Source organism: Pseudomonas sp. D4-21 (assembly GCF_051132125.1).
Lineage (GTDB): Bacteria > Pseudomonadota > Gammaproteobacteria > Pseudomonadales > Pseudomonadaceae > Aquipseudomonas.
Genome location: NZ_CP071664.1, coordinates 4,575,792 through 5,030,024 on the forward strand (window position 1 = coordinate 4,575,792; position 454,233 = coordinate 5,030,024).

Below are 454,233 nucleotides of genomic sequence, written 5' to 3' on the forward strand. Positions count from 1 at the left end.
GGGGATATCATCGATCAGCAGGATATGCGGCACGGGCTCGGACACCGCCGTGCCCTCCGCCGTCGCTGCCTGCCTTGCGTATCGTCCGTTGTCCATTCGCCAGGTCTCTTGTTGTGTTTAGCCAGCTCTCTGTCGCGAAACTGCCGGCGGAAGATCACCTATCGGGCCGGCAATAAATGGATATAACGGCAGGGCGGGCGAGAACTGAAGCTATCAAATTTTCAACAGACGATAAACGGTCATGCCGTTCGGGGCGGGATGTAGTTGGGGGCATAGACATGTGGCGAGGGGATAAATCCCCTCGCCACAAACGAGATATGGTCGACTAACTGTGCCGAACTGCAGGGCCTGCTGCGCAGCCCAGCGGGAGCAAGCTCCCTCGCCACGGGTTTGTTGACTACCTTGAATGAGCGGCGTTTGGTTAGAACTGGTAACCAATCTGGGCCAGCAGTTGTGGGTTTTCCTGACGCGTGTCGCTTTGCGCTTCACCGCCGGAGTGACGCCAGGCGACCGTTGCGTCGAACGAGAGCGGGCCGTACTGAGCGCGCAAACCCACACCGCCGCCGGAGATGCTGCGGGTGTTTTCCTCATCAGCCCACTCGTCGTGGTTGATGCGCACTTTGCCGGCGTCCCAGAACAGGTAAGGCGTCAGCTTGTCGATGGGGTAGCGAAGCTCGATCTGGGTCAGCATGCCTTCGTCGCCCGAGGCTTCGCTTTGTGGATAAGCCCGCACCCCATCGATGCCGCCGAGGCTGAAATCTTCGGACGAATCGAGGTTGTCCTGGCTCCATTGGCCAAGGAACCGGGCGAACAGCGTGAAGTTGGCGGGCAGCGCTTGCAGGCGGGCAAGGTCGACGTTCACCTTGCTGAATTGACCTTCGGTCTGGGCGGTCTGACGGTCGCCCTCGCGCAGGGCGGAATCGAGTTTCAAGTCACCGTAGGTCAGCGTCGCGCCGCCGTAGGTGATGCCGCCGCCGAGCAAGGTGTCCCTTACATCGAACTGCAGGCTGATGGGCAGCGAGTCGCTGCTTTTTTCAAAGCTCAGGCCCAGTACTTCGTACTTATCTTCTAGATCCTTGTGCTGGTACTGCCCGGCCAACATGAGGTTCGCCTGATTGCTGCGTACGAGCGGATAACTCAAGCCGACGCTGCTGACTTCGGCGGTACCGGTCGCACCCAGGTCGGCGAATTCAGCGCCCAAGTCATACGAGCTCTTGGCGTAGCCCACGTTGCCGCGCAGGCCAGAGGTTCCCAATGGCATCGAGTAGCCGAGGCTGCCGAAATACAGCTCCTCATCGGTGGCCATCACGGCGGCGCTCAGCCGGTCGCCCAGCATCATCGGGCTGTTCCAGTCACCTTGTACCGTCAGGCGATTGCGCCCCGAATACCGGTTGCCGTGGTTGTCCAGCGTGGCCTTGCCTTCGAAGGCCTTGGTTTTGCTCACCTGGGCATCGAGGTCGCCCGTACCGAGCTCGTCACCCGGGCGGATGACCGGACGAACCGCCACGCCCGGCAGGTCGGACAGAACCAGAATGCTGCGCTCCAGGCGGTCACGCTCGATCACGTCGCCCGGCTGCAAGTCGTCCAAGAAGGGCTGCGCCTGCGCGGCCAGTTTTGCATCGTCGTTGACGGCAGTGACTTTGCCATAACGCCCTTCGATCACCGCGATGGTCAGCTCGCCGTTGGCCATGCGCTGAGCCGGCAGGTAGGCGCGTGCAAACGGGTAACCGTGCCCACGGTAGTAAAGCGTGACCTGCCGGGCGATTTCCCGCAGCTCGTCCAGATCAAGGGACTTGCCAATGGCCGGCGCGACGACGCGTTGCAGGCTGGCCTCGTCGATACGGGTATTGTCGGTGAAACGCACGGCATTAAGCTGGACCTTGGCGCCGCCGACTTTTTCCTGCGCCGGTTGCGGCGCCTCGACGTCCAGGCGAATGCTTTGCGGCAGTTCCTGTTGAGGAATCGGCAGTTCTTGCAGGATGCGCCCCGCGTCGGGGATCGGGCGTGCCGGTAGGGTCGCCGCCCAGGCCGGGGAAGTGGACAACAGCGCCAGACCAGCGGCGCAATACATCAATTTGTTATGCATTGAATATGTCTCGAATAAAGCGGGTTGCCTGAGCCCATAACCGCGTCCGGGGACGCGGCCAAGGGGCTCCTTCAAAGGGAAAAGTGAGTGTCAGGGGTCAGGGACGCATGGCCAGGCTCGGCAAGCGCACACCGCCGCGCACGACGAAAACAGTCTGTGGCGGGTAGGCCGCACAGGCGGCCCCACCCGATACACCGCCGTCGGCGCAGACAGTCCCGGCCAGTTCCCGCTCGCTGTCGGCGTCCTGGGCCTGGGCAGCCGAATCGCCGTCGCCTTGGGCCAGGGCGTCGCCCGCAGCGTTGCCGCCATTGGCGTTTGCCGGCGCGCCGCTCTGATCCACCAGCAGCAGGCCGCCGTCCTCGACCCCGACGTCGGACCAATCAGTCGGTTTCGGCTGGACCGGATTGAGCTCCGGCGCATGGGGCGAAGTCACTTGCACGACGATGCGCGTTGCATCGGCGACGCTCTGCTGGATGGCGCTGATATCGATGGACTGCGTCACCGTGAGGTTGCCATTGGCCGGGTCGCTGACGATCAGGTAACCGAGGTCAGCCAGCCCACCGATATTGATCTGGTGGGTGCCGGGGTCTGGGTTTCCTATCGAATACTCCGGCTGGCCGAGCATCTGTTTGGTGTCACCGTTCTGCAGGCCGTTGACGTCGAAACCGGCTGCACCGCCACCGTTGAACGTGGTTTGGCCGTCGAATGGTTTGGTCTGGGTGGTCGTACCGTTCGTGGACACCACCAGCGTCGGTTGCTCGCGGTATACGGCATGAACCCCGGTGTTGCCCAGCGCCCGACCGAAATTGCTCTGCTGCTCGTCGCTGTTGTAGCGGAAGTTGCCGCTGCCACTGCCCACCACATCCACTACGCCGGTGCTGCCGGCGAGGCTGCCGGTGTAGATCACCGCCCGGCCACCCGCGCCGGTGGACACCGTCACGCCCGCGTTGGCTTTCACGTCACCGCCCGAGGCCACGCCCGCCGAAGCGGATTGACCGGCGTTGAGCACGATCGCATCAGCGGCATTGCTGGTGGTGCTGACGTTCTCGGTCAGGGTGATATTACCGGTGGTCGTTACAACCTGGACTTTGCCGGTGTTGCCGATGCCCACGATCTGATCCAGCTGGGTGCCGTCCAGCGCCGTCTCGGTCAGCCTGCCGACGGTGACGTCCGTGCGGTTGACGAAGTTGACGTCCTTCGCCCGGCTGGCGATATCGCCGACCCAGTTGCTGGCATTGCGCAGGTCAAAATCGCCGCCCTTGAGCGCCAGGCCATCGGCGGTGATGGTGCCGTTGGCATCTTGGGTGGTCTTGCCATCGACGTTGAGGAACACGTTGCCGTTGGTGGCCAGCGCTTCGTTGATCGCCAGATCGCCGTCGGTGCCGATGCTGACGTCGCCGGTGTTGTTCACGCCGGTGGTGGACTTGACCACGTTGCCGTTGCCGTCGGTTTCAGTCAGCGTGCCGACCTTCAGGTTGCCAGTGTTGTTGAACGCGACCTTGCCCGCCTCGCTGGCGATGTCGCCCACCACGTTGCCGTTGTTGCGCAACTCGAAGTCGCCGCCGTTGAGCGCCAGGCCGTCCGCGGTGATGTTGCCGTTGGCATCTTGGGTGGTCTTGCCATCGACGTTCAGGAACACGTTGCCGCTGGTGACCAGTTCTTCGTTGATCGCCAGATCGCCGTCGGTGCCGATGCTGACGTCGCCGGTGTTGTTCACCCCGGTGGTCGTCTTGACCACGTTGCCGTTGCCGTCGGTTTCAGTCAGCGTGCCGACCTTCAGGTTGCCAGTGTTGTTGAACGCGACCTTGCCCGCCTCGCTGGCGATATCGCCCACCACGTTGCCGTTGTTGCGCAACTCGAAGTCGCCGCCGTTGAGCGCCAGGCCGTCAGCGGTGATGTTGCCGTTGGCATCCTGGGTGGTCTTGCCATCGACGTTGAGGAACACGTTGCCGCTGGTGGCCAGCGCTTCGTTGATCGCCAGATCACCGTCGGTGGCGATGCTGACGTCGCCAGTGTTGTTCACACCGGTGACGGTCGTTTGCGTGCCATCGGCATGGGTCGCGGTAAGCGAGCCCACTTTGAGGTTCCCGTTGTTGTTGAACTGGACCTTGCCCGCATCGCTGGCGATATCGCCGATCACGTTACCGCTGTTGCCCAGGCCGTAGTTGCCGCCCAGCAGCACCAGGCCGCTGGCATCGAGCTTGGCCCCGGCGTCACCGGCCTGAGTGGTGTTGCCCGCCACTTCCAGGGTGATGATGTCGTCGGCGCGGGTTTGACCCTGGCCGGCGTCATCCCGTGGGCCGTTTTCGATGGTGATGCCTTTTACCAGCGACAGGTCGTGGTCGGTTTTCAGGGTGACCGCTTCGTCGGAGGTAATCCCAACGGTGCCGTCCACGACGCCAACCGTCAGGTTGCCGTTGCCGGCGAATTTCAAGCTGCCGACATCGGCGGCGATCACGCCCACGTCATTCCCCTTGCCCAGGTCGAAATCGCCTTCGCCGCGCAGGGCCAATTCGTCTGCGGTAATGGTCGCCCCCGTTGCCTGGGTCGCCCCTTTGCCGGCGTCGACGGTGAGGGTCAGGCCTTTGCCGGTCGTGCCGTCTTCGTCGGTGCCTTCGGGATCCTGGAGGGTCAGATCGCCCAGCAGGTTCAGGACACCGTTGGCGACCAACGCCAGGTCGTCCATGAGCGTCGCGCCTTCATCGTCGACGGTGATGTTGCGGGTCTTGTCATTGCCGATGACGACCTTGTCGAAACCGTCCTGGATGTTGGCCAGGTCAGCGTCGGACAGCACCAGCGGATCGTTTGGCCCGGTCACCTCTGGGTCATCACTGCCGCCCACGTGGATATCCAGGCCTGGGGTTTTCTGCTGCAAGGTGAGACTGCCGCCACCGGCAACGCTCGCGGCGAGATCGATTTCGTCGGCGGTCAGGCTCGTATTGCCCTGGGTCGCCAATGCCTGGCCGACCGTGAGCGTGTCGGCGATAAGGTTCAGGTCGCCGGTCTGAGTCATGCCGGCCACCGGCACACCTTGCGGGTTCGCCGGGGTCTGGCTGTCAGGAACGGTGACGACGCCGACGGTCAGGTCATCGACATCGGCAAAGCTGACGGTGCCGGTGTCGCTGGCAATCGTGTCGACGTCGTTGGCGGCGTTGTCCAGGTCATGGACGGCGCCGTCACCCAGCAACACCAGGCCATCGGCGACAATGGCGCCGCCAGCGGTCTGGTCGATCTTGCCGCCATTGCTTTGCAATGCCAGGACCGGAGCCGGTTTGTTGTCGTCGTTGCCGGTGCCCGGTGCGTCCGCCACGGTCAACTGGTCATTGATGTGGATATCGCCGGTGCCGGCATCGAGGATAAGGTTGTCGTTGATGCGGGTGGCTTCGATGATGCTGATGTCACCGGTCATGTCCGCGCCACCGATCTTGACGGAAGTGAACCCGTCGCCCAGGGCGCTGATGTCGGTGCCGGTCAGTTCCAACGAACCGGCGGCGTCGCCGGTGCTGCCGCCCACGGCAATGTTTTTGCTCGGGGTGTTGGTTTCAAGGGCAATGGAGCCATTGCCGGTAACGCTGCCGGCGCCGCCGTTGAAGTTGATATCGTCGGCCTTGATGGCCAGGTTGTTGTCGGTGCCGTTGAGGCTGCCGTTGAACGTAATCGAACTGCCTTGCAGGCCCTTGCTGCCCGAGGTGTTGGTCTTGATGTTGTCGACGTACAGCGAGCCGCCAACCTGCTTGCCGGCGGTCTGGTCGAAACTGCCCGAAACGAACACGAATTTGTACGTGCCGGCCTTGTCAGCGGTCGCCGTATGGCTTTTCCAATCCACCGCGCCCGTGCCGTTCCCCGTTTCGTTCAGGATGATCTGGTATTCACCGGTGTTGACGTTCAACAGATAGCCGAAGACGTCATAGGTATCGCCGCCCGCGACCGGTTTGTAATCGAAACTGACCGCTTCCCCCGCCGCCAGGGAGACCGTGCCCTCGCTCACCACCGACGGACCGCGCATGATGCAACCGGCGGGTGCGTTCTGGCAGTTGGAGTTGTTCTCGGTGCCCAGCAGCAGCGCAGCGCCACCGTCCTGGCCCTGGCCAGCCGCGACGACCGGTGTGAGGGGCTTGTAGTTCATGTCGCCCTGGTCGCCAGGCGAAACGCTCGGCGGGTTGCCATTGGTCGGCGATGTGGTTGGCAGCGTCGGGTCATCGGGAGATACCACGCCCTCCACCACGGTCACACCAGTGAAGAACTGGTCGATGGAGGTCTTCCAGCCGACCAGGCCGTTTTCGAAGTCGGCGTTCAGGAACTGCGAGGTGCCCATCTCAACCGCACCGTTGTAGACCTGCTCGCCGCTGGTAAAGACTTTTGCACCGTTGATATACGTCTTGCCGGCGCCACTGGTGGTCGCGTACAGGGCGCCCAGGGCGCTGTTACCGCCGACCATGTCGCTGAAGATGATCGAGCCTGAACCTGCGTCCACGCGCAGCTCGCGCTTGTTGGCCACCGCATCGGAATCCACCACGCCGGCAAACACGATGTTGCCGCCGTTGCTCTTCAGGCTGACGTCGGTGTTGAGCGCCATCTTGCCATTGAAGATCAACGCCAAACTGTTGCCATTGCCCGCGCCGCTGGCGTCGATGTCACCGTTGAGGAAGATATTGCCGAAGACGTAGCGGCCCGTGCCGACGTCGTTGTGCCCGGACTGCAAGGTCAGCGTCCGATCGCCGCTGATGTTCGTCGGGGTGTAGTCGCCGTTCCAGTGGATGCTGTTGTCGGCTTTGATCGCCACATCGGTGCCGCCGGCCAGGGCCGTATCGATCGCGTTGAAACCGACCGTGGCCTCTGTCCCGTTGGCGCCGCCCGTCAACCCGCCGTTGCCCGGTCCCACCGTGACGCTGTCCGGATCGAGCAACCACAAGCCGCCCTTGCCGTTTTTGGCCGAGGCATCGGCGGCTTTGCTCACCGCCAGCTTGGCGCCGCTGGTTTCGATCTTGCCGCCGTCACCGCCCTTGGCGCCGCCGGTGGCTTTCAAGGTGCCGTCCACGCGCGTCACGCTGCCAGGCTTCTTCACATCCGACCAAGCCACCACGGTGCCGCCTTTGCCGTTATCGGTGGCCGATGCATCGAGCACGGCGCCAGCGGCGATAGTGGTCTGGCTGGCCTGCTTGATCGAAGCGTCCTTGCCTTGCCAGCTTCCGCCCACGTAAATCTCGCCGCCGCCCTTGGCGCCGGTGGCGTCGAGCGCAGCGCCGCCGTTGATGGCCACGCGATCCCCGGTCACGACGATCTTGCCGCCCTTGGCGGTGTCGGAAGACACATCGATGCGCCCGGCGACTTGTACGTCGCCCCGGTCGCCCATCAACGTGACCACGCCGTTTTCACCGACATCCAGGGAGCGGGCTTCGATCAGGCCGGTGTTGTTGATGACGGTGCTCGCCAGGGTTTCCGCCGCACGGGCGGTCAGCAGGATTTTCCCGGCATCGGCACGAATGGCACCGCCGTTTTCAATCAACGCCTGCAACGCGCCTTCCTGGACTTCCAACTGCACCGGCCCACCCAAGTCGAGCGTCACGACGCTGCCGGCGCCCAGCAGCACGTTGCCCTTGTGCGCGGTGATGTTGCCTTCGTTGACGATTTTCGCAGCGATCAGGGCAACAGTGCCGCCTTGCGCTGCGTTGATGTTGCCCTGGTTGACCACCGACGCGGCGCTGTCGCCACTGAAACGGTAATTGCCGGCAAGGAAATCTTCGGTGGATAGATTAAGCGTGGAGGCCACCAGACCGCCCACATCCACTTGCGCGCCGGGGGTGAACAATACGCCGTTGGGGTTGACCAGGAACACCTGGCCGTTGGCTTTCAGCGCGCCCTGGATCACCGACACATCCGAGCCTAATACCCGGTTCAATGCGACAGAATTCGCGCCAGGCTGGACGAACTGGACGGTGTTGCCCTTGCCGATGGAGAAGCTCTGCCAGTCAATCGCAAGCTTGTCGCTGCCCTGATGAATGACCATGCCCGTGCCGCCCTGGTGGATGCTACCGTTACCCGCCACGATATTGCCGCCGGACGGCAAAGGCCCCGCCGTGGCAAACGAGGCGAATACACTGCCGCCCACGCCCATGACGAGGCTCAGCCTGAGGTTGAGGGATTGACGGTTTTTGTCCTTGCCCTGGCTTTTGACCAACTCGGATGCCACCTGCCATGCGCCCATCACGGCATTCCAGACGACTCGGTAACTTCTATTCATTGTGTTCACTCATTCCTGATACAGCGGGTCACGCCAAGACGACCCGACGGTTCCTGTCGACAAATCAAACGGAGAAACCGAATCCGGGGCGGATTGCGGCTCGAAAAATCCCACAGTGCTGCGCCCATCATGTCCGCCGCGCTGGGGGCAGTGCCTTTGCTTGAGCGCCCATGGCTTTTGAATGAGGGGATGGAATTCCAATTTTCCGATGGGTGGCTCGCTGGTCACCTCCTCGTCGGCGACCTATGCTCAGTCGGTCCAGTTTCCACAGGCGGGCCCTGATGATCCGATGCAAACGCGCCTACGAAACCGCCACCGCCGAGGATGGCGTGCGGGTGCTGGTGGACCGCTTGTGGCCGCGTAACCGCCCCAAGGATGCCTTGGCGATCACCGAGTGGCTGCCGCAGGTCGGGCCTTCCCATCCATTGCGCAAGGCGTTCAAGGCGGGCGCGGTTTCGTTCGAGCAGTTCCGCGAGGCGTATCGCAAGGAATTGGCGGCGCGGCCGGAGCATTGGTGGAAGCTGGTGGACCTTGCGCGGGATGGAACGCTTACCCTGGTGTATGCGGCCAAATCGACGGATGAAAATAACGCGGTGGTGCTGGCGCAATGGTTGGAGGATGAGGTGGAGAAACGCACGGAGTCGAGCTCACCGGTGTGTTATCTGGATGAGTTTCCAGAGCTTTGAAAGGGGCTTGCTGTAACACCGTGGCGAGGGACCTTGCGCCCTCGCCACGGGTTGTCGATTTGCCTAAGATCGGCGCAGAGAATACACCGGGAGGACAGCCGTGACGCCATCGCCCTTTGATCCGTTGGTTCATATCGATTGGAAAACACCCGGCAGCGACTTGCTTGGGCTGCTGCAGCATTACTACCCCGACATCGGGGTGTTTGCCGGCCCGGGGTTCGAGACGTTATTGGATGAGCTGTCCAACGAGATGCCCGAGGTCTGCTTCGAGGCGCTGGCGGCGCTGTTGTCGCACCAGGGTTACGACCTGTGGAACCTGGACGCCGGCGGCGATGATTATCGGCCGGTTATTTTCCCCTCCGACCAACGCGAGGCGTTTGCCCAGCATTGGCAAAGCCCACGTGGCGAACCCAGATTCACGCCGAGATTGATCGAGCCGCCCAAGACCATGGTGACCGAACACAAACCGGCCAAGACCAAGCGCGGCAAGGTGAACTGGCTGCAGGAAGTCCATGACTACCCCGGCCCCACTCACGTGCATGAATACAACTACCGCAATGGCTGGGCTGCCATCACCGAGCAGGACGAAGACCGGTGGTTGTGCTTTTTGATCGACTACAACCAGTGGCCGCCTGTCGAGCTGGACATGCTCGAACAACGCACCGATGAGGTGGATGGCGGGGACCTGCGGCTGATCGACGCCAACGCCCAGCGCAGCCTGTGGCGACGCCAGGTCAAACGCGGCGATTACAGCGCGGATGATCGGTTCAAATATGAGATTCGCCGGGGCGATACCATCGAGGACTTCGGACCTGCCGGCCAGGAGTGGCAGGCATTTGAAGAACCCTGCGTTGTGGCAGACGACACGATATTCGAGCGCCAGCGCATTTACGAGCCCAAGCACCTGACGAGGATCTGGCGGACCACGGCGGACAGCAGCGAGGTGATTTTCGAGGACTCGGATGAGCTGACCATCCTGCCCGTCGGCCCGCGCCGATTGCTGTTCATGCAACACAACGGCAAGGGCTGCTGGGTCTGGAACCAGGACCCGCCGCACCAGGCCGTCGCCGCCAAGCCAATGCCCGCCGAGGCTTATAAGCTGCGCGCATCGACCGCGTACCTGGGCGGTGACGAGATTTTGCTGTTCAGCGAAGGCGCGCGGCCGAACGTCGAGCACTCGGGTTATCAAGAGACGGTGCTGTTGGCGTGGCGCTTCAATTTCATCACCGGCACCAAGGCGAAGGCGACGTTGGACGGCTTCGGCAGCGAGCTGCGCCAGGACACCCGCCTGCTGGTCACCCAGCCCAAGCAGGTGATCACGCTGCGCACGTTCCATGGACAGCTTCATGTGTCCCGTGGGCATGGTGATTGGTGGGTGTGGCGTTATCGCGCCAACACCTTCGGCACCCAGACCCTGGCATGGTTTTGGAATCAACGCAGCAATGAGGTAGTGAAGCTTTCGACCAAGGATATCCCGCGCGTCAAGCCTGAGATTCGTTACGTGCCGGCGCAGGATCGGTATCTGGCGTTCGAGACGGATTTTGTGGCGCGGTTGCCGGGCTTCGCGCAGATCCTTGAGGCCAAGGGATGTGAGGTTCTGACTTTTCAGTGAGGCGATTTCGCGGCGGCGACCTCCGTGGCGAGGGAGCTTGCTCCCGCTCGACTGCGCAGCAGTCGCAAAACCTGCCAACCGTTTTCCCCTGCCATGCCGCCGGGGGCTGCTGCGCAACCCAGCGCGAGCAAGCTCCCTCGCCATGGGTTTGTCTTAAACCTGCAGCACCCCACGAAACCCACGCGCCGCGTAATACGACTGCACCCCATTGTGGTAAACGAACACCCGGCCATAACGAAAATCGCCAAACAACGCCCCACCCAGCGCCCGGATTTCCGAAGGTGTTGCCAACCAACTGGACGTCTTGGCATCAAACTCACCCAGCGCTTGTAATGCCCGGTATTGCACTTCGGTCAACAGGCTCACGCCCATCGCTTCGGCCAATTCCAGGGCACTGCCTTTGGGTTTGTTCTCCTTACGCGCATCCAGGGCCGCACGGTCGTAGCAGAGGCTGCGGCGGCCGGTCGGGCTTTCCTTTACGCAATCGCAAAAGGTGATAGAGCCTGTCTTCGCGTCCAGGCCAATCACGTCGGGCTCGCCGCCGGTGGCTTCCATGGCTTGGAGCGTTTCAAGGGCGCTGGGGTTGTTGTCGAGCCGCGTCTGGACGTCGGCCCATGGGATGTTTGGATGGCGGTCGGGGTTCTGTTCAAAACGGGCCCGCAGGTTTTGCAGCAAGGTTTGTTGTTGTTCTTTCATGGCGCGAGGTCCTTGGGTGCCGATGGGTTGTGCATGGAGCGCTTAATAGCGACATGCAGCAGGGTCGCAGCTTGGATATTTCTATTTGATATTGGCTACTGTCGACTCTGACAGTAGTTGCGCGGCGGCGTTGGCTCTTAACCTGCTACAGGTTCGCGAGCAGGAGCCTAGGGTGAATACAACGATAAGCTGCATCAGAGCGCTGCCACTTATCCTGCCTATTACATTGGCCGGCACCTGTTTCCCGGCGCTGGCGACCGAGGACTGCAATATTCAGAAAGTCGGGCTGGCGATGATTCTGGAACCTGGAGGTATAGCTCAAAAAGCCTTGTCCAAAGCCCAGTACAGGGAAAAACTGGATGTGAAGCGCGTGCGGATCACCCACTCGGAACGGGCCAAGCACCCGGATAAATCTCGCCTCACTGTGGTGATCGACAAAAAAAGAAAAGTGAAGCACATCTATTGCGAATGAACACCCGCTGCTGGTGAGCCCGTGGAAAGGACACCCGGTCAGCGCCTCACCTGGGCGCTACGCGGCGCGGGCGGTCCGGCCAGCGTCTTCGTCCTTGAGAAGATAACGGGCGAGGCATTGATTGAGTGAGACCGCCGCATCCTCAAAGGACGCGCCGGCTCACTGTAATACCGCATCGTCAAGGTTCGCGCTAACTCACGCGCTTCACCTCAAGACGCCCGCAAGGCGGCCCACTTAATTGCTCGCCCGTTTCCAGGCTGAACACCGAAAAGTGCAACGGGCAGGTGATGCTTTTCCGCTGCTCATTGATCACTCCATGTTCCAGCCATCCAGCGCGATGCGGGCACGTGTGCGGCACTTCAAAGTGCTGGTCGTCAACGACGATGGCGAACGTGCCTGGGCGATAGAATTCAGATGGCTCGCTCACACATGCGCTCCTTGTCGAAGTACTTCTGCCGCCTCGCCTGTTCGACAGCGGCATCGAAGGCGGCGTTGGTGATGTCCCGTCCCATGCAGATGCCTTCCCACGCTTTGACAGGATCCAGGTCCCTCGCCACGTCCATTGCCTTGAGCAGGCGCTGGCCTTCAATCGCATGGAAGACATCGATGTGAACATGCTCGGAATAGTAGGTATGGGCCTTGATCTGCAAACGCGAGCAGATGGACGTGTAGCATTCAAAAAAGAACGGTACGACGGTTTCGAAGTAAGTAATCACCCCCGCGAAATACGACGGATCATCCGCCCTCATCGTCAACCAACAGAACATGTTGGGAAACGAGAAACCAGCCGGGGCGTTAACGTCGATGTAGAAGTCCAGGTCGGTAGGCATTCCCAACTCATTAAGCAGATCAATGTACAGCGTCGTATGGGAGCGCTTCAGGTTACCGGACCCGAACTCGTCGATCATCATGCGCAACATCGGCATCTGCGCCGCCAGGCTGAGCCGGGGCATAAGGTGATAAAACACTTGTGCCTCGGTCAAACCATCCAACGCGAACTCCTGCACCAGGATCCTGAACTCGTCAAGGCTCATATGCTCGCTTACATAGGCTGCGCTGGGCGGGATCACGCTGCGCTCCATTTCGACCAGTTCAGCCAGTTGCTTGCGCAATGCAGCGAGGTTGGTCGGTGGGTTGGCGGTTCGCGTCTTCTGGATAGTCGACTCGATCCACTCACGCTCGAAAGCCAGGATATGGTTTTCCAACGGTTTGAGCTGTTTGATGCATGACCGATTCGCCAGGAATAGTTCTTTCTGCAAGTCGCTCATGCCATGGCCTCCTGCTCTGCGAACACACGGTCAGTGCTGATGATGCCGCGGGTCTTGAGTTCTTTCTTGACCTGGGCGTACCAATCGTCGGCGCCTAGTTCAAAGCGCTCATTGAGCTCTTCCACTAGTTCACCGACTGAAGTTTGCCGGGCGCCAATTGCCAGTCGACAGACTCCGGGTTCCAGATTGGCCAAGGACACCACATTACCGTCGGACTCGAGCTCCCGCGCAAGCAGCATTTCCCAGCCAATGAGGTAATCGAGCCCCTCGTTGCGCAGGCGCTCGATCTCGCTTTGCACACGCGGCTGGGAGGGTGAGTCCTTGATACCGATGACTCTCGGTAGTTGGGCGATCGAGAACAAGGTCTCGAAGCTTTTCTCGTTACCGGATAACGCTGACTCGTTATAAATGAAGATATCCAGCGACGTCGCATCATGGACCGCCCGGTAATGCTCGATCATGTCTTGTTGGCTTGTGCCTGAAGCAAAAGGCGATGTGAACATGACCGCCTGGGCCCCAAGCTTTTGCGCCAACAATGCGTACTCGACGACTTCAGCCGTCGTCGCGCGTTCTATACCGGCTATCACCGCCTTGTCCTGTGCGTGGGCCAGCGTCAGCTCCAGCATGCGCTGCCACTCCCGCCGACCCAGCCGCCAGCCCTCGCCGGAAGTCAGGCAAGGAATGTATCCATCGACAAACGGCCGTGAACAATGAAGCAAGCGACGCACGCTCGCTTCGCAGACGCGCGACTGATCATCAAGAGGCGTGATCAACGGTACGTAGATGTGCTTAGTCGACATGCTGGAAGTCCTCTTGTCCGATGGTCATCTGCAACGACTGCTCGTACAGGCCCTGTAGCTTTTCAGGAAACACGGACTGCGAGGACGCCATGGGAAACGTCTTCAGGTAGGGCTTGAGCAACGTCAGATCGCGAAGCGAATCGTCATGGGTGTAGAACGGTTGTTGATGCTCGACCACATGGGCGACCAGCATCTTCTTTTCCACACTCAAGTGCGCCCAGTCGGGCTCCAGGCAGGCGCGCTTCAAGACTTTATTGCTATAGCCCTGGCGCTGGATGTTCATGTCTGTATGAAGTACGTCCATGAACGGGTAATAGACGTCCTGCAGGTGTCGGCTCTTCTTCCAGATAATGGCATCGCATATGCCAATCTGGCCAAAACTCATCAGCACCTGACGTGAATAAAAAGCGCTGAAAAACCCCAGCGATTGCGCCCTTACCTCAGGGTCGCGATGGTGCATACCCATGAACACGGTGGCGTCCATAACCGCAATGGAGGCTTCAGCCATGATAGTTCTCCAGTGCCAGGGCGATGGTCCTGACCGCCTGTTCGAACTCCTCAGGCTTGCGCGCCAATGCCAGGCGAATGTATTTCTGCCCTGCCTGCGGTTGGCTCCAATAGAAATATTTGCCCGGCAGGACGTACACCTCATAGGCCATCAGGTACGCCTGCAAGTCATCGGCGGACACGCCATCACGCAGGATTTCGAACCAGGCAACACTGGTCTCAACCGCCGGCGTCAAATAACTCAGGAAACTGCCGTGCAAATGTTCTCGGGCGGCCGCGCGGTTTACATCGAGTACCGAACGTACCGACTCGAAATCGTCAGCGTTGCTGTCTCGAATATATTGAGTCACGACATTCAGAATAAAGGGCGACACGTTCAGCAATACGCTGGTGACGATGCTGTAGATGTCAGCGTTGATGGCCCGGCTGGACATGATCGTCGCGCACTTGGTGTCTTGCAGCGGCCAGGTTTTTCCTGTGTCTTCCATGATGATGTACTCGGTACCGATGTCATCCAAAATGGCATAGGCATCGAGGCGGCTACCCCCTGAAGCTTTGAAAAACGCGGCGAAGCAAAAATCCAGAATCAACAACTTGCGGTGATCCTTGCAGTAACGCGCCACTTCGACAAAGGTGTCGGCGCCGTCGGCAAACATGCTGGTACCGGTCGGGTTGTTGGGATCCACCAGGAAAATCGCATCGACGTTTGCCGCCGCGGCTTGAAGCTTTGCATAGACACTCGTAGACGACTGCAAAAGGGCTTCGTCCAGTGGAGTCAACGGCACTTCCATGTGCTTGAGCAGGTCATGCAAGTTGTCGAAACAAGGTTCGATCAAACCCACGCTCATGTTGCGTTTGCGCAGATAGGTCGCGGTGATGTGCATCGCAATGGAGGCCGCGTAGACCAGATAGATTTCATCATGTCGCTTGAGCGCATGCTCTTGACCATGGAACGTGAAGAACGCCTGGATAAATTCCTGCTCGCTCTGATATTGGCTCTGGCCTTGGGCGCGATACCAGAGTTCGGGCAGACGGCTGACAATCTCTCGCTGGGTGACGCTTTGGTCCTGATGCGTATGGGCGTCGGCGAGATTGAAGCGTGTTTTCAAGGCAGAAATTTCATGTTGGGTGATATCTTCTTTATCATCCAGGCGGGTCAAGACGCTCATATTATTATTCCTATAGGTACTGAGTATGTTCATCTCGCTGGCCGGCTCACGGCGCCGTAGATAAACCCTGATCTATAGTTAGCATTGTTTCATTGTCGAACAACTGTACTTGGGTGCAGCTTGGCATTTGCATTCCTGTATCTAGGTACAGTTGCTTTTCCTGGTTCATGCCGCCATGCTCGGCGCGCACGATAATTCAGCATAAATACCCAAGGACATTGCAGGACATGGACAACGTCAGCTTTCATGCCATCAATTATTCCGATGCCTCAGAAGAGCTATTGAGTGACCTGTACGGTTTGAGAAAAGAAGTTTTTGCGGACCGGCTTGACTGGCGCGTCACGATTCAGCACGGAAGGGAAATTGACGAATATGACAATGCCAATGCAACCTATCTCGTCGGTCTGTGTGCGGGGCAAGCGCTGGCTAGTTTGCGCCTGATCAATACGCTGAACCCTTACATGGTCGAAGGTCCATTCCGAAACTTCTTCAAGTGCGAAGTTCCAAAACACAATTCGATGGCCGAATCCAGTCGTTTCTTTGTGGATAAAACCCGTTCTCGCGCCATGGGTTTGAACCAACTACCGCTTACCGAAATGTTGCTGTTGGCCATGCACGAACATGCCGCCCGGCAGGGCCTGGGTTCGATCATAACGGTGGTCAGCCAAGCCATGTCTCGCATCGTTCTGCGGGCGGGTTGGCACTACGAAGTTCTGGATACTGGCGAAGCTTCACCCGGCGAAAAGGTGTTGCTGCTCAACATGCCAGTGCGCCCCGAAAACGACCGGAGCCTCAGGCAAACCATCGAGTCGAAGCAGCGCCGCGGCGTGGCGCAGGCTTGCAAACAAGGGTTGCCCTGCTAGGGCACCTGCGGTTCAGACCAGCCCCATGCTGACAGCCTTGTAGACCGCTTGCTTGGCGTTGCAGACGCAGAGCTTGTCCACGATGTTCGCCATATGGAATTTAACGGTGCGCACGGAGATGGCATGGATAGCGGCGATTTCGCTGTAAGCCTTACCCATGACGACCCATTTCAGGACCCCAAGCTCCCTGTCCGACAGCCCGGCTTCGGTCAACTCCGGGAATAATTCGCTCAACGAAAAACAATCAGTCAACCTGCTTTGAAACTGAACGAGCGTCATCTGGATTTCTGCCGCCCTGCGCGTCATGGTCTGCTCGAAATCCTGACGACGCTCGGTATTGCTGATACTCAGTGCAGCAAACAAGCCATTGGCATCGTGCAGGTTGAAAGTGAAGCCGTCCGATATCCGGTATTTTTCCGACGATGCAAAAACCGCCTGCCCTTGACCTGACGTCTTGGATTCAAGCGCTTCATGCCAAAAGAACGGCGCTATGCATTTCATGCCATGTTTAATGACCGGATCGATAAGGTGGAAATTCTCAGCCCTATACACGTCGAGCCAGCGTTTCGGATAATTTGAGAAAATCCTCGGTTTTACTTCACGCCCCTTGTACATGACAAAGTAAGCATAATGACAACCTTCCAACGGCCGCAGGCACTTCTCGAATGTATTCTTGAGTCTTTCATCCAATTCAGACCCGGTATTGATGAAGCGCCGCCCTCTCAAAGCTTGATTGCTCATAAAAACTCCCTTTTTTATGGTTTCGTTGCTTGAGTAGATCCTTGCTGCAGAATGATGAAAAAAGCATTCAATCCAAGTCTCAATTCGTAGTAAAGCCAAATGACCACTACATACTCGACGACCGAATTGAAGCAAGACTCGCCTCCGTTGGGGTAAGCCGTCCTTCTCTTGCGGATCAGGCGGCTCGCTCCAGTTTAGAGTCTGTATGGAACGTGTATCAACTTACCGGCATATCCCGGGATTCGGCGAGCCCGGCTTGCACGGCAGGACGGGACTCAATCGTTTTCAACCAGCGCAGCACATGGGGGAACGCCGTGATATTCAGGTCCAACTCTTCGTAGGTGCGCAACCAGGGAAACGCCGCGATATCGGCAATGGAATATTGCTCGCACGCCAGGTAACTGCGCTCGGCCAACTGCTTATCCACCACCCCATAAAGGCGCAGGGCCTCTCTGCGATAACGTGTTATAGCTTCCTCGTTGCGTGTAGTGCTGCCATGCAGGAACCACCACAGTTGGCCCAACATTGGACCAATGGCCCCGACCTGGAAGAACAGCCATTGTTGGACCGCGAGCCGTTCGGTAGACGCATCGGGTTGCAAAAAACCATGCTTGTGCGACAGGTAATCCAGGATGGCGGCGGATTCAAAAACCGAAACGCCCGCTTGGTGATCAACGATGGCGGGGATTTTCCCGTTCGGATTGATGGCCAGGAATTCCGGCGAGTGTTGTCGGCCTTCCGAGAGGTTGAGTTTCACAATTTCGCAAGCAATCCCTGCCTCCTTCAGGAAAATACTGATTTTTTGTCCGTTAGGCGTATCGGTCGTATACAGCGTGATCGGAACAGCAGCGCTCATGAGGAACTCCATTTCGTATCAATTTAATTGCATTTGCAATCATATTAATCCGTGCAGTAAGGTGCAAGCACGACGGAACGCACGGAGATTGTGGAATGATCGGCTTTTCCAGCTTCAGTAAAACGCCTGAGACCCGCCTCGCCGCACAGGCCTGTATCGATAAGATTCGAACGCTTGCCGATCAGCACGCAGGTGGGTTTTGCTCGCCGCTCTACACCATGATCGATATTGCCAACCGCCTCGAAAGAGATCCGGGAACAGCTCGGAACATCTGGGTGATTCGAGCCAACAAACAGCCTCAAGCCGAAAGCCATCACACCCGCATCAGTGCTTGGCCGTTGCGCATGAGCCCTGCCGCCCGCGCGAGCGAGAAACCGCTGTTGTACCTGACCAGTTCAGCGACATCGGCCGAACTTTGCGCGCTGTCAAACGAATCGGCAAACCGCGGAATACTGTGCAACGACATAGAAACCCTGCCCTCGCGCTGGCCCAAGGGGGCTCATCCCTGGGTGCCGCTCTGGCTGGTGGCCAATCCGCAATGCCTGCCATTCGACCCAGCCAGCGGCGCCGAAGCGCATGCCATTGCCCTGGCCGCTCTGGAGAGCCTTTACGTGGAGGGCAACGATGGTTTTTATTACATGGCGCTTCACGATGAGCCCAATGATTTCCTGGCCCCAATCGGCAATGCCAGCGCGAGCCAGGCGCTCAAGGGAATGTACAAGCTGACCGAAATCGAGACCAATGTTGGCGCCCCTCGGGTTCGCTTGTTGGGCGCGGGGTTGGCGTTGCAATCGGTGGTGAGCGCGGGGCAAATGTTGAGCGACCACTGGGGCATCGCGAGCGAATTGTGGAGCTGCCCCAGCTATACCCGCTTGGCCCGTGACGCGGACAAGGCACAGCGTTGGAATCGCATGCACCCCGGGATGCCAAGACGATCGTCGCATCTGCTCGACTGCCTGGGCTCCTCGGACAGTCCGGTCGTCGCGGTGACGGGTTACGCGCAGCACGTCGCCGAGCAGATCGGCAGCCACATCGGCTCACGGTTCGTGGCCCTCGGCGCCGACTCTATCGGTGCCGCTTGCGCAGCGGTGGATAAACACTGGATCGTGGTGTCGTCGTTGCAGGCCCTGGCTCAGGATGGGCTTATCGACCGAGCGTTGGTCGAGCAGGCGATGAGCCAATACCTGTTGCAATGACCACACATCGCTCATCCCGCTCGCCCACTGGAGCGCGCCGCTTTGGCCGCACGTTCCAATGCTTCGCTGAAGACTCGTTGCTGGTCGTCATCGAACTGCGACAGGAACAATTCGTCCACCGCGCCTTCATAGACCTTCCACATCTTCTTGCGCAGCGCTTTCCCGCTCTCGGTGATGGCCGCGTACGCGCCTCGACCGTCGTCGCTGGCGCGGCTGCGGATGACCAGGCCCTCAGCCTCCAGGCGGTCGACCAGGCGCGTGAGATTGTAGCGTTCGATGGCCATGACATCGGCCAATTCGCTCATCCGCCGCGCGCCGTCAGGGCCACTTTCCAAGCCCCATAACGCGTCGTACCAAGCATAGGCAGGCAGCCCCTCAGCCGCCAGGCGACGCTCTATTTCGCGGATCAGGCAGCGGTGGGCCCGGACGAATCTGAACCAGGTGTCCGGCTCGTTTGAAGACATGCAGCACCTTTTTGATGAGATCGATTTAGTTGCAATTGTAGCGCGTGGCAGGATAAATTCTCGCTCGTAGTTGCAAATGCAACTACAAAATTCCAGAAGGTTGGCGTCCACCCACGCCCCTTAGTCAGGCACCAAACGACTCGGTGCTGCAGCACTGTCCAGGAGACGACAACGATGGCACAACAATCCATGTTTCTCGACGAGGATCCACAAGAGACTCGCGAATGGCTCGAATCCATTGAGTCAGTGGCAAGCGTCGAAGGGCGCCCTCGCGCTCACTACCTGATCGACCAGATGCTTGATTTCGACGCCAACCGCCACGGCGATTTCTACGGCCGAGTGACGACCCCCTACGTCAATACGATCCCGGTCGACCGCCAGCAGCCCTATCCTGGCGACCTGGCCGTCGAACGCCGGATCAACGCCTATATCCGTTGGAACGCACTGGCCATGGTGCTGCGCGCCGGCAAACATTCAAACGTGGGCGGGCACATCGCGTCCTATGCATCGGCGGCCGTTTTGTACGACGTCGGCTTCGAGCATTTTTTCCGTGGCCGCACCGAGCAATTCGCTGGCGACATGGTGTACATCCAAGGCCATTCTTCCCCCGGCATCTATGGACGCGCCTATCTGGAAGGTCGCCTGAGCGAAGAGCAGCTGGACAACTTCCGCCGCGAGACCGACCGCGACGGTGTTTCGTCCTATCCGCATCCACGGCTGATGCCAGACTTCTGGCAGTTTCCAACGGTCTCCATGGGGCTCGGACCGATCACCGCCGCGTATCAGGCCCGGTTCATGCGCTACCTTGAAGATCGTGGCCTGAAAGAACACCAAGGCCGTAAAGTCTGGGCGTTTCTCGGTGACGGTGAAATGGATCAGCCGGAATCGCTGGCGGCCATTTCCCTGGCGGGCCGGGAGAAGCTCGACAACATCATTTTTGTCGTCAACTGCAACCTGCAACGCCTGGACGGTCCGGTGCGTGGCAACAGCAAGGTGATCCAGGAGTTCGAAAGCCTGTACCGGGCGGCCGGCTGGAATGTCATCAAGGTGATCTGGGGCAGCGGCTGGGATGCCCTGCTGGAAAAGGACAAGAGCGGCCTGCTGCGCCAACGGATGATGGAATGCGTTGACGGCGACTACCAGAACTACAAATCCCAGAACGGCGCCTATGTGCGTGAACACTTCTTCGGCAAGTATCCCCAGTTGCTGGAGCTGGTCAGCGACCTGAGCGACGACGACATCTGGAAGTTGTCTCGCGGTGGCCACGATCCGGAAAAAGTCTACAACGCCTATGCCGCTGCCATGCGCCACACTGGCGGGCCGACAGTCATTCTGGCCAAGACCGTGAAAGGCTTCGGCATGGGCGAAGCGGGTGAAGGCCAGAACATCAATCATCAACTCAAGAAAATGGGCGACGAGGCGGTCAAGGCGTTCCGTGACCGGTTCGCACTGGCGCTCACCGACGACCAGTTGGGTGACATGCCTTATCTCAAACCCGCCGCGGACAGCGTCGAAGCCCTCTACCTGCAAGCCAGGCGGACCCAGTTGGGCGGCTATATCCCGGCGCGTTTCAACGCCGTGGCGCCATTGCAGGTGCCACCCTTATCAGCGCTGGATACACAGCTCAAAGGCACGGGCGAACGGGCGATTTCCACCACCATGGCGTTCGTGCGCATCCTCGGCACGCTGCTCAAGGACCCGAACATCGGCAAGCTGATCGTGCCCATTGTGCCGGACGAATCTCGCACCTTTGGCATGGAAAGCCTGTTCCGCCAGATCGGCATTCACTCCCATGTCGGCCAGTTGTATACCCCACAAGACGCCGGCCAGTTGAGCTACTACAAAGAAGCCCGGGACGGCCAGATCATGCAGGAGGGGCTGAACGAGTCCGGCGGGATATCTTCGTGGATCGCCGCAAGCACGTCCTACAGCACCCATGGCGTGATGACGGTGCCGTTCTACATCTTTTACTCGATGTTCGGCTTCCAGCGCGTTGGCGACCTGGCCTGGGCGGCGGGCGACGCACGCGCTCGCGGCTTCCTGCTCGGGGCGACTTCCGGCAGGACGACGCTCATGGGTGAAGGCCTGCAACACGACGACGGCCATAGCCACGTGCTGTCCTCGACCATCCCGTGTTGCGTATCCTACGACCCGACCTACGCCTACGAACTGGCGGTGATCATCCAGGACGGTATGCGGCGGATGTACGCTGAAAACGAAGACATCTTCTATTACATCACCGTACTGAACGAAAACTACGCCCACCCACCGATGCCCGAAGGTGTCGAGGAAGGCATTCTCAAGGGCATGTACCGCCTCTCGGCGCCGGAAAAACCTGTCGAAGGCAAGCATGTGCAGCTGATGGGTTGCGGTTCGATCCTTCAGGAAGTCGTTGCGGCGGCCCAATTGCTGGAACAGGATTTTGCTGTCAGCAGCGAAGTCTGGAGCGTGACCAGCCTGACCGAACTGCGCCGTGACGGCCAGGAAGCCGAACGCTGGAACCTGCTGCATCCCGAGCACGCGCCGCGCGTCGGTTATGTGGAAAGTTGCCTGCACGACAAACAGGGCCCGGTGGTGGTCGCGACGGACTACATGAAGATTTTCGCCGACCAGATCCGCCCGTTCGTACCCAAGCGCCGCTTCGTGGCCTTGGGCACGGATGGTTTCGGTCAATCGGACACTCGCGAGTCGCTGCGCAGATTCTTTGAGGTGGACCGTCACTTCATCGCCCTCGCGGCGTTGAAGGCCCTGGCCGACGACGGGCAAATCCCAAGGAAAAAAGTCGCTGAGGCGATCACACTTTATGGGATCGATCCGCAAAAGCAGAACCCTGCGAAAGTTTGACCCCCGATCAACCTGTGGGAGCGAGCTCGCTCCCACAGTGGATGGTGATGCAGGTCATTGCGCCTTCAGTTGACCACACCCCGGACTCGCTCCAACATATTGATCAAATGCAACCGCATCGAAGCCCGTGCTGCTTGCGCATCGTGCCGCGCCAACGCCGCGTAGATCTGCTCCCGCTCGCGCACCACCAGTGCCCGGTTCTGGCCTGTCACCGACGGCCCGGCCTGTTGCACTACCTCGATCAACGTGTTGCCCACATGGGCCATGGCATCAATGAAAAAGCTGTTGCCGGTGCACTGGGCGACCTGCCGATGAAACTCGAAATCGACCCGGGCGCTTTCCTCATCCGTTGGATCAAGCGCATTCGCCGAATCGAGCGCCTCACGCATCGTTAGCAACTGATCCGGCGTGGCGCGTTGCGCAGCGATACCCGCAGCTTCCACTTCCAGGCTCAGGCGCAGTTCGATCACGGCCAGCGCGTCATAAGCGCCACCCTTGACATGTTTGCCGCCCTGGAAATCTCCCGGGCGCGCGGTGTCCACCACGAACGTGCCGATGCCATGTCGGGTTTCCACCAAGCCTTCAGCCTGGAGCCGGGACATGGCTTCACGGACAACGGTCCGACTGACGCCACGCTCCTTGATGATCACCTGTTCCGTTGGCAACTTGCTGCCCGCAGGCAGGTCGCCCGCGAGTATCTGCTGCGTCAGGTCGACCACCAGTTGCTGAGTCATGCTCAGGCGTCGATCGGTTGTGACACGCTCCATTGCACCTATCCATCAAGCCAGACGATCGCGGCATTATAGCCGCGACCTTGCCTCAAAACTCACTATAATGCCCGCTGATCTCACTAGAGCACGCCGATGACGGACCAAGCGTTATCTCCATTGAACAAGCCGCGCCGCCTGGCCGAAACGCTGGTCGACCGTTTTGCCCAGCGCATGCGCGACGGCATCCTGAAATGTGGCGAAAAACTGCCCACCGAAGTGCACATCATGGAAGCCGAAGGCGTCAGCCGTTCGGTGGTGCGCGAGGCATTGTCGCGTTTGCAGGCGGCGGGGTTGGTGGAGACGCGCCATGGCGTCGGCACGTTTGTTCTGGATATGCCGGCACCGGAAGGGTTTACCCTCGGGCCAGCGACGATTGCCACATTGTCCGACGTGCTCAACTTGCTGGAGTTTCGCCTGAGCCTCGAAGTGCAGGCCGCCGGCATGGCCGCCGAACGCGCCACGCCCGAAGCCCTGGCCGAACTGGCCCAGGCGTTGGATGCGTTGTTGCAAGGGCCGGAAAAATCCGGCACCACCATCAACGCCGACTTTCAGTTCCACTTGAAAATCGCCAAGGCGGCCGGCAATTACTACCTGATCGACATCATGAAGCACCTGGGTACGAAGCTGATCCCGCGCACCCGGATGAACTCCGCCTACTCAGGGCAAAGTGATCGCAGCGCCTACCTGCAGGGGATCAATGCCGAGCACCAGCAAATCTTCGATGCCATCGCCAGTCGCAATGTCGATGCGGCGCGGGCGGCCATGTACCTGCATTTGAGCAACAGCCGCATGCGCCTGTGTGAAACCCAACAACGCCAGGCGTTCTACAACGACTAAATGCTTGTAGGCCCCTGTGGCAAGGAAGCTTGCTCCCGCTTGGGCGCGAAGTGCCCACAAAGAAGGACTGCTGCGCAGCCCAGCGGGAGCAAGCTCCCTCGCCACGCAATTCAACTATTGCTCGAATGAGCAGTGCCGCCTCACTACTTAGAAGAAGCTGTATTTAACGCCGACCCGCAACCGCAGTTGTCGATCACTGTCCACCGAGTTGACTTTGATATCACCCACTTCAAAGAACGGCGCCCAGCGTTTATCCCACTGGTATTTAACCACGGCATTCTGCTCATAGTCGTCAGTACCGCCGTTATAGCGAATGTAGTCGGCATCGAAGTAAGTCAATTGATATTCATAGGCCCACGGTCCTTGAGGACCGTAGTTGACATAAACATCGTAACGGTTGACCTTCTGGTCGTCTTGCCCATTGTGCGGAACGTCACGGTCAATCTTGTCGCGGTCCAGCTTGGCTGAATCATAGCGATAGCGACCGGCGATACTCAGCTCTTTGGTTACTCGGTAACCCAGGCGCAGGCCCAACTTGTAGGTGGTGGACTCCTCATCGCTGTCCAGGGCCAACGAAGGCGTCAGCGTCCAGCGATCATTGATCTTATGCTGGTAGTTGACGGTAAATTCATGGCCGCTGCCGACGGTATTGTCGAAGGCGACGTCTTTCCGGTCACCGGCCGTCTTGTATTTGAGTTCACCTTCCAGGCCCACGCCGTTATCCAGCCTGATGCCGAACTTGGCGCGGTCGGCATGCATTCGAGTCTTTTCAGCATATTGATGCCGGACATTGATATAACCGGTATCCGCCTGAGCGACAACCGAGGTGAACAACGAAGCGATCGACAAAACTACGAGGGTCTTTTTCATATTTTTTATTCTTGTAAGTTGAAATCATTAGTTGGGTTGAACGCCAAATCGCAGGCGAGCGCGTACGCGCATTGAAACGTGCGGTTCAACGTGTTCTGCGGTTTAAAACAGGTACAGCGGGTCAGTTACTTCAAACGGCAATAGGTACGCGTTGAATATCGCGACTGGCTTGCACCAACAGGCGCGTGTATTCATGGTCGGCGCCATTGTTCGCGAGCAAGTGACTGTCGAGTGTCTCCACTACCCTGCCCTGCTGCATCACCGCCAGCCGATCGCACAAATGCGCAACGACCGCCAAGTCGTGGGTGACCATCAAATAGGTCAGCCCTTCCTGACGACGCAGATCGGCCAACAGATTGAGGATTTCCGCCTGCACCGAGACATCCAGCGCCGAGGTCGGCTCGTCCAACAGCAATACCCGAGGGCGCAGGATCAGCGCACGGGCAATCGCCACGCGTTGGCGCTGGCCGCCGGATAATTGATGCGGGTAACGAAAGCGAAAGCTGTCGTTCAAACCAACCTTGCGCAGGATCTCGCTGACCTTCGGCCCACGCCCGTCGATACCGTGGATACGCAGTGGCTCCTGCAGCGCGGCGTCGATGGTGTAGCGCGGATGCAGCGAGGCGTACGGGTCCTGGAAAACCATCTGCACGGTACGGTAGTGGTCCAGCGGCAGCTTGCGCGTCACTGCCCTGCCGGCGATTTGCAGTTGACCAGTCCAGTGCTGGTATTGTCCGGCCAGGCAACGCAGCACGGTGGTCTTGCCCGAACCGGACTCCCCCACCAGGCCAAACGCCTCACCTTCGCCAACGCTCAGGCCCACGTCGTGCAGTACCGCGTTCAGTGCCGCGCCGGTGCCGAAACTGAGGTTCAGGCCGGTGATTTCGATCATGCTCATGACAGGCTCCTCAAGGATTCAACCAGTGTGGGTCGCGCTGCAACACCGGCAGCGTGGCGCGCGGATGGTCCAGGCTGGGCAATGCGGCCAACAGGCCTTGGGTGTAGGGATGGGTGGCGTTATCCAGGTCGGCGGCGGCAATCGACTCGACCACACGGCCGGCGTACATCACCAGCACGCGGTCGCAGAAATGCCGTACCAGGTTCAAATCGTGGCTGATGAAAATGAGTCCAAGGTCACGCTCGCTGACCAGCTCTTCCAGCACGTTGAGCACCTGCCGGCGCACCGATACGTCCAAGGCCGAGGTGGGTTCGTCGGCGATGATCACCTGGGGATCGGTGATGACCATCATGGCGATCATGATCCGCTGGCCCATGCCGCCAGAGACTTCGTGGGGGTGCAGGTCATAGACCCGACGAGGGTCACGAATGTGCACCTTTGCGAGCATGTCCAAGGCCCGTTCCCGCGCTTGGCGATGGGGCACTTTGTGATGGGCAAGATAGGCTTCGGCGATTTGCTCGCCAACGCGCACCACCGGGTTCAGTGAATATTTCGGGTCTTGCATGATCATCGACATGCGCGCGCCGCGAATCGCCTGGATCTGCTTTTCGCTCGCGCTCAGCAAGTCGATATCGGCGAAGCGCAGGGTCTTGGCGGTGACCCGCGCCGTCGGCGGATGCAGACGCAAAAGGCTGCGGCCGACGGTGGATTTGCCCGAGCCGGATTCGCCGACAATGGCGAGTTTTTCCCGGCCCAGGTTGAACGACACATCACGCACCGCCAGCGAGGTTTTGCCCGCGTTGCGAAACTCCACGCACAAATCCTGTACCGCAAGTTTTATCTCAGTCATGACTTGTTCCTCAGGATTGGCTGCGGGGATCAAGGACGTCGCGCAAGCCGTCGCCCAACAGGTTGAAGGCCAGGCTGACCAGCATGATCGCCGCACCGGGCGCCGCCACCAGCCACCAGCTTTCGAGCATGTAGCGCCGCCCGGTGGAGATCATCGCCCCCCACTCCGGCAAGGGTGCCTGAGCGCCGAGGCCGAGAAAGCCCAGGGCGGCGGCGGTGAGGATGATGCTCGCCATGTTCATGGTCAGGCGGATGATCACTGACGACAGGCACATCGGAATGATGTGGCGCAGGATGATCCGGGGACTCGACGCGCCCTGGAGCTGGACCGCCACGACAAAGTCAGCGTTGCGCAGCGGCAGGGTTTCAGCGCGTGCCAATCGGGCTATCGGCGGCCACGCCGTCAGCGCGATGGCGATCACCGCGTGCTCCAGGCCCGGGCCGAGGGCAGCGATGAAAGCCAGCGCCAACACCAGGCTGGGGAACGAGATGAAGATGTCAGTGATGCGCATGAACAGGCTGTCGACCCAACCGCCGAAGTAACCGGAAACCGTGCCGACCAACAGGCCGATAGGGCCGACGATCACCGTCACCAGCAAGACGATGTACAGCGTGATGCGCGAGCCATACACCAGCCGGGCGAACACATCGCGACCGTACTCGTCAGTGCCGAACCAGTGCTCGCTGCTGGGCGCATGCAACGCGCCAGCAAGGTTCTGCGCCAAGGGATCGTGACCGGCGATCCAGGGCGCGAAGGCCGCGACCAGGATCAGGGTCGAGACGACGACCAGGCCGGCGAACGTCATCGGGTTGCGCAGCAGAAATCGCAGCAGCCGGGTGGCGCTGGCGACCAGCGCAGCCGTACTCGAAGCAGGCAGCGCGGCACTGCCGGCTGCGCTGGAAGCAAGGGGCAGGTTCATTAGCGAGTCCTCGGGTCGAAGATCTTGTAGAGCGCATCGCTGATCAGGTTCAGCGTCACGAAGATGAGGCCGATCAACAGAACGCAAGCCATCACCGCGTTCATGTCACCGAGCAACAGACTGCTCGTCAGGTACTGCCCGAAGCCCGGCCAGGCAAACACGGTTTCGATCAGCACCGCGCCTTCGAGCAACCCGCCGTAGGCCAGCGCAACAATGGTCAACAGCTGCACGCGAATGTTGCCGAAGGCATGGCCCCAGACGATCTTGCGTTGGGACAGACCCTTGACCCGGGCCGTGATGATGTACTCCTGGGACAGCTGTTCGAGCATGAAGCTGCGGGTCATGCGACTGATGTAGGCGACCGAGTTGAAGCTGAGGATCACCGCCGGCAGCAGGATGTGCCGCAGTGCGCTGCGAAAGGCCTCCCAATCGCCGGACCAAGCCGTGTCGATCAACAACAATCCGGTGTGACTGGGGATCAGCCCGTCATAGGCCAGGCCGATCCGCCCAACGCCGCCGGCCCAACCCAGCCAGGCGTAGAACACCAAAAAAGCCATCATGCCGATCCAGAAAATCGGCGTGGAATAACCGAACAGTGTGATCAGCCGTGCGATATGGTCACCGGCACGGCCCTGATGGGTCGCCGCGTAGACACCCAGCGGCAGGCCCGCCAGCACGCCGAACAGAATGGCCAGGGTCGCCAGTTCCAATGTCGCCGGGAATACTCGGGCGATGTCAGTGATGACTGGGTTGCCCGTCAGCAACGCCATGCCGAAATCACCGTGAACCAGATCGCCGAGATAGATAGCGAACTGGGTCCACAATGGCTTGTCCAGGCCGAGCTCTTTATATACCTGGGCATACGCCGAAGCGTCGGCGTCCGGGCCGACGATGGCCAGCACCGGGTCCAGGGGCATCACGCGCCCGATAAAGAAAGTCAGCAGCAGCAACCCCAGCAGCGTCACCGCCACCGAGCCGCCGCGCCGGGTCGCCGAAACGGCCCGGGTGGTCCAGATTGAAAAGGATGCAGTCGACATATTCATTCCTGCCTTGGCCTGCGGCCGTCGATTTCAGCGCTGCTTGTAGACGTCCCGAAGGCGCGTGGTAGCGGCGGTGTGTCCGATGTAGTTGCGCACGTCAGCGTGGATCACCACCTCATCGACCATCTGCGAGACCGGCATGATTGCCCCGGCCTGTTGGTCATAGAGGGTCTGGACCTGGGCGTACATTTGCCGCTGGCGCTCGGGGTCGCGCTCGCTCTCGGCCTGTTCGATCAACTGGTTGAGCTGCGGGTTGAAGAACGAGGTGCGCCAGCCCTGGAAGTTGCTCAACTTGGCTTCGGTGCGGTTGTCCGGGTTGTACACCAGAGCGCGCAGGCTCGAATGCGGATGGCGCTCAGCCCCGCCACCACCACGCCCCACGAGGATGTCGAACTGTCGGTCGCGCATCGCCCCGTAAATCTGGTTGCCGGTGCCGGTGATGATCGTCGCCTGGATGCCCGCCTGGGCCAGCGTCGCTTGCAGGCTGGTGGCGATGTTGATGAACGGCGGGTCGGTCAGCGAGCGAATGCTCACCTTGAAGCCTTCGGCATGTCCGGCCTCCGCCAGCAGCCGCTTGGCCTTGGCCACGTCCAGGCGATAACCCGGATCGTCCAGGCGCGCCGGCAAGCCCAACTGCATCGGCCGCTGGTTGATCACGCCGTAATGCGGCATCACCACATCGTTGATGCCCTGGTAGTCGATCAACAGACGGATCGCCTGGCGCACGCGGATGTCCTGGAACAGCGGTTGCTGCATGCTCATCGCCACGTAGTACAGCGTTCCGCGGGCGATGCTCTGAATGCGCACCTCGTCGACCTTGCCCAGCGCCTTGATGTCGGTGGCGGCCATGCCGCGCGCTACGTCCAGGTCACCCCGCTCGACCATCAGGCGCAACGCCTGTGACTCGGTCATGTTGCGCATGATCACCCGGCGCAACTTCGGCGCGCCGCGCCAATAGTCGTCATTGCGACTCATCAGGATCACATCGTTGGCCCGCCATATGTCGAGCTTGAATGCGCCTGACCCGGCCGTATGCGTAGCCAGCCAGGCCGCGCCCTGATCGTCACCGACCTGATGCTGCAAGGCCACCGAGCGGTCGACGATGAAGGCACTGGGCGAAGTTGCCAAGGTATTGAGCACCAGCAGCGGATCGGTGCTGCGCGCCAGCTCCATGACAAAGGTGTGCGGCCCTTCTGCCCGCATCAGTTTGACGACATTTTCGGCTGTGAAACCGTAAGCTTTCCAAGTCGAAGCCAAGGCGCGGTTGAGGATGACAACGCGCTGCAAGGACCAGGCGACATCCTGCGCAGTGAGCGGAGCGCCGGAGTGAAAGCGTACGTCGTCGCGCAATTGAAACGTCAGGCGCATCCGGTCCGGGCTGATTTCCCAGCTTTTGGCCAAGGCCGGAACCAGCGTGTCCGGCTGCGCCGCGTCTTGCTCCAGGAGCATGTCGTAGACGTTGGCGTTGACCTCGGCAACCTCCAGGCCCGTCGCGGCGGCCGGGTCCAGGGACAGCAGGTTGATCATGCTCATGCCCACCACCAATTGGTCGGCGGGCGTTTCGCCTTTGGCCAGGCTGACGGGCACCTGCACTGTGCACAGCGCCACGATGACACACAGCAGCCTGGACAGGCGCTTGGGCCAGAGTTTCATGGTTCAGTCCTTTTTTATATTTATATAGACTTGCCGTCCGGGCCATTCAGCCCCGGACGCAGTGCGCCATCAATGTCGGGATAATGTGTTGGCTTCGATATAGGCGAAGTTGATGTCCTCGCCCAACCCCGGCCGATCAGACAGGTGCACATAACCGTCGGCGTCCATCGGATCGACGATGCTGTTGAGATGCGCCGGCACTTGCTCGTAATCGAGGAACGGGTGCAGCAGGCCACGCTCGTACCAACGACAATTGCTGATCGCCCCCACCACGGCGAGGTTCGCCGCGCCGTTGCCGTGGACTTCGCAATCCATGCCGAACGACTCGGCCAGGTGCGCCACTTTCAGGCAGGGCCCGATGCCGCCGACGCCGGCCACGCCGGCGCGCAGGATGTCACAGGATTTGTGCGTGACCCAACTGGCGCGGCTGTGGAATTTGCCGGCGATGCTTTCGGGGCCCAGCACCGGAATATCCAGGTTGGCCGCCAGCCAGGCGTAGGACTCGGCGGAGTCTTCCATCATCGGCTCTTCGAACCAGGCGAAATTCAACTTTTCCAGGGCCTTGCCGATGGTCAGCGCGTCCATGCGGCTGTACCAGTGGTAGCCGTCGAGCATCAGCGCGATGTCCGGGCCAACCGCTTCGCGCACGGCGGCGCAGGCCTGGATATCCATTTGCGGATTTGGCGCGAAGGAAATCGGCGGCATCCAGGTGTGCAGCTTGATTGCCTTGTAGCCGCGCTCGACGAGCTTTTCGGCAAACTGGCCGTACTCATCCGGCGTCGATAGACCGCCCGGCAGATCATCGCCGCACATCGTCGAGCCGTAGGCCAGGACTTTGTCGCGGTAACCGCCGATGAGCTTGTGCACCGGCAGCTTCAGCTTGCGCCCGGCCAGATCCCACAAGGCTTGTTCCACCAGGGCCAGCGCCCGGTCGGTGAACTGCCCTGCGCTACCGCGCTGCCAATGCGCCAGGTCCTGCCAGATGCGCTCACGGTCCATCGGGTCGCGACCGATCAGCACCTTGCGCACGTAGGATTCGATGATGTGCGGTCGAATCAATTCAGGCGTACCGAACGCATAACCCTCCGATCCATCGTCACAGCTGATCCGCAGCAGGGCCATCTTGATCATGACTTCGTCGCCGGGATGAGCGTGGCCGGCGCTGTCCTGGGCGCGACGCGACGGAGTGGAAAATATTTCGACGTGAACGCCTGTGATTCTCATAGGGAGGGCACCGTGTTGTTATTTATATTTGTATGTCGTCATACAACGTGTCCGATTATTTGGGCACCTTAGCCGGCATGTCAACCCATCAAATCAACGAAAGAAGAGATTTATCTTGTCCGGACAGCTTTTTACAACCATGACAATCTTAAGAAGTCGTCATACCACAAACCACTTCCTCGCCACGAATCAGCCCGTGCCCGTTGCGGGAATCATTGGCTACAGTGACTGGACTCATTGGCGCCAGAACTCATGCGGAGGCCGACATGAAGAACTTCAGCATCGAGCGCATCGACCACATCGTCTTGCGCGTGAAAGACATCGAACGCAGCCTCGCCTTCTACACATCGGTATTGGGTTGCGAGCTCAGGAAACGTCGGGACGAGCTGGGACTGATCCACCTCGGCGCCGGTGCATCGATGATCGATCTGGTGGACGTCGACGGGCCACTTGGCCGTCAGGGTGGCGAAGCAGCCGGCGAACACGGCCATAACGTCGACCATTTCTGCCTGCGCATCGAACCGTTCGACGAACCAGCGCTGCTCGCTCATCTACACGCAGCCGGCCTGGAGGTCGAGAAAGCGCAAATGCGCTTCGGGGCGGAGGGTAAGGGCTTATCGATCTACTGCTGCGATCCGGATGGCAACCAGATCGAGTTGAAGGGGCCGTCGCTGGAGCCCTGAGCTCCAGCCGGCCTGCCGGGATCAGGCCAAGAGGTGCCTGGAGATGACCTTGGAGATTTCAACGATACCGGTCTTGCCGGTGAATTCGAACTTCACCTTGCCCAGGGACGAAAAGTAAATCTCCAGTTCAGAATCCAGGTCGAAGGTGCCGGAGGTTTCCACCGAGTACGCGACGATGTTTTTATAGGGCAGCGAAGTGAAGTCCTTTTTGCTGCCGGTGATGCCCTGCACGTTCACGGCAATGATGCGTTTGTTGGTAAAGACCACCCCATCGCGCATGGACTTGTAGGCGTCGATGACTTGTTCGCCGTCCAGCAAGAGGGCTGTGACGCGTTCGGCGTACTCATCGTTTTGCTTGAGCTTGAAGAAACCTTTGTTGTTGAAATCGATCATGGAGCGAAGTCCTTGCTGGTATTTGAGAACATCCTGCTTGCTTGATTCTGAAGGCCAGTCCCGGCAGGTGCCAAGCGATTTTACCCACCACGCCAAAACAGCCCGGCGGCCCGCATTTTATCTCCTAGACTTGCCATTGTTTGCTGTTCGCAGGGGCATCGAAGGTGTCCGTACGATAAACATAATTCCAAGAGATCCGCCATGCTCAAATCCTTGTGGAAAGCGCTCGCCTGTACATTGGTCATTACCGCATCGAGCGCCGCCATGGCAGCCGATCCCATCGTCATCAGGTTCTCCCACGTAGTCGCCGAGCAGACGCCGAAGGGCCAAGGCGCGCTGATGTTCAAGAAACTGGCGGAAGAACGCTTGGCGGGCAAGGTGAAGGTCGAGGTTTACCCCAACTCCACGCTGTTGGGCGATGACAAGGAGATGGAAGGCTTGCTGCTGGGAGACGTGCAGATCATTGCCAGGTCCCTGGCGAAGTTCGAGCAGTACACCCGCAAAGTCCAACTGTTCGACCTGCCGTTCCTGTTCGATGACATCGCGGCGGTAGATCGCTTCCAACAAAGCCCCCAGGGCCAGCAATTGCTCAAGTCCATGGAGAGCAAGAACATCACTGGCCTGGCCTATTGGCACAACGGCATGAAACAGCTCTCGGCGAACAAACCGCTGCGCATGCCCAGCGATGCGCAGGGCCTGGTGTTTCGTGTGCAGACTTCCGCCGTGCTGGAGGAGCAGTTCAAGGCGGTAGGCGCCAAAGGGCAACCGATGATTTTTTCGGTGGTGTATCAGGCCCTGCGCGCGGGTGTGGTCAATGGCGCGGAGAACCCCTATTCGAACTTTTACAACCAGAAACTGAACGAGGTGCAGAAGTACGTCACCGAGACGGACCACGGCATTCTCGACTACATGCTCATTACCACGTCCGATTTCTGGAACGGTTTGCCAGCGGACATTCGAGTCGAACTGGACAAGATCGTGGTCGAGGCAACCGCCCATGCCAACAAAGAGGCGCAGCGACTGAACCAGCACGACAAGGAACGGGTTCTGGCCGCCAAGACCACCGAAATCACCACCCTCACGGCGGACGAGCGCAACGCGTGGCGCGACAAGATGAAGCCCGTTTGGGCGAAGTTTGAAGCAGATATCGGCCCGGACCTGATCAAGGCTGCCGAAGCGTCCAACAAGACGCAGTAAAGCCGCGCACTTGATGTCACAATGCCCCGGCAAGCTAATTTCTGCCTAGACTTGCAACTGTCCCACCGTGCGTTGTGTTTTGAATGAGCCCGCACGGGCGAAACTAAAAATAAAAGGAAACCGCAATGTTTAAACCTATGTGGAAAGCACTCGTCTGCACGCTGGCTCTCAGCGCGCTGAGCACCGCCATGGCGGCTGATCCGGTGGTCATCAAGTTCTCGCACGTGGTGGCTGAACAAACGCCAAAGGGCCAGGGCGCGCTGCTGTTCAAGAAGTTGGTGGAAGAACGCCTGCCGGGCAAAGTCAAAGTCGAGGTGTACCCTAACTCCTCGCTGTTCGGCGACGGCAAGGAAATGGAAGCCCTGCTGTTGGGCGACGTGCAGATGATCGCCCCGTCCCTGGCCAAGTTCGAGCAGTACACCAAGACGGTGCAGTTGTTTGACCTGCCCTTTCTGTTCGATGACATCTCCGCCGTGGACCGCTTCCAGCTGAGCCCAGAGGGCCAGAAACTGCTCAAGTCCATGGAAAGCAAGAACATCACCGGCCTGGCCTATTGGCACAACGGCATGAAGCAACTGTCCGCCAACAAGCCACTGCGCGAACCCAAGGACGCCCGTGGCCTGAAGTTCCGCGTTCAGGCGTCGGCCGTACTGGAAGAACAGTTCAAGGCGGTGAACGCCAACCCGCGCAAGATGAGCTTCGCCGAGGTGTACCAAGGCCTGCAGACTGGCGTGGTCAACGGTGCGGAAAACCCGTACTCGAACATCTACAGCCAGAAGATGCATGAAGTTCAGAAGTACATCACCGAGTCCAACCACGGCTTGCTCGACTACATGCTGATCACCAATACCAAGTTCTGGAACGGCCTGGACCCAGACGTTCGTACCGAACTGGACAAGATCGTGGTGGAAGTTACCAAGCACGTGAACAAAGAAGCCGAGCAACTGAACCAGAAAGACAAGCAGAACATTATCAACGCCAAGACCACCGAGATCATTACGCTCACCCCTGAACAGCGCAACGAATGGCGCGAGAAGATGAAACCGGTGTGGAAGAAGTTCGAAGGTGACATCGGTGCCGACCTGATCAAGGCCGCCGAAGCCTCCAACAAGGCTCAGTAATGGGTTGGCCGGCGCTGCCGTCATGGCAGCGCCGACCTGTCGTCCTCCCTGCAGGAGATGCCATCCATGAACGCCCTTCGGCGCACTTGGGAACATTTCGAGGAAGCTTTCATTGCCTTCCTTTTGGCCGCCATGACGTTGGTCACCTTCGTCTACGTGGTCCTCAACAACCTTTATGCGGTGTTCTACAGCCTTGGCGACAACTGGCCGGCCGCCAGCGAGCCCATGTTCGCCATCGGCGACGGCATCATGGGCATGGCCCAGGCCATGACCTGGAGCAGCTCCTTGACCAAGGCGCTGTTCGGCTGGTTGATTTTCTTCGGCTTGTCCTACGGCGTGCGCACCGCCGGGCACATCGGTGTCGATGCGCTGGTGAAACTGGCGAGCAAACCGGTGCAACGCTACATCGGCGTGATCGCCTGCCTGTGCTGCCTGGGTTATGCCGGGTTGCTCGCGGTGGCGAGTTTCGAGTGGATCAACACCTTGATGATTGCCGAGATCGGCGCCGAAGACCTCGGCCACTTCGGCATCATGCAATGGCATATCGGGCTGATCGTGCCCGTAGGATTCGCGTTGGTATTCATCCGCTTTGCGGAAATTCTCGTACGCATCCTGATGAATCGTCAGACCGGCCTGGGCCTGGCTGATGAAGCGGCGGAAGCGATCAAACTGACCGATATCGAGGAAGACAAGCCATGACCATTGCCTTCCTGTTCCTCGCGCTGTTCGTGCTGATGTTTATCGGCGTGCCGATCGCGATTTCCCTGGGCCTGGCCGGATCGCTGACGATCATTTTCTTCAGCCCCGACTCGGTACGTTCCCTGGCGATCAAGCTGTTCGAAACCAGCGAACACTACACCCTGCTGGCGATTCCGTTCTTCCTGCTGGCCGGTGCGTTCATGACCACGGGCGGCGTGGCGCGACGGCTGATCGACTTTGCCAACGCCTGCGTCGGCCACATCCGTGGCGGCCTGGCGATTGCGGCGGTGCTGGCGTGCATGCTGTTTGCCGCCTTGTCCGGCTCCAGCCCCGCGACGGTGGCGGCGGTGGGCTCCATTGCCATCGCCGGCATGGTGCGTTCGGGTTATCCGCAGGCATTTGGCGCGGGTATTGTCTGTAACGCGGGCACCCTGGGCATCTTGATCCCGCCGTCGATCGTCATGGTGGTGTACGCCGCCGCGACCGAAACCTCGGTGGGCAAGTTGTTCATGGCCGGTGTGATACCGGGCCTGCTGCTTGGGACCGCCTTGATGGTGGTGATCTACATTGTCGCGGTGAAGAAAAACCTGCCGGCCATGCCCAGGGCAACCTTGCGTGAATGGCTGACGGCAGCGCGCAAGGCAGGCTGGGGCCTGCTGCTCATGGTGATCATCCTCGGGGGGATTTATTCGGGGATGTTCACACCCACCGAAGCAGCAGCCGTGGCGGCGGTCTACTCGGCGTTTATCGCACTGTTCGTCTACAAGGACCTGACGTTCCGCGAAACGCCCAAGGTGCTGTTGGAGTCGGCCAAGTTGAGCATCATGCTGATGTTCATCATCGCCAACGCCATGCTCTTCGCCCACGTGCTGACCACCGAGCAACTGCCGCAGCAGATCACTGCGTGGGTGATCGAAGCCGGGCTGACGCCGGTGACCTTCCTGCTGGTGGTGAACATCGTGCTGCTGATTGCCGGTGCGTTCATGGAGCCGTCGGCGATCATCCTGATCCTGGCGCCGATCCTGTTCCCCATCGCCATGAAACTGGGCATCGACCCGATCCACCTGGGCATCATCATGGTGGTGAACCTGGAGATCGGCCTGATCACACCGCCGGTGGGGCTGAACCTGTTCGTCACCTCGGCGGTGACAGGCATGTCGTTGACAGCGACCATCCGCGCGGCCATGCCGTGGCTGATGATCCTGCTGGCGTTCCTGGTGCTGATTACTTATGTGCCATGGATCTCGTTGGCATTGCCGAACTGGCTGGGCATGAGCTAAGTCTTGTGGCGAGGGAGCTTGCTCCCTCGCCACACCAGTGCAGCCTCCACAGCCCTCGGGCACATTGCGTTATGATCCTCGCTTTCTTTTGAAAGCAGAGCTTTTCCACGCATGTTGCCGTCCTCTTCCGACACCTCTTGCACCCTGCCCTCCGTCCTTGTAGGCCCGCTGCTTCGGCGGCTGGAGCCCCGGCGGCTGGTGATGTGGCTGGTGGGCTCGCGGCCGTTGGCGTTGACCTTGCGGCTGGACGGCGCAGCCGATCTGCAACTCGACGCCCTGCATTGCACGGTGGTGCCGGTGGGCCGCCACGCGTTTGTGCATTTGATCGATGTGCAACTCGATACCGCCCTGCCGCTGGACGCGGCGATTGACTATGACCTGCTGGTGGACGGTGCCGGCATCGCCGAATGGGCGCCGCATCTGGTGTATGACGATGCACGGTGTCCAAGTTTCATGGTGCATTCGCGCATCGACCAACTGGTCCACGGCTCCTGCCGCAAACCCCATTTCCCCGCCAACGACGGATTGCTCTGCGTCGACCGGTTGTTGGCGCAATCCCCCGAACAACGGCCGGCGCTGCTGATGATGAGCGGCGACCAGGTGTATGCCGATGATGTGGCGGGCCCGATGCTGCGGGCGATCCATGCCTTGATCGAGCGCCTTGGGCTGTTTGAAGAGTGCCTTGAAGGCGCGGTGGTGCAAGACAGCGCCAAGCTTTACCAACACCCGGCCAGTTACTACCACCGCGCCGATCTGCTGCCGGCACTGGAAAGCAACGAAACCCTGCGGGAACGATTTTTCGGCGGGGCGCGCAAGCCGATCTTTACCAGCAGCAGCGCCGATAATCACTTGGTGACCTTCGCTGAAGTCATGGCGATGTATTTGCTGGTGTGGTCACCCGTGCCGTGGACGCTGATCGATCCGCAACCGCCGGAACTGACCGTCGAACGGCGCCAGCGCTACGAGCTGGAACACCAACGGATCGAGGCCTTCAAGACCGGGCTGGACGGCGTGGCGCGGGTATTTGCTCACCTGTCCTGCCTGATGATCTTCGATGATCACGACATCACGGACGACTGGAACCTGTCCGCCCAATGGGAAGAAACCGCCTACGGTCATCCCTTCTCCAAGCGCATCATCGGCAATGCATTGATCGCCTACATGCTCTGCCAGGGCTGGGGCAACAACCCGGATGCCTTTGGTGAGGTCATCCAGCAAACCGTGGCCTTGAGCGGAACCGCCCAGGACCGCTACATCGACAGCGCCCCCCAGGATGCGTTGATCGATAGATTGCTCAGTTTCCAACAATGGCATTACGTGTTGCCGACGACCCCGGCGCTGGTGGTCCTCGACACCCGTACTCGCCGTTGGCGCAGCGAGAACAGTCTCAAGCAGCCGTCGGGCCTGCTGGATTGGGAGGCCCTGAGCGAACTGCAACAAGAATTGCTCGACCACCCTTCGGCGATCATCGTCTCGCCGGCGCCGATTTTTGGCGTCAAGCTGATCGAGACCGTACAACGGGTGTTCAGCTGGTGCGGCTACCCGCTGCTGGTGGACGCGGAAAACTGGATGGCCCACCGTGGCGCGGCCCAGGTGATTCTGAATATCTTCCGACACTCGCGCACACCGGGCAGCTATGTGGTGCTGTCCGGCGACGTGCATTATTCGTTCGTCTACGAGGTATTGATCCCACATCGCAAGGGTGGCCCGCGCGTCTGGCAGATCACCAGCAGCGGCATCAAGAATGAATTTCCGCCGGCGTTGCTGGAGTGGTTCGACCGCCTGAACCGCTGGCTCTATTCACCCCGTTCGCCGTTGAACTGGTTCACCAAGCGCCGCAGCATGCGCATCGTTCCCCATGTCCCGGAGCACGCCGAGGCCGGGGAACGGTTATGGAACTCGGCCGGGATCGGCCAGGTATTTTTCAACGAACAGGGGCAACCGGCGCGAATCTATCAACACAATGCCGATGGCAAGCCGCCAACGCGCATGCTGTCGCCAAAAAAACCCATGAGCTGATCACTTGCTGTCAGAGGTCATCAACGCCTATGCAACTGAACGACCGCTTTCGCGAGCAAGCTCGCTCCCATAGGGGGGTTGGGCCAGGTCAGAATGCCAGTTGCAGGCTCTGCTGGCCTTCAAGGCTGAGCAAATACTGTTTGGCGGCGAGGCCGCCGGCGAAACCGGTGAGGCTGCCGGATGTACCGATGACCCGATGACACGGGGCGATGATCGAGATCGGATTGCGGCCGTTGGCCGCCCCTACCGCCCGGGTCGCGGTCGGTTGGCCGATCTGGATGGCGATGTCGCGATAACTGCGGGTTTCGCCGAACGGGATGGTCAGCAACGCCTGCCAGACCCGCACCTGGAAGTCAGTGCCGGCGAAGTCCAGTGCCAGCTCGAACTGGCGGCGCTGACCGGCGAAATATTCAAGCAACTGGCGCTCGGCCTCCTTGAGGGTCGGGTGATTGCTGTCGAGCTCCAGCGGTCCGAGGCGCACCCGGTTGAGCCGTTCGTTTTCCCACAGGATGGCTGCCAGCTTGGCGTCGCGAGCAACGAGGATCAGCTCGCCGACCGGGGATGGGATGGTTTTGTACAACGGCAACATTCGAGTGATTCCTTGGCTCAAACCCAATAGGTGCTTGTGGCGAGGGAGCTTGCTCCCGCTGGCATGAAGCAGCCCCATGCAAAGCCTGATACACCGCGGCGCTTGATGTTGGGGTCCGCTTCGCAACCCAGCGGGAGCAAGCTCCCTCGCCACAGGTTTCTCACAGCATCGTCATCCCAACAATCCCAACGCTTTGGCCCGAGCCACGGCCTGGGTGCGGCGCTCGACGCCGAGCTTGCTGTTGATATGGCTGGCGTGGGTCTTCACCGTGTGCAGCGAGATGAACAGTTGCTCGCTGATCTCCTGATTGGAACATCCCTGGGCAATCAGTTGCAGCACCGCTCGCTCCCGGCTGCTGAGGGTCTCCACCGATGGCGCGGCCTCGACAGGCAGTACCGTCGACGGTAAACGATCGAGCAACTGTTGACGCACCTCGCTGTGCGGCGCTTGCAGCAGTTGCTCACGCAACCATTCGGGACGCTCCTTGAACAACCATTCAAATGGCTGCAGCGCCCCCCCGATGGCGGCTTCGAAAGCCTCGGCCAATGTGCCGCGCGCATCGGGTTCGCGGCCCACGCTCAGCAGCAAGGCGACTTTCTGGTTGAGCACCATCACGGCGAGCATCTGCCGTCCGGTTTGCTGGGCGTGCTGGAGCAATGCATCGAGCCGCCCTTCAGCCTGCATCGGCTGGCCGCGGATGGACTCCAGCAGGGCTTGTTGCAGCTCGACATGCAGCGGCAGTTGCGGATGGAATTCCGGTGGCGCGGCGGCCCGTTCGCCGGTGTAGGTCTGCCCCAGCCGCGCCAGCCAGGCTTCGGCCAGTTCAGTGCGACCCTGGGCCAACCAGAGCTCGCATTTCACAAGGGTGATCATCGCCAGGTAGTACACCGGCGGAACATCCCAGATATGCATCAGGCGCTCGGCTTCGGCCAGTTCGGCAAAGGCTCGGGCAAATTCGCCCGCGTGGCCTTCGACGCGGGCGATCACGCAATGGCCGATCAACACGCTGATATCCCGGCAGGCACGGGCTTCAGTGAGGCCTGCCTGCAACCGCGCCAACCCGGCCGTGGATTGCATGCGCAGCGTCAACAGGAAACCTTCGTACAGGACCAGTCGCGCGCGCACCGCATACAACCGTTGAGGCGAGAGCGCGTGCAAGCGCTGCAAGCCCTGTTTCACCTCATCGAGCGCCCTCAGGATTTCCCCTCGGGCCTGCAACACCCGGGCGCGATCGTAATGGGCCAAAGCCTCGAAGAGTGGGTTGCCGACCCGCTGCGCCAGTTCCAGGGAATCGCGGTTCAGCGCCCGGGCGCGCCACAGGTCGCCGTCGGCAATCGCCAGGTTCGACAAGGTGGACAAGCACATCAGGCGTTGGCCGTAACGTTTTTGCGGCAGGCTTTCCAGGGCTTCGGTGCAATAGCGAAGGGTGGCCTGGCGATCGCCACGGCCACGGGCGACGATGCCGCTCAGGGCCAGCCACTGGGCGAGCATGGATTTATGCGCGGTGGCCGACGGGGCCGGCAGGAAGCGGCTCAAATGAGCGGCCAGCTCCTGCGCGGCATCGAGTTGGCAGGCCAGGCCCAAGGCCCAGCTGTAGAGCACGATCAAGCGCGGCGTGCTGATGAGCAGGCTGTCGGGCAGGTCCATTTTCCAGCGCAGCAACATACCGACATTCTGTTCGGCCAGCAGTTGTTCCTCCGAAAGGTTTTGCACCAGGTTTGCCGCCACGTCCAGATGCCCGGCGCGCAGCGCCTGCTCCACGGCTTCATCGATCAGGCCTTGGGCGTTGAACCAGCGACAGGCGCGCAGGTGCAACGTTGCGCCCGGCACCATGGCTTGCGCGCTGGGCCGACTGCGCAACAGATCGGAAAACAGGTGATGGAAGCGATACCAGCGCCCGTGCTCGTCCAACGGCACGAGGAAAACCTGATGGGCCGCCAGGTATTGGAGAATTTCCTGGCTGTCGTGGGCGTCGCGCACCGCATCGCACAGCTCGCTGCAAAAACGTTCCTGCGGGGCGATGTCGTAGAGAAACGCTTGCACCTCGGCGGGCAGGCAATCGATGACTTCTTCCAGCAGATAGTCACGGATCAGCCCTTCCCCGCCGTGCAGGGCTTGGGGCAATCGCCCCTCGCTGCCGGCCTCGGAAGCAGCCAGCAGCCAGAAACGCAGCCCGGCGACCCAGCCTTCGCTGCGCTGGATCAGGTTTTCCAAGGCTTCCCCACGCAGTGAACTGCTGTGGTGCTGAAGCAGCGTCAGCGCTTCGTCGTGGGTCAGGCGCAGGTCCTGCTCGTTGAGTTCCAGCAACTGGCGCGACAGGCGCAAACGCGCCAGATGCCAGTCCGGCCGCTGGCGACTGGTCACCAGCACCAGCAACCCATCGGGCAAGTGGTTGAGGAAAAACTGCAAGCAGCGATCCAGCACCGGACTCTGGGCGAGATGGTAGTCATCGAGCACCAGCAGCAAGGGCGCCCGTGGCGATAGATGCCCGGACAGCTCGTCCAGCAGGCCGTCCAGCCATTCCTCGAAAGCAAAGGGCTGGTGGCGCTGGCGCATCTTCAACAGGCCCAACGCCTGGCCGCCCAACTGGGGGAAAAACGCCTGGAGCCCTTCAAGCAACCGCTCCAGGAAACGCCCCGGATCGTTGTCCCTGGCACTGAGCCCCAACCAGAGGCTGTGCCAATGCGTCGGCAAACCCTGGCAAAACTCCACCACCAACGAGCTCTTGCCGAACCCCGCCGGGGCGCTCACCAACAACAACCGGCCACCGAGCCCCGCGCTCAGGCGCTCGCACAACCGCGGCCGCACGACGTGGCCATCGGGCAAAGGGGGGCGATAAAAGCGCCCTTCCTGTACCGCGAAGGCTGCGCGGGAAGAATCCGGGAGTGAAGACAGATCAGTCATGGCCGGCTCTTGTTGGAATGCGGGTGGCGGCGTTGCAGATGTCCGCAGACTAGCCGTAAACGAGGACGTATTGAAGGGAGTGCTACAAATGGCTACAAAAAGACTACACATTGTTTATCGCCGTCGAGGCGAGGGAGCTTGCTCCCGCTGGGTTGCGAAGCGCCCCCCAAAGCGGACCGCCCTGGCTTATCGGATACCGTGGGAGGGTTTGATCTGGGACTGCTTCGCAGTCCAGCGGGAGCAAGCTCCCTCGCCACAAAAGATATGCGTTGGCAAAAAAAAAGCCCCGAACCAGTCGGGGCGTTTTTTCGAGGATGCGGCCTCGGGCAAAGCGGTTAGCGAACGCCTTCCTGGCGCAGCGCCGCTGGGGTGAAGTCGCTGGTGGACGCGGTGAAGCCGAAGTCGTAGGCCGATTTCTCTTCGTTCTTCATGCCCAGGGCCAGGTAACGACCGGACTGCAGGTCGTAGAGGGTTTCCAGGGCGTACCACGGCACTTGCTTGTCGTAGTAGTTCTCGGCATGGGCCTCGGCCACGCGCCACAGTTGGCCACGACCGTCGTAGTGGTCGATGACCGCCGCTTGCCAGGTGTCTTCGTCGATATAGAAGTCACGCTTGGCGTAGATATGGCGCTGGCCTTCCTTCAGGGTCGCGGTCACGTGCCAGACACGACGCAGTTCATAGCGCGCCAGGTCCTGGTTGATGTGGCCGGCCTTGAGGATGTCGGCGTACTTGAGTTGCGGCGAATCGATCTTGTGGCTGTTGGAGGCGATGTACAGCTCTTTCTTGCCTTCAAGCTTCCAGTCGTAACGATCCGGCGCGCCGTTGTACATGTCCAGGTTGTCGGAGGTGCGCAGGCCGTCGGCGGCGGTACCCGGGCCGTCATAGGCGACTTGCGGGGCCTGGCGCACACGGCGTTGGCCGGCGTTGTAGATCCAGGCCTTGCGTGGTTCCTTCACCTGGTCGAGGGTTTCGTGAACCAGCAGCACGGTACCCGCCAGGCGTGCCGGCGCGGTCACTTGCTGCTTGAAGTAGAACAGCACGTTGCCCGGGTTGGCCGGATCGAAGCCCTTGATCTTGTCGCGGAAGACGAACTGATCCTGGAAGTACACCAGGTTGTACGAACCGTTTGGCTGCGGCGTGGCCTGGGTCACCAGGCGGGTCACGCTGCCGCCGCGATAACGGGTGATGTGGTTCCAGATCACTTCGAGTCCGCTCTGGGGAATCGGGAACGGCACGGCCGTCTCGAAATTCTCCAGGCCGTTGCCGCCGCCCACCAGTTTGGTGTTCACGGCGTTTTTCTTGATGGAGGCCAACACGTCATCGGGCACGGTTGCGCCGCGATGGGTCGTGTAGACCGGCATCTTGAAGGTTTCCGGGTAGCGCTTGAACATCGCGTACTGGCCGGGGGCGAGTTTGTCCTTGTACTGGTCGACGTTTTGCGCGGTGATCGTGAACAACGGTTTTTCACTGGCGTACGGATCGGCGAGGAAACCCTTGCCGTCCACGCTACCGGCGTTCTTGGCCATGGGTTTCCAGGCCGAAATCGAACCATCGGCGTTACCCGCCATCTCGGCGCCCATCGGCGTCAGGCTCTTGCCCAGCTTATCGGCCTCGGCCGCAGGCACGGCGGCCATGACGCTGGCCGCCAGCAGGGACAACCCCAGCGCTCCGACTTGCAACAGATTCTTTGTTATTTTCATAGTGTGTCGTCCTGAAATACGGTGCTTAGAAGTTCACGCCGACGCTGAGCGCCACGAAATCCCGGTCGTCCACGGTACTGAAGTCGCCACCAAAGAAGTTGGTGTAGGCCAGGCTCGCGTTATAGGTGTTCTGGTACTCGGCATCCAGCCCGAGGCTGACGGCCTTGCGGCCTTCCTCGAAGTTGGCGCCAGGGCCTGGCGAGTAGCCTTTCACGTCATGGGACCAGGCCACGTTGGGCTTGAGGTTCACACCGGCGAAAACGTCCGGGTAGTCCCAGATGGCACGAGCGCGGTAGCCCCAGGAAGTGGCGGTGGTAAAGCCGTCGTTGTTGCAGTTGGTATTCAAGCCGGTGCTGCCAGGCAAGCCCGCGCCGTTTCCGGTGGAGGTATTGAGCAGGTCGCATGCGCCGCCAGGAAGCTGTCCTGGGCCGAACACTGGATCACGGCCGTAACGAAGGTCGGACTTGCTTTCCAGGCCGCCCACGTGGGTCACGCCAACTTCACCCACCAGGGTGAGACGGCTGGCGCCCATGACTTGGTCAAGGAAGTGAGTGAACGTGGTCTGGAATTGAGTGATTTCCTTACGGCGATAACCGTGCAGATCCTGGCCCGGTACCCCGGTGAGCAGCGAAGCGTTGCCCAGCACGGGACCGCCCAGCGGACGAACCCCGGCAAACAGGATATCTGTGGTGCTCAGTTGAACTGGTGCATTCGGCCGATAACTCAGTTCACCGCTCCATGCCGTGCCGGTGGGCAGAGTAGTGGAGAAGCTCAAGCCGTAAAGGCGTATGTCTTCCGGGTACTCGACAAAGTATTGAGAGTTGCCGGCAATGACCAGCGGAGCCAGAGGGCCGAGAAATGGCGCACCGTTGTAGACGGACTGTGGCGCACCGGTCGCACTAAAGATAGGTGCGCGGCTGTGGTAGTTCATGAAGTAGGCACCGAACTCAGTGTCCAGCGGCTCGAACATGTACTTCAGGGAAGCGCCCCATTGGCCAGTGTCCCTGGCATCACGGTCGGGTCCACGGCGCACCAACACACCTTCTTCGTTGATGTCTACGCCGTTTGCGGACAGCAACGGCAAGAACGCACCAGGAATGGTGGATCGTTTGTTCAACACCCGCAGATTGTCAGAGCACCCATCGGCAATCACATCCGGCTGGGAGAAGAACGTCCCGCAGTTATCTACGACGGTCTGATCCCACTCAATTTGGTAGAAGGCTTCAGCCGACAGGTTATCGGTCAAGCTCTGGGACACATAGAACATGTTGACCGGGATCAGGCCTTCCTTGACCTCGGCGCCTGGACGACGGAACGCGGACACGTCGACCGGGTTGATGGCGTTGATACCGCCCTGGATGAAGGTGCTCTCACCCCAGCTGACGACCTGCTTGCCCAGGCGGACCGACCCCGGTTGATCGGCAATCGCGTAATTGTGGTAGACGAATGCATCAAGGATCTGACCGCCGGAAGACTTGGCGCCTTCCTTGCGGTTGCTGTCGCTGATGTCTTTGAAAAGACGATTTTCGTCCTTGAGCTCAAAGTCGTACCAGTATTTGCCACGCACAAACACACCGGTGTCGCCGTACTTCAGTTCAAGATCGTGGATGCCCTTGAAGATCTTCGAAAACGTTTCCCCACGTTTAAAGTTCAGGTGTCCGTCATCGGACGTCTGGGACAGGCCCTTGCCGCCGTTGTTAGCACCAATCAGGTCGCGGTTGGCCTTGGCCGTGGACCAGCTCGCGCCGACCGACAGGGACGAATCGAACTGGCCTTCGATTTCACCAATGTTGAAGCTGACGCCGAATGCCGGGCCGGCGAGCGAGGAGGCAAGACTGACGGCCAGAGGCAGTTTTGCCCGGCGCCAGAAAGTGTTTGCTGAGGTCATCGACGCAACTCCATGTGTTTTATTGTTATGGCAGTGGACGTTTCCGGAAACCCTTCGCCGTGCTGGCACGCGCGTCCCATTCCGAAAAGCCTTGAGCGGACTATAGCCAGCAGGTAGTACGGCTTGATCCCTCTAAAGTGTGATTTGCAGCCCCCGACCACTCTGGAACAGTCCTTCGCCAGGCCGACGTTTGTCGGCACGGCAAGGATGGCTGAAATTTCCGATTTAACAAGACAAGCGCTTGCTTGGTGGGGCTGCCGTGCCCTTTTCGGGCACGGCGAGGACGCTCAAAGCGTCGAAAGGAAGGTGCTGTTGTTGCTCTGCCATTCGGTGATGTCAACGCGGATACGTTTCTTGTCGAGCTTGCCGACGCTGGTCTTGGGAATTTCCGTAACAAGGGCAATCTGGCTAGGGATCGCCCATTTGCTCAGGTGCCCCAGCTCGACAAACGGCTTGAGGTGCTCCTTGAGCTCGCGAGCCCCGATCTGGTGCCCCTCACGAACGACCAGCAAGGCAAACGGCCGCTCGCCCCACTGCGGGTCGGGAATGCCGACCACTGCTACTTCGCGTACCGCCACATGCCGACTGATAAGGTCTTCCAGGTCCAGGGACGAGATCCATTCGCCGCCGGTCTTGATCACATCCTTGATGCGGTCGCGAATGTCGATGAAGCCCATGCCGTCGAGCGTGGCGACGTCGCCAGTGTGCAACCAGCCGCCACTCCAGAGTTCGGCGCCCTTCTGCGGTTCGTTGAAATAACCTTCGGTGAGCCATGGCGCGCGCAATACCAATTCGCCCTGGGTTTCGCCATCGGCGGGAAGGAAGCGGCCCTCGCCGTCGACGATCGCTGCCTCCACCAGTGGCCCTGGCACGCCGGCCTTGATCCGATAAGTGATGCGCTCGTCTTCGCCGCCGGCCATCAACTCATCGTTGAGGTGGGCGCAGGACACCAACGGGCCGGTTTCGGACATGCCGTAGGCGGCGGTGAGCTGGATGCCCTTGGCCTTCGCCGCCTCGTACAGGCTGCGGTTCAGGGCGCTGCCGCCGATGACGATTTTCCAGCCGCCGAAATCGGTGTCCTGGGCGCCCTTGGCGTTGAGGACCATTTGCAGGATGGTCGGCACGCAGTGGGAAAAAGTGACCTTTTCCTTGCGCCACAGCTCCACCAGGAACTCCGGGTCGTAGCGACCGGGGTAGACCTGCTTGAGGCCGAGCATGGTTGCCACGTACGGCAAGCCCCAGGCGTGAACGTGGAACATGGGGGTGATGGGCATGTACACGTCGTTGGTGCCCAGCAGGCGCACGCTGTCGATGGCGCCCATGATGGTCGACACACCCAGGGTGTGCAGCACCAGCTGCCGATGGGTGAAATACACGCCCTTGGGGTTGCCCGTGGTGCCGGTGGTATAGAACGTGGTGGCGACGGAGTTTTCGTCGAAATCCTGGAAATCGTAGGTCGGACTGGCGCCGGCCAGCAGTTGCTCGTACTCGCCCACGAGGTCGGGCAGGTCGGAGGTTTTGTCCGGCTGGTCGGTCAGCAGTAGCGTCTTTTTCACCGTTGTCAGCTGGCCGGCGATCGCCTGGTACAAGCCGACGAACTCGCTGTTGACCAGCACGAAGCGATCCTCGGCGTGGTTCATGGTGTAGAGGATCTGTTCCGGCGACAGTCGCACGTTGATGGTATGAATCACCGCGCCGATCATCGGGATAGCGAACATGCATTCCAGGTACCGATGGCTGTCCCAGTCCATGACCGCCACGGTATCCCCGGCTTTCACCCCGGCCTCGGTCAGCACGTTGGCCAGCCGTGCGACGCGCTCGATCAGGGTGGGGTAGCTGTAGCGCAACTGGTCCCGGTAAATGATCTCGCGGGTTTTCTCATAGCGTGCGCCGGACATCAGCAGCCGCTTGATCAGCAACGGGTATTGGTAAACGCCCTCGGCTGGAGGAATAACGCGAGTCTGCAACATAGGAATCCTTTTTCTGACTGCACGGTCTTGGCTGGAAAAGTAAGCACTTTAAAGCGCTTGTCCGCGGATCAAATCAGCCGAAGGAATGATTTGATCCGCCCGCAAACACTAGCCTTGAGCCATCATCAGGATTCGCTCAACTCGCTCAATGGGCCTCGGTAAACGCCAGTTTCACGCCGATGGCGATCAGCACGGCGCCCATGGTCCGGTCGAACCAATGGCCCATGCGGGCAAAACCGGCACGCACCCGCGCCTGGCTGAACAACATTGCAACCATGCAGAACCAGGCCGCCGTGGCAACCGCCAGGTACACACCGTAGCCGGCCTGGATCGCCAGGGGCGTATGGGGATTGATGACCACGGTAAACAGGGAGAGGAAGAACAGCGTCGCCTTGGGGTTCAGGCCATTGGTAACGAAGCCGGCGGTAAACGCGCCCCGAGCGGTGCGCTCACCTGCCTCCTTGGGCAGGTTTTCCTGGCTCGCCTTGGCCGGCTGGGCGCGCAGGGCCTTGAAGCCGATGTACAGCAGGTAAGCGGCGGCGGCCCACTTCAAGGCGTTGAACAGCACGATCGACTGGGACACGATCAGGCCGATGCCCAGCAACGAATACCCCACGTGCAGGAAAATCGCCGTGCCGACCCCCAACGCCGTCCAGGTCCCGGCGCGGCGGCCGTGGGTCACGCTTTCGCGGACCACCACGGCGAAGTCCGGACCAGGGCTGGCCACGGCCAACAGGTGGATCAGGGCGACAGTGAGAAATTCGGCGAGGTACATGGTGGTGCTCCTGGCGACAATCTTTGTTGAATGAAATCCGTGGCGAGGAGCTTGCTCCCGCTCGGCTACGCAGCAGTCGCTCGTCGCGTATCGGGGCCTTGCCTTGCAGGCCAGCGGGAGCAAGCTCCCTCGCCACGGCAACTCTTCTGATAGGCTCGCCACATTACGCCTTCAGTCTTCTACATGACAGGTACAGCTGATGACCAATACCGCACGCGCAGTTTTCCTCGATCACGCTTCACTGGACCTCGGCGACCTGGAGCTGGCTCCATTGCGCGATTGCTTCACCGAACTGCAGCTGTTCCCCGGCACCCGCCCGGATGAGGTGGCAGGCCGGCTCGAGGGCGCCACGGTGGCGATCACCAACAAGGTCGTGATCGACGCAGCCGCGATGGCCGCCAACCCTGAACTGAAGCTGATCCTGATCAGCGCCACCGGCACCAATAACGTCGACCTCGCCGCTGCCCGCAGCCATGGCATCGTCGTCAGCAACTGCCAGGGCTATGGCACACCGTCGGTGGCCCAGCACACGATCATGCTGCTACTGAACCTGGCGACGCGCCTGGGCGACTATCAAAAAGCCGTGGGCGAAGGTCGCTGGCAACAGGCTTCGCAGTTCTGCCTGCTGGACTACCCGATCGTCGAACTGCAGGGCAAGACCCTCGGGCTGCTCGGCCATGGCGAACTGGGTGGCGCCGTCGCACGGCTGGCCGAAGCCTTCGGCATGCGCGTGCTGCTGGGGCAGATTCCAGGAAGGCCCGCCCGTGCGGACCGCGTGGCCCTGGACCAACTGCTACCCGCGGTGGATGCCTTGACCTTGCATTGCCCGCTCAACGAGCACACCCGCCACTTCATTGGCGCGCGTGAACTGGCGTCGCTCAAACCCGGCGCGTTCGTAGTCAACACCGCACGCGGTGGCCTCATCGACGAACAGGCACTGGCCGATGCGCTGCGCAGCGGTCACCTGGGCGGGGCGGCCACCGACGTGTTGAGCGTGGAGCCGCCGACCCAGGGCAATCCGCTGCTGGCAGGTGATATCCCCCGGCTGATCGTCACGCCGCACAACGCCTGGGGCAGCCGCGAGGCCAGGCAACGGATCGTCGGCCAACTGGCGGAAAACGCCCGGGGCTTTTTCAGCGGTACAGCGCAACGAGTCGTCAATTGATAGACTGCCGCACTTTTTAACAAGGAGCAGACCATGGATCCGCGCAGTGAAGTACTGCTTCGTCAGGCCGAGTTATTCCAGGGTCCGGTCCTGCTGGCCGGGCTCCCAGCCGACGACCTGCTTGGCCGCTTGCCCGAGGCCCATGGCTGGTGCTGGCATGCCGGCGACCAGGCGGCCCTGGATGCCCGCTTCCCAGGGCGCAGCCATTTTGGCGTGAATGTACCCGAACTTTCGTTCGACGCTGCCGTGGTCTTCCTGCCCAAGGCCAAGGACCTGACCGACTACATCCTCAACGCCGTTGCCGCGCGCCTGGCTGGGCGCGAGGTGTATCTGGTGGGGGAAAAGCGCAGCGGCATCGAAGGCGCTTCCAAGCAGCTCAACCCCTTTGGCAAGCCGCGCAAGCTCGACAGCGCACGGCATTGCCAACTGTGGCAGGTCACCGTCGCCAACGTCCCTGAAGCCAAGCCGCTGGAAAGCCTCGCGCAAACCTATGAACTGCCACTGGTCGAGGGCCCGCTCAAGGTCATCAGTTTGCCGGGAGTCTTCAGTCACGGCCGCCTTGATCGCGGCAGCGCGCTGTTGCTGGAGCATCTTGACAAGCTGCCCAGCGGCCACCTGCTGGACTTCGGCTGCGGCGCCGGCGTGCTGGGGGCGGCGGTCAAGCGGCGCTATCCCCATAACACCGTGACGCTACTGGACGTGGATGCCTTCGCCGCCGCCAGCAGTCGATTGACGCTGGCCGCCAATGGCCTGGAAGCCGAAGTGCTGACGGGTGACGGGATCGACGCCGCGCCCATGGGCCTGAACGCGATTCTGAGCAACCCGCCGTTCCACGTCGGCGTACACACCGACTACCACGCGACCGAAAACCTGTTGCGAAAAGCGGCCAAACATCTGAAAAACGGCGGCGAACTGCGCCTGGTTGCGAACAGTTTCCTCAAGTATCAGCCGCTGATCGAAGAGCACCTGGGCCCCTGCGCGATCAAGGCCGAGGGCCAAGGCTTTCGCATCTACCGGGCCAAGCGCGGCTGAAGCGTTTTGAGAAACAGCGCTTGCCCAATCGGATTTGCCTAGGCAGAATCCGCACCGTCCTAGGGGAGTAGTCTCCCGCGAGCGCCCTGCTCGCCCGGCATACGTCAACATACTTGGTCAGCAGACCATGGCGTATGCGGCCCAAGCGTCCACGCAGATGGTCGCTGGGTTTGACAAGACCTATGACACGCACACCTTACCCGGGGCGGGAAGGCTGTACGTGTCATAGCCGTGTCGACCCGCCCCTCTTAGGAATTACCTGATGCTGGACTCTTTCCTTGTTCCCACCGCCATCGTTGCACTGGCCGAAATCGGCGACAAGACGCAACTGCTTGCGCTTATCCTCGCTGCTCGCTTTCGCAAGCCGTGGCCGATCATCGCTGGCATCGTCGCCGCGACCCTGGCCAACCATGCGGCCGCGGGCGCGGTAGGAGCCTGGGTCAGCGGGTTCTTTTCCGATGCGGTGTTGCACTGGATATTGGCGGCAAGCTTCGCGGCCACGGCCCTTTGGACCCTGGTGCCGGACAAGCTCGACGATGAAGAGGCGAATACGGCCCGCAAGTTCGGCCCCTTCCTGACCACGCTGATCGCGTTTTTCCTGGCGGAAATCGGTGACAAGACCCAGATCGCGACGGTGATGCTCGCCGCGCAATACCCGGAACTGTGGCTGGTGATCATTGGCACCACCGTGGGCATGTTGATTGCCAACGTGCCGGTGGTACTGGCTGGCAACTTTGCCGCCGAGAAACTGCCCCTGGCCCTCATCCGCCGCCTGGCCGCCTCGGCGTTTTTCATCCTGGCGATCGTTGCGGTGTACAAGGCGATGCAGAGCAGTGGGTGGGTTTGAGGCTGTTGTGGCGAGGGAGCTTGCTCCCTCGCCACAAAAAAAACTTCACCACATGACGGTGGTTACTTCTTGGCTTGCTGATAAAGCGGCATCACCTTCGGAATCGCCGCCTGCAACGAGGCGATCCGGCTGCTCGAGGACGGGTGGGTGCTCATGAATTCCGGTGGTGCCCCTTCCGAAGCCTTGGCCATCTTGTTCCACAAGGTGATCGCGGCGTTCGGGTCGTAGCCTGCGCGGGCGGCCAGCTCCAGGCCGATCAGGTCGGCTTCGTTCTCGTTGCCACGGCTGTTAGGCAGGGTCATGCCATAGTTGGCAACCGTGTCGGCCAACGCCAGGCTATCCTGGCCCAGGCCGAATATCGCACCGGCACCCTGCTTGGCCATTTCGATGCCATAAGCCTTGGACATGGCTTCACGGCCGTGCTCGCGCAAAGCGTGAGCGATTTCATGGCCCATGATCGCGGCGATTTCAGCGTCGGTCAGCTTCAGTTTGTCGATCAGGCCGGTGTAGAACATGATCTTGCCGCCGGGACCACAGTTGGCGTTGAGTTCATCGCTCTTGATCAGGTTCACTTCCCAGTTCCACTGCGCCGAATCCGGACGGAACACAGGCGCCTGGGCGATCAAACGATCAGCAATGACCTGAAGGCGCTTGGCGTCGCTACTGGTCTTGTCCAGGGCACCTTGCGCACTCGCCTCACCCAACGTCTTCTGATAGGACTGGGCATACATCTGGTTGACCTCGGCGGTCGACAGCATGCTGAACATGTACTGCTTGCGCTCCACGCCCACGGCTCCGCCGCTGGTGGTGTTGACTGACTGGCAACCGGCGAGCAGCAGAGCCGCGCCCAGAGCGCTCACCATCAAAGTCTTGTTCATACAAAAGAAGCTCCATGGAATCGTGGGCGTATCCTAGGCTTTGATTTGTATCGGCGCCAGATACACAGCGAGCGATTACAGTTTTTTCGGACAGGTCCCACTCATCCTTTTACGACTCCCACCTAACCAATACAGTCACCCGACGAACAGCGCCTCATGCCCGCCCGCGGAAATGCCGATACAGATACCAGACGTCATTTCCGGGTCCGGAGCCATTATGAAATTCAAATCGATCCAGTTTTCCGTTGCCGCCCTGGCCGGTGCCATCGTCCTCAGCGTTGTTGGTGCCCTGGTGCTGTACGCATTGTTCGCCGGCGCCCGTACCCAGGAAATGGTGCAACAACGGACCAAGGCGCAATTCGAGCAACTCATCGAACAACGCCTCAGTGCGCTCGCCCGCACCCAGGCCAGCCTGATCCAACGCGAGCTTGAAGCACCGCTGTTGCTTGCCCGAGGACTGGCGACGACTAACGCCCTGATGGGCATGAACGGCACGGACGGCAACCCGTTATTGAAGATGCCCCGTGAGCAGATGATCAGCCTGTTGCGCGAGTCCGTGGTGCGCAACCCGAAGGTCCTGGGTGCCTACATCGCCTGGGAACCGAACGCTATCGACCACGACGACGTCAACTATGTGAACAGCCAGGTGCTCGGCATGGAAACCAATGGGCGCTTCCTGCCGTGGTGGTTTCGCAACCAGGACGGCACCTTGGGCCTGGAAAAGCTCGCCGACGTGACTGACCAGAAACTGCTGTCCACCGGCATTCGTGCCAGCGAGTACTACCTGTGCTCCCAGGACAGCAGGAAAGCCTGCGTGATCGACCCGGCGCCCTACCGCGTCGGCAGCACCATGACCATGCTGGCCTCCTTCATCGAACCGATCCTCATCGATGGTAAATTCCAGGGCATCGTCGGCGCCGACCTGTCGGTGAACTTCATCCAGGACATGCTCGTTGCCGCTGACGCCAAGCTGTACGACGGCGCCGGGGAAATGGCCTTGCTCGCCAGCAACAATCGCCTGGTGGCCTTCACCAAGGACCCAAGCAAGCTCGGGGAAAAAGCCAGCGACCTGCTGGACGCCAACGAGCTGGACAACCTGGCCAAGCTTGGCGCTGGCGAAGTGCGTTACGACGTCGACGAAGCCCACGGTCACATCGAGGTGTACATGCCGTTCGGCATCGGCGAGACCAGCGCTCGCTGGACGCTGATGATGCAACTGCCGTTGAACGCAGTGATGGCAGATCTGCAAGCCTTGCAGAAGGACCTCGACGATCAGCGCGAGACCGACATTTTCGGCATGGCCATGGTCGGCCTGGCGATTGCCGCCATCGGCCTGCTGGTGATCTGGCTGGTGGGCCACGGCATCGCCCGGCCGCTCAAGCAAATGGTGGCGATGCTCGATGACATCGCCCAGGGCGAGGGCGACCTGACTCGCCGATTGACCAGCGACCGCGCCGATGAACTGGGCGCCATCGCCAAGGGCTTCAACACGTTCCTCGGCAAATTGCAGGGGATGATTACCCAAGTGGTGACCTCGGTGCAGAGTGTCAGCGATTCGTCGGAGCACACCGCCGACATCGCGATCCGCACCAACCAGGGCGTGCACAAGCAGATGTCGGAGATCGATCAGGTCGCCACCGCCGTGCATGAAATGACTGCCACCGCCCAGGACGTGGCCCGCAATGCGACCCAGGCCGCCCAAGCCGCCAGTCACGCCGACCAGGCCGCCAGCCAGGGCATGCAGATCGTACGCGACACCTCCACCTCCATTGGCGCGCTGGCCGTGGAAATCGGCAAGGCCGTGGGCGTGGTGCAAACCCTGGCCAAGGACAGCGAGAACATCAACGCGATCCTCACGGCCATCCGCGGGATCGCCGAGCAGACCAACCTGCTGGCCCTCAACGCGGCCATCGAAGCGGCTCGGGCCGGTGAACAAGGTCGAGGTTTTGCGGTGGTCGCCGATGAGGTGCGCAACCTCGCGCAGAAGACGCAGCAGGCCACGGAAGAAATTCAGCCGATGATCCAGCAGTTGCAACAGGGCACCCGCGATGTGGTGCGCGTCATGGAAGACAGCCAGCACCGCACCGATGAAAGCGTGCAGCACGCAGCCAAGGCAGCCCAGGCGCTGGAGACGATTACCCAGGCGGTGTCGGTCATCAACGACATGAACACCCAGATCGCCAGCGCCGCCGAGGAGCAAAGCGCTGTAGCTGATGACATCAACCGCAACGTGATCAACATCGGCCAAGTGGCGAACGAAGTGGCCAGCGGCGCCGACGAGTCGAGCGCGGCCAGTGCCGGGCTGACCAAGTTGGCGGAGCAGCAGCGGCGGTTGATCAATCAGTTCAGGGTCTGACCCAAGCACCTCATTGCGAGCAAGCTCGCAATGAGGCCTGCACAGCCATCACAAACCTCAAGCCGGCGTCAGGCACTCCGGCCCATTGAGTTTCGGGTCGTTGACCATGTTGGCCAGCACCCGCTCGCGCAGTTGCGCAGGCTCGCTCGCCAGCAGCCCTTGCAAGGCATGCAAGGGTGTCTCGGGGTCGAGCCACAACCGTTGGCCTTCTTCATCCAGAATCAACGGACGCCGCTGACCGGCCGCCGGCTGGGTGATGACGGCGGTGCTCAACCACACCTGTTCCTGCACCGGATACGCTTCCCAGATCGCCGCAAAAAACAGCGACGAACCTTCCCCCGGCGTCAGCCAATAGGGGCGTTTACGCGAACCACCGCGCCATTCGTAGAACCCGTTGGCCGGCAGCAGACACCGACGCAACCGCAGGGCCTCGCGGAACATCGGTTGCTCGGCGACGGTTTCGGCCCGAGCATGGGCCGGGGTCCGGGACAGGTCCGTCAGCCACGGCGGCGTAAGCCCCCAACGGGCGCGGGCCAATTCGCGCTGGCCATCGGCGCCAGCCCGCAGCATCAGAACCGAATCATTGGGCGATATGTTCCATTGGGCCTTCTGGTCGGCAGGGAAGCCAGGCAAGGCCGCAAAGGCGGGGTTCCAGCGAAACAGGGCATAACGTCCACACATGGGGTAACACGACTCTCCTATCAAACGGCGGCCAGCCTAGGGTCTGTACGAAATGTGTTCGCGCGAAGGCCAGACAAGGCGAAACGGGGCGAGGAAGCGCAGTGTACTGGAGTACATGAGCATTCCGAGCCCCGTTTCAACGCAGTATGGGTGAGTGCGGATACATTTCGTACAGAGCCTAACAGACCAGCGTTCCGGGGTAACTGTCCGGCTCATCGCCGGGCACCGGCAGCGCGGCATTGTAGGCGGCGATCAGTTCCTGGGCGTATTGCGCCTGTTCATCGTCCACCGCCAGCCCCAGCAAGCCATGCATCGGCAATTCCCCTGCGCCCCCCACCAGGTCACGTCCCACCAGATGCGCGGTGATGCCTTCGCTGGCGAGCATGCCTTGCAGCAATTCGCCTTCCATCAGGTTTTCCAGTTCGTAGATTCGCTGCATGGCCGCCCCTCATTCGTTTTCGCTGAAGACCTCGAGGTGCCATTCTTCATCGTGTACCTGTAGTACGAAAGTGATCGGCCGGCAACAGACCTGGCAATCCTCGATATAGGTCTGGTCGCCACCGGAAAGATCCAATGAAGTCTCGACCTCTTCTCCACAATATGGACATTCATATTCAGCAGCTTCCAGCATCGCGGTCTCCCGAGTGACTTGTGCGTATAATCGCCGGTCTATTTGCAGGGCTATTGTTGCCTGGACTGTCTTCCTGGCCGTGCCCTGGCGCTATTTATCGAACCTTTACTTACCCTAGCCGTTTCCAACAAGAGAGCATGATGGGCGAATTCGATGCCATCCGACCTTACGACGACAGTGAAGTCCCAGCGGTGCTGGCACGGCTGCTCAGCGATAAGGCGTTTCTAGATATCCTCACCCACTTCCGCTTCCCGCGCCTGGCCGGTGCTTTCGGCTGGATGCTCAAACCCCTTATAGCGCAGAAGCTGCGTCGAGAGTTCGCCGGTGTGACATCGGTCGCCACGTTGCAGGACAAAGTGGAGTTCTATGTCGACCACACCATCGAACGCGCCACCGATGGCGTGACCTACACGGGGGTGGAGCAGTTCAAGTCCGGCAACGCGTACCTGTTCATCGCCAACCACCGCGATATCGTGATGGACCCGGCATTCGTCAATTACGCCGTCTACCACGCGGGCCTGCCGACCCCGCGCATCGCCATCGGCGACAACCTGCTGCAAAAGCCGTTTGTCAGCGACCTGATGCGCTTGAACAAGAGTTTTATCGTGCACCGTTCCATCAGCGGTCGCCGGGAAAAAATGGCGGCGTACCAGTTGCTGTCGGCGTACATCAATCACTCGATCCGCAACGATTGCGCCTCGATCTGGATCGCCCAGGCCGAGGGCCGAGCCAAGGACGGCGATGACCGGACCGAATCGGCGATCCTCAAGATGTTCCACATGAGCCGCAAGGACGAGCCGTTCGGCGAGGTCATCCGCTCGCTGAACCTCACGCCGGTGTCGATCAGCTACGAATATGATCCGTGCGACCAGGCCAAGGCCCGGGAGCTTTACATTCGCGCCACCACCGGGACCTACACCAAGGCACCAGGCGAGGACGACGTCAGCATCGCCAAGGGCATCACCGGCTACAAAGGCCGGGTCCACGTGAACTTCTCCGCGCCGATTACAGAGCTGTTCGAGGACACCAAGCAGTTGGCAGCGGAGATGGACCGGCAGATTCTCGGCGGTTATCGCCTGTTCCCCGTGCACTACCTGGCCTACGCCCAATGGACCGATGCCGACCCGCAGCTGCAGGTGCCGACGGCGGCTGAAGTGTTCGGTGCCGAAGAACTGGCGAAGGCTCAGGAAGAATGGCAGCGTCGGTTGGATGCGTGCCCGGCGGAACAGCGGCCATTCCTGGTGCTGCAATATGCAACGCCGGTGCGTAATCAGTATCGGGTCAAGGCGGGGTTGCCGCTTTAAAGCAGTGATTGCTTAGCGGCTTTAATGGCGAGGGGGCTTGCTCCCTCGACACTGAAGCTGCTGCGCTCAGAGCTGCGTGCTGATCCAGGACATCAGCAGCGCGACGCCCAGGCAGGCAAAGCCGAACCGGTAGAAAAACCGGTTCATGCGCTGGGTGGCCAGGTCCAGCAGGGCTTCGAATCGTTCATTGCTTTCGCCACTGCGCGCTTGGAGGCAGGCGCGTGCTCGCTGTTCGCGGCGGCGCGTTGCATGCAATACCCAGCCACCCGGGCAGGCAAACAGCAGCGCGAGCAGGTTGATCAGTTTGGCCGGGTGGGCAGCGAACAGCGAAAACAATTGCAACGACATCACAGACCTCAAGCGAATAACGGACGCCTTGCGCCCGGGACCTACGAACAGGGCGCGGATTCTACCGAAAGCCTGGCGTGCTGCGTCGGTTTTTCCGACCGGTAACGATGCCTCGCAAGGTTGGGTGCTTTTGGGCGAGCGTGTTTGCGGATTAATTTCATCGGTAACGGTTTCGTCATATGGATAGGCCACCCTGTCGCCCTCCAAACCCGCACGGAACCCGTCATGCTGCACGCCGAAAACCAGGATCGCCTCTATCTCATCAGCCCGAGCGACGAACAACAGAACCTCGTCGACAGCCTGTCCTTCAACGTGCAGGACCGGCACTGGCTGGTGTATTGCGCCCTCGGCGGCCATTCACATGCCGATCTGCCGGAGACGGACCTGCTGACCGGGATCAGCGTGCTGGAGCTCTATTCCCAGGCGGCGTGAATTTATCGCCCATAAAAAACCCCTGTGGGAGCGAGGTTGCTCGCGATGACGATGGATCAGCCAACATCGAAGTGGCTGAACCATCGCTATCGCGAGCAAGCTCGCTCCCACAGGGGATACGGGTCTTCAGTCGTTACTCTGCCAACACCTGACCGATGGTCGGGTCCTTGAACAGACGGGTCAGGGCATCACTCAATACATCGCTGACCAGCTTGGTATTGGTGTCCTGGTTGGGCGCCATGCCGAAGCGTTGGTCCAGCGAAGCGCCATAACGACCGCTGTAGCGACGATTGGCGTTCTGCACGTCAGAGCGGAAGGTCGCGCCAATCGTCGCCTCGGTCACGTACATGCCTTCCTTGGGCGACTGGTATTTCAGTTCCGCCAGGGTCACGGTCAGTTGCGGGGCATTCATTGCATTGGCGGTGGGGGTGAAGCCCAGCAAACGCACGGCCGCCTCGGCCTGGGCCTGCAATTTAGGCAGGATTTGCGCACCCTGCACCGTGATCACGCTGGTTTCCGGGTACAAGCCACCCCGGGTGCCGAGGGTCGGCGACGGACGACCGTCCACGACACGGACCACCACCGGCTGGCCGCGACCCACCGGCGCCAGTTGGGCGTTGAGCTTGGGCTCCGGGTTAAGTTGTTGCGGGCTGTGGGCACAGCCGACGAGGGTCAGACTGGTCACTGCGATCAAACCGAACAACAGGCGTTGCAACATGCTCTTCTCTCCAGAATCGGGCACAGACAGGCCGGCAGTATAGCGGTGCGCCATCGCGGCGAACCAGCGCCTTCGATGAATACTGAAATGTCTGACACGGGCCCGGATAGGCGGTTCCTGTCACCCCGTTGTCACGGTCCTTACACCAGGGTGTCATGGCCGGCTGTCAGGCTGTCCCCAAGCTCCCCGGACACGGTACCTGACCATGCGTTTTCTCATCTCCCTGTTTACCCCGCGCCCGCATCATCGTTGCTTCGCCCTGCTGGACCGTACCGGCCGCTGCCAGACATTCAAGCAGTGCAGCCTGCAGCCCATGGGCGATGGCTGGGTGGAAATCGAAGAGATCCGCCTCAACTGGCTGCACCAGCCCTTGCCTGCCAGTGCCCTGGTACAACCGCCTCGCACTCGCGTACGTAACCGCCAGCTATTGGCCTTCTGACCGCAAGGCTAATAAAAGTCATAAAACACGACCATTTCCGAGCGTTTCTTCGTTACAATCTCCCCCCGATTATAAGGACGTCTCCTGATCGGGCCTCGCAACGCCGCTAATGCGCTTGTATTGGCACCCCGCACCGCCCACAGAGAGCCGCCCACACAGATCGAGTGAAGCTGGCGCGCTTGCTGTTTCCCTGGCAAATCACCGCTTTTCGCGAATCTGCAGAGCTGTCATTACGCTCGGTCACTGAGCTGTCTGCCCGTTTTGCCTGTCATGTATTGCATGGGGGCAACCAAACCGGGCCCGGTGCCAGGCTGGGACAGCCCTTTTTTGAGGTTCACGTCTTCAAAAGAGCGTGAAAAAACGGGTTTTCACAACTTCACAAGAGTGTGGCGAGCAAATGAAGAGTTTTGCGTCTGAACAAGCACCATCAGCGTCTGGAACAGCCCAACGACACAGGACCGGATATCGCTCAAGAACCGCCGCCTGAAGCCTGTCCGCTACGGATTTGGTTGCACGAACGGATGTCTCGGCCATAAGTCGAATTGCTTGCCCTGCGCTTAAATGAGTTCATGGGACTCTAGAGGCCAGGCTGCATGCATCCGCAAGAGTGCGAAAAATTGCGAAGATTCGGACATGGCGATTCCTGGCCATGGATACCTGGGGCGCAACTGACCTGCCCCGCTTCCTGGCCGCTATGCCGACAATTTGGTGCTGCAGATTTTGGAGACGCGTTAAATGGCGCATAACGAAGCAGTTGATGTAGTTCTGGTAGGGGCCGGCATCATGAGTGCCACCCTGGCCGTACTGCTCAAGGAGCTCGACCCGGCGATTTCCCTGGAAGTCGTCGAGCTGATGGACTCGGGTGCCGCGGAGAGTTCCAACCCCTGGAACAACGCCGGTACCGGTCATGCCGGGCTGTGTGAGCTGAACTACACGCCCCAGGCCGCCGATGGCACTGTCGACATCAAGAAAGCCGTGCACATCAACACCCAGTTCGAGGTGTCGAAGCAGTTCTGGACGTACCTGACTAAAAAGGGCACGTTCGGCTCGTCGAAATCCTTCATTGCCCCGGTGCCGCACCTGAGTTTCGTACAGGGTGAGAAAGGCGTGGAGTTCTTGAAGAAGCGCTTCGAACTGATGAGCCAGCATCACGCCTTCGCCGACATGGAATACACCGAAGATCGCGACCAGATGGCCGAGTGGATGCCCCTGATGATGCCAGGCCGGCCGGCCGATGAAGTCATCGCCGCCACCCGCGTCATGAACGGGACCGACGTCAACTTCGGCGCCTTGACCAACCAGTTGCTCAAGCACCTGGGCAGCGCGCCGGACACTCAGATCAAATACTGCAAGCGCGTCACCGGCCTCAAGCGCAAAGGTGACGGCTGGACCGTGAGCATCAAGGACGTCAATTCCGGCAGCACCCGCGAAGTCGACGCCAAGTTCGTCTTCCTCGGTGCCGGTGGCGCCGCGTTGCCGCTGTTGCAAGCGTCGGGTATCGAAGAAAGCAAGGGCTTCGGTGGTTTCCCGGTCAGCGGCCAGTGGCTGCGTTGCGACAACCCGGAAGTGGTCAAGCACCACCAGGCCAAGGTCTACAGCCAGGCCGCCGTGGGCTCGCCACCGATGTCGGTGCCGCACCTGGACACCCGCGTGGTCGACGGCAAGAAATCCCTGCTGTTCGGGCCTTACGCCGGTTTCACCACCAAGTTCCTCAAGCACGGCTCGCTGATGGATCTGCCGATGTCGGTACGCGCCGGCAACATCGGCCCGATGCTGGCCGTGGCCCGGGACAACATGGACCTGACCAAGTACCTGATCAGCGAAGTGATGCAGTCCATGGAGCAGCGCCTGGAATCGCTGCGCCGCTTCTACCCCGAGGCGAAAGCCGAGGACTGGCGCCTGGAAGTGGCCGGCCAGCGGGTGCAGATCATCAAGAAAGACCCGAAGAAAGGCGGCGTACTGCAATTCGGCACCGAACTGGTGGCGGCCAAGGACGGAACCCTCGCCGCCCTGCTCGGCGCTTCGCCAGGCGCCTCGGTCACCGTTTCGATCATGCTGGAACTGATCGAGCGTTGCTTCCCGGAAAAAGCCAAGGGCGAGTGGGCCACCAAGCTCGCGGAAATCTTCCCAGCCCGGGAAAAAGTACTGGAAACCGATGCCGCGCTGTATCGCAAGATCAATGCGCAAAACAACATTGCGTTGGAACTGGTTGAAGAAAGCAGCGAGACCCAAAGCTACGCTTGATTCGGTCGGCTAAAAAAAGCCCCGCTCTCAATGAGGGCGGGGCTTTTTTTTTGAAGCTTTTCGTGGCGAGGGAGCTTGCTCCCGCTGACCTGCCAGGCAGGCCCTCGGCCTATCAGCCACGCGCCTTGTTGATCAACTCGATGTATTCCTCGGCGTTGCGCTGGTCCTTGTTCAGCGCAACGAAATCATTGCCATGTTCGTCCTTGCCATCGAGGTCGTAGCCCGCCTCGACGAAAAACACCAGGAAACGCTCGAAGTCGTCGACACGCAGCCCACGGTAGGCCTTGATCAGTTTGTGCAGCGACGGCGACGTAGCATCGACCGGTTCAAAATTGAGGAACAGCTTGATCTGTTCGTCGCCAATCTCGTCACCAATCACTTGTTTCTTGTCTTTACGCATTGCCGGCTCCAACTCGCACAATTCACGGGGCGGGCAGTTTACCCCCGGCGGGCGTTGCGGCTCAACGCGGGCGTGCGGTGCCGGTGTGCAGATCGGCCCAGATATGGCCGTTGGCGTAGCTGAGGAATTGCACGTACACCGTGTCATTGCGCAACAGGTCAATGACCACCCGGTACTGGGCCTGTGGATAAGACAAGGTCAAGGTCTTGCTCGCCTCGTCGTACGCCGGTTTCTTCAGGCTTTTGCTTTCCCCGTCGAAATTGAGAATCACCTGGCTGATGGTCGCGCCCTTGTTCAACGGTTTGCCTTTGAGGCGCACCATCAATGGTGAGGTGACCGGGATCGGCTGCTGGTTGGAAGGGCGCTGGTTGCCCAGTACCACCGAGTATTCGGTGACTTGCAGCAACTGCTGCTGTTCAGGCTGCTCCTGGCGCGCCACGAGGTCATCCGGCGGCAAGAACTGACTGTGCATCGGCGCGGCCACGGCCATCAAGGGCAAGCTAGTTAGCAACAGCAAAGTGGCGCAGCGGCGGATCGATACACTCATGACAGGCTCCGGAGGCTTGGCCGGGCACGCTAGCATTCATCGAAAAAATAAGCGACCCGGACAATTCATTCGCGGCACAGGCTATCAGCGCGGGCCTCATAAAAGCGCGATCGCCATCGATATTAGTCGAATTGAGCGCGCATCCAGGCCTGGTATTGCGCAACGCCGGGCTCGCCTTCGCGGGGCGCCCAAGGGGCCAGTTCGCCGTCGCCCACCGGCCGGTAGGGGCCGGCTTTGCATTCGAACATCAGGCTGTCAGCCTCCAGTACCACCAGGCCATGGTAGACACCGGCCGGCAGATCGACACCGAGGCAATCGCCACCGGCCTGCAGGATGCGCTTGCCGGTCACGGTTCCGGTTTCATCGAAGATCAACACACCGAGGCGGCCTTTGAGCACCAGTAAGGTTTCAGCCTTGTCGGCGCTCAGGTGGCGATGCGGCGGGATGTAGGTCGAGGGCTGCAAACCCACCGCCATGCGGTGGCAAGGCTCATCCATCTGGTGGAAATTGTGGTGTTGGCGCCCACGCGCACTGGCCCCGGCCTTCTCGGCCAGCTCATCGAACAAGGCTTGATCCAGGAAGGCAGGGCCAGTCATCCGATTACATCCCCTTGACGGCGAAAATGCCATTGGCGTTGCGCCAGTAGCCTTTATAGTCCATGCCGTAGCCGAAGATGTAGCGGTCGATGCACGGCAGGCCGACAAAATCGGCCTTCAGGTCAGGACGGGCCTTGCGGTCGTGGTCCTTGTCGATCAGCACGGCGGTGTGCACCGCGCGGGCGCCAGCGTGTTTGCAGAAATCGATGATCGCGCCCAGGGTATGCCCTTCATCCAGGATGTCATCGATGATCAGCACGTCACGGTCGATGAACGAGACTTCCGGCTTGGCTTTCCAGAACAGGTCGCCGCCGCTGGTCTCGTTGCGATAACGGGTGGCGTGCAGGTAGGAAGCTTCCAGCGGGAAGTTCAGATAGGTCAGCAGCTTGCCGGAGAAAATCAGCCCGCCGTTCATCACGCAGAACACGACCGGATTGCTTTCAGCCAATTGATCGTTGATTTGCGCACCGACACGGGCGATGGCCGCTTCGACTTCAGCTTCGGTGTACAGGCAGTCAGCCTCTCGCATGACTTGACGGATATGCTCGAGATCAGCGGACATGTGCGCTCTCCAGGGGTGGCAGTTCGGAAAAGCGGGCAAAGGTACGCATCCCGCCCGGCCAGATCAAGCATTTGTGGACTAACGTTCTGTATTGTCTATAGGACAACACCCTCGGATAGATTAATCTAGGCCGGTTTTTTTGCCCGCCGCCGGAGCCTTCCCCATGCCCATCCTCGAGATCCGCCATCCGCTGATCAGACATAAACTCGGCCTGATGCGCCGCGCAGACATCAGCACCAAGAACTTCCGCGAACTCGCCCAGGAAGTCGGCGCCCTGCTCACCTACGAAGCCACCAAAGACCTGCCGCTCGAATCCTACGAGATCGCCGGCTGGGCCGGTGCGGTGCAAGTGGAGAAAATCGCCGGCAAGAAGATTACCGTTGTGCCGATCCTGCGCGCCGGTATCGGCATGCTCGAAGGCGTGCTCAGCTTGATCCCGGGCGCCAAGGTCAGTGCCGTGGGCGTGGCTCGCAACGAGCAGACCCTGCAAGCCCACACCTACCTGGAAAAACTGGTGCCGGAAATCGACGAACGCCTGGCAATGATCATCGACCCGATGCTCGCCACCGGCAGCTCGATGGTCGCCACCATCGATCTGTTGAAAAAGGCCGGTTGCCGCGATATCCGCGCCATGGTGCTGGTCGCCGCGCCCGAAGGCATCAAGGCCGTGGAAGATGCCCACCCCGACGTGACCATCTACACCGCCTCCATCGACCAGAAACTCAACGAACACGGCTACATCATTCCGGGCCTGGGCGATGCCGGCGACAAGATCTTCGGCACCAAGCAGAAGGACGCCTGAGCATGCAGGACGAATTCAACGATCCGCTCTGGCGTCAGGTGCTGTCCGGCGCGCAGATGCTGTTCGTCGCCTTCGGCGCGCTGGTGCTGATGCCGCTGATCACGGGCCTGGACCCGAACGTGGCACTGTTCACGGCGGGCCTGGGGACGATCCTGTTCCAGATCGTCACTGGGCGCCAGGTGCCGGTGTTCCTGGCGTCGAGCTTTGCCTTTATCACACCGATCATCCTCGCCAAGGGCCAGTTCGGCCTGGCGGCGACCATGGGCGGCGTGATGGCGGCCGGTTTCGTCTACACGTTTCTGGGCTTGGCGGTGAAGATCAAGGGCACCGGGTTCATTGACCGCCTGCTGCCGCCGGTGGTGATCGGTCCGGTGATCATTTCCATCGGCCTGGCGATGGCGCCGATTGCCGCGAACATGGCCATGGGCAAGGCCGGCGACGGCACCGAGCTGATTCATTATCAGACCGCGATGATGATTTCGATGCCGGCGTTGCTCACCACGTTGATTGTCGCCGTGTTCGGCAAGGGCATTTTCCGCCTGGTGCCGATCATCTCCGGCGTGCTGGTGGGCTTCGCCATGGCGTTTTTCTTTGGCGTCGTCGACACCGCGAAGATCGCCGCGGCCCCCTGGTTCGCCCTGCCCGCCTTCACCGCACCGGAGTTCAACTGGCAGGCGATCCTGTTCATCGTGCCCGTCGCGCTGGCACCGGCCATCGAGCACATCGGCGGCGTCATTGCCGTGGGCAGCGTGACCGGTCGCGATTACCTGAAGAAGCCGGGCCTGCATCGCACGTTGTTCGGCGACGGCGTCGCCACCACCGCAGCCGGCCTCTTCGGCGGCCCGCCCAACACCACTTACGCCGAAGTCACCGGCGCGGTGATGCTGACCAAGAACTACAACCCGAAGATCATGACCTGGGCCTCGATCTTTGCCATCAGCCTGGCGTTCATCGGCAAGTTCGGCGCGCTGCTGCAAAGCATTCCGGTGCCTGTGATGGGTGGGATCCTGTGCCTGTTGTTCGGCTCGATTGCCGCAGTGGGCATGAACACGCTGATTCGTCACAAGATCGATCTGGGCGAGGCGCGCAATTTGGTGATCGTTTCGGTGACGCTGGTGTTCGGCATCGGCGGCGTGCTGGTCGGCACCGGCACGGGCCCGGACGACTTCGGCCTCAAGGGCATCGCGCTGTGCGCCGTGGTGGCGATCGCGTTGAACCTGATCTTGCCGGGCAATGACGGATGGAAGCAGAAGAAGGCGGATGAGCCTCTGGTCTGACTCAGCTTGAGGTTATTGTTGTCAGTCAGATTGCTTTGGCGAGCAGGCTCGCTTCCACAGGAGATCTGTTGTGAACACAAATTTTGTGACCACTCGAGATCTACTGTGGGAGCGAGCCAGCTCGCGAAGGGGCCGCAGAATTTTTATAGCGCTAGAGGCGCCCGTTCGCAGAGGGTACTCAAGGCCTGCGCCCAGCGCGAATCGTCATTGAGACATGGCACCAGTACCAACTCCTCGCCTCCCGCCTCGCGGAACTGCTCTCGGCCGCGATCACCGATTTCCTCGAGCGTCTCGATGCAATCGGCCACGAACGCCGGGCACATCACCAGGACTTTTTTCACGCCGCTCTTGGCCAGTTCCTCCAGACGCGCTTCGGTGTAGGGTTCGATCCACTTGGCACGGCCCAATCGCGACTGGAACGACACCGACCATTTACCCTGCGTCAGGCCCATGCGCTGGGCGAACAATTCGGCGGTACGAATGCACTGGGCGCGGTAACAGGTCGCCATGACTTCAGGCGGCGCGTTCTTGCAGCAGTCGGCATCCCTGAAGCAGTGGTAACCCGTGGGGTCGAGCTTGGTCAGGTGCCGCTCGGGCAAGCCATGGAAACTCAACAACAGATGATCATGGTCCTGCATCAGGTACGGCTTGGCGGTGGCAACCAGCGCATCGAGGTATTCCGGTTGATCGTAGAAAGGCTGGAGAATCGAGAGTTTCACGTCGAGCTTCTTCTCGCGCACAACCCGCTTGGCTTCTTCGATGACTGTGGTGACAGTGCTGTCGGCAAATTGCGGATACAACGGGGCGAGGGTGATGCTCTTGTGGCCCTGGCTCGCCAGGCGCACCAAGGTGGACTCCAGCGACGGCTCGCCGTAACGCATCGCCAACTCTACGGGCCCCTGCGTCCATTGGGCGGTCATCGCCTGTTGCAAGCGGCGGCTGAGCACTACCAGAGGTGAGCCCTCTTCCCACCAGATCGACGCGTAGGCGTGGGCAGACTGTTCGGGGCGCTTGATCAGGATCAGCGACACCAGCAACCGCCGGACCGGCCATGGCAGGTCGATCACGTACGGGTCCATCAGGAATTGATTGAGGTAGCGGCGCACATCGGCCACCGAGGTGGAGGCAGGCGAACCCAGATTCACCAGAAGCAACGCGTGATCGGTCATGCAACGTCCTATTTCAAAGGCGACCCGATAAATCTTCCAGGGCCGCGGGCAAATCAGTGAACTGGAATGAAAAACCCGCCGCCTGCAATCGGGCCGGCGTGGCGCGCTGGCCGCCCAGCAACAGCAATGACAATTCCCCCAACGCGACTTTCAGCGCAAGCTCCGGCATCGGCACCACGGCCGGGCGATGCAACACGTGCCCCAGGGCCTTGGCAAAATCGCGGTTGCGCACCGGGTTCGGCGCGCAGGCATTATAAGGACCGCTGGCATCACTGCGGTGCAGAAGAAAATCAATCAGAGCGATTTGATCGTCGATATGTATCCATGGCATCCACTGTCTCCCGTTGCCGATACGCCCGCCCAGCGCCAGTTTGAAGGGCAGCAGCAACCGCGACAAAAAGCCGCCCTCGGCGGACAGGACCAGGCCGGTTCGAACCAGGACCACGCGCAGGCCCAAGGCCTCGGCCCGCTGCGCCGTTTCCTCCCAAGCGATGCACAGCTGGCTGGCGAAGTCCTCGCTGACCGGCCCTGATTCCTCGGTCAGCTCCCGCTCGCCACCGTCGCCATACCAGCCCACGGCGGATCCGGAAATCAGCACCTGCGGTTTCTGCTCGCACCGTTCCAGCCATGCAAGCAAAGCCTCGGTCAACGTGATGCGGCTGCTCCACAGCAAGATCTTGCGCTTGTGGCTCCAGGGCCGATCAGCGATGGGCGCGCCGGCGAGGTTGACCACCGCGTCCACCGGCTCGCCAATTTCATCGAGCGCGGCGATGCCGCGCACCTGCGCCCCACAGATTTTCGCCACCTGCTCGGGTCGACGACTCCATACCGTCAAGCGATGGCCTTGCTCCAACCAGTGCTGGCAGAGCTGACGTCCGATCAAACCAGTACCGCCGGTCAGCAATATGTGCATGAGGTGTTCCTCGCATCGCGTTTTACCCGGCCCATTAGTCTATTTTTATAGGTAGAGATTTTTCACATCGGCCAAGGTCTGTTTCTAACAATAGGACAACCTGCCAAAACGCGAACGGTAAAACTTATACCAAAAACCAAAATTGTACAGGATTAAACGACGGCGTAGTCTGTACAGAAAGTAAACGAGGCCCTCATGACTGTACCTATCGCAATCATCGGCACCGGCATCGCCGGACTCTCCGCCGCCCAGGCCCTGACGGAGGCCGGGCATGTCATCCAACTTTTCGATAAAAGCCACGGTAGCGGCGGACGCATGTCGAGCAAGCGCAGCGACGCTGGCGCGCTGGACATGGGCGCCCAGTATTTCACTGCCCGGGACCGGCGCTTCGTCACGGAGGTGCAGCGCTGGCAAGCCAACGGCTGGGCAGCGGAATGGAACCCGCAGCTCTATCACTTCCAGGACGGGCAGATGAGCCCTTCACCGGACGAACAGACCCGTTGGGTCGGCACCCCGCGCATGAGCGCGATTACCCGAGCCCTGCTCGGCGACCTGCCCGTGCAGTTCTCCTGCCGCATCACCGAAGTGTTTCGCGGCCAGGAGCACTGGCATCTGCAGGACGCTGAAGGGTTCACCCATGGCCCGTTCGGCCAGGTGGTCATCGCCACGCCCGCGCCCCAGGCGACCGCATTACTGGCCGCGGTGCCGAAACTGGCTGGCGTGGCCGCCGGGGTAAAAATGGACCCGACCTGGGCGGTGGCGCTGGCCTTCGAACAGCCTTTGGATACGCCCATGGAAGGCTGCTTCGTACAGGATAGCCCTCTCGACTGGCTGGCACGCAACCGCAGCAAGCCAGGCCGCGATAGCAAGCTCGACACCTGGGTGCTGCACGCCACCAGCGACTGGAGCCGCCAGCACATCGACATGTCCAAGGAAGCGGTCATCGAACACCTGCACGGTGCCTTCGCCGAACTGCTGCACAGCGCCATGCCCGCTCCGAGCTTCAGCGTGGCCCACCGCTGGCTGTACGCCCGCCCCGCCAGCAGTCACGAATGGGGCGCGCTGGCCGATGCCGACCTGGGGTTGTACGTATGCGGAGATTGGTGCCTGTCCGGCCGGGTCGAAGGGGCTTGGCTCAGCGGCCAGGACGCCGCGCGCCGGTTGCACGCCAGCCTCCAATAAATCGCCCTTGCCTCCCTCGCTGCTGTCGCAACAGACAGCAGCCCATCTGCGCCATCCGTGGCATCGCCCGTTCATTCCATTGCCGGTTGACTTGTGTCCATTCAGACCTATGATTAAAAATATTGTACAGCGAAGTAAATATGTACAAGATTTTATCCCAGAGGTAGCTCATGCCCAGCGAAGCGAACGCCAAACCCAAGATTGCTATCAGCGCATGCCTGATGGGCGCCGAAGTTCGCTTCAATGGCGGGCACAAGCAATCACAGCTATGCAGCCGCACGCTTAATGACTTTTTCGATTTCGTCCCGGTTTGCCCTGAGGTCGCCATAGGCTTGGGCATTCCCCGGGAACCGATTCGGCTGGTGGGCAAACCCGAGCAACCCCACGCGGTCGGCACCGTGAACCGCGATCTCGACGTCACCCAATCACTGGACGATTACGGTCGGCAAATGGCTGAGGAACTAAACGACGTTTGCGGCTACATCTTCATGCAGAAGTCGCCGTCGTGCGGGCTGGAACGGGTCAAGGTCTACGATCACAACAGCGTGCCCCAGGACGGCGGCGGGCGTGGTATCTACGCGCAGGCCTTTTGTGCACGCCATCCGGACCTGCCGGTGGAAGAAGACGGTCGCCTCAACGACCCGGTATTGCGTGAGAACTTCCTCACTCGTGTGTTCGTCTACGCCGCTTGGCAATCGCTGCGCCGTCGCGACCTGACCCGGCGCGATCTCATTGAATTCCACTCGCGCTACAAATACTTGCTGATGGCTCACGATCCGGTGCAATACAAGGCCCTCGGCAACCTGTTGGGCAACATGGGCACGTCGGATCCCAATGAGTTGGGCCCGCGTTATTTCAGTGCCCTGATGACGGCCTTGAAGAAATGCGCCACCCGTCGAACCCACGCCAACGTACTTCAACATTTGAGCGGCTATCTCAAACGCGCCATCGGCGCCGATGACAAGCGGGAAGTGCAGCACCTCATCCAGCAATATCGCCTCGGCATCGTGCCCTTGGTGGTGCCGCTGACGTTACTCAAGCATCACCTGCGCCAGCATCCCGATCCATATCTCGCGCAACAGGCGTACCTGCAACCCCACCCGGAAAATCTCAGCCTGCGAAACGCCATCTGATGAACGACGAACCCGACTCCAGCGCCAGCGAAGACCTCGGCGCTGATTTTGCCACAGCGCTGGCGCAGGGCTGGCTGCCCATACGCGAAGTGTCCCGGCGGACCGGCGTCAACGCCGTCACGCTGCGTGCCTGGGAGCGCCGCTATGGCTTGATCGTGCCGCACCGCACCCCCAAGGGCCATCGCTTGTTCAGCGCTGAACATGTGCAACGGATCCAGAGCATCCTCACTTGGATCAATCGCGGCGTGGCCGTGAGCAAGGTCAAGCCGTTGCTCGACACTCCGCAGCCGCCCGACGAGCCATTGGAAGATGATTGGCAGTGCCAGCGCCACGCCCTTGCCCTGGCGGTGATGCAACTGGCCGAGCGGCAAGTCGATCATCTGGTCAACCAGGCGATGGCGCTTTATCCGCCCAGTACTGTTTGCGAACAGTTGCTGCTGCCCTTGCTCGACGAATTGCAGACACGTTGGCAAGGGCAGTTCGGCGCGCAGTTGGAGCAGGTGTTCTTTTATTCCTGGCTGCGCAGCAAGTTCGGCAGCCGGGTCTACCACAACAACCGCCAGGTGCATGGCGCGCCGTTGCTGATGGTCAATCATTCTCTGTCGTCCCAGGAACCGCACCTGTGGTTGACGGCCTGGCTCGCCAGCAGCTCCGATTGCCCCGTGGAGGTCTTCGATGCGCCTTTGCCGGCGGGAGAGTTGGCGCTGGCGGTCGAACGGCTCAAGGCCCGCGCCGTGTTGCTGTATTCAAGCAATGCCTTGAACCTTTCCCAATTGCCTAGGCAACTGAATGCCGTCGACTGCCCGATCATCATCGCCGGCCCGGCCGTGTCCATTCATCTCGCCAGGCTATCCACCGACGTCTCGATGCCCCACGTCAGTTGGGCCGAAAACCCGCTCTGCGCTCACGCCGAACTGAATCGTCGGGCGCTTCTTTAAAGAGTATGTCCATGCAATTGATCTGGCTGCGCAGCGATTTGCGCGTGCACGACAACACCGCGCTTGCCACCGCTGCCGCCCGAGGCCCCTGCGTGGCGGTATATCTGCCAAGCCCGGGGCAATGGCGCGCCCACGATGATGCGCCTTGCAAAGTCGATTTCTGGTTGCGCAACCTGGCGTCGCTGAGCACGGCGTTGGAACGACTGAACATCCCGCTGCTGATCCGCCAAGCGCCCCAATGGGACCAGGCGCCAGAAGTATTGGCGACACTGTGCCGGGAGCTGAACATCGACGCCGTGCACGTCAACGAAGAATACGGCCTGAACGAAACCCGACGCGACACCGAAGTCGCTCGTGCGCTGGCTGGAGAGGGTGTCGAGTTTCATAGCCACCTCGACCAGCTCTTGTTCAAGCCCGGCAGCGTGCTGACCAAGACCGGCAACTATTTCCAGGTATTCAGCCAGTTTCGCAAGGTGTGCTACCAACGCTTGCATTTCTCACTACCGAGCGTGGTGCCCACGCCTGCCCGGCAAGCGTCCACCGCCATAGCCAGTGATCCCGTGCCGACGTGCGTCGAAGGTTTCGAGCCACCCAGCGAAACGCTGCGAACCCTGTGGCCGGCCGGTGAGAGCGAAGCCCGGCGGCGGCTGGATGGGTTTGTCGAGCAGCACATCGACGACTACCTGACTGAGCGGGACTTCCCGGCCAGGCCTGGCACCAGCCAGCTTTCGGCCTACCTGGTGGCCGGCGTGGTATCGCCGCGCCAATGCCTGCACGCGGCACTGCACGCCAACCAGGGTGAATTCGAAAGTGGAAATGCAGGAACAGTGACCTGGATCAATGAATTGCTCTGGCGGGAGTTTTACAAACACATATTGGTGGGCTATCCACGCGTGTCCCGACACCGCGCGTTTCGCCCGGAGACCGAGGCCTTGGCCTGGCGCCAAGCGCCGGATGAACTGGCGGCGTGGCAACAGGCGCGCACCGGCCTGCCGATCATCGATGCGGCCATGCGCCAGCTGCTGGAGACGGGCTGGATGCACAACCGGTTGCGGATGGTGGTGGCCATGTTCCTGACCAAGAATCTGCTGATCGACTGGCGCGAAGGCGAACGTTTTTTCATGCGCCATCTGATCGACGGCGACCTGGCGGCCAACAATGGCGGCTGGCAATGGAGCGCTTCCACCGGGACGGACTCGGCGCCCTGGTTCCGCATCTTCAATCCACTGAGCCAATCGGAGAAATTTGATCGCGAGGGACTATTTATCAAGCGTTGGCTGCCTGAATTGAACAATTTGGATAACCAACGTGTCCACCGTCCTGATGCCCAGCGCGAACTGTTTGACGCAACGGATTATCCGTCGCCGATCGTTGATCTGGCGCAATCAAGAATGCGGGCTTTGGCGGCCTTCAAGCGGTTGCCGTCTCGCCAGGACATGAAATCAAACTGAAGCGCGATTATCAGACATGAAATTGGCCAGATCGGGAATTCACATCGCGCTGGACCTTATATAGTCTTACTAACTTAGGGCTTCTGCATAGGAGAACAGGATTGGGACGGAGGTATTGGCTAACCGGTGCGGCTGATGGCGTGGGTGCCTCGCTGGCTGAAGCATTGCTTCAGACCGGGGCGCAGTTGGCTATCGGCTCGTCTAAAATGTCCAACCTCCTTTCCCAGCGCTTTCCCGACCAAGTCTTGGCGGTCCCGGCCAAATTGACCAACAGCCAGATCGCTCGAGAGGTCGGCCAATTGATTTCCCAGCAATGGGGCGCGTTGGACACGGTGATCATCAATGCCGGAACGGCCGAATACGTTGAAGGCCAACCGGCTGACCATACGCTGGTCGAACGCATCATCCGCAGCAATCTGTTGGTTGCAAGTTTTTGCATTGACGTGGCGCTGCCGTTATTGCGCCAGGGGGGCACGCCTCACCTGGTAGGCATTACCAGCCCCGTCACGTACCTGGCGCCCTCCCACGCGCCAGGCGACGGCACTACGCTGCGCCAGGTGTTTGAATCGGTTCGTGGCGCCCCGTCCGGCAAAGGCATCGACGTAACGCTGGTTATCCCAGGATTCGACGACCCGGCGATGGGTCTCGACGGTAGCCTTCCCATCCCGACCCGATGGTCGGCCCCAGCGACGGCGAACTACATCTTGGCGCAGTTGAACGAACGCCCCCACGAAACGCCCCTACCCGCCGCCTCCATGAAGACCCTCTGGCCGTTACCCTCCCCGGCCAACAATTTTCCCGCGGACACCCAGCCCGCTGGCGAATCCCCGATCAAGGGACAACCCTGATCGACCCGGTTGCCTTACACTGCGCGCCATGAAAACCATCCCCCTCGTTGAACTGCCTGCGCCGGTCGTCACATGCTCGACATGCGCGGCGTGCTGCTGCCAGCTGGAAGTGATGTTGATCACCGATACTGGCGTTCCGGAACGTTTCATCGACACAGACGATTGGGGTGGGGAGGTCATGCTGAGGCTCGATGACGGCTGGTGCGCGGCGCTGGATCGCGACAGCATGATGTGCACGATCTACGAAAAGCGCCCGCTGATCTGCAGAGAATTCGAGATGGGCGCGCCGGAGTGCCTGGAAGAACGCCAGGGCATTGCGACGGCGTATCGATAAAGAATGGTCTGACGCACTGGATCCCTGTGGAGCGAGCTTGCTCGCGATAGCGGTGGACCAGGCGAGTGCAGGCGCTGGTCACCGCTATCGCGAGCAAGCTCGCTGACACGGTTTTTGCTGTTACAGCGGCATCGTGTAGTGCAGCGCGTAACTTTCTACCCCGTCGTTGTCCGACGAGATGCCGGCGTTGGAATAGTGAGTGGCACGAATGCCCACTTCGTGTCCGCCATTGAAGCGCAGGCCGAAACCGACACGGTCTTCGAACTGGAACGACGTACCGAGCTTGTTGGTTTCGATCTCGGTATTGTCAAAAAACGCGACGCCGATCCCCGCCTCGATGTAGGGCTTCACGTTCTGACCCGCAAATTCGTACACAAACACCGGCGAGAACGACAGGCTATGGTTACTGGAGGTCTTGTCCCCTTCCCAGTAAGTGTAGGCACCGCTCCAATAACCGGTCAGCCGACCCACGTCACTCTGCAGCCAGCTCTTGTCCCAATCGAACTGCATGCCCAGGCGATAGGTCATGGTCGAGTCGCCGGTCTGGCCGACCCCGAACTCCACGCCTGCCGCCTGTGCGGTGTAAGTGTGCCCCAGCAACGCAGCCGCAAGCGCGGCAAAGCAGAATAAACGCTTCATTAGAAACATCCTTTTCCGACAGCTTTAGTTAGTTTTTTCTTACAAACAGACAGAGCTATAGAAATCCGCGCCAAAACAGAAGTTCAGCACGATTTACATAATTTTCACGTTTTTTTTACAGGACGAAGCTTCGCACAATGCCGGAAGAATTCCATAGCATCGGTAGGATTTTTCTTAAATGTGACGGATCGGCACTGCTCCAGAATTGCGTTTCGCCAGCAGGCCCCTCGGCAGCTATTGCCCGCTCGCTCAGTAAGCGCTGGAGTTGGCGAGCCACGGCAGCGCCAGTGTCGATCAGGCTGACATCCTCCGGAACCATCTCTTTGAGCAGTGACTTGAGGAATGGATAGTGCGTGCAACCCAGGATCACCGTGTCGCAACCAGCCGCCAGCAACGGGGCAACGTAGCCCTGCAGCAACTGGCGCAAGGCCGGGCTGTGCAAGTCGCCAGCCTCGATCAGTTCGACCAATCCGGGACAGGGCTGCGTGACCACTCGCACGTCCGTGGCGAAGCGGTCGAGCAATGCGGCAAATTTGGCGCTCTGCAACGTGCCTGTGGTGGCGAGCACACCGACGATGCCGCTTCGAGTCGCCGCAGCGGCCGGCTTGACCGCCGGTTCCATGCCGACAATGGGCCAGTCCGGATAATCACGACGCAGGTCAGCCACTCCGGCGACGGTTGCCGTATTGCAGGCCACCACCAGCGCCTTGGCTCCCTGGCGTTGAAAAAAATCGGCAATGATCGCGCACCGCCGACGGATGAATTCCGGGCTTTTTTCTCCGTAGGGAATATGCCCGCAATCGGCTACGTACAGCAGCGACTCATGGGGCAGCAATCGGCGAATTTCCCCCAGCACCGACAGCCCGCCGACCCCTGAATCGAACACCCCGACCGGCGCCTCACTCATGTCGGGTACCGCAAACGCCGCACCCCGGATCCCGCTTGACCCGCAATTCGCGAAATCGCGTGCCCAGCGCATCGATCAACAGCAGGCGCCCCACCAGCGGCTCACCAAAGCCGGCCAACAGTTTCAGGGCCTCAAGCGCCTGGAGACTGCCCACCAACCCCACGAGCGGCCCAAGAACGCCGGCCTCGCTGCAGGTCAGCTCGGCTTCGCTGCCGTGCCCGTAGAGGCAGTGGTAACAAGGGCTTTCGGGGCGGCGCGGGTCGAATACCGACAGTTGGCCCTCCAGGCGGATGGCCGCGCCGCTGATCAAGGGCTTGCCCGCGGCGACGCAGGCTGCGTTCACCGCTTCGCGGGTGGAAAAGTTGTCGGAGCAGTCCAGCACGACGTCGACCGCCGCCACCGCGTCAGCCAGGCTGTCGTCGTCCATGGCCGCTGGATGGGGGACCAGTCGGACTTCAGGGTTGATGGCGGTGAGGCGGCGCATCGCCGAATCGACCTTGGTCAACCCGACGCTATCAGTGTCGTGGATGATCTGTCGCTGCAGGTTGGTCAGGTCGACCGTGTCGAAGTCGGCCAGGTGCAACTCGCCGACACCGGCTGCGGCCAGGTACAACGCCACTGGCGCGCCCAGGCCACCGAGACCGACAATCAATGCGCGGCTCTGCTTGAGGCGCAGTTGCCCATCGATGTCGAGGTGTTGCAACAGGATCTGTCGACTGTAGCGCAGCAGCTCTTGATCGTTCAGCACGGCAGGCGTCCCAGACTGATGCGTTCGTGATCACCGAGGTCCTTGCGGCTATGGACCTGGGCAAAACCTTGTTCTTGCAGCAGCCCCCGCACCGCGTCGGCCTGGTCATAACCATGCTCGAGCATCAGCCAGCCGCCTGCCTCGAGGTGATCGGGGGCCTGCTGGACAATCGCGCGCAAATCGTCGAGCCCGTCCGGCCCCGCCACCAGCGCACTGGCCGGCTCGAAACGCACGTCGCCCTCGGCCAGATGCGGATCGCTGGCGGCTATATAGGGCGGGTTACTGATGATCAGCCCGAAACGTTCGCCTTCCAGCGCACTGAACCAGTGGCTGCTCAGGATTGCGACGTTACGCAGGCCCAGGCGCTGGCGATTGCGTTCGGCCAACGCCACAGCCTCCAGCACACGATCGACCGCCGTCACGCTCCAGGCCGGACGCTCGCTGGCCAATGCCAAGGCAATCGCGCCGCTGCCGGTGCCCAGGTCGAGGACCCGGGCCGGCGTGGCTGTCAGCAGCTCCAACGCAGCTTCAACCAGCAACTCGGTGTCGGGACGCGGGATCAATGTGTGGGGCGCGACTTCCAGGTCCAGTTTCCAGAAACCCTGCTGCCCGAGGATATAGGCCACCGGCTCGCCGGAGCGACGACGGCGTAGATATTCGGAAAACACCAGCGCGGCCTCGCTCGGCACGATCCGCTCGGGCCAGGTGTGCAGGAAGCTGCGGGACTTGCCCAGGGCAGCGGCCAGCAACAACTCCGCATCCAAGCGTGACGTGGGGGAATCCGGCAATTCGGCGGCGCGAAGCAAACTGGCGATGATGGTCATTGGGTCACCCGTGCTTACTCGCCAATCGCGGCCAGTTGGTCGGCCTGGTATTCGGCGAGCAAAGGCTCGATGACGGCGTCCACACCACCGGCCAGAATCTCGTCGAGGGAGTACAAGGTCAGGTTCACCCGGTGATCGGTCACCCGGCCCTGGGCAAAGTTGTAGGTACGGATGCGCTCGGAACGGTCGCCCGACCCCACCAGCAGTTTGCGCTCGCTGGCGATGGCGTTGGCGGCGGCGCTGGTCTGCTGGTCGTTGAGCTTGGCCGAAAGCCAGGCCATTGCCCGTGCCCGGTTCTTGTGCTGGGAGCGTTCTTCCTGGCACTCGACGACGATGCCCGAGGGCAAGTGAGTGATGCGGATCGCCGAGTCGGTCTTGTTGACGTGCTGGCCACCAGCCCCCGAAGAACGGTAGGTGTCGATCCGCAGGTCCGCCGGGTTGATCTCGATGGCTTCCTGCTCGTCCGGCTCGGGCAACACCGCGACGGTGCAGGCCGATGTATGGATGCGGCCCTGGGATTCGGTGGCCGGCACCCGTTGTACGCGGTGGGCGCCGGATTCGAACTTCAACTTCCCGTAGACGTTGTCGCCCTCGACCCGGGCGATGACTTCTTTATAGCCACCGTGTTCGCCTTCGTTCTCCGATAGGATCTCCACCCGCCAGCCGCGACGCTCGGCATAACGCGAATACATGCGAAACAGGTCGCCGGAAAAGATCGCGGCTTCGTCGCCGCCCGTGCCGGCGCGGATTTCGAGAAAGACGTTTCGTCCGTCATTCGGGTCCTTTGGCAGCAACATGCGTTGCAGATTGCTTTCCAGCTCGACCAATTGCTCCTTGGCTTCGCGCACTTCCTCCACGGCCATTTCGCGCATGTCCGGGTCGCTGTCCTTGAGCAGCGCCTGGGCGCCCTCGAGGTCGCCCTGCACTTTGAGCAGTTGCTTATAGGTGGCGACAATCGGCTCGACTTCCGCGTACTCCTTGGAATAGGTGCGGAATTTGTTCTGGTCGGAAATGACTTCGCCGTCGCCCAGCAAGGCGGTCAGTTCCTCGAAACGGTCCTGGAGAATGTCCAGCTTATTGAGCAGTGACGCTTTCATTGCGATTTTTTATCCGAAAAGCTATCCGGTGAAGCCTCACCGAGGGCGAAAAGTTCCTGGGCCATGGCCAGCGCATCGAGGCGGCCCTCGGCCGTCAGCTTTTTGAGCTGGACGCTTGGGGCATGGAGCAATTTGTTGGTCAGGCCGCGCGCCAGTTGCACCAACACCTCTTCGGCGCTGCCGCCGTTGGCCAGCAGGCGCTGGGCCTTTTGCAACTCTTCGTCGCGCAGGCGCTCGCTTTGCTGACGATACGCCTTGAGCACGTCCACCGCCGCCAGCTCGCGCAGGCGCACCATGAAATCCTCGGCGCCAACGGTGATCATTTCCTCGGCGGCCTGCGCCGCGCCTTGCCGGCTCTTCAGGTTCTCGGCTACGACTTCGTGCAGGTCATCGACACTGTAGAGGTATACGTCGTCCAGTTCGCCGACTTCGGGCTCGATGTCGCGGGGCACGGCAATGTCGACCATGAAGATCGGTTTGTGCTTGCGCAGTTTCAAGGCGCTTTCCACCGCGCCCTTGCCCAGGATGGGCAACTGGCTGGCGGTGGAACTGATGACAATGTCGCTGTGCACCAGTTCGGCGGGAATATCCGACAGCAGCACCGCATGCGCACCGAATTGCTCGGCCAGGGTACTGGCGCGCTCAAGGGTGCGGTTGGCGACCACGATGCGCTTCACCCCCAGGTCATGCAGATGGCGGGCGACCAGGGTGATGGTCTCGCCAGCACCGATCAGCAGCGCCTGGCTGCGTTGCAAATCGCTGAATATCTGCTTCGCCAGGCTGACAGCGGCAAACGCCACGGACACAGGGTTTTCGCCAATGGCGGTGTCGGTGCGCACTTGCTTGGCGGCGTTGAAAGTGGCCTGAAACAGACGCCCCAGCAGCGGCCCGACAGTGCCGGCCTCGCGCGCCACGGCATAGGCCGATTTCATCTGGCCGAGAATCTGCGGTTCGCCGAGCACCAGCGAATCGAGCCCCGAAGCGACACGCATCATGTGACGAACGGCCGCATCGTCCTCATGTACATAGGCACTGGCGCGCAGCTCTTCCAGACTCAGGTCATGGTATTCGGCCAGCCAGCGCAGCACCGAATCGGCCGAGACGTGATCCTGTTCTATATAAAGCTCACTGCGATTACAGGTGGAGAGGATCGCAGCTTCGCGGCTGTCGGTGAGTCGGCAGAGCTGCTGCAGGGCCTCAACCAGCTGCTCAGGCGTAAAGGCCACGCGCTCGCGGACATCTACTGAAGCAGTCTTGTGGTTAATACCAAGTGCAAGGAAGGCCATTCAAGGTCGCTGATGGTGACGTGAAGCCGGCAATTGTCCTACTTCGCCAGATTGAGAACAACCACCACCGACTATTGTCACAATTACCTGTGCCTATAAGGCATCCGCCGAGACTCGGTTATGTTTGACCGATGGCTTGTGTCATGATGATCCGACCGCAGGTAAGTCGTCCTCTTCCTATATGAATAGATCTTTTGCGTTGCTCCTCGCTTTTGCCTTTCTCGGCGGCTGCCAGTCCATGGCCCCCGTTTCGACGGACGGTACGCCACCGGTCGAAGGCAGCACTCCGGCTCCCGAAAAGCCCAAGGTGTACGGCTCGTTCAGCGAAGAAACTGTCTTCAGCCTGCTGAGTGCCGAGCTGGCAGGCCAGCGCAATCGTTTCGACATTGCCCTGGATAACTACGTCACCCAGGCCATCAACACTCAGGATCCGGGCATTTCCGAGCGGGCGTTCCGCATTGCCGAATACCTGGGGGCCGACCAGGCCGCGCTGGATACGGCGCTGATCTGGGCCAAAAACGCCCCGGACGACCTCGAAGCGCAACGCGCCGCCGCCGTGCAACTGGCGCGCGCCGGGCGTTACGACGATTCCATGGTGTACATGGAAAAAGTCTTGCTGGGCAAGGGCGATACCCATTTCGATTTCCTTGCGCTGTCCGCCGCCGATACCGACCAAGAGACCCGCGACGGCTTGAAGAAGAGTTTCGATCGCCTGCTGGAACGTCACCCGAACAACGGCCAGTTGATTTTCGGCAAGGCCTTGCTGCTGCAGCAGGACGGCGACTCCCAAGGCGCCCTCACCTTGTTGGAAGACAACCCGCCGGAAGCGGGCGAAGTGGCGCCTATCCTGTTGCGTGCACGCTTGCTGCAAGGCATGAATCGCGGCGACGAAGCGCTGCCGCTGATGGAAAAAAGCATCAAGAAGTACCCGGACGACAAACGCCTTCGCCTCACCTACGCCCGCATGCTGGTGGAAAACAACCGCATGGACGACGCCAAGGTCGAGTTTTCCAGCCTGGTGCAGCAATACCCCGAAGACGACGATTTGCGTTATTCCCTGGCGCTGGTCTGCCTGGAGGCCAAGGCGTGGGAAGAAGCCAAGGGTTACCTGGAAGACCTGATAGCCCGGGAAAGCCACGTCGACTCGGCCCACCTGAACCTGGGCCGCATCGCCGAGGAGCGCAACGATCCCGAGAGCGCGCTGATCGAGTACGCCCAGGTCGGCCCGGGCAATGACTACCTCCCAGCGCAGCTGCGCCAGGCTGACATCCTGATCGGCAACGGCCGGACGGCCGAGGCCCAGAGTCGCCTGGCCGTTCAGCGCGACACCCAGCCGGACTATGGCATCCAGCTCTACCTGATCGAGGCCGAAACCCTGTCGGCCAACAAGCAGGGCGATAAAGCCTGGACTGTCCTGCAACAAGCGTTGAAGCAATACCCGGACGATCTGAACCTGCTGTACACCCGCGCCATGCTCGCGGAAAAACGCAACGATCTGGCCCAGATGGAAAAAGACCTGCGGCTGATCATCCAGCGCGACCCCGACAACGCGATGGCCCTCAACGCCCTCGGCTACACGCTATCGGATCGGACCACCCGCTACGATGAAGCCAAGGTGCTGATCGAGCAGGCCCACCGGATCAATCCGGAAGACCCGGCCGTACTCGACAGCCTCGGTTGGGTGAATTTCCGCCTGGGCAACCTCGACGAAGCCGAACGCCTGTTGCGCCAGGCCCTGGAGCGCTTCCCCGACCAGGAAGTCGCCGCGCACCTGGGTGAAGTACTGTGGGCCAACGGCAAACAACGCGAAGCCAGGCAGATCTGGGACAAGTTCCTCAAGGAACAACCGGACAGCCCGATTCTGCGCGGCACCATCAAACGCCTGACCGGATCAGAGACCCTCTAAGATTATGTTTGTGCGCCACTTCATTATTTTCAGTTTCATCGCCCTGCTCGCCGGTTGCGCGGGCTTCGGCGCCCGAGAATCCGTCCAGGGCCATGGCGACCCGGCCCAGTGGCGCGAGCATAAAGAACAGCTCAGCGGCCTCGATGGCTGGCAGATCGACGGCAAGATCGGCATTCGCGCGCCCAAGGACTCTGGCAGCGGTACCTTGTTCTGGTTGCAGCGCCAGGATTACTATGACATTCGACTTTCGGGCCCACTGGGGCGCGGTGCGGCGCGGCTGACCGGCCGGCCAGGGCAGGTTTCGCTGGAAGTCGCCAACCAGGGACGCTACGAGGCTCCGAGCCCCGAAGCACTGCTGGAAGAACAGCTGGGCTGGAAACTGCCGGTTTCCCACCTCACCTGGTGGGTTCGCGGCCTCCCGGCACCGGACAGCAAGAGCCGTCTGACCCTGGACGCCGACAGCCGCCTGTCGAACCTGGAGCAGGATGACTGGCAGATCGAATACCTGAGCTATGCCGAGCAGAACGGCTACTGGTTGCCGGAGCGCATCAAGCTGCACGGCAGCAACCTGGACGTCACGCTGGTCATCAAGCAATGGCAGCCGCGCAAGCTGGGACAATGACATGACCGCTGCACGCCTGACGCTGCCCTCCCCGGCCAAGCTCAACCTGATGCTGCACATCCTCGGTCGTCGCCCGGATGGCTATCACGAGCTGCAAACGATTTTCCAGTTCCTGGATTATGGCGACGAGATCACTTTTGCCGTGCGCGATGACGGCGTGATCCGTTTGCACACCGAATTCAACGGTGTTCCCCACGACAGCAACCTGATCGTCAAGGCGGCGAAGAAGCTTCAGGAGCAATCCGGCTGTTCGCTGGGCATCGACATCTGGATCGAAAAAATCCTGCCCATGGGCGGAGGAATCGGTGGCGGCAGTTCGAATGCGGCCACGACGCTGCTAGGCCTCAATCATCTCTGGCAGTTGGGCTGGGACATGGATCGCCTCGCGGCGCTGGGCCTTTCGCTGGGTGCCGACGTACCGGTTTTCGTGCGTGGCCACGCGGCTTTCGCCGAGGGCGTCGGGGAAAAACTCACACCGGTAGAGCCCGAGGAACCTTGGTACTTGGTGCTGGTGCCGCAAGTCTCTGTAAGTACAGCAGAAATTTTTTCAGATCCACTGTTGACACGTAACTCTCCTCCCATTAAAGTGCGCCCCGTTCCCAAGGGAAACAGTCGAAATGACTGCTTACCGGTGGTAGCAAGGCGTTATCCAGATATTCGTAACGCATTGAATTTGTTAGGTAAATTTACCGAAGCAAAACTCACCGGAACTGGAAGTTGTGTGTTTGGGGGCTTCCCAAGCAAAGCTGAAGCTGATAAAGTCTCGGCCCTTCTTACAGAGACCCTTACAGGGTTTGTAGCAAAAGGAAGCAACGTTTCGATGTTGCATCGCAAGCTGCAAAGTCTGCTCTAAAAGGAATCGAGTGCTGGGCACTCGCAGCAACAGATACAGGGGCGTCGCCAAGCGGTAAGGCAGCAGGTTTTGATCCTGCCATGCGTTGGTTCGAATCCAGCCGCCCCTGCCATTTTCCTATACTCATCCAGGTATACCCTCAGCCTTCAGGTACTGCGCGTGTCCAAGATGATGGTCTTTACGGGGAACGCTAACCCCGATCTGGCTCGGCGTGTCGTACGTCAGCTGCATATCCCTCTCGGTGACATCTCTGTCGGTAAGTTCTCCGACGGCGAAATCACTGCCGAGATCAATGAAAACGTTCGCGGTAAAGACGTCTTCATTATTCAGCCGACTTGCGCTCCGACCAACGATAACCTGATGGAACTCGTCGTGATGGCTGATGCCTTCCGCCGTTCCTCGGCTACTCGTATTACTGCTGTTATTCCTTACTTTGGTTATGCCCGCCAGGATCGCCGTCCGCGTTCCGCACGCGTGGCCATCAGCGCGAAAGTCGTTGCCGATATGCTGACCGTGGTCGGCATCGATCGTGTACTGACGGTCGATCTGCATGCTGACCAGATCCAGGGCTTCTTCGATATTCCCGTGGACAACATCTACGGCTCCCCCGTCCTGGTGGATGACATCGAGGATCAGCGCTTCGAAAACCTCATGATCGTGTCCCCGGACATTGGCGGCGTCGTGCGTGCACGGGCCGTAGCCAAATCCTTGGGCGTTGATCTGGGTATCATCGACAAACGCCGCGAGAAGGCCAATCACTCCGAAGTGATGCACATCATCGGCGATGTCGAAGGGCGCACCTGTATCCTGGTCGACGACATGGTCGATACCGCCGGCACCCTGTGCCACGCGGCCAAGGCCTTGAAGGAGCATGGCGCTGCCAAGGTCTTCGCCTACTGCACGCACCCTGTGCTGTCGGGTCGGGCGATCGAAAACATTGAAAATTCCGTGCTGGACGAGTTGGTGGTGACAAACACCATCCCGCTGTCCGCTGCAGCACAAGCCTGTGCGCGTATCCGTCAGTTGGATATCGCACCGGTGGTTGCCGAGGCGGTTCGCCGCATCAGCAATGAAGAATCGATCAGTGCGATGTTCCGCTAAGGGCCCTGCCCTTTCCCGGATATCTCGTTGACGAAAAGCGCCCCGCCCCAACACTCATGTTGGGGCGGGGCTTTTTTGCCCATACCGCTTTGGCGTCGGTCGCAGACGTCATTCGGATATGGCTATTTTGGAGAAACAACATGACCGATTTCATTCTGAACGCCCAAGCGCGTACCGACCTGGGGAAAGGTGCGAGCCGCCGCCTGCGTCGTCTCGCCAGCCAGGTTCCTGCCGTTGTATACGGTGGTGACAAGGCCCCTGAATCCATCACCATGCTGGCCAAAGAAGTGGCCAAGCTGTTCGAAGACGAGGCTGCTTTCAGCCACGTGATCGAACTGAACGTTGATGGCAAGAAGCAAAACGTCATCGTTAAAGCGATGCAGCGTCACCCGGCCAAGCAGTTCATCATGCACGCTGACTTCATCCGCGTCGTGGCTGGCCAGAAACTGACCGCTACCGTTCCAGTGCACTTCATCAACGAAGCTGCTCCGATCAAGAAAGGCGGCGAAATCTCGCACGTGACTTCCGAGCTGGAAGTTTCCTGCCTGCCGAAGGACCTGCCTGAATTCATCGAAGTCGACCTGGCTGACGCCGAGATTGGCACGATCGTTCACCTGTCCGACCTCAAGGCTCCTAAAGGCGTTGAGTTTGTTGCCCTGGCACACGGTGATGACAAGGCTGTTGCCAACGTCCACGCTCCACGTGTTGCTCCAGAAGCGACTGAAGAAGGCGCAGCAGAGTAATTACACTCTGTCGCCGGAGTGACCGGAAACATCGCGGACTGGAACGTAGCGAGACAACGGGCAAGAACGCGAAGTTTACTTAACGGTAGATCCGCAATTTTCGTTCGTTGTCGCCACACCGTCTGACCGCGACATGTTAACCACCACTCCAGGAAGGGCCCCTATCGTGACTGCCATCAAACTGATCGTTGGCCTGGGAAATCCAGGCGCCGAATACGAACAGACCCGGCATAACGCAGGGGCCCTTTTTGTTGAGCGCATCGCGCACGCCCAAGGCGTCAGCCTGGCCGCCGATCGCAAATATTTTGGCCTGACCGGGCGTTTTTCACACCAGGGTCAGGATGTTCGCCTGTTGATTCCCACCACCTATATGAACCGCAGCGGCCAGGCCGTGGCGGCGTTGGCCGGTTTCTTTCGCATCAAGCCTGAAGAAATCCTGGTGGCCCACGACGAACTCGACCTGCCTCCGGGCGTTGCCAAGCTCAAGCAGGGCGGCGGCCATGGCGGTCACAACGGGTTGCGCGACATCATTGCGCAACTGGGCAATCAAAATACCTTTCACCGCCTGCGGCTCGGCATCGGCCACCCGGGCGTTGCCAGTATGGTTTCAAATTTTGTCCTGGGTCGCGCGCCTCGCGCCGAACAGGAAAAACTCGATGCCAGCATCGACTTTGCCCTCGGCGTGCTGCCGGATATCCTCGCCGGTGAATGGAACCGCGCGATGAAAAACCTGCACAGCCAGAAGGCCTGACACTTATCCGAGGGGAAACACCATGGGATTCAATTGCGGCATCGTCGGCCTGCCTAACGTCGGCAAGTCCACCCTGTTCAACGCCCTGACCAAATCCGGTATCGCGGCCGAGAACTTCCCCTTCTGCACCATCGAGCCGAACAGCGGCATCGTGCCGATGCCCGATCCGCGCCTGGACGCACTGGCGGCCATCGTCAATCCCAAGCGCATCCTGCCGACCACCATGGAGTTCGTCGACATCGCAGGCCTGGTGGCCGGTGCTTCGAAGGGTGAAGGCCTGGGCAACAAGTTCCTGGCCAACATCCGCGAAACCGATGCCATCGCCCACGTGGTGCGCTGCTTCGAAGACGAGAACGTGATCCACGTTTCCAACAGCGTCGACCCGAAACGCGACATCGAGATCATCGACCTGGAACTGATCTTCGCCGACCTCGACAGTTGCGAGAAACAACTGCAGAAGGTTGCCCGCAATGCCAAGGGTGGCGACAAGGATGCAGTCGTCCAGAAAGGCCTGTTGGAGCGATTGATCGCTCACTTCACCGAGGGCAAGCCCGCGCGTAGCCTGATGAAGGACATGAGCACCGACGAGAAGCTGGTGATCAAGGGCTTCCACCTGCTGACCACCAAGCCGGTCATGTATATCGCCAACGTCGCCGAAGACGGTTTCGAGAACAACCCGCATCTGGACGTGGTCCGTGCCATCGCCGAGGAAGAAGGTGCCATGGTCGTTCCGGTCTGCAACAAGATCGAAGCGGAAATCGCCGAACTGGACGATGGCGAAGAGAAGGACATGTTCCTCGAGGCCCTGGGCCTGGAAGAGCCTGGCCTGAACCGGGTGATCCGCGCTGGCTACGAAATGCTCAACCTGCAGACCTACTTCACCGCCGGTGTCGAAGAAGTCCGCGCCTGGACCGTTCGCGTGGGCGCCACCGCCCCGCAAGCCGCTGGCGTCATCCATACCGACTTCGAAAAGGGCTTCATCCGCGCCGAAGTCATCGCCTACGCCGACTTCATCCAGTACAAGGGCGAAGCTGGCGCGAAGGAAGCCGGTAAGTGGCGTCTGGAAGGCAAGGAATACATCGTCAAGGACGGCGACGTGATGCACTTCCGCTTCAACGTCTGAAATGAAAAAAACACCGCGTGGCAGTGACTGTCACGCGGTGTTTTTTTATGGGCGTCAACTTAACAAATGCCATTGATCGACGTCTGGCGCCACCCCGATCAGGCCTAGTTGGGCGTCGGGAGCCGCTGTGGGAGCAAAGACCATGTTGTCTTCGCCGAGGCTTTCCCTCCAGTCCCCGGCCAGCGCAACCTGGAACGAATGGCCTTGCGCGTCCGCTTGCGCATCCTTCAGGTAAGTGCGGTCCAATGCCTCGTTGTAGACCAACTTCAGCGTAGTGCCCGTACCCTCTCCGAAGCCGGTATAGCCCAGTGCCGACACATCGATCTTGTCGTCAACCGTAAAGCCTTCGATAAGGTCGGCAAAGCTTTGGTTGTCGGTACGGTAGCTGTCCTCGATGGAGAGATAGCGGAACACGTCGGCGTTTTCCCGATTGTCCGTCCACAACGAAATGTCGGCTCTGTCCCCACCGTTGAGACGATCGGCGCCCGCGCCGCCGATGATGACATCCGCTCCGGCGCCGCCGTTGATACGGTCATTGCCGTCCAGGCCATGGATGATTTCCGACAAGGCAGAACCGGTAATCGTATCGTTGGTAGATTCCCCTTCAAGCGTGGGCGCTGTGAACACAAGATTCGTGTTGTTCAATTGCCCAACCAGATTGCCATCCAAGGTCAGTTCAAAACGTTGCCCGGTAGCATCGGCGTCGAAGCTCTTGAGGTAGGTGCGGGTGCCGTCCGCGCTGGCCTGGATGGCCAAGGTACCGTCATGGCCATCCCCAATACCGGTGAAGCCCAGGCCGATCAGGTCAATGCGGTCCTCGGAGACATCGAAGTCCTGGATTCGGCCGCTGCTGTTCAGCGTGGCGGTGCGGAAGCTGTCGCCCAGTTCGGTAAAACGGAAGATGTCCGAGCCTGAGCCACCTTGCAACACATCACGCCCGCCGTCGCCGTGGAGCACATCATCGCCCGCCAGGCCGTGGATGATTTCGGCGGCATCGGTGCCCCGCAAGATTTCCTCGCCGGCGTACCCCTCCATATGGAGCTTGCCGTCCTGGCTGCCAAAGCTTGAGTCCAGGCTACCGTCGGCGTTCAAGCGGATGACATTGAAATCTCCGTTGTTCGTGCCGGCAGCCACGATCCTGCCATCGGCTTGCACCGTCAAAGCCACCGGCGTGTCGGCCTCGAAGGTCACCGAGCCATTGCTGCCGAAACTACTGTCGAATGACCCGTCAGCGTTGAGCCGCGCCACGGTAGCCAGGCGATCGCCCTCGCCATGCCCCATCACGATGATCTTTCCGTCAGCCTGCACGGTGACCACCGAGTCTTCGCCAAACCCCATGGCAGCGCTCAAATGCAGGACGCCGTCGTCACCGAAACGGGTATCCAACTGACCGTCGGCGTTGAAACGCTGCAAGGCGAACGTCGGATCGCCCATGCCGGCGGCATTGTAGGCAGCCCCGACCACGACACTTCCATCTGCCAACACCGCAGTGGAGATCCCTCCGTTGAAAAACGGGTCTTCGTAAATGTCGACGGTGAGCACGCCATTGTGACCAAAGCCGTCGAACAAGCTGCCGTCATTGCCAGCCTTGGTCACGGTAGCCTGGTCAAACCCGCGGGCACTGACCTGAAAGGTGCCGTCCATATTGGCCGTCAGGTCGATATCCTTGAAATCATGGTTGATGTCGACCGTCATGACACCGTTCTGACCAAAGCCGACATCACGCGTCCCGTCACTGTTGTAGCGCTCCACTTGTATGCCGGTGTTCAGCGCCACAGCGACGAGCACCTTGCCATCGGCCTGCACCGCCGTCAGCTCATAGCGGGACGCTGGGGCTGTCGTGGTCGGTATCGTATCGACGCCACCTTCATGAAAGCGGGTGTCCAGGCTGCCATCCGCATTCAGGCGGATAACGGAATGGTTCTGCTCGTAGCCGTAGCTTTCCTCACCTGGCGCCCCGGGGTAGCCCCATGCCAGGTACTCGGTATAGCCGCCAATCAGTATCTTGCCGTCCGGCTGGATAATGATGCTCTGGGCATCATCTAGCTGGCCGGTGAGGTCGACCTGGACAGTGCCGGGGCCGGTTCTCACGGTATGGGAATTCAGGTTCGGGTTATCGACGGTTGCCATGGTTTAGTCCCTTAAAAGAAATGCCAGTTTCGTCACCTGGTAGAGCGACAACGCTTTGCACGCTGCCTCGGTCATAACCATGACCGGTGGCTTCTTGTTGGAGCCAATTGACTGGAACAGGCTCTTTGCGTCGGAAACACCAAAGAGCGGCAAGTTCATTCATGGCTCAGGGACTACGATAAACGGTACATCGACCCCATCCGGGGTCGAGAGCAAAAATGCCTGATGGATTGACCGAAGCTCTGTACGAAAGGTATCCGCACTGGCCCATACTGCGTTGAAACGGGGCTCGGAATGTTCGATTCAGGCCCTTTTGGTCCTTGGCAGGAAAATTGCCAACACGCCGAACAACGGCAGGAACGAGCACAGCCAATACACGTATTCGATACCCCGGATGTCCGCCAGATGCCCCAGCAGCGCGGCGCCGATCCCACCGAAGCCGAACATCAACCCGAAGAACACGCCGGCGATCATCCCAACGTTGCCCGGCACCAGCTCCTGGGCATACACCACGATGGCGGAGAAAGCCGAAGCCAAGATGAAGCCGATCACTACGCTGAGGATGCTGGTCCACAGCAGGTCCACGTGAGGCAAGATCAGCGTAAATGGCGCCACACCCAGAATCGAGAACCAGATCACCGCCTTGCGTCCGATCTTGTCGCCGATCGGGCCGCCAAAGAAGGTCCCCGCCGCCACTGCGCCAAGGAACAGGAACAGGTGCAGTTGGGAAGATGCCACCGACAGGTCGAACTTTTCGATCAGGTAGAAGGTGAAATAGCTGGTGAAACTGGCCATGTAGAAATACTTCGAGAACACCAACAGGCCAAGCACCACCAACGCACTCAGGACCCGCCCCTTGGATAAGCCATGCGTCGCCGCCTGGCCTTGCTTGAGCTTGAACAGGTTCAGGTGATTGGCGTACCAACGGCTGATGCGGTACAGCACGAACAAGGCAAACAGCGCGAACAAGCCGAACCAGGCCACATTGCCTTGACCGTAGGGAATGATGATCGCTGCGGCCAGCAGCGGGCCGAATGCGGAGCCGGCGTTTCCGCCCACCTGGAAAGTCGATTGCGCCAGGCCGTAACGACCGCCGGAAGCCAGTCGCGCCACTCGCGATGCCTCGGGGTGAAAAGTCGACGAGCCGATACCGATCAAGGCCGCCGCCAGCAGGATCATGGCAAAGCTGCCGACCATGGACATCATCACGATGCCGATCAGCGTGCACACCGTTCCGGCCGGCAACAGCCAGGGCTTCGGGTGCCGATCGGTGTGATAGCCGACCCAAGGCTGCAACAAAGATGCGGTCAACTGGAACGTAAGGGTGATCAGGCCGACCTGGGTAAACGTCAGGCCATAGCTGTCCTTGAGCATCGGATAGATGGACGGCAGCACAGCCTGGATCAGATCGTTGATCAGATGAGCCAACGCCACCGCACCAATGATGCGCATGACCAAAGGACTGCTTTGGGGCGTGGCGCCAATGGGCGTCGCGTCAGCCGGGGTATTGCTGATAGCCATGGGAAGTTTCCAGACGGCAGGTGGGAGCACATGGGCAAGGTTCGCCAATGTGCCATTTTTCAGTGCGACAAGGCTATCCCATTAGCTTGCTATCGACCGATAAAAAATAGTCGGCAAACAAGGTGATAGCGCAACGCCATGGTCTGAATCTTGCCTTGTAAAAGTCTTACGACGCGGCCCCTTACAAAGGGGACCGAGAATGGGAAGTTTCGCTACAGAGCAGGCCTACAGAGCCGGCCTGGACAAGCTTTCGAGGCCTTTTGAAAGAGCACCCGTTTCGGCACTTGTGTAAAAACGCACAAAAAAAGTGCAAGGGTGTTCAGGGGAGTATGGGCATGCAGGCTTTTCTATCACCGGGCATCCGGTTGCTGGGGCATTTTGGTTTCGCCCGTAAATTCCAGTTGTTGTTCCTTTTGTTCATCCTGCCGCTCATGGGCAGCCTGTGGCTCATCGGCCAGGACTACCGGGACAAACTCAACCTGATTTCCGGAGAGCGCGCCGGCGTACGCCAGTTGCTCGCCCTGGATAACCTGGACAACCTGCTCGCCGCCCAGCGTAATCGCGCGGCGCGCTGGCGGGCCACGGAGACCAATCGACAACCCACCCCTGCGACGATCGCCGCCATGGCCGCGTTCGATGCGGTGCAACCGGAGCTCAACCAGGTCGCCAACGATCTTGGCGCGACCTTGCAGGCCGAGGGCGTCGAAGCCGACACCCTCGCCCGCTACCAGGCCTTGCAGACCAGCCTCAACGGCCTGGATTCCAAGAGCCTGGGCGCCGTGGGTTGGTGGCCGGATGGCTATGATCGTTTCACCGCTGCCCTCAGCGCATTGCAAGCGTTGCGCGAACAGATGGTCATGGACAATCGCCTGACGCTCGCCTCCTGGCTGGAAACCTACCTGCTCACCCAGATTTCGACCCAGCAGACACCCGAGCTGATCGAACGTGTCGGCCGCCTGGCCAGCGTTGGCCAGGCCTCGGTGGTGTCAGGCCAATTCACTTTGCAGAGCCGCCTGCAACTGCGTGACTTGCGCAGCCGCATCGGCGACGCCCGGGATCAGTTGGTCAAGACCGGTGCGTTGCTGGAGACACGCTTGCCCAGCGAATTGCAATCCTGGGCCGGACAGTTCCAGGGCAGCCTCAAGCACTTGGACGCCGGCTTGAAAGTCTTGGATGACGGCGTGTTCGGTGGCTCCATCAATCTCAAGCCGGAAGCGTTCGAGAAACACATGGACGCCCTTCTTCGGGACCTGGCGACCCTGCGACAACAATCGCTGGTCGCACTGGACACGCGGCTGGACCATTACCACGGCTCTGCGATCCGCCAGTTCACCTTGGTCGCCACGGTGCTTGGCTGCCTATTGCTGGCGGCGCTGTACCTGTTCGTCTGCTTGCAAGCCTCTATCCGCCGCAGCGCCAGTGGCATAACCCTACTGGCCGAAGCCCTGCGTGACGGCAACCTGAGCCTCCAGGTACCCGTGCAAGGACGCGACGAGCTGGCAGCTATCAGCACCGCGCTCAATGTCGCCGTGGTGCAGTTGCGCACCAGCCTGCTGGGCGTGGATCACGAAACGCTGCAACTGAGCGACGCCGTGCGCACCCTCAATACACACTCCAGCGGCGCCTTGGGCGAAGTCGAGGCTCAGCAGATGCAAATCAGCCAGATCGCCGCCGCCGCGACGCAACTGGCCGCAACTTCCCAAGGCGTCGCGAAAAGTTGCGAACAGGCGTCAGACAGCGCGCAACAGACCCGTCGCATCGCCGCCGACAGCAGCCGCGACAGCCAGCGCACCACGGCGAGCATTCAGCAGCTCAACCAGCGGCTCAACGAAACCGCCGCCGCCTTGGGCCGGGTCAGCGAGCAGGGCCAACAGATCCAGCTGGTGGTCGATACCATTCGCGGCGTGGCCGAGCAGACCAATCTCCTGGCGCTCAACGCCGCCATCGAAGCCGCCCGCGCCGGTGAACAAGGCCGGGGCTTTGCGGTGGTGGCCGATGAAGTGCGCAGCCTGTCGCAACGTACCCAGTCCTCCACCCAACAGATCGCCGGCACCGTCGACAGCCTGCGCGCCACGGTCAACGAAGCCGTCAGCCTGATGGAAGCGGCCTGCGGCCAGGCCCAGACCGACGCGCAAGCCGTGACCGGCCTTGGCGAGCGTCTGGGGGAAATTGCCAGCGCCGTACAGAGCGTCACCGATACCCTGGCGCAAATCGCCACCGCGGTGGATGAGCAGGCCAGCACAGCCGACGAGGTCAGCGGCAATATCCAGCAGGTCGATCAAGCGGCCATGCGCCTGCTGGAAGGCGCCCGCGCGGTGAACGTGGCGGCGGACACCTTGAGCCAAGGCAGCCAGGCCTTGAGCGCGAACACAGGGAGATTTCAGCTCAGTTGACGCACATTGGCGACGAGGATGGTTAAGCGGTTGAAAGTGCAGAGAAATATTTTGGATTTACGCTTGACACATCTTCGTTACCAGCGAATAATGCGCGCCACTTGGCTACATAGCTCAGTTGGTTAGAGCATAGCATTCATAATGCTGGGGTCCGGGGTTCAAGTCCCTGTGTAGCCACCAAGTCCTGTTCAAAGATGTTCCTGAATGTCTTTGAACAACAAGAAGCCCGCCTAGTGCGGGCTTTCTTGTTTCTGGGTATATCTCCCTGAATGCCCCCGCAAGATTCAGCTATTCCCACGGGGCGTAGTGATTTATGTGGCTTCCTGGAAATCCATCTCCGGTGGCTGGCGACGAAAACCTCCCGTCAGCACCGCCAGATACACCAAGCCAATCGCCAGCCAGCTCAGGCCAAGGTAGATCGCCAAGTGATCGAGGCTGACCATCAGCCATACATCAGCCGCCAGACCAACGAACGGGAACAGCAGGAACAACACGAATTCACGCAGCCCTTTCTTCTGCGCGCCGATCCAGTAGTGAAAAATCACCGACAGGTTCACCAGGCTGAATGCCAGGAACGCGCCGAAGTTGATGAACGAGGTTGAGGTGGTGACGTCCAGTTTCAGCGCCAGCAACGCGACCACGGCGCACAAGAGAATGCTGTTGACCGGCGTACCGAAGCGTTCATGCAAGGCGCCAAAGAACGATTTCGGCAGTACGCCATCTCGGCCCATGGCGAACAACAGCCGGGAGCCGCTGGCCTGGGCCGACAGCCCCGACGCGAATTGGCCAACGATCAGGCCGATCAGGAAGATCGATACGAACAGGTCGCCACCGATATTGCGGGCAATTTCATAGGCCGCCGCGTCGACACTGTCGAACTGGGACGACGGATGGGCGATCTGCACGAAGTACGACACGCTGACGAAGATCAATCCGCCGACCAGGGTAATCAGCATGATCGCTCGTGGAATGGTACGGCGCGGATCGCGGGTTTCTTCGGTCAGGGTACTGACCGCGTCGAACCCCAGGAATGAATAACAGGCGATGGCTGCGCCGCTCATGATCAATGGCATCTGCATGTCACCGTTAAAAAAGGGCTCGACCGACCATAACGGTGTGCTCGCATCCCCGCCGACATAATGAACGCACAACGCAACGAAGGCGATCAGCACCAGGAATTGCACCAGCATCAACAGCGCGTTGATGCCGTTGGCCAGTTTCAGACCGACGATGTTGATCGCACTTGTGATGCCAATGAAGACCAGCACCCAGAGCCACTGCGGCACGGTCGGGAATGCGGAATGAAGGTAGGCCGCGCCGATCAGCCAGATGGCCATGGGCAAGAAAAGGTAATCGAGCAATACCGCCCAACCGGCGATGAAACCGAGTTTCGGGCTGATCGCCTTGCGGACATAGCTGTAGGCCGAACCGGCGACAGGGAACGCCGCGGCCATTCGGCCGTAGCTCATCGCGGTGAAGAACATCGCCACCAGTGCTGCCAGGTAAGCGGCGGGGACCATGCCGGAGGTGGATTGAGCGAGAATACCGAAAGTGCCAAGGACAATGATCGGTGTCATATAGGCGATGCCGAACAGCACCACCGACCCCAATGACAGGGTGCGTTGCAAATGAGCCATGAGTGACTACTCCGAATTATTAGATTTATGGCAGAGCCGAGTTCGGCGCAATTTCGGGTGTTAGGTTCTTGTTCTGTTTTTTTCAACGCAAACGTGTTGCTTGTCAGGGCCTCTTCGCGGGCAAGCCCTGACGACACAGATTCAGGATCAACGCGAAGGAATCAACAGCTCTCGCAGTCCATAGGGATGCTCGACAATCTCTCCCGGCATCTTCAGCCGCTGATCATCGAGGTAGCGATAATCACGCCGCGCCGCCGTCAGTTGGTTCAGGTCCAATTCCACCGCAAACTGCCCTTCTTCGCGCCCGGCCTCGAACAACAGCGTGCCCAGCGGGTCCACCAACGCACTGCCGCCTGCGAACACCAACCCGCCATCCCCTTCTTCCACCCGATTGACCATCAGCGCATACGCTTGGTTTTCCTGGGCGCGAGCCATGATCGCGGTGCGGTGAGTCGGCCCGTAGGGGTCCATGTTGCCGTTGGTGACGATCAGCAGTTCGGCCCCCAGTTGCGCCAGGGCTCGGGCGGTTTCCGGGAACTCGATGTCGTAGCAGATCAGCAGACCGACGCGCACACCGTTCCACTCACACGTGGCGTAACGGTCGCCGGCCTCGAACACACCGCGGTCCGACGCCCAGAGGTGGGTCTTGCGATACTTCAGCGCGATGCCCTGCGGGGTGATCAGCAGCGTGGTGTTGTAGAAGCGGCCACGGTCGTTTTCGGCCACGCCTATGACCACGGCAATGTTGTGCTCCCGGGCCGCAGCAAGCACCGCGCTGACAGTCGGGCCATCCAATGGCTCAGCGGTTTCTGCCACTGTCTCAAGCGATGGGAAGCCCATCAGGTGCGTTTCGGGAAATACAATCAACTGCGTATCGGCCGCACAGGCGGCAATCGCCTGAAGGGCGCGTTCGAGGTTATAGGCCGTATCGTTATCACGGCCCGCCAACTGGGCGAGTTCGACTTTCATGGGTATTCCTTGTTCTAACCAGGCGGGCTGAAAGATTGCCCGGTCGGTGTCTGTGAGCCAGTATGCGCAGCAGGCCCACGGCGGGAAATCACGCCGCTGGGGTAACCCGATAGGGGTAGAGGCATGACACTTTCGTTAGACGACATCGCGTGGCACCGCTCGGTTGGGCAACTGATCGACGCCTTGGACAAGCCTAATTTCTGGACGCAGCTGGTCCGTTTGCTCGATCAATACGTACCTTTCGACAGTTGGGTGGCACTGCTTTTCAGCGCCGACCAGCGCCCGCAGGTATTCGCAGAGTGCCCGGGTGCGGACGGCAGTCCGGATCAATTGTTCCAGGATTATCTGCGCGGCCTGTATCTGCTCGATCCGTTCTACATCGCCTGTCGCGAGCAGTCGCGCACCGGGCTGTATCGCCTGTCGGAAGTCGCACCGGAACATTTCGAGTTGACCGAGTACTACCAGCGTTACTTCCGCCTGAATGTGGTGTCCGATGAGGTCCAATTCAATTGCCAGCTCGAAGGCGACCGCACGCTTTGCCTGTCGCTGGGCAGCAAGCAGCGGTTCAGTGGCGAGCAGACTGCCTTGCTGTCACTCATCCAGCCCTGGGTGCTCGGCCTGTTGCGCCAGCGCCTGCCTTACGAAATCAACGAAGTGGTGGCCCTTGCACCAGCACCGCCGCAAGCCGATTGGCGCGTGCAGCTGGAAGCGTCAGTCCAGCAGCTCAAAGGCGCGCAATTGACCGCACGGGAGCTGGATGTCGGGCGCTTGATGCTCAGCGGTTGCTCCAGCAAGGAAATCGCCCGCAAGCTGGAAATTTCCGCCGAAACCGTAAAAGTCCATAAAAAACATATGTACAGCAAACTGGGGATCAAGTCCCAGTCCGAGCTGTTTTCTATTTTTCTCCAGGCGCAGAACGCCTGACGTCTTGTGGGGGCGAAGCCGAATCGCCGCCCCCCGTCGATTTGCGCCCCACGCCTCGTATCGCTACAGTCGATCTCAATATCCTTGGCCCATGGACGGAGCGACACGTGCTTTCAGATCTCAAATCGAATCTTCATCGCCTGTCAGCCGTTTCCCTGCTGGCTGTCGCCTTGGCACTTGTCGCCTGCAAGGCTCCGCCCTCCTCCACGTCCGCTTCTGCCTTGCCCACGGCTCCGGAAATCGCTTCCGGCTACCGCACCGATCTACAGACACGTCATGCCGACAAACACATGGCCGCCGCGGCAAACCCGCTTGCCGCGCAAGCCGGACGGGAAATGCTCCGGCGCGGCGGGTCGGCCATCGACGCGGCAATTGCCATGCAGGCAGTGCTGACGTTGGTGGAGCCGCAGTCTTCCGGCATCGGCGGAGGTGCGTTCATTGTGCTATGGGACGGCAAGGCGGTGCGCACCTACGACGGCCGCGAAACGGCGCCGGCCGGTGCTACCGAAAAACTCTTCATCCAGGCCGACGGCAAACCGATGCCGTTTACCGCCGCGCAGATCGGCGGCCGCTCCGTGGGTACACCGGGCGTGTTGCGTGCCCTGGAGCTGGCCCATCGCAAACATGGCCGCCTGAAGTGGGCGACACTGTTCGAGCCGGCAATTGTATTGGCGGAACAGGGGTTCAGGATTTCGCCTCGACTTCACTCGATGATTGCCGCCGATGCCTCTTTACCTGGCTCGCCCGACATGGCCGCCTATTTCCTGAATGCCGACGGCAGCCCCAAGGCAGTGGGCACCCTGCTTAAAAATCCGGCACTGGCGGGCGTCCTCAAGCGTATTGCCAACGAAGGCCCCAATGCTTTGTACGAAGGGCCCGTTGCTGAAGAAATTGTCGCCAAGGTCCAAAGCCACGCCAATCCGGGCAGTCTGTCGTTGAGCGACCTCAAAGGTTACGCCGCCCGCGAGCGCGCGCCGTTGTGCACCGACTACAAACGCTGGCAAGTCTGTGGCATGGCGCCGCCCTCCTCCGGCGGGATTGCCGTGGCGCAGATCCTCGGAACATTGGAGAACCTGGAACAGCGCGACGGCCTAACCGCCCTCGCGGCATTGAAACCGATCAAATCCACGAACCCCGCTGGTATCGAGCCTTTGCCCGAAGCCGTGCACATGATTTCCGAGGCTGAGCGCCTGGCCTACGCTGACCGCGCCCTTTACGTTGCCGATCAGGATTTTGTCCCCGTGCCAGTCAAAGGCTTGGTCGACCCCACGTATCTGGCGAGCCGCGCAAGCCTCATCGGCCCTCGCAGCATGGGCGTTGCCAAGCCGGGAACACCACCGGGCATCCAGATGGCCTTCGCGCCGGATCGCTCGCCCCTGCGAATTTCCACCTCGCAAGTAGTGGCCGTGGATGACCAGGGCGGCGCCGTGTCGATGACGACCACGGTGGAGTCAGCGTTTGGTTCGCACTTGATGGTGCAGGGATTCATGCTCAACAACCAGATGACTGACTTTTCCTTCATACCCGAAGAGAACGGGCGCAAAGTCGCCAACCGCGTCGAGCCCGGCAAACGCCCGCGATCGTCCATGGCTCCGACCCTGATCTTTGATCGCCAGAGCGGCGAATGGCTGGCCGCGGTTGGTTCCCCAGGTGGATCACAGATCATTGAATACGTCGCCAAGTCCGTCATCGGCCTGCTGGATTGGGACCTGGACCCGCAAGCCGCCATCAATCTTCCCAACTTCGGCAGCCGCAATGGCCCCACCGAACTGGAACAGGGGCAATTCAGCCCGGCGTTGGTCCAGGCGTTGAAAGACAAAGGCCACACAGTGGGCGAAATCGACATGACCAGCGGCACCCAGGCGATCATCCGGGTGCGTGATGGCCAAGGGAAATCCTCGCTGGCTGGCGGGGCGGATCCAAGGCGCGAAGGTCAAGCGCTGGGCGACTGATCGGATTCGCTTCGCGGCTGGTAAACCAGCAGGTCGGCCGGCTGACAGTGCAGATAGTCACAGATAGCTTCCAGGGTCGCCAAACGTATGCCCTTGACCTTTCCCTGCTTCAACAGGGAAAGGTTGGCCTCGGTGATGCCAATGGCGGCGGCAAGATCCTTGGACTTGACCTTGCGCATCGCCAGCATCACATCAAGTTGAATCACGATAGGCATGGGTATCTCAAACGAAAGTTCGGTTTTCTGAATCGACTTCAGCGGCTTGGGACAATATCCGGGCAATGATCGCAATGCACGCCGCCAGAAACAAAGCGACGAAGGACGGCGCGGTGATGCTCAAGCTCAGCAATCGCTGGCCAACGGGCGCATTGATGGTGAGCAGCAGGCTCAACAAAGGTTCGCACAGGAAATCCAGCAGCACCCACAATGCCACCGCGCGGCCGGCCTTGCCCAGTGCAATGGCGGCTTCGCCGGAGAAATACTGCCCCTGCGCATAGCGCTTGAAGAGCTGTCGCAGATTGACCAGCCCGACTGTCAGCGCCAGCAGAGGGATACTCGATAAGAAGATCGCGCCGAGGCTCTGCCAACCAGTTAACAAGGTCGCCTCCCCTGACAGGCTGGACAACTGACGCTGAGTCAACGCAAAGCCCAGGCCGTACTGCGACTCGATATCAGGAAACACCCAGACCAGGGCATTGATGGCCATCATGGCCGCAATGAATATCAGCGTGATGGCAGCCATGCGTTGACTATAAACAGCTAGGCGATTCGAACCCATGTGAGGCTCCAACAGAACGAAAGGAGCCCAGAACATAGCCTTAAAATTATCGAAATACGATAATTAATTTGTAAAAAACAACAATAAACCGCCCTTATGTTGATAACTGATTGGCAAACTGGCTCACCGCGTCCACGACTTTCTTCGCGCCGTCCTGGATCTCGACGATTACCGTTCCCGCCTCGGCCGCCAAGGCCAGGCCCTGTTCAGCCTGGTGTTGGCCGTCGGTCATCAGCGCCACGGCATTGCGAGCCATGTCCTGGTTCTGGCGAACGACGCCGACGATCTCATCGGTTGCCTGGCTGGTACGCGACGCCAGTTGCCGGACCTCATCGGCCACCACCGCAAATCCGCGCCCTTGTTCACCGGCCCGGGCAGCCTCGATTGCGGCGTTGAGCGCCAGCAGGTTGGTCTGTTCGGCGATGCCGCTGATGGTCTTGACGATGGTTCCGATGACCAGCGACTGTTCGTTCAGTGCCTCGATACCCTGGCCAGCGGTCTGCATATGCCGGGCCAGGTCGCGCATCACGTCCACGGCCTGGGTCACGACGGTGGTGCCGCGCTGGGCGCTGTTATCGGTTTGCAGGGAAGTGCTGTAGGCGATGTTGGCGGCCGCGGCAACGGCTTTTTCCTGCTTGACCTGGTCGGTGATGTTGGTGGCGAACTTGACGATCTTGTACAGGCGATCGTTGGCATCGACCACCGGATTATAGGAAGCTTCCAGCCACACCTCGCGACCGCTGCTGTCGATACGCTTGAAGCGCCCGGCAACGAACTCGCCGCTGTTCAAACGCTTCCAGAAATGCTGGTAGGTCGCGCTGTTGTATTGCTCAGGCTCGCAAAACGTACGGTGATGCTTGCCCTTGATCTGCGCGAGGCTGTAACCCATCGCATTGAGGAAACGGTCATTGGCCGTCAGTACATGGCCACCCAGGTCGAACTCGATTACCGCCGTCGAATGCACCAGGGCACTTATCAGGTTCTCATGCTCGCGGGAGTTTTCGATGGTGCGAGTGAGGTCGTTGGAGTACATCGAAAAAGAACGAATTCGCCCCTCGGCATTGCGTATGGGCTGGAGGATCGAGCGCAGCCAGGCCTCTTTGCCGTCGCCCCGCATCAGGCGCACGGCGCCGGAAAAATGCTCGCCACGGGTCAGCGCGGTCTTGAAGCGCGCCTGGAATTCATTGGACTTCAGGTAAGCCGGTACCAGTTCCTCGACAGAACGGCCAATCAGGTCTTGGCTCTTGTAACGCATGTCATCGAGAAAGTTCTGGTTGACCGACTGTATCCTCCCCTCAGCATCGAGGGTCAAACCGAGCATTTCGCGATCAAGGCTCTCTTTTATCTGCATGAGACTGGAGAGTTCTTGGCGAAGAGCGAGCAGCTCCTGCTTCAAGCGATTGTTGAACATGGCAAGCTCCGGCAGGCAGGAGAATTACTGCTGTTCCTTGCCATCGGCCCAAGGATTTTTTTCTGAAGAGCGCCGGTGTTCGGTCTGAAAAAAATCACGTCGTACTCCGAACGCCGGTCCGTCTCCCACGGTCATTGGAATGTTCCAATATTGGCGCCCGACCGCCGATGCTTCGTCGCTCCAGATACCGATAATCATAAAAACCCGAGGTGATTGCCGTGACCACTGACATTGAAGACAGCCGTTCCGCCCGCTTCGCGCTGCGCTGTTCCAGTTTTGCCGAGCGCTGGTTCCCCGACTCCTGGGTCTTTGCCGCGCTGGCGGTGCTGGTGGTCGCGCTGGCGACGCAGCTCATTGGCGCCACGCCCACTGCCGCAGCCATGGCTTTCGGCGATGGGTTCTGGAGCCTGATTCCCTTCACCATGCAAATGGCGTTCGTGGTGATTGGCGGTTATGTAGTGGCCAGCTCGCCTCCAGCCGTCAAGCTGATCGACCGCCTGGCGCGCATTCCCAGCAATGGCCGCTCCGCGGTGGCGTGGGTGGCCGTGATCTCCATGGTCGCATCGCTGCTCAACTGGGGGCTGTCGCTGGTGTTCGGCGGCCTGCTGGTGCGTGCCCTCGCCCGGCGCGCGGACTTGAAGATGGATTATCGCGCCGCTGGCGCTGCCGCTTACCTGGGCCTGGGCGCGGTGTGGGCGCTGGGGTTGTCTTCTTCGGCCGCGCAATTGCAAGCCAACCCGGCCAGCCTGCCGCCATCGATCCTGTCGATTACCGGCGTCATCCCTTTTACCCAGACGATTTTCCTCTGGCAGTCCGGTGTGATGCTGCTGGCGCTGATCGTGATCTCGGTGATCATCGCGTATGCCACCGCGCCGGGCCCCAACAGCGCCCGTGACGCCGCCGCCTGCGGGATCGACCCCAGTTTCAGCATGCCGGCGCTGCAACCGCGCACCCGCCCCGGGGAATGGCTGGAACACAGCCCGCTGTTGACCATTGCATTGGTGCTGCTCGCCGCTGGTTGGCTGTTCCATGAGTTTTCGACCAAGCCGGCCATCAGCGCCATTTCCGGGCTCAACACCTATAACTTTCTGTTCATTATGTTGGGCGCCTTGCTCCACTGGCGGCCACGCAGTTTTCTCGATGCCGTGGCCCGCGCCGTGCCAACCACCACCGGCGTGCTGATCCAGTTCCCGTTGTACGGATCGATTGCCGCACTGTTGACCACCGTCAAGGGCAGCGATGCGCAGACGCTGGCACACCATATCTCGACCTTTTTCGTACAGATCGCTTCCCATGACACCTACGCCCTGTTGATGGGCGTCTACTCGGCGGTGCTGGGCTTTTTCATTCCTTCCGGCGGCGGTAAGTGGATCATCGAAGCGCCCTATGTCATGCAGGTGGCCAACGACCTGAACTACCACTTGGGCTGGGCCGTGCAGATCTATAACGCCGCCGAAGCACTGCCGAACCTGATCAACCCGTTCTACATGCTGCCGTTGCTGGGCGTTCTCGGGTTGAAAGCGCGGGACTTGATCGGATTCTCTTTCGTGCAGTTGCTGGTTCACACGCCGCTGGTATTGGTGCTGCTGTGGGCCCTGGGGACCACGCTGACCTACCTGCCGCCAGTAATGCCATAAAGCCATAAAAAAGGGCCGATTTTTCCATCGGCCCACTTCTTCTTCGGCTCCGTCTGTTTCAGTATGGATACACCCTGTTTCCAAGGGCCCACGCTGAAAAGGATCTGAGCATGTTCAAACTCGCCGTACTTCCTCTCGCCGCCTTGGCCTTGAGCGCCACCGCCCAAGCCGCCGACATCGGTGTCAACCTTGGCAGCACCGAACGCGTCACCCGCCTCTTCGCTTACCCCAACAACTGCAATGTCATCTGTTTTCGCAACTGGACACTCGAGCAGACCGTCGAGCATTATTTGACGCAAAGCGTCCAGCGCGACGGCTACGACGCGGCCAAAGTCGAGGTCAAAAGCGACAACGGCACCGTCTACGCCAACATCAGTGGCGTGCCGAAGAGTTATGGCCAACCGTTGGCCGCCTTGCTCAACGCCGGCGACCTCGCCTATAACGGCGCCACGAAACTCAACAACGATAAAAAATGGGCCTACAACTGGTACCTGTTCCTGCCCCTGGGCATGGCGCTGGAGAACCGCAAGAGCGTCGAGCTGCTGCACTTCCCGCCGGATTATTCGCTGACCCAGGCCCAGGATTACCTGGAGTCGGCCACCACCGACCGCTGGGCCACGCTGCTGACCGCCAACGGCATTGCCGCCGGGGACACGCCTGCTTACCAGACCATCATCGACATCGCGCCCATTGCGGCGCCGTCCAATGCGGGCAGTACACTCGCCGGCCTGTATAGCTATTTCAACGATTACCAGACCACCATGGTCAAGGAAGTCACTCGGAACGCCAGCGGGGCGTCGCTGCCGATGGTGGCTTTCGGAGCGCCCGTCCGGGACTGGATCAAGACCCAATACGGCCAGACCGTGGCGGTACTCGGCCTGGCGACCATCGAGCCTGCGCCGGGGGCCAAGGTTCCGGTGCTGGGCTCCAACCACCCCAGCTACATCTGGTACGCAGCCGATCCGGACAGTTATGACGGCGACCAGGCCAAGGCCGATGCCGCGGGCTTGAAAGTCATGGGCCAGGACCTGAGCGCTGCATGCTGGCAGGCCGGAATGGGCAGCAAGCCAGGTACCGACCCGAGCGCATTGCTGAGCCAATGCACCCAGACGTGGCAGGTCACGCAAAAAGAGCAGACTTGCGAGCTGTTCTATACCTCGGTTCGCAAGCTGAGCGAGGTGGACGCAGACAAGAAGTGCGAAACACCACCGGTCAAATCGCAACTGCAGCAGTTGAAAGTGCCCATGCCATTACCCGCCGAAGCCGTATAAACCCTGACGAGCCTTTCCTGTGTAAGCCTGCGCTCGCACGGGAAAGCGCTTATGGCACCTGTCAGAGTCGACAGTAGATACGCATCACGGCTTGGAGGAAGCTATTGGAGTTTTTAACCGCCGCCGGCTGGAGGCCAGCGCTGAAAAGTCGAGTGTCCAGCACCGACAAGGACGGTCATGATCGAATTCATCGACAATTGCGTCGATTCAAAGACCCGGGACTGCATCTATCCGGGAAAACAATTCAGCCCTCGCCAGGGCTATCCCTCGGTGCGCGATTTTGAAGTGCGCCAGACCAACGCCGGTCGCGGCAATGGGATCATCGCCCGCAAGCCATTCGCCCCCATGACGCGGATGTGCAGGGTATCGGGGCTGCTGATCAGCCGCCGACGCCTGCACACATTGCAGCTTCTGCCGGATGTCCACATGTACGACCCACACTTCGCCGGATTGCTGCTGCACTCCTGCAATCCCAATGTCTTCCTGGACATGAGCGAATTGTGGCTGTGGTCCCTGACGGATATCCGTGAAGGCGACCGCCTGGCGATGGACTACGCCAGTACTGAACGCAAGCTGTATCGGCAATTCGCCTGCCGGTGCGGTTCATCCAACTGCCACGGCTGGATTACTGGCTATGACGAATCGCCGAATGAGCGAGGGATGGAATTTTTGCGGCACTGGCGGCGCCGTTGTCATCGCGACTAGAGGTTGCCCTCAGGGCGCGTCGACCGGACGTAGCCGATACTGCGGCGGCAGTTGCTCGAAGCCGCTGATCGTGGTGTCCAGGCTTTTCCAGCGGCCGTCCTTGATGCCGTAGATGCAGCCATGAATCGACAACTTCTGCCCACGGTGCCAGGCGTTCTGCACGATGCTGGTGTGGCCCACGTTCGCCACTTGCTGGATCACGTTGAGCTCGCACAAACGGTCCACGCGTTCTTCTTCGGTGGGGAGCTTGGCCAAGGCATCGCGATGCTCGTAATACAGATCGCGAATCGAGCGCAGCCAGCCGTCGATCAGGCCCAGTTGGCGGTCCTGCATCGAAGCACGCACGCCGCCGCAGCCGTAGTGACCCGTCACCAGGATGTGCTTGACCTTAAGCACGTCGACTGCGTATTGGATGACCGAAAGGCAATTCAGGTCAGTGTGCAGTACGACGTTGGCGACATTGCGGTGCACGAACAGATCACCCGGCAACATGCCAACGATTTCGTTGGCCGGTACCCGCGCATCGGAGCAGCCGATCCACAGGTATTCAGGGGTCTGCTGACGAGCCAGCTTGGCGAAGAAGTCAGGATCCTCCTGCTTGATCGCATCGGCCCAGCGCGCGTTGTTATCAATCAGATCTTGTAATTCATTCATGCTGTCCAGCCTCGATAGAGAGTGCCCAACTGTGACAGACGACCGCCGGTCGAGGTCACGTCGGCGATGCATTGGAATTCCTGGCCCCACAGTCGGTCGACTCTTAGTAAGGCCCACAGTATGAGGAATTGCCATGAATGATTCACGACGTCCCTACGATGCGGTGCAACCGGAACCCATCGACGACAACGAAGACCGCATGGGCTCGATGCGTGAGCTGGAATTCGATGACGATGAATACGACGCCAGGATCGGCGATGAATTGCCGGAGGAAGAACGCGAGCAACTGATGCCGGATGAACGCGTGCGTGAAGCGGGCATGACAGGGGCCTCGATGGAAGACCGCCAGCCGACCGATGATGACATGAGCCCCGAAACCTTGATCCACGAAGACGGTGCCCGGGACGCCCGCGAGGCCGGCGAGGATGAGCAGGCCGATTGGGACCTGAGCATCGTTGGAGAAAACGATATAGGTGGAGGCGACGGGTTGGACGAAGCGGAAATGGCCGATATCGATCCGCTCGACGGCAAGCGCTGACCGGTAACGCCACCGCTCCCACAGTGGTTTTGTGCTCTCAGGTTCTGGGAACGCCATTGGCCCTGTGGGAGCGGGCCTGCTCGCGATGACCGCAGACCAGTCGATTCAATCCACCAGCGTACACGCCATGACCACCGCATCCTCGCGCCCACCCACGGCAGGGTAATAGTCGCGGCGCCGCCCAACCTCGTTGAAGCCATAGCGCTCATACAGTCGGAACGCCGTGCGATTGCTGTCGCGCACTTCCAGGAAGCACTCACGCGCCTCGGCCTTGTAGGCAATCGACATGAGGTGTTCCAACAGCCGCAGGCCTAAGCCCCGCCCTTGGTTTTCCGGTTTGACGGTGATGTTAAGCAGGTGCGCCTCATCCAGGATGATCTGCACCACCCCATGGCCGACTTGCTGCTGGCCTTCGAACATCAGCCAGATCTGGTATTTGCCCAGCCCATCAAGAAATATCCCGCGGGTCCACGGGTGGCTATAGGCCGCGTATTCAATCTTCAGCACAGCGTCGAGGTCCGCCTCGGTCATCGGGCGGAACGATACAGCGTCACTCATTCGATTCTTTCCAGCGCGCCATCAGCCGGCGCATGGCTTGCCAGACTTCAGCCTTGCGCTGTGGCGTTTCCATTAACGATTCAAGCCCCGGCAACGCCCAGGCAGAGCCCAGGCCTTCGACCTGCAATTCACGGTAGAACGCGTCGAAGTCCGCCTCGCCAGCGAATTTCACCGCGGGCAGGCCAACCAGCCACAAGCACACACACGGTTCGTCTTCGAGCCGCGCCGAGACGAATCCCTGGACGAAATCCCGAGCCGCCTCGGGCCCCTGGTCCATCGTGCCCCGCGACAACAACGGCCAGCGCACCGGTTCGCCAATGATCTGCGGGCTGTCCGGCAGGCCAGCGGCGCGCAGCATGTCCTTGAGCAACAGGTAAGCGGGATCGCGGCTTTGGAACGGCTCGCCTGTGGGTAACTCCACCAGCAACAGGCAACGGCCGGCCCGCAGCAATTGCAGGGCGAAGCGCGGCGGCGGCACATGGGCGACCTTGATCGGGGCCGGCGCTACGTCGGCCTCTTCTACCGGTTTGGCATTCGTACGGGTCGAGGCCAAGCTCGGACGCGGGACTTCGATTTTCGGCCGTTCAGCGGCAGGCGCAACCGGTTCGGCGGCAGCCTTGGCTACGGGCGCTGCGTGAGGCGGCGCGATTTCCACCGGCTCCGGCGTTTCCAACAGCTCAGGCCGCGATGGCGCGGCAAAGGGCAATTCGGTACGCGGCAGCCAATTGACCACCTGCATGGCGGTCAGATAAGCGCGGCGACGGGACTCGATAAGCAAAGGTCGGCCACTTGGGGATAACTGAAAGTGGCAGCGATTCTACCGCCCTTCGGCGCGGACCGCTTCCCTGTCGGTGGATTAGTTGATCAATACGCGACGACAGTCCGTCTCGGGGGTGAATCGCAACCGGCCCGATGCAGTACAATCGCCGCTTTTAATTGCCAACCCGACGGCCATTGCGATGATCGAACCCAAGCGCGTCTTGCGCGCCCTCGCTGAACACTGGGCATTGCTGGAACCTTTGTGTGAGCATTTCGACCAGGGCACCCTGAGCCTCAACGAATTGCGTTCACAGCTGGCCGCCCAACAATTGGACAGCACGCCCCAGGACATCACCCATCTGCTGGACGTGTGGATCCGCCTGGACATCCTCGTACCGGTCGCGAAAAGCCCGAACCGCTTCGAGCTCAACGCCCAGATCCACGATTTCCTCGCCTACCTGCGCCGCGAACACCGCTTGGGCCTGTGCCTGGAAATCGAAGCCTACCTGCGCCACCTCGAGCGTCTGGCCGGCTATATCCAGGACGCCTTCGATGTGCGCGACGGCAACGACCTCGCCCGCCAGTTGCGCCTACTGGACATGCGCGTGCGCGACGTTCTCAAGAAGCTCGCCAACGACGAACAGGCGCTGGTCGCCGTCGCCGAACGGGCCAAGACCAGCGACCGGCAGATCCCGCTGCGCCAGCGCTACGCCGAAGTGCTGGCGACCTGGGACGAATACGTCGAGCCGATGATCCAGTTGGTGAACGCCGACGGCGCGTTCGAGCAAGGTGTGCGCAAGGTCGAGAATGTATTGCTGCGCATGCTCACCGAACAGCAGCGCCTCGGTCACCTGGTGGACGACGACATGCTGCTGCGCACTCACGCGCGAATCCTGGAGATGCAGACCAGCGCCCAGCTGACCCTGCGCCATGCGCGTGAGCTGCTGCTGCCGCTGCGCGAAGAGGCCCGCCGCCACAACGCCGTGACTCGTGGCGCAGCCCTGGCCCTGGCCGCCATTCGCCGTAAAGGTCTCGATGCCGTGCCGCAAGCGGCGATGCCGCTGTTCACCCGACCGCAAAGCACCTTCCTGGGCAGCGCCAGCCAGGTCGAAGCCTACGTGTATGCACTGGCCCGCTTCGAACCAAAACCGGCGCGGTTCCCCAAGTCTCACAAGGCCCACAAGGGCGGCGATGCGCCGCGTGCGCCACGCACCGTGCGCGAGATGGTCGAGCGTTGCGAAGATGCCCTGCCGATGCCGGACCTGATGACGTGGCTGCTGGAGCAGGAACCGGACGGCGCCACCGACGAATTGCTGTACTGGTTCTCGCGCCTGTCGCGGGAAAAACGCTTCAAGCGCGAGCGTCTGGAACGCCGCGACTACCATACTCACGAGCATCAGGTCAGCCTGCGCTCCTTCGCCCTGCTCTCGGCCGGCGACACCGCCGCCGAGGATTCTGCGAGCATCCCCCATGCATCTTGATCTATCCGAACTGTCCCAGCTGGCGCCGATCTTCCGCGAGCTGTTCAAGGGTAATCACGTCAGCCGCCGCGACCCGGAGCTGTACGCCCAATTATCGAACTTCCAGGATCAATACCGCACGCTGTTCAAGGCCCTGGGCTTCGAGCTGGTGTGCGATACCCGCGGGTTCTATTACTTCGTGCCAGACCTGGCCGCCGCGGCAGTGAACAAGACCGCCCAGCGCCTGGCCCTGTTTACCTTCATCCTCGTCGAGCACCTGGCCGACCAGGGCCGCGACCCGATCGCCGTGCTCGACGGTGGCAGCCTGGGCCGTGATGAGCTGCCTTCGCTGCTGGAGAAATACCGCGACCTGTTCATCCAGGCCGAAGTGCAGACCCAGGAAGAGTTGGAAGAAAAAATCATGCGCCGCATGACCCAACTGGGTTTCGCCAGCGAAGAGAACGGCGTGTACCGCTTCCTGCCGCCAATGCATCGCTTCCTCGACGTCTGCCTGTCGGTCCAGCAGGACCGCGACCTGGCCGCCAGCCTGCACAGCGTGTTGCCGCTGCCAGCGCCGGTGCTGATCGACGAAGACAGCGACGAAAAACTGCTTCAGACCGATGACCCGCTGGACCTCAGTGAATTCGACGGTGAAGAAGAAAGCGAAGAAGACGCACTGGCCCGCGCCATTGCCGAAGAACAGGAGACCGACGCATGAGCAAGGAACGCTACGGCATCCGCCGCTTTGCCCTTTTGAACACCGCCGGCTACAGCCTCGGCCTGTTCCCCCTGGAGGAACCGCTGTCGGTGTACGGCGCGAACAACCTGGGTAAATCCGCCTCGATCAACGCCCTTCAGTTTCCGATCCTGGCGCGCATGTCGGACATGAGTTTCGGCAAGTACAGCCTGGAACAATCCCGGCGCTTCTACTTTGCCTCCGACACCAGCTACATTCTGGTGGAAGTCGCCCTGCCCCACGGCCCACACGTGATTGGCGTGGTAGGTCGCGGCCCTGGCGGCGGTTTCGGCCACCAGTTCTTTGCCTATGCCGGCAAACTGGACCTGGCTCATTACCAGAAAAACGACACCTGCCTGCGGCAGAAAGAACTGTTCACCAACCTGGAGCGCGAGGGCCTGAAAGCCTACGAACTCAAGCCGGATGAACTGCGTCGCCTGCTGGTGGGCGGCCACACTTCGATTCCGCTGGACCTGACGCTGATTCCGCTTCGCTCCACCAGCGAGCAAAGCCTCAAGACCTTCCGCGCGTTGTTCATCAACCTGCTGCACATGCGTGAAATCACCGCGGCCAAGCTCAAACAACTTTTCCTCGATGCGTTCGAGCACAGCCTGCGCTCCGGCAGCGTGGACTACATCGCGGCGTGCGAAGAAGCCTTCCGCGACGTACGACGCATGGAGCAGGACTACAACTCACTCGTGGCGGCCGGTCCGCTGGTGGAAGCCTTGGCCAATGGCGTGAAGCAGCGCGATGTCCTGCGGGGCAAACTGCATCGGCTCTCGCCGCTGCTCGACTCGCTGCTGGGCACCTGGTCGGATTACGCCAGTGCACGCAAGGAAGAGCTGACCATCCAAGCCGAGCATTACCGCAACGAGCAGGATTCGCTGCAGAACGACCAACGCGGCGGCACTCAGGAGCTGATGCGCCTGGAGCGGGAAATCAGCGGCATCCAGCGTTGGCTAGGCGAGCTGTCGGTGCTCAAGCATCGCTTTGCCCTGGTGGATGACGCCAAGGTCCTGGAGCAGCAACTGCTCGCCGCCAAGGACGCTCACGACGAACTGGCCGGCGCCCTGGCCCAGTCCCGTCAATTCAGCGCCGAAGACCTGGAAGAGCGCCTGCGGGACCTGGAAAAACGCCTCAAGTCGGTCAAGCAGCAACTCGACCACGCCGACAACAACAGCTACGCCCGCCTGCGCGAAGAGTTCTCCCAGCAGGACGTGGAACGCCTGATGCGCTTGTTCAACAGCGCCCTGTTCAGCCTGCCGTTGGGCGAACATGGCATCGCGCTGGATGAGAACGGCGAGTGGGTCAAGTCCATGGAGCTGATCCTCGACGGGTTCAAGGGCGAGCGGTTCGAAGTGCCGGGCCTGTCCATCGACCTGTCCCACATCGAGCCGCCGGCCCTGCAAGCCCTGGCCGACCGTGCCGCGCTGCGGGATCAGAAAGAGCGTCTGGAAAAAGAACTCAAGCAGCTCAAGACCCAGCAAGCCGTGGCCGCCGACCGCGCCGCAAGCAAGACCCAGACCGAGGCGCTGTACCAACAAGTGCTGGATGCACAGAAAGCCCTGGAAGACTTCCGTCGCACCCAGACCTTGAGTGCCGAAGAGGGCGAGAAGCTCGAGCAACTGGCGCAGATGGAAGCCGCCCAGGATGAGCTCAAGCGCTCCAGCGATGCCTTCACCGAGCGCGTCCAGCAGTTGTCCGCCAAGTTGCAACTGGTGGGCCGGCAGATCGCCGACATGGAAGCCAAGCAGCGCACCCTCGACGACGCCCTGCGCCGTCGCCAGTTGCTGCCGGCGGACCTGCCGTTCGGTACGCCATTCATGGACCCGGTCGACGATTCCATGGACAACCTGCTGCCACTGCTCAACGACTACCAGGACAGCTGGCAAGGGCTGCTGCGGGTTGACGGTCAGATCGAGGCCTTGTATGCCCAGGTACGCCTCAAGGGCGTAGCCAAGTTCGACAGCGAAGACGACATGGAGCGGCGCCTGCAACTGCTGATCAACGCCTATGCCCACCGCACCGACGAGGCCCTGACCCTGGGCAAGGCGCGCCGCGCGGCCGTCACAGACATTGCCCGAACCCTGCGCAACATCCGCAGCGACTATGACAGCCTCGAGCATCAACTGGCGCTGTTCAACCGCGAGATCAACAAGCGTCAGGTGTCCAACCTGCAGAGCTTCCGTATCGTCCTGGCGCCGAACAAGGAAGCACTCAAGCACATCGACCAGATCATCCACAGCGCCGGCCAGTACGAGGAAGGCGAGACGCTGTCGGTGTTCGACCTCAGCCAGAGCGCCGAGCAGGACAACAAGAACGAAGAAGCCAAGGAGTACCTGGCACGACTGGTGGCGGCGAACCACAACCAGCTCGGCCTCAAGGACCTGTTCGAACTGGCATTCGAGATCACCAAGGTCAATGGCCAGCCGGTGATCCACACCGACATCGACGGCGCGGCGTCCAACGGCACTACCATGACCATCAAGGCGCTGACCAACATGTACTTGTTGCTGCACCTGATGGACCGTGAACAGGCCGGCCGCGTGCGCCTGCCGTACTACCTGGACGAAGCGGCGGACATCGACGAGAAGAACCAGGCCGCACTGCTGGAAACCAGTCTGCAATTGGGCTTCGTGCCGATCCTGGCGAGCGTGAAGCCACAGGTCTGCGCCAGTGTCGCCATCGACCTGGAGGGCGGCAGCGGCCCGAACGGCATCTACATCGATGAGGCGGACTGGAAATACATTCGTCGCCATGATGCCGTGAAGGCCACGATAAACGTCCAGGCCGATGAACCGGAGCTGGATTCGGTTTGAGGTGATCATCTGGATGTGAAAAGGCCGCGATCCAATGGATCGCGGCCTTTTTTGTTATCGCATACTCAGTGGCGAGGGAGTTTGCTCCCTCGCCACGGGTGTTGCATCCGATAAGCTTACTTGGCGAGACTGATCTTCGGCGCCCAGGTCAGCCATTCATCTTCAAACTTGTCGAACAGCGGGAAGGTTTGCTCCGGGCGTGCCGGGTTGCCCATCCGCTCGCCGTCTGGCGTTGCGAATGCGATACCGCCCTGGATCAAGGTTTCAAGCGACTCGGTTCGCACCGTCGCGCCCTTGAACAGGCCGAAGTCCAGGCCGAAGCCGCTGCTGTTCCAGAAACGTGTACCGCTGCGCACCAGTGGCGCGTATTTAGGCTCGATCAGGATGTGAATCAGCACCCGGTCCGCCGTCTGGCCCAACTCGTAGCCCGTGACTTTACCCACGGTCACTTCGCGGTAGGTCACCGGCACGCCAATCTTCAACGAACCACGTCGGGCGGCACTCAACACCAGGCTCAAGCCAGCTTCGGGAACAACACTTTCGGGTGGTTCGGCCAAGGCCACGAAGTTTTTCTGCGGCCCCAGGTTCTTCGTCGCGGGCTGCACTTCGATGTACTGGCCGGTCACCAGGGTTTCCAGATTCGATGTCTTCATCAGTCCCAATTCAGGCTTGACCACCCAGAACTGAGTCCCTGTGCGGGCGATACGCTCGGGCACTTCGGTGATACGTGCGGTAACCAGCACCGACTGCATATCGGCGCTCAGGTCGACGTCCTCGATCTTGCCCACATCCAACCCCTTGAACCGGATCGGCGTGCCGCTGCGCAAACCGTCGGCACGATCGACCTTGATCGTCACGACAGTGCCTCGTTGCTGCGCGGTTTCACGATCTTCGTGCAAACGGAACCGGGGGATGCGCCGTTTCAGCGGCACGTTCGGCTCAGGAGTTTCGAAAGCGATCCCCCCGGCCATCAAGCTTTGCAGGGACTCGCTCTTGACCTGTATCCCGCCGGTCAAGCCGCCCGTGAGGGTAACGCCACTGGCATTCCAGAACCGCGTGGAGCCGTTGACGAGCCCTTCGTATTCCTTCTCGATATGCACTCCGATGATCAGTTGCTTCTTCTTGCGGGAAAACTGGTAGCTCTGCACCGATCCGACCTTGACCTGCTTGTAGAGGATCGGGCTACCGACCTCCAGCGACCCGAGATTTTCGGTCAGCAAGACCAGATGCAGCCCGGGTGAACGAAGGTCCAACGGCGGCGCCTTCGCCCTGGCCTCGAACTCGCGCTGCGGCGCTCCGCCTTTGTCGCCAGGGCGCACGGCGATGTAGTTACCCTTCACCAACGCCTCCAGGCCCGTGATGCCCGCCAGGGAAATCGATGGTTTGACGACCCAGAACTGAGCGCCGGCGACCAGGTAATCTTCCGCCAACGGATCGAGCGTCAACTCGGCGCTGGCGCTGGACAGGTCCGGATCGACTTTCAACGTCTTCAGGCTGCCGACCTGGATGCCCTTGTACATCACTGGCGTACGGCCAGCCTGCAATCCCTCGAAATCACTGAGCTTGACCTTGACGCGAATCCCGGCGGCGGCTGCCTCGAAATCTTCATACAGGCGAAATGGCAGGCTTGGATCCGTCGGAGGGCTGTCCTTGCGGTTTTCCGGAGTAGCAAACGCGATGCCGCCTGCCACGATACTGGCCAGCGACTCGCTGCGTACTTTGACGCCTGACAAATTGGCATCGATGCTAATGCCGCTGGCATTCCAGAAGCGCGTGTGCTTGCGGACCAGGCTGGCATAAGTCGGCTCGATAAAGACCTTGATCTCTACTGCGCGTTGATCTTCGGACAGTGAGTAACTTTTCACCTGGCCAACTTGGATCTGTTTGTAGAAAACCGGACTGCCACGGTCCAGAGACCCCAGTCGATCGGCCTTGATCGTCAAGTGCAGGCCAGGCTTGGCGTCAGACAGCGGGGGCTCTTCGGCCAAGGCCTTGAACTTGCGAGTCGACTCGCCTTCCCCCGGGCTGATGGCGACGTAATTACCGGAAACCAACGTCTCCAACCCGGTAATCCCTGCCAGGCTCACACTTGGTTTGACCAGCCAGAAACGTGTGCCGGTCTTGAGATATTGCTCGACTTCCTTGTTCATCTCGATGGTCGCAATGACCCCCTTCGAATTTCCTTCATCATCAAGCGTGAGGTCCTTCACCTTACCGACCGTCATGCCTTTGTAGACGACCTCTGTCTTGTTGACCTGGATGCCCTCACCGCTTTCAAAACGCACGTTGATCTCAATACCGGTCTCGTTATAAGCACGCCAGCCAAGCCAGCCGCCAATAATCAAGGCAATCAACGGCAGGACCCAGATGGCCGACCAATTTGAAGCCGGTCGGGTTTTAGCAGTAGGCAAATCAGTCATGGTCGTCATCCGACTCCGTGTTATCCCAAATCAGTCGGGGATCGAAGGTTACTGCGGCAATCATTGTAAGGATCACCACGCTGGCAAACGCGATGGCGCCAAGACCGGCTTCGACACTGGCAAGCCGGCCGAAATTCACCACCGCCACCAGAATGGCGATTACAAAAATATCCAGCATCGACCAGCGGCCGATAAACTCAATGAAGCGATACATCAGGATGCGCTGGCGCGCCGACATGGGTTGGTGACGTTGCACGGAAAACAGCAGCAATGCGATACCGACCAACTTGAAGGTGGGGACTACGATACTGGCAATGAATACCACCGCTGCAATGGGAATCATGCCGTGTTGAACCAGCTCGATAACACCCGCCATGATGGTGCTGGGCGCGCCCTGGCCGAGCGAGTTGATGGTCATGATTGGCAGTACGTTGGCAGGGATATAGATAATCGCTGCCGTGATCAGCAGTGCCCAGGTCCGCATCAAGCTGTTGGGACGCCGAGGGTGAATACGAGCGCCACAACGAGTGCAGACTTGCTTCTGGGCGGCGTCGTCCTGCCGATTCAATTCATGACATTCAGTGCAAACCAAAATGCCCGCATCAATTGCTCGCATGGACGTCTTCCCCTGACAACGCGTGCCAGATCTGGTGCGGTGACATCACCACTTCCAGCCAGACCTGAACCAGTAACAAGCTGATAAAGCACACCAGGCCCAACCCCACGGTAATCGCCGCCATGTCCGCAAGTTTGACGATGGCAACCAGTACGCCCATGAGATAAACCTCGAGCATCCCCCAATCCCTTAGATGATGATAAATGCGATACCACAACAAGCCGTAACTTCTTCCAACGTTCCAGCGGATGGTCAGCAGTACAGCCAATTGGCAAAGCAACTTGAGCAACGGAATGCCCATGCTGCATAGAAATACCACCACCGATACACCTTGCATTCCGGTGCCGAACAGACCGACCACGCCACTCCAGACGGTGTCTTGGGCGGATTGTCCGAGCAGATTGAGCTGCATGATGGGTAAAAAGTTCGCGGGTACATACAACAGCAGAGCGGCGACAACCAGGGCAAGGCTGCGATCAATCACATTGTGCCGGTGGGCGTAGAGCTCGTATCCACAGCGCGGGCATTCGGCTTTCTCGCCATCGGCCAACTGAGGCTTGCGCATCAACAGGTCACACTCATGACACGCTACCAGATCGTCCAGGGGTAGATCTGACAACCTATCAATGTCTGACGGATCGGGCATAAACAGCTCTGGGCTCAACTAAGGTGCGGCTATTCTAGTGCTGCGGCTCAAAAATAACTGTGCAAATTTAACATGAGCCGTCGCGGATTTTTATGACGAGCAAAAACAAAACCCCTACCTGCATCAGCAGATAGGGGTTTCGGAATTTAATCTTGACGATGACCTACTCTCACATGGGGAAACCCCACACTACCATCGGCGATGCATCGTTTCACTTCTGAGTTCGGGATGGGATCAGGTGGTTCCAATGCTCTATGGTCGTCAAGAAATTCGGTAGCCAGCGCGTGCCTTGCGGTCACGTTCCAGCGAATGGGTATGTGATAGCGTGTTGCTTGTGAGCATCTCGAACTTTCGGTTCGTTTCGTCTTCACAACACCGCAATCTGGCCTCTTTCGAGTCTACAAATTGCTTGGGTGTTATATGGTCAAGCCTCACGGGCAATTAGTACAGGTTAGCTCAACGCCTCACAGCGCTTACACACCCTGCCTATCAACGTCGTAGTCTTCGACGGCCCTTCAGGGAGCTCAAGGCTCCAGTGAGATCTCATCTTGAGGCAAGTTTCCCGCTTAGATGCTTTCAGCGGTTATCTTTTCCGAACATAGCTACCCGGCAATGCCACTGGCGTGACAACCGGAACACCAGAGGTTCGTCCACTCCGGTCCTCTCGTACTAGGAGCAGCCCCTCTCAAATCTCAAACGTCCACGGCAGATAGGGACCGAACTGTCTCACGACGTTCTAAACCCAGCTCGCGTACCACTTTAAATGGCGAACAGCCATACCCTTGGGACCGGCTTCAGCCCCAGGATGTGATGAGCCGACATCGAGGTGCCAAACACCGCCGTCGATATGAACTCTTGGGCGGTATCAGCCTGTTATCCCCGGAGTACCTTTTATCCGTTGAGCGATGGCCCTTCCATACAGAACCACCGGATCACTAAGACCTACTTTCGTACCTGCTCGACGTGTCTGTCTCGCAGTCAAGCGCGCTTTTGCCTTTATACTCTACGACCGATTTCCGACCGGTCTGAGCGCACCTTCGTACTCCTCCGTTACTCTTTAGGAGGAGACCGCCCCAGTCAAACTACCCACCATACACTGTCCTCGATCCGGATAACGGACCTGAGTTAGAACCTCAAAGTTGCCAGGGTGGTATTTCAAGGATGGCTCCACGCAGACTGGCGTCCACGCTTCAAAGCCTCCCACCTATCCTACACAAGCAAATTCAAAGTCCAGTGCAAAGCTATAGTAAAGGTTCACGGGGTCTTTCCGTCTAGCCGCGGATACACTGCATCTTCACAGCGATTTCAATTTCACTGAGTCTCGGGTGGAGACAGCGCCGCCATCGTTACGCCATTCGTGCAGGTCGGAACTTACCCGACAAGGAATTTCGCTACCTTAGGACCGTTATAGTTACGGCCGCCGTTTACCGGGGCTTCGATCAAGAGCTTCGCGTTAGCTAACCCCATCAATTAACCTTCCGGCACCGGGCAGGCGTCACACCCTATACGTCCACTTTCGTGTTTGCAGAGTGCTGTGTTTTTAATAAACAGTCGCAGCGGCCTGGTATCTTCGACCGGCGTGGGCTTACGCAGCAAGTGCTTCACCCTCACCGGCGCACCTTCTCCCGAAGTTACGGTGCCATTTTGCCTAGTTCCTTCACCCGAGTTCTCTCAAGCGCCTTGGTATTCTCTACCCAACCACCTGTGTCGGTTTGGGGTACGGTTCCTGGTTACCTGAAGCTTAGAAGCTTTTCTTGGAAGCATGGCATCAACCACTTCGTCACCCAAAGGGTAACTCGTCATCAGCTCTCGGCCTTAAGATCCCGGATTTACCTAAGATCTCAGCCTACCACCTTAAACTTGGACAACCAACGCCAAGCTGGCCTAGCCTTCTCCGTCCCTCCATCGCAATAACCAGAAGTACAGGAATATTAACCTGTTTTCCATCGACTACGCTTTTCAGCCTCGCCTTAGGGACCGACTAACCCTGCGTCGATTAACGTTGCGCAGGAAACCTTGGTCTTTCGGCGTGGGTGTTTTTCACACCCATTGTCGTTACTCATGTCAGCATTCGCACTTCTGATACCTCCAGCAAGCTTCTCAACTCACCTTCACAGGCTTACAGAACGCTCCTCTACCGCATCACTTACGTGATACCCGTAGCTTCGGTGTATGGTTTGAGCCCCGTTACATCTTCCGCGCAGGCCGACTCGACTAGTGAGCTATTACGCTTTCTTTAAAGGGTGGCTGCTTCTAAGCCAACCTCCTAGCTGTCTAAGCCTTCCCACATCGTTTCCCACTTAACCATAACTTTGGGACCTTAGCTGACGGTCTGGGTTGTTTCCCTTTTCACGACGGACGTTAGCACCCGCCGTGTGTCTCCCATGCTCGGCACTTGTAGGTATTCGGAGTTTGCATCGGTTTGGTAAGTCGGGATGACCCCCTAGCCGAAACAGTGCTCTACCCCCTACAGTGATACATGAGGCGCTACCTAAATAGCTTTCGAGGAGAACCAGCTATCTCCGAGCTTGATTAGCCTTTCACTCCGATCCACAGGTCATCCGCTAACTTTTCAACGGTAGTCGGTTCGGTCCTCCAGTCAGTGTTACCTAACCTTCAACCTGCCCATGGATAGATCGCCCGGTTTCGGGTCTATTCCCAGCGACTAGACGCCCTATTAAGACTCGCTTTCGCTACGCCTCCCCTATTCGGTTAAGCTCGCCACTGAAAATAAGTCGCTGACCCATTATACAAAAGGTACGCAGTCACCCAACAAAGTGGGCTCCCACTGCTTGTACGCATACGGTTTCAGGATCTATTTCACTCCCCTCTCCGGGGTTCTTTTCGCCTTTCCCTCACGGTACTAGTTCACTATCGGTCAGTCAGTAGTATTTAGCCTTGGAGGATGGTCCCCCCATATTCAGACAGAGTTTCTCGTGCTCCGTCCTACTCGATTTCACTTCTAAGATCCTTTCGCGTACAGGGCTATCACCCACTATGGCCGCACTTTCCAGAGCGTTCCGCTAAAATCAAAGAAGCTTAAGGGCTAGTCCCCGTTCGCTCGCCACTACTAAGGGAATCTCGGTTGATTTCTTTTCCTCAGGGTACTTAGATGTTTCAGTTCCCCTGGTTCGCTTCTTGCACCTATGTATTCAGTACAAGATAACCATCTTATGATGGCTGGGTTCCCCCATTCAGACATCTCCGGATCACAGTCTGTTTGCCGACTCCCCGAAGCTTTTCGCAGGCTACCACGTCTTTCATCGCCTCTGACTGCCAAGGCATCCACCGTATGCGCTTCTTCACTTGACCATATAACCCCAAGCAATCTGGTTATACTGTGAAGACGACATTCGCCGAAAATTCGATCTGGCTCTAAGAGCCACTCACAAATTTTACCTTAGCCTGATCCGTTACCAGTGAAAGCAACGTTCAGTCTATCTTTCTATCACATACCCAAATTTTTAAAGAACGATCTAATCAAAAGACTAGAAATCAACATTCATCATCCCGCGGATGGAATGCTCATTTCTAAGCTTTAAACGTTGGAACCAATCTGTAATGGTGGAGCCAAGCGGGATCGAACCGCTGACCTCCTGCGTGCAAGGCAGGCGCTCTCCCAGCTGAGCTATGGCCCCGTATCGCTACAGGGTACACCATGAAATTGGTGGGTCTGGGCAGATTCGAACTGCCGACCTCACCCTTATCAGGGGTGCGCTCTAACCAACTGAGCTACAGACCCAATCGTCTTCTTCAATGAATCAAGCAATTCGTGTGGGAGCTCATGGAGCCGCTGCTGTCGTCGATTAAGGAGGTGATCCAGCCGCAGGTTCCCCTACGGCTACCTTGTTACGACTTCACCCCAGTCATGAATCACACCGTGGTAACCGTCCTCCCGAAGGTTAGACTAGCTACTTCTGGTGCAACCCACTCCCATGGTGTGACGGGCGGTGTGTACAAGGCCCGGGAACGTATTCACCGCGACATTCTGATTCGCGATTACTAGCGATTCCGACTTCACGCAGTCGAGTTGCAGACTGCGATCCGGACTACGATCGGTTTTGTGGGATTAGCTCCACCTCGCGGCTTGGCAACCCTCTGTACCGACCATTGTAGCACGTGTGTAGCCCAGGCCGTAAGGGCCATGATGACTTGACGTCATCCCCACCTTCCTCCGGTTTGTCACCGGCAGTCTCCTTAGAGTGCCCACCATAACGTGCTGGTAACTAAGGACAAGGGTTGCGCTCGTTACGGGACTTAACCCAACATCTCACGACACGAGCTGACGACAGCCATGCAGCACCTGTCTCAATGCTCCCGAAGGCACCAATCCATCTCTGGAAAGTTCATTGGATGTCAAGGCCTGGTAAGGTTCTTCGCGTTGCTTCGAATTAAACCACATGCTCCACCGCTTGTGCGGGCCCCCGTCAATTCATTTGAGTTTTAACCTTGCGGCCGTACTCCCCAGGCGGTCAACTTAATGCGTTAGCTGCGCCACTAAGAGCTCAAGGCTCCCAACGGCTAGTTGACATCGTTTACGGCGTGGACTACCAGGGTATCTAATCCTGTTTGCTCCCCACGCTTTCGCACCTCAGTGTCAGTATCAGTCCAGGTGGTCGCCTTCGCCACTGGTGTTCCTTCCTATATCTACGCATTTCACCGCTACACAGGAAATTCCACCACCCTCTACCATACTCTAGCTCGACAGTTTTGAATGCAGTTCCCAGGTTGAGCCCGGGGATTTCACATCCAACTTAACGAACCACCTACGCGCGCTTTACGCCCAGTAATTCCGATTAACGCTTGCACCCTCTGTATTACCGCGGCTGCTGGCACAGAGTTAGCCGGTGCTTATTCTGTCGGTAACGTCAAAACACTAACGTATTAGGTTAATGCCCTTCCTCCCAACTTAAAGTGCTTTACAATCCGAAGACCTTCTTCACACACGCGGCATGGCTGGATCAGGCTTTCGCCCATTGTCCAATATTCCCCACTGCTGCCTCCCGTAGGAGTCTGGACCGTGTCTCAGTTCCAGTGTGACTGATCATCCTCTCAGACCAGTTACGGATCGTCGCCTTGGTGAGCCATTACCTCACCAACTAGCTAATCCGACCTAGGCTCATCTGATAGCGCAAGGCCCGAAGGTCCCCTGCTTTCTCCCGTAGGACGTATGCGGTATTAGCGTCCGTTTCCGAGCGTTATCCCCCACTACCAGGCAGATTCCTAGGCATTACTCACCCGTCCGCCGCTCGCCACCAGGTACAAGTACCCGTGCTGCCGCTCGACTTGCATGTGTTAGGCCTGCCGCCAGCGTTCAATCTGAGCCATGATCAAACTCTTCAGTTCAAACATCTTTGGGTTTTGAGAAAACCCTAAACTTGGCTCAGCAATCGTTGGTTACATCTTTGATTTCTCGCGGAGTAACTTGTGATGCTGATAATCTGTTGACTAGCAGTCTGACTCCACAAGCACCCACACGAATTGCTTGATTCAGTTGTTAAAGAGCGGTGGGTTGAGCCTTTCGTCTCAACCGAGGCGCGCATTCTACAGCGCCCCGTGTATCTGTCAAGCGGTTATTTTAAGAAGTTTTCAAAGTTTCGCTTGGAAATCCTTAACAACTTCAACCACTTGCGCTTTCGATCTCTCGTTAGCGGGAGGCGAATTCTACAGCGTTACTCGCTGCTGTCAACACCTCTTTTTTACCGCTTTCGACCGAGAAGATCGAACCGTCGATAGCGCCCAACAAACCGGCCTACCCACTCCTTCCGCGCCTCGATGAACTGAAGCGAAGCACTTACCGAAACCTGGTTAACTCGTTGAAACTCAAGGAGTTTTCCGTTTCGACTGCGCCGGAAGTGGGGCGAATTATAGACATCCAGAATTTGCCGTCAACCCTTTATTTCGTTTTTATTACCGACGGGATCTTCTTGCCGATTAAACGAGGGATCCGCCGCGCAACCGGCCCAATCCTCAGCAACAACAATACGCCGCCTATAAAGGCATATATCGACCACTCCTTGAGATCCGCTCGCACGATCCACAACATATGCAGCAACCCAAGCCCGAGGATCAGGTAGGCCAGCCGATGCAGCTTTTTCCAGCGGGCTCCAAGTCGCCTTTGACTATAACGATTGGACGTAACTGCCAAGGCCAGCAGGCCAAGAAAGCCGAGCGCTCCAACGATGATGTAGGGCCGTTTGCTCAGCTCGACGCCTAACTGCGACCAATCGAACCCCAGGATGAACGCCGCATATCCACCCAAATGCAACACGACGTAAGCAAAGCACCACAACCCCAACTGTCGTCTTACGGCAATCCACCCAGCCCAGCCGGTCAGCTTCTGCAGCGGCGTCATGCTCAATGTGATCAATAGCAGTACCAGGGTTCCCAACCCGAGTCGATCCACCAGCACCTTGCCTGGATCCGGTCCCAACGAATTCATCAACGCTTCGTAAAGCCAAAGCAATGGCCATATCGCCGCTGCGACGAAAACGCCTATCCGCCATGCCAGGAAACGCATCAGTAGTCTTTCCTCAGATCCATCCCTGCATATAAAGAAGCTACTTCCTCCTGGTATCCGTTAAACATCAAGGTATCGCGCACATTGGGGCTCAACAGACCGCTTGGCAAACGACGCTCTCGCGCCTGGGTCCAACGGGGATGATCGACGGTGGGATTCACGTTCGCATAAAAGCCGTACTCATCGGAGGCTATGCTTTGCCAAGTGGTCTTGGGCTGCTCACCCACCAGGCTGATGCGCACGATGGACTTGACGCTCTTGAAGCCATACTTCCACGGCACCACCAACCGTAAAGGAGCGCCATTCTGGTTAGGCAGCTCCCTTCCGTACATGCCAACCGCCAGGATGGCCAGCGGGTTCATCGCTTCATCCAACCGCAAACCTTCCACGTAGGGCCAGTCGATCAATGCAAAACCTGAACGCTGGCCTGGCATGGTCTTGGGGTCCTGCAAGGTTTCAAAACGAATGTATTTGGCCTTGGACGTCGGCTCGACTTGCTTGAGTAACGCGGATATGGGGAAACCAATCCAAGGGATGACCATTGACCAAGCCTCGACGCAGCGCAAACGGTAGATACGCTCTTCGAGCTGATAAGGCTTCATGAAATCTTCCAGTCCATAGCGCCCCGGCTTGCCCACCTCGCCATCCACCACCACGGTCCAGGGCTCGGTTTTCAACGATCCCGCATTGGCTGCCGGATCGCCTTTGTCAGTGCCGAACTCATAAAAGTTGTTGTAGTGGGTTGCATCCTTGAAGGGTGTGATTGCCTCCCCCTTGGCGGTCACCGCATCCCATTGGGTAGCAGGCAGCTTATCGGCAAACCAGGACGGCGCGTTTCCAGGCTCCACATTGGGATAACGCGCCACATCAGCGGCGCCGGCCCAGCGCGGCAGACTGCTTATGGCGACGCCAGCCACGGCGGCCCCCAGCATCTGGCGACGGGATAGATAAAGGGATTCGGGCGTGACGTCCGACTCATGACAATCGGACGACTTGGGGATCTTGATCAGCATGACGACTCCGCAGCATTGGGGGGAGATGCACCAATAGACTGCGGAGTATGGGGGAAATTAGATTAAGGCAACATTTAGCGGCGGCGAAGACGCAACAAATATTGCACCGGACCGGAAGCGGCATAGGCGAGGAAGACCAGCAGCAGGATACGTGGCGGATCGCTGAACACCACCGCAAACACCAGTACTACGGCCAGGATGGCCACGAACGGCACACGGCCCTTCAGGTCCAGCTCCTTGAAGCTGTTGTACTTGATGTTGCTGACCATCAGCATTCCGGCCGCCGCGACCAACAATGCGACCAGGAACGACATCTTCGAGCCCTGGATCCCGTAGTCGCTGAACGCCCAGACCACCCCCGCCACGACCCCAGCAGCCGCAGGACTGGCGAGACCAATGAAGTAGCGCTTGTCCGCAGTGCCGACCTGGGTATTGAAACGCGCCAGACGTAACGCGGCACCGGCTACATAGATGAAGGCAACCATCCAGCCGACCTTGCCCATGTCACCCAGTGCCCAGCCGAATGCCAGCAACGCAGGGGCGACACCGAACGCAACCATGTCGGACAGAGAATCGTATTCGGCACCGAATGCACTCTGGGTGTTGGTCATGCGGGCCACGCGCCCATCCAGGCCATCGAGCACCATGGCGACGAAAATCGCAATCGCGGCAAAAGCGAAGTAGCGACTCGCCCCAGCGCTGTCACCCGCACTTAATGCCGCCTGGGCACTCATGGAGCTGATGATGGAATAGAAACCGGCGAACAGGTTCGCGGTGGTAAACAGGTTCGGCAGCAGATAGATGCCACGATGCCGGACCTTACGGCCTTCCGCGTCATGCCCCTCTTCGACATGCTCGTCGATAGGCAACAGGCTTTCGGCGTCAGGAGCCTGGTTCGGCTCGTCGGGACGTTCGCTCATGGACAGTACCTTGCAACGGTGTGAAAAATTCGACAGGTGCCCGGGGCGACGGTTCGACCCCAAACGATGCAGCTTTATACCAGAAGCCGACGCCCAAACGAAAAAACGCGGCCTGGGCCGCGTTTTTTTTCGATCAAGCTCGCGACTCAGTTCTTGGCTTTGTCGACGATCTTGTTGGCACCGATCCACGGCATCATGGAGCGCAGTTGCTCGCCGATGATCTCGATACCATGAGCGGCGTTGTTACGACGCTTGGCGGTCATCGAAGGATAGCCGGTAGCACCTTCGCTGATGAACATCTTGGCGTATTCGCCGTCCTGAATACGTTTCAGGGCATTGCGCATGGCCTGACGGGACTCGGCGTTGATGACTTCCGGACCGGTCACGTACTCGCCGTACTCGGCGTTGTTGGAGATCGAGTAGTTCATGTTGGCAATACCGCCTTCGTACATGAGGTCAACGATCAGCTTCAGTTCGTGCAGGCATTCGAAGTAGGCCATTTCAGGCGCGTAGCCTGCTTCAACCAAGGTTTCGAAACCGGCTTTCACCAGCTCAACGGTACCACCGCACAGAACGGCTTGCTCGCCGAACAGGTCGGTTTCAGTCTCGTCCTTGAAGGTGGTTTCGATGATGCCGGTACGACCGCCACCAACACCGGCAGCGTAGGACAGGGCCACGTTCTTGGCGTTGCCGGACGCATCCTGGTAAATCGCGATCAGGTCAGGGATACCGCCGCCCTTGACGAACTCGGAGCGTACGGTGTGGCCCGGTGCCTTCGGCGCGATCATGATCACGTCGAGGTCGGCGCGTGGCACAACCTGGTTATAGTGGATCGCGAAGCCGTGGGAGAAGGCCAGGGTGGCGCCTTTCTTGATGTTCGGCTCGATTTCGTTCTTGTACAGCGACGATTGGAACTCGTCCGGGGTCAGGATCATGACCAGGTCGGCAGCGGCTACGGCGGAAGCCACGTCGGTGACTTTCAAGCCATGGGCCTCGGCCTTGGCAACAGTGGCCGAGCCTTTGCGCAGGCCCACGGTCACGTCAACGCCGGAGTCTTTCAGGTTGCACGCCTGGGCGTGACCTTGAGAACCGTAGCCGATGATGGCGACTTTCTTGCCCTGGATGATCGACAGGTCGCAATCTTTATCGTAGAAAACTTTCATGAATTTCCCCTATATCCGGCCGTTCCGGCCATTCGCTAATTTGGTTTAGATGCTCAGTACTTTGTCGCCACGGGCAATCCCGGTGACGCCACTGCGTACGGTTTCCAGAATCGAGGCAGTGCCGATCGATTGAATGAAGCTGTCGAGCTTGTCGCTGGTACCGGTCAACTGAACGGTATAGACGCTGGCGCTGACATCGACGATCTGCCCACGATAAATATCGGTAGTGCGTTTGATCTCGGCGCGCTGGGCACCGGTGGCCTTGACCTTGACCAACATCAGTTCGCGTTCGATGTGAGCGCTTTCCGACAGGTCCACCAGCTTGACCACCTCGATCAGCTTGTTCAGGTTCTTGGTGATCTGCTCGATGACTTCATCGTGGCCCACGGTGGTCAGCGTCAGACGCGACAAGGTCGGATCCTCCGTTGGTGCCACGGTCAGGCTTTCGATGTTGTAGTTGCGCTGTGAGAACAGGCCCACTACGCGAGACAGAGCACCCGGTTCGTTTTCCAGAAGCAAGGAAATAATGTGTCGCATGATTAGGTACGCTCCGTCTTGCTCAGCCACATATCGCGCATGGAGCCGTCTTTGATCTGCATCGGGTAGACGTGCTCGCTGGTGTCGACCTGGATGTCCAGGAACACCAGTCGATCCTTCATGGCGAAGGCTTCTTCGAGCCCGGACTTCAAGTCCTTCAGGTCAGCGATGCGGATGCCGACGTGACCATAGGCCTCGACCAGCTTGACGAAATCCGGCAACGACTCCATGTAGGAGTGCGAGTGACGGCTGCCGTAGCTCATGTCCTGCCACTGGCGAACCATGCCCAGTACACCGTTGTTCAGGTTGACGATTTTCACCGGCAGACCGTATTGCAGGCAGGTCGACAGCTCCTGGATATTCATCTGGATGCTGCCTTCACCGGTCACACAGGCAACATCGTTGTCCGGGAAGCTCAACTTGACGCCCATGGCCGCCGGGAATCCGAAGCCCATGGTGCCGAGGCCGCCGGAGTTGATCCAGCGGTTGGGTTTGTTGAACTTGTAGTACTGCGCCGCGAACATCTGGTGCTGGCCCACGTCCGACGTCACGAAGGCGTCGCCGTTGGTCACTTCGCACAACGTCTCGATGACGGTCTGCGGCTTGATTACGCTGCCGTCGCCCTTGTCGTACGGGAACAGGCCCCGATCGCCACGCCATTCATCGACCTGCTTCCACCAACTGGCCACGGCATCTTTGTTAGGAGCCTCGCCAATTTCCTTGAGGATCGCGACCATCTCGGTCAGCACGCTCTCGACAGGACCCACAATCGGCACGTCTGCCTTGATGGTCTTGGAGATGGACGCCGGATCGATATCGATGTGGATGATCTTGGCGTTCGGACAGAACTTCGCCGGACCGTTGATGACACGGTCGTCGAAGCGCGCGCCCACGGCCAGGATCACATCGGCATGGTGCATCGCCAGGTTGGCGGTGTAGCTGCCGTGCATGCCGAGCATGCCGATGAACTGGCGGTCGGTACCTGGGTAGGCGCCGAGCCCCATCAGCGTATTTGTAACAGGCAGGTTGAGCATCTTGGCCAGTTCGGTCAGGGGCTCAGAACCACCGCCGAGGATCACGCCACCGCCGGAATAGAGCACTGGACGCTTGGCCGCCAGCAGCATTTCGGCAGCCTTGCGGATTTGTCCCGAGTGACCGCGCACGGCCGGGCTGTAGGAGCGCAGCTTGGCTTTCTTCGGATAAATGTATTCGAACTTCTCGGCCGGGTTGGTCATGTCTTTTGGTACGTCGACCACGACAGGGCCAGGACGACCGGACTCGGCCAGGTAGAACGCCTTTTTCATGACCTCCGGGATTTCCGAAGCGTGCTTGATCATGAAGCTGTGCTTCACGATCGGCCGGGAGATACCGATCATGTCGGTTTCCTGGAACGCATCGGTGCCGACCATGGAGCTGGGCACCTGGCCGGAGATGATCACCATTGGAATCGAGTCCATATAGGCCGTGGCGATACCGGTAATGGCGTTCGTGGCGCCGGGGCCGGATGTCACCAGAACCACGCCGGCCTTGCCGGTGGCGCGGGCATAGCCGTCAGCCATGTGGGTGGCCGCTTGTTCGTGGCGAACCAGGATGTGGGTCACTTCCGGTTCTTTGAACAGGGCATCATAGACATGAAGAAGAGCACCACCGGGGTACCCGTAGATATATTTGACGCCTTCGTCACGCAAGAAGCGGACGAGCATCTCACCGCCAGATAAAAGCTCCACGTTGTTCACCTCTAAAACGCCAGAATACCGACCCATGGGAAAGGGACGGGTCTTAATAGGTTTACTTCTCGGCAGAGCATGAGCGACGGTGGTCGCCGACTACGTCAGCACTGACTGAGCAAGTATTGGGATCGTCCCAAGTGTTGCGGGCCTTTCCCACCCAGCGCGAGGTAACGCGTTGCGGGTGTAACAGGTCGGCGCGGATGTGCGCCTCATGATCTGCCGAGTGGGTCTGCTTCTGGCAGTCCCTCTACAGCGGACTTTGGATTCTTCTGTTTCGCCCTCTGCAAGTCAAGTCGTCAATGTGCTTTATTGAAGTAAGCACATGAGAACGCAAGAAAAAACCTTTAAACGGCTACTCTGTTAGCTTCGATTGCGCAACCCAGGACAAGGAAACAGCATGCGAATGATGTTATTGACGGCCAGCCTGTTGGTGGGCCTGAGCCCAATGAGCATGGCCGGCCAGATCTTCAAGTGGGTCGATGCCCAAGGCGTGACCCATTTCGGCGCCCAGCCGCCCGAGGGCGTCCAAGCGACCACCGTGGGCAAATCCACGACGCCCGCCCCCAAACCTGCGGCGCCAGCTTCAGGAGGAGTCATTGGCGACCAGAAAACCATCGATCAGCAGGTAAAACAGCAGGTTGCTGAACAGGAAGCTCAACTCAAGGCGTTTTGCGAACAGGCACGGACAAACCTGGCGCAGCTGCAGAACAACCCTAGGGTACGGGAAGAGGTGGAAGGCGAAATGCGCCGGCTTACCGACGAAGAGCGGCGCCAGCGCATCGATGAAACCCGTGCGCAGATCGACGAGAACTGCCAGTGAGTACCGTCAGCTGACGGCGGCGATCAGCTGGTCGAATTGTGCCAGCAGTCGCTGCAACTCGGTCCCCTGCCCTGGCCGTTGGGCATAGACCATTTCAGCCATGGCCAGAATACCCGAGGCGTTGGGCAGCGGCAGGTCGTTTTCCAGGATGGCTTTCATGCGCGGAAGAAAGATCCATTGCAGCCACTGCTCGAAATCCAGGGTGTCGACGGCGAACGGCTCGACACTGGCCAGCGCCTCGGCCGAAGGCGAAACATCACTCCACCAGCCCTGGACCCGCAGCTCTCGCTCGATCAGCAGTAGCTGATCGGCAATCTTGGGAAACCGAACATCCATCAGAGCGAAACCTTGGCTTTCTGGCGGGCCAATGCCGCGCCTGCCGAATCGCCTTGCTTCTCGCGAGCCTGGGCGATCAATTCCCACAGGCTCGCCTGGAGCGCCGGGCGACCGCTGGAGAATGTCAGGCCGCGACGAGCCAGTTGTTCGGCTTGCGGCGCATCGCCCTGGGCCATGCGTACCTGGGCCAGACGATAAAGAACCTGCGGCTCACGCGGCGCAACACGCTGGGCTCGCTCGAGGCTCGAGGAAGCGCCGTTGAGATCCCCTCCCGCCTGCTGCTGTTGCGCCGTGGTCAACAGGGCCAATACCGGTCCGTCCAGTTGCTCATCGGCGGACAAGCCACCGGAACTGGCCGATGGGATACTGCTCGGCGTCGATGGCATGCTGTAGCTGCCCTGGTTGATCGGCGAGGTTTCGATAGGTCCAGGCGTGATCGGGCCCGGCGTGATCGGCGTGCTGCTGATCGGTGCCGACGTGGTGGCGCCACCTCCCGGCACCATTACCACCACGCCGGTGTCCCCTTGGGGAATCGCCTGCGCCTGGCCTTGTACTGGCCGTTTGACCGTCGTCTGACGGAAACCACCGTTGGCCGAGACTCGCTCGCTATTGGAAACGGCCGTACCGGAGTCGACGACCGGAATCGAACCGCGCTGTACGGTGGAACAGCCACTGAGCAAAGCCACGGCGGTTACCGCTGGAATCAACCACTTGTTCACTTGAAACCCTCTTTGCTTAATTCATCCAGTCCTTGACCCAATCCATCACCGATTCGGCGGGATTCTGACCACCACAGGCTGCACCGGGTGGCGGTTCGCTGCCGCGAATATACGGCATCTGCACAGCGCCCGGGCAGTTGGCATCGGAGCCTTGCCCAGTGCGCGAATCGACCCAGGCCTGGACGATGTTGTCGGGTTGCGGCATGTCCAGAGGCAGCGGATCGGCCTTGCGCATGAAACTGGTCCAGACCTGCAACGCACCGGTGGCGCCAGTGAACGGCGTCTTGCCATTGTCGTCACGGCCAAGCCAGACAACCGCCAGCAAGTCCTGGCTGAATCCGGCGAACCAGCTGTCGCGCGAATCGTTACTCGTACCGGTCTTGCCCGCCAGGGTCAACGTCCGTGGGAGTACGTTATAGACCGAACTGCCAGTGCCTTCGCGCATGACTCGTTGCATGGCGCTCTGGATCAGATAAATAGAAGCCGGGTCGAAGCGTTGCTGAATCTGGAACGGATAACGCTTGAGCGGCTCGCCATCGGCGGTCAACACGCTGCGGATCCCGCGCATCGGTGTGTTGAAGCCACCATTGGCAAGGGTCTGGTACATGGCCGCCACTTCGATCGGAGCCAGGCCACCGGCGCCCAACAGCATCGATGGGAAGGCCGGGAATTCGCGGTTCACTCCCAGGCGCGCCAAGGTCTTGAGCACATTCGGCACGCCGACTTCCAGCCCGAGGCGGGCCGTCGATAGGTTGTAGGAATGCGCCAGGCCTTGGTACAGGAACACCGTGCCGTGGGGACGACGATCATAGTTCTGCGGCGTCCAGACCTGCCCGTCCGCGCCCTTGACCGAGAACGACTCATCGGACAGCCAACTGGTGAGCGTGTACTGGCTTGGCTTTTCCAACGCAGTGAGATAAACCGCCGGTTTGATCAGCGAGCCGATCGGTCGCACCGCGTCCAACGCCCGGTTGAATCCTGCGAAACTGGCCTGGCGGCTGCCGATCATCGCCTGGACTTCCCCGGTTTCAGGGTTGGTCACCACCATAGCCGCTTCGACTTCGTCGGAACCCTTGCGCCCCGCCAGTCGCTTGAAAGTGTCATTGACCGAGGCCTCGGCCTTCATCTGCAGGATCGGGTCGAAACTGGTGAAGATCCGCAGGCCTTCTTCGGTCAAGTCTTCGTCGCGGTAGTCTTCTCGCAGTTGACGCTTGACCAGGTCCATGAAGCCAGGGAAAGAACTGTCCGCCAAGCTGCCACGCTTGGTCACGCCCAGCGGCATCTTTTTCGCCGCCTCGACTTGTTCTGCCGTTGCCACGCCCTGCTGCTGCAACAGATCGAGCACCAGGTTGCGCCGCTCAAGCGCACGCTCCGGATTACGACGCGGGTTGTAGGAAGACGGCCCCTTGACCATGCCCACCAACAACGCCACCTGGTGCAGCTTGAGTTCGGACAGTGGCTGGCTGAAGAAGAACTGGCTGGCCAGGCCGAAACCGTGCACCGCGCGCTGGCCGTCTTGCCCGACGAAGACCTCGTTGAGGTACGCCTCCAGGATCTCCTGCTTGTCGTAGTGCAGCTCCAGCAGCAACGCCATCATGGCTTCGGTCAACTTGCGGGTCAGGCTGCGCTCGTTGGTCAGGTAGAAGTTCTTGACCAACTGCTGGGTCAAGGTACTGCCGCCCTGGCGCATGTGCCCCGAAGAAGTATTGACCCAGACGGCACGGGCGATCGACTTGGGCGAGACGCCGAAGTGATGGTAGAAATCACGGTCCTCGACGGCAATCAGCGTATCGAGCAGGAACGGTGGCACCTGGTCGATCTTGATCAGGATGCGGTCTTCGAGGTTCTTGGGGTATAGGCCGCCAATCAACAGCGGCTCAAGACGCACCACGGACAGCTTGGCATTGTTGGCACCGGTCAGCGCGGCTACATAGTCGCCGGAAAACCGCACCCGCACCGGTTGCGCCTGCTCCATGCCTTCATAGAACTGGAAACCGCGGGTGTTGAGGTCGATGGTATTGCCGTTCACCGACGCCGCCCCGGGACCATTGGCGACGCTTTCGCGGCGATAACCCAAGGCATCGAGCTCAGTCAGGAAATCATCCTTGCTCAGCTTTTGTCCGACGAACAGCTCCAACGGCCGTGCGTAGACCTTGGCCGGGATGGTCCAGCGCTTGCCGGAGAACTTCTCCTGGACGATAGCATCGAGGTAGACGGCAAAACCGGCAAGCACGACAAGGCCTACCAGGCTCAGTTTAAGGGCCCAGCCCAACCAGGGCCGCAGGCGGCTGGCGGGTGGTTTCTTGGGGGTGCGGGGGGATCGGGTACGAGTCATGGCGGCGGATTATACGCACTTTGTCGAGGTTCAACATGAGTCCGCCAAGGTTTGCGTTAGCGCCGCTTGCGGCCATAATGACCGCCTTGAATTTTCCAGTCTCTGAAGGATCGCCCGTGAGCCAATCACTGATCGCTGCCCTGCAAAACCCAGCCCTCTACCCGCATCCCATCGAAGGGTTCCAGGTCATCGAAACCCACATCTCCTGGGTGTTGCTCACCGGCCCCTACGCTTACAAATTCAAGAAACCGGTCAATTTCGGCTTCCTCGACTTCACCAGCCTCGACGCACGCAAGCATTTCTGCGGCGAAGAACTGCGCCTGAACCAACGCCTGACCCAGGACCTTTACCTGGAAGTCTTGCCGATCACTGGCAGTGCCCAAGCGCCACAACTGGGCGGCGACGGCCCGGCTATCGAATACGCCTTGAAAATGCGCCAGTTCCCCCAAAGTGAACTGCTCAGCACGCTGCAGGCCAATGGCGAACTGACCACCGCGCACATCGATGAAATGGCCGCGCAGATCGCCCAGTTCCACCTCACCACGCCAAAAGTGCCTGCCGACAATGCGGCGGGCACACCAGACAGCGTCATGGCGCCGGTGCGGCAGAATTTCGAACAGATCCGTCCACTCCTCAACGACAAGGCTGACCTGCTGCAACTCGAGGCTCTCCAGGCCTGGGCGGAAACCAGCTTCGAGCGGCTCAAGCCGTTGTTTACCCAACGCAAGGCCGACGGTTTCATTCGCGAATGCCACGGCGACATCCATCTGGGCAACGCCACGGTGATCGACGGCAAAGTGGTGATCTTCGACTGCATCGAATTCAACGAGCCATTCCGTTTCACCGATGTCTACGCCGACACCGGGTTCTTGGCGATGGACCTTGAAGACCGCGGCCTCAAGTCCCTGGCGCGACGCTTCGTCAGCCAATACCTGGAGCTGACCGGCGATTACGATGGCCTGGAATTGCTGAACTTCTACAAGGCCTATCGTGCCCTGGTCCGCGCCAAGGTCGCGCTGTTCAGCATGCCCGCCGAAGCCGATCCGGTGCAGCGCGCCACGACCCTGCGTCAATACCGCAACTACGCCAACCTGGCGGAAAGCTACAGCACGATTCCTTCGCGCTTCCTGGCCATCACCCACGGCGTGTCCGCCGTTGGCAAAAGCCACGTAGCGATGCGCCTGGTGGAAGCGCTTGGCGCGATTCGCCTGCGCTCGGACGTGGAACGCAAGCGCCTGTTCGGTGAACAGCAAGTGCCGAACGATCCACAGGCCGGCATCTATAGCAGCGATGCCAGCAGCGCCACGTACGCCCGGCTGCATGAGGTCGCCGATGCGATCCTCCACGCCGGTTTCCCCGTGGTGATCGATGCCACCTACCTCAAGCATGATCAGCGCGACGCCGCGGCCAAGGTTGCCGAAGGCACGGGCGCGCCGTTCCTGATTCTGGATTGCGAGGCGCCGCAAGCAGTGATCGAGAGCCGGCTCGCCCAGCGCCAAGCCGACCAGAAGGATCCTTCCGATGCCAACCTGACCGTCATCGCCTCCCAGCAGGCCAGCCGGGAAGCACTGACGCCGGCAGAAATCCTTTGCAGCAAACGGGTTCAAACCAACGAAAGCGGCACGCTGGATGTCGTGGTGGCGCAGATCCGCCAACGCTTGCCGGGCCTGTAGAAACTATTTCGGCCGTGAAGCGACGCCCGGCTTCACGGCCGCCAAATAGTGGCACTATACTGGCGCCATAAAACCATCAGGTGATATGCCATGAGCCACCCAAAGCTTCTCGATACCCCGCTTTATGCCTTGTTGCGCAAAGATGACGTCGCCGGGTTTAACGCCGAACGACCTCAAGGTCCTATCGACATGCGCGGCGGCGATTTTCGTGGCCTCGACCTGCGGGAACTGAACGCCGACGACGTGGATTTCACGGATGCCTACTTCCGTTCCACCGATTTGCGCGGCATCGATTTTCGCAAGTCGTCACTGGAAGGCGCGAGCCTGGCTCATGCGCAGATCTCCGGCACCTACTTTCCACCCGAGCTATCTGCCGACGAGATCCTGATGTCGATGAATTTCGGCACTCGCCTGCGCTATCGCACCCGCTGAAACGACGGCACCCGTGGTTGCGGCACCATCACTCTCCAGCGCCCCTGCCTGCGCTGGACGATGCGCTTTTCCTTCTTTCCTCACCCATCGTGCGTAATGCATTAGAAGCTTTTGCGTCGATTCCGATCAAAGAATCACGCTTTTCCTGCTGAACGCTACACTCCTGAAAAGCTTGCCCACTGCACCAGTCGGCCGTCGCAAGGAGGCTCGATGAATGATGAACTGCAACACCTGAAGAATCTGGGCAAGACATCAGCCCAGTGGCTGCACGCCGTGGGCATCCACAGCGCCTCGGATCTGCGCCGGCTCGGCGCGGTAGACGCCTATCGCGCCGTACGCACTCGCGGGTTTCGCGCTTCCAAAGTGCTGCTGTATGCCATCGAAGGCGCGCTGATGGACATGCATTGGAACGATATCCCCCCGGAACGCAAGGAAGCCCTCAACAAACAGTTGGATGCCATTTCGGCGCGGCACAAAGCTTGAAACCATTTTTTCTCGCGTCCGACCCGCTCACGCCAAGAAACTTCGGGCAATCGGGAAAGAATGTTTGACTTGGTAATGAGAATCGCTATGATTACCACATCCGGTCGCGAGACTGGTCGATATTTGAAAAGCCCTTGGTTCGGACTCTCAGATATCTCCTCATCAGGCTAATCACGGTTATTTGACCCGGCTTTTGCCGGGTCTTTTTTTGCCTGGAGAATCACTTCGCGTCGCCTGAACGCATTTGCGCGCAGTAATCCTGCGGCGGCATTGCCGGGGTGTACCACACGTAATCCGCCATGGCCGGTGTCACATTGCTGCCCTCTTCAGCCAACATCAGCACCGACGGCCCATCGTGGGCCCCCAGATCCAGCGCATGCAGCGGCACGCCAACGTCCTTGCGGCCATGCCAGGCGCCCGCGAACAACAACGCCGGCGCGGGAGCCTCAAGCAATCGTTCGGCCATGCGCCGGTCACGCTGCTGCTGCACAGCCAGCATCGCAGGCATTTGCGACTCTGGCAGGAGTCCGCAGTGGGACTCACGGATCTGCTCCAGCAGCACGCCCTTCACAGCATCCGAATTGGAAAGAACTCCCTGCATCACAGGCGCTTGACGATAAATCCGTTGGATCTGCGCGCTGTCCAGATTGGCCGCCAGCACGGGATAGGATTGCATCAGGGCGAACTCGACCATGGGCCCGTAGAGGCTCCAGTCCCAACCTGGCGACCAGTCCAACGCGCCGGGCAGATCCCTTGGCAAGGCAGACAACTGGCGAACCGCGTCGACCCGTGGTTGTTGCTGGGGCGTCAACATCTCCAGTAACAGGCTGCCTTGGGCCCGTCGCTCGGCCAAGGCCTGGAGCAGCCAACGCTGCAATTCATGGTGATCGCGATTGTCATGTTGCTCTCCAACCACGACTCGCTGGGCACCCGCCAAACGCTTGACCAATACCTGGGGCGTGATCGATTGGCCGGTGTGCAAATCACGAATCCGTCCACCAAGCGGAGGGGGCTCGACAGTTTGACAGGCCGTCAACACAGCCAATGCCAGCATCAGGATCAAGCGCATATCGGTATTCTCCAGCCAGACTCAGCGGGCAATGATCAACGGATGGCCGCGCTCCGGATGGGACTGCACCAGCACGTCCAGGCCAAACACCGCCTTGAGGGGCTCCGGGCGCAGCACTTGCTGGGGCGAATCCAGGGCCACCGGCCTGCCGGACGCCAGCAGCAACAGGCGATCACAGTAACGCGCCGCCAGGTTCAGGTCATGCAGGATCACCAGCACCGCCGCGCCACGACCGGAAAATTCACGCACCGCTTGCAGAATGGTGTGCTGATGCAGCGGATCGAGCATGGAAGTGGGTTCGTCCAGCAGCAGGATCTGTCCCGCCTCGCCCGGCCACAATTGCGCCAGTACCCGGGCCAGATGGACCCGCTGTCGCTCACCGCCGGACAAGCTCAGGTAATTGCGACCTTGCAAATGTGCGGCGTCCGCAGCCCGCAGCGCCAATTCGACAATTTGCCCGTCACGTATCCGGCCGCTCTGGTGGGGCAGCCGCCCGAGGCCGACGACTTCTTCAACACGGAATGCGAAATCCAAGGTCGAGGTCTGCGGCAATACCGCCAGGCGACGGGCGCGCTCGCTGCCTTCCCACTGGGCCAGTGGCCGATCATCGAGCCAGACCTCTCCCTGTGCCGGACGCATTTCTCCACACAAACCGGCGAGCAGCGTACTTTTGCCCGCCCCATTGGGACCCAGCACACCCAGCACTTCGCCCGGAGTGAGCTGCAGATCAATATCCGCCAATACGGTTTTGTGGCCCCGGCGAATGTACAGGTTCTGCGCTCGTAACATCAGGCGCGCCCCCGCAACAAAAGATAAAGGAAAAACGGCGCGCCGATGAAGGCCGTGACGATGCCGATCGGCAGCTCAGCCGGGGCCAGCGCCAGACGCGCGACCAAATCGGCGAGCAGCAACAGGCTCGCCCCCGCCAGCACCGATGCCGGCAACAGGACGCGGTGGTCCGGCCCCGCCATCAACCGTACCAGGTGCGGCACCACCAGCCCGACAAAGCCGATCATGCCCGCCGCCGCGACGGCAGCCCCGACGCCCAAGGCGGTGCAGAACACCAACTCTCGCTTGAGCCGTTCGACGTCGATGCCCAGATGGGCGGCTTCCGATTCGCCGAGCAGCAAGGCGTTAAGCGCCCGGGCGCGACGCGGCAGCCAGATCGCGACGCCGACGCTGACCAGCAACAACGGCCACAACCGCCCGTAGCTGGCACCGTTTAGGCTCCCCAGGTTCCAGAACGTCAGGGTGCGCAAGGTCGCATCGTCCGCCAGGTAAGTGAACAAGCCGACCGCGGAACCGGAGAGCGCGGTCAAGGCAATGCCAGCCAAGAGCATGGTGGCGACATGCGTCTGGCCGTTGCGCCGGCCGAGGCGATAGACCAGCGCCGTGACTCCAAGCCCGCCGAGAAACGCACACAACGACAACACGTAGGGTCCCAACGCTTCGGGCACCCCGCCCAGCGCCGAGCCGGCGACGATGGCAAATGCGGCACCCAACGCCGCGCCACTGGACACGCCCACCAACCCCGGGTCGGCCAGCGGGTTACGAAACAATCCTTGCATCGCCACGCCAGACAGCGCCAACACTCCCCCCACCATCAGTCCCAGCAACGTGCGCGGCAGACGAATCTGGCCAAGGATCAGCTCGGCCTGCTCCAGGCCGTCGGCGGCCACCGGCAGACCCAACAGGCGCAGGGCGGCCCGCAAGGTATCGAATAAGGGCAAGCTCACCGGCCCCAACGCCAGGGACAGCCAGGTCGCCAGCAGACACAGCAGGCCCAGCCCAATAAACAACGTGCGCGGCTTGACCAGCGCCGTCATGGCACCTGGGCCGGATAGAACGCATTGGTCAGCTTCACCAGGCTTTGCGGCAAACGTGGGCTTAGTCCGCCCACCAGCAACGTTGGGTCCAGCTCCATGACGCGCCCGTCCCTGGCGGCGCGCGTCGAGGACAGGATCGGATTTTCCTTGAACAACGCCGCGTGCGCCTCTTCACCGCGCAAGGCACGATCGGCGAAGACCAGCACTTCAGGGTTCAGGCTGGCCAGGGTTTCAACGGAGAACGGTTTGTAACCGCTGTGGGTCGCCAGGTTGTGGCCGCCGGCCTGTTGCAGTAGCCAATCAGCGGCGGTGTCCTTGCCCGCGACCAGCGGCTTGCCGCCGGCACTGCCCACCAACAGCAATACACCAGGCGCCTTTTGCTTGAGCCGGGCTTCATCCACCCTAACGCTATGCCGGGAAAGACTCTGTTGATAATCCTCGAACAATTCTCTAGCCCTGGACTCGGCTCCCAACAACTGACCCAGGTGACGCAGATTGTCCTGGAGCGCCGCCAGGCTTGGCGCCGCAGAGAACAGTTCGACCTGCACCCCGGCGTTGCGAATCTGCGCCAAAACCGGAGGCGGGCCCATTTCTTCGGTACCCACCAGAATCTGCGGACGCAGGCTCAGCACGCCCTCCGCCGATAGCTGCCGCTGATAACCGATACTGGGCAACGCTCGCAGCGATTCGGGATGCTGGCTGGTCGTGTCCACGCCCACCAGTTTCGATTCACCACCCAGCGCGCCGACCCACTCGGACAAGGCGCCGCCGGCGCTCACCCAGCGCTGCGCAAGATCGGCCGCCAACGCTCCCTGGCAGGCCAGCAAGACGATACAGAGCGCAGCAACGCGGACATTCAGGCGCATCGGGCAGCTTCCTCGAAGAAGTTTTCCACAGGGTCGGGCTTGGACAAGTATCCTCGACACCACCTGCGAAGGAGGCGCCATTTGATAATTGTTTTCATTTGACCGTCAAGCATGGCACTCGACAACATAGCCTTCAACGAGCCCGTCCTTATGACACCTAGAGACTCACATGAAATTTCTTTGTAGCACCGCCGAGCTGCCTGAAAGCGGCAGTCGCGGTTTCGACGTGGATGGGCGCAAGCTCCTGGCCGTGCGGCGCGCAGGCCAGGCGTATGTCTATCTCAACCGCTGCCCGCACCGCGGCGTGCCGCTGGAATGGCAACCCGACCAGTTTCTCGATACCAGCGCCAGCCTCATCCAGTGCGCGACCCACGGCGCGCTGTTCCTGATCGAAAGCGGTGAGTGCGTCGCCGGCCCTTGCGCGGGGCAATTCCTGGCGGCGCTAGATAGCCGGGAGGACGATCAAGGCATTTGGGTCGAACTGTAGTGGCTCAAGCAACACCGGCAGCGGACGATCGACCCACATCTGCTCCGGCGTCAGCATGGCGCCATATGCCAACACTTCCACCCCGGCGGCCACGGCCTCGCGCAACGCCGCGGCGTACACCGGGTCGATTTCGTGCGCCGGCCGCACCGCATCGATGCCGCTCAGGTTCACGCAATACAACTGCACCGCGCGCACGCCCTCCCGCGCCAGGCAAGCCAGCTCTCGCAGGTGCTTGGCGCCACGCAGGGTTACCGCATCGGGGAACGCCGCGACATTCGTCCCGTCGAAACCCAGCGTGACGCTTTTCACCTCGACCCAGGCCGAGCTGCGATCCGCGTAGTCGAGCCGAAAATCGATGCGGCTGTTCTCGACGCCATAGGCCACTTCCCGCTTGAGCCCTATGAACCCGTTCAGCTCACTGATGACACCGGCGCGCAGCGCTTCCTCGATCAACCCATTGGCCCGCGCGGTGTTGATACAGGCCAAGCGCCCCTGAGGGGTTTCGCCTATTTCCCAAGTGCCCGGCAACTTGCGTTTGGGGTCGTTGGAGCGACTGAACCAGACGCGCGCGCCCTCGGCCATGCAATTGAGCATCGAGCCGGTGTTGGGACAATGAATTGTCAACAGTTCGCCATGAACGGTCTCGATATCGGCGAGAAAACGTTTGTAACGTCGAATCAACCGTCCTTCTTCCAAAGCAGGGGAAAAGAGCATCAGCCTTGCCAGCTCCGCAGTCCGCGTTCGATTCGCTCCACCGCTTCTTGCAGCCGCGGCAGGCTTTGGGTGTAGGCGAAACGCACGTGATGACCGGCCTGATGACGACCGAAATCGAGCCCCGGCGTGAACGCCACGTGTTCGGTTTCCAGGAAGTGCTGGCAGAACGCGAAGGCATCTGCGCCGAAAGCGCTGATATCTGCATAAAGGTAGAACGCCCCTTGGGGCTCCACTGCGATGCCGAACCCCAGCTCACGCAACGCTGGCAGGAGAAAGTCACGACGCAGCGCGAACTCGGCGCGCCGTTGTTCGAAAATCGCAATGGTCGCCGGCTCGAAACAGGCCAAGGCCGCGTACTGGGCCATGCTTGGCGCACTGATGTAGAGGTTTTGCGCGAGCTTTTCCAACTCAGCGACGGCCGCCGAAGGCGCCACCAGCCAGCCCAGCCGCCAGCCGGTCATGCCGAAATATTTGGAAAAGCTATTAAGGACGAACGCATCGTCATCGACTTCCAGCACGCTGGCGGCGTCGGTGCCGTAGGTCAGGCCGTGATAGATCTCGTCGACGACCAGGTGCCCGTTGTGGGCCTTGATCGCCTTGGACAATCCTGCCAATTCATTCCGGCTGAGAATCGTCCCGGTCGGGTTGGCCGGGGAAGCCACCAGGGCACCGACGCTGTCCTGGTCCCAATGGCGATCCACCAGGTCCGGCGTCAACTGATAACGCACGTCCGGCCCCACGGGCACCAATTGTGCCGCGCCTTCGATCAGCCGCAGGAAATGACGGTTGCAGGGGTAGCCTGGATCGGCCAATAGCCAATGTTTACCAGGGTCCACCAGGAGAGCACTGGCCAGCAACAACGCGCCGGAGCCGCCCGGAGTAACCAGGACGCGCCGGGGATCGATCTCCACGCCGTAGCGCTGCGCGTAGAAACCGGCGATGGCTTCGCGCAGCTCGGGAATGCCCCGGGCCGCGGTGTAGCGGGTCTTGCCGGCGGCCAGGGCAGCCTGGCCGGCCTGGATGATCGGCTCGGCGGTGGTGAAGTCCGGCTCGCCGATTTCCAGGTGAATGACATCGTTCCCGGCGGCCTGCAGTTCGTTGGCGCGCGCCAGCAGCGCCATGACATGGAATGGTTCGATGGCACGGCTGCGTGCGCTGTAGGGCTGGGCCATTGGGCCGTCCTTCACGAAAAAAGAACCGATTCTACCCAACTCGGGAACGGGTGCGGGAACGAGCGCAAATCTAAAACGGTCCTAGCGCTAGCTGGAAATGACTCCAGCGTTAAACCCAGACTTGACTAAAATCAAGCATTGAGCAGGTTTGCAACACCACCGAACCGGACCCGATCATGTTTTACGGGCCCCAGCCGCGCCAGGCTCGACAACCGGGAGTAGCGCAGGCTGATTTGATCTGGTAAGTTCGCCCGCTTGCAGCCGCAGGGCCGGCAGGTGTCGGTGATGGAGCAATCCTGCGTAGTGGATTACAAGAGTAGAGGCGGTCCATTCATGCCCACCCAAGCAAAGCAGAATCAAAATCAGTCGCTCAGCGGGTTTGAGCCGTATGTCGCGAAAGAGGGCGAAGAGTACATGGGCGCCCCCATGCGCGCGCACTTCACCAAGATCCTGAACAAGTGGAAACAGGACTTGATGCAGGAAGTCGACCGCACGGTTGACCATATGAAGGACGACGCTGCTAACTTCCCCGACCCGGCCGACCGTGCCAGCCAGGAAGAAGAATTCAGCCTTGAACTGCGCGCTCGCGACCGTGAACGCAAGCTGATCAAGAAAATCGATAAGACGCTGCAACTGATCGAAGACGAAGAATACGGCTGGTGCGAGTCCTGCGGCGTCGAGATTGGCGTCAAGCGACTGGAGGCACGTCCGACCGCCGACATGTGCGTCGACTGCAAGACCCTCGCGGAAATCAAGGAAAAACAGGTCGGCAAGTAATCGCCGGGGCTGTCATCGAAACGGAGCGTTCATACGCTCCGTTTTTTGTTTGCGAGGCTCCCATGCCCTCAGTTTTTGTGGGAGCGAGCCTGCTTGCGAATGCGTTCGTCCAGCCAACATTGATGTGACAGCCACACCGCTTTCGCGAGCAGGCTCGCTTCCACAGGAAATTATGCTCCGTCATCAAGATTTGCACTCCTTTCGCCCGGACCCCGTAAAATTCGCTCTATGACTGACTACACCGGACGCTTCGCCCCCACCCCCAGCGGCCACTTGCATTTCGGCTCGTTGGTCGCCGCCCTGGCGTCGTACCTCGATGCCCGGTCCCTGGGCGGACGCTGGTTGTTGCGCATGGAAGACCTCGACCCGCCCCGGGAAGAGCCCGGCGCGCAGGCGGCAATTCTCAAGGCGCTGGAAAGCTACGGCTTTGAATGGGATGGTGAAATGGTGCGCCAGAGCGACCGCCACGCCGCCTACCAGCAGGTCATCGATCGCTTGTTCAACCAAGGCCTCGCCTACGCCTGCACCTGTTCGCGCAAGCAACTGGAACCCTATCAGGGCATTTATCCGGGACTGTGCCGCAACGCAGGTCACAACATCGAAGACGCCGCCATCCGCCTGCGCGTCCCCGAACTTGAATACCATTTCGTCGATCGGGTCCAAGGCGTATTCCGCCAGCACCTGGGCCGCGAGGCCGGCGACTTTGTGATTCGTCGCCGCGACGGGCTGTATGCCTACCAATTGGCAGTGGTCCTGGACGACGCCTGGCAGGGTGTCACCGATGTAGTCCGAGGCGCCGACCTGCTGGATTCCACGCCGCGCCAGCTATACCTGCAAGAACTGCTTGGGTTGCCACAACCGCGCTATCTGCACGTGCCACTGATTACCCAGCCGGACGGGCACAAACTCGGCAAATCCTATCGTTCACCACCCTTGACGGCCGATCAGGCAACGCCTCTGCTGTTGAGAGCGCTGCGCGCACTGGGCCAGCAACCGGCATCGGAGTTGGTCGATGCCAGCCCACGGGAGTTGCTGGCCTGGGGCATTCGCCACTGGGATGCGGGAAAGATCCCACGCACACTGTCCCTGCCCGAAGCGCAAATACAGTGACGGCCCTTGCAGCCTGCCGCCTATCCGTTACCATCGCCGCACGTTTTCGGGCACGTGCATAAAAAAGAGAGGCCGGGATGTACATCTATCGCTTGGTCCTGCTCCTGGTAGTGGGGATTTACCTGTTCTCCCCAGCCATCATGGATTGGTGGATCGATGCCACGGGTGCCTGGTATCGGCCCTATCTGCTCTGGCTGATCCTGATCGTCGTGACCTTCATCCTGCAGAGCCAAAAAGATGCCGATGAGCTTTAGCCTGACCCAGATGATCCTGATCAGCGCCGCCTATCTGGCGGTGCTGTTCGGCGTGGCTTGGATCAGTGAACGAGGCATGATCCCCCGGGCAATCATTCGCCACCCGCTGACCTACACCCTCTCGTTGGGCGTCTACGCCAGTGCGTGGGCGTTTTATGGCACGGTCGGCCTTGCGTACCAATACGGCTATGGCTTCCTGTCCAGTTACCTCGGGGTGTCCGGCGCCTTCCTGCTTGCGCCGGTGCTGCTTTATCCGATCCTGAAAATCACCCGCACCTATCAATTGTCTTCGTTGGCCGACCTGTTCGCCTTTCGATTCCGCAGCACCTGGGCCGGTGCGCTGACCACCATCTTCATGCTGGTCGGCGTGCTGCCATTGCTGGCGCTTCAAATGCAGGCGGTCGCCGACTCCATCAGCATTCTGACCCACGAACCGGTGCAGCACCGAGTGGCGCTGAGCTTCTGCGTCCTGATTATCCTGTTCACGATTTTCTTTGGCTCGCGGCACATCGCCACGCGGGAAAAACATGAAGGCCTGGTGTTCGCGATCGCCTTCGAATCGGTGATCAAGCTGGTCGCCATCGGCGGCGTCGGCCTTTATGCCTTGTATGGCGTATTCGATGGACCGCAGCAGCTCGAGATCTGGCTGTTGCAGAACCAGACCGCTCTCGCCGCGCTGCATACGCCGCTCCAGGAAGGCCCGTGGCGCACGCTGTTGCTGGTGTTCTTCGCCTCGGCGATCGTCATGCCGCACATGTACCACATGACCTTCACCGAGAACCTCAACCCGCGCTCGCTGGTCAGCGCGAGCTGGGGCTTGCCGCTGTTCCTGCTGTTGATGAGTCTGGCCGTGCCGCTGATCCTGTGGGCCGGCTTGAAACTGGGCGCCAGCACCAACCCGGAGTATTTCACCCTCGGCATCGGCATCGCCGCCAACAATGAAGCCTTGGCGCTGCTGGCGTATGTCGGCGGCCTGTCAGCGGCCAGTGGCCTGATCATCGTGACCACCCTGGCACTGTCGGGCATGGCTCTCAACCACTTGGTACTGCCGCTCTACCAGCCTCCAGCCGAGGGAAACATCTATCGCTGGCTGAAATGGACCCGTCGCGCATTGATCGTCGCGATCATCATGGCCGGCTACGGTTTCTATCTGATGCTGGGCGACGGACAGGACCTGGCCAACCTGGGCATCGTCGCGTTCGTTGCGACCCTGCAATTCCTGCCCGGCGTCCTGTCAGTGTTGTATTGGCCGACCGCCAACCGCCGCGGCTTTATCGCCGGCCTGCTGGCGGGGATCGTGGTCTGGCTGGTCGCCATGCTGCTGCCGCTGCTGGGCAACCTGCAGGGTTTCTATATTCCGCTGTTGAACATGATCTACGTGCTCGACGACACCAGTTGGCACATGGCAGCCATCGCCTCGCTGGCGGCAAACGTGCTGATGTTTACCCTGATCTCGCTGTTCACCAATGCCAGCAGCGAAGAAGCCAGTGCCGCCGAAGCCTGCGCTGTGGATAACGTGCGCCGGCCGCAGCGCCGTGAACTGCACGCTGCCTCGCCCCAGGAATTCGCCACCCAACTGGCCAAGCCTCTTGGCGCCAAGGCCGCGCAAAAGGAAGTCGAACAGGCCCTGCGCGACCTTTACCTGCCATTCGACGAACGCCGTCCATACGCCTTGCGTCGGTTGCGGGATCGGATCGAAGCCAACCTGTCCGGCCTGATGGGCCCCAGCGTGGCCCAGGACATGGTCGAAACGTTCCTGCCCTACAAGGCCGGCGGCGAGAACTATGTCACCGAAGACATCCACTTCATCGAGAGCCGCCTGGAGGATTACCACTCGCGCCTCACCGGCCTGGCCGCCGAGCTGGATGCCTTGCGCCGTTACCATCGCCAGACCCTGCAGGAACTGCCGATGGGCGTGTGCTCCCTGGCCAAGGACCAGGAGATCCTCATGTGGAACAAGGCCATGGAAGAACTGACCGGGATTGCCGCGCAGCGGGTGGTCGGTTCCCGCCTGAGCACGTTGGGCGAGCCGTGGAAAGGCTTGCTGCAAGGCTTCATCGACCTGCCGGACGAGCATCTGCACAAACAACACCTGGCCCTGGACGGACAGACCCGCTGGCTGAACCTGCACAAGGCAGCGATCGACGAGCCTTTGGCGCCGGGCAACAGCGGCCTGGTGCTGCTGGTGGAAGACCTGACCGACACGCAGATGCTCGAAGACAAGCTGGTCCACTCCGAGCGCCTGGCCAGCATCGGTCGCTTGGCCGCCGGGGTGGCCCATGAAATCGGCAATCCGATCACCGGCATCGCCTGCCTGGCGCAGAACCTGCGCGAAGAGCGCGAGGACGATGGCGAGCTGACGGAAATCAGCGGCCAGATTCTCGAACAGACCAAGCGCGTATCGCGCATCGTCCAGTCGTTGATGAGTTTCGCCCACGCCGGCGGTCATCAGCACAACGACGAGCCGGTGTGCCTGGCCGAAGTGGCCCAGGACGCCATCGGCCTGCTGGCGCTCAACCGGCGCAACTTCGAAGTCCAGTTCTTCAACCTGTGCGACCCCGAACACTGGGTCGACGGCGACCCCCAACGGCTCGCCCAGGTGCTGATCAATCTGCTCTCCAACGCGCGCGACGCCTCACCGGCCGGCAGCGCGGTACGGGTCAAGAGCGAAGCTTTCGAACATACCGTCGACCTGATCGTCGAAGACGAAGGCAGCGGTATTCCACAGAACATCATGGACCGATTGTTCGAACCCTTCTTCACCACCAAGGATCCTGGCGAAGGCACCGGTCTGGGCCTCGCACTGGTCTATTCCATCGTTGAAGAGCATTATGGACAAATCACCATCGACAGCCCGGCCGATGTTCAGAGCCAACGCGGCACCCGTATTCGGGTGACCTTGCCGCGTCATGTCGAAGCGACGTCCGCTGTGAACTGAGACCGTCGAGAGAATCGAATCAATGCCGCACATTTTGATCGTCGAAGACGAAACAATCATCCGCTCCGCCTTGCGCCGCCTGCTGGAACGCAACCAGTACCAGGTCAGCGAAGCCGGTTCCGTGCAGGAAGCACAAGAACGCTTCAGTATTCCAACCTTTGACCTGATCGTCAGCGACCTGCGCCTGCCCGGCGCCCCCGGCACCGAGCTGATCAAGCTGGGCCAGGGCACGCCCGTACTGATCATGACCAGCTACGCCAGCCTGCGCTCGGCGGTCGATTCCATGAAAATGGGCGCGGTCGACTACATCGCCAAGCCATTCGACCACGACGAGATGCTCCAGGCCGTGGCCCGGATCCTGCGTGATCGACAGACGGCGAGCAGCCAGCCAGCGGAAGCGACGAACGGTAAGGCCGCGGCGTCCGGTAAGGTGGGCGCAAGCAACAGCAACGGCGAAATCGGCATCATCGGCTCTTGCCCTCCGATGCAGGACCTCTACGGCAAGATCCGTAAAGTGGCGCCGACCGACTCCAATGTGCTGATCCAGGGCGAGTCCGGCACCGGCAAGGAACTGGTGGCCAGGGCGCTGCACAACCTGTCCCGCCGGGCGAAGGCCCCGATGATCTCGGTGAACTGCGCAGCCATCCCGGAAAGCCTGATCGAGTCCGAATTGTTCGGCCACGAAAAAGGCGCATTCACGGGCGCCAGCGCCGGGCGCGCCGGCCTTGTTGAAGCAGCGGACGGCGGCACGTTGTTTCTCGATGAAATTGGCGAACTTCCTCTGGAAGCCCAGGCGCGGTTGCTGCGCGTGCTCCAGGAAGGCGAAATCCGCCGGGTGGGCTCCGTGCAATCGCAGAAAGTCGATGTGCGCCTGATCGCGGCGACCCACCGGGACCTTAAGAGCCTGGCGAAGATCGGCCAGTTCCGTGAGGACTTGTATTACCGCCTGCACGTGATCGCGCTCAAGCTGCCGCCGCTGCGCGAGCGTGGCGCGGACGTCAATGAAATCGCCAATGCCTTCCTGGCCCGCCAGAGTGCGCGTGTCAACCGCACCGACCTCAAGTTTGCCCCGGACGCCGAGCAGGCCATTCGTCACTACGCCTGGCCGGGTAACGTACGCGAACTGGAGAATGCCGTGGAGCGCGCGGTGATCCTGTGCGAGAGCCCGGAAATTTCCGCCGACCTGCTGGGCATCGATATCGAGGTGGGCGACCTGGACGATGAGGAGTTCATCGGGCTCGCACCGCAGCAAAACGGCGCGAACAACACCAGCCACGAGCCCACCGAGGACCTGTCGCTGGAAGACTACTTCCAGCACTTCGTCCTCGAGCACCAGGACCACATGACCGAGACGGAGCTGGCGCGCAAGCTGGGCGTGAGCCGCAAATGCCTGTGGGAACGCCGGCAGCGCCTGGGTATTCCACGGCGCAAGACCGGGGCCACCAGCGAAAGCTGAGGTGCCCAGGTAACATCGCTGGATGTGAAAAAACTGTTACCTCAGCTTTTTCACGTAACAAAAGCCGGGGTTTACGGTAACGAAATCCCGGCTTTTTTTTGCCCCGAGCAAACCGGAATGAGCATAGAACCCCCGTCTTTCCTGGGCCTTGCAAAAGTTGGCACGCACCCTGCTATAGCTTTGGTACAAGAACAACAACAAGCAATGCACAAGACAATAAAAATAAGACGAATCGACTCACGCACAATAAAAACAAGACGGCGAGAGGCGCAGCTAACTGATTCTTTTGGAGAGGCGTTGTATTTGGGGCTTGCCCCACAACCAGGCCGAGAACAATAAAAACTGTCTCAAGACAGGTGCCTGAACTGGTTGGATCGATTGATCACTGCAACACAGCGACCAAAGCAATCCGTTTGCTCTTGGCTCCCGATTGGGAGGGTCACGAAGGGAAGACCTCGTGATATGGGCGCTCAACAAAAACAAGAAGCCCGAAACCAATAATAAAAAAAGAGCACGCAACTAATTCTGGGGGAGCTTCGGCTCCCCTTGTGGTTTCTGTCGTTCAGCCTTCCCGCATCCTACAAGCCTGTCGCTCAACGCTTGCAACACAAAACGCCTGCGTCCTACACCATCCCTCGACTAAATGCTAGAATCCCCGCCCATCATGCGGTCATTCTTGGTTTTTGGCCGAATATTCCTTCAAACAGTGCATCCCATGCTGAAGAAGCTGTTCCAGTCATTCCGTTCTCCCTTGCGTCGTACGCAACACATACGCAGCACGCCTGAAGTGCTCAATAGCGGCCAGCATTCGTTGCAAAAGGCCCAATTCAGCCGTTACGCGGTGAACATCGTCGAACGCCTGCAGAACGCCGGCTACCAGGCCTACCTGGTCGGCGGGTGCGTGCGTGACATGCTGTTGAACATCACCCCCAAGGATTTCGACGTTGCCACCAGCGCCACGCCAGAGCAGATACGGGCCGAGTTCCGTAACGCACGGATCATCGGGCGTCGCTTCAAGCTGGTGCATATCCACTTTGGCCGCGAAATCATTGAAGTGGCGACTTTTCGCGCCAACCATCCGCAGAATGACGAAGACGAAGACAGCAACCAGTCTTCTCGCAACGAAAGCGGACGCATCCTGCGCGATAACGTCTACGGCACGCTGGAAGAAGACGCGCAACGCCGCGACTTCACCATCAACGCCTTGTATTACGATCCGGTCAGCGAACGCATCCTCGATTACGCCAACGGCGTACACGACATCCGCAATCGGCTCATCCGCCTGATCGGCGATCCCAGGCAGCGGTACCAGGAAGACCCGGTGCGAATGCTGCGGGCCGTGCGTTTCGCCGCCAAACTGGATTTCGGTATCGAGAAACACAGCGCCGCGCCTATCCGCGACCTGGCCCCCATGCTCAGGGAAATTCCTTCGGCTCGCCTGTTCGAAGAAGTGCTCAAGCTGTTCCTTTCAGGCAACGCCGCAGACACCTTCGAGATGCTCGTCGACCTGCAATTGTTCGACCCGCTGTTCCCAGCCAGTGCCGAGGCGCTGGAATACAACCCGACCTACACCCACACACTGATCAGCGAAGCGCTGATCAACACCGACCTGCGCATCAAGCAGAACAAACCGGTAACTCCGGCGTTCCTGTTCGCCGCTTTGCTCTGGCCGGCCCTCCCCGCCCGCGTCTTGCGCTTGCAAGAGCGCGGCATGCCGCCGATCCCGGCGATGCAGGAAGCCGCCCACGAGCTGATTGCCGAACAGTGCCAGCGCATCGCCATTCCAAAACGTTTTACGATGCCGATTCGCGAAATCTGGGACATGCAGGAACGCCTCCCCCGCCGCAGCGGCAAACGCGCCGACCTGCTGCTGGACAACCCGCGTTTCCGCGCCGGCTACGACTTCCTGCTACTGCGCGAAAGCGCGGGCGAGCAGACCGATGGCCTGGGCGAATGGTGGACCGATTACCAGGACGCCAACGACAGCGAACGCCGCGACATGATCCGTGACCTCAGCGGCAAGGACGACGGCACCGGCGGCCCGCGCAAGCGCCGACGCAGCAGCGGTGCCAAGCGCAAGCGCGCGGGTGTACCGAGCGCCTCGGGCGAGTAAGCGATGGAACGCATCTACATCGGCATGGGCAGCAACCTGGCCGAACCCGCAGGACAACTGCGCAGCGCCGTCGAAGCGCTGGCGCGACTGTCCGAGACCCGATTGGCAGGCGTCTCGGCGTTTTATCAAAGCGACTCGCTGCTTCCTGGCCAGCCACGCTACACCAACGCCGTGGCGGCGCTGGAGAGCAGCCTCGCACCGCTGGATCTGCTCGATGCGCTGCAAGCCATCGAAACCGATCAAGGGCGTGAACGCCTGGAGCGCTGGGGCCCGCGGACGCTGGACCTGGATATCCTGCTGTTCGGCGATCGCCTGATCGACGAACCCCGTCTCAAGGTTCCTCATTACCATATGCAGGCCCGGGCCTTCGTGCTCTATCCCTTGGCAGAGCTGGCGCCCGCCGACCTGCGCCTCGCTGACGGACGCCGTCTCAAGGACCTGCTTGCGGCGTGCCCATTCGTCGGCCTGGAACGCTTGCCCCTTATCTGACGAAGACATCCCCTGTGGGAGCGAGCTTACTCGCGATGCCGGTGGATCAGTTGCCCCACCTGTAACTGACACAGCGCTATCGCGAGCAAGCTCGCTCCCACAGGATCCGGGACCCGGCAGTCAGATTCGAAACACGCCCCTGCGCTGAAACGCATCAGTAACCCCGGTAACACCCGGCGGTAACACATCCAATTGACTTCCCCGGTACTCCTCACGACTATAGGCGTCCCGTCGCCGCCAACGCGGCGCTAATGGGTGCAATCCAGGCCTTACAAGCACCGCGCATAGAAGGTGCGCCTGTATTGGAGCGCCTAATGAGGACTTTTTCATGCCAGCTATTACCCTGACCACGCTGCAAGGTCTCAAGCAGAAAGGTGAGAAGATCACCATGCTGACCTGCTATGACGCCACCTTCGCCAATGCCTGCAACGAGGCCGGAGTTGAAGTGTTGCTGGTGGGCGACTCCCTCGGCATGGTGCTGCAAGGTCATGACAGCACCTTGCCGGTGACAACCGCCGACATGGCCTACCATGTGGCCGCCGTCAAACGCGGTAACACCGATGCGCTGATCCTCGCCGACCTGCCCTTCATGGCCTATGCCACCCTCGAACAAACCATGACCAACAGCGCCCTGCTGATGCAGGCCGGCGCGCACATGGTCAAGATCGAAGGCGCGTTGTGGCTGGCCGATTCGATCCGCTTGCTGGCCGAGCGTGGTATCCCGGTATGCGCACACCTGGGCCTCACCCCCCAGGCGGTGAATATCCTGGGGGGTTACAAGGTCCAGGGTCGCAGTGAAAACCAGGCGCGGCAGATGCGTGCCGATGCAATCGCGCTGGAACAGGCCGGGGCCGCCATGCTGTTGCTCGAATGCGTGCCCAGCGAACTGGCCCAGGAAATCACCCAGGCAGTGAGCATCCCGGTGATCGGCATCGGCGCCGGCAACGCTACCGACGGCCAGGTGCTGGTGCTCCACGACATGCTCGGGCTGTCGATCACCGGTCGCGTGCCGAAATTCGTGAAAAACTTCATGGCTGGGCAACCCTCTATCCAGGCAGCCCTGCAGGCCTATGTCGCCGAAGTGAAGGCTGCGTCCTTTCCCGGCGCTGAGCACGGATTCTCCGCATGAACACCGTCAAGACCGTACGCGAACTCCGCGCCGCAGTGGCCCGCGCCCGCGGCGAGGGCAAGCGCATCGCTTTCGTGCCGACCATGGGCAACCTGCACAGCGGCCACATGGCCCTGGTGACCAAAGCTTCGCAACGAGCCGATTTCGTCGTGGCAAGTATTTTCGTCAACCCGCTTCAATTTGGCGCTGGCGAGGATCTGGACAAATATCCCCGCACCCTCGCCGCTGACCAGGAAAAACTGCTTCAGGCCGGTTGTCATCTGCTGTTCGCACCCGGTGTCGAGGAAATGTATCCCGATGGCATGGCCGGGCAGACCCGGGTCAGCGTCCCGCAGTTGTCCGAAGGATTGTGCGGAGCCAGCCGTCCGGGGCATTTCGAGGGTGTGGCGACCGTGGTGAGCAAACTGTTCAATATGGTCCAGCCGGACCTGGCAGTGTTCGGCCAGAAAGATTTCCAGCAATTGGCGGTGATCCGCGCATTGGTCCATGACCTGAACATGCCGATCCAGATTATCGGTGAGCCAACCGTCCGCGCCGAGGACGGCCTGGCGCTGTCGTCGCGCAACGGCTTCCTCAGCCCCGAGCAGCGCGCCGTCGCGCCCGTGGTCTATCGCGTCCTGAGCCAGATCGCTCAAGCCATCCAGCAGGGGCAACGGGATTATCCGGCGTTGATCGATGAGCAGCTCAAGCAACTCGAAGCCGCGGGCCTGCGCCCCGACTATCTGGAAATCCGTCACGCCAAGACCTTGCGTCCGGCCGTGAGCGAGGACCGCGACCTGGTGATCCTGGCCGCTGCTTTCCTGGGCACCACACGGTTGATCGACAACCTGCACCTGGATCTCGACGCGCCCGCCTGAACACCTCAGTCCGAATGTGGGAGCGAGCCTGCTCGCGATAACGGTAGATCAGTTGATATCGACTTTGACTGGCACACAGCTATCTCGAGCAGGCTCGCTCCCATAGGGGGATGTGGTATTCAACAGACTGCATTTGCAAATTCCAGCCGTATTGCCGCCCCCAAAGCCTTCGGGCAAACTGCCCGCCGTTTGGACCCGACCAGAGGAAACACCCATGCACGCCATCATGCTCAAGGCCAAGTTGCACCGCGCCGAAGTCACTCACGCCGTGCTCGATTACGAAGGCTCCTGCGCCATTGACGGTGAATGGCTGGACCTGTCGGGCATCGGTGAATACGAACAGATCCAGATCTACAACGTCGATAACGGCGAGCGCTTCACCACCTACGCGATTCGTGGCGAAGAAGGCTCGCGGATGATTTCAGTCAACGGCGCCGCCGCGCACAAGGCCAAGGTGGGCGATCGCGTCATCATCTGCGCCTACGCCCACTACAGCGAAGCCGAGCTGCTCAACTTCAAGCCTCGCATGCTCTACATGGCGCCGGGCAACGAACTGAGCCATACCAGCAACGCCATTCCGGTTCAGGTCGCCTGACCGAAACCCCCCGCATCACCATACTTGTGTGGGAGCGAGCTCGCTCCCACAGTGGTTCATCAGGATCCACCGCGTTCCGTCTGTCGGCCCCTTCCATCCCCCGCTGTATAAAAAAGTACCGGGAAACTGTCAGACAAAGTCAAGACAGATCGCAACGCGAGGTTTACTGTAGTCGCCCTGCGCCTGGTGATCGTGTCGGTGCAGTTATCCGGAAGGCCGCTTCGAGCCGCGCCGGAATTTTTCGTGTACAAAAGGTCGTTCAAGTAAAAAGGAAACCCGCAGCGATGGCGTATTACCGAACTCCTCAAGACGTGACCGCTCTGCCCGCCTGGCAAGCGCTGAATGACCACCGCAAAGCCATGCAGGATTTCAGCATGCGCGAAGCGTTCAATGCCGATCCGCAGCGTTTCAACCAATTCACCTTGTCGAGCTGCGGCCTGTTTCTCGACTATTCGAAGAACCTGATCAACGCCCAGACCCGCGACCTGCTGGTGGGCCTGGCGAACGAAGTCGACCTCCAGGGCGCGATCAAGGCGCTGTTCGAAGGAGAAATCGTCAACGCCTCGGAAAACCGCCCCGCCCTGCACACCGCCTTGCGTCGCCCGGTCGGCGACAAGTTGCTGGTCAATGGCGTCAACGTGATGCCAGACGTGCATAAAGTGCTGAACCAGATCACCGACCTGGTGGGCCGCATTCACGACGGCCTGTGGCGCGGTTACACCGAGAAGCCGATCACCGACGTGGTGAACATCGGTATCGGTGGCTCCTTCCTCGGCCCACAGCTGGTATCCGAAGCGTTGTTGTCCTATACGCATAAGGGCGTTCGCTGCCATTACCTGGCGAACATCGACGGCAGCGAGTTCCACGAGCTGACGATGAAACTGCGCGCCGAGACCACGTTGTTCATTGTCTCGTCGAAATCCTTCAACACCCTCGAAACCCTGAAAAACGCCCAAGCTGCACGTGCTTGGTACCTGGCCCAAGGCGGTTCGGAAGCGGAGCTGTATCGCCACTTCATCGCGGTGTCGAGCAACAACGCCGCGGCCGTGGCCTTCGGCATCCGCGAAGAAAACATCTTCCCGATGTGGGATTGGGTCGGCGGGCGTTACTCGCTGTGGTCAGCCATCGGCCTGCCGATCGCCCTGGCCATCGGCATGTCGAACTTCAAGGAATTGCTGTCCGGCGCCTATTCCATGGATCAGCATTTCCAGAGTGCGCCGTTCGAACAGAACATGCCGGTGCTGTTGGCATTGCTGGGCGTGTGGTACGGCAACTTCTGGGGTGCGCAGAGCCACGCGATCCTGCCGTACGACCACTACCTGCGCAACATCACCAAGCATTTGCAACAGCTGGACATGGAGTCCAACGGCAAGAGCGTCCGCCAGGACGGCACGCCGGTGTCCACCGACACTGGCCCGGTGATCTGGGGCGGCGTCGGCGCCAACGGCCAGCACGCTTACCATCAGTTGCTGCACCAGGGCACCCAATTCATCCCGGCCGACTTCATCGTGCCGATCGTCAGCTTCAACCCGGTTTCCGACCATCACCAGTGGCTGTACGCCAACTGCTTGTCCCAGAGCCAGGCGCTGATGCTCGGCAAGACCCGCGCCGAAGCCGAGGCCGAGCTACGTGAGAAAGGCGTCAGCGAAGCAGACGTACAGAAACTGGCCGCCCACAAGGTGATCCCGGGCAACCGTCCGAGCAACACCCTGGTGGTGGAACGCATCAGCCCGCGCCGTCTCGGTGCACTGGTCGCGCTGTATGAACACAAGGTCTTCGTACAAAGCGTGGTCTGGGGCATCAACGCCTTCGACCAGTGGGGCGTGGAGTTGGGCAAGGAACTGGGCAAAGGCGTCTACAACCGTCTGGTGGGCAGCGAGGAAAGCGCGGCCGAAGACGCCTCGACCCAAGGCCTGATCAATTATTTCCGCGGGCGTCATCGCGGCTGATCCCAGGTTTTGCATTGCCTTTGTGGGAGCGAGCCTGCTCGCGATAGCGGTCGATCAGTTAACACCTAAGTTGACTGACCCACCGCATTCGCGAGCAGGCTCGCTCCCACAGTTGTTTATGGGTGACTTGAACCCTACGGCCACTGGGCGCATCTTTATATCTTGTCGCAAAACAAGAATAAGGAACCGTCATGTTCGATATCAGCCAGTACCCCCAAGCCGATGCCGTCCGCCGGGCTGCGCAACTGAGTCAAGACGAGTACAAGCGGCTCTACAAGGAATCCATCGAACACCCCAGCGCCTTCTGGGCCGAGCAGGCCACGCGCTTTCTCGACTGGATGACGCCGTGGCAGACCGTCCAGCGCTACGACCTCAGGAGTGGCGAAGCCAGTTGGTTCACCGGCGCCAAGCTGAACGTCAGCGCCAACTGCATTGACCGTCACCTGGAAGCCCGAGGCGATCAGACAGCGATCATCTGGGAAGGCGACAACCCTGCCGAATCGGCACAAATTACCTACAGCAAACTTCATCACCATGTTTGCCGACTGGCCAATGTGTTGAAAAGCCGTGGGGTGAAGAAAGGCGACCGGGTATGTATCTACATGCCGATGATCCCGGAGGCGGCGTACGCCATGCTCGCCTGCACCCGCATCGGTGCGGTGCATTCGGTGGTGTTCGGTGGATTCTCGCCGGATTCACTGCGCGACCGGATCCTCGACGCCGACTGCCGCACCGTCATCACCGCCGACGAAGGCGTACGCGGTGGGCGCTTCATACCCCTCAAGCGTAATGTCGACAAGGCGCTGCAAAGCTGCCCGAACGTCAGCACCGTGCTGGTGGTCGAGCGCACCCAGGGCGAGGTGGATTGGGTCGAAGGCCGTGATCTCTGGTATCACCAGGCCACCCATGAAGTGAGCGACGATTGCCCGCCCGAGCCGATGGACGCTGAAGACCCTCTGTTCATCCTCTATACGTCCGGCAGCACCGGCAAGCCCAAGGGGGTGCTGCACACCACCGGCGGCTATCTGCTGCAAGCCGCGATGACTTTCAAGTACGTGCTGGACTACCGCGACAACGAAGTGTTCTGGTGCACCGCCGACGTCGGCTGGGTCACCGGCCACAGTTACATTGTCTACGGCCCGCTGGCCAACGGCGCCACCACGCTGATCTTCGAAGGCGTGCCGAGCTACCCGAGCAGTTCGCGGTTCTGGCAGGTAATCGACAAACACCAGGTCAATATCTTCTACACCGCGCCGACCGCCCTGCGCGCCCTGATGCGCGAAGGCGCCGCCCCCTTGCAGGACACGTCTCGCAAGAGCCTGCGTTTGCTAGGTAGCGTCGGTGAGCCAATCAACCCCGAGGCGTGGGAATGGTACTTCAACGTCGTCGGCGAGCAGCGCTGCCCGATTGTCGATACCTGGTGGCAGACCGAAACCGGCGGCATCATGCTCAGCCCCTTGGTGAGCGCGCCAAGGCTCAAGCCGGGCTGCGCCACTCGGCCGATGTTCGGCGTGCAGCCGGTGCTGCTGGATGAGACCGGCAAGGAGATCAGCGGGCCGGGCAGTGGCGTGCTGGCGATCAAATCCAGCTGGCCGGCACAGATTCGTAGCGTCTACGGTGACCATCAACGCATGGTCGATACGTACTTCAAACCCTACCCCGGCTATTACTTCACCGGCGACGGCGCCCGCCGCGACGAAGACGGCGACTACTGGATCACCGGACGTATCGACGACGTCATCAACGTATCGGGCCACCGCATCGGCACCGCCGAAGTGGAAAGCGCGCTGGTGTTGCACGACAACATCGCCGAGGCGGCCGTCGTTGGTTATCCCCACGACCTCAAGGGCCAGGGCATCTATGCGTTTGTCACGCCAATGGACGGCGTCGAGGCCAACGACGCGTTGAAGCAAGAGCTGCTGGCCCATGTCAGCAAGGAAATCGGCAGTTTCGCCAAGCCGGAGCTGATCCAGTGGGCGCCGGCGCTGCCGAAGACCCGGTCAGGCAAGATCATGCGCAGGATCCTGCGCAAGATCGCCTGCAACGAGCTCGACAGCCTGGGTGACACCTCGACCCTGGCCGACCCGAGCGTGGTGGAGGGTTTGATCGACAAACGCCTGAACCGCTGAGGCAACATAAACCCCGTGGCGAGGGAGCTTGCTCCCGCTCGGCTGCGCAGCAGACGCAATCGCTATCGCCCCTTTGAAAAAAGGGGGCGCTTCGCACCCCAGCGGGAGCAAGCTCCCTCGCCACAAAAAGCGCTGCCTGACGCAAATCTGCAGACAATACCCGAGTATCCATAACTGCTAAACTCCCGCGCCTCATTTCTCTAAGGCGCGCCCGGCATGTCTTCCTTGAATCTGGCGCTGCGCGCCGCCCTCGACCAGCGCCAGGCCCTGCTCGACCAACTGCACCAGCAAGGCACCGATTGCTATCGCCTGTTCCACGGCAGCCAGGAAGGCGCGCCGGGCCTCACCGTCGACCGCTATGGCCCGCAACTGCTGGTGCAGAGTTTCCATCAGTCGCTGGAACTGGAACCCTTGCTGCAGCTGCACGGCATCGTCAATGAACACCTGAACCTCGACACCCTGCTGGTCTATAACGACCGCTCCCGAGGCAATTCGCGTATCGACCGTCAGGACAGCATTCACCAGGCCGATGAGGCCGCCCTGCAAGACCTCGTCGGGCATGAGTGGGGTTTGAACTACCGCGTCCGCGGCCGCCATGCCGGGCAGGATCCGTTGTTGTTTCTCGACTTGCGCAACGCGCGCGGCTGGGTCAAGGCGCACAGCCGGAACAAAAGCGTGCTGAACCTGTTTGCCTACACCTGTGGTGTAGGGCTCAGCGCGGCGGCCGGCGGGGCGCGGGAGGTCTGCAACCTGGATTTTGCCGAAGGCAATCTGGCGGTGGGCCGCGAGAATGGCCTGCTCAATCCCGAGCTGCCGACGATGGAATTCGTGCAATCGGATTATTTTCCAGCGATCCGCCAGCTGGCCGGCCTGCCCGTCAGCCAACGGCGCGGACAGAAACTTCCGAGTTACGTGCGCCTGGAACAGCGCCAGTACGATCTGGTGCTCCTCGACCCACCCGCGTGGGCCAAGAGCGCATTCGGCACCGTCGATTTATTGCGCGACTACCAGAGCCTGCTCAAGCCGGCGCTGCTCGCTACCGCCGACGATGGGGTGCTGATCTGCTGCAACAACCTGGCGAAAGTGCCCATGGAGGACTGGCGTGAACAAGTCCTGCGTTGTGCGCAAAAGGCTGGTCGCCCGGTCCGCGAGTGGAGCGTGCTGGCGCCCGGCGACGATTTCCCGTCGCGGGACCAGCAGCCACCGCTCAAAACGCTGATTCTTCAATTCTGAGCACGCCTCAGCGATCCCACCAAAAAAACGGACAAATCTCATAAAACACAGTGGCTTCGGAACCGTAAACGCATGCCATACTCCAAGGCACTCCGATTCATACCAGACGAAGCCACACATGCCCAAAGGATTGATTCGCGCTTTCGGCGCCCTGTTGACCGCACTGGCCCTCTACAGCCTGATGGGTTTCCTGATCTTGCCGGGCATCGCCCTGCGCATCGTCAATCAGCAACTGGCCGCCCACGCCACGGTGCCGGCCCAGATCCAGCGTATCGAACTCAATCCCTTCAGCCTTGAATTGACCTTGTGGGGCCTGATCGTCGGCGAGCCGGGCAAGGAGCAGGTCGGCTTCGAACGCCTCTACGCCAACCTGCAAGTCGACAGCCTGTGGACGGGCGCCCTGCACCTGGCGGACATCGAACTGGACAAGCCCAAGACCGAAGTGTTGTTCGCCAAGGACGGCCAATTGAACCTGCTGGGCCTGTTCAAACTGCCACCCAGCGAGCCGACCCCGGCCGATCCGGATGCCAAGCCGTTTCCCCTGCGGGTGGATCGGGTCAGGCTTGCCAGCGGCTACGTGCATTTCCAGGACCTGCGCCCCAGCGAGCCCATCGAGTTTTTGTACGACGCCCTCGATTTCGAGCTGAAAAACCTCAGCACCCTACCCGACGACAGCGCAGACATGACATTGGTGGCCGCGGGCCCCGAGGGTGGGCAGATCGACTGGACGGGCAATTTCAGCCTCGCGCCAATTGCCTCCGAGGGCACACTGAAAATTACCGATGGACAGATGAAAGCCTGGTGGCCCTACGTGCGTGACGCGGTGCCCCTGGTGTTGGAAAACGGCGTGCTGAACCTCAGCACCGACTACAAGCTCAACCTCGCCCAGGGCACGCAATTGCTGCTCAGCAACGCAGCGGTCAGCGTCGCGCCGTTCGCCATGAAGGCGCCTGACGGCCGTCCATTGGCACGGCTGGAGCGCCTGGACGTAAGCGAAACCTCCGTGGACCTGGCGAAGCAGCAGGTCATCGTCGGCAAGATCCGCAGTCAGAAGCTGGAAACCTGGGCCGCTCGGGAAGCGGACGGACAATTGGACTGGCAGAAGCTATTCGCCAGCCAGCCAGCCAAACCGCAGGTCAAGGCCGAACCCGCCTCGGCCCCGGCAGCCGCCGACTCGCCCAAGCCTGAGCCGACAGCACCCAGCAAACCGTGGCAAGTGCTGCTCAAAGACGTGCAGTTGCGCGATTACCACGTGCACCTGGCCGACCGCCAGGCACAGCCGCCCGTAGCCTTGGAGGTTGGCCCACTGAACCTCGACCTGCAAAACTACGACACCCTCAACGGCTCGCCCTTCAACCTGAAGCTGGATACCGGGCTGGGCAAGCAGGGCAAGGTACTCGCCGATGGCGTGGTCAACCTCAACCCGGTCACCGCGAAGCTCAACGTCAAGACCCAGGACATCGACCTGCGAGTCGCCCAGGCCTACATCAACCCGTTCATTCGCCTGGAGCTACGCTCCGGGATGCTCGGCAGCGACCTGGTGGTGGATCTCAAGAGCACCGAGCCGTTGGCATTGGCCGTCACCGGCCGCGCCCAGGTCGACCAGTTGCACACCCTCGATACGCTCAAGACCCGCGACTTCCTCAAATGGCAACGCCTTGAAATCCAGGGCCTCAACTACCAGCATGGCGACAGCCTGTCGATCGCCAAGGTCAATCTGCTCCAACCCTACGCGCGGTTCATGATCAATGACGATCGCACCACCAACGTCGACGATCTGTTGATCCCGCAACCCGCCGACGGCACGGCCAAGAACAGCGGGGCCAAACCGGCATCGAAGGAAAAGCCGCTGGGCATTCACGTCGGAGCCATTGCGATCAATGACGGTTCGGCCAATTTTGCCGACTTCAGCCTGACGCCGAACTTCGCCACGGCCATCCAGCAGCTCAACGGAGAGATCGGCACCATCGACAGCCGCCAGGCCAAGCCCGCCACCGTGGACGTAAAAGGCAAGGTCGACCGCTACGCACCGGTGACCATAAAGGGCGCGGTCAACCCTTTCGACCCGATGGCCAGTCTCGATATCGCCACCAGTTTCAAGCGGGTCGAATTGACGACCCTGACGCCCTACTCCGGCAAGTTCGCCGGCTATCGCATCCGCAAGGGCCGGCTCAACCTCGACCTGCATTACCGGATCACCAAGGGCCAGCTCCAGGCCGACAACAAAGTCGTGGTCGAGCAATTGCAATTGGGCGAAAAGGTCGACAGCCCGGACGCCGTGAGCCTGCCGCTGAAGCTGGCCGTCGCCCTGCTCAAGGACTCCGAGGGGAGGATCTCCATTGAACTGCCGGTCTCCGGCAACCTCAACGACCCGCAGTTCAGCGTGATGCCAATCGTCTGGCAAACCCTGCGCAACCTGGTGGTCCGCGCTGCCCAGGCACCGTTCAAGCTCATCGGCGGGCTGGTGGCCGGCGGCGGTTCGGAAGACTTGGGCAGCGTGGCGTTCGCCCCCGGGTCAAGCGACCTGAGCCAGGACAACGAAAGCGTGTTGTTGAAGTTGTCCGAGGCCTTGGGCAAACGTCCGGAACTGCGCCTGGAGATCGAGGGTACCGCCGCCCAGAGCAGCGACGGCCCACTGCTCGCCGCCCAGCGCCTGGAACGCGAATATCAGTACAACTACTACAAGATACTGCAGCGCCGGGGCGATAAAGTCCCGGCCAAGGCTTCCCTGTTGCAAGTACCGGAAGACGAAAAAGCCCCGCTGCTGGAAGGTATCTACCGCACCCGCCTGAAGACCCAGCCACCGGCTGAATGGACGCAACTGGACAAACAGGCCCGCATCGACAAGCTCCGTGAAGGCGTCATCAAGTTCTGGAGCGGCAGTGATGTACTGTTGCGCGAACTGGGCCAGGAGCGGGCCAGCAGCATCAAGGATTTCCTCGTGGACAAGGGCAAGCTGGCCGATGACCGCGTGTACTTCATTGACGCCAGCCTGGGCCAGGCCGAAAAGGACGGCACCGTCATTACGCCAATGCATCTGGATGCGGAGTGAAATGAAGTATTGGTACGGATTCAGCCTGAGTCTGCTGCTATTGGCAGCCGGCCAGGCCACAGCCGCCAATACGTTGCGCTGTGGCAGCCATTTGATCAGCATCGGTGATCGTACGAGCGAGGTGCTGCAAAAATGTGGACAGCCTGCAGCGCGTGATGATCTGGGCTACAAACGCAGCGTCAACCGCCGGGAGGAGTATCCGGTGGAGGAATGGACTTACGGACCCCGTAGCGGGATGTACCAGTACTTGCGCTTCGAGAGGAATCGGCTGGTGGAGATTACCAGCAAGCGTGGGCGGTGATTGGTTGGGCTATTCCAGCGTATCTGCAGCGACAGTGCCTGCGCCTTCGCGAGCAGGCTCGCTCCCACAGGGGCCGGGTTGTTTCTGGAAGAATGCGGTCAAATGTGGGAGCGAGCCTGCTCGCGAAAGGGACTACCCGGTTTCCCTGACTGGCTCACATTCTCTCCTTCCCAGAATAGAACAGGCCCCCGGCACGAATGCCGGGGGCCTGTAATGGCCACGTCCATGTGGCCTTTCGCATGAACTCCAAAGCATCGGCAAGCGTAAAACACAGCCCGCTTGCCGCGCCTTCTCCCGTCCAGGCGAGAAGCCTTGCCTTACTCGGATTTCAGGCCATCGGCCGACACATCACGTACCCCTTTGATTTTCTTGGCGATCGCGACGGCGGTGTCTTTCTGGGCATCGCTCAACACAGCGGTCGAAGACAGGGACACGACGCCCTTGTTGGTTTCAACCTTGATGTCGGAGCCTGGAATGCCTTTCTCGGTCACCAGGTCGGCCTTGACCTTGGTGGTGATCCAGGTATCGGAAACGTCTTCCTTAGCCTCTGTCACTTCGCCCGCAGCCAGCATCATCGGGGCCTGAGTTGCTTGAGTGGTCTCGGCGAAAGCGCTAGCCATGGTCAGGGTCAGTGCAGTGGCAGCAGCGGCAGTGATAGCGAACTTCTTCATACGAGTAACTCCTGTTTTTCTCAGAAACTGCCGAAATTGCATCGCGGCAGGTTGTCAGGAGTAGTGCGAAGGCTGTGCCAGTTTTGAAACGATGTGAAATTCGTTATAAATCAATAAGTTAAGCGAAGCGGTTATTTTCATAATCATGCAAATTGCATGACCGAGGGATTTGGTACATGCAACATGCGGGTTTTGCCGGATTGCTAAGCTCATGAATTACCGAGGTTATTTCGATATTGGAGATTTACCTCCGCTAAATGACAAAGCCCCGCTGATGCGGGGCTTTGGTTAGTCTCGCAACAACTGTCAACCCGCTGCCGCGCCAGCCGCTGCTGTGCAACCGCCCGCAGGCAAGAACTCTTCCGCAACGTTAGAAGTACATGTCCAGGCACCTGTGCCGGCACGGCTGAGAATGATCGTCTTGCCTATGATGGAGGCAGGTGCCTCTTTGATAGTGCAAGTGATGCTGGCCGTCCCAGCGGCCGCGTCACCCCCAATGGTCATCGTGCAGTTATTGCTCGACGCCGGTACGCCCGTGTTGGCAGCGGTTGGCGTTGTACCTTTATTCAGAAGGTCTTCAACCGGCACCTTCAATGAAGAAGCTTCCGCCAGCCCGACCGTCACCTTCGCCCGCGCCTGGTACTTCGAGTACTGCGGCAACGCAAACGTCGCCAGGATCCCAATGATCGCCACCACGATCAGCAGCTCGATCAGTGTAAAACCCTTTAGCTTATTCATAGACATCTCCCGTGCATGAGTCGAAATCTCATGACCTGAAACGGTCATTGCAGGGCACATGCCAACCCTGGAAGCCCCGCCAGCCCAGGCTTTCCCTGCCGCATGAGATCAACCTCCTACCCCAACAGCCGCACTATCTGACGCTTTTTGTCACCTCTGCTCGCTGGTCAGCCACCGATGCTTGACTAGGCTATAAATCATGAACAGTCCGCGTCCGGTATCCCCATGAATGACATCGCCCTCAGCGGCCTGGCCAAGCAATTGGTGTTGGCTGAACTGATCACCGAACAAAGCGCGCAGCATGCTTTTCAACAGGCCCAGCGCAACCGAGTGCCCCTGGTCAGCTACCTGGTGCAAAACAAACTGATCCAGAGCCGCCAGGTGGCGGAAATCGCCTCCGAGCATTTTGGTATCGCCCTGCTGGACCTCAACAGCCTAGACAAAGACAACCAGCCCGCCGGCCTGGTCAGCGAGAAACTGGTGCGCCAGCATCACGTGCTGCCGCTGTGGCGGCGCGGCAACAAGCTCTATGTGGGCATTTCCGACCCCACCAATCACCAAGCCATCAACGACATCCAGTTCAGCACCGGCCTGACCACCGAAGCCATCCTGGTGGAAGACGACAAGCTCAGCGATGCCATTGAAAAATTCTTCGAATCCAGCAGCACCGGCCTGGAGGGCATGGCCGACGTCGATCTCGACGGCCTGGACATCGAGTCGATCGACGACCGCAAGCAGGACACAATCGCGGGGCAGGACGGCGACGATGCGCCGGTCGTGCGTTTCGTCAACAAGATGCTGCTGGACGCGATCAAGGGCGGCTCTTCCGACCTGCACTTCGAGCCTTATGAGAAAACCTACCGGGTGCGGGTGCGTACCGACGGCATGCTGCGGGAGGTCGCCAAGCCTCCTATCCAGCTAGCCAACCGCATTGCCGCGCGCTTGAAAGTCATGGCGAGCCTGGACATTTCCGAGCGACGCAAACCCCAGGACGGTCGACTGAAGATGCGCCTGTCGAAGACCAAGTCCATCGACTTCCGGGTCAATACCCTGCCCACGCTGTGGGGGGAAAAAGTGGTGATCCGGATCCTCGATCCCTCCAGCGCGCAAATGGGCATCGATGCCCTGGGCTATGAGCCGGAACAGAAAGACCTGTACATGACAGCCTTGAAGCAACCACAAGGGTTGATCCTGGTGACCGGGCCGACCGGCTCGGGCAAGACCGTGTCGCTCTACACCGGCCTGAACATCCTCAACACCGTGGATATCAATATCTCCACGGCGGAGGACCCGGTGGAAATCAATATGGAAGGCATCAACCAGGTCAACGTGAACCCGCGCCAGGGCTTGGATTTCGCCCATGCCCTGCGCTCGTTCCTGCGTCAGGACCCGGACGTGATCATGGTCGGCGAGATCCGTGACCTGGAAACCGCCGAAATCGCCATCAAGGCCGCCCAGACCGGGCATCTGGTGCTGTCCACCCTACACACCAACAGCGCCGCCGAAACACTGATCCGCCTGCAGAACATGGGCATCCCCGGCTTCAACATTGCCACGGCGGTCCACCTGATCATCGCCCAGCGCCTGGCGCGCAAGCTGTGCGCACAGTGCAAGAGAGCCATCGAGATTCCCGAGGAAACCCTGCTTAAAGAGGGTTTCCCCCGGGAACGCATCGGCTCATTCACGATCTATGAGCCGGTCGGTTGCGAACAGTGCAACAGCGGTTACAAAGGTCGCGTGGGGGTATACGAAGTGGTGAAGAACACGCCAGAGCTGCAACGATTGATCATGGCCGAGGGCAACTCCCTGGAAATCGACCTGCAGATGCGCAAGGACGGCTTTAACGACTTGCGCACCTCGGGGCTGTTCAAAGTGATGCAAGGCATCACCAGCCTCGAAGAAATCAACCGGGTCACCAAGGATTGAACATGGCGGTCAAGGCAGTAAAAACCGACGTCTACACGTGGGAAGGCAAAGACCGCAAAGGCACGAAAATGTCCGGCGAACTGACCGGCCAAAGCCCGGCACTGGTCAAGGCACAGTTGCGCAAGCAGGGCATCAACCCGGGCAAGGTTCGCAAAAAGTCCACCTCGATATTCAGCAAGGGCAAGCGCATCAAGCCGTTGGACATCGCCCTGTTCACCCGCCAGATGGCGACGATGCTCAAGGCCGGGGTGCCGCTGTTGCAGGCGTTCGATATCATTGGCGAGGGCTTCGACAACCCGAATATGCGCAAGTTGGTGGACGAGGTGAAGCAGGAGGTCGCCGCCGGAAACAGTTTCGCCGCCTCGCTGCGCAAATGCCCCCAGTATTTTGACGAGTTGTACTGCAACCTGGTAGATGCCGGTGAGCAGGCCGGTGCCCTGGACACGCTGCTGGACCGCGTCGCGACCTACAAGGAAAAAAGCGAGGCCCTCAAGGCCAAGATCAAGAAAGCCATGACCTATCCTGCCGCGGTGATCGCCGTTGCCGCCGTGGTCACAAGCATCCTGCTGATCAAGGTCGTGCCGCAGTTCGAGTCGGTATTCGCAGGCTTTGGCGCAAAGCTGCCGGCCTTCACGCTGATGGTCATCGGCTTGTCGGAGTTCTTGCAAGAGTGGTGGTGGATGTTGCTGGGAGGGCTGGTGGGTGGGTTCTTCGGCGTGAAATATGCGCTCAAGCGTTCCCAGGCATTTCGTGACTGGCGAGACAAATGGCTGCTCAAGCTGCCCTTGATCGGCACCTTGATGTACAAGTCCGCCGTGGCTCGCTACGCCCGTACGCTGTCGACGACCTTTGCGGCCGGCGTACCATTGGTCGAAGCCCTCGATTCCGTGTCGGGCGCTACCGGCAACGTAGTGTTCAAGCGCGCGGTACAACGCATCCGGCAGGATGTCTCGACCGGCATGCAGTTGAATTTTTCAATGCGCGCTTCCGGCGTTTTCCCGAACCTGGCGATTCAGATGACCGCCATCGGCGAAGAATCAGGCGCGCTGGATGACATGCTCGACAAGGTGGCGAGTTTTTATGAAGCCGAGGTGGATAATCTGGTGGACAACCTCACCAGCCTGATGGAACCCTTCATCATGGTAATCCTGGGGGTGGTGGTCGGTGGCCTTGTGGTTGCCATGTACATGCCCATCTTCCAACTCGGCTCTGCGATCTGACATGCCCCTGAGCGAATTCTTCGTGCTTTACCCCTTGGCTTTCGTGCTGACCGCATTGCTGCTCGGGCTGATCGTCGGCAGCTTTCTCAATGTGCTGGCGTGGCGCCTGCCCAAGATGCTCGACCGTGAATGGCGCCTGCAAGCCCAGGACCTGCTGGGCCTGCCGACGCAGGCCCCTGGCCCGGTCTACAACCTGATGCTGCCTCATTCCCAATGCCCTCATTGCGGCCACCGTATCCGGGCGTGGGAAAATATTCCGCTGCTGAGCTACCTCGTGTTGCGGGGCCGTTGTTCGAGTTGCGCCGCGCCCATCGGCAAGCGCTACCCACTGACCGAACTGGCCTGCGGCGCGCTGTCGGCTTTCGTTGCCTGGCATTTCGGCTTCGGCTGGCACGCCGCGATGGCGATGGTGCTGAGCTGGGGCCTGCTGTCCATGAGCCTGATCGACGCCGAGCATCAGCTGCTGCCCGATACCCTCGTACTGCCGTTGTTGTGGCTGGGGCTGATCGTCAACAGCTTCGAGCTGTTCGTCTCGCTGAACCAGGCATTGTGGGGCGCGGTGGCGGGTTATCTGGCGCTGTGGTCGGTGTTCTGGGTCTTCAAACTGATCACCGGCAAGGAAGGCATGGGCTACGGCGACTTCAAGTTGCTGGCGATGCTGGGCGCCTGGGGGGGCTGGCAAATCTTGCCGCTGACGCTGTTGCTGTCCTCGCTGGTGGGCGCCGTCGTCGGCATTATTGTGCTGCGCATGCGGGACGCGCCGGCCTCGACACAAATCCCCTTCGGCCCCTATCTGGCCATCGCCGGCTGGATTGCGCTGCTCTGGGGTGGTCAAATAACCGACTTCTATTGGCAGTCAGTCGGTTTCTAATGAACAGCCCTGCGAAAAAACCCTGGATTCTCGGCCTGACCGGCGGCATCGGCAGCGGCAAGAGCGCCGCCGCCCAGCATTTCATCGACCTGGGCGTGCACGCGATCGATGCCGATCATGCGGCACGCTGGGTGGTCGAACCTGGACGCCCGGCACTGGCAAGCATTGCCGAGCACTTCGGCCCTGGCGTGTTGCAGGCAGACGGCGCGCTGGATCGCTCGGCGCTGCGCACGCTGATCTTCGAGAATGCCGATGAGCGTCGTTGGCTGGAAAAGCTGCTGCACCCGCTGATTGCCGAGGAAATTGCCCATCATCTGGGGCAGGCCCAATCGCCCTACGCGATCCTGGTGTCACCGCTGTTGATCGAGTCGGGACAATACGCAATGACCCAGCGGATCCTGGTGATCGACGCGCCTGAACAACTGCAGATCGAACGCACCTTGCAGCGCGACCAGACCAGCGAACAGCAGGTCCAGGCGATCCTCAAGGCCCAATCCAGCCGTCAGGACCGCCTGAACCATGCCGACGATGTGGTGGTCAACGACCGCGATCTCACCTGGCTGCACAGCGAGGTCGAGCGCCTGCATCACTTTTACCTTACCTTGCGTGGAGGCCAACCATGAGCCAACCCCCCATCGTCGATTGCCCAACCTGTGGCGCCCCGGTCGAGTGGACCCCTGAAAGTAAATTCCGGCCATTCTGCTCAGATCGCTGCAAGCTGATCGACCTGGGCGCCTGGGCGTCGGAAGAACACAAGATCCCCGTGGCCCCGGATGCCGAGGATGAGTTGTTCAGCGAAGACTTCAACCCTCGTTCCCACCATTAAACAGCGCAATCAAGGCTTGTCGTCGTCGTTCCAGGGTGCCGACAGGTAGCGCGTGCGGTTGAAAGTCTCCAGCCATTCGGGGCTGAACACCACCAACGCGCTGACCACCATGCCGTTGATGAAAGCCTCGGGAAAAATGATCAGCCAGAGGTAGCCGATGAAATCCCCCAGCCAGTAAGGCATGGCAAATATGCCGTCATGCCAGAGCAGGCCCAGCCCCAGCAGCAGGCAGACTAGCGCCGAAAGCGCGGCAGCCAGGAACCCCGAGCAGAAGATATACACAAACAGGTTGCGCGGCTGGGCACGCTCCACCAGGATCGCGCAACACTCAGTGATCAGCACTGGCAGGAGAACCAACAGCGCGCCGTTGATGCCGACCGCCATCATGTCCTGACGGCCCAGCAGCACCAGCGCGAGCTGCGCGCACAAGCCACCAAGGATCGCCAGCGGCCAGTCCAACAGCAGAGTCACGGCGGTCAGGCCGATGAAGTGATACGAAACGCCCGTGTCGAAGTCTCGTCGCACCAGCCACAACATGAACAGCGCGAACACCGTGCCGAACAACAGATGCTGGCGACGACCGTCGGTAAACAGCTCGACCCACGGAGCACGCGCCACCGCCCAGGCCAGCGCCGGCACATAGATCAGCCAGCCGGCCACCAAGGTCTGCGACGAGAGCAATTCGGCTCCGATCATCGATCTACTCCTTTGGCATGCCCGTGCAACACAGACCCCGTGGTCGCCCCGAGATTCAAGCTGGCAGTCTACACCTCCCCACGGGACGCCATTAATCAACGCAACGCTTTGGGCTTGTAGCAATTGAACGCTAAGCTTGGGTTCATGGATGATTCCGATTATTTACGCCTGCTGACCATCGCGGCCGAGCAGGCCAACGCCTTTCTCTCCAACGCCCGCAAATGGGAGCGTGAGCGGTGGGTCTGCCAGCGCCTGTTACAAGGGCTCAACGTGCCTTATCGCGCCGACGAATTCGCTCCGGCCGGAGAGCCGCCGGATGTGCTGTTTCGCGACGCCAATTTCGAAGTATTTTTTGTGCTCGACGAGGGCCGTCGTCTCAATGACGAATGGCGCGATGAACTGCAGCGTCGTCGTAGTGCCTTCTCACTGAGCCAACTGGTGCGGCGCGAGGCCAAGCCCCGACGAATTCCCGCCAATGAGTTTCTGATGAGATTGGCACCGACCCTACGCAAGAAAGCCCATAACTACACCGAGCGTGGCATGGACCTGGGCGAACTGGACATCATCGCGTTCGCCAGCCTCAAGCGCGAAGTCCTGGACCTCAACAGCCACTTCCCACCGCCGACCGAATACCTGCGCCAGGGCTGGCGCTCGCTGTCGCTGGTGGGGCCGACGTTCGCCCGGGTGCTGTTCGCCCACCCCGATGCGCCGGACTTCCTGCGAGGCAACCTGGGCCGCAGCATTGTCTTCGACGTGGGGATCAGCCTGTGATTCGCTTGTCGTCTCAGGGCTGTATACGCCGGATAGCCAGACACTGTAACGTCTTCACATTCCGCAACGTCTACCTGACGAGGCCTTTATGACCAGCCGCCTGAACCCAGATGACCAGAAGCATGTCGAAGAGTACCTGCAACTGTCCCAGCACCGAGTCGAGCGCCGGCCTTTCCGGCCGTGGATGCTCCTGGTGGTGGTACTGGCCATCACGATTGGCCTGGGCCTGTTGAGCCGATTGATCAGTTACCTGACGCTATGAGCCGCTTTTTGTCATTGACGCTCGCGCAGGTAACGGCACCGAATTCCTTTAGCCTTGCGAGATATCCCCATGACTCATCGTATTGTCATCGTTGGCGGCGGCGCCGGCGGTCTGGAGTTGGCTACCCGTCTGGGTAAGACCCTGGGCAAGCGTGGCACGGCCAGTGTGATGCTGGTCGACGCGAACCTGACCCACATCTGGAAACCGTTGCTCCACGAAGTAGCGGCCGGCTCCCTCAACTCCTCCGAAGACGAACTCAACTATGTGGCCCAGGCGAAATGGAACCACTTCGAGTTCCAGCTCGGGCGCATGAGCGGCCTGGATCGCGAGAACAAGAGAATCCAACTGGCCGCCACCTATGACGAGGCGGGCGTCGAGCTGTTGCCAGCCCGGGAGCTGGGCTACGACACGCTGGTGATCGCGGTGGGCAGCACCACCAACGATTTCGGCACCGAGGGCGCGGCGCAGCATTGCCTGTTCCTCGATACCCGCAAGCAGGCCGAGCGCTTCCACCAGCAGTTGCTTCACCACTACCTGCGCGCTCACGCCGGGCAGACCGATACCATCGAGCGCATCAGCGTTGCGATCGTCGGCGCCGGTGCGACCGGCGTTGAACTGGCGGCCGAGCTGCACAACGCCGCCCACGAACTGCATGCCTACGGCCTGGACCGGATCAAACCGGAGAACATGCACATCACCCTGATCGAGGCGGGCCCACGGGTCTTGCCGGCACTGCCAGAGCGGATCGGCGGGCCAGTGCACAAAACCCTGGAAAAACTTGGGGTGAATGTCATGACCAACGCCTCCGTCAGCCAGGTGACTGCCGACAGCTTGATTACGGCGGACGGCAAAGTGATCGACGCGAGCCTGAAAGTCTGGGCCGCCGGGATCCGCGCGCCAGAATTCCTCAAGGACATCGACGGACTGGAGACCAACCGGATCAACCAGCTGCAGGTGCTGCCGACACTCCAGACCACTCGCGACGACAACATCTTTGCCTTCGGCGACTGCGCCGCCTGCCCGCAACCGGACAGCGACCGCAACGTCCCACCCCGCGCCCAGGCAGCGCATCAGCAAGCCTCGCTGCTGGCTAAATCGCTGAAGTTGCGGATCGAGGGCAAGGCCTTGCCTGAATACAAATACACTGACTACGGCTCGCTGATCTCGCTGTCGCGCTTTTCGGCGGTGGGTAACCTGATGGGCAACCTGACCGGCAGCGTGATGCTTGAAGGCTGGCTGGCGCGGATGTTCTATGTGTCGTTGTACCGCATGCACCAGATGGCGCTGTACGGGATGTTCCGTACCGCGATGCTGATGCTGGGTAGCAAGATCGGGCGTGGGACCGAGCCACGGTTGAAACTGCACTGACATGACGATCGTTCCCACGCTTCGCGTGGGAACACCGCCCGTCCAGCACTTAGTCGTCAATCAAACCTGAAACCGCTGCACCATCGTGCGCAGCGAGTTTGCAAGCTGCGACAATTCATGGCTGGAGGCACTGGTCTGATCCGCGCCGGAAGCCGAGCGCACGGACAAATCGCGAATATTCACCAGGTTGCGATCAACCTCGCGAGCCACTTGCGCCTGTTCTTCGGCGGCACTGGCGATGACCAGGTTGCGCTCATGGATCTCGCTGACCGATGCCGTAATGGTTTGCAGCGCTTCCCCTGCCCGCTCCGCCATCGCGAGGGTGCTCGCCGCACGGCTGGAACTGGCTTGCATGGAATCCAGCGCCTGGGTGGCACCGCTGCGCATGCCCTGGACCATCTGCTCGATCTCCTGGGTCGATTGCTGCGTGCGATACGCCAGCGCCCGCACCTCGTCGGCAACCACCGCAAACCCCCGCCCGCTCTCTCCCGCCCGGGCCGCTTCAATGGCCGCGTTAAGGGCCAGCAAGTTGGTCTGCTCGGCAATGGCCCGAATCACATCCAGCACTTTGCCGATATCCTGGGATTGGCTGGCCAGTGACTGCACCAGGCCGCCGGTAACCTGAACATCGTTGGCGAGCGCGCTGATGGCGTCGACGGTGTCGCTGACCCGCTCCTGCCCCAACGTCGCCGATTCGCTGGATTGGCGGGTGGCGTCGGAGGTTGAAACGGCGTTGCGCGCGACTTCCTCCACGGCGGTGGTCATCTCGGTGACGGCAGTGGCAGCCTGTTCAATTTCGTTGTTCTGCTGCTGCAGGCTGTGGGTGCTGTCGAGCGTGACGGCGTTCAGCTCATCGGCTGCCGTGGCCAGTTGCGCGGCCGAGCCGCTGATGCCCTGCAACGTCTCACGCAGATTCTGCTGCATGGCCGCCAGCGCCATGAGCAAACGGCTGACTTCATCGTTGCCATGGGTCTCGATCGGCCGGGTCAGGTCACCCCGGGCTACGCTCTGCGCAGCATTCAGCGCCTCGCCCAGGGGCTTGACGATGCTGCGCGTGAGCAACATGGCCAGGGCCACCGTAGCCAGGGCGGCAAGCACAATGAACAGGCTGACGATCATGCGGGAATTGACGTAGTGCTCCTGGGACTTCTGGCTCTCGATCGACACCTGCTTGGAGAATAATTCCGCCAGATCATTGAGCTGTTTGCCCGAACCGTCCACCACGGTTTTCATGTCCACCAGCAACAGCTTGATCAGCTCATCCCGACGCCCCTGCTCCGCCAAGGTAAACGACTGGGCGATACCCGAACGATAGGCGGCGAAAGTCTGTTTGAACTGGTCGTAAAGCGCCTTGCCTTCCGGCGTGACGACCAATTTGTCGTAACTGGCGATTTTTTCGCTCAGTTCTTTATCGCGGGTATCCATCTGGCCGCGATACACCGCAATGTTTTTCGGGTCCTGATCCAAGGCCATGCGCAGGGAAATGGTGCGAATGCGCAGCATCAATTCACGGATCTCGTCTCCGCCACGGATGCTGGGCAACCACTGGGTTTCCACCGCGACCTCACTGTCGCGAATGCTCGACATCTGTCCCAGCGCAAAGACCCCGAGCAGCGCCACCAGGACGGCGATCAAGGCAAAACCCAGCGCGGCGCGGCGGGCAATATTCAGTTGGCGAAGGAACATGTCGGGCGCCTTTTCTTGTTGTTGGCCTGAAGGTGGGCGATCGATGCTTGCCCTGTTGGCGGGTTATCGGCAGGTTGTACGACGACTTGAAGCCATCGGCTTTTCCGCAGGCAAAAAAAATCCCCGTATCTTTCGATACGGGGATTCTTAATATGGTCGGGGTAAGGGGATTCGAACTCCTGACATCCTGCTCCCAAAGCAGGCGCGCTACCGGACTGCGCTATACCCCGGTAAAAAAAAGGCGACCTTCGCAAGTCGCCTTCCTCGATCAGCGCTTTTGGCCTCTGATCTTAAGATTCGATTCCAGCGAACTGGTTTCAAAAATGGTGGGTCGTGTGGGATTCGAACCTACGACCAATTGGTTAAAAGCCAACTGCTCTACCAACTGAGCTAACGACCCAAATATGGTCGGGGTAAGGGGATTCGAACTCCTGACATCCTGCTCCCAAAGCAGGCGCGCTACCGGACTGCGCTATACCCCGATTGAAATGGCTCCGTGACCAGGACTCGAACCTGGGACCCAATGATTAACAGTCATTTGCTCTACCGACTGAGCTATCACGGAACTGATATTTCAAGTTACTGCTATTTGAAGCTACAACATTGAAGCCAGCTTCAACCTCTTCTACCCGTCAGCATCGCTGCGTTCGTGTGTCTGAGGCGCGCTATTCTACAATCTTCGTAACCTCTGTCAACCCCTTAAATTGCTTTCAAGACAATGATTTGCAACTTATTTTAGGTTCCTTCCCAAAGAGAAGTCGCCCTTGGGGTGACGTACTGCGGGGCGCACTTTACAAGTCTTTTCCTTTGAGTTCAACGGCCTGATGAAAAAAATGGCCTCGCAATGCAAGGCCATTCCAATATCCGGCGATGCCGGCCTTCAGTTGAAGACGATTTCGTCGTTTTCCACGGTACCGGTCACGGTTTCGCCCGGCATGAACCGCCCGGACAGAATCAACTGCGCCAACGGGTTTTCGATCCAGCGCTGGATCGCTCGCTTGAGCGGCCGCGCGCCATAGACCGGGTCGTAACCCACCGCGATCAGCTTGTCCAACGCCTCGTCGCTCAGTTGCAGCTTCAACTCGCGCTCGGTGAGGCGGCTGCGCAGGCGACCCAGCTGGATCTCGGTGATGCCGGCGATCTGATCCCGGGCCAACGGCTCAAAGATCACCACTTCGTCAACACGGTTGATGAACTCCGGCCGGAAGTGCGTAGAGATCGCATCCATCACTGCGGCACGTTGCGCCTCGCGATCGCCGACCAGCTCCTGAATCTGCGTCGAGCCCAGGTTGGAGGTCATCACGATCACCGTGTTGCGAAAGTCCACCGTGCGCCCATGACTGTCGGTCAGGCGACCGTCCTCCAGCACTTGCAGCAGGATGTTAAAGACATCCGGGTGCGCTTTCTCGACCTCATCGAGCAATATCACCGAGTACGGCTTGCGACGCACGGCCTCGGTCAGGTAACCGCCCTCTTCATATCCAACATAGCCCGGCGGTGCGCCGATCAAGCGGGCCACGGAGTGCTTCTCCATGAATTCGGACATGTCGATGCGCACCATGGCTTCCTCGGTATCGAAGAGGAACTCGGCCAGCGCCTTGCACAGCTCGGTTTTACCCACACCGGTCGGGCCGAGGAACATGAACGAGCCGCTCGGACGGTTGGGGTCCGACAACCCGGCACGGGACCGGCGCACGGCGTTGGACACCGCCACCACCGCTTCTTCCTGGCCGATCACACGCTGGTGCAACAGGCTTTCCATCTTCAGCAGCTTGTCGCGCTCGCCTTCGAGCATCTTCGAGACCGGAATGCCGGTCCACTTGGACACCACTTCGGCGATTTCTTCCTCGGTGACCTTGCTGCGCAGCAGCTGGTTTTCGCTTTTGCCGTGTTGGTCGACCATCTGCAGGCTGCGCTCCAGGTCCGGGATGACCCCGTATTGCAGCTCGGCCATGCGGTTGAGGTCACCTTTGCGGCGAGCCGCTTCCAGCTCCTGGCGGGATTGTTCGATCTTTTGCTGGATCTGAGCCGAACCCTGGACTTCAGCTTTTTCCGAATTCCAGATCTCTTCGAGATCGGAATATTCGCGCTCGTGACGAACGATTTCTTCCTGCAATCTTTCCAGACGTTTCTTCGCCGCTTCGTCGCTTTCTTTTTTCAGCGCCTGGGACTCGACCTTGAGTTGAATCAAGCGTCGCTCCAACCGATCCAGCACTTCGGGCTTGGAGTCGATTTCCATGCGGATACGGCTGGCGGCCTCGTCGATCAGGTCGATGGCCTTGTCCGGCAACTGACGGTCGGTGATATAGCGATGGCTGAGCTTGGCCGCCGCGATGATCGCGCCATCGGTGATGGCCACTTTGTGGTGGACCTCATAGCGCTCCTTCAGGCCGCGCAAGATGGCGATGGTGTCTTCTTCGCTGGGCTCATCCACCAGCACTTTCTGGAATCGCCGCTCAAGCGCCGCGTCTTTCTCGATGTATTGGCGGTATTCGTTGAGCGTGGTCGCACCGACGCAATGCAGCTCACCACGGGCCAGCGCAGGCTTGAGCATGTTGCCGGCGTCCATCGAGCCTTCGCCCTTGCCGGCGCCAACCATGGTGTGCAATTCATCGATGAATAGAATGATCTGGCCTTCCTGCTTCGACAGTTCATTGAGCAGGGCCTTGAGCCGTTCTTCGAATTCACCGCGATACTTGGCGCCAGCGATCAGCGCCCCCATGTCCAGAGACAGCAGGCGCTTGCCCTTCAGCCCGTCCGGCACTTCGCCGTTGATGATGCGCTGGGCCAAGCCTTCGGCGATGGCGGTCTTACCCACGCCGGGCTCACCGATCAGGACCGGGTTGTTCTTCGTGCGCCGTTGCAGGACCTGGATGGTTCGACGGATTTCATCGTCACGGCCGATCACCGGGTCGAGCTTGCCTTCTTCGGCGCGCTTGGTCAGGTCGACGGTGTATTTATCCAGGGCTTGACGCGCTTCCTCGTGGTTCGGGTCGTTGACCGCATCGCCCCCGCGCAGGTTGTTGATGGCGTTTTCCAAGGCTTTCTTGCTCACGCCCTGACCGAGCAGCAACTTGCCAAGCTTGCTGTTCTCGTCCATCGCGGCGAGCAACACCAGTTCGCTGGAAATGAACTGGTCGCCCTTCTGCTGGGCCAGGCGGTCGGCCTGGTTGAGCAGCCGCGCCAGATCCTGGGACATGTTCACATCACCGGTCGGATTCTGGATCTTGGGCAACTGGTCGAGTTCTTTGGCCAGTTCCTTGCGCAGGCTGTTGACGTCAAAGCCCACTTGCATCAGCAGCGGCTTGATCGAGCCGCCCTGCTGTTCGAGCATGGCCTGCATCAAATGCGCCGGTTCGATACTGGGATGGTCCAGCCCGACGGCCAAGGACTGGGCGTCGGACAAGGCCAATTGTAATTTGCTGGTTAAACGGTCAATACGCATGGGTCACCTTCCTATTGAGCAGGCCGGACCTAAAAAACATCCTGAATGAAGAAACCTGCCAGATACCGCTATAGATGTGGCCGATTCTGGAAGATTCAAGCAGCGCACTGTTGATACAGATCAGGAGAGTCTAGCGTTCGAGCCAGATCAAGGAAGCGAAGCGACCGGTGCGCGCGTTGCGGCGATAGGAAAAGAAGCGTGGGTCGGTCACGGTGCACAAGCCGCCACCGTACACGGCGGTAACGCCCCGTGCCGCCAGACGCAGGCGCGCCAGCGCGTAGATATCAGCCAGGAACTTGCCGGTGTTGTGGCTGGGTACGAAGGCTCGCTCTGCGTCGGCCAGTTGCGCAATAAAGGCTTCGCGCACTTCCGGCCCAACTTCGAACGCTTGCGGACCGATGGCCGGGCCGAGCCAGGCAAGGATTTCATCCGCGGGCATGGCAAGGCTATCGAGGGTGGCTTCCAGCACACCGTTCGCCAGTCCGCGCCACCCGGCATGGGCCGCCGCGACATGGGTTGCGGCGCGGTTGCAGAACAACACCGGCAGGCAATCGGCCGTCATTGCCGTGCAAGCGACACCCGGCGTGGCGCTCCAGCTCGCATCAGCGGTAACCACCTGGGTCGGATCAGCCTCGACCACGTCAATACCGTGGACTTGCTGCAGCCAGGTTGGAGTAATCGCGAATGGGTCGGTGAGGCGGCGACGATTTTCAGCGACGTCCGCAGGGTCGTCGCCGACATGGTCGCCCAGGTTGAGGCTGTCGAACGGCGCCAGGCTGACGCCGCCTTCGCGGGTGGTGACGCAGGCTTTGACCCGGGCTGGCGCGGGCCAGTCGGGGAGCAGCCAGTCATTCATCCGATGAACGCCTCGCGGTCCTGCTTGAGCAACGTCAAAAGCCAGACAAAATCATCCGGCAGCGGCGATTCCCAGCTCATGCGCTTGCCGGTCGTCGGGTGATCGAGCTCAAGGAAGCGCGCGTGCAGCGCCTGTCGAGGGAAATTCTTCAGTGATTCCACCATGGTCTGGCTGGCAGCCGGTGGAATACGGAAACGACCGCCATAGGCCGGGTCGCCCACCAATGGGAAATTGATGTGAGCCATGTGCACACGGATCTGGTGGGTCCGGCCGGTTTCCAGCTTGACCCGCACGTGGGTGTGGGAACGGAAGCGTTCAAGCACGCGGTAGTGGCTGACGGCCTGCTTTCCGCCTTCCATCACGGCCATGCGCTGGCGCTGCTGGCCGTGACGGCCGATCGGCGCGTTGATCTTGCCACCGGCGGTGACCACCCCGATCACGATGCACTCATAGATGCGGCTGACGCTCCGGCTTTGCAGCTGTGTCACCAGTTGCGTCTGCGCCTGGATGGTCTTGGCGACCACCATCAGACCGGTGGTGTCCTTGTCCAGGCGATGGACGATACCGGCGCGCGGCACATTGATGATGCCCGGCACGTGGTGCAGCAAGGCGTTGAGCAACGTGCCGTCGGCATGACCGGCCGCCGGGTGGACCACCAGGCCCGCAGGCTTGTTGATCACCAGGATATCGTCGTCTTCATAGACGATGTCCAGGGCAATGTCCTGGGCGACCCATTCTCCCTGGGCCTCCTGCTCGGCGGTCAGCTCGAGGACGGCACCGCCATGGACGATGTCGCGCGGGCGGATCACCGCCCCGTCCACCGTCAGGCGGCCGTCCTTGATCCAGGCGGAAAGGCGCGAGCGCGAGTGCTCGGCGAAGAGTTGGGCGGCGACTTGATCGAGGCGTTGGCCGCCCAATTCGGACGGCACCTCTGCGCGAAGTTCTATTTTATCGGACATGCTCGGACTGGGCGTCGGCACAGCCTTTGGTTTCGGCTGCGCGCTTGTGGTTAAATACGGCGTCTTTTGCCCCGAGGCTTTCAACGGGGCGCTCATCATAACAGGACGGCCCCGCCCAAGACAGCGGCCGTCATAGGGACGCAAGCCGCCATGCAAGTGAAACACCTGCTGCTGATCGCCATCCTCGCATTGACTGCTGCTTGCTCGTCGAAGGAAGTCGTAGACGAAAACCTGAGCGAAGTCGAACTGTACCAACAGGCGCAGAACGACCTGGATAACAACAGCTACACCAGCGCCACCGCCAAGCTGAAGGCGCTGGAGTCGCGGTATCCGTTCGGTCGCTACGCCGACCAGGCGCAGTTGGAGCTGATCTACGCCAACTACAAGAACGCCGAGCCGGAAGCTGCAAAGTCCGCCGCCGAGCGCTTCATTCGTCTGCACCCGCAGCACCCGAACGTCGATTACGCTTACTACCTCAAGGGCCTGACCTCCTTCGACCAGGACGTCGGACTGCTGGCGCGCTTCCTGCCGCTGGACATGACCAAGCGTGACCCGGGCGCCGCGCGCGACTCCTACAACGAGTTCGCCCAGCTGACCAGCCGCTTCCCCAACAGCCGTTATTCGCCCGACGCCAAGCAGCGCATGATCTACCTGCGCAACCTGCTGGCGTCCTACGAAATCCACGTGGCTGATTACTACCTGACTCGCCAGGCCTACGTCGCCGCCGCCAACCGTGGCCGATACGTGGTGGAAAACTTCCAGGAAACCCCATCGGTCGGCGACGGCCTGGCGGTGATGACCGAAGCCTACCAGCGCCTGCACCTGGACGAACTTGCGGCCACCAGCCTGGAAACCCTGAAGCTGAACTACCCCGACCACCCTTCCCTGGTCGACGGCCAATTCACCCCACGCGTCGACGAAGCCGACAACCGTTCGTGGCTGAGCAAGGCGACCCTTGGCCTGATCGAGTCCCGTCCTCCGCTGCCACCGGGCGAAACCCGCGCCAACCAGGACGTACAGCGTCAGTTCCAGGATGCCAAGGAAGCCATTCCGAACGAGCTCAAGCCAAAGGATGAAAATGGCGACGTGATCGAAGAGCCAGAGCCTGAAAGCGAGTCCAGCGACCGCTCCTGGTTCAGCTACATGACCTTCGGCCTGTTCGACTGACACACGGCCCGATGAAAAAGGAGACTCGCGAGTCTCCTTTTTTGTGCCTGGGTTTTATTGCGCTGTGCGCCGTTCCTGTCCTTGGCTAAACTGCCTGATCTCTAGCCAAAAAGTCGCCCACCATGCTTCGTCTATTGTTCTGGATCGTACTGATTGCCGCCGCGATATGGCTGTGGCGCAAGTTCAAGGGTGCCTCCTCCGCGTCCAACTCGCCCCGGGAGCAGGACGCGCCGCCGATGGTTCGCTGCGCCCATTGCGGCGTTCACTTGCCACGGGACCGGGCGCTGGAGCTCCAGCAACAATGGTACTGCAGCCAGGCTCATCTCGAGCAAGGCCCGGGCACTCGTGATCGCTAAGGACGAACGCCCTCGCGTCAAACAGGCGCAGCGCCTGCTGCGCCTTTATCACCTGTACCGCCTCAGCATCGGCATCACCCTGGTGCTGTTGATCTCCAGCAACATGGACAACCGCCTGCTGGAGTTCGCCAACGACGACCTGCTACGCAGTGGCAGTTGGTTATACCTGATATTGAACATCCTGCTGGTAGTGTTCCTGGAGAACACTCGCCACCCCGCGCGACTGTTTGGCCTGGCATTGACCGACATATTGCTGCTGTCGTGGCTGTTCTTCGTCGCGGGCGGCGCCCCCAGCGCCATCGGCAACCTGATCATTGTGTCGGTGGCGATCGGCAATACCTTGCTGCGCGGCCGAATCGGCCTTCTGCTCGCCGCCGTGGCCACCCTCGGAATCGTCGGCTCGACTTTCGTGCTCGGCCTCAGCGATTCGAGCCGGCCCAGCAGTTATTTGCAGGCGGGCACCCTGGGCGCCTTGTGCTTTGCCGCCGCGTTGCTCGTGCAGCGCCTGACCCGACGACTGGAAGCGAGCGAGATCCTCGCCGAGCAAAGGGCAAGCGAAGTGCTCAGCCTCGAAGCGCTCAACGCATTGATCCTGCAACGCATGCGCACCGGCATCCTGGTCCTGGATCGTCAACGCAGGGTCCAACTGGCCAATGAAAGCGCCTTGAACCTGCTGGGCATGCATGACCTGATCGGCCAGCGAATCGACGATTCATCGAGCGCCCTGGTCGAACGACTGCAACTATGGCTGAACAACCCCAGCCTGCGGCCGCAAAGCCTGACCATCAGCGGCAGCGGCCTGACGTTGCAGCCAAGCTTTATCGCCCTGGGATCGCAGGATCAGCAGCAGATCCTGGTATTTCTCGAAGATCTGGCCCAGGTGGCCCAACACGCCCAGCAACTGAAGTTGGCTTCCCTCGGTCGCCTCACCGCCGGTATCGCCCATGAAATCCGCAACCCGCTGGGAGCGATCAGCCACGCTGCGCAATTGCTGCGCGAGTCCGAGGAACTGAACGACGCGGACCGGCGTCTGACGCAGATTATTCAAGATCACTCCCAACGTATGAATCGCGTCATCGAGAATGTCCTGCAGCTGTCACGCCGCCAGCAAACCGCGCCCCAACGCCTGGATCTACGCACCTGGTTGGAGCAATTCGTCCAACAGGCCAGGGAAAGCGCCGCGCAACACCAACAGTTGCACCTGGACATCGCTCCAGGCGACTACATCACCCTGATGGACCCCGGCCAGCTGGCCCAGGTGCTGGATAACCTGCTGCGCAACGCCTGGCGCCACAGCGCAATGGCCCATGAACAGGCCGAGGCGTGGCTGGAGCTATTCATCGATCCCCGCAGTCAACTGGCGACACTGGACATCCGCGACAACGGCCCCGGCGTGACACCTGACCAGCAGACACACCTGTTCGAACCGTTCTTCACCACCAGCAACCAGGGCACTGGCCTTGGGCTCTATCTGTCCCGTGAGCTGTGCGAAAGCAACCAGGCCCGCCTAGACTTCAAACCACGCCAAGGCGGCGGCTGCTTTCGCATCACCTTTGCTCACGGACGGAAACAGATTTGAATACACGCTCACGGCAACGAATCCTGGTCGTCGATGACGAGCCGGACATCCGCGAACTCCTGGAAATGACCCTGGGAAGGATGAAACTCGACACCCGCAGCGCCAAGAACCTGGCCGAGGCGCAATCCGCCCTGGCGGGCGAAGCCTTCGACCTGTGCCTGACCGACATGCGCCTGCCCGATGGCACCGGCCTGGAACTTGTGAAACATATCCAGCAACGTTATCCCCAACTGCCCGTGGCGATGATCACCGCCTACGGCAGCCTGGACGTCGCCATCGACGCCCTCAAGGCCGGCGCCTTCGATTTCCTGACCAAGCCCGTGGACCTGACTCGCCTGCGGGAACTGGTCGGCAGCGCCCTGCGCCTTTCAGCCGGCATCCCGCCCGCCGCCACCGTCGAACGCTGTCTATTGGGCGACTCGCCACCGATGCGCAGCGTGCGCAAGCACATCGAAAAACTGGCCCGCAGCCAGGCGCCGGTGTACATCAGCGGCGAATCGGGTTGCGGCAAGGAACTGGTCGCCCGCCTGATCCACGAGCAAGGGCCCCGTGCCAGTCAGCACTTCGTGCCTGTCAATTGTGGGGCGATTCCCAATGAGCTAATGGAAAGCGAGTTTTTCGGCCATCGAAAAGGCAGCTTTACCGGCGCCATCGAAGACAAACCCGGACTGTTCCAGGCCGCGCACGGCGGAACGCTGTTCCTCGATGAAGTGGCCGACCTGCCGCTGGCGATGCAGGTCAAACTCTTGCGCGCCATCCAGGAGAAAGCCGTTCGCGCCGTCGGAGGCCAGCAGGAAGAAGTGGTGGACGTACGAATCCTCTGTGCCACCCATAAAGACCTGGACGCTGAAGTCGCCGCCGGGCGCTTTCGCCAGGATTTGTACTACCGACTGAACGTCATCGAACTGCGCGTCCCGCCCCTGCGCGAACGCCGTGAAGACATCGAACCGCTGGCCAACCACATGCTCCAGCGCCTGGCCGCCAGCACTGGCAACCCTGTGGCGAAGCTGCACCCACAAGCACTCGAGGCTCTGCGCAACTATCGTTTTCCGGGCAACGTGCGGGAATTGGAAAACATGCTGGAAAGGGCCTATACCCTTTGCGAACACCATCAGATCGAGGCCGATGACCTGCGCCTTGCCGAGAGCTACGCGGGTGGCGACGTGGCCAATGCCGACCTGGTGCGGGTCGACAACCTGGAAGACTACCTCGAAGACGTTGAACGCAAGGTCATCCTCCAGGCGCTGGAGGAAACCCGCTGGAATCGCACGGCGGCGGCACAACGATTGAAGTTGTCGTTTCGGTCGATGCGATATCGGTTGAAGAAGTTGGGGTTGGATTAGCTCAAAGCTTGGGGTTCATGCTCATCCCGTGGCGAGGGAGCTTGCTCCCGCTGGGCTGCAACGCAGCCCTAATCTGGCACCTCGCTGTATCAGGCGGACCGAGTCGTTGCTGTTGGGGCTGCTGCGCTGCCCAGCGGGAGCAAGCTCCCTCGCCACATGGGTTGTGATTACCGCAGAGGCGCCGTCTACCGCCCGGTCACCGGTACCTGCTCGTCCAGCACTCGATTGGCGACCAATTCACCCAGTTCAATCAGTTGCTGTACGCCCAGGGCGATTTGTCGATGGTGCGCTTGGTGGCTTCATCGAGCCCTTCTGGGTTAAGGCTGGCGTCAGGAGAGGCTTTATTGTTTTCTGAAGGTGAAGAAGGCTTGTCATACATTGCGGTACTCCAAAGAGGAATGGATTACCAAGTTAGCGGGCCGCGACGCCCGGACGCTGAATTGGCAGCGACGGGAATAGGTTAGCGAGAGTTCTTCCCATCCGGCAACCGCCAGACCTTGTCGGATAATTCGGCTTGATTGAGGACGCTGTCCGACCACTCCCACAAATTTTGGCCGGTTGTTTAGGCCTCCATCGCTGGTGTGTATATCCGTTTCTGCGGTAACGGCTGCTGGCGGTTCCGCCCTTACGGCGGGTCACTTTTTTTCAAACGCCAAAAAAGTAACCAAAAAGGCTTGCCCCACCACTCGGCACCTCGCCTAGGCGAGATGTTCCCTCACTCCGGCATTGCTCCGTGGGCCCGCCGCGAAGGGCCATCCATGGCCCAGCGCGGCTATCCCGGCATCCATGCCGGGATGCCCACTACACAATGCCTGCGTTCGGCCAGCGTGGTTTAACGGGGCGTATAGATCAAAATCAAAAGCAGAGCAACAGCAACAGCAACAGCAATAGCAACAGCAACAGCAACAGCAACAGCGGACGGGCCAACATTAGCTCGGAAAGTTTACAGATTCGTAGCCCCCCCTGTGGGAGCGGGCTTGCTCGCGATGGCGGTGGGTCAGCTTGCATCAACGCTGAATGTGCCGCCGTCTTCGCGAGCAGGCTCGCTCCCTCAATTGAACCAAGTCGGCTAAAAGGCCGCCTCGCTTTGCTCTTGCTCTTGCTCTTGCTCTTGCTTTGGATCTTGATCTTGATCTGGAACGCCCCGTTAACCACGCTGGCCGAACGCAGGCGTTGAGCAGTGGGCATCCCGGCATGGATGCCGGGATAGCCGCGCCGGGCCATGGATGGCCCTTCGCGGCGGCCCACGGAGCAATGCCGGAGTGAGGGCACACCGAGCCTAGGCGAGGTGCCGAGTGGTGGGGCGAAGCCTTTTTTGCTTACTTTTTTTGGCGTCTGAAAAAAAGTGAGCCGCCGTAAGGGCGGAACCGCCAGCGGCCGTTACCGCAGCAACGGATATGTACACCACCACAACTACAACCGCCCAGCCGGCGCATAAGGCACAGGATCAACCACCGGCTCGCGCCCCAACATCAAATCCACAAACAACCGACACGAAGCCGGCGCCAGCACCAGCCCATTGCGATAATGCCCACAGTTCAACCAAAGCCCCGCAAACCCTGGCACTTCGCCAATATAGGGAATCCCTTTCGGCGACCCAGGCCGCAACCCCGCCCAGTGCCCAACCACCTCGGCATCGGCAAGCTCAGGAATAAGCGCCACCGCCGAAGCCTTGAGGCTCTCCAGCGCGGCATCGGTCGGCGTCTTGTCAAAGCCCTCACGCTCCAGCGTACTGCCAACCAAGATGTGCCCATCACGACGTGGAATCGCGTAGCGCCCCTTGGCCAGGACCATGCTCGACAAAAAATCCTCCGCGCATTTGTACAGGATCATCTGCCCCTTCACCGGTTCGACCGGTAACTTCAAGCCCAATGTCTTGAGCAGCTCGCCACTCCAGGCGCCAGCCGCCAATACCACTTGATCGCCGCGAATCGCTCCAGCCGAGCTGTCCACTCCCACCACGCGCTCACCGTCGCGTATGAATCCCCGGACTTCGCAGTACTCATGGAGCGTGACGTTGGGCAGCGCTGCCAACGCGGCCTTGAGGGATTTCACCAGCCGGGGATTACGCACGTTAGCCACGTCGGCCATGTAGATCGCCCGGGAAAACCCTGAGCCCAGCACCGGCACGGCGTCGTGAACCGCCGAGATATCCACGGCGCGCAACGGACGCCCTTCCCGCTCGGCCCAGGCCAGCGCTTCGTCCTGGTCATCGAGGTCCAGCCAATACAGCCCGGTGACATGCACCTGTGGATCAATCCCGGTGGCGGCAAACAAGCGCTCGCCCAGCTGTGGATAAAAATCCTGTGACCAATGGGCCAGCGCGGTGACCGCCGGGCTATAACGCCACGGGTACAACGGCGAAACGATACCGCCACCCGCCCAGGATGACTCCTGCCCAACGCCGGAGCGATCCAGCAGCACGACGCGCTGCCCCTCGCAGGCCAGATTGAATGCGGTCAGCAGGCCAATCACCCCACCGCCGACGATCACCACTTGCTGTTGCCTGGTCATGTTCTGTTTCGACTCATTAGACAAAGGGCGCAACGCCGCGCCCATCAATAGAAAACTCAGCGGCCCCAACAGTCCTTGACGGTCACCCCGGCAGCGGCGTTCGCGATGTCCCGCTTGCCCGTGTTGTTGATCGTGAAATCACCGCACTTGTCCGCGGCCATGGACGAGCCGCTCCTGCGCGCGGCCGTCAACGTGAAGGTCTGGTCCGTCAAGGTCGTAGGGATAATGGTGTAGAAGTCATTCCCAGTGCTCAGGCCGGTCGCGTTGGAATAGACGTTGTTCTTCGAGTAGTGACGCTCGAGGATCTGCGCCTGCTCCGACAGCAGCGAGGCAATCTCGGTACGCCGGGCCTTTTTAATGTATTCGGTCAGACTCGGGTAGCCGATGGTTATCACGATACCGATGATCGCGATGACAATCATGATTTCGATCAAGGTAAAACCTCGGTTGGATCTGTGCATGCCTTGCCTCTCACTGTATTTGTCGCCACATGATGCGGCGGCTGCCGCCGACGGCTTTGCCCAGCAGATCGGTGATACCACCACCGGAGTCGTTCACGATCATATTAGTAGCCCCGTTGGCACTGACCACCGCGCTTAGGGTCGGGATCCCGCCCGTGAACACCACGCCGGCGGAAATCGTGTCGAGGCTGTTGAGCGAACCATCGTTATTGGTATCGAGTACCGCATAGTTGAGCATCTTACCGTTGAACGCATCCACTTCGATCAATTTGCCGGTACCGAAGCTGGCGCATGGGTCGGTGGTGTCCACGGCGGCCGTGGTGAAAACAACGCGACCAAGTACCAGGTTGGCCGGATTGATGACACGCTCGCCGGTGACCGCATTGTTGTATGTCAGCGGCAGATACCAGCCTTTCTTCGTGGGATAGGCCACGTCGGTCTCGCTGGTCGTTATGAACTGCCCCGTAGCGCCGGAAAAGATACCCGTGATTGACTGGGCTTGCAGGCTCGAGACGGTGATCTGCCCCGTGCCGCCAGTGGCGTCCCAGATTGAATAGAACCCCTGCAGATCCTTGTTGAGCTTGTCCACGGACTCGTTGAATTTGCCCGTGCCGAAAAACACCTGAATGCCGCCCTGGGGGTTTTCCGCCAGCAAAGGTTGGGCGGTAATCGGCTGGGTCGTCCCGCCGGGGGCGGTGAACAATGGCTGACCGGCGAATGCCAGGCCCCAGGTGTTCGGTGAGGTACCACTGAGGTCGAACTTCCACATCCGCCCTCTCAGGTCACCGCCATAGGCGGCCTGAACCACATTCTGGGAATTGACCCGAAGCTTGACCGACGACAGCCCGTTATTGGTTTCGCTGCTGTTGACGATGATTTTCCGGATCAGCGAACCGTCGCGAATATCCACCACGTACAGCGCGGCCACACCGGTGTTGCTGCCGTAACCATTGGAGATAAACGCGGCCCAACGGCCATCCGCCAACCGCGCCACTTCGGGGCGTGCGTAGGCGTAGCCCAGGTCATTGAAGGGGTGCGCTGTGTTGGCGACCGTCGGCGCGCTGATTTCCCACAACGCCCGAATCGCGTTGCCCGCCGATGCATCGAACAGTTGCACCGCATAAAACGCCCGGCCACCCGCGCCGGTTCCGCCCAGGGCAAGGGTTTTCCAGACGGAGCCCAGTTGTGCATCAAAAACGCCGAGCTGCCCATCCACCAGGAATTTGTGGCTTACGCCGTTGACGTAGCTGGGGTCGGCGATGAGCTGCAACGACGGGAGGACGCTCGATGGCATGTAAGCGTAACGCCGGGTGCCGTTCGTACTGTTGATGACGCTGAAGAAACCATCGTTGGCGTTCACCACCAGGCTGGCGTTCATGTTCGCCGCCTTGGTCGTCAGGTAGGCGCTGTAGCTGGTGTCATTCACCAGGTCGGAGGCGGTCTGGTCGTTGGGCGAAGCCAGCAGCAGCGGTGAATTGATGATGTCCCCGAGCAAGGCGCTGCGCGCTTTCAGCCCGGTCTTGTTGATGCCCTTGCTCCATTCCACCAAATCGTTTCCGGTGACCCCTGTAGGCAGGCCCTGGCTCAGGCTGGTCTGCTGAGCCGGGGAGAAGTTCCCGTAGGCCAGGGGTACCGGCACGTTGGTGGCGGTGTTCCAGGACTGATAGATCGGCGCCGTCGCGCCGGGCACGATAGCGGTGTCGGTGGTCCATTGAACCGCCGCCGTGTTGACCGTCCCGGTGGAGTTGAAACCGAACGCCTTGATGGTCCCGCGCCAATCCCTGGGGTCATAGGTGGTCTGGTAGTAACTGGAGGTGCTTGAGAGCGTGGCGCCATTGCTGATGCCGCCGCCTCCCGAACCGGCCTTGGAGGTGATGTCGCTGAGGGCCGATGACAGCGCCGAGTTCAAGCCCTCGCTGTCGGTGGCCGGATAATATTTGCCCGCACCATAGCGAGCGGCGTCGGAAAGCATCTGGTTAGTAACGGCAAACCCTACGGTATAAGTGTTGAGGTACTGCCGGCGAAACTCGGCCCCATCCCAGCTCTTGCCCGTGACATCGGTGCCTGTGGTGCGCATGTCAATGTCGAAGGCGAACTTGGCGATGTCATCCAGATAAAGCGTGTCGCCCTCCGCATCGCCGCTGGAGCTGGCACCATCGTTGGCACTGATGCCATCCCAGTTCGGCAAGCGGTTGCCCCCTAGGGGGTCGTTGGTTGGAAACGTGCGGTCATAGGTGGGCAGGCCATCCGTGATCACCACGCCAAAGTTCTTCTGGCATCGGTATTGGATCGGGCTGGTATAGGTGCTGGGTGTACCGTTGTAATACGGCGCCATGCCTCGGAAATAGCGGGTGACTTCGTAATAACTTTCGGCCAAAGGCGTGTTGGCAACGGCGCCCAAGCCGTTGATGGCGTTGATCAAGGCGCTGTAGTTATTGTTGGCCTGGGCCTGGGTCACGCTGCCACTGACTGAAGAAAGATCGCTGATGGCCCGGGCAATGTAGCCGCCCGGGCCGGAGTTGCTGCTGTTGGGCGGGTTGAAGGTGGCAAGGCCAATGCGCAGGGCGCGGTTGTTGGCGACCAGGTCGGTCGAGACATCCCGTGCAACGTTGATGCGATAATCGTTGGGAATCGTCCCCGTGGTGAAGTCCCGGCTGGCACCGTTGGCCAGGGTTACCAGATAGGCCAGGTACTTCCCCGCGTAACGGGTATTACCCCCGCCCACCGGATCTGGCAGTCGCAGGCAGATTCGCCCGATGCCGGTCCGATAGAAGCCGTACCAGCCAGACAAGCAGCCGCCCCGCAACAGGCTCACCAACAGAATGTTCGAATCGTCCTGATCCAGCTCATACCTGTCGTTGCAGTTGTTACTGGAGTTACATGCAAAGGTGCGCGTCTGCGTCGCCGCCGGATCAAAGCCGGCGGCCCAGATGATGTTGTTCATGCTCCCGGAATCATCGATCAGCAGCATCACGTTGGGCGTCACCGCCGCCGCGCTCAACAGAGGCGACTCCGAAGGCGTGAAGCCATAGACCGGCGCCGCCAGGTAAAGGCTGAGCAACGCCCCCCACAACGAACCGAGCAGCGCCCTAATACTTCGCATAGATGCTCTCCACCACGCTGCGCTGATTGTTGCCCACTACAGCCACCGCAGTGATCCGATACAACGTCGCCGAGGTATTGACCGGCACGTTGACTGCCGCAAGGGTCGTGCCGATATTCTGCACGCCATAAAAGCCGCCCGCGGCGGCCACCCAGAGCACCCCCGACGACGAATTACGCCCAGCCCCTGTCACCGTCGCCGACTCGGCCGGTGGAGCACATTGTGCCGGGGTGCTACAGACCGGCAATGAATACGTCTCGACCTGCACAGCGCTTTCCCCCACCCTCAGCGCAGCCTCGGCCAGTTGGAACGACTGGTTGCGCTGCATGACGCTGCCGGTCATTTTTTCCTGAAGCGTGGCGCTCTGCATCGACGACAGGCCGATCAGCGTCAATAGCAGCAAAAAAACCAGGCTGACCAGCAATGCCATGCCGCGCTGGCGATGTCCGAGGCCTGTCGAAGTCATCGGTCGCTCCCTCATGGCAGCCGGTTGCGCAAGGCGGCAACCACGTTGAAGGTCTGGTCGCGCACGCTGTTCCTCGGATCGAACAGCGTCAGTGTCAAGCGCACGCTGCGAATCAGCGCCGGGTCGGTCGGGTTGGCGCTGTAGTTGGTGGCCGCGATATCCGTCGCACTGTCGGCCACGCCAAAGGTCACGTCGAACGCCCGCACGTTGTCCACCAGCACCGCCATGGTCGGGTTGCCGCGGCCACTGCCCAGGAGCAGTTGATTGTTGCTGAAACCGTAGATCAAACGACGAATCGGAAAAGCCAATTGTCCGCTCGCCGGTAGTCGCGCCCCGGTGTAGGCGGTCGCCGTGTTACGGCAGTCGGAAATGATCGTCCAGGCCGGCGTGCCGCCGCTGTTGCCGATGTCGGCCGTCACCAGGGTCAACCTTCGGTTGGCGTTGTCCCAGCGAATCGGGGTGAGCTGGCTGGCGGCGAAATCATTGTTCGAAGAGGCATCGGTGATGGTCGCCAGGCAGCCAAACATGCCCACCATGCGAATCTCCTGGATCATCTTGCTCAAGGCAAACCGTGCGTCCTCCTGCATCACCGCCGCAGCGTTCTGGCTGACATAGGTGTTCTTGGCCGAGATGAAAATCTGCACGACGCCCAACACCACGACCAGGCTGATCACCAGCGCGATCATCAATTCAATCAGGCCGAATCCCCGGTTGCTTCTATTCATGGTGGCGTCGCCACCGGGTCGACGGCGACACGGCTGGTCAATACGAAGCTACGCCTGGCCTGCGCTGTGTTTGTCGTGTTGGCGGCCCGGGCATCGTCCCAGGAAACAGTGATGGTGTAGACACGCTGATTCAGCGCGACAGTGCCCGTGGCCGTGGCGCCGCCGAAGGCGACGATGTTGGTCTTGAAGTCGTACAAGTCCTGGTCCCGGGCCACGCTGAGATTGGGTGAGCTGGGCGGCGTGATGGTGTAGTCGGCGGCTGAATTGGCGCGGATACGGTCCATCAGGTCGTAGGCGATGAAGCTGGCCTGGCTGGTCATGCGCGAGCTGTCGGTGTACTTGAGCGCATTGAGCTGGACCATCGCCGCCCCCAACAGGCCCACGCCAAGGATCAGCACCGCCACCAGCACCTCGATCAGCGTCATGCCCTCCTGTGCCCGTCTACTGCAACCCTTCATCCGCAACTTCCATCCAATACAATTCGTCCATTGAGGCAAACACTGAGCGTCCTGCTCTGCGCCCCCCGTACGTAACTGAAACTCACCGGCGTGGCCGGTGCCGATAATCCGCCCAGGTTGTTGAAATCGATACTGGTCACATCTGAGGTTAGCGTCAGAGTCACGCCGCTGCCCATCGCTGGAACAACCCGCAATACATTGGCCGGATTGCCGGTGCTGTCATACACGGTCAACTCACCACTCCAGGCTCCACCCTGCGTGGTGGGACGAATTCGCGTGGTAATGCCACGATTGATCGCTTCCATTCGCGCGAAGTTCAAGGCACGGCGCAAGTCGCCGATCTCGGTATCGGCCTTGCTGCTTTGCAGCGACCCGGTGAACGACGGCACCGCCATGGTGATCAGGATCAACAGCACACCGAGGGCCACCAGCAGCTCGATCAGCGTGAAACCTTTTGTACGAAGATCCATCGATGCCCTCCGTTGCCGTCGGCTATACCTGCTTCTACACGCTAGAACAAACCACCGCTTGTGGCGAGGGAGCTTGCTCCCTCGTCACAACATGCTTCCTGCCAATCGCGCCGCTTCATACTCTCCAGGGAGGAGACGTCATGTACCAACAAGGCTTCAGCCTGCTCGAACTGCTCATGGGACTGGCAATTGCCGCGATTGTTCTGCCATGGGCCGGCACAAGCTGCAAAGAGCTGATCGAATCCATGCAGCGCGAGGACACGGCGCATTTGCTGCTCAGCGGGTTGCGCAGCGCCCGCAGCGAAGCCATCACGCGCAACCGCCGGGTGCTGATACAAGGAATAGACAACGATTGGGGCAAAGGCTGGCGGATCACGCTGGACAACAAGGAGAAAACCTTGCTGATGGAGCGCAGCGCACACGCTCGGGTGATCGGCAACTCGACGGTCAAACGCAGGGTGAGATTCGGCAGCCAGGGGGAAGCGCTGCACCTCAATGGCTCTTTCCAGGCCGGCACGCTGCATGTCTGCGCCAAGCGCGAACCGGTCAGCCATCACCAGGTGATATTGGCGCCCTCCGGCCGCGTCCGTCTGGAAAGTATCGAAGCCGAACAGGCCCTGTGCGCAAAAGGACTTAAAGCAGGGAGCGGACGCGCAGTTCCTTCGGCATCGAAAACGTAATGTTTTCCTCGCGACCGGCCAGCTCGTCAGCCCCGGTGGCGCCCCAGGCCTGCAACTGCTCGATTACGCCACGTACCAGGACTTCCGGCGCGGAAGCGCCGGCGGTGATGCCGATCCGCTCGACGCCGTCGAACCAGCTGCGCTGCATGTCTTCGGCACCATCGATCAGGTAGGCCGGGGTGGACATGCGCTCGGCCAGTTCGCGCAAGCGATTGGAGTTGGAGCTGTTCGGGCTGCCGACCACCAGGACCACATCGCATTCGTTGGCCAGTTGCTTGACCGCGTCCTGACGGTTTTGGGTCGCGTAGCAGATGTCATCCTTGCGCGGTCCGCCGATAGCCGGAAAGCGCGAACGCAAAGCATCGATCACCCGACTGGTGTCGTCCATGGACAGAGTGGTCTGGGTGACAAAAGCGAGCTTTTCAGGATTGCGCACCTGCAAGGCCGCCACGTCTTCCTCGTCCTCGACCAGATAGATGGCGCCGCCGTTGCTGGCGTCATACTGGCCCATGGTGCCTTCAACTTCCGGATGGCCCTCATGCCCGATCAGGATGCATTCACGGCCGTCACGACTGTAGCGGGCCACCTCGATGTGAACCTTGGTGACCAATGGGCATGTGGCGTCGAACACCTTCAGGCCGCGACCGGCGGCTTCGGTACGCACCGCCTGGGAAACGCCGTGGGCACTGAAGATCACGATGACGTCGTCCGGCACCTGGTCCAGTTCCTCGACGAAAATGGCCCCGCGACTGCGCAGGTCCTCGACGACGAACTTGTTGTGCACCACTTCATGGCGCACGTAGATCGGAGGCCCGAAGACTTCCAGGGCGCGGTTGACGATTTCGATCGCCCGGTCCACGCCAGCGCAGAAGCCACGGGGGTTGGCGAGTTTGATTTGCATGCTGTGCCTCGTGTCTGTGGGAGCGAGCCTGCTCGCGATACGGTGGATCAGTCAACTCGATGGCGACTGTGACTCAGCTTTCGCGAGCAGGCTCGCTCCCACAGGTATTGTGGGGGCGATAATTGCCGTTAAACCTTAAACCGCCTTGACCTCAAGAATTTCCACTTCGAAACTCAAGGTCTTGCCCGCCAATGGATGGTTGAAGTCCACCGTCACCTGGGCATCGTCGAAAGCCTTCACCACACCCGGCAGCTCGGCGTTGGCCGCATCGTTGAAAATCACCAGCAAGCCCTCGGACAGTTCCATGTCCTGGAATTGCGAGCGTGGCATGGTCTGCACGTTTTGCGGGTTGGGCTGACCAAAGGCATTTTCCGGTGGAACGACCACGGTGCGCTTGTCGCCGGCCTTGAAACCGAAGAGCGCCGCCTCGAAGCCCGGCAGCAGGTTGCCGTCGCCGACCTTGAACACCGCCGGCGCCTTGTCGAAAGTGCTGTCGACCGTGTCGCCGTTTTCCAGGTGCAGGGCGAAGTGAAGCTTCACTTCGGTGTTTTGAGCGATACGCTGCTCAGTCATGGACGGCTTCTCCGGTTTTCTTGCTCTTGAACATATCCAGGGCGAGCATCACGGCGCCCACGCTGATGGCGCTGTCGGCAAAGTTGAACGCGGGGAAGTACCAGCGATTCTGCCAATGCACCAGGATGAAATCGACGACGTGGCCCAAGGCAATCCGATCGTAGAGATTGCCCAGCGCCCCACCCAGGACCAAGGCCAGCGCCACCGCCAGCCAGGTTTCGTCACGCCCCAGGCGCTTGAGCCAGACCACCAGCACGGCGCTGACCACCACGGCGATCAGCGCGAACAGCCAGCGCTGCCAGCCCGAGCTGTCGGCCAGGAAGCTGAACGCTGCACCGGTGTTGTAGGCCAGGGTCCAGCTGAAGTAGTCAGGAATGACCACGATCTGCTGGTACAGGGTCAACGAACCCTCGAAGTAGTACTTGCTGGCCTGGTCGATCACCAGCACCAGCACGCTCAACCAGAGCCAGCCCAGCCGCCCGAAACGGCCCGCCACGTTAGGCATAGTGGCGAACCTCGCCTGTGCCGCTGATGTTGTCGACGCAACGACCGCAGATTTCCGGATGCTCCGGGTTCACGCCGACGTCTTCACGGCAATGCCAGCAACGGGCGCATTTGACGAAGCTCGACTTGACCACCTTGAGCTTCAGGCCACTCACTTCGGTGACCACAGCATCGGCCGGCGCCTGCGCCAACGGCGCGACACTGGCGGTGGAGGTGATCAGCACGAAGCGCAGCTCGTTGCCCAGCTTGGCCAGGTCGGCGCCCAGGGCGTCTTCGGTGTAGAGCGTCACTTCGGCCTGCAGGTTGCCGCCGACGGCCTTGGCCGCCCGCTGAATTTCCATTTCCTTGTTGACCGCTGCCTTGACCGCCATCACTCGATCCCAGTACGCACGGTCCAGCTCGAAGCCTTGCGGCAGTTCGGTCAGGCCTTCGTACCAGGTGTTGAGCATCACCGACTCATTGCGCTCGCCCGGCAGGTATTCCCACAGCTCATCGGCGGTGAACGCCAGGATCGGCGCGATCCAGCGCACCAGCGCTTCGCTGATGTGGAACAGCGCGGTCTGGCAGGAACGGCGCGCCTTGCTGTTGGCGCCGGTGGTGTACTGGCGATCCTTGATGATGTCGAGGTAGAAACCACCGAGCTCCTGCACGCAGAAGTTGTGGATCTTGGAGTAGACGTTCCAGAAACGGTATTCGCCGTAGTGTTCCTGCAATTCACGTTGCAGCAGCAAGGTACGGTCCACGGCCCAGCGATCCAGGGCGAGCATGTCTTCGGCCGGTAACAGGTCGGTGGCCGGGTTGAAGCCGGTCAGGTTCGAGAGCAGGAAACGCGCGGTGTTACGGATTCGCCGGTAGGCGTCGGCGCTGCGTTGCAGGATCTGCTCGGAAACCGCCATCTCGCCGGAGTAATCGGTGGACGCAACCCACAAGCGCATGATGTCAGCGCCGAGGGTGTCGTTGACTTTCTGCGGCGCGATCACGTTGCCCAGGGACTTGGACATCTTGCGGCCGGACTCGTCGACGGTGAAGCCGTGGGTCAGCAGCTCGCGGTACGGCGCGTGGTTGTCGATGGCGCAACCGGTCAGCAAGGACGAGTGGAACCAGCCGCGATGCTGGTCCGAACCTTCCAGGTACAGGTCGGCGCGCGGGCCGGTCTCGTGGCCCATCGGGTGTGAACCGCGCAGCACGTGCCAGTGGGTGGTGCCGGAGTCGAACCAGACGTCCAGGGTGTCGCTGATCTTGTCGTACAGCGGCGCTTCGTCGCCCAGCAGCTCGGCGGCGTCCAGCTTGAACCAGGCTTCGATGCCTTCGGCTTCGACGCGCTGGGCAACTTGTTCCATCAGCTCGACAGTACGCGGGTGCAGCTCGCCGCTTTCCTTGTTCAGGAAGAACGGAATCGGCACGCCCCAGTTGCGCTGGCGAGAGATGCACCAGTCCGGACGGTTGGCGATCATCGAGTGCAGGCGCGCCTGGCCCCAGGCCGGCACGAACTGGGTCTCTTCGATAGCCTTGAGCGAACGCTGGCGCAGGGTGTCGCCGCTGGTGGGCTGCTTGTCCATGCCGATGAACCACTGTGCCGTGGCACGGTAGATCAGCGGGGTCTTGTGGCGCCAGCAGTGCATGTAGCTGTGTTCGATGACGGTGGTGTGCAGCAGCGCGCCGACTTCGGTCAGCTTGTCGACGATGGCCGGGTTCGCTTTCCAGATGAACTGGCCGCCGAAGAATTCCAGCGACGGCACGTACACGCCATTGCTCTGCACCGGGTTGAGGATGTCATCGTTGACCATGCCGTATTTCTTGCAGGTCACGAAGTCGTCAACGCCATAGGCCGGCGCGGAGTGAACCACGCCGGTGCCCGCGCCCAGTTCCACGTAGTCGGCCAGGTACACCGGCGACAGACGGTCGTAGAACGGATGGCGGAAATTGATCAGTTCCAACGCCGAACCTGGCGCGGTGGCAACCACCGAACCTTCGAGGCCGTAACGGGCCAGGCAGGATTCGACCAGCTCTTCGGCCAACACCAGCAGCTTGTCACCGACATCGACCAGGGCGTAGTTGAATTCCGGGTGGACGTTCAGCGCCTGGTTGGCCGGGATGGTCCACGGGGTGGTGGTCCAGATCACGATAGCCGCCGGCTTGGCCAGCTTGCCCAGGCCGAACGCGGCGGCGAGCTTGTCTTCATCGGCGATCGGGAATGCGACATCGATGGTCGAGGACTTCTTGTTTTCGTACTCGACTTCCGCCTCGGCCAGGGCCGAACCGCAATCGAAGCACCAGTTCACGGGCTTGAGGCCCTTGAACACGAAGCCACCCTCGACGATTTTCGCCAAGGCACGGATTTCGCCGGCTTCGTTCGCAAAGTTCATGGTCTTGTACGGGTTGGCGAAGTCGCCCAACACGCCGAGGCGGATGAATTCGGATTTCTGCCCTTCGATCTGCTCGGTGGCATAGGCACGGCACAGCTCGCGGGTCTTGTCCGCGCCCAGGTTCTTGCCGTGGGTCACCTCGACCTTGTGCTCGATCGGCAGGCCGTGGCAGTCCCAGCCCGGGACATACGGCGCGTCAAAACCCGACAGGGTCTTGGAGCGGATGATCATGTCCTTGAGAATCTTGTTCAGCGCGTGACCGATGTGGATGGTGCCGTTGGCGTACGGAGGGCCGTCGTGCAGGACGAACTTCGGACGATCCTTGCCAATTTCGCGCAACTTTCCGTACAGGCCAATGCTGTCCCAACGCTGCAGAATCTGTGGTTCGCGCTGAGGCAGGCCGGCCTTCATTGGGAAGGCGGTGTCCGGAAGGTTTAGCGTAGCTTTATAGTCGGTCATTTAAGGCTCTTCATTAGCGATTGGCGCTGGTTGCGACAAGGGCACGGGCGGCGGCGATATCTGCATGGATCGCCGTCTTGAGCGCCTCCAGAGAGGCAAAACGCTGCTCTTCACGCAGCTTCTGGTGGAAAACCACCGTCAAACGCCGGTCATACAGATCGCCGGCAAAATCCAGAATGTGTACTTCGAGATGGGCCTTGCCATCTCCCTGGACCGTCGGCCGTACACCGATATTGGCGACGCCGGGCCAGGTCTTGCCATCGATGTCGACACTCACCAGGAACACCCCGGTGAGCGGCACACGACGGCGCTTGAGCTGCACATTGGCCGTTGGCGTGCCTAATTGACGCGCCAGTTTCTGCCCATGCAGGATCCGCCCGGCAATCCGGTACGGCCGGCCGAGCAAGCGCTCGGCCAATTCGAAGTCGGCGGCCGCCAAGGCGTTGCGGACCTGGGTGCTGCTGACGCGCAAACCGTCCATCTCGACGGTCTGCGCCGCTTCAACCGTGAAGCCCTGGGCGATACCTGCCTGTTGCAGGTAATCAAAATCTCCGGACCGATCACAGCCAAAACGGAAGTCATCGCCGACTTCCAAGTGTTTCACATCGAGACCATCCACCAGGATGGTATCGACGAATTCGGCGGCACTGAGTTTGCTCAGGCGCTGGTTGAAGGCCAGGCACAGGACCCGGTCGACGCCTTCGGCGGCCAGCAGCTGCAGCTTGTCCCGCAGCCGCGCCAAGCGGGCCGGAGCGGTGTCCGGGGCGAAAAACTCCCTGGGCTGCGGCTCGAAGATCACCACGCAGCTGGGCAGGCCCAATTCCAGCGCACGCTCGCGCAGCCGCGCCAGGATAGCCTGGTGACCACGGTGGACACCGTCGAAGTTGCCAATGGTGGCGACACAGCCCCGATGGCGGGGACGCAGGTTGTGAAGGCCTCGAACCAGCTGCATAACGCGCTTCTTGCTCATAAAGTGGCCGATTATAACCACACCCGGCGGTCGGTGACAGGCAACACCGTAACCCAAAGTGATCGAACCGACAAAACCGCCGTCGGGCCCGTGATCATACAGAGCAGGTGCTCAGTTCAAGGCTTTGCGATTGAAGTCGCGCAAACGGAACCCCATCAGCAGCAACATGCCGAAATACGCCACCACGCCCGCCACGACCAACACGCCCAGGCGCAGGAAACGCTCGAGCATCTGCCCTTCGCCCCAAGCCGGCATGAAGTGCATCCCGGCCAACAATACCGCCGACATCACCGCCACGGCGACCAGCAGCTTGAGGCCGAACTTGCCCCAGCCCGGCAGCGGTTGATACATCTTCTGTTTGCGCAGTTGATAGAACAGCAGCCCGGCGTTGAGGCAGGCCCCTGCACTGATTGCCAAGGCCAGGCCGGCATGGGCCAGGGGACCGATGAGCAGCAGGTTGAACAGTTGGGTCATCACCAGCGTGAAGACCGCGATCTTGACCGGCGTGCGGATGTTCTGCTGGGCATAGAAACCTGGCGCAAGGACCTTGATCACGATGATCCCGAGCAGCCCCACCGAATAAGCAATCAGTGCCCGCTGCGTCATCAGGGCATCAAATGCATTGAATTGACCGTACTGGAACAAGGAAACGGTCAGCGGCTCGGCGAGGATCCCCAACGCCAGCGCGCAAGGCAGGACCAGCACGAAGCACAGGCGCAGGCCCCAATCGAGGATCCGCGAGTACTCATGGCGATCCTGGCTGGCGTAGGTCTTGGCCAGGGTCGGCAGCAGAATCGTGCCCAGCGCCACGCCCAGCACGCCGGACGGCAACTCCATCAAGCGGTCGGCGTAGTACATCCACGACACCGAGCCAGCCACCAGAAACGAGGCAAAAATGGTGTTGATGATCAGCGAGATCTGACTCACCGAGACACCGAGAATCGCCGGCAGCATCTGCTTCATGACGCGCCACACGCCGCTGTCGCGCAGGTTCAGCCGCGGCAGCACCAGCATGCCGATCCTCTTCAGGTGCGGCAGTTGATAGAGCAACTGCGCCAGGCCACCCACCAATACCGCCCAACCCAGGGCCATTACCGGTGGATCGAAATACGGCGTCAGGAACAACGCAAACACGATCATGCTGACATTGAGCAGCGTCGGCACGAAGGCCGGCACCGAAAAGCGGTTCCAGGTATTGAGGATCGCCCCGGCCAGCGACGACAGGGAGATCAGCAATATATAAGGAAAGGTCACCCGCAACAGATCCGAGGTGAGCTGGAACTTTTCCGGCGTGTCGGTGAACCCTGGCGCGGTGGCCCAGATCACCCAAGGCGCGGCGAGCATGCCGGCGGCCGTGACAAGTGCCAACACCAGCGTCAGCAACCCCGTTACATAGGCGATGAAGGTGCGGGTCGCCTCGTCGCCCTTCTGGCTTTTATATTCCGCCAGGATCGGCACGAAGGCCTGGGAAAAAGCCCCTTCGGCAAAGATTCGCCGCAGCAGGTTGGGCAATTTGAACGCAATGAAGAAGGCGTCGGTGGCCATTCCGGCACCGAATATCCGGGCGATCAGCGTATCGCGAACGAACCCCAGGACACGGGAAAGCATCGTGATAGAGCTGACGGCAGCCAACGATTTAAGCAGATTCATGAAAAGAGTTTTTGCCTGTCGATAAACAGCAGGCGAACAATGCGCCCACTTGTGCGATACTCCGCGCCGCTAAACAGCACAGCGCCAAAGCCCGCGAGTTTACAGGTCGCACGCCGGAAAGAAATCATTCGGTGCGCCGCACCTGCCATTCAGCGGAACGTGTCACCCGCCCTTGACAAGACCTCAACTCATCGGCATGATTCGCGGCCTATTTTGTTTGCTATTTCCTAAAAAGTCTTTCGAGGAGCTCGACGGTGGCCAACTCACCTTCCGCCAAAAAACGTGCAAAACAGGCTGAGAAGCGTCGCAGCCACAACGCCAGCCTGCGTTCCATGGTCCGTACCTACATCAAGAATGTAGTCAAGGCCATCGACGCAAAAGACGCTGAAAAAGCACAAGCTGCTTACGTTCTGGCTGTGCCAGTTATCGACCGCATGGCCGATAAAGGCATCATCCACAAGAACAAGGCTGCTCGCCATAAGAGCCGCCTGAATGGCCACGTAAAGGCCTTGAACGTTGCCGCTGCTGCCTAAGCGACGCGCTCGTTAAAAAACCGACCTCAGGGTCGGTTTTTTATTGCCTGGGATTTATCAACCACACAGCAAAAAAACTGTGGGAGCGAGCTTGCTCGCGAATGCTGTCTGCCAGCAGCATTGATGCCACCTGACACACCGTATCGCGAGCGGGCTCGCTCCCACACAGGGGCATTGAGCGTAGGTTATTGAGCCCGAGCCCACGGCAGGATCGGAATCGCCGTCACCGCATTTTGCGGGCTGCCCTCGATCACGCGATCGCTATAGACCAGATACACCAGCGTATTGCGCTTCTTGTCGAGGAACCGCACCACCTGCATGGTCTTGAACACCAACGAAGTGCGCTCGCGGAACACCTCTTCGCCGTCCTTGAGGTCGCCCTTGAAGCTGATGGGCCCGACCTGCCGACAGGCGATGGACGCCTCGGCGCGATCTTCGGCCAGGCCCAGACCGCCTTTAACACCACCGGTCTTGGCTCGCGACAGGTAACAGGTCACGCCGTCCACCTTGGGATCGTCAAACGCCTCGACCACGATCCGATCGTTCGGCCCGACAAACTTGAACACCGTAGAGACCTGGCCGATTTCCTCGGCCGAAGCCAGCAGCGGCAGTGCCAGTAGCAAACCGATCAATCCTTTTGCCATACCCATGTTTTTTCCTTAGACGAGGATCAGGTTGTCACGGTGGACCAATTCGGGCTCCGCCATGTAACCCAACAAGCCGACGATCGCATCAGACGACTGGCCGATGATTTTCTGCGCTTCCAACGCGCTGTAGTTGGCCAGGCCGCGGGCGATTTCGCGACCGTCCGGCGCGACGCATACCACCATCTCGCCGCGACGAAAACTGCCCTGGACCAGCTTCACGCCCACTGGCAGCAAACTCTTGTTGCCCTGGGACAAGGCCGACACCGCCCCCGCATCCAGCACCAAGGTGCCACGGGTTTGCAGATGCCCGGCCAGCCATTGCTTGCGTGCCGCCAGCATGCCGCGCTCGGGCGACAACAATGTTCCGATACGCTCGCCAGCCTTCAGGCGATCCAATACACGTTCCAGCCGACCACCCACGATAATCGTATGCGCCCCGGAGCGGGCCGCCAGGCGCGCCGCGCGCAGCTTGGTCTGCATGCCGCCACGCCCCAAAGCCCCGCCGGTGCCACCCGCCACGGCATCCAGCGCCGGATCATCGGCGCGGGCCTCGTAGATCAGCTTGGCGTCGGGATTGTTGCGTGGATCGGCATCGAACATGCCGTCGCGATCCGTGAGGATCACCAGCAGATCCGCCTCCACCAGGTTCGCCACCAGCGCGGCCAGGGTGTCGTTGTCGCCAAAACGGATTTCGTCGGTGACCACCGTGTCGTTCTCGTTGATCACCGGGATAACCTTCAGCTCGACCAACGCCCGCAACGTACTGCGGGCATTGAGGTAGCGCTTGCGGTCGGACAGGTCGTCATGGGTCAGCAGGATCTGCGCCGTGTGGCGACCATGCTCGGCGAAGCTCGACTCCCAAGCCTGGACCAGGCCCATCTGGCCGATGGCGGCGGCAGCTTGCAGCTCATGCATCGCGCTGGGTCGCGACGTCCAGCCCAGGCGACTCATGCCGGCAGCCACGGCCCCGGAAGAGACCAACACCAACTCGACACCCGCCTCATGCAAGGCCACCATCTGTTCGACCCACACCGCCATAGCCGTGCGATCCAGGCCCTTGCCATCCGCCGTCAGCAGTGCGCTGCCGATCTTGACGACCCAGCGCTGCGCACCCGTCACCTTGCTCCGCATTTTCTTCAACCTTTGCCAGCGAACGGCGCGACCCAGCGCCGCCCATGGGATTATTCGTATTTGCGTTTTACAGATACCAAAACGCCGCTCGATTGAGCGGCGCCTTGGAAACCGGCTGACTGCGATGATAACACCGCCCTGGACCAGTTAATGCCAGCCACACGAGAATCCTTGTGGGAGCGAGCCTGCTCGCTCCCATAGGTTTTGCCCTCAAGCGGCCGGTATCAGCACAAGATCAGTCGCGGACGTAGATGATCTCCGGACCGTCCTCGTCATCCACATCTTCTTCGTCCCAATCGTCGTCACCGATGTCATGGACCGACTTGACGCCACTGCGGCGCAAGGCACGCTGGTCGTCCAGCGCCTGCAACTGGGCGCGCGCCTCGTCTTCGATGCGCTGGTCGAGCTCGGCCAGCTCTTCCTTGTAGGCCGGGTCGTTGGCCAGGCGATCGGCGCGATCTTCCAGGTAACGCATGATGTCGTGGCACAGACGCTCGGTGTTTTCCTTGGCGATGGCCGAGATCACGTAGACCGGACCTTCCCACTCCAGGCGATCGACGATCTCCTTGACCCGCTCCTCGTGCTCTTCCTCGAGGATCTGGTCGCACTTGTTCAGCACCAGCCAACGGTCGCGCTCGGCCAGGGCCGGGCTGAATTTGGTCAGCTCGTTGACGATGACCTCGGCAGCATCGGCAGCACTGGTTTCATCCAGAGGCGCCATGTCGACGAGGTGCAGCAACAGGCGGGTACGGGACAAGTGCTTGAGGAAGCGAATGCCCAGGCCGGCACCCTCGGAAGCGCCTTCGATCAGCCCCGGAATGTCGGCGATCACGAAGCTTTTCCAACGGTCGACACTGACCACGCCCAGGTTTGGCACCAGGGTGGTGAACGGGTAGTCGGCCACTTTAGGCTTGGCCGCCGACACCGAGCGAATGAAGGTACTTTTACCGGCATTCGGCAGACCTAACAGACCCACATCGGCCAACACTTTCATTTCCAGCTTCAGGTCACGCTGTTCGCCGGGCTTGCCTGGCGTGGTCTGGCGCGGCGCGCGGTTGGTACTGGATTTGAAACGGGTGTTGCCCAGACCGTGCCAGCCACCATGGGCCACCAGCAAACGCTGGCCGGCCTTGGTCAGGTCGCCGATGACTTCCTGGGTGGCGGAATCGATCACCGTGGTACCGACCGGCACGCGCAGGATCAGGTCTTCGCCCTTCTTGCCGGTGCAGTCGGTGCTGCCACCGTTGGAGCCACGCTCGGCATCGAAGTGCCGGGTGTAACGGTAGTCCACCAGGGTATTGAGGTTTTCATCGGCGAGCATGTAGATCGAGCCGCCGTCGCCCCCGTCACCACCGTTGGGGCCACCGTTTTCAATGAATTTTTCCCGACGGAAACTCATGCAGCCATTGCCGCCGTCGCCAGCCTTTACTCGAATCGATACTTCATCAACAAACTTCATGACACACGCCTCTCGCCGTACGGACGAGCCGAAAAAAACAAGACATAAGACTCTTGCAAAAATGAGCGCAGCGACCTCAAAACACGCCCCAACCGCAGCGCCGACAGCCCATACAAACAGTTTTGCAAGAGACTCACCCCACAAACGAAAAAGCCCCGTCGCAAGACAGGGCTTTTCCAGCGGTCTCGCAATTAAGCTGCGATAACGCTTACGTAACGACGACCGAAGGCGCCTTTTACTTCGAACTTGATCACGCCTTCGATTTTAGCGAAGAGGGTGTGATCCTTACCCATGCCAACGCCGTAGCCAGCGTGGAATTGGGTGCCGCGCTGACGCACGATGATGTTGCCCGCTTTGATAGCCTGGCCGCCATACATCTTCACGCCAAGGCGTTTGGCTTCTGAGTCGCGACCGTTACGGGTACTACCACCAGCTTTTTTGTGTGCCATGAGTTCAATTCTCCTAGTGAGGAATTAGGCTGAAATTAAGCCTGAATACCGGTGATTTTGATCTCGGTGTACCACTGGCGGTGGCCCATACGCTTCATGTGGTGCTTACGACGACGGAACTTGATGATGCGGACTTTATCGTGACGACCTTGGGAGATCACTTCAGCCACAACGGTAGCGCCAGCAACGACTGGAGCGCCGATATTCACGTCATCGCCATTGGCGACCAACAGAACGCGATCAAAAGTCACGGATTCGCCGGTAGCGATTTCCAGTTTTTCGATCTTCAGGTATTCACCTGGGGCGACCTTGTATTGCTTGCCACCAGTAACGATTACTGCATACGACATGGTATTTCTCCGATAATCCTGCTCACCCAGCGCTTTATAAGAAGAGGTATTGGCTGGCATGGCTGCATGGGCTGGAAGGCCCGGATGCAATTGCGTAAGGCAGGTGCTGCCCAGGAAGTTCAGGGTGCGCGATTGTACGCAAGCTGACCGAGCCTTGCAAGTGGCCGCCCCGCACTGTAGAAGCATGCGCCTTGACACCTGCGGACGTGGGTCCTAGCATGCCGCGCAACCCTTCTGGAGCGCCTGTCGCTGATGCAACCCCAAGCTTTCTACCGCGCAGTGGCGGACGATTTTAGTGCCGTCGACGGTATCATCAAGAAGCAGCTGACGTCCCGCGTGCCGCTGGTATCGAAAATCGGCGACTACATCACGTCGGCCGGCGGCAAGCGCCTGCGTCCTTTATTGGTGCTACTGTGCGGCAAGGCACTGGGTCGCGAAGGCGACGACATGCGCCTGCTCGCCGCCACCATCGAATTCCTGCACACCGCGACCCTGCTGCATGACGACGTCGTCGACATGTCCGGCATGCGCCGTGGCCGTTCGACCGCCAACGCCATGTGGGGCAACGCCCCGAGCGTGCTGGTGGGTGATTTCCTGTACTCGCGCTCGTTCGAAATGATGGTCGAGCTGGGCTCGATGCCGGTAATGAAGATCCTGTCCCAGGCCACGCGCATCATCGCCGAAGGCGAAGTGCTGCAGTTGTCCAAGGTGCGCGATGCCAGCACCACCGAAGAAACCTACATGGAGGTCATTCGCGGCAAGACCGCGATGCTCTTCGAAGCCTCGACCCACAGCGCCGCCGCCCTGGCCGGTGCCACCGCCGAGCAGAGCGAAGCCCTGCGCACCTTTGGCGACCACCTGGGCGTGGCCTTCCAGCTGGTGGACGACCTGCTGGACTACAAGGGCGACGCCGAGACCCTGGGCAAGAACGTCGGTGACGACCTGGCCGAAGGCAAGCCGACCCTGCCGCTGATCTACACCATGCGTGAAGGCACACCTGAACAGGCAGCTTTGGTACGCCAGGCGATCCAGAAAGGCGGGATCGAGGACCTGGAGAGCATCCGGATCGCGGTCGAAGCTTCCGGATCGCTGGAATACACCGCGAAATTGGCCCAGGACTACGTCGCCCGCGCAATCAAGTGCCTCGACGCCCTACCGGCCAGCGAGTACCGCGATGCGCTGGTGGAACTGAGCGAGTTTGCGGTCGCCCGCACCCATTGATTGCATGAAAACGGCGAGCTTTTGTGGCGAGGGAGCTTGCTCCCGCTCGGTTGCGCAGCGACCGCAAGTGCCATAAGGGGGCGGCTGCGCAGCCCACCGGGAGCAAGCTCCCTCGCCACAAAAGCCCCGTATCACCCTCCTGGCAACAAAACCCTATACAATGTGCGCCCTTTTGCCCTCCTGATACCAAGGAACCTTAGTGAGCACGTTGCCTCCCTGCCCGAAATGCAATTCCGAATACACCTACGAAGACGGTACCCAGCTGGTCTGCCCGGAGTGCGCCCATGAATGGTCCGCCGGCGGCGAAGCGCAAGCGCCATCCGACGACATCGTGAAGAAGGATTCGGTCGGCAACGTCCTGCAGGACGGCGATACCATTACCGTGATCAAGGACCTCAAGGTCAAGGGCACTTCCCTGGTGGTCAAGGTTGGCACCAAGGTCAAGAACATCCGCCTATGCGATGGCGATCACGATATCGACTGCAAGATCGACGGCATCGGCCCGATGAAGCTTAAATCCGAGTTCGTCAGAAAAGTCTGAATCTGTTGTATTTCCCATCCCATGCCCCGCGTGGGATGGTGCTTGTCTTCCCCCTCCCCAACCCTATTTTGTGCGACCCCACGGGATTCCAACCCGCTTGGGCTTTCAAAACCCATCGTCAGAAAAAAACCGTTGCGCCAATAGAGACTTGCTATTTAGCGAATAAGAATTATTCTCATCGAACCCATCAAGGAGATGAGAACCATGACTTATTTGATCGATGCCTGGCTGGACCGTCCACATCCCTACCTGAGGATCCTGCACCGGGAAACCGGGGAAGTCTGTGCGGTGCTTGAAGAAGAAGCCTTGAATGAGCTGCAGGACCAGGGGGATCTGGACCTCAACAGCCTCAACTCCAGCGAACCGCTGGTGCTAAAGGAGTTGGTGCGAAACCTGTTCCTGTTCTGCTACGCCCGGGCGTTGCGCCCAACGGGTGATTTCAGCGGCAGATTCCATGGATGAGCATAAATAACCTGTGGGAGAACCTGTGGGAGCGATGGTGCGGCTCGCTCCCACAGTTTTTTGTCCGGCTGTAAAAACCGGACAGGGTCTTACAATACGTCCAACAGCTCGACGTCGAACACCAGCACGCTGTGCGGCGGGATGCTGCCAACGCCCTGGGCGCCGTAGGCCAGCTCGCTAGGCACGTACAAACGCCATTTACTGCCGGCGTTCATCAGTTGCAGCGCCTCGGTCCAGCCAGGAATCACGCCGCCTACCGGGAATTCGGCTGGCTGGCCACGATCGTAGGAACTGTCGAACACAGTGCCGTCGATCAGGGTGCCGTGGTAATGGGTGCGCACCTGGTCTTCACGGGTCGGCTTGGCGCCTTCACCCTGGGTCAGCACTTCGAATTGCAGGCCGGAGGCCAGGGTGGTGATGCCTTCGCGCTTGGCATTTTCAGCCAGGAACGCACGACCTTCGCCCGCAGCGGCCTCAGCCTTGGCGGCGGCTTCCGCTTGCATGATTTCACGGATGACCTTGAAGCTGGCGGACATCTCGTCCTGGCCCACGCGGCTTGGCTTGCCGGCGAACGCGTCGGTCAGGCCGGCCAGGATCGCGTCCAGGCTCACGCCCGGTGGCGGATTGTCGCGCAGTTGGTCGCCCAACTGACGGCCAATGCCGTAGCTGACGCGTGTTTCGTCGGTGGACAAGTTAACTTCGGACATGATGCTGCTCCGCTGTGCGGACGGCCCGGGAAGTTGCCGTGCGTACACAGCGCCTCCCGGAGCGCCCGGAACCAAAAGGGCGAGCAGACTAGCACAGATGCCGCAGCGCGTGACGAACCTCAGTGCTTGGTCAGCTTGTCCAGATACCCCATGGCGAAGGCCGACACCACGAACGTCATGTGGATGATCACGTACCACATCAGGTGGTCGGGATCGACATTCTTGGCATCCATGAAGATACGCAACAAATGGATGGAAGAGATGGCTACGATCGACGCGGCCACCTTCATCTTCAGGGATGAAGAGTCCATGGTGCCCAGCCAGTTGAGCTTTTCCTTGTCGGAATCGATGTCCAGTTGCGAGACGAAATTCTCATAGCCGGAGATCATCACCATGACCAGCAAACCGCCCACCAGCGCCATGTCGATCAGCGACAGCAGTACCAGGATCAGCTCGGACTCGGCCATGGAAAACACGTTGGGGATGACGTGAAAGACTTCCTGGAAGAATTTCAGCGCCAGGGCCAGCAAGCCCAGAGACAGCCCGAAGTAGATCGGCGCCAGCAGCCAACGGGAGGCGTACATTGCATTTTCGATAAAGCGTTCCATTGAGTCTCACACCAGGGCTGAAAAAACGCGGCGAGTATACCAGCCACGCCCCTACCGACAAACGCCGGTCCGGCCTGCGGATCTACTGGCGGAGCATGCCCTTGGACGACTCACTGAAGCGGACGAAACTCGAAACCGCCAACGTTGCGACAACGCCCTCCGTTGATCTCCCGCAGTTGCGCCTGCATGTGCAGGGACCAGATCTGCGGATCGTCGGCCAGTTCATAACCGTGGGTTGTCAGGCTCTGGACGATGGTGTCGAGTATGGTTTCTGCGGCGGTCGGCCCGGGAAACGGCCCCTGGGCCTTGATGGCGGAAGGTTGCTCACCGGCCATTCCGGCGGCGAAGAGCACGGTCCACATGCCCGTGTCTCCAGCGAGCGGACGGACAGCACATTCAATGCGGGTCACCAGGCCCAGGCACTGGCGGGTAAGGCAAAGGTTGCGCGACATGGCGGCGCCCCTCGGTAGATCCGGTATTCAGCCCAGGCGGGGCTGTTTCGATCCAATGATGGCTCTCGTTATCCTTGAACTGAGGATAGGAGAAAAGTTCCGGCGGCGAAGGATTTCGAAACCAGAATGCGCCGAGCGGTCACAGTGTGAATATTGACGCCAAACTGGTGGCGCATTAAGAAAATGATCCACAACAAAACAGTGTGGGAGCGAGCCTGCTCGCGAAGGCGGATGGACAGCAACAATGATGTCGACTGTCCATCCGCTATCGCGAGCAGGCTCGCTCCCACAATTAGGTTTCCGATATCGAGAAAATCCTCAAGCCGGCTTGGCCTCCGCCAGCGCCTGCTGCGCCAGTTCCTTTTCCGCCTCCTTGATATCGTCCTCGCTGATCATTTCCGCGATAACCCGCAGCCGCTCCACCACGCGCGCATTGACGCTGCCCTCCGGGAACTCGCCGTTCTCGTCCGGCTCGCCCGCGGGTTCGCCCACCAGCAGGCTCAGGGCTTCGTCGGCCTGGCGCACGGCGTAGACGTGGAATTGCCCGGCGCGCACGGCGGCCAGCACTTTTTCATCGAGCATCAGCGTCGCAACGTTGGCCTGGGGAATGATCGCCCCCTGCTCGCCTGTCAGCCCGCGGGCTTCACAGAGGCGGAAGAAGCCTTCGATCTTCTCGTTGACCCCACCCACCGCCTGCACTTCACCAAATTGGTTGATCGAGCCGGTGATGGCGAAGCACTGCTTCAATGGCGTCTTCGACAAGGCCGAGATCAGCGTGCAAGCTTCGCCGAGGGATGCGCTGTCGCCGTCCACATAGCCGTAGGACTGCTCCAGGGCGATGCTGGCCGAGATCGCTAGCGGGAATTCCTGGGCATACCGGCTTCCCAGGTAGCCGGTAAGAATCATCACACCCTTGGAGTGGATCGGCTGGCCGAGGTTGACCTCTCGCTCGATGTCGACGATACCGCTGCCGCCGGGATATACCGTGGCCGAAATGCGCGCCGGGACACCGAACGCAGAGTCGCCCACCTCAAGTACCGTCAACCCGTTGCACTTGCCCACGGCCGCGCCGTCGGTGTCGATGAGGATGATCCCCGCCAGCATGTCGTCGAGGATTCGCGCCGAGACACGCCCGGTGCGGGTTGCCTTGGCCTTCAAGGCGCGCTCGATGTGACCGGCATCGGTCATCTCGTCACCGGCCAGTTGGCGTATGAAATCCGCCTCGCTGACCAGTTGGAAAAGGTCACCGATACGCGCCGAAAGGCGTCCCTGGTGTTCGGCCAGACGCGCACTGTAAGTCGCCAGGCGCGCCACCGCATCGGCGGTCAGCGGCGCCATGCCCTCTTCCGAGGTGCGTGTCTTGAGCAACTGGGCAAACTGCTCCAGGCTCTCGTCGCCCATCGGGATGTCTTCATCGAAGTCCACCAGTACGCGAAACATTTCCTGGAAATCCGAATCCAGGTCCTGCAAGGCGTAATAGAGCTGGCGCGCGCCGATGATCACGACCTTGACCTGCAACGGGATGTGCTGCGGCGTCAGGGTGACCGTCGCCAGCCGCCCCAACTCGCCCAGTGGCGACTCCATTTTCAGCTTGCGCGACTGCAGGGCACGCTTGAGCGCATCCCACACGAACGGCTCGCCGAGCATCTTTTCCGCTTCCAGGATCAGAAAACCACCGTTGGCACGGTGCAAGGCGCCTGGGCGCAACTGCCGATACGTGGTGTAGAGCGCGCCCTGGTCGGTGCTGTACTCGATGCGCCCGAACAGGTTGTCGTAGGTCGGGTGCGGCTCGAACACCACCGGCGCGCCACCGCTCGCCGGATGGCCGACGACCAGGCTCGGCGCGTATTGCTCTTCCAGCAGCTTGCGGGCGACGGCGTCGGTCTTGCTGTCGTCCACCAGTTGTTCGACCACGGTCTTGAGCAGATAGACCTGCATGGCTTGCAGATACCCACAAACCGCGGCGTTCTCGGCGTACTTTTCCGACAACGGCGCCAGCAAAGGCTGTAAGGCCAGGGTGATGGTTTCTTCGTTGAGCTGACGCAACTGGTTGTTGGATTCGCGTTTCCACTGCGGGAGGCTGGCGAGCTCTTCGTTCAGGCGCTCCTCCAGGCCGGAAATATCTTCGTGGAACCGCTCGCGCTCGGCCTCCGGCAGTTGGGCGAACTCCGCCTCGTCCAGCGCCTTGCCCTCGCTCATCGGCGTGAACGCGATGTTGCTGCTGTCACGGTACAGCGCGACATCCTTTTCCAATGCCAGGCGCTCGATCACATCGAGAGCGCGGTCGTAGCGCTGGTTGAAGGCGCGGTCGATGGCGCTTTTTTTCTGCTGGTAGGACGGGTGCTCGAACACGGCCGGAAAAGTCGCCAGCAGATTGTCGATAAGGCCATTGATATCGCCGATGAACGTGCCCGCCGTACCCGAGGGCAGCTCCAGGGCGCGTGGCTCGCGAGGCTCATCGAAGTTATTGACATAGACCCAGTCCGACGGGGTCTGCATGCGCTTGCCTTCGGCCTTGAGGTAGCGCTTGACGAAAGAGAACCGGCCAGTACCGGGCTCACCCATGACGAATACGTTGTAACCGGGGCGTGGCATCGCCACACCGAACTGCAATGCTTCGACCGCACGCTCCTGGCCAAGCACACCGCGGAAGGGCTCCAGATCATTGGTGGTAGAGAAGCTGAACTGTTCAGCGGAAAACGGACGGGTCAGCGCTTCGGGCGCTAGACGCAAGCTGGCAGCAACAGGATCAGGCATCGGGCTTCCTTACATCAGGCGGGGCAGATAGCGGCATTCTGGCGCTGCCTATACCTGACTGGCAAGGAGCGTCTCAGGCCAAAGCATAGTCGAGGGAAAAACCCAGCGCAGAGCCCCGCAAGCAACGTGTTTGCAGTAATGTTTTTGCAAAATGTCACGGAACCCTCGGATCGTGCCTAAACTCCAAACTGCGCGGCTGGAACAATAACCGGCCCACTGGCTCCTGTAGGGGCCAGACCCTGTCCATTGGTATGCACATAAAGAGAACATAGCTATGAAACGGATTCTTCTCGGTACTCTCTTCACCGCTGTATCCATCAACGCCATGGCTCAGGCGCCGGGCGGCCCGGATTGCGGTTGGGGCAACATGCTGTTCGAAGGTCAGCGTGGCACCCCGGCCCACTTCCTCGCATCCACCACCAACGGCACCTCCGGCAACGCCACCTTCGGCATGACCTCCGGCACCAACGGCTGCTCGACCAACGCAGCACTGACCTACGGTGGCAAGTCCTGGCTGGCCATGAATGGCATGATGAACGAGCTGTCCGAAGACATGGCCAAGGGTCAGGGCGAAGCGCTGACCACCTACGCCGTGGTACTGGGTGTGGCGCCGGAAGATCGCGCTCACTTCTCCGCTGTGACCCACGAGCACTTCCAGCAGATCTTCAGCAAGGCTGACGTGACCGCAGAAGACGTGCATGCCAACACCCTGGCCATTCTGAAAAACGACCCTCGCCTGGCCAAGTACGCGACTCAAGCTTAAGCTCGACACCACTCGCTCCTTTCGGGGAGCGGGTTTTCTTTCTGGGGCCCTCTCGGTCTTTATTTTTCGATCTTCCAAGTAGCCGACTATGCTCAAACGCCTTGCCTGGCTGGCGCTCTGTGTGTGCGCCCCGCTATCCGCCGCGCCTCATGTCGACCCTCAACGTTTGCAGCAACTGGCCAATGACCGCTTCTGGATTTCCCTTGGCCACTACGAAACCGCCAAGCTCGGCGGCTGGCGCAGCTACATCAGCGACAAGAAATTCTTCCTCGCACCCGACGGCAACGAGCATCCCGACCGCGAACTGACCGCCACGCTGCAAGCCCTGTACGGCCCGGCCAGTGCCGGCCAGCAGCATGTCCAGTGCGTGTACCCGGCGCGTACCCGCTGGCTGAAGGCGCAGCTCGACCTGACGGACCTGCCCTCGGTCAATTGCAGCGATTACACCCAATGGTTCAAGGACGTTTCGCCCCACAGCGCGGTGATGATCTTCCCGGCCGCGTACCTGAACAGCCCGTCATCGATGTTCGGCCATACGTTGCTGCGCATCGACCAGGCCGATGTGCAAAGCGACAAGACCGCGCTGCTCAGCTACGCGATCAACTTCGGCGCCTACATTGAAGGTTCGGATAACAGCATCCTCTACGCCTGGAAGGGCCTGATGGGCGGCTACCCTGGCCTGTTCGCCCTGGTGCCGTACCAGGAAAAACTCTCCGAATACCGCAGCCTCGAGAATCGCGACCTATGGGAATACCGCCTGAACCTGAGCCAGGCGGAAACCGAACGGATGGTCGAGCATGTGTGGGAGCTCAAGCAGATCCAGTTCGACTATTTCTTCTTCGACGAAAACTGCTCCTATCGCCTGCTTGAATTGCTGCAAGTCGCCCGTCCCAGCCTGCGCCTGACCGAACAGTTCCCGCTCACGGCGATCCCCACCGACACCGTCAAGGCGGTGAAAGAAGCCGGGCTGGTGGAAAGCATCCAGTACCGCCCGTCCCGGGAGCGAGAGTTGCTCAGCCGCGCCGAACCGCTCAGCGATAATGAGCAGCAGTGGGTTTTGAAGGTCAGCGCCGACCAGCAACAATTGCAAACGCCCGACTTCAAGGCGCTACCGCGCGAGCGCCAGGCGCTGATCATCGATGCCGCCTACCGCCTGGAGCGTTATCGCGCCAACGGCCAGGAGCGCGATCCACAGCGGGCCCAGCGCAGTTTCGAGCTGCTGAGGGCGATCAACCAGAACCCCGCGCCGGAACTGGACATCCCACAGCCGGGCCTTCCGGAAGACGGCCACGAATCGCGCACCTGGCAGGCCGGCCTGGGTACGCGGGGTGACCGTGCGTTCGGTGAGTACGGCCTGCGCATGGCCTATCACGACCTCAACGACAACGCCGAAAGCTTTCCGCTGGGGGCGCAAATCGAGATCCTTCAACTAAAGCTGCGCCAGTACGAAGGCAACGACTGGCAAGTGCAGCAGCTGGACCTGGCGACCATCCGCTCCCTGACCCCGCGCAACGAGCTGCTGCAACCGTTGTCCTGGCAGGTCACTGGTGGCCTGGAGCGGGTGCCGGGCAAACATGACGATGAAACACTGGTCAGCCACGTCAACGGCGGCGCGGGCGGCACTTGGGCGCTGGGCGAAGATGTACTGGGCTTTGCACTGGGCACGGTGCGGGTCGAACACAACAACGATTTCGCTCAATTCATCGCCCCGGCCGCCGGATTCAACAGCGGCGTGCTGTGGAAAAACCCGCTGGGCAACCTGAGCCTGGAAGCCAAGGGCGATTACTTCGTTAATGGCGAGGTACGCCGTAGCCTGAGCCTGAACCAGCAGTGGGAATTGTCCCGCAACCTGGGCCTGCGCCTGAGCGCCCAGCGAGAGTTCAGCCACTTGGCCTCGCCAGAGAACGAGGTGATGCTCGAGGTGAAGTGGTACCACTACTGAACGAACGGATTGATCACCGCGCTTTCACACCTTTCTGACGAATCCGCTTCTAGACTTCTTTTATGAGTGGATCGGGCAGGAACGCAAAACATGTGGCGCGCGGCGGTGGTATTGGGGGTGTTGGTGTTGCTCGGTGGCTGTGAAACAACCCATGAGGATTTGATTGCCCGAGGTTATCCACCGGCCTTCGCCGACGGTTTCGATGATGGCTGCAGTAGCGGTCGGCAAGCCGCCGGCGTAATCACAGGCCAGTTCAGGAAGGACGTGCCGCGTTATCTCAAGGATGCCCGCTACGCCGAGGGCTGGAGCGACGGCTTTCGCCAGTGCCAGGCCATGCGCGAGAGTGAAGAGCGTGACGTCTACCGCGAACGCCACTGGGACGATCGCGAACGTGCCTGGCAGCAGGAGAAAGATCGCGACGCCGCTCGGGCCTATCGCACGCAGTGAGTCGCTCAGAGACATCCGTCGAAACCAAAACCTTGCGACCATGGCCCAAACTCCAACAGAGGAGAACCCTATGAGTCGCGCTTTCGTCAACGAAGACAACGCCGCCGCCCAGGCCGATCAACCGGTCGAACGCCAGGTCAGCGCACAGCCCAACTACGTCACGCCGGCGGGGCTTGCTCAATTGCAGGCACGGGTCACCGAACTGCAGCAACTGCATAGCCAACAGTCTGCCCAGGGCGAGCGGGCAGACAAGCAGCGTATCGCCGATATCGAACGGGATCTGCGATATTTCAATCAACGCCTGCAAAGCGCCCAGGTCGTTACGCCGAGCCATTGCGATCAGGTGCGAATCGGGCACTGGGTGACTTTTGCCGATGAGCACGATCAGGAACGGTGTGTGCAATTGGTTGGGGAAGACCAGGCCGATGCGGCCAATGGACTGATCAACTGGGGCTCGCCGCTGGGGCGGGCCTTGCTGGGGGCGAAGGTTGGGGATGAAGTGGTGTGGAAGCGGCCGGCGGGGGATCTATCGATTGAGGTGGTGGCAATTGACCTGAAGTAAAGCCACGGTCCATGAAAAACGGAGCCCGAAGGCTCCGTTTTTCATGCAACCGACCGAATCAGGCCAGTTTCTTGTGCCGTACGCGATGCGGCTGGGCGGCGGCTTCGCCGAGGCGTTTCTTGCGATCGGCTTCGTACTCGGTGTAGTTGCCTTCGAAGAACACCGCTTGGGAGTCGTCTTCATATGCCAGGATGTGAGTTGCCACGCGGTCAAGGAACCACCGGTCGTGGGAGATCACAATGGCGGCGCCCGGGAAGTCCAGCAAAGCTTCTTCCAGGGAACGCAGGGTTTCGACGTCGAGGTCGTTGGACGGTTCGTCGAGCAGCAAGACGTTACCGCCCTCCTTCAACGTCAACGCCAGGTGCAAGCGACCGCGCTCACCGCCGGAGAGATCCTTGACGAACTTCTGCTGATCGCCGCCCTTGAAGTTGAAACGACCGACATAAGTGCGCGACGGGATTTCATAGTTGCCGATACGGATCTGGTCGGAACCGTCAGAGATCTGCTGGAACACGGTCTTGCTGCCGTCCAGGTCCTCACGGCTCTGGTCGACGCAGGCCAGTTGCACGGTTTCACCGATCTCGATGGTGCCGGAGTCCGGGGTTTCCTTGCCCATCAGCATGCGGAACAGCGTGGATTTACCCGCACCGTTACCACCGATCACACCGACAATGGCGCCTTTAGGCATGGAGAACGACAGGTTGTCGATCAACACGCGGTCGCCGTAGCCCTTGGTGACGTTCTTGAATTCGATGACCTTGTCACCCAGGCGCGGGCCGGCCGGGATGTAGATCTCGTTGGTTTCGCTGCGCTTTTGGAATTCCTGAGACTGCATTTCCTCGAAGCGTTGCAGACGAGCCTTGGATTTGGACTGGCGGGCCTTGGCGCCCTTGCGCACCCATTCCAGTTCTTCCTTCATGGCTTTTTCATGGGCCGACTGCTGCTTGGACTCCTGGGCCAGACGATCGGACTTGGCTTCCAGCCAGCCCGAATAGTTGCCCTCGTACGGAATGCCCGCGCCGCGGTCGAGTTCCAGGATCCAGCCGGCGACGTTGTCCAGGAAGTAACGGTCGTGCGTGATCGCAACCACGGTGCCTGGGAAGTCGTGCAGGAAGTGTTCGAGCCAGGCGACGGAGTCGGCGTCCAGGTGGTTCGTCGGTTCGTCGAGCAGCAACATGTCCGGCGCGGACAGCAGCAGGCGGCACAGGGCCACGCGACGCTTTTCACCGCCCGACAGATGTTCCACTTTCGCGTCCCAGGCCGGCAGGCGCAGCGCATCGGCGGCCACTTCCAGCTGGCGATCCAGGTTATGACCGTCGCTGGCCTGCAGGATCGCTTCGAGCTTGGCCTGTTCGGCGGCCAGCTTGTCAAAATCGGCGTCCGGGTCGGCGTAGGCGGCGTAGACCTCGTCCAGGCGCGCCTGGGCGTCCTTGATCACGCTGACCGCTTCCTCGACCACTTCACGCACGGTCTTGGTCGGGTCCAGTTGTGGCTCTTGCGGCAGGTAGCCGATGTTCAGGTCGGGCATCGGACGGGCTTCACCGTCGAACTCCTTGTCGACGCCGGCCATGATTTTCAGCAGCGTGGACTTACCCGAGCCGTTGAGGCCCAGTACGCCGATCTTGGCGCCAGGGAAAAAGGAAAGAGAAATGTTTTTCAGGATTTCCCGCTTCGGCGGAACAACTTTGCCCAGCCGATGCATGGTGAAGACGTATTGAGCCATGGTGAACCTAGCGTCAGTGACAGTGAAAAGAACGAGCCAGGCCATGCGCGGCGCGGGCAGTTGATGTTAATCACTGCCTGCGAGCCGATGGAGCCTGGGAATCCGGAGCTGGAACGCTCTTGTTTGACCGGCAAAGCTACCTCAACCGTCGGTCCAGGTCCAGCCGCCGAGGGCTGGCACTTTGCCACAAGTCAAGGCATGCTAGCCGCCCTTCGGGCGTCCGGCTTATAGTGACGTCGCGCCAGTCCAGCAAACCGCAGGATTACAGCTTGTCCAACGTCACTCCGCCCCCGTCCCCACGCGCACCCGTCGCCGTGCCAGGCTTGCCCCTGCGCGGGACATTGAAGGGCGGGCTGGCCTCGCTGGTGCTGTTGTTGCTGGGGCTACTCTTCTGGCAGTTGCTTGACCAACTGCGCGAAACCCAACAGCAGCAGCGCCAATACACCATCGATTACACGGCCGACCTCGCCGCGCAAGTCAGCCTGAACATGGCCCTGAACGCGCAAATAGCCCTCAATCTGCTACCGATCGTCGAACAACCGCAAACCGCCGACGAACAGCAGGCGCTGTTGCGCAAGCTCAAGCAATCATTGCCCGAATTGCGCAGCCTGGCGCTGCTGAGCCCCTCCGGCAGAGTGCTCAGCGACAGTGACGCGGATAGCCAGGACGCGGATTACCTGGCCGAACTGGTACGGCGCAGTCGCGCCCAGGCTCACTATTTCAGCAATGCCGAGGACGGTTCCGTGGTGCATCTGCTGTTGCACCAGGCCAGCGGCAGCTCTCGCGGATACTGGGCGCTGCGCCTGTCTCCGAGTTTCTTTTCGACATTGACCAAACAGGGCGATACGGGCCTGCGGCCACTGTGGCTGGTGGAGAACCGTCTCAATCGGCAGATCATCAGCCGCGACGAAAGCCTGCCCACGATCACCCCGTCCCAACTGACCCCGCAGGACCTGAGCAACACGGTGTTGACCGTCCCCCTGAGCAGCAGCGACTGGCAGCTGCGCGGGCTGTTCGACCGGCGCCAGGTGCTCGAGCAACTGCTCCCGGCCTTCATCGGCAAATGCCTGCTGGGCCTGGCGTTTTCCATGTTGCCGGTCATTGCCCTGCTGAACATGCGCCGACGCCAGCGGCAGCTGCACGAAGGGCGCCGTCGCTATCAGGACATTTTCGAGGGCACCGGCGTGGCCCTCTGCGTGCTCGACCTGTCCGGCCTCAAGGCGTTTTTTGCCAGGACTGGCCTGCACAACGGCGAGCAATTGCGCGCCTGGTTGCAGGTTCCGCAACAGCTCGAACAGTTGCAACAGCAAGTGCACGTCACCGAAGTCAACCAGGTGGCGTTGAAGCTGCTCAATGTCGACTCCTGCCAACAAGCCTGGCAATTGCTGGTTGGCAACGCCGAAAGGGACAACAACCCGGTCGGTTCGAAACTGCTCGAAGCGTTGCTCGATCCCCATAAACAGCTGGAGCTGGAAATCAGGCTCCAGGACGCCCACGGCCGGGATCAGCATCTGTGGCTGGTGTTGCGCCTGCCGGAAACCCAGCACGACTATAACGCGGTCATCCTGAGCATCAGCGACATCACCAGCCGCAAGCTGATCGAACTGTCGCTACTGGAACGCGAAGGGTTCTGGTCCGATGTGGTGCGCACCGTTCCGGATCATCTTTATGTGCAGGATGTGATCAGCCAGCGGATGATCTTCAGCAACCACCACCTGGGCCAGACGCTCGGCTACGACCGAACCGAACTGCACCAGATGGGCGAGTATTTCTGGGAAATCCTGCTGCACAGCGACGACGCCGATCACTATCACACGCTGCGCCAGGAACAGCGGCGCGGCGGCTACACGCAGTTGCTGCAATGCCAGCTGCGGTTCCGCCATCGCAACGGCAAGTGGCGCCGTTTCGAGGTCCGCGAACAGGCCCTGGCCCGGGACCGCTACGACCAGGTGACCCGGATCATCGGCGTGGCCAAGGACATTACCGAGCAGATCGAGGCCAGCGAATCGCTGCGCGACAGCGAGCAACGCTACCGGATGCTCGCCGAAAGCATCAGCGATGTGATTTTCTCGACCGACAGCAAGCTGTCGCTCAACTATGTCAGCCCGTCCGTCCAGGCGGTGCTGGGCTACACCGCCGACTCGATCTTCCAGAACGGCTGGCAGTCGACCATCGCCAACCCGCAACAACTGACCGGCATCTACAGCCTGATGGACCGCCTCAGCAAGGCCCTCGACAAGCCCGACCAACTGACCGAGCTGCGCAACCAGATGCAGACCCAGTTGTATCTGTTCGACTGCCTGCGCGCCGATGGGCGCAAGATCCCTATCGAGCTGCGGCTGGTGCTGGTGTGGGATGACCATGGCGCGTTCGAAGGTGTACTGGGGGTGGGCCGTGACATCAGCCAGCAGCGGCGCGCCGAAAAAGACCTGCGCATGGCCGCCACCGTATTCGAGCACTCGACATCGGCGATCCTGATCACCGACCCGGCCGGCTACATCGTTCAGGCCAACGAGGCGTTCAGTCGCGTCAGCGGTTACGCGGTATCGCAAGTGCTCGACCAACTGCCCACCATGCTGACCGTGGATGAGCAGCAGGAAGCCCATTTGCGCTACGTGCTCAAGCAACTGCAACAACACAGCACCTGGGAAGGCGAAGTCTGGCTCAAGCGCCGTAATGGCGAACATTACCCGGCCTGGGTCGGCATCACGGCGGTGCTCGACGACGAAGGCGACCTTGCCAGCTACGTGTGTTTCTTCAGCGACATCAGCGAACGCAAGGCCAGCGAGCAACGCATCCATCGCCTGGCCTACTACGACGCATTGACTCACCTGCCCAACCGCACGCTGTTCCAGGACCGTCTGCACACCGCGCTGCAGTCAGCCGAGCGACAGAAGACCTGGGTCGTGCTGATGTTTCTCGACCTGGACCGCTTCAAGCCGATCAACGACTCCCTGGGTCATGCCGCTGGCGACCGGATGCTCAAGGAAATGGCGACGCGCCTGCTCGGCTGCGTGGCCGACGACGACACCGTGGCGCGCATGGGCGGCGATGAATTCACCCTGCTGCTGCAACCGCGAGCCACTCGCGAGATGGCGTTGAACAGGGCGATCACCGTGGCCGAGCAGATCCTTGCTAGCCTCGTCCGGCCCTTCGTGCTGGAAGGTCGCGAGTTTTTCGTCACCGCCAGTATCGGTATCGCCCTCAGTCCCCAGGACGGCAACGAACTCAGCCAATTGATGAAGAACGCCGACACGGCCATGTATCACGCCAAGGAGCGCGGCAAGAACAACTTCCAGTTCTACCAGGCCGACATGAACGCCAGCGCCCTGGAGCGGCTGGAATTGGAAAGCGACCTGCGCCACGCCTTGGAACAGAATGAGTTCGTGCTCTATTACCAACCCCAGTTCAGTGGCGACGGCAAGCGCCTGACCGGCGCCGAGGCCTTGCTGCGCTGGCGCCATCCGCGACGCGGGTTGGTGCCGCCGGGGGATTTCATCCCGGTGCTGGAAGAACTCGGCCTGGTGGTGGACGTCGGCGACTGGGTCATCAGCGAAGCCTGTCGCCAGCTCAGGACCTGGCACCAGGCCAAGGTCCGGGTGCCGAAGGTCTCGGTCAACATCTCGGCCCGGCAGTTCTCCGACGGCCAACTCGGCACACGCATCGCCAATATCTTGCGCAGCACTGGGCTGCCACCGGCCTGCCTGGAGCTGGAACTGACGGAAAGTATTCTGATGCGCGAAGTCAGCGAGGCGATGCAGATCCTCGCCGGGTTGAAAAACCTTGGCCTGAGTATCGCGGTGGATGACTTCGGCACCGGTTATTCGTCGCTCAACTACCTCAAGCAATTCCCCATCGACGTGCTGAAGATCGACCGCACCTTCGTCGACGGCCTGCCGTCCGGCGAGCAGGACGCGCAGATCGCCCGGGCGATCATCGCCATGGCCCACAGCCTCAACCTGGCGGTGATCGCCGAAGGCGTCGAGACCCACGAGCAACTGGACTTCTTGCGCGAACACGGCTGCGACGAAGTACAGGGCTACCTGTTCGGCCGGCCGATGCCGGCGAATCGGTTTGAAGCGCAGTTCAGCAATGATGCGTTGTTCATGATCGACTGAAATTTTTGGTGTCTGGACTGGCCTCATCGCGAGCAGGCTCGCTCCCACACTTGTTTTGGGTGCCTTGGCAATCTACATACACCACAGATCCCTGTGGGAGCGAGCCTGCTCGCGATGAGGCCGGTACAGGCGACGCTGAGCCCTGCGTGAAACCCATTCGTCCAAGACATGACGCCCTTTCATATGCCTTCCAAAACCGGTTGAGGTAGAATGCCCCCCTTTTCTGCCCCGATCCTTGAGGACCGCCATGTTCAGCCGTGATTTGACTATTGCCAAGTACGACGCCGATCTCTTTGCCGCCATGGAGCAAGAAGCTCAGCGCCAGGAAGAGCACATCGAGCTGATCGCTTCGGAAAACTACACCAGCCCAGCGGTGATGGAAGCTCAAGGCTCGGTACTGACCAACAAGTACGCCGAAGGCTACCCAGGCAAGCGTTACTACGGTGGTTGCGAGTACGTCGACGTGGTCGAGCAATTGGCCATCGACCGCGCCAAGCAGCTGTTCGGCGCCGATTACGCCAACGTCCAGCCACACGCAGGTTCCCAGGCCAATGCCGCCGTGTACCTGGCGTTGCTGTCGGCCGGTGACACCATCCTGGGCATGAGCCTGGCCCACGGCGGTCACCTGACCCACGGCGCCAGCGTTTCCTCCTCCGGCAAGCTGTACAACGCCGTTCAGTACGGTATCGACGGCAATGGCCTGATCGACTACGACGAAGTCGAGCGCCTGGCCCTCGAGCACAAGCCGAAAATGATCGTGGCCGGTTTCTCCGCCTACTCCCAGATCCTCGATTTCCCGCGCTTTCGCGAGATCGCCGACAAGGTCGGGGCCTACCTGTTCGTCGACATGGCCCACGTTGCCGGCCTAGTTGCCGCTGGCGTGTACCCGAACCCGGTACCGTTCGCCGACGTGGTCACCACCACCACCCACAAGACCCTGCGCGGTCCACGTGGCGGCCTGATCCTGGCGCGCGCCAACGCCGACATCGAGAAGAAGCTGAACTCGGCGGTATTCCCAGGCGCCCAGGGCGGCCCGCTGGAGCACGTGATCGCGGCCAAGGCGATCTGCTTCAAGGAAGCCCTGCAGCCTGAGTTCAAGGCCTACCAGCAACAAGTGGTGAAGAACGCCAAGGCCATGGCCGGCGTGTTCATCGAGCGCGGCTTCGACGTGGTGTCCGGCGGTACTGAAAACCACCTGTTCCTGCTCTCGCTGATCAAGCAAGAGATTTCCGGCAAAGACGCTGACGCGGCGCTGGGTAAAGCGTTCATCACCGTCAACAAGAACTCGGTACCCAACGATCCACGTTCCCCGTTCGTCACCTCGGGCCTGCGTTTCGGCACCCCTGCGGTGACCACTCGCGGTTTCAAGGAAGCCGAGTGCAAGGAACTGGCTGGCTGGATCTGCGACATCCTGGCCGACCTGAACAACGAAGCGGTGATCGACGCCGTGCGTGAGAAGGTCAAGGCGATCTGCAAGAAGCTGCCGGTATACGGCGCCTGATAGCAGTAGCAAAAAAAAAACCGGCCCCAGTGGCCGGTTTTTTTATCGTTGGAAAACCACTCGCCCCACGCGTGGATGGTCAGTGGAGCGCGGCTTCGAAGCCGGCGCGGATCTTTTCTTCGGGCAGTTCATCGGCGATGAACACGATAACGCTTTCCCGGGCCTCGCCTGGCGCCCAATCGGTGTCCCAATCGAAACCGTACAATTTGAGCACACCCTGGAATACCAACCGACGGGACTCGCCCGCGATGTTCAAAACGCCTTTGTAGCGCAGCAACTGCTTGCCGTGTTCTTCCAGCAACTGGTTCATGAAGTCGCTGAGCTTGTCGATGTCCAGCGGCTTGTCGGTGCGCAGCACCAGGCTGCTGATGCGATCGCCCGTGGTCGCCTTGCCAACCGGACGAAGGCTGAGCCCGGCGCCCAGGTCCGCATTGAGGTTGAAACCGCGGATGTCCAGCAATTCGGCCAGGTCGATCTTGCCGTGTTCGACCACTCGAATCGGCGCCCGCCGGTTGATGCGCATCAGGCGTTCGCGAAGAGCCTCGACATGGGCCGCGTCGACCAGGTCTGTCTTGCTCAACAGAAGGCGATCGGCAAATCCGACCTGGGCCTGGGCAATGGCCTGGACCAGGTGGGTGTCGGCATGGGCGGCATCCACCAAGGTCAGGATACCGTCGAGGATGTAGCGCTCACGCAGGTCCTCGTCGATGAAAAAGGTTTGCGCCACCGGTGCGGGATCGGCGAGACCGGTGCATTCGATCACTAGGCGGTCAAATTGGATCTCGCCGCTGTCCAGCCGCTCGAGCAACAAGTACAGGGCCTTGGTGAGGTCGGTGTGGATGGTGCAACAAACGCAGCCGTTGGCCAGGGTCATGACTTGCACCGGCTCTTCGCCCAGCAACTGGGTATCGATGCCTGCATCGCTGAATTCGTTCTCGATCACGGCAATTTTCAGGCCGTGCTCGGCCTTGAGCAGATGACGCAGCAGCGTGGTCTTGCCAGCGCCGAGGAAGCCGCTGAGGATCGTGACCGGGATGGGAGAGGACAAACTGAATCTCCTTGATGCCTGAAAAAGAAAGCGGATCCTGTGGGAGCGAGCTTGCTCGCGATGGCGTCAGGTCAGTCAATTCATCATTAATTGACCCACCGCTATCGCGAGCAGGCTCGCTCCCACAAGGCGATCCGTGGTGTACGCAATCCCAAGTCCAGCCCAAAACAACTGTGGGAGCGAGCCTGCTCGCGATGGCGTCAGGTCAGTCAATTCATCATTAACTGACACTCCGCTATCGCGAGCAGGCTCGCTCCCACAAGGGATGGGCCTCAGTTCAACAGCACTTAGGCCCGGCCTTGCCGCCGTAACGGGCCTCTTGGCGCTCTCGGAAGAACGCCTCGTAGTCCATCAGCGGCTTGTCCGGGTGCTTGGTTTGCATGTGCTCGACGTAGTTGTCGTAGTCGGGCATGCCGACCATCAGGCGGGCGGCCTGACCGAGGTATTTACCGAGGCGACTCAAGTCATTGAACATCGTTGCAATCCTCTATCAAGCGTCCGGCAGGGCCTGGAATGGCGCTTCTTTGTCCGTGCGCTCTTTCGTGCCCCAGGCGGCGATGCCGACCTTGAGCGCGTAGAACAGGATGCTGAAGACCACGAACAGGAACAATACCGTCAGCGTTGCGTTGGTGTAGGCGTTGAACACCACGTGCTGCATCTGCTCGATGCTCTTGGCCGGGGCCAGGATCTGGCCGGCGGCCAGGGCATCGTTGTATTTGCGCGCCAGGGCCAGGAAGCCGATCGCCGGGTTGGCGTCGAACAGCTTGATCAGGCCCGCGGTGGTGGTGCAGATCAGCAGCCAGCTCGCCGGCAGCAGCGTGACCCAGACGTAGCGCTGGCGCTTCATCTTGATCAGCACCACGGTGGCGAGCATCAGCGCGATACCGGCCAGCATCTGGTTGGAGATGCCGAACAGCGGCCACAAGGTGTTGATGCCGCCCAGCGGATCGATCACGCCCTGGTACAGCAAGTAACCCCACAGCGCGACGCAGCCGGCAGTGGCGATCAGGTTGGCGGTCCAGGATTCGGTTCGCTTGAGGGCCGGCACGAACGAGCCGAGCAGATCCTGCAGCATGAACCGCCCGGCACGGGTGCCGGCGTCCACCGCGGTGAGGATGAACAGCGCTTCGAACAGGATCGCGAAGTGATACCAGAAGGCCATGGTGTTCTCACCCGGCAGCACCGAGTGCAGGATCTGCGCGATACCGACCGCCAGGGTCGGCGCACCGCCGGCACGGGCCAGGATGGTGGTCTCACCGATGTCCTTGGCCACCGCTTGCAGCGCGTCGGGGGTGATTGCAAAGCCCCAACTGCTGACGGTCTGGGCCACGGCCACCACGTCAGTGCCGACGATCGCCGCCGGGCTGTTCATGGCGAAGTACACGCCCGGCTCGATCACCGAGGCGGCAACCATCGCCATGATGGCCACGAAGGATTCCATCAGCATGCCGCCGTAACCGATGTAGCGGGCGTTGGTTTCGTTATCCAGCAGCTTGGGCGTGGTGCCCGAGGAGATCAGCGCATGGAAACCCGAGACCGCGCCGCAGGCGATGGTGATGAACAGGAACGGGAACAAGCCGCCCTTCCACACCGGCCCGGTGCCGTCAGTGAACTGAGTCAGCGCGGGCATTTTCAGCTCGGGCATGGTGACCAGGATGCCGATCGCCAGGGCGACGATGGTGCCGATCTTGAGGAAGGTCGACAGGTAGTCCCGTGGCGCCAGGATCAGCCACACCGGCAGGACCGCCGCGACAAAACCGTAGCCGATCAGCATCCAGGTGATCTGGATTCCGGTGAAGGTGAAGGCCTTGGCCCAGACCGGATCGGCGGCGATCTGCCCGCCCAGCCAGATCGAACCCAACAGCAACAGCACGCCGATGATCGAGATCTCGCCGATGCGGCCCGGGCGGATGTAGCGCATGTAGATGCCCATGAACATCGCGATCGGGATGGTCGCCATCACCGTGAAGATGCCCCACGGGCTCTCGGCCAGGGCCTTGACCACGATCAGCGCCAGCACCGCGAGGATGATGATCATGATCAGGAAGCAGCCGAACAGCGCGATGGTGCCGGGAATGCGGCCCATTTCCTCGCGCACCATGTCGCCCAGGGAGCGACCGTTGCGGCGGGTGGACAGGAACAGGACCATGAAGTCCTGCACCGCACCGGCCAGCACCACGCCGGCGATCAGCCAGAGCGTGCCGGGCAGGTAGCCCATCTGCGCGGCCAGCACCGGCCCGACCAGCGGCCCCGCGCCGGCAATGGCCGCGAAGTGGTGGCCGAACAGGATGTGCTTGTTGGTCGGGACGTAGTCCAGGCCATCGTTGTTGAGCACGGCAGGCGTGGCCCGGCGCGCATCGAGTTGCATCACGTTGTTGGCGATGAAGAGGCTGTAGTAGCGATAGGCGACCAGGTAAATGGCCACGGCTGCGACGACGATCCAGAGGGCGTTGATCGCCTCGCCTCGACGCAATGCCACGACGCCCAGGGCGCACGCTCCTACGACGGCCAGCAGTAGCCAGGGCAGATGGCGTAGCAGGCTATTATTGTTTTTCATTTTTATATTCCAGCCAGGGTGGACAAGAAAGATAGCCACTGGAGTTTAGCGCTAACCAGCGTAAAGGCCATACCCCGACATTCGTCGGCCACTGACCGAACGACAACGACGGCGCGCCAGTTGGGTCTATAGTCAGTGGATCTTCAGGGGGAACGGGTAATGAGCGAACGCCGCCGCTTCGTACGAATTGAATTCCATGCCAAGACCGAACTGAGCCAAGGGCCCTTCATCTGGCCAGTGAAGTTGCTCGACCTGTCCCTCAATGGGCTGCTGATCGAAAAGCCCCAGCCTTGGCTCGGTGACCCCGAGGCGCCTTTCATGGCAGACATCCACCTGAGCCCGGAGGCAGAGGTCAAGATGGAAGTCCGGCTGGCTCACGACGACCACGGCCACCTGGGCTTCGTCTGCGAGCACATCGACCTGGATTCCATCGCCCACTTGCGTCGATTGGTGGAACTGAACCTGGCCGACCATGATGAACTGGAGCGGGAACTGGCGGCGTTGATCCAGATTTGAATCCAGCGGTGCCCCCTGTGGCGAGGGGATTTATCCCCGCTGGGCTGCAAAGCAGCCCTAAACCTGACAACTCGGTGTGCCAGGTTGATTGGGGTCGCTTTTTTGGGGCTGCTGCGCAGCCCAGCGGGGATAAATCCCCTCGCCACAGATAAATCCGCTCACCACAGTGGACCGCACCCGCCTCGGTGCTATTCGAACAACGCATCCAACGCCTGCTCCAGACGTGTCACCGCGATGATCTGCAACCCCGCCGGCGCCTCCTTCGGCGCATTGCCCTTGGGCACGATGGCGCGCTTGAAGCCATGCTTGGCCGCTTCTTTCAGCCGCTCCTGCCCACTGGGCACCGGTCGCACTTCTCCCGACAACCCCACTTCCCCAAACACCAACAAATCGTGGGGCAGCGGCCGGTTTCGCAGGCTGGACATGACCGCTGCCATCAGTGCCAGGTCGGATGCGGTCTCCAGCACCTTGACTCCGCCCACCACGTTGAGAAACACGTCTTGGTCGTGCGTAGGAATCCCGCCGTGCCGGTGCAGGACAGCCAGCAACATCGCCAATCGGTTCTGATCCAGCCCCAACGTGACACGGCGCGGGTTCGCCAGGTGACTGTCATCCACCAACGCCTGCACTTCCACCAGCATCGGTCGGGTGCCTTCCCACGTAGCCATGACAACGCTGCCTGGAACTTCTTCCTGGGCGCGTGTCAGAAAGATCGCCGAGGGGTTGGATACTTCCTTCAAGCCCCTGTCGGTCATGCCAAATACACCCAGTTCGTTGACGGCGCCGAAGCGATTCTTCACCGCCCGCAGCAATCGCAGGCGACCATCGGATTCGCCTTCGAAATACAGCACGGTATCGACCATGTGCTCCAGCACCCGTGGCCCGGCCAACGCGCCTTCCTTGGTGACGTGGCCTACCAGGAAAATCGCCGTGCCGCTCTGCTTGGCGTAACGCACCAGCAACGCAGCGCTCTCTCGCACCTGGGACACGCCGCCCGGGGCCGATTGCAGTTGTTCGGTAAAAATCGTCTGGATCGAGTCGATCACCATGACCTTGGGTTTTTCCAGGCGCGCCGTGGCGATGATCGTTTCGATGCAAGTCTCGGTCATGACTCGCAACTGATCCTGGGGCAACCCCAGGCGCCGGGCGCGCATGGCCACCTGCTGCTGGGATTCTTCGCCAGTGACATACAGCGCCGGCATGCGCGTGGCGAGATTGCACAACGTCTGCAACAGGATGGTGGACTTGCCGATGCCCGGATCGCCGCCGATCAACACCACCGAACCGTCCACCAGACCACCGCCCAGCACGCGGTCCAGCTCACCGGACGCCGTGGAGAAACGCGGAATTTCCTCAACGCTGACCTCGGCCAGCGTCTTGATCTGCGCCTGCTGGCCGGCCCAGCCCGTACGCCCGGTGGGCGCCGCCGCGCCGCCGCTTTCCACCATGGTTTCGGTCAGAGTGTTCCAGGCCCCGCATTCGCTGCATTGGCCGGCCCATTTGGGAAAGGTCGAGCCGCACTCGGTGCAGCCGTACATGCGCTTTGCCTTGGCCATCTGAACTCCGGGTAAAAACCGCGATGATAACAGCCGGGCTTTACCGCGGGGCCGGCATTTTGATTTCACCCTTTGCCAGATCTGCCGGGGTGTTGCCCAACGGATCCCTGGCCTCCAGGTCGGCCCCCTTGGCCTTCAGGGCATCGAGCAACTCGCCACGCTTGAACAGACCGGCATACATCGCGGCGGTCTGCCCGGCACCGTTGCGCTGATCTGGGCTGCAATCGGTGGACAATAAACGACGCGCGATCTGCACTTCGCCCTTGAAAATCGCCCCCATCAACGCGGTGTTGCCACGTTTGTCCTGGGCACAGGCATCCGCCCCGGCGACCAACAGACGCTCGACCGCCGGGCCATGACCGTGATACGCCGCCAGGATCAGCGCGGTGTAGCCCTTCTCATCCCGCGTGTCGAGCGAATAGCCGGCCTCGATGAAGGTATCGAGCATCGGCACATCGCCCCGGCGGGCGGCATCGAAATAATAATCTTGCAACTGTGCCCGCACCTCATCCGCGTCGGCGGTCGGAGCCTGATCGGCCAGCACAGCCCATGACCATGTGATTAATATCAATGAAAGGAACTTACGCATCATGACCTCTCCATGCGACTGCGAATTATGGGAGCCGAACCCACTCGGCTCCCATAAGCGGATCAGTCGCTCAGCTTCTCGGCCAGCGCCTTGACTCGCGCCAGGTCGCCCTTGGCGACACGGGCCACTCCCGTCCCGTATTCAGGATCGGCCTTGTAGAGGAACGACAGGATGATGTGCTTGCTCTCGTCATCGGTAGTCGCCAAAGACCCACCAAAACTCTCGATCAAGTCACTGCGCTCCTTTTGGTTGAACGAGCGGTACAGGTCGCCCGCCTGCTTGAAGTTCTGCTCGCGCTGAATTTTCGCCTGTTGGGTGCTACCGGTCAGCTCGGCCTGGCTATAGCGCGCCGCTTGTTGTTCTTCACGGGGCATCAAGCGGCTCGGCTGGTAATTCACACCGGTGCTGGTCTTGCCAAAATTCATCGCGCCATCCTGGTTGCCGTTGTTGACAGCGACCTTGGGGGCACTGATTGGCAACTGCAGCGCGTTCGGCCCAATCCGGTACATTTGCGTATCGGCGTAGGAAAACACCCGCCCCTGCAACAACCGGTCTTCCGAAGGCTCGATACCCGGCACCAGGTTCGCCGGCGCCATTGCCACTTGTTCGGTTTCCTGGAAAACATTCGCCGGATTACGGTTCAACACCATTTGCCCAACTTTTCGCTCCGGAACATCCGGCCATATCTTGGTCGCGTCCAATGGATCGAAGTCAAACTTGGCCAGGTCCTGAGGCTTGAGCACCTGGATGAACAAGTCCCACTTTGGAAAGTCCCCCTTATTGATATGGCTGACCAAATCGTTGGTCATATGGCTGTAATCCTGTCCTTGTACCTTCACCACTTCTTTCGGGTCGAGATTTTTGAGGCCCTGCAAACTTTTCCAATGAAACTTTACGTAACTGATCTCGCCCTTTGCGTTGATCAGTTTGTAAGCATGTACACCGTTACCGTCCATCTCGCGGTAACTGGCTGGTGTCCCGGAGTTTGAATACAACTCGGTCAGGGTGCGAGTCGCTTCTGGAACATGGGAAAAGAAGTCGAAACGACGGGAGTCATCATCCAGGTTGGTTCGCGGATCGGGTTTGAACGCGTGGACCATGTCAGGGAACTTAATAGCGTCACGGATGAAAAATGTCGGAAAGTTATTACCCACCAGATCCCAGTTACCCTCCGCCGTATAGAACTTGGTGGCAAAGCCACGCGGGTCGCGCAGTGTTTCGGGCGAATGATTGCCATGCACCACGGCGGAAAAACGTACGAACACTGGCGTGACCTGGCCCGCCGCGAAAACCTTGGCCTTGGTCAGGTCGCTCAAATCATTGGACACGGTAAATTCGCCATGGGCACCGGTGCCACGGGCATGGACGACGCGCTCGGGGATACGTTCGCGGTCGAACCGCTGAAGCTTCTGGATCAGTTGAACATCCTGCAGCAAGGTTGGGCCATTGGGCCCCGCCGTTTGCGAGTTCTGGTTGTCGCCTACCGCTGCACCATTATCGCGAGTCAGCGTGGCGGCATGGATGGACAGGGAAAACAGGCTGGCGGTCAGCACAACAAGGGAACGGCGACCGGACATAGCGCCGAGGCCTAGGGAAGTGTTCATTGAAGTTTCCTCTGATTTTATAAAGCGCATCCATGTGCGCCTTTCAGAGGCTAGTGCTCGGAAAATGAAAACCTAAATAGAAATGCCATACCGCGCTGATAGAAAAAACAATATAGGGACTCAGCCCTGAAGCGCGTATCGCGCGCGATTGGTGGCACTTTGTAAACTTTTCGCGGGGGGCCGGGTCGATTACAGGCACGCTTTGTAAGCAATCATGTCGAGCGAGACACCGATGACTGGCTTACACTGCGGCTATCAACTCATCTGTCACAAGGAATCATTCATGGGCGTGCTAAGCGAGTTCAAGGCCTTCGCGGTCAAAGGCAATGTCGTCGACATGGCCGTCGGGATCATCATCGGTGCGGCTTTCGGCAAGATCGTTTCGTCGTTCGTGGGTGACGTGGTCATGCCTCCGATCGGCCTTCTGATCGGCGGGGTGGACTTCAGCGACCTGGCCATCACCCTCAAGGCCGCCCAAGGCGATACGCCGGCAGTTGTGCTGGCCTATGGCAAATTCATCCAGAGCACAGTGGACTTTATCATCGTCGCGTTCGCGATCTTCATGGGCGTCAAGGCCATCAACCGGCTCAAGCGCGAAGAAGCCGTCGCGCCGAGCGCCCCCCCTGTGCCGACCAAGGAAGAGCTATTGCTGAGTGAGATCCGCGACTTGCTCAAGGCCCAGAACGAACGGCCCTGATATTCCCGCGCCTAGAAATGGCGTCCCCGGGACGCCATTTTTCTACCAATAGTTTTCCACCGCTACCTGGCCGGGCCGGCGGGTGAGGCTCAGTTGCAGGCCCCTGGCCTTGAGCAGCTTGCGCGTGTCGTCAATCATCTGGGGATTGCCGCACAGCATGACCCGGGAATGCTCAGGCGTCAGCGGGACACCGGCGACCCGTTCCAGCTCACCGTTTTCTATCAACGTAGTGATTCGCCCGTTAAGGGCCTCTGGAACCTGCTCACGGGTGACGGTCGATATAAACCGGAACTTATGCGCGTATTCGGCCAGGTAGTCTCGCTGGAACAACCCCTCGATAAGGTCTTGGTACGCCAGTTCCCTGGCCTCCCGCGCACTGTAGACGAGGATGATCCGTTCGAATTTTTCCCAGACCTCGAAATCCTGCAGGATCGAAAGAAACGGGGCGACACCCGTTCCCGTGGACAACAGCCATAGATCACGACCGTCGACAAAACGGTCCAGCGTCAAATAGCCAAAGGCCTGGCGCTCGACCAGCAGATTATCCCCTGGTTTCAGACGGCTCAGCTCGCTGGTGAATTCACCGCCCGGGACGACGATCGAAAAGAACTCGAGAAACTCGTCGAACGGCGATGACACCATGGAATAAGCGCGCCAGACGGTGCTCCCATCCGCCTTGACGACACCGAGCCGGGCGAACTGACCAGCCCGGAAGCGGAAACCGCGATCCCTGGTGGTGCGTAGCGTAAACAAGTGAGGCGTCAACGTTTGTACGTCGACCAGTCTCTGGCGGGTAAACTTTTCTGCATTGTCGGTCATGGGGCACTCCAATCGAACAAGGCCTGCAGTGTCCCGCAAAGTGAGGATATTAACCACCGCCGAAGATTGATAGCGTTAAGCCACCCACCTTGTACATCGGCGGATAAAGCTCTACAAAGTAAAAAACATGTATCAGAAACACTGTTAGTAAAGTGCCTTCGTCAATAGCGACGACGCCAGACAAAAGAAAAAAATCTAACTACCGAGCAAGGAAAAGTCCTACACTCATTTTCGCGTCACCGATTGGATCCACCTCGTTGAAAGTTCCAAAGGAGAAATGCAATGGACGAGTGGAAGGACTTGCAACTGCGAAAACTGTCATGTGAAAAGGACTTGCAAAGGGCCTATCGTCTGGTACTGGATTTCTTTAATTTTCAAGGATTTGAATACTGTGCCTTTGCCGCATACTCGGGCGTTCCCGATCGGTATGCCAGCAAGATCAATATTAATAATTACCCTTATGGATGGGACCGGCTTTATGAACAAAATGGTTACGTCAACAATGACCCGATAGTGGCGCATTGCAACCAGTCCGCATTACCGATCCTGTGGAGTGAGAGTGCATTTTCCGAAGCACCCAAGTTATGGCGGGAACTTAACCGACAGGGTCTCAGGCACGGCTGGACACAAGCCATACATGATGAGCACGGCTCCCATTACAGTTTATTCAGCCTCGCCAGGACGCATTGTCCGATCGATGCCGACGAGCACTATGGGAACCTTGGCTATGCCATCTTCGCCAGCCAGAAATTGCATGCTCTGGCGGGCAAGAAGCTGGTCGACAATATGGTGCCCCCGCAAACCTACCACCTCTCCCCCCGGGAGATCGAAGTGCTGAGGTGGTCCGCCGAAGGAAAGACGGCGTCGGAGGTCGGGCGCATCCTGTGCCTGTCCGAACGTACCGTGAATTTCCACGTCTGCAGCTGCATGCGGAAGTTGAACGTGACCAATAAAATCTCGGCGGTGGCGAAAGCTGCGCACATCCATGTGATCTAGGTAACCACTCAGTCCGCAAAAACCCACGGGTAATGCCTGGCAAAAAAACGTACCATTTACGGCCCCACTTGAATGATGACGCGCCTAGTCCGCGACGCAGTTCATTCAGGAGGTCCCGCTGACAGACCTGCCCAAGGCAGCGGGACACCCGTTGATTTGCCAGAGTCCCAGCCATGCCCTTGCTCGATACTCCCTTCGCCCAACTCGACCTGATCCGCCAGCCCGAACAGCCGAACGAACCCCTGCAAGCGTTCGACGCTGCCGATGAATATCTGCTTGCGCACCTGGCCGAACACCAACCGGGCGCGGAAACCCGGGTGCTGGTACTCAATGATGGCTTCGGCGCCCTGGCGGCCAGCCTCGCAGGCAAGGTCAAGGTCACCAGCAGCGGTGACTCGTTCCTGGCGCTGCAGGCATTGGAAAAGAATCTGGTGCGCAACGGCTTGCCGTTCGATACGGTGCCCATCGTGCCGGCCAGCGAAGCGCTGACGGGGCCTTTCGATTGTGTCCTGGTCAAGGTGCCCAAGACCCTGGCGCTGCTGGAGGAGCAACTGATCCGGCTGCAAGGGCAACTGGCACCAGGGGCCCAGGTGATCGCTGCCGCGATGGTCAAGCACCTGCCCCGAGCCGCAGGCGACCTGATGGAGCGCTACGTCGGCCCGGTGCAGGCCTCGCTCGCTGTCAAGAAAGCCCGTCTGTTGATTGCCACGCCGCAACCGAGGACACCGGCCGCTTCCCCTTACCCCACTCGGTATGCGCTGGATGAGCCGAACATCGAATTGCTCAATCATGCCAATGTATTCTGCCGTGAAGGGCTGGACATCGGCACCCGCGCCTTCCTGCCGCACCTGCCCAAGAACCTGGGCTCGGCGCGTGTTGCGGACCTGGGTTGCGGCAACGGCGTGCTGGCCATTGCCAGCGCCCTGGCTAACCCGGACGCTCACTACACCCTGGTGGACGAGTCGTACATGGCCGTGCAATCAGCCGCCGAAAACTGGCGAGCCGCCCTGGGCGAGCGCGAAGTGATCGTGCGGGCGGGCGATGGCTTGGCCGGGCAAGAAGCGCAGTCCCTGGATGTGGTGCTGTGCAACCCGCCCTTCCATCAGCAGCAAGTGGTGGGCGATTTCCTTGCCTGGCGCATGTTTCAGCAGGCCCGTGAAGCGTTGGTGGTCGGCGGCGCGCTGTACATCGTCGGCAACCGCCACCTGGGCTATCACAGCAAGCTGGCGCGGCTGTTCCGCGGTGTCGAGCAGGTGGCCGCCACGCCGAAGTTCGTGATCCTCAAAGCCCGCAAATAACTCCGTCAGTGAGTCGTCAAACCCGCGGCGTTCATGAACATCCGCATCAAGCTGGCTACGATGAACAATGCCAGCACGCTACCGGCCCAAATCGCCGCCAGCCAACCGATCCGCTGCCATAGCGGCTTTTTTTCCGCGGCCTCGATGTCTTTCAAGTCAGGCTTGGCCATCTTCGGCACCTCGCAGGTCGGTCAATGGTAGCCATCGTCATGGGTCACCTTGCCGCGGAACACGTAGTAGCTCCAGAAGGTGTACACCAGGATCAACGGAATGATGAACAACGTGCCGACCAGCATGAAGCCCTGGCTCTGTGGCGGCGACGCGGCGTCCCAGATCGAAATGGACGGCGGCACGATGTTCGGCCACAGGCTGATGCCAAGGCCGCTGTAACCCAGGAAAATCAGCACCAGCGTCAGGATGAAAGGCGTGTAGTTGGCGTTGCGGGCCACGGCGCGGAACAACCCGTACATGGTCACCAACACCAGGATCGGCACCGGCAGGAACCAGAACAGGTTCGGCAAGGTGAACCAGCGCGCGGCGATATCGGCATGGGCCAGTGGGGTCCAGATGCTGACGATGCCGATCACCGCCAGCACCACGAAGGCCAACGGCCTGGCCAGGTCATGCATCTGTTCTTGCAGCTTGCCTTCGGTCTTCATGATCAGCCAGGTACAGCCGAGCAAGGCATAGGCGGCGATCAGCGCCAGGCCGCAAAACATGGTGAACGGCGTGAGCCAGTCCAGGGAACCGCCGGCGAACTGGCGATTGACCACTTCGAAGCCGTCGATGAACGCCCCCAGGGCGACCCCCTGGAAGAACGTCGCCGTCAGCGAGCCACCGATAAATGCCTTGTCCCAAAGATGCCGCTTCTCGGCCTTGGCCTTGAAGCGGAACTCGAACGCCACGCCCCGGAAGATGAGCCCGATGAGCATCAGGATCAGCGGCAGGTACAACGCCGAGAGCACCACCGAATAGGCCAGCGGGAAGGCCCCGAACAGCCCTGCCCCGCCCAGCACCAGCCAGGTCTCGTTACCGTCCCAGACCGGCGCGACGGTGTTCATCATCACGTCGCGGTCGCGCTCGCCCTTGACGAAGGGGAAGAGAATGCCGATGCCCAGGTCGAAGCCGTCCATGATCACGTACATCATGATGCCGAAGATGATGACCACGGCCCAGATCAGCGGAAGATCAATACCCATGACTCAATTCCCCTTGTTCGAGCTGTCGTTGTGGTCCACTTCGTCGTCGCCTTCGTTGGCGGCCGACAATGGACGGGCCGGGGTGCGTTTCTGACCGGGGCCACCGTCGGTCGGCTCGGCTTCCTGGGCCACCGGGCCCTTGCGCACCAGACGCATCATGTAGCTCAACCCCGCGCCGAACAGCGCGAAATACACCACCACGAACATGACCAGGGTGAAGCTCATCTGCGCAAAGCTGTGGCCGGACGACGCATCCGCCGTGCGCATCAAGCCGTAGACTACCCACGGCTGGCGACCGATTTCCGTGGTGAACCAGCCGGCCAGGATCGCGATCAGCCCGGAAGGCCCCATCCACAGCACCAGATGCAGGAACGGGCGGGATTGGTAAAGCCGGTTGCCGCGGCGTAGCCAGAGGCTGCACAGCCCAGTGAATATCATCAGCAACCCCAGGCCCACCATGACCCGGAACGACCAGAACACGATGGTCGAATTCGGTCGATCCTCAGGCGGGAAATCCTTCAGCGCCGGCACCTGATCGGTCAGCGAGTGGGTCAGGATCAAGCTGCCCAGGTACGGGATTTCCACAGCGAACTTGGTTTGCTCGGCCTTCATGTCCGGCCAGCCGAACAGAATCAGCGGCGTGGGTTCGTCGCCGACGTTTTCCCAGTGCCCTTCGATGGCGGCAATTTTTGCCGGCTGGTGCTTCAGCGTATTGAGACCGTGGAAGTCACCGATTACCGCCTGTACAGGCGCGACCAGCAGGGCCATCCACATCGCCATCGACAACATGCGGCGAATGGCCGGGTTATCGCGACCGCGCAGCAGGTGCCAGGCCGCCGACGAGCCGACGAAAAACGCGGTGGCGACAAAGGCCGCGACCGACATGTGCATCAGCCGGAACGGAAACGAGGGGTTGAACACCACGGCCAGCCAGTCCACCGGAATGACCCGGCCATCGATGATTTCGTAGCCTTGCGGGGTTTGCATCCAACTGTTGGACGACAGGATCCAGAAGGTCGAGATCAGCGTACCGATCGCCACCATGACCGTGGAAAAGAAGTGCAAGCCACGCCCCACGCGATTCCAGCCGAACAGCATTACGCCGAGGAAGCCCGCTTCGAGGAAGAATGCCGTGAGCACTTCATAAGTCAGGAGCGGCCCGGTTACAGCGCCAGCGAAATCCGAAAAACGGCTCCAGTTGGTGCCGAACTGATAAGCCATCACCAGCCCGGAGACCACCCCCATGCCGAAGTTCACGGCGAAAATCTTCGACCAGAAGTGATACAGGTCGCGGTAGGTATCGTCGTGTGTCTTCAGCCACAGGCCTTCGAGTACCGCCAGGTAACTCGCCAGGCCAATGGTGATGGCCGGGAACAGGATGTGGAACGAGATGGTGAACGCGAACTGGATTCGGGCGAGATCGAGCGCCTCCAAACCGAACATAAGTCTTCCTCTGTCAGGTAAAACCGGCTGCGGGCGGGGCTTGCATCACAGCCCCCAGGGATATGGAGTGCGATGCTTTTAAAATCGTTCTTTTTAAACCGTCACAACGCAGGACTTTGGCCCAATGGCCGCCAGCACAACGCCCCAAGGGGATTGACCTGGGTCAAGCAATGTTCAAAGAGTAGTCGCTATATGGCCGATGGACGGCGTGGTTTTTTGTCGCGTGACAGGTTGTCCCAGGTGCTCAGGACATAAGTAAAAACTCTTGTGGCGAGGGGATTCATCCCCGCTCGATTGCACAGCACTCGCAAAAGCTTGGGGCCGCTTAGCGCCCCAGCGGGGCGGTGCGACGTTTCGCTAAATCCCCTCGCCACAAATGTTCCCTCAAGCCAATATCGATGTTTGGCTAACTATTTTTCCAACCACCGCAACTTCCTGTTACAGCTCAGTGATAATCTCGACCTTCCCATCACCGGACCCCGTCACAGATGCCCAGCCAAGCGCCCCTTCTGCTCCGTCACCATCGTCCCTTCATTGCTTTCTGGCTGGCTCGGATATTCACCGCCAGCGGTTTCCAGATGCTGACGGTGGCCATCGGCTGGAACCTCTATCAACTGACCGGCAATGTCCTGGACCTGGGGCTCGTCGGCCTCGTGGAGTTCGCCCCACGGGTGCTGTTCATGCTGCACACCGGGCACGTGGCGGATCGATACGATCGACGTAAAGTCGCGGCCATCTGCCAATCGTTGCAAGCCATGATCGCCCTCACCCTGGCGATTGGCAGCGCCAGCGACAACGTTACGCGAGAGATGATCTTCATTCTCGCGTTCCTGCTCGGCGCGGCCCGCTCCTTCGAAATGCCGACCACCCAGGCGCTGTTGCCGAGCATTGTCCCTGCCGCGTTGTTTCCCCGGGCAGTGGCCGCCGCGCAATCAGCACAACAATCGGCCACCATCGTCGCCCCGGCCCTGGGCGGTTTGCTGTACGCCTTTGGCAGCGTCTGGGTCTATGGGCCAACCGTGTTGCTCTATGTCATCGCCTGCTGCCTGATGCTCAACCTGCCCGCCCGGCAGACACCGCTGAATAAAGGCAAGGCGACCCTCGACTCGCTGTTGGCCGGTATTCGCTTCATTCGCAGCCGCCCGGACATCCTAGGGGCGATCTCTCTGGACTTGTTTGCGGTGCTGTTGGGCGGCGCCACCGCGCTGTTGCCGGTATTCGCCAAGGACATCCTGCTCACCGGCCCCTGGGGCCTGGGCCTGTTGCGTTCGGCGCCGGCGGTCGGGGCCTTGCTGATGTCGCTGTGGCTGGCGCGGTTTGCCGTGGAGCGCAAGGTCGGCCGGGTGATGTTTACCGCCGTGGGCGTGTTCGGCGTCGCCACCATTGCGTTCGGCCTTTCCACGTCGTTCTGGTTCTCCCTGGCGGTATTGGTGGTGCTGGGCGCGGCGGACATGATCAGCATGGTCATCCGCGCCTCCTTCGTGCAGTTGGAAACGCCCGACGAGATGCGCGGTCGGGTGAGCGCTGTGAATGGGTTGTTTATCGGCGCCTCGAACCAGTTGGGCGAATTCGAGTCCGGGCTCACCGCCCACTGGTTCGGCACGGTGCCGGCGGTGGTCATGGGCGGCGTCGGCACGCTGCTGGTGACCGGGGCCTGGATCAAACTGTTCCCGACCCTGGCCAACCGTGACCGGATGCACGAACCGGTGGACGAGGCGAAAGCCTAGAGCAACTTATCCAGGGTGATGGGGAAATCCCGCACCCGTTTGCCCGTGGCATGGTAGATCGCATTCGCCACCGCCGCGGCCACGCCGACAATGCCGATTTCGCCGACGCCCTTGGACCCGAGGGCGTTGACGATCTCGTCATGTTCTTCGACAAATATCACGTCTATCTCGCCAATGTCGGCATTCACCGGCACATGGTACTCGGCCAGATTGTGGTTCATGTGGCGGCCAAGGGCATGGTCGGTCAAGGTTTCTTCGTGCAGTGCCATGCCAACGCCCCAGACCACCCCACCGAGGATCTGGCTGCGGGCAGTCTTCGGATTGACTACCCGGCCCGCCGCGATGGCGCTGACCACTCGGTTGACCTTCACCGTGCCAAGGTCTTCATCCACCAACACCTCAACAAAAACCGCCGAATGCGTGGCGGTCGCATAGGCCTGGCGTTTTTCATCCGGTCCGGTGGCGACCTCCGCGTGCAACGGCATTTCGCCGCTTTTTTGCGCCAGCTCCGCCAGGGCGACACGGGCCTCGCCCATGCGCAGTTCACCGTCGATGAAGGTTACCTGCTCAAGGGTCGCGCCGCTGAAGGCAGGACAGGACTGACGGGCCACGGCGAGCAGCTTTTCCCTGAGCGCTTCGCAAGCTTTCTGCACCGCCGTGCCCACCGACGAGACGGTAAACGAACCACCCTGCAATGGTGCCGTTGGCAGCGACGAGTCGCCCAGGACAAAGGTGACGTCCTCAAGGGAAACGCCTGACGCCTCGGCGGCAATTTGAGTCATGACGGTATAGGTGCCGGTGCCGATGTCCGTCGTTGCGCTGCTGACGGTCAACTTGCCGTTGGCGTCCAGCGAGGCGCGGGCACTGGCTTTTTGCTGCATGGCTTCCCACACGCCGCCCGCCATGCCCCAGCCCACCAGTTGTCGGCCGCTGCGCATGCTGCGCGGTTCGGGGTTGCGCTTGCTCCAACCGAAACGGTCGGCGCCCTGGGCGTAACAGGCCCGCAGCTCCTTGCTGGAATAGGGCTTGCCTTCGTTTTCGTTGCGTTCGGCATAGTTGATCAGACGCAACTGCAGCGGGTCGATCGCCAGGGCGCAGGCCAGCTCGTCCATGGCACACTCCAGCCCGATCAACCCGAGGGCCGCGCCCGGGGCGCGCATGTCCAGCGGTGTGTACACGTCCAACGGCGCCAGTTTGTACGTCAGTGTCACGTTATCGCAGTGATAGAGCATGCCGCTCCACTCCACCACGTGCTCGGTAAAATCTTCGAAACGCGAGGTCTGGCCAATGGCGGTATGCGCTACCGCGAGCAATCTTCCGTTGGCCGCAGCACCCAATTGCAAGCGCTGGAATGTCCGAGGCCGATAGCCAAACGTAAACATCTGCTGGCGCGTCAGGCTGACCCGTACGGAGCGCTTGAGATGCAGCGCGGCCATCACCGCGAGCGCCAATTGGTATTGCGGACGCAGGCCGGAACCAAACGCGCCGCCCACGTAGGCGGCAAATACCCGCACTTGCTCCTTTTCCAGCCCGAATACTTTTTGCACGTACGCCTGGCAGTTCTGCGCGCCTTGGGTCTTGTCGTGGATATGCAGGCTTGCGTCGGGTTGGTACAACACGGTGGAGGCATGGGGCTCCATCGGGTTGTGGTGTTCTATCGGCGTGCTGTAGGACACGTCCACACTCAGGGCTGCGCTCGCGTACTCGCCCTGAAAATTCCCACGGGGCTTGGGCAGTTCTGCAGGTGCTGGATGGGCTTCGTTTTGCAGGATTGTCAGATCGGTCTGATGCCCCTCAGCCTCGTATTCAATCTCCACCAGCGAGCCGGCATAACGGGCCAGCTCCAGGTTTTCGGCGACCACCAGGGCCAGCGGCTGGCCGCTATAGAGGATCTGGTCGTTGAACAGTGGCCGGAACGGCGAGCCCTCCGCCGCGTCGGCATCCTGATAGGGTTCGTCGTAGCTGGCGATTTTAGGCCGATTGGTATGATCGATCACAGCAACGACACCCGGCAGCGCCAGGGCGCGGGAAGCATCGATACCCACCACCCGCCCCCGGGCGATGGCACTGGATACGACACTGCCGTGCAACAAGCCGTCTTCCGGATATTCCCCGGCGTAACGGGCCCGACCGGTCACCTTGAGGAGGCCATCAACCCGGTCCAGCGGTTGGCCTATGGTTTTGCTCGGTGCATTCATCGGGCGGTTCCTCCCACCAGTGCGGCATCGCTCAAAGCGCGGACAATCGCCCGGCGCGCCAACTTGACCTTGAAACCGTTGTGCTCTAGCGGCTCGGCGTCTTGCAGCAGCGCATCCGCGGCGGCCGTGAACGTCTCGCGGCTGACCGGCTGCCCCACCAACCAACTCTCCACGGATCGATCACGCCAAGGCTTGTGGGCCACGCCACCCAGGGCCAGGCGAGCCTGGCGAATCACCGGCCCGTCCAGCTCCAGCGCGGCGGCGACCGAGACCAGAGCGAAGGCATAGGACGCGCGGTCACGGATCTTCAAGTACTGGCTGTGTTCGGCGAAGCCTGTGGGCGGCAGCTCGATATAGGTGATCAGTTCATCATCGGCCAATTGGTTGTCCCGGTCCGGAGCGTCGCCGGGCAGGCGATGGAAGTCGGCGAATTCGATGGTCCGTGGTCCACCCCGGCCCAGCACATGGACCACCGCGTCAAGCGCGGCCAGTGCCACACACATGTCGGAGGGATGAGTCGCGACGCATTGATCGCTCGCCCCAAGAATCGCGTGAATACGGTTCAAACCGCTTCGAGCCGGGCAGCCACTGCCGGGCCGACGTTTGTTGCACGGCACACCGGCGTCATAAAAATAGTAACAACGGGTACGCTGCAACAGGTTGCCACCCGTGCTGGCCATGTTGCGCAGCTGTGGCGAAGCACCGGCAAGAATGGCCTGGGAGAGCAATGGATAACGGCGCTCGATCCAGGGGTGCCAGGCCAAATCGGCGTTACTCACCAACGCGCCAATCATCACCCCGCCCGATGGCGTTTCGCTGAGGTCGGCCAAGGGCAGCCCGGTGATATCGATCAGGTGCTGGGGGCGGGTGAGGTTTTCCTTCATCAGGTCGAGCAGGTTGGTGCCGCCAGCGATGAAACGCGAATCGGCACTCGACAGCTCGACGGCGGCCTGCAGCGTGTCGGGCTTGCTGTAGCGAAAGGGATTCACGACTCACCTCCGGTCTGCTGGCAGAGCGGCAGGGCTTCTTCGATGGCATCGCGAATGTTGTTGTAGGCACCGCATCGGCAGAGGTTGCCGCTCATCAGCTCGCTGATTTCGGCGCCAGTGCTCGCCCGCCCCTCGTGGGCCAGCGCCACTGCCGAACAGATCTGCCCGGGAGTGCAATAGCCGCACTGGAACGCGTCATGCTTGATGAATGCCCGTTGCATCGGATGCAACTCGTCGCCATTGGCCAGGCCCTCGACGGTGGTCAACTCGGCACCGTCGCACATCACCGCGAGGGTCAGGCAGGCGTTGATCCGCTTGCCGTCGCGCAGCACCGTGCAGGCGCCGCATTGGCCGTGGTCACAGCCCTTTTTGCTGCCCACCAGGTCCAATTGTTCGCGCAGCAAATCGAGCAACGTAGTCCAGGGCAGCACCTGCAACTCGCGCACCGCGCCATTGAGTGTCAGACGTATGGGATGACGGACGAAGGACGCCTGCGTCGCTTCGGACAAGGTCGCGCTCATGGAACACCTCACGGTTGGTCGTACACGCGGCGTTTTGGAAAACCGCCGTCATAAGGGGTACGACTTCGGGGTGGGATGAGCGTTCCAAGACAATTGCCCGCCCCCAATGCACGAGTCCAGCGCGCCTGTGCGGTACATATGTATCGCACAGACTGTAATGTATCGCCTTACACTCTATTCCATGATGAAATCCTTCCAGCACAAAGGCCTCAGGGTCTTTTATGAAACGGGTTCGACGCGGGAATTCGGCAGACCACGGGAAGCGGCTGGCTCGCATGCTTCAGTTCATGGACAGGGCATGCATGCCAAGCGACCTGGACATACCCGGGTGGCGATTGCATTCGCTCAAGGGTGATCTGGTCGATTATTGGTCGCTGAGCGTTTCGGGGAACTGGCGAATTGTCTTCCGCTTCATCGAGTCCGACATCGAACTGGTCGATTACCTCGACTATCACTGACAGGAGGCTGGAACATGCCCATGCACAATCCGCCACATCCTGGCGAAACATTGCTGGTGGACGTATTGCCCGAGCTGGGCATCACGGTGACCGAACTGGCGAGACACCTCGGTTTCGCTCGACCGCACCTTTCTCGGGTACTGCACGGCCATGCACCGGTCAGCCCAGACCTGGCAGTACGCCTGGAACGCGCAGGCATTGGCAAGGCAGGCGTCTGGCTGGGCGTCCAGACCGACTATGACCTATGGCAAGCCGAGCGGCGCGAACAACCAATGATCGAACCCCTTGCCCATCACATTTGACGCTGTCACGCCAACAACTCCGCCGCCACCACGCTTCTCACCCCTTTACCGGCTAATGCTTCCACCAGCGCAAGGGCAAACACCAAGGCGGCGGCGGAACCCTGGGCGGTGATGCAATTGCCGTCCACCACCACCGGCTGGTCGACGAAGCTGCACCCGGACAGTTGCTGGCTCACGGCGGGCAGGCAGGTCATCCGGCGCTGGCGCAGCACGCCGAACGCCTGGAGCACCAACGCCGGGGCTTCGGCGATGGCGGCGAAGATGCGCCCGGCGGCCGCCTGGTCCTTGATCAACTGTTGCAAAGGCGGGTGGGCCGCCAGGTGTTGCACGCCGATGATGCCGCCCGGCAAGACGATCAAATCGAAATCCTGCACCAGCACGTCCACCAGCATGCCGTCGGCGGTCAGGCGCGTTCCGCGTGCGCAGGTGAGCATGCGACGGCCTTCGATACTCGCCACGACGACTTCAAGCTGCGCCCGGCGCAACACGTCGATCAGCGTCACCACCTGCAAATCATCAACGCCTTCAGCCACGGCGATCAGGACTCGGGGGATCTTGGTTCCAGGCATCATGGGCACTCTCCGCTGGGTGATCCTTCAAGACTAGTCAGCTTTGCCGGGCCCTGTCAGCCGAAGGTCGTCCACGGCATGTCATTTGATGTACAACTGGGTCGACATTCGGTTGCCCGGTGCGTTGATCGACACGTTGCTGAAGCTGAAGGTGCCTTCCTGCTTGCCCTTCAGATCGAAGATATACAAGTAGCCGACCGTTCGCCGGGCTCCGGTCGAACAATCATTGAGATTGCCATTGTCGTATGCACACACCGGTGAACGGGTGCCGTCGACCTCGAAGCCGTCCAGCGTGACATTTGGCTGGTGGCCTATGCCGAGCTCCAGCACGTAGACCTTGATATGCGGGCCACTGTGGTCGCAACGGGTTTGCGCCTGTCCTGCGGAAACGTCTTCGAAACCACAGGCCGGCGACTCGACCTTGAGCACCTTGACCTCGCTCAGCGGTGGTGCCGACGCGGCGTGCGCGACCGGCACGGCCAGCCCCAGGCCGAACACCCAGGCCCATGCAATGTTTTTCATGCGATACATCCCGACCGTCCGAAATCGGGCGCAGTATGGCCCAACTTTTGCCTGCGCACACTTATGCGACGCACACCGAGGATCGCAGCCACATCGCCGCGCTGCTATGATGCGCGGCTTTTTCCGACCCGCAGAAAATCCCGGCGCCCCTGGCGACCTGTGCTTTGCTGTTGAGGTCGATACATTCACGGCGCCGCGCGCGCCACGGGGAGCAGACATGCTGGAAAGGCTGTTTCAACTCAAGGCACACAATACCAACGTGCGGACTGAGATCCTGGCGGGCGTCACGACGTTCCTGGCCATGGCCTACATTCTGTTCGTCAACCCGAGCATCCTCGGCGAAACCGGCATGGACAAGGGCGCGGTATTCGTCGCCACCTGTCTGGCGGCGGCCATTGGTTCCACAGTCATGGGCCTGATCGCCAACTACCCGATCGCCCTCGCGCCGGGCATGGGCCTGAACGCCTTCTTCACCTACACCGTGGTCCTGCACATGGGCCATACCTGGCAAGTGGCGCTGGGGGCGGTGTTCGTCTCCGCCGTGCTGTTCTTTCTGCTATCGATCTTCCGCATCCGGGAATGGATCATCAACAGCATCCCGCTGCCGCTGCGCTCGGCCATCGCCGCCGGTATCGGCCTGTTCCTGGCGTTGATCGCCCTGAACAACGCCGGCATCGTGGTGAAAAACCCAGCGACCATGGTCGGCCTCGGCGACCTGAAGCAACCGGCGCCGATCCTGGCAACCCTGGGCTTTGTACTGATTGTCGCTCTGGAGGCGCTTAAAGTGCGCGGCGCGGTACTGATCGGCATCCTGGCGGTCACCATCGTCTCGATCCTGATGGGCTTCACGCCCTTTGGCGGCATCATTTCCGCGCCGCCATCCCTGGCCCCGACCTTCCTGCAGCTGGACATCAAGGGCGCCCTGGACATCGGCCTGGTGAGCGTGATCTTCGCGTTCCTGTTCGTGGATCTGTTCGATAACTCCGGCACCCTGATCGGCGTCGCCAAGCGCGCCGGGCTGATGGGCAAGGACGGCCACATGCCGAAAATGGGCCGTGCGCTGATTGCCGACAGCACCGCCGCCATGGCCGGTTCGCTGCTAGGCACTTCGACGACCACCAGCTACATCGAATCGGCGGCGGGCGTCAGCGCCGGCGGCCGCACCGGCCTTACGGCGATCGTGGTCGCGATCCTGTTCCTGCTGGCGCTGTTCTTCTCACCGTTGGCCGCCAGCGTCCCGGCCTTCGCCACCGCGCCGGCCTTGCTGTTCGTCGCGGTATTGATGACCTCCGGCCTGGCGGAAATTGACTGGGACGACGTTACCGTTGCCGCTCCGGTGGTGATCACTGCCCTGGCGATGCCGTTCACCTATTCCATCGCCAACGGCATCGCCTTCGGCTTCATCGCCTGGACCGCCATCAAACTGGTGTCCGGCCGCGGCCGTGAGCTGAACCCGGCGCTGGTCATCCTTTCGATCCTGTTCGTTATCAAGTTGGGTTGGTTCAACGCATGACTTTTGATTCCCAGGCCTACGCCACCCAGCTGCAAGACAAGGTCGTGCGCCTGCGCGACCTGCTGGCTCCGTTCGATGCCCCCGAGCCCGAGGTGTTCGACTCTCCGCTACAGAACTTCCGCCTGCGAGCCGAATTCCGCCTGTGGCGCGAGGCCGGCGAACGCCATTACGCGATGTTTTCCCAGGAAGACAAGCGCACGCCGATCCTCATCGAAGCGTTCCCCATCGCCAGCCTGCGCATCAACCAATTGATGCCGCAGCTCAAGGCCGCCTGGCAAGCCAGCGCGCCGTTGAGCCACAAGCTGTTCCAGGTGGAGTTCCTGACCACCCTGGCCGGCGACGCGATGATCACCCTGTGTTACCACCGTCCGCTGGATGAACACTGGCACGCCGCAGCTTCGAAACTGGCGGCCGAGCTTGGCGTAAGCATCATCGGCCGCTCCAAGGGCAAACGCGAAGTGATCGGCCACGACTACGTGGTGGAGAAACTCCACGTGGGCGGCCGCACCTTCAGCTACCGCCAACCCGAAGGCGCCTTCACCCAGCCCAACGGCACGGTGAACCAGAAGATGCTCAACTGGGCTTATGAAGCCCTGGGCGATCGCAATGACGACCTGCTGGAGTTGTACTGCGGCAACGGCAACTTCACTTTGCCGCTGGCAACCCGTGTGCGCAAAGTGCTCGCCACTGAGATCAGCAAGACTTCGGTCAACGCCGCACTGAGCAACCTCAGCGAGAATGCGGTAGACAATGTCACGCTGGTGCGCCTGTCCGCTGAAGAGCTGACCGAAGCCCTGAACGAAGTTCGGCCGTTCCGGCGCCTGCAGGGCATCGACCTGAAAAGCTACGAATTCGGCAGCGTCTTCGTCGACCCGCCTCGCGCCGGCATGGACCCGGACACCTGCGAGCTGACCCGGCGCTTCGACAACATCCTCTACATCTCTTGCAACCCCGAAACCCTCGCCGCGAACATCGCGCAACTGAACGATACCCACCGCATCACGTGCTGCGCGTTGTTCGATCAATTCCCTTGGACCCACCACATGGAATCCGGGGTGTTGTTGACGCGGCGCTGAGTCCTCCCTTTCGGGGTGAAGGATTACCCTGTGGCGAGGGGATTTATCCCCGCTGGGCTGCGAAGCGGCCCTCTGCTCTGTCTTGTCTGGCCTCTTGCGAGTGCTGCGCACTCGAGCGGGGATAAATCCCCTCGCCACAATTGCTCTCCCTCACCTTTCGGCCGGCAATGTTCGATCATCGAACACTTATTGCCCGACAACCGCTGCTTTATTTGACCAAATTAACCATCTAGTACAATTTATCTCCACCGGCTGAAACCCGCCGAGACCAACAATAAAAATGTGGAGATTGTGCGATGCCTCCGATCGTTCTGGTGCTCAACGGCCCGAACCTGAACCTGCTCGGCACCCGCGAGCCGGCGACCTATGGCCACGAAACCCTGGCCGATATTTCCGCGCTGTGCGGCCGCGCCGCCGAGGAGTTCGGCCTGACCGTGGAATTTCGCCAGACCAACCAGGAGGGTGAATTGATCGACTGGATTCACGACGCCCGAGGCCGGTGCGGCGGTATCGTCATCAACCCGGCGGCCTGGACCCACACCTCCGTGGCGATCCGCGATGCCCTGGTGGCGAGCGAAGTGCCGGTCATCGAAGTCCATCTTTCCAACGTCCACGCCCGCGAGACGTTTCGCCACCACTCCTTCGTCTCATCCGTCGCCATCGGCGTGATGTGCGGGTTTGGCAGCCATGGTTATCGCCTGGCCCTCGAACATTTCAGTCATCGGTTGAAGGGTTGAGCGCATGCCGAACGTCACTGTACTGGCCGGCCTGATCGGCGCGGGTATCCAGGCGTCTCGCACGCCAGCGCTGCACGAGCGCGAAGGCGATGCCCAAGGCATGCGTTACCTGTATCGACTGATCGATCTCGACGCGCTGAAACTCGACAGCAGCGCCCTGCCCGACTTGCTGATGGCCGCCGAACGCATGGATTTCACCGGCCTGAACATCACCTTTCCTTGCAAGCAGGCGGTCATCCCTCTGTTGGATGACCTTTCGGCGGAAGCGCGGGGAATCGGCGCGGTGAACACCGTGGTGCTCAAGGACGGCAAGCGCATCGGCCATAACACCGACTGCCTGGGTTTCGCCGAAGGTTTTCGTCGAGGCCTGGGCGATGTCGCGCGCAACCGCGTGGTCCAGATGGGCGCTGGCGGCGCTGGCGCAGCGGTGGCCCACGCCTTATTGGTGGAGGGCGTGGAGACGCTGAGCATTTTTGATGTCGAGGTCAGCCGTGCCGAGGCATTGGCCAACAACCTGAACCAACACTTCGGCGCCGGTCGCGCCCGTGCCGGGCATGACCTTCCCGCTGCCATGGCCGAAGCCGACGGCTTGGTGAACACCACGCCCATGGGCATGGCAAAACTGCCGGGCATGCCGGTGCCGGTCGAGTTGTTGCGGGGCGACCTGTGGGTGGCGGAGATTGTGTATTTCCCGCTGGAAACCGAACTGCTGCGCAACGCCCGCGCGCTCGGCTGCCGCACACTGGACGGCGGCACCATGGCGGTGTTCCAGGCGGTGAAGGCGTTCGAACTGTTCAGCGGCGTGGCGCCGGATGCGGGGCGGATGCTGGCGCATTTTCAGAGCATGAATCCCTGAAGCCAAGCCAAAATCCCTGTGGGAGCGAGCCTGCTCGCGAAAGCGGTGTGTCAGTAAGCGAATTCGTGACTGACACACCGCCTTCGCGAGCAGGCTCGCTCCCACAAGGTATGCGTTAGGTTCACGGTCAGGCTTGCAGATATCTCAGCACCGACTCACACACCATCTGTCGGTGTCGCTGCTTGACCGCTTCGTCCGACAAGTCGATCTGAAAGATCTCACCAAACGTCTGGCGGTTCGACACCCGGTAGAAGCAGAACGAACTGATCAGCAAATGTACATCCAGCGGTTCCAGGCCGGCGCGGAACACCCCTTCTTCGGCGCCGCGACGCAGGATCACGCCCAGGGAGTCGAGGATGGTATTGGTCATCGCCTTGATTGCACCAGACTGTTTCACGTACTCGGCGTTGTGGATGTTTTCAATGCAGACGATACGCACGAAATCCACGTTGCGGTCGTGGTGATCGAAGGTGAATTCCACCAGGCGCCGGATCGCCTCGACTGGCGCCAGCTCTGCCAGATGCAGGCGGCTTTCGGTGGTGCGGATATCGCCATAGAGTTTCTCCAGCACCTCCACGTACAGCTGTTCCTTGCTGCCGAAGTAGTAATAGATCATGCGCTTGGAGGTGTGGATGCGCTCGGCGATAGCGTCGACCCGAGCGCCCGCCAGGCCTTGCTGGACAAACTCGACGATGGCTTCCTGGAGAATGTTCTCCCGGGTTTTCTCCGGGTTGTTCTTGCGACTCTTGCGCGGCGCGGCGACAGGTTCGTCGAGGGCTGCGGAAAGCTCTGGATTCATAGTCATTGCGGGCTCACGGCCGTCACTGCACAGGTTGGCGATTATGGGCCGCACCGGGCAGTGAAGGAAGCCAAGGCACTGCCCTTTACCGCCCTCGTTACGATTTCCCTACAACTTGGCGTGCCGCACGCCGCCACTGCGGGACTTGGCCATGGCCGCCAGGCGCACCGCGACGTTGGCGGCGCCGTACCCCGCGTAACCGTTCTTGCGCTGGATGATTTCGAAGAAGAAACGCCCTTCGAACGGCTCGGTATAGACATGAAACAGCTCGCCACCCTGGGCATCCCGGTCGTACAGCACGTTGAAGTATGCCAGCTCGCTGAGGAACTCATCGTCGAAATCGAAACGCGCCGCCAGGTCGTCGTAGTAATTGAGGGGGATGTCCAGCAACGGCACCCCGGCCTCCTTGGCACAACTGACCTGGGCAAAGATGTCATCGCAATCGAAGGCGATGTGATGCACGCCGGAACCGCGATAACTCGACAGCGCATGTGAGATTGCGGTGTTGCGGTTCTCGGAAATGTTCAACGGCAAGCGAATCGAGCTGCAGCGGCTGCGCAGCGCACGGCTTTTCACCAGGCCATACGGGTCCGGCAGTACCACTTCGTCGTCGGCCTCGAAGTCCAGCAGGCTCTTGTAGAACAGCACCCAGCTGTCGAGGCTGTCGGCCGGCAGCGCCATCGCCATGTGGTCGATGCGCTTGAGCCCGGCGCCGATGGCGGCAGCGGGCTGCAGATTGAAGTCGGTGCCGTAGACGTCGGCGTCCTGATCCACCAGGTAGATCAGGCTGCTGTCCGGCGCGCGTACCGCCGCCAGCTCCAGTTCATTGGGCCCGACGAGCCCGCGATACGGCTGGCCCTTGTAGGCCACGGCCCGTTTCAGGGCGCTGGTGCTGTCCTTGACGCGTACCGCCATGGCGCACAGCGAAGGGCCGTGGGCCTCGAAAAAACTATGGGCGAAGGAATACGGCTCGCAATTGAGGATCAGGTTGATATCGCCCTGGCGCAACAGGCTGACGTTCTTGGAGCGATGCTGGCCGGCCTTGACGAAGCCCAGGCGCTCCAGCCAATGGGCGAGCTTGGCGCCGAGATTGTCGTCCACGGCAAATTCAAGGAACTCGATGCCGTTGTATTCGCTGGCCGCAGGGGTCTCGAACAGAATTTCAGGCGTCTGCGCGGGCGCTTCCTCGGCCAGGCGCTGGCGCGTCTTCTCTTCCAGGTACAGCAGTGAACGCAACCCATCGGCTGCATTGGCCCTGGGCGGCGCGGCGCGAAAGCCGTCGTTGAAGATTTCCAGCGACAGCGGCCCGGTATAGCCGCTCTTGATGATCGGCGCGAGGAATCCCGGCAAATCGAATTCGCCCTGACCCGGGAAACAACGGAAGTGCCGGCTCCATTCCAGGACGTCCATCGCCAGGATCGGCGCATCGGCCATTTGCACGAAGAAGATTTTCTCGCCTGGAATCTCGGCGATGGCGCTGGGGTCGCCCTTGAGCGACAAGGTATGGAAACTGTCGAGCAGCACGCCCAGGTTCGGGTGATCGGCTTGGCGGACGATGTCCCAGACCTGTTGATAGGTATTGACGTGCCGGCCCCAGGCCAACGCTTCATAACCGATGCGCAAGCCTCGGGCGCCGGCCCGCTCGGCCAGCAGCCGCAGGTCATCGATCAGTATCCGTTCGTCGCCGACGCTGTCGGCCGAAGCATTGCTGCACACCAGCACCAGGTCGGTGCCCAACTCCTGCATCAAGTCGAACTTACGCTCGGCTCGCTCCAGGTTGCGCGCCAGGCGATCCCGGCGGCACCCTTCAAAATCTCGAAAGGGTTGGAACAGCGTGATGGCAATGCCCAGGTCGGCGCACATCTGCCTGATTTCCCGAGGGCTGCCGTCGTAGTAAAGGAGATCGTTCTCGAAAATCTCCACACCGTCAAAACCGGCGGCGGCAATGGCTTCGAGTTTTTCCGGCAGGGTACCGCTCAAGGAAACAGTGGCAATGGAACGCTGCATGACTTCGGCTCCCGGGACTGGCGTCGGCTACAAAAAATGCGCCGCTTTTTAAAAGAGTCGGGGGATTATTGAGCTGCCGGTTTCTTTGGGCAATTTAATATGTACCATCCGGTTAGTTTTTTGGGCGATTATCGAACACTATGCCCGATCAGCGAATTGACGATTTTTTGTCCACTGCCCACCATCGACATCACATTGTTGCCAAGCCTCAATGCAGACCCAGACCACACCATAAGAATTTCAAGAACGGGTGACCCTATGATTCCTTCCCAAAGTTCCCGCCTGGCCCACGGCCCGGTTGTCGCCAGCGGTGGCATCGGCGACAAGATCCGTGGCGCGATGGCCGTGGGCAAGACCCGTTGGGGCATGCTCGCCCTGGTATTTTTCGCCACGACCCTGAACTACATCGACCGCGCCGCCCTCGGAGTCATGCAGCCGATCCTGGCGAAGGAGATGAGCTGGACGGCGATGGACTACGCCAATATCAATTTCTGGTTCCAGGTCGGTTACGCGGTCGGTTTCGTGCTGCAAGGGCGGTTGATCGACAAAATCGGCGTCAAGCGCGTGTTCTTCTGCGCCGTGCTGCTCTGGAGCCTGGCGACCGGCGCCCACGGCTTGGCTACCTCGGCGGTGGGCTTCATGGTCTGCCGCTTCATCCTTGGCCTGACCGAAGCCGCCAACTACCCGGCCTGCGTGAAAACCACGCGGTTGTGGTTCCCGGCGGGCGAACGCGCCGTGGCCACCGGCATCTTCAATGCCGGGACCAACGTCGGCGCGATGTTCACCCCAATGCTCCTGCCGCTGATCCTGCACGTCTGGGGCTGGCAGGCCGCGTTCCTGTGCATGGCGGCCCTGGGCGGTATCTGGCTGGTGTTCTGGGGCCTGAAATACTTCAACCCCGAAGACCACCCGAGCGTGAAGCAGTCGGAACTGGACTACATCCAGGCCCAGGAAGAACCGGACCCGGTAAGTGTTCCGTTCTCCCGCATCCTGCGCATGCGCGGCACCTGGGCATTCGCCCTGGCCTACTCGATCACCGCGCCGGTGTTCTGGTTCTACCTTTACTGGCTGCCGCCGTTCCTGAACCAGCAATACAACCTGGGCATCAACGTGACCCAGATGGGCATCCCATTGATCATCATTTACCTGACCGCCGATTTTGGCAGTGTCGGCGGGGGGATCCTGTCGTCATTCCTGATCGGCCGCGGGGTCAATCCGATCAAGGCGCGACTGATGTCCATGCTGCTGTTCGCTTGCTGCATTGTCGGGGTGATCATGGCGGCCGGCTCCAGCAGTTTGTGGGTGGCGGTACTTGCGATTTCCCTGGCCATCGGCGCGCACCAGGCCTGGACCGCGAACATCTGGAGCCTGGTCATGGACTACACGCCCAAGCACATGATGAGCACGGTGTTCGGCTTCGGCGGCATGTGCGCGGCCATCGGCGGGATGTTCATGACTCAGTTGGTGGGGCACATCCTCACCATCACTAACAACAACTACACCGTGCTGTTCACCCTGATCCCGGCGATGTACTTCATCGCGCTGGCCTGGATGTACTTCATGGCGCCGCGCAAGGTGCCTACCCTGGAAAATTGATGGGGCTATAACGCCCCGTGGCGAGGGAGCTTGCTCCCGCTCGATTGCGCAGCGATCGCAAAAAAGCGAGGGCCGCTTCGCAGCCCAGCGGCAGCAAGCTCCCTCGCCACAAACGTCAGCGCCAACCCTCAGGGGTGTGTGCAGCCCGTTATCTGCGCCGCTGTTGCCACGCCGCCGCCAACCCGCTCAAGCAGATCAGCGTAATACCCACCACCGTCGTCAGCGTCGGCGTATGGCTGAAAAACAACCAGCCCAGCAGCCCGGCAAAGATGATCTGGCAATACCCGAACGGCGCAAGCAGCGCCGGGGCGGCGAAGCGGAAAGCCTGGGTCAGCATCAAATGCGCGGTCATCCCGCACGCCCCCAGCGCCAACATCATCAAGCCGTGGGTCACGCTCGGCACCTGCCAGAAGAACGGCACCAAGGCGCTCATCACTAGCGTATTGCACAGTCCGGCGAAAAAATTGCTGGTGGTGGGGCTGTCTATCTCGGCGAGTTTGCGCGTGAGCAGTTGATAGAAGCAGAAGAACAGCGCCGAACAGAACGGCAACAACACCGCCGGCGTGAACAAATCGCCACCGGGGTGAACAATGATCAACACCCCGATGAAACCGAAGATCACCGCGATCCACTGACCACGTGTCACATGCTCGCCCAGCAGCGGTACCGACAATGCCGTGACCAGCACGGGGGCGAGGAAGTTGACCGCCGTCGCCTCCGCCAATGGGATGAACATCAGCGAGGTGGTAAAAAACAAACTGGTGCCTAACAGGCATAAAGCCCGGGCAACCTGCCACAACGGGCGCTTGGTACGCAGCACCCGCAACCCCGAACGTGGCAGGAAAATACCCGCCATCAACAAGGTGTGCACCACGTAACGGGCCCATACCACCATGATGATGGGATAGAAACCCGAGAGATATTTGGACAACGCATCGTGACTGGAGAACAAAAACGTTGCGACCAGAATAAGCACGATGCCCTTGAAAGCCTGATTGACGCCGGAGAGCGGAGTGCTGATGGTCATGAAGGAAACCTGCATTGCTTGATATTGAGGCCGGACGCACAGTGCAGTTATTGGGCCAGCGAGGGTTCCGATAAGTTCTGGATCCCAAGTGTAATGAAAAATCCACAGCCGGACAGGATCGGCTCGCCGATGAACCAAAATCCCCGGCGGTTGCCTGACTGCTCAAGCGCGACGCGCGCCTTGAACGCCTGAAGGCTAGACTCATCGCCACGGCAGTCATTTCTTCGCAGGGCCATTCAGAGGATTTCCCACATGTTATGGAAAAAAGGTCGCCGCAGTGACAACGTGGTGGATGCCCGGGGTGACGGTGGGGGCGGCGGCGGGATGCGTTTCGGCGGTGGCAAGGGGCTGAGCCTGACGGCCATCATCCTCATCGTCGGCATCGGCTGGATCACCGGCCAGGACCCGATGCAGATTCTCGGACAACTCACCGGGCAGATGGAACAAGGTTCCGCGCCCACCTCTTCGCGATCCCGCCAGGCGCCACCGGCCAACGATGAGCAGGCGGAATTCGTGCGCTCGATTTTGGGTGATACCGAGGACACATGGGGCCAGGTCTTCCAGCAGGCCGGGCGCCAGTACCAGCAACCGAAGCTGGTGTTGTTCAGCGGTCGGGTCAATTCTGCATGCGGCCTGGCATCCTCGGCCACCGGACCATTCTATTGCCCGGCAGACCGACAGGTCTACCTGGATATGAGTTTCTTCCATGAAATGTCCCAGCGTTTCTCCGCCGCCGGGGACTTCGCCCAAGCCTACGTCATCGCCCACGAGGTCGGCCACCACGTGCAGACCCTGCTCGGCGTGTCGGCGAAAATCCAGGAGGCGCGCCAGCAAGGCCGGCAAATGGAAGGCGACGGCGGTTTGCTGGTGCGCCAGGAATTGCAGGCCGATTGCCTGGCCGGCGTCTGGGCCAATCACGCGCAGAAACGCCTCAACTGGCTTGAGCCAGGGGACATCGAGGAAGCCTTGACCGCCGCCAATGCCATCGGCGACGACCGCCTCCAGCAGCAAGGCCAGGGCCGCGTTGTGCCGGACTCCTTCACCCACGGCACTTCGGCCCAGCGGGTGCGCTGGTTCAAGACCGGTTTCGCCCAGGGCCAGGTCAGCCAGTGCGACACCTTCGCAGCGAAAAACCTGTAGATGAAGTGGGCGGCGTTGATCGGGCTGGTGCTCTGTTGCGCCGTTGCCCAGGCCGAGGAACACGGCGTCCAGGCGGTCGCCCAGGGGCGCCTGCTGCTCAAGGGCGGGATCATGGCCGTTGCCGTGAGCCCGCCGCCGGCTTCGATCGAGCGGGTGTTGATCATCCTTCACGGTCGGCTGCGCAATGCCGACACCTACCTTCACAGCGGTGAAAAGGCCGCCGCGCAGGCCGGTCAATCGACCACGACGTTGATCATCGCCCCGCAGTTTCTCAACGAACTGGATGCGGCACGTCATCAGTTGCCCGCCGACCTTCTGCGCTGGCAAGGCAACGACTGGATGGCGGGCGGCTTGTCCATCGGACCGAATCCGGTCAGTTCATTTCAAGTGCTGGACGACATCGTGGCGCGGGTCAGCGACCGACAGCAGTTTCCAGAAGTGAAGGAAATCGTCATCGCCGGCCATTCCGGTGGCGCCCAGGTGGTGCAGCGCTACGCCCTGCTCGCCCACGGCACGTATCGCATCGCGCCTCGGTTCGTCATCGCCAATCCATCGTCGTATGCCTATCTTGACGCGCAACGGCCCATGGCGTTCGACCCGGCCAGTTGCCCGGCTTTCAATCGCTGGAAATATGGCTTGGAGTACCTGCCCGCCTATGCGTCCGGACAAACCGCCACGCAGCTCGAAGATCACTACATCAAGCGCGACATCACTTATTTGCTGGGACAACAGGACATCGACCCGGAGCATCCGGCGCTGGACAAAGGCTGCGAGGCTCAGACCCAAGGGGCGTATCGCTTACTGCGCGGGCATTTCTTTTTCGACTACCTGACGCGGCGCCATCCGCAAGGATTCAATCAGCGGCTGATCGAAGTGCCAGGGGTTGGGCATGATGGGGATGGGATGTTCAACTCGCCGGAGGGGCTACAAGTATTGTTTGGGCAGTAAGTCTTGTGGCGGCGTATCGGGCCTCATCGCGAGCAAGCTCGCTCCCACAGTGGGCCTGGTGCAGACACAAATCTTGCGCTCGACGGAAATCTCCTTGTGGGAGCGAGCTTGCTCGCGATGACGATCAATCAGCCAACCGACCTCTCAAGCCGACAACATCCGCCGCAACTCCTCGCAATCCCGCGCATGCCAGTCCGTCAATTCAGGCCAGGGATTGTCCGGCAGGTTCACCAACACCGTCCGCGCCCCCGCTGCCCGGCCGCAGTCCAGGTCAAAGCGGTAATCCCCCACCATCACCATCGAGCCGGGCGCCACTTCCCACGCCTCGGCCAGTTTCAACAGGCCACCGGGGTGCGGTTTGGGCGGTGCCTCGTCGCGGCCCAGCACGTCTTGCACCGCAAAACAGTCAGCCAGGCCGATGGCTTCGAGGGTGATATGGGCCAGCTCGCGGGCATTGCGGGTCAGGATGCCCAGGCGGTACCCACGCCCGGCCAGCTCACGCACCAATTCGACCGCCCCCGGCGCGGGCTTGGAGCCCAGCGCCAGGTCCCGCTCGTGCTCCAGCAACCAGGCGTGCTTGGCGGCGGCTTCTTCCGCGGGCAATGCCGCCAGGTGCGTAAGGATGTCGTCTTCGGCCGGAATCGCCAGGGCGACGCGGATCGCGGCGAAATCATGCACGGCAATGGTCAGCGTGCCATCCATGTCGAACACCCAATGGCGCACATCGGACAGCCTCATGCCCAGTCCTTGCGATGGCGGATCAGGCCTTCCTGGGTCACCGATGCCACCAACTGCCCGGCGCGGTTGAACACGCTGCCTCGGGAGAATCCACGGGAATTTCCGGCCCACGGGCTGTCCATGGCATAGAGCAACCAGTCATCGGCGCGCAGGTCGGCATGGAACCACAACGCGTGGTCAAGACTGGCGACCTGCATATCCTTGTGCCACACCGACTTGCCGTGGGGCAGCAGCGAGGTGGTCAACAGGCCGAAATCCGACGCGTAGGCCAGCAGGTATTTGTGCAGGGCCGGGATGTCCGCCAAGGCGCCATCGGCACGGAACCACACGTATTTGACCGGATCGGCCGGTTGCGGGTTGTAAGGGTCTTTTTCGGTGACCGGACGCACCTCGATCGGCTTGGGGCAAAGCAGTTTTTCGCGCATGTGCTCGGGCAGCAGATGGGCGCGCTGCTGGGTCAGCTCCAGCTCGGACGGCAGGTTCTCCGGCCCGACGACTTGCGGCATGGTGCTCTGGTGCTCGAAACCCTGCTCGTCATATTGGAACGATGCGCTGCAGGTGAAGATCGGATTGCCCTTTTGAATCGCCGTGACCCGCCGGGTACTGAAACTGCCGCCGTCCCGTACGCGGTCTACCTGATAGACCACCGGCAGGGCCGCATCGCCCGGACGCAGAAAATAACCATGCATCGAATGCACGTGGCGCGCCTCTTCCACGGTCTGGCTGGCCGCCGACAACGACTGGCCCAATACCTGGCCGCCGAACAACTGGCGAAACCCCAGGTCCTGGCTACGACCGCGAAACAGGTTCTCTTCGATCGGTTCCAGGGTCAGCAGGTCGACCAGATCTTCCAACACGTGGCTCATTCAGACTTTCCTCACACAGCGCAAAAACCGCGCAGTCTACGCTGCGGCGGCGGATCGATAGTGGCCCGGGCCATTTTGGTGGGCATTGTAACGTCCGTGTCGGCTAACCGTGCAGAGTCTGCAACCACTGCTCTCGGTCAATGCGATAGAGCACATGGTGACGCAATGGATGACCGACCGCGAGCTTTGGATGTTCGAAGTCATCGGCCGGGTCGTGGTGCATGCCGATGGCCTGCATGACCTTCTGCGACGGCAGGTTGTCGGTGGCGGTAAACGCCACCACCTCGTCCAGCCCCAGGCGGTCGAAGGCGCAACGCAACGCCGTCCACGCCGCTTCGCTGGCATAGCCGAACCCCCAATGCTCGCGGGCCAGGCGCCAGCCGATTTCCACCGCCGGGGTAAAATGCGCGTCGAATCCGACCACGCCCAGCCCGGTGAAGCCAATGAAAGCGCCAGTATCCTTGCGCTCCAACGCCCACAAACCAAAACCATGCTCTGCAAAATGCCCGCGCACTCGGCCGATCAACGCAGCGCTTTCCAGGCGACTCAAGGGTGCCGGAAAATAACGCATCACTTGCGCATCGGCAGACATGGCCGCGAACGTGGGCAAATCATCGTCGCGCCATTGCCGCAGTATCAACCGTGCGCTTTCCAGTTCCAGTATCGGCTCCATCTTCACTCCCTTTCCATGCCCCAGAGTCTACATCGCTGGTAGGATCCGTGGCTCAACCACCACTGAAAACACCATGCCGCTACCGTTGATCTACCACGAAGACTACAGCCCCGAGTTCCCAGCGGAACACCGCTTCCCCATGGACAAGTTCCGCCTGCTGCGCGATCACCTGGTGGAGAGCGGCCTGGCCCGGGACACAGACCTGCTGCGTCCCGCCCTGTGCCCGCCGGAGATTCTCGCCCTGGCCCATGACCGCGCTTATATCGAACGCTACATGGGCGGCGAGTTGTCCCGCGAAGACCAACGGCGACTTGGCCTGCCCTGGAGCGAAGCCCTGGCGCGGCGAACGGTGCGCGCCGTGGGTGGCTCGCTCCTGGCCGCCGAAAAGGCGCTTGAACACGGACTGGCCTGTCATCTGGCCGGCGGCACCCATCACGCCCACTACGACCACCCGGCCGGCTTTTGCATTTTCAATGACCTGGCGGTGATCAGCCGCTACTTCCTGGCCAGCGGCCGGGTTTCGCGAGTGTTGATTTTCGACTGCGACGTGCACCAGGGTGACGGTACGGCTCGAATACTCCATGACACTCCAGACGCCGTGACAGTTTCCCTGCACTGTGAAAAGAATTTTCCCGCACGCAAGGCGCAGAGTGACTGGGACATTCCACTGCCGATGGGCATGGAAGACGCTGCGTACCTTAAAGTCGTGGACGATGCGCTCAATTATCTGCTGCCGCTCTACCAGCCGGACCTGGTGCTGTACGACGCCGGCGTCGACGTACACAAGGATGACGCCCTCGGTTACCTGAAACTTACCGACGAAGGCCTCGCCGCCCGGGACGAAAGCGTCATGTGCCATTGCCTGGGGCGGGACATTCCGGTAGTGGGCGTCATCGGCGGGGGCTACAGCAAGGACCGCAAGGCCCTGGCCCGGCGCCACGGGATCCTGCACCACAGCGCACAAAAGGTCTGGGCGTCATCAGGCTGTCATTGAAATCTGGGCGCTTTACCCACAATGCCTGTGGAGCGGCCTGTGGATAACCTGAGCGAAACGGCTTACAGCCTATGGCGCGTATAGCTTGCGTAGATGTGGTTGTTTTTTGATCACGTATTCAGAAGGCATCACATTCAAATGTGGGAGCGAGCCTGCCCCCGATAGGGACATGTCAGTCGACATGGATGTTACTGATCCGCCGCTTCGCGAGCAGGCTCGCTCACACAGGAGTTTGTACTGATAGAATGCCGCGCTATTCCTTGTTTCCGCAGTTCACACCATGACCTCGACCACCCAGCCCTCCTCCCCACACATCGCCATCATCGGCGGCGGCCCCGCCGGCTTGATGGCAGCCGAGGTGTTGGGCCAGGCCGGTGTCCAGGTCGACCTGTACGACAGCATGCCGTCGGTGGGCAGGAAATTTCTATTGGCGGGCGTGGGCGGCATGAACATCACCCACTCCGAAGCGTTCCCGGCGTTCCTGTCCCGCTACGGCGAACGCTCGCCAAATATCGCCCCGCTGCTGCGGGCATTCGGCGCGGATGAGTTGTGCCAATGGATACAGGGCCTGGGCATCGACACGTTTGTGGGCAGCTCGGGGCGCGTCTTTCCAACCGACATGAAAGCCGCCCCACTGCTGCGCGCCTGGCTCAAGCGCCTGCGGGACGCCGGGGTGGTGATCCACACCCGCCACCGCTGGCTTGGCTGGAGCCCCGACGGCGGCTTGCGCATCGCCAGCCCGGACGGTGAAAAAACCTTGTTCCCCGACGCAACGCTGTTGGCGCTGGGCGGCGGCAGTTGGTCGCGCCTGGGCTCCGATGGCGCCTGGATGCTGTCGCTGGAACAGCGCGGCGTGGCGTTGGCACCCTTGCAACCGAGCAATTGCGGATTCGACGTGGCCGCCTGGAGCGACTTCATGATCGGCAAGTTCGCCGGTGCCCCGCTCAAGAACATCGCCATCGGCCTCAACGACGATGTGCCACGCCTGGGCGAATGCGTGATCACCGCCACCGGCCTCGAAGGCAGCTTGATTTATGCCCTGTCGGCAGCGATTCGCGAGGCCATCAACCAGCACGGCAGCGCGACCATTCATCTGGACCAGTTGCCAGGCCGGCCTGTGGATAAAATCCTCCAGGCCTTGAACAAACCACGCGGGTCACGCTCGATGGCCAAGCACTTGCACAGTCAATTGGGGCTCGACGGGGTCAAGGCAGCGCTGTTGCGCGAGCTGACGTCCGCCGATTGCTTCGCCGACATGACGCGGCTGGCGAAAGCGATCAAGGCCTTGCCGGTCACGCTGGTGAAAACCCGTCCACTGGACGAAGCCATCAGCAGCGCCGGCGGCGTGACCTTCGAAGCGCTGGACGAACGGCTGATGCTCAAGCAATTACCCGGCGTTTTCTGCGCGGGGGAAATGCTCGACTGGGAAGCGCCGACCGGCGGCTATTTGCTCACGGCGTGCTTTGCCAGTGGCCGGGCGGCGGGGTCGGGGATGCTGGAGTGGTTACAGCGCCTGGATTGAAAACCTGGGCGCCGGCCATCGCGAGCAAGCTCGCTCCCACAGAAGATCTGTGGTGCATACAGGATCTGTGAACACCTGAGCACCACTGTGGGAGCGAGCTTGCTCGCGATAGCGCTATATCAGGCGCAGCAATATCAAGGCTTACGCTTACGCGGCCCAGTGTTGAAGACCGGCACTTTGCGCACAGGCTTGACCGAAGGTTCCACAGGCGCAGCGTCGCCACTGTCCACCCACTTGCCCAGATTGCGCTTGCCGCCGCCACCGGAGGTCTTTGGTTTCTTCGGCTTCTTCGGTTTTTTGATGACCTGGCCGCTGGCATCGGTCTCCGGCACGCGGTGTTCAGGCTCGAAATCCTGTTCCATCTGGCGCGGCAATGTCTGACGGGTCAGGGTCTCGATGGCCGACAGCAGGTTCACTTCATCGGCGCAGACCAGGGAAATCGCCTGGCCCGTAGCACCTGCCCGGCCCGTACGGCCGATGCGGTGGATGTAGTCCTCGGCCACGATTGGCAGGTCAAAGTTCACCACCAACGGCAAGTCCTCAATGTCCAAGCCACGGGCGGCGACGTCGGTGGCTACCAGTATCTGCACTTCGCTGGCCTTGAAGCGATCCAGCGCGCGCTGGCGGGTCGCCTGGGGTTTGTCACCGTGGATGCCGTCGGCATTCACACCGAGGCCCTGGAGTTTTTCCACCAGCGCATCGACGCCGTTGCGGGTCTTGGCGAACACCAGCACCTGCTTCCACTTGTGCTTGCGCATCAGGTGAATGAACAGTTCCGGCTTGCGCTTCTTGTCCACCGTCACCACCCATTGCTTGACGGTATTGGCAGCCACGTTGCGCGGGCTCACTTCGATGCTCAGCGGGTCGTTGAGCATCTGCCCGGCCAACAGGCGGATCGCATCGGAGAAGGTCGCCGAGAACAGCAGCGTCTGGCGCTTCTTCGGCAATGCCTTGTAGATGTTCGCCAGCTCTTCGGAGAAACCCAGGTCGAGCATGCGGTCGGCTTCGTCCAGCACCAGCGTTTGCAATTGGTTGAACTTCAGCGCGTTCTGGCGGAACAGATCGAGCAAGCGGCCCGGCGTGGCCACCAGCAAGTCGACACCTTTGCGCAACTTCATCATCTGCGGGTTGATGCTGACACCGCCATATACGGCGTAGGTGCTCAAAGGCAAGTGCTGCGCATATTGGCGCACGCTTTCGTGGACCTGCTCGGCCAGCTCGCGGGTCGGCACCAAAATCAGCGCACGCACCGAGTTGGCGGCGACTTTCGGCCCTTCGGTGGTCAGCAACTGCAACAGCGGCACGGCGAAACCGGCGGTCTTGCCGGTGCCGGTCTGGGCCGCGGCCATCAGGTCGCGCCCGGCGAGCACGGCCGGCATGGCTTGGGCCTGGACCGGGGTCGGAGTCTGGTAGCCGAGCGTCTCGAGGGCGCGCAGCAGGGGTTCGATCAGGCCAAGGGTGGCGAAAGTCATGGAGGTACCGTAGGAAAAATCAGCGCAGGGTGTGCAATGCGCGGCAGTTTACCCTAAATCAGGATTCGGCCGGTGCGGGCTTGGGCTTGCGCCACTGGGGCAAACCGATCAGCACCACGGCGCTGATGATCACCAGCATCGCCAAGGCTTCCTCGATACCAATGGTCTCACCGGCGAAGACGATCCCCAGCAACACCGCCACCGCCGGGTTGACGTAGGCATAGCTGGTGGCCGCGGCCGGGCGCACATGCTTGAGCAGATACATGTAGGCGTTGAAGGCAATGATCGAACCGAAACCGATCAGGTAGACCAGCGCGAACCAGCCTTCCAGCGGCGGCATGTGGTCCAGACGTTCGCCGCTGGCAAAGCTGCCGATCAATAGCACCACGCCGGCCACCAGCATCTCCACGGCGCTGGCCATCGCTCCCGCCGGCAACGGCAGATGTTTGCTCAGTACCGAACCGAAGGCCCAGGAAGCCGCCGCGAACACCAGCAAGGCCGCCCCCAACGGGCTCGATTGCAGGTTGGAGCCCAGGTTGAGCATGGCGATGCCGATCAATCCCAACACAATACCGGCCCATTCGAGACGGGTATTACGCGCGCCCCAGAAATATCCACAGAGCAAGGTAAACAAAGGCACCGTCGCCACGGCCAACGCCGCCACCCCCGACGCCACGCCCATGTGCTCGGCGATGCTCACCGCACCATTGCCGAACGTCAGCAACAGCACGCCGATGAGCGCCCCGGCCTTCCATTGCGCCCAGGTCGGTGCCGGCGCCCCGCGCCAGCGCAGGAAGCCGTACATCAGCGATCCGGCGATCACGAAGCGAATCCCGGCCAGCAGCAACGGCGGCCAATGCTCGACGCCAATGCGAATCACCAGGTAGGTCGAGCCCCAGATGACGTACAAGGCAAAAAAAGCAGCGATCAGAGGCAAGGGGAAACGGCGTGGGCCAGGCATGTTCAGCTCGAAGTCAGGACGATGAAACCTGTCATTCTAAAAAGGCGATCGACAGAAATTAAGTTACAAAATCTGTTTATCCGAGCCATACACTTTTCAAGACACGACAGATCTCAGATCAACACGACCCATCCTGTGGGAAGGTTTCGCGGTGTACTCAGAACCCGCGATGGCGTTTGAGGTGTTCGTTGATCTTCGCCGCCGGCACTTTTTGCAAGCTGCACAGCAAGTCATGGGACAACGCCCGCAGCCCATGCTTTTCTCGCAGTTCCGAGGCCAGGTGCGCGGTGAGGTTGGCGGCCATTTCGGCGTCGGCCATGGCGCGGTGAGCCTGGCCGGTGTGAGGCAAGCCGGCGAAAGTGTTGAGGGTGCCAAGCTTGTGGTTCGGCGCCGCTGGCATCAAGCGCCGGGCCAGTAACAGCGAGCAGGCAAAGTTCTGCAAGCGGGTGCGCTTGATGCGTCCCAATTCGAAATCCCAGAACTTCTGGTCGAACGCGGCGTTGTGGGCCAGCAGCGGCGTGATGCCGACGAATTCGTTGACCTCGTTCATCACTTTTTCCGCCGGGGGTGCGCTGCGCAACATGGCGTTGCTGATGCCGGTGAGCTGTTCAATGAAGGCGGGGACGCGAACGCCCGCGTTCATCAGGCTCTGATAACGGTCGACGATCCGGCCCCGTTCAAGGATCACCACGGCGATTTCGGTGGCCCGGCAGCTGCTGCTCGGGGTGATGCCGGTGGTTTCAAAGTCGATGACTGCGATGCGTTCCAAACCTGTGGGGCTCCTTGAAGATCAGTTCTTGAGCAGCAGCGCGCCTTCAATGGGCACGTAGCGGCTGGCGGCGCGGATCAGCGAGTTGGCGGTCAGCCCCGGTACACCGTAGGCCACCGCCTGCACGCCATGCTTGCTGATGATGCGTTCGAGCAGCATGTCGAAATCGCCGTCGCCGGAGGCCAGCACCACCTCATCGACGTGATCGGCGGCGTCCATGATGTCCAGCGTGATGCCCACGTCCCAGTCGCCCTTGGCCGAGCCGTCGCTGCGCTGGATATAGGGCTTGAGCTTCACGGTGAAACCCAGGTTGCGCAGGATCTGCTGGAACTGTTGTTGCTTGCTGTCGCCGCGATCGATCGCATAGGCATAGGCCTCGACGATCTGACCCTGTTTGCTGACATCAGCCCACAACGCCGCATAGTTGAAATGGCAGCCGTAGGCTTGGCGCACGGTGTAATAGAGGTTCTGGACATCGGCGAACACTGCGATTTTTTTCACCGCGTTTCCTCATGAGTGCACACGCGCGCAGGCCACCAGGCCCGAAAAGTCGCCCAGTATGCCAGCCTCAAGGAATGTTCCGCGAATAATCGGCCCGAGGCGGCTGGGCGCCTCGGACGAATGGCAGGTCAGACGAAGGAGTCGTCGTCGCCGAAGAAGGACGAATCGTCGCTGTAATCCGCGTCGCTGAAACCGCCCGGGTCGTTGTCGTAGGTACTGTTGTCGGCCGTGCGCGAGTCATCGCCCCAACCGTTGCCACTGTTATCAACCGTGTCGTTGACGGGTTGGGCCGGTTCTTCCTTGAGAATCTCGACGATTTCCTGAGGCTGATTGCTATGGAAGAGGCTGCTGATGCCTTGCGCCAGCATCACGCCACCGGCCACGCCCGCTGCGGTTTTCAGCGCACCGCCCAGGAAGCTGCCCGCCGCTGGGGCTTGCTGCGGCGGCGCGCCATAGTTGCCGGGCGCTGCGCCGAAGCCTTGCTGTGTCGGTGTATTAAAAGATGGCCGTGCCGGTTCGCGCCAGCCGCCACCGCTGGGTGCCGGCGCGCTTGCGGGACGTGAATCTCGGTTGCTGCCGCCGAAGATGCTTGAAAGAAAGCCACCGCCACCGCTTGGCGCCGATGCCTGGTTGCGCGCCTGCTGCAACTCGGCTTGCAATTGCTCGACCTGCTGGGCGAGTTGCTTGTTCTGCTCGTCCAGTCGCTTGATCGCCGCCTCTTGCACCAGGATCGCCTGGGCCATGAAATAGCCCGCCGCAGGCTGCTTGGCCAAATGCTCCTTGATCCGCGCCTCAGCCTGCGCGTCGCGCGGGACTGAATCCTTTTCGGCCTGTTGCAACCGTGAAAACAGTCCATCGATCAGGGTTTGTTCTTCGCTGTTCATGGCGACCTCATCAGATTGCCGAATAAAAAACCAGGCCGGTCCGCAAAAGACCGGCGCCCGTTTGTAATGGGGCCCGCCAAGACGCTTTCAATGGTCTTTACCTGATGTTTACGTTTGTTTATGCGGGCAGCTGATGGGTAAAGTGTCGGACCGCTTTTCTGAACTGCGATACCGACCCATGAATCCGTTAGAAGTACTGCGTGACTCCTTGTATTTTTTCAAGCGCCATCTGGGCCGGATCGCCCAGTTGTGCCTGCCGCTGGTGATACTTGAAGCCGTGCTGCAACAAGGGGTGGACAGCGCCGTCGGGGCCGAGGGCTTTTCCGGTTACAGCGTGATCGTCGGGCTGTTGGTATACCCGCTGTACACCGCGGCGTTGATTCTGTTTCTTGACGCCCGCAGTCGTGGCGAAGCCCCCCGCCCTCGCGACCTGCTCGCGGCCTCGCTCCTACAATGGCCACGCTTTGCCTTGCTGACCGCCCTCAATACGCTGTTGATCCTGATTGGCATCTCGTTGTATTTCCTGCCAGGGCTTTGGCTGATGGTTGTCCTCGCCTTTGGTGAGTATCTGGTGGTACTCAAAGGCTTGGCACCACTGGCCGCGATGAAGGAAAGCCTGCGCATGAGCCGCGGTCATTTCTGGCGGATCCTGCTGTGTATCCTGGCCGTGATGATCCCGCTGTGGCTGCTCAAGGGCGCCAGCGTCTCGGTGTATCCGCCGCCGCAAAACCCCTTGGTCAGTTTGCTGATCGACAGCATCCACAGCTTCCTGCAATTGTTCACTACGGTGGTGCTGTTCCGAATGTTCATGTTGATTGCAGAAAAACCTGAGCCATGACCCGCCTGCTGCGATACGCCCTGCTGGGCCTGCTGTTGATTGTCGGAATCGGCGCCTTTTCGGTTTATGGCCTGACCTGGCGTCCACAGGCCCGGGAAACGCTGCCCGTCAGCTGCGCCGCCAACGCCGCGCCGCTGATACCCGGCCAGGCCTTGAAAGTCATGACCTGGAACGTCCAGTTCCTGGCCGGCAAGCGCTATGTGTTCTGGCACGACCTGGCCCAGGGCAACGATGAAAGCCCGACTCCTGAAGACATGGCCTTCAGTCTGGATGAAGTGGCTCGGGTCATTCGCGACGAGCAACCAGACGTGGTCTTGCTCCAGGAACTGGACAACGGCGCCAAGGCCAGCGAGTACCAGGACCAGCTCAAGCTGTTGCAGGAACGCCTGGCCGACCTCTACCCGTGCGGCACCAGCGCCTTCGATTGGAAAGCCGACTTCATTCCCGATCCGCGTATCTTCGGCAGCGTCGGCCGACAGCTGGCGACGCTGAGCCGCTACCGCATCGACCATGCCGAGCGGGTGCAATTGCCGGTGGCCGATGGGAACTTCATCAGCCGTCAGTTCCAGCCGAAAAACGCCTTGCTCGTGAGTTACCTGGCCCTTAACGGCGGCGGTCAACTGGCGGTGCTCAATACGCACCTGGAGCGAGCCACGCAGCCGCACGACACGGCGCGCAGGCAGGTCGAAGCCATTTCCAAGTCCCTCGACAAGCTCGAGTCCGCTGGCACGCCCTGGCTGATCGGGGGCGATTTCAACCTGTTGCCCCTGGGCCAATACCGGCGTCTGTCAATCGAACAGCGCTCGCCCTACTCCGCGGACAGCGAGCTACATTTGCTGTGGGACAAATACCCGATGATCCCCACCAACAACGAGGCCAGCGGTATCGACCGCACGCACTGGCTGACCCACTACCCCAACGACCCCGGCCTCAACGGCCCCGACCGCACCGTCGACTACCTGTTCTACAGCCCAAGCCTCAAACGGGTCGAAGCCCAGGTCCGACAGGACGACACGTTGCGCATTTCCGATCATTTGCCGGTGATCGCGCGGTTTTTGTTGCCGGCGATGCCCTGATCAAACACCTTGCGGGAGCCCTCTGTGGGAGCGAGCCTGCTCGCGAAGACGGCATCAGAGTCGACGAACATGTTGAATGTGCCGACCTCTTCGCGAGCAGGCTCGCTCCCACAGGGGTAGTGTTTCAAACCTCAGGCATGGCATCAGTTCACTTGCGCGGCTTGACCCGCGCCGTTGCCTGCGCCACCAGCGGATCATCCGGCCAGTAATGTTTGGGATACCGTCCCTTGAGGTCCTTCTTTACCTCGGCGTAGGTGCTGCGCCAGAAGTTCGCCAGGTCCTGGGTCACCTGCACGGGCCGACGAGCCGGCGACAGCAGGTGCAACTTGACCACCTGCCGCCCCCCAGCAATGCGCGGGGTGTCAGACAGGCCGAAGAGTTCCTGCAAGCGCACCGCGAGGATCGGCGGATGTTCGCTGTAGTCCAGGCGGATCGACGATCCCGAGGGCACGCTCAAGTGGTGCGGCGCCAGTTCATCCAAGCGTTGCGGCAGTGGCCAGGGCAGCAGGTTATGGACGATGCTCGACAGATCAAGGTTGGCTAAATGACTGAGCCGCGACACCCGTCCCAGGTACGGCATCAACCAATGTTCGAGACTGCTCAGCAGTGCGGCATCGCTGACGTCCGGCCATTCGCTCTGGCCCTTGCTCTCCACATCGAGGCGACGCAACAGCGCCACCCGCGCCTGCCATTGCCGCAACTCCGGCGTCCATGGTAGCAATTCCAGGCCCTTGCGCCGCACCAGGTTGACCAGCGCCTGGCTGCGGGCCGTTTCCTCCAGCCCGGTCAACGGCTCGCGACTGAGCACCAGCTCGCCGACCTTGCGCTGGCGCTCGGCGCGCAGTACGCCTTCGCGCTCATCCCAGTCCAGCTGGTCGACCGTATGCACCTGCTCGGCCAGCACCGAGTCGAACAGCGTCGGGTCGAAATCCGTCGCCAGATAAATCCGCTCCTCGCGCTGGCCTTGGCGGCTGCCCAAATCGGCAATGACCAGCCAGGGTTGCTTCATCAGGCTGTCGGCCTCGGCAAACAGCGCCGCACGACCGTTGGCCAGGCGATACTCCGCGCCGCCGGGCCGGCGCTGTTGGGCGACGCGATCCGGGTAAGCCAGCGCCAGCAGCGCGCCGAGCCAACGTGGATGATCGGGATCGGCCACGGCTTCCCCAGCCTTGCCCCGCAAGTAACCGCGATATTGCCGGGCCAATTGCCGCGCCCGCTGCACGCCACCCTGGGCGCCGCGTGCCGCCCGTACCTCGCCGGAGAGCAAGGCCAGGCGACTATGCAGGTCCGCGCCGGCGCCGCGAAGAATGTCGCGCTCGCCCAACAACGCGGCGACGTTGCAGGCCATGTCCGCCAGCCCCAGCCCCTGGCCGCGCAACAGCAAGTGGGCGATTCGCGGATGAGCCGGCAGTTCGGCCATGGCCTGGCCGTGGCGGGTCAGTTGGCCGCCATCGAGTGCGCCGAGACGTTGCAACAGGTCTTGGCCCTGGGCATACGCGGCAGTCGGCGGGACGTCGAGCCACACCAATTGCTGCGGCGTAACGCCCCAGCGCCCCAATTGCAGGGCCAGCCCGGCCAGGTCCGCCGAAAGAATTTCGGCGCTGCCATAAGCGGCCAGTTGTTCGTGCTGGTCTTCGGACCACAGCCGATAGCACACCCCCGGCTCCAGGCGTCCGGCACGGCCGGCCCGCTGGGTCGCGCTGGCGCGGGAGATGCGCTGGGTGTCCAGGCGGGTCATGCCGCTGCCCGGATCGAAACGCGGGACGCGGGCGAGCCCGGCATCCACCACCACCCGCACGCCATTGATGGTCAGGCTGGTCTCGGCGATGTTGGTCGCCAGCACGACTTTGCGCAGCCCGGGCGGTGCTGGATCGATGGCGGCGCGCTGGGCCGTCAGGTCCAGTTCACCGTGCAACGGGCACAGCAACACGTTGCCGCCGTCGCCAAGGGCGTCGGCCAATTGTTGATGAATCCGGCGGATTTCGGCTTGCCCGGGCAAGAACACCAGCACGCTGCCGGTTTCGTCGTGCAGCGCTTCGAGCACGGTCTGCACCAGTCGCGGCTCGATGAATTCCCCAGGTTGGAACGGCCGGCCCCAACGCACCGTCACCGGGAACATCCGACCTTCGCTGCGCAGGATCGGCGCGTCGTCCAGCAATCCCGCCAGGCGCTCGCCTTCCAGGGTCGCGGACATTAGCAGAATTTTCAGTGGCTGGTCTTCGCGAAACAGCTCCCGGCCATTGAGGCTCAAGGCAAGGGCGAGGTCGGCGTCGAGACTGCGCTCGTGGAATTCGTCGAAAATCAGCAGCCCCACGCCTTCCAGCGCCGGATCGTCCTGCAGGCGGCGGGTGAGAATGCCTTCGGTGACCACTTCAATGCGCGTGTTGGGGCCCACCTTGCTGTCGAGGCGAATCCGGTAGCCCACGGTTTCACCGACCTTTTCCCCTAGCTCACTGGCCAGGCGCTCGGCCGCCGCCCGTGCCGCCAGGCGCCGGGGTTCGAGCATGAGGATGGTCTGCCCGGCCAGCCAAGGCTCGTTCAGCAGGGCCAAGGGAACACGGGTGGTTTTACCGGCGCCGGGGGGCGCTTCGAGCACCGCTTCGTGGCGCGAGGCCAGGGCTTGGCGCAGCGCGGGTAAAACTTCATCAATCGGCAAAGAAATCATGCTGGCTCCAAAACAGAGGGCCGAGTATAACGGCGAACTGTTTGGCGTGGTCTGGACTCCAACCAGCAACGCCCATACCTGCTCAGGAGATTGCTATGCGTATTCCCTTTCGCGTGATCGGCGGCGTCCTGGTCGCCACCCTGCTGACCCAGATCAGCGCGTGCGGCTCGATCTTCTACCCGGACCGTCGCGGCCAGATCGAAGGCAAGATCGACCCGGCCATCGCCGCGCTCGATGCCGTTGGCCTGCTGTTCTACATCATCCCCGGCCTGATCGCCTTCGCCGTGGACTTCGCCACCGGCGCGATCTATTTCGAGCCGGGCCGCAGCGTCCAGATCGAGCCAGAAAAACTCAAGCCGGCCATCAACCCCGACGGCACGGTCAATAACCACAAGCTGCAAGCGATCCTGGAAAGCGAGCTAGGCCGCAGTTTCCCGCTGGATGACCCACGTCTTATCCAGCACAAGGGCAACGTCCAGCAACTGGCCGCGTTCGGCCTCAAACCCGCCGCATAAGAGGCGCAGCCCAAGGAAGACCGCGCCATGACCACCCGCACCGAACACGCTCGCCTGCTGCGCATGGCCACCCGGGCATCGGTGGCCGTGGCGCTCGTGCTGATCGTCGCCAAGGCGCTGGGCTGGTGGCTCAGCGGCTCGGTCAGCATGCTCGCCGGCCTGACCGACTCGGCGTTGGACGGCGTCACCTCGCTGCTCAATCTGCTGGCGGTGCATTACGCGCTGCGCCCCGCCGATGAAGATCACCGCTACGGGCATGGCAAGGCCGAATCCTTGGCCGGCATGGCCCAGGCGCTGTTTATCGGCGGCAGCGCGGTATTGATCGCGTTGCAGGCTTTCGAGCGGCTGAAGGACCCGGTGCCCGTGGACGCGCCCTGGCTCAGCGTCGGCGTGATCGTGTTTTCCCTGTTGCTGACCTTGGCCCTGCTGGCGCTGCAGCATCGGGTCATCCGCGCCACCGGCTCCAATGCCGTGCGCGCCGACTCGCTGCATTACCGTTCGGATTTGTTGCTCAATGGCAGCATCCTGGTGGCGCTGGTCCTGGCCGGGTTCGGTTGGTATCAGCTCGACGCATGGTTCGGCCTGGGGATCGCGGTATACATCCTGTGGAGCGCGATCCAGATCGCCCGGGAAAGCTTCGCGGTGCTGATGGATGAGGAGTTGCCGCCCGACGTCAGCCAACGCATGCTCGAGCTGGCCTGCGCGGTGCCCGGCGTGATCGGCGCCCATGACCTGCGCACGCGGGTCTCCGGCAACCATTGGTTCGTGCAACTGCACCTGGAACTGCCGGGGGAACTGACCCTGTCAGTGGCCCACGGCATCAGCGACCAGGCCGCCGATGCGATCCAGCGTGCTTATCCGAAGGCCGAAGTGCTGGTGCATGCCGATCCGTCGGAAGTGGTGAAGCGCGCCAGCGCCTAGCTCGTGCACACAAACTTGTGGCGAGGGGATTTATCCCCGTTGGACTGCGAAGCAGTCCCAAAGCAGCCAACTCAATCTGCCTGGCACACCGAGGCGGTGGTTCAGGGCCGCTTCGCACCCCAGCGGGGATAAATCCCCTCGCCACAAAAAGCAGCGTCCGCACGATCTTTGCCACGCCTCAGTACGTCACCTGATACCCACGGCTGCTCAAGCAATTGCCCTGCGCCTGGCGATAGGTCTGCACCACCTCCGGCGCTGGCGGGTAGGTGTAGTTGCGCGGGTCGAACCCACTCTGCTGCACCGCCCAGCGATAGCAATCGTAGCCGTCCTGGTTGACCTGTTCCCGGGACTGGCCGTTGGCCGGATAAGCCACCACATCAAAACTGTTGCCCTGCGGTTGCGGCTGCGGGTTGGCGACCGGCGCGTCGACCACGACGTAGTCCTGGGTATTGGCTTCGTAGATGTAATAGGCGCCGGCGGCGAGGAAGAACAGCGAACTGCCGATCCAGACCTCGCGGGCATAATCGGGCAGATAACGGGTGCGAATGCCCCGTGGCGGCTGGACCACGACATAACGCGGCCCTTGAGGGCGATACCAGTAGCCACCGGAGTAGAAATAATCGTGGCCGCGATAAGGCACACGATAATTGCGATCCGGGAAGCGATCGATCACATAACCCGGGCGATATTGCGGCCCCGGCCCCCAGCCGTTGCCATGGCCGTCAGGCCGGCCGGGCCAGTGCTGCTCGGGACGCCCCTCATGACCGGGACGAGGCCCGCCATTGGGGTAGCCATCGTTGCGGCGCGGGATGTCGCGGTAGTAGCCCGGTTGCGGTTCACGGGTCTGGTTCACGCTGTCGGGCCGGCCCTGGATCGGCAGGTTGTTGCCCGGCTGTTGCGGTGGGCGGCCGTGACTGTTGGGGTCCTGCGGTGGACGCTCATATTGCTGTCCACCCGGGTTTTGCGGCCTGACCTCGAACTGTCGGCTGTTATCGCCCCGGATGATCTCGTTGCTTTGCTGCCTGGGTTGCCCTGAATAACCCTGGCCGTTGCCGCCTCGTCCGTTCTGCCCGCGGTCACCGTCCGGGCCGCCACGGTTTTGCTGATCGTCGGCCACCCCCTGCGCACTGACACTTGCCCACAACAGACCAACACCTGCCAAACGCCAGATGCGCGACTTCATGAAATTCCTCACAACGGTTCGGGGCCTGGACGTAAGACTGGAAAAGCCCAGGCCGGTTCGGCGATAGGTTATCAGCAGCGGGGTTTATTTCGCAGGCATAAAAAAGGGAGGCCCGTCGGCCTCCCCTTGAGAATCTAGTCCGTGCTCGACGCTTTTGACGTCGGCTCACCTCACGCCGTCTTCTGGACAGTGTGCAGCTCGGGGGTCTGCCAGTACCGGTGGGTACTGCGACCGCAGCCGGCCGGATTGGGCGGGCTGCACTGGACTGTTTGTCCGAGCAGTGATCTTGGTGATAAGCATAGGCCCGAGGCATCGGCAGGCGATTGCGAAGATTGCTCGAATAAACTCCACTTGCGCAATTTTTACCTCAGGATGGATAATCCAACGCAATTAACCGAATAAAGGCCCGCTCGATGAGCAAACTTGACCGTTACGACCTGAGTATTCTGGCGGAATTGCAGCGCGACGCACGTATCTCCAACCAGGAACTGGCCGAACGCATCGGCCTCTCGCCCTCACCGTGCTCGCGGCGGGTCAAGCAGTTGGAAGACGACGGCTATATCACCCGCCAGGTTGCCCTGCTCGATCGCAAGATGCTGGGCCTGAGCCTCACCGCCTACGTGCTGATCGGCATGGATCGCCACACCCCCGATCGCTTCGAGACCTTCGAAGCCGCGATCCGCAACCTGCCGCAAGTACAGGAATGCAGCCTGGTCACCGGCATCGATGCAGACTACCAGCTCAAGGTGGTGGTGCCGGACATGGACCACTATCAGAAATTGCTGTTGGGGCATCTGACCCGAATCGAAGGGGTCACCAGCGTGCGGTCGAGTTTCGTGTTGAACCAGGTGCTCAACAGCACCGAACTGCCGTTGACACATCTGCGCAGCTGACCGCTTTTGTGGCGAGCGAGCTTGCTCGCGCTCGACTGCGCAGCAGTCGCAAACCGGCCCACTGGCAATCAGGAACCGGTCAAATCTTTTTGGGGTCGCTGCGCAACCCAGCGGGAGCATGCATCCTCGCCACAAAAAGCTCCAGCTTGCGATGAATAGCTGCGACACACCGCCGCAGCCCAATCCTGCGCCCCGCCCCCATGCCGTATACTCGCCGCGCCTTTACAACCCCGCCAATGCCGGAGTGCCCCGATGGATCCTGCTGTTTTCGAAGAGTGGATGATGACCGGCCTGGTCAGCATCCTGATCATTTTCATGGGTTTCATCGTCTGGGACCTGGCGAAGAAGTCCAAGGCCGGGCGCTTTGGTTCGTTCATCCTGTTTTTTGTGCTGGGCCTGGGCGTCGCGGCGTTCATCATCAAGAGCGTGGTGATCGGCCTGATCGAATCCGGCGCGTTATAAGCGCGCCGGTACTTCCTTCCACTGGCCCTGGTCGAGCCCTTCGATCGTCCAATCGCCGATCCTGACCCGCACCAGCCGCAGAGTCGGCAATCCCACGGCGGCAGTCATGCGGCGTACCTGGCGGTTGCGCCCTTCGCGGATCACCAGTTCCAGCCAGCTCGTCGGCACGCTTTTACGAAAACGCACCGGCGGGTTGCGCGGCCACAACTGCGGTTCGTCCAGTTGGCGGGCCTCGGCCGGCAGCGTCATGCCGTCGTTCAATTCCACGCCATCGCGCAAGCGCTGCAGCTGTTCGTCGCTCGGCTCCCCCTCGACTTGTACCCAATACGTCTTGGCCAGTTTGTGCTTGGGGTCGGCGATTCGCGCCTGCAATTGCCCGTCGTTGGTGAGTAACAACAGCCCTTCGCTGTCACGGTCCAGCCGACCGGCTGGGTAGATGCCGGGCACGTCGATAAAATCCTTGAGCGTGGCGCGCCCTTCGCCGTCGCTGAACTGCGTCAGCACGTCAAAGGGTTTGTTGAACAGGATCAGCTTCGGCTCGGACGGCGGCGCCTTGGCCACGCGGCGCGGGGCGGAGGCTGAGGGCTTTGCGCCAGGGCGGCGGGAAACGGGACGGGGCGGTCGGGGCATGGCAGTGAAACATCTAACGGTCTGGGCCGACCATGCTAGTGGCCCGACCGTTAAATGACCACCACCTGATCAGCGGAACGGCGGCTCATCGAAACTGCGCAGTTTGCGCGAGTGCAACGAGTTGAGTTCGTTGCGCAGCAGGTCCAGCGCCGCGATGCCGATCTTCAAATGCTGGTTGACCGCCCGCTCATAAAACGCGTTGGCCGAGCCCGGCAGCTTGATCTCGCTGTGCAGCGGTTTGTCCGAAACGCAAAGCAACGTGCCATAAGGCACCCGCAGGCGATAACCCTGGGCAGCGATGGTGCCGCTTTCCATGTCCACCGCGACGGCGCGGGAGAGGTTGATCAACGGTCTCTCCTGGGCCCAGCGCAGCTCCCAGTTGCGATCGTCGTAAGTCAGCACGGTGCCGGTGCGCAGGCGCTTTTTCAGCTCGTCGCCTTTCTCGCCGGTGATGTTCGCCGCCGCCTGCTGAAGCGCCAGTTGCACTTCGGCCAGGGCCGGGATCGGGATGTTCGGCGGCACGACGCGGTCGAGGATGCCATCGCGGCGCATATAGGCGTGGGCCAGCACGTAGTCGCCGATAGTCTGGGATTGTCGCAGGCCGCCGCAGTGGCCGATCATCAGCCAGCAATGCGGACGCAGCACGGCCAGGTGGTCGGTGATGTTCTTGGCGTTGGACGGCCCGACGCCGATGTTCACCAGGGTTACGCCATGGCCATCGCTGGCCTGCAAGTGATAGGCCGGCATCTGGTAGCGGTGCCAGACCACACCCGCGGCGATGGCCGAGGCTTCGCCGTGGTCCATGTTCTTGTCGATGATCACGTTGCCCGGCAGCACCATGCGCACGAAGCGCGGGTCGCTGCGCAATTGCTCCAGGCCATGGACGATGAATTGGTCGACATAACGGTGGTAGTTGGTCAGCAGGATCCACGGCTGCACATGGCGCCAGTCACTGCCGGTGTAATGCACCAGCCGACGCAGGGAAAAATCCACCCGCGCGGCGTCGAACAGCGCCAGGGGCAGCGGGTCGGTGTTTTCCCAATCGTAGAGGCCGTCGGCGATGCCATCGGTGGCGGCCGACAGGTCGGTGCTGGGGAAAACCCGCGCCAGCACGGCGGCGGTCACACCGGAGCCGGCCAGCTCATCGCCCTGCTCCACCACGTACGGGTACGGAATGTTCTGCTCGCTGACGCCCACTTCGACGGTGACAGTGAAGTCGTGCATCAACGGAACGAGTTGTTCCAGCAGGTACTTACGGAACGCGGCCGGGTGGGTGACGGTGACGCTGTAGGTGCCGGGCAACTGGACCTTGGCGTAGGCGCGGGTGGTTTGCGGGACCTCGCCGTGGCAATGGTAGGTCAGGCGCAGGGCCGGATAGCGAAACAAGGCCCGTTGCTCGGCATTCGGCTCGATGCGGTCCTTGAGATACCGCTTGAGCGCCTGGTTCAGCGCAGTGGTCGCACGCTCGTGCAGGGCCGCCAGCCGATCCACGGCTTGCTCGGCGGTTTGAACGACAATAAACGCTTCGGTCACGATCAGCTTCCTGTGTTCTGACTTGCAGGCCTTCATCTTGCCTGCATCGTGGTCCGACGGGAACAGTGGCGTATGGGTATTGCGAGAGCGAGCCTGCTCGCGATAGCGGTGTGTCAGGCACTGGGAAGGTTGGTTGTGCCGACGCTATCGCGAGCAGGCTCGCTCCCACAGGGTCATGTGCCGAACTGAGCCCTTTTTAGAAACCCTGTGGGGTCGAGCGAGCGACGATGGCCTCCACATTCAAGCCTCGGGGCAATGCGCCGTAGACCCTGGCGCCGGCCCCAAGGCGACTGGCAATGAACCCATCGCTGACGTCGCTGTTGCCCGCTTCGAGCAGCAATCGCGCCTGCAGCCCAACAGCGATGTCTTCGGTCAATTGCCGGGCGCGGTATTGGATGTCGTCGGTGTCTTTGAATGCCGCGTGCAATTGGTCGATGTGGCGGGCCAGGCGTTTATCGCCATGGCCATCGCCCAGTTCGTTGAACAGCACTTCCAGTACGCCCGGTTCCTTGGACAGGGCCCGCAACACATCGAGGCATTGCACATTGCCGGAGCCTTCCCAAGTCGAATTGACCGGCGCCTCACGATACAGGCGAGGCAGGATGCTGTCTTCGACGTAGCCGGCGCCGCCCATGCACTCGGCGGCTTCGTTGATCATCGCGGGGGCGCGCTTGCAGATCCAGTATTTGCCCACCGCCGTCACCAGTCGGGCGAACTTGGCCTCGTGGTCGTCGTTCAAGTGGTCCAGCGCCCGCCCCATGCGCAGGCTCAGGGCCAGCGCGGCTTCGCTTTCCAGCGCCAGGTCGGCCAGCACGTTTTGCATCAATGGCTGTTCGCTCAATACTCTGCCGCCGACCTTGCGGTGCGCGCAGTGATGACTGGCCTGGGTCAGCGCCTGGCGCATCAGCGCGCTGGAGCCGACCATGCAATCGAAGCGAGTCATGGCAACCATCTCGATGATCGTCGGCACGCCTCGGCCCTCCTCCCCGACCATCCAGGCCAGCGCACCGCGAAACTCCACTTCGCTGGATGCATTGGAACAGTTGCCCAGCTTGTTTTTCAGTCGCTGGATATAGAACTGGTTGCGCGTGTCGTCCGGGCGATGGCGCGGCAGCAGGAAACAGGTGAGGCCCTTGTCGGTCTGGGCCAGGGTGAGGAAAGCGTCGCACATCGGCGCCGAACAGAACCATTTGTGCCCCACCAGTTCGTAGGCCTGGCCAGGCCCGCTGGCGCCTACCGGATACGCCTTGGTGGTGTTGGCCCGCACGTCGGTGCCGCCTTGTTTTTCGGTCATCGCCATGCCAATCGTGACCCCGGCCTTGTGGGCGATGCCGACGTTGCGCGGGTCGTACTCGGTGGCGAGCACCTTCGGCACCCAGCGCTCGGCCAAGTCCGGTTGTAGGCGCAGGGCCGGCACGCTGGCGAAAGTCATGGTCAACGGGCAACCGGTGCCGGCTTCGGCCTGGCTGTGCAGGTAGGTCATCGACGCACGGGCGACATGGGCGCCGGGTTGCGGATGAGCCCACGGCAGGCTGGGCAAGCCGTGCTCGACGGCGGTGCGCATCAACTCGTGATACGCGGGATGAAACTCCACCAGGTCGATGCGATGGCCATACCGGTCATGACTGGAAAACACCGGCGTGTTCTGGTTGGCCAGGAACCCCGCTTCCATCAACGGCCCGCCGGCCAACGCACCGTAGGCATCGATCCGCGCCTGCGCCCAACCGGCACCGAAACGCTGGGACCACTGTTGCAACGGCAGATCGATGCGGTACAGGTTGGCGCCGTCCAAGGACGGCGGCTGATTGGTGACGTCGTGGGTTTCGGCGAACTGATGCAAGTTCATGACGGGGCTCCTCGGTCGGCCAGCAGAGGATCAGTTAAGCACCGCCTCTAGGTCGATCAAAGTGGCATATCCGCCTAAATATCGGCGCTTTCACCCTGTTTCGGACAAAGCACCCGTCGCTGCAGAATCGCCTGGAGCACCTCGAACTTCACCGGTTTGCTCAGATAGTCGATCAACGCTCCAGACGGGCATCGCTCCTGTTCGAGGTTCGGACTGACTACCAGCACGGGCAGGTCCTCACAACCGGACAGCGCTCGTATCTGGCAGCAGAGCGACACCCCGTCCAATGGCGCCGAATGGCAATCGAGGAGCACCGCGTCAACACTCTCGCCCTGTAGCAGGTCCAGGGCCGCCCGACCGTTGTCGGCGGTGCGCACCCGATAGCCCAGCTTGAGCAACATGCCTCGCATGACCAATTGATCGACGGGGTTGTCGTCCGCCAGGAGTACCGTGCAGTCCTGGGGCTGGCGGGAATCCCGGCGCCCACCGAACGAAAAAGGCGTCGGGACCTCCACTGGCAAGGCGATTTCGAATTCCACGTCCAGCTGGAAACGGCTGCCGCGCCCCGGCTCGGAAATATGAGTCAGGCGCCCGTCGAGCAATTCGACCAGTTGGCGGCAGATCGCCAAGCCTACGCCGAGCCCCCCGTACTCGCGCGTCATCGAGCCATCGAGCTGGAAGAAACGCTGGTACAACGTCGCCTCGCCAAGATCGGTGAAACCGATGCCGGTGTCGATCACCGCGAATGACAGCACCAGGCGATCGAGCTCCGACGGTCGTCCACTGACCCGCAGGGCGATGCCACCCGAGCGGGTGAACTTGATAGCGTTATCCAGCAGGCATTCCAGGCACTGGGCCAATTTAGCGCTGTCTCCCACCAACCGATCCGCCAGGCTGGGGCTTATGTCGACCTTGAAGTCCAAACCCTTGGCCGCCGCGTTGGCACCGAACTGCACCTGCAGGGCATCAATCACACCACGCAGGCTGAACGGCGTCGGGTAGACCTTGAGCTTGCCGGCCTGCAACTCGGTAAGGGTGAGGATGCCGTTGACCATGCGCATCATGTCCCGCGCCGAACCGGCGGCGGTCTGTTGATACTGGGTCAGCTCCTCGTCCATCTCGACGGTTTCCATCAGCTCCAGGGAGCCGATCACACCGTTCATCGGGGTGCGCAATTCATGGGTGAGGGTGGCGAGGAATTCATCCTTGAGTTTGTTGCCGTGGGCCAATTGCTGGTTGAGCACTTCCAGTTTCTGTCCGGCGTCGAACAGCGTCTGGGCCTGCTGCTCGCGCATGGCGTTGATGCGGTCCGCCAGGGCCAGGGACAACAATGCCACCTCGATGGCAGAACCGATCTGGCTGGCATACATGGTCAGGAAGATGTTCGGCAGGTAACCGAGCACCATCATCGTGTTGACGATCCCCCCCAGCAGGAACGCCGACCAGGCGATAATGAAATAACGAGCCACCCGCAGGCCACGCCACCAGGCGAACAGCCCGGCGGCGAAAATCACCACGGTAAATACCAGGGCCAACGCCGTCGCCAGGCGCAGGGCCAAGGCGTAGCTGGTCATCAGCGACAGCCCTACCACCACGGCACTGTAGGCGATCAGCGCCAGCAGCAGTCGATCGAGCCAGCGACTGTGTTGTGAGGTCTGCAGGAAGCTGCGGGCGAATTGACTGCCGAACAGCCCCGCGCAGCCGATGAAGAACGGCGTTGCGGCATTGGCCCACCAGGGATTGTCCGGCCAGAAATATTCCACCGCCGCGCCATTGACCGACAACTGATACAGACCGAACGAGGCGATATAGAAGATGTAGTACAAATAACTGGTGTCGCGCACGCTCAGGTAAATGAACAGGTTGTAGACCAGCATCCCCAGCAGCACGCCATAGATGATCCCCAACACATACAGGCGCACCGGCTGCTGCTCCAGGTACGCCGTGCTCGACCACAGCGTCAACGGCGCCTGGATCGAACCCTGGCTTTGCAGACGCAAGTACACGACCTGGCGTTGATCCGGCTGGAAGTCCAGGCTGAACAGGTAATTGTTCTGGCGGACCTCGCGACTGGCAAAAGGCAGAGCATCGCCCGTCTGGCGGACCAGGCGATAGGCTCCGCTGCCGTCGGCCAAGTACAGGTCCAGATGATCCAGCGGCGGATACGCCAGCTCCAGCAACCAGGTCCGCTGGGCATCGGGATTGGCAGGACGATAGTGCAGGTCCACTTTCAACCAGAACGCCGAACGTGAGTAACCGGCGTTCAGCGTGGCTTTGTCATGGGGCTTGAAACGACCGGCCGCGGCCTGGGCCAGAATCTCATCGATGGAGGCCGTGCCACTGGGGTCTTCCAACACTTGCAAAGCGTGGCCCAAAGGCAGGCTTTGGGTTGATTCATCGAATTCGAGCGCACTTGCCAAGGGGGACAAGCACAGCAGCAACATCAGCAAATAGCGCATTTAAGCCCCAGCGTGGCCTGTCCGGTTGAGTCAGGAAGCCCCCCATTCCCTGAGTAGACGTAAAACCGGCATTACCTGTTATTGGTTGGATCCATCTCTAGCATAGCCGTTGATGGCCAATTTGCACCACGGAAATTTTTCCGACAAAAGGCTCTAGCACGGGCGTCTCAGCGCCAACCATTGAGATAGAGCTGTTGCTTTGGTCAGGTTGCCAATTGGTGAAGCACAAAAGTGGTCGCCAACAAAACCCTCTGAGCCCAATCACCGATAAAAGAGGTTTGGTGATAAGCTCGCGCACCATGAATATCTACAGCTCTCGCCCCGTTGTCCTCTGTCTCTCCGGCCACGACCCCAGTGGTGGCGCCGGCTTGCAGGCAGATATCGAAGCCCTGCTTGCCCAGGGATGTCATGCCGCCCCGGCCGTTACTGCGTTGACCGTGCAAGACACGGTCAACGTCAGCGATTTCCGCGTGCTGGATCGCGAGTGGGTGCTGGCGCAAGCCAATGCCGTGCTCAACGACTCCCCCGTCGCGGCGGTCAAGCTGGGCATGCTCGGCTCGCTGGAAATGGTCGACACCGTGGTCGAGCTGCTCCAGGCACACCCGCAGTTGCCGATGGTCTGCGACCCGGTGCTGCGCGCCGGCGGTGGCGGACGGCTGGGCAAGGATGAAGTCGGCTACGCCATGCGCGAGCGCCTGCTGCCCCTGGCCACCATCGCCACGCCCAACCTGCCTGAAGCACGCATCCTCGCCGAACTGCCCGAAGGCAGCGCCGATGAATGCGCCGAAAAACTGCTGCCCTTCGTCAAGCACCTGCTGATCACCGGCGGCCATGGCGACGAGCATGAAGTCCACAATCGCCTGTACAGCCGCGACGGACACCGCGAAACGTTCACCTGCCAGCGCTTGCCCGGCAGTTATCACGGCTCCGGCTGCACCCTCGCCAGCGCCATCGCCGGCCGACTGGCCCAGGGCGAACAACTCTCCAGCGCGGTCAAGACAGCCGTGGACTACACGTGGCGCACGCTGCGCGATGCCGAACAACTGGGAAAAGGCCAGTTCGTACCGCGTCGCCTACCGCTGGATTTCTGCTCGTAGCACAGGAGCCGTGGAATGAAATTACGTGGCCTTTATGCCGTGACCGACAGCCAACTGCTGGCCGGCAAGTTCCTAGCCTATGTGCAAGCCGCGCTGGAAGGCGGCGTGACCTTGCTGCAGTACCGCGACAAAAGCAGCGACGAGGCCCGCCGCCTTCGTGAGGCCGAGGCCCTGCGCAACCTGTGCGAGCGCTACAAGACCCAACTGATCATCAATGATGACGCCGAATTGGCCGCGCGCCTGGGCGTCGGCGTGCACCTGGGCCAGACCGATGGCCCGTTGGCGCCGGTGCGGGCGTTGCTGGGCCACAAGGCAATCGTCGGCTCAACCTGCCACGCCAGCCTGGAGTTGGCCGAACAGGCCGTCAACGAAGGCGCCAGCTACGTCGCGTTCGGGCGCTTCTTCAACTCCAGCACCAAGCCTGGGGCACCCAGCGCAAACCTTGAACTGCTCGAACAGGCCCGCATCAAACTGCATATACCGGTTTGCGCCATCGGCGGCATCACCCTGGAAAACGCCGCCCCGCTGGTGGCCCATGGGGTCGACCTGCTTGCGGTGGTCCACGGCCTGTTCGGCGCCGACAGCACCGCTGAGGTGACGCGCCGCGCCCGCGCCTTCAACGACCTGCTGCACATCAAATAGTCATTTCCGTTTTCGAGAGCCCTACCATGTCCCGTTCCGAAACCCTGTTTGCCAACGCCCAGAAACATATCCCCGGCGGCGTGAACTCGCCTGTTCGCGCGTTCAAGAGCGTCGGCGGCACACCGCTGTTCTTCAAGCACGCCGAAGGCGCGTATGTCACCGATGAAGACGACAAGCGCTACGTTGACTACGTCGGCTCGTGGGGGCCGATGATCCTCGGCCATAGCCATCCGGACGTGCTGGATGCGGTGCGCCAGCAGCTGGAGCACGGGCTGTCCTATGGCGCGCCGACGGCGATGGAAACCGAGATGGCGGACCTGGTCTGCTCCATCGTGCCGTCGATGGAAATGGTGCGCATGGTCAGCTCCGGCACCGAAGCGACCATGAGCGCGATCCGCCTGGCCCGTGGCTACACCGGCCGCGACAGCATCATCAAATTCGAAGGCTGCTACCACGGCCACTCCGACAGCCTGCTGGTCAAGGCCGGTTCCGGCGCCCTGACCCAAGGCGTTCCGAGCTCGGCGGGCGTGCCAGCGGCATTTGCCAAGCACACCCTGACCCTGCCGTTCAACGACCTTGAAGAAGTCGAGAAGATGCTCGGCGAAGTCGGTCAGGAGGTGGCATGCATCATCGTCGAGCCGGTGGCCGGCAACATGAACTGCGTGCCGCCGGCGCCAGGCTTTCTCGAAGGTCTGCGCAGCCTGTGCGACCAGCATGGCGTGGTGCTGATTTTCGATGAAGTGATGACCGGCTTCCGTGTCGCCCTTGGTGGCGCCCAGGCCCACTATGGCGTGACGCCGGATTTGAGCACCTTCGGCAAGATCATCGGTGGCGGCATGCCCGTAGGCTGCTTCGGCGGCAAACGCGCCATCATGGAATGCATCGCGCCGCTGGGCCCGGTCTATCAGGCCGGCACGCTGTCGGGCAACCCGTTGGCGATGGCTGCTGGCCTGACCACCCTGCGCCTGATCAGCCGCCCGGGCTTCCACGCCGAACTGACCGAATTCACCACGCGCCTGCTCGATGGCCTGCAGGTGCGCGCCGACGCGGCCGGCATTCCGTTTGTGACCACCCAGGCCGGCGGCATGTTCGGCCTGTATTTCAGCGGCGCCGATGACATCGTGACCTTCGACGACGTGATGGCCAGCGACGCCGACCGCTTCAAGCGCTTCTTCCACCTGATGCTCGAAGGCGGCGTCTACCTGGCGCCAAGCGCCTTCGAAGCCGGCTTCACCTCCATCGCCCATGGCGAGGCGGAACTGAAAATTACCCTCGACGCGGCTGAACGAGCCTTCGCGGCACTGAAATAAGCCTGTGGATAACTGACGCTGGCTGACACCAGCGTCAGTTATTGCCCATAACCCACCGTGCCTTTTCCTACATATCTGCCCAACAAACCGTCGTTGCGGTTCCTTTGCAGCAGAAAAACGAGTAAAGACTTTGTAAGGATGGCCCCGCTTATTTCATAATGCGCGCTTATTGGATCCCCCGAAGGGTCCACGCGCCCCTCAGAGGTAAGTCGATTCCCATGAACCGCACCGGCCGCACCCTTGCCTTGGGCTGCCTGTTGCTCCTTCAGCCCCTGCTCGCTCATGCACAGGCAGGCGGTAACTCGTTGTTGATCCCGGCGATGGGCCGTTGCACCCTCAACACCCAGCCACAAGATCTCGCACCGGCACTTGACGCCTGTCGAAAAGCGGCCGACGAGGGCGATGCCCAAGCGCAATATGAATTGGGCGAGTTCTACTACGACGGCAAGGCCGCGCCCCGCGACCTCAAGCTGGCCCTCAACTATTTCGAAAAAGCCTCGCTACAAGGCCACGCCCAGGCGCAGTTCAAGCTTGGCGGCATGTTCTTCCATGGCGAAGGCGTACCGGCCAACAATGTCCAGGCGTATATCGTCTTGAAGATGGCGGCGGTCAACGGCGCCGAAGAGGCATTGGACACCGCCGACGAAGTCGCCGAGCAGATGCCCCGCGACGAGCTGGAAGTGGCCACCCAGGTGCTGGGGCAGATTTTTCGCAAATACCTGATGGAATTGCAGAACGCCGACGGACGCACGCCGTTCTCGCCACTGCCCTGATTAATGTTCTGGCCTTGAAGGCCTCATCGCGAGCAAGCTCGCTCCCACAGTTGGCTCTCTGGCGACACAGGATTTGCGCTCACCTGCGATTTACTGTGGGAGCGAGCCTGCTCGCGATTGGGAGCAACCCGGTCTTGAACCCTACTTCTCAGGCATCGGCATCGGAAACGGCATCACATTGCCGACCGCGCCGCGGGCTTCGCTGATTTTCGGAGTGCCAAGGCGCTCGACCTCATCGATGCGCACGATCGAATGCATCGGCACGAAGCTGCGCACCACACCTTCGAATTGTGCCTTGAGCTTTTCTTCGCTTGGGTCGACGACCACTTGTGTGCGCTCGCCAAAGACGAACTCTTCCACTTCCAGAAAGCCCCACAGATCACTCTGATAGATCTGCTTGGCGTACATCTCGAACACCTGGCCCTGGTTGAGGAAAATCACCTTGTAGATTGGAGCTTCACGTTTGGTCATGGCTGGCGAAACACATCGGCGGGTAAAAATGAGGGCGCGAACTATAGCATAGCCACTGCTCGCGCAGCGGTAGGAACCGGGGGACTTGTTGCCTATAATGCGCGGTTCTTTGAATCACGTGATGATCCGTCCATGGCCAAGAAGCTTTACATCGAAACCCACGGTTGCCAGATGAACGAGTACGACAGCTCGCGCATGGTCGATCTGCTGGGTGAACACCAGGCCCTGGAAGTCACCGCCCGCGCCGAAGACGCAGACGTGATCCTGCTCAACACCTGCTCGATCCGCGAACGCGCCCAGGACCGGGTGTATTCCCAACTGGGCCGCTGGCGTGAACTGAAGCTGGCCAACCCGGAAATGGTCATCGCGGTCGGCGGCTGCGTCGCCAGCCAGGAAGGCGCGGCCATTCGTGACCGCGCGCCGTACGTGGACGTGGTCTTCGGCCCCCAGACCCTGCACCGCCTGCCGGAAATGATCGACGCGGCGCGCGTGACCAAATTGCCCCAAGTCGACGTTTCGTTCCCCGAAATCGAAAAGTTCGACCACCTGCCCGAGCCGCGCATCGACGGCCCCAGCGCTTATGTGTCGGTGATGGAAGGGTGCAGCAAATACTGCACGTTCTGCGTGGTCCCCTATACCCGCGGCGAAGAGGTCAGCCGGCCGTTCGACGACGTGATCGCCGAGATCATCCACCTGGCGGAAAACGGCGTGCGTGAAGTGACCTTGCTGGGGCAGAACGTCAACGGCTATCGCGGCCTGACCCACGACGGTCGCCTGGCGGACCTCGCCGAGTTGATCCGCGTCGTGGCGGCGGTGGACGGTATCGACCGGATCCGCTACACCACGTCCCATCCGTTGGAGTTTTCCGACAGCCTGATCCAGGCCCACGCCGAAGTTCCCGAGCTGGTCAAGCACCTGCACCTGCCGGTGCAATCGGGTTCGGACAGAATCCTCGCAGCGATGAAGCGCAACCACACGGCGCTGGAGTACAAATCCAAACTGCGCAAGTTGCGCGCCGCAGTGCCAGGGATCTGCATCAGCTCGGACTTTATCGTCGGATTCCCTGGCGAAACCGAGAAGGATTTCCAGCAGACCATGAAGCTGATCGAAGACGTGGGCTTCGACTTCTCCTATTCCTTTGTCTACAGCCAGCGCCCCGGCACGCCGGCGGCCGACCTGGCGGATGAGACGCCCGAGGAAGTGAAGAAGGAGCGGCTCAATGCTTTGCAGCACCGCTTGAACCAACAGGGCTTTGAAATCAGCCGACAGATGGTCGGTTCGATCCAGCGGATCCTGGTCACCGACTACTCGAAAAAAGACCCGGGCGAATTGCAGGGGCGTACGGAAAACAACCGTATCGTCAACTTCCGCTGCGACACGCCAGCCCTGATCGGCCAGTTCGCCGACGTACACATCGACGCCGCGCAACCGCACTCGCTGCGGGGTTCGCTGGTGCAGTAACTGTACAGATCCCTGTGGGAGCGAGCCTGCTCGCGAAAGCGGTCTATCGGCCAACACATGCGCTGAATACAAGACCGTTTTCGCGAGCAGGCTCGCTCCCACAATGGGCTGTGTAGGTCCTGTTGTCAGATTGCGCCGCTTAAGACCTTTCGCACCCAGCCTACTGGCGTTATCCTTGATTTCACCTTAATTGCCCCTGGGCGGCTAAAAACGACCTTGAACGCACCCATCGAACCTCATCGTTTCATTCTCGAGCCCTTTGAGGCTCGCCGCTTCGCCAATCTGTGCGGGCAATTCGACGAGCATCTTCGCTTGATCGAACAGCGCCTGGCCATCGAGATCCGCAATCGCGGGAACCAGTTCGAACTGATCGGCGATCCCAAGCACACCACCTCCGCGGAAAACCTGCTGCGCCGTCTCTACCGAGAAACCAAGGCGAGCGAGCTGTCTCCGGACATGGTCCACCTGTTCCTGCAAGAGTCGGCGGTCGAAGAACTCGACAATCACGCCCCGTCGGAACCTGCCGTGGCCCTGCGCACGAAAAAAGGCATGATTCGCCCTCGCGGCTTGAATCAGCAGCGCTACGTGAAGGAAATCCTGGCCAACGACATCAATTTCGGCATCGGCCCGGCCGGTACCGGCAAGACCTACCTGGCCGTTGCCTGTGCGGTCGACGCGTTGGAGCGCGAACAGGTGCGCCGCATCCTGCTGGTGCGTCCCGCCGTCGAAGCAGGGGAAAAACTCGGTTTCCTGCCCGGCGACCTGACCCAGAAGATCGACCCGTATCTGCGCCCGCTCTATGACGCGTTGTACGAAATGCTCGGCTTCGAATACGTCGCCAAGCTGATCGAGCGACAGGTCATCGAGGTCGCGCCGCTGGCCTACATGCGTGGTCGGACCCTGAACAACAGCTTCATCATCCTCGACGAAAGCCAGAACACCACCGTCGAACAGATGAAGATGTTCCTGACCCGGATCGGTTTCGGCTCCACCGCCGTCATCACCGGGGACATCACCCAGGTCGACCTGCCCCGAGGCACCAAGTCCGGGCTGAACCACGTGATCCAGGTGCTCAAGGACGTCCCGGGCATCAGCTTCACGCACTTCATGCCCAAGGACGTCGTACGCCATCCGTTGGTGCAGCGCATCGTCGAAGCCTACGAGCGTTTCGAGAACCGCGCCGATGAAGATTCGGCCGAAAGCAAAGGCAATCGCCACAATGCTTGAACTCGACCTGCAAGAGGCCAGTGAACACCCCGCCCCCAGCGAAGCCCAGTTCCGCCAATGGTGCGAACTGGCGCTGCGCCAGCGCAGCGCCGACTCGGAACTGACGATCCGCCTGGTGGACGAAGCCGAAGGCCGCGAGCTGAACCACACCTGGCGGCAGAAAGACTACGCCACCAACGTGCTGTCGTTTCCCGCCGACGTGCCCGACGAAATGCTCGACATCCCGTTGCTGGGGGACCTGGTGATCTGCGTCCCGGTCGTCGAGCGCGAGGCCGCCGAACAAGGCAAGTCACCCGAAGCCCACTGGGCCCACCTGGTGATCCATGGCTGCTTGCATTTGCTTGGTTACGACCATATGGAAGAGGACGAAGCCGAGGAAATGGAAGCGCTGGAACGAACGTTGCTTGCCGAGCTGGGTCATCCCGACCCGTATGCCGGCGACGAACACTGAAACATCAACCTGTAACGACAAAGGATTCAGAGTAATCGCTATGAGCGAAGATCGATCGACCAACGGGCAGAAGTCATGGCTGGGCAAGCTCACCCAGGCTTTTGCCCATGAGCCGAAAAACCGCCAGGAGCTGTTGGAGCTGCTGCGCGATGCACACCAGAACAAATTGCTGGACAGCGAAGCGCTGGCCATCGTCGAAGGCGCCATCCAGGTGGCTGACCTGCAGGTTCGCGACATCATGGTCCCGCGCTCGCAGATGATCAGCATCAAGGCGACCCAGACTCCCCGCGAATTCCTGCCCGCCGTGGTCGACTCCGCTCACTCGCGCTACCCGGTCGTCGGCGAGAGCCATGACGACGTCATGGGCGTGCTGCTGGCCAAGGACCTGCTGCCGCTGATCCTCCAGGAGAACGGCGACAGTTTCAATATCAAGGACCTGCTGCGCCCGGCCACGTTCGTGCCCGAGTCCAAGCGCCTGAACGTACTGCTGCGTGAATTCCGCGCCAACCACAACCACATGGCCATCGTCATCGACGAATACGGCGGCGTGGCCGGGCTGGTCACCATCGAAGACGTGCTCGAACAGATTGTCGGCGACATTGAGGATGAGCACGACGTCGAGGAAGACAGCTACATCAAGCCCTTGCCCAGCGGCGACTTCCTGATCAAGGCCCTGACGCCGATCGAGAACTTCAACGAGTTCTTCGACAGCGAATTCTCCGACGATGAGTTCGACACCGTCGGCGGCCTGGTGATGAGTGCCTTCGGCCACCTGCCCAAGCGCAACGAAACCACCGAGATCGGCTCCTGGCGCTTCCGCATCCTGAATGCCGACAGCCGCCGGATTCATCTGCTGCGCCTGTCACCCATTGCCCGTTAAACCCTGCAAGAGCCGCTAAGGAAACACATGCGCTGGATAAACCGCCCCGGCTGGCCCGGTACCCTGCTGGCCGTGGCGGCCGGTGCGATCACCACCCTGGCCCTGGCGCCGTTCGATATCTGGCCGCTGGCATTGCTGGCGGTCGGGCTGTTCTATGCTGGCCTGCGCGAGCTCTCGCCGCGCCAGGCCCTGGGGCGCGGCTGGTGTTTCGGTTTCGGCCTGTTTGGCGCCGGCACCAGTTGGATCTACGTCAGCATCCATAACTTCGGTGGCGCCTCGGTGCTGCTGGCCGGGCTTTTGATGCTGCTGTTCATTGCCGCGATCGCTTGGTTCTTCGCCCTGCCCGCCTGGCTCTGGGCGCGCTGGCTGCGGCGCAACGAGGCACCGTTGGCCGATGCCCTGGCCTTCGCCGCGCTCTGGCTCGGCCAGGAAGCCTTTCGGGGCTGGTTCCTGACCGGATTCCCCTGGCTTTACTCCGGCTACAGTCAACTGGACGGCCCACTGGCCGGCCTTGCACCGCTGGGTGGCATGTGGCTGATCTCCTTCACCCTGGCCCTGACCGCCGCGCTGTTGTACAACGCGCCCCGATTGCTGCGTTCCGGGCGCAAAGGCTTCGTCGTCGCGGGTGTGGCCTTGCTGATCGGCCCCTGGGCGGCCGGCTTTGCGCTCAAGGGGCATGCCTGGACCAGCCCCTCGGGCGAGCCGCTGAGTGTCGCGGCCATCCAGGGCAACATCGAACAAAGCATGAAGTGGGACCCCGAGCAGCTCAACGCGCAATTGGCGCTGTACCGTGACATGAGCTTCACGTCCAAGCGCGTCGACCTGCTGGTCTGGCCGGAAACGGCCGTGCCGGTACTCAAGGAGTCCGCCCAGGGCTACCTGGACATGATGGGCAGTTTCGCCGCCGAGCGGCATTCGGCACTGATCACCGGCGTACCGATCCGCCAGGAAGTACGTCATGAGAAGCGCTATTTCAACGGCATCACCGTGACCGGCGAAGGCGACGGCACTTACCTGAAGCAGAAACTGGTGCCCTTCGGCGAGTACGTGCCATTGCAGGATGTCCTGCGCGGCCTGATCGCGTTTTTCGACCTGCCAATGTCGGATTTCGCCCGCGGCCCGGCTGATCAGCCATTGCTGCAGGCCAAGGGTTACCAGATCGCGCCATTCATTTGCTACGAAGTGGTCTACCCGGAATTCGCTGCCAACCTTTCAGCGCGAAGCGATCTGTTGCTGACGATCAGCAACGACACTTGGTTCGGTACGTCGATCGGCCCGTTGCAACACTTGCAAATGGCCCAGATGCGCGCGCTGGAGGCCGGGCGCTGGATGATTCGCGCCACCAACAACGGCGTGACCGGCCTGATCAACCCCTTCGGCCAGATCACCGCCCAGATCCCGCAGTTCCAACGCGGCATCCTCTACGGTGAAGTGGTGCCGATGCACGACCTGACGCCGTACCTTCAATGGCGCTCGTGGCCGTTGATCATTTTGTGTGTATTGCTTTTGGGTTGGGCGCTGGTGGCGAGCCGGATGGCCAAGACGGTTTAACTCGCGCCCCCCATCCCTGTGTCGAGGGAGCTTGCTCCCGCTGGACCGGTCCGACGCTTCGGGCGCAGCAGGCCCCGCTTTTTGGGGCCGCTGCGCGCCCCAGCGGGAGCTTGCTCCCGCGCCACAATAGCGTTCACTTCAATGATTCAGCGATAAAACAACCAATACCCCACCAACCCCACCGCCTCGTTCATCAACTGCCCCGATTGCCACACCGATTTGAATTCCGGCATCCAGCCACCCAACGGCCGGGCGTTATCCTGACCCAGGAAACCGACAGGCGCAGGCACCACTTCAAATCCAGAACGTTCAAAACTCCAGACCGCCCGTGGCATGTGCCAGGCCTGGGTCACCACCACCACGCGCTTCGCCCCTTCGGGCAGCAGGATCTGCGCGCTCATCTGGGCGTTCTCCCACGTGGTGCGGCTGTGGCCCTCCTGCCAGCGCACGTCGACGCCGAAATCCTCACGCATCGAGTCAGCCATCAGCTTGGCCTCGCTGGGCGGGGTGCCGTAATGCAAGCCGCCGGTTGTCAACACGGGCAAGCCCGAAGCCTTGGCCAGCCGCGCCGCGTAACGCTGGCGCTCCAGGCCCACCCCGGTGGGCTGGTCGGTGCCCCAGGCCAGGTCACCGCGCTCGCGCCCCGAGCCCAGCACCACAATGGCGTCGGCGCGCTGGGCCAGGGTCGCCCATTCACTGCGCAGCAGCGGCGGTTCGCGCTCCAATGCCTTCGCGCTCCACTGCACCACTATCGGCAGGCTCATCAGCCAGAAACCACCCAGCCCCAGGATAAAACACACGCGGGCCAGGCGCGGCCGGGAATCACGCCACCACCAGGCAAGCGCCAGCAAAAGCAAAAGAATGCCAGGCGGCAATAGAAGTTGTTTGATGAAATAGCGAAACGGCATCGGGCATCTCCATAGATGCCCGAAGCCTAGGTGGGTTGACGCAAAGCGACAACAGATTCCAAGAACCTCGAATCAAAAAAAGCGACACGCGTGAATCCGGCCTTTACTTGAACTGCAGGGACCGGACCTTTACAGCATCCTTGTCGGGCGTCCGATCCTTGAGCCAGACAACCTTGGCCGATCGGGGCGCTTCGAGACGCTTGTTTGCCTGGGCCCCATTTGCTGAGGCCTGGTGCCCGGCCTGTTCAAGGTAAGCCTTGACCAGCTCGAACTCTGCGGGGCTCAGGCCTCGCAGTTCCAGCTCTGCCGGGCGTTCATCACGCAAGCGACCGGCGGTTCTTGCGGCGTCCAAGGCCATCCCCAGGCGATCGATCAGTTTTTCATACAACTCAGGTGTAGCGACTTTTCGTTGTGATTCAACCATCCCTCACCTCATTGAAGATAAGACTCACTCCCCATTCAGAAGCTTAGCTTCGCTGGGCAAACCGGCTGGACGCCGCGACCAACGGCCCAGAACCCCGGTCGTCGCCAATGGTCGGCAAAAGGCTCGGCAATGGTTGAGCAGCAATCAGGGTTTCCCTCGGCGGAGCGCGGTCATGTATGCTACGGCGCTTCCTGTAACTCCACTTCCAGCTTGGCTGGGCATCGAAAACGCCGCATTCGGCGTCATCTGCGTCCAGCATGGCAATGAAGAGGATTGGGCCACCCCATTCAGTACAAAAGTAGCCATGCACGAACACTACCAGCCCCGTGAAATCGAAGCCGCCGCCCAGTCGTTCTGGGACGAGCAAAAGTCCTTTGAAGTCAGTGAACAGCCAGGCAAGGAGACGTACTACTGCCTGTCGATGTTCCCTTACCCCAGCGGCAAGCTACACATGGGGCACGTGCGCAACTACACCATCGGCGACGTGATCTCCCGCTACCAGCGCATGCAAGGCAAGAATGTCCTGCAACCCATGGGTTGGGACGCCTTCGGCATGCCGGCGGAAAACGCCGCGATGAAGAACAACGTCGCCCCCGCCAAGTGGACGTACGAAAACATCGCGTACATGAAGACCCAGCTGCGCAGCCTGGGCCTGGCGGTGGACTGGTCCCGCGAGGTGACCACCTGCAAGCCCGACTACTATCGCTGGGAACAATGGCTGTTCACCCGCCTGTTCGAGAAAGGCGTGATCTACCGCAAGAACGGCACCGTGAACTGGGACCCGGTGGACCAGACCGTACTGGCCAACGAGCAAGTGATCGACGGTCGCGGCTGGCGCTCCGGCGCGCTGATCGAAAAGCGCGAGATCCCGATGTACTACTTCAAGATCACCGCCTACGCGGATGAACTCCTGGAGAGCCTCGACGAGCTGACCGGCTGGCCCGAGCAGGTCAAGACCATGCAGCGCAACTGGATTGGCAAGTCCCGGGGCATGGAAGTGCAGTTCCCCTACGACGTCGCCTCCATTGGCGAAGCCGGCACCCTGAAGGTCTTCACCACCCGTCCGGACACCTTGATGGGCGCCACTTACGTGGCCGTGGCCGCCGAGCATCCGCTGGCGACTCTGGCAGCGCGGAACAACCCCGAGCTGCAGGCGTTCATCGCCGAATGCAAAGGCGGCAGCGTCGCCGAAGCCGACGTCGCCACCCAAGAGAAGAAAGGCCTGCCGACTTCGTTGTTCGTCGAGCACCCGCTCACCGGCGAGAAACTGCCGGTGTGGGTCGCCAACTACGTGCTGATGCACTACGGCGACGGCGCGGTCATGGCGGTGCCCGCCCACGACGAGCGTGATTTCGAGTTCGCCCACAAATACAACCTGCCGGTCAAGCCGGTCGTGCGCACCAGCGCCGGCGACCAGACACCAGCGCCTTGGCAGGACGCCTACGGCGAACACGGCGAGCTGATCAATTCCGGTGAGTTCGACGGCCTGGATTTCGCTGGCGCCTTCGATGCCATCGAAGTGGCCCTGATCAAGAAGAACCTCGGCGCCTCGCGCACTCAGTTCCGCCTGCGCGACTGGGGCATCAGCCGCCAGCGCTACTGGGGTTGCCCGATCCCGATCGTGCATTGCGACACCTGCGGTGACGTACCGGTGCCGGAAGATCAGCTGCCGGTGGTCCTGCCGGAAGACGTCGTACCCGACGGCGCCGGTTCGCCCCTGGCGCGCATGCCCGAATTCTACGAGTGCAGCTGCCCGAAATGCGGCGCACCGGCCAAGCGTGAAACCGACACCATGGACACCTTCGTCGAGTCCTCGTGGTACTACGCCCGCTACGCCTCGCCGCACTTTGAAGGCGGCCTGGTGGAAAAATCCGCGGCTGACCACTGGTTGCCGGTGGATCAATACATCGGCGGCATCGAACACGCCATTCTTCACCTGCTCTACGCGCGCTTCTTCCACAAGCTGATGCGTGACGAAGGCCTGGTGAGCTCAAACGAGCCGTTCAAGAACCTGCTGACCCAGGGCATGGTGATCGCCGAGACGTACTATCGTCGCGAAGCCAACGGTGCCTACACGTGGTTCAACCCGAGCGACGTCGAACTCGAACGCGACAGCAAGGCCAAGGTCATCAGCGCCAAGCTGATCGCCGACGGCCTGCCGGTGGAAATCGGCGGCACCGAGAAAATGGCCAAGTCGAAGAACAACGGCGTCGACCCTCAGTCGATGATCGACCAGTTCGGCGCGGACACCTGCCGCCTGTTCATGATGTTCGCCTCGCCACCGGACATGAGCGCCGAATGGTCCGACTCCGGCGTCGAGGGCTCGCACCGCTTCCTCAAGCGCGTCTGGCGCCTGGCCCAGGCCCACGTCACCCAGGGCCTACCGGGCAAACTGGACGTCGCCAGCCTGAACGATGACCAGAAAGCCGTCCGTCGTTCGATCCACCTGGCGATCAAGCAGGCCAGCCACGACGTCGGCCAGAACCACAAATTCAACACCGCCATCGCCCAGGTGATGACGCTGATGAACGTACTGGAAAAAGCCGCCCAAGGCACCGAGCAGGATCGCGCACTGATTCACGAAGGCCTGGAAGCAGTGACGCTGCTGCTGGCGCCGATCACCCCGCACATCAGCCACGAGTTGTGGAATCGCCTGGGTCACGCTGACCCGGTGATCGACGCCCGCTGGCCGCTGGTGGACGAAAGTGCGCTGGTGCAGGACAGCCTGACCCTGGTCATCCAGGTCAACGGCAAGCTGCGGGGCCAGATCGAAATGCCGGCCGCCGCCACGCGCGAAGAAGTCGAAGCCGCCGCGCGGGCCAACGAAAACGTGCTGCGCTTCGTTGATGGCCTGACAATCCGCAAAGTGATCGTCGTGCCCGGAAAACTGGTCAACATCGTCGCAAGCTAATTGGATCGGGCGTCCGGGCCAGGGGCCCGGCGCCGAATTTGACCTGCGGGGCCGCACGCTCGGCCCATGGGTTTCAAGGGGAGCAACAAGATGATCAAACGTAATCTGCTGGTTATGGGCCTAGCGGTCCTGTTGAGCGCCTGCGGCTTCCAGCTGCGCGGCACCGGCACCACCGAACTGGCCATCACCGAACTGGACCTCAGCGCGCGCGACGCCTATGGCGATACCGTAAAAGCGTTGCGCGACACGCTGGAAGACAGCGGCGTGAAAGTCTACAGCGGTGCGCCGTACAAGCTGGTATTGACCCGCGAACAGCAAAGCCAGCGCAGCCTGAGCTATGCCGGCGCCGGTCGCTCGGCCGAATACGAGCTCAACAACGTGCTGAACTATGAAATCCGCGGGCAAAACAACCTGGTGCTGCTGGACGACAAGCTGCAAGTACAGAAGGTCTACCTGCATGACGGCAACAACATCACCGGCTCCGACCAGGAGTCCAGCGAAGTACGCGAAGAAATGCGTCGCGACCTGGTACAACGGATGATGCTGCGCCTGCAACAACTGAGCCCGGCCCAGTTGGAGCAACTGCAACAGACCGCCGACGCCAAGGCCAAGGCCGAAGCCGAAGCGCTGGAAGCAGCACGCAAGGCGGAAGCGGAAACCCCGCAACAATCGCCTATGCAAATTCCTGCTCCATAAGCCTTGCGGGGCGCCTCGGCGCCCCGCTCGCCTTCTCTCCTGAACAGCGTTTATGAAACTGGCCCCCGCCCAACTCGGCAAACACCTGCAAGGCGCCCTCGCGCCGGTCTACATCATCAGCGGCGATGACCCGCTGCTGTGCCAGGAAGCCGCCGACGCCATCCGCTCCGCCGCTCGCCAACAAGGCTTCGACGAACGCCAGGTGTTCGCGGCCGACGCCAGTTTCGACTGGGGCACGCTGCTGCTGGCAGGGGCGAGCATGTCGCTGTTTGCCGAAAAACGCCTGCTGGAACTGCGCTTGCCCTCGGGCAAACCCGGTGACAAAGGCGCCGCCGCGCTGATCGAATATTGCTCGCGACCGGCCGAAGACACGGTGCTGCTCATCAGCCTGCCGAAACTCGACGGCAGCGCGCAGAAAACCAAATGGGGCAAGGCGCTGGTCGAAGGTCCACAGACCCAGTTCGTGCAGATCTGGCCGGTGGATGCCAGCCAGCTGCCGAGCTGGATCCGCCAGCGCCTGTCCCAGGCCGGTCTATCGGCCAGCCAGGACGCGGTTGAACTGATTGCCGCCCGGGTCGAAGGCAACCTGTTGGCCGCCGCCCAGGAAGTCGAAAAGCTCAAGCTGATGGCCGAGGGCGGCCAGATCACCGTGGAAACGGTGCAGGCCGCCGTGGCTGACAGCGCCCGCTTCGATGTCTTCGGGCTGACCGACGCAATCCTCAACGGCGAAGCCGCTCATGCCTTGCGCATGCTCGAAGGCCTGCGAGGCGAAGGCGTCGAACCTCCGGTGATCCTCTGGGCCCTGGCCCGGGAGCTGCGGCTGCTGGCCAACCTGTCGCTGCAATACAGCCAGGGGGTGCCCCTGGACAAGGCCTTCAGTCAGGCTCGCCCGCCAGTGTGGGACAAGCGCAAACCGCTGATGAGCAAGGCGCTGCAACGCTATTCCGCGTCACGCTGGGCCCAATTGCTGCTCGAGGCCCAGCGCATCGACGCGCAGATCAAGGGCCAGGCCGCCGGCTCGCCGTGGATGAGCCTCAGTCGGTTGTCGTTGTTGATGGCCGGACAACGACTCCCTTTACCCGCGGAATAAACCCCTTTTCCAAGCAACAGACTTTTTGTGTCAAGCATGATTTTGTGGCGAGGGAGCCACAATCCCCTCGCCATCTTGAAATTTCCTACGCAATGCAGGGACTGGACAAAACCCCAGTCCTGTCCCATGATTTCCCCCCGCACAACCACTCCACGAGAGATCCAATCATGAGCAAAAAGCCATCAAGGCATGGCCCCAACAAAGCCAAGTCCATCGTCGCCCAACCCCTGTTCCGCATCCGCCAGGAACGACCCGCCAAGGGCAAAGGCAGCTACCGCCGCGAAGCCTTCCAGTCTGACAACTGGGAGGCTTCTTGCTTTCTGGCGGCATGAAACACCTGGACAAGCCCTACAGCCCTTTCGCATGTTAAGGTCAGCACCTGATTTGATTTTCTGGACCCCTGAATGCCCTTCTGTCTTCCCCGTGGTTGGCCTTTGCGCCAATTGATTGCCGCCACAAGCGTTGTCCTGCTGGTGGCCTGTGCAGAGAAACCCACCGCCGCCGACGCCCAACCGCTCCAGACCGCTCCCGTCGTGACAGCGCCGGCTATCGTGCCGCCTGTCGTGCCTACCGGGGACGACCTGGCCATCATGCCCACCCAGACCTTTGCCGAATGGCAAGACGGGTTCCGCAAGCAGGCATTGGCCGCCGGGATTCGAGCCGACCTGTTCGACCGCGCCTTCATCGGCGTCAGTCCGGACATGAGCGTGATCAAGGCCGATCGCAGCCAACCTGAATTCACCCGGCCGGTGTGGGAATACCTCGACGGAGCGTTGTCGCCTCTGCGGGTACGCAAGGGCCAGGCGTTGGTCCAGCAGCACGCCGATATCCTGCAAAGCATCGAGCAACGCTATGGCGTCGATCGCGCCGCGTTGGTGGCGGTGTGGGGCATGGAGAGCAATTTCGGCCAGTTCCAGGGCACCAAGTCGGTCATCAACTCCTTGGCGACCCTGGCCTATGAAGGACGACGCCCAGGTTTTGCCCACGCACAACTGATCGCCGCGCTGCAGATCCTGCAACAGGGCGATATCACCCCAGAAAAAATGCTCGGCTCCTGGGCCGGCGCCATGGGCCAGACCCAGTTCATTCCAACCACCTACAACACCCATGCGGTGGACTTCGACGGCGACGGCCGCCGGGACATCTGGGGCAGCTCTACCGACGCCCTGGCCTCGACCGCGCATTACTTGCAAAGCTCCGGATGGCAGCGCGGCCAGCCGTGGGGGTTCGAGGTGCGGCTGAAGGAAGGCTTCGACTATCCGCTGGCCGACGGCTTGATCCGCAAGCCCGTCGCCGAGTGGCTGCAACTGGGTGTAAGCCTGCCCAACGGCGCCCAGCCGCCGGCCGGCTCCGAACATTTGTCGGCAGCCCTGCTGTTGCCCGCGGGCTATCGCGGCCCGGCGTTCCTGGTGCTCGATAACTTCCGTGCAATTCTCAAATACAACAACTCGTCGTCCTATGCATTGGCGGTCAGCCTGCTGTCGGAGCGTTTCAGCGGCGCAGGGCTGATTGACGGCTCATGGCCAAAGGACGACTTGCCCCTGAGCCGCAGCGAACGCATCGAATTGCAGACCCTGCTGGGCAAACATAATTACGACGCTGGCAATCCCGACGGCATCATCGGCGCCAATACCCGCAAGGCGATCCGCAGCGCCCAGCAGTCGCTTGGCTGGCCGGCGGATGGGTATGCGACGCACAAATTGCTGGAGGCGTTGCGTAACCGTTAAAAGCCGCTTATGGCGGAGTATCGCCATCGCGAGCAGGCTCGCTCCCACAAGGTCCTCGGAAAGCCTGTGGGAGCGATCCTGCTCGCGATGACTGATTTGCAAACGCTGAATAACTAGCGGCTGACCACCACATCCTGCCCCAACACCAGCCTCTTCTCCCCCGCATCCAGCGTCACCAACGCCCCCATGGGCAACGTCAGGTTCGGATCACAGTGCCCGCTGCGCCAACCCGACAACACCGGGATGCGCAACGGCGCGAAGGTCTGCTTGAACAAGCGATTCAACGCCTCGATGTCCACCCCCGCCACGTCTCCCAACAGCACTCCTCGCAATTTGGCCAGGGTTCCCGCCAATCGCAGCTGGGTGAGCAGGCGATCGATGCGGTAAAGCGGCTCGTTGACGTCCTCCACCAGCAGGATCACCCCTTCTGCGTCGATTTCGTAGGGCGTGCCCATGGTCGCGGCAATCATCGACAGATTGCCCCCCAGCAAGCGGCCGTGGGCGATGCCCGGTTCGACTGTGGTCAACGGATACGCTGCCGGATGGCTCAACACGTCACCGGCCTTCAATTGCCCGCGTAGCAGGCTGAAGAATGAGGTAATGGTCGATGGCTCCTTGTCGCCCAGCAGGTCGGCATTGAGCAAGGGGCCGTGGAAGGTGACGAAGCCTGCGTAGCGGCTGATGGCCAGGTGCAGGGCTGTGATGTCGCTGTAGCCTACGAATGGCTTGGGGTTGCCTTTCAAGAGGTTGAAGTCGATGCGATCGAGTAGACGCGGGGTGCCGTAGCCGCCGCGCAGGCAGATGATGGCTTTGACTTCTGGATCGGCGAAGGCGGCGTGGAGGTCGTTGAGGCGTGTTTCGTCGCTGCCGGCGAGGTAGCCGTTCGTTTCGTAGACGCCTGGGAAGATGCGCAGTTCGTGGCCCCTTGCGCGCATCCATTGGATTGCTTTCTCCGTATCCAGGGGGGCGGGGCCGGCGGGGGCGATCACGCCGATCAGGCCTTCGGGTGGGAGGGCTGGGACGGGGTGATGCAGGACTAGGGTGTGGGCCATGGGTTTTCCGATTTTTAGATCGTGTGAATATCCGTTTCTGCGGTAACGGCGGCTTATGGTTCCGCTCTTACGGCGGGTCACTTTTTTCAGACGCCAAAAAAGTAACCCGCCGTAAGAGCGGAACCATAAGCCGCCATCACACAATTACGGATCTACACACCACCCAAAGCTAAAAGATCAGGACCCCAGAAGCTCAGCCTTGACCAATTTGGCCTGCTCATCAGCATGATACGAAGAACGCACCAAAGGCCCCGAGGCCACATTCTTGAAGCCCATCTTGTACCCCTCCTCAGCAAACCAGGCAAAGGTATCCGGGTGCACAAAACGCTGCACCGGCAAGTGGCTGCGCGAAGGTTGCAGGTACTGCCCCAAGGTCAACATGTCGATGTCATGCTCACGCATGCGCTTCATGACTTCGATGACTTCCTCATCGGTCTCACCCAGGCCCAGCATCAAGCCGGACTTGGTCGGAATATGCGGCATCATTTGCTTGAAGCGTTGCAGCAGGGTCAACGACCACTGGTAATCCGAACCCGGACGCGCGGCCTTGTACAGGCGCGGCACGGTTTCCAGGTTGTGGTTGAACACATCCGGCGGCTCGGCGGCGGTGATTTCCAGGGCGATGTCCATGCGGCCGCGGTAGTCCGGCACCAGGGTTTCCAGTTGGACATTCGGCGACAGCTTGCGGATTTCGCGGATGCAGTCGGCAAAGTGCTGGGCACCGCCGTCACGCAGGTCGTCGCGGTCCACCGAGGTGATGACCACGTACTTGAGCTTCAGGTCAGCGATGGCGATGGCCAGGCTTTCCGGCTCGTTGGTGTCCAATGGCTTCGGACGGCCGTGGCCGACGTCACAGAACGGGCACCGACGGGTGCAGATGTCGCCCATGATCATGAACGTCGCGGTGCCGCCGGAGAAGCACTCGCCCAGGTTCGGGCAGGAGGCTTCTTCGCAGACGCTGTGCAGCTTGTGCTTGCGCAGCAGCGCCTTGATGCGGTCGACTTCCGGAGAGACCGGAATGCGCACGCGGATCCAGTCGGGCTTCTTCGGCAATTCGGTGGTCGGGATGATCTTGACCGGGATGCGTGCAACCTTCTCGGCGCCGCGCAGCTTGACGCCGGCCTCTACCTTGGCACGCGGGGCCGGACGCTCGGTGACGTCCAGCGTCGGGATCATGGTTTGCACTGCATCAGTAGTCATATCAGTCGATTCCGCCCGTGAGGGTCGTCTGCTCAGCATAGTCGAGGTGTTTGACGAGCTGCGCGCGCAGCCGGGCACTTACCTCGGCAAATTCAATCGATCCTGTGTGATCGCGCAGCTGGGTCATCGCCAGCCCTGCGTAGCCACAGGGATTAATCCGTCGAAACGGCTCAAGATTCATGTCCACGTTCAACGCCAGGCCGTGAAACGAACAGCCATGGCGGATCCGCAGCCCAAGGGAGGCGATCTTCGCCCCGTCGACGTACACGCCCGGCGCATCGGGCTTTGCCGCCGCGCTTACGCCGTAGCTGGCGAGCAAATCGATCAGGCACGTTTCCATGCGGGTGACCAGCTCGCGTACACCGAATCCCAGCTTGCGCACATCCAGCAACAGATAGGCAACCAGTTGGCCGGGCCCATGGTAAGTCACCTGCCCGCCCCGGTCGACCTTCACCACCGGGATGTCGCCTGGCAACAACAAGTGCTCGGCCTTGCCCGCTTGGCCCTGGGTGAACACCGGTGGGTGCTCGACCAGCCAGACTTCATCGTCGGCGGTGGTACCGCGTTCGTTCGTGAAGCGTTGCATGGCATGCCAGACCGGCTCGTAAGCCATCGTGCCTAGCTCGCGAAAGCCCAGCGTGCCCGGCATCACAACACCATGTGCACGAAACCAGTCGCTCGCAGCTCGCTGTTGATGTCGTAGAGCTGTTCCTGGCCGGTGGCAATGATATGCAGCTGGATTGTCGTGTACTTGCCGTTGGTACTCTGGCGCTCGGCCAGGGTCTTGAGGTCAACGGTGGCGTGCTTCTCAAGGATCGCGACGATCTTGTCCTTGAAGCCCACACCGGTGTCGCCGATTACTTTGATCGGGTAGTCCTCGCAAGGAAACTCGATCTTTGGCGCCTTTACTTCGGAGTCTGTCATGGCGTAACGGCCTCGCAAGCCGTGGTAACGAACATGGCCCCGTGCCGGAAGGGAACGGGGCCATGCAGGTCAACACTTGAAATCAGTTGAACAAGCCGTAGAAGAATAGACGGATGCTATCCCACATGCGGCGGAAAATACCACCTTCCTCGACCGCATCCAGCGCGATCAGGTCGGCGCTGTGCACCACTTTGTCGTCCAGTTTGACTTCGACCTTGCCGATGACGTCACCCTTGGCGATCGGCGCGGTCAGTTGCGGGTTCATGGTCATGCTGGCGGCGAGCTTCTTGAGCTGGCCTTTAGGCAAGGTCATGGTCAGGTCCTGGGCCAGGCCGGCCTTGACCTGGTTGGTGGCGCCTTTCCAGACCTGGGCCTGGGCCAGTTCGGTGCCCTTCTGGTAGAAGGTCTGGGTTTCGAAGAAGCGGAAACCATAGGTCAGCAGCTTCTGGGTCTCGGCGGCGCGGGCCACTTCGCTGTTGGTGCCGAACACCACGGCGATCAGGCGCATGCCGTCACGAACGGCCGACGACACCATGCAGTAACCCGCTTCCTCGGTGTGGCCGGTCTTCAGACCGTCGACAGTCTTGTCGCGCCACAGCAGCAGGTTGCGGTTGGGCTGCTTGATGCCATTCCAGAAGAACTCTTTCTGGGAATAGATGGCGTAGTGCGCCGGGTCTTCATGAATGATGGCCCGCGCCAGGATCGCCATGTCGTGAGCCGACGAATAATGCTCCGGGTTCGGCAGACCGGTCGGGTTCATGAAGTGACTGTTGGTCATGCCCAGGTCGGCCACGGTCTTGTTCATCATGTCGGCGAATGCGTCTTCACTGCCGGCGATGTGCTCGGCCAGGGCGACGCTGGCGTCGTTGCCGGACTGGATGATGATCCCGTGCAGCAGGTCGCTGACGGTCACTTGCGAACCGACCTTGATGAACATCCGCGAACCGCCGGTGCGCCAGGCGTTCTCGCTGACGGTCACCGGATCGTTTTCACCGATCTGGCCACGACGGATTTCCAGCGTGGCGATGTAGGCCGTCATCAGCTTGGTCAGGCTGGCCGGTGGCAGACGCTGGTCACCGTTGTTCTCCACCAGCACCTCGCCGCTGCTGGCATCCATGAGCACAAAGGATTTGGCGGCCAATTGAGGCGGCGCCGGCATCATCTCGACCGCGAACGCGGCCGGTGAGAGAAGCAGCGGGACTAGCAGGCAAAGGCGTTTGGCAAAGGTGGTGATGTTCATCCGTCTCTCGAAATCGCTAATGGAAACTGCCCGGAGGCAATACTAAACAGGCAGCTTTCTAACGGGCCGCCGCGCACTTAAGTTGCTCACTCACAACCCTTGCCGGGCTTTTGTTATTCATCGAGCCAACAACCTGACCCGCCCAAACCACAAGCGGGCCTCAATCAATTACTCAGCGGTGACCAGGCTCGGCGAACCGAGATTGGCCAGGCGCACGCTGTTCTGTACCTGCTGGACCTCACCCGGAGAACCGATCGGCCCCAGGCGCACCCGATGCAGTGTCTGCTGGTTGCGCACGATCGAGCTGATGAACACCGGCGCGCTGACCATCGAGCTCAGCTTCGATCTCAACAGTTCTGCAGCGTCCGGGTTGGCGAACGCGCCCACTTGAAGATACTGGCCAGACGCTGTTGCAGAAGCGTTTTTTTTTGCGTCGATCTGCACGGGCACCACGGCCGCCGCATGCTGCTGCGGCGGTGGGGTCCATTGCTCGACCGTGCCGGTGGAAGCCGTCACGGTTGGCGCGGCATTCTGCGCTACTTTTGGCTCGTTGAGCATCAAAGGCGCCGGACGGCCGCGCTGGGCCCACCATTCCTGCGGATCGATGCCCTCGACTTTTACCCGCGCGGTGCCAGTTTCAGCGTAACCGAGCTTTTTCGCCGCCGCATACGACAAGTCGATGATGCGATCGGAATAGAACGGCCCACGATCGTTGACACGCAGGATCACCGTCTTGTTGTTGTCCAGGTTGGTCACCCGCACATAACTGGGCAGTGGCAAGGTCTTGTGGGCCGCGCTCATGCCATAGAGGTCGTAGACCTCGCCATTGGCGGTGTTCTGGCCGTGGAACTTGGTGCCGTACCAGGACGCCGTGCCCGAGGCGACGTAGCGCTTGGATTCAGCCATCGGGAAATAGGTCTTGCCCAGCACCGTATACGGGTTGGCCTTGTAGGGGCCGGTGTGCAGGGTCGGCGTCGCGTCGGGAATGCGCGAGACATCCACGTCCCACCACGGCGCGCCGTCCTTGTGGGCCCGGTTGATGTCCAGGCCTGGGGTGGCGCGCACGACGTTGGGGCTTTTCTGGGTGGGTGCGCGGCTGGTCGAACAACTGACAACCAGTAACGACAGCGCCGCCAATGCCACCAGCTTGAGGGGCCTGGCTCTCAGGGGTTGATAGGTAGGCAATGCCTGCATTATTTGACGCCCCGTGCTTTGACCAGCTCTTCAGACAGTTGATATACAGCCATGGCGTACATCACGCTGCGGTTATAACGCGTAATCGCGTAGAAATTCTTCAGGCCCATCCAATATTCAGGGCCCTGCTCGCCTTCCAGGCGCATCGCGGTGACCGACATATCGTCACGCAGCGCATCATGACTCGACCAGCCCAGCGCTCGCAACTCCCCGACGGTTTTCGTCGGCTCGATCCCTTCGGTCAAGCCCTCGTCAACCTGCTCGCCGCGCACGTCGGCACGGCTGACCACCGGCTCGCCGGCTTCCCAGCCGTGGCGCTTGAAATAACTGGCAACGCTACCGATCGCATCGGTCGGGTTGGTCCAGATATTGATGTGGCCATCACCGTCGAAATCCACCGCGTAGGCGCGGAAACTGCTGGGCATGAATTGCGGCAGGCCCATGGCTCCGGCGTAGGAACCCTTGAGAGTCAGCGGATCGACCTGCTCTTCCCGGGCCAACAGCAGAAACTCGCGCAGCTCCTTGCGGAAGAACTCGGCGCGCGGCGGATAATCGAAGCCCAGGGTCGACAATGCGTCGATGACCCGGAAATTGCCGGTGTTGCGGCCAAAGAAAGTTTCAACGCCAATGATCGACACGATGACCTGGGCCGGCACGCCATATTCCTGCTCGGCGCGAGCCAGGGCCGCCTCGTGCTGACGCCAGAAGTCCACGCCCCGGGCGATACGCGCCTCGGTGATGAACATCGGCCGGTACTCGCTCCACTGCTTGACGCGCTCGGCGGGCCGGGAGATCGCATCGAGGATCGACTGCTTGCGCTCGGCCTCGCGGAACACCCCCATCAGCTGCTCGCCGGCAAACCCGTAGTCGCGGGTCATCTCACCGACGAATTCGGCCACTTGCGGCGAGCCTTCGTATTCGCCCGCCAAGGCATGCGGCGCGCAGCCCAGTAAGCCGACCAGGCCGACCCACGGCGCATATCGCGTCGACCAGCCACGCATTGCTTGCATTGAACTCTTCACCTTATTCAAACCTGCGCGATCCATTTGCGATGCGTATGAATCGACATCAAAACCCCAAACGCTGACAGTAGCGTCACCAGCGAAGTTCCTCCGTAGCTAATGAATGGCAACGGCACCCCCACGACCGGCAACAGGCCACTGACCATACCGATGTTGACGAAAACATAAACAAAAAAAGTCATGGTCAGGCTGCCAGCAAGCAATTTGCCGAACAGGGTCTGGGCCTGGGCGGTGATCACCAGGCCTCGCCCGATCAGCAGCAGATAGATCAGCAGCAGCACGCAGATGCCTACCAGGCCGAACTCCTCGCCCATCACGGCAATGATGAAATCGGTGTGGCTTTCCGGCAAAAAGTCCAGGTGCGACTGGGTGCCCATCAGCCAACCCTTGCCGAACACCCCACCGGAACCGATGGCGGCCTTGGACTGGATGATGTTCCAGCCGGTGCCCAGCGGATCGCTTTCCGGGTCGAGGAATGTCAGGACGCGTTGCTTCTGGTAGTCGTGCATCACGAAATACCACATGGCCACCGACACCGGCACGGCGGCGGCGATCACGCTGAGGATCCAGCGCCAGCGCAACCCGCCCATGAACAGCACGAACGCGCCGCCGGCCAGGATCAGCAGCGAAGTGCCCAGGTCCGGCTGGCGCACGATCAGGATAAACGGGATACCGATCAGCAACAGGCTGATACACACATGCTTGAGTTGCGGCGGCAACGACCGCTTGGCCAGGTACCAGGCAATGGTCGCCGGCATGATGATCTTGAGAAATTCCGAGGGCTGGAAACGGATCACCCCGGGGATGTTGATCCAGCGGGTGGCGCCCATGGCGTTATGACCCATGATGTCCACCACCACCAGCAACCCCACGCCGACCACATAGGCCAGTGGCACCCAGCGCGCCATGAAGCGTGGTTCGAGTTGGGCGATGACGATCATCGACACCAGGCCGATGCCGAACGAGGTGGCCTGCTTGGCCAGCAGGTCCCAATTCTTGCCGCTGGCTGAATAAAGTACGAACAGGCTGCCGGCCGCCAGTGTCAGCAGCAGGATCAGCAGCGGACCGTCGATGTGCATGCGCTGCAGCAACGTGGCGCGACGGCGCATCACATCTTCGCTGGAGAGGATGCGGTCGAAATTATTCTTCACGGGCCGTAGCCTCCGCGCTGATCGGGCTTGCGAATTCGGGCTTGAGCTGGCCGTGCTCATCCAGCAGCCAGGCGTCCATGACCTGGCGCACCACCGGCGCGGCGACACCAGAACCGGACTCACCGTTCTCGACCATTACCGAGACGACGATCTTCGGGTTATCGGCCGGCGCGAAACCGACGAACAAGGCGTGGTCGCGGTGGCGCTCCTGGACCTTGGAGCGGTCGTACTTCTCACCCTGCTTGATGGCCACGACCTGGGCGGTCCCGCTCTTGCCGGCGATCCGGTATTGCGCACCGATGGAAGCCTTGCGCGCCGTGCCCCGGGCACCGTGCATTACCTGTTGCATGCCGATGTTGACCTTCTGCCAGTCCGATGGATTGCGCAGGATGATGTCCGGCACCGGGTCCGGATCCACGGGCTTCTGGCCCTCGATGGTCTTGGCCAGGTGCGGGCGATACCACTTGCCCTTGCTCGCCACCAGAGCCGTGGCCTGGGCCAGTTGCAACGGCGTGGCCTGCATGTAGCCCTGGCCGATCCCCAGAATCAAGGTTTCGCCCGGGAACCAGGCCTGTCGGCGGGTCGCGCGCTTCCACTCCCGAGACGGCATCAGGCCCGGCGATTCTTCGAACATGTCCAGGGAGACTTTCTGGCCGAGACCGAACTTGTTCATGTAGGACGACAACCGATCGATCCCCAGCTTGTGGGCCAGGTCATAGAAGTAGGTATCGTTGGAGCGCATGATCGCCGTTTCCAGGTCCACGTAGCCGTCACCGGTGCGGTTCCAGTTGCGGTACTTGTGGTCGTAGTTCGGCAGTTGGTAATAACCGGGGTCATAGACCCGGCTCGATGCAGTGACCACGCCGGCATCCAGCCCGGCGATCGCCACGGCCGGCTTGATGGTCGACCCCGGCGGATACAGGCCGCGCAGCACGCGGTTGAACAGCGGCCGGTCGATGGAATCGCGCAGCTCGGCGTAGGCCTTGAAGCTGATGCCGGTGACGAACAGGTTCGGGTCGAAGCTTGGCTGGCTGACCATCGCCAGGACTTCGCCGGTGCTGGGGTCCAACGCGACCACGGCGCCACGCCGTCCGCCCAGCGCCGCTTCGGCGGCTTCCTGCAACTTGATGTCCAGGCTCAGGACGATGTCCTTGCCAGGAATCGGGTCGGTGCGCTTGAGCACCCGCAACACCCGGCCTCGGGCGTTGGTCTCGACTTCCTCGTATCCCACCTGGCCGTGCAGCTCGGCCTCGTAGAAACGCTCGATACCGGTCTTGCCGATATGGTGGGTGCCGCTGTAGTTGACCGGATCGAGGGTCTTGAGCTCTTTCTCGTTGATCCGTCCCATGTAGCCGACCGAGTGGGCAAAGTGCGGCCCTTGCGGATAATGCCGCACCAACTGCGCCACCACCTCGACGCCGGGCAGGCGGAACTGGTTCACCGCGATCAGCGCGATCTGCTCTTCGGTCAGCTCGAACATGATCGGCACCGGCTCGAAGGGGCGCCGGCCCTGGCGCATGCGCTTCTCGAAAATCGCCCGGTCCTCAGGTGTCAACTGCAGCACCTCGACGATCACGTCGAGGACTTTTTGCCAGTCGCCAGAGCGCTCGCGGGTCATGCTCAGGCTGAAGCTGGGCCGGTTATCGGCCACCACCACGCCATTGCGGTCGAAAATCAGCCCTCGGGTCGGCGGAATCGGCTGTACGTGGACGCGGTTGCTCTCCGAGAGGGTCGAGTGATACTCGTACTGGATGACCTGGAGGAAATACAGCCGCGCGATCAGCACGCCGATCAGCGTGACCACGGCGATAGCCCCGAACACGACGCGGCCCCGCACCAGACGGGCGTCTTTTTCGTGGTCCTTAATGCGGATCGGCTGAGGCATGAGGGCAGGATTACTTGTGATAAGGGTGCCCGGACAAGACTGTCCAGGCACGGTACAACTGTTCCCCGATCAGGATCCGCACCAGTGGGTGCGGCAACGTCAGGGGCGACAACGACCAGCGCTGATTGGCCCGCGCACAGACTTCAGGCGCCAGCCCTTCCGGGCCACCGACCATGAAATTGACCGTGCGCGAATCCAATCGCCAGCGATCGAGCTCCACCGCCAGTTGCTCGGTGCTCCAGGGCTTGCCGTGGACTTCGAGCGTGACGATCCGCTCGTTCGGCCCGACCTTGGCCAGCATGGCTTCGCCTTCCTGGCGGATGAAACGCGCCACGTCAGCGTTCTTGCCACGGGTATTGAGCGGAATTTCCACCAGTTCCAGGGCCAGCTCGGACGGAAGACGCTTGGCATATTCATGCCAGCCTTCTTCCACCCACTTGGGCATGCGAGAACCGACGGCGATCAGGCGCAGTCGCACAGCGATCCCTTATTGCTGGTCTTTGTTGAGCTTGGTGAAGTGCTCATGGGAGTTTTCCGGGCTGTGGTGCGCGGCACTGGCCGAACGGCTCTGCTCGGCGCCTGCCCACAGGCGTTCCAGGTCGTAGAACTGGCGCGCCGACGCGGTCATCATGTGAACGATGACATCGTCCATGTCCAGCAGCACCCAGTCGCTTTCGCCCTTGCCTTCTTCGCCCAACGGCTTGGCGCCTTGCTTTTTGACTTCTTCGCGAACTTTTTCCAGCATCGCATTAATCTGGCGATTGGAGGTACCGGTGGCGATGATCATGTAGTCGGTGATGCTCTGCTTCTCGCGAACGTCGATCACCTGGATGTCCTGGGCCTTGACGTCTTCCAGGGCCGCCACGGCCACCTTGACCAGCTCTTCGCCGGTCAGCGCCACGCCGGCGTGTGCTTCTACCGGCAGCGGGGCGCTCTTGAAGGTGCCCTTGCGCTTAACTTTGTTCAGGTCTTTGTCAGTCATAGAAAACTCGTTTTGCTCATGTGTTCGGGTGCTCGGTACACGTGGATTCGTGTCGGCGGAGCACGCCTTGTTCAGTTCGACGCACGGTACAGCCCGTGCGCATCGATGTAGGCCAGGACCGCGTCGGGCACCAGGAAACGTACCGACTTACCGCTGGCCAGCAGTTGACGGATCTGGGTGGCGGATACCGCGAGCGGCGTCTGCCAGACGAATGCAATCTGTCCGCTCGGCCCCTTGAGGGCCAGCGGGTCGCTCACCGAGCGCGCCGCCAGCAGGTTGCGCAAGGCATCCGGCGGTTCGCTGTCGGCATCCGGGCGTTGCAGCACCAGGATGTGGCAATGCTGGAGCAACTCTTCCCAGCGATGCCAAGTGGGCAGGCCGCAAAAAGCGTCCCAGCCCAGAAGCAGAAAAACCTGGGCATCAGCGGCCAGTTCGGCACGCATCAGCTCCAGGGTATCAATGGTGTAGGACGGTTTGTCCCGCTGCAATTCGCGGGCATCCACCACCAACGGCGCCACGCCGGCCACCGCGCACTCGACCATCGCCAGGCGATCCCGGGCCGACACCTGCGGCGTGTCCCGATGAGGCGGCCGGGCGCTGGGCGTCAGGCGCAACTCATCGAGGGCCAGCGCGTCGGCGACTTCCAGCGCACCGCGCAGATGGCCGATGTGCACCGGGTCGAATGTGCCACCCAGGATACCAATGCGCTTTGGCGCGATCGCCGTCACAACGGGCATCGTCATAGAGGCCAGTGGGTCGAGGTCGCCCAAGTCAGGCCGGCTCCTGTCCGCGCAACTGGCCGTCACCGACCACGATGTACTTCTCGCAGGTCAGGCCTTCGAGGCCCACCGGACCGCGGGCGTGCAGCTTATCAGTAGAAATGCCGATCTCGGCACCCAATCCGTATTCAAAGCCATCGGCGAAGCAGGTCGGGGTATTGATCATCACCGAAGCAGAGTCCACTTGCGCCACGAAACTCCGGGTTTCGCCCTGGTGTTCGGTGACGATGGCGTCGGTGTGATGGGAGCCATGACGGTTGATATGCTCGATCGCCTGGTCGAGCCCATCGACCACGCGGATCGACAGGATCGGCGCCAGGTATTCGGTATCCCAGTCTTCTTCCGTGGCCGCAACGGCCTCGATGATTGCCCGCGTGCGCTCGCAACCACGCAGCTCGACGCCTTTTTCGCGGAACTGGGCAGCCATCGACGGCAGGAAATCCTTGGCTACGGCCTGGTCCACCAGCAGGGTTTCCATCGCACCGCAGATGCCATAACGATAAGTCTTGGCGTTGAAGGCAATGCGCTGGGCCTTCGGCAATTCGGCGTGGGCGCTGACGTAGATATGGCAGATGCCGTCCAGGTGCTTGATCACCGGCACGCGGGCGTCGCGACTGACGCGCTCGATCAGGCCCTTGCCGCCGCGGGGCACGATGACGTCCACAAACTCGGGCATGGTGATCAGCGCCCCGACCGCGGCGCGATCGGTGGTTTCCACCACTTGCACGACGGCGGCCGGCAGGTTGGCTTCGGCCAGGCCACGCTGGATGCAGGCGGCAATGGCGCGGTTGGAATGGATCGCCTCGGAACCGCCACGCAGGATGGTCGCGTTACCGGACTTCAGGCACAGGCTCGCGGCGTCGATGGTCACGTTCGGCCGCGACTCGTAGATGATCCCGACCACGCCCAGGGGCACGCGCATCTTGCCGACCTGGATACCCGATGGCCGATAGCTCATGTCGCGGATCGCCCCGACCGGGTCCGGCAGTGCCGCGACCTGGCGCAGACCGACGATCATGCCGTCGATGCGCGCCGGTGTCAGCGCCAGGCGTTCGAGCATGGCCGGCTCCAGACCATTGGCCCGGCCAGCGGCCAGGTCCAGCTCATTGGCGGCGGACAACTCGGCGCGAGACGCGTCCAGCGCGTTGGCGGCGGCCTGCAAGGCGCGGTTTTTCTGCGCGGTGCTGGCACGGCCGATGACGCGCGACGCTTCGCGGGCGGCGCGACCCAGGCGGGTCATGTAGTCAAGAACGGACTCAGTCATGGTCTGTGTGGTCTTGGCAAAGAGGAAAGCGGCAGATTATAGCTGTCGTAACCCTCGACTAACAGCATGGACTCACAGCGGTGACCGGCGGAGGCGCAAAACAGCCATCGAACGCGAATGTTTCCGTGAATGTTCAGCGGTAATTAAGCTTTCCATTGTTATCATCGCGCTACTTTTGGCCTTACTTCGTCCATCGACATGACCGATTCGCCTTCCGTACCCATCGCTTTGCCACACGCTTTTTTTGATCGCGACGCCCAGGTGCTCGCCCGGGACCTGCTGGGCAAGGTCATTCGGCACAAGGTCGGCAGCCTGTGGCTCAGTGCGCGGATCATCGAGACCGAAGCCTATTACTTCGCCGAGAAAGGCAGCCACGCCTCCCTGGGCTATACGGAAAAGCGCAGGGCGTTGTTTCTCGATGGCGGCCACATCTATATGTATTACGCCCGGGGCGGCGATTCACTGAATTTCAGTGCGCAAGGCCCGGGTAATGCGGTGTTGATCAAGTCTGCGTATCCCTGGGTGGATGCCATCAGCGGCCCGGACAGCCTGGCGCAGATGCTCCTCAACAATCCCGACGCCCAAGGCCGACCACGCGCGCCACAAAAGCTGTGTGCCGGCCAGACCTTGCTGTGCAAGGCCCTGGGCCTGAAAGTGCCGGACTGGGACGCCAAACGCTTCGACCCTGAACGGCTGCTGGTGGAAGATGTGGGCGTGCCGACGGTGAATGTGATCCAGACCACTCGCCTGGGCATTCCACTGGGACGAGACGAACACCTGCCCTACCGCTTCGTCGATGCCGCCTACGCGCAATGGTGTACCCGCAACCCGCTGCGGCGCGGACAGGTCGAGGGCCGGGATTATGTTTTGCTGTCCTGAACACAACGCCGTGCATGCCCATCAATATTCAATGGAGTTGTCTTTATGGGCCAATGGCTCGATAGCATTACCGGCTGGCTGACCGTCAACCCACAATGGCTGGCGGTGGCGGTGTTTGTCGTCGCTTGCGTTGAATGCCTGGCCATTGCCGGGTTGATTGTGCCGGGCACGGTGTTGTTGTTCGCCATCGCGGTGCTGGCCGGCAGTGGGGCGTTGTCCCTGGGCGAAACCTTGCTGCTGGGCCTTCTCGGCGGATTGCTGGGGGATCTGGTTTCGTACTTTCTCGGACGGCATTTCCACCAGAACATCCGGCGCCTGCCGGGGCTGCGACAACATCCGGAATGGATGAGCGCAGCGGAAAGCTATTTCCAGCGCTACGGTATCGCCAGCCTGCTGGTGGGGCGTTTCATCGGCCCGCTGAGGCCGATGCTGCCGATGGTGGCCGGGATGTGCGACATGCCGTTCCCACGCTTCGCGGTCGTCAGCGTGGTGGCGGCGGCAGGCTGGACCGTTGCCTACCTGCTTCCCGGCTGGGCCACCGGAGCGGCGTTCCGCCTGCCACTGCCCGAAGGCTTCTGGCCACAAGCCGGCGTCGTCATCGGCAGCATCGCGGTGATGCTCGGCCTGAGCGTCAACAGCAGCCTGCGTCGTCACCGTCATGCCTCGGCAATCATCGCGGGTGTTGGCCTGGCCATCCTGATCGGCCTGTTCACTGGTTTTCGCTACCTGACGGCTTTCGACCAGGGCCTGATTGCCCTGGTCCAGGAACATCGCAGCGCAACGCTGGATGAAATCGCCGTGACCTTCACGCTGATCGGCGAATTCCGCTACATGCTGATCTTCAGCGCCCTGGTTACCGGACTGTTGTTATTGGGACGCCAATGGCGCCAGGCAATCTTTGCCGGGGGCACGATGCTGCTCACGGCCCTGGCCAACACCGGCTCCAAACTGTTTTTCGCCCGCGTGCGCCCTGAGATCCTGAGCGAACCGTTGACCAGCTACAGCATGCCCAGCGGCCATGCTTCTGGCGCATTCGCGCTGTTCCTGACCCTCGCCGTGCTGGCCGGCCGGGGACAGCCGCCGCGCCTGCGCTTGACCTGGCTGCTGCTAGGCGCATTGCCGGCCCTGGCCATCGCCCTGTCGCGGGTGTACCTCGGGGCGCATTGGCCGAGCGACATCGTTGCCGGCGCCATGCTCGCCGCCACCGTCTGCGCCGCCGTCCTGTGGCTGACCCAGCGCCAGGAACCGCTGCGCGCCATGTCGCCAAGAGTCTGGTGGCTGGTCCTGCCGGCGCTGTTGGCGGCCTTCAGCTTCTTCGCCCTGCGGCACCTGCCGCATGCGATGTTGCGGTATGCCTATTGATGTCAGGCAAACAGTTCGCCCTGTAATTCATCCAACAGCGCTTGGATCGCATCCAGCCGCTGTTGCGGGTCGTCCAGTTGCAGGAGGTCGATCTTGTCCAGTTCATTGAACGGCAGCAGATAGGCCAGCTGATTGGCGAGGGACTGTTGGCCCTTGGCTTCGGTGCCCATGTTCAGCGCCTCGACCATCGGGTGTTCGGCGAGGGCCTTGAGCAGCGCCACCAGGTCGGCATCTTCATCTTGCAACGGTTGTTCCGGCTCGTCCTCCAGCCACTCGACCTGCGCCACGGTGAGCTGATCCGCCTGGACGCTGGTGCTGTGCACCAGGAAACGCCGTGCGCCTTGCACGCGGATCCCCAGCAGACCGTTTTCCTGCTGGGAAAAATCGGTGATCAGCGCTTCACACCCGACCCGCGCGTAGCCATCGGGCGCAATGCCGACTTCCTCGCCATCGAGGATGCACACCACGCCAAAACCTTCGCCTTTTTTCATGCAGCGCCCGATCATGTCGAGGTAACGCGCCTCGAAGATTTGCAGATCAAGAGTGCAACCGGGGAACAACACAGTGTTCAACGGGAACAGCGGCAAGCTCATAACCCATTCCTTAAACAGTCATCGACACCACCAGCGGCAGCAGCACCGCCGTGGCCACGCCCATCAAACTCATCGCCAGGGCCGCGAAGGCGCCGGTCTCCTCGCTTTCCTGCAACGCCACCGAGGTGCCCACCGCGTGGGCGGTCAGACCCAGGGCCATGCCCCGCGCTTCAGGGCTGTGGACACCCAATCGGGTCAAAATACTCGGCCCCAGGATCGCCCCCAGCACACCGGTGATCAGCACGAACACCGCCGCCATGGCCGCCACGCCGCCAATCTGCTCGGCCACCAGCATGGCGATCGGCGACGTCACCGACTTGGGTGCCATCGTCATGAGGATCATGTGCTCGGCGCCAAACGCCCAGCCCAGCACCACCGCGGAACCGGTGGCGAACACCCCGCCTACCACCAGCGTAGTAAAAATCGGCCAGAACAATTGGCGGATTCGCCGCAGGTTCAAGTACAACGGCACCGCCAAGGCCACGGTTGCCGGCCCCAGCAGAATGCTCAGGATCTCGGTGCTCTTGCGGTACTCGGCGTAACTGATGCCGCAGCCCACCAGCACGGCGATCAACACCAGCATCGACATCAATACCGGCTGAAGAAACACCCAGCGAGTCTTCTCGAACGCCGCCAGCACCAATTGATAGGCGCCCAGGGTAATGCCGATGCCGAACAGCGGGTGATGGATGACCGAGGTCCAGGCGCCTTGCCAATCGAACATCATGGGGCGTCCTCCGGCTCGACACTGTGGCGCCGGGCCAGGCGCTGCATCATCACGCCCGTCAACGCCACCGAAAGGACCAACGACAACATCAGCGCACCGACAATCGCCCAGAAATCGGCGGCGATCGCCCGGGCATAGACCATCACCCCAACCGCCGGCGGCACCAGCAGCAACGGCAGGTAGCGCAACAGGCTGCTGGCGGCCAGGTTCAACGGCTCGCTGACTTCGCCGCGAGTGATCAGGTAGCCCAGCATCAGCAGCAGGCCAACGATCGGCCCCGGCAGGATCGGCAGGAACAAATGGTTGATGGCAGTGCCCAGCAATTGGAACAGCACCAGCCAGGTCAGGCCCCGTAGCAACATCCGCTCTTTCCCCCGCAACACGTGTTCAAAGAATGCGCCGGCATTATAAGCACGCCCACGCTATGGTTCGGCATTCGTAAAAAGCATGGTCGATGACCTTCCCGGTCGGCCATGTTGATCTACAGTGGTTCTCGGGGGCGCAGACCCCCGTTCCATAAAAGCAGGACAGATGAACCAAGGAGAGTCTCAATGCCCTACGTTCCCGTTACAGCGCTCAAGGATTATGTCGGCAAGGAACTGGGATGTTCCGACTGGCTGACCATCGACCAGGACCGCATCAACCTGTTCGCCGAAGCCACCGGCGACTTCCAGTTCATCCATGTCGACCCGGTCAAGGCCGCGCAGACCCCGTTCGGCAGCACCATCGCCCACGGTTTCCTGTCGCTGTCGCTGATGCCCAAATTGATGGAAGACATCCTGATCCTGCCCGAGGGTGTGAAGATGGTCGTCAACTACGGGCTCGACAGCGTGCGCTTCATCCAGCCGGTGAAGGTCGACTCCAAGGTCCGGCTCAAGGTCGATCTGGTGGACGTGACCGAGAAAAAACCTGGCCAATGGCTGCTCAAGGCCACCGCCACGCTGGAAATCGAAGGTTCGGAAAAACCGGCCTACATTGCCGAGCCACTGTCGCTCTGCTTCGTGTAGACCCTCGCGGTCGCGAAACCGCTCATGCAGTTTCGCATCGCGTCAACGCGCATAGCTGCGGCATACTCGTCGCCTGATTACCTGGATCCCGTTATGCGCGCACTTGTACCCCTGACCCTGGCCCTCCTGCTCACAGCCTGCGGCGATGGCGAATCGCTGCTGCCTCCCGATGCACGCCTGCCCGATGGCGGGCGTTATCGCGGCGACCTGGTGGACGGCCTGTTGCAAGGCCAGGGACGCATCGATTACCCCAACGGCAGCTGGTACGCCGGCCAGTTCGACAAGGGCCAGTGGCACGGCACCGGGGAGTGGCACGGCAGCAATGGCGAAGTCTATCGCGGCCAATTCGAGCAAGGCCTGTTCCATGGCCAGGGCAGCCTGACCACACCGACCAGCAGCTACACCGGCGGCTTCAAGCAAGGCCGGCGGGACGGCGAAGGGACGCTCAAGGAAAACGGCATGACCTACCGGGGCGAATTCAAGGCCGACCGTTACTCCGGCCTCGGGCGTCTCGAACTCGACGATGGCAGCCAGTATCAAGGCCCGTTCGCCAACGGCAAGCCCAACGGCGAAGGCCAGCGCTTCGATGCCAGCGGCAACCAGTTCACCGGGCATTTCGTCGACGGCCAGCTCCAGGGCAAGGGCACGTTCAACAGTGCCGAAGGCGACGTCTACATCGGCGGTTTCCGCAACAACCAACTCAACGGTCGAGGGCGTTATGAAAATGCCGACGGCGATGTCTGGATCGGCCAGTTCAAGGACGGCGCGCTGACCGGCAAAGGCGAACTGATTGGCGCGGACGGCAGTCATTATCTCGGCCAGTTCAACGAATGGCGCTTCACCGGCGAGGGCCGCCTCAACCTGCCCGATGGCAGCTTCTACGTGGGCCAGTTCGAAAGCGACAGCTACCACGGGCGCGGCACCTTGGTACTGACCGACGGCACGGTGCAAAGCGGCACCTGGGCCAACGGCCTGCGGATACGCGACGCCGACGGCAAGCTGCTGCCGGACGTGCTCGAACGCGGCATCCTGGCCCAAGGCCGCCTGCTCGACGAAGCGCTGGCCGATATCCCCGCGTCGACGCCTGAGGTGGAACTGTACAGCCTGACCCTGGGCGGCGACGGCAAGCAGAGCGTGTTCCTGCGTGAATCCGACTACGTTGCCAATATGCTTGCCAGCCGTTTCGGCGCGACCGGCCAGATCCGCCTGGTGAACCACCGCGATCACCTCAGCGACCGGCCCATGGCCAGCCGCGAAAGCCTGCGCCGCGCCGCCGTCACTTTGGCCGAGCGCAGCGGCCCGGAAGACCTGATATTCATCTACCTGACCAGCCACGGCACCAGCGAGCACGAACTGGTGCTCGACCAACCTCGCATGGAACTGGCCGACCTGCCCGCCGACGAACTGGCCGTTGTCCTGGCACCGCTCAAGCATCGCGACAAGATCGTGGTGATCTCGGCCTGTTATTCCGGTGGGTTCATTCCGGCGCTCAAGGATGAACGCACGTTGATCATGACCGCGTCCCGGGCCGACCGGGTGTCATTCGGCTGCTCCGAGGAGGCCAACTTCACTTATTTCGGCGACGCCCTGTTCGCCCAGGCGCTGAACCAGACCGACGACCTAGAGCAAGCGTTCAAGCGCGCCAAGGGCATCGTTGCCGAACGCGAGCAGGCGGACAATTTCGAAGCCTCGGAACCGCAGATCTGGGCGCCGAGGACGGTGCTGTCCCACTGGCAATTGCTGCGCAAGCAACAAGCGCGAAAAGCATTGCGAAGTGCTGCATTGAACGACGAGGGCAAAAAGAGCAACTAAGCTGAACCGTATCAAGGGGGAGACACTATGTACTTGACGCCTCAGCATGTTTTGCTCGCCGGCGCGACCGGATTGACCGGGGAACATCTGTTGGATCGGCTGCTCAATGAGCCGACCATCACCCGGGTACTGGCGCCTTCCCGCCGGCCACTGGCCGAGCATCCGCACTTGGAAAATCCGGTTGGGGAACCGGCCGAGTTGCTGCAACGGCTCGAAGGCCCGGTCGACATCGCCTTCTGCTGCCTTGGCACCACCATCAAGAAAGCCGGCTCCGAACAGGCGTTTCGCGCCGTGGACCTGGACCTGGTGGTGGCCTTCGCCAAACGCGCCCGGGAGCTGGGCGCGCGGCATCTCATCGTGATCAGTGCGCTGAATGCCGACGCGAAGTCGTCGATCTTCTACAACCGGGTCAAAGGCGAAATGGAGGCGGCCCTCAAGGCCCAGGATTGGCCGCAACTGACCATCTGCCGCCCTTCCCTGCTGCTCGGCGAGCGGGTTGAACCGCGCCTGGCCGAGCAACTGGCCGGGCCGTTGTCCAAGCTGATTCCCGGCAAGTACCACGGTATCGAAGCCTGCCAACTGGCCCGGGCCATGTGGCGTCTGGCGCTGGAAGAGCAGGATGGGGTGCGGGTGGTGGAGTCGGATGAGTTGCGCAGGCTTGGGAAATGATTCTGTAGCGCCTGCGTGGATGCATAGTGGCGAGGGAGCTTGCTCCCGCTCGACTGCGCAGCAGTCGCCTTGGATCTCAGGGGAAAAAGCTGGGGGCTTCTCCGCAGCCCAGCGGGAGCAAGCGCCCTCGCCACAGGTTGTGAGGCAATTGCTTGCTACAACCCCCCATTCGCCTGGAACCCCACACCCAACGCCGTAAACAACGACAACGGCAACAACAAAGTATCGAGCAACGCGCTCCCAGGCAGATCGAGGCCCGGATAGCTCGGCGCCTCAGCGCCAAAGCGGTCCTTGGCGCAGCAACCGCCGTTCAGCGCATAAAGATCCAGGCGCGTCCCGGCGTACACCACCGGAGCACCCGGCTTGGCGGCGTCGAGGGTGCGGGCGGTGGCGCAACCGGTCAGTTGCAACGCCAGCAACACCGCCAGCAGCTTATTCATCGCTGCTCAAATGATGCTCGCCCCAACGTGGCAGCATGTCTTGGGGAATGTTCATCAGGTTGAGGATCCGGGCGACCACGAAATCGATCAGGTCATCGATGGTCTGTGGCTGATGATAGAAACCCGGCGAGGCCGGCAAAATGGTCACGCCCATGTTCGACAGCTTGAGCATGTGCTCCAGGTGAATGCTCGAATACGGCGCTTCCCGGGGCACCAGGATCAACTGGCGACGCTCCTTGAGCGTGACGTCCGCCGCCCGTTCGATCAGGTTGTTGCAGGCACCGGTGGCAATCGCCGACAGCGTCCCGGTGGAACACGGCACCACCACCATCGCCGCTGGCGCGCCGGAGCCGGAGGCCACCGGCGACATCCAGTCTTCCTTGCCATACACACGAATCTGCCCCGCCGCCGCTCCGGTGTACTCGGTGAGGAAGGCCTGCATCATCTGGGTCTTGGGTGGCAAGGTCACGTCGGTCTCGGTGGCCATCACCAGTTGCGCGGCCTTGGAGATGAGGAAATGCACTTCGCGGTCTTCGCGCACCAGGCAATCGAGCAAGCGCAAGCCGTACTGGGCGCCGGACGCACCAGTCATCGCCAGCGTGATGCGTTCCGGGCCATTGCCCTGCAAGCGAGTGTTCATTTCAGCGCCTCGGCCAGTTTGCCGTGCAGGCCGCCGAAGCCGCCATTGCTCATGATCACCACGTGGGTACCGGGCTGGGCCTGGCTTTTGACGCGTTCGATGATGCCTTCCAAGGAATCGCTGACAATCGACGGCACCGTACACAGCGCGGCGGTGGCGGCCAGATCCCAACCCAGGTTGGCCGGCGCATACCAGATCACCTGGTCGGCATCGACCACGCTTTCCGGCAAGCCGTCGCGGTGGGCACCGAGCTTCATGGAATTGGAGCGCGGCTCGATGATAGCGATCAACGGCGCATCACCGATGCGCTTGCGCAAGCCGTCGAGGGTGGTGGCAATAGCCGTCGGGTGGTGGGCGAAGTCGTCGTAAATGGTGATGCCGCGGACTTCGGCAACCTTTTCCATCCGCCGTTTCACGCTTTTGAACGCGCTCAACGCGGCGATGCCCATGGACGGCACCACGCCGACATGCCGGGCCGCCGCCAGGGTCGCCAGGGCATTGGCGACGTTGTGCTGGCCGGTCATGTCCCACTCGACCACGCCTTGGGGCTGGCCTTCGAACATCACTTCAAACTCAGAGCCGTCATCCTTGAGCAGCTTGACCTGCCACTGACCGCCCGCACCGGTGGTTTGCACCGGCGTCCAGCAGCCCATTTCAATGACGCGCTGCAACGCCGGCTCGGTAGTCGGGTGGATCACCAGGCCTTCGCTGGGGATGGTGCGCACTAAATGGTGAAATTGCCGCTCAATGGCCGGCAAATCGGGGAAGATGTCCGCATGATCGAACTCGAGGTTATTAAGGATCGCCGTGCGTGGACGGTAGTGGACGAACTTCGAGCGCTTGTCGAAAAATGCGCTGTCGTACTCATCGGCCTCGATCACGAAGAACGGCGTGCCACCCAGGCGCGCCGACACCGAGAAATTCTGCGGCACGCCACCTATCAGGAAGCCCGGGCTCATGCCCGCGTGCTCCAGCACCCAGGCGAGCATGCTGCTGGTGGTGGTCTTGCCGTGGGTGCCGGCCACAGCCAGGACCCAACGGCCCTGCAGCACATGGTCGGCCAGCCATTGCGGCCCGGACACGTACGGCAGGCCTTTGTTGAGCACGTACTCCACCGCCGGGTTGCCACGGGACATGGCGTTGCCGATGACCACCAGGTCCGGCGCCGGGTCCAGCTGTGCCGGGTCATAGCCCTGGGTCAACTCGATGCCCTGGGCTTCCAGCTGAGTGCTCATGGGCGGATAGACGTTGGCGTCGGAACCCGTCACGTGATGGCCTAATTCCTTCGCCAAAACCGCCATCGAACCCATGAAAGTGCCGCAAATACCGAGAATATGGATGTGCATAGTCGACCTCGTAAACATGGCCGCAGGTTAGCGTAGGGAGGGGAAAATCGCACCTTGTGTTTAGCCTTCGCACCGAGATCCACTGTGGGAGCGAGCCTGCTCGCGAAGGGCCGCGACGCGGTTATCGGGCAATCGCGTGCTTGCGCAGTTTGCGGTAGAGGGTATTGCGGCTGATCCCCAGCTGTTCAGCTGTGTGGGTCATATGCCAGCGCTGGCGCTCCAGCGCATCGAGCAACGCCAGTCGCTCGGCATCTTCCAGCGGGTGTTCTGTCGGGGCTTCTACCTGCTCCACCGGGCATTGGCGGATCACCGCCGGCAAGTCTTCCAAACCAATCCGCCCGCCGTCGCACAACGCAGCGAGGGTACGCAGCACATTGCGCAGCTGCCGCACGTTGCCCGGCCAGTCGAAGCCCAGCAATGCCTGGCGCGCCGGTTCGTCGATAAACAACGTCTCGGCGCCGCTCTCTTCAGCCAACAGGAAATCCAGCAGCTGAGATTTGTCACTGCGCTCACGCAACGCCGGCAACGGGATTTCCAAGCCATTGAGGCGGTAATACAGATCCTCGCGAAAACTGCCATCGCGCACCCGGTCGAGCAATTGCCGGTGAGTGGCGCTGATGATGCGTACGTTCACCGCCTCGGGTTCGCCGCCGATGGGCACCACGAGGCGATCTTCCAGCACCCGCAGCAAGCGAGTCTGCAAGGCCAGCGGCATGTCGCCGATTTCATCGAGAAACAGCGTGCCGCCGTCGGCCTGTTGCAACTTGCCGCGCATGCCCTCTTTTCTCGCGCCGGTGAAGCTGCCGCCGCGATAACCGAACAGCTCGCTTTCGATCAGGCTTTCTGGAATCGCGGCGCAGTTGAGGGCGACGAAGTTTTTCTCGGCGCGCTGGCTGGCATGGTGCACAGCCTTGGCAAACGCCTCCTTGCCGGAGCCGGTCTCGCCGTGGATCAGCAGCGGCACATCGCGTTCGTAGACCCGCAGTGCCTTGCGAAAATGTTCCTGCAACGCCGCATCCCCCAGGCAGATCCCCGGCAGACGTGCCGACTCGATGACTTTGAAGGCCGGCGCGACCGGGGCCGGGACGCTACGCGGCTGGCCGCGCAACACGGCAAACAGATGCCGGCCGTCACGGGTGCGCAACGGCCAACTGGCGCTGGCCTGGGCACTGGCCCGGCCCATCAGCTCATCCAGGGAACAATCAAAAAAGTCTTCGACCCGCTGGCCAAGCAAGCCGCCACGAATGTGCCCGAGCAGGTTCAGCGCGCTCTGGTTCACCGCGCAGATCCGCCCTTCGCCGTCGAACGCCATCAGCCCTTCGCTGAACAGCCCCACGGACTCGGCCTGCAGATGGAAGCGCAGTAGCCATTGATTGTCGAAGCAACGCAGGAAATAACAGCTCTCGATCATCTTCGCCGAGAGATTGACCAGGGCCATGGTGTGGAACTGGCTCTGGCGCGACACGTCTGGCCGGGCCGAGGACACATCGAGCACCGCCAGCAGTTCGCCATGAGGGTCGAACACCGGGCTCGCCGAGCAGGTCAGGCCGGTGTGACGGCCGCGAAAATGTTCTTCCTGGTGGATGGTCAGGGCTTGGCGTTCCACCAGGCAGGTGCCGATGCCGTTGGTGCCTTCGCAGGCTTCGCTCCAGTCGGCGCCCAGCCAAAGGCCGGCCCGCTCGAAAATCTTCCGCTCGCTGGGGGCAGTGACGCAGTTGAGGATCACGCCCCGAGCGTCGGTGAGCAGCACAGCGTGGCCGGCGCCGGAAAGTTGTTGATGCAGGCTGGTCATTTCCGTGCCGGCGATATGCAGCACTTGCTGCAAACGCTCGCGGCTTTCCAGCACTCGGCCATGTTCAAGCACCGTCGGCGCCAGGTTCTGCGCCGGGTCGAGGTGATAGTCCTCAAGGCAGCGCAGCCAGGAACGGGCAATCGACGGATCGCTGCCAGGCCCCTGCAAATGGGCCTTGCCCTGGGTGACCGTCAAGACTTGCTGGGCATGGCGACTCAAATGGTTGCTGTGCATTTCTTATTGTTCTCCCCGAAGGACCTTTTTGGACCTGCAGACACATTGCCCCGTGGCGAGGGAGCTTGCTCCCGCTGGGCTGCGCAGCGGCCCCAAAACCTGAGTTTGCGGTGCATCAGGCAGACCGAGTTGGCTGCCTTGGGACCGCTTCGCGGTCCAGCGGGAGCAAGCTCCCTCGCCACAAAAGCGGCTTGTCACCCAAACAGTCCTGCAAGAGAAGCAGTCTTGCCAAAAAAGCGGTCCGCCCATGGCCTCGCCGTCGAAGCCAGCATCCTCCAGCCCACCGACCTTTGCAATGCTGGCGCGACTTGCCGGTCACAGACTGTCTCAGCCATGGCACAAACTGTCACACCCTGCGTATCGCAACCGTGACACAGCCCCTCCGTTTGTCTGACGAATTCCTCCCAAAGTCTTGATTTCCGGGCCCTGCAAGGCAATGGCCCAACCTTTGCTCTAGGCTTAAGTACCAGCGCGAATTTGCGCGGCTCCCTAATAAGCACAAAAGCCAAGGAGAACTCATCATGCGTTACGCTCACCCCGGTACTGAAGGCGCTATCGTTTCGTTCAAGGCCAAATACGGTAACTACATCGGCGGCGAGTTCGTCGCGCCTGTCAAAGGTCAGTACTTCACCAATACTTCGCCGGTCAATGGCCAGCCCATTGCCGAATTCCCGCGCTCCACGGCCGAAGACATCGACAAAGCCCTGGATGCCGCCCACGCCGCCGCTGATGCCTGGGGCGCTACGTCGGTCCAGGCCCGTTCGCTGATCCTGCTGAAAATCGCCGACCGCATCGAAGCGAACCTCGAAACCCTGGCGATCACCGAATCCTGGGACAACGGCAAGGCCGTGCGTGAAACCCTCAACGCCGACATCCCATTGGCAGCCGACCACTTCCGCTACTTCGCCGGTTGCCTGCGAGCCCAGGAAGGCAGCGCCGCCGAGATCGACGGCAACACCGTGGCCTATCACATCCATGAACCATTGGGCGTGGTCGGGCAGATCATCCCGTGGAACTTCCCGCTGCTGATGGCCGCCTGGAAACTCGCCCCGGCTCTGGCCGCCGGCAACTGTGTGGTACTCAAGCCGGCCGAGCAAACCCCGCTGGGCATCTGCGTGCTGATGGAACTGATCGGCGACCTGCTGCCACCGGGCGTGCTGAACGTGGTGCAAGGTTTCGGCAAGGAAGCCGGTGAAGCCCTCGCCACCAGCAAGCGCATCGCCAAAATCGCCTTCACCGGTTCCACCCCGGTGGGCTCGCACATCATGAAATGCGCCGCCGAGAACATCATCCCGTCCACCGTGGAACTGGGCGGCAAGTCGCCGAATATCTTCTTCGAAGACATCATGCAGGCCGAGCCAAGCTTCATCGAAAAAGCCGCCGAAGGCCTGGTGCTGGCGTTCTTCAACCAGGGCGAAGTCTGCACCTGCCCATCCCGCGCCTTGGTGCAGGAGTCGATCTACGACGAATTCATGCAAGTGGTGATGAAGAAAATCGAGCAGATCAAGCGCGGCGACCCGCTGGACACCGACACCATGGTCGGCGCCCAGGCATCCGAGCAGCAATTCGACAAGATTCTTTCGTACTTGGAAATTGCCAAGGGCGAAGGCGCGCAACTGTTGACCGGCGGCCAGGTGGAGAAACTCGAAGGCAACCTTTCCAGCGGTTATTACATCCAGCCGACCCTGCTCAAGGGCACCAACAAGATGCGCGTCTTCCAGGAAGAAATCTTCGGCCCGGTGGTGAGCATCACCACCTTCAAGGACGAAGCCGAAGCCCTGGCCATCGCCAACGACACCGAGTTCGGCCTCGGCGCGGGCCTCTGGACCCGCGACATCAACCGCGCCTACCGCATGGGCCGGGCGATCAAGGCCGGTCGCGTCTGGACCAACTGCTACCACCTGTACCCGGCCCACGCCGCGTTCGGTGGCTACAAGAAGTCCGGCGTCGGGCGCGAGACGCACAAGATGATGCTCGACCACTACCAGCAGACCAAGAATCTGCTGGTGAGCTACGACATCAATCCGTTGGGGTTCTTCTAAGTAAAAAAGGGCGAGGCAGGCAACCCTGCTTCGCCCTTTAGATTGCCTTCGCGAGCAGGCTCGCGAAGGCGGCGGTCCAGCTTGCATCCATGCTGTATGCAACACACCGGTTCCAAGAGCAGCCCCGCTCCAACAGGGCCAAAAAAAATAAAAACAGGTGAACCCTTATGCCAAGCGATCATGCAACCCCGCAACCGGCAACGTCCTCGGTCGATTTCGAAAAAGTCGGCTCCGAATATTTCCAACAACGTGAACTGAAGAAAGGCGCGGCGGGCTGGGTCCTGCTGGTAGGCCTGGGCGTGGCCTATGTCATTTCCGGCGACTACGCTGGCTGGAACTTCGGCCTGGCCCAGGGCGGCTGGGGTGGGATGTTCCTCGCCACGCTGCTGATGGCCGCGATGTACCTGTGCATGTGTTTTTCCCTCGCCGAGCTGTCTTCGATGATCCCCACCGCCGGCGGCGGCTACGGTTTTGCCCGCAGCGCATTCGGGCCTTGGGGCGGATTCCTCACGGGAACCGCGATCCTGATCGAATACGCCATTGCCCCGGCGGCGATTGCCGTGTTCATCGGCGCCTATTGCCAGTCGCTGTTCGGCATTGGCGGCTGGATGATCTACCTGGCGTTCTACATCATCTTCATTGCCATCCACATTTTCGGCGTCGGGGAAGCCCTCAAGCTGATGTTCATCATCACCGCCGTCGCCGCCCTGGCACTGGGGGTTTTCCTGGTGGCGATGGTGCCGCACTTCAACGTCGCCAACCTGCTGGACATTCCGGTCACCGAGGCCGCTGGGGCCAGTTCGTTCCTGCCGTTCGGCTACGTCGGCGTCTGGGCGGCCATCCCTTATGCGATCTGGTTTTTCCTCGCCGTGGAAGGCGTGCCGCTGGCCGCTGAAGAAACCAAGAACCCCAAGCGCGACCTGCCGCGCGGCCTGATCGGCGCGATGCTGGTGCTGGTGGCCTTTGCCCTGCTGATTCTGGTGATCGGCCCGGGCGGCGCGGGCTCCAACGCGTTGATGGCGTCGGGCAACCCACTGGTGGAAGCCCTGGCCAAGGCCTACGGCGGCTCGACCTGGATGGGCAACTTCGTCAACCTGGTCGGCCTGGCCGGTTTGATCGCCAGTTTCTTCTCGATCATCTACGCCTACTCGCGGCAGATCTTCGCGCTGTCCCGCGCCGGCTACCTGCCGCGCAAACTCTCGGAAACCAATAAAAGCAAAGCGCCGGTCCTGGCGTTGGTCATCCCCGGCATCATCGGTTTCGGCCTGTCCTTGACCGGCCAGGGCGACCTGCTGATTCTGGTGGCGGTGTTCGGCGCGACCATTTCCTACGTGCTGATGATGGCCGCGCACATCACCCTGCGCATCCGTCGCCCCAAAATGGACCGGCCATACCGCACGCCGGGCGGCATCTTCACCTCGGGCGTGGCGCTGGTGCTGGCGTGTATCGCCGTGGTGGCGGGCTTCCTGGTCGATCCTCGGGTGGTGATCGGCGCCGCGATCATCTATGGAGTGTTAATTGCTTATTTTGCTTTCTACAGTCGGCATCACTTGGTCGCAGGCACGCCCGAAGAGGAATTCGCGGCCATTCAAAAAGCCGAAGAAGCCTTGCACTAAGCCGTAACGTGCCGAAAAACACGGCGCCGCCCAGCGGCGCCGTCACGGAGAACCTGTATGGCCAGTTTTGCACACACGGTCGGCGCCCAGACCTACCGCTTCGACAGCCTCAAAGACCTGATGGCCAAGGCCAGCCCGGCGCGTTCCGGGGACTTCCTGGCCGAGATCGCCGCGCTCAACGATGGCGAGCGCGTGGCCGCGCAAATGGCCCTGGCTGACTTGCCCCTCAGCCATTTCCTGCAAGAAATGCTGATTCCTTACGAGGCCGACGAAGTCACCCGTTTGATCGTCGACACTCACGACAAACAAGCTTTTGCCGTCGTCAGCCACCTCACGGTCGGCGGTTTTCGCGATTGGCTGCTCAGCGAAGCCGCCGACGAACAGAGCCTGCGGGCACTGGCTCCTGGCCTGACGCCGGAAATGGTCGCCGCCGTGTCGAAAATCATGCGCGTGCAAGACCTGGTGCTGGTGGCGCAGAAAATCCGCGTGGTGACCAAGTTTCGCGGCACCCTCGGCCTGCGCGGGCGATTGTCCACGCGCCTGCAACCCAACCACCCCACCGACGAACCCGCCGGCATCGCCGCGAGCATCCTCGACGGCCTGCTCTTCGGCAACGGCGACGCCATGATCGGTATCAACCCGGCCACTGACAGCACCGCCTCGATCTGCGCCATGCTGGAAATGCTCGACGCCATCATCCAGCGCTACGACATCCCCACCCAAGGTTGCGTGCTGACCCACGTCACCACCTCCATCGAAGCGGCGAACCGGGGCGTGCCCCTGGACCTGGTGTTCCAGTCCATCGCCGGCACCGAAGCGGCCAACGCCAGTTTCGGCATCAGCCTGAACATTTTGAAGGAAGGCTACGACGCAGGGCTCAGCCTGAATCGCGGCACCTTGGGCAACAACCTGATGTATTTCGAAACCGGCCAAGGCAGCGCGCTGTCGGCCAATGCCCACCACGGCGTCGATCAACAGACCTGCGAGACGCGGGCCTACGCCGTGGCGCGACATTTCAACCCGTTCCTGGTGAACACGGTTGTAGGCTTCATCGGTCCGGAATACCTCTACAACGGTAAACAAATCATCCGCGCCGGCCTCGAAGACCACTTCTGCGGCAAGTTGCTCGGCGTGCCGATGGGCTGCGACATCTGCTACACCAACCACGCCGAAGCCGACCAGGACGACATGGACACCCTGCTGACCCTGCTGGGCGTGGCCGGGATCAACTTCATCATGGGCATCCCCGGCTCCGACGACATCATGCTCAACTACCAGACCACCTCGTTCCACGACGCCCTCTATGCCCGCCAGACCCTGGGCCTCAAGCCCGCGCCGGAATTCGAAACCTGGCTGGCGAACATGGGCATCTTCACTCAGGCCGATGGCCGGGTGCGGTTCGGCGACAACCTGCCACCGGCGTTTCGTCACGCCCTCGCGCATTTGGGATAAGAGACCTGCCCATGGATAAAAACCCCGTCGATTCGCAAAACCCTTGGCTGAACCTGCGCAACCTCACCCCGGCGCGCATCGCCCTGGGCCGCACCGGCACCAGCCTACCCACCTCGGCGCAACTGGACTTCCAATTCGCCCACGCCCAGGCCCGCGATGCTGTGCACCTGGCGTTCGATCACCAGGGCATCCGCGCACAACTGACTGAGCGTGGCCGTGAAAGCCTGTTGCTCCACAGCGCAGCCAGCGACCGCAATAGCTATCTACAACGCCCGGATCTGGGTCGACGGCTCGACGACGCCTCCGCGCAAATCCTTCAGGACTACGCCGCCGCCCATCCCGGCGGTGTGGACTTGGTCATTGTGGTGGCTGACGGGCTGTCAGCGCTGGCGGTACATCGCCATACGCTGCCGTTCCTGGCGCGCCTGGAAGAACAGATTGCCGCCGAAGGCTGGTCTGTGTCGCCCATCGTTTTGGTGGAACAGGGCCGCGTCGCGGTGGCCGATGAAGTGGCGCAGCGGCTCGGCGCAAAAATGTCGGTGATCCTGATCGGTGAACGCCCCGGCCTCAGCTCCCCCGACAGCCTGGGGCTGTATTTTACCTACGCCCCCAAGGTCGGCCTGACCGATGCGTATCGCAACTGCATCTCCAATGTGCGCCTCGAAGGCCTGAGCTATGGCATGGCGGCCCATCGCCTGATCTATCTGATGCGCGAGGCCTGTCGCCGACAGCTCTCGGGGGTCAATCTGAAGGACGAAGCCCAAGTAAATACTTTAGAGGCGGAAAACGGTGCCGATATGAAAGGTAATTTCCTACTGGCGCCGCCCCCAAGCTGAACCTGTCATGCAATTGCGCTTTTGATCCGCTTTCAGGCAGCATCTGGGCACGGCAGTCCGCCGTTGTTGTCAGACTTGATGTCGACCTTTGCAGACGAGACCTACCATGCGGATTATCCAAGCGACGCTGGAACACCTGGACCTGCTGACCCCATTGTTCGTCAAATACCGGGAGTTCTACGGCTCGCTGCCTTTTCCGGACTCGTCCCGGGCCTTCCTGGAAAAACGCCTGCGCCGCAAGGAGTCGGTGATCTACCTGGCCCTGCCGGATGACGACGACAGCAAGTTGCTCGGCTTCTGCCAGCTCTACCCCAGCTTCTCGTCGCTGTCGCTCAAGCGCGTGTGGATCCTCAACGACATCTACGTCGCCGAAGACGCCCGCCGCCAACTCGTCGCCGACAACCTGATCCGCACCGCAAAAAAAATGGCCAAGGAAACCAACGCCGTCCGCATGCGCGTCTCCACCAGCAGCAACAACGACGTCGCGCAGAAAACCTACGAGTCGATCGGCTTCAAGGAAGACTCCGAGTTCAAGAACTACGTGCTGCCGATCAGTGAAGGGCTTTGACCCCTGCGGCTAGATGAAGCCTCTGTGGCCAGGTGAAACCTTGTGACTGAGTGAAACCCTCGTGGCGAGGGAGCTTGCTCCCGCTGGGCTGCGCAGCAGCCCCAAAACCTGAGCACGCGGTACATCAGGCCGACCGAGCTGCCTGCTTTGGGACCGCTACGCGGTCCAGCGGGAGCAAGCTCCCTCGCCACAAAATCGGTCCGAGCCACGCCTCATCCAGCCAGTCCCCTTGGAAATCCCCCGCTACAAACTCAACACGCGCTTCACAATCCCCACCGTATAATGCCGCTCTTCCCTGCTTGTAAGAAAAAGCTACACACTCTGTAGCCCATACTCAAAGCCAGACCCACCAGCCCCGCCGAGTCGGGCCGCCACCAAGGTGTTACGCATGGATTTCAACCCCCTCGACCTCATCCTGCATCTCGACGTCTACCTCGACATGCTGGTGACCAACTACGGGACGTGGATCTACGCCATCCTGTTCCTGGTGATCTTCTGTGAAACCGGCCTGGTGGTCATGCCGTTCCTGCCGGGCGACTCCCTGTTGTTCATCGCCGGCGCCGTAGCCGCCGGTGGCGCCATGGACCCGGTACTGCTGGGGGGCCTGTTGATGCTCGCGGCCATCCTCGGCGACAGCACCAACTACCTCATCGGCCGTACCGCTGGCGAAAAACTGTTCAGCAACCCCAACTCGAAAATCTTCCGCCGCGACTACCTGCAGCAGACCCACGATTTCTACGATAAACACGGCGGCAAAACCGTGACCCTGGCGCGCTTCCTGCCGATCATCCGCACCTTCGCGCCCTTCGTCGCCGGCGTGGGCAAGATGAATTACCTGCGTTTCTTCGGCTTCAGCGTCCTTGGCACCATCCTATGGGTTGGCGGCCTGGTGACCCTCGGCTACTTCTTCGGCAACGTGCCCTTCATCAAGCAAAACCTGTCGCTGCTGGTGGTGGGCATCATCCTGCTGTCGCTGCTGCCGATGATCATTGGCCTGGTGCGCAGCAAAATGAGCCAGCGCGGCTCAAAAGCCGAAACGCGCTGATCGCTCCATGTGGTCCTTGAGCAACTGGCGCCGCCGACGCGCCCTCGCCAAACACCCCGTGGCCGAGGACACCTGGCAACGGGTGCGCCAGCAATTGAGCTTCCTCGACGGCATCAGCGCCGAAGAAGACCAATGGCTGCGTGAAGCCTGCGTACTGTTCCTGCACGACAAACACCTCACCGCCCTGCCCGGCGTCGAACTGCACCAGGAACAACGCCTGCTGCTCGCCGCCCAGGCCCAATTGCCACTGATGCACCTCGGCGACCTGAACTGGTACCAGGGCTTCCACGAAATCGTCCTCTACCCCGACGACTTCCTCAGCCCCCAACGCTACCGCGACGCCAGCGGCATCGAGCACGAATGGGACGGCGAACACAGCGGCGAAGCCTGGCCCCAAGGCCCGATCATCCTGGCCTGGGACGGCGTGATGGCCAGCGGCGGCTGGGACGGTTACAACCTGGTGATCCACGAACTGGCGCACAAACTCGACATGCTCAACGGCGACGCCAACGGCCTGCCACCGCTCCACGCCGACATGCGCGTCAGCGACTGGGCCGACGCCATGCAACATGCATTCGATGATCTGGACCGCCAGCTCGACCACAACCCCGACGCAGAAACCGCCATCGATCCCTATGCCGCCGAAAACCCCGCCGAGTTCTTCGCCGTCACCAGCGAATACTTCTTCAGCGCCCCGGATCTGCTGCACCAGGCCTATCCTCGGGTGTATGAACAGCTCAAGGCGTTTTACCGCCAGGATCCGTTGGCCCGGCTGCGGCAACTTCAGGCCGAAGATCCGGTCTATCAGGCGTCATACTAAGGTCTAGGGCAAAGCCCAAGACCCTGGTAGCGTGGCAACAGCGGCCGAATATGCCTATAATCGCCGCCACTTTTTGGTCAATCCGACCAGTCATCTGGTCAACTAACGGGGGCACCGCCCAATGAGCTACAGCAAGATTCCGGCTGGCAAAGACCTGCCGAACGACATCTACGTCGCGATCGAAATCCCGGCCAACCACGCCCCGATCAAATACGAAATCGACAAAGACAGCGATTGCCTGTTCGTTGACCGTTTCATGGCCACCCCGATGTTCTACCCGGCCAACTACGGTTACATCCCCAATACCCTGGCCGACGACGGCGACCCCCTCGACGTGCTGGTCGTAACCCCTTACCCAGTGGCTCCAGGCTCGGTCATCCGCGCCCGTCCAGTCGGCATTCTGAACATGACCGACGACGGCGGCGGCGATGCCAAAGTCATCGCAGTACCCCACGACAAACTGTCGCAACTGTACGTCGATGTGAAGGAATACACCGACCTGCCACCACTGCTGATCCAGCAGATCGAGCACTTCTTCGCGAACTACAAAGACCTCGAAAAAGGCAAGTGGGTCAAGATCGAAGGCTGGGCCGGCGCAGACGCCGCCCGCGAAGCGATCACCAAGTCGGTTGCCGCCTACAAAGGCTGAGACCGAACTTAAAAAGAACCCCGGTTAACCGGGGTTTTTTTATGCTTGGACCCTGGCTAATACAACTTCGTATTACCAGCGTTTACCTGCGTTTATCCCGCTAGTTTTGGTTCCTGCAAACGGAAAGATCATCTTATAAATTCACACGACATGTTTATTGCCGAAAGCACAGTCGCCCCTAAACTTTCCGTTTATGAAAATACATTCCAGTGGCGACCGCTTCAGAGCCCTTCTCAAAGAAGCCAACATCCGATCCGCCGACTTCGCGAAGTTGTACGGCGTAAAATCGCAGCATGTAAATAACTGGTTCAACCGTGGCATCCCACCGGGACGCATCTACAGCATCGCCGGCCTGCTCACCGTCAGCCCGCAATGGCTCGCCACCGGCGAAGGCCCGCAAACCCCACTGGGCCTCGGCCCCGGCACCACCTATGAAGCCGCCGAAAACGACGGCGTCTACAGCGTGGCGGAAACCACGGACATCGAACTGCCGTTCTACAAGGAAGTCCCGATTGCCCCCGGCGAAACCAAAACTTACATCACCGAAATCCCCGATCAATCCATCCGCCTGCCCCGCACCCACCTAGAATCCCTGGAAATCGACCCCAGCGACGCCATCTGCACCACCATGGTCGGTGACAGCATGGCCGAACGCATCGAAGACGGCTCCACCCTCGCCATCGACCGGGGTCTGACCCAAATCGTCGACGGCCAAATCTACGCCCTCGAACACGACGGCATGCTGCGCATCAAATACCTGCACCGCATCCCCGGTAACCGACTTCGGCTGCGCAGCCACAACAGCGCCGCCTACCCCGACGAAGTCTTCAGCGCCGAACAGATCGACGCACAACACATCCACGTGATCGGCTGGGTGTTCTGGTGGTCAACCCTCAACAAACAGAGACCGCCGGTGTCCGATTGACTTCCCAACGGCAGGGATCGCTTTTCGTGGCGAGGGAGCTTGCTCCCGCTGGGCTGCGCAGCAGCCCCCGCTGTTCCCCCTGATTCACCCCTAACCCAATGATTCCACACCACTTACCACTGGGATTCCAAAGCAAACCCACGTATCCTCCGCCCCACATTTGCGAGCCCACGCCTCGCACCGACAAGGCAGATCACTTTCTGACCAAGTCCCACAGCCGGCCGCAAGAGCCGGATGTACGTTTTGAAGGCTGGTAAGGTTTGTCAAAAACGAACTGAATCAGTCAACGAGAAGCCGGCCATAAGCCGGCTTTTTATTGTCTGAATTCCAAGGGGTCCAGCGGGTTCTTGCCTATCCGGAACCAATTAAAGATTTGCCCTACAGACCCTATCTCCTTTCCTGACTTATTTCTCCAGCCATCCCCGGCAAAGTCTCGCGCCTTCCTGCGTTGCGAGATGTCTGAATGCGTTTCCCTGACAAGACCCCGTCTCTAAGCGGCGCCATTGGTTCGCTGGTCCTGGCCGTCATGAACAAGCCCAATGTCGAGGCGGTGCTACAGGATTTTCGCAATTGCCTGGGCGACTACGACACCTGGGCGCAAAAGTTCTGGAACGGCCAGACGCTGGACATCGAGCAGGTGTTCAAGGTCGGCAATGAGGTCTCGCTCGCGCCTACGAAGGACGGCGGCAAGCAAGTCAGTGCCGTGGTGGCGAGCTGTCCGGCACAAGGTCCATTGACCCTTGTGCATATGTTCCAGGCATCACGTTTCGTGCCAATCGGCGACACACCGGTGGTGCTCGAGCCCATCATTCGGGACGCGCTGGGGAAAGAAACGTTTGGCGATCCAATCCCATACGTCATCGGCCCCAGCGGCATCCTGGAAATCCCTGAATGCGACCGCGGCCAGCGTTACCGCATCAGCTTTTTTCCGAATGTCACGAGCGATCACGTCAGGGCGCTGTATGCCTCTTATCAAACAACGATCGCCGAGCTCGAAGGTTGGCTGAAAGCCGAGTGGAACGAGTTTCAACCACAGTGGAAGGAATTCTCCGACAGCCGTTTTTTCAAGCGCGTCGACCTGTTGGAGCAGTCTCAGTTACGCGGCTTTGAAAAAGGCCTGTTTGAACTGTGGGACGACATCAAACAGATCTTCGATCTGCTGGCGGACCTTAAGGCCAACAGTGAAAAGCTCCTGGAATACCTCACCGAGGCCGAGCTTGAGCAACTGCTGGAAACTTCGTCAGAGGCGATCGCCAAAGCGCTGATGATCCTGAGCGATGAGCCCTTGCTCTTCGTCTACACGGCGGCGTTCACCAGTTGGCTGCGGATGCTACCGCCGCAGTACATGGCCGAAGTCATGGGGGAGATGCGCGCCGAGGTCTTGATCAACTTCATCCTGATAATCGTTACCGGCGGCTTAGGCATAGGCCTGCGCCTGAGCGGCAAGGCGCTGCGCTTGGTTCGCTCGGAACGAGCCCGCGCATGGTTGCAGGCCTCGAGCCAACGCCTGGGCCAACTCGGTGGCGACAGCCTTAACGCTCATGCCGATGTGCTCAAGCCGGTCGTGATTGCGGGGCGAGGACCTTCAGTGGGGCCGGCGCCTGTCAGACCCTTGCAAATCACCACGGGAGACTCCCCACCTCTGTCGGTCAGCAATCCTGCCGCGATCGTGCGGGAAAAATCCCAGCCTTCCACTCAGCTAAACAAGTACGAGCCCCACGACGACGCCCCCGCCCAATCGAAAAACCCCAACGGCGACCCCGCCGACAGCGCCGCCCAGACCCGCACCGACGGTTGCCCGGTGTCCATGGTCACCGGCGAAGAGCTGCTCACCCTCGATGACGGCACCCTCGACGGACGCTTGCCCTTCGTCTTCACCCGCCTCTACCGCACCAGCGCCGCCGACCTGGACATCGGCCTCGGCCGCGGATGGACCCATGCCCTGGCCCATCGCCTGTTGATCGACGGCGAGCAGGTGACCTGGGTCGACCAGGAAAACCGCCGCACCACGTTTCCCCGGCCCAGCCTGCAACGCCCAGCCATCCACAACAGCCTGGCCCGCGCGGCGATTTACCTGAGCCGCGAGCCGGACGAATTGATCGTCGCCCAGCCCGGCGAAGACGCTCCTTTCCTACATTTTCGCGACGGTCATCTGATCGCCCTGAGCGATCGGTACGACAACCGCCTGACCGTCCAACGCAACATCTACGGCGACATCAGCCGTCTGGACAACGGTGCCGGCCGCTGTTTGCGTTTGCGCTACGAACATCGGCACCTGGTCGCCATCGACTATCAGAGCTTCCACCCGGCGCTGACCCTTGACGAAGCCTGGCGCACTGAACAGACCCTGGTGACCTACCGCTACGATGCGCGTTTGCGCCTCATCGAAGCGACCAACGCCGCCGGCGAGAGCGAGCGCTACGACTACGACGACCAGCACGTCATCCTCCAGCGGCAACTGGCCGGGGGCGCGAGTTTCTACTGGGAGTGGCAAGGCCTCGGCCCGGCGGCGCGCTGTGTCCGGCATTGGGCTTCGTTCGCGCAGATGGACAGCCGCTACACGTGGGGCGACGACGGCAGCGTCACGGTCCGGCATATCGATGGCAGCCAGGACGTGTATGTCCACGACGACCGCGCGCGGCTGGTGCGCCAGGTCGATCCCGCCGGCGGCGAACACCTCAAGGCTTATGACGAACAGGGCCGGCTGATCGCCGAGCAAGACCCGCTGGGCGCCGTCACCGAATACCGCTACGACGAAGTCGGACGGCTGGTGGCGCTGATTCCGCCGGAAGGCGAGCCCACGTCCTACGAATACCGAAACGGTTTCCTGCACGCCCGGACTCGCGGCAAGGCCGTGTGGACCTACTGGCGCAATGCCCAGGGCGACATCATCGAAGTCGTCGACCCGGCTCGCCAAAGCACCTGGTATCACTACGACGACCAGGGGCAACTGAACACCATCAGCTACCCGGACGGCGGTGCCCATCATTTTGTGCGAAACCCGTTGGGCCAACTGACGGAAGAAATCCTGCCGGACGACGGCCAGCGAGTTTTTTCCTACGACGCCCTGGGCCGCCTGCTGACCCGTCAAGACGAAAGCGGCGCCGTCACCCATTACCAATGGGACGCCGTGGGCCGCTTGCTACAGACCACCCTGCCCACCGGCGCGACCCGTGCATGGAGCTACAACGCCTACGGCAAGGTCACCGCGAAGCGGGACGAACTGGGGCGCATCACCCGCTACGAATACGCCGACGATCTGCACCTGGTCAGCCGCCGCCTCAACCCCGACGGCAGCGAACTGAAGTACCGCTACGACTCGGCGCGGCTGTTGCTGACCGAAATCGAGAACGAATCCGGCGAAAAGTATCAGCTGGACTACACGCCCAACGGACTGATCCGACAGGAAACCGGCTTCGACGGCCAGCGCACCGGCTATGCCTACGACCTCAACGGCCACCTGCTGGAAAAGACCGAGTTCGGCGCCGACGGCAGCCAGCGGATCACCGCCTACCAACGCGACACCGCCGGCCGCCTGCTGCGCAAGACCTTGCCCGACGGTGCCACGGTCGAGTACGGCTACGACGCCCTCGGGCGACTGATCAGCGTTGAAGACGGCCATTGGCCGCTGGCCTACGAATACGACAACCAGGACCGCCTCGTCGCCGAACACCAGGGTTGGGCGAGCCTGCATTATCGCTACGACGATGTCGGCCGGTTGGTACATTGCCGCCTGCCCGATCGCAGCACCCTGGATTACCGCCACCTGCGAGGCGGGGCGCTGATCGCCATCGACCTCAACGGCACGTGCCTGACCGAACACCGCTTCAAGGGCGGCCGCGAACGCCAGCGCCAGCAGGGCCAGTTGCTCAGCGACTACAGCTACGACGAACAGGGTCGCCTCAAGGCCCAGACCGTGTGGCAAAGCCAGCAAAAACAACTGTTCTGGCGTGACTATTCCTACAGCGCCAACGGCAACCTCGCCGCGCTTTCCGACACGCGAAACCGACGCGGCTACCACTACGACGCGCTGGATCGCCTGGTGCGCATCGACTACGCCCACAGCCAACCCCCGGAACACTTTTCCCACGACCCGGCCGGCAATGTGTTGTTCAACGACCGTCCCGGCCCGACCACCCTCAAGGGCAACCGCCTGCTGATGGAGGGTGATCGTCACTATGACTACGACGCCTACGGCAACCTGGTCCGCGAACGCCGCGGCCATGCCCAGTGCCTCGTCACGCAATACCGCTACGACAGCCAACATCGGCTCATCGGCGTCACCACCCCCGACGGAAGCGAAACCTCCTACCGCTACGACGCCTTCGGCCGACGCATCGAAAAGACCGTGGACGGCCTCACCACGGAATTCATCTGGCAGGGCGACCAGGTCATCGCTGAAAGCAGCGACCGTCACTACCAGAGCTACGTCTATGAGCCCGGCACCTTCCGCCCCCTGGCCCTGCTGGAAGGCGCAGGCCCGGAAAAAGCCACGCCGTTCTACTACCACCTCGACCACCTCGGCACCCCTCAGGAACTGACCAGCCACCAAGGCGAAGTCGTCTGGGCCGCGCGCTACAACGGCTACGGCAAACTCACCGAACTGCGCCACGGCGACGGCAAGCGCCTGGAACAACCGCTGCGCTTTCAGGGGCAATACCACGACCGGGAAAGCGGCCTGCATTACAACCGGCACCGGTACTACAATCCGGAGACGGGGCGGTATCTGACGCTGGACCCGAGCAAGCTGGCGGGTGGGCTCAATGGGTATCGGTACACCCTGAACCCGACGGGGTGGGTGGATCCGTTGGGGTTGTCATGTTGCCCTGGAGATATTGAGGCCGATGGGCCGTACAGCGAAATAGTGCCCGGGGGAGGTTTGGCTGCGCATGAGGCTCGCGGTGGGCATTTGATTGCAAAGCACGTAGGCAGAACAGATGCACAGCTAGCCCAAAGGATGGAAGCAGAGCCTAATATCCCTGCGGCTTCCACATTCCCTGATAGAGCGACTGCCGAGTCGTCCGCAGCCAGGGGGATAGCCGCCAATAAACAGAACATTGAAGACTTTTTAAATAGCCCAAAGACGAAAACAAAAATCACACATACTTATGCCGAGCCGGTTGGTGTCAGCTTACTGCGCGACCGCGATGATCATATACCAGCGTATAAGGCTTTGTTTGTACTGAAAAAAGACCCTAGGAAACCAGAGGGCTATTTTTTACTGACAGGATTCCCTGAAGCATGAAAACAAAACTTGTCGAACTGCATGATTTTTTTGGCGCCTACTTTCATCAAGACTGGATGATCGAGCATGGAAGCTCAGAAGAAGTCATTAGTTCCTTTTTAGTTGAATCTAATATCGGCATCCTGAGACTCGTCCAGCAGGAAATCGACTCATTGCTTAACGAACAGAGAAGTGAGCAGGACTTAAGAGATTATCTCTTGAAGGAACTTAGCTGTTATTACTGTTACTGGAACGAATGGCAAACCGGCGAACAATGGCTGCTTCATATTGCTAACAGATTAGACATTACAATCAGTCAGCTTGGCCGTCCCAAATGAAAGTTGAGTTGCTCTCGACTGACACACCGCCTTCGCGAGCAGGCTCGCTCCCACATGGGATTCACATGGATGCTGGTGTCGTGTTCCACCCCCGCCACTGAGTCGATAATCAAAAAAACGGAACCCAATCCCAGCGCTCCCGCTCAATTTTAAAGAGACCAACCCAAGACGGAGCCCCGCCGCCATGAACAACCCAACCCTCACCTTCGCCCAACTCCACCCCGGCGACCGCTTCACCTTGCCCGCCGATCACCGCCTATTCACCAAGCTCACCGACAGCACCGCCCGAGAGCACAGCGTGCATTCGATCAATCTCAAGGAAGAAGGCTTCGGTTATCGCGAGGATCCGATCGAGACTCTGCCTCAGGATGCGCCGGTGGCATACGTACCGGTCGGCGGGCCCCTGCGGGCAGGCGGTTAGGCGGAACCGCGCCAGCATTCCCTTTACAGGTATTCGCCTTCCCCCGCGCCGAAGTAGACTGCCAACACACGTAGAACGCTTATCCACGGCAGCACCGGACAATCAGGAATGCTGCACCGCTCTGACCCAAGGAGAAACTCTATGTCCCTTCCGCCCGAAGGCCTTCCGATCTATCGCGTGCTGACCGGCCCAGACGATTCCGCGTTCTGTCATCGCGTCAGCGATGCATTGAAGATGGGTTATATGCTCCATGGCGCTCCCTCCGTCACATTCAACGGAGAACGGGTCATCGTCGCCCAGGCGGTTGTCTGGCCTTCGGCAATGGCACCGGCTTGACAGCAATGCCCCCAAGCAAAAGGCCAGTACTTTTTGGATCCAAGCGAGGAGATTGGGACTTGTCTGATAGGGTTCGAAGGTCTATTTTGTATCCGCATAAGTATATAGCTCTCAGCACTAACAGGGCCTGAGGGCAGACGCGATTTGTATCGGAAAAGAATACAAACGCGACGCCCCATAATAGGGCGTTTCCAGTTCAAATCGATTTGGGCCGTGTTCCCCACGATTGTCTTCCTTTTGAAACAATCCGGTTTCGGATTGCTGCCAGTGTGAAATGTATGTGGATGGCAAGATTGCCATGAGCACATGGACGTCATGATCACGCGCATTGAGTAGCGGATGCTCAATGCCTACAGGGAGGTTGTCATGCTGGATCGCCAACAGTTGGAAGCGTTTGCCTGCGTCATTGAACACAAAAGTTTTGAACGCGCTGCGTCGGCGCTCAACATCACCAGCGGTGCCATATCGCAGCGAATCAAATCTCTGGAAAACTCGCTTTCAACTATCCTGGTCATTCGCGAAAGACCTATCCATCCCACCTCCGCCGGCCAGGCCTTGTTGCAGCATGTCTCGGCATTGCGTTCATTGGAACATGACGTGCTCAGGCGTCTTTCGCACAGGGGCAACACCACTTCCAAGGTCGCCATCGGCGTACATCCCGATTCACTCAACACCTGGTTTGCGCCGTTATTGATCGAACTGATGCGAGCGGACCGGGTTTGTGTGGAGGTCATTTCCGATGATCGTTGTTCGAGTCTCAATATCCTGAAGCGCGGTGATGTCCAGGGGTGTGTATCAGTCATTGCCGATACCCTCGATGGCTTCGAAGTACATCCTCTGGGGGCCATGGAATACAAATGCGTCAGCACGCCTGGCTACATGCGCCGTTACTTGGCCCGGGGCCTGGGAACGCACTCCCTGCTCGACGCACCGGCCATCACGCGGGGACGCAACGATACCCGTCATACCGCCTTCCTGCGCGAATTGCTGGGCGTCTCCATCGAGCGATTTCCCTGCCACTACTTGCCTTCGCTGCCGAGAGTCCAGGACGCGGTCCTGGCGGGACTTGGCTACGCGCTGATACCCGCGGATGTCGCTGCGCCGTTGATTGACGAGGGTCAGTTGGTCGATCTGATGCCCCAGAGCAGCTACAGGGAGCCCCTTTACTGGCACGGCTGGATGAACCACTCAGTCGTCAAGGATCTGGTGGCGAAACGAATCATCGACACTGCCAGCAGGTCTCTTCAACCCACGCCATGTTGAACGAGCTGCCATGACGTCAAGACTTGTTAAGCGTTACTGCCGCCGCTTCAAAAAAACTAACGCTCGGTTTGCGCTAAAGGCTGGGGGCGTAGAATCGGGCGATATCCAGCAGGGGTGAGCGAGGGGCTCGTCATCGTGAAAAGTACTGAATTACCTGCTTACCACGTACACCTCATGACACCTGACGCCATATTGGAATGCTTGATCGACTGCCAAGGCAGCGATACTTGGAGACACATGCTTGCCCAACGATTTTCCAGCCCGCGTGATTGCGTCGCCGAAATATTCAACCCATTAAGACCAGGCGCTGCTTACTGTTGTACGCGTGAGGATGGTAGTCCTTCAGGATGGGCCGTTTACTTTCGTTTTCACGAGCGTGCCGGTTATGACGGCAGCATGAAGTTGGTCTTGCACAGTGACGATGAAGACGCCACGTTCACCGTCTTCGATGTGCTGTCCTCGGCCTGTGCATCACATGGTCTGGAACAAGGCGTACACACGCTTATCTGCGTGGTGGACAGCAAGATGAAACAACTCGCTGCCTGGTTTTCCAGCAGTCCGTTCAGGCTAGGCGGCGCGGTGGGAGCAAGTGGGGATTCAACGTTGAATGTCTTCTACAGGAAGTTACCAGATGATTCGGCCAGCCACTCCTGACGATTTACCCTCCATGGTGGAAACCTATAACCAGGCAATTGCCGACAAGGTTTTCGCCAATTGCGATGTTCCCCACCACAGCATTGAAAAGTTCGAACTTACCTATTTCGGAAAAAACCAGCGGTTTGCGGTCCTCGTTTATCTTTCCAGCGCGGGGGATACGGTCGCTTGGGGCGCACTCAAGCCGTTTTCAGCCCGACCGGACGATGAAACCATGGCGGAAGTTGCCGTATATGTACGACGGGACATGCGCGCACGCGGCGTGGGTATTCGATTGTTGCAGGCACTGGAGGTCTCTGCGCGCGAGGCCGGTTTCGAATCGTTGGTTGCCATTATCTTGGGGCCGAACCACGCCAGCGCTCGCGGGTGTATTTCCCAAGGCTTTTACGAATGTGTACGAATCCCACAAATCGCCAAGTTGGAAAACAATCTGGTCGACATAGTCTGGCTACAGAAAAAAATGGAAGGGAATACTCATGGTGTCAGTCGTTGACGAGTCGTATCAGCTGGGAACCTTTCGAGACAACGAGGACTCCTTGCGTCGCCTGAAATCCCAAGCGGGCATCGCGCTGGATCTGGAGTTCGATCACCTGAGACAAGCCGGATTGGCTGAAGGGCAGCGGGTGCTCGACGTGGGTTGCGGTCCCGGCATCATTACGACGCAGATTGCAATTCGTACGAAACCGAGCAGGTTGCTGGCACTCGATTGCAATCAGATAAGCGTCAATGAAACACGCGAGCAACTGTCCGTCGCGGGGGTTGATCAAGCTCAGGTTCGCCAGTGCAATCTTTATGACGATCGATTGACCGACCCGGGGCAGTTCGACTTCAGTTACGCTCGATTGGTGTTCCAGCACTTATCGGACCCGCTGGGTGCCCTGCGCAATATCCATCGCAGCCTGGCGATTGGCGGCCGCTTGTGCATTTGCGACATCGATGACCGCTGGTTTGGCGCATCGCCCCAGCCGCCCGAACTGCAGTCATTTCTTGCCCGCGTGGCCAAGGCTCAAGCCGCTCGCGGCGGCGACCGTCACGTGGGCAGCAAGCTGGCCCATTATCTGGAACGAGCCGGTTACGGCGACATCCGCTGCAGCATGCTGTTGGTGTCCACTTCGCTGATCGGAGCCTCGGCGTTCTGCGACCTGGTATTCGGCTACAAGATGGAAGTGCTTCCCGAGGCCGAACTCGAAGCGGCCCGGCGCGAATTGGCGATCATCCAGGACAGCATCGAGAGTCCAGGTGGCTGGGCGGGGATCGGCGTATTCTTCGTATCCGCAGCGAAACAGTAACTGAAAGGAATCACGGAGCATCCCATGCCTGACAAAGCCCAACTGAACGCGGCCACGAACCAGAAGATTGCGCCCTCCGCCCGGATTGCATCGAGCGCAATCCTGGAGGGCGATGTGTCTATCGGCGCAGGCACCGTCATCGGACACGGCGCGGTCCTCGTCGCAGAGGGCGGCACGCTGAGGATCGGTGAAAATTGTATCGTCATGGAAAACGCCGTCATCCGCAGCACTGCCCATAACGACTGCCAGATCGGCAACCATGTGATGGTCGGGCCGCACTGTCACCTGACAGGCTGCCGGATCGACGACGAGGTATTCATTGCCACCGGCGCTTGCGTTTTTAATGGCGCCCACATTGGCAAAGGCGCGGAAGTCCGCATCAATGGTGTCGTTCACATCAAGACCGTGATGGAAGCAGGCGCCATGGTGCCGATCGGCTGGGTCGCGGTAGGCGATCCGGCCCAATACTTCCCCGCCGACCAGCATGAGCAGATCTGGAACGTCCAAAAGACGCTGGATTTCCCCCGCTATGTATTCGGCGTCGATCGCGAGAGCGAAGGCGTTGTCAGGCAGATGATGGAGCGCTACGCACGCTTCCTTCGCAAGCAGCAGGTGGATGATGAATGATGAGCCCGGGCGTATCGTCGGCCCGCTCGTCGACGGCCACAGCCATGTCGCCTCCACGCGTTTCACCCCCCTGAGCTTCCTGGAGGGCGTCGCTGACAATATCGAAGTGAAGCTCCAGGCCAGTGGGTTTCCGGTTCCCAGGTCCAGGATCATTGATCAGTTCCAGCGGGACCTATGCGACCACCAGGGTGACGCTCAAGTCGCCGCTATGGACCGCTCGGGCATCCATCGCTCCGTCCTCCTGCTGCCGGACTTCACCTATGCATTGCCGGACAGCGAACTGAGCATTGAAGAAATGTTCCAGGAACACCAGGCCATTCTCCAACGCCACGCGGGGCGCTTCGAAGTCTTCGCCGGCGTCGACCCACGCTGGGGTAAGGACGGACTCGACCTGTTCATACGCGGGATCGAGACGTACGGCTTCAGCGGCTTGAAGCTCTACCCGCCTTGCGGATACCAGGCCAACGATCCGTTGCTGGAGCCCTTCTATGAATATTGCAACGCTCATCGTCTGCCCGTCCTGTTGCACATCGGGCCGACATCCCCGGCGCTGTCCTTTGCCCATGCCCAAGCCCGCTGGGTGGACGAACCCGCGCGCCGCTATCGGGACATCCCGTTCATCCTGGCCCACGGCGCGGTCAATGATCAGACACAATGCATTGAGCTGTGCAAGTACCGTCCCAACGTCTATCTCGACTTGAGCGGCGCACAGCATTCAATCGACTCTCGCGGCCAGGCGCCCATGTTGAAAGCGTTGTTCGAGAATGAGATCAATCACAAGATCATCTTCGGCACGGACTGGCCCATCAATAATCATGAATCGATCAACAGGCGCCTTCGCTCGTTCATCGTTGACCCCGAACACGCTATCAGTGACCACGACGCCAGCCTGATTCTTTCGGGGAACATGCAACGCCTGCTCAATGGAATCGCGCCGCGCGATCGATGATAGCGCCGATCCGGCGAGCATTACGCCCACAAGCGCAATGCTCAGGGCGCGCCAGGTCGGTCACGCTCGCAGATGGATCGGTTCGTCGTGCTCCAAGCGATCGATAAAAAACGTACGAAAGGGCGAAGGGTGACGCAAGCTGCGCCCCTGCTCGATCAAATGTTTCGCGCGGTCGAATTGCCGGGCACGTATGGCGGCTTCGATCGCGGTCAACTCCAGCAGGTCACGTTGCGCGTTACTGCCCCCGATGGAACGCACCGCGGGCAGGATCTTGCCTAGCAGCTCCAGGGCGCAGTCGTAGTCACCCTGCTGGAATGCAATCAGCCCCCGGCAAACGGTCCGTGTCACGTTGGCAACCATCGGGACCTTGGCATACGTGGTGTCAATACGTCGCAAGATGCGTTGCACCAATACCTGGTGATTGGAGCTGGCCATCGCCATGATCGAATGCACATCGTTGAACCAGTATTGCGACTGATCGATCGACGGCATCCAATACTGTGCGACCTCCTGCCACTGGTCGGAGACATCCACGCCGGTCAGCGACAAGCGCCACAGCAGGCTGACCGCGTCGAGGTCCTCATAGCCGTCGGGGTCGTTCTTGATCCTGATTTTCTGATGGAAAGTCTGCAATGCTGCGTCCGGACGCTGCATATAAAGGTTGAACAATGCGTGGTGCCACCATAGATGGATGCGCATGCAGAGATTGTCGGCCCAACTGCTCTGCGTATCGTCCAGCCATTTCAACGTCTGGGCATATTCTCCGCGTTCATAGCCGACATGACAGGCGGCATGGATTGCATAAATGTCTCGCGGATTGATCGCCAGGGCACATTCGGCCGCGACACTCGCGGCGTCATAGTCACCATTTTCCACCAGCGCGAAGGCCTCGATCCCTCGCACGTAACCATAGAGCGGATGCATGAGCGCCCAAGAAGGACTGGCCGTCACCATGGTTTCGCGCATCCGCTCGGTCCAGCCCATGTTGAATTCCAGCATGTGCACGCTGAACAAGGCCACTATATCCCGAGGATGCAGGGCCAACAGCTCCCGCCAGCAGGCATGGGCCAGTTCATAGTCCTGATTGACCCAGTGATTGCATGCAGCCAGGTGCCCGTGCTCGCGCAGGTCCAGATCTTCTTGGTCCAGACCGCCAAGCAGCACCATGGCGTGCTGTATTTGCCGGTCCTCCATGCTTGATAACCGGACGGCACATTCGATCAACCGGGAAATCGGGCAGCGAACGTCACGCTGTTGAAGGAGCGGAAGTGGATCGAACTCCATTCCAAGAATGCCGACCAGGGCAGTCTCCAATTCGTCTGCTTCGGCGGCGTCGTGTACACGCACCGGCACACCGCGAGCATCAATGAACTCGATCATAAAAAGTCCTTCCTGTTGGTCCCGTGTCGTTCACTGAGAAGCGCTGGCCTGGTGAGGCTCAGGCGGCCAGCTCCGCAAGCCTCGCCGGCGTGATGCCACTGACCAGCGCCGCCGGGTTGATTTCACGGTCGAGGCGCTCGTGGATCAGGTTCAATATCGCAATGAGCAACATCGAGTTACCACCGGCGTCGAAGAAGTCGGCTTGATCGTCGAGCGCCGGATGCTTGAGCACTTCCGCCCAAATGGTGTGGACTGTCGATAGCGGGCTGGTGTCGGTCTGAGTGTGCAGTTCCTGGGTTGGCATGTTCATGGCGTTCCTCCGCATGACAGATGTTTAATGAAGTGGCGGTTAATGTTTGTATTGAACAAGCAGGTTGGCGCGCAGGTTGGGCGCATCGACCGAGAACAGAAATTTCTCGCCCTCGGTCGGCGGGTTCTGACGGGCGTAATCGACATAGTTGATCAGCGTATCGGCTGAGAAGCAGTGCCCGCAGCGCGCGACGTTATCCAGGTACAACTGTCTGCGAGAAAAGCCGAGGCGGGTTTCCTTGAGTTGCGTCACGGGACGGAAGATGTTGTTGCAAAACACTTTACTGACATCACCCAGGCGGGTTCCGCCAGCGTCCAACAGCTCGTTGAGGATTCGCCCATAGAGTTCGGGTTCATCTTTCCCATGGTTGGAGGTCATGGGGTCCTCGCTGACACCAAAACGCGAAGTCACTATTTGCAGACCTGCAACTTCCTGGCGCGTGACCAGGCAACTCGCCGCCGAATCGCTGAGCAAAGCAAAGTTGTTGAAACGTATCGACTCGTCATAGACCTTGTCGGCCGTGATAACCAGAATATTGTTGTAGATCCCGCTACGAATCATGCTCTCGGCCATCACGACTGCACTTATGAAACTGATGCAATTGTTCAGCGTTACGCCGATGGGAAATGCCTTCTTCAATCCCAAGCCTTGCGACACCCGAACGTTGTAGTTGATGTACTCGATTTCATCGCCAGGGAAGCAGGTTGAACAGAACATGACAAAGTCGATATCGTCCGCGGACACGGTGCTGCGAGCCAGTGTCTGACGTGCTGACTTTATGCCAAGCTCGAATATATCGCCGTCGCTCTTGAAGTAGCTTCCCCAGCCAAACACGCTCGGCTCATCCGGATAGCCGAATCGCTCCAGCTGCTTCGTGAAATCAAGCACTTCGTGATACGGACGTTCGAGTTCACCCAGAACGTAGGCACACGCGTCGATCATTATGCGCATCCGTATTTTCCCTATTACAAGAACAGGGCCGGAAGGCCTCCGGCCCGAGAGTGGTCAGGCTGGAATGAACGGATCGCCCAGCATGTTCTTGTCGCGAATGCGGTTATGTGAATAACGGTTCTCGCCCGACACCACGACGGCGCCGTAGTTTTCCAGGCTGACTTCACCACCGAACTCGTGGAGCATGTCGGTATCGGGGTGAATCAGAACCTCCGGCGGCACATAACGCGCGGAATACCCCAGGCGCATTTTGTCGGTCAAGCCCAGGTGCGGCAGCGACGAATGAAGGACGGTCGACCAGAAGATCACGCACTCGCCGGCCTTCATCTCGAAATAGACCGCTTTTGATTCGTCGGGCTTCCAGTCAGGGTCAACTTGCAGGTCACGGTAGTCATACCCCCACAGCCCACGACGAACGCCATCCTTGACCAGATCGTTATTTTTCTCCGGGTTGAAGATCAGGCGCTTCTCTTCGTCGTAATGCATCATGTTATGAGTGCCCGGGACGATCGCCATGCAGGCCGTGTCTTTCATCGTGTCGGTGAAAGCGGTCCAGGCGGTCAAGGTGCCGCGACGCCCTGAGTCATCAGGCCAGACAATATGAGGCCGCCCCGCCACGCCGGCGAACGTGTTCGCCTGATGCCAATCGGTACCCGCATCGCCGGGATACTTCGAAAAGAATTCGGTGCGCCAGCACAGCAAGTCCTTGCCCATCAAGCTACGCACTTTATGCACAATCCTGGGGTTGCAGACATGTTGTCCAAGGAAAGGAATATCCAAGTGCCGGTCATAATTGGCGAGGTTGTTGTTACCCGCATTGGAAATGGTGTTGTCCGAATACACCGCGTTGCTGCGATCGAGCGTCTGCAGGCGCACCGTCCGCCACTGTTTCTCCATCTCTTCCGGCTCGTAGACCTTGAACGGTTTCACATATCCATTCTTGAAGAAAAACGCGATTTCCTCATCGCTCAGTCCAAAATCTTCTTTTAACGTGTCCAAGGTCAATCTCCTTGCCTTCTGAGTGTGGAAGATCAGTGTTGCGTGACGGCTTAATTGAATACGGAAGCTTCGTATCGTGAAGAGATGTTCTTGCGTTGCAGTTTCATGTTTTGCGTCAGCAGGCCGTTCGCCGTGGTGAACGGCTCGGTCGACAGGAAATAATTTCGTATCGGCACGGTGGCGCCACGGTTGTAGTTGTCAATCGTGCGCTCGATGAGTTGCCGGGCATTCGAATCGATATGTTCGACGACCAGCAACATACCCAAGTGGGGTCTACGGGCGCCCAGCGCTACCGCACAGTGAACAAAGGGCAGGCTGTTGAAAGCCTCTTCGACTGAAGTGGGGTGGATCTTCTGGCCGCCCGAAGTAATGATCGTGTCGTTTTTACGGCCGTCGATGAAGATATAACCGTCCTCGTCGATATGGCCGATATCGCCCGTGGCGATAAGGGTTTCGTCCCGATAGACAGCGCGCTCCACTTCCTCTGGCTGGTCCACGTAACCGCAGGTCAACCGCCGAGTTGACTTGAGCAGGATTTCCCCATCGCCATCCAGCATCACGCTACCTGGAACCAATGCCCGCCCAACCGAGCCAGGTCGATTGTGATCAAGGGTATTGACTGCGATAGGTCCGTATTCCGTCATGCCATACGCTTCCAGAAGCGGTAGGCCGCCCGTACGATATCCATTGAGCACAGCCGACGGCAGTGCGGCCATACCACTCCACATCTGCCGGATATTGGCGCCGAACAGCACGCGCAGTTTGTCCCCGTCCCCGTCCGCCAGGCGCCACATCGAGTCGTAAAACAGCGGTGGCGCCAGGAACAAGGTTGGGGACGTCTGCTTGAGGGCCTGCATGACGTTCTGCATGGAGCTCAAGACAATATCGACTCCCGCGTCGATGCACCCGTAGATCAACAGTTTCTGCTGGTAGTTGGACAGCGGCAGGAAGATTAGGAAACGATCGTCTGGCCCGGCATCGATGGCTGAAAAGAATTGCCTGGCGTTATGCAGGACGGTCGCGTTGTTGACGCGAATCTTTTTTTCCTTGCCACTGGTTCCCGACGAGAAAATGACCGGGCCGACGACGGAGTGAGACACATTCGAAGACGTTATTTTTTCAAAGAGGCCCAACCCGCAGATCGGCCCTACGGGGCGCCACAGCTCGCCGTCCACCGCCTCGCCGTACAAGGGACCGGCCAACAGGAAGTCAAGAGTGGCTTGATCGATATCGGCCAGCCCGCCTTGGAACGCTTTCTCGGGAAGCTGCAGGACGACACAGCCGATGTGCAACAACGCGAGGTCCACGACAAAAGCAGGCTTACCGTTTTCGGCAACCATGGCAACCTGCATGCCGGCAGTGATCCCGGCCTCGCGGAGTTGCCGCGAAACGACAGCGATCGTTTCGTATAGATCACAAAACCGGACGCGCTCCACTTCCGCACTACGGTGGAATAAAACTGCATTGCGCTGATTGTGCTTCAGTTCTGAAACCAGTGTTTCCAGTCCCTCACTTTTCATGCCGCTCGCTCCTGCGTCCGATGGCATCGGTCGCTAGAGACTACTACCGGCTATCTCGCTCGTGGCGTTGCGTTAGGTTTTTGCAGCAGCCTTTAGTTTTACTAACGCAAGTTGCGGACTTCAGCGGCGGCTGGGTATTTTCAGGCGTCCCGTGACGCCATACACCCTGCCCCTTGAACGTCAGGTCACGCCATTTCTCTTTGCGGGACCAGCGTATGACGGTGCTGGTTTCGTCAATGCCATTAACTTGATCGGTCCAGCGGAGCTTCATCATGTCGGCTCGAAACTATCTGTTCTACGGCGTCGTTGCGCTGGCTACGGCTTGCGACCAGGCCGTGCTGACCGGCGTGATCTGGATGTCGCTCAAGCTGTCGGGGTCGAGCGTTCCACTTGGCGTCGTCCTGTGTTTCTCGGTCGCCGTGCCGTTCGCGTTGGATGTGGTGAGCCGGGGACGCGCCGCCAATATCGATGCCCACTGGCTGGTCATTTTACGGGTCGCCGTTTTTCTCATGGCGGCGCTGTTGGCATGGCTCGGGCTTGCCACGGCACTCAGCGTTTTTTTGTTGATCGCCCTGATGGTGGGGACGGCCGACTTCCTGACCGCCAGCTCCTTGGAAATCGAAAATACCCGTCGGGTCGTCGCCGACTGGCTATCGGCCGACGATGCCGCGCGCTATATGCAAACGGCCATCCAAGTCGGCGGCTTCACCGGTTCGCTGGCCGGCGGAGCACTGCTGGGCTGGCTCAGCGACTCGGCGTTCCTGATGGGCGTGGCGTTGGCGGGGGCCGCTCTCAGCCCGGCGCTGCTGGCGGGCAGGATGAAACGTAGCGTGACGACCGTAGCGGACAGCGCGAAACCGCGACAAGACAAGCAGACCAGCGATCGTGTGTTCGACATGCCATATGGCTGGATGGCCTGCCTGGGGCTGATTGCCCTGCATATCGGCGCGTTCAACAGCATGATGCCGGTCGTCTATCAACAAGTGAATCATTGGAGCCCTACCAGTTTCGGCATTGCATCCGGTGTCGCAGGTATCGGCGCTTTCCTGGCGGCATTGATGCCACTGGGCAAGCATCGACTCGCCATGTTCGCGGTGGGGCTGATCGTCGTCGATGCGGTGATGGTCATGGCCCCTCAGGTCGCGTTTTCGCTGATCGGTGCCTTCCTGGTCGGCTTTATCACCAATCACCTGCGCATCGCCGTCCGCAGCCAATTGATGCGCAGCGCCAATAACGATGCCCAGGCGGCACTTGTGGGCAGCCGCAGCACCTTTTGCGCGTATTCCATGCAGGCCACGGGCCCGTTGTTGCTGACGTTCGCCACGTCGGCGTCGGTTATGGGGCCAGCATCCGGACCGGCACTGATGATCGGCACCGGTGTGATCACCGCCACCGGGCTGCTGGGGCTGGCTCAGTTGCGTCGCGCCCCGCGACCCGTTCCGTTGGCACGCTCATAAGACATGAAGGGAGGCAACCAATGAGTCACGCAGGCCTTGAAGCCGATCGTCACCACAGTGTTCTCGCGCAAATCTATCAACTGATGAAAGAAGTCGCGCCCCAAAGCGTCCAGGTGAACCCGGACGTGTCGTTTCTCGAAGCCGGGATGGACTCGATGAAAGCGATCCTCCTGGTCTCGCGCCTGGAAGACTGGTTTCAAATCGAATTCGAAACCGATCATCTGGCGCCCCAGTTCCTGGGCAGCCCGGCATCCGTGGCAAGGCTGCTCCAAGATCACTACTTGGCTATCCCGGAAAAGGACTAGGCCTCATGCAAGAACAACAGTTTCCCTACGATGTGCATTTGTACGACCGTCGTTTTCTCAACTGTTTCCAGCGCCACGCTGTAGTTTTCATGAAACGCCTGGGCATCGAAGTGGACTGGCTGTTTTACAACGCCTTGCCGACCGTGGGCGACCTGTTCCAGCAGATGGTGGTGGAGAACAAGCCCAAGTACGCGTTGCAAAGCCGCTACTTCGCCGAAGACGACCTGGCCCTGCTGGGCGTGCGTTTCCACGAGCAGAAGGCAAAGTGCCTGGATGACCTGCTGCCGATTATCCATGGGCAAATCCAGGCCCATGGATGCGCGTTCCTTTCAGGAGACGTGTATTACTTCGCTCACTGCCCCGAATACCGTAGCACCCATGCGCAGCATGTTGTCGTGCTGCGCCAGGCCAATGCCGATGGCAGTTGGGAGGTGGTCGACGACAACGCTGCCAGCGTGTTGTGCGAATACCGTTACCCACACGAAGTGATTGAACAGTTCTTCCAGAATGAGGGCAGCCGGCGCATGTTTTGCCTGGAATGGACGCCAGTTCAATCGCCTGATGTCGAGATTACATTCCGTCAGCGTCACCAGGCCTTCCTGGACGACTTCAACACCGACCCTTGGTTCTATGGCCATCTGGAGCAGTTGCTGGACAACCCGCTGGCCAGCAATACGACAAAGTTTCGGGCATTGCACGATGTGTTCACGCTCCTGGCCGGCTCCCGCAATTGCTTTGCCCGCTATCTGGAGATGACCGGTGCTCCCGTTGCAGCCATGAAACGGGTTGGCCTGTTTGTCCAGGAAGCCAGTGTACTCAAAGGCCTGATGGCGATGGCTCAGATAACCGGCAAGGTTCGCCGCCGCGACTTGATCGAGCGCTGTGCAGCCTTGGCCGGGTTGGAAGCCGACTATCTGCGTGAGCTTCGTTTAACCCGGACGATCGATATCGCCAGCTAGCCTGCAACCAAAGAAACAGGCGTCAACCTTTGGCGAGCAAGCCGCTGGCGATTACAAACACCGCACCATCAGCCATTGCTCCTTGCCCCAAGCCTCGAAGCGCTCCAGCACTTCCCAGCCAAGCTTGGCGTAGTAATCCCGTTCACTGTGGGTGTGCAGGAACAACGTCGCAAAACCTGCTTCTTTGGCATGGTTGCAGATGCCTTCGATCAATTGCGCGGCCAACCCCCTTCGTCGGGCATCCGGGTGGACGAATACGCAGGCCAACCACGGGCCGAGCTCGGGGTGGTCGGGCAGGTCGTCATGTGCCAGCGAGGCACCGCCCAGCAGTTGGTCATGTTCCATGGCGATCAGGCATTTCCAGCGGCCATCGCGCTGGCCTGCCGAGAATTCCTCCTGCCAGTGGGCCAATGATTGGTGGGCGAATTCATAGGTAAATTCTCGATACAGCCATTCGGCCATCAGGTTGCATTTATCCATGTGGTTGAGGAGCCAATCCACTTGCAGCATCTTAACCATCCTTCTGTAGTCTTTTTCCACCGCGTATACGGCGCAGATGCCTACCCGCGCTCATTCCCAGCAAATACCCACCTGCAAGGCCTCAACCTATCGTAATCTCGCAGCTGAACAAGCCCAGCCCCGAATCCGGCCGAGATCTCATTTCACATGCCTTCCATTTATCAGCTCAAGCCTGCCTTCCAAAACCTGCTTCGTCCCACCGTACAACGCCTTTACGACAAAGGCATCACCGCCAACCAGGTGACCTTGCTCGCCGGCTTCGTTTCCGTGCTGGTGGGGGCGGTGATTGCATGGTTCGCCAACCATCCGTGGGTTTTCGTCCTGGTGCCGGTGTGGATGTTCCTGCGCATGGCGTTGAATGCGGTGGATGGCATGCTTGCGCGGGAGTTCGGCCAGCAATCGAATCTGGGCGCCTACCTCAATGAGCTATGCGATATCATCGCCGACGCGGCCTTGATCCTGCCTTTTGCCCTGTTTCCCGATACCAGCCTGTTGCTTGTGTTGTTGGTCACGCTGTTGGCGTTGTTCAGCGAATACGCTGGCGTGCTGGGCGCGATGGTCGGGGCTTCGCGGCGCTATGACGGGCCGATGGGCAAGAGTGACCGCGCGTTTGTGTTTGGCGTGCTGGCGACCGGTATTGCCCTGGGTTGGCTCGGGGCGCTGTGGGTTGATGGTGTGATGGCGGTGGTTGCCGCCCTGCTCGTTTATACCTTGGTCAATCGGGTCCGCCATGGCCTGAGCCAGGTGTCGGAAAACGCTCCCTCAGCATAAGGAAATTGCAATGCGTGAAGCCCAGGAACTGACGTTCACCACCCACGACGGCGTGGAGTTGTTCTACCGGCACTGGCCGGCTGTCGAGGCCACGGCGGGTGAACCCCGTCAGGCTGTGTTGTTGTTTCACCGCGGTCATGAACACTCGGGGCGCATCGCGCACCTTGTGGATGAGCTGGATCTGCCCGGGTTCGAATTTTTCGCCTGGGACGCACGTGGCCACGGCCAGTCGCCGGGCGAGCGCGGCGACAGCCCTAGCTTTGCTACCAGCGCCCGTGACGTGCAGACTTTTTGCGATCACATCGGCGCCACGCACCAGATCGACGAACAGAACATCGCCGTGATCGCACAAAGCGTCGGCGCGGTGATCGCGTCTACCTGGGTCCACGACTACGCGCCGCGCATTCGCTCGCTGGTGCTGGCGTCGCCAGCCTTCAAGGTCAAGCTCTACGTACCGTTCGCCCGTCCGGGCCTGGCGCTGATGCGCAAGTTCCGTGGCAACTTCTTCGTCAACAGCTACGTCAAGGCCAAGTTCCTCAGCCATGACCCGGCGCGGGTGGCGTCCTACGACAGCGATCCGTTGATCACCAAGGCCATTTCGGTGAACGTGCTGCTGGGCCTGTACGAAGCGGCCGACCGGGTTGTAGCCGATGCCCAGGCGATCCAGGTACCGACGCAGCTGTTGATCTCCGGTTCCGACTTCGTGGTGCATCGCAAACCCCAGGAGCAGTTCTTCGAGCGCCTGGGCAGCCTGCACAAGGAGAAGCACATCCTGCCGGGCTTCTTCCACGACACTCTGGGCGAAAAGAACCGTGCGCCAGCCATCGCCAGCGCCCGTCGTTTCATCCTGCAGAATTTTGCCCGCCCGCTGGAGCGCCCTTCCCTGCTGGACGCCGATCGCCTCGGCGTGACCTGCGCCGAAGCCGAAACCCTGGCGACGCCGCTGCCGCACAACTCGCTGCGTGATCTTTACTGGCGCATGACCCGCGCCAGCATGCGCTTTGGCAGCAAGCTGTCTGCCGGCGTGAAACTGGGCTTCGACACCGGTTTCGACTCTGGCAGCACCCTGGACTACGTCTACCGCAACCGCCCCACCGGCACGTCGGCGCTGGGCAAGATGATCGACCAGAACTACCTGAACTCCATCGGTTGGCGCGGTATTCGCCAGCGCAAGGTGCACGTCGAGGAGTTGCTGCGCCTGGCGATGGCCGAGTTGCGCGCCCAGGACCGCGAGGTGCGCATCGTCGACATCGCCGCCGGTCATGGCCGCTACATTCTGGAAGCGCTGCAAGGCGTCAGCCCGTTGCCGGAGTCGATCCTGCTGCGCGACTACAGCGACATCAACGTGCGCGACGGCAGTGCGCTGATCGTCGAGAAGGGCTTGGGCGACATCGCCCGATTCGTCAAGGGCGATGCCTTCGACCGCCAGGACCTGGCGGCGCTGGAGCCCAAGCCGACCCTCGCCGTGGTGTCCGGCCTGTACGAATTGTTCGCCGATAACCAGATGGTCGGCGGCTCCCTCGCGGGCCTGGCCGAAGCGGTGGAGCCCGGCGGTTTCCTGGTCTACACCGGTCAGCCGTGGCACCCGCAACTGGAACTGATCGCCCGCGCCCTGACCAGCCACCGCGCCGGCCAGGCCTGGGTGATGCGTCGGCGCACCCAGGCGGAAATGGATCAGTTGGTCGAGGCGGCGGGCTTTCGCAAGATCACCCTGCGTGTCGATGAGTGGGGCATTTTCAGCGTGTCGCTGGCGCAGCGGGTCCAGTAATGAGCGCCGTCATCGCTCCGGTCCGCGAACCCGCGCTGCTGAAACCGGCGGTGCTGTGGCTGCTGTTGCTGGCGCCGCTGTTCTTCACCACGTACGGCTTCGCCACCTGGGTCACGGCCCAGCGTGACGACGTCGGCAGCCTGGTGTTCGGCTGGGAAAGCCACATGCCGTTCATGGCCTGGACGATCGTGCCGTACTGGTCGATTGACCTGTTATACGGCCTATCACTGCTGTTGCCCAACAGCCGCGACGAACTCAAGCGCCACGCCTTGCGCCTGCTCACGGCCCAAGGAATTGCCGTCAGCTGCTTCCTGCTCTGGCCGCTGACTTTTACCTTCCCTCGGCCGGAAATGGACGGGGTGTTCGGCTGGATGTTTGACGTACTGGCCGGCTTCGATAAGCCGTTCAACCAGGCGCCGTCGCTGCACATCGCGCTGCTGGTGGTGCTCTGGGTCTGTTATGAGCGCCACCTGCAAGGCGTCTGGCGTTGGCTGATGCACGGTTGGTTCGCGTTGATCGGCGTGTCGGTGCTGACCACTTACCAACACCATTTCGTCGACGTGCCGACCGGCGCGCTGGCCGGGTGGTTGTGTGTCTGGTTGTGGCCGCTGGACCGGCCAAGTCCGCTGTTGAGTGCGCGCCTGGCGACCGATCCAGCCCGTCGACGCTTGGCCATGCGTTATGGCTTGGGCGCGGCGGCGATGTTCATCCCGGCGTTTGCCTACGGTGGCGCGTGGCTCTGGCTGATATGGCCGGCGGTGGCGCTGCTCATGGTGGCACTGAATTATCTGGTGTTCGGCGCGAGCGGGTTCCAGAAACGTGAAGACGGCCGGCTGAGCCCGGCGGTGCGCTGGTTGCTGGCGCCTTATCTGATGGCGGCGTGGATCAATTCCCGCCTGTGGACGCGCAAGCACCCGCAACCTGACCAGATCATGGATGACGTCTGGCTCGGGCGGATTCCTACGTCGACAGCGCTGAAGGACAGCCCGTTCAACGGGGTGCTCGACCTGTGCGCCGAGTTGTCCATGGACAGCACGGCAATCGCTTATCGCACCTTGCCTGTGCTCGACCTGACCGCACCGACCACCGAGCAATGCCTGGAGGCCGCGCAGAAAATCGAGCACCTGCGCCAGCACGGGCCGGTGCTGGTCTGCTGCGCCTTGGGTTATTCGCGCAGCGCCACCGCCGTGGCGGCGTGGTTGCTAAGCACTGGCCGTGCTGCCAGCGTCGACGCAGCCATTGCGCAGATCCAGCGTGTGCGCCCGCGTGTCGTCCTACACCCGGCCCATCGCCAGGCGTTGGGGCAAATATCCGCAGGGTTCGGGGAATGGTCATGAGCAGTGACATCGAACTGCACACCGTGGCGAGCTTGTTGCGCCGGGGTCATTCGCTGGATCAGCTTTCCACTGGCCTGACGCTGCTGGCAGCGTTGATCGGCCTGGGCCAATGGCTGGTGGGCAGCGTCGATCCGTGGCTGCTGTTGCTGAGCTTCGGCGTGTTCGTCCTCGGCATGCAGGAAAAATATCTGGCGTTTCGCGTGGCCTTTGATGCCGATCTGTTTCAAATCGTCGCGGATGCCGGCAAGCCACTGACCGAACGCACCCAAGCATTGGACGAGGCCCTCGCCAATCTCGGCCTGCAACCGGCCGAGCGTGGCGGGCGGTCGTGGCCCGAGCGCAGCCACGGCTCGATGCGCCTGCTTCGCCGCCAAGCCTGGCTGGTGTTTACGCAAGCTTTGTTGACGGTGAGCTTCGTCCTGGCGAGTCCCTGGCTGGTTTATTCGGGCCTTGGAACTTAAACAGGAAATAAATGGCTTTTGTGGCGAGGGAGCTTGCTCCCGCTGGAGGGCGAAGCCCTCCCCTATGATCTGCCTGATAAACCGCGACCTCAGTGTTAGGGCTACTTCGTAGCCCAGCGGGAGCAAGCTCCCTCGCCACATTGTTTGCCTGCGATAGATGTCGCATAACTTCAAGCTTTCAGGACAAGGAATCCTCATGTTCGAACCCGTGGTCGCCAATCTCATCACCTCCGCCGCGCGGATGGTCACCGGCGCTCGCAGCCTGTGGCTCGGCTGCGCGCCGACGCCGGTACAGCGGATCTATTTCGCCAACCACAGCAGCCACGGTGATTTCGTGTTGCTCTGGGCCTCGCTGCCACCGGCGCTACGCAAGCTCACCCGCCCGGTTGCCGGGGCCGATTACTGGCAAACCAGCCCGGTGCGCCGCTACATCATCAACCGGGTGTTCAACGGCGTGCTGGTGGATCGCGAGCGCAAGGACCCTGCCTACAATCCATTGCAGCCGATGCTCGACGCGCTGGAAAACGGCGACTCGTTGATCATCTTCCCCGAGGGCACGCGCAACCCGGACGAAGGCCTGCTGCCGTTCAAGAGCGGGATCTACCACCTGATGAAAAGCCACCCGGAGGTGGAGGTAATCCCGGTGTGGATCGCCAACCTCAACCGCGTCATGCCCAAGGGCCGCGTGCTGCCCTTGCCGCTGCTGTGCACCACCAGCTTCGGCGCGCCGCTGTGCATCGAGGAAGGCGAGAGCAAAGAGCAATTTCTAGAACGCAGCCGTGCCGCGCTGCTGGCACTGGCCCCGGAGCACGTCTGACATGGATCGATATACCTTGATGTTGTTTGGCGGGATCGGCGCGATTCTGCTGCTGGCTTCGTTGATCGGTTTCATTCTCAAGCTGCGGACCAAAGGCGCGCCGAACTCAGTCATCGAGAACCTCAACGCGCGGATCAACGCCTGGTGGATCATGGTGCTGGTGATCGGCATCGCGTTCTGGCTCGGCAACGCGGCGGTAATCCTGCTGTTCTACGCCGTGTCGTTCTACGCATTGCGCGAATTCCTGACCCTGACGCCGACCCGGCGCAGTGACTATCCCGCCCTCGTGGCGGCGTTTTACCTGGCACTGCCGCTGCAATACCTGCTGATCTACTACGACTGGTACGGACTGTTCTCGATCTTCATTCCGGTGTACGTGTTCCTGCTGTTGCCGATCCTCGCGTCGCTGGGCGGTGACAGCACGCACTTCCTCGAACGCGCGTCGAAAGTGCAGTGGGGGTTGATGATCGCGGTGTTCTGCATTTCCTTCGTGCCCGCCCTGCTGACCTTGGACATTGCAGGTTTTGAAGGGCGCAACCTGTTGCTGATCGCCTACCTGGTGATCGTGGTGCAGCTCTCGGATGTGTTGCAGTACGTCTGCGGCAAGCTGTTCGGCAAGCACAAGATCGCGCCGAACCTGTCGCCGTCGAAGACCGTGGAAGGTTTTGTCGGCGGCATTTTCCTGGCCTCGCTGATCGGCGGCGCGCTGTGGTGGATCACGCCGTTCAACCCCTGGCAGTCATTCCTTATCGCTTTGCTGATCAATCTGCTTGGGTTTGCCGGCGGCATCGTCATGTCGGCCATCAAGCGCGACCGGGGCGTGAAGGATTGGGGCCACATGATCGAAGGCCACGGCGGCATGCTCGACCGCTTGGACTCGGTGTGCTTCGCCGCGCCGATCTTCTTTCATCTGGTTCGGTATTGGTGGACTTGAGATAACCCTGTCCTGAGGCACCGCTTACCTGTGGCGAGGGAGCTTGCTCCCGCTGGGCTGCGCAGCAGCCCCCAGATCTTAGGGCCGCTCCGCGCCGAGCGGGAGCAAGCTCCCTCGCCACAAAAGCGGTGTGGTGCACATTCAATGCGCCAACATATTGTGATGCACGCTGTACATGATCCACAGCGACAGCCCCACCAGCAGCGCAATCACCACCGCTGAGAACGCCAGCGCCGTCAGGTTCCAGCGTTGCTGCGGTGAGAAGTTCAGGTGCAGGAAATACACCAGGTGGACGACGATCTGGATCACCGCGAATATCGCCACGATCCCGGCCGTCACGGGCTTGGGCAATGTGGGATACATCACCAGGGCGAAGGGGATGACGGTGAGGATGACCGACAGCACGAACCCGGTGAGGTAGGATTTTGCGCTGCCATGGCTGGCATCGACGCTGCTCTGATGACTGCTCATTACATCACTCCAAACAGATAGACCACGGTAAACACACAAATCCACACCACGTCGAGGAAGTGCCAGAACAGGCTCAGGCAGCCCATGCGGGTCGCGTTGACGGTGGTCAGGCCTTTGCGTTGAACCTGGAACATAACGACAGCCATCCACAACAGGCCGGTGGCGACGTGCAGGCCGTGAGTGCCCACCAGGGTGAAGAAGCCCGTGAGGAAGGCGCTGCGGTTCGGGCCATAGCCTTCGGCGATGAGTTTCTCGAACTCATGGATTTCCATGCCGATAAACGCAAGGCCGAGAAGGAACGTCACGCCGAGCCAGGCCAGCACTTTTTGCTTCTGGCCAGCGCTCAGCGCGAGCATGGCGAAACCGTAGGTGATGCTGCTGAACAGCAGGATGAAAGTTTCCGTAAGGACGTAGGGCAATTCGAAAATGTCGGCGGCGCCAGGGCCACCGGCGACGCTTTGCCCCAGTACCGCATAGGTCGCAAACAGCGTTGCGAACAAGATGCAGTCGGTCATCAGGTAGATCCAGAACCCGAACAGGGTCATGGAGCTGGCGTCCGAGTGCCCGTGTTCGGATTCCGGCGCGGTGGCGTTGGGTTGAACGAGATTGGACATGATCAAGCCTCCGCCAACATCTTGATGCGTTGATTTTCGATGCGCGCCACCTCCTCGGCGGGCACGTAGTAATCGATGTCGTCATCGGCGCTGCGCCAGATCACGCCGCCGATGGTCGCGACCAACCCGACAATGGCCAGCCACCAGATATGCCACACCAGGGCAAAGCACATGATCAGGCTGAACAGGCTGATGACCAGTCCCATGGCGGTGTTTCGCGGCATGTGGATGGCTTGGAAGTCGGCTTCGATGGCAGTTTTCTGCCCACGCTCCTTAATGCCCCAATAGGCGTCGATGCCCTCCACCACCGGTTGCTGGGCGAAGTTATAGAACGGCGGCGGTGACGCCGTGGACCACTCCAGCGTGCGACCGTCCCATGGGTCGCCCGTCAGGTCGCGGTTCTGGTGGCGGTGGCGGATGCTGAAGTAGAACTGCAAGATCTGGCAGACCACGCCGCACAGGATGATGCCGACACCGATCAACTCCAGCTCCAGCCAGGGCCGCCACTGCGGAACATCAAAGTGGTTCAAACGCCGCGTCATGCCCATGAAGCCCAGGAAGTAGGACGGCATGAAGGCGAAGTAGAAGCCGACAATCCAGCACCAGAACGCCGCCCGTCCAAAGCCGTCATGGAGCTTGAAGCCGAATGCCTTGGGAAACCAATAGGTCAGGCCGCACAGGTAGCCAAACACGGCGCCACCGATGATCACGTTGTGGAAGTGGGCGATCAGGAACAGGCTGTTGTGCAGCAGGAAATCCGCCCCGGGCACCGCCAGCAGCACGCCGGTCATGCCACCGATGCTGAACGTGACGATGAAGCCCACCGTCCACAGCATCGGCGTTTCAAAGCGAACTCGCCCGCGGTACATGGTGAACAGCCAGGTGAAAATCTTCACTCCCGTAGGCACGGCGATGATCATGGTCATGATGCCGAAGAAGGCGTTGACGTTCGCCCCCGAGCCCATCGTGAAGAAGTGGTGCACCCAGACGATGAACGACAGGATGGTGATGACGATTGTCGCCCACACCAGCGAGTGATAGCCGAACAGGCGCTTGCGGCTGAAGGTGGACGCCACCTCGGAAAAGATGCCGAACGCCGGCAGGATCAGGATGTACACCTCCGGGTGGCCCCAGGCCCAGATGAGGTTGACGTACATCATCGGGTTGCCGCCCAGCTCGTTGGTGAAAAAGTGCATGTCCAGGTAGCGGTCGAGGCTGAGCATGAACAGCGTCGCGGTAAGAATCGGGAACGATGCAAGAATCAGCACCGCCGTGCACAGCACCGTCCAGGTGAACACCGGCATGCGGAAAAGCGTCATACCCGGTGTACGCATTTTCAGGATCGTGACGAAGAAATTCACCCCGGTGAGCAACGTTCCGACCCCGGATATCTGTAATGACCAGATGTAATAGTCCACCCCGACCCCGGGGCTGTAGGAAAGCCCCGACAACGGCGGATAAGCGACCCAACCGGTGCGGGCGAACTCACCGACCGCCAGGGAAATGTTCACCAGCATCGCGCCGGCCACGAATAGCCAGAAACTCAACGCGTTGAGGAACGGGAACGCCACGTCCCGGGCACCGATCTGCAAGGGCACGACGATGTTCATCAACCCCACCACCAACGGCATCGCCATGAAGAAAATCATGATCACGCCATGGGCGGTGAAGATCTGGTCGTAGTGTTCCGGTGGCAGGTAACCGGGCGAACCGTCGGACGCCATCGCCTGCTGCGTGCGCATCATGATCGCGTCGGAAAACCCGCGCAGCAGCATCACCAGGCCGACGACGATGTACATCACGCCGATGCGCTTGTGATCGACCGAGGTGAACCACTCTTTCCACAGGTACGTCCATTTGCGGCGGTAGGTGATGGCGCCGATGCCCGCCAAGGCGACCAGCCCCACCACCGCGAGGGTCCACATGATGATGGGCTCATCCGTCGGGATCGCCTCAAGGTTGAGTTTTCCAAACATGCTGTTCTACTCCAGGATCTTGTTACTGCCCTTGCCGGGCCCCGACGGGTGATTCGATGCTGCCTTGCATGTGCTCCATGCGATGCTCGACCTCCCGGGATCGGTTCATGCCTTCGTACTTATCGATGATGCTCTGGAACAAGTCCGGCTGGACCGAGGCGTAGTGCTCCACCGGGTGCTTGACCGTGGGTCGGGCGAGTCGGGCGTAACTGTCCTTGTCCAACCGCCCTTGCCCTGCGCGGACGTCGGCGACCCACTTGTCGAAGCCCGCCGCATCGGTGGCCAGGGTTCGGAAGTGCATGTCGGAAAAACCCGGGCCGTTGTAGTTGGCGGCGATGCCCCGGTATTCCCCGGCCTCGTTGGCAATCAGGTGCAGTTGGGTCTGCATGCCGGCCATGGCGTAGATCTGCCCGCCCAGTGCCGGTATGAAAAACGAGGTCATGGCACCGTCGGACGTCACGCGAAAATTCACCGGTGTGTCCAACGGCATCGCCAACTCGTTGACCGTAGCGATCCCCAGTTCCGGATAGATGAAGACCCACTTCCAATCCGCCGCGATGACCTGCACCACCAGCGGCTTCACGTCCGAATCCAGGGGCCGGTAAGGGTCCAGCGCATGGGTGGACTTCCAGGTGACCACGCCCAGAATGATGATGATCACCAGCGGGACACCCCAGACCACCGTTTCGATCTTTCGCGAATGCGCCCACTCCGGCGTGTATTTCGCCTTTGTGTTGGAAGCGCGGTACTTCACCGAAAAGACGAACGCCATGACGATGACCGGCACCACCACCAGCAACATCAACAGCGTCGAGAGAATGATCAAGTTGCGTTGGTCAACGCCGACCTGTCCCTTGGGATTGAACAACACCATGTCGCAACCGCCGAGCAACAGCATCCCGCCGACCAGCAACAACCTTGATAAGTAACAAGGCAGTCGAGTTCGCATGTCTTACGCTTCGCTTATTGAGTGTTTGCCAGTTGCTGCGCGATCTTGTCTTTGATCGACAGGCGCTGTTCCTTGAGCTTACGGATATCGTCACCCTCGACATTGCCCGCCGAAATCGATTCGGCCGCTAGCACTTGGTTATCCAGATCCGTGTATTCATCGAGCAGGCGATCAAGTTCCGGATCCTGCTGACGACGTTGTTGAACCGCCTCTTTGCTGCAATTCAAATCCTGATAAAGATCATGAGAAGCAGGCATGGCCTTCTCCTTTTAACGGTGTTGTTGGGGTACACGATTTTTAGAATTGGCCCCTTCGGCTAAGTTGAAAGAAACATCTGGAAACGGTGACGAACGGCATCGTGAACAAAAAAAAGCCCACGAGACGTGGGCAAAGGGAAGAGTCGTTTTGACTTGGATCGGGTCAGGAAGATTGTTTGCCGGTGGCCGACGGCATTGCATTGGAATCGACACGGACTGGGTGCTGCTGGGCGGCCCGCTCCCATTCCTTGGCATCGTGACTGCAGAAAATTTCCACGTGCCCATCCTGGACCCGTGCCAGCTCCCGCAGCCGTTGCTGATTGCGCATCCGCGCCGAACGATAGGTGTCCATCATGTATTGATAAAACTTCAGCCCCGGCGGACAGCGACGCTCGGCTTGATGGACTTCATCGTGAAAAAAATAGGCATCGCCGGCGTGCAGCAACCAGCCGTCGGACGTGCGCACGGCAATGCCCGCGTGCCCGGCCGTGTGGCCTTGGAGCGGCACTAGGAAAATGTCCTCTTCTTCCGCGCCGATTAATGCGCGCACCGAGTCGAATCCGAACCAGGTGTCGCCATCCGGGGCATAAAACTCCCAGTTATCGACGCCCTGCCACTGACGCGCCTGGAACCGGCGTCGACTGATCCAAGTGTCGGCGGTGCGGGCCGCCGCCATTTCGTCGCGCATGACGTGAACCCGGGCCTGGGGAAAATCCTGCAGCCCGCCGGCGTGGTCGAAATCCAGATGGGTAACAAGAATGTGCCGCACGTCGTTGGCATCGAAGCCCAGGCGCCGCACTTGCTCCAACGCAGTGAGGCGATGCTCGAACTTGATGTTGTTGAACGCGCGGAAAAAACGACTCAGACGCTCGGGCGTCTGCACATCGCGCTGGCCAAAACCGGTGTCCACCAGTATCAGACCGTTGGTGTCGGTTTCAATCAACAGGCAATGACACACCAGGCACGCCGTCAGCCCCCGGCTGTAACCGTCGAACAGCTTTCCGCCCACCGGGCACATGCAACCGCAGTTGAGGTGGTGGATATGCATGGAGGCCTCCTGCACGAATGGCGCGTCGATTTCTGGTTATTTCCGGACTCTAAGAAATCGACAGGAAGGCGACAGGCTCAATTCCGCAAAGGCGACAGGCGGTGCCCATGCCTGGCCAAACCACAGATTGGGTGGGAGCGAGCCTGCTCGCGAAAGCGCTGGGTCAGCTTGCATTGATGTTGAATGTGCCCTCGTCTTCGCGAGCAGGCTCGCTCCCACAGGTATTTTGGTGTTTGAGCGCTCCCTCACCACAGGGATCACAGCCCACAGGTTTATGGGTAGCTGAAGCTCTTCACCAACGTCAGCTCCCCCACCGCCCGCATGGGCACCACGAAGGTTTCCATCTTCTCGCTCGGCGTGCCTTCTTCGGTGATGACGGTGACTTTCGCCGTGGTCAGGGCCTGTTGCGCCTGTTCGACTTGTTCGCCATCGCCTTCTTCATCCTCGTCACTGCGATAACCGCCGCCGTAGTAGTTCACATACACCAGGTATTGGCCTTTGATCGGCGCGGGCATGGCGAAGATTTCCGGGCCGTAGCCGGTGGTGACGTCGACGTCGAGGGCGGCGCCGTTGGCGACGGCGCGGTCGCCGTACCAGATGTGGGCGCCGTCGGGCGTAACCAGGTGCAGGTCCAGGTCGGTACCATCGCTGTCCCAGGTCAGCAATACCCGCAGCTTGGCCGGGGTCGCGCCGCCGCTGGTGTTGAGGAATTGCGTGCGGTGGCGCTGCTGGCCATCGGCGCTGCGCACTTCCACGCTGTTGCTGCCGTTGGGGAACGAGAACGGCCGATCGAAGCGGCCTTCCTCATCAACCTTCAACGGCAGGCTCACACCGTTGACGATGAGTTGGCCTGGCTCATTGCTCTTCGGCGTGCCTTTGATCTGACCGCTGATGCGCGCCGTGTTCGCCTGGCCCTGGGGCGTGTTGACGGACGAGGCCGGGTAGTTGACGGTCTGGCTGAAGCTTTCGCCCTCGCCGCCCGGCGCGCCGCTGCGCCAGCCGCCGACTGGGGTTTCTAGCTTGATCGGGTCGGCGGCCATGGCCGATGGCAACGCAGCGAGGCCGCAAAGCAACAGCAAGACCTGTGGATAACGGAGTGTCATGGTCTATTCCAGCAAAAGGTGACGGGCGAGCCCTTCGATATAGGTTTCGTCCTGGCCGTTGGGGTGAGCTTCAAAGGCCAGGTGCAGATATTCATGGGTCAGGTCGAGGCGGTCTTGCAGCGACAGCACGCCGCGCACGTAGATGCGCTGGCGCTCGCGGTCCACATACGGCCGGCCGAAGGCGACGCGGCACACCGCGAAGGAACTGATTTCGTTGTAGCCCACTTCGCTTTCCAAGCGTTGACGCCAGCCACGTCGCTGCTTCAGCAACCATTCCTGGGCGGCGGGCAATGCTTGGCAGGATGCCACCGGATTGTCCCAACGGCTGAGGCTCGCGCGCGGATAGGCATGCAGCAGGATCGCGTCGTAACGCTGGCCGTCGTGGGCTTGTTCGACGGCTTGGGCCCAGGATAGTTTGTCCGGGCCGGGTTGATCGGAGTGATAAGTGACGTCGGTGCCAGCCAGGACCAGGTCGCTGGTCCAAGCGGCAATAGCCCGGGTTTCAGGCGCCGCCGGACGTGGCGCGACGCGCTGGCGATGGCTGCTGTCATCGATGCTCAGGCAATCGCCGTTGCGCTGGGCGTTTTGCAGCAGGTAGGTGCGAATCGCCACGGCCAGGGCTTTGGCCGCTTCGGCGGGTTCGGCCTTGGCTTCGCGTTGCAGGACCCGGGCGACGTACTCCTCCCGGTCCAGTCGCGCCACCAGTTTGCCCGGCAGCAGGAACAGTTCGCCGTCGCTGTGGATGTCCAGCTGGTTACCGTTGGTGAACTCGACGCGGTAGTCGCCGCGCAACTGGCCCGGCGTGGCGGGTCGCTCGCCAGCCATCACCCGTTGCAACGGGTAACGGGCAAACAGGTCGACTTCCACGCAGCGTCCGGTGTCCACAGGCCAGCGGGACGGCAGCGCCGTGGCCAAGCCATCGCCGTATTTCTTCAGGACCTGCTGACTGGTGCCGCGGCCACCGGCCCACACCGGGGTGCCATCAGCCAGCCAACCGGCGAAACCGCCTTGGCGCGACGAGGGCCCCTGGTCGCCCAACCAACTCCAGGTCTTGACCCGCAGGCGAGCGCCCAACTGGCCGACCAACCGACCATCCGCCGCGCCGAGCACCACGTCGAGCAATACCCGACGGGCCTGCTCCTGGGCCGGTAGCATCGCCAGCGCCTTGAGCAGTTCGGCCACCGGCACCTGGGTTTGCGGCTGCAAGGTCGGCAGGTCCAACAACCATTTCGGCGCCTGGCGCGCCTGCCAGTAATCACGCCATCGCGGCGCGGAAATCCCGAGTCGCTGGGGTTCGAAATACAAACCACAGGACTTCACCAGCGCCTGATCGCGGCCGATGCTCTGCCCAGCGTTGCAGCAATAGACCTCTTCCTTCGATTCGCCGCGGCATTCGTAAACCGGCTCGCGAGCATCGGTGTCCACCAGCCAGGCGTAGACGAAGAGTTTCCACAAACTGCCCAACGGTGCCTGCAAGGAATTGGTCAACGGCTGGCGATCCAGCACCTGGGTCTGGCTCACCCGCAACAGTTGACCGTCGAAGGCCAGGCGCAACGGCTCCTCCTGCGCTGTCGTCAGCGCAGGAATCAGGCACAACCACCACCAGCCCCAAGCCCTGCGCATGTCAGTTGACCGTCACCTGACCCAGCGCCGGTTTCTGTTCCCGCGCCTGGTTCTGTGGCGCATAGACCTGGGTGAAACGCACCGGCGGCAAGGTGAACTGACCCTTCTGGGAGAAGCGCACCAAATGTCGCAGGCGCAACTCGCCACTGAGGGCATCGACCGGTACCGCGTAGGCCATCTGGCCCGGCTCGAAGCGCGCCTTTTCCAGGGAAGTTGGCTCGCTGTCGGCCTTGCCCATCAACTGGATGCCCCACGTGGTGCGCTCCACATCGGCGCCCGGTGGCAACGGCACTTCGAGCATGCCGTAGCGCAGCGGTGTCGCGGCCTTGCTGTTGATGATCACTTCATCCAGGTAGAGGGCGTCGCTGGACAACGGCTTGTTGCCCACGGCTTCAAGCTTGAACGTGAAAGCCTCGTCGCCCGGCACCAGGCGCGACAGGCGACGGGTGATGGACACCGCCATCGGCGCGACGGGCGCTTGCTGACTCTGGAAGCTCAATGCCGCTTGCAACGGACGCTCCTGGGCGCCGCTGAGCGTCAGCAAGGTCGGCAACTGCGCGCCCTGCCATTGCCAGTAGGTTTCACCCGTGGCGCCTTGCTGGGCTTTCCAACCTTCCCCCGGCGTCAATGCCACGGCCGGCGCGGCCTGTTCGATGCTGCGTTGCAGCCAGGTCAGGGCCAACGCGCGTTCCAAGGTGGATTGCTGCGGCAGCACGCGCTCCAGCAATGCACTGGCGCGGGCCTGATCGAAGCCCTGCAACGACAGCAGCAGTGCTTCCACGAACGGCTGCGAGCTCAGCTCCAACTGCTGTTGCGCGGCCTCGGCCTGACGGCTGAACGCTGCGGGCAACGGCACCTTCGCCTGCTTGGCGAGGGATGCGGTCAGCACCCGGGCGCTGGCCAGGCCGAGGGCCGAATCCGGCGCGTACATGACCAGGCTGTCTTCACCGCTGTCCAGCACGCTCTCGGTGCTGTCTTCACTGGCTTTCGCCAGGTCGTCCATCAGCCCGCTGAGCAAGGTATTCACCGGCAGTTGCATCTGCTTGGCGAACGACAGGATCAACGCCCGCTGCAACAGCGGCGTGTCAGCGGCCTGCTTGGCATAGACCTCCAGCACCCGCTGCCAGTGTTCCGCCGGCAGGTTCAGGTCCAAAGCCTTGCTGGCGTGCCAGTCGGCGTAATAGGCATAAGCGGTGAGGAATGCATCCGGCTCGCCGTCCTGGCCCCACCAGGTGAAGCTCGCCGACGGCCCGGCCATCTGCACCAGGCGCAAGCGGCTGTTCTGCATGATCAACCGCAAGCGGTCGCGGATCTGCGGGTTCGACGCCAGGGTTGGATACGCGATGCTCAATGGCAACAGGCGGCTGGCCGTCTGCTCGACGCCGCCGTACGGGTAGCTCAGCAATTCGTCCAGGGCAGAACGGAACAGCGCTTGCGGGCTATCGTCCAGGCGCAGGCGGATATCGCTGGCGTCGGCCGGCAGGTTCAGTGGTGTGTCGCCGCCGCCCACATCGAGGCGCTGGCTCTGGGTGACTTGCCAACCGTTGCCGATGGCATTGAGGTGCATGGCCAGGGCGTCCTGGGTCTCACCGTTCAACTGCAACTGGACGCTCAAGTCGCCGCTACTCAGTTCCAGGGCCGGCAACGCTACGTAGTTGATGCCATTTTTCAGTTCCGCTACCACGCGCTGTTCGGCGCCGGCGTAGCGGATCAGCAGCTCGGCTTTCAAAGGCTTCTCGGACTGGCTGAAAGCGAACAGGCCCAATTGCGGCTTGTCGCCCACACGGAAGCGGGTCGGGCCGCTCCACTTCAGGTACAGCGGTTTTTCCGACGCGATGAATTGCTTCTTCTGACCGACCTGGCCGTCGTCCGCGATTGCCTTGGCGGTGATGCGCCAGCGGGTCAAGGAGTCAGGCATCTTGAAGGTGAAGCGGGCCTTGCCGTTGGCGTCAGTGACCAGCTCCGGTTGCCAGGCTGCGGTGTCGACATCTTCGCGACGCGGCCGCTCCAGCACCTTGACTCCGCGCTCGCTGCGGTTGGCCTTGCCCGGCGCGCCGGGGCTGCCCGGCAGTGCCACGTCGTAGCTGATGAACGACAGGCTGGCGCTGGTGCGCACGTTGTTGCGGCGCGGGTGATAGAAGAATTGGTCGATGGTTGGCGCGACTTCCGGTTGCAGCGCGTAGACCATCTCATCGACAACGCTGACGGTCAGGTGCGCCGGGATCGCCTTGCCTGCGAACTGGGTGCCCAGGTCGACGGTCACCGTGTCGCCGGGGCGATAGGTCGCTTTGTCGGTGGTGATCGCTACGTCGATCTGCGGCGCGACGACCTTGATGCCTGCGTTCTGGAAACTGTACTGGCCGCCCTTGGTGTACAGCACGGAGAAGGTCAGGTTCGGCGCGAAATGATCCTTCACGGCGATGCGTGCGCGGTACTGGGTATCGCTGAGTTTTTCCATCTTCAGCCAGTCGGCGCCCTTGGAGAGCATCGCGGTGGCCTCGACCTTGTCCCGCTCCAGTGACAACAGCGCGTCGCTGACCGGCTCCGGGAAGGTGATCAGCGCCAGGGCTTCGTCACCGGTCTTGTACTCGGCTTTATCGAGGACGATTTCGACCGTGCCCGGCACGGCCTTGATGCCTTCGCCCGTCACCGCATGGCTGGTCGCGCCGATGGCCCGTCCATGATCGTCCTTGAGCGTGAGGTTGTAGGTGCCGGGACGGTCGAAGGTCAGGCTGAAGCCCTTGTCGTTGGCGGCGAGCTTGCCTTCGCCGGTGGTCTGGTCTTCCAGACGCACCCAGGCGTAGCTGCCCGGTGTCACGGCCTTGCTTTGTTCGCTGCCCCCTTCGTTGGCGTAGCTGAACGCGACTTTCTCGCCGGCTGCGCTGAAACGTCGAGGCGCGCTCAGGCGGAAATTCGCCGCGCCACGGTCGATGAGGATTTCCTTGGTGGTCTTGACTCGATACGCCGCGCCATCACTGGCGAACACCGTGAGCGTGTAGCGGCTCGGTTTGTCGGCGGCCGGCAAATCGAGCGTGGCGTTGCCCTTGTCATCGGTGGTCACTTCGCTGCTGGTCAGCTCGACCGGGAATTGCCCAAGGTATTGCAGCTCGTTATCCACCATCGACAACTGCTGGGCCCGCAGGCTCAGGCTGACCTTGGCGTTCGCCACTGGCTTGCCGTCCGGGTACAGCAGCACCAGATTGCCCTTGACCGGCTCACCGGTGCGGTAATCCTGCTTGGCCAGGTTCAGCGCGATCTCGAAATGCGGCTTGATGTATTCGGCCACGCGGAAGGCGCTGCTGTAGAGCTGGTCCTTGTAGCTGAAGCGCAATTCATAACCACCGGCCACGGCATTTTCCGGCAGTTGGAAACGACCTTGTGTACCGGCCTTGGAATCGAGCTTCAGGGCCAGGGTTTGCAACGCCGTGCCGGTGGCATCGAGCACGCTGACGTTGACGTCGGCGGCCGCTGGTTGCACCGAGTCGCGGGCGTTCTTGAACTCGCGACCGACGATTTTCAGCGACACCCAATCTCCTGGCCGGTACAGCGGCCGGTCAGTGAAGGCGTAGAGCTTGGTGTCGTAGATTTCGCTGTCGTAGTAAAAGTTTTCCGAGACGAATACCCCGCCCTCTTCGTCTTCACCGATGACAAACGAACGCTCCGGGCTGACGTGCTTGAGACGCACCAGGCCGTCTTCATCAGTGGCACCGCTGCTCATCACGCCCAGGCCGTCGGTCCACAGCACATTGACCTTGGGTACCGAGCGCCCTTCATGCTTGCGCGCGGCCCAGACCAGCAATTCGTCACCGGCGATCTTGCTTACGGCCACGGTGTTGGACACGAAAACCATGGTGGTCGCGCGGTATTTGCCAATCAGCGCTTCCACCAGGTACAGGCCCGGTTTCAACTGCCCCAACGGCACGTAGACGTTACCCGGCGCGACGCTGACGAACTCGCTGGACGAACCGGCCAGGTTGACGCCGGCTGGCGGCTGGATCGGCTTGGCCTGCCACAGCGGATAGCGGAACTGGCTGACCACCGGCAAACCGGGGATCAAGGCGAGTTGCGCCGGCGCATCGTATGGCGTCGGCGCGATCAGGGCGTTGCCGATCTTCAGCTCCGGCACCTCTTCGGTAACCTGCTGGCGGGATTCGTAGGAGAACGCCCGCTGCATCACGCGACGGGATTTGCGGTACCAGTTGTCCCACAGGTACGCGAGGGTGTTGGACAGGCCTTCACCCTTGAACTGGCCGTCGCTGACCACCCTGTGGAGGTTCTTTTGGCGCTTGAGGAACTCCAACGGCTTTTCGATCCGATAGACCCGGATATCAGCACCGCCGTAGGGCTCCATGCGAAACCGTCGGTAATCACGCCCCGGGGCTTCGAGGCGGACCATCGCCTGCTCGTCGCTGGCGAAGCTGCTGTCGGCCAGCAGGAAAAAGCTTTCGCCGGACACCGGCGTATAGCCGCTGGGCTCCACGGTGTCTTCGGCATTCACGAGGGGCGCCAACAACAGAGCAAACAGCAGGGGCAGTTTCGAACACAAGCGCAGCATGCGGGCACCGGTCATTGGGTGAGAAAGTTGAGTCGATAGACGCCGATGAAGTTGGGGTTGGCTGCGTCGGGTATCCATCGGGTGTCCTTCCAGTTCATGAGTTGTTGCAGGCTTGCGGAGCGCATGCCGTTGTCGGTTGGGGTGGTGGTGCCGGTGTGATAGGCGATGTAGCGGCCCATCCAGATCATCAAGTGTTGATCGTCGCCCTGATCGAAGAACATCAGGTCGCCGGGGCGGGCCTGGGTGACATCCCGGCCCACCAGGCGGCTGTTGAACTGGATCAGCTTGATCGCATTGACGTAGGGCCCGATCTTGCCGCCGCCCTGTTGCCATTGCTGGGCGAGACGCCGTTGCGCATCGCTGAGGGGCAGTTCCGGCGGCAGGTAGCGATTGGACAAGCCATTGCTGCGCAGCCATTTTTCATCGTGGACCTTTAGCGCTTCGTTGGCCGCGAAACGCACCAGTCCGGCGCAGTCCTGCTGGTACCAGCGCGGGCTCGGGCCTTTGGTCAGCTGTTCCTGGGCGATGCGCACGAACCAGGCGCGAAAGACCTGGGATTGCTGTGCATCCAGCGCCGGCGCCTCGACGGCAAGTGCCGGCCCGCCGAGCAGCAAAGCCAGCAGCAACGCCCATGCGCGGTTGCGGATCAATCCCGTCACAGCGCTTTCCATTCCAGCGGCAACCACTGCCAGCGACCGTCCGGCTCGCTGCCTTCAGGCAATGTCAGAGCGTATTTGCCGTAGCCGCCGAGGGTGCGCAGTTTAGGGATCAGGTAGGTTTGCGCGGCGTTGTAGAACACCGGCTCCATGTCTTGAGGCAGGCTGTCGAGGGTTTCGCGTTGCATCAGTTGCGCCATGGAATCCGGGCCGAAGTAGACCGGCATCAGCAAGTCCTTGGGCACCACGTCGGCCATGGGCGGGAAGCGCTTGTCGAGGGTACCGAGGGCTTTGTCGACCAGCTTGTCATCAAGGGAGAACAGCAACGTCGAACCGTGGCGCGCCAGGCTCACGCGCATGAACGCCTTGCCGGTGATCGCTTCAGGCTGCTCCGCCTCTTTGGCCGCGTAAGGGCCGAAGTTGGTGCTGACCTGGCGTTGCCATTGGTGCGTCGAACCTTGTTGTTTCTCTACCACCGGGAACGCGTGTTCAGCGACATTGTTTTCATATGCCCCCACCATCGAACCAAACAGGTTGCCCAAATCGGCGTCGAGCTTGCCATCGTCTTCGTTCAGGCTCGCCACCAGCAATGGCGTGTACAGGCGAGAATCGGCGTACCAGCACAGGCCCGCCGCGCCCGCCACATGATCAACCATGGCCTGGGCGGCTTTTTCCTCGGCGCCCAGTTTCATCAGCAACGGTTTCTGCTGCTCGGCGGCCAGGGGCAACGCTACGCAGGCGCTGGCGCCCATGGGCATGGCTTGCCAGATCGGCTTGAAATCGAAGTCCGGCTGGTTTTCCAGTTCGTCCATGGCCAAAAAGCTGTGCCAGCCCTTGTCGTCCATGTCGAAGCGCAAGCCGGCGAAGTTCGGGATGAAACGCTGGTAGCCCATGGCAAGCACACTGGCGTTGACCGAGATGCGCTGCTTGACCTCGGGTGCCTTGGCCGCCAGGCCGAATGCTTCGGGGAAGAGTTTTTCCCCCGCCAGCAGGGCTTCTAAGGCCTGGGTCGAAACCATGCCGGCTTCATCGGTAGGGCCATGGCCTTGGTCGTACAGCTTGCTCGGGTTGGAGAGCACGACGAGTTTGTCGCCGTGGGAGGCGAAAACCAGGGATTTGCTGGCGTTATAGCTCAGTTGATAGAGCGCGACCTCATCGCCGCTCACCTTCAGGTCGCCGAGCTTGCTCAACTGGGTGTCATCCAGGGCGACTTTCGCCAGCGGTTCCAGGACCTTGGCCAACCCGCCGCGATCCATCACCAGCAGGAAATCCTTGAGACGACCGTCCGCCCCGCGCCACAAGGCCACGTCCGCCGGCTGGTCGAAAAGCTGCTCGATCAGGCTGTCCTGCAGCTTGAGGTCATGCTCGTAGATGATCCGGCGCAGGCTGCCGATCAGGCCGAGACGGTCGGCGTGGGCTTCGTAATAGAAGACAAAATCTTCGGTGAGCGTGGCCTTGAGAAACGGCACCGTTAACAGGTCCTTGGGCAACTGGCTCAGGGAATGCGCCTCGATCAAGCCGTCGGGACGACTCACGCCGAGTTTTTCCAACGCCAGCGCCATGGGCGGGGCCTTGGGCTTGGTCATGAACCAGCCCAACCCGGCGGCAGCGCCGGCCACCAGGCACAGCCCGATCAGAATCGCCGGCCAACGGCGCCCAGGTTTGGCGACAGGTGTCGGCGTGGTCGGGGAAGCAGTGTTGTCGCTCATATTCACAAGGGCCTATTCATCCGTGGAGCGGAGTACTTAGTAGTTGAACGTCTTGACCAGCAGCAGATCGCCAATGGCGCGCAGGGGCACGACAAAGGTTTCGCGTTTTTCATCGACGGTGTTTTCGTTGAGCACCAGGTTGATCTGCGAGGTGATTACCTCGTTCTGGTTGCTGGCTTCGTCGAAGTTGTAGCCGCCGCTGCCGTAGTTGCCCCAATAGTTCACGTACACCAGGTAAGTGCCGTGCATGGGTGCGGTCATGGTGAACATCTCGGGGCCGGGGCCGTCGACGCCGTCCGGGTCGAGGCCGCCGCCGTTGGTCAGGGCCGGCCGGCCGAAAAAAGCATGTTGGCCGTCGGGTGTGACGATATGCAGGTCGAGTTCGGCTTTCGGATCGTCCCAGCCCAGCACCACGCGGATTTGCGCCGGAGTGCGCAAGTTGTTGGCTTCATAGAATTGCACGCGCTTGAGGGACTGGCCTTCGGAGCTGCGCACCTCGACGCTGTTGGAGCCGGCGCCAAACGCGTACGGCCGGGCGAAACGCCCCTCGTCATCGGTGTAGAGATTCAGCGGGTTGCCGTTGACCGACAGGCTATGGGGCTGGCGCGCCGTGCCCATGTCCTTGATCCGGCCTTCGATCATCGTGCGGTTGCGCTGCACGCCCCGATCGATCGGTGGCGTGGGGTAGGCGACTTGCGGGTTTTGCGTGCGATCGAGCAAGCCGTGGTAACGCCAGCCGCCGACCGGCTCCGACATTTCAGCCGAAGGCCCGGCCCACGCCAGCGGCGCGCCGAGCAGCACGATCAACAATGAAAGAAAACGCACTATGCCTCCTGCCATGCACGACGCAACCCGGCGCCCTTCCTCGGCGCTGCTTGTCATTGTTCGGGTTTCGTCTGAAGGCCCCGTCGCAAGAGGGCCGTAGATGGCGCGAAGAGTAGCCATTTGACGGATTTTTCACAATCGGGGGACGCGCGATTCTGTGTGGGAAATCACGTATCGAAGCTGATGTGAGCCGAATACGGAACCCGACGTCACTTCTGACGAAGTCCCGTGGCGAGGGAGCTTGCTCCCGCTGGGCTGCGCAGCAGCCCCAAACCCGCCGTGTTGATCCAGTTTGCGACCGCTGCGCGCGCGAGCGGGAGCAAGCTCCCTCGCCACAAAAGCACTGGATCATAGCCTGCGTTACCCCGCCCTGATTTGCCCGAGCACCCCATGTCTGCTAGTGTCGCGCCGGTTTAACAGTCAACCGGAATAGCCGCCATGGCCCGCAAAAAAGCTGCATTGGATTTCGAACAATCTCTGGCCGACCTGCAGACGCTGGTCGAACGCCTGGAGAACGGCGAACTGTCGCTGGAAGACTCGCTGACTGCTTTCGAGCAAGGTATCGGCTTGACTCGCGACTGCCAGGCAGCGCTGGCCCAGGCCGAGCAGAAGGTACAATTGCTGCTCGAACGCGACGGCGAGCTGACCGAAGAACCTTTCGACGCGGAACAGCCTGAATGATCGGCGCCTATCAGGCCAGCAGCCAGGCCCGGGTCAATGCTGCACTGGAGACCCTGTTCAGCGCCCCGAGCCCGGAACTGGCGCGCCTGTACGAAGCCATGCGCTACAGCGTGATGAACGGCGGCAAGCGCGTGCGCCCGCTGCTGGCCTATGCCGCGTGCGAAGCCCTTGGCGGCGTGGCCGAGCAGGCCAACGGCGCGGCCTGCGCGGTCGAGCTGATTCATGCCTATTCCCTGGTGCATGACGACCTGCCCGCCATGGACGACGACGACCTGCGTCGCGGCCAGCCGACAACCCACAAGAAATTCGACGAAGCCTGCGCAATTCTTGCGGGCGACGGTTTGCAGAGCCTGGCTTTCAGCGCCCTGCTGGACCCGACCCTGAGCGAATGCCCGGCGCAGGTTCGCCTGGACATGGTCAGCGCCCTGGCGTTGGCGGCGGGCCCGGCCGGCATGGTGGGCGGCCAGGCCATCGACTTGGGTTCGGTGGGCCTGAAGCTGGATCAGAGCGCGCTGGAATACATGCACCGGCACAAGACCGGCGCTCTGATCGAGGCCAGCGTCCGGCTCGGCGCCCTGGCCAGCGGTCGGGCCACGCCGGAACAACTGCAAGCCTTGCAGACCTACGCCCGGGCCATCGGCCTGGCGTTCCAGGTTCAGGACGATATCCTCGACGTCGAAAGCGATACCCAGACCCTGGGCAAGCGCCAGGGTGCCGACATTGCGCGCGACAAGCCGACCTATCCGGCCTTGCTCGGCCTCGATGCAGCCAAGGCCTACGCCCTGGAACTGCGCGACCAGGCCCTGGCCGCGCTGCGACCCTTTGACGCGGCGGCCGAACCGTTGCGCGATCTGGCGCGTTATATCGTCGAACGACGCAGCTGATCCACGGTCAACCCATTTAAGTGCGTATCGGCCAAGTTCCGGCCGACGCGTGGGCAGCTTGCGATGCATAAGGTAAACTGCCGCCTCTTTCTATACCTATAACGATTCGCCTGATGCCCACGACGTTTCAAGAGATCCCCCGCACACGCCCGACCACGCCCCTGCTGGACCGCGCCAACACGCCGGACGGCCTGCGTCGACTGGGTGAAGCCGAGCTGGAGACCCTGGCCGATGAGTTGCGCCTGGAACTGCTCTACACGGTCGGCCAGACCGGTGGGCACTTTGGCGCGGGCCTGGGTGTCATCGAGCTGACCATCGCGTTGCACTACGTCTTCGACACACCGGACGACCGGTTGGTGTGGGACGTCGGGCACCAGGCGTATCCGCACAAGATCCTCACCGGTCGTCGCGACCGCATGGGCACGTTGCGCCAGAAGGACGGTGTCGCCGCCTTTCCGCGCCGCTCCGAGAGCGAATACGACACCTTTGGCGTCGGTCACTCCAGCACCTCCATCAGCGCCGCCCTGGGCATGGCGATTGCCGCCCGCCTGCAAAACAGCGAGCGCAAGGCGATTGCCGTGATCGGCGACGGTGCACTGACCGCAGGCATGGCCTTCGAGGCGCTGAACCATGCGCCGGAGGTCAACGCCAACATGCTGGTGATACTGAACGACAATGACATGTCGATCTCGCGCAACGTTGGCGGATTGTCCAATTACCTTGCGAAGATCCTCTCGAGCCGCACCTACGCCAGCATGCGCGAAGGCAGCAAGAAGGTCCTGTCGCGCCTGCCGGGCGCCTGGGAAATCGCCCGCCGCACCGAAGAATATGCCAAGGGCATGCTGGTGCCCGGCACGCTGTTCGAGGAGCTGGGCTGGAACTACATCGGCCCCATCGACGGCCATGACCTGCCCACGCTGATCGCCACCCTGCGCAACATGCGCGATCTCAAGGGCCCGCAGTTCCTGCACGTGGTCACCAAGAAAGGCAAAGGCTTCGCCCCGGCGGAAGTCGACCCGATCGGTTACCACGCCATCACCAAGCTTGAACCCCTGGATGCCCCGGCCGCCGCGCCGAAAAAGACCGGTGGGCCGAAGTATTCCGGCGTGTTCGGCCAATGGCTGTGCGACATGGCCGCCGCCGACCCGCGCCTGGTGGGCATTACCCCGGCGATGAAGGAAGGCTCCGACCTGGTGGCGTTCAGCGAACGCTACCCGCAGCGTTATTTCGACGTAGCGATTGCCGAACAACATGCCGTGACCCTTGCGGCCGGCATGGCCTGCGAAGGCGCCAAGCCGGTGGTGGCAATCTATTCGACTTTCCTTCAACGCGGCTATGACCAACTCGTCCACGACGTGGCTGTGCAGAACCTCGATGTGCTGTTCGCCATCGACCGCGCCGGGCTGGTGGGCGAAGACGGCCCGACCCACGCCGGCAGCTTCGACTTGTCCTACCTGCGCTGCATCCCGGGCATGTTGGTGATGACGCCGAGCGATGAAAACGAACTGCGCAAGATGCTCACCACCGGCCACCTGTTCAATGGCCCGGCGGCAGTGCGCTACCCTCGCGGCACCGGCCCGAACGCGACGATCGAGGCTGACCTTGAGCCCATCGAGATCGGCAAGGGCGTGATCCGCCGTCAAGGCAAGCAAGCGGCCCTGTTGGTGTTTGGCGTGCAGTTGGCCGAAGCCTTGAAAGTCGCCGAAAAGCTTGATGCCACCGTGGTGGACATGCGCTTTGTCAAACCCCTCGACGAAGACCTGGTGCGCGAGATGGCCGACAGCCACGAACTGCTGGTGACCATCGAGGAAAACGCCATCATGGGTGGTGCCGGCGCCGCGGTCAGCGAATTCCTGGCGCGGGAAAACATCCTCAAGTCGGTACTGCACCTTGGGCTGCCGGATCTCTACGTCGAACACGCCAAGCCTGCGCAAATGCTGGCCGAATGCGGGCTGGACGAGGCGGGGATCGAAGCGGCGGTGCGACTGCGGTTGCAGCTGTTGGGCCTGTAACTCTTCAGACCACACGGCCCCCCTGTGGGAGCGAGCCTGCTCGCGATAGCGGTAGACCAGTCGATGCTGTGCTGACTGACCTACCGCTATCGCGAGCAGGCTCGCTCCCACATTGGTTTCTGTGTGGACCACGAAATCATGGAACACCGATGAAACGCCGCCTCGCCCTCGCCCTCGCCCTGCTCCCCACCCCCGACCTGCTGGCCAATACCTTCGAACGCGACCAAGCCCTCAAGCTGCCCGACATCCTCATCAGCGCCAACCGCCAGGTAGAGGCCCGCAACGACAGCAGCGCCGCCAACACGGTATTCACCCGTGACGACATCGACCGCCTGCAACCGGCCAGTGTCACCGACTTGCTCAGCCGCGTGCCGGGCGTGCAAGTGGCGCCATTGGGCGGGCGCGGCAGCCTGCCGGGGATTTACATCCGCGGCACCAAGTCGGCCCAGAGCCTGGTGTTGGTGGACGGCCAGCGCATCGGCAACGCCACCTCTGGCGACAGCAACCTGCAACGCCTGAATATCAACCAGATCGAGCGGGTAGAAGTGTTGCGTGGCTCGCGCTCGGTGATCTACGGCGCCGATGCGGTGGGCGGGGTGATCCAGATCTTCACACGGCGCGGCAACGATCAAGGGCTGCGACCACGCCTGCGCCTGGGTATTGGCAGCCACCAGACCTGGGAGCGCAGCGTGGGCATGTCCGGAGGCGACGAGCAGACGCGTTTCAACCTCGGCGCCAGCCTGGACGAAACCGCAGGAAGCAATCGGACCCACGAGTCCTACGCCAGCGACCGAGACGCCGACGCCAACCGCAACCGGTCCTTCAGCCTGAGCTTGAGCCATGCCGCCAACGACGATCTGGAGCTCGGCCTGAACCTGCTGGATAACCGTGGCAAAAGTGAATACGACAACCCGTTCGGCCGCTTCGACCCCAGCACCTTCGAGTCCTTGCCCCAGCAGCCGTACAGCGAGTTTGCGGTGAGCAGTTTCAGCAGTTACGCGGACGCTCGGATCAACGACGCCTGGACGTCCCGCCTCGAACTGAGCCACAGCGAGAACCGTGAGAAAACGTTCGACAAGCTCAGTGATGTTCGCGAAGTCTTCAACACCTACCGCGATTCGGTGAATTGGCAGAACGACGTGACACTGGACGAGCGCAACAGCCTGATCGTGGGCGGCGACTGGTATCAAGACCGGGTCAATAGCAGCACGCCGTTCGAGGAAGACAGCCGCTGGAACCGCGCGGCGTTTATCCAGCATCGCTTCCAGGCCGAAACCTTCTCGACAGAGTTGGGCCTGCGCCGCGACCAGAACCAGCAATTTGGTGGCCAGAACAGTTGGAGCGGCACCTTCACCTTGCCAGTGAACTCGGACAACGACGTATTGCTGACCTACAGCGAAAGCTTTCGCGCCCCCACATTCAACGACTTGTATTACCCGGACTTCAGCAACCCAGACCTGAAACCCGAAACGGCCAAGAGCTACGAAGTGCAATGGCGCAGCCAACTTAGCGACAGCGCCCGCCTGGAGGCTTCGCTGTACCGCACGGACCTGGAGGACGCGATCATCTTCGGCAGCGGCTCACGCCCGCAGAACGTTGCGTCGGCGCGGATCAATGGTTTCGAAGCGGCCTTGCGGCAGGAATTGTTCGGTTGGCAGGGCAACCTGGGCCTGACCTTCATCGACCCACGGGACCGTGACAGCGGCCACACCCTGGCCCGCCGCGCTCGTCGCACGTTGAGCCTGGACCTGGACCGACAATTCGATCGCCTGGGTTTCGGCGCCACCTGGCAAGCGGTGAGCAGCAGCTATGACGACGAAAACAACCGCAATGCCCTGAGCGGCTATGCCCTGCTCGGGTTGCGCGGCAGTTGGGCGCTGAGCCGGGAAGTGAAGTTGGAGATGAAGGTGGATAATCTGTTGGACAAAGGTTACAGCCGGGCGCTGTATAGCCATGGGGTGTTGCAGCACGGGTATCGGGAGGAGGGTCGGGCGTGGTTGTTTGGGGTGACCTGGACCCCGGAATTTTGATCCAGAATCTGTTGTGCCTGGGCCGACCCCATCGCGAGCAGGCTCGCTCCCACAATTTGATTCGATGTGAATCCAAAATCAGCGGCGCTACGAATCCTTGTGGGTGCGAGCTTGCTCGCGATTGAAGGCACCGCGGTCTACCGGTCGGGCGCAATCAACCCGCACAGCCGCGCTGTCGCCTCGATCATCTGCCCACTGGGCCGCTCCAGCCCTTTGTCATCCACCAGCAAAAGTCGCCCCTGCGCCACCGGCCAGGCTTTCCAGGCATCGAGCTGTGCCTGATCCGTGGCGAGGATCATCTGCGGTTGGCGCTGCAGTACCGATTCCACACTCACTTGCGGCGCCGGTACGCTCAGGTCGGCGAACACATTGCGCGCGCCGCATATCGCCAAGGCGTCACTGATGATCTGCCCACCGCCGACGGTATACAGCGGCCGGTCCCAGACCTGATAGAACACCGGCACAGGCCTCTCCCGTCGGTAGCGTTGGCGTAGCGCCTCCAGGCGCTGGCGCAGTTGCGCCGCTCGCTGCACGCCCCGCTCCGGGCGGCCGAGTTGGGTGGCTATATCTTGAATTTGCGTAATGAGTTGATCGAGATCGTGGGGCTCGGCGATGTAGATCGGGATGCCCAACGCCTTGAGCTGCTGGCGCTGGGCCGGGCCCACGCTGCCTGGCCAAAGCAGGAGCAGATCGGGCTTGAGGCTGAGCAGGCGCTCCATATCCAGTTGGCCGTAACGCCCAACGGAAGGCAGCTCTTTGAGGGCCGGCGGACGTTCACCACCGTCCAACACACCCACCAGCAGGTCAGCGGAGTCCAGCTCAACGACTATTTCAGAAAGCGAGGGCGCCAGGCTGACAACGCGCGAAGCCGCCATCGTCGAGGCGCTGGCGGCCAGCAGGAGGACCGCCAGCCAGAGACGCATCAACCGAGCTGACGCGGGATGCGATACAGGTAGAACAGCACGGCGGTGGATAACGCCAACAGCATCAGCGGCACCGCTTCGAGGCCGACGAATACCGCCAACGCGCCAATCCAGGCCGGCAGGCCTGCCACCAGGAAAGCTGCACGACGCCGGGCTGCCAGGGTGATCCAGGCCTCGGGTTCTCCAGGCGTATCGAGGGATTTATGCGTGGCGATCAGGGCGTTTTTATAGCCGCCGAAAAACCGCAGGCTGACAAACATCGACGCCACGCCGGCGATGAACAGCGGCATCGCCAGCACCGGCAGGATCGCCTCGCCCTGACCAAATACCGTGTTGATCACAAATAATGGCAGCAAGGCCAGCGCCAGGTACTGCCACCAACTGACGGCCAGCCGCCGCCGAACCTGGCCGCGCGTCACGCCCGGTCGACCTCGCCCTGGTGCTCGTTGCCCATCATGTGGTCGAGTTTGCTGGCTTTGGTCGCCAGGTAGAGCTTGTTGTGAGGGTTGTGGCCGGTGTGCAGCGGCACGCGTTCAGCCACCGCGATGCCCATGTCGGTCAGTGCCTTGACCTTGCGCGGGTTGTTGGTCATCAACCGCAAGGCCTTGACGCCCAGGTGTTCCAGCATCGGCAGGCAGATGCTGTAATCGCGCAAATCGGCGGCGAAGCCGAGGCGCTCGTTGGCTTCCACGGTGTCGGCCCCGCCGTCTTGCAATTCATAGGCACGGATCTTGTTCAACAGGCCAATGCCGCGCCCTTCCTGGCGCAAATACAGCAGCACGCCGCGACCTTCACGGGCGATGGCTTGCAGCGCGGCTTCAAGCTGCGAGCCGCAATCACAGCGCTGGCTGAACAACGCATCGCCCGTCAGGCATTCGGAGTGCAGGCGACCGAGTACCGGAGCGCCGTCGGCGAAATCACCCAGGCTCAGCACGACGTGCTCGCGACCGGTGGCTTCATCGAGAAAACCATGCATGGTGAATTGAGCAAAAGGCGTTGGCAGCTTGGAAGCGGCAACAAAAACGACAGGCACCGGTGTGCTCCTGATCTAGTACTGGAGATTCGCAGAGGCGGGCATTGTAACAGCACGATCCGATGGGCGCTTAGGCTGAATTATCACGCATAACCATCAAAAAATTTGATCACAACTTCGGTGGTTTGCCGTGCTCGTCGAAGGGATAGGGTTGATTCCAACGCTCGAAAATCGGTTTCAGCTCACCGCTCTTCACTAACACTTCCATGCGTCGGTCGAACAGCGCACGCAGCACGCGACCGTTTTCGTTGTCGGCGAAGCCCAGGTACAGCGGTAGATTGATCAGCGGCGACATCTTGAATTGCTGCGGATCGTCGGCCTTGGCGAGCACCTCCTCGATCTCCATGGAAGCATCGATATAAAAATCGGCACGGTCATGGGCCAGCATCGGCAGAATTCCCACGGCGCGATGAATTTCGTTGAAACGTCGTACGTTGGGCAGGTAGTTGTCGTACTCGTAGCCGCGCATCCACACCAGTCGATAGTTGCCGATGGTGGCTAACGTTGGGGACGGCTTGGAGGCCAGCCCGAGGGCATAGATATGATCAACATCGTAGTGCCACTTTGGGTAAAGCACTCCTGCGGACTCATTCCGATAGGCGCCGACCTGCACATCGACCTCGCCGCGCTGCACCAACCCGATCGAGCGCGTGTAGGGCACGCTACGGGTTTCCAGCTTGACGCCTTCAGGCTCGAATACCGCGCGCAAAAGCTCCCACCCCATGCCCTGCCCATCGGCCTGTGTGTAATCGGCCCACTCTTCACTGGCGGCGCGAATCTTGCCGGGCAGCGGCGCCGACTCGGCCACCCGAACGCCGAACAACGCTCCGATACACAGCAACAGCAAAAGTGCGCGGCTTACGCCCATGCCTCATTCCCTCAGGTGAAACACCACACCAACCCTTGCATTGCAAGCCAGGCAAAAACGCCGGCCAACACGTCGTCGAGCATGATGCCGACACCCCCGTGTACCTTCCGGTCGATCCAGCGGATCGGCCATGGCTTGAGGATATCGAAGAAGCGGAACACCAGGAAACCGGCCAACAGCCATTGCCAACCTTCAGGCACCAGCCACAAGGTGATCCACATGCCGACCATTTCGTCCCAGACGATGCCTTCGTGGTCGTGTACCCGCAGGTCATCCGCCACTTTGCCGCACAGCCAGAAGCCGAACAGCATGGTGATGCCCAGCATCAGCCAGTAGCCCCAATCCGGCAACATCTGCCACAACGGTATAAAGGGTAGCGCAACCAGCGAGCCCCAGGTGCCCGGCGCCTTGGGCAAGGTACCCGAACCGAAGCCGAACGCCAGGAAATGCCAGGGATTGCGCCAGACCGAGGGCGGAACGAATTCGGCCGGTACCTGGTTGGGATGATCTGTCACGGTGTCTCCCCAAAATGTTGATAGCCCCGTGTTTGCGGGGTGATGTCGCGCCCGAGGTCGTCAACCAGCATGACGCCCTGCCCCTGCGTGACACTGCCGACCACATGGATCGGCCAGCCTTCGGCCAGAAGTGCCGACAATCGGACCGACGGCAGGGTGAACAGCAATACATAGTCGTCCCCACCACTCAGGGCGGCGTGTTGCGCGCCTGACGGGCCGAGCAACGCCAGAAGTGCATTGGACAGCGGAAGCCGGTCACGTTCAACCGTCAACGCCACGCCGGACGCCAGCGCGATATGCCCACAGTCGGCCAGCAGGCCGTCGGAAATGTCCATCGCCGCGCTGGCCTTGCCCCGCAGTGCCAGGCCGAGGTCGATCTGCGGTCGCGGCGCCCAGTAATGGCCCAGCAATGGATCGGCGACTGCAGGCGCAGCGCTGCGCTGGCCGAGGACCAGCGGCAACGCGCCGGCGGCATTGCCCAGCTCACCGCCGACACACAGCAGATCGCCGGGCTGCGCGCCGCCGCGGGTCAAGGCCTGGCTGGACGGGACGCGGCCGAACACGGTCAGGGTCAGGCTCAGGGGCCCCCGCGTGGTATCGCCGCCCACCAACGCCACGCCGCATGCCCGGGCCATCTGACTCAAACCCTGGGCATAGGCTTGCAGCCAATCGGCGGCAACCATCGGCAAGGTCAGGGCAAGGGTAAAGGCGAAAGGGCTCGCGCCCATGGCGGCCAAGTCACTGACCGCCACGGCCAGCGAGCGCTGGCCGAGCAGGAACGGATCGCAAGGATCCGGGAAATGCACACCGGCGACCAGCGTGTCGGTGGAAACCGCCAGCTGTTCCCCGGGAGGGACGGCCAGCAAGGCGCAGTCGTCGCCGATCCCCAGCGCAACGCCCTCGCCGCCCTGCGCGCATGGCGCAGCGGCGAAGTAGTTACGGATCAGCTCGAATTCACCCATAGTCAGTCGTCACAAACGCCAATCAGCGCTTGAACGCCTTCACTTCGGCTTCACGCAGGCGCGGGGCGAGCTTGTCGAGCACACCGTTGACGAACTTGTGGCCGTCGGTGGAACCGAAGACTTTCGCCAGCTCGATCCCTTCGTTGATTACCACGCGGTACGGCACGTCGACGCGCTGCATCAGCTCCCAGGTGGACAAGCGCAACACGGCGAGCTCGACTGGGTCCAGCTCATCGATGGTCAGGTCCAGGCAAGGTGCCAGTGCGTTGTCGATTTCAGTCTTGTGGGCGGGGACGCCGTGCAGGATCTCGCGGAAGTACGCACCATCGACATCACTGAAATCGTTATCGACGCGAAACTGCGCTTCGATCTCGTTCAGCGATTGCTTGGCCATATGCCACTGATACAGGGCCTGGGTCGCGAGCTGACGGGCTTCGCGGCGCTTGACGCTTTTCGAAGGCTTGCCGGCGTCCGCAGGCTTTGGATCGCGCGGGTTGAAACGATCGCTCTCGTCGCTAATCACTTGGCCTCCAACTGCGCCAGCAGGCTGACCATTTCCAGGGCGGACAAGGCAGCTTCGGCACCTTTGTTACCGGCCTTGGTGCCGGAACGTTCGATGGCTTGCTCGATGGAATCAACGGTCAGCACGCCGAAAGCGACCGGCACGCCGAACTCCATGGACACCTGGGCCAGGCCCTTGGTGCATTCGCCGGCCACGTATTCGAAGTGCGGAGTACCGCCACGAATGACCGCACCGAGGGCGATGATTGCCGCAAATTCGCCCTTTTGGGCGACTTTCTGCGCAACCAGCGGGATTTCGAAGGCGCCAGGCGCACGGATGATGGTGATGTCGCCTTCGCTCACGCCATGGCGAACCAGCGCATCCACCGCGCCGTCGACCAGGCTTTCAACCACAAAGCTGTTGAAACGGCCGACTACCAGCGCGTAGCGGCCCTTGGGGGCGATGAAGGTACCTTCGATGGTCTTCAGGGTCATTCGTCAGATCTCTTAAAGAGCCGGAGCACGTTCGATACGCGCTCCTCAGTGATATTAGCCACGAATACAGGGCGGGAAATCCCGGGCCATTATTCGGAGGGCACGTATTCTACAACTTCCAGGTCGAAACCGGATATCGCATTAAATTTCATCGGCGCGCTCATCAGACGCATCTTGCGCACGCCCAGGTCGCGCAGGATCTGCGAACCGGCGCCGACAATGCTGTAGGTGGTCGGTTTTTTCACCGGTTGCTGCTCGGTGGTCTCACGGATGTGGGCCAACAGCACGTCACCATCGAGTGGATGTCCCAGCAACAGCACCACGCCGCTGCCCGCCTCGGCCACGGCGGCCATGGCCGCGCGCAGGCTCCAGCGGCCCGGTTGCTTGACCATCAGCAGGTCGCGCAGAGGGTCCATGTTATGCACGCGGACCAGAGTCGGCTCTTCAGCACAAACAGTGCCCAGGGTCAGCGCCATGTGCACGTCGCCTTCCACCGAGTCGCGGTAGGTCACCAGGTTGAACTGGCCCAGTTCGCTGTCCAGCGGCTGCTCGGAAATCCGCTGAACGGTACGTTCGTGGATCATTCGGTAGTGAATCAGGTCGGCGATGGTGCCGATCTTGATGTTGTGCTCGGCGGCGAACGCTTCCAGCTCGGCGCGACGGGACATGGTGCCGTCGTCGTTCATCACTTCGCAGATGACGCCGGCGGGCTCGAAGCCGGCCATGCGCGCCAGGTCGCACGCCGCCTCGGTATGGCCGGCGCGGGCCAGGGTGCCGCCGGCCTGGGCCATCAACGGGAAGATGTGGCCGGGGCTGACGATGTCTTCGGCCTTGGCGTCGGCGGCCGCGGCCGCTTGTACGGTGCGCGCGCGGTCAGCGGCGGAGATACCGGTGGTCACGCCCTCGGCGGCCTCGATGGACACGGTGAACTTGGTGCCGAAGCCCGAGCCATTGCGCGGCGCCATCAGCGGCAGCTTCAGCAGCTCGCAGCGTTCGCGGGTCATCGGCATGCAGATCAGGCCACGGGCGTGCTTGGCCATGAAGTTGATGTGTTCGGCCTTGCAGCATTCGGCGGCCATGATCAGGTCGCCTTCGTTCTCGCGGTCTTCGTCATCCATGAGGATGACCATCTTGCCTTGGCGGATGTCTTCAACCAGTTCTTCGATGCTATTGAGCGCCACGCGGCACCCCCTTGGGTCAGGATTTGAGGTAGCCGTTAGCGGCCAGAAAGCTTTCAGTGATATTGCCGGCTGCTGGCTCCGCGGCCTTGTCGCCCAGCAGCAGACGCTCCAGATAGCGGGCCAGCAGGTCGACCTCCAGGTTGACCCGACGACCAGGCCGGTACGAGGCCATGATGGTTTCGCTCAGGGTATGGGGGATGATCGTCAGCATGAACTCAGCGCCGTCCACCGCGTTGACCGTCAGGCTGGTGCCATCGACGGTGATCGAGCCTTTATGGGCGATGTACTTGGCCAGCTCTTTCGGGGCCCGGATACGAAACTCCACGGCCCGGGCGTTATCGGTACGCGAGACCACTTCGCCGACACCGTCGACGTGGCCGCTGACCAGGTGCCCGCCGAGGCGCGTGGTCGGCGTCAGGGCTTTTTCCAGGTTGACCGGGCTGCCACTCTTGAGATCGTTCATCGCGGTACAGTCGAGGGTTTCGCGGCTGACGTCAGCCAGGAAGCCATTGCCGGGCAGCTCGACGGCAGTCAGGCAGACGCCGTTCACGGCGATGCTGTCGCCCAACTTGACGTCGCTCAGGTCGAGCTTGCCGGTTTCGACATGCACCCGCACATCGCCGCCCTTGGGGGTGAGTGCGCGGATACTGCCGATGGATTCGATGATGCCGGTAAACATGGAGTCCTCCTCGAGAACGGGCCGCCGCTTGAGCGAAAGCCGGGAATTATACGCTGGCCGATGAAACGGGAACGGCGATGACTCGCCAGTCATCGCCCACGGCGCGGATTTCGGTGATTTTCAGCGGCGCGGCGTCCTTCATCTGCGCCAGCGGCCAGTCCAGCAGCGGTCGCGCCGAGGAGCCCAGAAACTTGCCGGCGATGAAAATCTGGAACTCGTCCACCAAGCCCTGACGGGCAAAGGCTCCCGCCAGGCGCGGCCCGGCTTCCACCAACACTTCGTTGACGCCTCGGGCCGCCAACTCCGCCAACAGGCGGCGCAGATCGACCTGACCGTCGTCACCCGCCACGATCATGCATTCGGGGCCGTTGGCGTACTGTTCTTCCACCGCCATGCAGGTAGCGACGAGCGCCGGGCCCGCCCTGAAAAACGGCGCATCCAGCGGCACTCGCAAGCGGCCGTCCACCAGCACCCGCAGCGGCGGACGGCTCATGGACAGCGCGGTCTGCTCGGCGTCCAGCCCGAGCTCGTCGGCACGCACGGTCAGCCGGGCATTGTCCGCCAGCACCGTATCGGCGCCGGTCAGCACCACGCTGGCCTGGGCCCGCAGGCGTTGTACCGCCGAGCGCGCGGCGGGGCCGGTGATCCACTGGCTCTCGCCACTCTCCATGGCGGTGCGCCCATCAAGGCTCATGGCGAGCTTGACCCGCACGAACGGCAGGCCATGTTCCATGCGTTTGAGGAAACCTTCATTGAGCTTGCGCGCTTCGCCTTCCAGCACGCCGCTTTCTGTGGCGATGCCGGCCTGGGCCAGCCGCTGCAGGCCGCGCCCGGCGACTTCCGGGTTCGGGTCTTGCATCGCGGCCACCACCCGCGCCACCCCGGCGGTGACCAACGCATCGGCACAGGGCGGTGTGCGCCCATGGTGGCTGCACGGTTCGAGGGTCACGTAGGCCGTGGCGCCCCGGGCATTTTCACCGGCGGCGCGCAGGGCATGGACTTCGGCATGGGGTTCGCCAGCGCGGATGTGCCAGCCTTCGCCGACGACTTCGCCGTCCCGCACGATCACGCAACCCACCCGTGGGTTGGGATGGGTCGTGTAGTGACCGCGTCGCGCCAATTCCAGGGCGCGGGCCATGTAATGGGCGTCGAGGACGGCTTGTTGCGCCGGGCTGGTCATTCTTTCACCGGCTCGCGGGCCAGGCGGTCGATTTCCTCGCGGAACTCATTGAGGTCCTGGAAACGCCGGTACACAGAGGCGAAACGGATGTAGGCCACTTCATCGAGCTTCTGCAGCTCGGCCATCACCAGCTCGCCGACCACCAGGGATTTGACCTCGCGCTCGCCGGTCGCCCGCAGCTTGTGCTTGATGTGCACCAGCGCGGCTTCCAGGCGTTCGACGCTCACCGGGCGTTTTTCCAGGGCGCGCTGCATGCCGGCGCGCAGTTTTTCTTCATCGAACGGCTGGCGACTGCCGTCGGTCTTGATCAGGCGCGGCAACACCAGTTCAGCGGTCTCGAACGTCGTGAAACGTTCGCCGCAGGCCAGGCATTCGCGGCGGCGGCGGACCTGTTCGCCCTCGGCGACCAGTCGCGAGTCGATGACTTTGGTGTCGTTGGCACCGCAGAAGGGACAGTGCATGGTGGGCAGGCAACAAAAAAAGGGAGGGCCATGGTAGCGCATCCCACTGGCAAGACAAGCCATAGGGTTTACGGTATACAGACGGGCTTAACGCCAGATCCATCGAATTCACCTTGCTGGAGCCACCCATGCCGCTACGATCCATTGTTCTGCTCAGTCTCTTCAGCCTGCTGATGGCGTGCAGCAGCGACGCCCCGAAACCCGCCGCGCCAGCCCCGGCGCCCGCGCCAAAACAGGCTCAGGAAAAGGCCCGCCAAGCCACCGAGCTTGGGCCACTGCCGGCGCATCAGCGAGAACTGAGCGGTACCTTGCAAGGCGTGCCGGCAGGGGCCGAGGTGGAACTGGCGCTGCTGGTGATCGATGACAAGGATCGCCCGCAGCAATTGCTCGCCAGTTCCAGCCTGATCGGCACCAACCAGGCACTGCCCTTCCGCCTGCGCTTCAACCCCGAAGCCTTCCCCGTTGGCGCCCGCGTGGAATTGCGCGGCCGGGCCAGCCAGTCGGGCCAGTTGATCCTGCACCTGCCGGAGCAACGCATCAGCCAACCGACCACCCAGGCGCTGGGCGTCCTGCAATTCGTCAAAGCGCCATGAGGCCACCGCAGGACCTGCAACAAGCGCTGGACGAGTTACTTGGCGATGCACGTTTGGTGGCCTGTGCGCTGCCGGACACAGACTTGAAGCTGTGGTTGATCGACGGCGACAACATGGACCGAGCCTTCAGCCCGGAAGAAACCCGGCGCATCCTCCACGAGCCGCCGTATTGGAGCTTCTGCTGGGCCAGCGGCCTGGCGATGGCGCGCTATCTGGCCGAACAGCCACAATGGGTCGAGGGCAAGCGAGTGCTGGATTTCGGTGCCGGCTCCGGCGTGGCGGGCATTGCGGCGGTCAAAGCCGGGGCGCTGGAAGTGGTGGCCTGCGACCTGGATCCGCTGGCGCTTGCCGCGTGCCAGGCCAATGCAGTGCTTAACGGCGTGACGTTGGGTTATTCGACGGATTTTTTCGCCGAGGCTGATCGCTTCGATCTGATCCTCGTCGCCGACGTGCTCTACGACCGGGCGAACCTGCCGCTGCTGGACCAGTTCCTCAGCCGTGGCCGCGAGGCACTGGTGGCGGATTCCCGGGTGCGGGACTTCCAGCATCCGCTGTACCGACGCATCGAAATGCTCGAGGCCATGACCTTGCCGGACCTGGCTGAGCCGGAGGAGTTTCGGCATGTGAGCCTGTACCACGCGCGGCGCTTGTCTTAAAGCATCGCGAGCAGGCTCGCTCCCACATAGAACTTTGTTCAGTTCATGAAAAATGCAGGCAGCATAAAACACGGTGGGAGCGAGCCTGCTCGCGATAGCGGTCTATCAGGCGCCGCAAGCCCCCGCTTTCAGCCACCCCCACCAAGCCGTATAGTTGCCCCATTCAAGCGTTCTACGAGATTCCCCATGACCCAGGACACGTCTTACATCTTCGACGCCACCACGGCCGATTTCGACCAGTCGGTGATCGCCAACTCTTTTCAAAAACCGGTGCTGGTGGATTTCTGGGCCGAGTGGTGTGCGCCCTGCAAGGCACTGATGCCCATGTTGCAAGGTATCGCCGAGAGCTATCGGGGCGAACTGCTGCTGGCCAAGGTCAACTGCGACGTCGAGCAAGACATCGTCGCCCGCTTCGGCATTCGCAGCCTGCCGACCGTGGTGCTGTTCAAGGACGGCCAGCCGGTGGACGGCTTCGCCGGGGCTCAACCGGAATCGGCGGTGCGGGCAATGCTCGAACCCCATGTGCAGATGCCGCCTCCAGCCGCAGCCGACCCTTTCGAACAGGCCCAGGCGCTGTTCGATGAGGGCCGCTTCGCCGATGCCGAAGCCGTGCTCACCGTGTTGCTGGGCGAAGACAACACCAACGCCAAGGCGCTGATCCTTTACGCACGTTGCCTGACCGAGCGCGGCGAGCTGGGCGAGGCACAAACAGTGCTCGACGCCGTGAAAAGCGATGAACACAAGGCCGCACTGGCTGGCGCCAAGGCGCAGATCCAGTTTCTCGGCCTGGCCAAGGATCTGCCGGACGCCGCCGACCTCAAGGCGCGGCTGGCGAAAGATCCTCAGGACGACGAGGCGGTGTATCAACTGGCGATCCAGCAACTGGCGCGCCAGCAGTACGAGCCAGCGCTCGAGGCGCTGCTCAAGTTGTTCATCCGCAATCGCAGCTACAGCGAAGGCCTGCCCCATAAAACCTTGCTGCAAGTGTTCGAACTGCTGGGCAACGATCACCCGCTGGTGACGACCTACCGTCGCAAGCTGTTCGCCGCGCTTTACTGACCGATCCAGCTATAGAGCGGCGTATCCCCGCCGCTCAGCACCTTGACCTCGGCGCTGTGGCGCAGGCGCACCAGCAAGCGCTTGCCTGACGAGGTGCTGCCGGTCAGGCCCTCAAGCTGTTCGAGCAAGTCCGGGCCGCTCAGTTGCCCGGCCTTGCGCAACAACTCCCGGGCGATCTGCCACTGGGCGTCATCCTGATTCGTCGACTTGGCGGGCGCCGCCGCCGCGCCTTCGGACTTGGCCACTTGCAACCGCGCGCCGAGCTGCGCCCAGTCGCCTTCATCCATCTCTATCGTCAAGTCCACCGGCCAATCACCGACCGTCCCGCGTATCCGCAACATCAGCGTGCTCCTGAAGATTTCATCTGCCCATGCTCCCATGGGCCTTGCGCGACGCCAAGCAGATGGTCAAACTCCTCGCACTATCGTTATAAGATTACATAACCTTTCTGGAGATTCGTCATGCGTCGTTTGCTTCTTGCCCTGCCATTCGCCCTGCTGCCATTGGCTGTCGCTCACGCGGCGGTGGAGCATGACCACGATCATGAGCATGATCACGAGCACGGCAGCCTGGGCGCCCATGAGCACGGCGTCGCCCGGTTGAATGCGGCCCTGGATGGCCAGACCCTGGAATTGGAATTGGAAAGCCCGGCGATGAACCTGGTGGGCTTCGAACACGCCGCCAGCAGCGATGCCGACAAAGCCAAGGTCGCCGCCGTGCGGGCGCAGCTGGATAAACCCCTGGCGTTGTTCAACCTGCCGGCCGCCGCCAAGTGCACCGTGGCCCAGCAGGAATTGGAAAGCCCGTTGTTCGGTGATGAGCCGGACCACGAAGACCACGACGAAGAGGCAGATGGCGACGAGCACCATGGCGAACACAGCGAGATCCACGCCGACTATCAATTCACTTGCACGGCCCCTGGCGCCTTGAAGAACCTGGATCTGGCGACACTGTTCAAAACCTTCCCGGCCACGCAGAAAATTCAGGTACAACTGATCAGCCCGAGCGGCCAGCAAGGCGTGGAAGTGACGGCCAAGGCGCCAGCGTTGAAATTCTGATTCACCGCAAAAACCATGTGGGAGCGAGCCTGCTCGCGAAGGCGCCGGCACATCCAAACCGATGTTGACTGACTCACCGCATTCGCGAGCAGGCTCGCTCCCACAGGAATTCCCGTTAACCTGAAAAACCGGCGATATGACCCAAGCACTCATCGAACTGTCCGACCTGGGCTTCAGCTGGCCCGGGCATCCGCCACTGCTGGACATCCCGGCGTTTCGCCTGGATGCCGGCGAAACCTTGTTCCTCAAAGGGCCGAGCGGCAGCGGCAAGACCACCTTGCTGGGGCTGTTGGGCGGTGTGCAAACGCCGGATCGCGGCAGCATCCGCCTGCTTGGCCAGGAGCTCACCGAATTGGGCGCGGGCAGCCGCGACCGCTTTCGCGTGGACCACACCGGCTACATCTTCCAGCAGTTCAACCTGCTGCCGTTTCTCTCGGTGCGCGAGAACGTCGAACTGCCTTGCCATTTCTCGAAATTGCGCGCGCAACGGGCCATCCAGCGCCACGGGAGTGTCGATCAAGCCGCCGCCACATTGTTGGCCCACCTGGGGCTGAACGATACGAACCTGCTGGAGCGCCGGGCCGACTCGCTGTCCATCGGCCAACAACAACGGGTCGCCGCCGCTCGGGCCTTGATCGGCCAACCGGAACTGGTGATCGCCGACGAACCGACCTCAGCCCTGGACTACGACGCCCGGGAAAACTTCCTGCGTCTGCTGTTCGCCGAATGCCGCGAAGCCGGGTCGAGCCTGTTGTTCGTCAGTCACGACCAGAGCCTGGCGCCGCTGTTCGACCGTCACCTCTCGCTGGCCGATCTGAATCGCGCCGCCAAGCCACTCGAGGTCTGAGATGTATTTGCTCCGTCTAGCCATGGCCAGCCTGGCGAACCGTCGCTTCACCGCGATCCTTACCGCTTTTGCCATTGCCCTCTCGGTGTGCCTGTTGCTCGCGGTGGAGCGAGTGCGCACCGAGGCGCGGGCCAGCTTCGCCAGCACCATCAGCGGCACCGACCTGATCGTCGGCGCCCGCTCCGGCTCCGTGAATCTGTTGTTGTACTCGGTGTTTCGCATCGGCAACGCCACCAACAACATCCGCTGGGACAGCTTCGAGCAGTTCGCCAACAACCCGAAAGTGAAGTGGGCGATCCCCATGTCCCTTGGCGACTCCCATCGCGGTTACCGGGTGATGGGCACCACCGAGGCCTACTTCGAGCATTACCAGTACGGCCGCCGGCAACACCTGGCGTTGGCCGATGGCCGCGCGTTCGCCACCGACCCATTCGAAGTGGTGCTCGGCGCGGAAGTGGCCGAGGCGCTCCATTACAAACTCGGGGAAAAGCTGGTGCTGGCCCACGGCGTGGCGGCGATCAGCCTGGTCAAGCACGACGACAAACCCTTTACCGTGGTGGGGATTCTCAAGCGCACTGGCACGCCGGTGGATCGCACGCTGCACATCAGCCTCGGCGGCATGGAGGCCATCCATATCGATTGGAAAAATGGCGTGCCGGCCCAGGGCAATGGGCGCATCAGCGCCGACCAGGCCCGCAACATGGACCTCACGCCGAAAGCGATTACCGCGTTCATGCTTGGCCTCAACAGCAAGATTTCCACGTTCGCCTTGCAACGCGAGATCAATGAGTTTCGTGGCGAACCGCTGCTGGCGATCCTGCCGGGCGTGGCGCTGCAAGAACTGTGGAGCCTGATGGGCACGGCGGAAAAAGCCTTGTTCGTGATCTCGCTGTTCGTCGTGCTGACTGGCTTGATCGGCATGCTCACGGCGATTCTCACCAGCCTCAACGAGCGGCGCCGGGAGATGGCGATCCTGCGTTCGGTGGGCGCGCGGCCCTGGCATATCGCGAGCCTGCTGGTACTCGAAGCCTTCGCCCTGGCATTGGCCGGGGTCACCGCCGGGCTGGCCTTGTTGTACATCGGCATCGCCGCCGCCCAGGGTTATGTGCAGTCGGCCTACGGTTTGTACCTGCCATTGGCCTGGCCGAGCGAGTATGAATGGGCGCTGCTGGCTGGCATTCTGGTCGCCGCCCTGCTGATGGGCAGCGTGCCGGCCTGGCGCGCCTATCGCCAATCGTTGGCCGATGGCCTGTCGATCCGTTTATGAGGACGTTGAAAATGCCCCGCGCCCTGCTTGCGCTGTTGATGATGGTTTCCCTGCCGCTGTGGGCGGCCGAGCCGAGGGACCTGGCCTGGTCGGAGATGATCCCACCGGATGCGCCGCCGGAAGTGCCGAACATGACGCCCCTGCACGACCTGTCGAAGATGAGCGATGCCTTGGCCGCCGAATCCGCCCCGGCGGCCAAGCAGGACCTGCCCAATGCCCCGGTGGTCAAGGCCCTCGATGGCCAGCAGATCCGCTTGCCCGGTTATATCGTGCCGCTGGAAGTCAGCGAGGAAGGCCGTACCACCGATTTCCTGCTGGTGCCGTATTTCGGCGCCTGCATCCACGTGCCGCCCCCGCCGTCGAACCAGATCGTGCATGTGAAAAGCGAAGTCGGGGTCAAGCTCGACGAGCTGTACCAACCGTACTGGGTCGAAGGGCCGATGCAGGTCAAGCCGTCCACCAGTGAACTGGCCGATGCCGGGTATCAGATGGAGGCGCAAAAGATTTATGTCTATGAACTGCCGGAGTGACCCCGCAGTGATGCGTTGTTTTTGCGATAGCTTGCTCGCGATGGGCTTCATCACCTTTTCATTGAGCTGAGTCAAAAGACCGGACCAGACGGCTCCGTACCATGGGACATCAATTTTCGATTCCTTCTGGAGCCCCCATGCACAAGTCTCTGCTCAGCGCCTCCCTCATCGCGCTAGCCCTCGCTGCGCCGTTTGCCCAAGCCCATACCGCCGGCGACATCATCGTTCGCGCCGGCGCGATCACGGTCAACCCGGACGCCGACAGCTCCAGCGTCAAGGTCGACCGTGGCCCGCTGGCCGGCGCCGACCTGGGCGGTAAGGCGACCCTGAGCAGCGACACACAGTTGGGCCTGAACTTCGCCTACATGCTCACCAACAACTGGGGAATCGAATTGCTGGCGGCCTCGCCATTCGAGCACGACGTGAAACTCAAGGGCACCGCACTCGGCGCCGCCAACAACAAGCTCGGCACCCTCAAGCACCTGCCGCCGACCCTGAGCATGGTCTACTACCCGCTCGACGCCAAGTCGGCATTCCAACCCTATGTCGGCGCCGGCATCAACTACACCTGGATCTATGACGAACACGTCGGCAGCGAAGCCAGCGCCAATGGATTCAGCAACTTTCGCGCGAAAAACAGCTGGGGCATGGCGTGGCAAGTCGGTGCCGACTACATGCTGACAGACAACATCATGATCAACGGCCAGATCCGCTACATCGACATCGATACCACGGCCTATGTCGACAACAACGCCGTGGCCGGCGGTACCCGGGCCAAAGTGGACGTCGATGTGGACCCGTTCGTCTACATGGTTGGGTTGGGTTACAAGTTCTGACCCCACACGACATTGACATGCCTACACACCCCGTGGCGAGGGAGCTTGCTCCCGCTGGACTGCGAAGCAGGCCCGACGAATTTGCGACCGCTTCGCGCTCGAGCGGGAGCAAGCTCCCTCGCCACAGGTTTCACTTGCCACAAAAGCGATGCATGACTCACAAAAAAGGCGCCCCGAAAGGCGCCTTTTTTTCGGCTGCGAAACTCAGCGCCCCAACAACCGCGCCAGTCCCACGCTCATCGGCGTCTGCTTCGGGACGTTGAAACGCTCCAGTAAACGAGCATTGTTTGCCCGCGAATGGCGGATATCGCCGGAGCGCGCCGGGCCATGGCTGATCGTAGGTAAATCGCCCACCACCACGGCCAGGGCCTGGAGCATCTGCTTCAAGGTCGTGGCCTGGTTCCAGCCGACATTCACCGCGCCGACCTCCACTTCCGGTTTTTCGATGGCCTGGACCAGCACGTCCACCAGATCCTCAACGTAGACGAAATCCCGAGTCTGCTCGCCGTCGCCGAACACGGTGATCGGCAGGCCTTTCTGCGCCCGTTCGCTGAAGATACTGATGACGCCTGAATACGGCGAGGATGGATCCTGGCGCGGACCATAGATGTTGAAGAAGCGGAACACCACCGGCTCCAGTTCATGCTGGCGACGATAGAAGTCGAAATAGAATTCGCTGGCCAGTTTGTCTGCCGCATAAGGCGTCAACGGCGCCTTGGGCGTCTCTTCGTCGATGGACTGGCCTTCGCCATTGTTGCCGTAGACCGCGGCGCTGGAGGCGAACAGCACCCGCTTCACCCCGGCCTGGCGCATGGCTTCGCAGACGTTCAGGGTGCCGATGAAATTGCTCTGGTGCGTGCGCACCGGGTCGTCCACCGAGGCTTGCACCGAGGCCACGGCGGCCAGATGCGCCACGGCGCTGCAACCGGCCACGGCCCGGGCGACCAGCGCGGCGTCGGCGACATCGCCCTCGATCAGCTCCAGAGCCGGGTTATCCAGCGGCAGATTGCTGCGCTTGCCAGTGGACAGGTCATCGAGAATGCGCACCGAATGCCCTTTGGCAAGCAAGGCGTCGGTCAGGTGCGAACCAATGAAACCCGCGCCGCCGGTGATGAGAACTGGGCCTTCAGCCATGGCGATAGAACCTATCCAGTAGGGCCGGGAGTGCGGCGCGCCAGGCGCGGGGCTTGATCCCGAAGGTGTGCAGAATTTTCTTGCAGGCCAATACCGCGTGCTGCGGTTCTTCCGCCGCGTCCGGCCTTGCGGCGTGGGCCTGGGGCGTCGGCGACTCGATGGCCAGCGGGTGCAGGGCGCGGGCTTCGGTGAGGATCGCCTGGCCCAAAGCCAGCGGCGTGGTCGCCTCATGCCCGGCGTAATGATAGGTGCCCCACAGCGGCGCCGCGCAATCGAGTTGCTTGAGCACCGAGATGATCACCCTCGCGGCATCGTCCACCGGCGTGGGGTTACCCCGACGGTCGTCGGCCAGCAATAGCTCTTCAGGCTGCTCGGCCCGGGCCAGGAAACGGCCGAGGATGCCGTCGGCGCTGTCGTCCAGCAGCCAGCCAAAACGCAGCAGAACATGTTGCGGGCAAGTGGCGCGCACGCTTTGCTCGATGCGCCACAACGCCTGGCCACGCAGGCCCAGGGGCACCGGTTCATCCTTTTCGCTGTAGGCGGTGGCGCGGGAGCCGTCGAACACGCGATAGCTCGACGGTTGCAGCAAGACAATGTTGTGATGCTGGCACAGTTCGGCCAGGCGCTCGACCGCCCGCTCTTGGCTGGCCAGGCGTTGCTCGCTGACGGTTTCGGCCTGGAACCAGTCGAAGTAGTACGCCAGGTTGATCAAGGCGTCCGGCCGGGTGTCGTCGAGCAACTGCGTGAGGCTCGCGGCATCCCAGCCGTCTTCGGGGGGGCGGGGGGCGAGAAAACCGATGTCTTCTTCCGCACCGAGGCGAATCAGCGCCTGCCCAAGGGCATTTCCGCCGCCCAGTAACATAAGGCGCATTCGCATAAAGTCAGCAGGCCCAGTCTGTTGGCACAAGAATTTGGTCGACAACGCCCGAGGGCGTCGCCGGAATCGTTGCATTTTGCGGGTTTAGTGCGCAACCGTCATCCGTAATGTGTAGATCGCCGGGTTTGCCGTCTTCCAAGGCGGTTGCCGAGCTCTTGTGGCGAGGGGATTTATCCCCGCTGGGCTGCGCAGCAGCCCCAACCAAGCAAATGAGGCGAGCCTGACCCACCCAGGTGTTAATCAAAGGGACTGCTGCGCAGTCCAGCGGGGATAAATCCCCTCGCCACTTGCATCCTCCCCACCCCACCCGCCTAAACTGCCCCCATGAATCTGCCCCTTGCAGCCGACCACGCCATGGCAGGCTTTCATCCCGCCGTTCGCGCCTGGTTCAGCCAGACATTCCCGGCCGTCACGGCCGCCCAGGCCCGGGCGTGGCCGTTGATCGGCCAGCGCCGCTCGGTGCTGGTCGCCGCGCCCACGGGTTCGGGCAAGACCCTTACTGCATTTCTCGCGGTCCTGGATGACTTGGTACATCGTGGCCTGGAGCAAGGCGGGCTGCCGGACGAGACACTCGTGGTCTACGTCTCGCCGCTCAAGGCCTTGAGCAACGACATCCAGATCAACCTGCAGAATCCCCTGGCCGGCATCACCGAGCAATTGCAGCGAATGGGGCTGCCGCCCTTGCCCATCACCACCGCCGTGCGCACCGGCGACACGCCGCAAAAAGAACGCTCGGCGATGCGCAAGACCGCGCCGCACATCCTCGTGACCACGCCCGAATCGCTCTATGTGCTGCTCGGCTCCGATTCCGGCCGGCAGATGCTTGCCAGCACCGGCACGGTGATCGTCGATGAAATCCACGCCATCGCCGCCAGCAAGCGCGGCAGCCATCTGGCCTTGAGCCTGGAACGGCTGCAAGCGCTGTGCGCCGAACCGTTGGTGCGCATCGGCTTGTCCGCCACGCAAAAGCCCATCGAGGCGGTATCGCGGTTTCTCGTCGGTGAAGGACGCGCCTGTGAAATTGTCGACATCGGCCACGCCCGCCCCCGCGACCTGGACATCGAGGTGCCGCCGGTGCCGCTTTCTGCGGTAATGGCCAATGACGTCTGGGAACTGGTCTACAACCGCCTCGCCGAGCTGGCCCGGGCGCACCGAACCACACTGGTATTCGTCAACACCCGGCGGCTGGCCGAACGCCTGAGTCGTCACTTGAGCGAGCGCCTGGGCAAAGACTCGGTGGCGGCCCACCACGGCAGCCTGGCGAAGGAGTTTCGCCTCGACGCCGAGCAACGCCTCAAGCGCGGCGAGCTGCAGGTACTGATCGCCACGGCGTCGTTGGAGTTGGGCATCGATATCGGCGACGTCGACCTGGTCTGCCAGATCGCCTCGCCCCGTTCGATCTCGGCGTTCCTGCAAAGGGTTGGCCGCTCCGGTCACCAGGTCGGCGGCACGCCCAAGGGGCGCCTGTTCGCTACCACGCGCGACGACTTGATCGAGTGCGCCGCCCTGCTCGATTGTGTGCGCCGTGGCGAGCTGGACATCCTGCACATCCCCAAGGCGCCGCTGGACGTCCTGGCCCAGCAGATCGTCGCCGAGGTCAGTTGCCAGGAATGGCATGAGCAGGCGTTGCTGGAGATGTTCCGCCGCGCCTCGCCCTATGCCGGGCTCGACGAAGATCATTACCAGGCCCTGTTGCAAATGCTCGCCGAAGGCCTCAATGGCCGGCAAGGCGTACGCAGTGCCTACCTGCACCGCGATGCCGTGACCCGGACCTTGCGTGGACGGCGGGGTAGCAAGCTGACGGCCGTGACCAGCGGCGGCACCATCCCGGACAACGCTGACTACAGCGTGCTGCTCGAACCGCAGGGCTTGAACATCGGCAGCGTCAACGAAGACTTCGCCGTCGAGAGCATCGCCGGCGACGTCTTCCAACTCGGCAATACCTCGTACCGGATCATCCGCGTCGAGACCGGCCGCGTGCGGGTCGAGGACGCCCAGGGCCAACCGCCCACCATTCCGTTCTGGCTCGGCGAAGCCCCAGGGCGCAGCGCCGAACTGTCCCTGGCCGTGGCCCGCCTGCAAGCCCAGCTGGATCAGTTGCTCGGCGCCACGCCGGGCAACCTGCAACCGGCCCTCGACTGGCTGACCGGCACCTTGCACCTGAACCTCGCCAGCGCCGAACAGATCCTCGACTACCTGGCCCCGGCGCGCCTGGCCTTCGGCGCCCTGCCCTCCCAGGACACCTTGGTGATGGAACGGTTTTTCGACGAATCCGGCGGAACCCAACTGATCATCCACACGCCTTTCGGCAGTCGCATCAACCGCGCCTGGGGCCTGGCCCTGCGCAAGCGTTTCTGCCGCACCTTCAACTTCGAATTGCAGGCCGCCGCCAGCGAGGACGCCATCGTGCTGTCGCTGTCCACCAGCCACAGCTTCGAACTCGACGAAGTCTGGCGCTACCTCAGCAGCCAGAGCGCCGAGCAGATCCTGGTCCAGGCGGTGCTGGACGCGCCGTTGTTCGGCGTGCGCTGGCGCTGGAACGCCGGCGTGGCCCTGGCGTTGCCGCGCTACACGGGCGGGCGCAAAGTCGCGCCGCAGATCCAGCGCATGAAAAGTGAAGATTTGATCGCCAGCGTATTTCCTGACCAGATCGCGTGCCTGGAAAACCTCGCCGGCGAGCGTGAGATTCCCGACCACCCGCTGGTGGAACAGACCCTCGACGATTGCCTCCATGAAGCCATGGACAGCGAAGGCTGGCTGGCCCTGCTGCGACGGATGGAGGCGGGCGAGATACACTTGGTCAGCCGCGACCTGCCTGCGCCCTCGCCCCTGGCGGCAGAAATCCTCAGCGCCCGGCCCTATACCTTTCTCGACGACGCGCCGCTGGAAGAACGCCGCACCCAAGCGGTGATCAATCGACGCTGGAGCGATCCGCAGTCCACCGATGACCTGGGCGCATTGGACGCCGATGCCATCCAGGCCGTGCGGGAAGAGGCCTGGCCGACGCCGACCAGTATCGATGAAATCCACGAAGCGCTGATGAGCCTGGCCTGCATCGCCGACAGCGAAGCCAGCGCCGATCCGTCGTGGCTGGAGGGGCTGCAAACCCTGGCCGAGCGCGGCCGCGCCAGCCATGTGCGAATCAGCGATGAACGCGGCCTGTGGGTGCCGTTGGAGCGGCTGACGTGCTTGCAAGCAATTTATCCACAAGCCCAATGGCAGCCGCCGCTGGCACCGCTGCCGGGGTTTGATGCGCCGTGGGACAGCGACGAGGCCGTGGTGGAAGTGCTGCGCGCGCGTCTCAGTGCCTTTGGCCCGCAGCCATTGACTGCGATCGCCTACCCGCTCGGGCTGTCGCCGGCGCAAGCGACCCAGGCCCTGGCCCAGCTGGAACAGCAAGGCTATGTGCTGCGCGGTCGCTTTACCCCGGGCACCGGGCAAGAGGAATGGTGCGAACGGCATCTGCTGGCGCGGATCCACCGCTACACGGTCAAGCGCCTGCGCCGGGAAATCGAGCCGGTAATGTTGCAGGACTTCATGCGGTTCCTGTTCGACTGGCAGCACTTGTCGCCGTCCAGCCAGGGCCGGGGCAGCGCCGTGCTGCCATCGATCATCAGCCAGTTCGAAGGCTACCCGGCCGCCGCCTCGGCCTGGGACAGCGACCTTTTGCCGGCGCGGATCAAGGATTATTCGCCGAGCTGGCTTGACGAGCTGTGCCGCAGCGGCAAGTTCGTCTGGACGCGCCTGAGCGCCCGCCAGAAGCTGTCCGCCAGCGCCCTGCGCAGCACGCCAATCGTGTTGCTGCCGCGCGCCAAGGTCGCGCTGTGGAGCAGCCTCGCCGAGCAGACACCCATCAGCGAACTGTCGCTCAAGACGCAAAAAGTCCATCAAGCCCTCAGTGAACACGGCGCGTTGTTTTTCGATGAATTGCTGCACGAGGCCCACCTGCTGCGCAGCGAACTGGAAACCGCCTTGCAGGAACTGGTCGGTGCCGGGCTCGTGAATGCTGACAGCTTCGCCGGGCTGCGGGCCTTGATCACCCCCGCCAGCAAACGCCAGGCCCGCAGCAGCCGGCGCGGGCGCGGGGCGTTTGTCGGTGGCATGGACGATGCCGGGCGCTGGGCCTTGCTGCGCCGCAGCTCGCCAGCGCCAGAACCCGGCAACCGGCCCGCGCCCACACCGCCCGACACCCTGGAACACATCGCCATGGCCCTGCTGCGCCGTTATGGCGTGGTGTTCTGGCGTTTGCTGGAACGCGAAGCCGACTGGCTGCCGAGCTGGCGTGAGTTGCTGCGCACGTTTCATCGCCTGGAGGCGCGAGGCGAGATTCGGGGCGGGCGTTTCGTCAGCGGGCTGGCCGGCGAACAGTTCGCCCTGCCTGAAGCCATTGCGCTGCTACGCGACGCAAGACGTCGACCCGCCGATGGCAGCCTGGTCGCGGTGTGCGGGGTCGATCCGTTGAACCTCGCTGGCACGTTGCTGCCGGGGGCGAAAGTACCGGCGCTGGCGAGTAATCGGCTGGTTTATCGGGACGGGTTGCCGGTGGCTGCGGTGGTTGCGGGCAAGCAGCATCTGTTTGTGGAGTTGGATGCAGAAGGGATGGCGGGGGTCAGGAACAAGCTTATTCAGAAAAGTTGAGGGTGTCTGGCTGGACCCCATCGCGAGCAAGCTCGCTCCCACATTGGATCTACGGTGAATGGCCAACCCTGTGGGAGCGAGCCTGCTCGCGAAGGGGCCACTAGCATCACTATAAAACTGAGCAACTTACTGAGTTTGCTCAGGGGCAGCACCTTCCTCCTTCGGCTCCTCAACCAAGCGCTTCGGCAACACCACCTGCTGTGGATAAGTCTGCGCGAAGTGCACCGACGGCTCGTTATCCACAAGCTTTTTCAACCGCTGGTTGAACGCCCGGCTCACGGCATATTGTCCGCCCGAGACCGTGCGGAACTGGGCGGTGAGGACCACGCCGTTGAGGTCCATCTTGTCCACGCCGAATACATCCAGCGGCCCTTGCAGGTTGAACTTGAGAAATGGGTCGTCGGAGATCGAATCGCCGGCTTCGCGGATCAGCTCGATGGCGCGGTCCACGTCGGTGTCGTAGGTGAACTGCACCGAGAAAAACGCAAAGGCGAATTGCCGGGATTGGTTGGTCACGGCCTTGATCTGCCCGAACGGCACCGAATGCACGAAGCCCTTGCCGTCGCGCAGGCGCAGGGTGCGGATGGTCAGGCCTTCGACGGTGCCGGCATGGCCGGAGCTGAGCACCACCCAGTCGCCAATGGACAGCGTGTCCTCAATGATGATGAACAGCCCGGTGATCACGTCCTGTACCAATTGTTGCGATCCAAAACCAATCGCCAGCCCCACCACGCCGGCCCCCGCGAGCAATGGCGCGACGTTGATGCCGAGATTGGCCATGGTGGTGATCGCGCAAATCACCACCAGGATTATTTTCGACGCGTTGCGCAACAGCGGCAGGATGGTCTTGACCCGCGTGCTGGGCTGGCGAGCGCCGCGCTTGTTGAGCGGTGGTTTCAGTGCTTCCTGGATCGCCGTGTCGAGCACTACCCACGTCAACCACGTCACCAGAAAGATCAAGCCAATGCGGCTCAGGGAATCACTGATCGCCCGCCCCACGGCATTGCGCGAGGCGAACTCGAACAGCGACACGCCCCAGATCCGCCCGAGGATCTCAATGAATGCCACGGCCATGACGATGCGCAACAATCCATGCAACAGGCTCAACAGCCGACCTTTGTAGGCGCTGTGGCGCTGGATGGCCTCGGCTTTGGGTGATTTGAAGATGTGCTGGAACACGGTGCTGAGGAACACCGTCGCGATCAGCAAAATGGTGGTGAACAAGGCGCAACGCAGGGCCTTCTGGTTGTCCTCGCCGACACCGACCAGGCTCACCGCCGACACCAGTACCATCAGCAGGATCGGCCAGTACCAAAGGCCGGAAAAGATCCGCAGCGACTCCTGCAATGCGGGTTGCTTCAAGCGCTGGGTCAGCGACCGGTTGCGGATCAGATGGGCCACCGGCCGGCGCATGTGGATCACCAGCCAACCGAAGATCATCGAAGCCGACAGGCCGGTGAACACCGCGACGCTGCTGGTGATGTTGCCACCCAGCTGTCGAGCGATCTGCGGGCTGGTCAAGGCATCGCTCAGCGCGGCCAGGAAGCCGATCAGGAACAACGGCCGCGGGCTGAAACGACGAAGGATCGCCACTGCTCGCCGCTTGTGGCCGCCATTGAACATGACGATGACGCAGAGCAGTACCGATGTGGAGACAATGCCGCTGCTGGTGGCGTAGGCAAAACACAACGCCAACGCCCGGCCGACCGACACTTGCAGGAAATGGCTGACATAGAGGGTCAGCGGCAGACAGGCCACGGCCGGTAACGTGTAAGGCAGCAGGTAGCCGAGCAGGTCCAGCATCCGTTGGCGAGTGCGCAGCCAGCGGCGCCGACTCAAACGGCGCATCAGCAATCGCGCGCTGCTCCATATCAGCGCAAACGTCCCCAGCCACACGCCCGAAAGCAACAGGAAATCCCCCGCCACACGCCACGACGAGCGGGACGTCTGATCCACCAGGCGATCCACCTCGTCCGCCGCACGATCCGCCCGCAGACGCCACGCGCCCACCAGGCTGCGGTCAAGGTCGAGCTTGTCCTGGACGTCGTCGATACTCGAGCTGATGGCCCCCAACAGGCCCCCCTGTACCAGCGGCTCGGGTTCGGCCGGGGCTTCGGCGGGCTTGGAGGTGCCGGGGATCGCAGCGGTCCCGTAGGCGCTGGTGCCGGTCATGGCCAGCAGGAAAAGCAGCAACACAGTGCTCAATCGGGACAAGACGCAGGGCTCCTTCACGCAGGATCGCTAAGGAACTGATCAACAACGGGCCGGCAAGTTCGCTCGGAAGGCCAATACAAAACCCGTGGCGAGGGAGCTTGCTCCCGCTGGGGCGCGTCGCGGCCCTGAAACCTGGATACCTCGTCACGTCAGGATGAATGCATGGGCCTGCTGCGCAGGCCAGCGGGAGCAAGCTCCCTCGCCACAAAACCTGCTCAGCCCCTTCCGTCGGTAAGGCCATCGAAACTTTCCAGCCCGCCCAGCGGTCATCAAAAGACACAGGCGGTACGAGGTCATTGGCACGGGAGGGATACATGACGGCGATCCACATTGGCATTTCCGGTTGGCGCTACACGCCTTGGCGGGGCGACTTCTACCCCAAGGGGCTGGCGCAGAAACGGGAACTGCAATTCGCCTCTCGAGCGGTCAACAGCATCGAAATCAATGGATCGTTCTACGCCCTGCAACGTCCCGAGCGGTATGCCCAGTGGTACGCCGAGACGCCGCCAGGCTTTGTGTTTAGCGTCAAGGCGCCGCGCTTCATCACCCATGTCAAACGCCTGCGGGATATCCACAAGCCGTTGGCGAATTTCTTCGCTTCCGGGGTGCTGGAGCTCAAGGAAAAACTCGGCGCCATCCTCTGGCAGTTTCCGCCCAACTTCAAATTCGACCCGGAGCTGTTCGAGGACTTCCTCAAGCAGCTGCCCCACGACACCCACGCCGCCGCCGCGCTGGCACGCGAGCACGAGTCGCGCCTGGACGGCCACGCCAGCACCGAGACCGATAAAAAGCGACCATTGCGCCACGCGGTGGAGATCCGACATGAAAGCTTCGTCGACCCACGCTTCGTCGCCCTGCTCAAACGCTACGACGTCGCCCTGGTGGTCGCCGATACCGCCGGAAAATGGCCCTATCGCGAGGACGTGACCAGTGACTTCGTCTACCTGCGCCTGCACGGCGCCGAAGAGCTGTACGCCAGCGGCTATACCGACGAGGCGCTCAAGCGTTGGGGCGACCGGATCGAGGCCTGGAGCCACGGCACGCAGCCGAGCGACGCCCAGTTGATCGATCCGAAAAAAAAGCCTCGGGCACGCAAGAGCCGAGAGGTGTTCTGCTATTTCGACAACGACATCAAGGTCCGCGCGCCCTACGACGCGCGCCACCTGCTGGAGCGCTTCGACCTGGACAAGCACCTCGCCACCGCTCCCGGTGAGCACCCGGCAGAAGGAGTATTGCCATGAGCACGCCAGAATCCAGCGAAGCCACCCGCGAGCCGTTGCAGGACGCCGCGCAGCGCTTGCTCGACCAGGTCAATCGATTCACGGTGCTGACGGTCAATACGCACAAGGGCTTCACCGCGTTGAACCGGCGTTTCATCCTGCCGGAACTGCGCGAAGCCGTGCGCAGCGTTTCCGCCGACGTGGTGTTCCTGCAAGAAGTGCATGGCACCCACGAGCACCATCCCCAGCGCTACAGCAACTGGCCGAGCATTCCCCAATACGAATTCCTCGCCGACACCCTCTGGCCGCAGTTCGCCTACGGGCGCAACGCGGTGTATCCGGCGGGCGACCATGGCAACGCGTTGCTGTCGAAATTCCAGATCATCCGCCACGACAACCTCGACGTGTCCATCAGCGGCCATGAAAGCCGCGGCATGCTGCACAGCGTATTGCGCCTGCCGAACGCTGAGGGTGGACGGGACGTGCACGCCATTTGCGTCCACCTGGGGCTGCGTGAAGGCCATCGCGTAGAACAATTGAAGTTGCTTTGCCAACGCCTGGGCGAGCTGCCGCCCGAGGCCCCAGTGATCGTCGCGGGGGATTTCAACGATTGGCGCGGCAAGGCCACTGACCTGCTCGAGCCCTGCGGTTTGCGGGAGGTGTTCGCTGAACAGTGGGGCAAACCGGCCCGAAGTTTTCCGGCACGCCTGCCGATTTTGCGCCTGGACCGGATCTATGTGCGCAACCTCAAGGCCCATCACGCCCAGGTACTGAATGTACGACCCTGGTCGCACCTTTCCGACCACGCACCGCTGTCGGTGGAGATTGAATTATGAGCGCGACGATGAACAAGGCGACGGTGGAAAAGGTCGAGGTACCGCCCACCGAGCGCAACCCGGCGCTGGCCGACGTCGAATATGGCTGGCATGGCAACAACCGCGTCACGCTCCTGGAAAACGGAGAGGAGTATTTCCCACGTGTCTTCGAGGCGATTCGCCGTGCCCAGGAAGAAGTTCTCCTGGAGACTTTCATTCTGTTCGAGGACAAGGTCGGCTTCGAGCTGCGGGACATATTGGTGGACGCGGCCAAGCGCGGCGTACGCATCACCGTCAACCTCGACGGTTTTGGTTGCGGTGAGCTGAGCACTGCGTTTCTCGCGTCGTTGAGCGATGCCGGAGTACGCCTGCAAATGTTCGACCCTGCCCCACGGCACCTGGGCATCCGCACCAACTGGTTCCGCCGCCTGCACCGCAAGATCGTGGTAGTGGATGGCGTGATCGCATTCATCGGCGGGATCAACTTTTCCGCTGACCACCTGGGCGATTTCGGCCCCGAGGCCAAGCAGGATTATTCGGTGGAGATCAAAGGCCCGGCGGTGGTGGATATCCATCACTTCGCGCTGCTGCAAACCGGGCGTCCGGCCCGGGCCAAGTATTGGTGGCAACGTCGCCGCAGCCGCCGTACCGAGCTGGCATTCAATGATCATGACGGTCAGGTGCGCCTGGTTTATCGCGATAACCACGAGCATCAGACCGACATCGAGGAGGTCTACCTGCAAGTGCTGCGCAGCGCCCAGCGCCGGGTAGTGATCGCCAACGCCTATTTCTTCCCCGGTTATCGGTTGCTGCGTGAGCTGCGCAACGCCGCGCGACGCGGCGTCGAGGTCCGGCTGATCCTGCAAGGGCAACCGGACATGATGATCGCCAAGCTGGCGGCGCGGATGCTTTATGACCATTTGATCAAGGCCGGCGTGACGATCTACGAATATTGCGAGCGCCCGCTGCATGGCAAGGTCGCCCTGGTGGACGAGGACTGGGCCACCGTGGGTTCGAGCAACCTCGACCCGCTGAGCCTGTCGCTGAACCTGGAAGCCAACGTGCTGATCCGCGACCGCGGCTTCAACCGCGAGCTGTTCGAGCGTCTCGAACATCTGAGCCGCAATCACTGCACCGTCATGCCAGAAAACCACGCCCCGCGCGGGCTGCTCTGGCGCATGACTATCGGTTTCATGGTGTTCCACTTCCTGCGTCATTTTCCGGCCTGGGCCGGATGGCTGCCGGCCCATAAACCACGTCTGAAACCTTTTTCACCGCCGACGGCGGTCCGGAGCGAACCCCATGAACCACTCTGACGCGCACACCGCGCCGAGAGATGCCCATGCGCCGGAACAGGCCAAGCCCAAGTCCCGCTGGAGCCGCTGGAAACGCCCGCTGACCCTGGCTTTTTTCCTGCTGTTGATTGTGCTGTTCACCGCATTGGCTCGGCGCATCGACTGGTCCGAGGTTTTCACCACCCTGGCGGACTTCAAGCTGCGCACGCTTTTCATTGCCGCCGCCCTGACCATCACCAGTTTCGTCACCTACGCCTGCTTCGATCTGATCGGCCGTACCTACATCCGGCAGAAACTTGGGTGGCGGCAGATCCTGCCGGTGGGGGTGATCAGTTATGCGTTCAATCTCAACCTCAGCGCCTGGGTAGGTGGCATCGCCATGCGCTACCGACTTTATTCGCGGCTGGGGGTGAGCACGGGCAATATCGCCAAGATCCTGGGCTTGAGCCTGGCAACCAACTGGTTCGGTTATATGACCCTGGCCGGCGTGGTGTTCAGCAGCGGCCTGGTGACCATGCCTCCAGGCTGGAAGCTGAGCAGCAATGCACTGCAAGGCGTCGGGGCGCTGTTGTTGCTGGCAAGCGCCGGCTACCTGCTGGCCTGCCGCTTTTCAAAACGCCGCGCCTGGACGGTTCGGGGGATGGAGATCAACCTGCCTTCCCTGCGCATGGCCGTGCTGCAACTGGCCCTCGGGGCGTTGAACTGGTCGTTGATGGCGGCGGTGATCTTTACGTTGCTGCCGAGCAAACTGGATTACCCGGTGGTGCTCGGGGTGTTGCTGATCAGCAGTATCGCCGGGGTGATCACTCACATTCCCGCTGGGCTCGGCGTGCTGGAAGCGGTGTTCGTCGCGCTGCTGCAGCATGAGGTGTCGCGGGGCAGCTTGATCGCGGGGCTGATTGCCTATCGGGCGATCTATTTCATCCTGCCGTTGTTGATCACGGTGGTGATGTACCTGGTGATCGAGGCGAAGGCCAAGGCGTTGCGGGTCAAGCCTGGGGTCAAGTGATGCGGTGCCTGATCCGACGAACAGGCCCGCCTGGACACTTATGTCTACCGCTCCTGAATGATGCTCAACCGCTCGCCCACCACCATCTCCGTGATCCAGCTCACCAGGATCGAGGTGTAGGCCTGTTGTGACACGGGGTCGCTCAGGGAATGGTCGGCGCCGTCGATGATCCGGTGGGTCAGCGAATGGGTCTGCTGACAGGCGGCGCGGTAGCTCATGATGGTGGCATGGGGCACATGATCGTCGGTCTCGGACTCCACCAGCAGCACATCGCCTGTGAACTGCGAGCACGCGTGCAAGGCGCGATTGGTGTCGGCATGGACGAGCGTGCTGCGATAATCGAGCAGGTCGGCTTTATCCAGGTCGCGCTTGGGCGTGTGCCATTGCTCGTCGCGATAAAGTGCCGGCACGCGCAAGGCGAGCCAACGCACCGGACGCAGCGAGGTCAGGATCGAGGCCAGGTAGCCACCGTAGCTGGTGCCAACCACGGCTATCGCCGAGGTATCGAGGGCGGGATGGGCGAGCAATCGGTCGTAGGCCGCCAGCAGGTCCCGCAGATTGTCCTCCCGCGTGACCCGTGACAGCGGGATCCCGGCGCCCCCCGTATGCCCACGCAAGTCGAAGGTCAGGCAGACACAGCCCAGGCCGGCGATGCCCTTGGCCCGCTCCAGGTCGCGCTCCTGGCTGCCGCCCCAACCGTGTACGAACAACACGCCGGGGACCTTCGACTTGGGGCTGAGGAAGGTCCCGTTCATATGCTCATCGTCAATGGCAATCTGGATGGTTTCGCTTCTAGCCGTCATAGGATTGGACCGTTACGTATTTGAGTAGGAAATCACTATTCTCTGCCGCGCCGCGATAAACCTCCGTAGCGCCGGCCGGCAGTGGTTGGTCGGTGTAGGTCTCAACCGAGGACACCCGAACCGCGCGGGTCGCGGGATCCTCGACAAACACCTGCAATGCCGCGAGCTCCGCGCTGCTGGCGCCGCCCATTCGCCACGACTGCTCCAGCACGCCGCCGCGAAATTGGCCACCGGTGTCGGTCCCTTGGGCAATGTCGTAGTTGCGCCGCGAAGCAAAGAACGTGGGATACGCCTGGTTGGCAGCGTCATCGAACACCTGCGCCAACCGCACCGCTTCGCGTACATCGTCCGGCAATTCCAGGCCGAGCAACTCGATGTAGCCACCCTGGGCCACCAGCAGGTCAGAGCCGCCGTAGACCTCTTCGCCTTGGTTGTCGCGGGTCAGGTGCTGGACGCCGCAATAGCTCAGGACCTTGCCGTTGATAAAGCTCTGGCCCACGCTCTGGGTCTTGACCTCATTGAGGTTCTGCTCCAGCACGATCCCCTCGCTGAATAACGCCTGGGCGTCTGGAGCCGCGACGATTTCATCGAATTGCGCGATGCTGCGGATAACCCGCTGACCCCGTCCGGCACAAGCATGGATTGGCTTGAAGCGAATCGGCCCGGCGTAGAGCAAATGTTCGGCGGCCTGGCGCGCATCCTTGAGCGAGAAGACGCTGACACCATCAAGCACGACGCCACGGGTCAACTTGCCGAACAGCGGTGACCAGCCCTTCGGCGCGACCGCGTCCTTATTCAACAGACCATGGGCAATCGCCTTGGTGCAGATGAAATCGTGATCGACATAGCCGCCCCAAAGATCGTCCGGTCCCTTGACGCCCAGACGCAACGCGGCCTCTGGACCGATCAGAGTTTGCGTAGGCAACAGATACAAATCCCGCTCGGCGTGTTGCTGGCTGTCGTAACTGCCGCCGTATTCCAAGCCAAGGATATTCGCCAACCAGCGGGCCAGAGCCCTATTGGTTTCGACTTCATGCAGGGGTGCCTGGGGATTGACCGAGTGGGCCACCACTAATTTGTCACGAGGGATCGACGTCATGCGTTGTCCTTTTAACTGCGCTCAATAGCCGTAGCTATAAGGATTGCAGAGATCAGGCCAACGGCTCGGCAGGGGACGAACGGTCGAGGAAACGGGGGGATGGGCGAATAATGTGGCACCGGGCCTGTTTCATTCTGCACGACTGCAAGCGGACGTCCGGCAATTTGCACGACCGCTGCGCACATCCCCGTCAGCCTTTGGGTGCGTTCTGAGGGGTCACGCCAAATTTCGCCCGGTAGTCACTCGGCGCTAAGCCGGTGATTTTCTTGAAAGTCGCTCGAAAGGCAGAAGGGTCCTGATAGCCGACGGTCCAGGCGATGTGATCGATGGTGCCGTTGGTGAATTCCAGCATTTCCCGAGCCTTGCCAACTCGCAGGTGCTGGCAGTATTCGGTGGGCTTGAGCCCCGTGGCCGCGCGGAACCTGCGCAGGAAGGTGCGCTCTTCCAGTCCCGCCTGTTCGGCCATCGCGCCAAGGGAAACATCCACCGCGCCGCTGCGTTGCAGCCAGTGTTGCACCTTCAGGATCGCACCGTCGCCATGCCCCAGGATTGGCGCGAAATTGCTGCCGCACTGGCTCGCGCTGTCGCTGTGCTCGATCACCAGGAACTGTGCGGTGCGTGTGGCGATGCTTGGCCCGAGCAGACGATCCACCAGCCGCAGCCCAAGCTCCGCCCAGGCCATGAGCCCGGCGGTGGTGATCAGATCGCCGTCGTCCACAATGGGTTTATCGGCGTCCAGCTTGATCTTGGGATAACGCGCCGCGAAGGTCGTGGCTGAAGTCCAATGGGTGGTCGCGCTGCGCCCATCCAGCAAACCGCTTTCGGCCAGCAGGATCGAGCCGACGCAAACCCCGCCCAAAACGGTGCCGCCTGCGTGCTGCGTCCGTAGCCAATCCATCAGTGTCGGCGTCGCGATAGCTTCATTGAAGCCGGCAATAGAGGGCGGTATCAACAAGGCGATCAAGGGCGCGTGCGGACCGGCATCGCTGGCAAACACCCGCGACGGCACTTCGCCGTTCGCCGTTTGCCAGTGACTTACGCGCAGCCGTGGCAATTGCACACTGGCCTGCTCCGCCGCGATGGCATCCGCCACCGCAAACAAGTCGGTCAAACCGTGCACCGCCGCCATTTGCGCGCCGGGGTAGATCAGCACGCCGAGTTCGACGAATGCCCTTTCCTGCGCCATTGTCAGTTTTCCCTCGCTTATTGTCGTTGCGGCCAATCGTCGAATCCCGGACAAACGCCAATACTGGCGCCACATCCTGATTAAACGAGGAAGACCCCATGTCCAAGCAAGCGCTCATCGTAGTCGATATCCAGAATGACTACTTCCCCCAAGGGAAATGGCCTCTGGCCGGCGCCGAAGCAGCCGCCGATAACACCGCCAGGTTGATCGAGGCGTTTCGCCAGGCCGCAAACCAGGTGATTCACATCCGCCACGAATTCACTTCCGACCAGGCCCCTTTCTTCACGCCAGGCTCCGAAGGCGCGCAGTTGCACCCCAAGGTAACCAACCGCGCCGACGAACCCGTGGTGCTCAAACACTTCGTCAATGCGTTTCGCGAAACCGAGCTGCAAGCGACACTCGAGCATCACGGTATCGAACGGCTGGTGGTCGCGGGTAGCATGAGCCACATGTGCATCGACGGCATTACGCGGGCGGCCGCTGACATGGGTTATGAGGTGACGGTGGTCCACGACGCCTGCGCCAGCCGCGACCTGGAATTCAATGGGCTTGTCGTCCCTGCTGCCCATGTCCATGCCGCATTCATGTCAGCGCTGGGGTTTGCCTATGCGAAGGTGGTGAGTACGGAACAACTACTGGCTGTCGAAAAGCCCTAACCAACTCCCAGGCAGAAAAAAACCGCGCATCGGGAACCGAAGCGCGGTTTTGTTTCAGCTTGGAGCTTGGGGCTTGATGCTCAGAGCTGCCTCAGAACGGAATATCGTCATCGAAGCTGTCGAAATCCGGTGCCGGCTGCGGCGCGGCCTGTTGTGGGGCCGGGCGCTCGCGTTGTGGCTGTGGCGCTGACTGCGGACGAGGGGCTTGCTGGCGCGGGGCGGACTGCTGGTAGTTGTTGCCACCCTGCTGCTGGTCGCCTTGCGGACGGCCACCAAGCAATTGCATGGTGCCTTGCATGTCGACCACGATTTCAGTGGTGTAGCGCTTGATGCCGTCCTTTTCCCACTCGCGGGTCTGCAGCTTGCCTTCGATGTACACCTGCGAACCCTTGCGCAGGTATTCGCCGGCGATCTCGGCCACTTTGCCGAACATCGACACGCGGTGCCATTCGGTCTTCTCGACCTTCTGGCCGGTCTGCTTGTCGGTCCATTGTTCGCTGGTCGCCAGGCTCAGGTTGGTCACGGCGTTGCCGTTAGGCAGGTAGCGAACTTCTGGATCCTGGCCGCAAGTACCGACCAATATGACTTTGTTAACCCCACGGGCCATAACGTTCTCCTAGGCTTCGCACGCTGCCGGGGCCGGGTTGTTCACCAGGCGCTCGAGCGTCGCACGATCCAATAATTCGGTGTCCAGTTTGATGTATACGGCCGCCTCGTCGGCGACCACCACTGCATCGGTTACTCCAACGACGGCCCTGAGGCGCTCGGCCAGGCCTGCTTCGCGAATGGCTTCGGGCGACAACGGCAAGCGCAGGCTCGTCACATACGGAGGTTCGCGCATGGTAACAGCAAAGGCCAACCAAAGTGCAGCCAGCGCGGCGCAACCCAGGAACACAACCGACAAACCGCCATGCTGGAACAGCCAGCCGCCGAGAATCCCGCCCAACGCCGAACCGAGGAATTGGCTGGTGGAATACACCCCCATCGCCGTGCCCTTGCCGCCCGCCGGTGAAACCTTGCTGATCAGCGACGGCAACGACGCCTCCAGCAGATTGAACGCGGTAAAGAAAACCACGGTGCCGATCACCAGGGCCCGCAGGCTGTCGCCGAACTGCCAGAAGAATAGCTCAGTGAGCATGAGGGTCACGACGGCGCCGAGTAAAACTCGTTTCATTTTGCGTCGCTTCTCGCCATAGATGATGAACGGGACCATGGCGAAGAACGAAATAACCAGTGCCGTCAGGTATACCCACCAATGCTGCTCCTTGGGCAGGCCGGCCTTTTGCACAAGTGCCAGCGGCAGGGCCACGAAGCTGGACATCAGCATGGCGTGGAGGACGAAGATGCCCAGGTCCAGGCGCAGCAGGTCGGGATGTCTGAGTGTCGGCACCAGCGCCTGGCGGGCCACGCCGGATTCGCGGTGCTGCAAGGGCCCGGTAGAGCGCGGCACGAAGACCGCGACGATGAGGATACCGACCAATGCCATGGCACCGGTTGCCAGGAACAGGCCCGATAAGCCAAAGGCACGCGTCACCAACGGTCCTACAACCATGGCGACCGCGAACGACAGACCAATCGTCATGCCGATCATGGCCATGGCTTTTGTCCGATGCTGTTCGCGAGTCAGGTCTGACAGCAAGGCCATGACGGCGGCGGAAATCGCCCCCGCCCCTTGCAGGATCCGTCCGGCGATCACGCCCCAGATCGAATCCGCGTTCGCCGCCAGCACACTGCCAAGGGCAAACACGATGAGCCCCAGGTAAATGACGGGACGTCGCCCGATACGGTCGGAAATAATACCGAAGGGAATCTGGAAAATGGCCTGGGTCAGGCCATAGGCGCCGATCGCCAACCCGATGAGGGCCGGGGTCGCGCCCGCCAGGTCCATGCCATAGGTCGCCAGTACCGGCAACACCATGAACATGCCCAGCATGCGGAAGGCGAACACCAGGGCCAGACCGCTTGCCGCGCGGGTCTCGCCGCTACTCATGCGTTCGCTGTGGGGATCGTGCATGGAAAAACCTCGTGTGAACCGGCGGGGATTCTACCAGTCCCATCGATTGAGGGGGTATATGGCGACCGTTTGCCGCGCAGTCTTCATGTATGACACTTGATAGTGTGTATCCATCCAGTGTTTACCCGTATACTCCTACGTTTTCGACGCCCGCCGAGCGAGGCCACTTTGGACAAGATCCTGATTCGTGGGGCCCGTACCCACAACCTGAAGAACATCGACCTGACCCTGCCCCGGGACAAGCTGATCGTCATCACCGGCCTGTCCGGATCCGGTAAATCATCCCTGGCCTTCGATACCTTGTACGCCGAAGGCCAGCGACGCTATGTCGAATCGCTGTCGGCGTATGCCCGGCAGTTCTTGTCGATGATGGAAAAACCCGACGTCGACACCATCGAAGGCCTGTCGCCGGCGATCTCCATCGAGCAGAAATCGACCTCCCACAACCCGAGGTCGACGGTAGGCACCATTACCGAGATCTACGACTACCTGCGCCTGCTGTATGCGCGTGTCGGCATGCCCCGCTGCCCCGACCACGACATCCCGCTGGAAGCCCAGACCGTCAGCCAGATGGTCGACCTGGTGCTGGCCCAACCCGAAGGCAGCAAGTTGATGCTCCTGGCGCCGGTCATACGCGAGCGCAAGGGCGAACACCTTATGGTGTTCGAAGAACTGCGCGCTCAAGGCTTCGTACGTGCCCGGGTCAATGGCAAGCTGTGCGAGCTGGACGAACTGCCGAAGCTGGATAAACAGAAGAAGCACTCGATCGACGTGGTAGTGGACCGTTTCAAGGTCCGGGGCGACCTGCAACAGCGCCTCGCCGAATCCTTCGAGACAGCGCTGAAACTGGCGGACGGGATAGCGTTGGTTGCGCCGATGGACGACGAACCCGGCGAAGAGATCATCTTTTCCGCGCGCTTTGCCTGCCCGATCTGCGGCCACGCCATCAGCGAGCTGGAGCCCAAGCTGTTCTCGTTCAACAACCCGGCCGGCGCTTGCCCGACCTGCGACGGTCTGGGGGTCAAGCAGTTCTTCGACACCAAGCGTTTGGTCAATGGCGAACTGACCCTGGCCGAGGGCGCGATTCGCGGCTGGGACAGGCGTAACGTCTACTATTTCCAGATGCTCGGGTCGCTGGCGGCTCACTATAAGTTCAGCCTGGACAAACCCTTCAACGAACTGCCCGCCGAACAGCAGAAGTTCATCCTGCAAGGCAGCGGCTCGCAAAACGTCGACTTCAAATACCTGAACGACCGTGGCGATATCGTCAAGCGCTCCCACCCGTTCGAAGGCATCGTGCCCAACCTGGAGCGGCGCTACCGCGAGACCGAGTCGGCCAGCGTGCGTGAGGAACTGGCCAAGTTCCTCAGCACCCAGCCCTGCCCGGACTGCCGCGGCACCCGTTTGCGCCGGGAGGCGCGGCACGTGTGGGTCGGCGAGAAAACCTTGCCGGCGGTGACCAGCCTGCCGATCGGCGATGCTACCGATTATTTCGGTGGGCTCAAGCTGACGGGCCGTCGGGGCGAAATCGCCGACAAGATCCTCAAGGAAATCCGCGAGCGCTTGCAGTTCCTCGTGAACGTAGGCCTGGACTACCTGACCCTCGACCGCAGCGCTGACACGCTGTCTGGTGGCGAGGCCCAGCGTATCCGCCTCGCCAGCCAGATCGGCGCCGGCCTGGTGGGCGTCATGTACATCCTCGACGAACCGTCCATTGGCCTGCATCAGCGGGACAACGACCGCTTGCTCGGAACGCTGAAACACCTGCGGGACATTGGCAACACAGTCATCGTGGTCGAGCACGATGAGGACGCGATCCGCCTGGCCGACTATGTAGTGGACATCGGTCCCGGCGCGGGCGTGCACGGCGGCCACATCGTCGCCCAAGGGACGGCGGCCGAGGTCATGGCGCACCCTGACTCGTTGACCGGCAAGTACCTGTCTGGCCGAGTGAAGATCAAGGTGCCGGCCAAACGTACGCCGCGTAACAAGAAGTTGTCGCTGACCCTCAAGGGCGCCCGCGGCAACAACTTGCGCAATGTCGACCTGGAAATTCCCATTGGTCTGCTGACCTGCGTCACCGGCGTATCCGGCTCCGGCAAGTCGACGTTGATCAACAACACGCTGTTCCCACTGAGCGCCACGGCCTTGAACGGTGCCACGACCCTGGAAGCCGCCGCCCACGACAGCATCAAGGGCCTCGAGCATCTCGATAAAGTCGTTGACATCGACCAGAGCCCGATTGGCCGGACGCCACGTTCCAACCCCGCGACATACACCGGATTGTTCACACCGATCCGTGAGCTGTTCGCCGGCGTACCGGAATCGCGCTCACGGGGCTACGGGCCAGGCCGGTTCTCGTTCAACGTCAAGGGCGGACGCTGCGAAGCCTGCCAGGGCGATGGCTTGATCAAGGTGGAAATGCACTTCCTGCCCGATATCTACGTGCCGTGCGACGTATGCAAGAGCAAGCGCTACAACCGGGAAACACTGGAGATCAAGTACAAGGGCAAGAACATCCACGAAACCCTGGAGATGACCATCGAAGAGGCCCGGGTCTTCTTCGACGCGGTGCCGGCATTGGCGCGCAAGCTCCAGACATTGATGGATGTAGGCCTTTCGTACATCAAGCTCGGGCAATCGGCGACGACCTTGTCCGGTGGGGAGGCCCAACGGGTGAAGCTATCCCGCGAGCTGTCCAAGCGCGATACCGGCAAGACCCTGTATATCCTCGACGAGCCGACCACCGGTCTGCATTTCGCCGATATCCAGCAGTTGCTCGACGTGCTCCACCGCCTGCGCGATCACGGCAACACCGTGGTGGTTATCGAGCACAACCTGGACGTGATCAAGACCGCTGACTGGCTGGTGGACCTGGGGCCGGAGGGCGGATCCAAGGGCGGACAGATCATCGCGGTGGGTACGCCGGAACAAGTGGCGGAAATGAAGCAGTCCCACACTGGGCACTACCTCAAGCCATTGCTGGAGCGTGACCGGGACTGATTGGCCCGGACACGAAAAAGCCCCTAGCATCCCATCGATGCCAGGGGCTTTTCGTTTTCCAGAGAGAACCTGCCTACGATCAATATTGCGATTGCAGGTAATTCTCCAACCCGATCAGCTTGATCAGGCCCAACTGTTTTTCCAGCCAGTAAGTGTGATCTTCTTCGGTGTCGTTGAGCTGCACACGTAAGATCTCGCGCGTTACATAGTCGTTGTGCTGCTCGCACAGCTCGATGCCTTTACACAAAGCAGCGCGAACCTTGTACTCCAAACGCAAGTCGGCAGCGAGCATGTCAGGCACGGTAGTGCCGATGTCCAGGTCGTCCGGACGCATGCGTGGCGTGCCTTCAAGCATCAGGATCCGGCGCATCAGCGCATCGGCGTGCTGAGCCTCTTCTTCCATCTCATGGTTGATACGTTCGTAGAGCTCGGTAAAACCCCAATCCTCGTACATCCGCGAATGGATGAAATATTGATCACGGGCCGCCAGTTCGCCGGTCAGCAACGTGTTGAGGTAATCGATTACGTCTGGGTGACCTTGCATCGCCCTACATCTCCACAAGCTTTGAAAGGCTCTAGTTTGAACCAAGCTGACTGCAAGGTCACTCGCCCAGCGCAACAAAAGCGAAGATAATCTAAGAAAAGAGCGCTAAATAACGCAAAAACCGCCCAAATGAGGGCGGTTCTGCTTCTCGTTTAGACTTAGTTAAGCTGTACGCCCAACGCCTTCGCGATACCCTCTCCGTAAGCAGGGTCTGCCTTGAAGAAATGCTGCAGTTGGCGATCAATCACGTCAGCCGACACGCCCGCCATTGCACCGGCGATATTGCTGATCAACAGCGCCTTCTGTTCCTCGCTCATCAAGCGGAACAGCGCACCTGCATGGCTGTAGTAGTCGGTGTCCTCGCGATGATCATAACGATCCGCTGCACCGCTGAGGGCCAGCGCCGGCTCCGCATAACGCGGGGCTTGCTTCGGCGCCTCCACGTAACTGTTGGGCTCATAGTTTGGCGCTGCGCCGCCGTTACTGCCAAAAGCCATGGAACCGTCGCGCTGGTAGGTATTGACCGGGCTGCGGGGAGCATTCACCGGCAGTTGCTGGTGGTTGGTACCTACGCGGTAGCGGTGAGCATCGGCGTAGGCGAATACACGGCCCTGCAACATGCGATCAGGCGAAAGACCCACGCCCGGCACCATGTTGCTCGGCCCGAACGCCGCTTGCTCCACTTCGGCAAAGTAGTTCAAGGGATTACGATTCAGCTCGAGTTCGCCGACTTCGACCAGCGGGAATTCCTTCTGCGACCAGGTCTTGGTCACGTCGAACGGATTCTCGTAATGGGCCGCAGCCTGGGCTTCGCTCATGATTTGGATGCAGACGCTCCATTTTGGAAAGTCACCGCGCTCAATCGCATTGAACAGGTCGCGCTGGGCGTAATCCGGATCGGTGCCCGCCAGGCGCGCGGCTTCTGCCGGCGCGAGATTCTTGATGCCTTGCTTGGTCTTGTAGTGCCATTTAACCCAGTGACGTTCGCCTTGGCCATTGATCAGGCTGTAGGTGTGACTGCCGAAGCCGTGCATATGACGGTAGCCGTCAGGAATACCCCGATCGGAAAACAGAATGGTGACCTGGTGCAGCGCCTCTGGGGAATGCGACCAGAAATCCCACATCATCTGGGCACTCTTGAGGTTGCTTTGCGGCAAGCGTTTCTGAGTGTGGATGAAGTCTGGGAATTTCAGCGGGTCGCGGATGAAGAACACCGGGGTGTTGTTGCCAACGATGTCCCAGTTACCTTCTTCTGTGTAGAACTTAAGGGCGAAGCCTCGAGGATCGCGCTCGGTATCCGCAGAACCGCGCTCGCCGCCCACGGTAGAGAAGCGAAGGAACGTAGGCGTCTGCTTACCGACCGATTCGAACAGCTTGGCGCTGGTGTATTGGGTAATGTCACGCGTTACGGTAAACGTACCGTATGCGCCCGACCCTTTAGCGTGCACGCGACGCTCGGGAATATTTTCGCGGTTGAAATGAGCAAGCTTCTCGATCAGGTGGAAATCATCGAGCAACAGCGGGCCACGAGGACCTGCGGAGCGAGAGTTCTGGTTATCGGCGACGGGGGCGCCGCTGGCGGTCGTAAGCGTTTTGATCTGGCTCATGCTCAATTCTTCCTAGGTCGGTCTTCGGACTGCCGGCTAATCGGCTGGTGAGGAGTATTGATCAACAAGATGAGCGCCACAAATTCATTAAATTGTGCGCTTCAATAGAAATTATCTAACAACAACCCCAACGCCATATAGTGGCGTTTGCGACCCAAGCAAGCTTGTATGAATAAGCTCTTTTTCTTGCGAGCACAAAAAACCGGGCACTGGGCCCGGTTCTTCGTTGCAGACTGTCGTCTTACTCGGCGCTTACAGCTTCGCCAGCAGTAGCACGATCAACCAACTCGACGTACGCCATAGGCGCGTTGTCGCCAGCGCGGAAACCGCACTTGAGGATGCGCAGGTAGCCACCCTCACGGGTAGCGTAACGCTTGCCCAGGTCGTTGAAGAGCTTACCAACGATGGCTTTCGAACGAGTACGGTCGAAGGCCAGGCGGCGGTTAGCCAGGCTGTCTGTCTTGGCCAGAGTGATCAGCGGCTCGGCAACGCGGCGCAGTTCTTTGGCTTTCGGCAGTGTAGTTTTGATCAGCTCGTGCTCGAACAGCGACACCGCCATGTTCTGGAACATGGCCTTGCGGTGCGAGCTGGTGCGGCTCAGGTGACGACCACTTTTACGATGACGCATGGTTCATTCCTTACCAAACACAACGTTCGGTGATTACGACGATCAGGCAGTCGCCTTGTCGTCCTTCTTAAGACTTGCAGGCGGCCAGTTGTCGAGGCGCATGCCGAGGGACAGACCGCGGGAGGCCAGAACGTCCTTGATTTCAGTCAAGGATTTCTTGCCAAGGTTCGGAGTCTTCAACAGCTCTACTTCGGTACGCTGAATCAGGTCGCCGATGTAGTAGATGTTTTCCGCCTTAAGGCAGTTAGCCGAACGTACAGTCAGTTCCAGATCGTCAACCGGGCGAAGCAGGATCGGATCGATCTCGTCTTCCTGCTCGATAGCCTCAGGCACGATGTCACCCTTGAGGTCGACGAACGCAGCCAACTGCTGTTGCAGAATGGTTGCAGCGCGGCGGATTGCCTCTTCAGGATCCAGGGTACCGTTGGTTTCCAGATCAATAACCAGCTTGTCCAGGTTGGTACGCTGTTCGACACGGGCGTTTTCCACCACGTATGCGATACGGCGAACCGGGCTGAACGAAGAGTCAAGCTGCAAGCGACCAATGCTGCGGCTTTCGTCTTCATCGCTCTGACGCGAGTCTGCCGGTTCATAACCACGACCACGAGCTACGGTGAGCTTCATGTTCAGGGCGCCGTTAGACGCCAGGTTAGCGATTACGTGATCGGGGTTAACGATCTCGACATCATGATCCAGCTGAATATCGGCAGCGGTAACCACCCCCGAACCCTTCTTCGACAAGGTCAGCGTAACTTCGTCACGACCGTGCAGCTTGATAGCCAGACCTTTAAGGTTCAACAGGATTTCAATTACGTCTTCCTGTACACCTTCGATGGCGCTGTACTCATGGAGCACACCGTCAATCTCGGCCTCGACTACTGCACAGCCGGGCATTGAGGACAACAGGATGCGGCGCAGCGCGTTGCCCAGGGTGTGGCCGAAACCACGCTCGAGAGGCTCGAGTGTGATCTTGGCGCGGGTTGGACTGACAACCTGCACATCAATATGGCGGGGTGTCAGGAACTCATTTACCGAAATCTGCATGGATGCACCTATTTTCTAGCCCTTACTTGGAGTAGAGCTCGACAATCAGGCTTTCGTTGATGTCGGCGGACAGATCACTGCGAGCAGGAACGTTCTTGAAAACGCCCGACTTCTTCTCAGTGTCTACTTCTACCCATTCTACGCGGCCACGTTGGGCACACAGATCGAGAGCTTGGACAATGCGAAGTTGGTTCTTTGCTTTCTCGCGAACAGCAACCACGTCACCAGCACGAACCTGGTAGGACGGAACGTTCACGGTCTGGCCGTTAACGCTGATCGACTTGTGCGATACCAGCTGACGGGATTCGGCACGAGTAGAACCGAAACCCATACGGTATACAACGTTGTCCAGGCGGCATTCGAGCAGCTGCAACAGGTTTTCGCCGGTTGCGCCTTTCTTGCCAGCAGCTTCTTTGTAGTAGCCGCTGAATTGACGCTCGAGAACGCCGTAGATACGACGGACCTTCTGCTTTTCACGCAGTTGGGTGCCGTAGTCGGACTGGCGACCGCGGCGTTGGCCGTGGATACCAGGTGCTGCTTCGATGTTGCACTTCGATTCGATCGCGCGCACGCCGCTCTTCAGGAAGAGATCGGTGCCTTCGCGACGAGCGAGTTTGCATTTTGGACCAATGTAACGAGCCATTCTTTACAATCTCCTGGATTACACGCGGCGCTTCTTCGGCGGACGGCACCCGTTGTGCGGGATTGGCGTCACGTCGGTGATGCTGGCGATCTTGTAGCCACAGCCGTTCAAAGCGCGGACTGCGGATTCACGACCTGGACCTGGACCTTTGACGTTGACGTCGAGGTTTTTCAGGCCGTATTCCAGCGCAGCTTGACCAGCACGCTCAGCAGCTACTTGAGCAGCGAACGGGGTGGACTTGCGGGAACCGCGGAAACCCGAACCACCGGAGGTAGCCCAGGAAAGAGCGTTACCTTGACGGTCGGTAATGGTCACGATGGTGTTGTTAAAAGAAGCATGGATGTGGGCGATGCCATCAACCACTGTCTTTTTAACTTTTTTACGAGGACGAGCAGCAGGTTTTGCCATGATTAAATTCCTGTCGATTCGCTGGGGCGATTACTTGCGGATCGGCTTACGCGGACCTTTACGGGTACGCGCGTTGGTCTTGGTACGCTGACCGCGTACTGGCAGACCACGACGATGACGCAGACCGCGATAGCAACCGAGGTCCATCAAGCGCTTGATTTTCATGTTGATTTCGCGACGCAGGTCACCTTCAGTGGTGAACTTCGCCACTTCGCCACGCAGCTGTTCAATTTGCTCGTCGCTCAGATCCTTGATCTTTGCGGCTGGGTTGACCCCAGTCTCTGCACAAATTTTCTGTGCAGTAGTGCGACCAACACCATAGATGTAGGTCAGCGAGATAACAGTATGCTTGTTATCTGGAATGTTAACGCCTGCAATACGGGCCATTCAGTGGGACTCCAATTGACAGCTACCTACGCCCCGGAAGCCAAGAAATAGGGCGCGAGATAATATCGCTGTAATAACAAATAATCAACCCGGCAGCGCACTAGCTGCCGGGCTTAAAGCACAATCACACTCAGCCTTGGCGCTGTTTGTGACGCGGTTCCGCGCTGCAAATTACCCGAACAACACCTTCGCGGCGAATAATCTTGCAGTTGCGGCACAGCTTTTTCACCGATGCACGAACTTTCATCACCAACTCCTCGAACCTTATGGACGCTACTCAGCGCAACATGCCGCTGCCGTAGCCCTTCAGGTTGGCTTTCTTCATCAGGGATTCGTACTGGTGCGAAACGAGGTGCGATTGTACTTGGGACATGAAGTCCATCACAACCACGACCACGATCAGCAACGAGGTCCCGCCAAGGTAGAACGGAACGTTTGCCGCAACCACCAGGAACTGGGGAAGCAAGCAGACGGCCGTCATGTAAAGAGCACCGAACAAGGTCAAACGAGTCAGAACGCCATCAATGTAGCGCGCAGACTGCTCACCAGGACGGATACCCGGAATAAAGGCACCGGACTTCTTCAGGTTTTCCGCTACGTCTTTCGGATTGAACATCAACGCCGTATAGAAGAAGCAGAAGAAAATAATCCCTGCACTAAACAGCAGAATATTCAACGGCTGACCAGGAGCGATCGACTGCGAGATGTCCTGCAACCAGCCCATACCTTCAGACTGGCCGAACCAGGCACCCAACGAAGCCGGGAACAGCAAGATGCTGCTCGCGAAAATGGCCGGGATAACACCGGCCATGTTCACCTTCAACGGCAAGTGGCTGGTCTGCGCAGCAAAAACCTTACGGCCCTGCTGACGCTTGGCGTAGTGAACAGCAATACGACGCTGACCACGCTCGATGAACACCACGAAACCGATAATCGCTACTGCCAGCAAACCGATGGCAACCAGAGCAAAGATGTTGATATCGCCCTGACGCGCAGACTCGAAAGACTGCCCGATCGCTCTCGGAAGACCGGCGACGATACCTGCGAAGATCAACATCGAGATACCGTTGCCAACACCACGCTCAGTAATCTGCTCACCCAGCCACATCATGAACATCGCGCCCGCCACAAAAGTGGTTACCGCGACGAAATGGAAGCCAAAGTCACCAGTGAACGCTACGCCCTGCCCCGCCAGACCGATGGACATGCCAACGGCCTGGACGAGAGCGAGGACGACAGTGAGGTAGCGGGTGTACTGGCTGATCTTGCGACGGCCAGCTTCACCTTCCTTCTTCAACTGCTCCAACTGCGGACTGACAGCGGACATCAGCTGCATGATGATCGATGCCGAAATGTACGGCATGATCCCCAGTGCAAAGATGCTCATCCGCTCCAGCGCGCCGCCGGAAAACATGTTGAACAAGCTAAGAATGGTCCCCTCATTCTGTCGAAACAGGTCCGCGAGTCGGTCCGGGTTGATACCTGGAACCGGGATGTGTGCGCCTATTCGGTAGACGATAATCGCCAGGAACAGAAAACGCAGACGAGCCCAGAGTTCAGACATACCGCCTTTGCCGAGCGCAGAGAGAGCACCTTGCTTAGCCATTTATTCCTCGAACTTGCCGCCAGCTGCTTCGATAGCCGCACGCGCACCTTTGGTGGCGCCGATTCCCTTTCCGATGGTGACAGCACGAGCAACTTCGCCCGACAGCATGATTTTCACACGCTGTACGTTCTGGTTGATCACGTTGGCATCCTTCAGGGACTGCACGGTGACGATGTCGCCGTCCACTTTGGCCAGCTCGGACAGACGCACTTCAGCGCGGTCCATGGCCTTCAGGGAAACGAAACCGAACTTCGGCAGGCGACGATGCAGCGGCTGTTGACCGCCTTCAAAGCCTGGAGCGATGGTGCCACCGGAGCGGGAGGTCTGACCTTTGTGGCCACGGCCACCGGTCTTGCCCAAACCACTACCGATACCACGGCCCGGACGATGCTTTTCGCGACGGGAACCCGGCGCTGGACTCAGATCATTGAGTTTCATCGATTAACCCTCGACACGCAGCATGTAGTAAGCCTTGTTGATCATCCCGCGATTCTCGGGAGTATCCTGGACTTCTACAGTGTGACCGATGCGACGCAGACCCAGACCCTTAACGCACAGTTTGTGGTTAGGGATGCGGCCGGTCATGCTTTTGATCAGCGTAACTTTTACGGTAGCCATGATCAGAAGATCTCCTTGACGCTTTTGCCACGCTTGGCGGCAATGGATTCAGGAGACTGCATTGCTTTCAAACCCTTGAAAGTGGCGTGAACCACGTTTACTGGGTTAGTCGAGCCGTAGCACTTGGCCAGAACGTTCTGAACGCCAGCAACTTCGAGGACAGCACGCATAGCGCCACCAGCGATGATACCGGTACCTTCAGAAGCAGGCTGCATGTACACCTTCGAAGCGCCATGGGCAGACTTCATTGCGTACTGCAGGGTGGTGCCGTTCAGATCAACCTGGATCATGTTGCGGCGAGCAGCTTCCATTGCCTTCTGGATCGCAGCAGGCACTTCACGCGACTTGCCACGGCCGAAGCCAACACGGCCCTTACCATCACCTACCACGGTCAACGCGGTGAAAGTGAAGATACGGCCGCCTTTAACGGTTTTGGCTACGCGGTTAACTTGAACCAGCTTCTCGATGTAGCCTTCGTCGCGCTTTTGGTCGTTATTTGACATAACTTAGAACTCCAGCCCAGCTTCACGAGCAGCATCAGCCAGCGCCTTGACGCGGCCGTGGTACTTGAAGCCAGAGCGGTCGAAAGCCACCTGCGAGACGCCAGCGGCTTTAGCACGCGTAGCGACCAGCTGGCCAACCTTAGTGGCCGCGTCGATGTTGCCAGTGGCGCCATCACGCAGTTCTTTATCCAAAGTCGAGGCACTTGCCAGGACTTTGTTGCCGTCGGCCGAAATGACCTGGGCGTAGATGTGCTGCGACGAGCGGAACACGCAGAGACGCACGACTTCGAGTTCGTGCATTTTCAGGCGTGCTTTGCGAGCGCGACGCAGTCGAGTAACTTTTTTGTCGGTCATTTGCTATGCCCTACTTCTTCTTGGCTTCTTTACGACGGACGACTTCGTCCGCGTAGCGCACACCTTTGCCTTTGTACGGCTCTGGTGGACGGAAGTCGCGGATCTCGGCGGCCACTTGACCTACCAGCTGCTTGTCGATGCCCTTGATCAGGATATCGGTCTGGCTAGGAGTCTCAGCGGTGATGCCTTCCGGCAGTTCATAATCCACTGGGTGCGAGAAGCCAAGAGCCAGGTTCAGCACTGTGCCTTTTGCTTGCGCTTTGTAACCAACACCGACCAGCTGGAGCTTGCGCTCGAAGCCTTGGCTTACGCCTTGGACCATGTTGTTAACCAACGCACGAGTGGTACCAGCCATTGCGCGAGTCTGTTGATCGCCATTGCGAGCAGCGAAACGCAGCTCACCAGCTTCTTCAACGATCTCAACGGACGAATGGATGTTCAGTTGCAGAGTGCCCTTGGCACCCTTCACCGAAAGCTGTTGGCCTGCGAATTTGACTTCGACACCGGCTGGCAGCTTAACGGGGTTCTTAGCGACGCGTGACATGCTTATCCCCCCTTAGAACACAGTGCAAAGAACTTCGCCGCCGACACCGGCAGCGCGCGCAGCACGATCCGTCATCACACCTTTGTTGGTGGAGACGATAGACACGCCCAGGCCGCCACGAACTTTCGGCAGATCCTCAACGGACTTGTACTGACGCAGGCCAGGACGGCTAACGCGCTTCACTTCCTCGATGACCGGACGGCCTTCGAAGTACTTCAGCTCGATGGACAGCAGAGGCTTGATTTCGCTGCTGATCTGATAACCCGCAATGTAACCTTCGTCCTTCAGGACTTTGGCAACAGCTACCTTCAACGTGGAAGATGGCATGCTTACGACGGACTTTTCAGCCATCTGGGCATTACGGATACGAGTTAGCATGTCCGCTAACGGGTCCTGCATACTCATGGGCTAGACGCTCCTAATACACAAAAAATTAGCCTTTCGGCTAGTACGTGTCGCCGAGCGCATCCGCGCAATAAAAACACGGGCTCAGGCGAGCCGGGTATTCTAGACACACCCCAGAAATGAATCAAGCCCCAAAAGGGGCTTGATTCAAGTTCAAGGTCACCGGCGGTCAGGATCTCGCGACCCCGAACACCAGGACATTGACAGTGCTTACCAGCTGGCTTTGACCAGACCTGGAACGTCACCACGCATAGCGGCTTGACGCAGCATGTTACGGCCGAGGCCGAACTTGCGGTACACGCCGTGCGGACGACCAGTCAGGCGGCAGCGGTTACGCATGCGCGAGGCGCTGGCGTCACGTGGCTGCTTCTGCAGTGCTACGGTAGCTTCCCAACGCGCTTCTGGACTTGCGTTCAGATCAACGATGATAGCTTTCAGCGCTGCACGCTTGGTGGCGTACTTGGCAACGGTGAGCTGACGCTTCAGCTCACGGTTCTTCATGCTCTTCTTGGCCATTGTCCTACTCCAATCAGTTGCGGAACGGGAATTTGAAAGCACGCAGCAGCGCGCGACCTTCTTCATCCGTCCGAGCAGTGGTGGTCAGGGTAATGTCCAGACCGCGGAGAGCATCGATCTTGTCGTAATCGATTTCCGGGAAAATGATCTGCTCTTTCACGCCCATGCTGTAGTTGCCACGACCATCGAAGGACTTGGCATTCAGGCCGCGGAAGTCGCGAACCCGAGGCAGGGAGATCGACAGCAGACGATCCAGGAACTCGTACATACGCTCACGGCGCAGGGTCACTTTGACGCCGATCGGCCAACCTTCACGGACTTTAAAGCCAGCGATGGATTTCCGAGCGTAAGTCACAACGACTTTCTGACCGGTGATCTTTTCCAGGTCGGCAACGGCATGCTCGATGACTTTTTTGTCGCCGATCGCTTCGCCCAGACCCATGTTCAGGGTGATTTTGGTAACGCGCGGAACTTCCATCACGTTCGAAAGCTTAAGTTCTTCCTTAAGTTTCGGTGCGATTTCCTTCCGGTAAATCTCTTTTAGTCGTGCCATGGTCTTCTACCTAGCAGTGTTCAAGCATCAACCGCTTTTTGGGTCGACTTGAAGACACGAATTTTCTTACCGTCTTCTACTTTGAAACCAACGCGGTCAGCCTTGTTGGTTTCGCCGTTGAAGATGGCGACGTTGGAAGCGTGCAGTGGCGCTTCTTTCTCGACGATACCGCCTTGTACGCCCGACATCGGGTTAGGCTTGGTATGACGCTTGACCAGGTTCAGACCACCAACAACCAGACGGTTGTCAGCAAGAACCTTCAGCACCTTACCGCGCTTACCCTTGTCTTTGCCGGCGATCACGATGATCTCGTCGTCACGACGAATCTTTTGCATGTCGGATCTCCTTACAGCACTTCTGGGGCGAGCGAGACGATCTTCATGAACTTCTCAGTACGAAGTTCACGGGTCACTGGCCCAAAGATACGGGTGCCGATTGGCTCTTGCTTGTTGTTCAACAGAACAGCAGCGTTGCCATCAAAGCGGATGATGGAGCCGTCAGCACGACGAACACCGTGGCGAGTGCGGACTACGATAGCAGTCATCACTTGGCCTTTTTTCACCTTACCGCGAGGAATTGCTTCCTTGACGGTAACTTTGATGATGTCACCGATACCAGCGTAACGACGATGGGAGCCACCCAGCACCTTGATGCACATAACACGGCGAGCGCCGCTGTTATCGGCCACATCGAGCATGGATTGAGTCTGAATCATATAATTTCTCCGACCCCTAGCCCTTAGACTTCCACAGCGCGTTCGAGAACATCAACCAGCGCCCAAGACTTGGTCTTGGCCATCGGACGAGTCTCACGAATAGTGACCTTGTCGCCGATGTGGCACTGATTGGTTTCGTCGTGCGCGTGCAGCTTAGTCGAACGCTTAACGTATTTACCGTAGATCGGGTGCTTAACGCGACGCTCGATCAGAACGGTGATGGTTTTGTCCATCTTGTCGCTGACAACACGGCCAGTCAGCGTACGGACAGTTTTTTCGGCTTCAGCCATGATTACTTACCTGCCTGCTGGTTGAGCACAGTTTTCACGCGAGCGATGTCACGCTTAACTTGCGAGAGCAGATGAGACTGCCCCAACTGGCCAGTTGCTTTCTGCATACGCAGATTGAACTGGTCGCGCAGCAGGCCGAGCAGTTGCTCGTTCAGCTGCTGTGCTGATTTTTCACGAAGTTCATTCGCTTTCATCACATCACCGTCCGTTTAACAAAGGAGGTGGCGAGCGGCAGCTTTGCAGCAGCCAGGGCGAAAGCCTCACGCGCCAGCTCTTCAGAAACACCCTCGATTTCGTACAGGACTTTGCCTGGCTGAATCTGGGCAACCCAGTACTCCACGTTACCCTTACCTTTACCCATCCGAACTTCGAGTGGCTTCTTGGTGACAGGCTTGTCCGGGAATACACGGATCCAGATCTTGCCGCCACGTTTTACGTGACGGGTCAGAGCACGACGCGCTGACTCGATCTGACGAGCGGTGAGACGACCACGAGCAACAGACTTCAGCGCGAACTCGCCGAAGCTGACTTTGCTACCGCGCAATGCCAGGCCACGGTTGTGACCGGTCATCTGCTTGCGGAACTTCGTACGCTTTGGTTGCAACATTTGGCGTACCCCTTACTTAGCAGCTTTTTTACGAGGCGCTGGTGCTTGTGGCTTCAGTTCTTCTTGGCGACCACCAATTACTTCGCCTTTGAAGATCCAAACCTTTACACCGATCACACCGTAGGTGGTGTGAGCTTCGTAGTTGGCATAGTCGATGTCGGCACGCAGGGTGTGCAGTGGCACACGACCTTCGCGATACCATTCAGTACGTGCGATTTCAGCACCGCCGAGACGACCGCTCACTTGGATTTTGATGCCTTTGGCACCAATGCGCATTGCGTTCTGTACAGCGCGCTTCATAGCGCGACGGAACATTACACGGCGCTCCAGCTGCTGAGCTACGCTCTGCGCAACCAGCATACCGTCGAGTTCCGGCTTGCGGATCTCTTCGATATTGATGTGCACAGGCACACCCATTTGCTTGGTCAGGTCCTGACGCAGTTTCTCAACATCTTCACCTTTCTTCCCGATAACGATACCTGGGCGAGCGGTGTGGATGGTGATACGTGCAGTCTGAGCCGGACGATGGATATCGATACGGCTGACGGACGCGCTTTTTAGTTTGTCTTGGAGATACTCACGCACCTTCAGATCAGCGAACAAGTAGTCCGCATAAGTCCGGCCGTCTGCGTACCAGACGGAGGTGTGCTCCTTGACGATTCCCAGGCGAATGCCAATGGGATGTACTTTCTGACCCATCTCTTCGACTCCGTTACTTGTCAGCAACCTTGACAGTGATATGGCAAGACCGCTTGACGATGCGATCAGCACGGCCTTTGGCACGTGGCATGATGCGCTTCAGCGAACGCCCTTCGTTGACGAAAACGGTGCTGACCTTCAGGTCATCAACGTCTGCGCCTTCGTTATGCTCGGCGTTGGCTACGGCCGACTCCAGCACTTTTTTCATGATCTCGGCGGCTTTCTTACTGCTGAAAGCCAACAGGTTGAGCGCTTCGCCCACCTTCTTCCCGCGGATCTGGTCGGCGACCAAGCGGGCTTTCTGGGCGGAGATTCGAGCGCCCGACAACTTAGCGGCTACTTCCATTTCCTTACCCCTTAACGCTTGGCTTTCTTGTCAGCCACGTGCCCACGGTATGTGCGGGTACCGGCGAACTCGCCCAGTTTGTGGCCGACCATGTCTTCGTTCACGAGAACTGGGACGTGCTGGCGACCGTTGTGTACAGCGATGGTCAGACCGACCATTTGTGGCAGGATCATCGAACGGCGCGACCAGGTCTTAACTGGTTTGCGATCGTTCTTTTCCGCCGCCACTTCGATCTTCTTCAGTAGGTGAAGATCAATAAAAGGACCTTTTTTCAGAGAACGTGGCACTGTCGTATCCCTCTATTTACTTGCGACGACGGACGATCATTTTGTCGGTACGCTTATTACCACGAGTCTTCGCGCCCTTAGTCGGGAAGCCCCATGGCGATACCGGATGACGACCACCAGAGGTACGACCTTCACCACCACCATGTGGGTGGTCAACCGGGTTCATGGCAACACCACGAACGGTTGGGCGAACGCCACGCCAGCGCTTGGCACCAGCTTTACCCAACGAACGCAGGCTGTGCTCGGAGTTCGAGACTTCGCCCAGGGTCGCACGGCATTCAGCCAGTACTTTACGCATCTCACCAGAACGCAGACGCAGGGTCACGTAGACACCTTCACGAGCGATCAGCTGAGCCGAAGCACCAGCGGAACGAGCGATTTGCGCGCCTTTACCTGGCTTCAATTCGATGCCGTGTACGGTGCTACCAACTGGAATGTTACGCAGTTGCAGAGCGTTGCCCGGCTTGATCGGCGCCAAGGCACCTGCGATCAGCTGGTCGCCAGCGCTCACGCCTTTAGGGGCGATGATGTAGCGACGCTCGCCATCTGCGTACAGCAGCAGAGCGATGTGAGCAGTACGGTTTGGATCGTATTCGATACGCTCGACGGTGGCAGCGATGCCATCCTTGTCGTTGCGACGGAAGTCGACCAGACGATAATGCTGCTTATGACCACCACCAACGTGACGAGTGGTAATACGGCCATTGTTGTTACGACCACCAGACTTCGATTTTTTCTCGAGCAGCGGTGCGTGAGGAGCGCCTTTATGCAGCTCCTGGTTGACCACCTTGACCACAAAACGGCGGCCAGGGGAAGTCGGTTTGCATTTAACGATTGCCATGATGCACCCCTTCCTTACTCAGCACTGCTGCTGAAATCGAGATCTTGGCCTGGCTGAAGGGAGATAACTGCCTTCTTCCAGTCATTACGCTTGCCCAGACCGCGAGCAGTGCGCTTGCTCTTACCCAGAACATTCAGGGTAGTAACGCGCTCTACTTTGACGCTGAACAGGCTTTCGACGGCCTTCTTGATTTCCAGCTTGGTTGCATCGGTTGCAACCTTGAAAACGAACTGGCCTTTCTTGTCTGCCAGAACCGTAGCCTTCTCGGAAACGTGCGGGCCAAGCAGAACTTTAAATACGCGTTCCTGGTTCATCCCAGCAGCTCCTCGAATTTCTTCACGGCCGACACGGTGATCAACACCTTGTCGTATGCGATCAGACTGACCGGATCGGAACCCTGCACGTCACGAACGTCGACGTGTGGCAGGTTGCGAGCAGCCAGGTACAGGTTCTGATCAACAGCGTCAGACACGATCAGGACGTCAGTCAGACCCATGCCATTCAGCTTGTTCAGCAGATCTTTGGTTTTCGGTGCTTCAACAGCGAAGTCCTGAACCACGACCAGACGATCAGTACGCACCAGCTCAGCAAGGATGGAACGCATTGCTGCGCGGTACATCTTCTTGTTCAGCTTCTGGGAGTGATCCTGAGGACGAGCTGCGAAAGTGGTACCGCCGCCACGCCAGATTGGGCTACGGATTGTACCGGCACGAGCACGGCCAGTACCTTTCTGACGCCATGGGCGCTTACCGCCACCAGAAACGTCGGAACGGGTCTTTTGCTGCTTGCTACCTTGACGGCCGCCGGCCATGTAGGCCACGACTGCTTGGTGAACCAGCGTCTCGTTGAATTCGCCGCCAAATGTCAGTTCGGAAACTTCGATCGCTTGAGCGTCATTTACATTTAATTGCATGTCAGCTTCCCCTTAACCGCGAGCCTTGGCTGCTGGACGTACAACCAAGTTGCCGCCAGTAGCGCCAGGAACAGCGCCCTTGACCAACAACAGATTGCGTTCAGCGTCCACGCGCACTACTTCGAGGGACTGCACGGTCACGCGCTCAGCGCCCATATGACCGGACATTTTTTTGCCCTTGAATACACGACCAGGAGTCTGGCACTGGCCGATAGAGCCTGGAACGCGGTGGGATACGGAGTTACCGTGGGTGTTATCTTGCCCGCGGAAGTTCCAACGCTTGATCGTACCCTGGAAGCCTTTACCTTTGGACTGACCGGTTACATCAACCAGTTGACCAGCAGCGAAGATTTCAGCGTTGATCAGATCGCCGGCCTGGTACTCGCCTTCTTCAAGGCGGAATTCCATTACGGTACGACCAGCGGCTACGTTCGCCTTGGCGAAGTGGCCAGCTTGAGCAGCTGTTACACGCGAAGCGCGACGCTCGCCGACAGTGACTTGCACTGCACGATAGCCATCGGTCTCTTCAGTTTTGAACTGGGTGACGCGATTCGGCTCGATCTCAATGACCGTGACCGGAATGGAGACACCTTCTTCGGTGAAAATACGGGTCATACCGCATTTACGACCGACTACACCAATAGTCATGTTGTAAACCTCATGAGTGTACGGGGCTTTCACCCGCTATGGCCGCCCATTTCAGAGCGTTACACGACTAAGACCGAGTCTTAGCCGAGGCTGATCTGCACTTCCACACCGGCCGCAAGATCAAGCTTCATAAGAGCATCAACGGTTTTATCCGTTGGCTGGACGATGTCCAGAACGCGCTTATGAGTACGGATCTCGTACTGGTCACGCGCGTCTTTGTTGACGTGCGGGGAGACCAGAACGGTGAACCGCTCTTTACGGGTAGGCAGTGGAATTGGACCACGCACTTGAGCACCAGTACGTTTCGCGGTTTCCACGATTTCCTGGGTGGATTGGTCGATCAGGCGATGGTCAAAAGCCTTCAACCTGATACGGATTTGCTGATTTTGCATTGGATTTCAGACTCCGGCTGCTATTCCCACCGGGCGCAATACGCCCGTTAAAAGGAGGCGCAATTCTATAGACGCCCCTGATAGGTGTCAACCTAATAAAAAAGCCCCCGCTAAGCGGGGGCTTTCCTGTTCATCGAGTCGACTCTGAAAGAGTCTTATTCGATGACTTTGGCTACGACGCCAGCGCCGACGGTACGACCGCCTTCACGGATAGCGAAACGCAGGCCGTCTTCCATCGCGATGGTCTTGATCAGAGTGACAGTCATCTGAATGTTGTCACCTGGCATTACCATTTCAACGCCTTCTGGCAGCTCGCAGTTACCAGTCACGTCAGTTGTACGGAAGTAGAACTGTGGACGGTAGCCTTTGAAGAACGGAGTGTGACGACCGCCTTCTTCCTTGCTCAGAACGTAGACTTCTGCGGTGAACTTGGTGTGCGGCTTGACAGTGCCTGGCTTGACCAGAACCTGGCCACGCTCAACGTCGTCACGCTTGGTGCCGCGCAGCAGTACGCCGCAGTTCTCGCCAGCACGACCTTCGTCGAGCAGCTTGCGGAACATTTCAACGCCGGTGCAGGTAGTTTTCTGAGTGTCGCGCAGACCGACGATCTCAACTTCTTCCTGGATACGGACGATGCCACGCTCAACACGACCAGTCACAACAGTACCGCGACCGGAGATCGAGAATACGTCTTCGATTGGCATCAGGAACGGCTTGTCGATAGCACGCTCTGGCTCTGGGATGTAGCTGTCCAGAGTTTCCACCAGCTTCTTGACAGCAGTGGTGCCCATTTCGTTGTCGTCTTGGCCGTTCAGAGCCATCAGAGCCGAACCGATGATGATTGGAGTGTCATCACCTGGGAAGTCGTAAGTGCTCAGCAGGTCGCGCACTTCCATCTCAACCAGTTCCAGCAGCTCAGCGTCGTCAACCATGTCAGCCTTGTTCAGGAAGACAACGATGTACGGAACGCCTACCTGACGGGACAGCAGGATGTGCTCACGGGTTTGTGGCATCGGACCATCAGCGGCCGAGCAAACCAGGATCGCGCCGTCCATCTGGGCAGCACCGGTGATCATGTTTTTTACGTAGTCGGCGTGACCTGGGCAGTCAACGTGTGCGTAGTGACGCACGGACGAATCGTATTCAACGTGAGCGGTGTTGATGGTGATACCGCGAGCTTTCTCTTCCGGGGCGCTGTCGATCTTGTCGAAGTCAACCTTGGCCGAACCGAAAACTTCGGAGCAGACACGGGTCAGAGCAGCGGTCAGGGTAGTTTTACCGTGGTCAACGTGGCCGATGGTGCCAACGTTGACGTGCGGTTTGTTCCGTTCAAATTTTTCTTTAGCCACGACAATTAACTCCTAGCTTAAAGGGGCTGGATCAGCCTTGCTTTTTGGTAACAGTCTCGACGATATGCGACGGAGCTGTATTGTATTTTTTGAATTCCATAGAGTAGCTTGCGCGACCCTGAGACATGGAGCGAACGTCGGTTGCGTAACCGAACATCTCACCCAACGGAACCTCGGCGCGGATAACCTTGCCGGAAACCGTATCTTCCATACCCAGAATCATGCCACGACGACGGTTAAGGTCGCCCATGACATCACCCATGTAGTCTTCAGGCGTAACGACTTCTACCGCCATGATAGGTTCAAGCAACTCACCACCGCCCTTCTGGGCCAGTTGCTTGGTAGCCATGGAAGCAGCCACCTTAAACGCCATCTCGTTGGAGTCGACGTCGTGGTAAGAACCGTCGAACACAGTCGCCTTCAGGCCGATCAGCGGATAGCCGGCAACAACGCCGTTCTTCATCTGCTCTTCGATACCTTTCTGGATCGCCGGGATGTATTCCTTAGGAACCACACCACCAACGACTTCGTTCAGGAATTGCAGACCTTCCTGACCTTCGTCAGCCGGTGCAAAACGGATCCAGCAATGACCGAACTGGCCACGACCGCCGGACTGGCGAACGAACTTGCCTTCGATTTCACAGCTCTTCGTGATGCGCTCACGATAGGAAACCTGAGGCTTACCGATGTTGGCTTCGACGTTGAACTCACGGCGCATCCGGTCAACTAGGATGTCCAGGTGCAGCTCGCCCATGCCGGAGATGATCGTCTGACCAGTCTCTTCATCAGTCTTGACGCGGAAAGAAGGGTCTTCCTGAGCGAGCTTGCCCAGAGCGATACCCATTTTTTCCTGGTCGTCCTTGGTCTTAGGCTCAACGGCAACCGAGATAACCGGCTCCGGGAAGTCCATGCGAACCAGGATGATTGGCTTGTCAGCGTTGCACAAGGTTTCACCGGTGGTGACGTCCTTCATGCCGATCAAGGCCGCGATGTCGCCAGCGCGCACTTCCTTGATTTCTTCACGGGCGTTTGCGTGCATTTGCACCATACGACCCACGCGCTCTTTCTTGCCTTTTACCGAGTTGATCACGCCGTCGCCGGATGCCAACACGCCCGAGTAAACTCGAACGAAGGTCAAGGTACCCACGAATGGGTCAGTAGCGATCTTGAACGCCAAAGCCGCGAACGGCTCGTCGTCACTTGCGTGACGCTCCATTTCCTCTTCCTCGTTATCCGGGTTGGAACCCTTGATAGCAGGAATGTCGGTTGGAGCAGGCAGGAAGTCGATAACGGCGTCGAGAACCAGGGGAACGCCCTTGTTCTTGAAGGAAGAACCGCAAACAGCCAGAACGATCTCACCAGCGATAGTACGCTGACGCAGAGCGGCCTTGATTTCCTCGTTGGAGAGTTCTTCGCCCTCGAGGTACTTGTTCATCAGCTCTTCATTGGCTTCGGCCGCAGCCTCAACCATGTTGCTGCGCCATTGCTCAGCTTCTTCCAACAGCTCGGCAGGAATTTCCTTACGAACAGGGACCATGCCCTTGTCGGAGTCATTCCAGTACACGGCCTGCATGTTGATCAGGTCGATCTGGCCCTGGAAGTTGTCTTCCGAACCGATAGCGAGCTGGATAGGCACCGGAGTGTGACCCAGACGCTGCTTGATCTGACCGATCACGCGCAGGAAGTTGGCACCAGCACGGTCCATCTTGTTTACATAAACAAGACGTGGAACACCGTATTTGTTGGCCTGACGCCATACGGTTTCCGACTGAGGCTCAACGCCCGAAGTACCACAGAACACAACGACCGCGCCGTCGAGTACACGCAGGGAACGCTCAACTTCAATGGTGAAGTCTACGTGGCCCGGGGTATCGATAACGTTGAAGCGATGCTCGTGCGGGTACTGCTTCTCGGAACCTTTCCAGAAGGCGGTGATAGCAGCAGAAGTAATGGTAATACCACGCTCCTGCTCCTGAACCATCCAGTCTGTGGTCGCGGCGCCGTCATGCACCTCGCCCATTTTGTGACTTTTGCCGGTGTAAAAAAGGACGCGCTCGGTGGTGGTGGTCTTACCAGCATCCACGTGAGCAACGATACCGATGTTACGGTAGCGGTTAATCGGTGTAGTACGAGCCATAAAGCCCTCGCAAATTGAGTGACGCTAAAATTAGAAGCGGTAGTGCGAGAAAGCCTTGTTGGCTTCAGCCATACGGTGCACGTCTTCACGCTTCTTAACTGCAGCACCTTTACCTTCAGCAGCGTCCAACAGTTCACCAGCCAAACGCAGGGCCATGGACTTCTCGCCGCGCTTGCGGGCGAAGTCTACCAGCCAGCGCATTGCCAGGGCGTTACGACGGGAAGGACGAACTTCGACCGGAACCTGGTAAGTAGCACCGCCTACACGGCGCGACTTCACTTCGACCAGCGGAGCGATGGCGTCGAGAGCTTTCTCGAAGATTTCCAGGGGATCGCTGTTCTTGCGTTCCTTAACTTTGTCCAGTGCGCCATAAACGATACGTTCGGCAACGGCTTTCTTGCCGCTTTCCATAACGTGGTTCATGAACTTGGCGAGAATCTGGCTTCCGTATTTCGGATCGTCCAGAATCTCACGTTTGGCTGCTACGCGACGTCTTGGCATGATAAGCCCTCAAGCGGTCTTCAGGTTAGCCCGGGACAGCGGATGCGTGCCCGACCTTACTCTTATCGACTCAATAAAAATGAAAAACTGCAAAACGACCGATTACTTCGGACGCTTGGTACCGTACTTCGAGCGACCCTGGTTACGACCTTTAACGCCGGAAGTATCCAAAGAACCGCGGACGGTGTGGTAACGAACACCTGGCAAGTCTTTTACACGACCGCCGCGGATCAGTACCACGCTGTGCTCTTGCAGGTTGTGACCTTCACCACCGATGTACGAGGAAACCTCGAAACCGTTGGTCAGGCGCACACGGCATACTTTACGCAGTGCCGAGTTAGGTTTTTTCGGCGTGGTGGTATACACACGGGTGCATACGCCACGACGTTGCGGGCAGTTCTGCAGCGCAGGCACGTCGGATTTCTCGACGATACGCTTACGCGGCTGACGTACCAGCTGGTTGATAGTTGCCATCTACTAGCTCCACTGTTGTCTTGCGACGCTATTGTCTTACAAGAAAAGCAAAATGGCAGGAACGAATTCCCGCCAAATTTAGGGGATCAAGAGTCTAAAGAGGATCTTGTCCCCAGTCAAGGCAAGGCCCCGACCTCCCCGCCCACCGAATCTCGACAATTTGTCTCGATCCGCCGAACGGGATGGCCAGGGCCAGGCACTTAATCAACGCCGAACTCAGTTACCGCTCGAGTTCAGTGCTTCGGTCAGTGCAGCTTCCACTTCACTGGCGCTCACGCGCAGCGGCTTGTCTGCATCACGACGACGCTTGCGTTCGCTGTGATAGGCCAAACCGGTACCGGCCGGGATCAGACGACCCACGACCACGTTTTCTTTCAGGCCGCGCAAGTAGTCGCGCTTGCCGGTTACCGCCGCCTCGGTCAGTACGCGAGTGGTTTCCTGGAAGGAAGCCGCCGAGATGAACGATTCGGTGGACAGCGACGCCTTGGTGATACCCAGCAGTACGCGGGTGAACTTGGCAAGGAACTTGTCCTCGTTCGCCAGACGCTCGTTTTCCACCAGCACGTGAGTCAGTTCCATCTGGTCGCCCTTGATGAAGCTGGAGTCGCCAGACTCGGAGATCTCAACTTTACGCAGCATCTGACGCAGGATGGTCTCGATGTGCTTGTCGTTGATCTTCACGCCCTGCAGACGATAAACGTCCTGGATTTCGTTCACGATGTACTTGGCCAGCGCACTGACACCCAGCAGACGCAGGATGTCATGTGGATCGCTCGGACCGTCGGAGATAACTTCGCCGCGGTTTACCTGTTCGCCTTCGAAGACGTTCAGGTGACGCCACTTAGGAATCAGCTCTTCGTACGGATCGCTACCGTCGTTCGGGGTGATAACCAGGCGGCGCTTGCCCTTGGTTTCTTTACCGAACGCGATGGTGCCGCTGACTTCAGCCAGAATCGAGGCTTCTTTCGGACGACGAGCTTCGAACAAGTCGGCAACACGCGGCAGACCACCGGTGATGTCGCGGGTCTTCGAAGTTTCTTGCGGGATACGAGCGATAACATCACCGATCGCGATCCGCGCACCGTCCGCAACACCGACCAGGGCGTTGGCTGGCAGGAAGTACTGAGCGATTACGTCAGTACCTGGCAGCAACAGATCCTTGCCGTTGTCGTCGACCATCTTCACGGCCGGACGGATGTCCTTGCCTGCAGCTGGACGATCTTTTGCGTCGAGCACTTCGATGTTGGTCATACCGGTCAATTCGTCAGTCTGACGCTTGATCGTGATGCCTTCTTCCATGCCCACGTAGGTCACGGTACCTTTCATCTCGGTGACGATTGGGTGAGTGTGCGGATCCCACTTGGCCACGATGGCACCAGCGTCGACCTTGTCGCCTTCCTTCACCGAAATCACGGCACCGTACGGCAGCTTGTAGCGCTCGCGCTCACGACCGAAGTCGTCGGCAATCGCCAACTCACCGGAACGGGACACGGCGACCAGGTGACCGTCGACACGCTCAACATGCTTCAGGTTGTGCAGGCGGACAGTACCGCCATTCTTCACCTGAACGCTGTCGGCCGCGGAGGTCCGGCTTGCCGCACCACCGATGTGGAACGTACGCATGGTCAGCTGGGTACCCGGCTCACCGATGGACTGGGCAGCAATAACGCCGACCGCTTCACCGATGTTCACCTGGTGACCACGTGCCAGGTCGCGACCGTAGCACTTGGCGCAGATGCCGTAGCGGGTTTCACAGCTGATCGGCGAGCGCACGATCACTTCGTCGATGCTGTTGAGCTCGATGAATTCGACCCACTTCTCGTCAACCAGGGTGCCAGCAGGAACGATGACGTCCTCGGTACCCGGCTTGAATACGTCACGGGCGATGACACGACCCAATACGCGCTCACCCAGCGGCTCTACAACGTCACCGCCTTCGATGTGCGGAGTCATTACCAGGCCATGCTCGGTGCCGCAATCGATCTCGGTCACGACCAGATCCTGGGCAACGTCTACCAGACGACGAGTCAGGTAACCGGAGTTCGCCGTTTTCAACGCGGTATCCGCAAGACCCTTACGAGCACCGTGAGTGGAGATGAAGTACTGGAGTACGCTCAAACCTTCACGGAAGTTCGCAGTAATCGGGGTCTCGATGATGGAGCCGTCCGGCTTGGCCATCAGGCCACGCATACCGGCGAGCTGACGGATCTGCGCAGCAGAACCCCGCGCACCCGAGTCGGCCATCATGTACATCGAGTTGAAGGATTCCTGGTCGACTTCCTTGCCATGGCGGTCGATGACCTTCTCTTTCGAGAGGTTGGCCATCATGGCCTTGGATACTTCGTCGTTCGCCTTGGACCAGAGGTCGATCACCTTGTTGTACTTCTCGCCCTGGGTTACCAGGCCGGACGCGTACTGGCTTTCGATCTCTTTCACTTCTTCGGTGGCTGCACCGATGATGCGGGCTTTTTCATCAGGGATAACGAAGTCGTTAACACCGATGGAAACGCCGGAGATGGTCGAATAGGCAAAACCGGTGTACATCAACTGGTCAGCGAAGATCACGGTCTCTTTCAGACCAACCACGCGGTAGCACTGGTTGATCAGCTTGGAGATCGCCTTTTTCTTCATCGGCAGGTTGACGACATCGAAGGACAAGCCTTTCGGCACGACCTGGAACAGCAGCGCACGGCCGACGGTGGTGTCGACGATACGAGTGTTGGTCACGCTGTTGCCATCACGATCGTTTACGGTTTCGTTGATCCGCACCTTGACCTTGGCGTGCAGTGCGGCTTCGCCGGCACGGAACACACGGTCAACTTCCTGCAGGTCCGCGAACACACGACCTTCGCCCTTGGCGTTGATCGCTTCACGAGTCATGTAGTACAGACCCAATACAACGTCTTGGGACGGAACGATGATTGGCTCACCGTTGGCTGGCGACAGGATGTTGTTGGTCGACATCATCAACGCACGCGCTTCGAGCTGGGCTTCCAGCGTCAGCGGTACGTGCACGGCCATTTGGTCGCCGTCGAAGTCGGCGTTGTACGCAGCACAGACCAGCGGGTGCAGCTGGATAGCCTTACCTTCGATCAGTACCGGTTCAAACGCCTGGATACCCAGACGGTGAAGGGTCGGTGCACGGTTGAGCAGCACTGGGTGTTCGCGAATTACTTCGGCAAGAACGTCCCAGACCTCTGGCAGCTCGCGCTCGACCATCTTCTTGGCGGCCTTGATGGTGGTCGCAAGACCACGCATTTCCAGCTTGCCGAAGATGAACGGTTTGAACAGTTCCAGGGCCATTTTCTTTGGCAGGCCGCACTGGTGCAGACGCAGGGTCGGGCCTACGGTAATTACCGAACGACCGGAGTAGTCAACACGCTTACCGAGCAAGTTCTGACGGAAACGACCCTGCTTACCCTTGATCATGTCAGCCAGGGATTTCAGAGGACGCTTGTTCGAACCGGTGATAGCGCGGCCACGACGACCGTTGTCGAGCAATGCGTCCACCGCTTCCTGCAACATACGCTTTTCGTTGCGCACGATGATGTCCGGAGCGGACAGATCGAGCAGGCGCTTCAAGCGGTTGTTACGGTTGATCACCCGACGATACAGATCGTTGAGGTCGGAAGTCGCGAAACGACCGCCATCGAGCGGAACCAGCGGACGCAGGTCTGGCGGCAGTACCGGCAGAACGGTCAGCACCATCCACTCTGGCAGGTTGCCGGAACCCTGGAAGGCTTCCATCAACTTCAGACGCTTGGACAGCTTCTTGATCTTGGTTTCGGAGTTGGTTTGCGGAATCTCTTCACGCAGACGACCAATCTCGTGCTCCAGGTCGATAGCGTGCAGCAGTTCGCGGACAGCTTCGGCACCCATGCGGGCATCGAAATCGTCGCCGAACTCTTCCAGCGCTTCGAAGTACTGTTCGTCGTTGAGCAGCTGACCTTTTTCAAGAGTGGTCATGCCTGGATCGATAACGACATAGCTCTCGAAGTAGAGAACGCGTTCGATATCACGCAGGGTCATGTCCATCAGCAGGCCGATACGGGACGGCAGCGATTTCAGGAACCAGATGTGGGCAACCGGCGAGGCCAGTTCGATGTGTGCCATGCGCTCACGACGAACTTTTGCCAGCGCGACTTCAACGCCGCACTTCTCGCAGATCACGCCGCGATGCTTCAAGCGCTTGTACTTACCGCACAGGCACTCGTAATCCTTTACCGGGCCAAAGATCTTGGCGCAGAACAGACCATCACGCTCGGGTTTGAACGTACGGTAGTTGATGGTTTCCGGTTTTTTTACTTCACCGAACGACCACGAACGGATCATCTCAGGCGAGGCCAATCCAATACGGATGGCGTCGAACTCTTCGACTTGACCCTGGTTTTTCAGCAAATTCAGTAGGTCTTTCAAGGCCTTTCCTCCTGGCGGAGCAGAGAGCGGGCAAACAGCCCCGCTCTCGATTCGCGTCACGTGTTATTCGGTTTCCAGATCGATATCGATGCCGAGGGAACGAATTTCCTTGATCAACACGTTGAAGGACTCGGGCATGCCCGGCTCCATACGGTGATCGCCGTCCACGATGTTTTTGTACATCTTGGTCCGGCCGTTCACATCGTCCGACTTCACTGTGAGCATTTCTTGCAGAGTGTATGCAGCACCGTATGCTTCCAGTGCCCAGACCTCCATCTCCCCGAAACGCTGACCACCGAACTGCGCCTTACCACCCAGCGGCTGCTGGGTAACCAGGCTGTAAGAACCGGTAGAACGAGCGTGCATCTTGTCGTCTACCAAGTGGTTCAGCTTCAGCATGTACATGTAGCCAACGGTAACCGGACGCTCGAACTTGTTGCCGGTACGACCATCGAACAGCTGCATCTGGCCGCTTTCTGGCAGGTCCGCCAGTTTCAGCATGGCCTTGATTTCGCTTTCCTTGGCACCGTCGAACACCGGGGTAGCCATTGGAACGCCGCCGCGCAGGTTCTTCGCCAAGTCCAGGATTTCCTGGTCGGAGAAGGTGTCCAGCTCTTCGTTGCGCCCGCCGATCTCGTTGTAGATCTCGTGCAGGAACTTACGCAGATCAGCGACCTTGCGCTGCTCTTCGATCATGCGGTTGATCTTCTCGCCCAACCCTTTGGCCGCGAGGCCCAGGTGAGTTTCGAGAATCTGACCAACGTTCATACGCGAAGGTACGCCCAACGGGTTGAGAACCACATCGACCGGGGTGCCATTGGCATCGTGCGGCATGTCTTCAACCGGCATGATCACGGAGACCACACCCTTGTTACCGTGACGACCGGCCATCTTGTCGCCCGGCTGGATGCGACGACGGATTGCCAGGTAAACCTTGACGATTTTCAGCACGCCTGGAGCCAGGTCATCGCCCTGCTGCAGTTTGCGCTTCTTGTCTTCGAACTTGTCGTCCAGCAGACGGCGGCGATCAACGATATAGGCCTGGGCCTTCTCGAGCTGCTCGTTCAGAGCATCTTCAGCCATGCGCAGCTTGAACCACTGGCCATGCTCAAGACCGTCGAGGACTTCGTCGGTGATCTCCTGACCTTTCTTCAGGCCGGCGCCGCCTTCGGCTTTGTGGCCGACCAGGGCGGAGCGCAGACGCTCGAAAGTCGCGCCTTCGACGATACGGAACTCTTCGTTCAGGTCCTTGCGGATCTCGTCGAGCTGAGTCTTCTCGATCGACAGTGCGCGAGCGTCACGCTCAACGCCGTCGCGGGTAAAGACCTGTACGTCAATGACGGTACCCTTGGTGCCGGTAGGCACGCGCAGGGAGGTGTCTTTCACGTCGCTGGCTTTTTCACCGAAGATCGCACGCAGCAGCTTCTCTTCCGGAGTCAGTTGGGTCTCGCCTTTCGGAGTGACCTTGCCGACCAGGATGTCGCCCGCGCCTACTTCAGCACCTACGTAAACGATACCGGCTTCGTCCAGCTTGTTCAGTGCAGCTTCACCCACGTTCGGGATGTCCGCAGTGATTTCCTCTGGGCCAAGCTTGGTGTCACGAGCCACACAGGTCAGTTCCTGGATGTGGATCGTGGTGAAGCGGTCTTCCTGGACCACACGCTCGGACAGGCAGATGGAGTCTTCGAAGTTGAAGCCGTTCCATGCCATGAACGCGATGCGCATGTTCTGACCCAGCGCCAGTTCACCCATGTCGGTGGACGGGCCGTCGGCCATGATGTCGCTGCGCTGAACCCGATCACCTTTGCTGACCAGCGGACGCTGGTTGATGCAGGTGTTCTGGTTGGAGCGGGTGTACTTGGTCAGGTTGTAGATGTCGACACCGGCTTCGCCCGGCTCTACTTCGTCATCGGCAACACGAACCACGATACGGCTGGCGTCGACGGAATCGATCACACCGCCACGACGAGCCACGACGCAAACGCCGGAGTCGCGCGCAACGTTGCGCTCCATGCCAGTACCTACCAGTGGCTTATCGGCACGCAGGGTCGGTACAGCCTGACGCTGCATGTTCGAACCCATCAACGCACGGTTGGCGTCGTCGTGCTCGAGGAACGGGATCAGCGACGCTGCAACCGACACTACCTGCTTCGGCGATACGTCCATCAAGGTGACGTCTTCCGGCGCCTTGACGGTGAACTCGTTCAAGTGACGAACAGCTACCAGCTCGTCGGTCAGGACTTTCTTGTCGTTCATCGTGGCCGAAGCCTGAGCGATCACGTGATCAGCCTCTTCGATGGCAGACAGGAACACGATCTCGTCGGTGACCAGGGCGTCTTTCACCACACGGTACGGGCTTTCGAGGAAGCCATACTGGTTGGTGCGCGCATAGGCGGCCAAAGAGTTGATCAGACCGATGTTCGGACCTTCCGGCGTTTCGATCGGGCATACACGACCGTAGTGAGTCGGGTGTACGTCACGAACTTCGAAGCCTGCACGCTCACGGGTCAGACCGCCTGGGCCGAGTGCGGAAACACGACGCTTGTGGGTGATCTCGGACAGCGGGTTGTTCTGGTCCATGAACTGGGACAGCTGGCTCGAGCCGAAGAATTCCTTCACCGCCGCGGCCACTGGCTTGGCGTTGATCAGGTCTTGCGGCATCAGGCCTTCGCTTTCAGCCATCGACAGGCGTTCCTTGACCGCGCGCTCTACGCGCACCAGGCCAACACGGAACTGGTTTTCGGCCATTTCGCCTACGCAGCGAACGCGACGGTTACCCAGGTGGTCGATGTCATCGACGATGCCTTTGCCGTTACGGATGTCGACCAAGGTCTTGAGCACCGCAACGATGTCATCCTTGTTCAGCACGCCCGAACCTTCGATCTCGGTACGACCGATACGACGGTTGAACTTCATCCGGCCGACCGCGGAGAGGTCATAGCGCTCAGGGCTGAAGAACAGGTTGTTGAACAGGGTCTCGGCAGCATCCTTGGTTGGCGGCTCGCCAGGACGCATCATGCGATAGATCTCGACCAGGGCTTCCAGCTGGTTGCCAGTGGAGTCGATCTTCAGCGTGTCGGAGATGAACGGACCGCAGTCGATGTCGTTGGTGTACAGGGTCTCGATACGAACGACCTGAGCCTTGACGATCTTCGCCAGGATCTCGACGGTGAGCTCGGTATTGCACTCAGCGATGATCTCGCCGGTGGCTGGATGCACGATGACCTTGGCGGTGGTGCGACCCAGGACGTAGTCCATCGGCACCTGCAGCTCTTTGATACCGGCTTTTTCCAGCTGGTTGATGTGGCGAGCAGTAATACGACGGCCTTGCTCGACAATAACCTTGCCCTTGTCGTCCTGGATATCCAGGACCGCGATTTCACCGCGCAGGCGCTGAGGCACCAACTCCAGGCTCAGGTTCTCACCTTGCACATGGAAGACGTTGGTGGTGTAGAACGCGTCCAGCACTTCTTCGGTCGTATAGCCGAGCGCGCGCAGCAGTACCGATGCAGGCAGCTTGCGACGACGGTCAATACGCACGAATACGCAGTCTTTCGGGTCGAACTCGAAGTCCAGCCACGAACCGCGGTAAGGAATGATGCGCGCGGAGTAGAGCAGTTTGCCGGAACTGTGCGTCTTACCACGGTCGTGGTCGAAGAACACGCCCGGGGAACGGTGCAGCTGGGAAACGATTACACGCTCGGTACCGTTGATTACGAAGGTACCGTTCTCAGTCATCAGGGGGATTTCACCCATGTAGACTTCTTGCTCTTTGATGTCCTTGATCGCTTTATTCGACGATTCTTTGTCGAAAATGATCAGGCGCACTTTTACCCGCAAAGGTACGGCGTAAGTAACACCGCGCAATACGCATTCTTTGACATCAAATGCCGGTTCGCCCAGGCGATAACCGACGTACTCCAGCGCAGCATTGCCGGAGTAGCTGATGATCGGGAAAACGGATTTGAAGGCCGCATGCAGGCCCACGTCGCGGAACTGATCTTTAGTCGCTCCCGCTTGCAAGAATTCACGATACGAATCCAGCTGGATGGCCAGGAGGTACGGCACATCCATGACGTCCGGCAACTTGCTAAAGTCCTTGCGGATACGTTTTTTCTCAGTATATGAGTAAGCCATCAGCGTTCCCCAGCTTGGTCACCTGCTTGTTTGGCCCCTCCCGACGGGAGCAGCCAGAAAATCGTGCAAACCCCATGGTTTGCGCCACCACATCGGGTGGTTACAGCTCGCGATCAGCACCGACCCAGTCGGCTGCCAATAACGGAAAAAGGCCGGTGGCAAGAGCCACCAGCCATCAGCCTGTCGCTTAACGCTCGGGCTGGAGACGCAAAGTCGATGCTTACTTCAGCTCGACTTTAGCGCCTGCTTCTTCCAGTGCTGCTTTGGCTTTGTCAGCTGCGTCTTTGGCAACAGCTTCCAGAACCATGGCAGGAGCGCCGTCAACTACAGCCTTGGCTTCTTTCAGGCCCAGACCGGTCAGTTCACGTACTGCCTTGATCACGTTTACTTTCTTCTCGCCAGCTTCGGTCAGCATGACGTTGAATTCGGTTTGCTCTTCAGCAACGGCAGCGGCAACAGCTGGACCAGCGGAAGCAGCAGCAGCGGTAACACCGAATTTTTCTTCGAAAGCTTTGATCAGCTCAACAACTTCCATTACGGACATGTTGCCAACGGCTTCGAGGATATCGTTTTGAGAGATAGACATGACTCTAAATTCCTGGATTGGGGGACGGCCTACGCGACCATCGAAATAAACAAAAAACGCGAAAAGGAGTGTCGAGCCTTAGGCTGCGGCAGCTTCTTTCTGGTCGCGCAGTGCCGCCAGAGTACGAGCCAACTTGCTGGTAGCGCCTTGAATCACGCTCATCAGCTGGGAGATTGCTTCGTCACGGGTCGGCAGAGTTGCCAGTACGTCGATCTGGTTAGCTGCGAGGAACTTGCCCTCGAACGCAGCTGCCTTAATCTCGAACTTGTCCTGACCTTTGGCGAATTCCTTGAACAAACGGGCAGCAGCGCCAGGATGTTGGGTGGAGAACGCGATCAAGGTCGGGCCGGTGAACACGTCGTTGAGGACACTGTATTCAGTGTCAGCAACAGCGCGCTTGAGCAGGGTGTTACGTACTACACGTACGTAAACGCCAGCTTCACGAGCCTCTTTACGGAGTCCGGTCATAGCGCCTACTGTTACGCCACGGGCATCAGCCACGACAGCGGACAGAGCAGCTTTGGCAGCCTCGTTGACTTCAGCGACGATGGCCTTCTTGTCTTCGAGTTTAATTGCCACGGGTTTAACTCCTGCTTGTTACCGTTTCATCCGATCGAAACCGAATGTCGTTTTGGTGTCTGATTCGGTAAGGAACCGGGAGCACCATCTGCGTAGGCTTGTGGTTTAAGACTTTCGTCGCCTACGGTCTTGGACAGCCCCCGCCAGGCAGGGACCCCAATATTTGATTGGCGCAATCGCTTGCGCCAACCTTTGTCTTACGCGTCGAGCGAGCTCTGATCGATGATCAGACCTGGGCCCATAGTGGTGCTCAGGGTAACGCGCTTGACGTAGATACCTTTCGAAGAAGCTGGCTTGATGCGCTTCAGATCAGCGATCAGAGCTTCAACGTTTTCCTTCAGCTTGACGGCGTCGAAGCCGATTTTGCCAACGGAAGTGTGAATGATGCCGTTCTTGTCGGTGCGATAACGAACCTGACCGGCCTTGGCGTTTTTAACCGCGGTGGCTACGTCTGGGGTTACGGTGCCGACTTTAGGGTTAGGCATCAGACCACGTGGACCGAGGATCTGACCCAACTGGCCTACAACGCGCATGGCATCCGGGGATGCGATCACGACGTCATAGTTCAGGTCGCCGCCTTTCATTTCAGCAGCCAGATCGTCCATGCCTACGCGATCAGCACCAGCGGCCAGAGCAGCTTCAGCTGCTGGGCCCTGGGTGAACACGGCAACACGAACAGTCTTGCCAGTGCCGTGTGGCAGCACGGTAGCGCTACGTACGACCTGGTCGGATTTACGTGGGTCAACGCCCAGGTTAACAGCAACGTCGAACGACTCGCTGAACTTGACAGTCGACAGCTCGGCCAGCAGAGCGGCGGCGTCTACAAAGTTGTAGGCCTTGCCTGCTTCGATTTTGCCGGCGATAGCCTTTTGACGCTTGGTCAGCTTAGCCATTACACACCCTCCACGTTAAGGCCCATGCTACGAGCAGAACCGGCGATAGTACGCACGGCTGCATCCATATCAGCTGCAGTCAGATCCGCGTTTTTGGTTTTCGCGATTTCTTCCAGCTGAGCACGGGTAACGGTGCCAACCTTAACGGTGTTTGGACGAGCGGAACCGCTGGTCAAACCTGCAGCCTTCTTCAGCAGAACCGAAGCAGGGGTGCTTTTTGTTTCGAAAGTGAAGCTGCGGTCGCTGTAGACAGTGATGATCACTGGAGTCGGCAGACCTGGCTCAAGACCCTGAGTACGGGCGTTGAAAGCCTTGCAGAATTCCATGATGTTCACGCCGTGCTGACCCAGTGCAGGACCAACAGGTGGGCTTGGGTTAGCCTGAGCGGCCTTCACTTGCAGCTTGATGTAAGCGGTAATCTTCTTGGCCATGAGGCACTCCAATTACGGGTTCGAACGCCTCGAAAGGCTCCCCGGTTGCTTGCGCGTTTATCCCAGTGACGACAAAACCCCACAGCCTTCGGCTGCGGGGTTGGGATGCCTGTCCAATCAGACCTTTTCGACCTGACTGAACTCCAACTCTACCGGAGTAGAGCGACCGAAAATGAGCACCGCGACCTGAATCCGGCTCTTTTCGTAGTTAACCTCTTCAACCGTGCCATTGAAGTCAGCGAATGGACCGTCGGTGACGCGTACAACCTCACCTGGCTCAAACAATGTCTTCGGCTTCGGCTTGTCGCTACCATCAGCGACACGACGCAGAATCGCTTCCGCCTCTTTATCTGTGATCGGCGCCGGCTTGTCGGCGGTACCGCCAATAAAGCCCATCACCCGAGGGGTATCCTTGACCAAGTGCCAAGTCCCTTCGTTCATATCCATCTGTACCAGCACATAGCCTGGAAAGAACTTACGTTCACTTTTGCGCTTCTGGCCATTACGCATTTCAACCACTTCTTCAGTGGGAACCAGAATCTCGCCAAAGCCATCTTCCATGCCTGCCAGCTTCACACGCTCTATCAACGAGCGCATAACATGCTTCTCGTAACCCGAGTAAGCATGCACAACGTACCAACGCTTAGCCACGGGACACCCTTAGCCAACAATCAAGGAAACAAGCCAACCGAGCAGGGAATCGAGCCCCCACAGCAGCAACGCCATCACCAAAACAACAGCCACAACGATCAACGTGGTCTGCGTGGTTTCCTGGCGAGTCGGCCATACGACTTTACGAATCTCGGTGCGAGCTTCCTTAGCGAGTACAAAGAAAGACTTGCCCTTGGCTGTCTGCAGGCCTACAAAGGCAGCTACAGCAGCAATGGCAAGCAATGCAAGTACACGGTACAGGATCGGCGAAGCAGAAAAATACTGATTGCCAACAACGCCAACAACCACCAAAGCGACTACCACTAGCCACTTGAGCAGATCGAAGCGAGAGCCTTGAGCTTCAGCTTTAGGAGTCATCTATGAAGATCCTGTGAAAAGAAAGCCAGACACACCGAGTGAATCTGGCAGGTCAGGAGGGAATCGAACCCCCAACCTACGGTTTTGGAGACCGTCGCTCTGCCAATTGAGCTACTGACCTAAAACAAAATCAGGCCGACCATTATGCCGGCCCGAAAAAGACATTACAACTATTTACTCGATGACTTTGGCTACGACGCCGGCGCCGACGGTACGACCGCCTTCACGGATAGCGAAACGCAGGCCGTCTTCCATCGCGATGGTCTTGATCAGAGTGACAGTCATCTGAATGTTGTCACCTGGCATTACCATTTCAACGCCTTCTGGCAGCTCGCAGTTACCAGTCACGTCAGTTGTACGGAAGTAGAACTGTGGACGGTAGCCTTTGAAGAACGGAGTGTGACGACCGCCTTCTTCCTTGCTCAGAACGTAGACTTCTGCGGTGAACTTGGTGTGCGGCTTGACAGTGCCTGGCTTGACCAGAACCTGGCCACGCTCAACGTCGTCACGCTTGGTGCCGCGCAGCAGTACGCCGCAGTTCTCGCCAGCACGACCTTCGTCGAGCAGCTTGCGGAACATTTCAACGCCGGTGCAGGTAGTTTTCTGAGTGTCGCGCAGACCGACGATCTCAACTTCTTCCTGGATACGGACGATGCCACGCTCAACACGACCAGTCACAACAGTACCGCGACCGGAGATCGAGAATACGTCTTCGATTGGCATCAGGAACGGCTTGTCGATAGCACGCTCTGGCTCTGGGATGTAGCTGTCCAGAGTTTCCACCAGCTTCTTGACAGCAGTGGTGCCCATTTCGTTGTCGTCTTGGCCGTTCAGAGCCATCAGAGCCGAACCGATGATGATTGGAGTGTCATCACCTGGGAAGTCGTAAGTGCTCAGCAGGTCGCGCACTTCCATCTCAACCAGTTCCAGCAGCTCAGCGTCGTCAACCATGTCAGCCTTGTTCAGGAAGACAACGATGTACGGAACGCCTACCTGACGGGACAGCAGGATGTGCTCACGGGTTTGTGGCATCGGACCATCAGCGGCCGAGCAAACCAGGATCGCGCCGTCCATCTGGGCAGCACCGGTGATCATGTTTTTTACGTAGTCGGCGTGACCTGGGCAGTCAACGTGTGCGTAGTGACGCACGGACGAATCGTATTCAACGTGAGCGGTGTTGATGGTGATACCGCGAGCTTTCTCTTCCGGGGCGCTGTCGATCTTGTCGAAGTCAACCTTGGCCGAACCGAAAACTTCGGAGCAGACACGGGTCAGAGCAGCGGTCAGCGTAGTTTTACCGTGGTCGACGTGACCGATGGTACCAACGTTGACGTGCGGCTTATTACGTTCGAACTTTTCCTTAGCCATCGAAATCACCCCTAGGAGAAGAATTTAGCAAGTCACACGAGCCATTAAAACAAAGGCAGATATTTTCATATCTGCCTTGTAATATGGAGCTCTTGAGCGGATTTGAACCGCTGACCTCACCCTTACCAAGGGTGTGCTCTACCAACTGAGCTACAAGAGCAAAACATTTTGCACAACCTGCAAACTTGGAGCGGGTAGCGGGAATCGAACCCGCATCATCAGCTTGGAAGGCTGAGGTTCTACCACTAAACTATACCCGCGGAGCTTGCAGCTCACGCTAAAACTGGTGGAGGGGGAAGGATTCGAACCTTCGAAGTCGTAGACGTCAGATTTACAGTCTGATCCCTTTGGCCGCTCGGGAACCCCTCCTAAGCGAGCCGGCATTCTATATCATGCCAGCCTTCTGTCAAGCATTTTCTCATTAAAAACCTGAGGTTAGCTGCGTTGACATCGCTCCGCACTGATAACCGTTAAAGGTCTTCACTGCGAAGCGGGCGCCATTCTATGCAAACTACCCAGCAGGCGCAACCCCTTCGCATGGCATTATTTTATGTTTTAACTCATTGAATTCTTTAGAAAGGTTTTGAACCAACCCTTCATTAACCTTTCCTGCGCTTTCAGGAACAACCTGGACCCAAAATCCTCCGCCCTCAGGTGCATCTTCGGAGCTCAGCACAGATGTACGCCCCATCACGCCCAACGAAACCAATCGCTGCTCCAGCTGCCTGGCCAGCTCAGCACGAGCAAAACCGCCTAGATAATTACAATTCTTGCGCACCTCTCCGGACTTGCCGAAATCACGCCTGACAAGCGAATCCGCCGTTTCACTCAGAAGATGAATATCCTGCTGCGAGCCGCGATACAAGCTCAGTGGCGTTACATCCTTGGCCCGCAGCGGGGCCTCCTGCTGATGCCAGACATAGTAGAAGCCATTCAGAACCAGTAACAACAGAAACAGCCACCGCATAGAAACCTCAAGACAAAGGACAAGCCATCGCCAAGCCAACAAAAACCAGGTCAGGCGCAACCTTGGCTTGCGGTACAACCCCAACAACCAGACTGGCGTCCCCTCCCGTTAAAAACACCTCGAAATCCTGCCCCCAGTATTGCCGCGCCAATTCAAGCTGGGTCAGGACGAAACCCCTGAGCATCAGCATACAACCGCGCTCAACCGCCTCGACCGTCGCCCTTCCCGGAGCAAGAGTCTCGTGCGCTCGCTCGGCAGCAGTGTCATCGTAGCGAATTCGCCGAGTATGGGTACGCAACTGGTTGCGCATCAAAGGCATGCCCGGACAAATGAACCCCCCTAGATGCTCACCGTCCGCCGCGACGAAGTCGGCTGTAACGGCCGTGCCAAAATCGAGCACCAGGCAAGCGCCGGAAGCGAGATGGAAACCGCCAAGCAAGGCAAGCCAACGATCAAGACCTAACCGATCGTACTCTTCGTAACCATTTGTCACGCCTGCCATTTCTCGAGCCGGTACGGCACGTACCACGGACACCCCGAAGGTCTGTGTCAAGGAAGCGACCAACGAGTCAGTTTCCTCGGGCGTCCTGACGCTGACCAGACGGCATTTCTTTAGCTGAAACCTCTGGGCATCGCTCAGGCTGGCGAGCAGATCATCATCGGAACCGACCACACCACCTTCAACAGGCGTAACACCGTCGGAGCAAAGAACCCGCCATTTGATAAAACTGTTGCCGCAATCGAGCTCAAGAATCATCACGCAACCTCAAACTGAGCTCACCGCCGCTAAAGCTCTTTTCCACACCATCCACCTTCAAACGCAGCGCTCCCTGGTGGTCAATGCCCATCACTACGCCGTCAATCTGGTTCACACCCGCAATTAGCGAAACGGCACGGCCCTGCCATAAATGATAGTTTTCCCACTCCAGCTGGATCGCCGCAAACCCCGACGCATGATGCAACTCGAGGTACTGTTGAAGCTTCGCGCTCATATGGACCACAAGATCGTTACGATCAAATACACGGCCTGCCTCTAGGCTCATGGACGTCCACTGCTGATCAACCTCGTCAGTTGATTGCATATTCACGTTGACCCCGACACCCAGGACGACATGACAGACGTCCGCCGGATCACCCACTAATTCGAGCAAGATACCGGCAATTTTTTTGTTGCCCACCAACACATCGTTGGGCCATTTCAACCCAGCCTCAGCGATTCCAAAATCACGAAGCGCATGCATGACAGCGAGCCCAACGACGAGACTCAGCCCTTCGATTTGCCGCATACCGCCATCAATGCGCAAGACCAGACTGTAATAAAGATTGGCAGCGAACGGACTGACCCACTTACGGCCACGACGACCGCGCCCAGCGAGCTGCCGCTCAGCCAAGACCAAGAATGGCGCATCCACTCCGCGCTCTATGGAACGCAACGCTTCGGCATTAGTAGAGTCGATGGAGTCATGGATATAGACAGGCCACTCAAGGCCTTCTTTCGCGCAGATTTTCGCAGCATCCAAAAGTGACAGCGGCCTAGCCAACTGATACCCCTTGCCTCTAACTTTATGAACAGACAATCCCAACTCGGCCTCCAGATGCTGCAATTGCTTCCAGACAGCACTGCGACTGATGCCCAGCCCGGCACCTAGTGCCTGGCCTGAATGGAAACGACCATCCTTCAGAAGTTTTAACAACGTGAGCATACGAACCGCGCCTGATTACCGAGGCCAGCATGATAGCCATGCACAGGACTGTTGCATAGAAACTCGAAACGGCTTTACCAAGCGCAAAAACAAAACCCCTACCTGCATTAGCAGATAGGGGTTTCGGAATTCAATCTTGACGATGACCTACTCTCACATGGGGAAACCCCACACTACCATCGGCGATGCATCGTTTCACTTCTGAGTTCGGGATGGGATCAGGTGGTTCCAATGCTCTATGGTCGTCAAGAAATTCGGTAGCCAGCGCGTGCCTTGCGGTCACGTTCCAGCGAATGGGTATGTGATAGCGTGTTGCTTGTGAGCATCTCGAACTTTCGGTTCGTTTCGTCTTCACAACACCGCAATCTGGCCTCTTTCGAGTCTACAAATTGCTTGGGTGTTATATGGTCAAGCCTCACGGGCAATTAGTACAGGTTAGCTCAACGCCTCACAGCGCTTACACACCCTGCCTATCAACGTCGTAGTCTTCGACGGCCCTTCAGGGAGCTCAAGGCTCCAGTGAGATCTCATCTTGAGGCAAGTTTCCCGCTTAGATGCTTTCAGCGGTTATCTTTTCCGAACATAGCTACCCGGCAATGCCACTGGCGTGACAACCGGAACACCAGAGGTTCGTCCACTCCGGTCCTCTCGTACTAGGAGCAGCCCCTCTCAAATCTCAAACGTCCACGGCAGATAGGGACCGAACTGTCTCACGACGTTCTAAACCCAGCTCGCGTACCACTTTAAATGGCGAACAGCCATACCCTTGGGACCGGCTTCAGCCCCAGGATGTGATGAGCCGACATCGAGGTGCCAAACACCGCCGTCGATATGAACTCTTGGGCGGTATCAGCCTGTTATCCCCGGAGTACCTTTTATCCGTTGAGCGATGGCCCTTCCATACAGAACCACCGGATCACTAAGACCTACTTTCGTACCTGCTCGACGTGTCTGTCTCGCAGTCAAGCGCGCTTTTGCCTTTATACTCTACGACCGATTTCCGACCGGTCTGAGCGCACCTTCGTACTCCTCCGTTACTCTTTAGGAGGAGACCGCCCCAGTCAAACTACCCACCATACACTGTCCTCGATCCGGATAACGGACCTGAGTTAGAACCTCAAAGTTGCCAGGGTGGTATTTCAAGGATGGCTCCACGCAGACTGGCGTCCACGCTTCAAAGCCTCCCACCTATCCTACACAAGCAAATTCAAAGTCCAGTGCAAAGCTATAGTAAAGGTTCACGGGGTCTTTCCGTCTAGCCGCGGATACACTGCATCTTCACAGCGATTTCAATTTCACTGAGTCTCGGGTGGAGACAGCGCCGCCATCGTTACGCCATTCGTGCAGGTCGGAACTTACCCGACAAGGAATTTCGCTACCTTAGGACCGTTATAGTTACGGCCGCCGTTTACCGGGGCTTCGATCAAGAGCTTCGCGTTAGCTAACCCCATCAATTAACCTTCCGGCACCGGGCAGGCGTCACACCCTATACGTCCACTTTCGTGTTTGCAGAGTGCTGTGTTTTTAATAAACAGTCGCAGCGGCCTGGTATCTTCGACCGGCGTGGGCTTACGCAGCAAGTGCTTCACCCTCACCGGCGCACCTTCTCCCGAAGTTACGGTGCCATTTTGCCTAGTTCCTTCACCCGAGTTCTCTCAAGCGCCTTGGTATTCTCTACCCAACCACCTGTGTCGGTTTGGGGTACGGTTCCTGGTTACCTGAAGCTTAGAAGCTTTTCTTGGAAGCATGGCATCAACCACTTCGTCACCCAAAGGGTAACTCGTCATCAGCTCTCGGCCTTAAGATCCCGGATTTACCTAAGATCTCAGCCTACCACCTTAAACTTGGACAACCAACGCCAAGCTGGCCTAGCCTTCTCCGTCCCTCCATCGCAATAACCAGAAGTACAGGAATATTAACCTGTTTTCCATCGACTACGCTTTTCAGCCTCGCCTTAGGGACCGACTAACCCTGCGTCGATTAACGTTGCGCAGGAAACCTTGGTCTTTCGGCGTGGGTGTTTTTCACACCCATTGTCGTTACTCATGTCAGCATTCGCACTTCTGATACCTCCAGCAAGCTTCTCAACTCACCTTCACAGGCTTACAGAACGCTCCTCTACCGCATCACTTACGTGATACCCGTAGCTTCGGTGTATGGTTTGAGCCCCGTTACATCTTCCGCGCAGGCCGACTCGACTAGTGAGCTATTACGCTTTCTTTAAAGGGTGGCTGCTTCTAAGCCAACCTCCTAGCTGTCTAAGCCTTCCCACATCGTTTCCCACTTAACCATAACTTTGGGACCTTAGCTGACGGTCTGGGTTGTTTCCCTTTTCACGACGGACGTTAGCACCCGCCGTGTGTCTCCCATGCTCGGCACTTGTAGGTATTCGGAGTTTGCATCGGTTTGGTAAGTCGGGATGACCCCCTAGCCGAAACAGTGCTCTACCCCCTACAGTGATACATGAGGCGCTACCTAAATAGCTTTCGAGGAGAACCAGCTATCTCCGAGCTTGATTAGCCTTTCACTCCGATCCACAGGTCATCCGCTAACTTTTCAACGGTAGTCGGTTCGGTCCTCCAGTCAGTGTTACCTAACCTTCAACCTGCCCATGGATAGATCGCCCGGTTTCGGGTCTATTCCCAGCGACTAGACGCCCTATTAAGACTCGCTTTCGCTACGCCTCCCCTATTCGGTTAAGCTCGCCACTGAAAATAAGTCGCTGACCCATTATACAAAAGGTACGCAGTCACCCAACAAAGTGGGCTCCCACTGCTTGTACGCATACGGTTTCAGGATCTATTTCACTCCCCTCTCCGGGGTTCTTTTCGCCTTTCCCTCACGGTACTAGTTCACTATCGGTCAGTCAGTAGTATTTAGCCTTGGAGGATGGTCCCCCCATATTCAGACAAAGTTTCTCGTGCTCCGTCCTACTCGATTTCACTTCTAAGATCCTTTCGCGTACAGGGCTATCACCCACTATGGCCGCACTTTCCAGAGCGTTCCGCTAAAATCAAAGAAGCTTAAGGGCTAGTCCCCGTTCGCTCGCCACTACTAAGGGAATCTCGGTTGATTTCTTTTCCTCAGGGTACTTAGATGTTTCAGTTCCCCTGGTTCGCTTCTTGCACCTATGTATTCAGTACAAGATAACCATCTTATGATGGCTGGGTTCCCCCATTCAGACATCTCCGGATCACAGTCTGTTTGCCGACTCCCCGAAGCTTTTCGCAGGCTACCACGTCTTTCATCGCCTCTGACTGCCAAGGCATCCACCGTATGCGCTTCTTCACTTGACCAAATAACCCCAAGCAATCTGGTTATACTGTGAAGACGACATTCGCCGAAAATTCGATCTGGCTCTAAGAGCCACTCACAAATTTTACCTTAGCCTGATCCGTTACCAGTGAAAGTAACGTTCAGTCTATCTTTCTATCACATACCCAAATTTTTAAAGAACGATCTAATCAAAAGACTAGAAATCAACATTCATCATCCAGCGGATGGAATGCTCATTTCTAAGCTTTCAGAAGCAGTTTATGGTGGAGCCAAGCGGGATCGAACCGCTGACCTCCTGCGTGCAAGGCAGGCGCTCTCCCAGCTGAGCTATGGCCCCATAACAAAATTGGTGGGTCTGGGCAGATTCGAACTGCCGACCTCACCCTTATCAGGGGTGCGCTCTAACCAACTGAGCTACAGACCCAATTTCGAGCTTGTAACTGTTAGCTGTGAGCTATCAGCTTGGAGCTTAAAGC

At 60.6% G+C, this 454,233-nt stretch carries 424 protein-coding genes, 14 tRNA genes, 5 rRNA genes, 3 pseudogenes and 1 riboswitch (1 of these 447 cut by a window edge); of the genes and pseudogenes, 180 read left to right on the forward strand and 266 right to left on the reverse strand.

Translation table 11 applies throughout. From position 1 onward, the window contains the following. The 3 genes from J3Q04_RS20545 to J3Q04_RS20555 all read right to left on the reverse strand — a co-directional run. Positions 1 to 96: the 5' end (the start) of a response regulator transcription factor gene (locus J3Q04_RS20545; RefSeq protein ID WP_420764124.1), read on the reverse strand. Its footprint begins 741 nt before the window's first position; only the first 96 of its 837 coding nucleotides appear in the window; its start codon is at positions 94 to 96; the stop codon falls past the left edge of the window. 325 nt (positions 97 to 421) lie between these two features. Continuing rightward, entirely contained in the window at positions 422 to 2,086 is a 1,665-nt protein-coding gene (locus J3Q04_RS20550; protein ID WP_434609674.1) for a ShlB/FhaC/HecB family hemolysin secretion/activation protein, read from the reverse strand. A 97-nt stretch (positions 2,087 to 2,183) separates the two neighbouring features. Next, entirely contained in the window at positions 2,184 to 8,327 is a 6,144-nt protein-coding gene (locus J3Q04_RS20555; RefSeq protein ID WP_434609672.1) for a filamentous hemagglutinin N-terminal domain-containing protein, read from the reverse strand. A 281-nt stretch (positions 8,328 to 8,608) separates the two neighbouring features. Here J3Q04_RS20555 and J3Q04_RS20560 point away from each other — a divergent pair, with 281 nt between their 5' ends. Together J3Q04_RS20560 and J3Q04_RS20565 are read left to right on the forward strand one after the other, a co-directional pair. Then, entirely contained in the window at positions 8,609 to 9,013 is a 405-nt protein-coding gene (locus J3Q04_RS20560; protein WP_434562403.1) for a DUF488 domain-containing protein, read from the forward strand. 100 nt (positions 9,014 to 9,113) lie between these two features. Then, positions 9,114 to 10,625 (forward strand): DUF6630 family protein, encoded by a 1,512-nt coding sequence (locus J3Q04_RS20565; RefSeq protein WP_434609670.1) that lies wholly within the window; start codon positions 9,114 to 9,116, stop codon positions 10,623 to 10,625. A gap of 153 nt (positions 10,626 to 10,778) precedes the next feature. Here J3Q04_RS20565 and J3Q04_RS20570 read toward each other — a convergent pair whose 3' ends face one another. Continuing rightward, positions 10,779 to 11,321: a DUF4256 domain-containing protein gene (locus J3Q04_RS20570; RefSeq protein ID WP_434609668.1), complete on the reverse strand. Its 543-nt coding sequence runs from the start codon at positions 11,319 to 11,321 to the stop codon at positions 10,779 to 10,781. Positions 11,322 to 11,493: 172 nt separating this feature from the next. On the opposite strand from J3Q04_RS20570, the gene J3Q04_RS20575 reads away from it, so the two are divergent. After that, complete coding sequence (locus J3Q04_RS20575; protein WP_420764119.1) at positions 11,494 to 11,793, forward strand: hypothetical protein; 300 nt, start codon at positions 11,494 to 11,496, stop codon at positions 11,791 to 11,793. Between the two features lie 190 nt (positions 11,794 to 11,983). Here the strand turns inward: J3Q04_RS20575 and J3Q04_RS20580 are convergent, their stop codons facing one another. The 5 genes from J3Q04_RS20580 to J3Q04_RS20600 are packed head-to-tail and all read right to left on the reverse strand — an operon-like array spanning position 11,984 to position 15,537. Further along, positions 11,984 to 12,220, reverse strand: a complete 237-nt coding sequence (locus J3Q04_RS20580) for a Rieske (2Fe-2S) protein (RefSeq protein ID WP_434609666.1) — start codon at positions 12,218 to 12,220, stop codon at positions 11,984 to 11,986. After that, complete coding sequence (locus J3Q04_RS20585) at positions 12,204 to 13,061, reverse strand: iron-containing redox enzyme family protein (protein WP_434609664.1); 858 nt, start codon at positions 13,059 to 13,061, stop codon at positions 12,204 to 12,206. Before J3Q04_RS20585 ends, J3Q04_RS20580 begins: the two co-directional genes overlap by 17 nt. Further along, positions 13,058 to 13,861 carry a dihydrodipicolinate synthase family protein gene (locus tag J3Q04_RS20590; protein WP_434609662.1) on the reverse strand — a complete coding sequence of 268 codons (804 nt, stop codon included), beginning with the start codon at positions 13,859 to 13,861 and terminating at the stop codon, positions 13,058 to 13,060. The genes J3Q04_RS20585 and J3Q04_RS20590 overlap by 4 nt, the downstream gene beginning before the upstream one ends. After that, a complete protein-coding gene (locus tag J3Q04_RS20595; RefSeq protein ID WP_434609660.1) occupies positions 13,851 to 14,369 on the reverse strand; it encodes a DUF6190 family protein in 519 nt (172 codons plus the stop codon). Before J3Q04_RS20595 ends, J3Q04_RS20590 begins: the two co-directional genes overlap by 11 nt. Next, complete coding sequence (locus J3Q04_RS20600; RefSeq protein ID WP_434609657.1) at positions 14,362 to 15,537, reverse strand: pyridoxal phosphate-dependent aminotransferase; 1,176 nt, start codon at positions 15,535 to 15,537, stop codon at positions 14,362 to 14,364. The genes J3Q04_RS20595 and J3Q04_RS20600 overlap by 8 nt, the downstream gene beginning before the upstream one ends. Positions 15,538 to 15,764: 227 nt before the next feature. Between J3Q04_RS20600 and J3Q04_RS20605 the strand changes: the two genes are divergently transcribed. Then, a complete protein-coding gene (locus tag J3Q04_RS20605) occupies positions 15,765 to 16,400 on the forward strand; it encodes an acyl-homoserine-lactone synthase (RefSeq protein WP_434609655.1) in 636 nt (211 codons plus the stop codon). A gap of 12 nt (positions 16,401 to 16,412) precedes the next feature. On the opposite strand, the gene J3Q04_RS20610 is transcribed toward J3Q04_RS20605, so the two are convergent. Both J3Q04_RS20610 and J3Q04_RS20615 read right to left on the reverse strand, forming a co-directional pair. Further along, on the reverse strand, positions 16,413 to 17,141 hold the full coding sequence (locus J3Q04_RS20610; RefSeq protein ID WP_434609653.1) for a helix-turn-helix transcriptional regulator: 729 nt from the start codon (positions 17,139 to 17,141) through the stop codon (positions 16,413 to 16,415). Between the two features lie 217 nt (positions 17,142 to 17,358). Then, entirely contained in the window at positions 17,359 to 17,997 is a 639-nt protein-coding gene (locus J3Q04_RS20615) for a glutathione S-transferase family protein (RefSeq protein WP_434609651.1), read from the reverse strand. Between the two features lie 95 nt (positions 17,998 to 18,092). On the opposite strand from J3Q04_RS20615, the gene J3Q04_RS20620 reads away from it, so the two are divergent. Next, positions 18,093 to 19,193 carry a transketolase-like TK C-terminal-containing protein gene (locus J3Q04_RS20620; protein WP_434609649.1) on the forward strand — a complete coding sequence of 367 codons (1,101 nt, stop codon included), beginning with the start codon at positions 18,093 to 18,095 and terminating at the stop codon, positions 19,191 to 19,193. A gap of 11 nt (positions 19,194 to 19,204) precedes the next feature. Here J3Q04_RS20620 and J3Q04_RS20625 read toward each other — a convergent pair whose 3' ends face one another. Beyond that, positions 19,205 to 19,657, reverse strand: coding sequence for a MarR family winged helix-turn-helix transcriptional regulator (locus J3Q04_RS20625; RefSeq protein WP_434609647.1), 453 nt, complete (start codon positions 19,655 to 19,657; stop codon positions 19,205 to 19,207). A 174-nt stretch (positions 19,658 to 19,831) separates the two neighbouring features. Here J3Q04_RS20625 and aceE point away from each other — a divergent pair, with 174 nt between their 5' ends. After that, positions 19,832 to 22,501 carry a pyruvate dehydrogenase (acetyl-transferring), homodimeric type gene (aceE, locus tag J3Q04_RS20630; RefSeq protein WP_434609645.1) on the forward strand — a complete coding sequence of 890 codons (2,670 nt, stop codon included), beginning with the start codon at positions 19,832 to 19,834 and terminating at the stop codon, positions 22,499 to 22,501. 65 nt (positions 22,502 to 22,566) lie between these two features. Here aceE and J3Q04_RS20635 read toward each other — a convergent pair whose 3' ends face one another. Next, positions 22,567 to 23,268, reverse strand: a complete 702-nt coding sequence (locus J3Q04_RS20635; protein WP_434609642.1) for a FadR/GntR family transcriptional regulator — start codon at positions 23,266 to 23,268, stop codon at positions 22,567 to 22,569. Between the two features lie 96 nt (positions 23,269 to 23,364). On the opposite strand from J3Q04_RS20635, the gene J3Q04_RS20640 reads away from it, so the two are divergent. After that, entirely contained in the window at positions 23,365 to 24,108 is a 744-nt protein-coding gene (locus tag J3Q04_RS20640) for a FadR/GntR family transcriptional regulator (RefSeq protein ID WP_434609640.1), read from the forward strand. Positions 24,109 to 24,255: 147 nt separating this feature from the next. Here J3Q04_RS20640 and J3Q04_RS20645 read toward each other — a convergent pair whose 3' ends face one another. The 7 genes from J3Q04_RS20645 to J3Q04_RS20675 form a co-directional block, all read right to left on the reverse strand. Then, positions 24,256 to 24,978 (reverse strand): oligogalacturonate-specific porin KdgM family protein, encoded by a 723-nt coding sequence (locus J3Q04_RS20645; protein ID WP_434609638.1) that lies wholly within the window; start codon positions 24,976 to 24,978, stop codon positions 24,256 to 24,258. Positions 24,979 to 25,108: 130 nt separating this feature from the next. Further along, entirely contained in the window at positions 25,109 to 25,876 is a 768-nt protein-coding gene (locus J3Q04_RS20650) for an ABC transporter ATP-binding protein (RefSeq protein WP_420764112.1), read from the reverse strand. A 10-nt stretch (positions 25,877 to 25,886) separates the two neighbouring features. Further along, entirely contained in the window at positions 25,887 to 26,726 is an 840-nt protein-coding gene (locus J3Q04_RS20655) for an ABC transporter ATP-binding protein (RefSeq protein WP_420764111.1), read from the reverse strand. Between the two features lie 10 nt (positions 26,727 to 26,736). After that, positions 26,737 to 27,645: an ABC transporter permease gene (locus J3Q04_RS20660; protein ID WP_420764110.1), complete on the reverse strand. Its 909-nt coding sequence runs from the start codon at positions 27,643 to 27,645 to the stop codon at positions 26,737 to 26,739. Continuing rightward, positions 27,645 to 28,682 (reverse strand): ABC transporter permease, encoded by a 1,038-nt coding sequence (locus J3Q04_RS20665; protein ID WP_420764109.1) that lies wholly within the window; start codon positions 28,680 to 28,682, stop codon positions 27,645 to 27,647. Before J3Q04_RS20665 ends, J3Q04_RS20660 begins: the two co-directional genes overlap by 1 nt. 33 nt (positions 28,683 to 28,715) lie before the next feature. Further along, the gene (locus J3Q04_RS20670; RefSeq protein ID WP_434609634.1) at positions 28,716 to 30,338 is read right to left on the reverse strand and encodes an ABC transporter substrate-binding protein; all 1,623 of its coding nucleotides are present in this window, start codon (positions 30,336 to 30,338) and stop codon (positions 28,716 to 28,718) included. Positions 30,339 to 30,407: 69 nt separating this feature from the next. Continuing rightward, complete coding sequence (locus J3Q04_RS20675; protein ID WP_434609632.1) at positions 30,408 to 31,562, reverse strand: mandelate racemase family protein; 1,155 nt, start codon at positions 31,560 to 31,562, stop codon at positions 30,408 to 30,410. Between the two features lie 266 nt (positions 31,563 to 31,828). On the opposite strand from J3Q04_RS20675, the gene J3Q04_RS20680 reads away from it, so the two are divergent. Then, the gene (locus tag J3Q04_RS20680) at positions 31,829 to 32,245 is read left to right on the forward strand and encodes a VOC family protein (protein WP_420764106.1); all 417 of its coding nucleotides are present in this window, start codon (positions 31,829 to 31,831) and stop codon (positions 32,243 to 32,245) included. Between the two features lie 21 nt (positions 32,246 to 32,266). Here the strand turns inward: J3Q04_RS20680 and J3Q04_RS20685 are convergent, their stop codons facing one another. Continuing rightward, positions 32,267 to 32,638 (reverse strand): PH domain-containing protein, encoded by a 372-nt coding sequence (locus J3Q04_RS20685; protein ID WP_039592153.1) that lies wholly within the window; start codon positions 32,636 to 32,638, stop codon positions 32,267 to 32,269. A 201-nt stretch (positions 32,639 to 32,839) separates the two neighbouring features. Between J3Q04_RS20685 and J3Q04_RS20690 the strand changes: the two genes are divergently transcribed. The 5 genes from J3Q04_RS20690 (at position 32,840) to J3Q04_RS20710 (ending at position 38,954) form a co-directional block, all read left to right on the forward strand. Next, positions 32,840 to 33,835 carry a TRAP transporter substrate-binding protein gene (locus tag J3Q04_RS20690; protein ID WP_434609629.1) on the forward strand — a complete coding sequence of 332 codons (996 nt, stop codon included), beginning with the start codon at positions 32,840 to 32,842 and terminating at the stop codon, positions 33,833 to 33,835. A gap of 125 nt (positions 33,836 to 33,960) precedes the next feature. Further along, positions 33,961 to 34,956 (forward strand): C4-dicarboxylate TRAP substrate-binding protein DctP, encoded by a 996-nt coding sequence (gene dctP / locus J3Q04_RS20695; protein ID WP_434609626.1) that lies wholly within the window; start codon positions 33,961 to 33,963, stop codon positions 34,954 to 34,956. Positions 34,957 to 35,022: 66 nt separating this feature from the next. Beyond that, a complete protein-coding gene (locus tag J3Q04_RS20700; protein ID WP_420764103.1) occupies positions 35,023 to 35,655 on the forward strand; it encodes a TRAP transporter small permease in 633 nt (210 codons plus the stop codon). After that, complete coding sequence (dctM, locus tag J3Q04_RS20705) at positions 35,652 to 36,935, forward strand: C4-dicarboxylate TRAP transporter large permease protein DctM (RefSeq protein ID WP_420764102.1); 1,284 nt, start codon at positions 35,652 to 35,654, stop codon at positions 36,933 to 36,935. Before J3Q04_RS20700 ends, dctM begins: the two co-directional genes overlap by 4 nt. A gap of 111 nt (positions 36,936 to 37,046) precedes the next feature. Beyond that, entirely contained in the window at positions 37,047 to 38,954 is a 1,908-nt protein-coding gene (locus J3Q04_RS20710; protein ID WP_434609623.1) for an alkaline phosphatase D family protein, read from the forward strand. A gap of 88 nt (positions 38,955 to 39,042) precedes the next feature. On the opposite strand, the gene J3Q04_RS20715 is transcribed toward J3Q04_RS20710, so the two are convergent. The 6 genes from J3Q04_RS20715 to J3Q04_RS20740 all read right to left on the reverse strand — a co-directional run bounded on the left by J3Q04_RS20715 (position 39,043) and on the right by J3Q04_RS20740 (position 48,780). After that, on the reverse strand, positions 39,043 to 39,543 hold the full coding sequence (locus J3Q04_RS20715; RefSeq protein ID WP_434609621.1) for a methylated-DNA--[protein]-cysteine S-methyltransferase: 501 nt from the start codon (positions 39,541 to 39,543) through the stop codon (positions 39,043 to 39,045). A 171-nt stretch (positions 39,544 to 39,714) separates the two neighbouring features. Beyond that, positions 39,715 to 42,447, reverse strand: coding sequence for a LuxR C-terminal-related transcriptional regulator (locus J3Q04_RS20720; RefSeq protein ID WP_434609619.1), 2,733 nt, complete (start codon positions 42,445 to 42,447; stop codon positions 39,715 to 39,717). Between the two features lie 335 nt (positions 42,448 to 42,782). Continuing rightward, on the reverse strand, positions 42,783 to 44,147 hold the full coding sequence (locus J3Q04_RS20725; protein ID WP_420764098.1) for a DUF1329 domain-containing protein: 1,365 nt from the start codon (positions 44,145 to 44,147) through the stop codon (positions 42,783 to 42,785). A gap of 25 nt (positions 44,148 to 44,172) precedes the next feature. Beyond that, complete coding sequence (locus J3Q04_RS20730; RefSeq protein WP_434609617.1) at positions 44,173 to 46,035, reverse strand: DUF1302 domain-containing protein; 1,863 nt, start codon at positions 46,033 to 46,035, stop codon at positions 44,173 to 44,175. A gap of 287 nt (positions 46,036 to 46,322) precedes the next feature. Continuing rightward, positions 46,323 to 48,005 (reverse strand): fatty acid--CoA ligase, encoded by a 1,683-nt coding sequence (locus tag J3Q04_RS20735; RefSeq protein WP_434609615.1) that lies wholly within the window; start codon positions 48,003 to 48,005, stop codon positions 46,323 to 46,325. A 145-nt stretch (positions 48,006 to 48,150) separates the two neighbouring features. After that, the gene (locus J3Q04_RS20740; RefSeq protein ID WP_434609613.1) at positions 48,151 to 48,780 is read right to left on the reverse strand and encodes a LysE family transporter; all 630 of its coding nucleotides are present in this window, start codon (positions 48,778 to 48,780) and stop codon (positions 48,151 to 48,153) included. Positions 48,781 to 48,979: 199 nt separating this feature from the next. Between J3Q04_RS20740 and J3Q04_RS20745 the strand changes: the two genes are divergently transcribed. The 3 genes from J3Q04_RS20745 (at position 48,980) to J3Q04_RS20755 (ending at position 51,824) form a co-directional block, all read left to right on the forward strand. Then, positions 48,980 to 49,945, forward strand: coding sequence for a 2-hydroxyacid dehydrogenase (locus J3Q04_RS20745; protein WP_434609611.1), 966 nt, complete (start codon positions 48,980 to 48,982; stop codon positions 49,943 to 49,945). A 33-nt stretch (positions 49,946 to 49,978) separates the two neighbouring features. Continuing rightward, positions 49,979 to 50,977, forward strand: coding sequence for a methyltransferase (locus J3Q04_RS20750; protein ID WP_420764093.1), 999 nt, complete (start codon positions 49,979 to 49,981; stop codon positions 50,975 to 50,977). Between the two features lie 50 nt (positions 50,978 to 51,027). Beyond that, positions 51,028 to 51,149, forward strand: a riboswitch (yybP-ykoY riboswitch). Positions 51,150 to 51,239: 90 nt separating this feature from the next. Beyond that, positions 51,240 to 51,824, forward strand: a complete 585-nt coding sequence (locus J3Q04_RS20755; protein WP_039592168.1) for a TMEM165/GDT1 family protein — start codon at positions 51,240 to 51,242, stop codon at positions 51,822 to 51,824. 62 nt (positions 51,825 to 51,886) lie between these two features. Here J3Q04_RS20755 and J3Q04_RS20760 read toward each other — a convergent pair whose 3' ends face one another. Continuing rightward, a complete protein-coding gene (locus J3Q04_RS20760) occupies positions 51,887 to 52,702 on the reverse strand; it encodes a M48 family metallopeptidase (RefSeq protein WP_420764092.1) in 816 nt (271 codons plus the stop codon). A gap of 217 nt (positions 52,703 to 52,919) precedes the next feature. Here J3Q04_RS20760 and J3Q04_RS20765 point away from each other — a divergent pair, with 217 nt between their 5' ends. Continuing rightward, positions 52,920 to 55,058: a methyl-accepting chemotaxis protein gene (locus J3Q04_RS20765; protein ID WP_434609607.1), complete on the forward strand. Its 2,139-nt coding sequence runs from the start codon at positions 52,920 to 52,922 to the stop codon at positions 55,056 to 55,058. 57 nt (positions 55,059 to 55,115) lie between these two features. Here J3Q04_RS20765 and J3Q04_RS20770 read toward each other — a convergent pair whose 3' ends face one another. From J3Q04_RS20770 to J3Q04_RS20780, 3 genes are all read right to left on the reverse strand, one after another. Then, positions 55,116 to 55,739 carry an SOS response-associated peptidase gene (locus J3Q04_RS20770; protein WP_420764091.1) on the reverse strand — a complete coding sequence of 208 codons (624 nt, stop codon included), beginning with the start codon at positions 55,737 to 55,739 and terminating at the stop codon, positions 55,116 to 55,118. 178 nt (positions 55,740 to 55,917) lie between these two features. Beyond that, the gene (locus J3Q04_RS20775; RefSeq protein ID WP_434609604.1) at positions 55,918 to 56,178 is read right to left on the reverse strand and encodes a putative signal transducing protein; all 261 of its coding nucleotides are present in this window, start codon (positions 56,176 to 56,178) and stop codon (positions 55,918 to 55,920) included. A 9-nt stretch (positions 56,179 to 56,187) separates the two neighbouring features. Beyond that, positions 56,188 to 56,370: a CPXCG motif-containing cysteine-rich protein gene (locus tag J3Q04_RS20780; protein ID WP_186612369.1), complete on the reverse strand. Its 183-nt coding sequence runs from the start codon at positions 56,368 to 56,370 to the stop codon at positions 56,188 to 56,190. 137 nt (positions 56,371 to 56,507) lie between these two features. Between J3Q04_RS20780 and J3Q04_RS20785 the strand changes: the two genes are divergently transcribed. Further along, a complete protein-coding gene (locus tag J3Q04_RS20785) occupies positions 56,508 to 57,674 on the forward strand; it encodes a 1-acyl-sn-glycerol-3-phosphate acyltransferase (protein WP_434609602.1) in 1,167 nt (388 codons plus the stop codon). A 66-nt stretch (positions 57,675 to 57,740) separates the two neighbouring features. Here J3Q04_RS20785 and J3Q04_RS20790 read toward each other — a convergent pair whose 3' ends face one another. Then, positions 57,741 to 58,022: a hypothetical protein gene (locus tag J3Q04_RS20790; RefSeq protein ID WP_420764088.1), complete on the reverse strand. Its 282-nt coding sequence runs from the start codon at positions 58,020 to 58,022 to the stop codon at positions 57,741 to 57,743. Positions 58,023 to 58,247: 225 nt separating this feature from the next. On the opposite strand from J3Q04_RS20790, the gene J3Q04_RS20795 reads away from it, so the two are divergent. Beyond that, positions 58,248 to 58,454 carry a hypothetical protein gene (locus tag J3Q04_RS20795; protein ID WP_420764087.1) on the forward strand — a complete coding sequence of 69 codons (207 nt, stop codon included), beginning with the start codon at positions 58,248 to 58,250 and terminating at the stop codon, positions 58,452 to 58,454. 133 nt (positions 58,455 to 58,587) lie between these two features. Here J3Q04_RS20795 and J3Q04_RS20800 read toward each other — a convergent pair whose 3' ends face one another. Further along, entirely contained in the window at positions 58,588 to 59,172 is a 585-nt protein-coding gene (locus J3Q04_RS20800) for a YajG family lipoprotein (protein WP_030138601.1), read from the reverse strand. 205 nt (positions 59,173 to 59,377) lie between these two features. Between J3Q04_RS20800 and J3Q04_RS20805 the strand changes: the two genes are divergently transcribed. Next, on the forward strand, positions 59,378 to 59,611 hold the full coding sequence (locus tag J3Q04_RS20805) for a hypothetical protein (RefSeq protein ID WP_434609598.1): 234 nt from the start codon (positions 59,378 to 59,380) through the stop codon (positions 59,609 to 59,611). Between the two features lie 735 nt (positions 59,612 to 60,346). Beyond that, the gene (mqo, locus tag J3Q04_RS20810; RefSeq protein WP_420764085.1) at positions 60,347 to 61,855 is read left to right on the forward strand and encodes a malate dehydrogenase (quinone); all 1,509 of its coding nucleotides are present in this window, start codon (positions 60,347 to 60,349) and stop codon (positions 61,853 to 61,855) included. 112 nt (positions 61,856 to 61,967) lie between these two features. On the opposite strand, the gene J3Q04_RS20815 is transcribed toward mqo, so the two are convergent. The 4 genes from J3Q04_RS20815 to J3Q04_RS20830 form a co-directional block, all read right to left on the reverse strand. Further along, positions 61,968 to 62,255 (reverse strand): PA4642 family protein, encoded by a 288-nt coding sequence (locus tag J3Q04_RS20815; protein ID WP_420764084.1) that lies wholly within the window; start codon positions 62,253 to 62,255, stop codon positions 61,968 to 61,970. 61 nt (positions 62,256 to 62,316) lie between these two features. Then, positions 62,317 to 62,802, reverse strand: coding sequence for a hypothetical protein (locus J3Q04_RS20820; RefSeq protein ID WP_420764083.1), 486 nt, complete (start codon positions 62,800 to 62,802; stop codon positions 62,317 to 62,319). A 122-nt stretch (positions 62,803 to 62,924) separates the two neighbouring features. After that, positions 62,925 to 63,398, reverse strand: coding sequence for a WbuC family cupin fold metalloprotein (locus J3Q04_RS20825; protein ID WP_434562357.1), 474 nt, complete (start codon positions 63,396 to 63,398; stop codon positions 62,925 to 62,927). A 4-nt stretch (positions 63,399 to 63,402) separates the two neighbouring features. Next, a complete protein-coding gene (locus tag J3Q04_RS20830; RefSeq protein WP_030138595.1) occupies positions 63,403 to 63,960 on the reverse strand; it encodes a hypoxanthine-guanine phosphoribosyltransferase in 558 nt (185 codons plus the stop codon). 163 nt (positions 63,961 to 64,123) lie between these two features. Between J3Q04_RS20830 and upp the strand changes: the two genes are divergently transcribed. Beyond that, positions 64,124 to 64,762 (forward strand): uracil phosphoribosyltransferase, encoded by a 639-nt coding sequence (upp, locus tag J3Q04_RS20835; protein ID WP_039592183.1) that lies wholly within the window; start codon positions 64,124 to 64,126, stop codon positions 64,760 to 64,762. Between the two features lie 2 nt (positions 64,763 to 64,764). Next, entirely contained in the window at positions 64,765 to 66,039 is a 1,275-nt protein-coding gene (locus J3Q04_RS20840; protein WP_434562355.1) for a uracil-xanthine permease family protein, read from the forward strand. Positions 66,040 to 66,182: 143 nt separating this feature from the next. On the opposite strand, the gene hemH is transcribed toward J3Q04_RS20840, so the two are convergent. Then, positions 66,183 to 67,208, reverse strand: a complete 1,026-nt coding sequence (hemH, locus tag J3Q04_RS20845) for a ferrochelatase (RefSeq protein WP_434609593.1) — start codon at positions 67,206 to 67,208, stop codon at positions 66,183 to 66,185. Positions 67,209 to 67,221: 13 nt separating this feature from the next. Next, complete coding sequence (locus J3Q04_RS20850; protein ID WP_420764079.1) at positions 67,222 to 68,121, reverse strand: TIGR01777 family oxidoreductase; 900 nt, start codon at positions 68,119 to 68,121, stop codon at positions 67,222 to 67,224. 195 nt (positions 68,122 to 68,316) lie between these two features. On the opposite strand from J3Q04_RS20850, the gene J3Q04_RS20855 reads away from it, so the two are divergent. From J3Q04_RS20855 to J3Q04_RS20880, 6 genes are all read left to right on the forward strand, one after another. Continuing rightward, positions 68,317 to 69,303, forward strand: coding sequence for an NAD(P)/FAD-dependent oxidoreductase (locus J3Q04_RS20855; RefSeq protein ID WP_434562351.1), 987 nt, complete (start codon positions 68,317 to 68,319; stop codon positions 69,301 to 69,303). Positions 69,304 to 69,473: 170 nt separating this feature from the next. Further along, on the forward strand, positions 69,474 to 70,436 hold the full coding sequence (locus J3Q04_RS20860; protein WP_434609590.1) for a YbgA family protein: 963 nt from the start codon (positions 69,474 to 69,476) through the stop codon (positions 70,434 to 70,436). Beyond that, entirely contained in the window at positions 70,436 to 71,374 is a 939-nt protein-coding gene (locus J3Q04_RS20865; RefSeq protein WP_434609588.1) for a MerR family transcriptional regulator, read from the forward strand. The genes J3Q04_RS20860 and J3Q04_RS20865 overlap by 1 nt, the downstream gene beginning before the upstream one ends. Before the next feature lie 11 nt (positions 71,375 to 71,385). Next, positions 71,386 to 72,825: a deoxyribodipyrimidine photo-lyase gene (gene phrB, locus J3Q04_RS20870; RefSeq protein WP_434609586.1), complete on the forward strand. Its 1,440-nt coding sequence runs from the start codon at positions 71,386 to 71,388 to the stop codon at positions 72,823 to 72,825. Between the two features lie 140 nt (positions 72,826 to 72,965). Then, positions 72,966 to 73,673 (forward strand): SDR family NAD(P)-dependent oxidoreductase, encoded by a 708-nt coding sequence (locus tag J3Q04_RS20875; RefSeq protein ID WP_434611520.1) that lies wholly within the window; start codon positions 72,966 to 72,968, stop codon positions 73,671 to 73,673. A 28-nt stretch (positions 73,674 to 73,701) separates the two neighbouring features. After that, the gene (locus J3Q04_RS20880) at positions 73,702 to 74,007 is read left to right on the forward strand and encodes a YkgJ family cysteine cluster protein (RefSeq protein WP_420764073.1); all 306 of its coding nucleotides are present in this window, start codon (positions 73,702 to 73,704) and stop codon (positions 74,005 to 74,007) included. Positions 74,008 to 74,127: 120 nt separating this feature from the next. Here J3Q04_RS20880 and J3Q04_RS20885 read toward each other — a convergent pair whose 3' ends face one another. From J3Q04_RS20885 to hemA, 6 genes are all read right to left on the reverse strand, one after another. Next, complete coding sequence (locus J3Q04_RS20885; RefSeq protein ID WP_434562343.1) at positions 74,128 to 74,646, reverse strand: acyloxyacyl hydrolase; 519 nt, start codon at positions 74,644 to 74,646, stop codon at positions 74,128 to 74,130. Positions 74,647 to 74,761: 115 nt separating this feature from the next. Next, positions 74,762 to 75,553: a glutamate racemase gene (gene murI / locus J3Q04_RS20890; RefSeq protein ID WP_434562341.1), complete on the reverse strand. Its 792-nt coding sequence runs from the start codon at positions 75,551 to 75,553 to the stop codon at positions 74,762 to 74,764. Continuing rightward, entirely contained in the window at positions 75,546 to 76,301 is a 756-nt protein-coding gene (locus J3Q04_RS20895; RefSeq protein WP_434609583.1) for a molybdopterin-synthase adenylyltransferase MoeB, read from the reverse strand. The genes murI and J3Q04_RS20895 overlap by 8 nt, the downstream gene beginning before the upstream one ends. Next, positions 76,295 to 77,125, reverse strand: a complete 831-nt coding sequence (prmC, locus tag J3Q04_RS20900) for a peptide chain release factor N(5)-glutamine methyltransferase (protein WP_434609581.1) — start codon at positions 77,123 to 77,125, stop codon at positions 76,295 to 76,297. Before prmC ends, J3Q04_RS20895 begins: the two co-directional genes overlap by 7 nt. Before the next feature lie 14 nt (positions 77,126 to 77,139). After that, the gene (gene prfA, locus J3Q04_RS20905; protein ID WP_039592197.1) at positions 77,140 to 78,222 is read right to left on the reverse strand and encodes a peptide chain release factor 1; all 1,083 of its coding nucleotides are present in this window, start codon (positions 78,220 to 78,222) and stop codon (positions 77,140 to 77,142) included. After that, positions 78,219 to 79,508, reverse strand: coding sequence for a glutamyl-tRNA reductase (gene hemA / locus J3Q04_RS20910; RefSeq protein WP_039592198.1), 1,290 nt, complete (start codon positions 79,506 to 79,508; stop codon positions 78,219 to 78,221). The genes prfA and hemA overlap by 4 nt, the downstream gene beginning before the upstream one ends. A 181-nt stretch (positions 79,509 to 79,689) precedes the next feature. Here hemA and J3Q04_RS20915 point away from each other — a divergent pair, with 181 nt between their 5' ends. The 8 genes from J3Q04_RS20915 to ychF all read left to right on the forward strand — a co-directional run bounded on the left by J3Q04_RS20915 (position 79,690) and on the right by ychF (position 86,607). Continuing rightward, entirely contained in the window at positions 79,690 to 81,414 is a 1,725-nt protein-coding gene (locus tag J3Q04_RS20915) for a tetratricopeptide repeat protein (protein ID WP_434609578.1), read from the forward strand. Positions 81,415 to 81,418: 4 nt separating this feature from the next. Beyond that, the gene (gene lolB / locus J3Q04_RS20920) at positions 81,419 to 82,036 is read left to right on the forward strand and encodes a lipoprotein insertase outer membrane protein LolB (protein WP_420764066.1); all 618 of its coding nucleotides are present in this window, start codon (positions 81,419 to 81,421) and stop codon (positions 82,034 to 82,036) included. A 1-nt stretch (position 82,037) separates the two neighbouring features. Further along, a complete protein-coding gene (gene ispE, locus J3Q04_RS20925) occupies positions 82,038 to 82,889 on the forward strand; it encodes a 4-(cytidine 5'-diphospho)-2-C-methyl-D-erythritol kinase (protein WP_434609575.1) in 852 nt (283 codons plus the stop codon). A gap of 37 nt (positions 82,890 to 82,926) precedes the next feature. Further along, a tRNA-Gln gene (locus J3Q04_RS20930) sits at positions 82,927 to 83,001 on the forward strand. A gap of 47 nt (positions 83,002 to 83,048) precedes the next feature. Further along, a complete protein-coding gene (locus J3Q04_RS20935) occupies positions 83,049 to 83,990 on the forward strand; it encodes a ribose-phosphate pyrophosphokinase (RefSeq protein WP_003171603.1) in 942 nt (313 codons plus the stop codon). Between the two features lie 140 nt (positions 83,991 to 84,130). Then, a complete protein-coding gene (locus tag J3Q04_RS20940) occupies positions 84,131 to 84,733 on the forward strand; it encodes a 50S ribosomal protein L25/general stress protein Ctc (protein ID WP_420764064.1) in 603 nt (200 codons plus the stop codon). 166 nt (positions 84,734 to 84,899) lie between these two features. After that, complete coding sequence (gene pth, locus J3Q04_RS20945) at positions 84,900 to 85,484, forward strand: aminoacyl-tRNA hydrolase (protein WP_003185374.1); 585 nt, start codon at positions 84,900 to 84,902, stop codon at positions 85,482 to 85,484. A 22-nt stretch (positions 85,485 to 85,506) separates the two neighbouring features. Beyond that, positions 85,507 to 86,607, forward strand: coding sequence for a redox-regulated ATPase YchF (gene ychF / locus J3Q04_RS20950; RefSeq protein WP_420764062.1), 1,101 nt, complete (start codon positions 85,507 to 85,509; stop codon positions 86,605 to 86,607). 54 nt (positions 86,608 to 86,661) lie between these two features. Here the strand turns inward: ychF and J3Q04_RS20955 are convergent, their stop codons facing one another. The 3 genes from J3Q04_RS20955 to J3Q04_RS20965 form a co-directional block, all read right to left on the reverse strand. Beyond that, positions 86,662 to 88,737, reverse strand: coding sequence for a calcium-binding protein (locus J3Q04_RS20955; protein WP_434609572.1), 2,076 nt, complete (start codon positions 88,735 to 88,737; stop codon positions 86,662 to 86,664). 3 nt (positions 88,738 to 88,740) lie between these two features. Next, positions 88,741 to 88,896 (reverse strand): hypothetical protein, encoded by a 156-nt coding sequence (locus J3Q04_RS20960; RefSeq protein WP_420764060.1) that lies wholly within the window; start codon positions 88,894 to 88,896, stop codon positions 88,741 to 88,743. A gap of 144 nt (positions 88,897 to 89,040) precedes the next feature. Further along, complete coding sequence (locus tag J3Q04_RS20965; protein ID WP_434562324.1) at positions 89,041 to 90,258, reverse strand: MFS transporter; 1,218 nt, start codon at positions 90,256 to 90,258, stop codon at positions 89,041 to 89,043. Positions 90,259 to 90,593: 335 nt separating this feature from the next. Here J3Q04_RS20965 and J3Q04_RS20970 point away from each other — a divergent pair, with 335 nt between their 5' ends. Together J3Q04_RS20970 and J3Q04_RS20975 are read left to right on the forward strand one after the other, a co-directional pair. Then, the gene (locus J3Q04_RS20970) at positions 90,594 to 92,651 is read left to right on the forward strand and encodes a methyl-accepting chemotaxis protein (RefSeq protein WP_434609569.1); all 2,058 of its coding nucleotides are present in this window, start codon (positions 90,594 to 90,596) and stop codon (positions 92,649 to 92,651) included. 103 nt (positions 92,652 to 92,754) lie between these two features. Next, a tRNA-Met gene (locus J3Q04_RS20975) sits at positions 92,755 to 92,831 on the forward strand. Positions 92,832 to 92,962: 131 nt separating this feature from the next. On the opposite strand, the gene J3Q04_RS20980 is transcribed toward J3Q04_RS20975, so the two are convergent. Together J3Q04_RS20980 and J3Q04_RS20985 are read right to left on the reverse strand one after the other, a co-directional pair. Continuing rightward, on the reverse strand, positions 92,963 to 94,288 hold the full coding sequence (locus J3Q04_RS20980; RefSeq protein WP_434562320.1) for an APC family permease: 1,326 nt from the start codon (positions 94,286 to 94,288) through the stop codon (positions 92,963 to 92,965). Between the two features lie 147 nt (positions 94,289 to 94,435). After that, positions 94,436 to 95,257 carry a carbon-nitrogen hydrolase family protein gene (locus J3Q04_RS20985; protein WP_434562318.1) on the reverse strand — a complete coding sequence of 274 codons (822 nt, stop codon included), beginning with the start codon at positions 95,255 to 95,257 and terminating at the stop codon, positions 94,436 to 94,438. Positions 95,258 to 95,380: 123 nt separating this feature from the next. On the opposite strand from J3Q04_RS20985, the gene J3Q04_RS20990 reads away from it, so the two are divergent. Further along, a complete protein-coding gene (locus J3Q04_RS20990; RefSeq protein WP_420764055.1) occupies positions 95,381 to 96,181 on the forward strand; it encodes a helix-turn-helix transcriptional regulator in 801 nt (266 codons plus the stop codon). A 107-nt stretch (positions 96,182 to 96,288) separates the two neighbouring features. After that, positions 96,289 to 98,133, forward strand: coding sequence for a gamma-glutamyltransferase (ggt, locus tag J3Q04_RS20995; protein WP_434609566.1), 1,845 nt, complete (start codon positions 96,289 to 96,291; stop codon positions 98,131 to 98,133). Here ggt and J3Q04_RS21000 read toward each other — a convergent pair. From J3Q04_RS21000 to J3Q04_RS21015, 4 genes and pseudogenes are all read right to left on the reverse strand, one after another. After that, a complete protein-coding gene (locus J3Q04_RS21000) occupies positions 98,115 to 98,348 on the reverse strand; it encodes a helix-turn-helix domain-containing protein (protein WP_434562314.1) in 234 nt (77 codons plus the stop codon). The two genes, ggt and J3Q04_RS21000, sit on opposite strands and share 19 nt — an antisense overlap. Before the next feature lie 7 nt (positions 98,349 to 98,355). Then, positions 98,356 to 98,874: a DUF2975 domain-containing protein gene (locus J3Q04_RS21005; RefSeq protein WP_434562312.1), complete on the reverse strand. Its 519-nt coding sequence runs from the start codon at positions 98,872 to 98,874 to the stop codon at positions 98,356 to 98,358. Positions 98,875 to 99,004: 130 nt separating this feature from the next. Next, on the reverse strand, positions 99,005 to 99,436 hold the full coding sequence (locus tag J3Q04_RS21010) for a methyl-accepting chemotaxis protein (RefSeq protein WP_434635653.1): 432 nt from the start codon (positions 99,434 to 99,436) through the stop codon (positions 99,005 to 99,007). Between the two features lie 156 nt (positions 99,437 to 99,592). Beyond that, positions 99,593 to 100,321: pseudogene (locus J3Q04_RS21015) on the reverse strand (PAS domain-containing protein); the annotation flags it as partial. A gap of 218 nt (positions 100,322 to 100,539) precedes the next feature. Here J3Q04_RS21015 and J3Q04_RS21020 point away from each other — a divergent pair. From J3Q04_RS21020 to J3Q04_RS21030, 3 genes are all read left to right on the forward strand, one after another. Next, positions 100,540 to 101,958: a short-chain fatty acid transporter gene (locus tag J3Q04_RS21020; RefSeq protein WP_420764051.1), complete on the forward strand. Its 1,419-nt coding sequence runs from the start codon at positions 100,540 to 100,542 to the stop codon at positions 101,956 to 101,958. Positions 101,959 to 102,068: 110 nt separating this feature from the next. After that, positions 102,069 to 103,229: a hypothetical protein gene (locus J3Q04_RS21025; protein WP_420764050.1), complete on the forward strand. Its 1,161-nt coding sequence runs from the start codon at positions 102,069 to 102,071 to the stop codon at positions 103,227 to 103,229. Between the two features lie 177 nt (positions 103,230 to 103,406). Beyond that, positions 103,407 to 103,934: a lysine methyltransferase gene (locus tag J3Q04_RS21030; protein WP_420764049.1), complete on the forward strand. Its 528-nt coding sequence runs from the start codon at positions 103,407 to 103,409 to the stop codon at positions 103,932 to 103,934. A gap of 9 nt (positions 103,935 to 103,943) precedes the next feature. Here J3Q04_RS21030 and can read toward each other — a convergent pair whose 3' ends face one another. Continuing rightward, complete coding sequence (gene can, locus J3Q04_RS21035) at positions 103,944 to 104,588, reverse strand: carbonate dehydratase (RefSeq protein WP_039594546.1); 645 nt, start codon at positions 104,586 to 104,588, stop codon at positions 103,944 to 103,946. Positions 104,589 to 104,721: 133 nt separating this feature from the next. Here can and J3Q04_RS21040 point away from each other — a divergent pair, with 133 nt between their 5' ends. Beyond that, positions 104,722 to 105,126 (forward strand): serine kinase/phosphatase, encoded by a 405-nt coding sequence (locus J3Q04_RS21040; RefSeq protein WP_434562306.1) that lies wholly within the window; start codon positions 104,722 to 104,724, stop codon positions 105,124 to 105,126. A gap of 105 nt (positions 105,127 to 105,231) precedes the next feature. Here the strand turns inward: J3Q04_RS21040 and rimI are convergent, their stop codons facing one another. Then, positions 105,232 to 105,684 carry a ribosomal protein S18-alanine N-acetyltransferase gene (gene rimI, locus J3Q04_RS21045; protein ID WP_047229376.1) on the reverse strand — a complete coding sequence of 151 codons (453 nt, stop codon included), beginning with the start codon at positions 105,682 to 105,684 and terminating at the stop codon, positions 105,232 to 105,234. After that, a complete protein-coding gene (locus J3Q04_RS21050; protein WP_434609561.1) occupies positions 105,677 to 106,462 on the reverse strand; it encodes an energy transducer TonB in 786 nt (261 codons plus the stop codon). Before J3Q04_RS21050 ends, rimI begins: the two co-directional genes overlap by 8 nt. 181 nt (positions 106,463 to 106,643) lie before the next feature. Between J3Q04_RS21050 and mksB the strand changes: the two genes are divergently transcribed. Genes mksB through mksF form a run of 3 tightly spaced genes read left to right on the forward strand, consistent with a single transcriptional unit; the run spans position 106,644 to position 111,458 of the window. Next, on the forward strand, positions 106,644 to 107,924 hold the full coding sequence (mksB, locus tag J3Q04_RS21055; protein ID WP_434609559.1) for an Mks condensin complex protein MksB: 1,281 nt from the start codon (positions 106,644 to 106,646) through the stop codon (positions 107,922 to 107,924). Next, positions 107,914 to 108,621: an Mks condensin complex protein MksE gene (mksE, locus tag J3Q04_RS21060; RefSeq protein WP_434609556.1), complete on the forward strand. Its 708-nt coding sequence runs from the start codon at positions 107,914 to 107,916 to the stop codon at positions 108,619 to 108,621. The genes mksB and mksE overlap by 11 nt, the downstream gene beginning before the upstream one ends. Next, positions 108,618 to 111,458, forward strand: coding sequence for an Mks condensin complex protein MksF (gene mksF / locus J3Q04_RS21065; RefSeq protein ID WP_434609553.1), 2,841 nt, complete (start codon positions 108,618 to 108,620; stop codon positions 111,456 to 111,458). The genes mksE and mksF overlap by 4 nt, the downstream gene beginning before the upstream one ends. Positions 111,459 to 111,574: 116 nt before the next feature. Here mksF and J3Q04_RS21070 read toward each other — a convergent pair whose 3' ends face one another. From J3Q04_RS21070 to J3Q04_RS21135, 14 genes are all read right to left on the reverse strand, one after another. Then, the gene (locus J3Q04_RS21070) at positions 111,575 to 113,878 is read right to left on the reverse strand and encodes an MlaD family protein (protein ID WP_434562298.1); all 2,304 of its coding nucleotides are present in this window, start codon (positions 113,876 to 113,878) and stop codon (positions 111,575 to 111,577) included. Continuing rightward, positions 113,871 to 114,494 (reverse strand): paraquat-inducible protein A, encoded by a 624-nt coding sequence (locus J3Q04_RS21075; protein ID WP_434562296.1) that lies wholly within the window; start codon positions 114,492 to 114,494, stop codon positions 113,871 to 113,873. Before J3Q04_RS21075 ends, J3Q04_RS21070 begins: the two co-directional genes overlap by 8 nt. Further along, on the reverse strand, positions 114,481 to 115,140 hold the full coding sequence (locus J3Q04_RS21080; protein ID WP_434609550.1) for a paraquat-inducible protein A: 660 nt from the start codon (positions 115,138 to 115,140) through the stop codon (positions 114,481 to 114,483). Before J3Q04_RS21080 ends, J3Q04_RS21075 begins: the two co-directional genes overlap by 14 nt. A 150-nt stretch (positions 115,141 to 115,290) precedes the next feature. Beyond that, positions 115,291 to 115,406 (reverse strand): 5S ribosomal RNA (gene rrf / locus J3Q04_RS21085). Between the two features lie 154 nt (positions 115,407 to 115,560). Further along, positions 115,561 to 118,452, reverse strand: a 23S ribosomal RNA gene (locus J3Q04_RS21090). 250 nt (positions 118,453 to 118,702) lie between these two features. Next, positions 118,703 to 118,778, reverse strand: a tRNA-Ala gene (locus tag J3Q04_RS21095). A gap of 27 nt (positions 118,779 to 118,805) precedes the next feature. Further along, positions 118,806 to 118,882 (reverse strand) — tRNA-Ile (locus tag J3Q04_RS21100). A gap of 65 nt (positions 118,883 to 118,947) precedes the next feature. After that, a 16S ribosomal RNA gene (locus J3Q04_RS21105) occupies positions 118,948 to 120,486 on the reverse strand. The 16S, 23S and 5S rRNA genes sit together here with 2 tRNA genes alongside, the layout of an rRNA operon. Before the next feature lie 550 nt (positions 120,487 to 121,036). After that, positions 121,037 to 121,660: a protein-methionine-sulfoxide reductase heme-binding subunit MsrQ gene (msrQ, locus tag J3Q04_RS21110; RefSeq protein ID WP_434609548.1), complete on the reverse strand. Its 624-nt coding sequence runs from the start codon at positions 121,658 to 121,660 to the stop codon at positions 121,037 to 121,039. Further along, positions 121,660 to 122,673, reverse strand: a complete 1,014-nt coding sequence (gene msrP, locus J3Q04_RS21115; RefSeq protein WP_434562290.1) for a protein-methionine-sulfoxide reductase catalytic subunit MsrP — start codon at positions 122,671 to 122,673, stop codon at positions 121,660 to 121,662. The genes msrQ and msrP overlap by 1 nt, the downstream gene beginning before the upstream one ends. A gap of 74 nt (positions 122,674 to 122,747) precedes the next feature. Beyond that, the gene (gene pssA, locus J3Q04_RS21120) at positions 122,748 to 123,593 is read right to left on the reverse strand and encodes a CDP-diacylglycerol--serine O-phosphatidyltransferase (protein WP_420767588.1); all 846 of its coding nucleotides are present in this window, start codon (positions 123,591 to 123,593) and stop codon (positions 122,748 to 122,750) included. A 146-nt stretch (positions 123,594 to 123,739) separates the two neighbouring features. Then, positions 123,740 to 124,756, reverse strand: coding sequence for a ketol-acid reductoisomerase (gene ilvC / locus J3Q04_RS21125; RefSeq protein WP_003228216.1), 1,017 nt, complete (start codon positions 124,754 to 124,756; stop codon positions 123,740 to 123,742). A 45-nt stretch (positions 124,757 to 124,801) separates the two neighbouring features. Further along, complete coding sequence (gene ilvN / locus J3Q04_RS21130) at positions 124,802 to 125,293, reverse strand: acetolactate synthase small subunit (protein ID WP_003176102.1); 492 nt, start codon at positions 125,291 to 125,293, stop codon at positions 124,802 to 124,804. A gap of 2 nt (positions 125,294 to 125,295) precedes the next feature. Continuing rightward, positions 125,296 to 127,020, reverse strand: a complete 1,725-nt coding sequence (locus J3Q04_RS21135) for an acetolactate synthase 3 large subunit (protein WP_434609545.1) — start codon at positions 127,018 to 127,020, stop codon at positions 125,296 to 125,298. A 400-nt stretch (positions 127,021 to 127,420) separates the two neighbouring features. Here J3Q04_RS21135 and J3Q04_RS21140 point away from each other — a divergent pair, with 400 nt between their 5' ends. Then, a complete protein-coding gene (locus tag J3Q04_RS21140) occupies positions 127,421 to 127,843 on the forward strand; it encodes a DUF4124 domain-containing protein (RefSeq protein WP_434609543.1) in 423 nt (140 codons plus the stop codon). A gap of 6 nt (positions 127,844 to 127,849) precedes the next feature. Here J3Q04_RS21140 and J3Q04_RS21145 read toward each other — a convergent pair whose 3' ends face one another. From J3Q04_RS21145 to mrcB, 3 genes are read right to left on the reverse strand one after another with little or no spacing between them, the layout of a single operon-like run. Next, entirely contained in the window at positions 127,850 to 128,179 is a 330-nt protein-coding gene (locus J3Q04_RS21145; protein ID WP_420767591.1) for a YqcC family protein, read from the reverse strand. Continuing rightward, positions 128,179 to 128,898, reverse strand: coding sequence for a tetratricopeptide repeat protein (locus tag J3Q04_RS21150; protein WP_420767592.1), 720 nt, complete (start codon positions 128,896 to 128,898; stop codon positions 128,179 to 128,181). Before J3Q04_RS21150 ends, J3Q04_RS21145 begins: the two co-directional genes overlap by 1 nt. 16 nt (positions 128,899 to 128,914) lie before the next feature. Next, the gene (gene mrcB / locus J3Q04_RS21155; RefSeq protein WP_420767593.1) at positions 128,915 to 131,233 is read right to left on the reverse strand and encodes a penicillin-binding protein 1B; all 2,319 of its coding nucleotides are present in this window, start codon (positions 131,231 to 131,233) and stop codon (positions 128,915 to 128,917) included. 116 nt (positions 131,234 to 131,349) lie between these two features. Between mrcB and J3Q04_RS21160 the strand changes: the two genes are divergently transcribed. The 3 genes from J3Q04_RS21160 to J3Q04_RS21170 all read left to right on the forward strand — a co-directional run bounded on the left by J3Q04_RS21160 (position 131,350) and on the right by J3Q04_RS21170 (position 133,821). After that, positions 131,350 to 132,906 carry an AAA family ATPase gene (locus J3Q04_RS21160; RefSeq protein WP_434609540.1) on the forward strand — a complete coding sequence of 519 codons (1,557 nt, stop codon included), beginning with the start codon at positions 131,350 to 131,352 and terminating at the stop codon, positions 132,904 to 132,906. A gap of 90 nt (positions 132,907 to 132,996) precedes the next feature. Next, complete coding sequence (locus tag J3Q04_RS21165; protein ID WP_420767595.1) at positions 132,997 to 133,338, forward strand: pentapeptide repeat-containing protein; 342 nt, start codon at positions 132,997 to 132,999, stop codon at positions 133,336 to 133,338. 210 nt (positions 133,339 to 133,548) lie between these two features. Further along, complete coding sequence (locus J3Q04_RS21170) at positions 133,549 to 133,821, forward strand: TfoX/Sxy family protein (RefSeq protein ID WP_420767596.1); 273 nt, start codon at positions 133,549 to 133,551, stop codon at positions 133,819 to 133,821. A gap of 220 nt (positions 133,822 to 134,041) precedes the next feature. Here the strand turns inward: J3Q04_RS21170 and J3Q04_RS21175 are convergent, their stop codons facing one another. From J3Q04_RS21175 to J3Q04_RS21190, 4 genes are read right to left on the reverse strand one after another with little or no spacing between them, the layout of a single operon-like run. Continuing rightward, positions 134,042 to 134,890, reverse strand: coding sequence for a ChaN family lipoprotein (locus J3Q04_RS21175; protein ID WP_434609537.1), 849 nt, complete (start codon positions 134,888 to 134,890; stop codon positions 134,042 to 134,044). 21 nt (positions 134,891 to 134,911) lie between these two features. Further along, the gene (locus J3Q04_RS21180; protein ID WP_434562280.1) at positions 134,912 to 135,679 is read right to left on the reverse strand and encodes a heme ABC transporter ATP-binding protein; all 768 of its coding nucleotides are present in this window, start codon (positions 135,677 to 135,679) and stop codon (positions 134,912 to 134,914) included. Continuing rightward, positions 135,679 to 136,662, reverse strand: coding sequence for a FecCD family ABC transporter permease (locus J3Q04_RS21185; RefSeq protein ID WP_420767662.1), 984 nt, complete (start codon positions 136,660 to 136,662; stop codon positions 135,679 to 135,681). Before J3Q04_RS21185 ends, J3Q04_RS21180 begins: the two co-directional genes overlap by 1 nt. A gap of 50 nt (positions 136,663 to 136,712) precedes the next feature. Further along, positions 136,713 to 137,582, reverse strand: a complete 870-nt coding sequence (locus tag J3Q04_RS21190) for a heme/hemin ABC transporter substrate-binding protein (RefSeq protein ID WP_434609534.1) — start codon at positions 137,580 to 137,582, stop codon at positions 136,713 to 136,715. A 169-nt stretch (positions 137,583 to 137,751) separates the two neighbouring features. Here J3Q04_RS21190 and J3Q04_RS21195 point away from each other — a divergent pair, with 169 nt between their 5' ends. Beyond that, a complete protein-coding gene (locus J3Q04_RS21195) occupies positions 137,752 to 138,069 on the forward strand; it encodes a Rieske (2Fe-2S) protein (protein WP_434609531.1) in 318 nt (105 codons plus the stop codon). Here J3Q04_RS21195 and sfsA read toward each other — a convergent pair. Next, the gene (sfsA, locus tag J3Q04_RS21200; RefSeq protein WP_434609528.1) at positions 138,025 to 138,783 is read right to left on the reverse strand and encodes a DNA/RNA nuclease SfsA; all 759 of its coding nucleotides are present in this window, start codon (positions 138,781 to 138,783) and stop codon (positions 138,025 to 138,027) included. The genes J3Q04_RS21195 and sfsA overlap by 45 nt on opposite strands. Continuing rightward, complete coding sequence (locus J3Q04_RS21205; protein WP_434609525.1) at positions 138,783 to 139,955, reverse strand: pyridoxal phosphate-dependent aminotransferase; 1,173 nt, start codon at positions 139,953 to 139,955, stop codon at positions 138,783 to 138,785. Before J3Q04_RS21205 ends, sfsA begins: the two co-directional genes overlap by 1 nt. Positions 139,956 to 140,288: 333 nt before the next feature. Between J3Q04_RS21205 and dksA the strand changes: the two genes are divergently transcribed. The 16 genes from dksA (at position 140,289) to J3Q04_RS21285 (ending at position 160,337) form a co-directional block, all read left to right on the forward strand. Continuing rightward, the gene (dksA, locus tag J3Q04_RS21210; protein ID WP_420767603.1) at positions 140,289 to 140,732 is read left to right on the forward strand and encodes an RNA polymerase-binding protein DksA; all 444 of its coding nucleotides are present in this window, start codon (positions 140,289 to 140,291) and stop codon (positions 140,730 to 140,732) included. A 228-nt stretch (positions 140,733 to 140,960) separates the two neighbouring features. Continuing rightward, positions 140,961 to 141,842, forward strand: coding sequence for a tRNA glutamyl-Q(34) synthetase GluQRS (gene gluQRS / locus J3Q04_RS21215; protein ID WP_434609523.1), 882 nt, complete (start codon positions 140,961 to 140,963; stop codon positions 141,840 to 141,842). A 77-nt stretch (positions 141,843 to 141,919) separates the two neighbouring features. Beyond that, positions 141,920 to 142,096 (forward strand): hypothetical protein, encoded by a 177-nt coding sequence (locus J3Q04_RS21220; RefSeq protein ID WP_003176118.1) that lies wholly within the window; start codon positions 141,920 to 141,922, stop codon positions 142,094 to 142,096. Then, entirely contained in the window at positions 142,080 to 145,034 is a 2,955-nt protein-coding gene (locus J3Q04_RS21225; RefSeq protein ID WP_420767605.1) for a sensor histidine kinase, read from the forward strand. The genes J3Q04_RS21220 and J3Q04_RS21225 overlap by 17 nt, the downstream gene beginning before the upstream one ends. Before the next feature lie 22 nt (positions 145,035 to 145,056). Next, complete coding sequence (locus tag J3Q04_RS21230; protein ID WP_420767606.1) at positions 145,057 to 146,490, forward strand: sigma-54-dependent transcriptional regulator; 1,434 nt, start codon at positions 145,057 to 145,059, stop codon at positions 146,488 to 146,490. 24 nt (positions 146,491 to 146,514) lie between these two features. Further along, on the forward strand, positions 146,515 to 146,829 hold the full coding sequence (locus J3Q04_RS21235) for a hypothetical protein (RefSeq protein ID WP_434628273.1): 315 nt from the start codon (positions 146,515 to 146,517) through the stop codon (positions 146,827 to 146,829). A 376-nt stretch (positions 146,830 to 147,205) separates the two neighbouring features. Beyond that, positions 147,206 to 148,603 (forward strand): polynucleotide adenylyltransferase PcnB, encoded by a 1,398-nt coding sequence (locus tag J3Q04_RS21240; RefSeq protein WP_420767608.1) that lies wholly within the window; start codon positions 147,206 to 147,208, stop codon positions 148,601 to 148,603. A gap of 3 nt (positions 148,604 to 148,606) precedes the next feature. After that, positions 148,607 to 149,092, forward strand: coding sequence for a 2-amino-4-hydroxy-6-hydroxymethyldihydropteridine diphosphokinase (folK, locus tag J3Q04_RS21245; protein WP_434609519.1), 486 nt, complete (start codon positions 148,607 to 148,609; stop codon positions 149,090 to 149,092). Between the two features lie 328 nt (positions 149,093 to 149,420). Then, positions 149,421 to 150,221 (forward strand): 3-methyl-2-oxobutanoate hydroxymethyltransferase, encoded by an 801-nt coding sequence (gene panB / locus J3Q04_RS21250; RefSeq protein ID WP_420767610.1) that lies wholly within the window; start codon positions 149,421 to 149,423, stop codon positions 150,219 to 150,221. Further along, complete coding sequence (gene panC / locus J3Q04_RS21255) at positions 150,218 to 151,078, forward strand: pantoate--beta-alanine ligase (protein ID WP_434562266.1); 861 nt, start codon at positions 150,218 to 150,220, stop codon at positions 151,076 to 151,078. The genes panB and panC overlap by 4 nt, the downstream gene beginning before the upstream one ends. A 214-nt stretch (positions 151,079 to 151,292) precedes the next feature. Continuing rightward, positions 151,293 to 151,673 (forward strand): aspartate 1-decarboxylase, encoded by a 381-nt coding sequence (gene panD, locus J3Q04_RS21260; protein ID WP_434609516.1) that lies wholly within the window; start codon positions 151,293 to 151,295, stop codon positions 151,671 to 151,673. Between the two features lie 284 nt (positions 151,674 to 151,957). Then, positions 151,958 to 153,622: a glucose-6-phosphate isomerase gene (gene pgi / locus J3Q04_RS21265; RefSeq protein WP_420767612.1), complete on the forward strand. Its 1,665-nt coding sequence runs from the start codon at positions 151,958 to 151,960 to the stop codon at positions 153,620 to 153,622. Positions 153,623 to 153,813: 191 nt separating this feature from the next. Then, complete coding sequence (gene acs / locus J3Q04_RS21270) at positions 153,814 to 155,751, forward strand: acetate--CoA ligase (RefSeq protein ID WP_434609514.1); 1,938 nt, start codon at positions 153,814 to 153,816, stop codon at positions 155,749 to 155,751. Positions 155,752 to 155,967: 216 nt separating this feature from the next. Next, positions 155,968 to 156,984: a class I SAM-dependent rRNA methyltransferase gene (locus J3Q04_RS21275; RefSeq protein WP_434609511.1), complete on the forward strand. Its 1,017-nt coding sequence runs from the start codon at positions 155,968 to 155,970 to the stop codon at positions 156,982 to 156,984. 118 nt (positions 156,985 to 157,102) lie between these two features. Next, positions 157,103 to 160,036 (forward strand): DUF748 domain-containing protein, encoded by a 2,934-nt coding sequence (locus tag J3Q04_RS21280; protein ID WP_434609509.1) that lies wholly within the window; start codon positions 157,103 to 157,105, stop codon positions 160,034 to 160,036. Between the two features lies 1 nt (position 160,037). Continuing rightward, positions 160,038 to 160,337, forward strand: a complete 300-nt coding sequence (locus J3Q04_RS21285) for a DUF2845 domain-containing protein (RefSeq protein ID WP_420767616.1) — start codon at positions 160,038 to 160,040, stop codon at positions 160,335 to 160,337. 317 nt (positions 160,338 to 160,654) lie between these two features. Here J3Q04_RS21285 and J3Q04_RS21290 read toward each other — a convergent pair whose 3' ends face one another. Then, positions 160,655 to 161,008: a BON domain-containing protein gene (locus J3Q04_RS21290; RefSeq protein WP_420767617.1), complete on the reverse strand. Its 354-nt coding sequence runs from the start codon at positions 161,006 to 161,008 to the stop codon at positions 160,655 to 160,657. A gap of 306 nt (positions 161,009 to 161,314) precedes the next feature. Beyond that, positions 161,315 to 161,746 carry a pilin gene (locus J3Q04_RS21295; protein ID WP_434609507.1) on the reverse strand — a complete coding sequence of 144 codons (432 nt, stop codon included), beginning with the start codon at positions 161,744 to 161,746 and terminating at the stop codon, positions 161,315 to 161,317. 225 nt (positions 161,747 to 161,971) lie between these two features. Here J3Q04_RS21295 and pilB point away from each other — a divergent pair, with 225 nt between their 5' ends. Genes pilB through yacG form a run of 5 tightly spaced genes read left to right on the forward strand, consistent with a single transcriptional unit; the run spans position 161,972 to position 166,589 of the window. Beyond that, the gene (gene pilB, locus J3Q04_RS21300; protein WP_434609505.1) at positions 161,972 to 163,672 is read left to right on the forward strand and encodes a type IV-A pilus assembly ATPase PilB; all 1,701 of its coding nucleotides are present in this window, start codon (positions 161,972 to 161,974) and stop codon (positions 163,670 to 163,672) included. 2 nt (positions 163,673 to 163,674) lie between these two features. Continuing rightward, the gene (locus tag J3Q04_RS21305) at positions 163,675 to 164,892 is read left to right on the forward strand and encodes a type II secretion system F family protein (protein WP_420767620.1); all 1,218 of its coding nucleotides are present in this window, start codon (positions 163,675 to 163,677) and stop codon (positions 164,890 to 164,892) included. A gap of 1 nt (position 164,893) precedes the next feature. Beyond that, positions 164,894 to 165,763 (forward strand): prepilin peptidase, encoded by an 870-nt coding sequence (locus tag J3Q04_RS21310; protein WP_434609503.1) that lies wholly within the window; start codon positions 164,894 to 164,896, stop codon positions 165,761 to 165,763. Continuing rightward, a complete protein-coding gene (gene coaE / locus J3Q04_RS21315) occupies positions 165,763 to 166,386 on the forward strand; it encodes a dephospho-CoA kinase (RefSeq protein ID WP_420767622.1) in 624 nt (207 codons plus the stop codon). The genes J3Q04_RS21310 and coaE overlap by 1 nt, the downstream gene beginning before the upstream one ends. Beyond that, entirely contained in the window at positions 166,383 to 166,589 is a 207-nt protein-coding gene (yacG, locus tag J3Q04_RS21320; protein ID WP_030140256.1) for a DNA gyrase inhibitor YacG, read from the forward strand. Before coaE ends, yacG begins: the two co-directional genes overlap by 4 nt. A 9-nt stretch (positions 166,590 to 166,598) precedes the next feature. Here yacG and J3Q04_RS21325 read toward each other — a convergent pair whose 3' ends face one another. Next, the gene (locus J3Q04_RS21325; protein WP_420767623.1) at positions 166,599 to 167,285 is read right to left on the reverse strand and encodes an energy-coupling factor ABC transporter permease; all 687 of its coding nucleotides are present in this window, start codon (positions 167,283 to 167,285) and stop codon (positions 166,599 to 166,601) included. Between the two features lie 144 nt (positions 167,286 to 167,429). Between J3Q04_RS21325 and J3Q04_RS21330 the strand changes: the two genes are divergently transcribed. From J3Q04_RS21330 to J3Q04_RS21340, 3 genes are all read left to right on the forward strand, one after another. Beyond that, positions 167,430 to 168,056, forward strand: coding sequence for a DUF1780 domain-containing protein (locus J3Q04_RS21330; protein WP_030140261.1), 627 nt, complete (start codon positions 167,430 to 167,432; stop codon positions 168,054 to 168,056). Positions 168,057 to 168,144: 88 nt separating this feature from the next. Next, positions 168,145 to 168,318, forward strand: coding sequence for a DUF3094 family protein (locus J3Q04_RS21335; RefSeq protein WP_039593877.1), 174 nt, complete (start codon positions 168,145 to 168,147; stop codon positions 168,316 to 168,318). Between the two features lie 69 nt (positions 168,319 to 168,387). Continuing rightward, complete coding sequence (locus tag J3Q04_RS21340; protein WP_420767624.1) at positions 168,388 to 169,686, forward strand: NAD(P)/FAD-dependent oxidoreductase; 1,299 nt, start codon at positions 168,388 to 168,390, stop codon at positions 169,684 to 169,686. A 60-nt stretch (positions 169,687 to 169,746) separates the two neighbouring features. On the opposite strand, the gene J3Q04_RS21345 is transcribed toward J3Q04_RS21340, so the two are convergent. The 9 genes and pseudogenes from J3Q04_RS21345 to rluD form a co-directional block, all read right to left on the reverse strand. Continuing rightward, positions 169,747 to 170,625, reverse strand: a complete 879-nt coding sequence (locus J3Q04_RS21345; RefSeq protein WP_434635655.1) for a methyl-accepting chemotaxis protein — start codon at positions 170,623 to 170,625, stop codon at positions 169,747 to 169,749. 24 nt (positions 170,626 to 170,649) lie between these two features. Next, positions 170,650 to 171,372 (reverse strand): annotated as a pseudogene (locus J3Q04_RS21350) (MCP four helix bundle domain-containing protein); the annotation flags it as partial. A 153-nt stretch (positions 171,373 to 171,525) separates the two neighbouring features. Next, positions 171,526 to 171,602: transfer RNA gene (locus J3Q04_RS21355), tRNA-Pro, on the reverse strand. Positions 171,603 to 171,696: 94 nt separating this feature from the next. Then, positions 171,697 to 171,772: transfer RNA gene (locus J3Q04_RS21360), tRNA-Lys, on the reverse strand. A 5-nt stretch (positions 171,773 to 171,777) separates the two neighbouring features. Then, positions 171,778 to 171,854 (reverse strand) — tRNA-Pro (locus tag J3Q04_RS21365). 7 nt (positions 171,855 to 171,861) lie between these two features. Continuing rightward, positions 171,862 to 171,937, reverse strand: a tRNA-Asn gene (locus tag J3Q04_RS21370). A 315-nt stretch (positions 171,938 to 172,252) separates the two neighbouring features. After that, on the reverse strand, positions 172,253 to 174,817 hold the full coding sequence (clpB, locus tag J3Q04_RS21375; RefSeq protein WP_420767625.1) for an ATP-dependent chaperone ClpB: 2,565 nt from the start codon (positions 174,815 to 174,817) through the stop codon (positions 172,253 to 172,255). A 130-nt stretch (positions 174,818 to 174,947) separates the two neighbouring features. Further along, the gene (gene pgeF, locus J3Q04_RS21380) at positions 174,948 to 175,673 is read right to left on the reverse strand and encodes a peptidoglycan editing factor PgeF (RefSeq protein ID WP_434609499.1); all 726 of its coding nucleotides are present in this window, start codon (positions 175,671 to 175,673) and stop codon (positions 174,948 to 174,950) included. After that, the gene (gene rluD / locus J3Q04_RS21385; protein ID WP_420767627.1) at positions 175,670 to 176,632 is read right to left on the reverse strand and encodes a 23S rRNA pseudouridine(1911/1915/1917) synthase RluD; all 963 of its coding nucleotides are present in this window, start codon (positions 176,630 to 176,632) and stop codon (positions 175,670 to 175,672) included. The genes pgeF and rluD overlap by 4 nt, the downstream gene beginning before the upstream one ends. Positions 176,633 to 176,782: 150 nt before the next feature. Here rluD and J3Q04_RS21390 point away from each other — a divergent pair, with 150 nt between their 5' ends. From J3Q04_RS21390 to J3Q04_RS21405, 4 genes are all read left to right on the forward strand, one after another. Next, positions 176,783 to 177,799, forward strand: coding sequence for an outer membrane protein assembly factor BamD (locus J3Q04_RS21390; RefSeq protein ID WP_420767628.1), 1,017 nt, complete (start codon positions 176,783 to 176,785; stop codon positions 177,797 to 177,799). A gap of 122 nt (positions 177,800 to 177,921) precedes the next feature. Next, positions 177,922 to 178,155 (forward strand): PP0621 family protein, encoded by a 234-nt coding sequence (locus J3Q04_RS21395; protein WP_420767629.1) that lies wholly within the window; start codon positions 177,922 to 177,924, stop codon positions 178,153 to 178,155. Then, a complete protein-coding gene (locus J3Q04_RS21400) occupies positions 178,145 to 179,734 on the forward strand; it encodes a two-component system sensor histidine kinase NtrB (protein ID WP_434562248.1) in 1,590 nt (529 codons plus the stop codon). Before J3Q04_RS21395 ends, J3Q04_RS21400 begins: the two co-directional genes overlap by 11 nt. Positions 179,735 to 179,799: 65 nt before the next feature. Continuing rightward, positions 179,800 to 181,077, forward strand: coding sequence for a sigma-54-dependent transcriptional regulator (locus J3Q04_RS21405; RefSeq protein ID WP_434611518.1), 1,278 nt, complete (start codon positions 179,800 to 179,802; stop codon positions 181,075 to 181,077). A gap of 185 nt (positions 181,078 to 181,262) precedes the next feature. Here J3Q04_RS21405 and J3Q04_RS21410 read toward each other — a convergent pair whose 3' ends face one another. The 10 genes from J3Q04_RS21410 to J3Q04_RS21455 form a co-directional block, all read right to left on the reverse strand. Next, the gene (locus J3Q04_RS21410; RefSeq protein ID WP_434635658.1) at positions 181,263 to 181,352 is read right to left on the reverse strand and encodes a DUF6124 family protein; all 90 of its coding nucleotides are present in this window, start codon (positions 181,350 to 181,352) and stop codon (positions 181,263 to 181,265) included. Beyond that, positions 181,328 to 181,456, reverse strand: coding sequence for a hypothetical protein (locus tag J3Q04_RS21415; protein ID WP_434609496.1), 129 nt, complete (start codon positions 181,454 to 181,456; stop codon positions 181,328 to 181,330). Before J3Q04_RS21415 ends, J3Q04_RS21410 begins: the two co-directional genes overlap by 25 nt. Positions 181,457 to 181,932: 476 nt before the next feature. After that, on the reverse strand, positions 181,933 to 182,301 hold the full coding sequence (locus J3Q04_RS21420) for a hypothetical protein (RefSeq protein ID WP_434611705.1): 369 nt from the start codon (positions 182,299 to 182,301) through the stop codon (positions 181,933 to 181,935). Between the two features lie 189 nt (positions 182,302 to 182,490). Continuing rightward, positions 182,491 to 183,591, reverse strand: coding sequence for a glycine oxidase ThiO (thiO, locus tag J3Q04_RS21425; RefSeq protein ID WP_434609494.1), 1,101 nt, complete (start codon positions 183,589 to 183,591; stop codon positions 182,491 to 182,493). Between the two features lie 56 nt (positions 183,592 to 183,647). Next, positions 183,648 to 184,052 carry a type IV pilin protein gene (locus J3Q04_RS21430; RefSeq protein WP_420767634.1) on the reverse strand — a complete coding sequence of 135 codons (405 nt, stop codon included), beginning with the start codon at positions 184,050 to 184,052 and terminating at the stop codon, positions 183,648 to 183,650. Between the two features lie 10 nt (positions 184,053 to 184,062). Beyond that, positions 184,063 to 187,155 carry a pilus assembly protein gene (locus J3Q04_RS21435; protein WP_434609492.1) on the reverse strand — a complete coding sequence of 1,031 codons (3,093 nt, stop codon included), beginning with the start codon at positions 187,153 to 187,155 and terminating at the stop codon, positions 184,063 to 184,065. Continuing rightward, the gene (locus tag J3Q04_RS21440) at positions 187,142 to 187,636 is read right to left on the reverse strand and encodes a pilus assembly PilX family protein (protein ID WP_420767636.1); all 495 of its coding nucleotides are present in this window, start codon (positions 187,634 to 187,636) and stop codon (positions 187,142 to 187,144) included. Before J3Q04_RS21440 ends, J3Q04_RS21435 begins: the two co-directional genes overlap by 14 nt. Further along, the gene (locus tag J3Q04_RS21445) at positions 187,633 to 188,346 is read right to left on the reverse strand and encodes a PilW family protein (RefSeq protein ID WP_420767637.1); all 714 of its coding nucleotides are present in this window, start codon (positions 188,344 to 188,346) and stop codon (positions 187,633 to 187,635) included. Before J3Q04_RS21445 ends, J3Q04_RS21440 begins: the two co-directional genes overlap by 4 nt. Further along, positions 188,343 to 188,804 (reverse strand): type IV pilus modification protein PilV, encoded by a 462-nt coding sequence (gene pilV, locus J3Q04_RS21450; RefSeq protein WP_434609489.1) that lies wholly within the window; start codon positions 188,802 to 188,804, stop codon positions 188,343 to 188,345. Before pilV ends, J3Q04_RS21445 begins: the two co-directional genes overlap by 4 nt. After that, positions 188,801 to 189,274, reverse strand: coding sequence for a GspH/FimT family pseudopilin (locus tag J3Q04_RS21455; RefSeq protein WP_420767639.1), 474 nt, complete (start codon positions 189,272 to 189,274; stop codon positions 188,801 to 188,803). Before J3Q04_RS21455 ends, pilV begins: the two co-directional genes overlap by 4 nt. 140 nt (positions 189,275 to 189,414) lie before the next feature. Between J3Q04_RS21455 and J3Q04_RS21460 the strand changes: the two genes are divergently transcribed. Continuing rightward, positions 189,415 to 189,954: a GspH/FimT family pseudopilin gene (locus J3Q04_RS21460; protein ID WP_434611514.1), complete on the forward strand. Its 540-nt coding sequence runs from the start codon at positions 189,415 to 189,417 to the stop codon at positions 189,952 to 189,954. On the opposite strand, the gene ispH is transcribed toward J3Q04_RS21460, so the two are convergent. The 6 genes from ispH to murJ all read right to left on the reverse strand — a co-directional run bounded on the left by ispH (position 189,908) and on the right by murJ (position 197,377). Further along, positions 189,908 to 190,855 carry a 4-hydroxy-3-methylbut-2-enyl diphosphate reductase gene (gene ispH / locus J3Q04_RS21465; protein WP_420767641.1) on the reverse strand — a complete coding sequence of 316 codons (948 nt, stop codon included), beginning with the start codon at positions 190,853 to 190,855 and terminating at the stop codon, positions 189,908 to 189,910. The two genes, J3Q04_RS21460 and ispH, sit on opposite strands and share 47 nt — an antisense overlap. 135 nt (positions 190,856 to 190,990) lie before the next feature. Continuing rightward, entirely contained in the window at positions 190,991 to 191,428 is a 438-nt protein-coding gene (fkpB, locus tag J3Q04_RS21470; protein ID WP_420767642.1) for an FKBP-type peptidyl-prolyl cis-trans isomerase, read from the reverse strand. Further along, the gene (lspA, locus tag J3Q04_RS21475) at positions 191,421 to 191,933 is read right to left on the reverse strand and encodes a signal peptidase II (protein WP_420767643.1); all 513 of its coding nucleotides are present in this window, start codon (positions 191,931 to 191,933) and stop codon (positions 191,421 to 191,423) included. The genes fkpB and lspA overlap by 8 nt, the downstream gene beginning before the upstream one ends. Then, on the reverse strand, positions 191,926 to 194,757 hold the full coding sequence (gene ileS, locus J3Q04_RS21480; protein WP_420767644.1) for an isoleucine--tRNA ligase: 2,832 nt from the start codon (positions 194,755 to 194,757) through the stop codon (positions 191,926 to 191,928). The genes lspA and ileS overlap by 8 nt, the downstream gene beginning before the upstream one ends. Positions 194,758 to 194,770: 13 nt before the next feature. Further along, positions 194,771 to 195,709, reverse strand: a complete 939-nt coding sequence (gene ribF / locus J3Q04_RS21485; RefSeq protein WP_420767645.1) for a bifunctional riboflavin kinase/FAD synthetase — start codon at positions 195,707 to 195,709, stop codon at positions 194,771 to 194,773. A gap of 129 nt (positions 195,710 to 195,838) precedes the next feature. Continuing rightward, entirely contained in the window at positions 195,839 to 197,377 is a 1,539-nt protein-coding gene (murJ, locus tag J3Q04_RS21490) for a murein biosynthesis integral membrane protein MurJ (RefSeq protein ID WP_420767646.1), read from the reverse strand. A gap of 254 nt (positions 197,378 to 197,631) precedes the next feature. On the opposite strand from murJ, the gene rpsT reads away from it, so the two are divergent. Further along, a complete protein-coding gene (gene rpsT, locus J3Q04_RS21495) occupies positions 197,632 to 197,910 on the forward strand; it encodes a 30S ribosomal protein S20 (protein WP_020798646.1) in 279 nt (92 codons plus the stop codon). Positions 197,911 to 198,095: 185 nt separating this feature from the next. Here the strand turns inward: rpsT and J3Q04_RS21500 are convergent, their stop codons facing one another. The 5 genes from J3Q04_RS21500 to rplU all read right to left on the reverse strand — a co-directional run bounded on the left by J3Q04_RS21500 (position 198,096) and on the right by rplU (position 201,946). Then, the gene (locus J3Q04_RS21500; RefSeq protein WP_420767647.1) at positions 198,096 to 198,560 is read right to left on the reverse strand and encodes a CreA family protein; all 465 of its coding nucleotides are present in this window, start codon (positions 198,558 to 198,560) and stop codon (positions 198,096 to 198,098) included. Between the two features lie 9 nt (positions 198,561 to 198,569). Beyond that, positions 198,570 to 199,688 carry a glutamate 5-kinase gene (gene proB, locus J3Q04_RS21505; RefSeq protein WP_420767648.1) on the reverse strand — a complete coding sequence of 373 codons (1,119 nt, stop codon included), beginning with the start codon at positions 199,686 to 199,688 and terminating at the stop codon, positions 198,570 to 198,572. 235 nt (positions 199,689 to 199,923) lie between these two features. Beyond that, positions 199,924 to 201,147: an Obg family GTPase CgtA gene (cgtA, locus tag J3Q04_RS21510; RefSeq protein WP_039593902.1), complete on the reverse strand. Its 1,224-nt coding sequence runs from the start codon at positions 201,145 to 201,147 to the stop codon at positions 199,924 to 199,926. A gap of 191 nt (positions 201,148 to 201,338) precedes the next feature. Continuing rightward, positions 201,339 to 201,596 carry a 50S ribosomal protein L27 gene (rpmA, locus tag J3Q04_RS21515; RefSeq protein ID WP_053153633.1) on the reverse strand — a complete coding sequence of 86 codons (258 nt, stop codon included), beginning with the start codon at positions 201,594 to 201,596 and terminating at the stop codon, positions 201,339 to 201,341. Between the two features lie 35 nt (positions 201,597 to 201,631). After that, positions 201,632 to 201,946, reverse strand: coding sequence for a 50S ribosomal protein L21 (gene rplU, locus J3Q04_RS21520; RefSeq protein ID WP_003176051.1), 315 nt, complete (start codon positions 201,944 to 201,946; stop codon positions 201,632 to 201,634). Positions 201,947 to 202,198: 252 nt separating this feature from the next. On the opposite strand from rplU, the gene J3Q04_RS21525 reads away from it, so the two are divergent. The 3 genes from J3Q04_RS21525 to J3Q04_RS21535 all read left to right on the forward strand — a co-directional run bounded on the left by J3Q04_RS21525 (position 202,199) and on the right by J3Q04_RS21535 (position 204,170). Further along, entirely contained in the window at positions 202,199 to 203,167 is a 969-nt protein-coding gene (locus tag J3Q04_RS21525; protein WP_420767649.1) for a polyprenyl synthetase family protein, read from the forward strand. 199 nt (positions 203,168 to 203,366) lie between these two features. Further along, a complete protein-coding gene (locus J3Q04_RS21530) occupies positions 203,367 to 203,708 on the forward strand; it encodes a zinc ribbon domain-containing protein YjdM (RefSeq protein WP_420767650.1) in 342 nt (113 codons plus the stop codon). A gap of 204 nt (positions 203,709 to 203,912) precedes the next feature. Then, positions 203,913 to 204,170 (forward strand): PA4570 family protein, encoded by a 258-nt coding sequence (locus J3Q04_RS21535; RefSeq protein WP_003205743.1) that lies wholly within the window; start codon positions 203,913 to 203,915, stop codon positions 204,168 to 204,170. Between the two features lie 89 nt (positions 204,171 to 204,259). On the opposite strand, the gene J3Q04_RS21540 is transcribed toward J3Q04_RS21535, so the two are convergent. From J3Q04_RS21540 to J3Q04_RS21555, 4 genes are all read right to left on the reverse strand, one after another. Further along, positions 204,260 to 204,877 (reverse strand): FKBP-type peptidyl-prolyl cis-trans isomerase, encoded by a 618-nt coding sequence (locus J3Q04_RS21540; protein ID WP_003205746.1) that lies wholly within the window; start codon positions 204,875 to 204,877, stop codon positions 204,260 to 204,262. A gap of 119 nt (positions 204,878 to 204,996) precedes the next feature. Continuing rightward, positions 204,997 to 205,485 carry a TIGR00645 family protein gene (locus tag J3Q04_RS21545; protein WP_420767651.1) on the reverse strand — a complete coding sequence of 163 codons (489 nt, stop codon included), beginning with the start codon at positions 205,483 to 205,485 and terminating at the stop codon, positions 204,997 to 204,999. 110 nt (positions 205,486 to 205,595) lie between these two features. Then, entirely contained in the window at positions 205,596 to 205,937 is a 342-nt protein-coding gene (locus J3Q04_RS21550; RefSeq protein WP_420767652.1) for a hypothetical protein, read from the reverse strand. A gap of 318 nt (positions 205,938 to 206,255) precedes the next feature. Further along, positions 206,256 to 208,694 carry a Lon protease family protein gene (locus J3Q04_RS21555; protein ID WP_434562228.1) on the reverse strand — a complete coding sequence of 813 codons (2,439 nt, stop codon included), beginning with the start codon at positions 208,692 to 208,694 and terminating at the stop codon, positions 206,256 to 206,258. Between the two features lie 274 nt (positions 208,695 to 208,968). On the opposite strand from J3Q04_RS21555, the gene J3Q04_RS21560 reads away from it, so the two are divergent. The 4 genes from J3Q04_RS21560 (at position 208,969) to J3Q04_RS21575 (ending at position 212,408) form a co-directional block, all read left to right on the forward strand. Continuing rightward, positions 208,969 to 209,457 carry a DUF3015 domain-containing protein gene (locus J3Q04_RS21560; RefSeq protein ID WP_420767654.1) on the forward strand — a complete coding sequence of 163 codons (489 nt, stop codon included), beginning with the start codon at positions 208,969 to 208,971 and terminating at the stop codon, positions 209,455 to 209,457. Between the two features lie 88 nt (positions 209,458 to 209,545). Further along, a complete protein-coding gene (locus tag J3Q04_RS21565) occupies positions 209,546 to 211,399 on the forward strand; it encodes an Lnb N-terminal periplasmic domain-containing protein (RefSeq protein WP_434609482.1) in 1,854 nt (617 codons plus the stop codon). A 90-nt stretch (positions 211,400 to 211,489) separates the two neighbouring features. After that, entirely contained in the window at positions 211,490 to 211,846 is a 357-nt protein-coding gene (locus J3Q04_RS21570) for a hypothetical protein (protein WP_420767656.1), read from the forward strand. Positions 211,847 to 211,916: 70 nt separating this feature from the next. After that, the gene (locus J3Q04_RS21575; RefSeq protein WP_434562224.1) at positions 211,917 to 212,408 is read left to right on the forward strand and encodes a GreA/GreB family elongation factor; all 492 of its coding nucleotides are present in this window, start codon (positions 211,917 to 211,919) and stop codon (positions 212,406 to 212,408) included. Between the two features lie 58 nt (positions 212,409 to 212,466). Here J3Q04_RS21575 and ettA read toward each other — a convergent pair whose 3' ends face one another. Beyond that, positions 212,467 to 214,131: an energy-dependent translational throttle protein EttA gene (gene ettA / locus J3Q04_RS21580; protein ID WP_420767658.1), complete on the reverse strand. Its 1,665-nt coding sequence runs from the start codon at positions 214,129 to 214,131 to the stop codon at positions 212,467 to 212,469. Positions 214,132 to 214,400: 269 nt separating this feature from the next. On the opposite strand from ettA, the gene J3Q04_RS21585 reads away from it, so the two are divergent. After that, the gene (locus J3Q04_RS21585; RefSeq protein WP_434609479.1) at positions 214,401 to 218,249 is read left to right on the forward strand and encodes a sensor domain-containing protein; all 3,849 of its coding nucleotides are present in this window, start codon (positions 214,401 to 214,403) and stop codon (positions 218,247 to 218,249) included. A gap of 247 nt (positions 218,250 to 218,496) precedes the next feature. Next, on the forward strand, positions 218,497 to 219,750 hold the full coding sequence (glyA, locus tag J3Q04_RS21590; protein ID WP_230153609.1) for a serine hydroxymethyltransferase: 1,254 nt from the start codon (positions 218,497 to 218,499) through the stop codon (positions 219,748 to 219,750). 79 nt (positions 219,751 to 219,829) lie between these two features. Here glyA and yjiA read toward each other — a convergent pair whose 3' ends face one another. The 3 genes from yjiA to J3Q04_RS21605 all read right to left on the reverse strand — a co-directional run bounded on the left by yjiA (position 219,830) and on the right by J3Q04_RS21605 (position 223,355). Further along, positions 219,830 to 220,798 carry a GTPase gene (gene yjiA / locus J3Q04_RS21595; protein WP_434562220.1) on the reverse strand — a complete coding sequence of 323 codons (969 nt, stop codon included), beginning with the start codon at positions 220,796 to 220,798 and terminating at the stop codon, positions 219,830 to 219,832. 277 nt (positions 220,799 to 221,075) lie between these two features. Next, on the reverse strand, positions 221,076 to 221,273 hold the full coding sequence (locus J3Q04_RS21600; protein WP_072390895.1) for a YbdD/YjiX family protein: 198 nt from the start codon (positions 221,271 to 221,273) through the stop codon (positions 221,076 to 221,078). Between the two features lie 15 nt (positions 221,274 to 221,288). Further along, positions 221,289 to 223,355 carry a carbon starvation CstA family protein gene (locus tag J3Q04_RS21605; protein WP_420767271.1) on the reverse strand — a complete coding sequence of 689 codons (2,067 nt, stop codon included), beginning with the start codon at positions 223,353 to 223,355 and terminating at the stop codon, positions 221,289 to 221,291. Between the two features lie 159 nt (positions 223,356 to 223,514). Between J3Q04_RS21605 and J3Q04_RS21610 the strand changes: the two genes are divergently transcribed. Beyond that, a complete protein-coding gene (locus J3Q04_RS21610) occupies positions 223,515 to 223,871 on the forward strand; it encodes a PilZ domain-containing protein (RefSeq protein WP_434609476.1) in 357 nt (118 codons plus the stop codon). Between the two features lie 188 nt (positions 223,872 to 224,059). Here the strand turns inward: J3Q04_RS21610 and radA are convergent, their stop codons facing one another. From radA to katB, 3 genes are all read right to left on the reverse strand, one after another. Beyond that, positions 224,060 to 225,427 carry a DNA repair protein RadA gene (gene radA / locus J3Q04_RS21615; RefSeq protein WP_030140305.1) on the reverse strand — a complete coding sequence of 456 codons (1,368 nt, stop codon included), beginning with the start codon at positions 225,425 to 225,427 and terminating at the stop codon, positions 224,060 to 224,062. A gap of 40 nt (positions 225,428 to 225,467) precedes the next feature. Continuing rightward, complete coding sequence (locus J3Q04_RS21620) at positions 225,468 to 226,016, reverse strand: ankyrin repeat domain-containing protein (protein ID WP_434611512.1); 549 nt, start codon at positions 226,014 to 226,016, stop codon at positions 225,468 to 225,470. A gap of 62 nt (positions 226,017 to 226,078) precedes the next feature. Continuing rightward, positions 226,079 to 227,620: a catalase KatB gene (gene katB / locus J3Q04_RS21625; RefSeq protein ID WP_434609474.1), complete on the reverse strand. Its 1,542-nt coding sequence runs from the start codon at positions 227,618 to 227,620 to the stop codon at positions 226,079 to 226,081. A gap of 283 nt (positions 227,621 to 227,903) precedes the next feature. Between katB and mscL the strand changes: the two genes are divergently transcribed. Next, on the forward strand, positions 227,904 to 228,317 hold the full coding sequence (gene mscL / locus J3Q04_RS21630) for a large-conductance mechanosensitive channel protein MscL (RefSeq protein ID WP_420767274.1): 414 nt from the start codon (positions 227,904 to 227,906) through the stop codon (positions 228,315 to 228,317). A 42-nt stretch (positions 228,318 to 228,359) separates the two neighbouring features. On the opposite strand, the gene J3Q04_RS21635 is transcribed toward mscL, so the two are convergent. Continuing rightward, positions 228,360 to 229,136: a ferredoxin--NADP reductase gene (locus tag J3Q04_RS21635; protein ID WP_420767275.1), complete on the reverse strand. Its 777-nt coding sequence runs from the start codon at positions 229,134 to 229,136 to the stop codon at positions 228,360 to 228,362. Positions 229,137 to 229,418: 282 nt separating this feature from the next. Between J3Q04_RS21635 and J3Q04_RS21640 the strand changes: the two genes are divergently transcribed. Next, positions 229,419 to 230,132: an autoinducer binding domain-containing protein gene (locus J3Q04_RS21640; protein ID WP_434562214.1), complete on the forward strand. Its 714-nt coding sequence runs from the start codon at positions 229,419 to 229,421 to the stop codon at positions 230,130 to 230,132. A 173-nt stretch (positions 230,133 to 230,305) separates the two neighbouring features. Then, positions 230,306 to 231,430 carry a methyltransferase gene (locus tag J3Q04_RS21645; protein WP_434609471.1) on the forward strand — a complete coding sequence of 375 codons (1,125 nt, stop codon included), beginning with the start codon at positions 230,306 to 230,308 and terminating at the stop codon, positions 231,428 to 231,430. Positions 231,431 to 231,435: 5 nt separating this feature from the next. Here the strand turns inward: J3Q04_RS21645 and J3Q04_RS21650 are convergent, their stop codons facing one another. From J3Q04_RS21650 to J3Q04_RS21660, 3 genes are read right to left on the reverse strand one after another with little or no spacing between them, the layout of a single operon-like run. Next, positions 231,436 to 231,600 carry a DUF2474 domain-containing protein gene (locus tag J3Q04_RS21650; RefSeq protein ID WP_434609469.1) on the reverse strand — a complete coding sequence of 55 codons (165 nt, stop codon included), beginning with the start codon at positions 231,598 to 231,600 and terminating at the stop codon, positions 231,436 to 231,438. Between the two features lie 21 nt (positions 231,601 to 231,621). Beyond that, positions 231,622 to 232,629, reverse strand: coding sequence for a cytochrome d ubiquinol oxidase subunit II (cydB, locus tag J3Q04_RS21655; protein ID WP_434562210.1), 1,008 nt, complete (start codon positions 232,627 to 232,629; stop codon positions 231,622 to 231,624). Between the two features lie 3 nt (positions 232,630 to 232,632). Next, positions 232,633 to 234,072, reverse strand: a complete 1,440-nt coding sequence (locus J3Q04_RS21660) for a cytochrome ubiquinol oxidase subunit I (protein WP_420767279.1) — start codon at positions 234,070 to 234,072, stop codon at positions 232,633 to 232,635. A gap of 488 nt (positions 234,073 to 234,560) precedes the next feature. Here J3Q04_RS21660 and J3Q04_RS21665 point away from each other — a divergent pair, with 488 nt between their 5' ends. After that, complete coding sequence (locus J3Q04_RS21665; RefSeq protein ID WP_434609466.1) at positions 234,561 to 235,799, forward strand: MFS transporter; 1,239 nt, start codon at positions 234,561 to 234,563, stop codon at positions 235,797 to 235,799. Here J3Q04_RS21665 and J3Q04_RS21670 read toward each other — a convergent pair. Genes J3Q04_RS21670 through J3Q04_RS21680 form a run of 3 tightly spaced genes read right to left on the reverse strand, consistent with a single transcriptional unit; the run spans position 235,796 to position 239,507 of the window. Further along, positions 235,796 to 237,997 carry a xanthine dehydrogenase family protein molybdopterin-binding subunit gene (locus tag J3Q04_RS21670; protein WP_434609464.1) on the reverse strand — a complete coding sequence of 734 codons (2,202 nt, stop codon included), beginning with the start codon at positions 237,995 to 237,997 and terminating at the stop codon, positions 235,796 to 235,798. The two genes, J3Q04_RS21665 and J3Q04_RS21670, sit on opposite strands and share 4 nt — an antisense overlap. Continuing rightward, positions 237,994 to 238,986: an FAD binding domain-containing protein gene (locus J3Q04_RS21675; protein ID WP_434609462.1), complete on the reverse strand. Its 993-nt coding sequence runs from the start codon at positions 238,984 to 238,986 to the stop codon at positions 237,994 to 237,996. Before J3Q04_RS21675 ends, J3Q04_RS21670 begins: the two co-directional genes overlap by 4 nt. Then, a complete protein-coding gene (locus J3Q04_RS21680; protein WP_434562202.1) occupies positions 238,983 to 239,507 on the reverse strand; it encodes a (2Fe-2S)-binding protein in 525 nt (174 codons plus the stop codon). The genes J3Q04_RS21675 and J3Q04_RS21680 overlap by 4 nt, the downstream gene beginning before the upstream one ends. Positions 239,508 to 239,688: 181 nt before the next feature. Here J3Q04_RS21680 and J3Q04_RS21685 point away from each other — a divergent pair. Both J3Q04_RS21685 and J3Q04_RS21690 read left to right on the forward strand, forming a co-directional pair. Continuing rightward, positions 239,689 to 239,965: pseudogene (locus tag J3Q04_RS21685) on the forward strand (type II toxin-antitoxin system RelE/ParE family toxin). 14 nt (positions 239,966 to 239,979) lie between these two features. Continuing rightward, positions 239,980 to 240,267, forward strand: a complete 288-nt coding sequence (locus J3Q04_RS21690; protein WP_434609459.1) for a HigA family addiction module antitoxin — start codon at positions 239,980 to 239,982, stop codon at positions 240,265 to 240,267. 5 nt (positions 240,268 to 240,272) lie between these two features. Here the strand turns inward: J3Q04_RS21690 and J3Q04_RS21695 are convergent, their stop codons facing one another. Then, entirely contained in the window at positions 240,273 to 240,839 is a 567-nt protein-coding gene (locus J3Q04_RS21695; RefSeq protein WP_420767286.1) for a DJ-1 family glyoxalase III, read from the reverse strand. A gap of 78 nt (positions 240,840 to 240,917) precedes the next feature. Then, on the reverse strand, positions 240,918 to 241,358 hold the full coding sequence (locus J3Q04_RS21700) for a DUF4879 domain-containing protein (protein ID WP_420767287.1): 441 nt from the start codon (positions 241,356 to 241,358) through the stop codon (positions 240,918 to 240,920). 217 nt (positions 241,359 to 241,575) lie between these two features. Here J3Q04_RS21700 and J3Q04_RS21705 point away from each other — a divergent pair, with 217 nt between their 5' ends. The 4 genes from J3Q04_RS21705 to J3Q04_RS21720 all read left to right on the forward strand — a co-directional run bounded on the left by J3Q04_RS21705 (position 241,576) and on the right by J3Q04_RS21720 (position 245,540). Next, positions 241,576 to 242,871 carry an NCS2 family permease gene (locus J3Q04_RS21705; protein ID WP_420767288.1) on the forward strand — a complete coding sequence of 432 codons (1,296 nt, stop codon included), beginning with the start codon at positions 241,576 to 241,578 and terminating at the stop codon, positions 242,869 to 242,871. Further along, positions 242,868 to 243,947 carry a tRNA (uridine(54)-C5)-methyltransferase TrmA gene (gene trmA, locus J3Q04_RS21710; protein ID WP_434609455.1) on the forward strand — a complete coding sequence of 360 codons (1,080 nt, stop codon included), beginning with the start codon at positions 242,868 to 242,870 and terminating at the stop codon, positions 243,945 to 243,947. The genes J3Q04_RS21705 and trmA overlap by 4 nt, the downstream gene beginning before the upstream one ends. A 296-nt stretch (positions 243,948 to 244,243) precedes the next feature. Then, the gene (gene aroQ, locus J3Q04_RS21715; RefSeq protein WP_434609453.1) at positions 244,244 to 244,684 is read left to right on the forward strand and encodes a type II 3-dehydroquinate dehydratase; all 441 of its coding nucleotides are present in this window, start codon (positions 244,244 to 244,246) and stop codon (positions 244,682 to 244,684) included. Positions 244,685 to 244,688: 4 nt separating this feature from the next. After that, the gene (locus J3Q04_RS21720) at positions 244,689 to 245,540 is read left to right on the forward strand and encodes a shikimate dehydrogenase (protein ID WP_434609451.1); all 852 of its coding nucleotides are present in this window, start codon (positions 244,689 to 244,691) and stop codon (positions 245,538 to 245,540) included. A 127-nt stretch (positions 245,541 to 245,667) separates the two neighbouring features. On the opposite strand, the gene J3Q04_RS21725 is transcribed toward J3Q04_RS21720, so the two are convergent. Both J3Q04_RS21725 and quiC read right to left on the reverse strand, forming a co-directional pair. After that, positions 245,668 to 246,345, reverse strand: coding sequence for a TetR/AcrR family transcriptional regulator (locus J3Q04_RS21725; protein WP_420767292.1), 678 nt, complete (start codon positions 246,343 to 246,345; stop codon positions 245,668 to 245,670). Positions 246,346 to 246,447: 102 nt separating this feature from the next. Continuing rightward, the gene (quiC, locus tag J3Q04_RS21730; protein ID WP_434609449.1) at positions 246,448 to 248,346 is read right to left on the reverse strand and encodes a 3-dehydroshikimate dehydratase QuiC; all 1,899 of its coding nucleotides are present in this window, start codon (positions 248,344 to 248,346) and stop codon (positions 246,448 to 246,450) included. A gap of 258 nt (positions 248,347 to 248,604) precedes the next feature. On the opposite strand from quiC, the gene J3Q04_RS21735 reads away from it, so the two are divergent. After that, on the forward strand, positions 248,605 to 249,942 hold the full coding sequence (locus J3Q04_RS21735; protein WP_434609446.1) for an MFS transporter: 1,338 nt from the start codon (positions 248,605 to 248,607) through the stop codon (positions 249,940 to 249,942). A gap of 148 nt (positions 249,943 to 250,090) precedes the next feature. Here J3Q04_RS21735 and J3Q04_RS21740 read toward each other — a convergent pair whose 3' ends face one another. Then, entirely contained in the window at positions 250,091 to 250,969 is an 879-nt protein-coding gene (locus J3Q04_RS21740) for a DMT family transporter (RefSeq protein WP_249873253.1), read from the reverse strand. 252 nt (positions 250,970 to 251,221) lie between these two features. Here J3Q04_RS21740 and ypfJ point away from each other — a divergent pair, with 252 nt between their 5' ends. Further along, positions 251,222 to 252,109, forward strand: a complete 888-nt coding sequence (ypfJ, locus tag J3Q04_RS21745; protein WP_434609442.1) for a KPN_02809 family neutral zinc metallopeptidase — start codon at positions 251,222 to 251,224, stop codon at positions 252,107 to 252,109. Continuing rightward, positions 252,110 to 253,057 (forward strand): alpha/beta hydrolase, encoded by a 948-nt coding sequence (locus J3Q04_RS21750; RefSeq protein WP_434609441.1) that lies wholly within the window; start codon positions 252,110 to 252,112, stop codon positions 253,055 to 253,057. 144 nt (positions 253,058 to 253,201) lie between these two features. Here J3Q04_RS21750 and J3Q04_RS21755 read toward each other — a convergent pair whose 3' ends face one another. The 3 genes from J3Q04_RS21755 to J3Q04_RS21765 form a co-directional block, all read right to left on the reverse strand. Then, a complete protein-coding gene (locus tag J3Q04_RS21755) occupies positions 253,202 to 253,795 on the reverse strand; it encodes an HAD family hydrolase (protein WP_434609439.1) in 594 nt (197 codons plus the stop codon). After that, entirely contained in the window at positions 253,792 to 254,661 is an 870-nt protein-coding gene (tesB, locus tag J3Q04_RS21760) for an acyl-CoA thioesterase II (protein ID WP_181289449.1), read from the reverse strand. The genes J3Q04_RS21755 and tesB overlap by 4 nt, the downstream gene beginning before the upstream one ends. A gap of 103 nt (positions 254,662 to 254,764) precedes the next feature. After that, on the reverse strand, positions 254,765 to 255,334 hold the full coding sequence (locus J3Q04_RS21765; RefSeq protein WP_434609436.1) for a GNAT family N-acetyltransferase: 570 nt from the start codon (positions 255,332 to 255,334) through the stop codon (positions 254,765 to 254,767). A gap of 73 nt (positions 255,335 to 255,407) precedes the next feature. Between J3Q04_RS21765 and J3Q04_RS21770 the strand changes: the two genes are divergently transcribed. Together J3Q04_RS21770 and J3Q04_RS21775 are read left to right on the forward strand one after the other, a co-directional pair. After that, positions 255,408 to 256,328 (forward strand): histone deacetylase family protein, encoded by a 921-nt coding sequence (locus J3Q04_RS21770; protein WP_434609433.1) that lies wholly within the window; start codon positions 255,408 to 255,410, stop codon positions 256,326 to 256,328. 280 nt (positions 256,329 to 256,608) lie between these two features. Continuing rightward, the gene (locus J3Q04_RS21775) at positions 256,609 to 257,850 is read left to right on the forward strand and encodes a TIGR03862 family flavoprotein (protein ID WP_434609431.1); all 1,242 of its coding nucleotides are present in this window, start codon (positions 256,609 to 256,611) and stop codon (positions 257,848 to 257,850) included. 134 nt (positions 257,851 to 257,984) lie between these two features. Here the strand turns inward: J3Q04_RS21775 and J3Q04_RS21780 are convergent, their stop codons facing one another. From J3Q04_RS21780 to J3Q04_RS21800, 5 genes are all read right to left on the reverse strand, one after another. After that, the gene (locus tag J3Q04_RS21780; protein WP_434562172.1) at positions 257,985 to 259,322 is read right to left on the reverse strand and encodes a DEAD/DEAH box helicase; all 1,338 of its coding nucleotides are present in this window, start codon (positions 259,320 to 259,322) and stop codon (positions 257,985 to 257,987) included. A 58-nt stretch (positions 259,323 to 259,380) separates the two neighbouring features. Next, on the reverse strand, positions 259,381 to 260,283 hold the full coding sequence (gene yedA / locus J3Q04_RS21785) for a drug/metabolite exporter YedA (protein WP_420767303.1): 903 nt from the start codon (positions 260,281 to 260,283) through the stop codon (positions 259,381 to 259,383). Positions 260,284 to 260,440: 157 nt separating this feature from the next. Continuing rightward, positions 260,441 to 261,052, reverse strand: a complete 612-nt coding sequence (locus J3Q04_RS21790; RefSeq protein WP_420767304.1) for a 3'-5' exonuclease — start codon at positions 261,050 to 261,052, stop codon at positions 260,441 to 260,443. Positions 261,053 to 261,073: 21 nt separating this feature from the next. Beyond that, the gene (locus tag J3Q04_RS21795) at positions 261,074 to 261,553 is read right to left on the reverse strand and encodes an NYN domain-containing protein (protein WP_030140338.1); all 480 of its coding nucleotides are present in this window, start codon (positions 261,551 to 261,553) and stop codon (positions 261,074 to 261,076) included. A gap of 128 nt (positions 261,554 to 261,681) precedes the next feature. Beyond that, positions 261,682 to 262,437, reverse strand: a complete 756-nt coding sequence (locus J3Q04_RS21800; RefSeq protein WP_434609429.1) for a DUF2076 domain-containing protein — start codon at positions 262,435 to 262,437, stop codon at positions 261,682 to 261,684. A 178-nt stretch (positions 262,438 to 262,615) separates the two neighbouring features. Here J3Q04_RS21800 and J3Q04_RS21805 point away from each other — a divergent pair, with 178 nt between their 5' ends. Both J3Q04_RS21805 and J3Q04_RS21810 read left to right on the forward strand, forming a co-directional pair. Then, positions 262,616 to 263,275, forward strand: a complete 660-nt coding sequence (locus J3Q04_RS21805; protein WP_420767306.1) for a hypothetical protein — start codon at positions 262,616 to 262,618, stop codon at positions 263,273 to 263,275. Next, positions 263,272 to 264,351: an endonuclease/exonuclease/phosphatase family protein gene (locus J3Q04_RS21810; RefSeq protein WP_434609427.1), complete on the forward strand. Its 1,080-nt coding sequence runs from the start codon at positions 263,272 to 263,274 to the stop codon at positions 264,349 to 264,351. Before J3Q04_RS21805 ends, J3Q04_RS21810 begins: the two co-directional genes overlap by 4 nt. A 148-nt stretch (positions 264,352 to 264,499) precedes the next feature. On the opposite strand, the gene hrpB is transcribed toward J3Q04_RS21810, so the two are convergent. Further along, complete coding sequence (gene hrpB / locus J3Q04_RS21815; protein WP_434609425.1) at positions 264,500 to 267,016, reverse strand: ATP-dependent helicase HrpB; 2,517 nt, start codon at positions 267,014 to 267,016, stop codon at positions 264,500 to 264,502. Between the two features lie 95 nt (positions 267,017 to 267,111). On the opposite strand from hrpB, the gene J3Q04_RS21820 reads away from it, so the two are divergent. Together J3Q04_RS21820 and J3Q04_RS21825 are read left to right on the forward strand one after the other, a co-directional pair. Beyond that, positions 267,112 to 267,531, forward strand: coding sequence for a polyribonucleotide nucleotidyltransferase (locus J3Q04_RS21820; protein ID WP_420767309.1), 420 nt, complete (start codon positions 267,112 to 267,114; stop codon positions 267,529 to 267,531). 27 nt (positions 267,532 to 267,558) lie between these two features. Then, positions 267,559 to 268,452, forward strand: coding sequence for a cation diffusion facilitator family transporter (locus J3Q04_RS21825; protein WP_420767310.1), 894 nt, complete (start codon positions 267,559 to 267,561; stop codon positions 268,450 to 268,452). A gap of 178 nt (positions 268,453 to 268,630) precedes the next feature. On the opposite strand, the gene J3Q04_RS21830 is transcribed toward J3Q04_RS21825, so the two are convergent. Continuing rightward, positions 268,631 to 269,635: a DUF6515 family protein gene (locus J3Q04_RS21830; protein ID WP_434562160.1), complete on the reverse strand. Its 1,005-nt coding sequence runs from the start codon at positions 269,633 to 269,635 to the stop codon at positions 268,631 to 268,633. 413 nt (positions 269,636 to 270,048) lie between these two features. Here J3Q04_RS21830 and J3Q04_RS21835 point away from each other — a divergent pair, with 413 nt between their 5' ends. Both J3Q04_RS21835 and J3Q04_RS21840 read left to right on the forward strand, forming a co-directional pair. After that, positions 270,049 to 270,528 (forward strand): Lrp/AsnC family transcriptional regulator, encoded by a 480-nt coding sequence (locus tag J3Q04_RS21835; protein WP_039594083.1) that lies wholly within the window; start codon positions 270,049 to 270,051, stop codon positions 270,526 to 270,528. 252 nt (positions 270,529 to 270,780) lie between these two features. Then, positions 270,781 to 270,990: a DUF2788 domain-containing protein gene (locus J3Q04_RS21840; RefSeq protein ID WP_003228500.1), complete on the forward strand. Its 210-nt coding sequence runs from the start codon at positions 270,781 to 270,783 to the stop codon at positions 270,988 to 270,990. On the opposite strand, the gene J3Q04_RS21845 is transcribed toward J3Q04_RS21840, so the two are convergent. The 4 genes from J3Q04_RS21845 to J3Q04_RS21860 form a co-directional block, all read right to left on the reverse strand. Beyond that, entirely contained in the window at positions 270,985 to 271,551 is a 567-nt protein-coding gene (locus tag J3Q04_RS21845; protein WP_434611509.1) for a pseudouridine synthase, read from the reverse strand. The two genes, J3Q04_RS21840 and J3Q04_RS21845, sit on opposite strands and share 6 nt — an antisense overlap. Positions 271,552 to 271,689: 138 nt before the next feature. Beyond that, complete coding sequence (gene amn, locus J3Q04_RS21850) at positions 271,690 to 273,189, reverse strand: AMP nucleosidase (RefSeq protein ID WP_434609422.1); 1,500 nt, start codon at positions 273,187 to 273,189, stop codon at positions 271,690 to 271,692. Between the two features lie 160 nt (positions 273,190 to 273,349). Continuing rightward, entirely contained in the window at positions 273,350 to 274,999 is a 1,650-nt protein-coding gene (locus J3Q04_RS21855) for an acyl-CoA dehydrogenase family protein (RefSeq protein WP_434609420.1), read from the reverse strand. 74 nt (positions 275,000 to 275,073) lie between these two features. Beyond that, on the reverse strand, positions 275,074 to 277,458 hold the full coding sequence (locus J3Q04_RS21860; protein ID WP_434562156.1) for a 7TM diverse intracellular signaling domain-containing protein: 2,385 nt from the start codon (positions 277,456 to 277,458) through the stop codon (positions 275,074 to 275,076). 299 nt (positions 277,459 to 277,757) lie between these two features. Between J3Q04_RS21860 and J3Q04_RS21865 the strand changes: the two genes are divergently transcribed. The 4 genes from J3Q04_RS21865 (at position 277,758) to J3Q04_RS21880 (ending at position 281,280) form a co-directional block, all read left to right on the forward strand. Continuing rightward, positions 277,758 to 278,555, forward strand: a complete 798-nt coding sequence (locus J3Q04_RS21865; RefSeq protein WP_434609417.1) for a hydroxymethylpyrimidine/phosphomethylpyrimidine kinase — start codon at positions 277,758 to 277,760, stop codon at positions 278,553 to 278,555. Between the two features lie 15 nt (positions 278,556 to 278,570). Further along, positions 278,571 to 279,197 (forward strand): thiamine phosphate synthase, encoded by a 627-nt coding sequence (gene thiE, locus J3Q04_RS21870; RefSeq protein WP_434609415.1) that lies wholly within the window; start codon positions 278,571 to 278,573, stop codon positions 279,195 to 279,197. 26 nt (positions 279,198 to 279,223) lie between these two features. Continuing rightward, complete coding sequence (hemL, locus tag J3Q04_RS21875) at positions 279,224 to 280,507, forward strand: glutamate-1-semialdehyde 2,1-aminomutase (protein ID WP_434609412.1); 1,284 nt, start codon at positions 279,224 to 279,226, stop codon at positions 280,505 to 280,507. Between the two features lie 218 nt (positions 280,508 to 280,725). After that, positions 280,726 to 281,280 (forward strand): tetratricopeptide repeat protein, encoded by a 555-nt coding sequence (locus tag J3Q04_RS21880; protein ID WP_420767317.1) that lies wholly within the window; start codon positions 280,726 to 280,728, stop codon positions 281,278 to 281,280. A 141-nt stretch (positions 281,281 to 281,421) separates the two neighbouring features. Here the strand turns inward: J3Q04_RS21880 and J3Q04_RS21885 are convergent, their stop codons facing one another. Then, a complete protein-coding gene (locus tag J3Q04_RS21885; RefSeq protein ID WP_003185742.1) occupies positions 281,422 to 281,751 on the reverse strand; it encodes a DUF1820 family protein in 330 nt (109 codons plus the stop codon). A 132-nt stretch (positions 281,752 to 281,883) separates the two neighbouring features. Between J3Q04_RS21885 and miaB the strand changes: the two genes are divergently transcribed. The 5 genes from miaB to lnt all read left to right on the forward strand — a co-directional run bounded on the left by miaB (position 281,884) and on the right by lnt (position 287,321). Then, entirely contained in the window at positions 281,884 to 283,212 is a 1,329-nt protein-coding gene (gene miaB, locus J3Q04_RS21890; protein ID WP_420767318.1) for a tRNA (N6-isopentenyl adenosine(37)-C2)-methylthiotransferase MiaB, read from the forward strand. Positions 283,213 to 283,428: 216 nt separating this feature from the next. Beyond that, the gene (locus J3Q04_RS21895) at positions 283,429 to 284,439 is read left to right on the forward strand and encodes a PhoH family protein (protein ID WP_434609410.1); all 1,011 of its coding nucleotides are present in this window, start codon (positions 283,429 to 283,431) and stop codon (positions 284,437 to 284,439) included. Next, a complete protein-coding gene (gene ybeY / locus J3Q04_RS21900) occupies positions 284,432 to 284,890 on the forward strand; it encodes an rRNA maturation RNase YbeY (protein ID WP_434562148.1) in 459 nt (152 codons plus the stop codon). The genes J3Q04_RS21895 and ybeY overlap by 8 nt, the downstream gene beginning before the upstream one ends. Positions 284,891 to 284,930: 40 nt before the next feature. Next, complete coding sequence (locus tag J3Q04_RS21905) at positions 284,931 to 285,770, forward strand: HlyC/CorC family transporter (RefSeq protein WP_420767321.1); 840 nt, start codon at positions 284,931 to 284,933, stop codon at positions 285,768 to 285,770. Between the two features lie 27 nt (positions 285,771 to 285,797). After that, the gene (gene lnt / locus J3Q04_RS21910) at positions 285,798 to 287,321 is read left to right on the forward strand and encodes an apolipoprotein N-acyltransferase (RefSeq protein ID WP_434609407.1); all 1,524 of its coding nucleotides are present in this window, start codon (positions 285,798 to 285,800) and stop codon (positions 287,319 to 287,321) included. Positions 287,322 to 287,467: 146 nt separating this feature from the next. Here the strand turns inward: lnt and J3Q04_RS21915 are convergent, their stop codons facing one another. After that, positions 287,468 to 288,229, reverse strand: a complete 762-nt coding sequence (locus J3Q04_RS21915; RefSeq protein ID WP_420767323.1) for a YdcF family protein — start codon at positions 288,227 to 288,229, stop codon at positions 287,468 to 287,470. A gap of 103 nt (positions 288,230 to 288,332) precedes the next feature. Next, positions 288,333 to 288,653, reverse strand: coding sequence for a hypothetical protein (locus J3Q04_RS21920; protein ID WP_420767324.1), 321 nt, complete (start codon positions 288,651 to 288,653; stop codon positions 288,333 to 288,335). 304 nt (positions 288,654 to 288,957) lie between these two features. On the opposite strand from J3Q04_RS21920, the gene leuS reads away from it, so the two are divergent. The 5 genes from leuS (at position 288,958) to J3Q04_RS21945 (ending at position 295,077) form a co-directional block, all read left to right on the forward strand. Then, the gene (gene leuS / locus J3Q04_RS21925; RefSeq protein WP_434609403.1) at positions 288,958 to 291,564 is read left to right on the forward strand and encodes a leucine--tRNA ligase; all 2,607 of its coding nucleotides are present in this window, start codon (positions 288,958 to 288,960) and stop codon (positions 291,562 to 291,564) included. Positions 291,565 to 291,654: 90 nt separating this feature from the next. Beyond that, positions 291,655 to 292,260 carry an LPS assembly lipoprotein LptE gene (gene lptE, locus J3Q04_RS21930; protein ID WP_420767326.1) on the forward strand — a complete coding sequence of 202 codons (606 nt, stop codon included), beginning with the start codon at positions 291,655 to 291,657 and terminating at the stop codon, positions 292,258 to 292,260. Between the two features lie 52 nt (positions 292,261 to 292,312). After that, positions 292,313 to 293,350, forward strand: coding sequence for a DNA polymerase III subunit delta (holA, locus tag J3Q04_RS21935; protein ID WP_434609400.1), 1,038 nt, complete (start codon positions 292,313 to 292,315; stop codon positions 293,348 to 293,350). Between the two features lie 167 nt (positions 293,351 to 293,517). Then, the gene (arfA, locus tag J3Q04_RS21940) at positions 293,518 to 293,682 is read left to right on the forward strand and encodes an alternative ribosome rescue factor ArfA (RefSeq protein WP_434609397.1); all 165 of its coding nucleotides are present in this window, start codon (positions 293,518 to 293,520) and stop codon (positions 293,680 to 293,682) included. Positions 293,683 to 293,754: 72 nt separating this feature from the next. Beyond that, positions 293,755 to 295,077, forward strand: coding sequence for a lytic murein transglycosylase (locus J3Q04_RS21945; protein WP_434609395.1), 1,323 nt, complete (start codon positions 293,755 to 293,757; stop codon positions 295,075 to 295,077). A gap of 113 nt (positions 295,078 to 295,190) precedes the next feature. Here J3Q04_RS21945 and J3Q04_RS21950 read toward each other — a convergent pair whose 3' ends face one another. The 13 genes from J3Q04_RS21950 to J3Q04_RS22010 all read right to left on the reverse strand — a co-directional run bounded on the left by J3Q04_RS21950 (position 295,191) and on the right by J3Q04_RS22010 (position 307,770). Next, positions 295,191 to 296,129 (reverse strand): S66 peptidase family protein, encoded by a 939-nt coding sequence (locus J3Q04_RS21950; RefSeq protein WP_434609393.1) that lies wholly within the window; start codon positions 296,127 to 296,129, stop codon positions 295,191 to 295,193. Positions 296,130 to 296,306: 177 nt separating this feature from the next. Then, the gene (gene lipA, locus J3Q04_RS21955) at positions 296,307 to 297,329 is read right to left on the reverse strand and encodes a lipoyl synthase (protein WP_014340371.1); all 1,023 of its coding nucleotides are present in this window, start codon (positions 297,327 to 297,329) and stop codon (positions 296,307 to 296,309) included. A gap of 1 nt (position 297,330) precedes the next feature. Beyond that, positions 297,331 to 297,978 (reverse strand): lipoyl(octanoyl) transferase LipB, encoded by a 648-nt coding sequence (gene lipB / locus J3Q04_RS21960; protein WP_434562132.1) that lies wholly within the window; start codon positions 297,976 to 297,978, stop codon positions 297,331 to 297,333. After that, positions 297,978 to 298,253: a DUF493 domain-containing protein gene (locus J3Q04_RS21965; protein ID WP_420767331.1), complete on the reverse strand. Its 276-nt coding sequence runs from the start codon at positions 298,251 to 298,253 to the stop codon at positions 297,978 to 297,980. The genes lipB and J3Q04_RS21965 overlap by 1 nt, the downstream gene beginning before the upstream one ends. 82 nt (positions 298,254 to 298,335) lie before the next feature. Next, positions 298,336 to 299,493, reverse strand: a complete 1,158-nt coding sequence (locus J3Q04_RS21970) for a D-alanyl-D-alanine carboxypeptidase family protein (RefSeq protein WP_420767332.1) — start codon at positions 299,491 to 299,493, stop codon at positions 298,336 to 298,338. 168 nt (positions 299,494 to 299,661) lie between these two features. Beyond that, the gene (locus tag J3Q04_RS21975) at positions 299,662 to 300,687 is read right to left on the reverse strand and encodes a septal ring lytic transglycosylase RlpA family protein (protein ID WP_420767333.1); all 1,026 of its coding nucleotides are present in this window, start codon (positions 300,685 to 300,687) and stop codon (positions 299,662 to 299,664) included. Next, on the reverse strand, positions 300,687 to 301,697 hold the full coding sequence (mltB, locus tag J3Q04_RS21980) for a lytic murein transglycosylase B (RefSeq protein WP_420767334.1): 1,011 nt from the start codon (positions 301,695 to 301,697) through the stop codon (positions 300,687 to 300,689). The genes J3Q04_RS21975 and mltB overlap by 1 nt, the downstream gene beginning before the upstream one ends. Positions 301,698 to 301,714: 17 nt before the next feature. Further along, positions 301,715 to 302,818, reverse strand: a complete 1,104-nt coding sequence (gene rodA, locus J3Q04_RS21985) for a rod shape-determining protein RodA (RefSeq protein WP_045157031.1) — start codon at positions 302,816 to 302,818, stop codon at positions 301,715 to 301,717. A gap of 31 nt (positions 302,819 to 302,849) precedes the next feature. Beyond that, positions 302,850 to 304,745, reverse strand: coding sequence for a penicillin-binding protein 2 (gene mrdA / locus J3Q04_RS21990; protein ID WP_420767335.1), 1,896 nt, complete (start codon positions 304,743 to 304,745; stop codon positions 302,850 to 302,852). Positions 304,746 to 304,755: 10 nt separating this feature from the next. Continuing rightward, a complete protein-coding gene (gene rlmH, locus J3Q04_RS21995; protein WP_434609388.1) occupies positions 304,756 to 305,223 on the reverse strand; it encodes a 23S rRNA (pseudouridine(1915)-N(3))-methyltransferase RlmH in 468 nt (155 codons plus the stop codon). 9 nt (positions 305,224 to 305,232) lie between these two features. Next, positions 305,233 to 305,727, reverse strand: a complete 495-nt coding sequence (rsfS, locus tag J3Q04_RS22000; protein ID WP_420767336.1) for a ribosome silencing factor — start codon at positions 305,725 to 305,727, stop codon at positions 305,233 to 305,235. 71 nt (positions 305,728 to 305,798) lie between these two features. Further along, positions 305,799 to 306,470: a nicotinate-nucleotide adenylyltransferase gene (gene nadD, locus J3Q04_RS22005; protein WP_162488984.1), complete on the reverse strand. Its 672-nt coding sequence runs from the start codon at positions 306,468 to 306,470 to the stop codon at positions 305,799 to 305,801. A gap of 28 nt (positions 306,471 to 306,498) precedes the next feature. After that, entirely contained in the window at positions 306,499 to 307,770 is a 1,272-nt protein-coding gene (locus J3Q04_RS22010; protein WP_434609384.1) for a glutamate-5-semialdehyde dehydrogenase, read from the reverse strand. A 198-nt stretch (positions 307,771 to 307,968) separates the two neighbouring features. On the opposite strand from J3Q04_RS22010, the gene J3Q04_RS22015 reads away from it, so the two are divergent. Both J3Q04_RS22015 and J3Q04_RS22020 read left to right on the forward strand, forming a co-directional pair. Beyond that, positions 307,969 to 308,649 (forward strand): DNA-3-methyladenine glycosylase, encoded by a 681-nt coding sequence (locus J3Q04_RS22015; protein WP_434609383.1) that lies wholly within the window; start codon positions 307,969 to 307,971, stop codon positions 308,647 to 308,649. A gap of 45 nt (positions 308,650 to 308,694) precedes the next feature. Next, on the forward strand, positions 308,695 to 310,011 hold the full coding sequence (locus J3Q04_RS22020) for a bifunctional DedA family/phosphatase PAP2 family protein (RefSeq protein WP_434609381.1): 1,317 nt from the start codon (positions 308,695 to 308,697) through the stop codon (positions 310,009 to 310,011). Between the two features lie 2 nt (positions 310,012 to 310,013). Here J3Q04_RS22020 and J3Q04_RS22025 read toward each other — a convergent pair whose 3' ends face one another. From J3Q04_RS22025 to J3Q04_RS22035, 3 genes are read right to left on the reverse strand one after another with little or no spacing between them, the layout of a single operon-like run. Beyond that, positions 310,014 to 310,604, reverse strand: a complete 591-nt coding sequence (locus J3Q04_RS22025) for an LON peptidase substrate-binding domain-containing protein (RefSeq protein WP_420767340.1) — start codon at positions 310,602 to 310,604, stop codon at positions 310,014 to 310,016. A gap of 10 nt (positions 310,605 to 310,614) precedes the next feature. Next, positions 310,615 to 311,331 carry an LrgB family protein gene (locus J3Q04_RS22030; RefSeq protein WP_420767341.1) on the reverse strand — a complete coding sequence of 239 codons (717 nt, stop codon included), beginning with the start codon at positions 311,329 to 311,331 and terminating at the stop codon, positions 310,615 to 310,617. Beyond that, positions 311,328 to 311,693, reverse strand: coding sequence for a CidA/LrgA family protein (locus tag J3Q04_RS22035; protein WP_434609378.1), 366 nt, complete (start codon positions 311,691 to 311,693; stop codon positions 311,328 to 311,330). Before J3Q04_RS22035 ends, J3Q04_RS22030 begins: the two co-directional genes overlap by 4 nt. Before the next feature lie 189 nt (positions 311,694 to 311,882). On the opposite strand from J3Q04_RS22035, the gene J3Q04_RS22040 reads away from it, so the two are divergent. From J3Q04_RS22040 to J3Q04_RS22050, 3 genes are all read left to right on the forward strand, one after another. Next, complete coding sequence (locus J3Q04_RS22040; RefSeq protein WP_039594307.1) at positions 311,883 to 312,338, forward strand: MaoC family dehydratase; 456 nt, start codon at positions 311,883 to 311,885, stop codon at positions 312,336 to 312,338. Between the two features lie 93 nt (positions 312,339 to 312,431). Further along, complete coding sequence (locus J3Q04_RS22045; protein ID WP_420767344.1) at positions 312,432 to 314,150, forward strand: C13 family peptidase; 1,719 nt, start codon at positions 312,432 to 312,434, stop codon at positions 314,148 to 314,150. Positions 314,151 to 314,177: 27 nt separating this feature from the next. Continuing rightward, positions 314,178 to 314,819 carry an oxidoreductase gene (locus J3Q04_RS22050; protein ID WP_420767345.1) on the forward strand — a complete coding sequence of 214 codons (642 nt, stop codon included), beginning with the start codon at positions 314,178 to 314,180 and terminating at the stop codon, positions 314,817 to 314,819. Positions 314,820 to 314,974: 155 nt separating this feature from the next. Here J3Q04_RS22050 and J3Q04_RS22055 read toward each other — a convergent pair whose 3' ends face one another. The 4 genes from J3Q04_RS22055 to J3Q04_RS22070 form a co-directional block, all read right to left on the reverse strand. Continuing rightward, positions 314,975 to 315,259, reverse strand: a complete 285-nt coding sequence (locus J3Q04_RS22055) for a YceK/YidQ family lipoprotein (RefSeq protein ID WP_434609375.1) — start codon at positions 315,257 to 315,259, stop codon at positions 314,975 to 314,977. Continuing rightward, on the reverse strand, positions 315,252 to 315,899 hold the full coding sequence (ubiX, locus tag J3Q04_RS22060; protein ID WP_420767346.1) for a flavin prenyltransferase UbiX: 648 nt from the start codon (positions 315,897 to 315,899) through the stop codon (positions 315,252 to 315,254). The genes J3Q04_RS22055 and ubiX overlap by 8 nt, the downstream gene beginning before the upstream one ends. Beyond that, the gene (gene mpl / locus J3Q04_RS22065; protein ID WP_434562118.1) at positions 315,896 to 317,245 is read right to left on the reverse strand and encodes a UDP-N-acetylmuramate:L-alanyl-gamma-D-glutamyl-meso-diaminopimelate ligase; all 1,350 of its coding nucleotides are present in this window, start codon (positions 317,243 to 317,245) and stop codon (positions 315,896 to 315,898) included. The genes ubiX and mpl overlap by 4 nt, the downstream gene beginning before the upstream one ends. 121 nt (positions 317,246 to 317,366) lie before the next feature. After that, positions 317,367 to 319,271, reverse strand: coding sequence for a sigma-54-dependent Fis family transcriptional regulator (locus J3Q04_RS22070; RefSeq protein ID WP_434609373.1), 1,905 nt, complete (start codon positions 319,269 to 319,271; stop codon positions 317,367 to 317,369). Between the two features lie 521 nt (positions 319,272 to 319,792). On the opposite strand from J3Q04_RS22070, the gene exaC reads away from it, so the two are divergent. The 19 genes from exaC (at position 319,793) to J3Q04_RS22165 (ending at position 340,325) form a co-directional block, all read left to right on the forward strand. After that, positions 319,793 to 321,313 (forward strand): acetaldehyde dehydrogenase ExaC, encoded by a 1,521-nt coding sequence (gene exaC / locus J3Q04_RS22075; RefSeq protein ID WP_434562114.1) that lies wholly within the window; start codon positions 319,793 to 319,795, stop codon positions 321,311 to 321,313. Between the two features lie 167 nt (positions 321,314 to 321,480). Beyond that, the gene (gene eat / locus J3Q04_RS22080; RefSeq protein WP_434609370.1) at positions 321,481 to 322,929 is read left to right on the forward strand and encodes an ethanolamine permease; all 1,449 of its coding nucleotides are present in this window, start codon (positions 321,481 to 321,483) and stop codon (positions 322,927 to 322,929) included. Between the two features lie 57 nt (positions 322,930 to 322,986). Then, positions 322,987 to 324,381, forward strand: a complete 1,395-nt coding sequence (locus J3Q04_RS22085) for an ethanolamine ammonia-lyase subunit EutB (RefSeq protein ID WP_434609367.1) — start codon at positions 322,987 to 322,989, stop codon at positions 324,379 to 324,381. An 11-nt stretch (positions 324,382 to 324,392) separates the two neighbouring features. Continuing rightward, on the forward strand, positions 324,393 to 325,217 hold the full coding sequence (gene eutC, locus J3Q04_RS22090) for an ethanolamine ammonia-lyase subunit EutC (protein ID WP_434562108.1): 825 nt from the start codon (positions 324,393 to 324,395) through the stop codon (positions 325,215 to 325,217). A gap of 106 nt (positions 325,218 to 325,323) precedes the next feature. After that, entirely contained in the window at positions 325,324 to 325,785 is a 462-nt protein-coding gene (locus J3Q04_RS22095; RefSeq protein WP_420767353.1) for a GNAT family N-acetyltransferase, read from the forward strand. A gap of 388 nt (positions 325,786 to 326,173) precedes the next feature. Continuing rightward, on the forward strand, positions 326,174 to 326,830 hold the full coding sequence (locus J3Q04_RS22100) for a DedA family protein (RefSeq protein ID WP_434562106.1): 657 nt from the start codon (positions 326,174 to 326,176) through the stop codon (positions 326,828 to 326,830). A 7-nt stretch (positions 326,831 to 326,837) separates the two neighbouring features. Next, on the forward strand, positions 326,838 to 327,650 hold the full coding sequence (locus J3Q04_RS22105) for a zinc-dependent peptidase (RefSeq protein ID WP_420767355.1): 813 nt from the start codon (positions 326,838 to 326,840) through the stop codon (positions 327,648 to 327,650). Between the two features lie 121 nt (positions 327,651 to 327,771). Continuing rightward, complete coding sequence (gene ppa / locus J3Q04_RS22110) at positions 327,772 to 328,299, forward strand: inorganic diphosphatase (protein ID WP_003205933.1); 528 nt, start codon at positions 327,772 to 327,774, stop codon at positions 328,297 to 328,299. Positions 328,300 to 328,492: 193 nt separating this feature from the next. Then, entirely contained in the window at positions 328,493 to 329,224 is a 732-nt protein-coding gene (locus J3Q04_RS22115) for a LexA family transcriptional regulator (protein ID WP_420767356.1), read from the forward strand. Positions 329,225 to 329,687: 463 nt separating this feature from the next. Beyond that, entirely contained in the window at positions 329,688 to 334,469 is a 4,782-nt protein-coding gene (locus J3Q04_RS22120; protein WP_434609363.1) for an RNase A-like domain-containing protein, read from the forward strand. Then, positions 334,466 to 334,786 carry a contact-dependent growth inhibition system immunity protein gene (locus J3Q04_RS22125; RefSeq protein WP_434609361.1) on the forward strand — a complete coding sequence of 107 codons (321 nt, stop codon included), beginning with the start codon at positions 334,466 to 334,468 and terminating at the stop codon, positions 334,784 to 334,786. The genes J3Q04_RS22120 and J3Q04_RS22125 overlap by 4 nt, the downstream gene beginning before the upstream one ends. A 184-nt stretch (positions 334,787 to 334,970) precedes the next feature. Then, positions 334,971 to 335,207: a hypothetical protein gene (locus J3Q04_RS22130; RefSeq protein WP_434609358.1), complete on the forward strand. Its 237-nt coding sequence runs from the start codon at positions 334,971 to 334,973 to the stop codon at positions 335,205 to 335,207. 141 nt (positions 335,208 to 335,348) lie between these two features. Beyond that, a complete protein-coding gene (locus J3Q04_RS22135; protein ID WP_434609356.1) occupies positions 335,349 to 335,543 on the forward strand; it encodes a DUF1737 domain-containing protein in 195 nt (64 codons plus the stop codon). A 366-nt stretch (positions 335,544 to 335,909) separates the two neighbouring features. Next, a complete protein-coding gene (gene argP, locus J3Q04_RS22140) occupies positions 335,910 to 336,806 on the forward strand; it encodes an HTH-type transcriptional regulator ArgP (protein ID WP_434609353.1) in 897 nt (298 codons plus the stop codon). A gap of 135 nt (positions 336,807 to 336,941) precedes the next feature. Beyond that, positions 336,942 to 337,460: a hypothetical protein gene (locus J3Q04_RS22145; protein ID WP_434635312.1), complete on the forward strand. Its 519-nt coding sequence runs from the start codon at positions 336,942 to 336,944 to the stop codon at positions 337,458 to 337,460. Beyond that, on the forward strand, positions 337,438 to 337,953 hold the full coding sequence (locus J3Q04_RS22150; RefSeq protein ID WP_434609347.1) for a GNAT family N-acetyltransferase: 516 nt from the start codon (positions 337,438 to 337,440) through the stop codon (positions 337,951 to 337,953). The genes J3Q04_RS22145 and J3Q04_RS22150 overlap by 23 nt, the downstream gene beginning before the upstream one ends. 43 nt (positions 337,954 to 337,996) lie before the next feature. Beyond that, the gene (locus tag J3Q04_RS22155; RefSeq protein ID WP_434609345.1) at positions 337,997 to 338,749 is read left to right on the forward strand and encodes a class I SAM-dependent methyltransferase; all 753 of its coding nucleotides are present in this window, start codon (positions 337,997 to 337,999) and stop codon (positions 338,747 to 338,749) included. A 24-nt stretch (positions 338,750 to 338,773) separates the two neighbouring features. After that, positions 338,774 to 339,376, forward strand: coding sequence for a gamma carbonic anhydrase family protein (locus J3Q04_RS22160; RefSeq protein ID WP_434609343.1), 603 nt, complete (start codon positions 338,774 to 338,776; stop codon positions 339,374 to 339,376). Continuing rightward, positions 339,369 to 340,325: an amidohydrolase family protein gene (locus tag J3Q04_RS22165; RefSeq protein WP_434609340.1), complete on the forward strand. Its 957-nt coding sequence runs from the start codon at positions 339,369 to 339,371 to the stop codon at positions 340,323 to 340,325. The genes J3Q04_RS22160 and J3Q04_RS22165 overlap by 8 nt, the downstream gene beginning before the upstream one ends. A gap of 60 nt (positions 340,326 to 340,385) precedes the next feature. On the opposite strand, the gene J3Q04_RS22170 is transcribed toward J3Q04_RS22165, so the two are convergent. The 5 genes from J3Q04_RS22170 to J3Q04_RS22190 are packed head-to-tail and all read right to left on the reverse strand — an operon-like array spanning position 340,386 to position 345,485. Beyond that, positions 340,386 to 341,705 carry a tetratricopeptide repeat protein gene (locus J3Q04_RS22170; protein ID WP_434609339.1) on the reverse strand — a complete coding sequence of 440 codons (1,320 nt, stop codon included), beginning with the start codon at positions 341,703 to 341,705 and terminating at the stop codon, positions 340,386 to 340,388. Positions 341,706 to 341,763: 58 nt separating this feature from the next. Beyond that, positions 341,764 to 342,015, reverse strand: coding sequence for an acyl carrier protein (locus tag J3Q04_RS22175; RefSeq protein WP_434609337.1), 252 nt, complete (start codon positions 342,013 to 342,015; stop codon positions 341,764 to 341,766). 39 nt (positions 342,016 to 342,054) lie between these two features. Further along, positions 342,055 to 342,966 (reverse strand): hypothetical protein, encoded by a 912-nt coding sequence (locus J3Q04_RS22180; protein ID WP_434609335.1) that lies wholly within the window; start codon positions 342,964 to 342,966, stop codon positions 342,055 to 342,057. A gap of 54 nt (positions 342,967 to 343,020) precedes the next feature. Then, positions 343,021 to 343,971, reverse strand: a complete 951-nt coding sequence (locus J3Q04_RS22185) for a chlorinating enzyme (RefSeq protein WP_434609333.1) — start codon at positions 343,969 to 343,971, stop codon at positions 343,021 to 343,023. A 44-nt stretch (positions 343,972 to 344,015) separates the two neighbouring features. After that, entirely contained in the window at positions 344,016 to 345,485 is a 1,470-nt protein-coding gene (locus tag J3Q04_RS22190) for an AMP-binding protein (protein WP_434609331.1), read from the reverse strand. Positions 345,486 to 345,757: 272 nt separating this feature from the next. Between J3Q04_RS22190 and J3Q04_RS22195 the strand changes: the two genes are divergently transcribed. Genes J3Q04_RS22195 through J3Q04_RS22205 form a run of 3 tightly spaced genes read left to right on the forward strand, consistent with a single transcriptional unit; the run spans position 345,758 to position 348,206 of the window. Beyond that, the gene (locus J3Q04_RS22195; RefSeq protein ID WP_434609329.1) at positions 345,758 to 346,942 is read left to right on the forward strand and encodes an MFS transporter; all 1,185 of its coding nucleotides are present in this window, start codon (positions 345,758 to 345,760) and stop codon (positions 346,940 to 346,942) included. A gap of 20 nt (positions 346,943 to 346,962) precedes the next feature. Beyond that, on the forward strand, positions 346,963 to 347,247 hold the full coding sequence (locus J3Q04_RS22200) for an acyl carrier protein (protein ID WP_434609327.1): 285 nt from the start codon (positions 346,963 to 346,965) through the stop codon (positions 347,245 to 347,247). A gap of 5 nt (positions 347,248 to 347,252) precedes the next feature. After that, entirely contained in the window at positions 347,253 to 348,206 is a 954-nt protein-coding gene (locus J3Q04_RS22205) for a hypothetical protein (protein WP_434609325.1), read from the forward strand. Between the two features lie 51 nt (positions 348,207 to 348,257). Here the strand turns inward: J3Q04_RS22205 and J3Q04_RS22210 are convergent, their stop codons facing one another. Beyond that, the gene (locus tag J3Q04_RS22210) at positions 348,258 to 348,716 is read right to left on the reverse strand and encodes a GNAT family N-acetyltransferase (RefSeq protein WP_434609323.1); all 459 of its coding nucleotides are present in this window, start codon (positions 348,714 to 348,716) and stop codon (positions 348,258 to 348,260) included. Positions 348,717 to 348,872: 156 nt separating this feature from the next. Between J3Q04_RS22210 and J3Q04_RS22215 the strand changes: the two genes are divergently transcribed. The 6 genes from J3Q04_RS22215 to J3Q04_RS22240 all read left to right on the forward strand — a co-directional run bounded on the left by J3Q04_RS22215 (position 348,873) and on the right by J3Q04_RS22240 (position 354,813). Then, a complete protein-coding gene (locus J3Q04_RS22215) occupies positions 348,873 to 349,496 on the forward strand; it encodes a CDP-alcohol phosphatidyltransferase family protein (protein ID WP_434609320.1) in 624 nt (207 codons plus the stop codon). Positions 349,497 to 349,506: 10 nt separating this feature from the next. Continuing rightward, entirely contained in the window at positions 349,507 to 351,264 is a 1,758-nt protein-coding gene (locus J3Q04_RS22220; protein WP_434609317.1) for a bifunctional alpha/beta hydrolase/class I SAM-dependent methyltransferase, read from the forward strand. Next, entirely contained in the window at positions 351,264 to 352,601 is a 1,338-nt protein-coding gene (locus tag J3Q04_RS22225) for a phosphatase PAP2/dual specificity phosphatase family protein (RefSeq protein WP_434609314.1), read from the forward strand. The genes J3Q04_RS22220 and J3Q04_RS22225 overlap by 1 nt, the downstream gene beginning before the upstream one ends. After that, a complete protein-coding gene (locus tag J3Q04_RS22230) occupies positions 352,598 to 353,062 on the forward strand; it encodes a hypothetical protein (protein WP_434609311.1) in 465 nt (154 codons plus the stop codon). The genes J3Q04_RS22225 and J3Q04_RS22230 overlap by 4 nt, the downstream gene beginning before the upstream one ends. 196 nt (positions 353,063 to 353,258) lie before the next feature. Next, a complete protein-coding gene (locus J3Q04_RS22235; RefSeq protein ID WP_420767573.1) occupies positions 353,259 to 353,879 on the forward strand; it encodes a lysophospholipid acyltransferase family protein in 621 nt (206 codons plus the stop codon). 1 nt (position 353,880) lies between these two features. Beyond that, on the forward strand, positions 353,881 to 354,813 hold the full coding sequence (locus J3Q04_RS22240) for a phosphatidate cytidylyltransferase (RefSeq protein WP_039594237.1): 933 nt from the start codon (positions 353,881 to 353,883) through the stop codon (positions 354,811 to 354,813). A gap of 141 nt (positions 354,814 to 354,954) precedes the next feature. Here J3Q04_RS22240 and cyoD read toward each other — a convergent pair whose 3' ends face one another. The 12 genes from cyoD to J3Q04_RS22300 form a co-directional block, all read right to left on the reverse strand. Further along, on the reverse strand, positions 354,955 to 355,284 hold the full coding sequence (cyoD, locus tag J3Q04_RS22245) for a cytochrome o ubiquinol oxidase subunit IV (protein ID WP_420767572.1): 330 nt from the start codon (positions 355,282 to 355,284) through the stop codon (positions 354,955 to 354,957). Next, entirely contained in the window at positions 355,284 to 355,898 is a 615-nt protein-coding gene (cyoC, locus tag J3Q04_RS22250; protein ID WP_434609307.1) for a cytochrome o ubiquinol oxidase subunit III, read from the reverse strand. The genes cyoD and cyoC overlap by 1 nt, the downstream gene beginning before the upstream one ends. Before the next feature lie 2 nt (positions 355,899 to 355,900). Then, complete coding sequence (gene cyoB, locus J3Q04_RS22255; protein ID WP_434609305.1) at positions 355,901 to 357,874, reverse strand: cytochrome o ubiquinol oxidase subunit I; 1,974 nt, start codon at positions 357,872 to 357,874, stop codon at positions 355,901 to 355,903. Positions 357,875 to 357,896: 22 nt separating this feature from the next. Further along, a complete protein-coding gene (cyoA, locus tag J3Q04_RS22260; protein WP_434609302.1) occupies positions 357,897 to 358,823 on the reverse strand; it encodes a ubiquinol oxidase subunit II in 927 nt (308 codons plus the stop codon). 14 nt (positions 358,824 to 358,837) lie between these two features. After that, complete coding sequence (locus J3Q04_RS22265) at positions 358,838 to 359,080, reverse strand: YdcH family protein (RefSeq protein WP_420767568.1); 243 nt, start codon at positions 359,078 to 359,080, stop codon at positions 358,838 to 358,840. 163 nt (positions 359,081 to 359,243) lie between these two features. After that, on the reverse strand, positions 359,244 to 360,128 hold the full coding sequence (locus J3Q04_RS22270; RefSeq protein WP_434609299.1) for an MBL fold metallo-hydrolase: 885 nt from the start codon (positions 360,126 to 360,128) through the stop codon (positions 359,244 to 359,246). Between the two features lie 272 nt (positions 360,129 to 360,400). Further along, positions 360,401 to 361,231, reverse strand: a complete 831-nt coding sequence (locus tag J3Q04_RS22275; protein WP_434609297.1) for a YfaP family protein — start codon at positions 361,229 to 361,231, stop codon at positions 360,401 to 360,403. 3 nt (positions 361,232 to 361,234) lie between these two features. After that, complete coding sequence (locus J3Q04_RS22280; protein ID WP_434609295.1) at positions 361,235 to 362,854, reverse strand: DUF2300 domain-containing protein; 1,620 nt, start codon at positions 362,852 to 362,854, stop codon at positions 361,235 to 361,237. A gap of 1 nt (position 362,855) precedes the next feature. After that, on the reverse strand, positions 362,856 to 367,424 hold the full coding sequence (locus J3Q04_RS22285; RefSeq protein WP_434611507.1) for an alpha-2-macroglobulin family protein: 4,569 nt from the start codon (positions 367,422 to 367,424) through the stop codon (positions 362,856 to 362,858). Next, on the reverse strand, positions 367,421 to 368,080 hold the full coding sequence (locus J3Q04_RS22290; protein WP_420767564.1) for a DUF1175 domain-containing protein: 660 nt from the start codon (positions 368,078 to 368,080) through the stop codon (positions 367,421 to 367,423). The genes J3Q04_RS22285 and J3Q04_RS22290 overlap by 4 nt, the downstream gene beginning before the upstream one ends. After that, entirely contained in the window at positions 368,065 to 369,774 is a 1,710-nt protein-coding gene (locus tag J3Q04_RS22295) for a DUF2138 domain-containing protein (RefSeq protein WP_434609293.1), read from the reverse strand. Before J3Q04_RS22295 ends, J3Q04_RS22290 begins: the two co-directional genes overlap by 16 nt. A gap of 36 nt (positions 369,775 to 369,810) precedes the next feature. Continuing rightward, a complete protein-coding gene (locus J3Q04_RS22300) occupies positions 369,811 to 370,602 on the reverse strand; it encodes a YfaP family protein (protein WP_420767584.1) in 792 nt (263 codons plus the stop codon). A gap of 435 nt (positions 370,603 to 371,037) precedes the next feature. Here J3Q04_RS22300 and J3Q04_RS22305 point away from each other — a divergent pair, with 435 nt between their 5' ends. The 4 genes from J3Q04_RS22305 (at position 371,038) to J3Q04_RS22320 (ending at position 376,206) form a co-directional block, all read left to right on the forward strand. Continuing rightward, positions 371,038 to 371,280, forward strand: a complete 243-nt coding sequence (locus J3Q04_RS22305; protein ID WP_003185917.1) for an exodeoxyribonuclease VII small subunit — start codon at positions 371,038 to 371,040, stop codon at positions 371,278 to 371,280. After that, positions 371,277 to 372,164, forward strand: coding sequence for a (2E,6E)-farnesyl diphosphate synthase (gene ispA / locus J3Q04_RS22310; protein ID WP_420767562.1), 888 nt, complete (start codon positions 371,277 to 371,279; stop codon positions 372,162 to 372,164). Before J3Q04_RS22305 ends, ispA begins: the two co-directional genes overlap by 4 nt. Positions 372,165 to 372,277: 113 nt before the next feature. After that, positions 372,278 to 374,176: a 1-deoxy-D-xylulose-5-phosphate synthase gene (gene dxs, locus J3Q04_RS22315; RefSeq protein WP_434609290.1), complete on the forward strand. Its 1,899-nt coding sequence runs from the start codon at positions 372,278 to 372,280 to the stop codon at positions 374,174 to 374,176. A gap of 149 nt (positions 374,177 to 374,325) precedes the next feature. After that, positions 374,326 to 376,206 carry a TonB-dependent receptor domain-containing protein gene (locus J3Q04_RS22320; RefSeq protein WP_434609287.1) on the forward strand — a complete coding sequence of 627 codons (1,881 nt, stop codon included), beginning with the start codon at positions 374,326 to 374,328 and terminating at the stop codon, positions 376,204 to 376,206. Between the two features lie 137 nt (positions 376,207 to 376,343). Here the strand turns inward: J3Q04_RS22320 and J3Q04_RS22325 are convergent, their stop codons facing one another. From J3Q04_RS22325 to nrdR, 12 genes are all read right to left on the reverse strand, one after another. After that, positions 376,344 to 377,129 carry a cobalamin-binding protein gene (locus J3Q04_RS22325; RefSeq protein WP_434562080.1) on the reverse strand — a complete coding sequence of 262 codons (786 nt, stop codon included), beginning with the start codon at positions 377,127 to 377,129 and terminating at the stop codon, positions 376,344 to 376,346. Then, on the reverse strand, positions 377,129 to 377,548 hold the full coding sequence (locus J3Q04_RS22330) for an MFS transporter (protein WP_434609285.1): 420 nt from the start codon (positions 377,546 to 377,548) through the stop codon (positions 377,129 to 377,131). The genes J3Q04_RS22325 and J3Q04_RS22330 overlap by 1 nt, the downstream gene beginning before the upstream one ends. Next, complete coding sequence (gene ribA, locus J3Q04_RS22335) at positions 377,545 to 378,162, reverse strand: GTP cyclohydrolase II (protein ID WP_420767557.1); 618 nt, start codon at positions 378,160 to 378,162, stop codon at positions 377,545 to 377,547. The genes J3Q04_RS22330 and ribA overlap by 4 nt, the downstream gene beginning before the upstream one ends. A 109-nt stretch (positions 378,163 to 378,271) precedes the next feature. Then, positions 378,272 to 379,030, reverse strand: a complete 759-nt coding sequence (locus tag J3Q04_RS22340; protein WP_420767556.1) for a substrate-binding periplasmic protein — start codon at positions 379,028 to 379,030, stop codon at positions 378,272 to 378,274. An 11-nt stretch (positions 379,031 to 379,041) separates the two neighbouring features. Next, a complete protein-coding gene (locus J3Q04_RS22345) occupies positions 379,042 to 379,545 on the reverse strand; it encodes a phosphatidylglycerophosphatase A family protein (RefSeq protein WP_420767555.1) in 504 nt (167 codons plus the stop codon). Then, on the reverse strand, positions 379,542 to 380,507 hold the full coding sequence (gene thiL, locus J3Q04_RS22350; RefSeq protein WP_434609283.1) for a thiamine-phosphate kinase: 966 nt from the start codon (positions 380,505 to 380,507) through the stop codon (positions 379,542 to 379,544). Before thiL ends, J3Q04_RS22345 begins: the two co-directional genes overlap by 4 nt. 22 nt (positions 380,508 to 380,529) lie before the next feature. After that, positions 380,530 to 381,030: a transcription antitermination factor NusB gene (gene nusB, locus J3Q04_RS22355; RefSeq protein ID WP_039594265.1), complete on the reverse strand. Its 501-nt coding sequence runs from the start codon at positions 381,028 to 381,030 to the stop codon at positions 380,530 to 380,532. Next, complete coding sequence (ribH, locus tag J3Q04_RS22360) at positions 381,027 to 381,503, reverse strand: 6,7-dimethyl-8-ribityllumazine synthase (RefSeq protein WP_039594266.1); 477 nt, start codon at positions 381,501 to 381,503, stop codon at positions 381,027 to 381,029. The genes nusB and ribH overlap by 4 nt, the downstream gene beginning before the upstream one ends. An 89-nt stretch (positions 381,504 to 381,592) precedes the next feature. After that, a complete protein-coding gene (gene ribBA / locus J3Q04_RS22365; RefSeq protein ID WP_420767553.1) occupies positions 381,593 to 382,684 on the reverse strand; it encodes a bifunctional 3,4-dihydroxy-2-butanone-4-phosphate synthase/GTP cyclohydrolase II in 1,092 nt (363 codons plus the stop codon). A 16-nt stretch (positions 382,685 to 382,700) separates the two neighbouring features. Further along, on the reverse strand, positions 382,701 to 383,363 hold the full coding sequence (locus tag J3Q04_RS22370) for a riboflavin synthase (protein WP_420767552.1): 663 nt from the start codon (positions 383,361 to 383,363) through the stop codon (positions 382,701 to 382,703). A 46-nt stretch (positions 383,364 to 383,409) separates the two neighbouring features. Next, positions 383,410 to 384,543: a bifunctional diaminohydroxyphosphoribosylaminopyrimidine deaminase/5-amino-6-(5-phosphoribosylamino)uracil reductase RibD gene (gene ribD / locus J3Q04_RS22375; RefSeq protein WP_434609279.1), complete on the reverse strand. Its 1,134-nt coding sequence runs from the start codon at positions 384,541 to 384,543 to the stop codon at positions 383,410 to 383,412. Then, on the reverse strand, positions 384,540 to 385,004 hold the full coding sequence (gene nrdR, locus J3Q04_RS22380; protein ID WP_013694316.1) for a transcriptional regulator NrdR: 465 nt from the start codon (positions 385,002 to 385,004) through the stop codon (positions 384,540 to 384,542). Before nrdR ends, ribD begins: the two co-directional genes overlap by 4 nt. A 128-nt stretch (positions 385,005 to 385,132) precedes the next feature. On the opposite strand from nrdR, the gene J3Q04_RS22385 reads away from it, so the two are divergent. From J3Q04_RS22385 to trxA, 3 genes are all read left to right on the forward strand, one after another. Further along, complete coding sequence (locus J3Q04_RS22385; protein WP_420767550.1) at positions 385,133 to 385,597, forward strand: YbaY family lipoprotein; 465 nt, start codon at positions 385,133 to 385,135, stop codon at positions 385,595 to 385,597. Continuing rightward, on the forward strand, positions 385,594 to 386,253 hold the full coding sequence (locus J3Q04_RS22390) for a class I SAM-dependent methyltransferase (RefSeq protein ID WP_420767549.1): 660 nt from the start codon (positions 385,594 to 385,596) through the stop codon (positions 386,251 to 386,253). The genes J3Q04_RS22385 and J3Q04_RS22390 overlap by 4 nt, the downstream gene beginning before the upstream one ends. Before the next feature lie 186 nt (positions 386,254 to 386,439). Beyond that, a complete protein-coding gene (gene trxA / locus J3Q04_RS22395; protein WP_434609276.1) occupies positions 386,440 to 387,312 on the forward strand; it encodes a thioredoxin in 873 nt (290 codons plus the stop codon). Here the strand turns inward: trxA and J3Q04_RS22400 are convergent. After that, entirely contained in the window at positions 387,306 to 387,653 is a 348-nt protein-coding gene (locus J3Q04_RS22400) for a hypothetical protein (protein WP_434562070.1), read from the reverse strand. The genes trxA and J3Q04_RS22400 overlap by 7 nt on opposite strands. Before the next feature lie 120 nt (positions 387,654 to 387,773). On the opposite strand from J3Q04_RS22400, the gene J3Q04_RS22405 reads away from it, so the two are divergent. The 5 genes from J3Q04_RS22405 (at position 387,774) to J3Q04_RS22425 (ending at position 391,850) form a co-directional block, all read left to right on the forward strand. Further along, a complete protein-coding gene (locus tag J3Q04_RS22405; RefSeq protein WP_434562068.1) occupies positions 387,774 to 388,370 on the forward strand; it encodes a DUF2796 domain-containing protein in 597 nt (198 codons plus the stop codon). Between the two features lie 136 nt (positions 388,371 to 388,506). Beyond that, positions 388,507 to 389,217, forward strand: coding sequence for an ABC transporter ATP-binding protein (locus J3Q04_RS22410; protein ID WP_434562066.1), 711 nt, complete (start codon positions 388,507 to 388,509; stop codon positions 389,215 to 389,217). 1 nt (position 389,218) lies between these two features. Further along, on the forward strand, positions 389,219 to 390,484 hold the full coding sequence (locus J3Q04_RS22415; protein ID WP_434609273.1) for an ABC transporter permease: 1,266 nt from the start codon (positions 389,219 to 389,221) through the stop codon (positions 390,482 to 390,484). 11 nt (positions 390,485 to 390,495) lie between these two features. Beyond that, positions 390,496 to 391,014, forward strand: coding sequence for a DUF3299 domain-containing protein (locus J3Q04_RS22420; protein ID WP_420767543.1), 519 nt, complete (start codon positions 390,496 to 390,498; stop codon positions 391,012 to 391,014). Between the two features lie 137 nt (positions 391,015 to 391,151). Then, positions 391,152 to 391,850 (forward strand): OmpW/AlkL family protein, encoded by a 699-nt coding sequence (locus J3Q04_RS22425; RefSeq protein WP_434609271.1) that lies wholly within the window; start codon positions 391,152 to 391,154, stop codon positions 391,848 to 391,850. Between the two features lie 204 nt (positions 391,851 to 392,054). On the opposite strand, the gene J3Q04_RS22430 is transcribed toward J3Q04_RS22425, so the two are convergent. Together J3Q04_RS22430 and J3Q04_RS22435 are read right to left on the reverse strand one after the other, a co-directional pair. Beyond that, the gene (locus J3Q04_RS22430; protein WP_420767541.1) at positions 392,055 to 392,984 is read right to left on the reverse strand and encodes an NAD-dependent epimerase/dehydratase family protein; all 930 of its coding nucleotides are present in this window, start codon (positions 392,982 to 392,984) and stop codon (positions 392,055 to 392,057) included. Next, positions 392,977 to 393,861, reverse strand: a complete 885-nt coding sequence (locus J3Q04_RS22435; RefSeq protein WP_420767540.1) for a sugar nucleotide-binding protein — start codon at positions 393,859 to 393,861, stop codon at positions 392,977 to 392,979. Before J3Q04_RS22435 ends, J3Q04_RS22430 begins: the two co-directional genes overlap by 8 nt. Positions 393,862 to 394,185: 324 nt before the next feature. Between J3Q04_RS22435 and J3Q04_RS22440 the strand changes: the two genes are divergently transcribed. Next, complete coding sequence (locus J3Q04_RS22440) at positions 394,186 to 398,499, forward strand: Lhr family helicase (protein WP_434609268.1); 4,314 nt, start codon at positions 394,186 to 394,188, stop codon at positions 398,497 to 398,499. A 126-nt stretch (positions 398,500 to 398,625) separates the two neighbouring features. Here J3Q04_RS22440 and J3Q04_RS22445 read toward each other — a convergent pair whose 3' ends face one another. Beyond that, positions 398,626 to 400,671 (reverse strand): mechanosensitive ion channel family protein, encoded by a 2,046-nt coding sequence (locus J3Q04_RS22445; RefSeq protein ID WP_434611504.1) that lies wholly within the window; start codon positions 400,669 to 400,671, stop codon positions 398,626 to 398,628. Positions 400,672 to 401,027: 356 nt separating this feature from the next. On the opposite strand from J3Q04_RS22445, the gene J3Q04_RS22450 reads away from it, so the two are divergent. Genes J3Q04_RS22450 through J3Q04_RS22465 form a run of 4 tightly spaced genes read left to right on the forward strand, consistent with a single transcriptional unit; the run spans position 401,028 to position 405,052 of the window. After that, the gene (locus J3Q04_RS22450) at positions 401,028 to 401,954 is read left to right on the forward strand and encodes a DUF72 domain-containing protein (RefSeq protein WP_434609266.1); all 927 of its coding nucleotides are present in this window, start codon (positions 401,028 to 401,030) and stop codon (positions 401,952 to 401,954) included. Next, positions 401,951 to 402,769: an endonuclease/exonuclease/phosphatase family protein gene (locus J3Q04_RS22455; protein ID WP_420767537.1), complete on the forward strand. Its 819-nt coding sequence runs from the start codon at positions 401,951 to 401,953 to the stop codon at positions 402,767 to 402,769. Before J3Q04_RS22450 ends, J3Q04_RS22455 begins: the two co-directional genes overlap by 4 nt. Continuing rightward, entirely contained in the window at positions 402,766 to 404,064 is a 1,299-nt protein-coding gene (gene clsB, locus J3Q04_RS22460) for a cardiolipin synthase ClsB (RefSeq protein ID WP_420767536.1), read from the forward strand. Before J3Q04_RS22455 ends, clsB begins: the two co-directional genes overlap by 4 nt. Continuing rightward, positions 404,051 to 405,052, forward strand: coding sequence for a lysylphosphatidylglycerol synthase domain-containing protein (locus tag J3Q04_RS22465; RefSeq protein ID WP_420767535.1), 1,002 nt, complete (start codon positions 404,051 to 404,053; stop codon positions 405,050 to 405,052). Before clsB ends, J3Q04_RS22465 begins: the two co-directional genes overlap by 14 nt. 44 nt (positions 405,053 to 405,096) lie before the next feature. On the opposite strand, the gene J3Q04_RS22470 is transcribed toward J3Q04_RS22465, so the two are convergent. The 3 genes from J3Q04_RS22470 to J3Q04_RS22480 form a co-directional block, all read right to left on the reverse strand. Then, entirely contained in the window at positions 405,097 to 405,855 is a 759-nt protein-coding gene (locus tag J3Q04_RS22470; RefSeq protein ID WP_305498458.1) for an alpha/beta hydrolase family protein, read from the reverse strand. Continuing rightward, entirely contained in the window at positions 405,845 to 406,954 is a 1,110-nt protein-coding gene (locus J3Q04_RS22475) for a DUF3182 family protein (RefSeq protein ID WP_434609264.1), read from the reverse strand. The genes J3Q04_RS22470 and J3Q04_RS22475 overlap by 11 nt, the downstream gene beginning before the upstream one ends. A 190-nt stretch (positions 406,955 to 407,144) precedes the next feature. Further along, the gene (locus tag J3Q04_RS22480; RefSeq protein WP_434609262.1) at positions 407,145 to 408,140 is read right to left on the reverse strand and encodes a GlxA family transcriptional regulator; all 996 of its coding nucleotides are present in this window, start codon (positions 408,138 to 408,140) and stop codon (positions 407,145 to 407,147) included. Positions 408,141 to 408,238: 98 nt separating this feature from the next. Between J3Q04_RS22480 and J3Q04_RS22485 the strand changes: the two genes are divergently transcribed. Then, positions 408,239 to 408,796 (forward strand): cysteine hydrolase family protein, encoded by a 558-nt coding sequence (locus tag J3Q04_RS22485; protein WP_434609260.1) that lies wholly within the window; start codon positions 408,239 to 408,241, stop codon positions 408,794 to 408,796. 91 nt (positions 408,797 to 408,887) lie between these two features. Here J3Q04_RS22485 and J3Q04_RS22490 read toward each other — a convergent pair whose 3' ends face one another. Next, complete coding sequence (locus J3Q04_RS22490; protein ID WP_024778338.1) at positions 408,888 to 409,403, reverse strand: single-stranded DNA-binding protein; 516 nt, start codon at positions 409,401 to 409,403, stop codon at positions 408,888 to 408,890. A gap of 9 nt (positions 409,404 to 409,412) precedes the next feature. After that, positions 409,413 to 410,810 carry an MFS transporter gene (locus J3Q04_RS22495; RefSeq protein WP_434609258.1) on the reverse strand — a complete coding sequence of 466 codons (1,398 nt, stop codon included), beginning with the start codon at positions 410,808 to 410,810 and terminating at the stop codon, positions 409,413 to 409,415. Between the two features lie 168 nt (positions 410,811 to 410,978). Between J3Q04_RS22495 and uvrA the strand changes: the two genes are divergently transcribed. Then, positions 410,979 to 413,813 carry an excinuclease ABC subunit UvrA gene (gene uvrA / locus J3Q04_RS22500; RefSeq protein WP_420767530.1) on the forward strand — a complete coding sequence of 945 codons (2,835 nt, stop codon included), beginning with the start codon at positions 410,979 to 410,981 and terminating at the stop codon, positions 413,811 to 413,813. Positions 413,814 to 413,892: 79 nt separating this feature from the next. Here the strand turns inward: uvrA and bfr are convergent, their stop codons facing one another. The 54 genes from bfr to J3Q04_RS22770 all read right to left on the reverse strand — a co-directional run bounded on the left by bfr (position 413,893) and on the right by J3Q04_RS22770 (position 454,181). Next, the gene (bfr, locus tag J3Q04_RS22505; RefSeq protein WP_420767529.1) at positions 413,893 to 414,357 is read right to left on the reverse strand and encodes a bacterioferritin; all 465 of its coding nucleotides are present in this window, start codon (positions 414,355 to 414,357) and stop codon (positions 413,893 to 413,895) included. Positions 414,358 to 414,515: 158 nt separating this feature from the next. Continuing rightward, positions 414,516 to 415,964: a catalase gene (locus tag J3Q04_RS22510; RefSeq protein ID WP_434609255.1), complete on the reverse strand. Its 1,449-nt coding sequence runs from the start codon at positions 415,962 to 415,964 to the stop codon at positions 414,516 to 414,518. A gap of 241 nt (positions 415,965 to 416,205) precedes the next feature. Then, positions 416,206 to 416,592 (reverse strand): 50S ribosomal protein L17, encoded by a 387-nt coding sequence (gene rplQ, locus J3Q04_RS22515; RefSeq protein ID WP_003176402.1) that lies wholly within the window; start codon positions 416,590 to 416,592, stop codon positions 416,206 to 416,208. A gap of 42 nt (positions 416,593 to 416,634) precedes the next feature. Beyond that, the gene (locus J3Q04_RS22520) at positions 416,635 to 417,636 is read right to left on the reverse strand and encodes a DNA-directed RNA polymerase subunit alpha (protein ID WP_420767527.1); all 1,002 of its coding nucleotides are present in this window, start codon (positions 417,634 to 417,636) and stop codon (positions 416,635 to 416,637) included. 22 nt (positions 417,637 to 417,658) lie between these two features. Beyond that, positions 417,659 to 418,279, reverse strand: coding sequence for a 30S ribosomal protein S4 (gene rpsD / locus J3Q04_RS22525; RefSeq protein ID WP_003176404.1), 621 nt, complete (start codon positions 418,277 to 418,279; stop codon positions 417,659 to 417,661). An 18-nt stretch (positions 418,280 to 418,297) separates the two neighbouring features. After that, on the reverse strand, positions 418,298 to 418,687 hold the full coding sequence (gene rpsK, locus J3Q04_RS22530; RefSeq protein ID WP_002555466.1) for a 30S ribosomal protein S11: 390 nt from the start codon (positions 418,685 to 418,687) through the stop codon (positions 418,298 to 418,300). A 30-nt stretch (positions 418,688 to 418,717) separates the two neighbouring features. Beyond that, entirely contained in the window at positions 418,718 to 419,074 is a 357-nt protein-coding gene (gene rpsM, locus J3Q04_RS22535) for a 30S ribosomal protein S13 (protein ID WP_009045849.1), read from the reverse strand. 130 nt (positions 419,075 to 419,204) lie between these two features. Continuing rightward, on the reverse strand, positions 419,205 to 419,321 hold the full coding sequence (gene rpmJ, locus J3Q04_RS22540; RefSeq protein WP_002555468.1) for a 50S ribosomal protein L36: 117 nt from the start codon (positions 419,319 to 419,321) through the stop codon (positions 419,205 to 419,207). Positions 419,322 to 419,351: 30 nt separating this feature from the next. Beyond that, a complete protein-coding gene (gene secY, locus J3Q04_RS22545) occupies positions 419,352 to 420,680 on the reverse strand; it encodes a preprotein translocase subunit SecY (RefSeq protein ID WP_018612224.1) in 1,329 nt (442 codons plus the stop codon). Then, positions 420,681 to 421,118 carry a 50S ribosomal protein L15 gene (gene rplO, locus J3Q04_RS22550; protein ID WP_003186032.1) on the reverse strand — a complete coding sequence of 146 codons (438 nt, stop codon included), beginning with the start codon at positions 421,116 to 421,118 and terminating at the stop codon, positions 420,681 to 420,683. It abuts the gene before it with no gap. A 3-nt stretch (positions 421,119 to 421,121) separates the two neighbouring features. Further along, the gene (gene rpmD / locus J3Q04_RS22555) at positions 421,122 to 421,298 is read right to left on the reverse strand and encodes a 50S ribosomal protein L30 (protein WP_003176408.1); all 177 of its coding nucleotides are present in this window, start codon (positions 421,296 to 421,298) and stop codon (positions 421,122 to 421,124) included. A 2-nt stretch (positions 421,299 to 421,300) separates the two neighbouring features. Then, complete coding sequence (rpsE, locus tag J3Q04_RS22560; RefSeq protein WP_003186035.1) at positions 421,301 to 421,801, reverse strand: 30S ribosomal protein S5; 501 nt, start codon at positions 421,799 to 421,801, stop codon at positions 421,301 to 421,303. A gap of 3 nt (positions 421,802 to 421,804) precedes the next feature. Continuing rightward, positions 421,805 to 422,155, reverse strand: coding sequence for a 50S ribosomal protein L18 (rplR, locus tag J3Q04_RS22565; protein WP_003186037.1), 351 nt, complete (start codon positions 422,153 to 422,155; stop codon positions 421,805 to 421,807). A gap of 10 nt (positions 422,156 to 422,165) precedes the next feature. Further along, a complete protein-coding gene (rplF, locus tag J3Q04_RS22570) occupies positions 422,166 to 422,699 on the reverse strand; it encodes a 50S ribosomal protein L6 (RefSeq protein WP_003186039.1) in 534 nt (177 codons plus the stop codon). Positions 422,700 to 422,711: 12 nt separating this feature from the next. Continuing rightward, complete coding sequence (rpsH, locus tag J3Q04_RS22575) at positions 422,712 to 423,104, reverse strand: 30S ribosomal protein S8 (RefSeq protein ID WP_017848802.1); 393 nt, start codon at positions 423,102 to 423,104, stop codon at positions 422,712 to 422,714. Positions 423,105 to 423,314: 210 nt separating this feature from the next. After that, on the reverse strand, positions 423,315 to 423,620 hold the full coding sequence (gene rpsN / locus J3Q04_RS22580; protein ID WP_003186042.1) for a 30S ribosomal protein S14: 306 nt from the start codon (positions 423,618 to 423,620) through the stop codon (positions 423,315 to 423,317). A gap of 13 nt (positions 423,621 to 423,633) precedes the next feature. Beyond that, complete coding sequence (rplE, locus tag J3Q04_RS22585; protein ID WP_030140492.1) at positions 423,634 to 424,173, reverse strand: 50S ribosomal protein L5; 540 nt, start codon at positions 424,171 to 424,173, stop codon at positions 423,634 to 423,636. 20 nt (positions 424,174 to 424,193) lie between these two features. Then, complete coding sequence (rplX, locus tag J3Q04_RS22590; RefSeq protein ID WP_003186046.1) at positions 424,194 to 424,508, reverse strand: 50S ribosomal protein L24; 315 nt, start codon at positions 424,506 to 424,508, stop codon at positions 424,194 to 424,196. 11 nt (positions 424,509 to 424,519) lie between these two features. After that, positions 424,520 to 424,888 carry a 50S ribosomal protein L14 gene (rplN, locus tag J3Q04_RS22595; RefSeq protein WP_420767526.1) on the reverse strand — a complete coding sequence of 123 codons (369 nt, stop codon included), beginning with the start codon at positions 424,886 to 424,888 and terminating at the stop codon, positions 424,520 to 424,522. Between the two features lie 23 nt (positions 424,889 to 424,911). Continuing rightward, positions 424,912 to 425,178 (reverse strand): 30S ribosomal protein S17, encoded by a 267-nt coding sequence (gene rpsQ / locus J3Q04_RS22600; RefSeq protein ID WP_003194644.1) that lies wholly within the window; start codon positions 425,176 to 425,178, stop codon positions 424,912 to 424,914. Positions 425,179 to 425,180: 2 nt separating this feature from the next. After that, positions 425,181 to 425,372, reverse strand: a complete 192-nt coding sequence (gene rpmC / locus J3Q04_RS22605; protein ID WP_002555481.1) for a 50S ribosomal protein L29 — start codon at positions 425,370 to 425,372, stop codon at positions 425,181 to 425,183. After that, complete coding sequence (gene rplP, locus J3Q04_RS22610) at positions 425,372 to 425,785, reverse strand: 50S ribosomal protein L16 (protein ID WP_003186052.1); 414 nt, start codon at positions 425,783 to 425,785, stop codon at positions 425,372 to 425,374. Before rplP ends, rpmC begins: the two co-directional genes overlap by 1 nt. Positions 425,786 to 425,797: 12 nt before the next feature. After that, on the reverse strand, positions 425,798 to 426,484 hold the full coding sequence (gene rpsC / locus J3Q04_RS22615) for a 30S ribosomal protein S3 (RefSeq protein WP_003176422.1): 687 nt from the start codon (positions 426,482 to 426,484) through the stop codon (positions 425,798 to 425,800). Positions 426,485 to 426,497: 13 nt separating this feature from the next. Beyond that, the gene (gene rplV / locus J3Q04_RS22620) at positions 426,498 to 426,830 is read right to left on the reverse strand and encodes a 50S ribosomal protein L22 (RefSeq protein ID WP_003103908.1); all 333 of its coding nucleotides are present in this window, start codon (positions 426,828 to 426,830) and stop codon (positions 426,498 to 426,500) included. An 11-nt stretch (positions 426,831 to 426,841) separates the two neighbouring features. After that, a complete protein-coding gene (gene rpsS, locus J3Q04_RS22625; RefSeq protein WP_002555486.1) occupies positions 426,842 to 427,117 on the reverse strand; it encodes a 30S ribosomal protein S19 in 276 nt (91 codons plus the stop codon). Positions 427,118 to 427,133: 16 nt separating this feature from the next. Beyond that, positions 427,134 to 427,958, reverse strand: a complete 825-nt coding sequence (rplB, locus tag J3Q04_RS22630; protein ID WP_007924198.1) for a 50S ribosomal protein L2 — start codon at positions 427,956 to 427,958, stop codon at positions 427,134 to 427,136. Between the two features lie 14 nt (positions 427,959 to 427,972). Further along, entirely contained in the window at positions 427,973 to 428,272 is a 300-nt protein-coding gene (rplW, locus tag J3Q04_RS22635; RefSeq protein WP_002555488.1) for a 50S ribosomal protein L23, read from the reverse strand. Beyond that, positions 428,269 to 428,871, reverse strand: coding sequence for a 50S ribosomal protein L4 (gene rplD / locus J3Q04_RS22640; RefSeq protein ID WP_003186057.1), 603 nt, complete (start codon positions 428,869 to 428,871; stop codon positions 428,269 to 428,271). The genes rplW and rplD overlap by 4 nt, the downstream gene beginning before the upstream one ends. Positions 428,872 to 428,883: 12 nt before the next feature. Beyond that, positions 428,884 to 429,519 (reverse strand): 50S ribosomal protein L3, encoded by a 636-nt coding sequence (gene rplC / locus J3Q04_RS22645; RefSeq protein ID WP_003186059.1) that lies wholly within the window; start codon positions 429,517 to 429,519, stop codon positions 428,884 to 428,886. 80 nt (positions 429,520 to 429,599) lie between these two features. Then, a complete protein-coding gene (gene rpsJ / locus J3Q04_RS22650; RefSeq protein ID WP_003186070.1) occupies positions 429,600 to 429,911 on the reverse strand; it encodes a 30S ribosomal protein S10 in 312 nt (103 codons plus the stop codon). A gap of 155 nt (positions 429,912 to 430,066) precedes the next feature. Continuing rightward, positions 430,067 to 431,260: an elongation factor Tu gene (gene tuf / locus J3Q04_RS22655; protein WP_339481469.1), complete on the reverse strand. Its 1,194-nt coding sequence runs from the start codon at positions 431,258 to 431,260 to the stop codon at positions 430,067 to 430,069. 31 nt (positions 431,261 to 431,291) lie between these two features. Beyond that, positions 431,292 to 433,397: an elongation factor G gene (fusA, locus tag J3Q04_RS22660; protein ID WP_434562044.1), complete on the reverse strand. Its 2,106-nt coding sequence runs from the start codon at positions 433,395 to 433,397 to the stop codon at positions 431,292 to 431,294. A 30-nt stretch (positions 433,398 to 433,427) separates the two neighbouring features. Further along, complete coding sequence (rpsG, locus tag J3Q04_RS22665; protein WP_003186074.1) at positions 433,428 to 433,898, reverse strand: 30S ribosomal protein S7; 471 nt, start codon at positions 433,896 to 433,898, stop codon at positions 433,428 to 433,430. A 102-nt stretch (positions 433,899 to 434,000) separates the two neighbouring features. Next, a complete protein-coding gene (gene rpsL, locus J3Q04_RS22670; protein WP_003186084.1) occupies positions 434,001 to 434,372 on the reverse strand; it encodes a 30S ribosomal protein S12 in 372 nt (123 codons plus the stop codon). 216 nt (positions 434,373 to 434,588) lie between these two features. After that, positions 434,589 to 438,788, reverse strand: a complete 4,200-nt coding sequence (rpoC, locus tag J3Q04_RS22675) for a DNA-directed RNA polymerase subunit beta' (protein ID WP_420767525.1) — start codon at positions 438,786 to 438,788, stop codon at positions 434,589 to 434,591. Between the two features lie 63 nt (positions 438,789 to 438,851). Beyond that, positions 438,852 to 442,925 (reverse strand): DNA-directed RNA polymerase subunit beta, encoded by a 4,074-nt coding sequence (rpoB, locus tag J3Q04_RS22680; protein ID WP_420767524.1) that lies wholly within the window; start codon positions 442,923 to 442,925, stop codon positions 438,852 to 438,854. Positions 442,926 to 443,145: 220 nt separating this feature from the next. Then, positions 443,146 to 443,511, reverse strand: a complete 366-nt coding sequence (gene rplL / locus J3Q04_RS22685; protein WP_007970414.1) for a 50S ribosomal protein L7/L12 — start codon at positions 443,509 to 443,511, stop codon at positions 443,146 to 443,148. A gap of 78 nt (positions 443,512 to 443,589) precedes the next feature. Further along, positions 443,590 to 444,090: a 50S ribosomal protein L10 gene (rplJ, locus tag J3Q04_RS22690; RefSeq protein ID WP_003206099.1), complete on the reverse strand. Its 501-nt coding sequence runs from the start codon at positions 444,088 to 444,090 to the stop codon at positions 443,590 to 443,592. 197 nt (positions 444,091 to 444,287) lie between these two features. Continuing rightward, entirely contained in the window at positions 444,288 to 444,983 is a 696-nt protein-coding gene (gene rplA, locus J3Q04_RS22695; protein ID WP_030138521.1) for a 50S ribosomal protein L1, read from the reverse strand. Further along, the gene (gene rplK / locus J3Q04_RS22700) at positions 444,983 to 445,414 is read right to left on the reverse strand and encodes a 50S ribosomal protein L11 (protein ID WP_003176435.1); all 432 of its coding nucleotides are present in this window, start codon (positions 445,412 to 445,414) and stop codon (positions 444,983 to 444,985) included. The genes rplA and rplK overlap by 1 nt, the downstream gene beginning before the upstream one ends. Positions 445,415 to 445,531: 117 nt before the next feature. Next, positions 445,532 to 446,065, reverse strand: coding sequence for a transcription termination/antitermination protein NusG (gene nusG / locus J3Q04_RS22705; RefSeq protein WP_010443972.1), 534 nt, complete (start codon positions 446,063 to 446,065; stop codon positions 445,532 to 445,534). 9 nt (positions 446,066 to 446,074) lie between these two features. Further along, positions 446,075 to 446,443 carry a preprotein translocase subunit SecE gene (secE, locus tag J3Q04_RS22710; RefSeq protein ID WP_024776457.1) on the reverse strand — a complete coding sequence of 123 codons (369 nt, stop codon included), beginning with the start codon at positions 446,441 to 446,443 and terminating at the stop codon, positions 446,075 to 446,077. A 45-nt stretch (positions 446,444 to 446,488) separates the two neighbouring features. Then, positions 446,489 to 446,564 (reverse strand) — tRNA-Trp (locus J3Q04_RS22715). Positions 446,565 to 446,617: 53 nt separating this feature from the next. After that, positions 446,618 to 447,811, reverse strand: a complete 1,194-nt coding sequence (gene tuf, locus J3Q04_RS22720; protein ID WP_339481469.1) for an elongation factor Tu — start codon at positions 447,809 to 447,811, stop codon at positions 446,618 to 446,620. A gap of 84 nt (positions 447,812 to 447,895) precedes the next feature. Next, positions 447,896 to 447,971, reverse strand: a tRNA-Thr gene (locus tag J3Q04_RS22725). A 26-nt stretch (positions 447,972 to 447,997) separates the two neighbouring features. After that, positions 447,998 to 448,071: transfer RNA gene (locus J3Q04_RS22730), tRNA-Gly, on the reverse strand. Positions 448,072 to 448,095: 24 nt separating this feature from the next. After that, positions 448,096 to 448,180, reverse strand: a tRNA-Tyr gene (locus tag J3Q04_RS22735). Between the two features lie 142 nt (positions 448,181 to 448,322). Next, a complete protein-coding gene (locus J3Q04_RS22740; RefSeq protein ID WP_434609249.1) occupies positions 448,323 to 448,778 on the reverse strand; it encodes a hypothetical protein in 456 nt (151 codons plus the stop codon). 7 nt (positions 448,779 to 448,785) lie between these two features. Next, positions 448,786 to 449,535, reverse strand: coding sequence for a pantothenate kinase (locus J3Q04_RS22745; RefSeq protein ID WP_434609247.1), 750 nt, complete (start codon positions 449,533 to 449,535; stop codon positions 448,786 to 448,788). Then, positions 449,525 to 450,481 (reverse strand): bifunctional biotin--[acetyl-CoA-carboxylase] ligase/biotin operon repressor BirA, encoded by a 957-nt coding sequence (gene birA / locus J3Q04_RS22750; protein ID WP_434562036.1) that lies wholly within the window; start codon positions 450,479 to 450,481, stop codon positions 449,525 to 449,527. Before birA ends, J3Q04_RS22745 begins: the two co-directional genes overlap by 11 nt. 134 nt (positions 450,482 to 450,615) lie before the next feature. Further along, positions 450,616 to 450,731, reverse strand: a 5S ribosomal RNA gene (rrf, locus tag J3Q04_RS22755). 154 nt (positions 450,732 to 450,885) lie between these two features. Then, positions 450,886 to 453,777: ribosomal RNA gene (locus tag J3Q04_RS22760) — 23S ribosomal RNA — on the reverse strand. Positions 453,778 to 454,018: 241 nt separating this feature from the next. After that, positions 454,019 to 454,094: transfer RNA gene (locus J3Q04_RS22765), tRNA-Ala, on the reverse strand. 10 nt (positions 454,095 to 454,104) lie between these two features. Continuing rightward, positions 454,105 to 454,181: transfer RNA gene (locus tag J3Q04_RS22770), tRNA-Ile, on the reverse strand. Between the last annotated feature and the right edge of the window lie 52 nt (positions 454,182 to 454,233).

Excerpts from the sequence above, each read along its gene's own strand:
- rplW (WP_002555488.1), bottom strand. The coding sequence starts at position 428,272 with ATGAACCAGGAACGCGTATTTAAAGTTCTGCTTGGCCCGCACGTTTCC.
- J3Q04_RS21010 (WP_434635653.1), bottom strand. The coding sequence starts at position 99,436 with ATGCGCGACCTGGCCCGGCATATGCAGACCGCTGGCCAGGGTATCGAG.
- katB (WP_434609474.1), bottom strand. The coding sequence starts at position 227,620 with ATGAACACTTCCCTAGGCCTCGGCGCTATGTCCGGTCGCCGTTCCCTT.
- rplP (WP_003186052.1), bottom strand. The coding sequence starts at position 425,785 with ATGTTGCAACCAAAGCGTACGAAGTTCCGCAAGCAGATGACCGGTCAC.
- trmA (WP_434609455.1), top strand. The coding sequence starts at position 242,868 with ATGACTTTTGATTCCCAGGCCTACGCCACCCAGCTGCAAGACAAGGTC.
- rplB (WP_007924198.1), bottom strand. The coding sequence starts at position 427,958 with ATGGCAATCGTTAAATGCAAACCGACTTCCCCTGGCCGCCGTTTTGTG.
- J3Q04_RS21570 (WP_420767656.1), top strand. The coding sequence starts at position 211,490 with ATGTGGCGCGCGGCGGTGGTATTGGGGGTGTTGGTGTTGCTCGGTGGC.
- tuf (WP_339481469.1), bottom strand. The coding sequence starts at position 447,811 with ATGGCTAAGGAAAAGTTCGAACGTAATAAGCCGCACGTCAACGTTGGT.
- J3Q04_RS20710 (WP_434609623.1), top strand. The coding sequence starts at position 37,047 with ATGTTGCCGTCCTCTTCCGACACCTCTTGCACCCTGCCCTCCGTCCTT.
- J3Q04_RS20640 (WP_434609640.1), top strand. The coding sequence starts at position 23,365 with ATGACGGACCAAGCGTTATCTCCATTGAACAAGCCGCGCCGCCTGGCC.
- J3Q04_RS21680 (WP_434562202.1), bottom strand. The coding sequence starts at position 239,507 with ATGAGCGCGACCTTGTCCGAAGCGACGCAGGCGTCCTTCGTCCGTCAT.
- phrB (WP_434609586.1), top strand. The coding sequence starts at position 71,386 with ATGCAATTGATCTGGCTGCGCAGCGATTTGCGCGTGCACGACAACACC.
- J3Q04_RS22180 (WP_434609335.1), bottom strand. The coding sequence starts at position 342,966 with ATGCGCATAATGATCGACGCGTGTGCCTACGTTCTGGGTGAACTCGAA.
- J3Q04_RS21240 (WP_420767608.1), top strand. The coding sequence starts at position 147,206 with ATGCTGAAGAAGCTGTTCCAGTCATTCCGTTCTCCCTTGCGTCGTACG.
- J3Q04_RS21345 (WP_434635655.1), bottom strand. The coding sequence starts at position 170,625 with ATGGCGCTGGCGGCCATGCAGCAGAATCTGCGTGAGACGTTGCAGGGC.
- rpsM (WP_009045849.1), bottom strand. The coding sequence starts at position 419,074 with ATGGCCCGTATTGCAGGCGTTAACATTCCAGATAACAAGCATACTGTT.
- J3Q04_RS22390 (WP_420767549.1), top strand. The coding sequence starts at position 385,594 with ATGAGGCCACCGCAGGACCTGCAACAAGCGCTGGACGAGTTACTTGGC.
- J3Q04_RS22200 (WP_434609327.1), top strand. The coding sequence starts at position 346,963 with ATGAGTCACGCAGGCCTTGAAGCCGATCGTCACCACAGTGTTCTCGCG.
- prmC (WP_434609581.1), bottom strand. The coding sequence starts at position 77,125 with ATGACCATCATCGCCAGTTTGCTTCGCGCCGCCGAATTGCCGGATTCC.
- ribF (WP_420767645.1), bottom strand. The coding sequence starts at position 195,709 with ATGCAGCTGGTTCGAGGCCTTCACAACCTGCGTCCCCGCCATCGGGGC.
- J3Q04_RS22045 (WP_420767344.1), top strand. The coding sequence starts at position 312,432 with ATGCGCGCACTTGTACCCCTGACCCTGGCCCTCCTGCTCACAGCCTGC.
- eutC (WP_434562108.1), top strand. The coding sequence starts at position 324,393 with ATGGATAAAAACCCCGTCGATTCGCAAAACCCTTGGCTGAACCTGCGC.
- J3Q04_RS22740 (WP_434609249.1), bottom strand. The coding sequence starts at position 448,778 with ATGCGGTGGCTGTTTCTGTTGTTACTGGTTCTGAATGGCTTCTACTAT.
- rpsJ (WP_003186070.1), bottom strand. The coding sequence starts at position 429,911 with ATGCAAAATCAGCAAATCCGTATCAGGTTGAAGGCTTTTGACCATCGC.
- miaB (WP_420767318.1), top strand. The coding sequence starts at position 281,884 with ATGGCCAAGAAGCTTTACATCGAAACCCACGGTTGCCAGATGAACGAG.
- J3Q04_RS21855 (WP_434609420.1), bottom strand. The coding sequence starts at position 274,999 with ATGAACTTGCATCAGTTCGCCGAAACCCACGACGTCACCAATCAGCCG.
- rimI (WP_047229376.1), bottom strand. The coding sequence starts at position 105,684 with ATGAGTGACGCTGTATCGTTCCGCCCGATGACCGAGGCGGACCTCGAC.
- J3Q04_RS21405 (WP_434611518.1), top strand. The coding sequence starts at position 179,800 with ATGACCCTGGGAAGGATGAAACTCGACACCCGCAGCGCCAAGAACCTG.
- J3Q04_RS21225 (WP_420767605.1), top strand. The coding sequence starts at position 142,080 with ATGCCGATGAGCTTTAGCCTGACCCAGATGATCCTGATCAGCGCCGCC.
- J3Q04_RS21800 (WP_434609429.1), bottom strand. The coding sequence starts at position 262,437 with ATGAACAGCGAAGAACAAACCCTGATCGATGGACTGTTTTCACGGTTG.
- ribD (WP_434609279.1), bottom strand. The coding sequence starts at position 384,543 with ATGACCAGCCCGGCGCAACAAGCCGTCCTCGACGCCCATTACATGGCC.
- J3Q04_RS21460 (WP_434611514.1), top strand. The coding sequence starts at position 189,415 with ATGTACCAACAAGGCTTCAGCCTGCTCGAACTGCTCATGGGACTGGCA.
- rpoB (WP_420767524.1), bottom strand. The coding sequence starts at position 442,925 with ATGGCTTACTCATATACTGAGAAAAAACGTATCCGCAAGGACTTTAGC.
- J3Q04_RS22105 (WP_420767355.1), top strand. The coding sequence starts at position 326,838 with ATGTGGTCCTTGAGCAACTGGCGCCGCCGACGCGCCCTCGCCAAACAC.
- J3Q04_RS21310 (WP_434609503.1), top strand. The coding sequence starts at position 164,894 with ATGCCCCTGAGCGAATTCTTCGTGCTTTACCCCTTGGCTTTCGTGCTG.
- acs (WP_434609514.1), top strand. The coding sequence starts at position 153,814 with ATGTTCGATATCAGCCAGTACCCCCAAGCCGATGCCGTCCGCCGGGCT.
- J3Q04_RS21305 (WP_420767620.1), top strand. The coding sequence starts at position 163,675 with ATGGCGGTCAAGGCAGTAAAAACCGACGTCTACACGTGGGAAGGCAAA.
- J3Q04_RS20940 (WP_420764064.1), top strand. The coding sequence starts at position 84,131 with ATGACCGATTTCATTCTGAACGCCCAAGCGCGTACCGACCTGGGGAAA.
- J3Q04_RS21640 (WP_434562214.1), top strand. The coding sequence starts at position 229,419 with ATGGACGAGTGGAAGGACTTGCAACTGCGAAAACTGTCATGTGAAAAG.
- J3Q04_RS21500 (WP_420767647.1), bottom strand. The coding sequence starts at position 198,560 with ATGGGTATGGCAAAAGGATTGATCGGTTTGCTACTGGCACTGCCGCTG.
- J3Q04_RS21535 (WP_003205743.1), top strand. The coding sequence starts at position 203,913 with ATGACTTATTTGATCGATGCCTGGCTGGACCGTCCACATCCCTACCTG.
- J3Q04_RS21950 (WP_434609393.1), bottom strand. The coding sequence starts at position 296,129 with ATGGCCCACACCCTAGTCCTGCATCACCCCGTCCCAGCCCTCCCACCC.
- ilvC (WP_003228216.1), bottom strand. The coding sequence starts at position 124,756 with ATGAAAGTTTTCTACGATAAAGATTGCGACCTGTCGATCATCCAGGGC.
- J3Q04_RS21445 (WP_420767637.1), bottom strand. The coding sequence starts at position 188,346 with ATGAATAGAAGCAACCGGGGATTCGGCCTGATTGAATTGATGATCGCG.
- leuS (WP_434609403.1), top strand. The coding sequence starts at position 288,958 with ATGCACGAACACTACCAGCCCCGTGAAATCGAAGCCGCCGCCCAGTCG.
- J3Q04_RS22035 (WP_434609378.1), bottom strand. The coding sequence starts at position 311,693 with ATGTTGCTACGGGGCCTGACCTGGCTGGTGCTGTTCCAATTGCTGGGC.
- J3Q04_RS20550 (WP_434609674.1), bottom strand. The coding sequence starts at position 2,086 with ATGCATAACAAATTGATGTATTGCGCCGCTGGTCTGGCGCTGTTGTCC.
- J3Q04_RS22100 (WP_434562106.1), top strand. The coding sequence starts at position 326,174 with ATGGATTTCAACCCCCTCGACCTCATCCTGCATCTCGACGTCTACCTC.
- J3Q04_RS21805 (WP_420767306.1), top strand. The coding sequence starts at position 262,616 with ATGAATCCGTTAGAAGTACTGCGTGACTCCTTGTATTTTTTCAAGCGC.
- J3Q04_RS22150 (WP_434609347.1), top strand. The coding sequence starts at position 337,438 with ATGATTCGGCCAGCCACTCCTGACGATTTACCCTCCATGGTGGAAACC.
- J3Q04_RS20865 (WP_434609588.1), top strand. The coding sequence starts at position 70,436 with ATGAACGACGAACCCGACTCCAGCGCCAGCGAAGACCTCGGCGCTGAT.
- rplF (WP_003186039.1), bottom strand. The coding sequence starts at position 422,699 with ATGTCACGCGTCGCTAAGAACCCCGTTAAGCTGCCAGCCGGTGTCGAA.
- J3Q04_RS20960 (WP_420764060.1), bottom strand. The coding sequence starts at position 88,896 with ATGAACTTGCCGCTCTTTGGTGTTTCCGACGCAAAGAGCCTGTTCCAG.
- J3Q04_RS22425 (WP_434609271.1), top strand. The coding sequence starts at position 391,152 with ATGCACAAGTCTCTGCTCAGCGCCTCCCTCATCGCGCTAGCCCTCGCT.
- J3Q04_RS22440 (WP_434609268.1), top strand. The coding sequence starts at position 394,186 with ATGAATCTGCCCCTTGCAGCCGACCACGCCATGGCAGGCTTTCATCCC.
- J3Q04_RS22240 (WP_039594237.1), top strand. The coding sequence starts at position 353,881 with ATGGATCGATATACCTTGATGTTGTTTGGCGGGATCGGCGCGATTCTG.
- J3Q04_RS22520 (WP_420767527.1), bottom strand. The coding sequence starts at position 417,636 with ATGCAGATTTCGGTAAATGAGTTCCTGACACCCCGCCATATTGATGTG.
- J3Q04_RS21030 (WP_420764049.1), top strand. The coding sequence starts at position 103,407 with ATGATCGAATTCATCGACAATTGCGTCGATTCAAAGACCCGGGACTGC.
- J3Q04_RS22340 (WP_420767556.1), bottom strand. The coding sequence starts at position 379,030 with ATGGGCGTAAGCCGCGCACTTTTGCTGTTGCTGTGTATCGGAGCGTTG.
- J3Q04_RS22010 (WP_434609384.1), bottom strand. The coding sequence starts at position 307,770 with ATGACTGAGTCCGTTCTTGACTACATGACCCGCCTGGGTCGCGCCGCC.
- J3Q04_RS22170 (WP_434609339.1), bottom strand. The coding sequence starts at position 341,705 with ATGATCGAGTTCATTGATGCTCGCGGTGTGCCGGTGCGTGTACACGAC.
- J3Q04_RS21390 (WP_420767628.1), top strand. The coding sequence starts at position 176,783 with ATGCAAGTGAAACACCTGCTGCTGATCGCCATCCTCGCATTGACTGCT.
- J3Q04_RS21975 (WP_420767333.1), bottom strand. The coding sequence starts at position 300,687 with ATGCAGGCATTGCCTACCTATCAACCCCTGAGAGCCAGGCCCCTCAAG.
- J3Q04_RS22400 (WP_434562070.1), bottom strand. The coding sequence starts at position 387,653 with ATGTTGCGGATACGCGGGACGGTCGGTGATTGGCCGGTGGACTTGACG.
- J3Q04_RS21025 (WP_420764050.1), top strand. The coding sequence starts at position 102,069 with ATGTTCAAACTCGCCGTACTTCCTCTCGCCGCCTTGGCCTTGAGCGCC.
- dctM (WP_420764102.1), top strand. The coding sequence starts at position 35,652 with ATGACCATTGCCTTCCTGTTCCTCGCGCTGTTCGTGCTGATGTTTATC.
- rpsC (WP_003176422.1), bottom strand. The coding sequence starts at position 426,484 with ATGGGTCAGAAAGTACATCCCATTGGCATTCGCCTGGGAATCGTCAAG.
- prfA (WP_039592197.1), bottom strand. The coding sequence starts at position 78,222 with ATGAAAGCGTCACTGCTCAATAAGCTGGACATTCTCCAGGACCGTTTC.
- birA (WP_434562036.1), bottom strand. The coding sequence starts at position 450,481 with ATGCTCACGTTGTTAAAACTTCTGAAGGATGGTCGTTTCCATTCAGGC.
- J3Q04_RS20670 (WP_434609634.1), bottom strand. The coding sequence starts at position 30,338 with ATGAAACTCTGGCCCAAGCGCCTGTCCAGGCTGCTGTGTGTCATCGTG.
- rplQ (WP_003176402.1), bottom strand. The coding sequence starts at position 416,592 with ATGCGTCATCGTAAAAGTGGTCGTCACCTGAGCCGCACCAGCTCGCAC.
- J3Q04_RS22420 (WP_420767543.1), top strand. The coding sequence starts at position 390,496 with ATGCCCCGCGCCCTGCTTGCGCTGTTGATGATGGTTTCCCTGCCGCTG.
- J3Q04_RS20880 (WP_420764073.1), top strand. The coding sequence starts at position 73,702 with ATGAAAACCATCCCCCTCGTTGAACTGCCTGCGCCGGTCGTCACATGC.
- rplE (WP_030140492.1), bottom strand. The coding sequence starts at position 424,173 with ATGGCACGACTAAAAGAGATTTACCGGAAGGAAATCGCACCGAAACTT.
- J3Q04_RS20635 (WP_434609642.1), bottom strand. The coding sequence starts at position 23,268 with ATGGAGCGTGTCACAACCGATCGACGCCTGAGCATGACTCAGCAACTG.
- J3Q04_RS20780 (WP_186612369.1), bottom strand. The coding sequence starts at position 56,370 with ATGCTGGAAGCTGCTGAATATGAATGTCCATATTGTGGAGAAGAGGTC.
- cydB (WP_434562210.1), bottom strand. The coding sequence starts at position 232,629 with ATGGGTATTGATCTTCCGCTGATCTGGGCCGTGGTCATCATCTTCGGC.
- dxs (WP_434609290.1), top strand. The coding sequence starts at position 372,278 with ATGCCCACGACGTTTCAAGAGATCCCCCGCACACGCCCGACCACGCCC.
- J3Q04_RS21670 (WP_434609464.1), bottom strand. The coding sequence starts at position 237,997 with ATGAATGCACCGAGCAAAACCATAGGCCAACCGCTGGACCGGGTTGAT.
- clpB (WP_420767625.1), bottom strand. The coding sequence starts at position 174,817 with ATGCGTATTGACCGTTTAACCAGCAAATTACAATTGGCCTTGTCCGAC.
- J3Q04_RS22265 (WP_420767568.1), bottom strand. The coding sequence starts at position 359,080 with ATGCCTGCTTCTCATGATCTTTATCAGGATTTGAATTGCAGCAAAGAG.
- J3Q04_RS21620 (WP_434611512.1), bottom strand. The coding sequence starts at position 226,016 with ATGCGTAAGTTCCTTTCATTGATATTAATCACATGGTCATGGGCTGTG.
- secE (WP_024776457.1), bottom strand. The coding sequence starts at position 446,443 with ATGACTCCTAAAGCTGAAGCTCAAGGCTCTCGCTTCGATCTGCTCAAG.
- J3Q04_RS22325 (WP_434562080.1), bottom strand. The coding sequence starts at position 377,129 with ATGCGTCTCTGGCTGGCGGTCCTCCTGCTGGCCGCCAGCGCCTCGACG.
- rplA (WP_030138521.1), bottom strand. The coding sequence starts at position 444,983 with ATGGCTAAGCTGACCAAGCGTCAAAAGGCTATCGCCGGCAAAATCGAA.
- J3Q04_RS20965 (WP_434562324.1), bottom strand. The coding sequence starts at position 90,258 with ATGGCTATCAGCAATACCCCGGCTGACGCGACGCCCATTGGCGCCACG.
- nrdR (WP_013694316.1), bottom strand. The coding sequence starts at position 385,004 with ATGCACTGTCCCTTCTGCGGTGCCAACGACACCAAAGTCATCGACTCG.
- rpsQ (WP_003194644.1), bottom strand. The coding sequence starts at position 425,178 with ATGGCTGAAGCCGAAAAAACTGTCCGTACGCTGACTGGCCGTGTTGTC.
- J3Q04_RS22280 (WP_434609295.1), bottom strand. The coding sequence starts at position 362,854 with ATGCGCAGGGCTTGGGGCTGGTGGTGGTTGTGCCTGATTCCTGCGCTG.
- rpsH (WP_017848802.1), bottom strand. The coding sequence starts at position 423,104 with ATGAGTATGCAGGACCCGTTAGCGGACATGCTAACTCGTATCCGTAAT.
- rplK (WP_003176435.1), bottom strand. The coding sequence starts at position 445,414 with ATGGCCAAGAAGATTACCGCTTACATCAAGCTGCAAGTGAAGGCCGCT.
- J3Q04_RS21755 (WP_434609439.1), bottom strand. The coding sequence starts at position 253,795 with ATGAGGCTGTCCGATGTGCGCCATTGGGTGTTCGACATGGATGGCACG.
- J3Q04_RS21560 (WP_420767654.1), top strand. The coding sequence starts at position 208,969 with ATGAAACGGATTCTTCTCGGTACTCTCTTCACCGCTGTATCCATCAAC.
- J3Q04_RS20790 (WP_420764088.1), bottom strand. The coding sequence starts at position 58,022 with ATGTCGTTGCAATTGTTTTCGCTGTTCGCTGCCCACCCGGCCAAACTG.
- J3Q04_RS20885 (WP_434562343.1), bottom strand. The coding sequence starts at position 74,646 with ATGAAGCGTTTATTCTGCTTTGCCGCGCTTGCGGCTGCGTTGCTGGGG.
- J3Q04_RS20800 (WP_030138601.1), bottom strand. The coding sequence starts at position 59,172 with ATGTTGCAACGCCTGTTGTTCGGTTTGATCGCAGTGACCAGTCTGACC.
- fkpB (WP_420767642.1), bottom strand. The coding sequence starts at position 191,428 with ATGACTGAGCAGCGTATCGCTCAAAACACCGAAGTGAAGCTTCACTTC.
- pilV (WP_434609489.1), bottom strand. The coding sequence starts at position 188,804 with ATGAAGGGTTGCAGTAGACGGGCACAGGAGGGCATGACGCTGATCGAG.
- cyoD (WP_420767572.1), bottom strand. The coding sequence starts at position 355,284 with ATGAGCAGTCATCAGAGCAGCGTCGATGCCAGCCATGGCAGCGCAAAA.
- rpsD (WP_003176404.1), bottom strand. The coding sequence starts at position 418,279 with ATGGCTCGTTACATTGGTCCAAAATGCAAACTCGCTCGTCGCGAAGGC.
- J3Q04_RS21835 (WP_039594083.1), top strand. The coding sequence starts at position 270,049 with ATGAGCAAACTTGACCGTTACGACCTGAGTATTCTGGCGGAATTGCAG.
- J3Q04_RS20740 (WP_434609613.1), bottom strand. The coding sequence starts at position 48,780 with ATGTACCTCGCCGAATTTCTCACTGTCGCCCTGATCCACCTGTTGGCC.
- rplR (WP_003186037.1), bottom strand. The coding sequence starts at position 422,155 with ATGACCGACAAAAAAGTTACTCGACTGCGTCGCGCTCGCAAAGCACGC.
- J3Q04_RS21195 (WP_434609531.1), top strand. The coding sequence starts at position 137,752 with ATGAAATTTCTTTGTAGCACCGCCGAGCTGCCTGAAAGCGGCAGTCGC.
- J3Q04_RS21575 (WP_434562224.1), top strand. The coding sequence starts at position 211,917 with ATGAGTCGCGCTTTCGTCAACGAAGACAACGCCGCCGCCCAGGCCGAT.
- rpsK (WP_002555466.1), bottom strand. The coding sequence starts at position 418,687 with ATGGCAAAACCTGCTGCTCGTCCTCGTAAAAAAGTTAAAAAGACAGTG.
- J3Q04_RS21075 (WP_434562296.1), bottom strand. The coding sequence starts at position 114,494 with ATGCGAGCAATTGATGCGGGCATTTTGGTTTGCACTGAATGTCATGAA.
- thiL (WP_434609283.1), bottom strand. The coding sequence starts at position 380,507 with ATGGGTGAATTCGAGCTGATCCGTAACTACTTCGCCGCTGCGCCATGC.
- J3Q04_RS21420 (WP_434611705.1), bottom strand. The coding sequence starts at position 182,301 with ATGGCCCGGCGCGGCTATCCCGGCATCCATGCCGGGATGCCCACTGCT.
- mrcB (WP_420767593.1), bottom strand. The coding sequence starts at position 131,233 with ATGACTCGTACCCGATCCCCCCGCACCCCCAAGAAACCACCCGCCAGC.
- mksF (WP_434609553.1), top strand. The coding sequence starts at position 108,618 with ATGAGCAAGGAACGCTACGGCATCCGCCGCTTTGCCCTTTTGAACACC.
- J3Q04_RS22025 (WP_420767340.1), bottom strand. The coding sequence starts at position 310,604 with ATGAGCTTGCCGCTGTTCCCGTTGAACACTGTGTTGTTCCCCGGTTGC.
- J3Q04_RS21005 (WP_434562312.1), bottom strand. The coding sequence starts at position 98,874 with ATGGCTGCCATCACGCTGATATTCATTGCGGCCATGATGGCCATCAAT.
- J3Q04_RS20760 (WP_420764092.1), bottom strand. The coding sequence starts at position 52,702 with ATGAACAAGACTTTGATGGTGAGCGCTCTGGGCGCGGCTCTGCTGCTC.
- J3Q04_RS20725 (WP_420764098.1), bottom strand. The coding sequence starts at position 44,147 with ATGAAAATAACAAAGAATCTGTTGCAAGTCGGAGCGCTGGGGTTGTCC.
- J3Q04_RS22175 (WP_434609337.1), bottom strand. The coding sequence starts at position 342,015 with ATGAACATGCCAACCCAGGAACTGCACACTCAGACCGACACCAGCCCG.
- J3Q04_RS21765 (WP_434609436.1), bottom strand. The coding sequence starts at position 255,334 with ATGGAGCCGATACTGGAACTGGAAAGCGCACGGTTGATACTGCGGCAA.
- J3Q04_RS22285 (WP_434611507.1), bottom strand. The coding sequence starts at position 367,424 with ATGACCGGTGCCCGCATGCTGCGCTTGTGTTCGAAACTGCCCCTGCTG.
- J3Q04_RS21430 (WP_420767634.1), bottom strand. The coding sequence starts at position 184,052 with ATGCACAGATCCAACCGAGGTTTTACCTTGATCGAAATCATGATTGTC.
- yacG (WP_030140256.1), top strand. The coding sequence starts at position 166,383 with ATGAGCCAACCCCCCATCGTCGATTGCCCAACCTGTGGCGCCCCGGTC.
- glyA (WP_230153609.1), top strand. The coding sequence starts at position 218,497 with ATGTTCAGCCGTGATTTGACTATTGCCAAGTACGACGCCGATCTCTTT.
- J3Q04_RS20840 (WP_434562355.1), top strand. The coding sequence starts at position 64,765 with ATGCAGGACGAATTCAACGATCCGCTCTGGCGTCAGGTGCTGTCCGGC.
- mksE (WP_434609556.1), top strand. The coding sequence starts at position 107,914 with ATGCATCTTGATCTATCCGAACTGTCCCAGCTGGCGCCGATCTTCCGC.
- J3Q04_RS21865 (WP_434609417.1), top strand. The coding sequence starts at position 277,758 with ATGAATATCTACAGCTCTCGCCCCGTTGTCCTCTGTCTCTCCGGCCAC.
- dctP (WP_434609626.1), top strand. The coding sequence starts at position 33,961 with ATGTTTAAACCTATGTGGAAAGCACTCGTCTGCACGCTGGCTCTCAGC.
- J3Q04_RS22125 (WP_434609361.1), top strand. The coding sequence starts at position 334,466 with ATGAAAACAAAACTTGTCGAACTGCATGATTTTTTTGGCGCCTACTTT.
- J3Q04_RS22435 (WP_420767540.1), bottom strand. The coding sequence starts at position 393,861 with ATGCGAATGCGCCTTATGTTACTGGGCGGCGGAAATGCCCTTGGGCAG.
- cyoB (WP_434609305.1), bottom strand. The coding sequence starts at position 357,874 with ATGTTTGGAAAACTCAACCTTGAGGCGATCCCGACGGATGAGCCCATC.
- J3Q04_RS20560 (WP_434562403.1), top strand. The coding sequence starts at position 8,609 with ATGATCCGATGCAAACGCGCCTACGAAACCGCCACCGCCGAGGATGGC.
- lptE (WP_420767326.1), top strand. The coding sequence starts at position 291,655 with ATGATCAAACGTAATCTGCTGGTTATGGGCCTAGCGGTCCTGTTGAGC.
- J3Q04_RS20985 (WP_434562318.1), bottom strand. The coding sequence starts at position 95,257 with ATGAAAGTCGAACTCGCCCAGTTGGCGGGCCGTGATAACGATACGGCC.
- J3Q04_RS21830 (WP_434562160.1), bottom strand. The coding sequence starts at position 269,635 with ATGAAGTCGCGCATCTGGCGTTTGGCAGGTGTTGGTCTGTTGTGGGCA.
- J3Q04_RS20625 (WP_434609647.1), bottom strand. The coding sequence starts at position 19,657 with ATGTCTTCAAACGAGCCGGACACCTGGTTCAGATTCGTCCGGGCCCAC.
- J3Q04_RS20765 (WP_434609607.1), top strand. The coding sequence starts at position 52,920 with ATGAAATTCAAATCGATCCAGTTTTCCGTTGCCGCCCTGGCCGGTGCC.
- rpsG (WP_003186074.1), bottom strand. The coding sequence starts at position 433,898 with ATGCCAAGACGTCGCGTAGCAGCCAAACGTGAGATTCTGGACGATCCG.
- J3Q04_RS21690 (WP_434609459.1), top strand. The coding sequence starts at position 239,980 with ATGCCCATGCACAATCCGCCACATCCTGGCGAAACATTGCTGGTGGAC.
- murI (WP_434562341.1), bottom strand. The coding sequence starts at position 75,553 with ATGAGTGAGGCGCCGGTCGGGGTGTTCGATTCAGGGGTCGGCGGGCTG.
- J3Q04_RS22115 (WP_420767356.1), top strand. The coding sequence starts at position 328,493 with ATGAAAATACATTCCAGTGGCGACCGCTTCAGAGCCCTTCTCAAAGAA.
- gluQRS (WP_434609523.1), top strand. The coding sequence starts at position 140,961 with ATGACTGACTACACCGGACGCTTCGCCCCCACCCCCAGCGGCCACTTG.
- J3Q04_RS21440 (WP_420767636.1), bottom strand. The coding sequence starts at position 187,636 with ATGAGGGAGCGACCGATGACTTCGACAGGCCTCGGACATCGCCAGCGC.
- ppa (WP_003205933.1), top strand. The coding sequence starts at position 327,772 with ATGAGCTACAGCAAGATTCCGGCTGGCAAAGACCTGCCGAACGACATC.
- argP (WP_434609353.1), top strand. The coding sequence starts at position 335,910 with ATGCTGGATCGCCAACAGTTGGAAGCGTTTGCCTGCGTCATTGAACAC.
- J3Q04_RS20860 (WP_434609590.1), top strand. The coding sequence starts at position 69,474 with ATGCCCAGCGAAGCGAACGCCAAACCCAAGATTGCTATCAGCGCATGC.
- J3Q04_RS21920 (WP_420767324.1), bottom strand. The coding sequence starts at position 288,653 with ATGGTTGAATCACAACGAAAAGTCGCTACACCTGAGTTGTATGAAAAA.
- holA (WP_434609400.1), top strand. The coding sequence starts at position 292,313 with ATGAAACTGGCCCCCGCCCAACTCGGCAAACACCTGCAAGGCGCCCTC.
- pssA (WP_420767588.1), bottom strand. The coding sequence starts at position 123,593 with ATGAGCGAACGTCCCGACGAGCCGAACCAGGCTCCTGACGCCGAAAGC.
- J3Q04_RS21230 (WP_420767606.1), top strand. The coding sequence starts at position 145,057 with ATGCCGCACATTTTGATCGTCGAAGACGAAACAATCATCCGCTCCGCC.
- rpsE (WP_003186035.1), bottom strand. The coding sequence starts at position 421,801 with ATGTCAAATAACGACCAAAAGCGCGACGAAGGCTACATCGAGAAGCTG.
- J3Q04_RS20555 (WP_434609672.1), bottom strand. The coding sequence starts at position 8,327 with ATGAATAGAAGTTACCGAGTCGTCTGGAATGCCGTGATGGGCGCATGG.
- J3Q04_RS22465 (WP_420767535.1), top strand. The coding sequence starts at position 404,051 with ATGAACCACTCTGACGCGCACACCGCGCCGAGAGATGCCCATGCGCCG.
- radA (WP_030140305.1), bottom strand. The coding sequence starts at position 225,427 with ATGGCCAAGGCAAAGCGCATGTACGGCTGCACCGAGTGCGGCTCGACC.
- J3Q04_RS20655 (WP_420764111.1), bottom strand. The coding sequence starts at position 26,726 with ATGACTGAGATAAAACTTGCGGTACAGGATTTGTGCGTGGAGTTTCGC.
- bfr (WP_420767529.1), bottom strand. The coding sequence starts at position 414,357 with ATGCAAGGTCACCCAGACGTAATCGATTACCTCAACACGTTGCTGACC.
- J3Q04_RS21825 (WP_420767310.1), top strand. The coding sequence starts at position 267,559 with ATGACCACCCGCACCGAACACGCTCGCCTGCTGCGCATGGCCACCCGG.
- J3Q04_RS21905 (WP_420767321.1), top strand. The coding sequence starts at position 284,931 with ATGAGCGAAGATCGATCGACCAACGGGCAGAAGTCATGGCTGGGCAAG.
- J3Q04_RS20700 (WP_420764103.1), top strand. The coding sequence starts at position 35,023 with ATGAACGCCCTTCGGCGCACTTGGGAACATTTCGAGGAAGCTTTCATT.
- J3Q04_RS21705 (WP_420767288.1), top strand. The coding sequence starts at position 241,576 with ATGCTGGAAAGGCTGTTTCAACTCAAGGCACACAATACCAACGTGCGG.
- lnt (WP_434609407.1), top strand. The coding sequence starts at position 285,798 with ATGCGCTGGATAAACCGCCCCGGCTGGCCCGGTACCCTGCTGGCCGTG.
- J3Q04_RS21395 (WP_420767629.1), top strand. The coding sequence starts at position 177,922 with ATGCTTCGTCTATTGTTCTGGATCGTACTGATTGCCGCCGCGATATGG.
- J3Q04_RS20980 (WP_434562320.1), bottom strand. The coding sequence starts at position 94,288 with ATGGCTCATTTGCAACGCACCCTGTCATTGGGGTCGGTGGTGCTGTTC.
- mpl (WP_434562118.1), bottom strand. The coding sequence starts at position 317,245 with ATGCACATCCATATTCTCGGTATTTGCGGCACTTTCATGGGTTCGATG.
- J3Q04_RS22070 (WP_434609373.1), bottom strand. The coding sequence starts at position 319,271 with ATGCACAGCAACCATTTGAGTCGCCATGCCCAGCAAGTCTTGACGGTC.
- J3Q04_RS22165 (WP_434609340.1), top strand. The coding sequence starts at position 339,369 with ATGAATGATGAGCCCGGGCGTATCGTCGGCCCGCTCGTCGACGGCCAC.
- J3Q04_RS22130 (WP_434609358.1), top strand. The coding sequence starts at position 334,971 with ATGAACAACCCAACCCTCACCTTCGCCCAACTCCACCCCGGCGACCGC.
- J3Q04_RS21170 (WP_420767596.1), top strand. The coding sequence starts at position 133,549 with ATGAATGATGAACTGCAACACCTGAAGAATCTGGGCAAGACATCAGCC.
- rplX (WP_003186046.1), bottom strand. The coding sequence starts at position 424,508 with ATGCAAAAGATTCGTCGTGACGACGAGATCATCGTGATCGCCGGCAAA.
- ypfJ (WP_434609442.1), top strand. The coding sequence starts at position 251,222 with ATGTTATGGAAAAAAGGTCGCCGCAGTGACAACGTGGTGGATGCCCGG.
- secY (WP_018612224.1), bottom strand. The coding sequence starts at position 420,680 with ATGGCTAAGCAAGGTGCTCTCTCTGCGCTCGGCAAAGGCGGTATGTCT.
- J3Q04_RS20590 (WP_434609662.1), bottom strand. The coding sequence starts at position 13,861 with ATGTCGACTAAGCACATCTACGTACCGTTGATCACGCCTCTTGATGAT.
- J3Q04_RS22195 (WP_434609329.1), top strand. The coding sequence starts at position 345,758 with ATGTCGGCTCGAAACTATCTGTTCTACGGCGTCGTTGCGCTGGCTACG.
- J3Q04_RS20720 (WP_434609619.1), bottom strand. The coding sequence starts at position 42,447 with ATGACTGATCTGTCTTCACTCCCGGATTCTTCCCGCGCAGCCTTCGCG.
- J3Q04_RS21810 (WP_434609427.1), top strand. The coding sequence starts at position 263,272 with ATGACCCGCCTGCTGCGATACGCCCTGCTGGGCCTGCTGTTGATTGTC.
- J3Q04_RS20970 (WP_434609569.1), top strand. The coding sequence starts at position 90,594 with ATGCAGGCTTTTCTATCACCGGGCATCCGGTTGCTGGGGCATTTTGGT.
- J3Q04_RS22095 (WP_420767353.1), top strand. The coding sequence starts at position 325,324 with ATGCGGATTATCCAAGCGACGCTGGAACACCTGGACCTGCTGACCCCA.
- J3Q04_RS22120 (WP_434609363.1), top strand. The coding sequence starts at position 329,688 with ATGCGTTTCCCTGACAAGACCCCGTCTCTAAGCGGCGCCATTGGTTCG.
- J3Q04_RS21600 (WP_072390895.1), bottom strand. The coding sequence starts at position 221,273 with ATGTTCAATGACTTGAGTCGCCTCGGTAAATACCTCGGTCAGGCCGCC.
- mltB (WP_420767334.1), bottom strand. The coding sequence starts at position 301,697 with ATGCAAGCAATGCGTGGCTGGTCGACGCGATATGCGCCGTGGGTCGGC.
- aroQ (WP_434609453.1), top strand. The coding sequence starts at position 244,244 with ATGCCTCCGATCGTTCTGGTGCTCAACGGCCCGAACCTGAACCTGCTC.
- J3Q04_RS22415 (WP_434609273.1), top strand. The coding sequence starts at position 389,219 with ATGTATTTGCTCCGTCTAGCCATGGCCAGCCTGGCGAACCGTCGCTTC.
- J3Q04_RS20660 (WP_420764110.1), bottom strand. The coding sequence starts at position 27,645 with ATGAACCTGCCCCTTGCTTCCAGCGCAGCCGGCAGTGCCGCGCTGCCT.
- J3Q04_RS20585 (WP_434609664.1), bottom strand. The coding sequence starts at position 13,061 with ATGAGCGACTTGCAGAAAGAACTATTCCTGGCGAATCGGTCATGCATC.
- J3Q04_RS22215 (WP_434609320.1), top strand. The coding sequence starts at position 348,873 with ATGCCTTCCATTTATCAGCTCAAGCCTGCCTTCCAAAACCTGCTTCGT.
- J3Q04_RS20690 (WP_434609629.1), top strand. The coding sequence starts at position 32,840 with ATGCTCAAATCCTTGTGGAAAGCGCTCGCCTGTACATTGGTCATTACC.
- J3Q04_RS21205 (WP_434609525.1), bottom strand. The coding sequence starts at position 139,955 with ATGGCCCAGCCCTACAGCGCACGCAGCCGTGCCATCGAACCATTCCAT.
- J3Q04_RS21660 (WP_420767279.1), bottom strand. The coding sequence starts at position 234,072 with ATGTTCGGTTTGGAGGCGCTCGATCTCGCCCGAATCCAGTTCGCGTTC.
- ybeY (WP_434562148.1), top strand. The coding sequence starts at position 284,432 with ATGCTTGAACTCGACCTGCAAGAGGCCAGTGAACACCCCGCCCCCAGC.
- lspA (WP_420767643.1), bottom strand. The coding sequence starts at position 191,933 with ATGCCTAACGTGGCGGGCCGTTTCGGGCGGCTGGGCTGGCTCTGGTTG.
- J3Q04_RS20785 (WP_434609602.1), top strand. The coding sequence starts at position 56,508 with ATGATGGGCGAATTCGATGCCATCCGACCTTACGACGACAGTGAAGTC.
- J3Q04_RS21720 (WP_434609451.1), top strand. The coding sequence starts at position 244,689 with ATGCCGAACGTCACTGTACTGGCCGGCCTGATCGGCGCGGGTATCCAG.
- J3Q04_RS20680 (WP_420764106.1), top strand. The coding sequence starts at position 31,829 with ATGAAGAACTTCAGCATCGAGCGCATCGACCACATCGTCTTGCGCGTG.
- rplC (WP_003186059.1), bottom strand. The coding sequence starts at position 429,519 with ATGACTATTGGTGTAGTCGGTCGTAAATGCGGTATGACCCGTATTTTC.
- J3Q04_RS21525 (WP_420767649.1), top strand. The coding sequence starts at position 202,199 with ATGCAACCCCAAGCTTTCTACCGCGCAGTGGCGGACGATTTTAGTGCC.
- J3Q04_RS22445 (WP_434611504.1), bottom strand. The coding sequence starts at position 400,671 with ATGACCGGCACCAGCGCCTACGGGACCGCTGCGATCCCCGGCACCTCC.
- J3Q04_RS20610 (WP_434609653.1), bottom strand. The coding sequence starts at position 17,141 with ATGAGCAATCAAGCTTTGAGAGGGCGGCGCTTCATCAATACCGGGTCT.
- folK (WP_434609519.1), top strand. The coding sequence starts at position 148,607 with ATGGAACGCATCTACATCGGCATGGGCAGCAACCTGGCCGAACCCGCA.
- rpmD (WP_003176408.1), bottom strand. The coding sequence starts at position 421,298 with ATGGCTACCGTAAAAGTTACGCTGATCAAAAGCATGACCGGCCGCATC.
- J3Q04_RS21605 (WP_420767271.1), bottom strand. The coding sequence starts at position 223,355 with ATGAAAAACAATAATAGCCTGCTACGCCATCTGCCCTGGCTACTGCTG.
- J3Q04_RS20815 (WP_420764084.1), bottom strand. The coding sequence starts at position 62,255 with ATGCGTAAAGACAAGAAACAAGTGATTGGTGACGAGATTGGCGACGAA.
- J3Q04_RS22745 (WP_434609247.1), bottom strand. The coding sequence starts at position 449,535 with ATGATTCTTGAGCTCGATTGCGGCAACAGTTTTATCAAATGGCGGGTT.
- J3Q04_RS22020 (WP_434609381.1), top strand. The coding sequence starts at position 308,695 with ATGGGCCAATGGCTCGATAGCATTACCGGCTGGCTGACCGTCAACCCA.
- mqo (WP_420764085.1), top strand. The coding sequence starts at position 60,347 with ATGGCGCATAACGAAGCAGTTGATGTAGTTCTGGTAGGGGCCGGCATC.
- J3Q04_RS21740 (WP_249873253.1), bottom strand. The coding sequence starts at position 250,969 with ATGACCATCAGCACTCCGCTCTCCGGCGTCAATCAGGCTTTCAAGGGC.
- J3Q04_RS20715 (WP_434609621.1), bottom strand. The coding sequence starts at position 39,543 with ATGTTGCCGTTGTACAAAACCATCCCATCCCCGGTCGGCGAGCTGATC.
- clsB (WP_420767536.1), top strand. The coding sequence starts at position 402,766 with ATGAGCGCGACGATGAACAAGGCGACGGTGGAAAAGGTCGAGGTACCG.
- J3Q04_RS22475 (WP_434609264.1), bottom strand. The coding sequence starts at position 406,954 with ATGACGTCGATCCCTCGTGACAAATTAGTGGTGGCCCACTCGGTCAAT.
- ispE (WP_434609575.1), top strand. The coding sequence starts at position 82,038 with ATGACCGCTGCACGCCTGACGCTGCCCTCCCCGGCCAAGCTCAACCTG.
- lipB (WP_434562132.1), bottom strand. The coding sequence starts at position 297,978 with ATGCCGGGCACGCTGGGCTTTCGCGAGCTAGGCACGATGGCTTACGAG.
- J3Q04_RS21750 (WP_434609441.1), top strand. The coding sequence starts at position 252,110 with ATGAAGTGGGCGGCGTTGATCGGGCTGGTGCTCTGTTGCGCCGTTGCC.
- J3Q04_RS21565 (WP_434609482.1), top strand. The coding sequence starts at position 209,546 with ATGCTCAAACGCCTTGCCTGGCTGGCGCTCTGTGTGTGCGCCCCGCTA.
- J3Q04_RS22160 (WP_434609343.1), top strand. The coding sequence starts at position 338,774 with ATGCCTGACAAAGCCCAACTGAACGCGGCCACGAACCAGAAGATTGCG.
- quiC (WP_434609449.1), bottom strand. The coding sequence starts at position 248,346 with ATGCAGCGTTCCATTGCCACTGTTTCCTTGAGCGGTACCCTGCCGGAA.
- J3Q04_RS22450 (WP_434609266.1), top strand. The coding sequence starts at position 401,028 with ATGACGGCGATCCACATTGGCATTTCCGGTTGGCGCTACACGCCTTGG.
- J3Q04_RS20620 (WP_434609649.1), top strand. The coding sequence starts at position 18,093 with ATGATCGGCTTTTCCAGCTTCAGTAAAACGCCTGAGACCCGCCTCGCC.
- J3Q04_RS21635 (WP_420767275.1), bottom strand. The coding sequence starts at position 229,136 with ATGACCGACAATGCAGAAAAGTTTACCCGCCAGAGACTGGTCGACGTA.
- J3Q04_RS22295 (WP_434609293.1), bottom strand. The coding sequence starts at position 369,774 with ATGAGCGACAACACTGCTTCCCCGACCACGCCGACACCTGTCGCCAAA.
- J3Q04_RS21650 (WP_434609469.1), bottom strand. The coding sequence starts at position 231,600 with ATGGCCAAGCCTGACTTGAAAGACATCGAGGCCGCGGAAAAAAAGCCG.
- mksB (WP_434609559.1), top strand. The coding sequence starts at position 106,644 with ATGATCGAACCCAAGCGCGTCTTGCGCGCCCTCGCTGAACACTGGGCA.
- cyoA (WP_434609302.1), bottom strand. The coding sequence starts at position 358,823 with ATGCGAACTCGACTGCCTTGTTACTTATCAAGGTTGTTGCTGGTCGGC.
- J3Q04_RS21970 (WP_420767332.1), bottom strand. The coding sequence starts at position 299,493 with ATGAACATCACCACCTTTGCCAAACGCCTTTGCCTGCTAGTCCCGCTG.
- J3Q04_RS21775 (WP_434609431.1), top strand. The coding sequence starts at position 256,609 with ATGACCTCGACCACCCAGCCCTCCTCCCCACACATCGCCATCATCGGC.
- J3Q04_RS20730 (WP_434609617.1), bottom strand. The coding sequence starts at position 46,035 with ATGACCTCAGCAAACACTTTCTGGCGCCGGGCAAAACTGCCTCTGGCC.
- msrP (WP_434562290.1), bottom strand. The coding sequence starts at position 122,673 with ATGCTGATCAAGATCCCCAAGTCGTCCGATTGTCATGAGTCGGACGTC.
- coaE (WP_420767622.1), top strand. The coding sequence starts at position 165,763 with ATGAACAGCCCTGCGAAAAAACCCTGGATTCTCGGCCTGACCGGCGGC.
- J3Q04_RS20615 (WP_434609651.1), bottom strand. The coding sequence starts at position 17,997 with ATGAGCGCTGCTGTTCCGATCACGCTGTATACGACCGATACGCCTAAC.
- J3Q04_RS20645 (WP_434609638.1), bottom strand. The coding sequence starts at position 24,978 with ATGAAAAAGACCCTCGTAGTTTTGTCGATCGCTTCGTTGTTCACCTCG.
- exaC (WP_434562114.1), top strand. The coding sequence starts at position 319,793 with ATGCGTTACGCTCACCCCGGTACTGAAGGCGCTATCGTTTCGTTCAAG.
- J3Q04_RS21040 (WP_434562306.1), top strand. The coding sequence starts at position 104,722 with ATGAATGATTCACGACGTCCCTACGATGCGGTGCAACCGGAACCCATC.
- J3Q04_RS20735 (WP_434609615.1), bottom strand. The coding sequence starts at position 48,005 with ATGTTGCAGACTCGCGTTATTCCTCCAGCCGAGGGCGTTTACCAATAC.
- J3Q04_RS22275 (WP_434609297.1), bottom strand. The coding sequence starts at position 361,231 with ATGACACTCCGTTATCCACAGGTCTTGCTGTTGCTTTGCGGCCTCGCT.
- thiE (WP_434609415.1), top strand. The coding sequence starts at position 278,571 with ATGAAATTACGTGGCCTTTATGCCGTGACCGACAGCCAACTGCTGGCC.
- J3Q04_RS22495 (WP_434609258.1), bottom strand. The coding sequence starts at position 410,810 with ATGCACGATCCCCACAGCGAACGCATGAGTAGCGGCGAGACCCGCGCG.
- ispA (WP_420767562.1), top strand. The coding sequence starts at position 371,277 with ATGATCGGCGCCTATCAGGCCAGCAGCCAGGCCCGGGTCAATGCTGCA.
- rpmA (WP_053153633.1), bottom strand. The coding sequence starts at position 201,596 with ATGGCACACAAAAAAGCTGGTGGTAGTACCCGTAACGGTCGCGACTCA.
- J3Q04_RS21070 (WP_434562298.1), bottom strand. The coding sequence starts at position 113,878 with ATGACTGATTTGCCTACTGCTAAAACCCGACCGGCTTCAAATTGGTCG.
- fusA (WP_434562044.1), bottom strand. The coding sequence starts at position 433,397 with ATGGCTCGTACTACACCGATTAACCGCTACCGTAACATCGGTATCGTT.
- J3Q04_RS21780 (WP_434562172.1), bottom strand. The coding sequence starts at position 259,322 with ATGACTTTCGCCACCCTTGGCCTGATCGAACCCCTGCTGCGCGCCCTC.
- sfsA (WP_434609528.1), bottom strand. The coding sequence starts at position 138,783 with ATGCTCTTTTCCCCTGCTTTGGAAGAAGGACGGTTGATTCGACGTTAC.
- J3Q04_RS21145 (WP_420767591.1), bottom strand. The coding sequence starts at position 128,179 with ATGGATGTTCGGTTTCCCAAGATTGCCGATCAGCTACTGCTGATCGAG.
- J3Q04_RS22220 (WP_434609317.1), top strand. The coding sequence starts at position 349,507 with ATGCGTGAAGCCCAGGAACTGACGTTCACCACCCACGACGGCGTGGAG.
- J3Q04_RS21275 (WP_434609511.1), top strand. The coding sequence starts at position 155,968 with ATGTCTTCCTTGAATCTGGCGCTGCGCGCCGCCCTCGACCAGCGCCAG.
- J3Q04_RS22085 (WP_434609367.1), top strand. The coding sequence starts at position 322,987 with ATGGCCAGTTTTGCACACACGGTCGGCGCCCAGACCTACCGCTTCGAC.
- ychF (WP_420764062.1), top strand. The coding sequence starts at position 85,507 with ATGGGATTCAATTGCGGCATCGTCGGCCTGCCTAACGTCGGCAAGTCC.
- J3Q04_RS21325 (WP_420767623.1), bottom strand. The coding sequence starts at position 167,285 with ATGATCGGAGCCGAATTGCTCTCGTCGCAGACCTTGGTGGCCGGCTGG.
- J3Q04_RS22055 (WP_434609375.1), bottom strand. The coding sequence starts at position 315,259 with ATGAATAAGCTGCTGGCGGTGTTGCTGGCGTTGCAACTGACCGGTTGC.
- rplV (WP_003103908.1), bottom strand. The coding sequence starts at position 426,830 with ATGGAAGTAGCCGCTAAGTTGTCGGGCGCTCGAATCTCCGCCCAGAAA.
- J3Q04_RS22490 (WP_024778338.1), bottom strand. The coding sequence starts at position 409,403 with ATGGCCCGTGGGGTTAACAAAGTCATATTGGTCGGTACTTGCGGCCAG.
- J3Q04_RS21540 (WP_003205746.1), bottom strand. The coding sequence starts at position 204,877 with ATGTCCGAAGTTAACTTGTCCACCGACGAAACACGCGTCAGCTACGGC.
- can (WP_039594546.1), bottom strand. The coding sequence starts at position 104,588 with ATGAATGAATTACAAGATCTGATTGATAACAACGCGCGCTGGGCCGAT.
- J3Q04_RS21550 (WP_420767652.1), bottom strand. The coding sequence starts at position 205,937 with ATGTCGCGCAACCTTTGCCTTACCCGCCAGTGCCTGGGCCTGGTGACC.
- rplD (WP_003186057.1), bottom strand. The coding sequence starts at position 428,871 with ATGCAATTAAATGTAAATGACGCTCAAGCGATCGAAGTTTCCGAACTG.
- J3Q04_RS20850 (WP_420764079.1), bottom strand. The coding sequence starts at position 68,121 with ATGCACATATTGCTGACCGGCGGTACTGGTTTGATCGGACGTCAGCTC.
- J3Q04_RS22405 (WP_434562068.1), top strand. The coding sequence starts at position 387,774 with ATGCGTCGTTTGCTTCTTGCCCTGCCATTCGCCCTGCTGCCATTGGCT.
- J3Q04_RS20795 (WP_420764087.1), top strand. The coding sequence starts at position 58,248 with ATGCTGCACGCCGAAAACCAGGATCGCCTCTATCTCATCAGCCCGAGC.
- J3Q04_RS21880 (WP_420767317.1), top strand. The coding sequence starts at position 280,726 with ATGAACCGCACCGGCCGCACCCTTGCCTTGGGCTGCCTGTTGCTCCTT.
- J3Q04_RS20685 (WP_039592153.1), bottom strand. The coding sequence starts at position 32,638 with ATGATCGATTTCAACAACAAAGGTTTCTTCAAGCTCAAGCAAAACGAT.
- ileS (WP_420767644.1), bottom strand. The coding sequence starts at position 194,757 with ATGACCGACTATAAAGCTACGCTAAACCTTCCGGACACCGCCTTCCCA.
- J3Q04_RS21770 (WP_434609433.1), top strand. The coding sequence starts at position 255,408 with ATGCCGCTACCGTTGATCTACCACGAAGACTACAGCCCCGAGTTCCCA.
- rplN (WP_420767526.1), bottom strand. The coding sequence starts at position 424,888 with ATGATTCAGACTCAATCCATGCTCGATGTGGCCGATAACAGCGGCGCT.
- J3Q04_RS22430 (WP_420767541.1), bottom strand. The coding sequence starts at position 392,984 with ATGGCTGAAGGCCCAGTTCTCATCACCGGCGGCGCGGGTTTCATTGGT.
- J3Q04_RS22370 (WP_420767552.1), bottom strand. The coding sequence starts at position 383,363 with ATGTTTACCGGCATCATCGAATCCATCGGCAGTATCCGCGCACTCACC.
- J3Q04_RS21840 (WP_003228500.1), top strand. The coding sequence starts at position 270,781 with ATGGATCCTGCTGTTTTCGAAGAGTGGATGATGACCGGCCTGGTCAGC.
- J3Q04_RS20820 (WP_420764083.1), bottom strand. The coding sequence starts at position 62,802 with ATGAGTGTATCGATCCGCCGCTGCGCCACTTTGCTGTTGCTAACTAGC.
- J3Q04_RS20605 (WP_434609655.1), top strand. The coding sequence starts at position 15,765 with ATGGACAACGTCAGCTTTCATGCCATCAATTATTCCGATGCCTCAGAA.
- J3Q04_RS21545 (WP_420767651.1), bottom strand. The coding sequence starts at position 205,485 with ATGGAACGCTTTATCGAAAATGCAATGTACGCCTCCCGTTGGCTGCTG.
- J3Q04_RS21665 (WP_434609466.1), top strand. The coding sequence starts at position 234,561 with ATGCCCAGCCAAGCGCCCCTTCTGCTCCGTCACCATCGTCCCTTCATT.
- J3Q04_RS20915 (WP_434609578.1), top strand. The coding sequence starts at position 79,690 with ATGAATAGATCTTTTGCGTTGCTCCTCGCTTTTGCCTTTCTCGGCGGC.
- cgtA (WP_039593902.1), bottom strand. The coding sequence starts at position 201,147 with ATGAAGTTTGTTGATGAAGTATCGATTCGAGTAAAGGCTGGCGACGGC.
- cyoC (WP_434609307.1), bottom strand. The coding sequence starts at position 355,898 with ATGTCCAATCTCGTTCAACCCAACGCCACCGCGCCGGAATCCGAACAC.
- J3Q04_RS21280 (WP_434609509.1), top strand. The coding sequence starts at position 157,103 with ATGCCCAAAGGATTGATTCGCGCTTTCGGCGCCCTGTTGACCGCACTG.
- J3Q04_RS20990 (WP_420764055.1), top strand. The coding sequence starts at position 95,381 with ATGACACTTTCGTTAGACGACATCGCGTGGCACCGCTCGGTTGGGCAA.
- J3Q04_RS22455 (WP_420767537.1), top strand. The coding sequence starts at position 401,951 with ATGAGCACGCCAGAATCCAGCGAAGCCACCCGCGAGCCGTTGCAGGAC.
- J3Q04_RS22305 (WP_003185917.1), top strand. The coding sequence starts at position 371,038 with ATGGCCCGCAAAAAAGCTGCATTGGATTTCGAACAATCTCTGGCCGAC.
- J3Q04_RS22410 (WP_434562066.1), top strand. The coding sequence starts at position 388,507 with ATGACCCAAGCACTCATCGAACTGTCCGACCTGGGCTTCAGCTGGCCC.
- J3Q04_RS21220 (WP_003176118.1), top strand. The coding sequence starts at position 141,920 with ATGTACATCTATCGCTTGGTCCTGCTCCTGGTAGTGGGGATTTACCTG.
- arfA (WP_434609397.1), top strand. The coding sequence starts at position 293,518 with ATGAGCAAAAAGCCATCAAGGCATGGCCCCAACAAAGCCAAGTCCATC.
- J3Q04_RS21340 (WP_420767624.1), top strand. The coding sequence starts at position 168,388 with ATGACTCATCGTATTGTCATCGTTGGCGGCGGCGCCGGCGGTCTGGAG.
- msrQ (WP_434609548.1), bottom strand. The coding sequence starts at position 121,660 with ATGCGTTTCCTGGCATGGCGGATAGGCGTTTTCGTCGCAGCGGCGATA.
- pilB (WP_434609505.1), top strand. The coding sequence starts at position 161,972 with ATGAATGACATCGCCCTCAGCGGCCTGGCCAAGCAATTGGTGTTGGCT.
- J3Q04_RS20750 (WP_420764093.1), top strand. The coding sequence starts at position 49,979 with ATGGATCCGCGCAGTGAAGTACTGCTTCGTCAGGCCGAGTTATTCCAG.
- J3Q04_RS22135 (WP_434609356.1), top strand. The coding sequence starts at position 335,349 with ATGTCCCTTCCGCCCGAAGGCCTTCCGATCTATCGCGTGCTGACCGGC.
- nadD (WP_162488984.1), bottom strand. The coding sequence starts at position 306,470 with ATGACGATGCCCGTTGTGACGGCGATCGCGCCAAAGCGCATTGGTATC.
- rpmC (WP_002555481.1), bottom strand. The coding sequence starts at position 425,372 with ATGAAAGCGAATGAACTTCGTGAAAAATCAGCACAGCAGCTGAACGAG.
- J3Q04_RS20650 (WP_420764112.1), bottom strand. The coding sequence starts at position 25,876 with ATGAGCATGATCGAAATCACCGGCCTGAACCTCAGTTTCGGCACCGGC.
- hrpB (WP_434609425.1), bottom strand. The coding sequence starts at position 267,016 with ATGATTTCTTTGCCGATTGATGAAGTTTTACCCGCGCTGCGCCAAGCC.
- rpsN (WP_003186042.1), bottom strand. The coding sequence starts at position 423,620 with ATGGCCAAGAAGAGCATGAAGAACCGTGAGCTGAAGCGTCAGCTCACC.
- J3Q04_RS21285 (WP_420767616.1), top strand. The coding sequence starts at position 160,038 with ATGAAGTATTGGTACGGATTCAGCCTGAGTCTGCTGCTATTGGCAGCC.
- pgeF (WP_434609499.1), bottom strand. The coding sequence starts at position 175,673 with ATGAATGACTGGCTGCTCCCCGACTGGCCCGCGCCAGCCCGGGTCAAA.
- J3Q04_RS21695 (WP_420767286.1), bottom strand. The coding sequence starts at position 240,839 with ATGATGCCTGGAACCAAGATCCCCCGAGTCCTGATCGCCGTGGCTGAA.
- J3Q04_RS22235 (WP_420767573.1), top strand. The coding sequence starts at position 353,259 with ATGTTCGAACCCGTGGTCGCCAATCTCATCACCTCCGCCGCGCGGATG.
- J3Q04_RS21295 (WP_434609507.1), bottom strand. The coding sequence starts at position 161,746 with ATGAATAAGCTAAAGGGTTTTACACTGATCGAGCTGCTGATCGTGGTG.
- J3Q04_RS20600 (WP_434609657.1), bottom strand. The coding sequence starts at position 15,537 with ATGAGCGTCTTGACCCGCCTGGATGATAAAGAAGATATCACCCAACAT.
- J3Q04_RS21180 (WP_434562280.1), bottom strand. The coding sequence starts at position 135,679 with ATGTTACGAGCGCAGAACCTGTACATTCGCCGGGGCCACAAAACCGTA.
- ribH (WP_039594266.1), bottom strand. The coding sequence starts at position 381,503 with ATGACCCTGAAGACCATCGAAGGTACCTTCATCGCCCCCAAGGGCCGC.
- J3Q04_RS21820 (WP_420767309.1), top strand. The coding sequence starts at position 267,112 with ATGCGTATTCCCTTTCGCGTGATCGGCGGCGTCCTGGTCGCCACCCTG.
- J3Q04_RS21175 (WP_434609537.1), bottom strand. The coding sequence starts at position 134,890 with ATGCGCTTGATCCTGATGCTGGCATTGGCTGTGTTGACGGCCTGTCAA.
- rpmJ (WP_002555468.1), bottom strand. The coding sequence starts at position 419,321 with ATGAAAGTTCGTGCATCGGTGAAAAAGCTGTGCCGCAACTGCAAGATT.
- J3Q04_RS21140 (WP_434609543.1), top strand. The coding sequence starts at position 127,421 with ATGCGAATGATGTTATTGACGGCCAGCCTGTTGGTGGGCCTGAGCCCA.
- J3Q04_RS22320 (WP_434609287.1), top strand. The coding sequence starts at position 374,326 with ATGAAACGCCGCCTCGCCCTCGCCCTCGCCCTGCTCCCCACCCCCGAC.
- hemH (WP_434609593.1), bottom strand. The coding sequence starts at position 67,208 with ATGACCGATCACGCGTTGCTTCTGGTGAATCTGGGTTCGCCTGCCTCC.
- J3Q04_RS22485 (WP_434609260.1), top strand. The coding sequence starts at position 408,239 with ATGTCCAAGCAAGCGCTCATCGTAGTCGATATCCAGAATGACTACTTC.
- J3Q04_RS22510 (WP_434609255.1), bottom strand. The coding sequence starts at position 415,964 with ATGAGCCAGATCAAAACGCTTACGACCGCCAGCGGCGCCCCCGTCGCC.
- tesB (WP_181289449.1), bottom strand. The coding sequence starts at position 254,661 with ATGAGCCACGTGTTGGAAGATCTGGTCGACCTGCTGACCCTGGAACCG.
- lipA (WP_014340371.1), bottom strand. The coding sequence starts at position 297,329 with ATGACTACTGATGCAGTGCAAACCATGATCCCGACGCTGGACGTCACC.
- lolB (WP_420764066.1), top strand. The coding sequence starts at position 81,419 with ATGTTTGTGCGCCACTTCATTATTTTCAGTTTCATCGCCCTGCTCGCC.
- panC (WP_434562266.1), top strand. The coding sequence starts at position 150,218 with ATGAACACCGTCAAGACCGTACGCGAACTCCGCGCCGCAGTGGCCCGC.
- J3Q04_RS22385 (WP_420767550.1), top strand. The coding sequence starts at position 385,133 with ATGCCGCTACGATCCATTGTTCTGCTCAGTCTCTTCAGCCTGCTGATG.
- rluD (WP_420767627.1), bottom strand. The coding sequence starts at position 176,632 with ATGTCCGATAAAATAGAACTTCGCGCAGAGGTGCCGTCCGAATTGGGC.
- J3Q04_RS21080 (WP_434609550.1), bottom strand. The coding sequence starts at position 115,140 with ATGCCCGATCCGTCAGACATTGATAGGTTGTCAGATCTACCCCTGGAC.
- ispH (WP_420767641.1), bottom strand. The coding sequence starts at position 190,855 with ATGCAAATCAAACTCGCCAACCCCCGTGGCTTCTGCGCTGGCGTGGAC.
- rplU (WP_003176051.1), bottom strand. The coding sequence starts at position 201,946 with ATGTCGTATGCAGTAATCGTTACTGGTGGCAAGCAATACAAGGTCGCC.
- J3Q04_RS21415 (WP_434609496.1), bottom strand. The coding sequence starts at position 181,456 with ATGTATGACAAGCCTTCTTCACCTTCAGAAAACAATAAAGCCTCTCCT.
- J3Q04_RS22480 (WP_434609262.1), bottom strand. The coding sequence starts at position 408,140 with ATGGCGCAGGAAAGGGCATTCGTCGAACTCGGCGTGCTGATCTACCCC.
- panB (WP_420767610.1), top strand. The coding sequence starts at position 149,421 with ATGCCAGCTATTACCCTGACCACGCTGCAAGGTCTCAAGCAGAAAGGT.
- J3Q04_RS22210 (WP_434609323.1), bottom strand. The coding sequence starts at position 348,716 with ATGCTGCAAGTGGATTGGCTCCTCAACCACATGGATAAATGCAACCTG.
- ilvN (WP_003176102.1), bottom strand. The coding sequence starts at position 125,293 with ATGCGACACATTATTTCCTTGCTTCTGGAAAACGAACCGGGTGCTCTG.
- rsfS (WP_420767336.1), bottom strand. The coding sequence starts at position 305,727 with ATGACTGACAAAGACCTGAACAAAGTTAAGCGCAAGGGCACCTTCAAG.
- proB (WP_420767648.1), bottom strand. The coding sequence starts at position 199,688 with ATGCGGAGCAAGGTGACGGGTGCGCAGCGCTGGGTCGTCAAGATCGGC.
- rplL (WP_007970414.1), bottom strand. The coding sequence starts at position 443,511 with ATGTCTATCTCTCAAAACGATATCCTCGAAGCCGTTGGCAACATGTCC.
- rodA (WP_045157031.1), bottom strand. The coding sequence starts at position 302,818 with ATGCGCCGTCGCGCCACGTTGCTGCAGCGCATGCACATCGACGGTCCG.
- J3Q04_RS21330 (WP_030140261.1), top strand. The coding sequence starts at position 167,430 with ATGGATGATTCCGATTATTTACGCCTGCTGACCATCGCGGCCGAGCAG.
- J3Q04_RS20825 (WP_434562357.1), bottom strand. The coding sequence starts at position 63,398 with ATGACTGGCCCTGCCTTCCTGGATCAAGCCTTGTTCGATGAGCTGGCC.
- mscL (WP_420767274.1), top strand. The coding sequence starts at position 227,904 with ATGGGCGTGCTAAGCGAGTTCAAGGCCTTCGCGGTCAAAGGCAATGTC.
- amn (WP_434609422.1), bottom strand. The coding sequence starts at position 273,189 with ATGAAGGCCTGCAAGTCAGAACACAGGAAGCTGATCGTGACCGAAGCG.
- J3Q04_RS22190 (WP_434609331.1), bottom strand. The coding sequence starts at position 345,485 with ATGAAAAGTGAGGGACTGGAAACACTGGTTTCAGAACTGAAGCACAAT.
- thiO (WP_434609494.1), bottom strand. The coding sequence starts at position 183,591 with ATGACCAGGCAACAGCAAGTGGTGATCGTCGGCGGTGGGGTGATTGGC.
- J3Q04_RS20570 (WP_434609668.1), bottom strand. The coding sequence starts at position 11,321 with ATGAAAGAACAACAACAAACCTTGCTGCAAAACCTGCGGGCCCGTTTT.
- J3Q04_RS22225 (WP_434609314.1), top strand. The coding sequence starts at position 351,264 with ATGAGCGCCGTCATCGCTCCGGTCCGCGAACCCGCGCTGCTGAAACCG.
- J3Q04_RS21190 (WP_434609534.1), bottom strand. The coding sequence starts at position 137,582 with ATGCGCCTGAATGTCCGCGTTGCTGCGCTCTGTATCGTCTTGCTGGCC.
- J3Q04_RS21965 (WP_420767331.1), bottom strand. The coding sequence starts at position 298,253 with ATGACAGACTCCGAAGTAAAGGCGCCAAAGATCGAGTTTCCTTGCGAG.
- ettA (WP_420767658.1), bottom strand. The coding sequence starts at position 214,131 with ATGGCTCAATACGTCTTCACCATGCATCGGCTGGGCAAAGTTGTTCCG.
- hemA (WP_039592198.1), bottom strand. The coding sequence starts at position 79,508 with ATGGCCTTCCTTGCACTTGGTATTAACCACAAGACTGCTTCAGTAGAT.
- J3Q04_RS21000 (WP_434562314.1), bottom strand. The coding sequence starts at position 98,348 with ATGCCTATCGTGATTCAACTTGATGTGATGCTGGCGATGCGCAAGGTC.
- J3Q04_RS20745 (WP_434609611.1), top strand. The coding sequence starts at position 48,980 with ATGACCAATACCGCACGCGCAGTTTTCCTCGATCACGCTTCACTGGAC.
- ubiX (WP_420767346.1), bottom strand. The coding sequence starts at position 315,899 with ATGAACACTCGCTTGCAGGGCAATGGCCCGGAACGCATCACGCTGGCG.
- J3Q04_RS20855 (WP_434562351.1), top strand. The coding sequence starts at position 68,317 with ATGACTGTACCTATCGCAATCATCGGCACCGGCATCGCCGGACTCTCC.
- dksA (WP_420767603.1), top strand. The coding sequence starts at position 140,289 with ATGCCCACCCAAGCAAAGCAGAATCAAAATCAGTCGCTCAGCGGGTTT.
- J3Q04_RS21860 (WP_434562156.1), bottom strand. The coding sequence starts at position 277,458 with ATGCGCTATTTGCTGATGTTGCTGCTGTGCTTGTCCCCCTTGGCAAGT.
- aceE (WP_434609645.1), top strand. The coding sequence starts at position 19,832 with ATGGCACAACAATCCATGTTTCTCGACGAGGATCCACAAGAGACTCGC.
- J3Q04_RS21700 (WP_420767287.1), bottom strand. The coding sequence starts at position 241,358 with ATGAAAAACATTGCATGGGCCTGGGTGTTCGGCCTGGGGCTGGCCGTG.
- J3Q04_RS20770 (WP_420764091.1), bottom strand. The coding sequence starts at position 55,739 with ATGTGTGGACGTTATGCCCTGTTTCGCTGGAACCCCGCCTTTGCGGCC.
- J3Q04_RS21915 (WP_420767323.1), bottom strand. The coding sequence starts at position 288,229 with ATGCCGTTTCGCTATTTCATCAAACAACTTCTATTGCCGCCTGGCATT.
- mrdA (WP_420767335.1), bottom strand. The coding sequence starts at position 304,745 with ATGCCTCAGCCGATCCGCATTAAGGACCACGAAAAAGACGCCCGTCTG.
- J3Q04_RS20675 (WP_434609632.1), bottom strand. The coding sequence starts at position 31,562 with ATGAGAATCACAGGCGTTCACGTCGAAATATTTTCCACTCCGTCGCGT.
- J3Q04_RS22230 (WP_434609311.1), top strand. The coding sequence starts at position 352,598 with ATGAGCAGTGACATCGAACTGCACACCGTGGCGAGCTTGTTGCGCCGG.
- pgi (WP_420767612.1), top strand. The coding sequence starts at position 151,958 with ATGGCGTATTACCGAACTCCTCAAGACGTGACCGCTCTGCCCGCCTGG.
- J3Q04_RS21290 (WP_420767617.1), bottom strand. The coding sequence starts at position 161,008 with ATGAAGAAGTTCGCTATCACTGCCGCTGCTGCCACTGCACTGACCCTG.
- yedA (WP_420767303.1), bottom strand. The coding sequence starts at position 260,283 with ATGCCTGGCCCACGCCGTTTCCCCTTGCCTCTGATCGCTGCTTTTTTT.
- panD (WP_434609516.1), top strand. The coding sequence starts at position 151,293 with ATGCACGCCATCATGCTCAAGGCCAAGTTGCACCGCGCCGAAGTCACT.
- murJ (WP_420767646.1), bottom strand. The coding sequence starts at position 197,377 with ATGAATCTGCTTAAATCGTTGGCTGCCGTCAGCTCTATCACGATGCTT.
- J3Q04_RS20595 (WP_434609660.1), bottom strand. The coding sequence starts at position 14,369 with ATGGCTGAAGCCTCCATTGCGGTTATGGACGCCACCGTGTTCATGGGT.
- J3Q04_RS20955 (WP_434609572.1), bottom strand. The coding sequence starts at position 88,737 with ATGGCAACCGTCGATAACCCGAACCTGAATTCCCATACCGTGAGAACC.
- J3Q04_RS21165 (WP_420767595.1), top strand. The coding sequence starts at position 132,997 with ATGAGCCACCCAAAGCTTCTCGATACCCCGCTTTATGCCTTGTTGCGC.
- J3Q04_RS21455 (WP_420767639.1), bottom strand. The coding sequence starts at position 189,274 with ATGGATCTTCGTACAAAAGGTTTCACGCTGATCGAGCTGCTGGTGGCC.
- J3Q04_RS22050 (WP_420767345.1), top strand. The coding sequence starts at position 314,178 with ATGTACTTGACGCCTCAGCATGTTTTGCTCGCCGGCGCGACCGGATTG.
- J3Q04_RS21645 (WP_434609471.1), top strand. The coding sequence starts at position 230,306 with ATGCCCTTGCTCGATACTCCCTTCGCCCAACTCGACCTGATCCGCCAG.
- J3Q04_RS20830 (WP_030138595.1), bottom strand. The coding sequence starts at position 63,960 with ATGTCCGCTGATCTCGAGCATATCCGTCAAGTCATGCGAGAGGCTGAC.
- J3Q04_RS20775 (WP_434609604.1), bottom strand. The coding sequence starts at position 56,178 with ATGCAGCGAATCTACGAACTGGAAAACCTGATGGAAGGCGAATTGCTG.
- rpsL (WP_003186084.1), bottom strand. The coding sequence starts at position 434,372 with ATGGCAACTATCAACCAGCTGGTACGTCAGCCGCGTAAGCGTATCGTC.
- J3Q04_RS22205 (WP_434609325.1), top strand. The coding sequence starts at position 347,253 with ATGCAAGAACAACAGTTTCCCTACGATGTGCATTTGTACGACCGTCGT.
- J3Q04_RS20665 (WP_420764109.1), bottom strand. The coding sequence starts at position 28,682 with ATGTCGACTGCATCCTTTTCAATCTGGACCACCCGGGCCGTTTCGGCG.
- hemL (WP_434609412.1), top strand. The coding sequence starts at position 279,224 with ATGTCCCGTTCCGAAACCCTGTTTGCCAACGCCCAGAAACATATCCCC.
- J3Q04_RS22030 (WP_420767341.1), bottom strand. The coding sequence starts at position 311,331 with ATGATGTTCGATTGGCAAGGCGCCTGGACCTCGGTCATCCATCACCCG.
- rplO (WP_003186032.1), bottom strand. The coding sequence starts at position 421,118 with ATGAAACTCAATGATCTGAGTCCAGCGCCGGGTTCCCGTCGCGAAAAG.
- J3Q04_RS21555 (WP_434562228.1), bottom strand. The coding sequence starts at position 208,694 with ATGCCTGATCCTGTTGCTGCCAGCTTGCGTCTAGCGCCCGAAGCGCTG.
- J3Q04_RS22270 (WP_434609299.1), bottom strand. The coding sequence starts at position 360,128 with ATGCATATCCACCACCTCAACTGCGGTTGCATGTGCCCGGTGGGCGGA.
- J3Q04_RS21610 (WP_434609476.1), top strand. The coding sequence starts at position 223,515 with ATGAGCGAACGCCGCCGCTTCGTACGAATTGAATTCCATGCCAAGACC.
- J3Q04_RS21335 (WP_039593877.1), top strand. The coding sequence starts at position 168,145 with ATGACCAGCCGCCTGAACCCAGATGACCAGAAGCATGTCGAAGAGTAC.
- eat (WP_434609370.1), top strand. The coding sequence starts at position 321,481 with ATGCCAAGCGATCATGCAACCCCGCAACCGGCAACGTCCTCGGTCGAT.
- J3Q04_RS22015 (WP_434609383.1), top strand. The coding sequence starts at position 307,969 with ATGACCGATTCGCCTTCCGTACCCATCGCTTTGCCACACGCTTTTTTT.
- J3Q04_RS21885 (WP_003185742.1), bottom strand. The coding sequence starts at position 281,751 with ATGACCAAACGTGAAGCTCCAATCTACAAGGTGATTTTCCTCAACCAG.
- J3Q04_RS20755 (WP_039592168.1), top strand. The coding sequence starts at position 51,240 with ATGCTGGACTCTTTCCTTGTTCCCACCGCCATCGTTGCACTGGCCGAA.
- J3Q04_RS21945 (WP_434609395.1), top strand. The coding sequence starts at position 293,755 with ATGCCCTTCTGTCTTCCCCGTGGTTGGCCTTTGCGCCAATTGATTGCC.
- J3Q04_RS21435 (WP_434609492.1), bottom strand. The coding sequence starts at position 187,155 with ATGCGAAGTATTAGGGCGCTGCTCGGTTCGTTGTGGGGGGCGTTGCTC.
- J3Q04_RS20805 (WP_434609598.1), top strand. The coding sequence starts at position 59,378 with ATGCGTTTTCTCATCTCCCTGTTTACCCCGCGCCCGCATCATCGTTGC.
- J3Q04_RS21735 (WP_434609446.1), top strand. The coding sequence starts at position 248,605 with ATGATTCCTTCCCAAAGTTCCCGCCTGGCCCACGGCCCGGTTGTCGCC.
- trxA (WP_434609276.1), top strand. The coding sequence starts at position 386,440 with ATGACCCAGGACACGTCTTACATCTTCGACGCCACCACGGCCGATTTC.
- upp (WP_039592183.1), top strand. The coding sequence starts at position 64,124 with ATGCCCATCCTCGAGATCCGCCATCCGCTGATCAGACATAAACTCGGC.
- J3Q04_RS21725 (WP_420767292.1), bottom strand. The coding sequence starts at position 246,345 with ATGACTATGAATCCAGAGCTTTCCGCAGCCCTCGACGAACCTGTCGCC.
- J3Q04_RS22290 (WP_420767564.1), bottom strand. The coding sequence starts at position 368,080 with ATGGAAAGCGCTGTGACGGGATTGATCCGCAACCGCGCATGGGCGTTG.
- J3Q04_RS22040 (WP_039594307.1), top strand. The coding sequence starts at position 311,883 with ATGCCCTACGTTCCCGTTACAGCGCTCAAGGATTATGTCGGCAAGGAA.
- J3Q04_RS22470 (WP_305498458.1), bottom strand. The coding sequence starts at position 405,855 with ATGACGGCTAGAAGCGAAACCATCCAGATTGCCATTGACGATGAGCAT.